The sequence below is a fragment of the Chryseobacterium sp. W4I1 genome, assembly GCF_030816115.1.
In the GTDB taxonomy this organism is placed as follows: Bacteria; Bacteroidota; Bacteroidia; order Flavobacteriales; family Weeksellaceae; genus Chryseobacterium.
In genome coordinates this window covers 1,211,103-1,672,475 of the sequence record NZ_JAUSXQ010000001.1, presented here as the reverse complement: position 1 = coordinate 1,672,475, position 461,373 = coordinate 1,211,103, and the positions used below count along the sequence as shown (strand labels likewise).

Below are 461,373 nucleotides of genomic sequence, written 5' to 3'. Positions count from 1 at the left end.
ACTGTGTACAGATATGAGCAGAGTGGAGAGCTTCACGGCCTGACAAGGGTTCGTGGATTTACCCAGGATGATGCTCACTTATTCTGTACTCCGGATCAGCTTTCAGAGGAATTTGAAAAGGTAATTGATCTGACTCTTTATGTTTTTAAATCTTTAGGATTTGAAGATTTTGTAACTCAGGTTTCTTTAAGAGATCCTGAAAACAAAGAAAAATATATCGGTTCTGATGAGAACTGGGAAAAAGCTGAAAATGCTATCATTAATGCAGCTGAGAAAAAAGGTTTGAAAACAATTGTAGAATATGGCGAAGCTGCATTCTATGGTCCAAAACTGGATTTCATGGTGAAAGATGCTTTGGGAAGAAAATGGCAGCTGGGAACAATCCAGGTTGACTATAACTTACCGGAGAGATTTGATCTTCACTATATTGGAAGTGATAATGAGAAGCACAGACCGGTGATGATCCACAGAGCACCATTCGGTTCTATGGAACGATTTATTGCCATCTTATTAGAGAACACTGCGGGAGATTTTCCATTATGGCTAAGCCCTGATCAGTTTATAATTCTACCAATCAGTGAAAAATATGTAGATTATTCAAAAAAAGTTTCACAATTTTTAGAAAATCACGATATTAGCGGTCAGATTGATGAGAGAAATGAGAAGACGGGTAAAAAAATCCGTGATGCAGAATTGAATAAGATCCCTTTTATGCTGGTTGTAGGAGAAAATGAGGAGAAAGAAGGCACGATTTCTGTAAGAAGACGTGGAGAAGGTGACCTTGGAGTGATGAGCATGGAGGATTTTGTTTCTTACTTTAAGAAAGAAGCAGCGATATAGAATTTAAATTATTAAAAGATTTAAGAATTAAAACAAATTAAAGATTATTGAGTTTAGATTAATCTTTAAATGATTACATTTTTTAATTTCTTAAATTTAGAAAGAATAGATAAGTAATTAACCAATAAAATTATAATACAATAGCACAAAGATTTAACAACAGGGGCCCACAGAGACGTCCTGTACAGGAGGACTTACACTTGATCAACGATAAAATTCGTGTGAGAGAGCTTCGTTTAGTGGGCGATAACGTAGAGCCGGGGATTTTTCCAATTGATAAAGCAAGACAACTTGCTATAGAACAGGAATTGGACCTAGTAGTAATTTCAGATAAGGCTGAACCTTTCATTGCAAGGATATTAGACTATAAAAAGTTTTTATATGAGCAAAAGAAAAAGCAGAAAGAACTTAAAGCCAAGCAAATAAAAGTGGTGGTAAAGGAGATCCGTTTCGGACCTCAGACTGACGACCATGATTATGAGTTTAAGAAGAAACATGCTGAAAAATTCCTTGAAGAAGGGTCAAAACTAAAAACCTACGTTTTTTTTAAAGGACGTTCAATTATCTTCAAAGACCAGGGAGAAATCTTACTTCTAAAACTTGCTCAGGAACTTGAGCACGTTGGAAAGGTAGATCAACTGCCGAAGCTTGAAGGAAAAAGGATGATCATGATGATGAGTCCAAAAAAACCAGCTAAATAGTTTTTATAGACATCATGTCTATTTTCTATCATATAAAGCCTCAAATTGTTTTGGGGCTTTTTTGTTTTTAATTTATTAAATTATTTATATAAAATTATCCTACATCAATATCCGATGAAAGATATAAGTATACATTTGTATTGTAAATAACAAAGAGCAATATTTACTACATTATTAATAAACTTAGACAAAAAAACAATGAGCACACTTACATTAAAAGACGGAACGCAGATTTACTACAAAGATTGGGGAAAAGGACAGCCTGTATTCTTTCACCATGGATGGCCATTATCGAGTGATGACTGGGATGCACAAATGTTTTTCTTCCTGGAGCAGGGGTACAGAGTTATAGCCCATGACAGAAGAGGCCACGGAAGGTCTGAACAAACTGCTGAAGGGCATAATATGGACACTTATGCTGCAGATGTTGCAGAAATTGTTGAAGCTTTGGATCTAAAAGACGTCATTCACGTAGGCCACTCTACAGGAGGAGGTGAAGTGATCAGATATATTGCTCAACACAGCAAAGGAAGGGCTTCAAAAGCTGTTTTGATAAGTGCAGTGACTCCTATTATGGTGAAAACTGAAAATAACCCCAATGGAATTCCAATGTCTATCTTTGATGAAATCCGTCAAAACACAGCAACTCAGAGACAACAGTATTTTGTAGATTTTTCAATGGCATTTTACGGTTATAACAGAGAAGGGGCAAAAGAATCTGAGGGAATCCGCAGAAACTGGTGGAGACAGGGAATGATGGGATCTATCAAAGCTCATTATGACTGTATCAAAGCTTTCTCTGAAACAGATTTTACTGAAGATCTTAAAAGTGTGGAAGTACCGGTATTGGTATTGCATGGAGAAGACGATCAAATTGTACCTTACGAAATCACAGGTGTTGTAGCTGCAAAATTGGTTAAAAACGGGAAGCTAATTACTTATCCAGGTTTCCCTCACGGTATGCCAACTACAGAAGCTGCCACTATTAATAAAGATCTTTTGGAGTTTTTTAAATCATAGTTCCATTCAATTAATATTATTTAACTGCAGATCTGTGTATCTGCAGTTTTTTAATGAGACCCTTACAGCTAAAGAAAGTATGCAGATTTTATTCCTGAAGAAATTGTATAAATTCAATAGGGACAGGTAAAAAATTGGTGTTTTTTTTGTATCTTTGCAAACTATTATTCCTCAGTATTGTAGGAATCAAGGACAAGATATTGATAACAAAACAATAAAAAAGCAGAACAATGCCAAAATTAAAAACGAAATCAGGTGCTAAAAAGCGTTTTAAACTTACCGGAACTGGTAAGATTAAAAGAAAGAATGCTTTCAAAAGTCACATTTTGACAAAAAAAGAAACTAAGCAGAAGAGAAATCTTACGCAGACTTCTTATGTTGCAAAAGTGGACGAAAAAAGCGTTCTACGTCAATTAGCCATTAAGTAGTTTTTATAAATCTATATTCGGTTTATAAGAATTCAAAACAATTCAAAAAATTTAACCCTGAAACGGTGCCACTAAGAGCAGTTTGACTGCCGCCCTTTTCAAAAAAACAATTTAATTATGCCAAGATCAGTAAATGCAGTAGCTTCAAGAGCTCGCAGAAAGAAAATTATTAAGCAAGCTAAAGGTTTTTTCGGTAGAAGAAAGAACGTTTGGACTGTAGCTAAAAACGCCGTGGAAAAAGCAATGCAATATGCTTACCGTGGTAGAAAAGAGAAAAAGAGAAACTTCAGATCACTTTGGATTACTCGTATCAACGCGGGTGCCAGAGAGCATGGAATGTCTTACTCTCAGTTTATGGGAGCTCTTAAAAAGAACAACGTTGAGCTTAACAGAAAAGTTTTAGCTGATTTAGCAATGAATCACCCTGAAGCTTTCAAAGCAGTTGTAGATCAAGTAAAATAATGTAGAATTTTTTGTTATCAATATAATCCCGGGCTTTGCTCGGGATTTTTTTATTTAGTGTGGTATGATGTAATTTTTTTTCACAAAATTTCATATAATGTAGTTTAATATTCGTCAATAATATCTTTTATAAAAAAAATAAAGCCCCATTGGAGAATTTTACTTTTGTGTAAAATAAAATTGATTTTTATTATCTACATTTGTTGAATTATTAAATCTTTAAAACTTTAGTTAAAAGTGAAAAAAATAACGACTATTTTACTCCTTTCTTTATCAGCTTATAGTCTTCAGGGCCAGAATTTTATACAGGCTTATCAAAATAGGGTCAATGAGATATCTCAAAATAATATTACAGCTAATCTTCAGGACTTTGGAAATTTAGGCATCAAAACCACGGGCAGCCCAAATAACACAATTGCATTAAATTGGCTTAAGAATAAATATCTTTCCTATGGTTATACAGTAAGCCAGATCGTGGAAGATCCTTTTTCATTTGATAATGGATCAACCGTTGTGAACTCTAAAAATCTTATCATTACCAAAACGGGAACAGTCTATCCCAATAAATATGTTATTATCTGTGGACATTATGATACAATCAACGGTCCCGGAGTGAACGACAACGGAAGCGGAACTTCTATACTTCTGGAAGCAGCCAGAATTTTAAAGGATGTTCCTACTGATTATTCTATCAAATTCATTCATTTTTCAGGAGAAGAGCAAGGCTTGTATGGCAGCTCTCATTACGCAAATAATGTAGCTTATCAAAATAATATCCGCCAGTTGGATATAAAACTTATTTTCAATATAGATCAGGCAGGCGGTAAACTTGGAAACAATAATAATACGGTTAAATGTGAAAGAGATACCGGAGGTCAACCCGAAAACAATGCCGCTTCGAACCAGATAACGCAGGAACTGGCTGTATGTACCGAATTGTACTCGCCTCTACAGACTGTATTTTCACCGACTTATTCATCAGATTATATGCCTTTTGAATCTAAGAAGGAAGTGATCACAGGATTTTACGAGTATCTGGAAAGCCCTCATCCACACAGTTCAAGTGATACTTTTGCGAATGTAGATCCCGTGTATGTATTCAATATCGGAAAAGCAGCTGTAGGTGCATTACAGCATTTTGCAAACGCCTCAGCTACCCTGGCAACAAATGAAGTATATCCTGAAAACTCATTGGAAACCATCAGGATCTACCCTAACCCAGCCAATAATATTTTAAATATTGATCTGCCACATGATGTTAAGCATTTCGATATAGAAATTACCGATATGAATGGACGTTTGGTTTTGAATGCAGAAAATGAAAAGCAGATGAACACCTCTACCCTTACAAACGGAACCTATATGGTCACTGTAAAATCAGATAAAAACCGCATCACCAAAAAGGTAATCATCAAGAAATAGACACACACCAATCCAAAATAAAGTTTAATATGAAAAAATTTACTCCATTTTTATGCACTGCATTAGCGGTAGGGAGCCTCAATGCCCAGACATTGATACAGGCTTACAAAAACAGGGCTGATCTGGTTTCCCAGCCCAACATTACAGCAAATCTTCAGGATTTCTCCAATTTAGGGGTAAAAACCACAGGGTCTGTAAATAATGCCAATACACTCGCCTGGATCAAAGGCAAGTATACTTCCTACGGATATTCTGCCAGCCAGATCACAGAGGATCCTTTCACTTTTGGAAGTACCAGCTCCAAAAACCTGGTAATAACCAAAACGGGAACGGTCTATCCTAATAAATACGTTATTATCTGTGGGCATTATGATACCATCACAGGCCCTGGAACCAATGATAACGGCAGCGGGACTTCTGTTATATTGGAAGTAGCCAGAATATTAAAAGATATACCCACGGAATATTCTATCAAGTTTATTCATTTCTCAGGAGAGGAACAGGGCTTGTATGGCAGCTCTCACTATGCAAACAGTGTGGCTTACCAAAGTGGGATAAAAAAACTGGATATCAAACTGATTTTCAATCTTGACCAGGTAGGGGGTCAGTTGGGTAATGTTAACAGTAAAATTATCTGCGAAAAGGATACCGGAGGACAGTCGGGAAATAATGCGGCATCTAAAACTGTCACAGATCAGCTGGCAGCATGTACTACCCTATACTCGCCTCTTCAGACCAGTATTTCCAATGCATATTCTTCAGATTATATGCCTTTTGAACAGAAAGGATATGTAATTACCGGTTTTTATGAATATACAAGGAGTTATAATGAACACACTGTGGATGATACATTTGCGAATGTGGATCCTGTTTATGTGTTTAAAGTTGCTAAAGCTGCTGTAGGCGCTATGCAGCATTTTGCAACGGCATCTTCTACTGTTACAGCTGCTTCTGCAGCCAGGGAAAAACCTCTCCAAACTTCAGAACCTGTAAAAATGTATCCAAATCCTGTTAAGAACATTCTTACTGTTGAAGTACCGGATTCAAATACCAAACCCTTCTCTGTTGAAATTACCAACCTAGCAGGAAAATCTGTGTTAAAGGAAGAAAACAACACTCAGGTGAATGTTTCAGGCCTGAGCAATGGTGTTTACTTCTGTACTGTAAAAACGGAAAATACCAGCGTAACAAGAAAAATAATTATTGAATAACAATTCATAAAATCCTGACTATTAGTCGGGATTTTTCATTTAAAATTATCACCAACACCAACCATAAAATAAATTGAAAATGAAAAAATTAATCACAATTTTACCAATTTTTTTAGCTGTCTTCAGCGGGAAGGCGCAAACTTTTATTCAGGCCTACCAGGACAGAGCCAATCTGGTTTCACAAACCAATATTACAACGAATCTCCAGGATTTTTCCAACCTGGGAATAAAAACAACGGGATCTGTAAAGAATGCAAACGCACTTACCTGGATCAAAAACAAGTATATTTCTTACGGATATTCTGCCAGCCAGATTGTAGAGGATCCCTTTACCTTCGGGAGTACCAGTTCCAAAAACCTGGTCATTACAAAAACAGGAACAGTTTATCCTAATAAATATGTTATTATCTGCGGGCATTTCGACAGTATTTATGGTCCCGGAGTAAATGACAACGGCAGCGGGACTTCTATAATACTAGAGGCTGCCAGAATTTTAAGAAACGTTCCTACGGAATATTCTATCAAGTTCATTCATTTTTCCGGAGAAGAACAGGGTCTCCGGGGAAGTTCTCACTATGTTAATGAAGTAGCTTACCAAAACGGGACCAGAGTACTGGATATAAAACTGGTATTCAATCTTGATCAGGTGGGCGGAGTGATGGGAAATAATAACAATACCGTTTATTGCGATCAGGATCAGGCCGGACCAACCGGCAATAATGCGGCATCTGCAGCCGTAACCCAGCAGCTTAGAAACTGTACTGTACTCTACTCTCCACTTCAGACGGCTGTTGATCCTGCTGAAGATACGGACTATATTCCTTTTGAAAGAAAAGGTGAAGTGATCACCGGCTTTTTTGAAAGGATAAGAAGTAGCTATCCGCACAGCTCTAATGATACTTTTGCCAATACAGATCCTGTTTACATTTACAAAATAGGAAAAGCCACTGTAGGAGCATTACAGCATTTTGCCGTTGCTACCGCAGCCAATTCAATTGCTTTAAGATCAAAAGAACCTGTTTCAGAACGTTCTATTGAATCTGTTTCACTCTACCCTAATCCTGCAAAAGATACCATTAATATTGAACTTCCTGCAGAGGTAAAAGATTTCAGCTTCGAAATTACAGATCTTTCAGGAAAGTCATTGTTAAAAAGAAATAATGAGACAAAAATTAACGTGTCAGAAATAGCTGCAGGAGCTTATATCGGGATTATAAAAGCTGACGGGCAGACGGCAGTACGTAAAGTATTGATCGAGAGGTAATGTGGAATAAATAATAGTATTAAAATTACTGCTCAACAAAACTCTTGTAAAAGAGCTAAAACAATTGATAAACAAATAAGAATTATCAATCTGTCAATGAAAATATTACACCTATTATGTAATTATGTAATTGTATCGAACTGAATCTATGAAAAAGGCTGGAATGGAGAAAATTATATCCAAATATTAATGGTTACTTTTTGTTTTTTACTGCCCTCAATGCATAACGCATAAAGTAATAAACAGGAAACCAGGAAGATACTTTACAGGAAAGAACTGAAGCTGTATGAAAATGAAACTGGAAATAATCCAAAGGCTTATATCAGTAAATTCAATACACTCCGGGAAAAATCATGAAAGATAATGACTGGGAAGTTGCCACAGACTGTCTGTATCATAAGCGCGTTGCTTTTACTACATCAATAAAAGTGACAGTTCTGTGGTCACTACTCAAAAAGAAATTGAGGAAGCGAATAATATGGTCTAAGATCTATCAAGTGCTAAATGGAAAAGAAGTTTTGCTCTAAGTTCTATCAATAATACATTTTATTTTGGTTTTCTATTGTCCGACTTCGGTAATAAATAAAACGTTTTGCGTAATTTTCAACAACAATTAAGCATAAGAGAAAAAATGAGGTTACTATTTATTGGACTTTTAATATTACTTACTACAAATTCCTTTGCCCAAAGCAATGGACAGTTTGTTAAAGAACATCAATCCAATTGCAAAATATGGTTAGATGAACCAAGTCCTACAGACAGCCTTATTTGGAACGGCAGTTGCAAAAACAATTTTGCATCCGGAGCTGGTTTTTTACAATGGTTTCAAAATAATAAACTGGCAGCTACTTACAAAGGAGAAATGAAGCAAGGGAAATTCAACGGAAAAGGGAAATTTAAAATCATTGGATATGCAAGTTTTGAAGGGCCTTTTATCAATGGTGCTTTAAATGGAAAAGGTGCAGCTTATTTCGATAACGGTGGAAAAACCATTGGCAATTTTGTAGATGGTAATTTTCTGAATTTAGACGATAAATATTTGCCCCTTCTTAAAAAGCAAACGATATCGATTAAAAACAGTACGGAAATTTATAACAATATTAATAAGGACGATAATCTATTCTACTATGCACTTGCACCGAAAAAATCTATAGAAGCTGTTTTAATATTGTTCCCATCTTACGGTGAATCTGCTGAAAATGTAATCAGCTGCAATAAAAACTTAATGCAACAGGCATACGAGAAAAATATTTTATCAGTTGTTGTAGCTGCAAATACAAATAATACATTAGAAACAGATACAACAGCAAAGAAATTTTTTGATGCCGTTTTTGAAGATGTTGTTATCAAATATAAAGCGCCAAAGAATAAATTCATTCTGAGTGGGTTTTCATTAGGTGGAATGAATGCACTTCAATACACCGAAATGTCTCGCAATGCAAAATACGCCACTTATTTAAAGCCATTGGCAGTAATTGGAATTGACCCACCGGTAGATATGATGGATTTATACAATGGAGCAAAAAATGCAATTGTTAAATACGAAAAGGAAGGTGATCAGTTATCAGAAAGTAAAAAAATCGCATTGCAGGAAGACCATTTTATAGTAGATGATTTTAAAAAGCTCTACGGTGGTTCGCCAGAAGAGTTTCCTGAAAGATATGTAGACGCCTCGATGTTTACAAGAAGCAGAGACGACGGCGGTAATGCCAAATATTTGGTTGATGTTCCTGTAAGGTTGTATTGCGACCCGGATATAATTTGGCAGCTTAAAAACAAAAGCAGAGACTATTATGATATGAATGCAGCCAACCTTTCGGCTATGACCAATTTTTTAATGCAAAATGGAAATAAAAAAGCAGAATTTATTCCTGCCATTGGTAAAGGCTACAGGGTTGACGGCACAAGACATCCACACTCCTGGTCTATTGTAGAACCAGAAGACTGTATAAAATGGCTTTTGAATTTATCGGGAATGTGAAATACTGTGTCAATCTAAAATGGTGCTTCTCAAAAAAAATCTAGTTCAAATCTAATATTTTCTCCGCTAACGGATCCATAATACCCCATCTCCCTACATCCGGCATATAAAATCTTGCGCCATAATCATACATTCCCGTCTCTTGAAGTTCCTTCCCGTTGTACTTTATAATTGTAACGTTATTTAGGTGGAGGGTTAGGAATTTTAGAATCTAGCAAATCTCGTGAAAACTTATAATAAGGAATTTCTTTAAGTCTTTTATCTATTTTTAGTAAAATCAAGTCCTCAATAATTTCCTCTTGTCTCTTTGATAATTCGTGTGAATTAAATCTAAATTTGAGATTCTTCCCATTTAAATAATAATTTATCTGTCGTGGCTGGGCATCAGGAATACTTTTAAATTGAATTGAATCATAAAAAGAGTTTAATATTTTTTTTTTAAGAAGCAAAATCAATCTTTTGAGTTGATTTAAAATATTTATATTTTATTCCTTTGTCAACTGATATTAAATCTTCCATACATACATACATACATACATACATACATACAAAGAGTCTTTGTCATTTATGAGGATTCCAATCCTTGGTTCATTAGGATTCATACTAAATCCCAATGATACTTCAATATACTCTTGCTTTTCTTTATGACATGAAAGCAATAGTATACTAATCATTATAATACTAATTAATTTCATACGACTATTGATCTTTATGTTGAGACTTCCATTTTTATCTACTTTTATCATAGACCCGTTAAAATTCCACATTTCAGTTTTTATCTGAGAAATTACCTAACTTTAATTTTAGAGCCTCGTTTGCTTGCTTAAGAATTTGAAACCCTTCCTTAGTGTATGTATTTACCTTATTGTTTGTAGGATATTTTAAATACTCATTCTGGATATAATAATGTTGCCCATGTTGAGATTCCCAAGTGTCATATTTTCTATATTCTTTTGGAATGCTACTTGAATTAAGATAACCGTCATCTTGAAGATCATTAGCTTCCAAATCAGCGTGAACAAAAGATTCGTGAACTATTTGTCTTAAAGTATTAAAAAACTGACTGCCAGAATCGCCATATGCTTTATTTGAAATCAAAATCGAGACATTCTTCTCATCTTCCTTAGTTTTGCCTGTTGTAGACCCACCTACGGATGAGTTTGTTTTGACTCCATATGATAAATCTATGCCTTTATTATGATACTCTTCATTAGCCTTTGCTTCAAAAATAGTCTTTCCTCCGTATTCAACTTTTTGCCCTTTCTCCATATATTTAGATAAAAAAGCTTGTCCTTCTTTTGTTTTAGCAAAAAACACAAAAGCTTTATATTGCTCTTCATTACCTTTCTTCATTATATCACTCAAATCTAATTGCATCCCATCGGGATCAATATAAAGAATAGGATTATTTGCGGTATAATTAAATGGCGATATATTAAAATATTTCTCTGCGAGCGGATCCACTACTCCCATCTTCCGATATCCGGCATATAAAATCTCGCTCCATAATCATACATTCCAGTCTCTTTCAATTCTTTACCGCTGTATTTATAATTCTTATAAGTTGCACTAAGGTTTCCCTCTAGTTATTCTTCATCTTCCAAATTTTCATATTTATAATCTTTAAGAACTAGTATTCCGAAGTATTTCCATTCAAATTCATCTTGATAATTAACTCTTATTATTAATGTCTTTTTTGTTTTTTGAAGTACATCTATTGATTTAATTATTTTGTGGTGTGAAGGATATCTTCCATTTCCATATGGCGAGGTAGCTATAAAACTACCAGAATTTTCTCGTGTTAAAACAAATCCATCAAACATACCTAATTTTATTTCCTGCTTTGATTTAAAATTTGGGGTACTCAAACAAAGTATTGTTTGGAAAGTCATATTATCACTATCATACTTGCTTAATATTTCTTTATCAGAATTGTATTTTAAATATTCATACTTCATTTTTGAAGTATCATCTTGAAAATAATCAAATATTCCTAAATCAATTTTTTCATTATTTAGCATTCCTGATTTATAAGTTACAATAATTGGTTCATAAAACTCTAATATCTGTGCTTTTGCATTCCCTGCAAAACATAACAGCAGAATATATATAAATGCTTTTCTTTTAATTTGTTCCATTATTTTTTTTCTTTTCTTCTTCTCGAACATTTACAAGTTGGTTGACTATTTTCTCCGAATCAGTTCCAGGAGTTCTTGGAGTTATTAATTTAAACCCATCTGTTCCATATTTAGTGTGTTCTGTATCTTCATCTCCTGTTCTGTTTTCTATATGTGCATTCATTTCGTGATAAACAGTTTCCGCTAAATCATAATTGCTATATCCAGTTGTTTTCTCAATACCTCGTTTGTTTTTATATGTAGCGCTGTATCTTGAATCACTATTCTCTTCTTTGAAAAAATTTTCATTTAAAGAAATTAAGTGTACATTTTTATCGCCTGATTGGGTTATATCAAGATTGTTGAATTCTGAAGAATTGGAATATCCTTCAGGAATAGATACTTTTCCATCTTTTGTAAGTCCCATAGACTTTACATCAGCAATGGTTTCCGCTACAGTTGATGAACTAGTACCAAAGTTTTTAGAATTTATATATATATCATCAGCCTTTGCTAGTTCCATACTTATCCCAAATACGTCTCCCTTCTTCAGTCTTATACATTATTTCTTTCGAAGCTTTGAAAGAACCATTCGCCGTTAATATAATAATATCTTTTGCTTGTCTCCCATCAGGATCGATAAATCTTATTGGATTATCAAATGCGTAATTATATGGAGTGTACCTTCTCATCTTCTCCGCCAGCGGATCCACAACACCCCATCTTCCCAGATCAGGCATATAAAATCTTACTCCATAATCATACATTCCCGTCTCTTGAAGCTCCTTTCCATTGTACTTGTAGTTTTTATAGTCACCCAAAAGCCCCTTATTTCCTCCTACATGACTTAAGCCAAATGGATAATAATTATTGACATCTGTAATTTCAAGAATTCCTGCGCTGTTTTTGGCAAAACTTACCCTTGCATTTCCCAAATGATCTCGGTACTGGTAAATATAACGGTTTTCCGTGAAACTGTAAAATCCTTCAGAAGTGGGAACAAAGTCCAGTTTCCATTCCGGTAGACGGTCGGGTAAAATTGGATCTAAAATAACTTCTTTGAAAGCCTGCTCTTCGTAGGCCACACTTGTTCTGCACCACGCACAACTTGCTGTGGTCTCACTATAACTGTATTGAAAACCATCCAGGTAATCTGTAATATTAGTGGTCATAGACTGACCTTTTCCTCCTCCTTTAGTGTATTGTTTACGAAGTTTTGACCCATCAGCCCGGTATAAATAACTCAAACCAAAACTTACAATGTTTCCTAAAGGATTATTCTGGGTAATCGAATATGAATCCGGCAAGCTCAAATGGTTATAAACAATAGCCTCAATACCTTTATCCTTCATATTAATCATACTTCCGTTCAGATCATAGTCTATGATATTGTTACCGCCTTCATACCCTGCCGTGTTCACTGTTTCAATAACCTGATTCAGCCTGTTCCCTGTATAATTATAGGTAAGATTGTCAATAAGCTGAGTCTCTGCTGTAGGGGTCTTCCCATTCCTTTTTAAACTGGTTATGTTGCCGTTCAGGTCATAGGTTACATTTTCGTTAAAGAAATTATTATTGGGAGCCGTGGTATACGCTTCTCTGTAAATAGCATCTGTGAGTCTGTTTAATTTATCGTAAATGTAATGGTATGCTTTATAAACATCATCATTTGCCGCTTTCCAGTGTACCTCTGAAATATTCCCTCCATATTGGGGAGTTGATGTGCCGGGAATAGCAGGATCCTGGTATCTCATTGAGTATCCGAATAATTTTCCATTAAGGTTATCAGGGTCATTAATCTTAGTCATCCAGCCACGGATGTTATATTTATAATCGATGGTCTGTAGTGGTGATGCTATACTGGCACCTCCTATTTTTTTAGATTCCAGTTGAGAAAGCTCATTGTATTTGTTTTGAGCCAGATATTCAACAGGATTGCTGCCTATCTGATGGGTATGGGTCAGAAGCCTGTTTTGTGAATCATAAGTGAATTTTTCTGCGATATGCATTTCCGGATCTGTGCCAAGCCTCCTGTGATAGGTATTGGTCTGAAGGACAACCCCTGCAAAATCAAGTTTATGATTAACGACAGTATATCCTCCCAGATGGTTGTTGCTTCTTGAACCGATGTTTCTTCCTTTGGTATCATACCAGATAAAGTTCTTTGTCCACTTGTCATCTTCTATGTTTTTGACATAGGAAGCGGTAAGCATTCCTTTGGTGGTTTGTGAATTAGCCGGATTGTCAGTAAGGAGCTCTTGTGCAAATACATTGGTGACTGCAGAAGATCCCGTAGGATAGGTATCGTAATAATTGATACTTAAAATGGTTTGTGTGTCAGCCGGGAAGTAAACATTGGTATAATAAACAGCCATCCCATTTTGGGTAAATCCAGTTGTATTGCGGGATTCGGTAATAACAAGATCTTTAATCAGGTTTTGCATTACAGGTCTTTTACCTCCTGCCACAATTCCTGTATAGATGACTCTCCCGAATGTATCATACTTAGTCATCAGCCATTTTTCTGTCGGCTTCATAACCGCATCCTGGGTAAGAATCAAACGGTCGGCTTTATCATACACCATATACTCCCAGCCTTTTCCAGGAAGTTTCTTTTCCACTAAACGGTTTCTGCCATCGTAACGGTATTGGTAATAAAGGTTTTCTACAGTAGTGGTTTCTACAGTAGGTGCTGATGCTAAAGGAGGTATCACAAATGCCAGCTGATCATATTCATTATAAACGTAATAAGTATCTGTGTTTTGTGTAGCATTTAATACTTTTCTAACCAGTAAAACCTGCCCTTTCCCATTTTTGAATTCTATGGTTTTGTTACCATCTTCATCGGTTACTGTGTTTTTGTATAATTTTGAGGCTTGAAAATACTGAAGGAGCTGAACAGAGGTTTGGGTTCTGCCATCTACCCATGTTGTAGTGGTTTCGTATTTTCTTACATAGTCTTCCTCAATATTGGTATCGTAGTCAAATTTAACAGGCTTATTGCTCCAGTCATTTCCTACTTGAATCTGCTGTTGGATTCTATCCAATGGAGAGTTTTCCGGTATTTTTTCCGCATAGATCTTTTCTGATCCATACACTGACGAAGCATTTCCTAGTGGTGTTGGAACAATAGCTCCGTTCAGGGTTCCAGATTGCGGAACGGGAAGAAAGTCTTTTACTTGTCTTCCAAATCCGTCATATTCAATGTGAGTAACAACATCCCTTCCCAATGGTGATGCTTTGACATTAACGATTTGTTTGGGTCTCCCGAGTCCGTCAAAATACTGAACGGTTTCTGAGGTCTTTGTAGGTGTAGTTCCGCTATAATCCAGATATGTTTTTGCCTGAATATAGTTTTCGGTATTAGGAAGCTGGGTAAGCTGGGCATTCACGAAATTTGATAGGAGTAAAGTTCCTATCGGTATTAATATTTTTTTCATCGTGTGTTAGTTTTTATAGTTGTATTTATATTCTTTAACTATTTTGTATACAGGATTTCCTGCAGCATCTTTATCCAGCTGTTTTACTTCCTTCAATCGATTAGCTGTGTCATAAACATAAATTTCCCGGATCCCTGAAGGCGGGGTAATGCTTCGTACTCCGATTAAAGAATCGTAAGTATAGGTACTGATCTGATAGTTTGATAACGCAGAGTTATTTCTGAAAATATCCAAAGCTGAAATTAAAGACTGCTCTGAGGCATCAGTATCCAGCTGGGCATCATTAGTAGATGCGTTAACGATACTGTCTATCAATGTTTGTGAGATATCTGATAATTTTGCTCCTTCTATTTTAGCAATAGGCTGGGACTGATTGTAACCCCAAATAACTGTTGTTGAAATACCATCTTTTGTGGTGTATTGCTGAAGGTTACCTTTGGAATCATATTTGTCGTAAGTGACTTCAGTAGAAGCAGCTGTCGGAGTTTGAAGATCATAAGATAATACTGAAGTAGGTAATACCAATCCTGATGTTTTTGTATCAGCTTCAGCTTGGTTTAAAGGATAAAAAGTCTCTGATTTCGACAGTGTTTTTGTTGAAGTTCCAATAGTTTGTTTCATTTCTGTTTCTAGTGGAATACCAATCATATTTTTACTGATCATCAATTGATTACTTTTTTCATAGGCATAGCTATAATTGGTTTCCGTATTTTTATCATTATTAGTATGAATGACGGTTTGCTTTAAAAGATTGATCGGCTTTTGAATATCACTTAATGAATATTCATTATTTATTTTCGTAGTAATGAAACTTCCATTAATATAATCCTTTGTCTGAACTTCATCTAATAAGAATTTTCCTGATTCTATAGGATAAGATTCTAATACTTGTGTAGAATACATACCACCCGATGCAGTGCTTACATTTCTGTCAATCATGATAATTTTCCCGTAAGGAGCTATCATAAGTGGATTTCCGTAAGAATTGGAGGATAAAGCATTTTTAGAATAGGTCAGAGTGTAATTATAAATAATTTCTTTTACAGGGCTTGTTCCATTATCTGCATAAAATTTTTCGTTGATCAGATTTTTATTGGTAAAACGGAATGGATTAAATCCATTTCCAACATTGGATAAATCGAGTTCGTTTCCTTCTGCAATGAATTGATAAACTTTTCTGCCTTTTCCTAAGGTGTACTCTGTCACATATTCATAATTTACCACATCTTTCCCAAGCAAACTGGAGTTTATAGCCTGATCGGCACTCAGACCATACATATTGCAAAGTAATGATTTCCCTTCAAACTCAACTTCTCGTGGGATGATGTCTAAAAATTTCAAAGGTGAAGCAAAAACTCCTGAGGACTGCTCTCCGGCAAGAGTCGGATTATGATACTGGAACTGTCGTTTTGTGTAGGTTGTGGTACCATCAAAATCTTTTATACTTTTTATTCTAAGCCCTCCTACAATATTATTTTGATTGCTAATTTCTTTTACATATTTTATTTTGAATATTTTTAGTGTTGTTGAACAATTTCCCATCCTTCTTACCCTTATTCTCTTAGGAGCCTGTGGGTTTAGAAAAAATTTATTATTCGCTGGTGCTACATTACCATCTGTTAATTGTCCAACAACATCAGCTCCGCTAAAAGTCGCCAGATTCTTCCATTGATTATTGACAAATTCATCAAGGTAAGCCGTTCCCATACTGCTTCCATTTTCAGGAATTTCATTAGGAATCTGATTAGAACATGAATTAAGAAATTCAACCCAAAGCTGTTCATCAGGATTGATAGGATTTACATCAATATAAAAATATTCATTCGAGGGCGTAGTCATCAGGATGTTATCATACTCATTCTGATTACTGGTATAGGAATTATTAATATAGTTATATATCGTCTCCTGCCTTTTTGGAATAATTAATTTCCTCCAGACAGAATTGTTTTCATAAGTAAATGCAGATGATCCGCCTGTAGGATAGGTAATTTTATTTAAAATATAGGCTTGGGTATACATTGCATCCACATTTCTATCCGCTCCCTGGGTATAATCTTTATTAAAATAATGCATATTGGGAATCAGCCCTGTTCCTCCTTTTCCATTATAATAACCCCAGACATCCTGGGCATAGCTACCTATAGGCGGTTTGTTTTCTTCATTGTAATCAAAAGAATATTTACTGTTTTCCAATAGATTTTCTACTCTTAAAAGCTTTAATCTGTAATTCTTGTAATCCGAAGTGATATTGTCTGAAGAAGTAAAATAATCATGAATTAATTTTAATTTTCTAGTAATTTGATTGTTTTGATTATTAATTACATTGATTTCATATAATGCATAGGTATTCTCAGGGGTGTCTGTAAATACATCTTTCCTTCCAATTGTTCCCTTGATGGTATTGGTATAATTAAACTTTACTGTTTCATTATTGTACGTAATTTCTGTTGGCAACTTATCTATATAGCGGTTGGTCGTGGCGGTATGAATATCTTTTTGTCCTGCTACGCACGGGTCGGTTGCTGTGGGAATTGGATAATACAGATCCGTATATCCATGAGTAATGCTTTTATAGGATATATACTTGTCATACTTAAACGTAATTTCCTCATTATTTGGAAGCATAATTTTCTCTAATAGGAATGATGCCCTATAGGAAAAAGGAGATGTACTTAGTGAGCTAAGAGAATTCCCCACTCTCAATAAATAAACAATACCGTTGGGGTCAGTAATAGTAAATTTATTATCAGCATCTGAATAAGAAATTTTGATGTTTTCATAAGGTATTGTATGAAAGTTACCATTGGTATCTCTTGTAAAAGACCCCGAAATGGTAGGAAGGCTGTAATGATATATATCGGGCTCCGTATCCACTACATCATCCCTGATGGCTTGTAGTTTAACAAGAATATCATTAGGAAAACTTTCTACATTGATAGGGTCAATATATTGATAATCATAAATATTGCTGGGAAACCATCGTGCACTACTGTTTAAATCTTCCTTTCCGTGAACTTCAACAGAAATACTATTTGGGATAGACAAAGCCCATCCCAAGCCTACCGTACTTGAGGTTTCATCTACTTTTATCCCTCCTGTATTATAAGTTAAGCTAATTGGAATAGAAACTCCATATTTGGTAGAAACTGTATGCAGGGGTACAGAAACATTTAATTTTCCTGTTCTGTAATCTACAGGATAATCTCCAGCCTTAAAAATACTGTAGGTCTCTGGAGTAGAAGGTATGATTTTGTTATAATCCTTATCGGGATTGATCTGTGCCTGTACTGTATTTAGCATGAGCAATATCCCTATTGGAGTAATTATTTTTTTCATCGTGTGTTAATTTTTATAGTTGTATTTATATTCTTTAACTATTTTGTATACAGGATTTCCTGCAGCATCTTTATCCAGCTGTTTTACTTCCTTCAATCGATTAGCTGTGTCATAAACATAAATTTCCCGGATCCCTGACGGCGGGGTAATGCTTTTAACTCCGATTAAAGAATCGTAAGTATAGGTACTGATCTGATAGTTTGATAACGCAGAGTTATTTCTGAAAATATCCAAAGCTGAAATTAAAGACTGCTCTGAGGCATCAGTACCCAGCTGGGCATCATTAGTAGATGCATTAACGATACTGTCCATCAATGTTTGTGAGATATCTGATAATTTTGCTCCTTCTATTTTAGCAATAGGCTGGGACTGATTGTAACCCCAAATAACTGTTGTTGAAATACCATCTTTAGTGGTGTATTGCTGAAGGTTACCTTTGGAATCATATTTGTCGTAAGTAATTTCAGTAGAAGCAGATGTAGGAGTTTGAAGATCATAAGATAATACTGAAGTAGGTAATACCAATCCTGATGTTTTTGTATCAGCTTCAGCTTGGCTTAAAGGATAAAAAGTCTCTGATTTCGACAGTGTTTTTGTTGAAGTTCCAATAGTCTGTTTCGTTTCTGTTTCCAATGGAATACCAACCATATTTTTACTGATCATCAACAGGTTGCCTTTTTCGTGCGCATAACTGTAAGAGGTTTCTTCTATAGTATTATCAGGGCTAATAATAGTTTGTTTAATTGGATAGTTTAATACATTATATTGTATGTTTTTTAAAGTTTTAATTACATTCTGATTAGAGAAAAATGCAGATTCATCTTGTGTAATTAAATTTGCTTTTCCAACAATTTCATTTTTAAGTTTAAATGTAATTAAACCTGGCGCCTCACCACTATAAAAAGCACATTGTGATGTAGTATCATAAAATTTTTCAATTGCTCCTACATATCTAATTGTATTAGAGTGAGCTGGTAATGAATGCTGTCCACAGCCCCTTATATGATCTGTGAAGTCTTTGTAATTATTAAATAAAGAATAGTATTCGGAAATGGGAATTGATGTTCTGAAATACATAATACCTACGTTCTCAATAGTATCATTATATGAGTATTCGTTTGCCGTGCTTTCCAAAGTTTTTCCATTAATATCTATTTTTTTTACATTTTTAAGTAAGCCTCTTTTATAATCAGGAGATTCCAAATATAAAATTGGAGGTGAGGTCGATTTTGTATAATTATTAGGAATCTCAATTGGAGAAGTATAAGTTGAATTTATTTGTCCTTTTCCATCTTCCTTCACCGCAACATATTTATATCCAATATCACCTTTTGATGTTTGTACAGGAACTATATTATTTGTTGTTGTAACATAATAATCAGGAGATTCTATATCAACTATATCAATTGGTATACCCGAATAACTCCTTATAACACATCTAATTCCTTTTTTATTTGAAGTTTCTACATAATCATATATAGGTTTAGGAATAACTAAAGACCCACTGCTTAATTCATTATTTTCCGAATCTTGATAATTGTATTCTAATTTTTTAGAAACAATATTTTGATCCTTATAAGAAATATCCTTTATCCTTAGCCCAGCAGCCAATTGATACTTTTCCCTTAAATGTTTTTCTTTATAAAAAATATTGATTTTTGAAGTGAAAGGTTTATTGAAATTTAAATCAACAGAACTAAATTGTAAAGTATATTGTCCTGGTTCTAAATCAATAATCTTTTTATCTGTTGTATCTGGATCTTCTATTCCTGTGAATTGAACTAATGGTATTGTAACTTGGCCTGAAGATGTGTTTTTATACAAAATATATCTCCAGTCGCTTGGATTGTTTTGACCGAAGCTATTATTTATTAAAAAATATACTTTTGTCGTTTCTTGTAATGTGAAAATTTGTTTTTTTACTCCTAAATCTTTATCACTTTTATTATACTCTAATGTTATTTCTTTTTCATCCCAATTATTAATATTCTCATCCCAATTAGTTAAAGTTTCAGTTATATTTTCATACGCAGAATTATATGAATAAGTATTATTTTCATAATTAAATTCAATTTGTCCCGAGGTCGGAAGTTTTATTTTTGTCAGTACATCAACATCAGTAAAACTAGGAGTAACCTCTCTATAATATCCTGAAAAATAATATTTTGGCCTTTTGTTCAAATATCCCCAGTAGTCTTTTCCTAATTTAGTATCCTGTACATTGATAGGTTCAGAATCGGGCATGCTTTTATAAAATAATTCGTAGTTAAATAAAGGTATATTATTTCGGGCTAATACATTAATTCCTGATAAGAAAAGTCTTTTGTAAATACTTTCTCTATAGGAGTGTTGTAAAACATAGCTTTTAGATACTTTAGAATTAATATCATTTATAATTATTTTTTTTAAAACTTTAGATTGAGAAGGATTATGCAAATTAGAGTCTTCTCTTCCAGTTTCAAATTCAAACTTTATTAAAGATTTATCTATAATATTAATTTCTTTAAGTTTGCGAGTATAAGTTATGATTTGATTAATACTTGATATGTCGGTTGGTTTAAAATATGGAAAAACTTCTTCTTCACATTGCTTTGCTCTAATTACTTCTAAAAAACCCGATGATCCAAAAAAGCTATATGTACTTCCACTATTTATTATAACAATTTCTTTGCTAGGCTCTTCAAATGAAATTATAACCAAAGGAACATTATTTGTATTTTTTATCTGGTTTAAATGAAAAGCGCTGTTATATTCTATTGTTCTTGAAATCGATGAATTTCCGATATTACCATAACCAGATGTAAATACAACGTCATTAGAATCAGACTTTTCTATTATTTCAAATATGTATATATAACCTTTTTCATCAGTTATAGAAAATCCTATTGGTTCAAAATTAGAATTATTAGTAACAATAATTTTCAAATTATTTTGATCAAGATTTTTTACTACAAATTCTCCATTTTCTTTTCTTTTGATAATAAATCTACCAATATTTCCAAAAAAATTATATTGGTATAAATCATATTCGGTATCATAAGTATTTTTCAAAAAAGCCTGCCAAGCAAATTCATTATACTTATCATATCTTTCTAGATTATCAAATCCAAGATTTCCATTTTTAAGAATTTCTTGTACTTGGTTATATCTATTAGGAAAATTTGTTTCGTCTTTCTGATATATTCCTCTTTTTTCTTTATTATTTACATTACTTATATATTCATCAGGTAGTCCCCTTACAGTCCTTGTAATAGTTCCTCCTGCAATTAGATTCCATCCTAATCCAACGTCACTTGCTTTTTCCTCAACAGCAATTGATGCAGGATGATATTTTAATTCTATATTTAAATTTAAATCATTTTCTATATTAACATTTGCAACAGGAATGTTTATATTTGGAATACCTGTATAATTATCTACTGGTATCTCTTCAAACTTCATTAAAGATGAGGTGGTTGGTGAACTGGGTAATATCTTATTGAAGTATTTTTGGGATTCACTAGATGATTGAGCTTGTAAATAGGTGAAATTTATCCAGCAAATTATACTTACATATATTACTTTTCTCATAAGTTGTGTTTATTTCTTAATCAATTTAGCGTTAGCCGTTTTATTCACATCCGTTTTTACAGTAACTAAATAAGCCCCCTGAATCAAATTCTGGGTATTAATCTTCGTCACCTTATTCTTAGTCTTCAAACTCTGAAGCTGTCTTCCACCCATATCATACAACATAATATCCGCCTCTTTAAAATCAAACCCTATTTCTACATAAGCATAATCTGAAACCGGATTCGGGTAGATTTTAACATCCTGTTTTTCAATCAACTGATCAAGTTGTTTATCTCCAAGCTTCACAATCTTCCAGTTCTCTTTGCCAAGTTCTTCGGCACTGGTTCCTGCCAGAATAATAGAACCATCCCTGTTCAGCTTGATATCTGAAAGTCTTTCTTCTCTTTTTCTGGATTCGCCTTTGACATGTTTTCTCCATTGCTCGTTTCCATCAGAGTTAAAATAGAGCATCCAAAAAGTTTCATCATCAGTCTCAATTTTGCCTTCTGCCTGGGTATAACCACCCAAAAGAATTCCTTTGGTCACATCTTGGTTCTTGGCTCCCCGATCCTGGCTCTGAATAACACTTGTCCCCATCAGAATATCACGGTTTCCAAAATTGTAGGTTTTCTGCCAGATTTCTTCCCCTCTTTCGTTCAATGAAATAAGCCATAGATCGGTTCCTTCTTCAATGCCAACAGTTTTATTTCCTGATCTCTCGGATCTGGATTCGCCACCAATCAAATAGCCTGCTGATGTCAATGACAGTGTTCTGATGTGATCATCTCCTTTTCCACCAAAATTCTTTTCCCATTCTATTTTTCCGTCTTTGCTAAGTTTGATGATCCAGTAATCACCTTCGCCAAAGTTTTCGGTTTTCTTTGAACCGCCTGTAGTGCTTCTTGAATAGATCCCCAGTAAGGCTCCACCGTCTTTGGTAGGAATCATTTTTTCAACTTCATCCAAGCCTTTTCCTCCTAAAATAGATTGAGAAAGTTCTTTCCCGTTTTTGTCGAGTTTTACAATCAAAACATCTTTTGAACCATACCCGTTAGCTGAGTTCTGGACGTTTCCAGCTACAAAAAACCCGAAATCTGTTGTTTGAATAACAGATCTTGCTTCTTCATCAGAAGAAGTTCCGAGTGTTTTCTGCCATAATTCATCCCCAAATTCATTGATACGGATTAACCAGATATCAGATCCGCCTTTGGAATCTTCTTTTTTATCTAAACCTTTTCCGGAATAGGAAGTTCCGGCAAGAAGAAATCCTCCTTCCTGGGTGGCTACTGAAGCCGACAGATAATCATGGTTCTGTCCTGAGAAATATTTTTCCCAGACCTCTTCTCCTTGTTGGTTGAGTTTTACCACATGGAAGTCATAGCCATTATTCTGTTTATTTCCTTCCTGAATTTTAGAAGACTGGATTGAGCTTCCGGTAATTAAATATTGCTGATCGATGGTTGTCGTAATCTGGCTTAGAAAATCCTGTGTAGAGGATTTGATATCTTTCTGCCATAAAACTTCCTGGGCAGACAGCCCAAAGACCGTGCATAAGACCAATGCACCAGAGTAGAATTTCTTCATCTGTTGTGTTTTTTAAATTAGTACTAGTTTTTATAATTAAGGCTGTAAAATTAACATTTTTTAACAATACGAAACAATATTAAATCTATGATATGTGAATATTATTACATTCTTAATATATCTCACTGCATTATTCATACACCCAATTTCTTTATCATTAAATTTATTATGGTAAAGATATACCGAGGTAACGACAGAACCTGACGTATTAAAATTAAAAAGAGACTGCCTTTCCGACAATCTCTTTTAATAATTATGATACAATAATTTTAAATTCCTATATTCTATCTATCCCTATCGCTAAGAACTCCTTCTATATCCTCCATAGAAAACCCTTTCGCCTTAAGGAGAATCAGAAAGTGATACAGCAAATCTGCGGCTTCGTTTTTAAAAAGATCATCATTACTATCTTTGGCTTCAATAACAAGCTCTACAGCCTCTTCTCCTACTTTCTGGGCCATTTTGTTAATTCCCCTCTGATACAGCGAATACGTGTACGAATCTTCAGCCTTGCGGTCTATTCTGTCACTTATCTTGTCTTCAATTTCATACAGAAACCCTTTGGATTCTTTTTCTCCGAAACAACTGAAGCTTCCGGTGTGACAAACGGTGTTTTTCGGAACCGCCTGAATGAGTATCGTATCCTGATCACAATCTATACTAATATTTTTAACAGTCAGGAAGTTCCCGGATTCTTCGCCCTTTGTCCAAAGTCGATTTTTGGAACGGCTGAAAAAAGTGACAATGCCTTCCTTTTCTGTTTTTTCAAGAGCCTCTTCATTCATATAGCCCAGCATCAATACCTGTTGGGTTCTGCTGTCCTGAATAATTACCGGGACCAGGCCGTTATCTTTATTAAAATCTATTTTCATCGTACAGGAATTTTTTGAGTTTTTAATTGTTTTTTTAATTCTTGAATGGGCACTTCATTAAAGTGGAAAATACTGGCTGCCAATGCACCCGTAGCTTTCGTCTCATTAAACACTTTAACAAAGTCATCTGCATTTCCAGCTCCTCCGGAAGCAATTACAGGAATACTGACCGCCTCGGAAACCAGCTTTGTAATGCGAATATCGAAGCCGTTTTTTGTTCCGTCGCCATCCATTGAGGTCAGAAGAATTTCACCGGCTCCTAAAGATACCGCTTCTTTCGCCCATGCTACAGTATTTAAATTTGTTGCTAGTTTTCCACCTCTGACATACACGAGATCTGATCCATTAGTAAGTCTCGTATCAATAGCCACAACGATGCACTGACTTCCAAATTCTTTCGATAGTTCCTCGATAAGTTTTGGATTTTTAACGGCAGAAGAATTGATACTGATCTTGTCTGCGCCAGCTTCCAGAAGTGTTCTGACATCTTCAACAGAAGAAATCCCACCTCCTACCGTAAACGGAATACTGAGATGTGCCGCAATATCTTTCACCAGTCCGGCAAATGTTTTCCGGTCTTCCACCGTTGCCGTAATATCCAGAAAAACCAGTTCATCTGCACCTTCCTGTTCATATTTTACAGCAAGTTCAATAGGATCACCCGCATTGCGTAAACCTTGAAAATTGACGCCTTTTACCGTTGTCCCGTCTTTGATATCGAGACATGGAATAATTCTTTTTTTAAGCATTTTCAATATAATTCTGAAGTTGTTGTAATGTTATTTTTCCCTCGTAAATCGCTTTTCCGATAATCGTTCCCGAACATCCGATTTCTTTCATTCTGTGGACGTCTTCTATGCACGAAATACCGCCGCTTGCCGTAAGCTTTATCGCTGTTTTCATCAGGATTTCTTGATATAGATCAGAAGAAGGACCTTCCAGCATTCCATCTTTTGAAATATCCGTGCAAATGGTCTGAACCATTCCTTTTTCTTGGTAATCCAACAGAAAATCAATAATATCTAAATTACTTTCCTCTTCCCATCCGGACGTTTTTATCTTTCGGTTTTCACAATCTGCACCTAAAATAATTTTTTCACTGCCATATTTTTGGATCATTTCAAAACAGAATTCAGGATCCTGTACCGCAATACTTCCAAGCGTTATCTGTTTTGCTCCCGAATTAAAAGCTTTTTCTATATCATTCCCGGTTTTTAATCCGCCTCCAAAATCAATGTGAAGCGATGTTTCCCTGGCAATATTTTCCAACACCTTTTGATTGACAATGTGTTTGGACCGGGCTCCGTCAAGATCTACAAGATGCAGAAACTGAATTCCATAGCTTTCAAATTCTTTGGCCATTTCCACCGGATTTTCGCTGTATATTTTTTTGGTCGAATAATCTCCTTTTGAAAGACGGACACACTTTCCGTCGATAATATCAATAGCTGGAATAATTTTCATCATTTACAGTTTTATAAAGTTATTTAATATGCTGCTGCCTGCCATTCCCGATTTCTCCGGGTGAAACTGTACCGCAAAGAAATTATCCTTCTGCAGCGCTGCACTGAACGGCAGAATATAATCACATACCGCAACGGTAGAGTCTGCCAATCCACAGTAATAGCTGTGTACAAAATAGACATCGTTCGTTTCTTCAATTCCTGAAAATAAGGGGCTTTTAAGATCCGAGAGCGTGTTCCAGCCCATGTGGGGAACCAGATTTTCCGGTGGAAACCTTTTAACATCAACATCAAATATTCCCATCCCCCTTACATTTCCTTCTTCATTATCACCACACATTAGTTGCATCCCCAGGCAGATCCCCAGAACAGGCTGTTTTAAAGTAGGAATAAGCGTATCAAGCCCTTTTTCTTTCAATACTTTCATAGTGGAAGAAGCTTCTCCTACGCCCGGAAAAATAACTTTATCCGCTTTCAGAATCAGTTCCGGATCATCGGTCACTATGGATTCAATATTCAGTCGGGACAGTGCGTTTTGGACTGAACTGACATTTCCTCCGTTGTATTTTATTAATGCTATCATCTATAAACTTCCTTTGGTTGATGGTAAATTATAACTGCTATCGGACTGATTGACTGCCATTTTAACAGCTTTTGCAAATGCTTTGAAGACCGCTTCTATTTTGTGGTGTTCATTGCCGCCTTCTGCCTTGATATTCAGATTGGACCGGGAAGAATCTGTAAATGATTTGAAAAAGTGAACAAACATTTCTGTAGGGACATCTCCTATTTTTTCTCGTTTGAAATCAACATCCCAAACCAGCCAAGGTCTGCCTCCGAAATCTATAGCAGCCTGAGCCAGACAATCGTCCATAGGAAGCAGAAAACCATACCTCTCGATTCCTTTCTTGTTTCCCAGCGCTTTTAGGAAAGCTTCTCCTAATGCAATTCCTGTATCTTCAATCGTGTGGTGTTCATCGACCTGAAGATCTCCGTTCACTTTGATTGTAAGATCTAAATTTCCGTGTCTGGCAATTTGGTCCAGCATATGATCAAAAAAATGAAGGCCGGTTGAAATTTCAGAAACTCCTGTTCCATTAAGATCGATTTCAATATTAATCTCCGTTTCATTCGTTTTTCTGTAGACTTTTGCCTTTCTGGATTCCTGTTTTAAAAACGAATAAATTCCGCTCCAGCTGTCTGTACTGAGCGTCGCTTCTTCATTAAAGTTTCCATTAAGATAAATAGATTTAGTTTCCAAATTGACAGCCAGTTGAACGTCAGTACTTCGATCACCAATTACATATGAATTTTCAAGATCATACTTTCCGTAAATGTATTTTGAAAGCATCCCAATTCCTGGTTTCCTGGTAGGAAGATTTTCATGTTCAAAACTTTTGTCGATCAGAATATCACTGAAAATAATTCCTTCATTTTCGAAGGCTTTCAACATTTTTTTGTGAGGTTGTATAAAATCTTCAAAAGGAAAACTCTCCGTACCCAAGCCATCCTGATTGGTTACCATCACCAGTTCGTAATCCATTTCTCTGACAATTCTGGCGAGATTCTGAAAAACCCCGGGATAAAATTCCAGCTTCTCCAGAGCATCTACCTGAAAATCTTCCGGCGGCTCTACGATCAATGTTCCGTCGCGGTCTATAAACAGTACTTTTTTCATGATGGTATTCCTTTTAAAACGTTAATCAACTTTTCATTTTCTTCCCGGTTTCCTACATTGATTCTGATACAATCCGGAATCGCAGGTGCTCTCTGGCTGGTCAGAACTTCTTCTTCAAGCATTTTCTCATATACTTTTTTCCCGTCTCTCATTTTGATCAGAAAGAAATTGGCATTCGTTGGAAACACTTTTTCAATGCATTTAATAGTTTTAAACTGTTCTTCCAGCCAAGATCTTTCCTGTAAAACATTTTCCACGTTCTCTTTAAGCTTATTTTCATCATCCAGAATACTCAAAATAAGCTCTTGACTCAATGAATTGACGTTATAAGGCGCTTTTACCGTATTGATAAAACGGATGATCTCTTCGGAAGCGTAAGCTGTTCCTACCCTTGCTCCTGCTGTTCCCCATGCTTTTGAGAAAGTCTGAAGCACAATGACATTAGGATATTGAGCCAGCAGTTCAATCCCTGATCTGTTTCCCGAAAATTCGATATATGCTTCATCAATAACAACAATACCATTAAAATTTTGGATGAAAAATTCGATGTCTTCTACGCTGTTTCCGGTTGGGTTATTCGGAGAACACAGGAAGAAAATTTTAATCTCCCTTTCCTGAGTGATTTTTAGAAAATCATCTTTTACAATTTCAAAATTTTCATCAAGATCCAGCTTAACCACTTCATTTTCATTCACTGTTGCATAGAAACCATACATCGCAAAAGAAGGATTCATCATCAGAATGGCATCTTTTTTAGGTTCGCAGAAGATTTTAATGATCAGATCGATCAGTTCATCACTTCCGTTTCCTATAGCAATCTGTGCCGGTGAAAGACCTTTAAGGCCTGCTAATTTATTCTTAAGCTTTTTCTGAGACGAATCCGGGTATCTGTTGAATTCCCCGAACGGACATTCATTAGCATCCAGCAAGACCGGAGCATTGAACTCATTGTGATCCCTGAAGCTAATATAAGGCTGTAATTTTAATATATTTTCTCTTACTAAACTATTGGTATTGAATTCTTTCATTGTATTATTTTAATCTGATAGACACTGCATTTTTGTGGGCGATAAGACCTTCTGCCTCTGCCATAAGTTCGATGGTTTTTCCTATATTTTTAAGACCTTCTTTGGAAAGGTGCTGGAATGTGATTTTCTTAACAAAACTGTCCAGAGAAACTCCGCTGTAGTTTTTTGCATAGGCATTCGTAGGAAGCGTGTGATTGGTTCCGCTGGCATAATCCCCGGCGCTTTCACAGGAGTAATTTCCAAGAAAAACAGATCCTGCATTGCTGATCATCGGAATGTATTGTTCAAAATCCTCCAAAGCCAGAATAAGGTGTTCCGGAGCATACAGATTGCTAAATTCCAAAGCCTCCCCGATAGATTGAGTCACGATAAAAAGGCTGTGATCCAGGGCCTGTTGGGCCATTTCATTTCTAGGAAGCTTTTTGATCTGCTTTTCTACGGCTTCAATGGTTTTTTCAAAAATTTTGAAATCAGTCGTGATAAAAACTACCTGGCTGTCGCTTCCATGTTCCGCCTGGGAAAGAAGATCTGCGGCACAGAACTCTGGAACAGCTTTACTGTCTGCAATAACAAGAACTTCGCTGGGACCTGCCGGCATATCGATGGCCACACCAAAACGTTGTGCATATTCTTTGGCAGCAACCACAAACTGATTTCCCGGTCCGAAAATTTTATACACCTTCGGAATACTTTCTGTCCCTAAAGTCATGGCAGCAATAGCCTGTGCGCCACCCGTTTTGAATATTTTAGTAATTCCACAGAGTTTCGCCGTGAAAAGAATAGCCGGATTAATATTCCCGCTACTGTCAGGAGGCGTACAAAGAATAATTTCCTTACATCCAGCGAGATTGGCAGGTACAGCAAGCATAAGTACAGTAGAAAATAAAGGGGCTGTTCCACCGGGAATATAAATCCCAACCTTTTCTACTGCACGGTTTTCTCTCCAGCAGGTTACGCCTTTTACCGTTTCAATTTTCTCTGTTTCCGTTATCTGAGCCGCGTGGAATTTGGAAATATTTTCTTTCGCCTGCCTGATAGCTTTTTTTAAGTCTTCAGAAATTTCGTTTTCGGCATTTTCTACTTCTACTTCTGAAACCAGAATTTCCGGAGTTACTGCTTTATCAAATTTTTTATTAAACTCAATAAGCGCTTTATCACCGTCTTTTCCTACTGTTTCAAATATTTTCGCGATCAATTCTGAGATCTCTTCACGCTTCAATACCGGCCGTTTTACAAGGTCTGGCCAGATTTTTCTTTCCGGATATCTGTATATTTTCATCATTAAATAACCATTTTATCGATTGGAATAATAAGAATGTCCTGCGCTCCGTTTTCTTTCAGCTCATCAATGACGTCCCAGAATCTTTCTTCATCAATCACCGAATGAATGCTGCTCCAGCCTTCTTCCGCCAAAGGAATAACCGTTGGACTCTTCAGAACCGGAAGGACGGATGCGATATCACTGATCTTGTCATTGGGAACATTCATCAGGATGTATTTTGAATTTTTTGCTCTTAAAACGGATTGTATACGGAACAGAAATTTATTGAGAATACCTTCTTTTTCAGGATTGAGTACGGATGTTTTTGCTAAAACCGCCTCCGATTTCAGAAGGGTCACCGTTTCTCTCAAACCATTTTTAAATAAGGTACTTCCTGAGCTTACGATATCACAGATTCCATCTGCCAAACCGATATTCGGAGCTATTTCAACGGAACCGGAAATGATGTGAATATCGGAAGTGATGCCTTCCCGGTCAAGGAAATTTTTAAGGGTGTTGGGGTAAGAGGTAGCAATTTTTTTACCCTGGAAGAAGGAAAGATCATCCGTTTCCACTTCTTTGGGAACAGCCAGTGAAACTCTGCATTTTGAGAATCCAAGCTTCTCCACGATCTGGATGTTCTTTTGTTTTTCGGCTAAAAGATTTTCACCTATAATGGCGATATCTACCACTCCGTCTTCAAGATATTGGGGAATGTCTGAATTTCTGAGATACATGATCTCCATGGGGAAGTTGTCTACAGAGACTTTCAGCTGGTCTTTTCCGTTGTTGACGAAGATCCCGCAGTCTTTCAGGAGCTGTAAAGATTCTTCGTAGAGCCGGCCGCTTTTCTGGATCGCAATTTTTAATTTACTCATTGTATTGTTTTGGGGTCTGAGTAAATGAAAACTGATCTGTTGGATATTTCCGGGAGAATCCGGGAAACAAAAAAACCGTCTGTTTACTCAGACGGTTTTAATTATTTTTGATTTTAACACATGTTTATATCAACCAATTCCGTCTTAGCAGAGATGATGATAATAATGATGAAGTGTTAAAAAATTCGGTTTCATTGTTTTGAATTGTGGTACAAATGTAGGACTTATTTTTAAACTGCAAAGTTTTTTTACAGAATTTTTTTGTAGACATCCATCAGCTGAGCTGCAATGGGTTCGTCATTAAATTTCTGAACAAACGTGAAACTCTTTTCTGCACGGCGTTTTCTTTCAGATTCATTTTCCCATAAAAATTTTATTTTGGCTCCGATATCTTCAAAACTTTTCGGATCTACATAAACGGAGTCTTCCCCTCCCGCTTCCGGAAGACAGCTGACGTTGCTGGTAATGACTGCCGTTTTTGAGAAAAGAGCTTCTATCACAGGGATTCCGAAGCCTTCAAAAAAACTCGGATAGACAAAAATATCGGCCAGTTTATAGATCACAGCCAGTTCATCCATGGAAACTCCTTCCAGAAAGAGCACCTGTTTTTCCATTTTGTTTTTTCTGATGAAAGCTTCTACTTTTTTATAGTAATTCGTCTTTCTCCCAACAACAACCAACGGGATTTCCGTTCCGCTGATTCCTTTGACAATGTTTAACAGATTCTTACGGTCTTCAATGGTTCCAACGTTTAAAATAAAGCGCTCAGGAAGATTGAATTTCTCTTTGGTAAGTTGAATAAACTTATCAGACTGCTGTTCTTTAAAAGCTTGATGACATCCCTGATAAATGACCTCTATTTTGTTTTCAGGAACTTTTAGATAGGTGATAATATCTCTTTTAGTCTGTTCCGAAATGGCGATGATCTTATCTGCAGAAGCTGCCGCTTTTTTAAATTTCCACAGATGTATTTTCCTGTCAAAGAAGGAATAATATTGAGGATATCGCATAAAAATCAGATCATGAATCGTCACTATCTTTTTGATGGGTTCTTTACCCCATTTCAGAGGCAACTCGCCGGAAAGACCGTGAAATATCTGTGCGCCTACCTTCTGTGCATCCTTACCCATTTTAAACTGGCGGGAAAGGTTTCCTTTTGAGGTTTCCACAAAACGGACATCGGGTCTTTCGAAGATGTCTTTTCCTCTTTCTGAACGGTTTTTGTTCAGCAGCAGGTATTCGTTTTCAGGATAGTACTGAGAAAGAATCCTGACCAGGTCTCTTGAATAATTGCCCAATCCGGACGTATTATGAAAAAAACGTTTTGCGTCGAAGGCAATCTTCATATTCATGTTTTTAGTAAGATTTTTTAAGCGGTTTAAAGGTATAAATAAAATAAACCCTAAATGACTATTCAGGGTTTATTGTATAAATTTTAAAAATCAATCTTTAAAATTTAGAGAAAACACAGCTTATACGGCTACATTATTCTCTCTTAAAGCATCATTAAGAGATGTCTTTTTATCTGTTGATTCTTTTCTCTGACCGATGATCAATGCACAAGGAACCTGGTATTCTCCGGCAGGATACTGTTTTGTATAACTTCCCGGAATTACTACTGAACGTGCAGGAACTCTTCCTTTGATCTCAATTGGTGTATCCCCTGTAACATCAATAATTTTTGTAGAAGCTGTCAATACGACATTCGCACCCAATACGGCTTCTTTTTCTACGTGAACACCTTCTACCACGATACATCTTGAACCGATGAAACAATCGTCTTCAATGATCACAGGAGCAGCCTGTAACGGTTCCAATACACCACCGATACCTACACCACCACTCAGGTGAACGTTTTTACCGATCTGTGCACAGCTTCCAACCGTAGCCCAGGTGTCTACCATTGTTCCGGAATCTACATAAGCCCCGATATTTACGTAAGAAGGCATCAAAATAACGCCTGAAGCTACGAAAGATCCTTCTCTGGCGATCGCATGCGGTACAACTCTCACTCCTTTTTCAGCATAATTTTTCTTCAAAGGAATTTTGTCATGAAATTCAAACGGGCCTACTTCAATAGTTTCCATCTTCTGGATCGGGAAATACATTACTACGGCTTTCTTCACCCACTCATTCACCTGCCATCCGTTTTCCGTAGGCTCAGCAACACGAAGTTTTCCGGAATCCAATAAAGAAATAACCTCTCTTATCGCCTTCTGGCTGTCTTCATTCTGTAATAAATCTCTATGATCCCAAATGTTTTCAATTGTTTGTTGTAACGACATGTTTCTTGTTTGATTTTAGTATAAATTATCCCTGTAGCTTCCCACAGTTTGAAGGATCAAAAGTACAAAAGATTGTTTTAGTATACAAGTTACTAAACAAGTCTTCAACGGGAATTATTTACGGTAATCTGCAGCTTTATTATTCGCAAGTAATGAATTCCATCGTCTTCTCAACGTGTTTTGCCTCAATAATGCCTTTTGAATATTTGAGATTGGAACCTGTATTATATTTTGTTAAATAAGCCTCGTTAATGTCAGATGTAAGTTCTTTAAGATCGTCAGGAATGAGCGCTTTAATATTGAAAATTACTTCTCCGCATCTGATCTGCCCTTCCGGATCTTCTAAAAAAGTATGGTACCAGCTTTTTTCTGCCAGGCCCCATGATCTGGCGAAAATTCTGTTATTAACGGTCACCACCCAGATTTCAAGGAAGTAGTTCTTTGATTTCCTGCTTTAATTTCGGTAATATTATGACTGTTGATGTAATCTATTGCGCTGTCTTTATTCATTGTTATTTTTTAACGAATGTAAAATGAATGGAACAGTTTAACCAATTTATTATTCGGTCTGAAGGAAATATGATGTGGATGGGTGATTTTCTGATGTTTTCTGTTTTTAGAAGTCGTTAAATTAAGTTGTGAAACCATATCAAGGTTTTGAACCTTGACATGGTTTTTAACGACGAATGATTAAAATAGTAGTTTTTTTATGCTTCTTTTTCAGAGCATCATTTTATTGAGGGCTGTAACCAGACAGTCTTTGTAACTTTTCGCCACGGCAATTTTCTGATCCTGGCATGCAAGCTGGTTGTCTTCAAAATATTCGATATTCGTCAAATTGATAATGTAAGAGTTATGAACCCTCATGAATTCATCCGGAAGACTTTCAATCAAATCTTTAAGGGCTTTGTAGTAAAGGTATTTTTTGTTGGAGGTGGTATTGATTTCCACATAATTTCCCAAACCTTTGATAATGGTAATATCTTTAAAGAACAGTTTTACCAGTTTTTTATCTGTTTTAATAAAAGCAAAGGTTCGATTTTCCATATCAACGATTGATTTAAATAAATCTTATAAAACCCTTTGAGCGTGGAGATAAGCTTTATTCCAGTATTTCTCATTCAATGATGAGATCATTACTCCTTTTGATGTGGAAGCATGGATAAATTTCACTTCGCCGTCAGCACCAATATCATGAACGATACCGACATGGGAGACTCTGCTTCCTCCGGCTGTTGCAAAAAATAAAAGGTCACCCGGTTTTACTTCTTTAATATCTATTTTTTTACCGGCATCCGCCTGATCACTGGATCTGCGAGGCAATGAGAAATCATTTTCTTCAAAAACTTTTACAGTAAAACCGGAACAGTCGAATCCTGACGAGCTGTTTCCTCCAAATTTGTAAGGAGTCCCGATATACCTTTCGGCATCTTTCAGAATATCGTTGACAGATCTGGAAATATTTCCATCAAATTTAGAATCCAGTTTTCTGAGATTTTCTGTTTTCGCAACAGTTTTAGTCCCCGAATTTTTCTTTGAAGATACGTTTTTTGATGATCCGCATGAAACAATGACAGCAGAAGCTATCAGTAGAACAGAAAATTGCTTTATTCTTAAGTTTTTTTCAAATAATCCCGTTTTCATAGTCATCTGATTTTAAATGAAGTAACTAATTATGCGCAAATATACATTTTATATTTAAATTATATAATAAGTATACTAGAACTATAGTATAAATATATGTTAAAATATTGTTTTCCTATATTTATTAGTATATTTGAATTCAATTTTGCGATATGGCAACATATGAAAGTTTAATAAAGATCAAAGGAAGTGTAGGCGATCTGGTTTTTTACAGCCTGAACGGGAAAAATGTAGTCCGGAAAAAAAGTGGATTTAATAAAAATGCATTTAAGAAAAGTGCGTCTTATGAAAAAGTAAGGCAGAACAGTTCGGAATTTGGGCATTGTTCAAAAGCTGGAAAAACAATACGAAGTTGTATTGAGAGCTATACTAAGGAAGCAGGTGATCCTGTGTTGTACCAGAAATTTGCAAAACTGATGACAGTCATTAAAGATCTCGATACCATTTCAGGTAGAGGAAAAAGAACGGTGCAAAATGGTCTTGCAACCCAGCAGGGATTAAAGTTACTGAAAGAATTCAGTTTTGGAGAAATCCAGAATATTCCTGCAGACGTTTTTGTTTTGGAGAAAAAGAAAAACAGAATTCTGAATTTAGGGAAAAAACTTTCCGAAGATGAAATGGCGATCATTATGATACAACCCAATCTCGATCTATATTCAGCGGAATATTTTGAAGAGAAACTTTCTTCGGTTGAGGAGAAAGAGATTTTTTTGGAAAGGCATTTTCCGGATGATACGCTCCTACTCTACTTTTTAGTATTAAAAAAAAACAATAAAATTACCCGGATGGGATTTATTTAGACAAAAAGCCTGCAGATTGATCTGCAGGCTTTCTGTTTTTATTTTTTGTCACCTGTCCAGGTTCCGTATCTTGCCGGTGTAGGAACAGCGTTTGACCAGTTTCCGTTTCCTTTTTTATCTTTTGAAAGGGTTCCTTTAAATTCCCCATCGGAAGGAAGCCCAATCACAGCAGTAAGATCACCGGTTTCAGTTAAGTGTCCGGAGATATTGTAGTTTTCATCATTTACTGTTGAATGCATTGTTCCGGTTACTTTTCCGTCACTTGCCACTACCACGTTCCAGGTTCCGTCGTCACTGCCTGTATATTTTCCTGACCATGTTCCTATATAATCATAAATAGTGTCATCATCAGAGCTGCAACCGATAAATAAAAATGCTGTTAAAAGAAGTAAAAAAAGTTTCTTCATAGTTTCTAATAGTTTTATAACCTAATCAAATTTTATTGTTATCTATTTACATTCTATCCCCAGAGATAGGGATCTGAACTAATGTTAAATATTTTTCTGGTTTTGTTCCGTGCAAATCTACTAATTTTTTTCATTCAGATTATCTGAATTTTAATCAGCTGTTTATATTTTTATCAATTAACTACATATTTTGGCTAAAATACAATTATTTTCCAAATACAAACAGCTAAACAGCTCATGAAGTACTGAAAATTGCTTTAAATACCCAATACCTATTAAATTTAAATATTAAGATTGATTTAGTACATTTTTATTAATTATATTATTTTCATCTCGATTATAAGGAATTTAGATTGAAATTATTTTTAGCGGTTATAAATATTTCCTACTTTAGTGAAAAATATAAAACCATTTAAAAACGATGATCAACATGAAGACAAGAATACCATTTTTTGTTGCTATTGCTTTTTTCAGTAATTTCAAATCTCAGGTAGGGATCAACACAAGCACACCTACTCACACCCTGGATGTCAACGGATTGGTAAGAGTAAGAACCCTGGCCAATGCCGAGAGAAAAATTGTTTCAGCAGACTCACAAGGTGTTTTAACGCTACTCTCTCCTGAAGAGATCTTTTCGCCTAAGGCTTTATTAAATACTTCCACATCTCCCACGGAACAAAGACTGACAATTTATGAAGGGAAATGCTTTCAGCCTACAGACAATGCATCATCCTGTACAGTTAATGTCAATCACTATAGTTCATGTGCCGGCTTTACCAAAGCTATTGACACCCAAATTGTGGTAGGCCAGACCATCAATACAGCAAATGGACAGTTTCTGGGAGTCTGGTCTGCGCGATATATTGATAATAAGGGTTATGTGGGGGGAGCTACAGCTGCTGAACAGGTGGCACCCGACTATCCAAGGATTTCATATCCTGTGGCCAATTCTGCCAATTATTTGGGAAGCGGATCTTTCTCAGGACAATGTAATGCAGATCTTGTGACTACGATCAACCAAAGTACAGGTGATGTTAAAATAGAATCTGCAAAAAGAAGTATGTTTGCGCATCTGGTCTACCTTATCTCTGTATCACGTTCAAAAAGTAACTAGAATTTTTTCATTTAAATAAAAATAGCTGCACTAAGAATGCAGCTATTTTGTTTATAGAGAATTGCTAAACATTTAGTTCTTATTAATTATTATAAATTTAATTTTCCATTATAGGCGAATAATTGTCGTTACAGCAATTTGATCTGGTTTATTTTTTTATGAACTGAGAAGTTATAATTCCTTTTTCTGTTTTCAGATTAAGTAGGTATGTTCCTGAGATAAGATAACTGATATGGATAGAATTATTAACGATCTGAACACCAGAATCTATCTTTTTCCCTGTGAAATCATAAATTTCATAGCTTAATACATTTTCCTCTGATTGAAAATGCAAAATATCCATTGACGGATTAGGGTATAGTTTTGCTTTCTGTGCATGTATTTCCTGAGTAGATAAATTGCTTGTACTAAAGAAGTATTTTCTTGCTGTACCCGCATATCTCAACTGAGCGCCATGCCAAAATGAGTAGATACCAATGAGAACAATAGAATTGTTATAAAGCTCAAAACCCTCAGAATAAGCAGGATATCCTTCTCCTGATAACTTAGGTGTAATGATCAGGCCATTTAACCCAAAAGAAGAATCCAGAATACCATCTGCATTCATTTTTAAGGCATACATCGATCGTATTCCGGTTCCTGAAATAATGTAGGATCCATCCTGCAAACGTTGTATTTTGGTAGGATCAGAATTTGACTGTATAGGAATAGTATTGGTTCCTGAATTTTTAAATGTAGTATCTAAAACTCCATTCGGAAGAAGGCGGTACATAACAAGCCCAAAGCAGTTTCCTCCGCTACACATACTTCCAGATGTAAATCCCAGAATTTTCCCATCATCCAAAAGTTCCAGCTGGGTATAGTCTCCTATATATTCTCCGCCAGGATACATAAAATGTCCTCCTGTTCCAAAAGTTGTATCAATAGATCCGGCAGCTGTAATTTTTGTAACCAGAATCTTACGGTTATTAACAAAAATCTCGTGCTTTCCTGCAACAAAAATTTCGTTGTTTGAATTTACTTTTATTTTACCATATCGGTAAGTTGAACCTAAATCAATTCTTCCGTTACTCCCAAAAGTACTATCTAAAAGACCGTTTGGAAGGATACGATAAATAAAGTAATTGTAGCTATCATGTTTTAAAAGATAAATTTTGCCGTCGGGATCAACGAAAATATCAATAAAAGAGCCGGTATTGGTAAAGGTGGTAAAACCAGGTACAAAATTTCCATCAGCATTTATCTTTTCCAGTTTTCCACCAGTTGCAAAATCAAGAACAATAAAATTTCCGTCTTTCGCAGATTCTATTCTTCCGTAATTTCCTGTGGGATAAATATATTTGTATCCCAGCCCATTAAAAGTTGTATCAAGAAGACCATTGGCAGTAAAGCGGGCAAAAAGATTGGTGCCAACCGCTAATATTTTTCCGTCAGGAAGTTTGATGGTTTCATGAACTTGTAAACCACCGGAGGTTTGGCCATTGGTGTAAAAAGCAAAATTAGTATATCCGCTGTTAGTCCCATAAGAAGTATCTAAAAGATTCTCCTGAGCATTTATATTGAAAGACAGGACAACCCCCAGAATAAGTAAAATTTTCCGCATATAATTTTTTGGTTAATGAGTTATTTCAATATTCCAAATATACTCATTCCCTAACTAACTGTTTTTTTAGTCAACTATTATTTCACCAACGGATGTACATCTCCTTACCAGTATGAATTTGTACTGACAATAAGTCTTAACAGAAATAATGTGTAGATTACTTTATTAAAAATCTGAATTTATTGATGTTTTTTAGGGCGATCCCGGTTCCCCGAACAACAGCTCTTAAAGGATCTTCGGCTACACAAACCGGCAATCCTGTTTTCAGGTGGATCCTGTCTGCCAACCCATTAAGTAAAGCACCTCCTCCGGCAAGGAAAATACCAGTTTTATAAATATCGGAAGCAAGTTCAGGCGGAGTAATGGCCAGCGTTTCCATAATTGCATCTTCAATTCTCATGATGGATTTATCTATGGCTTTGAAAACTTCTTTATAGCTTACCATAATCTCTTTGGGTTTACCGGTGATCAGGTCTCTACCCTGTACCGGGATATCTTCCAAAGGAAAATCAAGTTCTTCTAATGCAGAACCTATTTCAATTTTTATTCTTTCAGCTGTTCTCTCCCCAATATCCAGATTATACTGAGACCTGATAAAATAGGTGATATCATTGGTAAAAACATCCCCAGCGATCTTTAAAGATCTGTCGCAGACGATTCCCCCCAGGGCAATAACGGCTATTTCGGTAGTTCCCCCACCTATATCAACGATCATATTTCCTTCAGGGTTCTCAACATCAATACCGGCACCAATAGCAGCTGCCATTGGTTCATAGATCAGTTTTACCTCTTTTGCGTTTACCTTCAGTGCTGAATCTTTTACTGCTCTTTTTTCAACTTCAGTAATTCCCGAAGGAATACAAATCACAATTCTAAGAGCCGGCTGCATGAATTTGCCACTCATATCCGGAATTTTCTTAATAAACTCCTTGATCATGTGTTCGGATGCATGAAAATCTGCAATAACGCCGTCTTTTAAAGGACGTATCGTTTTAATGTTTTCATGGGTTTTACCCTGCATCAGCTTAGCCTGTGTTCCCACAGCAATAGGCTTTCCCGTAGCCCGATCAATAGCAACAATAGAGGGTTCGTCTATGACGATTTTATTGTTGTATATGATCAGGGTATTAGCTGTTCCAAGATCTATAGCAATCTCCCGTGTAAACATATCAAACAATCCCATATTCCATTATTTTATTGACGGCAAAAATACGCTATTACTGAAGATATCAAAGACAGAAGAAACTTCAATTAGAGTTAAACTTACGTTAAAGTATCCGCAAAGAAAAAATTACTACTTCCAGTCAGGCAGTTAGAGTTTTAAAATATTTAGGCTCCTGTTTTTCTCTTGATAGATTACAATGTCTTACTTATTATTAACTCTCCAGATAAGTTGAAGTTGGTTTGTTGATTTTCTTTTGTCTAAGGTACTGGTAAACAGAGCCTGCAATAAAAAGTAGGAAAAGAACCAAAAGTGTTTTACCAATGATAGGATCACTGATATTCTTTGCTAAAGGATGCCCTAACGGTACACGGGTAAAAGTTTCATTAACTGTTGGCACAAGAGACAGGAAAAAACTGAAGGAAAGCAGAAAGTTTTCAAAATAGCGGGCTTTATTATTATGCTCTTTTTTTGAAAACAGAAAATAGGCAACAGATACCAACAGAATGATAAATATTGAAAAAGCATGTCCCGGATTGAATCCTCCATGTTTTGATATACCCAATGCGGTGATCGAAGTAATAAGGGTTCCGTAAAAGTAAACCTTTCCTGATATTTCCTTTAAATTGATTTTACCGTATCTGATAAATCCTATTAATGCCCCTGCAATTGAGCTAACACCAATGATTGTGTGAAAAATTCCTAAACTTGATAGTCCCATTTTTTAATTTTTTAAATATTAATTCCATTATTTTTAAATTGTCGACACTGCAAAATTGCGACAGAAAAAAGGAATTGATTTTGTGATTCCGTTCAATTATTTGGCATTTTAGTCCAATAAAAAAGCAATCCTAAATATTCATTTAACATTGCTTTTCTTGAGTTCTATAACTTTGTCCAAAAATTTCGTCCCGCTCCTTTACCTGTTTTCCTGACGATAGTGCGAGGGACTGACATGGTATTTATCGCTAAAACTTTTTGTAAAATTAGCGAGATCATTGAATCCGCAATCAAATGCAATATCCGTGATCCGCTGATTAGAAACTACAAGCAGTTCGGCAGCTTTTTCCAGTTTTTTATTTTTAATGTAACTGGCAGGTGTATCATTGTATAGTTTCGCAAATTCCCTTTTAAAGGAAGATACGCTCAGGTTATTTTGTTCTGCCAGTTCTTCTATTGTCAACTGTGAAAACAGATTGGCTTCAATAACCTGCTTAAAAGTATACGTCATAGGAGAAAACAATTGAGACAATATCAGCTGTACTGCTTCTGCATTTTTAGTTTGTGATAGCAGAAGAATAATTTCCTTTAATTTCAAAACGAGAATATCCTCATTGACCAGGGATGGGTTTTCAAAGTAAAATAACAATCCCTCTACATATTTCTGGATCAGGAAGTCATTATTTATCTTTTCATTTGATTTGTTTGAAATTTTATTTTTCGGAGATTGCAGGATGAATGGCAATTCTCTTTCATAAATTTTCTTTAATATATCCGGATAGAAAGTGACAATTACAATTTCACAGTTATTTTCAGTTGCGGAATTATGGATCTGCTTTCCGGAGGTTATACAATTCAGAAACAGGGAATAATTTGCAGGAATATTAATTTCTGAATTATCCATTTTATATTGGAATTCTCCTTGTAAAACATATAGAAAACAAGCTTGTTCTGTGACTGGAAAATCAAATCTGAACGGCGAAGTCAGTGCTATCTTCTGCATCAGAGTTTTACCAAAAAGGTCATATTTTTTATAATCGTTTACCATAATCACTATTTATCTAAAGGTGTAAAATCAGCAATAAAAAACCATTGCCTATAGATCACAAAACTCATTTTTTAAATGAGTTGATCACGAATATCTCTATATTGTTCAGTAAATAATTCCGGACTAATTTTCATTTCCATAAGTGCTAAAATCCTGTTGAAATTTTGCTTGAGGTAAAATCCTCTGTCCAGCACCAATTTCCGGTCAGAGTAATATATGATCACTTTAGGGGTTTTAAATTTTCCAAGCTCAATCATATCTACTTTGGTGATGTCATTCCAACCAAAATTATATTGCTTAATACCTCTTAATAATTTGATCCCGGAATCTGAAACCATAAGCTTCAGACGAGTATACATCAACATAGAAACAGCGATAAGAAAAAGTACCGGGACTATTAGTAGCAACCCACCTTTACTATTTTCCATCATAGAAAGACCTACTCCAGCAGCCAACAAAACAGGAGCAAAAATGTAACAGATGATTTTAATCCATTGTGGTGCGGAAAATACCTCTTCAGTCAATATTTCATGTATTTCATAAAAATACAATTTTTAAACTGATTCGTTATTATCATAAAAAATAAATCACATTAGGTTGGATTTATGTAAATTTGATTCAGATACCTCAAGCATTTATTTATACTTAGTATGGATAATATGCTTCAAATAATCTCAAAATCGATTAAAATGAAATTTATTTTCTCCTTTTTTGCCTATTTATTCTTTTTAAATATGTATGCTCAGGATAAGCCTCAGTATGTTCCCTTTAAGTTTAACGGTAAAACTGGCATCATGTATGTATCCAGAAAAGAATACAGAGAACCTGGTTATTTGAATGAATTTGGAAATTATTATCTGGCAGGCGATTTTCAAAGCTATATAATACATACAGAAGAAGATTCGGATGCAGTGATAGATGCCACAGCTGGGAAAGAATTATTCACAGGAAACCTGGATACTGACTGTGGACAGTTAAAAATTGGTAACGATACATATTATCATTTCAGACTTGCAGAGAGATCTGCATTATTAGCTTCCGGAAAAACAGTTATCAACCTAGATAAAAGTTATTTAAAGATAGAACCCAATTCCAGTTCATGGGATAATGAAAATTTAAATGATGACCAATTCATCTGGGCACTAAAAGAGGACGGGACTTATGATATTCTTGATGGCAAGAAGAAATTTGCAGCAGTTAAGGGGCTGCCTAACTTTGAAAGTTTCGATCTGATCTTCAGGACAAACAACGGCGCTCCTCCTACTCTGGCCGGATTTGCACTTGGAAAAAAAACGGCAATAATCCGTAGTTTCGGGCAGCAATATGGAATTTCCCAATCTGATGAAACTGTGGAAATATATGATATCCATCTTAAAAAAACAGGTAGTGTTCCCTATCGTGAAGACCGTATTGCTAAACTGTTCAACACCGGAATCCAGCTTAGAGGTAGGATGATTGCTCCTCCGGGAGTAAAGAATGAGACCATCAGATCTAATAACAAAATAATTGTTTTAAATCAGGAATTCAGCTTAATACCTGAGGCGGATAAACTGGTATTGGTCAACACAAAAAAGAATTCTTTACCGGTATTGGGAAATGACAAATTTGATTACCGCTACATAAGCACCTCAAAAAATTCAAAAGCGCTTCTTCAAATAAGGCATTCCGAAAGTGGAAGCTTCTTCTATTTTGATTTCGATGGCATTTATTTTCCAAAAGGTATACCTATGATTCCTGAAAAATACCAACAATGGAAATAGAAGAAAAAACGTCCTGTTTATCTTACTCCACAAACCAGATTTCAAAACGGCTGCCTTTTTCCAACGGCTTGTATGTGAGATAACCTTTGTGCGCTTCAATGATACTTTTGCTGAGTGTGAGGCCAATCCCTGATCCGCTGATTCTGGTCGTAAAAAAAGGAATGAAAATTTTGTCTTTTATTTCATTTGGAATTCCCATTCCATTGTCTTCCACACTTAGAATGATCCGCTTATTAAGTGTTTTAATCTCTGTTTTAATGATCTTTTCGGAATTATCGGCAACAGCATAAATTGCATTCAGATAAAGATTGATCAGACATCTTTCGATCATTTTTTCATCGGCTAAAATTCTTTGATCTTCCAATGAAGTAATGAGACCGTAATATTACTTTTGTCAAATTCGGATTTCAGGAAATTAAGGGCAGATTCTACTATAGTCTTTAATGCAATAATTTTGAAAACCGGCTTCGGCAGTTCGGCCACCTGTCTGTAATCATCCACAAAATTCAGTAATTGTTTAGATTTTGAATTGATGACCGTCAGGCTTTCTTTCATTTCCTGCTGATCTTCTTTTCCGACAACCTGCTGATTTGCAATATATTCCAGGTTCTGTATTAAGCTATTCACGGGGGTCAGCGTATTCAGAAGTTCATGGGAGATCACTTTCATCAGGTTGTTCCAGGCAAGTTTTTCCTTTTGCTCGATAATTTTCTGGAGAGATTCCAGGCTGATGATGCAGAAACGGTTCTTCACGTTTTCCACTTTTTTTGTTCTCAGAGAAAACGACTGTCTTACATTTTCATTGATTGAGATATCAAAAAATTCTTGAGAATTTTCGTAATTCGTCTGTTCTATAATTTTATAAAAGTCAGGTATTTTAGACTCATAAAGTTCCCAGGAATTGTACTTCGGAATCTTCAGTATTTCTAGAAAAACCGGATTCACATAAAATACTTCCCATTTATTATCTGTTTCAGAGAGGATCATCAGCCCAATTTCCAATTGATTCAAAATTCCTTCATATAAAAGTTTGTAAGAAGAATAAGAAAGATGTTCCTCTTTGCTTTGATAATACAATTTCACAGCATGATCCACCAGGTTATTATCTTCCGTTTCCGGAAAAAGGGAAAAGTCTTTTTTCTGAATAGCCAGCAATATTTTTTCGCTTTTCTGAACGAATGATAGGGCTGAAATCTGAGCCAGAACAATACACCCAATACTGATTATCGTAAACAGAACGAAATTGATCCACTTATTCTCCGAAAAAAAGTCCCATGCAAAAATCCCACTGATGGTAGCCAACAGAATAAATAGCAGTGATATAAGTTGTTGCTTATTCATTTACAATTCAAATTTTTCCATTCTTCTGTAAAGTGCTGCTCTTGACAATCCCAGATCTTCAGCTGCCGAAGAAATATTTCCTCTATGTTTTTTCAGTGCTTTTTTAATCAGAATTTCTTCCATTTCCTCGATGTTCAGATTAATGATTGTCTTTTCCGATTCTTCATCTTGTGGCATCAGTAGTTTCAAGTTTTTTTCATTGGAAAGAATCACACTTCTCTCAATGCAATGATCGAGCTCCCGGATATTTCCCGGCCATGAGTAATTGATCAGTTCATTAGTCAGCGTTTCATTTAAAGCCAATTCCGGTTTGTGGTATTTCTGCTTGTATTTTTCCAGGAAATAATTGGTGAGAGCCGGGATATCTTCCAGCCGGTCTCTCAAGCTTGGAATCTGCAATTCAACGGTATTGATCCTATAATAGAGATCTTTTCGGAAACGATTCTCTGACACCGCTTTTTTAAGGTTTTCATTTGTGGCGAAAATAAACCTTACATCCAATAATCTTTCCTTGCTCTCTCCTAGTCTGGATAATGTTTCTGTTTTGAATAAGACTTAATAATTTCGTTTGCAGATGAAGCGGAAGGTTTCCTATTTCATCAAGAAAAACCGTTCCATTCTGGGCATTTTCAATCTTTCCTGAATAATCCTGATGAGCATCTGTAAAAGCCCCTTTTTTATACCCAAACAATTCAGATTCAAAAAGATTCTCAGACAGACTTCCCAGATCAATGTGCACAAAAGGCTGGTTTTTTCTTTCCGATAATTCGTGGATATGCTCTGCCAAAACATATTTCCCTGTCCCGTTTTCTCCTAAAAGCAGAACATTGGCATCTGTTGCAGCAACCTTTCGGATCTGATCCATCACCTCCTGCATCGCAAAAGACTGTGTTTCTAGCTTATATTGATTGGTTTTTACACTTACATTTTCCCATTGGTTCAGCTTCTTATTTTTTCTTGAAATATCAACTGCAAGACTTACAGAAGCGTATAACTTCTCATTATTCCAGGGCTTCAAAATAAAATCTGAAGCACCTTTTTTCAGAGCTTCCACCGCCAGCTCCACCTCCCCGTAAGCTGTCATCAAAATAATCGGAAGTTCCGGTTCCAGAGTTTTAATTTCTTGCATCCAGTACAATCCGTCCTGTCCATTTTCAAAACCTTTGCGAAAATTCATATCCAGGAGAACGGCATCAACCTGCTGTTCCGACATAAATTTAAGAATGCTTTTTGGCTGACTGAGGCAATTCACCTCCGTAAAAAATTTTTTCAGCCAGACTCTTGCCGAAAATAAAATATCTTCGTCGTCATCAACAATTAAAATATGAGCTTCTTTTTTTCGCATAAACTTGAATTTCTATCTTGGACTTTGTATATCTTATGGTATACATTGCCTGCTATTGTCCGTTTCCGCACAAAAAGTGTCCGATAATGAACAGTTTTAAAATTAATAAAATTATATTTAATCACATTTTCAGAGACTTACATTCTTATAAATTACTGGCACTTGTATTGCGTAACATTCTGTAAGTAAATAAGTTATCTTAAATATGGATACGAAAATAGTAAAAAAGAAGTCTAAATTAAAATTTATATTGATTATTGCTGCTTCTGCTTTGGCAGTTTCAGTTTTTGGATGGTATTTCCTCAATCAGAAAAAAACATATAATATAAAACTGGAAGATGTTCAGGTGGATGAAGTTACCAAAGGGAAATTTGAAGATATGCTGATGGTTACTGCACAAACACAATCTCTGAATTCTTCGCTCATCAACGTTCTGGAAGGTGGTGCCGTAAAGGAAATTTTTGCTGAAGATGGGCAAATGCTAACCAAAGGACAGCCGATCGCAAGAGTTTACAATCCGAATACGGAATTCAATTATCTTAATCAGGAGACCGGGATTATGCAGCAGATCAGCCAGATGAGAAGTTCACTTCTGGAACTTAAAAACCAGGAATTCAATCAGGATAAAGAAGTATTGCAGTCTCAGAATGATTATAACACGGCGCTGCAGTCTTTCAATCTTCAGAAAAGACTTTATGAAGCTGAGATCGGAAAGAAAACGGATTATGATATTGCCCTGCAGAATCTCAATTACCAGAAAGATCGTAAAAAGATCGTGGAGAAAGGTTCTTCCAGTGAAAAAGTATCCCGAAATTCCCAGCTGACAGCCATCAATAATTCCATCGGGCAAATGGAAAAAAGTCTGAATATCCTTCGTTCCAACAAAAATAATTTCCTTATCATGTCACCGGTTTCAGGCAGGTTATCTTCTTTTAATATTTCGCTGGGACAAAATCTAACGACAAGTGAAAGCATCGGAAAAGTAGACCTGATGGGCGGTTATAAACTAATTGCCAAAGTGGATGAATATTATATCAACAAGCTTCAGAACGGAATTAAAGGAAGCCTGGACAGCAACGGAAAAGAATACAATGTAATCATCACCAAAATTCTTCCGGAAGTGAAAGACGGTCAGTTTTCTGTAGAGCTGAATTTCAGTGATGTAAAACCGGAAAACCTTAAGATAGGAATGACATTCGGAGTAAAATTAAAGCTATCGGCAGACACCCAAAGCATGATGATCCCGAAAGGAAACTTCTACAAAGACACAAACGGAAAATGGATCTTTGTATTAAAAGGAGACAAAGCAGTGAAAAGAAACATCAGTCTCGGAAGAGAAAACCCAATGTTTTACGAAGTGGTTTCCGGGCTTAAGCAAGGTGAGACCGTAATTACATCAGATTATACTGAATTCAAAAAATATGAAATACTTGATATAAAGAAATAATATCCAGACTATCTTAAATTAGACTAAAATAATAATAATAATAATAATAATAATAATAATAATAATAATACGCTTTAAATTAATTTCCAAATTATAATTTTAAATAAACTAAACAATGATCAATATTCAAAATCTTTCCAAAGTATATAAAACAGAAGATGTGCAAACCAATGCGCTGAACAATGTAAGCTTAAGCATCAAAGAAGGCGAATTTGTTGCCATAATGGGACCTTCAGGCTGCGGAAAATCTACTTTCCTTAATATTTTAGGATTGCTGGACAGTGCCTCTTCGGGTTCCTATCAGTTTGAAACTACAGAAACGATAGGCATTTCGGAAAAGAAAAAATCAGATATCCGAAAAAAGAATATCGGCTTTATTTTCCAGAATTTCAATCTGATCGATGAACTCACAGTTTATGAAAATATAGAACTTCCCTTAATTTACAATGGTATTTCTTCTTCTGAAAGAAAAAAACGGGTGGAAGAAATTATGGAGAAAATCAATATTGCCCACAGAGCAAAACATTATCCGCAACAACTTTCGGGCGGTCAGCAGCAAAGGGCCGCTGTTGCCAGAGCTTTGGTTACTAAACCAAAACTGATCCTTGCTGACGAACCTACAGGAAACCTGGACAGCTCGAATGGAAACGAAGTGATGAATCTTTTGGCAGAACTGCACAGAGAAGGATCTACCATCGCAATGGTAACACACTCTTCCTATGATGCCGGCTATGCCTCAAAAATTGTGAATATGAAAGACGGTGAGATCTTCTCGGAAGAGCATTCCTCTCAGAGGAAAGATGTTTTTGAGAAAGCAGATATCAAGAACTTCCAATAATTGTTAGATGACGGATGTCTGATACAGGATGCTAAATAAAAATTCCGGCATCCTGCATTCATCCACAAAAAGAAAAAAAATAAAATATGTTACACAACTGGCTGAAAATTGCCTTTATCAATTATAAGAAGAACTGGCTGTCCACCATTATCAATCTCTTTGGATTAATAATAGGACTAACAGGATTTATACTCATTCTGATGCATTGGAATGATGAAGAATCCTTTGAAAAATGGAATCCTAAGAAAGATCAGATCTATTTCTTTCAGACTTATTTAAAAAAAGATAATTCTTATGGATCTTCCACTTCCTATCCGCTGGCAGATAATGCAGCAAAACGTATCCCGGAAGTTCAGGATTATGTATTGATGACGAATACGGGATCTGCCTATAAAATGGCCACTAAAACCAACAATGCCTACATAGAAAACGGTGCGATGGTTACTGATAATTTTTTCAGTTTTTTTCCTTTCAAATTAGTTTCGGGAAGCTATAAAGATGCTTTAAAAAACAATAACAGTATTGCGATATCCTCTCAGGCAGCAATAAAATTATTTGGAAAAACAGATGTTACCGGCGAGACTTTAAAATTTGACAATAAAGATTTTGCAATAACGGCAGTTTATGAATTACCGAAAGGAAATACCCAGATAAAACCTGATTTTATAAGGAATATGACGGAACTTCTGCAAAACGATAAAAACAACTGGGGCAATTTCAATTATGCAGGATTCTTTATGCTTAAAAAAGATGCAGATCCCAGGGCTTTTGAGAAAAAATTCGTGGATATTCTCATGATGCGTGCCAAGAGAGATTCTAATTATGCAGGAATGACCCCTCAACAATTCTTCACTACTTATGGTCCGACATCGTCTTTATTAACGCCAATTGATAAGATGAAATTACACGCAAAAGCAACCTGGTTCGGAGGTACAGATTTCAAAACATTGATGATCTTATTTACATTATCTGTTTTACTGGTCGTTTTATCAGCCATTAATTTCATCAATTTAAAAACGGCGCAGGCATCCCAGAGAGCAAAAGAAATTGGGGTAAGAAAAGCAATTGGAAGTACCAAAACTCATCTGGTTTTACAGTTTCTGATGGAAGCTTTTATTCTTTGCTTTGCCTCTTATTTGTTATCATTGGCTTTAACAGAGCTTCTTTTGCCAAGTTTGAATAAGTTTTATGGGAAAGAGATGAAGATGGATGACTGGCATGTCTATTTTTATTCATTCACGATGGCGCTTGTAGTGACCTTAATTTCCGGATTGATTCCCGCTTTTTATCTATCTAATTTCAAAGCAATTGATACACTCAAAGGAAATTTTGCAAGAAGCAGACACGGGATTTGGCTCAGAAACGGGATTTTGACTTTACAATTGGTTATTTCTTCATTCTTTATTATTGGCGGACTGGTAGTGAATGCCCAGATAAAACATATGATGAACAAAGATCTGGGATTCAATGGAGCGCAGACGCTTGTGATCAGGTTTAATGAAAATACAGCCAAGCCTTGGCTAAAATATGAAAGGCTGAAAACAGAGCTCGCAAAAATTCCGGGTGTCACAGAAGTTTCTTTCGGAGAAACGTTCCCGGGAACTGATAACTATGATTATTCCAGTGTAGATTACATGGACCAAAGCAACATTGTTTTACAGGGAAGCATGGACTATAATTTTCTTCAGTTCAGCGAAATAAAGCTTGCCGCGGGCCGCGGGCTGGATCCTAAACTTTCTTCTGATACCATTAATAATACTTTGGTGAATGAAGCTTTTGTGAGAAAATTCGGCTGGACGAATGAGGAAGCGTTAAAAAAGGAGATCAAACCAAGATTTGATTTAAAGCCTTATCACATTATAGGTATTGTAAAAGATTTTAATATCAGAAACCTGAAAGATAAGGTGGAACCTGTTATATTTTTCCACTATAAAGAAACGGAATGGAAACGCTTTCGCCTGAATAATATTCAACTGAAAATAAAAGGTGATGATATCAGCGGAACCATAACAAAACTGAAGAGTTACTGGCAAAATACTGTAGAACAGGGTTATCCAGTCAATTATTATTTCATTAATAAAAAATTTGCAGAAACATTTGAAGTGTATGAGAAGCAACAGACCTTATTTACCATTTTGAATGCAATGGTTCTGATCGTAGCATTACTGGGATTATTTGCCTTATCCTCACTGATGATTGAACAAAAGCTTAAAGATGTTGCCATTAGAAAAACACTTGGAGCTTCAGACGGAGCTTTGATTGCCGGATTGACAAAACAATTCCTATGGATTACCTCTATTGCAGTTTTCATCAGTATGCCCATCAGCTATTACCTGATGAACGAATGGTTGAAGGATTTCGCTTACCGGATAGATATGCCTGTGCTGCCATTTGTTCTGAGTCTTTTACTGCTGCTTATACTGACGTTCTCTGTAGTGAGTATCAAAGCTTATCAGGCAACTAAAGTAAGTCTTATTCAATATCTAAAATATGAGTAATGAGTAGTTTTTCATTTGTGTGATTTAGTTTACAACAAAATTTCTACAATGCAGACTTATCCATATTAACAATCAAACAATAACCATTATGTTAAAAAACTGGCTTAGAATTGCCTTCATTAATTATAAAAAGAACTGGCTGTCCACCATCATTAATTTGTTTGGACTGACGGTAGGACTTACCGGATTTATGCTCATTCTCATGCACTGGAATGATGAAGAATCCTACGAAAAATGGAACCCGAAAAAGGACAATATCTATTATTTCCAAACGTATCACAAGAGAGAAAACTCGTATGGAAATAACATTTCAATTCCGATGGCAAAACGCGCGAAGGAAGTAATTCCCGGCGTTCAGGACTATGTTTTGTTCAATGGTTCCGGAATAGGGCTAAAGATGACCACGAAAAATAAAACGGTCTACCAAAAAGATGGAATGACATCTTCCGAACAGTTTTTCAATTTCTTTCCGTTCAAGCTCGTTTCTGGAAGCTATAAGAATGCTCTGAAAGGTGAAGGTGTCATTGCACTTTCCACTACTGCTGCCAAAAACCTTTTTGGCAAAACCAATGTTGCCGGAGAAAGTGTAAAATTTGACAAAAAAAATTATGTGGTGACTGCGGTGTATGAATTACCAAAAGAAAACAGTCAGATAAAGCCGGAATTCATCATTAATCCTGTGGAACAGATTAAAAGTGACGAAAATAACTGGGGGAATTTCAATTATGGCGGTCTTTTCATGCTTAAGAAAGGAACAGATCCTGCTGTTGTAGAGCAAAAATTCATAGATATCTATAAATACCGCGCCAGTCTGGATAAGGATTCGTCAGGAATGACCATCCAGCAATATCTTGATCTGTATGGTCCAACGAACAGTGTACTGACGCCTCTGGATGAAATAAAATTGTATGCAAAGGCATCCTGGTTCGGAAATCCTGATTTCAAAACACTAATTATCCTGTTTACGCTTTCGGTTTTAATTGTAGTGCTATCAGCTATTAACTTCATCAATTTAAAAACGGCGCAGGCTTCTCAACGGGCAAAAGAAATTGGAGTAAGGAAAGCCATTGGCAGTACAAAATCCAATCTTATTCTTCAGTTTTTACTGGAAACATTTATAATTTGTATGGCTTCCTATTTACTGTCGCTGGCTTTGACAGAGCTTCTTTTACCAAGTTTCAACAAGTTTTATGACAAAGAAATGAAGATGAACGACTGGCATATTTACTTCTACTCTTTTGTGATGGTCATGATCGTAACGTTAATTTCAGGATTGATTCCTGCCATGTACCTATCCAATTTCAAAGCCATAGAAACGCTGAAAGGAAATTTTGCCAGAAGCAGACACGGCGTATGGCTGAGAAACGGAATTCTGACCTTACAATTAGTCATTTCCTCATTCTTCATCATTGGCGGATTGATTGTGAATCAGCAGGTAAAACACATGATGGATAAAGATCTGGGCTACAGTGGAAAACAGATCATGATGATTAACTTCAATGAAAGTAATGATAAACCATGGCAGAAATATGAACGCCTTAAAACCGAAATGAGTAAAATAGAAGGCGTCGCCGATATTTCTTATGGAGAAGCAGTTCCCGGGAATGGCAGATCAAGCAGTTCCAATGTAGATTTCATGAACAAAAGTATCCAGGCACAACACGGATCTATGGATTATAATTACCTCAAATTCATCAATGTAAAATTGAAAACCGGACGCTGGCTGGATCCGAATCTTTCATCAGACACTATTAATAATATTATGGTCAACGAAGCTTTTGTAAGAAAATTCGGATGGAACGATAATGAAGCTTTGAAAAATGCAGTTCGTCCCGGATTTGATAACAAGAAATATAATATTGTAGGTATCGTGAAGGATTTCAATATCAGAAACCTGAAAACAGAAATAGAACCAATTGCGTTTTTCCATTACAGAGAAACGGAGTGGAAAAGATTCAATGTTTATAATATCCAGTTGAAAATAAAACCTGATGATATCGATGGAACTGTAAAAAGAATCAAAACGTACTGGCAAAGCAAAATAGAACAGGGCTACCCTTTCGATTATTATTTCCTTGATCAGAAATTTGCCAAGACCTTCGAAAAATATCAGAAGCAGCAGACTCTTTTCACTATTCTGAATGCTATGGTTTTAATGGTGGCTTTATTAGGATTATTTGCCTTGTCATCCCTAATGATCGAGCAGAAACTTAAAGATGTTGCCATCAGAAAAACACTTGGAGCATCCGATGGAGTTCTGATTGCCGGATTGACGAAACAATTCCTCTGGATTACTCTGGTTGCAGTTATTATCAGTATTCCAATCAGTTATTATCTGATGAACGAATGGCTAAAAGATTTTGCCTACAGGATTGAGATGCCGGTCTTACCATTCATCCTGAGTCTTGTGATTTTACTTCTGCTGACTTTTGCAGTGGTGAGTATCAAAGCCTATAAAGCAACCAAAGTGGATCTTGTAAAATATCTGAAATACGAGTAGTACACTATTTTTCTACTTCGGCTGGTCAATTCTGTTCATGTTGATTTACTATTGAATTTATTGGAATAAAAATCAAATTGATCGGCCGATAAAAATTTTAACAATGAAAAAACTCTTCTTTATATTGATGATCAACCTTTTTCCGGCTCAGCAGAGCTGGACTCTGGATCAGTGCCTGGATTATGCATCTGCCAATCATCCGCTGATAAAGCAATCTATCGTTACTATTCAAAAAAATGACCGTCAGATCTCTGCTGCAAAAGGAATGCTGCTTCCATCGGTTAATGCGGGCATAAGTCATAATTATGGTTTTGGATTGGGAATCAACACGCAGAACAATCAGCGGGAAGCTCTCAATACGCAAAACGACAATGTATTTGCGGAAGCCAATTGGGAGCTGATGAACTGGCGGAATTATCTCAATATTTCTCTTTCAAAAATCAATAAGGAAAGCTCTACATTCAGAATGAAGCAGGCTCAGAATGAAGTGAAGATGAATGTCATCAAAATGTTTTTCAGCTATCAGAACAACAAAAGCTGGCTTGATGTTTTGGAAACCCAGATTTCAGGAATTGAAGATCAGATTAAACGTACTGAAAAGGAAGTAGAAATCGGAAACCGCCCAAAAAGTGACATCTATGACATCAAAGCGAATTTAGGTACTTTACAGGAGCAATGGGTATCCGCAAAGAATTCCCGGGATCTTTCCAAAATAAATTTGTTGAATGCACTTGCTATTACCAATGATTCTTTGGATTTTAAAATGAATGAAGAGGAACTTGCAGGCTCAGACTTTGATAATCCTGATTTTATAAAAACCCTGATCGAGAAAAATCCAGCCTATAAAAGCATTGCCACAGAAATAAAAGCCGCTGAAAAAAATATCAGCATTGCAAAATCAGCTTACCTGCCTGTCCTCAACAGTTCTTATAACTGGTCAAGTTTTTACAGCAAAACACTGGGCGAATCTGCAGACAGTTTTTCAGATCAGTTTAAAAGAAATAAAAACCAGCAGGTTACCTTCGGGCTCTCTATTCCGGTATTTAATAAGCTGCAGGTTAAAAACAATGTAGAAATTGCAAAGCTCAATGTAATCAATTACAGTTATGAGAAAGAAATCGTGGTCAATAATCTTACGCAGAGCATTAATTCCATCAAAGCGCAATTCCTGAATTCAGAAGAAAAATACACTCTACTGCAAGCAAATTTTGACAATCAAAAGTTATCATTTCAAAAATCCGAGGAAAAATATAAAGAAGGATTAATGGATGCATACACCTTTTTTGTTGTCCGAAATAACTGGCTCCAGGCCAATTATAACCTGATTAACAGTAAGAATGAAGTGATGCAGCAGACCGAATTATTAAAAGTTTTAAAATCTGATTTTTAGTGCTTTAAAAGATTGATGAGCAACCCAATAACAGTATGCTCCGTTTCAAAATATTAAACAAAAAATAACCCCCTGTAATCATTATAATTACAAGGGGTTAATATTTTAACCAGACTTTTTCTCATCTGATTTGTGGAGAATATGGGGATCGAACCCACCACCTTTAGACTGCCAGTCTAACGCTCTAGCCAGATGAGCTAATTCCCCATTATTAAAGCCTCTTGAATAAAAATTACTCTTTTTAAAAAAGACTTCGGCAAAGATAGAAAATATCCTCATACCTGAAAATATTATTTAAGGAAAATTGATGTTTTTTTGAGTTATTTCTTCTTTTCTTGCTCCTACAGCTTTCTATCCAGCACTTCCGGCATTTTTTTGCTCCATCTTGGTCACGGCGATCCCCATATTCTTCACAAAGGAAGGCTTGCTTAATTTAAAAACGTTTGGAAATGTTTGACCGGTATCACTAAGTGAAAATACGGAACAAGTAAAATGGTCGTTTCTACTCTTTTGTCAATTTATCATAGTCCGTTACTTTGGTGTATTAATAAACAAAATATTACTAATGGCGGAATCCGAAAAGCCTCAAGAGTAGGAAAATTATAAATTCAACACCATGTTTACAAAAACCGAATTACTCAATCTGAAAAAATCTTTCAGTACAGCGTTCCCTGATTATTATAATCAATTAGAAGCCTGTAAAACTGAACAACAGTTAAAAGAAACTTATGAAAAAATCAGAGCTGATGCTTTTGAGAAAGCCCGACCTTATTTAGCGGAAGGGGATGATCCTACAGGTTTTCCTGCCATGGCACTTACTCCGCAACAGTATACCAATCTGATAACAGCATCCGGATCAAACATCAAAGTGTACGTTACATCGATGTTAAATCAGGCTCAGGTAATTCAGCCCGATTTTAGTGTTGGCCAAACCGTCGCCACCCTGATAGGAGGAGGAATGACTGCCATCGGTACAGTGGCTGGTGCAGCATTTGGTGCAGGCGTATTAGCCGGGGCAGTAGAAGCAATTGCCGTTGCAGCAGGTGTAGCAGCAGTTACTGTTGCAGGTCTTGTCACCCTGATAGCGGTGGCTATCGTGGCCATTATTATTCCGATCATTTATTTTATGCTTAAGCCTGCCTGCTGTTTTGCCCTTGTGCTTAATGAAACCAGTAATGACCTAAAATGGAAAGATGATTATAATGTTCATGGCAAACCGATAGGCTACACGCCTACCATAAGCGCAGCAATCAATATTCCCGAGCCTATTCCCGGAGCCGGACTGTATGTATATGCAGGTATTGTTCAGACAGATAAGAGGGATAATGCTTTAGTAGGAACCCAGTATGGATTCACCTACTCAAACGCTTTAAACAAATATGATGTGAATTTTGGTGTTGAGTGTCCTCTAACCAGCCTTTATGTAGATAACAATTGCTTCTGTGAAATTAATTCTACATCAGAAAATGCGGCAGATCAAACCGATTCAAAAAATGTATTAAGCTATTCAGCATCCAGTGAAAATCCAAAACTTAATGTCAGCATCAACTGTAATTCCGGTTCAGGATATGTTGCATATTACGTTGCAAGAGTTCAGGATGGATCATTAAATTAAATAATGATTAAATTAACTCACTTTATTAAAGTATTTTTTTTAAAAGAAATCGTATAAAGGGAATCTATAAATCTATTATTAAAGATCTGCAGTACTTATTATGGGTACTGCTTTTCTTTACAGGATTATAGCATCATCTTTTGAATTTTTCAGTTGAAGTGCCCGTTGATAAAAAGACTGTTCTTCAATTTTCTGCTCCGCTTCATTGATAGCAGCCAGAAGGTGATTTTTATTGTCAGCGATATCACCCAATACTTTTGATACCAGTTCCCAAACCGGTTTCATTTTCTCAATCAGTTCAATACCCTTTGGTGATAATACGATCAGCCTTTTACGTTCATCCTGTTTATCTTTTTTGGATTGAATAAGCTTTTGTTTTTCCAGTTCTTTAAGCAAACTTATGGTGGAGGGATGAGTATACCCTATTTCATTGGCGATCTCTACAACGCTCAGGATTTTTTTATGGTGAAGCGTAAAAATTACAGGAAACCATTTCGGTTCAAAATCAATATCAAAAGATTTATAGATCAGGGCACCATCTTTTCTCAGCTGTTCGCTCAGACGCTGAAGTCTTGTTGATATGGCCAAAATGCCGGATTCATCTATTATATTCATACTGTTTGATTTACATTTAAATGATAAAAAACATTATCGGCACTCATCAGCGGAAAAAGGGTCGGAAGGTTCTCTTTTTCAACCTGTACAAAATGATTCCTTTCATAAAAGCGCATTGCAGCTTTCAATATATTAACGGTTCCAAGATATATTGAGTCTATTCCATTTTGGCGACAGAAAGAAATCAGAACTTCCAAAAGTTCCTGTGCAATATTCAGTTCTTTTCCTCTGAATTCTTTTTTTACGAACATTTTCCGGACTGCGGCAGCTTTTTCGTGAAATTTAACCAAAGCTATGGAACCTACCAATTCTCCATCCATAAAAGCTCCCCAGAAATTTCCACCAGGTTTCATATAAAATTCTTCGATCTGCTTAAGATCCGGCTGGTCTTCTATCGTAATCGGAACATTAAATTCCTTTTGCTGGATAGTCAGGATCAGATCAATCAGCTGATCAGAATAGCTATTGTCCAGTTGCTGGATTTGTATTTTCATAATATGTATAATTTATACAACAAAACTACGTAGTTTGCTACATATATACAAGCAAAATTTTTATTTATATTAATTTTAACGAAATAAAACGGTTGGAAAATTCAAAGAAACAACGATTTCAAAAAAAATGGAATCACAGATTTTCAGCAAGGAATAACTTAAAAGAAAATCATAAAAAAACGTATGCCATTACTGACATACGTTAATATTATTTGTGAACTGAAATACTATTTCCAGCCACCGCCAAGAGCTTGGTAGAGCTCTACAGCAGCTTTCATTTTACTGTATTCCGCATTGGAAATATTAAGTTCAGCATTTAATGAATTTACACTTGCATTCAATACTTCAAGGTAGTTTGCCATACCGTAGTTGACAAGTTCCTGAGAATATTCAACAGAGTTTTTGTAAGCATTAAGCTCTTTCTGCTTTAATTCAATAAAAGAATCCTGTACTGAAAACACACGGATTGCGTCTGAAACTTCTTTTCCTGCCGTAAGGACTGTTTTTCTAAAATTCAGATAAGCAGTTTCCTGATTGGCCAAACTTACTTCATAATTGGTTTTGATCGTTCTTCTGTTTAAGATCGGCTGAGCCAAACCACCAACTACACTTGCAAACAATGAATTTACACTGAATAAGTGGTCGATATCAAGTGACTGGATTCCTCCGCTTCCTGTAATCTTTAAAGTCGGATAAAACTGAGCTTTTGCAGCATTAGTAAGTTCAAAAGTATTCATCAGGTTATACTCTGCTCTCATTACATCAGGGCGGTTGGCCAATAACTGAGCAGGATATCCTAATTTCAAATCGATGGGAACATTTTGGCTTTCCAGCGTTGATCTTTCAATAGTCCCAGAAGGCTCCCCCATCAGCAGACTCATCGTGTTTTCCAACAGCTGAATCTGAGTATCCATATCGATCAGTAAAGATTTTGCATTGAAAACCAGTGCCTCACTTTGCTGAACGGCAACTTCCGTTACTGTTCCCGCAGTTTTTAAAGCTTTTGTAGTCTCTAAATTTTTCTCACGAACCGCAATGGTTTCTGTAATGATTCTTTTTTGATCGTCAAAAGTCAGCAATTGGTAGTAAGCGGAAGCGATGGAAGCAACCAAGTCACTTTTAACTGCTTTGTGAGCTGCAATTGTCCCTAGATAAGTAGCTAACTGAGCTTTTTGCTGAGATTTCAGTTTGCCCCAGATATCAGCTTCCCAACCTATACTTGCTGTAATATCAAGCTGGTTGATATAACGTCTTTCACCGAACAACTGCCCGGTTTGCGTATTTAAAGACTGAGTCTGAAAAGAATAACCCGGGCCAACCGTTAAAGTCGGTTCATAAGCTGCTTTACTCTGCTTTAAATAAGCTTCTGCAGAGTTGATGCTCTGCAACGCAATTCTTATATCTAAATTATTATCTAAAGCCTTAGAAATATGCTTCTGAAGTATAGGATCGGTAAATATTTCTTTCCAGGAAACATTGGCAACCGTTGTACTGTCAGAAGGAAGCATATCTGTACGGAAAAGCTTTTCGTCTACAACATTTTTCGGTCTTTCATATTCTTTTCTCGCCATACAAGAGGTAACGGCGCCAAGGATTGCGACTGAAAAAGTTATTCCTTTTATGATGTTTAATAAACTCTTCATTTTTGTTAATTAGAAGTTAGAGTTTAGAAATTAGAAGTTAGTTTTTAATTCTAACTTCTAAGATCCTAAACTTTAATTTTACTCAGCTAAATTGATTTCTTCTTTTTTAATTGGCTTCACTTTTTCCTGTAAAGTTTGGAAAATCACGTACAAAACAGGAATTACAAAAAGTCCTAAAATGGTACCTATCAATAATCCAATCGCAGCACCTGTTGCAATAGATCTGTTACCTACCGCACCAATTCCACTCGCTAAAACCAATGGTAATAAACCGAAGATGAAAGCAAATGATGTCATCAGAATAGGTCTTAACCTTGCTTTTGCCGCATTAATGGCAGACATCACAATGGTTTCACCGTGGTGTCTTCTCTGAACCGCAAATTCGATGATCAAAATGGCATTTTTTGCGAGCAATCCAACAAGCATGATCAAGGCGATCTGGAAATAAATATTGTTTTCCAAGCCCATAATTTTTTGTCCGAAATAAGCTCCCATTACCCCAAGAGGAAGAGAAATTACCACCACCAAAGGAAGGATATAACTTTCATACTGGGCAGAAAGAATGAAGTAAACGAAAATTAAACTTAGTCCAAAGATCAGAAGGGTCTGGGATCCTGAATTCAATTCTTCTCTTGTTAATCCCGTAAACTCTACATCGTAATTCTGATTTAAAGTTTCCTTCGCCACATCCTGTACTGCTGTAATTGCATCTCCGGAACTGAACCCTGCAGAGTTGGCTCCGGTAATCTTCACGGAAGTAAAGAGGTTATATCGGCTTACTGATTGAGGACCGTATGCTTTTTTCAGCGTTACAAACTGAGAAATGGGTGACATTACTCCGGAAGCCGTTCTTACATACAATTCATTTAAATTATTGATATTCTGTCTGTTTTCAGGAAGTGCCTGAACCATTACTCTGAACTGTTTTCCGTATTTGGTAAAGTCAGCGGTGTAAACGCCTCCAATATATCCCTGCATGGTACTTAAAATAGTACTTACAGAAACGCCCATCTGCTTAGCCAAAGGAACATTGATGTCCATTTGGTACTGAGGATATTTTGTATTAAATGAAGACTGGGCAAATTCAATTTCAGGTCTCTGCATCAGCTTTCCGATAAACTCGTTTGTTTTATCATCAAGATCTGCATAATCTCCACCTGATTTATCCAGCAATACCATTTCAAAACCGGCACTGTTACCAAAACCTGGTACACTCGGCGGCTGGAAGAATACAACTTTCGCATCGGGAACTTTCCCTGAGATCCCAAACAGTTTCTTGGTAATATCTTCAGAAGTCTGGCCATCTTTCTTCCTTTCGTCAAATGGTTTAAGTTTGATAAAAGCAAGACCGTTATTACTTCCATTTCCGGATAGGAAACCTCTACCTGTAGAAATCGTTACATTTTGTACCCCAGGAACTTTCATTGCATTGGCCTGAAGTGTTTTCAAAACATTGTAGGTTCTCTCCATGGATGCTCCAGGAGGCAGCTGAACGTCTGTAAAGATAATTCCCCTGTCTTCTGTAGGTACAAAACCTTTTTTCATCGTGCTGCTTGCCCAGAATAGAATCCCTCCGGTAACAGCAAAAATAATTAAGGTTACCCATTTATGTCTCAACAGGAATACAAATCCTCTTCCGTAACGCTCGGTAGTTGTTTTGAATGCAATATTAAATTTATAGAAAAACTTCTGTAAAAAGTTTAAGTTTTTATATTCTGCATGATGGGCATCGTGAGGTTTTAAAAATAATGAACATAAAACCGGACTCAACGTTAAGGCATTAATTGCTGAAATAATAATTGCAATAATCAAGGTAATACCAAACTGCTGATAGAAAACTCCCGTTGGACCCGTAATAAACGTCACCGGAACGAATACCGCTGCCATTACCAATGTAATGGAGATAATAGCTCCTGTGATTTCATCCATTGCCTCTACAGTTGCTTTTTTGGCATCGGCAATACCATGTTCCATCTTGGCGTGAACAGCCTCGACGACGACAATCGCATCATCCACCACAATACCAATCGCAAGAACCAATGCAAATAAGGTTAAAAGGTTTAAGGAATATCCGAAGAGGTTGAGGAAGAAAAAGGCACCCACAATAGATACCGGAACCGCAATCGCCGGGATTAATGTAGATCTGAAATCCTGCAGGAAGATATACACGACAATAAATACCAGAATGAATGCTTCAATCAAGGTATGAACAACCTTATCGATGGATGCCTCAAGGAATTCATTGGTATCAAAGTTAAATGTATATTTTACCCCTTCAGGAAAGCTTCCTTCTGCTGATTTCAGGTAAGATTTAATATTTTTAATGATGTCCTGAGCATTAGAACCGGGAGTCTGGAAGATCCCCATGCTGATAGATGGGTTGTTTCCGTTTTCCCCGACTCCTGTATAAGACTGTCCTGCCAGTTCAACTTTAGCAACATCTTTCAGCATTAAATTCTGTCCGTCCGGAAGTGCTTTAATGATAATATTATCATACTGATCTTTTTCATTAAATTTTCCGACATATTTAATGATATATTCAAATGAGCTACCACTGTTTTGTCCGATAGAACCGGCGGCGGCTTCTCTACTTTGCTCATTAATTGCACCCGTCACATCATCCGGTGTTAATCCGTAAGCTGCCATTTTTGCAGGGTCTAACCAAACTCTCATGGAGTAATTTTTACCTCCGAAAACGTTGGCATCACCTACCCCATTAATTCTTTTTAAGTTTGGAATAACGTTGATATTCAGGAAGTTCTGAAGATACACATCATCCAGGTCCTTATTTTCAGAATAAAAAGACATATACATCAGGGCACTGGTCTGCTGCTTCTGTGTAACGACTCCGGAACGGGTTACTTCACTTGGAAGTAACGGTGTAGCTCTGGTAACACGGTTCTGCACGTTTACCGCAGCAATATCAGGATCAATTCCCTGCTTAAAAAACACCTGAATCTGGGCAGAACCATCATTTCCTGCGCTGGAAGTAATGTAGTCCATTCCTTCCACCCCATTGATCTGCTCCTCCAAAGGTACGACCACACTTTTCATTACAGTTTCCGCATTGGCTCCGGTGTAGTTTGCTGAAACGCTTACTGTGGGAGGTGCAATATCGGGATACTGTGTGACTGGCAGGGAAATTAATCCCAAAACACCGAGAATCACAATCAGGATTGAGATTACGGTGGATAAAACCGGTCGGTTTATAAAATTTTTAATCATTTTAGAATTTCGGTTTTATAGATTGTACAAGGCTATCCATTTTTACAGGTTTCGGCTTCACGGCAGTTCCCGGTTTTAAACCTCCGATTCCTGCAGCAATAATAGTTTCCCCTTTGTTTACTCCGGATTTTATTAAAGCCATGTTGTCAATTCTGTCCATTACATTAATCACAACATTTCTTGCCGTGTCTCCTTTATCAACTTTATAAACGTAAACGATACCCTGTTGCTCATACGTTGCACTTTCAGGAACGACCAATACATTATCATACGTTTTTGGAAGTCTGATAGATCCGCTGTTCCCGTTGCTTAATAATTTCTGAGGGTTGGAGAAGGCCACTCTGAACTGAATGGTACCTGTTGTAGCATCAATCTGTCCTGTAATGGCTTCAATTCTACCTTTTTCAGAATAAATGCTTCCGTTAGCCAACTGTAACTCAACCATTGGAAGATTTTTGATCTTCTCTGGCATGGTAGCTCCCGGAGATTTTTCAAGGAAATCAAAGTATTCTTTTTCATTCATAGAAAAATAAGCAAACAATTCAGATGTATCTGAAATTGTTGTTAAAGCCGTCTGATCTGTTGGACCAACCAAACTCCCCACTTTTAAAGGAAGTTTTCCGATAACTCCGGAAATAGGCGCACGAATGATAGAATATTCAATATTTGCAGCTACTCCTTTATAGTTTGCAGAAGCTTGCTGTTTTGCCGCCATTGACTGTTGCAACTGAGCTTTTGCCTGGGCTAAATTAGCCTGCGCAGTCTGCAGCTGAACATCACTGATGATATTTTTAGCCACCAAAGGTTTTAGTTTATTGACTTCAACCTGTGCTGCATTTACTGCTGCCTGTGAAGCTGCAATCGTAGATTCAGCAGCACCGATTCCGGCTTTTGCTGCGGCTGCATTTTCTGATAAGATATTGGTTTCAAGACGGAATAAGGGCTGTCCTTTGGTAACATATTGCCCTTCATCCACTAAAACCTGAGTGATATATCCCTGTATTTTCGCACGAACATCATTATTGACCCTTCCTTGTATGGTAGCTGGAAATGTCTGATAACCTACGATATTTTTTGCCTCCACATTAATAACAGGATAGGGTTTTGCACCATCCTGTTTTGGAGCTTCTTTTTTGCAGGCTGTCAGTGAAAACGCTGCAATAGAAAGTATAACTAGCTTATTATTCATTTTAAAGTTTATTAAGAGATTCCTGAATATTTTCTATGTTTTTATATAAAAGAGCTTTGTAAGCTTCTATTCTTTCGTTGTATTCATCATCATGATTTTTTTTAAAATTGTTTAGGTCGTCCAGTAATTTCAATTCATCCTTCATTTTTTGTACTATTTTCTCAAATCTTATCTTTTTGTATTCATCATTGATAAAAAAATACCGTTTCCGTTCATCCATTTTATTATGATCTATGATCAGCTGGGCGTTCAGCAGCAGTGAGATGCTGGTAGAAACAGAGCTTTTACTCGCAGAAAGTACTTCAACAAATTCGTCAAAAGTAATTCCTACTTTCTCATAATCGAAAAGAAGATAGGAATAGATCTTTGAAGCTAACGGCGGTAGATTGAAAACGGTACCGTAGAATTTTACGGCATCTTGAAAAATTTTTTCGTCAATCTCTATACTTTGGTGCATCATATAAAAATTTTGACAAAAGTAGAAATTAGTTCAGAACTAAACGAACAAACATGATAGAGTTTATAAATACAGTCTCTTTTAAAAATTCAATGAGAGTTGATTTAACTTTTTGCCTAAAATATAATCTTCTCATAGGCCTTTCTCATTCCGTCTGCCAAAAGAACTTCACCACAGTAGGAATACCCTTTACTTTCCAGGATTTTCAACATGGCAATATTGTCGTAGTTTGTATCTACTTTTATACTTTGAATTCCGTGGGACTTTGTAAAATCCTCAATATGGTCGAAGAGCTTCTTTACCATTCCCTGACCTGCAAATTTCCTATCTATCGCTACTCTATGCACCACTACGAATTCACCATCGCTGAGCCATGCTCCTTCGATGGAACTATAGGCAGGCTCATCGTTGAGTATAAGGGCTGCATAAACTGCAATTTCTCCATCTACGGTAAGTACATATGCAAAACCTTTTGCAATATCGCTTTCTACGGTTCCTATGTTTGGATATCCATTCTGCCATTGGGTACTTCCGTCCTGTTTTCTTCTTTCAATGGATTGCTGGATAATTCCCCAGATTACATCCCTGTCATCAATCTGTGCTTTTCTTAATTTAATCTCTGAACTCATTTTTTTAATTTTAATTAAGGAATTGAAAAATCAGGACATTCTTTGATTTTTATTATTGGATTAAACCAACTCTATCATCAAATATCTTATAAAACTAATGGCCCTAATTTCTAAACTTCTCAATTTTTTAATGTTTAAATCTTCTGCTAATATTTATTTTTTGAATTAAAAAACCGAAAATTAATTTAATTAATTTTCGGTTCGAAGTAGTAAAATTTAAAATTATGAAATTGTTTTTTATTAATTTTCATTTTGTTGAAGATAAGCATCAATAATATCAAATGCTTTCCTCTCGTCTTCCAACTTTACCAAAACTTTTAATGATGTTGCGGTAGGCGTTGTCGTAAATGTAAGGTAACTGTTTTCGACGCTGTTTGTAATTTGTGCATCATCCAATTTAGACTTTATGAGTTGGATTTCTGAAGGCTTGTCGCTTTCAAAAACCGATACTCTCGTACTTCTTTCCATATTCTATATCGTTTGAGTATCTAAATGTACAATGTTTTTTTTAAAATTACAAATCTTTGATTTTAAATTTTATTAATATTGCTCTCTATTTTATCTAAAGCCAATTGAATTTCTTCTTTGGAAACATTCAGGTGTGGTCTGAAACGAAGTGACTGATCTCCACACGGAAGAATGATTAATCCGTCTTTGAAAAGCTCGTTCATCAGATGGTTTCTATGTTCAGCTGAAGGAAGATCAACAGCGCACATCAAACCTCTTCCTCTTGCATTGGAAACGGTCTGAGGATATTTTTGAGCAAGTTCTTTTAATCTTTCTAACAGATAATCACCAACCACTCTTGCATTTTCAACAAGATTTTCCTTCTCGATAACTTCCATCACCAGCTGGAAACGAAGCATATCAATAAAGTTTCCTCCGAAAGTAGAATTGATTCTTGAACTTTCTCTAAAAACGTTGTTCGGGATCTCATCGAATTTTTCTTTGTTCGCTAAAACACCGCAAACCTGAGCTTTTTTTCCGAAAGAAATAATATCGGGTTTTGCTGTAAAATGCTGGAACGCCCACATTTTTCCTGTTATTGCGATACCGGTCTGAACTTCATCAAAAATCAATAAGATCTCATTCTGATCACACAGCTTTCTTAAACCTAGCAAGAATTCGTCTCTAAAGTGATTGTCTCCACCTTCAGCCTGAATAGGTTCGATGATGATGCATGCCACTTTATTCGGGTTCATCAGAATAGCTTCCTCAATCTGAATAAGCGCCAGTCTTTCATTCTTAATGGTTTCTTCTAAATTCTCTTCTGTGATTGGGAAAGATAATTTAGGATTTAAGATTCTTGGCCAGTCGAACAATGGGAAATACTGATATTTTCTGGGATCGGAAGTATTGGTAAGGCTTAAAGTATAACCACTTCTTCCGTGGAAAGCCTGTTTGAAATGGATACAGATTCCGGCTTCTGTCTGAAGCCCTTTTTCGAAATTCTTACGTGTTTTCCAGTCGAAGCAAGCCTTCATTGCATTTTCCACCCCTAAACTTCCACCTTCAATAAAGAAAGCATACTGCAGTTCTTCAGGAATCACCACTCTTTCAAAAACTTCCAGAAAATGAGCATATTCTTCGGAATATACATCTGCAAGGGTTGGCTTGTTCACCGCCATTCTTCCCAACCATTCTGACCTTTCTACAAGATAAGGGTGATTGTAGCCTACAGATGCTGATGCAAACATGGAAAACATATCCAGATATTCTCTGCCTGTAAGCTTGTCATACAACCATGAGCCATGGGATTTCTCAATATCCATCACGAAATCAAAGCCGTCTGCCAAAACGTGTCTTCCTACTGTTTCTTTTACTTTATTTACTTTTATATCAATTGTTTGTTCCATATTTTTTAGAATTTAGTGATTAAGAAATATGGAGATTTAGAAATTTGTTATGTGTTATAAATCTCCGGCTTTCTTAATATTTTAATGGTCTTCGTTTAAATTAGAATTTTTACAGATCGAATTTAATTCCCTGTGCCAAAGGAAGTTGAGCTGTATAATTTATAGTATTGGTTTGTCTTCTCATATAGTATTTCCAAGCGTCTGAACCGGATTCTCTTCCGCCTCCGGTCTCTTTTTCTCCACCGAAAGCACCCCCTATCTCAGCACCTGAAGTTCCAATGTTTACGTTGGCAATACCGCAATCTGAACCTGCATACGAAAGGAATAATTCTGCTTCTCTCAAATTCTGAGTCATGATAGCAGATGATAATCCCTGAGGAACATCATTCTGGATAGCAATAGCTTCCTCCAATGTTTTATATTTAATAAGGTAAAGAATCGGTGCAAACGTTTCGTGCTGAACGACCTCGTAAGAGTTTTTCACTTCTGCGATACATGGTTTTACATAGCATCCTGATTCGTAATCTTTTCCGCTTAAAACACCACCTTCAACAGCAAATTTCCCACCTTCTTTTTTACATTTTTTGATTGCTTCTTCATACTGATTCACTGCATCAACATCGATAAGCGGTCCAACATGATTATTTTCGTCTAATGGATTTCCGATTTTCAGCTGTCCGTACGCTTTTACCAATCTGTTTTTCACTTCATTGTAAACACTTTCGTGAATGATCAGTCTTCGTGTTGATGTACATCTTTGTCCTGCCGTACCTACAGCTCCGAAAACAGCTCCGATAATAGACATATCGATATCTGCATCTTTAGAAATAATGATGGCATTGTTTCCACCTAATTCAAGGATAGATTTCCCGAATCTTTCTGCTACTTTGGAAGAAACCATTCTTCCTACTCTTGTAGAACCTGTGAACGAAACTAATGCCACTCTTTTATCATCTACCAGCTTCTGACCGATCTCATGGTCTGAAACCAATACGCTGGAAACACCTTCGGGAAGGTTGTTCTCTTTTATTACTTCAGCCATAATGTTCTGGCATGCGATAGCACATAATGGTGTTTTTTCTGATGGCTTCCAGATAGTAACATTTCCGCAGATCCATGCTAAAGCTGTATTCCAGGCCCAAACAGCAACCGGAAAATTAAAAGCGGTGATGATTCCCACCACACCAAGCGGATGGTACTGCTCGTACATTCTGTGGCCCGGTCTTTCCGAGTGCATGGTATAGCCGTGAAGCTGTCTTGAGACACCTACTGCAAAATCACAGATATCAATCATTTCCTGAACTTCTCCCAAACCTTCCTGAAGAGATTTACCCATTTCATAGGAAACCAATTTTCCAAGGTCATCCTTATATATTCTTAATTTCTGGCCAAGTTGTCTAACGATCTCACCCCTTTTAGGAGAAGGAATGGCTCTAAACTCCTGAAACGCCTTCTGAGCGGTCTCAATTACTTTATCATAATCACTTTCTCCGGAAGTCTTTATTTTAGCTATTAATTTGCCATCTACGGGTGAAAAACTTTCTATCGTTTTTCCCGAAGCAAAATATTTTCCGCCCACTGAAGCCCCTTTGTTTTCTTCTTTAATACCAAGGTTTTTAAGTGTTTTTTCGATTCCGAAATCCTTTACTTTTTTAGACATAAAATTTTTACTTTTCGTTTCCTTTAAAGATAGAAATATTATGCGAACCTCAAAATTTTAATTTTTAACACGCTTTTTATTTGGACTAATTATAAACATGCTTATCTTTGTAAGGTAATCATTTGAATTTCAGGAATGGAAAATAATAAGATGGTAAATGAACCTGCAAAAGAGGAGAAAAGCTCCAAATGGAAAAGCCTGGTTAAAAAATTTGGTATAGGCGGTATTATATTCTTTACCGTAAAGGGAATCATTACTTCTACCCTTATTTATTTTCTGGGTAAAAATTTCTGGACTGTAATCAGTAATTACTTTACGGCATTGTTTGAATAAATAATTGATATATTTGAGTCGTCCTAAAATAGATTGACAATAATTAAACAATATTTAACTAAATCCGGAGGAATATTTTTCTTCGGATTTTTTATGCACTTGCTCCGGTGTTTGCATCTTTAGGCTTAAGTGAGGTCTTTTATTGTTATAAAGATAAATACTTTCTTTTATCAATTCATTAAGATCATCTTTATTTTTAGCTTTATTAAATAGAAATTCCTGCTTCAATATTCCATTAATTCTTTCTGCCAATGCATTTTGATAACAATCATATCCATCCGTCATGGAAGGTTGAATTTGATATTGATTAAGTACCTTTTGATAATATCCCGAACAATATTGCAATCCTCTATCCGAATGATGAATAAGAGAATTATGGGTAATTCTGTTCTTCACTGCCATTTTCAATGCTTTTGCAACGTTTTCAGAATTCATATTTGTGCTCACCGAGAACCCCATAATCTTTCTGCTGTAAGCATCCGTCACTAAAGATAAATAGCATACCGATTCCCTTGTTTTCAGATAAGTGATATCGCTTACAAAAACTTGTTCTGGCCGTTCTGCTTTAATATTTTTTAATAAATTAGGATGCTTTCTGAGCCAATGTTTTGAAAAAGTGGTCTTTATATATTTCTTTTTAGGATAAATTAATAAATTTTCTCTTTTTAAATATTGAAATAAAGCATCTCTGCCTATTTTAATATCTTCTTTATCAAAACATTCTTTCAGCAAATAGTAAAGCTTTCGGGTTCCCAGCCTGGGAAGCTCCATTCGTATTGCTTTAACCATTTCCTTGATTCTCAAAAGTTCATCTTCCCGCTTGATATACCGCTTTTGAGTCTGATAAATATTTTGGCGGCTTATCCCAAACAATCTACATATTTTGGAGAGGCTTAATCCCTCTTTTTGGAGTCTGAGGATTGTTGGGATAAATACTTTTTTCTGATCTGAGTGCCATATTGCCCATCTGAAATCTCAATCATTGTATTGAGTACTTTATTTTTCAGCTTTTCATCGGAAAGTTCTTTCTCCAGACGTTTAATTTTCTGGGCCGGGGTTTCTTTGGATCTTGACATGGTATGGATACTTGGTTTTATCCAATCTAAGTTACCATATCTTCTCAACCAGACCAAAACCGTACTTCTTCCCTGAATTCCATAGTGTTTTTGAGCTTGTTTATAAGTAAGTTCGCCTTTTTCTACTTGAGAAACAACGCTCAATTTAAAGCACAATGTATAATCTTTTTGACTGCGCTTTTTTCTAGATAATTCTTCGTCTTCCATAAATAAATCGATTTTAGGTCAACCTATTTTAGGACGGGACAATTAACAATAAAAAAGCAGAGAAAATTTCTCTGCTTTTTTATTGTTAGAGTAAATTGAATAATTTTTTATAGTTTTTTTATTTTCAACTGTTTTGCTTTAAGCTTTACTTGATTTCCTCTTCGTCTTTCTTTTTTCTCCCCGAATTGACCAGGCTTTGATGTAAGAGATATTCGATCTGTCCGTTTACACTCCTGAATTCGTCATTCGCCCACTTCTCCACCATTTTATAGGTAGATTCATCAATCCTTATGACAAAGGATTTTTTGCCTTTGGTTTCGGAGGATTTTGAAGTTTTTTCCGATTTCATTTTTTTCTTTTTGCCTGTTTTTTAGTAATACTTTTCAATAACGTACAGGACGCAAAGATTTCGTTTAATAAACCTGATGTTAGCCTGTAAAGACGTTATTCAGTTAAATTTGTTATAAAATCTAAGTATACCATCTTCATTTTTAATAAAGAGTTCCTGCATTTAAGATCGGCTGAGCTGCTTTTTCACCGCAAAGCACCACCATTAAGTTGCTCACCATTGCTGCTTTTCTTTCATCATCCAACTCTACAATATTTTCCTCGGAAAGTTTTTTCAATGCCAGATCTACCATTCCTACAGCACCTTCTACAATCTTAGTTCTTGCTGCTACAATTGCTGTAGCTTGTTGTCTCTGAAGCATCGCACCTGCAATTTCTGATGCATAGGCCAGATGAGAAATTCTCGCTTCCTGAATTACGATTCCTGCTTTTGAAAGTCTGTCGGTAAGCTCCTGTTCCAAAATAGAATTGATCTTATCACCGCCTTCCCTTAAAGTAATCGGAGCATGATCATCTTCTAAATTGTCATAAGGAAAGCTCATCGCCAGGTGACGAACCGCAGCTTCGCTCTGCATTCTTACAAATTCTGAATAACGCTCCACATCAAAAGCAGCTTTGTAGGTATCTCCTACTTTCCAGACCATAACAACCCCAATTTCAATAGGATTACCCATTTTATCATTTACCTTCAAAGTCTGACCCTGCAGGTTTTCAGAACGTAAAGACATTTTCTGGGATGAATACAAAGGATTGATGAAAAACAGCCCGTTATCTTTTACGGTTCCTACATATTTTCCAAAGAAGTTGAGTACTCTTGAGTGATTCGGCTGAATGATCATCAGACCTTTCAGAAAGAAACAAAACAACAGAAAGCACAGCATAGCAAGAATGACGTAGGTAATACTCTGCTCAACTCCGGAAATAAAGAAATAAATAGCTCCTGCAAATAAAATCAGACAGAATACTAATGCCAGATACCCAGACATGGGCTTTAAAACTTTTTCCATGATTGTAAATTTAATTTGATATTAATTTGATATCATAAAGATATACATAAGTTTTGAATCCTGAATGATTATTGATAATTTTTTTGTGGTTCCTGAATACGGGTTAAGAAAGCTGAAAGAAAAGATTAGACTCCTGTTACCCTTGTCAAGGTTTTTAAACCTTGACAAGGGTTTCGCATCACAAAAAAATCCCGGAATAAATTCCGGGATCTTGTTTTTATATTTAAAAAAGATTATTTCTTCGTTAAAGTTTTAAACTTGAAATAAGAAACAGCTGACAGAAGAAGCATTGTTCCCAATCCGATGTAAACCCATGCCGGAACCGGAACAGGATCCCCTGCTGCATAAGAGTGAAGTCCGCTCAGATAATAATTAACTCCGAAGTAAGTCATTACCATAGAACAGAATGCAAACATAGTTGCTACATGGAATGCCCATCTGCTTCTCAATCCTGGAACCAATCTCATATGCAGTACAAAAGCATAGACCATAATTGAAATGAAGGCCCATGTTTCTTTCGGGTCCCAGCTCCAGTATCTTCCCCATGATTCATTGGCCCAGATTCCTCCTAAGAAGTTTCCAACTGTTAAGGCAAAAAGACCAATGGTCAGTGACATTTCTGACACAATTACCAATTCTTTTAATGTAGTATCGTGGTGAAGTTTATAGGTGTCTTTATTTGATATAATATAGAATACAAGAGAGATCACTGCAATAATCATTGAGAGGGCAAAGAAACCATAACTCGATGTGATGATCGCTACGTGAACAATCAGCCAGTAAGATTTCAATACCGGAACCAGCGGTGTGATCTGTGGATCAAGCGCTGAACCTCCGTGTGCAAATCCCATCATAATAACGGCCACCATAAATCCTGATGCAGGTATCAGAGCATTAGAATTTCTGTAAAGGAATAATCCGGCTGTAATCCCTACCCACGAGATAAATATAATGGCTTCATATCCATTACTCCAAGGTGCATGTCCTGAAATATACCATCTTGCAACAAGGCCCAGGAAGTGACAGATATATCCTATTAAACCAGCAGCAATAATTACTTTAATGGTTTTATTTAAAACTTTTTTAGGCTTAAATAATTCAATAAATCCTAAGATCAGAAGAAGCCCACCAATGATGGTATAAAAGATTAATAATTTAAAATTAATATTTGCTTTATTCATGAAAACCTCAAGATCTACTTTAGATTTTGCAGGAACTACTGCTTTGCCCCATTTTTGCTGATATTCTGAAAGCTTTGCCAATTCTTTATCAGCTTTACTCCAGTCTCCGGTTTTCTGTGCTGTAAGCGCCTCTGCAAAATAAGGTCCCATTACCTGCTGAGATTCCATATCCGGTTCGAATTTCTGATCCAGCCATGAATGCCAGGTATGATTCGCATCATTTTTAACAGGAACAATTCTCATAAACTGGCCGCTGAAAAACTCATTGAAAATCTGTACTCTTTCGTTTACAGCAATTACTTCTTTATCATAGTTTGTCTGGTCAGCCGGTTTCTTGCGGAATGCCGTATTGTAATCATGTTCTAGAATATAAGTTAGATTACCATTGGCATCTGCAGGAAAAAGATTCATTAATGAGGTATACTCATCATCATTAGCTTTTGTTTTCTTTTTCAGTTCGTCACCTCCTTTTGGCCCCACTTTAATCATTGGCACCATAGTCCAGCTTGGAGTATCTGTATTGATTGAAAGAAACCACTGGTTAGCAGTTAAAGACTTTCCATCTGTTCCTTTAAATTCATCCTTTTTGTATAATTTTCTAAGAACATCTAATGCCTCTGTATTAATAGGAACAATTCTTCCGTCAAAATTCTGTACTAAAAGGTATCCGAATTTATCTGCATGTTCTTTGCTGATTCTGTTTCTTGCAATAATTTCATCAGGTGAGATAGATCTCATTTTTGCCATCGGGGTCGCCAATGAGTTTTGCTTTGGAGCAGAGCCGTCCAAAGGCTGGGCATGCATATTATTTTCACCTTCTACGTGTACATGTTCTCTGCTTCCATCTGTTGTTCCATGCGTCTCAATTTTCTGGGCATTTAAGCCTAAGCTTAAAAACAAGAATAATACTGCTGCTGCTTTTGTTTTCTTTTTATTGGCGTCAGTAAGCATTTTATTCAATTTCCAGAAGTGAGTTCCTTTCCAAAAGAAGATTACAAACATTCCTAAGAATAAAAGTGCATATCCTATATAAGAAATAATAGTTCCCCAGAAATCATGATTTACAGAAAGTACAGTTCCCATTCTGTCCGGATCAAAACTTGACTGGAAAAAACGGTATCCTTTATGATTTAAAACGTGGTTCATATAAATTTTATAAGGAGTTTCCTTTCCTTCATCAATGATTTTAACATGACTTTCGTAAGCACTTGGAGATGAGCTTCCCGGATAAGTTTCCATTACGAAGTCATCAAGCTTCAGCGCAAAAGGGGTATTATATACTTTAGGACCGAAACCAAGCATAATATTCAGGCCGTCCATAGTTACCTGTTTAAAGGCATTAGGATTACCTTTTTCTACAGAAAGATCAACCAGCTGTTTTGTTTTTGGTCCCTGAAGCTCTATTCTCAGCATATCAGGTACCATAGCATCTTTCTTTTTATCTCCTTCAAAAGCCATCAGCCTTCCTTTTTTAAGACCTTCAGGCACCACCAGCTTCAATTCGTTGATCGTATATAAACTTCTCAAAACCAAAGGTTGGAATTCATCTTTCTTGGTACTTCCTGTAGCCTGTGTTGCCATCGTCATGAAAGCTGCATCTACAGGTGTTTTGATGAATATTTTCCCGTCTTCTTTTTTAAATTCTACAGCCCCTTCGATCGCTCTGTTGAATGTTACCAAAGTTCCGTTAATAGATTTTGTCTCCCCCGGTTTGATATAGATATTCTGTCTGCCTGTAGATCCCGTAGAAACCAGGTGAAGATATTCTTCGCCGTTCGGCTCAGCAATTAAGCTGTCTTTTTTCCTCTGAATAAATTCTTTTGTAAAGACCTTTATTTCTTTTCCATGGAAATCGTAAGTTGCTTTAAAGTCTTTATGCAGTGGTGACATCAAGTAAGGAATATCCTGATAATCAAGAGCATCTCCTTTTTCTTCTATTTTAATTTTAAAGAAATTTTTATCCGTTACAATCTCATTGGAAGTTTCGCCTTCCCTGATGTGCATTGTACCTTCAAAACTGATGTATCTAGTGATAGCACCTCCTATAAAAATAAGGATAAAAGCAAGGTGAAAGACCAGAACCGGCCATTTTTCTCTTCTCCACAGTCTGTATCTTGCGATATTTCCTACAAAGTTGAGAATGAGCAGAAACATGATTAATTCAAACCATTTTGCTTCATAGATCAAAGCCTTGGCTGTAGGTGTTCCATAGTCATTTTCTAAGAACGTTGCATAAGCCATTGCAAATGCGTACACCAGTAACAGCACAGCCATTGTCCTGGTTGAGATAAGAATATCTTGGAGCTTCTTCATGATATATTTTACTTGACATGCAAAAATAAGGATGATAAACAACAAAGCGGCTAAAAAAAGCTGTTTTTTGTCACTTTGAGGCCTATTTCATTTATTTTGAATCATTCTTAATAACATGAAATTTATTAAGAAAAATTCAATTTCTAATATTATGAAATTCCGGACATATTAAACCTATCTGTTTTATTAAAATTTTCTATTCCTAAATATTCATTAACAGCACTCAAATTAATGATATTCAGCCAACTGTTTTTTTTTGAAAAGGTTTTATTTCTGATCTTACTTAAAAGCTCATCGCTATTTAGAAGCAACCTGCTGTCAGCTATTCTCCTTTTTTCATCCAGGAAATAATCATCCTGTACATCAATAAAATAATAAGGTCCTCTTTCTCATTTTTCTTTTTTGCTGTACGCTAATAGATAATAATGAAAATAGAGGCATGAATAAACCAGGATACTTTCAAATAAAATTTTCGTTTTCTCTTATTTTTAAATTTATGGAACAAAATTAGTGGAGTTTTGGTAATAACATTTGAACTAGTAAAAAAACACCTGCTGCATTAGATTTTAATGAAAAAAATATCTCAAAAACGCTGTGTGATTTTAAAAAATAAACCTAAATTACGCTATCTTTTAAACAAAAAAAGATTCTATTAATGTTGAAAAAACATTAAATTTGCCCACATTGATATTATGGATAAAAAGACACAGACAAAACCGACTGAATCGCCTGATAAAGGCAAAATCTTATCTAAGCCCCGTATATTTTTCGGGCTTACTTTCATTCTATTTTCTATCGTTCTGACCCTTTCCTTCGTCTCTTATCTGATGAACTGGAAGGCTGATCAGAGCCAAGCTGGAACAATGACAGACAAAACAATACAATCTTCCAATGTCTTTGGGAAGGTAGGCGACTGGCTGGGTAATATTTTTATATTCGAAAGCATAGGTATTGCCTCATTTATTATTGCCTTTTTATTTTTGGTTGTGGGAACGCTTATCTTAAAGAAAAGAACCTTCAAACCGTGGAAAACCATAGGGCATTCTTTGTTTTTTATCTGCTGGCTTCCTATTTTTATGGGAGCGGTTACTAAAGGCCAAGGAGTTCTGGGAGGTGTTTACGGCTATCAGATCATGGATTATCTTAATGCCATCATTGGACCTGTAGGACTTTGGGTAGTACTTGCATCAAGTATCCTTTTATATTTTATCCTTGAATTCAATCTTCGTCCAAGCTCTATTAAGGCCAAACTGGACAAAATCAACGATCATACGATTGGCAAGGTTAAATCTATGATGCCGAGCTCAGAAGAAAATTTTGAAGCAGATACAGAACTTGAAGAAGAGGCTGAAGAAACGATACCGAATGTTACCGTAACTGATGTTAGCAGTAAACCAAAGGCTAAAGATCAGGAACCTGTGAGTGTTCCTAAAGGATTTCCGGAAGTACAGCCTGTAGCTGATATAGAAACTATTGTAACTCCTAATCATACTTCTTTTGAGGAGGAAGAAAAACCCGTCAGTTTAAATCTTAATACCAGACCATCTCTTCCTACCTCTACGCCTGAACAGGCTTTTGACATGACACCGGTGAGCCCGGCTATTAATGTTCCTGTTCCACCAGTTTCGTCACCGGCTCAGGACAATATTAAATTTAATGTTGAAGTTGCTCAGGTGATCGATGTATTGGATGATTCAGATAGAAAGTCACAGGAACTGGTAGAAAAACACGGACTGTATGATCACAAGCTTGATCTTGCAGGATTTCAGATGCCACCTGTAGAATTGCTTAAAGATTACGGTAACGAAGAAATTTCTATCAATAAAGAAGAATTAGAAGAAAATAAAAATAAAATTGTAGGCCTTTTAAAGAATTTCAACGTTGGGATCTCCGAGATCAAAGCGACGATAGGACCTACCGTTACTTTATATGAAATTGTTCCTGAAGCAGGAATCAGAGTATCTGCTATCAAAAAGCTTCAGGATGATATTGCATTGAATCTTTCCGCACTTGGGATCAGGATAATTGCGCCTATGCCAGGAAAAGGAACCATCGGAATTGAAGTTCCGAGGAAAAATCCTACAATGGTTTCCATGCGTTCAGTGATTGCTTCCCATAAATTCCAGAATACAGATATGGATCTTCCGGTTGTTTTCGGAAAAACTATTTCTAACGAAGTATTCATGGCAGACCTTTCAAAAATGCCACACTTACTGATGGCCGGTGCTACAGGACAAGGGAAATCTGTAGGGATCAATGCTATCCTTACTTCTCTTCTTTATAAAAAACATCCGAGCGAATTGAAATTTGTAATGGTGGACCCTAAGAAAGTGGAACTTTCATTGTATTCAAAAATTGAAAGACATTATCTGGCTAAACTTCCGGATGCTGAAGAAGCAATCATTACCGATACCAATAAGGTGATCAATACCCTGAATTCTCTTTGTATCGAAATGGATACAAGATATGATCTTCTTAAAAATGCATTCTGTAAGAATTTAAAAGAATACAATAAGAAGTTTACCGAGAGAAAATTAAATCCTGAGAACGGACATCGTTACCTGCCTTATATTGTTTTGGTTGTAGATGAGTTTGCCGACCTTATTATGACCGCAGGAAAAGAGGTGGAACTTCCGATTGCAAGGCTTGCACAGCTTGCAAGAGCGGTAGGAATTCACCTGATTGTTGCTACACAGCGACCTTCTGTAAATGTAATTACAGGGATGATCAAAGCCAATTTCCCAGCAAGAGCAGCCTTCAGAGTAATTTCCAGTGTCGATTCAAGAACAATCCTGGATTCTACAGGAGCAGATCAGTTGATTGGTAAGGGAGATATGCTTTATTTTAACGGAAATGAAATCTTAAGACTTCAGTGTGCTTTCGTAGACACTCCGGAAGTGGAAAGACTTGCGGAATACATCGGTGAACAGAAAGGATACTCTTCAGCATTCCTGCTTCCTGAATTTGTTTCTGAAGATTCTACCAGTACGGTAGGCGCTTTTGATCCGAATGAAAAAGATGCATTGTTTGAAGAAGCGGCAAGAATTATCGTATCGACACAACAGGGATCAACTTCCATGCTTCAGAGACAACTCAAATTAGGTTACAACCGTGCAGGAAGGATCATGGATCAGCTTGAAGCAACCGGTATTGTAGGAGGCTTCAATGGTGCAAAAGCAAGAGAGGTAATCATCAGTGATCTTCATTCGCTGGAACAGTTTTTAGAAGATTTAAGAAACTAACCAACCATATAAAAAAATATTACCATGAAAATTGTTAAAAACATTATCAATGCTTGCCTTTTTGCATCGGTACTTACCTTATCCTCGTGTGCATTAAGATCCATTCCAAGTGATTACAGCACTGTAAAACTAGACACTGTGGATACTAATACACTGGGAAATGGCAAAGTACTTATCTATAACGGAGCTGGTTTTTTACATGCGGTAGACAATACAGCAAGGTTGAATATCTGGATAGATAACAAATCTCTGGGACAGATCAGACCAAAAGAATATCTGATCATTGACCTGGCAAAAGGAAAATATGAGTTTACTGCTCTTCATATAGATATGGTCAATATGAGAAGCAAACATCAGGTGGAGATTAATGAAAATACAAAAGTAATTAATATCGAGCCTACCATTACCTCTAATAAATTAACGATAACGAACGTTCTTCCCAAAAACTTCGAGAATTATGTTTACAGACCGGAAAGAAGTAATTAAGGTTTCATCTGTAAGAACACATTTCTATTATTGGAACAGTTTTTGAAATATCTGCGTAGTTAAAGGAAAAATGCTTGGTAAGTTTAACCTTTAAAGCATTAGAATGTCTAAAGTTTATTAAAAAAGAAAATGAAAAATAGTATTTCAAAAATTATAGTCGGAAGTTTTGTAATAGGTGCAGTAGGATTTGCCGATGCTCAGAAAATTGATGCAAAAGCTAAAAAAATTCTGGATGATATTACAGCCAATTACAAGTCAAAAAAGAATTCTTACTTCAAGTTTTCTTTCGGAACAGGTTTAAACGGTCAGGTCAACAAAACCGAGCCTGGAATTTATTATTCTGCAGGAGAAAAGTATAAGCTTAAGATCATGGATACGGAACAAATCTTTGACGGGGCTAAAATTTACAACATCAATGCAGATGATATGGAAGTAACAATTGCAAAACCTAACGGAAGCAGCAGCATGTTCTCCCCTATCAATTATCTTTCAACCTATAGAAACGATTACAACGTAACTTATAACGGTAAGAAAAACGTTAATGGTGTAAATGCAGATTTCATTAAACTGACTCCTGTAAAATCTAACGGAATACAGTATGTTTACATTTTTGTAGATTCTGTGAAGAAACAAATGGTAAAACTGGAGCAGCACGGAAATAACAAAGATGTGGCAGTAATTGCTATCAAAGAATATAAGGAAAACCAGGAGCTGGATCCGAATATGTTTGTTTTTGATAAGAATAAGTTCAAAAATTATGTGATCACAGAGCTTTAAAAAGCGTAAAGGATATCTGCCAATTCTAAAACAGCAGTTCGCCCTTTTGACCGTTAAATAAAAAGTAATAAAAATTATACAAGCCACAAGTAAACTTTGTGGCTTTTTGATTAATTTTGGCGCATGTTAAAAATACTAGACCGATATATTATAAAAACCTTCTTTGGACCGTTTTTCTTTATATTCAGCGTTTTGTTTTTCATCTTTATTGTAAACATTATCTGGGTTCAGCTGGGGCAGTTCATGGGAAAAGGATTAAGCTACTGGCAGATCCTGAAACTTCTTTTTTACCTTGGGGTAAGTGTTGTCAGTTTAGTACTTCCACTTACCATCCTTCTGGCCAGCATTATGTCCTTTGGTGAATTTGGAGAACGATACGAGCTTGCAGCGATGAAAGCAGCAGGAATTTCTTTGACAAGAGTAATGGCTCCACTGCTGGGAGTTGCAACGGTATTGGCCATCATGCTCTTTTTCTTCTCCAACAATATTATTCCTGATTTTCAGAAGAAGGCCAAGAATATGCTTTTCAATATTGCTCAAACCAAACCTGCCTTAAATTTTACGCCAGGACAGTTCCTTGACCAGATTCCGGGATATATGGTGAAGTTTGATAAGATCTACGGTGAAAATGGTGAAATCATTGAAGGTGTTTTTATCCACCGAAAAGCCAGCACTTACGAAAATCAGCAGTCTATTATAGCTGAAAAGGGAAGATTTGTTCCTGCAGCCAATAAAAACTTTCTTAAGCTGGAGCTGTATAACGGTTATGTATTTGAAGATAACTTTGCAGGCAGAGGTGAAAATGTAAGACTGAAGCAACCGGATCAGGCCATCAAATTTGATACTCTTGTTTCCCATTTTGATATTGCGGAGCTTATCAATAAGGCTATTGAAAAAGAGCAGATCACGGATGACTACCGTTTCCAGACTTACGGACAGCTTAATGAAACGGTTGCTAAAACCAAAAAAGATAATGCCGCGTTCTTTTCAAGCATTAGCGCCGATGTCCTTAGCCAGTCCAATTCAGTAATCAGCTATATGGACAAAACCAAGTCTAAAGTGGCAGCAAAACAGCAGGTAAAGCTAGATACTTTAAAAGGAGAGAAAAAACTGGAAATCCTTTTTAATGCCTACAACAGACTGGACAACTTGAAGACTAGCGCTACCGGAAAGACTAATGAGTTCAGCTCCAATATAAAATATTTCAGCAAAGTGGTCATTTATCAGCAGAGAATTATCTCTTATTCTGTAACGTGTATTATTTTCTTCCTGATCGGTGCGAGTTTAGGTTCGATTATCAGAAAAGGGGGAATGGGACTTCCGGTCATCATTGCGATCGTCATTTTCATTGTTTTCTATGTAATGAATCTCGGTATCGAGAATGTATCATGGGGGGGAGGAATGAGCCCGTATTTAGCAGCATGGCTCCCCAATTTCATCCTTCTTCCTTTTGGAATATGGATGACCTATAAAGCGCTTACCGATTCACAGCTGTTCGATGCTGAAAAGTATAAAGCACTGTTCAAACCTATTACAAAGTTATTTGTTAAAACTAAGGAACATAAGAGATACCAATAGTTTTATTTAAAGATTTCAGAATTTAATCATTGAAATATAGGCCCGGAATTTCCGGGTCTTTTTCATTTAATGCTGTGGTATTTTTAAGATAGAGTTTAAAAATTATATTTACAACAAATTTTAAAAACGATAATAACATGAAGAAAACACTACTATTGAGTCTGTTTGCCCTTGCATATGTTAATGCCTATGCACAAGACGACAACACTGACTATGAATTGAGAACAGATGAAAAACATGGCTATATTATAGATAAAAGTGGGAAAAAGATCGAAGGGATCGTAAGGCTGAACGGAGATGCATGAACCCGTGGAGCAACCAGAAAAAAGTAAAATTTGTTGCTGTATCTGATATCGATAAGGTTAAAAAGAAACAGAAGTTCAAAACCCTTGATCCGGATGACATTAAGGAGTATGCTGCCTTTGACGAAAACAATGATGAAAGACATTTTGAAATGATCAAGTATACCAATACGAAAGAAGGTTCAATACGGCAACCGGAGGTTTGAGCGGTAATATCAAAGCATTTAACAACCTTACCAAAAATCAGAATGCTTTCAATGGAAGCCTCTTTTTTAGCTTTAATTTTTTGTAATTTTATAAGCCACCAAAAATTATGGTATGAAAACAGTATTCATTGCAGCAGCCTTTCTTCTTGTATTTTCATGTAAAAATGACAAGGTTAAAATGTCTCAGGCAACATTCTCAAAAGACACTTTTACTTCAAAAAAAGATTCCAGACAGCTGAAAAATGCAACGGATCCTATAGAAGAGATTAAAAATCAATACAACAGGCTTCAGGAACAACTGCAAGCAAAAAAGCTTACATCTGCGCACCTGACCTACGATTGTAATGAAGAGCCTTCGGAAGAAATTACTTTTTATACGGATAAGGGAGAAATTAAAGTGATAGAGCACTTTTATGCCGAACACAGTCATTTTTCAGCGTCTGAAAAATATTTCATTAAAAACAGACAGCCATTCTTCATCTTTAAAGAAGAAACGGTATGGAATTTTGATGGCGGAACTCCGGAAAAACCAATTACCAAAGATGATATCACAGAAACACGCATCTATTTACAAAATGGAAAAATACTGAAATGCCTTGAAAAGAAGTACAGCATAAGATCAGATAACAAAGCACAACCTTCTCCCGACACCATTCCCAGCAAAGAAACCCAATGCGATACTGATGAGCTGATGAAAACCTATCAGTCTTTGCTAAGAAACAAGGATAAAAAAGGAGAAATAAAATGCCTGTAAAAAAATCATCAGCTGTTTTTTCAAATTTTAATTTGTCAATCCAGGAACATAAGCCTCCGGCTATATTTATTTTAGTCTTAATTATTATAAAATGAAGAATATATTAATTTATCAGATAGACTCTTTCACCTCAGAAAAGTTCAAAGGAAATCCCGCCGGCGTGGTGCTAAATGCGGATGGACTGAGTGACGAAATCATGCAGCTGATAGCAAGGGAACTTAATAATTCAGAAACCGCTTTTATTTTTTCTCCTGCGGATAGCCAAAGTGATTATACGGTTCGTTATTTTACCCCATCTACAGAAGTTCCGTCATGTGGACACGCTACCATTGCTGCCATATATGCCAAGGCAATTGAAGACCATCTTGAATCCTGTGTTTTACGGATCAATACCAAAATTGGAATTCTTCCGATTGAAATTGAAAAAACAGATAATGATTATCTGATCACAATGACGCAGGGAACTTTCACCTTAAGTCCGGAATTTGATGATAACACAGCTCAAAAACTGATAGCTGCATTGAATCTGACCGCTTCTGATCTTGAAGAAAGCTGCCCGATACAAATTGCATCCACCGGCCATTCAAAAGTAATGATAGGCATTAAAAGTCGGAAAATACTGAATGAACTTCAGCCCGACATGAGCGCTCTCACCCGGTTAAGTCACGAAATTGGATGTAATGGATATTTTGTATTTACATTTGATTCCGACCATCAAGACGTGCTGACCTACGGGCGAATGTTTGCCCCTGCCATCGGAATTGCAGAAGATCCCGTAACCGGAAATGCAAACGGGCCTTTGGGCGGATATCTGGTTCAGAATATAGCTGGCCACCTACAAGGATGATTATTTTGAGTTTAACGGCAGGCAGGGTGAAAAGATTAACCGCCTGGGAACAGTAAATGTAAAAGTATTGGTGAATAATGGAAAGCCTGAACAGGTGAAAATTAAAGGCAGTGCAGTTGCTATTTTCAAAACCAACATGTTATTATAAAAAGCAAAAGCACCTATCCGGTGCTTTTTGTATAATTGATAGGTTATGAAATTACACTTTCATAATTTCAGCCTCTTTCGTTTTAAGATGCTCGTCGCAAAGCTTCACGTACTTGTCAGTAAAGCCTTGGATTTCTTCTTCCACGCCCTTTATAACATCTTCAGAAACTCCTTCCAGTTTTTTTAGTTCTTTCAAACCGTCCTGTCTTGCGTTTCTTATAGTTACTTTTGTTCCTTCAGCCTCTACTTTAGCCTGCTTTGCCAGTTCTCTTCTTCTTTCCTCAGTTAAAGGCGGAACGTTAAGAATAATATTTTCCCCGTTATTAGAAGGTGCAAAACCTAAATTTGAATTAATAATAGCTTTTTCAATAGCACCGATAGCCGTTCTGTCCCAAGGTTGGATAGAGATGGTCATCGCATCCGGTACAGAAACATTGGCAACCTGGTTAATAGGAGTTGGCGCACCGTAGTATTCTACCATTACATCCTGAACCATCGACGTAGAAGCACGTCCAGCTCTAATTCTTTGAAATGCATGATCCAAGTGCTTTATAGCGCCATCCATGTCCTGCTTTACAGATTCTAATATAAGATCTAATTCTTCCATTATATAGTTAAAATTTGATAAGTTACACATTATTATAAATGATGATTGATAAACGACTGGTAATGAGTAATAAACAATGGGTAATTTGTAAATTTATGAATCTTTAAATGATTCAGTATTTAAATCTCTCAATTACCTGTTCCCAACTATAAATCAACCAACGTACCTACATTTTCGCCATCCACAATCTTTTCTAAATTCCCATCCTTGTTCATATCGAATACAATAATCGGTAATTTATTTTCATGGCTTAAAGTAAAGGCCGTCATATCCATTACCTTAAGGTTCTTGGCATACACCTCGTCGAATGACAGTGAATTATATTTTACAGCATCAGCATTCTTTTCAGGATCGCTGTCATAGATTCCATCTACTCTGGTTCCTTTTAAAATCACATCAGCTCCGATTTCGATAGCTCTTAAAGTTGCTGCCGTATCCGTTGTAAAATAAGGGTTTCCTGTTCCTGCACCGAAGATCACTACTCTCCCTTTTTCAAGGTGTCTTACTGCTTTTCTTTTGATGAAAGGTTCAGCTACTTTATCCATTTCTATGGCAGACTGAAGTCTTGTTTTGATTCCTGCATCTTCAAGTGCTCCCTGAAGTGCCATTCCGTTGATCACTGTGGCCAGCATTCCCATATAATCACCCTGCACCCTGTCCATTCCCTTTGCAGCTCCCGCTACGCCACGGAAAATGTTTCCTCCTCCAATGACGATCGCAACTTCACAGCCTTTTTCCACTACAGTTTTGATCTCAGCAGCATATTCCTGCAGTCTTTCATTGTCTATACCATATTGTCTGTTCCCCATTAAGGCCTCGCCACTCAGTTTTAGAAGGATTCTTTTATATTTCATCTTTAATTTTTAATAAACTTTACTGGAGCTGTTTTCTCCGAAATTTGATTTTGCAAATATAATCATTAAAAATATTGAAAAAAGAAAAATATTTACGTAGAAATAATGTCAGAAATATTTTGATAAGTACGAAAAAGGATTATTTTTGCATTAATTATAAATTGAATTGAAGAAAATTGTCATTTTATCATTAATTCTGTCAGGAATTGTTTCTTATGCACAAACAGGAACAAATGTTTATCCTTTTTTAAACATCCCTGTATCTGCCCGACAGGCCGCCTTAGGTGGCGATGCAATTTCCATCAGAGACTATGATGTTTCCTTTGCTATTGCAAACCCTTCCCTCTTAAACAGAGATTCAGATAAACAGCTTTCAGTAAACGCTGCGGCTTATCTTGCCGACTCCAAATATGGTACAGTAGCTTATGCCAGAGATTTTGACAATGGACATATGGCCACAATCAATGCCAGATACATGAGTTACGGAAGTATTCCCAGAACAGATGAAAGCGGTTACGAGAACGGTGAATTCAAAGCATCAGATGTAGCTATCGGTGCAGGATACGCCTATCAGTTTGAAGAAGACTGGACCATTGGTGGGGGAATTAATTTTATTACTTCAAAAATTGACAACTATACTTCTTCTGCAATTTCAGGAACTGCAGGGATCACATACCATAATAAAAAGAACAAAGAAGCACTTTCTCTTGTATTGAGAAATTTCGGTTTCCAGTTGAAATCATTTAACGGAACCCGGGAAAATCTTCCTTTCAGAGTAGACCTGGGATATACAAGAATCCTTAAAGTCATTCCACTTGCTGTTACCATTACGGCTCACGACCTCCAGGAGCTTAATATTTCCTCCGATTATAACGTAAACGGACAGGAGGTAGGTTTTGGAAGAAAACTTGCAGACCACTTTTCTGTGGGTGCAGAACTCTTCCCGGAAAAAGGCTTTAATATACGACTGGGTTATAATGTTAAAAGAGGAAATGAACTTGCTGTAGCGGATCAAAGAAACTTTTCAGGGCTTTCCGGAGGATTCGGAATTAAACTGAGAAGATTCCGTATAGACTATGCTCATGTACGTTACCACAACTCTTCCAATGTGAACCAGATAGGAGTTTCTATGGATCTTAGCAGCCACGCAGGGGAATAATTTGCAACAAAAATCTGCAGAATAATAAAGAAATTTTTCTGAGTTTCCTTGATTTTCTAAAAAAAATCTTGAAATTTGCGTTATGAAAAAACCTGTAATAGCTATCGATGGGTACTCGTCTACCGGAAAAAGTTCAATCTCTAAGGTCATTGCCGATAAACTGGGTCTTATACATCTGGATACCGGTGCGCTTTACAGAGGAATTACATGGTTTGCATTACAGAACTGTATCGATAAAAATAATTCCATTGATCTTCAGGAACTGTTCTCTTCTTTAGACCAGATTGAACTTGAATTCAGAAATGACAACGGCGAGCTGGTTCTGTACCTTAATCACATTGATATTTCCAAACAGATCCGTACCAATGAAGTTTCAGACAATGTAAGTATTGTGGCCAAACAAAAAGAAGTAAGAGACTTTCTACTCCACTCCCAACGCTCGCTGGCAGAAAAAGGTGGCATTATTATGGACGGACGTGACATAGGGACAGTAGTTCTGCCAAATGCGGACTATAAATTCTTTCTTACTGCCAGTATTGACGAAAGAACCAACAGAAGATATTTTGAATTGGCAGGCCTTGGAATTCAGGCAGACAGAGAGCAGGTAAAACAAAACCTTATAGTTCGCGATAAGATAGACAGTGAAAGGGAAATAGCCCCTTTAAAGCAGGCTGAAGATGCCATAGTGATCGACAATACGACGCTTACAAAAGAAGAAACAATAGAACTTATTTTATCCTATATCAAAAAGTTTTAACAATTTTTAATAGAGCTACAGCCTCTTTTGGTATACAAATTGTACATTTTAACACGGTAAAAAAACTAATATTTATTAACTATTAAAAAAGCTTAAAAATGTCTAAAAACGGAAAAAATACAGCAGGTATATTGGCAGGACTTCTTGCAGGTGCTGCAGCAGGTGTAATCTTAGGAATGCTTTATGCACCCGAAGAAGGTAAAGAAACAAGAAAAAAAATCAAAGATAAAGCAGGAGATCTAAAAGATCAGGCTAAAAATAAGTATGGTGAAGTTTCTGAAAAAGTAAAAGATCAGTACAGCAACATATCTTCTACTTTCAAAGAAACCGCAAGCACTGTAGCTCATACTGTAAAAGACGGATATGATAAATATAAAGATCAGATTGTTTCCAAAACTGCAGATGTAGTAAAAGATGTAGAAGCGGAACTGAATGATCTTAAAAAATAAATAATTTATTTTTTAGGTAAATTATGGGAAGGAACTTTTTGCGCAAAAGTTCCTTTTTTTGTAACTTTAAAAAAAAACAATGATAGAGACTATAAAAGAATACGCCTCAAAGAGAATAGACCTTCTGAAAATAGAAGCCACCGAAAAGTCTTCTCTTTCTGCCGGGCTCATCACCTACTTTGTAGTGCTGCTAGTTGCTTTTACTTTTTTTATTATCCTTTTTAATTTTGGAATTGCATTTCTGATTGGCAAGGCTCTGAATAATACCTCTTATGGATTCCTGATCGTTGCCGGATTTTATGTAATCGTGATGGCGTTTATTGTTGCTTTTAAAAATAAGCTTGTCAATACGGTTGCAGACCAGGTTATTAAGTTTTTAAATCATAATCATTAAACTATGGGCAGAAATTACGAAAGCATCGAAGAATTAAGAAGAAAGAAAAAACTGCTTAAAAGTGAAATCAGTGATCTTGAGAATCTTCTTACCTTTAAAAATACAAAAGAAAGCCTCAGCGCATTTACCAATGGTCTTACAGATCAATACCTGCAGGAAAAAGTAGATGAAGATGGGGATGAAAAAGTCGTACTCCGGAAAGATGTCATTGCCCGACAGCTTACTTCCGAAGTTAAAGATATGTTCATCAATAAAAATACTGCAGTAGGTATTGCAAGTACAGCGTTAGGTGGTAATGTGACGGACAGCTTGATCAAACTGGGCATCACAGCGCTGGTAGGAAATTACGCTAAAAAGAACATGAAAAGCCCCAACTGGAAGAAAAAACTTCTTGGTGCCGCCATGATTTACCTAGCTCCTATTGCCTTGAAGTATGTCAGAAAAAAACTGGAGGTTTACCAGAAAAATAAAAGTGTTTCAAGCCTGGAACAGCTGATATAGAAAACCTATGAGACAGCAGATACTAGATATTAGATTTCAGATATATTAAAATTATCACCCTATTTAAATTCTGAAATCTAATATCTAGTATCTGAAATCTATTTACTAAATAATTGTCCCAAAATAATTCCCGCAGCCATAGAAACATTAAGACTTTCTGTAGACTGGGATTTTCCAAATCTTGGAATAGTTACACACTTCTGAAGAAGTTTTTCCGTTTCCGGCCTCATACCGTTTCCTTCATTCCCAAGGATCAGGTTCATCTTTTCCGGCCGTTCAAAAGTATAAATATTCTCTCCCTCCATATCCGTTCCTATATTTACATTTTCTGTTTTTGAAAGATAATTGGTAAGGTTTGTATAAACCATATTTACTCTCGTAAAAGATCCCATAGTAGCCTGGATCACTTTCGGATTATAAAAGTCTACGGTATCTTCGCTGCAGATAATCTGCTCTATTCCGAACCAGTCGGCCAAGCGAATGATTGTCCCCAGGTTTCCAGGATCCTGAATTCCATCCAGAACAAGCTGAACATCTTTATCCTTCATTTTTTCTTCCTCTGGCAGATAACATACCGCCACGGAATCTTTGGGTGTTTTCAGGAAGCTGATTTTTTTCAGCTCATTTTCAGTAATCTGGGTAACGGGAACATCTGTACGGTCCAATTTTTGCGGATCGGTAGAAAATATTTCTTTAACTTTAAAATTAGATTCAGAAAGTTCACAAATGATTTTATTACCTTCAACCAAAAACAAATTGTATTTTTGTCTGAACTTCTTTTTATCTAAAGACTGTAAAACTTTTATTGTATGAGCTGTAAGCATTATAAGAATTCTCCTCAAAAATATTATAAAATTATCTCATTTGCAACATTTGTTGGTTTACTTTATGCGTGTAGTACAACAAAAAAAGTTCCGGAGGGCGAATATCTGCTTACCAAAAACAACTTTAAGTTTGAAGATCAGAAGGAATCTTTTGATGATGAACTGAAAGATTACGTACAGCAGAAGCCCAATAAAAAGCAACTTCTATTCATGCCGCTGAGTTTAGGGTTTTATAATATGGCCAATCCTAAATACGATACTTTACTCAACGAATACATGACGTATCCAAGTGAAATGAGGGACCAAAAACTAAGAGATTCCCTGTTTCTTAAATATGATATGAAAAGCAGTGTAGGAAAATCTCTGTTTATGGACCGTTTGCTTCACAGCTGGGGAAGTCCTCCTGTAATCCTGGATCAGACAAGAAGTGAAAAAAGTGCACAATCTATTGAAAAAAGACTTACTTACAGAGGTTTTTGGGATGCTGATGTAAGCTTTAAACATGATATTGATTCTGCTTCTAAAAAAGCTACCGTAAATTATCTGATTAAACATAATGATCCTACCTATATTAAGGATTACTATTATAATATTACCGACCCTACGGTAAAAGGTCTCTATTGGCAAAAACTGGACAAGAGTCTTATCAGATCAGGGCAAAGACTGGATCAGACTGTTCTTGAAAAGGAAGTGACAAGAATTACTGATATGATGCGCGAAAACGGATATTACAGATTTAACAGTTCCAATGAAGAAATCTATTTCGTAGCAGATTCCCTGAAAAGTAAAAAACAGGTTCCTCTTACCCTGGAGATCCATAAAGATTCTGCAGATCATCCTTACAAAGTCGCTACTATAGGAAATATAGACGTTGCTATTGTGAATGAAGCGAGCGACTTTCCTAAAAATACAGTTAAGGACAGTTTAAGAAGAATAAGGTTCCATAAAATGGACAATAGCTATAAGACATCTTCCTTGTGGAGAGCTGTTATTGTAGACAGTAAAAAGGTTTATGAACAGAAAAATCTGGACCTTACAAAGAGAAATTTCATTGCCATGAATAACTTCAGTATTCTGAAAGCAAGAGATTCTCTGAGAAGAGGTGGTGGCACATCACCAAACGACAGTATTGTTGATGTTCTGTATATCTTAAAACCACTTCCAAAATATGAACTTAAGTTAGGAACAGATATCAATTACTCCCAGCTCCTGAATCTTGGGGTATCTCCTTCTGTGGATCTTACCACCAGAAATGTCTTCAAAGGGGCGGAAAACCTTTCCACCAGCATTTCAGGAACGTTCGGATCTATCAGAAGTACAAAGAATATTGATAAGAGAGAGATTGCTTACGAGATTTCGGCACAGGCATCCCTTAATTTTCCCAGATTGCTTTTACCATTCAATTATTATAAATTCCTGCCAAAAAGATATACACCAACTTCCTCTATCCTTTTGGGAGCTTCGGTACAGAATAATATCGGCTTGGGAAGAGTCAATTTTAATACAGGTTTAAATTACCAGGCGAATGTCAATGATCAGGTGTCTCACAGGCTTACCCTTTTCAATACACAGGTCAGTCTTACCAAAAACAAAGATGCTTATTATGATTATTTTGCCAATGATGAGCTCATCAGAAGAGATGTGTTTGCAAGTTACTTTGCCACTCAGCCAGAGCTTGGACAGCAGTTTAATTCCGGTCAGTTATCCATCGATTACATTTCAAAAAAAATTGTTGATGATCCCAATTATCAGGGGACACTTGATCAGAAAGGGCAAGATCTTCTGACAGCATTCAAGGGAACTCTAGTGAATAAAGACAGACAAACCCAGGATGTTATTATTTCTTCTATGATTTATAATTTTGTTTATAATGAGATTGGTAAAAAAGATTATCCCAATGCCTTCTATTTTAATGGAAAAGTAGAGCTTGCCGGTAATATTTTAAGCATATTCAATCAGAAAAGAGATGAAGGAGGAGTGGTAACAAGTCCACAGAGAACCATCTTTGGAATTCCTTACGCTCAATTTGTGAAATTTGATATTGACACCAGAAAATATTTTAAATTCAATGGAAATCAGACCTTGGTTTTACGTCAGTTCATTGGAGTTGGTATTCCTTATGGAAACTCTAAGAATATGCCTGTTATCAAGTCTTATTTCAATGGGGGATCCAATGATATCAGAGCTTGGGTAGCCTTCGGAGGACTAGGTCCCGCAGATTCTCAACTTGACGAAAGAGTTCGTACCTATATGACTGAAAATATAAAGCTAACGACCAACATAGAATATCGAATTCCGTTTAATGAAATGTATGAAGGAGCCATATTCACCGATATAGGAAATACCTGGAGTCTTAATAATTCTACTGAGAACAGCAGTTATGATGATGAATTTAAATTCAATAAATTCTTAGGACAAATGGGAATCGGAAGTGGATTCGGCTTAAGATTGAATATCGCTTACATTACTTTCAGGCTTGATCTTGCGTATAAAATTTATGATCCGAACAAAGCTGAAGGAGACCGTTGGAGATTCAAGAACTTCCAGCCCTTCAAACCTACCCTTAATATCGCTTTCGGATATCCTTTCTAATCCGGAGAAATTCCTAAAACAAAATACAGTACAGCAATCACCCGGGCGAGTATTTCTCTCGCCTGATTTCTGTAATAGCTTTCAGGCTTAGAAACATCCTGCGCATCAAAACCCAGGGCATTCATATTATTATTCCTTGCAAAAAACAAAGCACGGAGATTATGAAATCCTTGTGATACAATAATCACATCTTTCTTTTTGTAAATATCTTTGCAGCGAAGAATACTTTTATAGGTATTAAACCCCTTTGGATCTTCAAAGATAATATCTTCCGGAACGCCTTCCTGATTGACAAGATAATTCCTCATGGCTGCCGGTTCGTTATAACCTTTGCTTTTTTCTCCGCTTACAATAATCTTTTTGATCCTTCCATGATGATAAAGAAGTGCTGCTGCATCCATTCTTTTCGTGAAATAAGGGTTGGACTGTCCGGATCTCATTTTGGGGGAAGTTCCAAGAACAAGCGCAATTTCCCGGGGTGGTATTTTAGATATTTTGGTGTAGGTACGTCCTCCGGTAAGGGCAAAAACCCAAGCATTACAGAGACATATCAACAGAATTCCAATTTCTATTGATACAAAAGTCAAGTTAAATATGTTCCTAATAATTCTCAACTAATGTCAAAGTTAAGCTTAATTTTCTTAGTTTTTATAATAGACATACACGCCAATATCTTTCCCTGCCGCTCTTCTTTCTCGGTTAGGTATTCATTTTCAAGAAGCTCCACTTCACCTTCTTCCAGGTAACATTCACAGCTTCCGCAGATTCCTGATTTACATGAATAAGGCACCGGAAATTTCTGAACAAGAAGTTGCTGCAGGATCTTCTCTCTGTTGTCAGAAAGCTTTGTTTCGTATTCTTTTCCAAACATCTTAAATTCCACTTCTATATTTTCGATCAAAGGAAATTCCTTTTCTACTGGATAAATATCGTCATTATATTCTTCAAAAAGCTCAAAATGAATATTCTTTTTCGGAATTCCATGGTGATAACAGGCATTGGCCAGTGATTTTATCATTTCCCCTTTCCCGCAGATCAACACTTCATCTACTGCATCCCAGATTGTAGATTCTTCGTCCGTATCATCCAGATGGAGAATCTGATTGATAATAAGATTCAGTTTTTTTTCATCCAATCTCCCATAAAAAAATTGGTCAGCTGTTTTCTCTTTTGAAAAGAAGTAAAAAATCTGAAGCCTTTCACCATGTATTCTGGCAAGATTATCCAACTGTTCTCTGTAGATAACTTCTTCAGAGCTTTTGTTTCCAAAGAATAAAAATAGTCTGGTACGAGGTTCCGTATGTAGAATGTTTTTAAAATGGCTCAAGACCGGGGTAATTCCTATTCCAGCTGCAAAAGCAACAATTGTCCTGAATTCACTTGGCTTGGAAACCAGCGTAAACCTTCCGGAAGGCTCTCCCACCATCAACACATCTCCGGCTTTATAATTCTTAAACAATTCAGCAGTAGCACCTTCAGAAGAATTTATTTTTATGCCCAGGCTTATTCTTTTCTCATATGGAGCTGAGGTCATTGAATAATCATTAATGATTTCCTGGCCGTGAGCAATAAATTTTATGCTTACAAACTGTCCTGCTTCAAATTTGAAAATCTCTTGTAAATTCTCAGGAATCTCGAATTCCAGGGAAAAAGTATTTTTGGTCAGTTGTTCCTTTTTCGCTATTTTTAACGGATGAAACTGTATCAGTTTCCCTTTATAGATTTGTTGTTCCATACTTCAATTCAAAAATAGTCAAAAAATAATTTATGAAGAAGATAATTTTATCCACGCTTATTCTTACTGCACTTTACAGCTGTAAAAATGAAGGCCAGAAAACTGAGAATTCTGATGCTGCTGATTCTATTGCTGTAACTGAAAATGCAAGCATAACAGAAGGTGCCTATGTTTCTAAAGAACTTTCTCCGGAAAATGTGGGAAAATATCTGTCTAAAAATAACGACACTTTATATGTTACCAATTTTTTTGCTACCTGGTGCGGACCGTGTATGAGAGAAATTCCTCATTTTAAAAATAAGATGGAAGAATTAAAAGGAAAGCCTGTCAAATTTACATTCATTAATTTAGATGATAAATCTGAGTGGGGCAGCTCTGTAAAGAAATTTGCACAGGAAAATAATCTTGCTGCTCATATTATTCTTTTGGATGGTAAAAAATTGGATTCGACATTTTTCACTACTAATTTTAAGCAGTGGGACGGCGGTTCAATTCCTTTTACCTATTTAAGAAAAGGAGATAAGACCGATGAATATTTAGGGATGATGACAGAAGAAGTATTGAATTCTAAAGTTGAAGCTTTATTAAAATAAACATCCAGATTCTATCTGAACATGTCAAAAAAATTCAAAATCCTGTGTTTACTGCTGGCAGCGACCATTATTTTCACAGCTGTCATCAATCTGAACACAGGATTTTTAAGTTTAAATTTCCAGGATTTTTTTCAGGACTCTCCTCAAAGCCAGATCGCTGAAATCCGTATCAACCGGGTATTGGTCATGCTCTTGGCCGGGATCTCAATCCCGACTTCCGGTTTCCTGATGCAGGAATACTTTCAAAATCCATTGGCCGGCCCGGATATTTTAGGAATCACTTCTGTAGCCAGTTTATCCGTAGCATTTTACATTTTCTTTTCCCACGATTTTCTGATTCCTGAATTCCTGCAAAATAGTTTTCTCAGTCTTTCAGCCATTGCCGGAAGCCTTGTTCTGATGCTGGTACTGCTCTCCATGTCAAATAAATTCCAGGATAAATCCTATCTTATCATTTTTGGATTTCTGGTATCCGCATTTGCCGGTGCTGTCGTTTCACTTTTGCAGTTCTATGCAGAAAATCAAAGTCTTAAAAATTATATTCTATGGTCATTTGGGGCCAACAATATGGTGACCAGGAACCAGATTTATGTATTATTCATATTGGTTTTCATAGGCATGTTTTTCTGTTTCAAAACCATAAAACCACTAATCGGAAATTCGTTGGGCACTTCTTATGCCCGGAGTTTGGGAGTGAACCTTAATCAGCTAAAAATACTGATCATAGCCGCCTCTTCCCTACTTTCGGCATCTGTTACTGCGTTTCTGGGACCTATTTTATTTATTGGAATTATTGTTCCGCATTTCTGCAGACTGATCTATAATCCGTCTAAATTATGGCAGCAATGGATCCTGAACATGTTTCTTGGAATGCTGATCATGATGCTCTTTTCAATAGTGGCTGAAAAAACCCAGATTCCTTTGAATGTGATAAGTTCTGTATTTGGAATTCCTGTTATTTTATTAATGCTTTTGAAACAGAATAAGGTGTAAAAGTGAATAAGTGAATGGTCAATAGTGAATTTTAGGATCGTAAATAAAATCTGCGTAATCTGCAGCATTATATTTTTTTTCCGCAGATTTAGCAGATTAGGCAGATCTTTAAGAAGTTTATAATTAATACATTTGATTTATAATAAAATAGATCTAAGCTTTTTATAAAATGGAGACTACTTTATGAAAAATTCAGAACAATTATTTTTTGTTTAAATATGCATCTAAAAATCAGACAAGCCCATATAGGCTACGGCAAAACCTTAATTTCAAATGCTCATGCAGATCTGAAACTAGGCGATGTATGTCTTTTGATTGGAAATAATGGAGTTGGGAAAACAACGCTGATTAAATCTATTTTGCATCAGATTTCACTTTTAAATGGAGAAATTCTGATCAATGATAAAAATATAAAAAACCTTTCCGTTAAAGAAATCGCAGAAAATATCGCTGTTGTATTCTCAAAATCCAATGTTCCACAGCATTATACCGTTGAAGACCTGATTTCACTTGGGAAATATATCTACTACCCTTTTTATTTTGAGCTTAAAAAAGAAGACAGAGAAGAAGTTTCTCATATCATTGAGGAACTGGATCTTGGTCAATATAAATATACTCTTCTTAAAAATCTTTCGGATGGAAATCTGCAAAAAGCATTTATTGGGCGTGCTATCACTCAAAACTCACCTATTATTATCCTGGATGAACCTACAACGCATCTGGACGAAAAAAACAAACTTATCATCCTAAAAACCCTTCGCAGCCTGGCTAAAGAGCAAAATAAAATCATTTTATTTTCTTCCCACGACTGGAGACTGGCTAAAGAATTTGCAGACAAAATATGGTATGTGAAAAATGAACAACTTTTTTCAGGTATCGTTGAAGATATTTTGCTTCAGCATAATGAGTTGACCAATGCGTCATTATTTCAGATCAATAAAAATTTCGTTCCACCAATCATTATAGCTCCTCCTGTTCATAAAGAAATGCTTTACTCACTTCTTCAGAAAAACTTCGAAAAAGACCTTTCCTCACTACATTTTGAGTATAAGCAGGGCTTTTGGGAAATCCTCAGCTCCAATTCCAAACTTCAATACGAATCATTTGAAGAAATAGTAGATTCTATCAGAAACATTCATTAATACTGTATTTTCATTAATTATTTCATATACTATGCATGCATAGTATTATGCTACTCATACAATTTAACATCTTTATTATCAAGTTATTAACAAAATTTAACGTTAATAAATACTATGCATGCATAATATTTACTAAATTTGGATAACACCATTCGTACATAAATGATGGATAATAATAAAGAAAAAATAGAAAACGTAGATTTAGTTTTGAAGCAGACCTGGTTGGCTGTTTCAAAAATGTATACAGAACTTGCCCAAGAGCATGATTCTACAGCAGTACAAGCCCTCACTCTTCTTAAAATTGATCCCAAGGAAGGCACCCGAAGCACCAACTTGGGTCCGAAAATGGCTATTGAACCCACCTCTTTGACGAGAATCATCAAGCTTCTTGAAGATAATGGATATATCTATAAGGAGAAAACTACCGCCGATAAACGCGAGGTGATCATTAAACTTACCGATAAAGGTTTGAATTCAAGGAATATGTCAAAAGAAGTAGTGGTCAATTTCAATAAGAAAGTAATGGAAAAGATTGCTCCTGAAAAAATTGAAACCTTCAAGGAAGTTATGTCTGAAATCATGAAAATTGCCAACGAATTATTAAATAACAGAAAATAAATGATCATGAAACCATAAGGTTCCATATGATTTTAGCAAATAATAAAAATTTACATATGAAAAGAAGAATCAAACATGTAACGGTTCTTGGTTCGGGAATTATGGGAAGCGGTATTGCGGCACATTTCGCCAACATTGGTGTAGAAGTGTCTCTTTTAGATATCGTTCCTTTTGAACTGACAGAAGCTGAGCAGAAAAAAGGTTTGACCAAAGATGACAAAGTGGTAAGAAACAGAATTGCTTCTGAAAACTTTGAAAAACTGAAAAAAGCGAGTCCTGCCCTTCTCTATTCGCCAAAATTTGCAGATAGAATAAAAGTAGGAAACTTTGATGATGATCTTCAGAAGATTAAAAACACTGATTGGATCATTGAAGTAGTGGTAGAAAAACTTGACATCAAGAAATCTGTTTATGAAAAAATTGAACAGTTCAGAAAACCGGGAACATTAATTTCTTCTAATACATCAGGAATTCCTATCCATTTCTTAACGGAAGGAAGAAGCGATGATTTCAAAAAATATTTTGCGGGAACGCATTTCTTCAACCCGGTAAGATATCTTCCACTTTTAGAAATTATCCCAACTCATGATACAGATCCGGAAGTCGTAGATTTCTACATGACTTATGGAGCTAAATTCCTGGGAAAAACTACCGTTTTAGCAAAAGATACACCCGCATTTATCGCAAACAGAATTGGTGTTTTCTCCATGATGGATCTTCTCCATAATGTACAGAAATTAGGATTAACCGTTTCTGAAGTCGACAAATTGACAGGTCCTGTCATCGGACGTCCGAAATCAGCAACATTCAGAACAGCTGACGTTGTAGGTCTTGATACATTGGTGATGGTGGCCAACGGTGTTCGCCAGAGCGGAGCGGAAGCCAATAATTTCAATGATGTCTTTGCTCTTCCAAGCTATATCCAGACGATGATGGATAATAAGTGGCTGGGTTCTAAAACAGAGCAAGGTTTTTACAAAAAAGTAAAAAATGCGGAAGGGAAATCTGAAATTCATGCTTTAAATCTTGATACATTAGAATACGAACTCCAAGGAAAATCATCATTCCCTACTTTAGAATTAACTAAAAATATTGATAAGCCAATTGACAGATTCAAAGTTTTAATTGGTGGAAAAGATAAAGCAGGGGAATTGTACAGAAAATCTTTAGGAGCATTATTCGCATATGTTTCTCATAAAGTTCCTGAAATCTCTGACGAAGTTTATAAAATAGACGATGCCATGAGAGCAGGTTTCGGGTGGGAAAACGGTCCATTTGAGATTTGGGATGCTGTAGGCGTTCAAAAAGGTATCGAACTGGCTAAGGACGCAGGATATGAAGTTTCAGACTGGGTAAAAAATGTAGAAACGTTCTATAAAGTAAATGATGAAGGCCAAAGTATTTTCGTTGATAAAAATTCAGGGGAATACAATAAAATTCCTGGACAGGATGCCTTTATTATCTTAGACAATATCAGAAAAAACAAAACACTTTGGAGCAATTCAGGGGCAGCAATTGAAGATCTGGGTGACGGTATCATCAATTTTGAGATCCGCTCTAAAATGAATTCTCTGGGTGGCGAAGTTCTTGACGGATTAAACAGAGCCATTGATTTAGCGGAAAAAGAATATGACGGATTGGTTGTTGGAAACCAGGGAACAAATTTCTCTGTTGGAGCCAACCTTGCTATGATCCTAATGATGGCTATAGAACAGGACTGGGATGATCTGAATATGGCGATTGCGTATTTCCAGAAATCCATGATGAGAGTTCGTTACTCTTCTATTCCAGTTGTGGTTGCACCTCACGGAATGACACTTGGTGGTGGCTGCGAAATGACCATGCACGCAGACAGAGTGGTTGCAGCAGCAGAAACATACATCGGATTGGTAGAAACCGGAGTTGGGGTAATTCCTGGCGGTGGTGGTACTAAAGAACTTACTTTAAGAACTTCAAGAGAATTCCACAGTGATGATGTTAAAAACAACAGACTTCGTGAAGCTTTCATGAATATCGCTATGGGTAAAGTAGCCACTTCTGCTTACGAAGCTTACGATATGGGAATTCTTGAAAAAGGAAAAGACATTGTTTCCGTTAGTAAAAACAGACAAATTGCTGAGGCTAAAAAAGTGGCAAAACTATTGGCAGAACAAGGCTACACTCAACCTATCGAACAAAAAGTAAAAGTTCTTGGTAAAGATGCCTTAGGAATGTTCTACGTAGGAACAGACCAAATGCTGACCGGAAATTTCATTTCTGCCCACGACAAGAAAATAGCAGACAAATTAGCCAACGTAATGGTCGGAGGAAATCTTTCCGAACCAACTGTAGTTACGGAACAATACTTATTGAATCTTGAAAGAGAAACATTCTTACAACTTTGTGGAGAGAGAAAAACTTTGGAGAGAATTCAGTATATGTTGCAGAATGGAAAACCATTAAGGAACTAAATTATTCTGTAAAATGTAAAAAGTATTAATGTATTCACGATGCACAATTTCAGAGATTTAGAAGTTTGGACAAAATCAATGAAACTTTGTAAAATATTTTACCTGGCTTCAAATAATTTTCCCAAAGACGAAATGTTTGGACTTACCTCTCAATCAAGAAGAAGTCTTTATTCAATTCCCTCTAACATTGCTGAAGGTGCGGGTCGAGATACCAACGCTCAATTTTCACATTTTCTGAATATTGCTTTAGGTTCTTCATTTGAATTTGAAACTCAAATCTTAATCGCAAACGATTTAGGATTTTTCAAAAATGATGATTTTAAGATTATTTATTCAGAAATCAAATACATACAAAATATGTTAGCAAAATTGAAACAAAAAATTAATACTCAAACATTTTAATCATAAATACATTTTACATAAATACATTAATACAACAAAATGAAACAAGCATATATAGTAAAAGGGTTCAGAACTGCCGTTGGAAAAGCTCCAAAAGGAAGTTTAAGATTTACCAGACCCGATGTGATGGCTGCTACAGTTATTGAAAAACTGATGGCTGAGCTTCCGCAATTAGATAAAAACAGAATTGATGACCTTATTGTAGGGAATGCAATGCCTGAGGCTGAACAGGGACTTAATGTTGCCCGTCTGATCTCTTTAATGGGATTGAATACGGATAAAGTTCCCGGAGTTACCGTAAACAGGTACTGCGCATCTGGAAGTGAAGCTATTGCTATTGCTTCAGCAAAAATTCAGGCTGGAATGGCGGATTGTATCATCGCTGGTGGTACAGAGTCGATGTCTTACATCCCAATGGGTGGTTATAAGCCGGTCCCTGAAACAGATATCGCAAAAACAAACCCTGATTATTACTGGGGAATGGGCTACACTGCAGAAGAAGTGGCAAAACAGTATAATATTACAAGAGAAGAACAGGATCAATTCGCTTATGAATCTCACGTGAAAGCTTTAAAAGCTAATGCTGAAGGAAGATTTGCAAACCAGATCGTTTCTATTCCTGTAGAATATAATTTCCTGGACGAAAACCAGAAAATGCAGTCTAAAAAGTTCGATTTTTCTGTAGATGAAGGTCCTAGAAAAGATACTTCTCTGGAAGGTTTGGCTAAACTAAGACCTGTGTTCGCCAACGGAGGAAGCGTAACTGCCGGAAACTCTTCTCAGATGAGTGATGGAGCTGCTTTCGTCATGGTAATGAGCGAAGAAATGGTAAAAGAATTAGGCCTTGAACCGGAAGCAAGATTAGTAGCTTATGCAGCTGCAGGTCTTGAGCCGAGAATTATGGGTATGGGACCTATTTATGCAATCCCAAAAGCTTTAAAACAAGCAGGCTTGGAACTAAAAGATATTGAGTTAATCGAGTTAAATGAAGCATTCGCATCACAATCTGTTGCTATTAAAAAAGAATTAGGATTAAATCCTGATATTCTGAACGTCAACGGAGGTGCCATTGCTCTTGGCCACCCGCTTGGTTGTACCGGAACAAAATTAACCGTTCAGCTTCTTGATGAAATGAGAAAACGCGGAAACAAGTACGGAATGGTTTCTATGTGCGTGGGAACAGGACAGGGAGCGGCAAGTATCTTTGAACTGCTTTAATAACTGACTAAAGGAGAAAAGAATAAAGAGAAAAGACCAGGATGAAGCATAATTTCAAAAACCTCAATATTTGGAAACTATCTATTGAACTGGCTGATGAAATTTATGCCGTTACTGACAGTTTTCCTAAAAGCGAAGAATTTGGATTGAAATCTCAGCTTAGAAGATGTTCGGTTTCTGTTGCTTCAAATATTGCAGAAGATTCGAGCAGAAGTTCTAATAAAGATTTTAATCGCTTTTTAGAAATAAGCCTTGGTTCTCTTTATGAATTACAGACCCAAGTAATAATATCAAATAAAAGGAATTATTTTGGGTTATCTAAAAATGAAATTATAGAAAATAAAATCACAGAATTACAGAGAATGATTTCGGGCTTTCAGAAAAACTTAAAACTGTAAAGTCTTTATTCTTTTCTCTTTATTCTTCTAATCTTAAAAATAAAAAACAATGAGTGATACACTTAATAAAACATTAAAAGGAGGAGAATTCCTGATCAAGGAAGTTCCTGCAAATGACATTTTCAGTCTTGAAGAACTGAGTGAAGAGCAAAAAATGCTTCGTGATTCGGCAAAAGAATTTATCGACAGAGAAGTAATTCCTCAGAAAGAAAGATTTGAGAAAAAAGATTATGCTTTAACTGAAGAAAAAATGCGTCAGTTAGGTGAAATGGGACTTCTTGGAGTTGCTGTTCCTGAAGAGTACGGTGGTCTTGGAATGGGCTTCGTGAATACCATGTTAGCTTGTGACTATTGTTCAGGAGCCAACGGTTCTTTGGCTACAGCTTATGGAGCTCATACCGGAATCGGAACCCTTCCTATCCTATTATACGGTACAGAGGAGCAAAAGAAAAAATACCTTCCGGATCTGGCTACAGGTACAAAATTCGGAGCATACTGCCTGACTGAACCGGATGCTGGTTCTGATGCCAACTCCGGGAAAACAAGAGCCAAACTTTCTGAAGACGGAAAAAGCTATATCATCAACGGGCAGAAAATGTGGATTTCTAATGCAGGTTTTGCAGAAATTTTCATTGTTTTCGCTAAAATTGATGATGATAAAAACATTACTGGTTTCATCGTAGAAAAAGAAGGAACTGAAGGACTTAGCTTCGGTGAGGAAGAGCATAAATTGGGAATCCGTTCATCTTCTACAAGACAGGTTTTCTTTAATGATATGAAAGTTCCTGCAGAAAACCTTTTAGGTGAAAGAAACAATGGTTTCAAAATCGCTTTAAATGCTTTAAATGTAGGAAGAATCAAACTGGCAGCTGCCAACCTTGACGGACAGAGAAGAATATTAAACCATTCTCTTCAATATTCTAACGAAAGAAAACAGTTTGGAGTTTCTATTTCAACTTTTGGAGCGATCAGAAAGAAACTGGCAGAAATGGCGACCGGAATTTTCGTTGCTGAAGCAGGTTCTTACAGAGCGGCAAAAGATGTTGAAGACAAAATCAATGAATTGGTTGCAAGCGGTCTTGATCACCAGCAGGCTGAACTAAAAGGAGTTGAAGAATTTGCTGTGGAAGCTTCTATTTTGAAAGTTTTCGTTTCTGATTTAACTCAACATACTGCTGATGAGGGTATTCAGATTTATGGTGGAATGGGATTCTCTGAAGATATGCCTATGGAAGCTGCCTGGAGAGATTCAAGAATTGCCAGAATCTATGAAGGAACAAACGAGATTAACAGATTATTGGCAGTAGGAATGCTGATCAAGAGAGCGATGAAAGGAGAACTGGATCTATTATCTCCGGCAATGGCAATCAGTAAAGAATTAATGGGAATTCCTTCATTTGAAGTTCCTGATTATTCAGCATTCATGAGCGAGGAAAAAGCAATCATTGCCAACCTTAAGAAAGTATTCCTTATGGTTTCCGGTGCTGCTCTTCAAAAATTCATGATGGATATTGAGAAACAGCAGCATTTATTATTGAATGCTTCTGAAATTCTTAACCAGATCTATATGGCAGAATCTGCTATATTAAGAGCTGAGAAACATTTTTCTCCTGATTCTGTAGAAGCAGCAATGGCTCAACTTAACCTTTATAAGGCAGTTGAAAAGATTATCGTAGCCGCTAAAGAAGGAATTATTTCTTTCGCTGAAGGTGATGAACAGAGAATGATGCTTTCAGGCTTGAGAAGATTTACAAAGTATACCAACCATCCGAATGTAGTGGCTTTAACTGAAAAAGTAGCTGCTCATTATATTGCTAAAGGAGCTTATTAGTCTTTTATAAAATAAATTTGATTTCAAGGCGTCTCATTTTTTGAGGCGCTTTTTTTACGCCGTTATTCAACAAAATGATATTAAATTAAAACCAATCCCTTAATTAGTAAAACAAAATTGCCTAGTCATTAAGCTTTTCCTGATAATCTATAAAAATATTTTGATAATCTTTTAAATTGGCTGTTCCTGATTTGATGATTTTTCCATTTTTATAGATGCTGTATTCATTCTTTTCATTGGTTTTTAAGCTTTTAAAATTCAGAATAATTCCATCTTTTATCTTTCCTGAAGAATCTGTTTGTAAAGAAGCTAAAGCCTGGGGTGCAAATTTTTCAGCATAATTTCCATAAAAAATTTTCAAAAGTGAATCTTCTTGACTGAAAAAATCTCCAATATTATTGAAAATAGCATCCAGATTATTCAAATCCGAACGGATATCTAATCTATAAAAAAGCTTATAGGTTTTATCCGGATTATCACTTCCTAATTTATTGTAATTGGTGTAAACAGTGCAGCTGCTAACTATATTATTAGAAATAGAAGTAGATATCATAGCATTCTTGGGTAAATGATTAATATCAAAATCAATACTTTCGATTATTATAATGGGTTCATTTTTATATAAAAAAGTTCTGATTTGCTTTTTATCTTTCAGTTCAATTTTTATCAATGAATTTTTATCTGCTGCATTGGTGATGTGTATTGCATCTTTGGTCTTAGAAAATAGTAAAGCATTACCGTAATTTACAGCTGCCATCGTTACAATTATACTATCCAATTTTCCATTTTCATATTTTTTAAAAGTGCTTCCACCTTCAATTTTTATTTCTTTAAAACCCGGCATTTCCATGTCTTGCCCAAAAACAGATACAGAAAACACAAAAAGACTAAAAAAGATCAGAAGATTTTTCATTGTAAACATTTAAAGATGGCCTAAGTTAAGCAATAAAAACTTCCGGTAATATATTTCCTTTTTCTACCCAACGCAGGGGTAGTGACAGAAAATATTTCTACCTGCATAGATCATTTTTTATTTTCCTTATTTTTTTATAATTTTAATAAAAATACGGGCAGCTATTTTTTATATTCAAACTCAAAACCATCAAACTCAAAATAAAAACCTATGGGAAAATTTATAATCTCGAAAAGAACAGACGGTGATTTCAAATTCAGTCTGAAAGCCGGAAACGGACAGGTAATCTTAACTAGTCAGGGATACGCCTCAAAATCCTCGTGCGAAAACGGAATAGAATCTGTACGCACCAATTCGCAAGATGATTCAAAATTTGAAAGAAATAAAGCAAAAGACGAACGTTGCTATTTCAATTTAAAGGCAGGAAACGGTCAGGTCATCGGAACCAGCCAGATGTATGAATCTGAAAACGGAATGGAAAACGGTATAGAATCCGTAAAAAACAACGCTCCAGGCGCTTCTGTAGAGGATGAGACCATTCTTTGATATTTCGTAAAATAATCTCAATAAAAATGTCTTATTTTTTAAGGCATTTTTTATTTTTGTATTCTATTTTCTATTTGAAATGACAAAAGAAGAACAGCTCAACAGAGCCATAAAAATAGCTGATAAAGCACACAAAGGACAAACCGATAAATACCACGCTCCGTACATCGCTCATGTAATGCGGGTAATGGAATATGGTAAAACACTTGACGAAAAGATTGTAGGCGTTCTCCACGATGTAGTGGAAGATCATCCGGAAGAATTCAGCCTTGAATATTTAAGAGCTGAAGGCTTTCCTGAATATATTATTTTTGCCATCAGCTGCCTGACCAAATTTGATCCCGAGGAAGATTACGATGAATTCGTTAAAAGAACAGAGCGATCTCCTCTTGCCGTTGCCGTAAAACTGAATGATCTGCGCGATAATATGGATCTCAGAAGGGTAAACAGGGAGCTTACACCTAAGGATATCAAGAGGTTTAACAAATACCTGAAAGCCTATCATTACCTGATTGAGAAGTATTAATCCGCTCCAGGGAAATCATATGTTTTTGTAGGATGGTTCGTACCGTCGATATTGATATTTAAAGCAAGATAAATAAAGTGAAGGTTTTTATTTCCCTTGGCTTCAAATTCACGCTGCCATAAATATCCCGTCAGAATCCCGAAATAATCATCGATCTGATATCCAAAACCTCCATAAACCCTGTTCCTAGCAAAAGTAGGCTTCATTGGACTTACAAGGAAAATCTCGTCATAAGCATTGGCGAAAATAGTTCCTTTTTTCACGGTTTTTGCATTAAGGGGAACGCTTACGTTCAAACGGTATCGGTAACGCATTCTTTGGGAAGATTTATCTGTAGCCGGTTCGTAGAACCAGCTTTTTTCAGCACGGAAACGGTTTTCAAACTTGACGATCCCTTTTTTCAGGTCGATCACGTCCTGAAGCCATACCCTTAACTCCTCTCTGCTGAGACTGTGATCTTTATAATTCACATATCTTCCAAGGCCTACGAAAGGTTTATGGTTTTTAGTCAGGTTGTATCCTACTCCCCCTTTGATCTCGTAATAATCCGGATAAGTATAGTCTTCATTTCCTCTGAGCTGACCTTCCGCATAGAGGAAGAATTTAGGATGAAACTTATAGGTTAGAGTCACTGCATTGAAGCTGGAAACATGCTCCTGTGCTTTTAAAAAGGTCATACTCAAAACTAAACTCAGACTTAAAAAAAGTTTCATAAAAAATTTTTGCAAAAATAAATTATTTAACAATTTGTTAATATTAACTTTCATTCATTTGGAATTAACATTTACTTAATATTGATCGTATATGAGAAGCCTAAATGAAACCATCTCTGAGGCATTTTAACTCCAAAAGCTTCTGTATATTTTGTATTCGTTAAATTATTGATCAACACATAAACAGAAAAATCTTTTTTGGCAAAACTCAGTTTTTCATCAAGAAGATTATAAGTTCCCAGATTCATCCTTTCATTATATCTGTAAACCAGTTCATTGATAAAATATCCCAGAAATCTCGTTTCCAGCTTGGCCACGACCTGATGCTTCAGATTATCTAAAATATACCTTGAAACAATCTCGTTGGATTTACTTATTTTACTGTCCAGGTACGTATATCCTGCAGTATATTTCAGCCAGTCAAACACTCTGTGGCTCAGTTCCAATTCAACACCTTTTGTATCAATTTTTCCCACATTCTGGGCGTACCATATAGGAGCATTAATGTCAGTCTTTATCCAGTCGATGGAATTTTGAGAATTTCTCATAAAACCACTTACTTTTGCCAGGATTTTGCTATTCTGGTACTGGTATCCTACTTCTGATGAAATAGCGTTCTCAGGAAGCAGATCAGGATTTCCCTGCTCGGTTTTACTTACATAATAAAGGTCGGTAAAGGTGGGAACACGGTGAACTTTTGCAATATTTCCGTAGATTTTGTTATTCTGATTGAAATTATATCCTACATCTAATCCGGGATAAAAAAAGTTTCCTTCTTTGGAATAATTCGCCCAGGAAATTCCCGGACTGATGTTCAGCTTTTTATCCAGCAATGAGAAATGATGTTCAAAGAAAACCTGTGAAACAAATCGGTTTCGCTCACCTAAATTGTTACTCGCCAGAAACTCCTTTCTCAACTCCACACCTACACCAGTAGTTCCCAATCCCCACTGGTAGCTGGAATTCACTTCCCCACCTACATTATTCCCGATATGCATATTTCTGTAACCATCAGGATTGCTTCTTGTAAAAAGATACATATCCTGCCCTCTTCTCCAGTATGCATTAGAACTAATCTTTAAAGCCCCGAATGTCTGCTGATGTGCTAAGCTTACAATAGAAGCTTGTGTTTCCTCATATTGTTCGGTGGCTGTGCTAGATGCATAAAAACCGTTAGCTCCGAATTTCTTTTCAGAAAAGCCGGCCTGCAGCTTCAGATCACCGTTTTTAATGTTCAGTTTACTTTGGTAGAAGACATTTCGGATCTCATAGTCCGTATTGTACATATACCCTTGAGATGAGGCAGAATTAGCCTGAAGAGAATTAGAAAACTTTTCATTTCCCAGCTGCGCGTTGAATCCGAAGCCATAGGTTTCATAATCTCCGCCTTCTGCACTTATTTTTACCCGTTTCCCGGGAGTGGTTTTCGTAATAATATTGATAACGCCGGCATAAGCATTCTGTCCGAATCTTCTGGCAGCAGGTCCTTTAATGATCTCGATTCTTTCCACATCATCCATATCCACAGGTATGTTCATTGAGTTATGCCCTGTCTGGGAGTCATTCATCCGGATGCCATTCAGCAACAGCAGAACCTGTTCAAAAGAACTTCCCCTGAATCCTATATCACTCTGAACTCCGTTGGCACCTCTCCTTCTGATATCCATTCCCGGAACCTGCTGAAGTACCTCATCAATACTTTTGGCCGGAGAATTAGCAATATCTTCTTTGGTAATTACAGTAATATTCTGATTGGCACTTTTATAGGGTGTGGAAATAAATTTTCCCTGAAATTCGATGTTTTCAATAGCTGTGGTTTTATCCTGTGCATGAGCACATAGCATTGATCCCAATAAAAATATACTCCCAATCTTTTTGATCATAATAGTTCCGGTTTTTGTTCTAAATCAGTTTCTTTAAATAGCGGCTCAAAAGTAAGGGAGTTCCCGAAGACAGGCAAATGATAGTTGTCATAAAAAAAAGATGCAGTATGGTTTATACTGCATCTTTTGCGGGAAGTAATTTCTATCTTTTTCTCATTAAATGTGTAACCAGATCTCTAAATAGTTTTACCATCTTTACATTACATATTTATGAATGCAATTTTAACAAATTTTTAAAATACAAAGCAAGAGTAAAAATTAAAAAAATAATGAAAATCATAATTTAATTAAAAATCCCGTATCAACACCTCAGCCATAGAATAAAATAAATAATAATAATTTATCTAACAACAACTTTGCAATACGGAAACTTGGGTTCATTGTAAAGCTAAAATCCATTAAATATAATCCTTTAATGAAAATATTTTAAGCATCTTATTTTCGCTAAAAATTCGTAATTTTGTAGGTCATTATTTTTAAGATGACAACAATCTTTTTTTAAGGATAAACATGGCTAAAACAACAGAAATAGATATAAAAAAACAGATCTTCGTTAAGAATGCACATCTTAATAATCTGAAACATATAGACGTTCTGATCCCGAAGAATAAACTGATCGTGATCACGGGAGTTTCCGGAAGTGGAAAATCTTCTTTGGCATTTGATACTATTTATGCAGAAGGACAGAGAAGATATGTGGAGAGTTTGAGCTCATATGCCCGTCAGTTTTTAGGTAAATTAGAAAAACCAAAGGTAGACGACATCAAAGGGCTTGCCCCTTCTATTGCCATCCAGCAAAAAGTAATTTCTTCCAACCCGCGGTCTACTGTAGGAACTTCTACGGAGATCTACGATTATATGAAACTTCTTTTTGCAAGGATTGGAAAAACATTTTCTCCTGTTTCCGGAGAAGAGGTAAAGAAAGATTCTGTTTCTGATGTGATTGATTTCATTAAAGCATCTGAAAAAGAGACTTCATTCCTATTGACCGCTCCTTTGGAATATGATACAGAAAATTTTAAGGAAGCACTGAATGTTTTAAAACTGGCTGGTTTCACAAGACTTGAAATTAACGGAAATGTCGCTGGAATTGAAGATTTGGAGAGCTTTGGCTTCACTCCTGAAAAGGGAATGACCATCAATCTTGTGATCGACCGTTTCTCTTATGAAGAAGATGAAAGTTTCCTTCAGAGACTCGCAGATTCCATACAGATGGCATTCTATGAAGGCCACGGTTATTGTGCACTGAAGAATACAGACACAGGAAAAGTAAAAGAATTTTCTAATAAATTCGAGCTGGACGGAATGGAATTCCTTGAACCGAATGTTCATTTTTTCAGCTTTAATAATCCTTATGGCGCTTGCCCTGCATGTGAAGGTTACGGAAAAGTGATCGGGATAGATGAAGACCTTGTGGTTCCCAATAAAACTTTATCCGTTTACGAAGATGCAGTGGTTTCCTGGAGAGGCGAAAGCATGAGTGAATGGAAAAAATCATTCATTAAAAAAGCCGGGGACTTTCCTATTCACAAGCCTTACCATCAATTGTCCAAGGAGCAGAAAAATTTTCTTTGGAAAGGTGACGGCAAAAGCAGTTTCCCATCGATCAATAATTTCTTCAAAATGCTTGAAGAAAACCTGTACAAGATACAATACCGCGTTATGCTTTCCAGGTACAGAGGGAAAACACTCTGCCATACCTGTGATGGACTGAGATTGCGTGAAGAGACAAGCTGGGTAAAAATAGACGGGCACAACATTCAGTCAATGATTGAGCTTCCGTTGGATGAACTATATCCTTTAATAGAAGGTTTGAAACTTTCTGAGCATGATCAGGATGTTGCCAAAAGATTGTTGTACGAGATCAAGACCCGGATTGAATTTTTATTAAAAGTAGGTTTAGGTTATTTAACGATCAACAGAACCTCCAATACACTTTCCGGTGGTGAAAGTCAGAGGATCAATCTTGCCACAAGTTTGGGAAGTTCTTTGGTAGGATCTATTTATATTCTGGATGAACCTTCCATTGGTCTTCACTCAAGAGATACTGAAAACCTGATCGGAGTTTTAAAGAATCTTCGTGATCTGGGAAATACCGTTATTGTGGTGGAACATGATGAAGATGTCATGAAAGCTGCAGATTATATTATAGATATTGGTCCGGAAGCTGGTTACCTTGGCGGTGAGCTGGTTTTTGCAGGAGATTATCATGATCTTAAAAATGCAGATACCCTTACCTCAAAATATTTAACCGGAAGAATGGAGATTGAAGTTCCTAAAAAACGACGAAAAGCCAAGGAATGGATCCATATTAAAGGAGCGAGACAAAATAATCTTAAAAATATAGACGTAGATGTTCCTCTGGAAAGCCTTACGGTGATCTCCGGGGTTTCCGGAAGTGGAAAATCTACCCTGATGAAGGAAATTTTAACGAATGATATTCAGATCCAGCTTGGAATGGGTGGCAAAAAAGGAGATTACGACTCTGTAGAATTTCCTAAGAAACTGATTAAAAATATTGAACTGATCGACCAGAACCCGATCGGGAAATCATCGCGTTCCAACCCGGTAACTTATCTGAAAGCCTATGATGATATCAGAGATCTGTTCGCTAAGCAGAAAGTTTCAAAAATGATGGGTTATAAGCCTAAACATTTCTCTTTCAACGTAGATGGCGGACGATGTGATGAGTGCAAAGGTGAAGGGGTTATCAATGTTTCCATGCAGTTCATGGCAGATATTGAGCTGGAATGTGAGGTTTGTAAAGGAACCCGTTTCAAAAACGAAATCCTGGAAGTGAAATTCGATGAGAAAAGTATTTCCGATATTCTTCATATGACGGTAGATGAAGCATTAGCGTTCTTTAAAGATAATAATGAAGACAAGATCGTCACTAAACTGAGACCGCTTCAGGAAGTGGGATTAGGCTACCTGCAGCTTGGACAAAGCTCTTCTACCCTTTCCGGCGGTGAAGCACAGCGTGTGAAACTGGCTTCATTCCTTGTGAAAGGAGTGACAACAGACAAGACCCTGTTTATTTTTGATGAACCTTCTACAGGATTGCATTTCCATGATATTCAGAAATTGCTGAAATCATTGCAGGCTCTGATCGATCTAGGACATTCTGTGATCGTTATCGAACATCAGCCGGATATTATCAAGTCGGCCGACTTTATTATCGACATTGGTCCTGAAGCAGGAAAATATGGTGGTGAAGTGGTTTTTGCCGGAACACCGGAAGACCTCGCGAATGATAAAAAGTCGCACACTGCGAAATATATTAAGGAAAAACTTGAAAACTAGATATGAATAGAGAGCCATTTGGCTCTCTATTTTTTTTATTCACTTATTCAATCCTGACTTACACATTATACAAAAACGGACATTCTCTAATAAAAGATGTGTCGTCAAGCTGGGAAACCAAAAATTGATATAAATCTGCTGCACTGATTTTCTCTCCTAGGCAATCTCTTAGATTGGCTTCTGTTTCAAAATGTTCGGAAGCTGGAATAATCAATGGAAGCCGGATCAATGTCCAGTCCAGATTGCTGTTCATTAGGATTTCGTATTCATCTTGTTTATTCCTTGTTGTCTTTGGATAATTCTGATACATCCACTCTGTTGCAGCTTTTACCTTATCATTTTTATGATCAAAAGGCGTGTCTACATTCAGACCGGTAATGGTAATATATCGTTTAATTCCATGGGAATTCATAGATTGTATAATATTATTGGTAGCATCTGTAAATATAGGTTCTTCACCTACAGGCTGTCCTATTTTACTGATCACTGCACTGCAACCTGCAATAAGAGTATCTATAGCTTCCGGATCTCTTGCATCTCCCTTTAAAATTTCAATGAGAGGATCTTTTACGTTAAAGTTTTGGGGATTTCGAAGCAGCAGCTTCATTGGATATCCTTTTTTCACAAGTTCCCGAACAAGATAATTACCGGTTTTTCCAGTACCACCTATAACAGCAATTTTATTTGTTTTCATAATATTCTCTTTTTGTTTAAAAATTAAGATACAATAATGACTGGGCAGCAACCCGGACATTTATTGTTTGATATTTTAGTATTGAATAATAGTAAATTAAGGTTCTGAAAAAATTGAACCTTATAATTTCAGGCATTTAGAAATTTACCTGAACCAGTGATGATATTTTATAAAGAGATATTAATGAGTCAAATATAAGTATTTATTTAAAAAAATTATACGTTGATAAAGTTAATTTTCCAAAGCTTTTTTCAAACCTATTTTATTATCTTAGAAAGAAAAATTATTTTCCTCTATTTCCTAAAACATTGATTGATTTTCGCCTTTTAATCTGAATTAAACATCATGAAATATAAAATTCTATTCACTTCCTTTCTTATTCTGTCATTATGCAATTGCGCCTCTAAAAAAAATATCAGTTCAACCAAAATATATAAAACAAAGTTAGATACGCTGACATTATTTGATCAAAGCCGAAACCGTAAAATTCCCGTTGCTTTCTACAGCCCGGAAACCGATCAAAAAATTCCTGCACAACAAATCATCATTTTCAGTCATGGCTACGGAGCTAATAAAGGAGGTGATTACTTTGTCTATTCCTATTTAACCGAAATGCTGGCTTCAAAAGGGTATTTCACAGTCAGCATCCAGCATGAGCTTCCCACTGATGAGCTGATTCCGATGGAAGGAAAGCCACAAATCGTAAGAATGCCTTTCTGGGAACGTGGGACAGATAACATTTTATTTGTTCTGAATGAACTTAAAAAGATCAGACCGGATCTTGACTATAAACACCTGACTCTAATTGGGCATTCCAATGGTGGAGACATGACAGCTTTATTCGCTAATAAATACTCTTCTCTTGTGTATAAAATTATTACTATGGACAACCGAAGAATGTATCTTCCCAGAACTTCCCTTCCTAAAATATACACCATTCGTTCTAATGATTATCCTGCTGATGAAGGCGTATTACCCACATCTGAAGAGCAGAAAAAATATGGTATTACTGTACAGCAAACTGATATTAATCACGGCCACATGGACAATAAGGGAAGTGATGAAGAGAAAGAAATATTGAAAAGTATGATTTTTAAATACACTGAAATACAATAACTTAAATACTTATCCACAATAAATTGTGGATAACTTGTGAATTTTAACATTAAATTCATGTTTCGTATTAAAAATAGTGCTAAATTTACTATGTAATACAACTGAAATGAAATCATTTTTTGCTTTTTTCAGCTTTGAAATTGCAATTAAATTTGAAATAAAAATTTAAGCACAGCATTGTCGGCTGTGCTTTTTATTGTTGTCTAATTAAAAAAATGAGATGTATTTATCTACTGGATCCGCTTCTAAAGAGCGGATTCTTTTTTTACATTGATTAAGTTTCTAAATAAAATCATTGAAAAACAAACTGTAATTAGTGTAAAATCTTTTATGTTTTTAAATTAATTAGTATTTTTATTTTTCCAAGGCCCCATAGTTCAACGGATAGAATAGAAGTTTCCTAAACTTTAGATCCAGGTTCGATTCCTGGTGGGGCTACCAGATGCCATAATGATTATTGTTTCATTATTATTTACTCTACCGCACATTCTGAGAATTAAGGTTAATGGACAGAGCTGTATTTAGAAAATAAGTTAAGTCAATTCATTAATATCGGAATTTTCACAAAGCTATCGTTGTACCATTTCACTTGTAAGGGTTCTTTGGCGTCTTTAATGGTTTCTTCGCTTACAGTTTTTCCTGTTCCGTAGTTGAGTTCAGAAAACGGATTTTTATTTACATTCAGAGAGATGACCAGCCGGCTTCCTTTGCTTAACTGTTTACTTACCAAATGTGTATTGGAGAATGGAATAGCTTCAATTTCATTAGGTTTCAGCAATTTTCTTTTTGTAATATCCGTTGAGAAACTTGCCCGCCCTATAAAATAAGACAGATGAAAATATTCCCCATTGGGCATTAATTCATATAACGTTACTCCGATATCCATATCCTTTTTATTGATGCTGGCCTTAATTTCCCCTAAAAAGGAACCATTTATTAACAGGGGTTCTTCCAAAGGTTCACTAACAAAATTAAATCCGTTAGATGTATCAATCTCCTTTCGGATAATAGGTTCCGGGTAATAATCATTATTTGTTATTTCCCTGTTTGCAAAATCTACCTGCTGTGCTAAATAACTCTTCTTAGCAGGTTTTTGTGAATTTAAAGAGTAGAATTTACCTGACTTTTTATCTGTTAGATACAGCGTTAAAAAACCATTACTCATTTTGTCAATAGATGGAGCACTTCGCCATTCATTGGAACCCATTACCTGATAGTTAATTCTATCTTTTAACATTTCAGGTTTAGTCCCATTCTTTAAAATATAATCAAACCATTGATAAGTGATTTTATTGATATCAAATAACGCAACAGGATCTACCTGATATTGGTACAGAATAGCTTCTCCTCCACTTTGAGTCCCAAAATGCCCATAAGGTCCTATAATTAAATAAGCAGGTGTCTGAGGACTATACTTTTGGAGTTCTCTCAAATAATACAAGCCCGAGCTCTGCCCGTCATTATAGTACCCGTCAAATGCCAAAACAGGTATTTTTATTTGTGCAAAATCTTTTTCATAGGGAGTCATTTTTTGCCAATACTGATCAAAAGAAGGATGGCTGATCCATCGCTGAAACCATTTGTTAGGTACACCGTCTATACTATCTAATTTCTTATAGGCAACTCCTGTTTCCCACCATTTATTTTGCATTTTTCTAAAACGTTGTCTGTCATTTCCAGCTATGGTGTCCAGGTATTTATTATTTCCAACATAGAATGCCCATTCATAATTAGGGTTAACAAAAATATTATTTTCTACAGGCAAACCCTGCCCCGGTCTGGCCGCTACATAAGGTACAATTGTTTTAAGGGCGGGATGCAGATTTTTACATGCGGCCCATTGCGTAAATCCATTATAACTTCCTCCATACATTCCAACACTTCCATTAGACCATTTTTGTTTACTGATCCAATCTATGACATCATAGGTATCATTGGCATCATTCTCATATGGAAGTATTTCACCTTGACCGAATCTTTTTCCTCTTGCATAGGCCATAACTCCTATGTATCCATTATCTACAGATCTCTTTAATGATACCATATCCCTGCCTGCATCCCTAACATAAATTGTTGACTGAAGTATAACAGGTGCAGGTGTTTCGTCTCCTTTTTTACGCACTACTATTAAAGATAAGGTTGCTCCATCTCTTGTTCTTACAGAAACACTATCCTGAATATTGTAAATACTCGTTAAGTCTTCCGTTTTTGCTTTTTTTGTTTGTTGGGCCGGACAATAGAAAAATGCCAGGAATAGTATGAGGAAATTCAAGAATATTTTCATTGGTTAGCTTTATTTAAATCCTATTTATTAGATTTTATTTAGATTTTTGAACTTAACAGATTGGCGGTTTGAAACTTCCAACAGTTCTCCTGTTTTCAGTTTTACCACTAACCGGCCTCCAGTTATTTGTTTTACTTCTTGGATATATTCAATATTAATAATCTCAGTCCTGTTTATTCTGAAAAAAATATTTTCATCCAGCATTTCTTCCCATTGACGAAGTGAACGTCTTTGAAGCGCTTTTTTCCCTTGAAAAAAAAGTCTGGTATAATTTTCAAGTGATTCAATTAAATAAATTTCATCTAATTGGATAAAGAATCGTTTCTCCCCATCTTTAATAAAAATCTTCCGGTCTTTGGTTGCCACATTATTTAAAGAAGATTTCTGATGTATAGAATCTCTTATTTTTGTAATTGCTTTTGCAAAGCGTTCCTCTCGTATAGGTTTCATGAGATAGTCCAATGCATTTACCTCAAATGCTTGTACGGCATATTGGTCATAAGCTGTAATAAAAAGTACTGCAGGCACATGATCTAAAGACTCCAATAAATCGAAACCGGATTTCTCAGGCATCTGAATATCTAAAAAAAGCAAGTCAGGTATTTCTGTTTCAATCAAACTCTTAGCAGCATCAGCATTTTCAGCCTCACCAATCAGAACAAAGTCTTCATACCCTTTTAATGTATTTTTCAGTTCTTCCCGTGATAAACGCTCATCATCTACAATTATAACTTTTATTTTTTTCATTTGAATGGGAGTAAAATAGTTGCCAAAACTGTTTCGTCTATGCTCTCTTTAATCTTAAAAAAGGCATTTCCATTATATTGTAACAACAACCTCTCTCTGAGATTATTCAATCCAATACCTGAACCTTTAATCTCTTTACTCAGTTTCCCTTGATTTTGGACACTGATGTTGATATAATTGTTTTCCTCTTCAATTGTTATCATAATAAATCCACCATTTTTTCTCTTTTCGATTCCATGTTTTATTGCATTTTCAACCAAGGACTGAATACTTAATGGCAGGATCAGATATTTTGAAACCTCTACATTTATCACCATTTTTATTTGCAAACGTTCCTCAAACCGTATCTTTTCTAATTCAAGATAATCCTTAACAAGATTAATTTCATCATGCAAGGGTACTAATCTTTCTACGTTACTATTTAAGGAATTCCTCAGCAACTCGGATAAAAGATCAATTGCCCGTCTTGCTGAATCTGGGTTTTCCAGTACCAGAAATTTTATATTATTCAATGAATTAAAAAAGAAATGCGGGTTAAGCTGCGCACTGAGATTATTTAATTGTGCTTCTTTTATTCTAAGTGACAATTGTGCATTTTCCTTCACTGTTGCAATTTCAAGTCTTGAATAATGAAACAGGTGGTAAGCCAATAACCAAATAGACATTAATCTGGTCCCTGTAATAAAAATCTGCAATTCCATAGATTTGAAAAACACTACGAATGAAATCATGCTACCTTTTAAAATAAACAGCCGTACCAAATAAAGTTTACTAACAATCAAAAACATATATAAAAAAGAAAGTATCAAAATACTGATTGCAATTTTGGGCACTAACTTTTTCAGATTTAATTTATTCCAACCTTTTCTTATCGCAAATTTTTTGTACATATGGGTCAATGTAATGCCTATAAATACATCTAATATGAAATCTGCTATCCCTATTTTCCAACTAAAATCACCTGTAAAAAATGCTGAAAATCCCCAATAAAAGGAAACTAAAAACCACCCAATGAGCTGAATTTTCCAATAGGCCGATATTCTTCTTATTATTTTCAATACATAAATTTTTAATGCTTAGTAAAGGTATTCCTCTGATATAAATTGAGCAAATAAAAGTGCATGAACGAAAAAAAACAGCGGATGAATGTAGTAGTAATTTATTGGCTTGTACTGTACACCTATTTCCCATTTCCAGAAAGATTGATGGTTATTCTGTTGTCCATAAATAAAAGGATAGCGGATAGGAAACACATCGCCAGCGACTTGTAATAATGATGGTATTCCTGGTGAGCCATGTGCGTTGTAAATGCCCCGATAGCAAAAGGGAACAAAACTAAGATTCCCAACGTTCTAAACTTTGGTCTAAATAATCCTGCCAAAACAATCAGCACTCCTATTGTTTCAGCAATGCCGATCGCTATTGTCCAGGATTGATTAAACCCCAACGACTGCATACTTCCCATCATTTGAGGCTTTTGGATGATCTTTGAAATAGCAGATGGAAAAATAATATACAGGTATCCTGTGTAGCAAAGCCAGTAAAGTACTGTTTTAAAAGAAATTTTCATAATGTGTTGCTTTTTATGATCAATAATCTATGCTTTTTGCAATAGCTTCAGATACTTCTATACAGCTTTGAAACTCTGTGATCTTTGTTTTCAGCGTTTCTATGGTGCCTGATGTCAACGGCAGACGAAAGACCGGATTTCCAGTATTTACCGCAGAAATGATAGCTTCTGCAGCTTTCATGGGATCACCGGGCTGCCTACCATTGATGCTTTTTGTATTTTCCCTTACATTATTTAATCTTTCTGTATAGACGGCCAATTCATTTTCAGCATATTTAACGGATGCCCCAAAGAAATCAGTTCGTAAGGCGCCCGGCTCTACCAATAATACTTTTATTCCGAAAGGCTCAACCTCCAGCTTTAATGCCTCACTCATCCCTTCAATGGCAAACTTGCTTGCTGCATAAATTCCGTTCCCTATACCAGCCGCAATTCCTACCCGTGAAGAGAGCTGTACAATGGTTCCCTGCCTTTTTTCTCTCATGTATGGAAGTACAGATTTGCATAGCTTCCATACGGAAATAAAATTCACGTTGAACTGATCAATAATTTCATCTTCTTTAAACTCTTCAATCATTCCGAAGAGCCCGAAACCTGCATTGTTGACCAGCACATCTATTGTTCCATACTGTTTGGCAATGCTATTCACAAGCGATGGTATTTGCTTTGTATCGGTCAGATCAATGACAAAAGCTTTGGCATTAATGCTGTTTTCAAACTCTGTCTTATCTTTTTCCCGGCGCACGGTCCCGATAACGATATCGCCTGTTTCAGCTGCCTGTTTAGCTATTTCTCTACCCAAACCTTTGGATACTCCTGTAATAAGCCATACTTTTTGTTTCATTTTTTATTTTTTATTCCAGACAAAATTATTTTATACCTTTACACCAATCAAGTACCTACAAAATTGTATGTACAATCTAAACGATTATGAGAAAGGAAAATTCAACTAATTTTTTGAATGAAACAGACCTGGTAGAGAACTGTGGAATGTTCTATACCCTGTCACTTATTGGTGACAGGTGGAAATTAGGCATACTGGCTTCCTTATTTGACAATAAAGCTTTGCGGTATTCGGAAATAAAAAACAGGCTTTCCAATATCACGGAAAGAATGCTGATCAAGCAGCTGAAAGAATTGCAAAATGACGGACTCATTATCCGTCATGATTATCTGGAGACCCCTCCGAGAGTTGAATATAGCATCAGTGAAAAAGGACGAACCCTTGAAAATGTATTTATAACGTTAAGGCAGTGGGGTAAAGAAAACAGAAACTAACGGCTTCTATCTCTCATGATGCTGTTGTAAAAACAGGTTATTTTTAATTAAATGATTGCCTATAATTCAAAGGTGTAAGATCCGTTTTCTTCTTGAACAGTTTATTAAACGATTGCGGATGTTCAAATCCTAAGGCATAAGCTACTTCTGATACTGAAAAGCTCGTTGCGGTAAGATATTCTTTCGCCTTTTCAATCAGTTTTTCATGAATGTGCTGCTGGGCATTCTGTCCGGTAAGGTTCCTAAGCATATCACTTAAATAATGCGGTGAGAGATTAAGCTCTGAAGCTAGAAATTCTACTGTGGGAAGACCTTTGTTTAATGTTTCCTCTCTATTGAAATAGTCGTCCAGTATTATTTCCATTTTGGAAAGAAGATCACTGTTGACCGATTTCCTTGTAAGAAACTGCCTTCTATAAAAACGGTTGCTGTAATTCAGCAGAACTTCAAGATAAGAAACAATCACATCCTGACTTACCTCATCAATGGCTGTGTTCAATTCACTTTTAATATTATTCAGAAGTCCGGTAATTATTCCTTTTTCCTGGTCAGACAAATGCAGGGCCTCATTGGTATCATAAGAAAAGAACCCGAATTTTTTAATGCTTTTCGCCAAAGGATAGCTTCGGATAAAATCAGGGTGCACCAAAAGCGTATAACCGCAATATTCTTTATTACCATCTGTAGAAAGGATCTGTCCCGGTGATGTAAACATCATTCCGCCTTCATTAAAATCATAATATCCCTGCCCGTAGCCCATCTTCCCATTTTCAGAAAATTTATAAGAGATCTTATAAAAATTCATGAGAAAACTTTTTTTGAGCATTTCTTTGTTAATGCTCATTTCAGTATTATCTACCAGGCTTACCAAGGGATGAAGCGGTTTGGGAAGCTGGAGGAGATTGTGCATTTCCGATATGGACGAAATCTTCAGAGGAGTGTTATCTTTCTTTTCCATGACATAAATGTATTAAATTTTTGGTTTAAAAGACAGCATAAAACAGTTATATTTATGCTGCCTCTATATTCAGAATATTTTAGATAAATTGTTTTCCAAGCTGCTCTCTGAATAGTTCATCACCCAATTCAAGACGTTGGGCATATAATGCTTTTGCATCTTCTCCGGCTACATATCTCAACTGTTTTTTTCCGTCTGTGGCTGCTTCATAAACAACTTCTGCAATCTGTTCCGGTGTAGAAGCCGCTTCCATCATTCCTTCCATACTGGAAAAAAGTGAATTGGAAATTTCTTCATATGCAGGGCTTGTTGCCAAATCTAAGGAGCGGCTTACAAAATCAGTCTTAATTCCTCCCGGTGAAACCGTCTTGATATCAATTCCAAATTTGTTCAGTTCAAAGGCCAAACTCTCACTCCATCCTTCCAGCGCCCATTTCGTAGCATGGTAGGTAGATCCCAATGGAAATGCAATAAGCCCTCCGATTGAGGTAGTGGAAATAAACATTCCTTTATTTTTCTCTCTGAAGTAGGGAATAAATGCCTGTGTTACACGGATCACTCCCAATAAATTCGTATCCAGCTGCTTTAAGATCTGCTCATCTGTCAACGCTTCCAAAGGACCGATTAGACCGTATCCTGCATTATTGAAAACTATATCTACAGGTCCAAGATCAAGTGCATGTTTAACGGTCGACCTGATTTGCTCAAGGTTAGTTACATCCAGCGGAAGTACCGTTACATTGTCTAAGCCGGCAAGCTCTGTATCTGCTTTAGGGTTTCTCATTGTTGCAATAACGTTCCAACCTCTGCTTTGGAATAATCGTGCAGTCGCTTTTCCCAATCCTGTTGAAGCGCCTGTTATAAAAATTGTTTTCATTTTTTTCTGTATTTAAATTACAGGACAAAGGTCAGGTATAGCATAAAAGGCGGAGTTGCCAAAACGGGTAAACATGTATCCAAAATGAATCTGTACAGAAGAAATAACAAATTTAATGAAGCAGATGCAAAAATAAGGCTCAGATTGTAAAAATCTGAGCCTTTTATCAGTAAAGGAAGGGATCTATAAGTTTGATATTCCCTTTCTGTATTTTTAATTAAAATTTATAGACAAATGAATTGATGTTCATCCCAGCTCCCACAGAAGCAAATAAAACGACATCTCCTTCCTTTATTTCATGGGTAGGAAGTTCTCCGTCTAAAATCATCGTAAGAAGAGTTGGAATAGTAGCTACACTGCTGTTTCCCAGTTTACAGATGACCATCGGCATAATATTTTCCGGCATTGGCAGATCATAAAGCTGGTAAAAACGTTTCACAATAGCTTCATCCATCTTTTCATTAGCCTGATGTATAATAATTTTATCCAGCTGGTCTATAGAATATCCGCTGGCCTCAAGGCATTTCTTCATAGCATCAGCCACATTCACAAGGGCAAATTCATAGATCTTTCGGCCTTCCATTTTGATGTATTTGGTATCCGGACAGCTTTCATTATTGTAGGATTTACCGAAAAACAGATAATCCTTTTCATTTAATGTATAAGATGCTGACAGGTGAGACTGTATTCCACGGTCATCTTCACTCAGTTCCAAAATGGCTGCTCCAGCTCCGTCTGCATAGATCATACTATCTCTGTCGTGAATGTCCACCACTCTTGAAAGGGTTTCCGCACCAATCACCAGGCATCTTTTGGCAATACCCGATTTAATGAATGCATTAGCCTGTATCATTCCTTCTATCCAGCCTGGACAACCAAACAGAACATCGTACGCTACACAAAAGTTATTTTTGATCTTTAAAAGATGCTTCACTCTGGAAGCTAAGCTTGGGACAGCATCAGACTGAATAGTACCAAAGCGCACATCCCCAAAATTATGGGCAAATATGATGTAATCCAGCGTTTCGGGATCTATTTTTGAGTTTTCTATCGCTCTCTGTGCTGCAATCAGACCCAAATCGGAAGTCACCTGATCTTCAGATGCGTATCTTCTTTCTTCGATGCCGGTAATTTCTTTCAGCTTTCTGGCAATGATATCATTCGGTTCCTTTAATGACTCTCCGTTTTTATTAATAAAATGATGCTTGTCAAAAAATAAATTTGTAATTGTTTCCGACGGTATATAATTACCGACGCCTATAATCTTGCTTGTCATTAAAAAAAAATTATAATCTCTTTAAACTCATTTCAGTTTTTTCGTGAATTCAAAATATTGTACAATAATAACGATAAAATATCTATTATTCGTATGATAAAATAGAATTGAATATTTATATTGGTATTCAAAGCATACCATGCCCCTGCAGAAGCCCGCTGAATGCAGTTTATCTGTTATTTTTTAATTTACTGTTACTTGTCGATTTATTTTTTTCAACCCTATACATTTCATCCTTTTTTGTAAATTCGCATGCTTATGGCAGCCTATATTCTTGAAAATACCAGCATCAGTGCGCTTTCTGTATATGATCTTCTGAAACATACTTCAGGCAGTGCTTTCCTGGAGATCAGAGAATTTCATGATATTTATCCTATTGCCATTGAGAATAATAACGGCCTATTTACCAAAAACTTGTCGCTACAGGACTTTCCATCCGTTTCCGTAAGCCAGATTGGCCATTCGCTAGCCAGCACCTGTACCTGCAGCAGTTCCAAGGAAAAACTTTGTGAACATCAGGCAGAAATTATCTGCGGTATTCTGGAAGAAAAAAATTTCCGGATCTTTTTTGATCCTTTCCTACGAAAAAAACTCTTCATTGCTAAAGCTAAAATCTACGGTCTTGAAAATGAAGCTGATCTGGACACTTATTTTGAACTGGAATATGCAGAAGGTAAAACAGATGCCCGGCCAAAGATTAAAGAGATGCTTCCTATAGACGAAGATACTTTTAAACAATATCTTCTGCCCCAGCGTTCTTCTGTGATCAATGAACTAGCACTTCAGGAAAACGGAAAGAAAAAGATACTGGTCATTGGAAGACACCGGTACTATAGCCATCTGAACTTTTCACTGATGGAGGCTGAGACTACCCAAGCAGGAAAGATTAAAAACCCAGTCAATTCCGTTGACGCCATGCAGCTGATCTGGAAGGCTGAAGAACCGATGCATATAAAATTCTACACGGCTGTTAATGCTTTTCAGAACAACTATAACGAAGATTATAATTCTTCAGAACTGGAAGCTCTTAAACTGATCGTTCAGAATCCCATGGGTTTTGAAACCTACTATCATGACAGGGATCTTTCAGAGACGGTTTCTTCAAAATCCCTTGTTCCTGTAAATCTTGAAAATTTTGCAGGCAGAAATCCGGCTGGCTGTATTTAAAAAAGATCCTTTTTATGAAATTACAGGTGAGCTGGAATTTAATGATATTTCTGTTCCTTTTAAAAATACGGTGATAAGGAATGAATATTTTGTGTACAGCCGGAATACTTTCAGTTTTGTAGATGATCCCGACATGTTAAGGGTCATTAAATTTTTTAAAAGCAATAATGAAATTCTGCTTGTTCATGCCTCAAAGTATGAAGCATTTATGCAGAATATTCTTTCTTCACTGGAAGAACGCATCCACATCAATTACAGTTACATACAGCCTGCAACTCCTGTACAGCTTGAGGAGAAAGAATATCGGAACGAACGGATCATTTATTTAAGGCAGCAGGGAAATTATATTGCATTAACCCCGGTTATGAAATACGGTCAGGTAGAAGTTGCCGTCTATTCCAGGAAACAGCTTTTTGATACGGATCAGAACGGAAATGCATTTAAAATCGACAGAAGTGATGCTGAAGAAGCCCGTTTTACATCTCTTATCATGAAGCAGCATCCGGACTTTGAAGGACAAATGGACGGGTATGATTATTTTTACCTGCATAAAGATAAATTCCTGGACGAAAACTGGTTTCTCTATGCTTTTGAAATATGGAGGAATGAAGGAATTATCATATTGGGCTTTAGTGAGCTAAAAAACAATAAAATCAATTCGCACAAAGCAAAAATCAATATTCAGATTACCAGTGGGCTTGATTGGTTCAATGCTAAATTAAAGGTAAGCTTCGGACAGAAAGACGCAGCCTTAAAACAACTTCACCGGGCTATACGGAACAGAAGCAAGTTTGTTCAACTGGATGATGGTACCCTTGGGCTTCTTCCTGAAGAATGGATCAGCAGAATGACAGAATTTTTCAGAATCGGTGAAATTGATGCGGAAGATCTTAAAATTCCTAAGATTAATTTTACTGAAGTATCGGCACTTTTTGAGAAAGATATTTTAAGCTCGGAAGCTCAGGAGGAGCTTTCTTCTTACTCGGTTCAGTTTTCTTCTGTGAAAGATGTTCCCCAAATCAATATCCCTGAAGGATTAAATGCTGTTTTAAGAGATTATCAGCATGACGGACTAAACTGGCTGAACTTTCTGGACGGCTTTAATTTTGGTGGCTGTCTTGCCGATGATATGGGACTTGGAAAAACGCTGCAGATCATTGCATTTGTCCTGTCTCAGCGTGAAAAGCTGGGGCATACCACGAATCTTGTGGTAGTTCCTACTTCTCTGCTTTTCAACTGGCAGGAAGAAATCAGCAAGTTCGCTCCTTCCATAAAAGTGATGACGCATTACGGAGCAGACAGGCTGAAAGCATGGGAGCATTTATCTGACTATGAAGTGGTGCTTACCAGCTATGGAATGCTGCTTTCGGATATCCGTTTCCTGAAGAATTTCCGTTTCAATTATGTTTTCCTTGATGAATCCCAGACGATTAAAAATCCTAATTCGGAAAGGTATAAAGCAGCACGTCTGCTGCAGTCCAGAAACAGGATCGTTCTTACAGGAACTCCTATTGAAAACAATACTTTTGATCTTTACAGTCAGCTATCTTTTGCCTGTCCTGGACTTTTGGGAAGCAAGCAGTATTTTAAAGACATTTACGCCATTCCTATTGATAAGTTTGAATATGGAAAGAGGGCTCAGGAACTTCAGCAGAAGATAAAACCCTTTATTCTCCGCAGAACAAAGAAACAGGTGGCTAAGGAGCTTCCGGAAAAAACGGAAATGGTGATCTATTGCGAAATGGATGTTGAGCAGCGTAAGATCTACGATGCTTATGAAAAGGAACTGCGTGAATTTATCGCTGCCAATGATGACGATGATCTGAATAAAAACAGTATGCATGTTCTGACAGGGCTTACCAGGCTCCGGCAGATCTGTAACTCTCCGGTACTTTTAAAAGAAGGGTATTCCGGCGATCATGCCGTGAAAATAGAAATATTGACGGAACAGATCCAGAGCAAATCTAAAGATCACAAAATATTAGTATTCTCACAGTTTGTAGAGATGCTGGATTTAATTAAAGCAGAGCTTGAACATAAAAACATTTCGTTTGAATATCTTACAGGACAGACGAAAAACAGGGCTAAAGCTGTTAATAATTTCCAGGAGAATGAAGAAGTCCGGGTATTTCTGATCAGTTTAAAAGCTGGAGGTGTGGGACTCAATCTTACACAGGCAGATTATATTTATCTGGTAGATCCGTGGTGGAATCCTGCAGCGGAAAATCAGGCTATTGACCGAAGCTACCGTATCGGGCAAACCAAAAACGTAATTGCTGTCCGCCTGATCTGCTCGAATACTGTGGAAGAAAAGATTTTAAGTCTTCAGAAAAGGAAGAATGAGCTGGCGCAAAACCTGCTTCAGACGGATGGAAGCGGCATTCAGAAACTTTCAAAGCACGATCTGCTGGAAATATTAGAATCCAAACCTTTATAAAATTCTTCTAGAATTAATCTGCATATCAGCAATTAAAAAAAAGAAAACCGGCAGAAATTATCCTGCCGGTTAAAAAAAACAAAAATTGATATGGATATGATTAGATAAAGTGTTCTTATTTTATAATGATCTTTTCTGTGATGACCTTTTTATCTCTTGTGTAAATTCTGATGAGGTATATTCCCGGTGTAAGGCTTTCCACATTAATAATGCTGGAATTTCCTTCGGAAAGTTTTTGACCTGATAAACTGAAAATTTCGTATTTCTCAAGTCCTTTTTCTGTTTTCACTGTTATAGATCCTGATGTAGGATTTGGATATATTCTTGCTGAAGATTTTTTTGTTACTTCTGAAGTAGCCAGATTTGACGCCTGAACATTTAAGGTATAATCTTCAACCTGTCCAATGAACCATCCTGAAGGGCAGGCCAGGTTTTCCAATACTCCCATCCAGGAATTTGATTCGTAAGCCTTAACGATTCTTAAACGGGTTTCTCCAAGCATCGCAGTGGCAGGAATAGCTATTGTTCCGGAGGTTATTCCAGACTGATGTCCGGAAACAGGGTCAGAGTTATCCAAAAAGCCTAAGTTAAATGCTTCGTCTGCATCAAATACATTATTATGATTAAAATCGATATAAGCATAAGCAGACACAGTACTTTGCCCCTGTGTTCCTCCTGTTACCGTTATCGTATAAGAATTCTCTCTGTTCACATTAAAAACAGTAGCTGTAAAGTTCTCTATTACATCCGAATTACCATCTATGTTGCTGTCTTTCGAAACTCCTGCAAATTCAACTTTGGTAATTTCATTGACACTCAGAGTTGTCACGCTTTCAGCTCCGCAATAAAGTGATGGGAAAACAGCATTATTTCCTATGATATTTACTGTATAATCTTCGGTCTGTCCTGCTCTTAAGCCGTTATCACAGGCATTATTGATTGAGTTTGCTGCATTAGGATCAGAATAAGCAGCTGTATTGGTGTTTTTAAGCACTCTCATTCTGGTCATTCCTGATACTGCATTGGCAGGAATTGCAATAGTCCCGTTTATCGTTAATGCATTGAAAGGATTGGCGGCTCCCAGTCTTCCGATATAAAAGCTTTCTCCTGCATCATCAAAATTACCGTTTTTATTAAAATCTATAAAGACAACTACATCACTTGGAAAAGTACTGGAAGGACCTTTTACAGAGATCTGATAATTGTTCCCGGCCTGAAGGTCAGTGATGATTGAGGTAAAATCCTCATAAACCTGTGCACTTCCGGACTGAGGAGATGAAGCATTATTGATATTTCCAAAAATTACATTGGTGATCATATTGCTGTCTGCTCCATATTGAAATGCCGGAGAACAGTATTGTGCATTCATCATCATATAGAATACTACAGCAGAAAGAGTAGATAGTTTCTTCATTTAATTGCTTTATTTTCTTGAGACAAATTTATATTTATTTAGAATCAATAAAAATAAGAAACGAATGACATTTGTCACCTTTTGCAGAATAATTCAGAAATCAGGAAAGATAAACTACTTATACCCCTAAATATAATCCCAATCATCTCTCATAACTACTGTAATAACAGCAAAATAGACAAGAGTAATAAGAAGTAAACAGTTGAGTAAACTATACAGAACTTTATTTTTGAATTTAAGTATGAAATAAAAATTGACGGCCAGCGCAATAAAAACAAGAGGTGTGAAATAAAAAAAGAAATCATATTGAAGCAGAGAATATGCAACAAGAAATAAAAATGAACCCGTTAAAATGTATAAATGAATATTCCCCATACCTATTATTACTTTATGCTCTTGACATCTGATCCAGCTTTTTAAGTAATGTTGGTATTCTATAGGAACCGTGCATTTGTACTACTTTCGGAAGGATTTCATCAAGATTGACCCCTTCTGCCGTAAGAAATAACGGTGTTTTACTTTCTCCACGCAAAATATATCTTCTTTGAGAATCCGGTGAAGCAAACCCATTCTTTGCAATCCCAATGACCGGATATTTCTGATTCAAAGCTTCATATAAGTAGCCTCCCAGCCCGATTTTACCATTGTCATCTAAGGTAACATAACCGTCAACAATGATAAGGTCTCCTTGTTTTAATTCAATTTTTTCAAGTAAACTCAAAATGCATGGAAGTTCTCTCTTATAAAAGGCACCGCTCTCATAAGCGGAAGTAATTTCTGTCTTTTCACTGAAAATACCGTATTCTTTCTCAGAATTCCAGTCTTCAAATGCAATACATACCGTGTTGGCATGATCCTCGTAATAATAAGTATCAAAAGCGTAAATCATTCTCTGTTTATTATTAAAAAAATTCACCGAAATGCCACAGGATTCCGGATGGGTCATGAACAAAACATTCTTTACCCCACTCCATTATTCTTACAGGGGTAAGTTTTACACTGTGGTATTTTTCAGTTAAATTCAACGTCAAAAGTTCTTTCCAGAATTCGTCTGTATTTTCTACTTCCATAAAGATCATGGTATTTTCTATCCAGTCTTTAGCATAATAATCCTGAAGATAAAAACCTGTTTCCTGCCTTTTAAATAAAGAAAATTTTGGATCAAGAACTATTTCCTCAAAGCCCAGATCTTTGTAAAAATTCCTGCTTATATCAAAGTTTTCAGCCCCTATAAACGGCCTGATGGATTTTACATTTTGTATCATAATTTTCTGTTTTTCCAGTGAGCATAAGTCATTTCAAACCTAATTTCTTTTCCATGGGTTCCATTTTCCTGCCAGCCTGATTTCCTGTAAAATGTTGCAGCTCTTGTCCCAGGCGCAGTTCCCAGCCAGACCTCTTGTTGTGTCTGTTCAAAATACCAATCCAGCATAATGTCATGAAGTTTTCTTCCAATACCCAGGTTTTCAAAATCAGGGTGAACAAAAAGTGCCCAGATATTATTTTCCTTCAAATCAGCAATAGAAAAGCCTCTAATCTCAGAATCAATTTCGCAAACCCAACCTTTACCTCTTACGAAGAGAAATTCTTCACAATCTGCATCGGTAACAAGCGCAGGATCGGAAAGTTGATTTTCCTTTACCGAATTTCTTACGATCTGGATTTGGGGAATGTCCTGAGGCTTGGCTTCACGGATAATGATATTCATTGTATAGAATTGTTTTATATTTTATTTGGCTAAAGCCTTATTGCTGTTGTTTTCTAAAAAAAACGGGCTAAAGCCCGTTTCTATTGAATGTATTGTAAGCTATTCTTTTAATTATAATAATGTTTTATTTCTTGTCAACCACAATTCTGTCTGCTCTGTTCGCAATTTCCCAAGCAGTAGCAAAAACAAGCTGAGCTCTCTTCTCCAACAATGGATAATCAATTTTTTCAGGATCATCGGTCGATTTGTGATAATCTTCATGAATACCATCAAAGAAAAAGGCTACAGGAACATTATTTTTGGCAAAATTATAATGATCTGAACGGTAATACAGCTGTTCCGGATCAGCGGGATCATCATATTTATAGTTTAATTCCAAATTATTGGTTTTCCTATTGGCTTCTTCATTGATTACTTTAAGCTGGGAGCTGAGCATCTCAGAGCCTATCACATAAACGTACTGTTTTCCTCTGTTTTGAGGATCATCGCGGCCTATCATATCAATATTCAGATCTACTACCGTATTGGCAAGTGGAAATACTGGATTACTGGTATAATATTCAGATCCGAACAGGCCATGTTCTTCTCCTGTTACATGAAGAAACAGAATCGATCTCTTAGGTCCGTTTCCTGCCTTTTTAGCTTCCTGAAAAGCTTTTGCAATCTGCATTACTGCTACCGTACCACTACCATCATCATCAGCACCATTATAAACTACTCCGTTTCTGGTTCCCACATGGTCGTAATGAGCAGAAATCACCACTATTTCATCCGGCTTTTCACTTCCTTCGATGAACGCAAGAATATTTTCAGAATCAGGAAGATTTCCACCGCCTCTTTTTTTCATAAAATCGGCAGGAACTTTCTGATAATAAGATCCCAATACTTTCGGCGGAGTAATTCCCAGGCTTTTATAATAATTAATCATATACTCTCCCGCTTTTTTCTGACCGGGACTTCCGGTATCTCTACCTTCCATTTCATCGGAAGCGATTACATATAAGTTTTTCTTTAATTCGTCAGCTTTAATCGTCTTATATGCAGATAGAAACGCTTTGTCACCTTTGACTACAGATGTAGACTGTGCTGAAGCGCCTTCAGAAGTTTTCGCCGTTCCACAGCTGACCATTACAGTCAGACCCAACAACGGGATAAGTATTTTTTTCATATGATAATAATTTGCTTAAAAATAACAAATTTTATTGAATACAAGACGTAATAGTGACAGCTGGCCATTTCTAAGTCGCCGGGAGAAGTTTGTGTACTCAGCAAAGGTGCAGAAACCAAAAGAAAATAAAAGGTGCTTTTTTCATTTGTATTCAGTTGAAATATAAATTTTTAATACTCTATGAAGTAAAAACACTATTTCAATACATATTTACTAAACAAGGCAATATATTTTATCAGATATATTTAACGAATATCAATTTTTATTATATTTGATTAAATGCAAAATAGATGAAAAAAATTTACGGGTTCACTCATTATTCGTTTTTTACGGAAATGTCTGAACTTGCCGCAAAACATAAGAGCTTTGATCTTTCTTTGGGGCTTCCCGATTTTGATATTGATGCCAGGCTACGATTATTTTTAAAGGAGGCTGCAGACCATGATAGCCATCATTATGAACCTCTTGCAGGAAATCCTATGCTGATAAAAAGCATCATTGCTTTTAATAATGAACGGAAAAACAGCATCCAACTGAAAGTAAATGAAGTAACGGTCATTCCATGCGCAACCTTTGCTTTACATACAGCCCTTAAATCTATTTTAAATCAAGGAGATGAAGTTATTATCATTCAGCCTTCCTATTATACTTATGGCCCTTCTGTTGTTTTAAATGGAGGCATTCCTGTTTATTATGATCTTGACCATGATTTTACGATAAACTGGGAAAAGTTTCAAAACTGTATTTCTGAAAAAACAAAAGCTGTTATTGTGAATTCACCCCAAAATCCAACGGGAACAATCTGGCAACAAAGCGACTGGAACCAGTTGTATGAATTGATAAAACATCAGGAAATATACCTTATTTCGGAAGAAATTTATGATACTTACTGTTACGACGGCATTGAACACTATAGTTCTTTTTTACATGCAGACCTGAAAAGCAGAACTTTCTGTATTTTTTCTTTTGGAAAAATGTTTCATACCTCCGGTTGGAAAGTAAGTTATCTGCTTGCTTCTGAGGAATTAACCGCGAAATTCAGATGCCACCAGCAGTATATCTCCTACAGTGTCAATGCTCCCGCCCAATATGCCCTTGCCAAGTATCTTGAGGTATTTGATGCTTCGGAAAGCCGGCAGGTTATGCAGCATAAAAGAGATTTATTTAATGAATTGATCGCATTCACCCCTTTGGAAGCAGTAAGGAAAGCTGAGGGAAGTGTTTTTCAAATTGTTAATTTCAGGAATATTTCTACAACTATGACTGATGTAGAATTCTCAAAATGGCTGACCGTTGAAAAGAAAACGGCTTGTCTTCCGCTTTCTGCGTTCTACAATTCAAGGCAAAATTCTGATTATGTACGCTTTAGTTTTGCTAAAAAAGATGAGGTGATTATCCAGGCTCTGGAGCACCTTCGGAAAAATCTTTGATACACAATATCTAATTTTTCTATTTTCCAATTTTTATGCTTAAACATCTGTGTGCATTCGTGTAATCTGTGGGAAAATAAGCTTATTGTATATTTTTTCTCTCGCGGATTTTGCAGATTGAGCAGATTTTTCTGTTTTAACATCTCTTTTTTCACCACAGATTCACGGAGAAATCTTTTAAAGTATATTGATAATTTTTTATACCAAAGCACCGCCTGCGGCGGTGCTTTGGTATTATGTAATAAGTTATAAATGTTATAGCGTGAGAACTCTTACATCAATTCTCCTGTTTTTTGCTTTACATTCATCAGTATCATTCGCTTCACACACCGGGTGCTGGGAGCCATAGCCTTCTGCTTCTACCCTTTCTGAAGAAATTCCTAATTCCAGAAGCTTTAGTTTTGCCGTCTGTGCTCTAAGATTGGATAGTTTCTGATTGCCTTCTTCATTACCTGTATTATCTGTATATCCTCCTAATTTTATTTTCAATTCAGGGTAATCATTTAAAATTTCAGCAAGGTTATTCAACTGTAATTCTGAGCCTGCTTTAAGATCGCTCGATCCCGTCTCAAAATATAAATTTTCTATGGTATACCAGTTATTTGGATCAGTTAGACTCTTATCTTTTTGTTTTATAGCACTGTATAGCTGAAATAGACTGCTTCCTTCTCCTAATGTGATGGTTTTTCCACCTTTCAGTTTAATTTCCTGAATATTTCCGGTTTCATAAACAAAATCTCCGTTTTCGTTAAGATGTCCTTTGATCTCTTTTGGAAAAACAGGAACAGTCTGAATACCTATCTGTGTTGTAGATGAACTGGAATTATAGGCTTTTGTCAGACTTTCCAGTTTAGCCTTTCTGTTGGCTTCAATTTTATCTTTATGTATCACGGCCAATGTCGGAGCAATAACTAATGAAACAATAGACATCAGCTTGATCAGGATATTCATTGATGGCCCTGAAGTATCTTTAAAAGGATCACCCACCGTATCTCCTGTTACGGAAGCTTTATGGGGTTCTGAGCCTTTATAATAAGTCTGACCATTGATATCCACCCCTTTTTCAAATGACTTTTTAGCATTATCCCAGGCACCTCCTGCATTATTCTGAAACATTCCCATCAGAACACCGCAAACGGTAGCTCCTGCTAAAAATCCACCCAAAACTTCAGGTCCGAAAATAAAGCCTACTAAAATGGGGGAAATAATGGTAATAGCTCCCGGAAGCATCATTTTTCTGATGGAGGCATCTGTGGATATCGCTACACACTTTTCATATTCAGGCTGTGCTTTTCCTTCCAGAATACCCGGAATTTCACGGAACTGCCTTCTTACCTCCTCTACCATAGCCATCGCAGCTTGCCCTACTGCCGTAATGGCAAGTGAAGAAAATATGAACGGTATCATTCCTCCTACAAATAATCCTGCCAATACATCTGCTCTGTATATATCGATCCCGTCAATACCTGCAATTCCTACAAAGGCTGCAAACAAAGCAAGTGCAGTCAATGCTGCAGAAGCAATGGCAAATCCTTTTCCACTGGCTGCTGTGGTGTTTCCTACGGCGTCTAGAATATCTGTTTTCTCACGTACCTCTTTTGGAAGCTCACTCATCTCTGCAATACCTCCGGCATTATCTGCAATCGGTCCGAAAGCATCAATAGCGAGCTGCATGGCAGTGGTTGCCATCATTCCGGCTGCTGCAATAGCGACTCCATAAAGCCCGGCACATAAATAAGATCCGTAAATACCTCCTGCCAGCACAAGAATAGGCAGCAGTGTAGATTCCATTCCCACCGCAAGGCCTCCGATAATATTGGTGGCGTGACCTGTAGAAGACTGTCTTACAATACTGGACACTGGTCTTTTGCCCATTGCAGTATAATATTCTGTGATGATACTCATTAAAGTACCCACAACAAGACCTACCATAATAGCTCCGAAAACACCCATCTTAGTAAATTCATGGTCTCGAAGAGTCATTTTTTCGGGAAGCAGATAATTGACCAAAAAGTAAGAAGATATGGCTGTAATCACAATACTTCCCCAATTCCCTAGATTCAGGGCGTTCTGAACGCTGGAAGTAGATGATCCTTCGTTATCATTGATCCTTACAAATAAAGTTCCTATCATAGAGAAAATGATCCCGGTTCCGGCGATAAGCATAGGAAGAAGAATAGGTGCAAATCCTCCGAAAGAATCATCAGAAATTGTTTCTCTTCCCAAAACCATGGTTGCCAGTACCGTTGCCACATACGAACCAAATAAATCGGCTCCCATTCCTGCAACATCTCCTACATTATCACCTACGTTATCAGCAATCGTAGCGGGATTTCTTGGATCGTCTTCCGGAATTCCAGCCTCTACTTTTCCTACCAAATCGGCTCCAACGTCTGCGGCTTTTGTATAGATACCGCCACCCACTCTTGCAAAAAGAGCGATAGATTCTGCTCCCAAAGAAAATCCGGTAAGAATTTCAATAGTTTTTTCCATTTCATGAGAGTCTACTGTAGCCTCAGGAGCAAAGATCTGTTTAATGATCAGAAAAAGGGATCCTAGACCCAGAACTGCCAGTCCCGCCACACCCATTCCCATAACAGAGCCTCCTGTAAAAGAAACCTTCAATGCTTTGGAAAGTGAAGTTCTTGCGGCTTCTGCAGTTCTTACGTTCGCTTTGGTAGCGATCTTCATTCCGATAAAGCCGGCCGAAGCAGAAAATACGGCTCCGACAGCAAACGCAATTCCAATACTCCAGTGAGAATTGGAATTGCTGGATCCCATTACCGCAAGCAGTATAGATACCACTACTACAAAATAGGTTAAAATCTTGTACTCCGCCTTTAAAAAGGCCATAGCACCATCAGCGATATGTCCGCTGATTACTTTCATTTTTTCATTTCCGGCATTTTGTTTACTTACCCAGTTACTTTGTATAAAAGTATACAACAAAGCAACAACGCCAAAAGCCGGAATTAAATAGAACAAATCCATAGTTTATTATTTTTATATTAATAAATAGTAATTAGTTTTATAAATATAACAAAATTTCCATGGTTTTATTAAGCCTTGCCTTATAATATATTTTTCCATAAATTTATAGAACACCGCAAAACGTCATATGACTATGAAAGCATTAATTTACTTAATCTTTCAAGCATTTCTTATGGTTAGCTGTAAGAACAGAGCGTCTCAAGAAAAGGTCGATATCGTTTATTTTGGAGGAACTATTTTAACTATGGGAATATCTGACTCTATAAAAGATCCGAAAGGCAGGCACTACGGAAGAGAAAAAAAGATGGGAAAACTTAATGGAAAGGGAGTTTCAGTCTACAAAAGAAAGTAAAGTATTTTATAGGATTCCCATGTTAATATAAACTTTAAACCAAATAAAAAAGCAGATGAAAAATCATCTGCCTTTATTATATTAGGGAGAAAGCGTTTGCTTATCCTCCGAATTTTTCTGCGTAATCTTTTTGAGAAGCTTTGATCACTTTTTTAGCGTGCTCAGCTCCGTATACCTCATGGATTCTGCATTTTGCAGGCTCATCAGGTAAGTTTTTATAGGTTAGAAAGTAGTGCATCAGTCTTTTCACTTCAGCTTCCGGAAGCTCAGCAATATCTCTGAAGTGTCCAAAAGCATGGTCACCGATCATTACTGCAACGATTTTATCATCAGCTTCACCTCCATCGATCATTTTGAAACCACCGATTGGAATAGCTTCCATTAGCAATCCACCTGAATGGATATTGTGAGAGCTTAATACACAGATATCAAGCGGATCATGATCACCCTCCGTTACATCATCAGCTCCAGCTTCTACAGCCAGTTTCATTACTTCGTTGTGGCAGTATGTTCTTGGAACAAAACCGTATAAAGCGGGAATAATATTAGAAAATTTCTGAGGTCTGTCTACCTTTAAAAATCCTGTTTCTTTATCTACTTCATATTTAATAGTATCTGAAGGAACGATTTCCACGAATACGTTAACAACATTTGGCGCATCTTCTCCTGCAGAAACCCCATGCCATGGATGTGCTTTAAAATTTGGAATCATTATTTATCTGTTATTTTTTAAGTTATAATTAAAATTTCTCTTCTAAGGTCTTCTATAGTGGCAGCAATATAATCATTGCCTTCCATATAATTCATGATGAAAATAGTTTTGAATTCTTCAAGATCTGCATTTCCACTCAACCCATCATAGGTTTTGTGAAGCAAATCTATTAAAGCATTTTTAGAATCTACAATATTCTTCCATGAACTTTTTGTAATATACAGCTGCTGTGAAGAATTATAGTCAAACTCTTCATTAATGGTCTTTTCAGTAAGGAAGATGAACTCATGTACTGCCAGATCCTTATCAAATTTCTGAATAATATTTGACGGTTTTATCCTTTCTAAAAAAAGAGTCATCCTTTCGTAGGAATGGGCTTTGTTTTCCGAATTTGATTTTACAGAAAGAAGCTTGATCTCCTGATTTTTAAGGGTAATGTACGAGTGTACAAATTGTCTCAGCAAAACCAGAAAAGGAATTGCGATAATCAATGCAAAAGCATACGGTAGATATCCTGAAAAACTAGCCATAATTTTAGACCGCAAAATTACTAATTATTTTCCGGCTTCTAAAGTCTTTTTGAATATATCGGTCTTTGAATTCTGAATATAGATCAGAGCAAGGATAATGATGAGATAAAAACCGATCATCATCCTGTTCGCCAGACTAGGAAAAACCAGGTATCTTAGAAAAACAGATGCATATACAGCACCGAAAAACATGCATTGCGCCCAACTCTTCTTACTTTGCAGGGAAAATTGATTCGCAAGAATAATAACAATGAACAATAACAGTAAAGGGAAATAGGAACCGTTAAAATCAAGCATGACGTTTTTCTTGAGAAAATTCAGATAATCCGGAAAATAGAATGCATCCGGGTGTGATATAGGATAGATCTGAACCTTGGTGAATTGATTCATAAATAAAGTAGACCATGAGATCTGGTTGAAATACTGAATGAGAAAAAAGGAGAGAAATAAATAGCCATAAGATAAAAACAGCCTTGAAGTACTGATCCGAATAGCATTTTTATAGAAATAAACCAGAATGTACAGGAATGAGAACAAAATAAAATATTCCGGTCTGGTCAAAATACAGAGCATGGCAAAAACTGTTGCTGCCAGGTAGTTTTTCCTGATAACAAAAGTATAGAAACTTAACAACAACATTAAACAGGATAAGCTATCCGCAGAGGCATGTCTGCTGGCCTCCAAAAGCGGTTTGAATAAAGAGATGATCAACGTTATAATAAATGCCAAAGGATAATTCTTCAAAATCCTGGTCAGATAAGTGAATATTAAAACTAAAATGAGAACATAAGAAAGTATGGAAGTTAGAGATATTGCGGTTGTTACTTTAAAACCCAATTTAAAGAACATCAGATTTACAAAATTATAGAAAGGTTTTACTGAAAAAAGCTGCAGTTCTTCTTCGTAAGCCTTAGGATTTTTTGAAAGGGTATTGTAATACGTATTCTCTCCTATGGCAACTTCTTCATCATTCTGGGAAATTGCAGAAATTTTTGGATTGAGGATTTCTAATTCTGTATATACCTTTTTATGAATATCTTCCATTTTCATATTGGGATATTCGGTTTTGTAAACAAGTCCTACATAAGCTTCTATATCTACATTGTAATACTGATGTGTATAAAGATAATATGACATCAGGCATAGGTAGATTGAAAATATGAAAACAAGAATAACATTAATTCTCTTCATTTGCATTTGTTTAGTTAAGAATGCAAAAGTAAAGAAACTATTCTTTCAGTAAACGGTTTTGTTCTTTTTTACAGAAACTTCAGCAATTATAACTCGAAAAGAGCTGGCCTCTGCGTCACCTCGTGATAACACACACTATTTTCGTCAAAAAAATGATATACAAGGCTTTTTCGGGTTTTGTTCTTATCGGTATGTGGCTCACCACCATGAAGAATGTTGGCATGCCATATTAACATATCTCCTTTTTTTGCTTTAAAAATTTCTTTTTTCAAACCTAATTCTTTGACTTTGTTCTCCAGAAATTCTTCATAAGCCCGGTAGCTTTTTTTACCGATCCTTAAGGCATCACCTTCGTTATCGTAATCAGAATTCAGGAAATAAGGAAGTTTGTGACTTTTGGGGATATAATGCAGTGCGCCATTGGTTTCGTCCACGTCTTCCAAAGCGATCCATACTCCCAAAAGTCCGCCCAAAGGATAGGTTGTCATATGAATACTGTCCGAGTGTGTTTTCTGCTGGCTACCATTAATAAAATTAATACTCTGGAAAAGCTTGGCTTTACCGTCTAAAAGTACAGACAGAAAATCCAGCAAACTTTTATCACTTCCAATTCTTTTAATGATCTCGGAATGATGAATGGCAAACATTAATTTTCCACCATAAATAAATTTAAGCGTCCCATTTTCCATCAGCTTTTCAATTTCACTGTTGATCTGGTCTGCCGCATCTGTTGTAATGAAATTTCTCAAGATCATATACCCGTTATCATCATACTGCAGGGCATTTTCTTTATTCTCTGCAGATAATTCTTTGAAAAACGCAGTTTCCTTAAGCTTGTTTTCTCCTATTTGTCTCTCAGTAGCCGGAAGATGGGCAAAATCAGCACTTGAAATACTGGAAAAGTAATTTTTATTGAGACCATATTTTTTGTACAAAGGAATATTGTGGTGCAATTTTTTCCTATTAAAAAAATTATAAATAATATAAGGCAGTTTATAATGGCGGATCTGCTTTAGCATAGCTGGATTATTAGTAAAATATCTTTATAAATGTACGGAATAATATCTAATTAAAACCATTCTAAATAACGAAAATTATATGATATTAATCTTAGGAAAGTTTCCCTCTCATCAGAAATTTAGCAAAATCTTTAATCAACTTCTTTTTTGAGTTTTCTATGACTGCATAATGCTTTAATTCTGGTCTGAACCCTCTGAAAAACTCTTCAATACTTGGAAGATTACCTCCTTCGAAATCAAAAATACAACTTTCTATATTCTCCTTAATCACATAATCAATAAGTGTAGATGCACCAGCCATTTTAATGTATTTTTTATCATTAAAAGTTCCTAATAAAGCAATAGTATCATAATCTGAATAAATTGCAATCATATTGGTGATCTCGTTGTGATAATAAAAAGCTAAAAACTTCAGATATTGAAGTGAATAAAATGTCTCAAGTGTCTGCATCAAAACATTAGCATCATTATCTTTTTCAAGTCCTACCACATTATTTCTTATAAATTCTTCTGCCTCATGAAAGCTTATTTCTTTGATCTCCGAATTTTCTTTCACTTCATCATCCAGTCTTAATTTCCTTTTTCTTTTCGGTGAATACTTCGCAAAAACCTGATCATAGACACCAGGATATAAAAGAAAATTCTTTTTCGTCTTTAATTTTGAATCTAAAGTATTGGTCTCATTAAAATGATAAGCTCTGATCAGATAGTTTTTCTGTAGAAAATGCAGAAATTTTTCATTGATTTTTTGATCATCCTGGGCTGAAAAAATGCCAAGCTGCTGGCATATCAGTGGATTATGCACAATTTTAACCCCTTTTTTAAGGATAAAAGGCACTGGCATTACAGCTTCATAATCCTGATAAACCAAAATATCCCACTGCTTATTTGTTGTGACATCTAAGAAAGTCTTTGATGCCGAATATTTTCTCTGTTCCGAGTTTTCTAAGCAGGCTGCATATTTTTCAAAATCGATCTCTTTATATTTCAGTCTTCTAATCATAACAATCCTTCATCTGAGAAACTAAGATATTTATCCTGTGTAATAATAATATGGTCCAAAAGCTGAATGCTCAATGTGTCTCCGGCCTCCTTTATTTTCTTGGTAATACTGATATCTTCCTTACTGGGTTTTAGACTTCCGGACGGATGGTTGTGAGCAATAATAATCCCGGTTGAAAAATGATCCAAGGCTGTTTTAAATAAAATCCTCACATCCACAATCGACTGGCTTATTCCTCCATGGGTAAGCTGTGAAATATGAATCACTTTATTGCTTTGGTTTAGAAATACAGCCCAGAACTCTTCAGTCCTTAAGTCTGACAGCTTATTTTTAAGAATAGAGTAAGCATCACCGCTGTTGGAAATGACTGCCTTATCCGGAATTTCCTGAATGGCCCTCCTCTTCCCGATTTCCAAAGCAGCAATAATGGAAACAGCTTTCACTTCTCCAATTCCTTTAAACTTCGTCAGGTCTTTACTGGAAAGAAGGCTTAGCTGGTGCCAGCTATTGTTTACAGATGCCAGAATTTTTCTTGCCAGCTCCAGAGCACTCTCGTTTCTGCTTCCACTTCCCATGATAATGGCCAGTAGTTCGGAATCAGAAAGTGAATTCTTACCTTTCAGCAAAAACTTCTCTCTGGGTCTGTCGTCTTCGGCAAGGAATTTTATGGTCATTTTTGATCTGTGTTTTTAAAAAACGTAAGGTACGAAATTAATAAAACGCATACAAAATTACCGGCCTTTTTGATGTATCAAGGTATTTGGCACTTTGGATCAATGCATTGGTGGAAAGCATGGGACACCCCAAGCTTAAACAGGCCGGATTTAAAGATTCCTTATCCGGAACACATCCAAGGGAATGCAGTACGATTGCCCGTTCCATGGCATTGCTATTGGTAGCATCAAGGCCATTCAGACGGTAAGCTTTTCCGAATTTTCCGTTATAGCTGTTCAGTATCTCATATTTTCCCAACGAAGACTGGTAGGAGCCTTCTGTATTGCTGAATTTAAGTGCATTGGAATTTTTTATCACAGAGCCTGACCCATGAGAAACCAAAGCTTTTTGCAATATTTTATTACTTTTCAGGTCGTAGATAAAGTAACGGTATTTACCGGAATAGGTTTTAAAATTAATAAAAACAGCAATATCCTTGTTATAATTTTTCCCTTTCAGAAAGTTTTTTATCTCCAATACCCTTTCTGCCGGCAGAATTCCGGAAGCATTACTTTCCTGAGACTCAACTTTAGAGCAGGAAATAATAAAAAGGAACAGGAAAATGAATTTTCTCATTAGAGATTTGCAGATTTACTCGATAATCATACCGTCTTTCATGACCAGTTTCCGGTCTGTGATTTCGGCAAGGTTCGGGTTGTGGGTTACAATGACAAAAGTCTGGTTGTATTTGTCCCTAAGATCAAAAAATAAACGGTGAAGATCATCCGCATTCTTGGAATCTAAGTTTCCGGTAGGCTCATCAGCAAAGATAATTTTCGGAGAATTGATCAAAGCTCTTGCAACGGCAACCCTTTGTGCTTCTCCTCCCGATAGCTGATTGGGCTTGTGGTGAAGCCTCTGCTCTATTTTCAGATCTTCAAACAAAGCATAAGCCTTATCCAAAGCCTCTTTCTCATTGGCTCCGCCTATTTTTGTCGGAAGCAAAACATTTTCTAAAGCAGTAAATTCCGGAAGAAGCTGATGGAACTGAAATACAAAACCGATATTCTGGTTTCTGAATTTGGAAAGCTGTTTATCATTCATATTGATAAAAGATTCCCCTGCAATACTGATTTCCGTATTGTACTTACTAGAATTGCTAGGATGATCCAGGGTTCCTAAGATCTGAAGCAAAGTAGATTTTCCAGCTCCGGATTCCCCTACGATAGAAACAACTTCACCCGTTTTGATATGAATGTCAACACCTTTCAGTACTTCTAAATTCCCATAAGACTTATGGATATTACTTGCTTTAATCATGTTTCAAAAATAGTAATTTGATTTGAAATATAGTCAATTGTAAAAGGTCAATTTACTACACTATAATAATTTTTTCATGTGATAATTACCATTCAAAAAAAACCTCTCGAAATGAGAGGTTTTAATATTTACAATCTGAACTGTTACAGTAACAGGGTTAAAGGATTTTCCAGATATGTTTTTAAAGTCTGTAAGAACTGAGCTCCTGTAGCACCGTCTACCACTCTGTGGTCACATGCCAATGAAAGCTTCATGATGTTTCCTACCACAATCTGCCCATCTTTTACGATCGGTTTTTCGATGATTGCTCCTACTGAAAGGATCGCAGAATTCGGCTGGTTGATGATACTTGTAAAGGTCTCGATTCCGAACATACCCAGGTTTGAGATTGAGAATGTAGAACCTTCCATTTCATTTGCCTTCAAGCCTTTGCTCTTAGCTCTGGAAGCCATATCTTTTACCGCTGCAGAGATCTGCGTGTAGTTCATCTGATCTGTATTCTTCAGTACAGGAACCACCAATCCGTCAGGAATAGCTACTGCTACACCCACGTTGATATTTCCTCTGTGAATGATCTTATCTCCTGCCCAGCTTGAATTCACCTGAGGATGTTTTCTTAAAGCAACAGCAGTCGCCTTGATGATCATATCGTTGAAAGAGATTTTGGTATCCGGTAAAGAGTTGATCTCTTTTCTGGCCTCAATCGCTTTATCCATATTGATCTCTACCATCAGGTAGTAATGTGGAGCAGAGAATTTACTTTCAGCAAGACGTTTCGCAATGATATTTCTTACCTGAGAGTTTGGAGTCTCTGTATCTTCACCCTGTATAAAGCTTAATGCAACCTGTGCTGCTGCCGGAGCAGTAGCGGCTGGTTGAGCCTGTGCAGCTTGTGAAGGCTGATAGTTTTCAATATCTTTTTTAACGATTCTTCCATTTTCTCCTGAACCGTGAACACTGTTGATGTCCACTCCTTTGTCCTGAGCCATTTTCTTAGCTAGTGGAGAAATGGCTACTCTGTCTGAAGACGAAGAGCTTACAGCCGGAGTTGCTTTTTCTTCTGCTTTAGCTTCAGTTTTCTCTTCAGCCGGTTTTTCAGAAGTCTGGGCAGCTGCCTTTGGAGCACCTACAGCAGAAACATCTGTACCTGCAGGGCCTATCATAGCCAATACTGAATCTACCGGAGCAGCACCTCCTTCTTCTACACCCTGCTTCAATAGTACCCCGTTGAATTCAGATTCAAAATCCTGAACTGCTTTATCTGTTTCGATCTCAGCAAGAAGGTCTCCTTCTTTTACTGTATCGCCTACATTCTTGTGCCATTTTGCTACTTTACCTTCCGTCATAGTATCGGAAAGTCTCGGCATTGTAATAATTTCTACGCCTGCAGGAACTTCTGCAGAGGTCTGCTCTACACTGGTAGCGTTGTTTTCTGTTTTGGATTCTTCTTCAGATTTTTTTTCTTCAGAACCACCTGCAGCAGGAGCAGCAGCTCCACCGGTAAGCCCTGAAATATCTTCCCCTTCATTCCCGATAATTGCCAAAACAGAATCTACAGCAGCAGCAGCGCCTTCTTCTACACCAATGTATAAAAGAGTTCCGTTTATTTCAGATTCGAAATCCTGAACAGCTTTATCTGTTTCAATTTCGGCCAAAATATCTCCTTCTTTTACCTGATCTCCTACTTTTTTATGCCATTTCGCCACTTTACCTTCCGTCATAGTATCTGAAAGGCGGGGCATCGTAATTACTTCTGCCATAATTTTTAATATGATAATTTGTTAATGTGATGATGTGAGAATAAAAAAATGTCTCATTTTCAAATTCTCAAATTATCTAATTATTAATTTTCTAATTTATCTAAGAACGGATAGTTTTCCTGAGCATAAACATATTCATAGATCTTATCAGGATCCGGATATGGAGAATTCTCCATGAATTCGATACACTCTTCTACAAAATCTCTTGATTTATTGTCGATTGTTTCCAATTCAGCCTCTGTAGCCCATCCGTTTTCCAAAAGTCTGTGTTTTACCAGTTCCATAGGGTCATCATTCTTATGAATAGCTACTTCTTCCTTGCTTCTGTAAGGTTCAGCATCAGACATAGAGTGTCCTCTGTAACGGTATGTTCTTGCTTCTATGAAAGTAGGCCCATCGCCTCTTCTCGCTCTTTCTATTGCTTCGTAAGCTGCTTCAGCTACTTTTTCAGGATCCATTGCATCTACGGCAAGGCAAGGCATTTCGTATCCTAAACCTAATTTATAGATATCTTCGTGGTTGGCTGTTCTTTTTACAGAAGTTCCCATTGCATACTGGTTGTTTTCTACCACAAATACTACAGGAAGCTTCCAGTTCATCGCCATATTGAATGTTTCATGAAGCGATCCCTGTCTTGCAGCCCCGTCTCCGAAGAAGCAGATATTTACCGCTTTTCTGTCATAATACTTATCTGCAAAAGCAATTCCAGCTCCTAAAGGAATCTGTCCTCCTACAATACCATGTCCACCATAGAAACGGTGTTCTTTGCTGAAAATGTGCATAGAACCACCCATACCTCCGGATGTTCCGGTAGCTTTACCGCAAAGCTCAGCCATGATTCTCTTTGGATCTACGCCCATCGCCATTGGATGAATGTGGCATCTGTAAGCAGTAATCATACTGTCCTTTGTTAAATCCATTGCATGCGTGAAGCCGGCAGGAATAGCCTCCTGACCATTATACAAATGTAAAAAACCTCTGATCTTTTGTTTTAGATAAAGAGAACGGCATTTGTCTTCAAACCTTCTCCACATTGTCATATCTTCATACCACTTAAGGTATACCTCTTTAGAAAATTCTTTCATGTGCTAGCTCTTGCTTTTTTATGATGAATAGTTGAGCAAAATTATAAAAAAAACTTTGTTTTTATCGTATAGATACCAATTGTTTTTTTGCTTATAGTGTTATATTTGAATTTTAAACTTGAACATGGAAGAAAAACAGCCTTCAATGGTGCATAAAATTTCAAAAATCATCTCAGATTTTTTCAATCCGCTGGTCTCTTTATTTATTTTCTTTATTTATATGAGCGTAAGAGAATATTCATTTAAAGAATCTCTGATATATTTTATTCCTTTATTATTGATGATTATGGTTCCGGTAGTTATCTGGCTGGTATGGAATGTAAAAACGGGAAGATATACGAATATGGATGTTTCAGACCGGGTGCAGAGGAAAACGCTCTATATCTTCATTGCAGCATGTGTGATTGCTTATCTTATTTTCAACTATTTCAGAAATGGATATATTGATCTTGTCATGCTTTTTATCCTGATCCTGATCTTCACCATGCAGATTAGTAATTTCTATATTAAAAGCTCTATGCATACATCATTTAATGTATTTGTTGCAGCACTGTTTTTCTCACTGGACTGGAAAGCCGGACTGGTATGGCTGGGAATCGCTGCTTTAGTGGGAATTACAAGAATTATTTTAAAAAGACATACCGTAAAGGAGGTATTTATGGGTGCAGGAATAGCATTTGTGGTATCTTTTATTTATCTTTATTGCAATATACAATTTCAACATTAAGACATTCTATGAAAATAAATCATCTTACCGCTGCTGAGGAGAATTTTATGAAGCTGTTTTGGAAGCTTGAATCTTTTTATCTAAAAGACATTATGGAACAGCATCCTGAACCGAAGCCACACCAGAATACTGTTTCTACCTACCTGAAAATATTAGTTGAAAAAGGTTATATCACCACTCAGAAAGAAGGAAGGATTTTTAAATATACCGTGATTTTTCCTTTAGAAGAATACAGAAAATTCATGCTGAAAGAGCTTGCCCATAATTTCTTCAATGATTCCGGGAAAGATATTTTAGAGTTTTTATTTAACGAAAAACTGATCACTCAGAATGATCTGAGAAATTATTTTGATCTTAAAATCGAAATTGTCCCAACAAAAACTGAGGAACCGAAATTTGAATACGCTGAGGAGATCTTAAATCCTAAAAAGGGCAAAAAAAGCAAAACAAAAGAAAAGGATAAGGATAAAGACAAGAAGAAGAAAAAGAAGAAAGAATAAATACCAGCCACACAGATCATGAAAACGAAATTCCAGGAAATAGCCGGAAAAGCACAGGATGTCATACTGCGTTATCCTATGGTTTTATTGATGGCCCTACTCTCTTCTTTTGGAGCTATCCGTATGCTGAACAGTAAATATGACCGGGAACTTTTATTTACGTTTTCAAAGTTTACTGTGTGCTGCTGCCTTGGAATTTCTCTGATGTTTGGTCTGAAAATACTTTCCCAAAGAATCGGGAAAAGACTCTTACTGGAAGTACTGGGAACATTGTTTCTCGTTGGATTTTATTTCATACTTCCTGAAGAAGAGAAAAACTTCACCGAAGTCAATGGCTTCATCATTGCTATCACTCTTCTCCTATCTCATTTGATGGTTTCTTTTGCAGCGTTTTTAGAGAAAAACAGGGAACTTAATTTCTGGCAGTACAATAAAAACCTTTTCGTCAATATATTTCTGACAGCTGTATTCACCGGAGTTCTTACCGGAGGTGTAGAATTAGCAATACTGGCTGTTGATAAATTATTTGATTTTAATTTCAATGATAATCTATATCTCAATACGTTCTATGTTCTGGCTATTTTCGGGAGTTGTTTTATTTTTCTCCTGTTCAATGAAACAGGGCTGAGCTATCTTGAGAAAGACGGAACATATCCGGTGATTTTAAAATTTTTCACCCAGTTTGTATTGATCCCGCTTCTTTTCATTTACCTGATCATTCTTTATATCTATTCATTTAAAATAGTGATCAATTGGGAGCTTCCCAGAGGCTGGGTTTCTTACCTGGTTCTGGCGTACAGCATCGTTGGTATCCTTGCACTGCTGCTTGTTTATCCGTTAAAGGAGGAAAAAGCAAAATCGTGGGTGAAAGTATTTTCAAAGCTGTTTTATTACACCATTATTCCTTTAATTATTTTACTGTTTACCGCAGTATTTACAAGGATTCTGGAATATGGATACACAGAACCAAGATACTTTGTCCTGCTGCTTGCTTTATGGCTGCTGAGTATTGTGCTTTATTTTGTATTAAATAAAAAAGCAAGTATAAAATTCATTCCTGTAAGCCTGTTTGCATTTGGTGTTTTTTCATTGATATTTCCTTATTTAAATGCATTCAGTGTGGCGAAAAGAAGCCAGAAAAATGAACTGGTATCGCTTCTGGATAGCAAGAAACTTTTGGTCAATAATAAAATAGATTTTCAAAAGAAAATATCAGACTCTGTTGTGGATGAAATTGCCGATAAATTTGAATTCCTTGCCAAAAGAAAAGAAAAAGATTTCTTATTAGATCTTGTTAACACCAAAACAAAAGAACAATTATCGAAAGACTTTGAAAAGCCTTATTCATGGACAATCAATAACAGCCTCAGAAATTCTTTTACCCATATAGACAAAATATCGGGTGTTTCAAAATACGAACGACTGACCGTGGAAACAGAAAATAGCGTGATTCCTATTGACGGATATCAATACCTGATCAGCTTTAACAGTTATGATTATGAGCCTAAAAAGATTAATGGTGACACTTTTAGAATCATTAGCGAAGATCAGAATGATAGCTCCAGGAAGATTAAAGTAAGCCTTAATTCTAATGAGGAAGTAGATTTTACGCCAGCATTGGATAAGTTATTTAAAGATAACAACGGCAAAAAAGGAATTGTAAGACTGAAAGAGATTGCTGCGGAAAGCGACCTTGGAAAATACCATATTAAAATACTATTCACAAGCATTTCGAAAGAAGGAAATCCTTCTAATAAAGATGGCAGCATTTTCTATGACAATGCCCAGTTGTTAATCAGAGAGAAATAAACATTTAAAAATCTGAATTCTTTCCTTCATAATATTTTAGACTGTAGAAATCAATTTCACGGTACTACCTTCAGGTTATTTTACGCAAAAGCATCCAGAAAATATCTTTATCAAGGTTTTAACTTAAGGATGATTAAAGATCAAAATTTCTATGAATTATATCTCAATCAAGAAAATGTCCTGTTCTAAAACGAATCGACACAAAGCCAATTATCTTAGAGCAGGACAAAATAATGTATAAAAAAAGCGGCTTAAAAGCCGCCTTATATTTTTTACCAACGATTTCCGCCGCCGTTACCACCACGGTTGTTACCTCCGCCGTAGCCACCGCCACCATTTCCACGGTTGTTACCTCCGTAACCTCCGCCTCTGTTGTTGTCAAAGCTTCTTCTTGGCTTTTCCTCTCTTGGTTTAGCTTCAGATACGTTTAATTCTTTTCCGTTAAATTCTTTCTGATTAAGAGCTTCGATAGCTTGCTTTCCTTCTTCATCACCCATTTCTACAAAACCGAAACCTCTTGAACGGCCAGTCTCTCTGTCTGTAACGATTTTAGCTGATGATACATCACCAAATTCTGCGAATAGATCATGCAACTCATATTCTTTAGTTGCGTAATTGATGTTTGAAACAAAAATGTTCATTTTAAATAAAATTAAAAAATTAATAAAAATTTGGTATATAAGAGAAAAACAACATAAATTAATGAACAAATATTGATTCCACATATAAACGTATGCAAGATACAATTTAAATAGTTAAATCAAAGCTTTTTTTTAAATATTGTCAGATCATTTTGAAATTCACGCCATAATTTTATTGATAAAAATACATAAAACATTGTTAATCAATAAATTTTTGCTGAAATTTGCATACGTTAAAGTTAGTTAACATAATAAAAACTTCTACCCTGAAAGGGCAATTAAGAGATAAAATATATTACCATGCCTATTATAATAAATCTTGACGTGATGATGGCAAAGAGAAAAATGTCATTGAACGAACTTTCCCAAAAAATAAATCTTACTTTATCCAATATATCTAATCTGAAAACTGGAAAGGCCAAAGCGATCCGCTTCAGTACACTGGATTCCATATGCAAAGCTTTAGATTGCCAGCCCGGTGATATTTTAGAGTTCAGGGAAGCTTAATTTTATTTATACCTTATATATATGGAGCATACTACCAATTACAGGAATACCTTCATTGAAGTTGCAGAGGACTGTCCTGTTTCAAAAGCAGAAATTCCGCCTGAAAAGAAGATCAAAACATTGGCCAGTCTTCAGTACGAGCGGATTATGAAAAACCCTTATCACTATTCTTCCGATGATATTATTTTTGAATGCTATGCTGAAAAGAATGATATTCCGGAAAGCGAAAAACGGAAAGCCCGGACAGAATTTTTCTCGAAAGGACAACCCTGCCTCAGATCTTCCCCTTTGGCAAAACGTTACGGTTTTGGGATCCATCATAATGCAGAAGAAAAAGTAGCGCTTTTTGCCGTTGAAAGCCAGGAATACCAGAAGCTTTTCAATGACAATTCTATTAAAAAAGTAAAAGCGATGCGCTCCAAGAGAAAATGATTGAGATCATAAATCACTTTCTTTGTATAAGTAAATGCTGTTTCCTTGAAAAACCCGCTTTTAAACACTAAATTTGTACAGCAAATCATTAAAACATGAACTACCATACAAGAAAATGGGTAAAGCCTGAAGATCTGAACCCCAATCATTCTCTTTTCGGAGGAAGACTTTTGCAGTGGATCGATGAAGAGGCGGCGCTTTACGCCATCATTCAACTGGAAAACACAAAAGTGGTCACCAAATTTATTTCTGAAATCAATTTTGTAAGCTCTGCAAAACAGGGAGATATTATAGAAATCGGTATTGAAGCCATCAACTTCGGTTCTTCATCTGTTACTTTAAAGTGTAACGTGCGGAATAAAATGACCCATCAAACCATAATCACCGTAGATAAAATCGTTATGGTGAATCTTGACAATGAAGGAAATCCGGCGCCTCATGGAAAAACAGAAATTGAATTTGTAAAAGACAGACTGAGCAAGCCATGAAAATTTTCATCAAAAATATGGTCTGCAACCGGTGTATTGCTGCAGTAGAAAAAATATTCAGTGAGGCAGATATAAGATTACACTCTGTCACGTTGGGACAAGTTTCAACCGACGACCTTATTTCTGATGAGAAAATGTCCGCTCTCGAAAAAAAACTTGTGGAAACGGGTTTTGAAAGGATCAGAGATTCTGCACACCAACTTGTAGACAAGATCAAAAACATAATCATTGTAAAGGTGAGTGAACTGGACATTGAAGAAGATTTTCTTCTTTCTGAATTCTTAAGCGCAGAGATCCATAAAGATTACAGCGCTCTGTCCAAAACCTTTTCCCAAAACGAAAATATCACACTGGAACAGTTCTTTATCCTACAGAAGATTGAAAAAGTAAAAGAGCTGCTTCTCTATAATGAATTTACCCTTACGGAAATTGCAGGAAAGCTGGGCTATAAAAGTGTTCAGCACCTTTCTTCCCAGTTCAGGAACATCACAGGCTTTACCCCAACTGAATTCAAAAAGCTGAAAGACCATCAAAGAAAACCGCTTGATTCTTTATGAGTTTTCGAGAATAAAGTGTTTGAGTGTATTAGAGTTTGAGAGTGCCTGATTTTAAGTGATTATTTCCCCTTATCTTAAATTTTATTTATAAGCAAACATCCATCAATCAGTCAGTAATTCGTCTTTAAAACTTTAAAAATATCTGCCTAAATTATTTTCAAATATTTTGTCTAAAAAACGCCACCTCTCAATCTCACATCAACATTCGACCTATCTCAAACCCCCTCACTCTTAAACTCTCAAACACTTCCACTCCCCATTCCAAATTCTATAACTATTATCCTTAAATTTATAACAGCTTTACCATTCCATTTTGGAAATTTGTACTATAAATAAAGGATCATGGAAAGACAATATCATATACTGGGAATGACCTGCTCTGGATGTCAGAAAAAAATATCTGAAAAACTCAACAGCGTTGAGGGAGTTACAGCAGACGTCAATCTGGAAAACAATACAGCCACAATTACTTCTGATAAAGAAATTCAACTTTCAGACCTGAATAAGGCTTTGGAAGAAATAGGAAAATACAGGCTTGAAGACCCGGCTCAACCTGAAAAATCATTTGTAAAGCCACAGGACAGGGTTTCTCCCTCATCAGTCTATTACTGTCCTATGGAATGTGAAGGAGAAAAAGTATATTTCAAGCAAGGCGAAAGATGTCCCGTTTGTAAAATGTATCTCGTTCCTATAGAAGAAAAGCAGGCTAAAGATCCTAATTATAAGCCTACCTACTCTTCCAATAATCTTCCTGAAAATTTCAAAGACAATATTGGAAAGCATTATTGCCCTATGTTTTGTGAAGGAGATAAAATTTATACCGAAAAAGGGGACTGTCCGGTTTGCCATATGCATCTGGAAGAGATCACAGAAGATCTTGTTAAAAATGCGCCATCTCAAAACCATTCCCATGCTCATCATGATCACACTCATCATCATGAAGCTCCAAAAGTAACGGATGAAATGGCTGGAAAATATTACTGTCCCATGTATTGTGAAGGTGACAAGACCTACGATTCCAATGTAGGATGTCCTGTTTGCGGAATGGATCTGGTAAAATACCCTGAAAAGAAGACGGCAAAATACACTTGCCCCATGCATCCGGAAATTATCCGTGATGAGCCGGGAGACTGCCCAATCTGTGGTATGGATCTCGTAAGAATGCCTGACACTGCCGAGGATGAAGAGGATGAAACGTATAATATTTTAAAAAGAAAATTTCTTATTTCTCTTGCCTTCACCATTCCTGTTTTTATCCTTTCGATGGGCGGAATGTTCATCAGCTTCCCGTTTTCCCATCAGGTACAGGGATTCATTGAGCTTGCGCTTACTATCCCTGTGATGTTTTACTCAGGATGGTTTTTACTGAAAAGAGGCTGGGTTTCCTTTAAAACATGGAATTTGAATATGTTCAGCTTAATTGCCTTAGGTGTTGCCGCAGCATTTATCTTCAGTATTACGGCGCTGGCATTTCCTGATATTATTCCCCATGAGATCCGTGGACACAATCATGAAATACCGCTGTATTTTGAAGCGGTCTGTGTGATTTTAACCCTTGTTATTTTAGGACAGTTGATGGAAGCTGCCGCTCATAAAAAAACGGGAAATGCTATTAAAGAGCTGATGAATCTTTCTCCTGACGAAGCCAATCTCATTATGAATGGCGAAGAAAAAAGAGTCCTTTTATCGCAGGTAAAAATTGGCGATTTTCTTAAAGTAAAACCGGGTGAGAAAATTCCGGTGGATGGAAAGATCACCGAAGGGAATTCTGTGGTTGATGAAAGCATGATTACGGGAGAACCCATTCCTGTAGAAAAAAATATCGATGATAAAGTTACCTCCGGAACAATTAACGGAAATCAGGTTTTCGTAATGAAAGCTGAAAAAGTAGGCGATGAAACCCTTCTTTCGCAGATCATTAAAATGGTAAATGAAGCCAGCCGAAGCAGAGCTCCGATCCAGAAACTTACCGACAAAGTTGCTAAGGTTTTTGTTCCTGCTGTGATCCTTATCGCTATACTGACTTTTCTTTCTTGGCAATTTTTCGGACCGGAAGGTAAAAGAAGTTTATTTGCTTTTGTGAATGCTGTTGCCGTTTTAATTGTGGCATGCCCCTGTGCCCTTGGTCTGGCGACTCCCATGTCTTTAATGGTAGGAATTGGGAAAGGTGCTAAAAACGGTATTCTGATCAAAAATGCAGAAGCTCTTGAACACATGAATAAGGTAAACGTCCTGATCACCGATAAAACAGGAACTTTAACGGAAGGAAAGCCCTCTCTAGAATATATTGAAGCTTCTGAAAACGGGGATAAGAATCTGTTATTAAAACTCGCCTTTTCATTAAACCAAAACTCAGAACATCCGTTATCCAATGCGGTTATTAAAAGAGCAAAAGGAGAAAATATAGCTGCTGAAAAAGTAGATCAGTTTAAAAACATTTCAGGAAAAGGTGTTAAAGGAAACATCAATGGAAAAACAGCTTATCTGGGGAACGAAGCACTTATGACTTCCGGTGGATTAGCTATTCCGGAAAGCTTAAAAAATAAGGCTGTAGAAGTGCAATCCAAAGCACATACCATCTCTTACATTGCTCAGGATAAAACCGTTTTAGGCTTCATCAGTTTTACAGATAAAATCAAAGAAAGCTCTAAAAAAGCAGTTCAGCTTTTAATAAGCGAAGGAATTGATGTAATCATGATGACGGGAGACAATGAACATACCGCCAAAGCCGTGGCTGATGAACTGGGAATTAAACATTTCAAAGCAGGCTGTCTTCCTGAAGATAAATTAAACGAAGTAAAAAAACTGCAACAGCAGGGCAAAATCGTAGCCATGACCGGAGATGGGATCAATGACTCCCCCGCATTGGCACAGTCTGATGTAGGTATTGCCATGGGAACCGGCACCGATGTAGCCATTGAAAGCGCAGAAATCACATTACTGAAAGGTGATATTTTAGGAGTGGCCAAAGCTAAACTTTTGAGTGAGAAACTCCTTAAAAACATTAAAGAGAATCTGTTTTTTGCATTTATCTATAATGTACTGGGTGTTCCGGTAGCGGCAGGATTATTGTATCCTTTCTTTGGAATACTCTTATCACCTATGATTGCAGCAGCAGCAATGAGCGTCAGTTCATTATCTGTAATCCTGAATTCACTGCGGTTAAATTCCGTAGACTTGGATATAAAATAAACTAGTAGAATATGAAAAAAGGAAGTCTTTACGTTGGATGCTCGGGATTTTACAATAACGATTGGAAAGGGTCGCTATACCCTGAAAATGCTCAAAGTAAAGACTTTCTTATATTATATTCCCAGGTTTTCAATTCCGTGGAGATCAATTCTACTTTTTATAGAAAGCCAACAGCAAAAACGCTTACAAAATGGCATGATGAAACGAATGATGATTTTAGATTTTTTATCAAGATCCCTAAAGCTATTTCACACGAAAAACGGCTTAAAGATGCAAAAGACGATATTTCAGAATTCTGCTCACATATTCACGCTCATTTAAAAGAAAAACTGGCTGGTTTTTTATACCAGTTCCCGCCTTCTTTTAAAAATTCACCGGAAAATCTTGGACTCGTCCTGGCTAACCTTGAATTTAATTATTTAAATGTTATTGAATTCCGACATGAATCCTGGTGGACGGAGAAAATTTTTACCATTTTAAAAGAGAAAAATGTTGTATTTTCAGGAGTAAGCTTTCCCGGTAACCTTCCTGAAGATCTTATCATTAATCATCAGGAAATTTTGTACTACAGACTCCACGGAAAACCTATTCTATACAAATCTGAATACAGTGAGGAATTCCTTGATAACCTGGCAAAAAAAATCAAAAATTCAGAAAGAAAAGCATTTGTATTTTTCAATAATACCTGGGGAACTGCTGCTATTACAAACTCAATTTATCTGAAGAAAATTTTGGAATAATATTCTTTACTTTTCCATTAAAACATCTACGTTAATGGATGGCTCACCAGCTGAAAACTTTTGCCACACTCCAAAATAATTTCTGTAATAGGTCGCTTTTGAAAACGCAAAAATATTTCCCCCTATATAAAGTTTTCCTTTAAAATCATCCGAAGTCCGTACAGATACAAAGAAATCTTCATTCGTCCATATATTTTTATCATTAAGATCCAAGGAAACTGCATTATTTTGAATGTCATCTTTTGTGATGGAAAGTTTCAGCGTTTCATTTACAATAGATTCTCCAGGAAAATCCCCTGCAGCGCTTTGAATATCAAAAATCAGGGTAATTGGCTGATCAGCAATAAAAGAAGCCACATTAAGGTTGATCTTTTTAACCTTCAGCTTGCTGTTGTTTTTAACTTTTATAGCGTACTCTCTGAAAACCTTCTCCTTGTCATCAGAATTGTATCCGCAATAGGCTCTTTTCGAATTTCTCGTTCCAAAATTTTTCTGAATATATTTTTTAGGAATAATTTTGATATTTTCAATTTCAACCGTCTTTTCCTTAAGAGAGAGATTATAATGGTTCGAAGCTTCAAAATCTGAAACTTTCATACGAAACGGCTGATATCCGTTCACATCAATTTTAATGATCCTGTTTTTATCCACATTTGTAAGGTCAATAAGATATTTCCCATCCTTACCGGTTATATCACCCATATCTTCATTTTCAATTCCTATCCTCGCATCTGAAATGGGCTGCTCCTTTTCGGTGAAGATAGTCCCGGAAATTTTCTGGGCAGATAAATTAACAGCGGTAAGAATAATAAATAGATATTTCAGATTCATCAGATCAAATAATTCCCGAATATATGAAGAATACCGAAACTATAATTAAAATACAGGAAGCAGATGAATTTAATAGCTATAAATGTTAAAATTAAAGAAAAATAAAATTTAATCTCACATTTAGTATTTTACTTCAAATATGCTCTAAAACAAAGTCCTTAAAATAAAATTAAAAAACAAAAAATCATTAAAATATGGCATATAATTTGTTAACATTTTAGCACCAATTTTAACGATTTTTAACGATCTAAACCTCCATTATCTTTATGAAAAAATTCTTTGGGGAAAAGTCTAAAAACATGACTTTTCTTGGGATGACTGCATTGGTGAGTGCGGCCTCAATAGTATTTAACAGCTGTAACGGCAAAACAGACGTGAAAGAGTTTGAAAAAACCATCTCACTGGAACATCCCACCGTAAAAGCGGTCCCCAAAATTGATGATGAAGACATAGAATCTGATAAAAGAATCATTTACCTTACTTTTGATGATGGCCCTAATCAGGGAACAGAAAATCTTCTTAAAATTCTGAATAAAAGAAACGTATGTGCCACTGCCTTTCTGGTAGGAAAACATGCCTACGGAAGCAAAAGACAAAAAGATGATCTGGAGCTTTTAAAAAGCAATCCCCTGATCGAACTGGCCAATCATAGTTTTTCCCACGCTCACAATAAGTATACAGATTTTTATAAAAATGCTGATGCCGTTGTCCATGATTTTGATATTGCAAAAGACAGCCTTAAGCTTTACGATAAAATTGCAAGAACTCCGGGCAGAAACATCTGGAGGCTCAACAATATTACCATTACCGATATAAAAAGTTCCACCAATGCAGCAAATGGCCTTAAAAAAGCAGGTTATAAAGTTATTGGCTGGGATCTTGAATGGAAACCTTCTCAAAAAATGACTTTAAAAGGAAGTCATGAAGCAATGATTAAAAAGGTAGACAGTATCTTTTTTAATGATCTGGAAAAGACATCAAAACACCTGGTTTTTCTTACCCATGACCAATATCTAAGGGACGCAGATTCTATCAACGAACTGGATCTCTTTATTGAAAAGCTTCAGAAAAGCAACAGGTTTGTCTTTAAAAAAATCTCCCAGTATCCGAAGATTAATGAGATTCTGAATTAATTGTATTTATTGTATTTATGTAAAATGTATTAATGATTTGATGTGCTTTATTAAATATCATTGACTTAGCAACTAGCAACAAATTACATAAACAATTTTACAGATTCATTAGTTTTTTGCTTATAAAATTCAGAAATTTGCATTTATGGGTATTAAAGAAAATTTCACAGCAATAAAGAATCAGCTTCCATCAGGAGTAGAATTGGTAGCCGTTTCAAAAACACATCCGGCTGAGGCCATTCAGGAGGTTTATGATCTGGGACAGAAAGTCTTTGGAGAAAATAAGGTTCAGGAGCTTATGGAGAAATATCCTCTCCTTCCTAAAGACATTCAATGGCATTTGATCGGGCACCTGCAAACGAATAAAGTAAAATATATTGCTCCATTTATAGATACAATACAAAGTGTGGATTCTGAAAAACTTCTTTCGGAGATCAGTAAAGAAGCAGGTAAAAACAGCAGAACGGTAAAAGTACTGCTTCAGGTAAAAATTGCAGCAGAGGAAAGCAAGTTCGGACTTGATCTATCAGAAGCCAGGGCTCTATTTCAGAAGCACCTAAACGGAGAATTTCCAAACGCTGAAATTACTGGACTGATGGGAATGGCAACTTTTACGGATGATAAGGAACAGGTAAAAGGTGAGTTTTTAATTTTAAAAGGACTTTTTGATGAATTAAATCAATTGCAAACATTAGAAACCTTATCGATGGGAATGAGTGACGATTTCCCGGATGCCATTGAATGCGGTGCCAATTCTGTGCGGGTAGGATCTGCTATTTTCGGTAGAAGGGATTACTCAAAATAGTATATTTAGGTATAGTTTTTGCTAATAATTGAATCAAAAAATCTAAATTTGCAACTATGCAAAAAATCCTTATTGTAGAAGACGAAAAAGCAATCTCGGGAGTATTACACAGTATTCTTTCTGATGAACTTACCGATTACGAATTTGTTATCGCTGAAGATGGCCTTGAAGGCTACAAACAGATAGAGAAAGAAGATTTCGCATTGGTGATTTCCGATATTAAAATGCCTAAGCTTTCAGGAACTGAACTTTTAAAGCAAAGTATGCTCTTAAAGCCAGAGACTACGTTTATCATGATCTCAGGGCATGCGGATATTGATTCTGCCGTATCTTGTTTAAAGGAAGGTGCATATGACTTTATTTCTAAGCCTATCGACATCAACAGACTGATAACGAGCGTAAAAAATGCTTTAGCTAAAGAAAGTCTGAAACTGGAGAATAAAAGCCTGCAGACTGAAAATAAAACGTTAAAGAAAAAAGTCAACAAAAAATATCAGATGATCGGTGATTCTCCTGCTTTGAAAAAAATTCAGGATATGATCGAAAAAGTAGCTGCCTCTGATGCCAGAGTTCTGATCACAGGTCCAAACGGAGCCGGAAAAGAATTGGTGGCCCATGCCATCCACAACCAAAGTGAGCGCGCAAGAGGTCCTATGATTGAAGTAAACTGTGCCGCGATCCCTTCTGAGCTTATTGAATCTGAGCTTTTCGGACATGTAAAAGGATCTTTTACAGGGGCTATTAAAGATAAGCAAGGAAAATTTGAACAGGCTAACGGAGGTACGATCTTTTTGGATGAGATTGGAGATATGAGTCTTATCGCTCAGGCTAAAGTATTGAGAGCACTTCAGGAAAGCAAAGTTTCTCCTGTAGGAAGTGATAAGGAAATAAAAGTTGATGTAAGAGTAATTGCAGCGACTAACAAAAATATGCAGAAGGAAATTGAAGAAGGAAAATTCAGAGAGGATCTTTACCACAGGCTTTCTGTGATTGAAATCTACGTTCCGCCATTGGATGAAAGAAAAGAAGATATCAGTCTGCTAGTAGATCATTTTTCCGGTATGATTGCCGATGAACACGGTACTGCTGTGAAAAAATTTGATAATAAAGCGATTGAAGCGCTTAAAGTTCTTTCATGGACTGGGAATATCAGAGAACTGAGAAATGTTGTGGAAAGATTAATTATTCTTGGCGGAAACACTGTTTCTGAGGAGGATGTTGCAAGTTTTGTAAGGAAATAATTTAAGTAACATTAAATATATTATAAAAATTTGCAGTAAGACTACTGCAAATTTTTTTTTTGGCTATTTTAAATATTAAACTATATATGAATTATAAACTATTATGAACTTTTTAAATAAAAACTATACGAAAGAATGCCTGACCCTGGCACTTCCTGTAATGCTTACGCAGGTGGGACAGGTGTCGGTGAATCTCTTTGACAATATTATTGTTGGAAGACTTTTAGGTGCAGATGCGCTGGCTTCCGTTTCATTGGGAAATGCTGTGTTTTTCTCCACGTTTGTACTGGCACTGGGATTTTCATTTGCCATACCTCCGCTGGTTTCTGAAGCACACTCCAAACAAGATCACGGAACTATTAATTCTGTTTTCAGCCACGGATTTGTAATTAATATGACTGTTGGAATTGTTCTTATGGGAGTTTTACTTTTAGGAATGCCACTACTCTATCATTCAGGGCAGCCGGCAAAGATCATTCCTAATACAGTGGATTTCCTGAGCATCATGGCAATCAGTATGATCCCATTTATGGCTTTTCAGACGCTTCGGGAAGTATCTGAAGGGTTGTCTTATACCATCGGTGTTACCAAGGCAACCATCATTGCGAATATTATCAATATTGTCCTGAACTATGTTTTCATCAAAGGATTATGGATTTTCCCTGAAATGGGAGTGAAAGGATCAGCTTTAGCTACTTTAATCTCCAGAATTTTCATGGTGGTTTTCCTTTATGTTGTTTTGGTTAAAGAGAAAAAAACAAGACGGTATATTAAAGATTTCTCTTTAAAAATACAGGTCTTCTCCAAAAATATGTTTGATAAAATGGTAAGACTGGGTCTTCCAACCGCTTTACAGATGTTCTTCGAAGTAACTGCTTTTGCTGGAGCGGCCTTCATCTGTGGACTGATTTCAGCGCATGACATTGCATCGCATCAAATCGCATTGAGTATGGCTTCATTTACTTTCAATTTATGTGTGGGATTCAGCGTAGCTTCAACGGTAATGATCGGTAGAAAACTTGGAGAACAGAATTTTGTTGAATTAAGAAAAGTAGGGATCAACAACCTGAAAATATCCTTTATTTTTATGTGTATTTGCGGACTGTTTTTCATTCTGGGAAGAAATATACTTCCTACTTTCTTCACCAAAAAAGAAGAAGTCGAAGTGATTATGCTGGCTTCAAAATTAATGATTATTGCTGCTTTATTCCAGCTTTCAGACGGGGTTCAGGTAACAGCTTTAGGAATGCTGAGAGGAATTCAGGATGTGAAAATCCCATCGATCTATACATTTATAGCGTATTGGGTCATTACAATTCCTTTAGGATATTTCCTTTGTGTCACTTTAAAAATGGGTGCTTTCGGTATGTGGATCGCTTTAGGCCTTGGACTTACGGTTTCAGCTGTTTTCCTGGTAAAACGATTTTTGAATATGTCGGCCAAAAGAATCACTCAGAAGGAAAAAGAAATTATAACAATAGATCAACTCGGAAACTAATAAAAGTAATCAATACTTCAGAACGGGATAAAAGAGTTGTTTAAAGTAATTTAAGACACTATTAAAGTATCAGCGCGGAGCCTTTGGCTCCGCGCTGATAATTTTTATCTATGCTACTATTCTCTTCCCTAAAATCACCAGACTTCTTTCTATACCATCTAAAACAGCTACGTTAGGAAGCATTCCCCAATCCTCAAATCCGAAGTATCTGAAGAGTTTGAGGCTTGGTTCATTATGCAGAAAAATAAGAGCTACTAGATTATTAACCTTAAATTTTCCGGCGTTCTCAATACAGTATTGAAGAATGGTTTTCCCGTATCCTTTTCCTCTGCAGCTTTTATCAAGATAAATACTTACTTCTACTGTTCCGCTGTAAGCAGTTCTTTCATGAAATGAACTAAAGCTCACCCAGCCAATTGTCTGTCCTTCCGGATCTTTAACGATCCACAGCGGTCTGGTCTCAGAATTATGGGCTTCAAACCATATTTGTTTGCTTTCTACAGAAACTTCCTCTACATCCGCCGTTACCATTCTTGAAGCAACCGTAGAATTGTATATTTCTACAATTTTTGGTAAATCACCCAATTTCGCATTGCGGAACTTTATTTCTCCCATTGATCAATTCAATTTTTTTCAAATACAAAAATAACAAAAATAAAAACACTCCCCCCCCATTATTTCAATATGGCTAATGAATATTAATAAAAAATTTCATTGAATACCCCCTCCAATCTGCTATTAAATTAAATTCAATACAATATTATTTTAAATTTTTCAAAGATCTATTCAGACTTCTCACCGTAATTCCCAGGTAAGCAGCCATATCTTCCTTTGAAATCTCAATATTTTGCTCTTTTTGAAGCTCAAGAAGCTGCGCTAAAGTATGTTCTACAGCATACAACTGCTGGTAAGATGCTCTTCGGGACGTATTAATGATGCGTTCTGCAAAAACGTCCAGAAGCAGATTGTTCAAGGTCAGATCATTTTTAATTAAAGATTGAAAATAAGATACAGTCACGGCATAAACGGCAACTTCTGTTACTGCTTCAATGCTGCACAAACATGGGATATTCCGGATCAGCTCTATTTCACCGATGATTTCTCCTTTTCCTAAAAATTCAACTATATATTCTTTCCCATTTTCTTCTGTAAAAAAGCATTTGGTAATTCCTTGTTTAACAAGCATTATTTTGGAAGGCTTCTCGTCTTGCGTCAACATCCTTTCTCCCTTAGAAAATGATCTTATGACGATTTCTTCTTTACTTTTCTTCTTTTCGTAAAGGTTTTCTATATAATTAAGAAATATCTGGTTGGTCCTTAACATATTTTATCCGGGACAAATGTCCTTTTCTGATTGAATTTTTATACTGAATTTTGTCGGGAGAAAAATACAAAACTAAAATGAATAATCATATCACAACCATCGCATTTGATGCAGATGACACTCTTTGGATCAATGAGCCTTATTTTCAGGAAGCGGAAAAGGAATTCTGTGTTTTGCTTGAAGATTATCTGCCTCAACATTCTGTATCCCAGGAATTATTTAAAACAGAAATGCAGCATCTTCATCTCTATGGTTATGGGGTAAAAAGGTTTTATGCTTTGTATGATCGAAACGGTGAGCAGGGTTTCAGGCGGCACGGCATCTTTGCAATTGATCAACAGGACTATTGAGATCGGTCAGGGACTTTTGCAGAAACCCATAGAATTATTGGAGGGAGTTACGGAAACACTAGATTCTTTAAAAGGAAAATACAGGCTGGTAGTTGCCACAAAAGGTGACCTGCTGGATCAGGAACGAAAGCTGAAAAATTCGGGACTCCAGGACTATTTTCACCACATTGAAATTATGAGTGATAAAAAAGAAAATGATTACAAAAAGCTGTTGAAGCATCTGGACTGTCAGCCTGAACATTTTCTGATGCTGGGAAATTCAATTAAATCAGATATCCTGCCAGTACTGGAAATCGGCGGTTTTGCAGCACATATTCCTTACCATGTGACATGGAGTCATGAACAGCATGAACATCATCTGGAACATGACAATTTCATGGAGCTGAAGAGTATTGATGAAGTGTTGAAGTACCTGTAGTTAATTGCATAATTGCATGAAGTCATTGATATTAATTAGTTTATTCATGACTTTTTGTCATCTTTTATTTTATTGGAATAAAAATTGAATTAAACTTGCCGTTACTTGACATAAGATTGAGAAGTCAATCGCAAGTCAGGATTGCCGAAGAACCCATTTGCAAAGGATTAGTTAGAACCTTGATGGTTGTCCTAATCACTCTTTCAATGAAGTGTTCTCTGTCAATCTCGTTTGATGCCATTGTGTATGATAAACACAAGCCCACCGAAACGATGGTATCAAGCTATTCTTATAGTAGAGAGAGAACGCAGCCCAAAGCCAAAGTGTTAAAAAATGTGAAAGTTCAAAAAAACTTGCGCAGGTCATAAAAAACCTTAATTTTGAGTATAATGGAAAGAACATCCCTATTTCAAACGCAGGATGGCAAAGTAACAAACAACAATGCAATTTCTTGCGCCCATAGTTTAAGACTTAAGATTTTCCTTAAGTGCGCGCTCGACATAAGATTGAGAAGTCAATCGCAAGTCAGGATTGCCGAAGAACCCATTTGCAAAGGATTAGTTAGAACCTTGATGGTTGTCCTAATCACTCTTTCAATGAAGTGTTCTCTGTCTCATATGTAAAGTTTATCATACTGACATATTGTCATTTCAAGGGGGCTTTGCAATACAGAAATATGGAAACAAAAACTAATAAAGAATTACTTAAAATAATTTCTAAACCAGAAGTATTAAAAGATGCCTGGAATAAATTAGTAAAATTCAATAAAGATTCGCATGGATTGTCTGGTGAAACTATTGAAAAATTTTGCCAAAATCTTGACGATAAAATCTTATCAATTTCAAAAAAATTAAAAACCAATAGCTATAATTTTAGTCCCACAAGAGGCGTACTTATCACCAAAAAAAATAAAAATTCTTTTAGACCACTTCAAATTCCAGAAATTTCCGATAGAGTTGTTATTAAAGCAATTGCAATTGAATTAGAAAACATTTTTAACCCTCTTTTAATGCAAAGTAATGGTTATAGCTTTGCATATCAAAAAGACACAGGTGTAAAAGATGCAATGTTAAAGGCCAAAGAATATTATAATTCGGGAAATAAATATGTATTGGAAGCGGATTTAGTTAATTTTTTTGGAACAGTTAATAAAATGGAATTATTAGAAACGAAAATATTCCCGAACCTTCCTGATGATAGCCTAAATTCATTAATAAAAGATGCTCTAAACCAAAAGGTGGGAAACCTTTCTGATTTTGATCTGGAAAAACAAAATTATTTTGACGGAATTGAAAATGGAATACCTCAAGGTAATGCTTTGTCTCCCCTATTTTCTAATATATATTTATTAGATTTTGATCAAAAAATCATTTCAAATAATTATAACCTGATTAGATATGCGGACGACTTTATAATTCTTGCTAATACAAAAAGAGAATGTAAAGAAGCGTATCATAAGTGCGAAACTTATCTTAAAGATTTAAATTTAGAAATCCACTCTTTAGAAAAAAATGATAAAACAAAAATTACTGATATATCTAAAGATGGTTTTACTTTTCTATCAGTTACTTTTGACGGAGAGTTTCTGTATCCCTCTATTGATAACTTTAAAAAATTAGAAAATAAGATATGGGAATTAAAAGAAGATAAAATTAAATTAAATCTTTTAGAATTTTTAAAAAAAATAAAAAATAGACATGAAGGATGGATCTCTGCATTCATCTATACTGATTTGGATAGATATAGTGAAGAATTAGACTACATTATAAACAGAGTAATTTATATCAAACTTGAAAGAATTGATTGGAAATTGAATGAAAATAGATTGGATAAAATACCTAAAAAGTATAGACCGAAATCAACATCCCCATATTGTCTGAATGAAAAACAAAGATCTAATTCAGGAATTCCTTTAACAAGTCTTTTAATAACAGAAAAAATTGAAAAAATTAAAGCTAAGGAAGCTTTAAATAACGAAAAAAAAATTGTTTAATAAAAAAACTCGTTCAAATTGAACGAGTTTTTTATTATTTCTTCAGACACTTCTCAAGGAACTGATCCTGTTCCCATAAAAGATGCAGAATATTTTCTTTAGCCACATAACCGTGGGCTTCTTTCGGAAGAAGAACCATTTTCACAGGAGCTCCTAAGTTTTTCAGAGCCTGGAAATATCTTTCAGTCTGCAATGTGAAAGTTCCCGGATTGTTATCAGCATCACCATGCACCAAAAGCAATGGTGTCTTCATTTTGTCTGCATTCATAAAAGGAGACATCGTGTTGTAGATCTCCGGAACATCCCAGTAATTTCTCTGCTCACTCTGGAATCCGAATGGTGTTAAGGTTCTGTTATAAGCACCACTTCTTGCAATACCACAAGCATAATCTTTAGAATGGGTTAAAAGATTTGCAGTCATAAATGCACCATAGGAATGCCCTCCAACTGCTACTTTAGTTCTGTCGATATACCCTAACTGATCTACTGCATCAATGGCAGCCCTTCCGTTAGCTACCAGCTGTGGAATGAAAGTATCATTCGGCTCTGTTTTCCCCTCTCCAATGATAGGGAATGCGGCATCATCCAGCACAGCATATCCTTTGGTCGTCCAGTATACAAAAGATCCATAGTACGGGAAGGTAAAGTCATTCGGGTTTTGGGTATTCTGCCCGGCTGTATTCTTATCTTTATATTCTGTAGGATAAGCCCAGATCAATAAAGGAAGTTTTTCTTTCTTCGCCTTTCTGTCATAGTTTGCAGGAAGATAAAGGGTACCTGTCAAAGTAACTCCGTCATTTCTTTTGTAAGTGATTACTTCTTTGTATACATCTTTAATGCTTTCAAAAGGATTGGCAAAATTGGTTACCGGTTCTGCTTTATTAGATTTAATATTCTTTTTATAATAGTTCGGGTACAGACTTGGAGATTGTTGAGTCGTTAAAATTTCACCTTTTGAAAGATTAAGGATATCAATAATTTCTTCTTTGGCATTTTTAATATTTGAGGTGTAGAGTCTTTTCTTTTTAAGCGATTTCACATCCAGTTCATCAATAAAAGGATGTTGTCCGTCTTTCGTAAACCCATCACCAATCAGGTAGGTTTTTCCTCCCTTCATATCAATCACATATCTTCCGTACTGGTTCTTTGTGGTATTAAAATTCCCGGGATCACTATAAACATCCTGATAATTTCTGTCATCAAAAACTTTAGATTCACCATTATTCAGATCTACTAGGTAGGATTTTGTATTTCTTGTATCATACCAGCCTTCAGAAACTACTGCATAATGATCGTTTGTCCAGCTTACATCTTCATACCTCTGTTTTGTTTTAAAGAATGATTTCGGAGCAGCTGCAAAAGGAGCTTCCCAGGTGAAAATTTCGTCCCTGTAATCAACGGTTTTAGATTGGTCTCCTCCATCCAGAGCTTCAGCATACACCAAAGTCGCCGGTACATCACTTCTCCAACCCATGCTTCTTTTTCCGGTTCTTACGGATGAGAAACCTTTCGGCATGATTTCATTCAAAGGAACATCATTGACTGTTTTTACAGCATTTCCTTTCATATCATACACCGTGTTAGTCATTGGAAATCTGCTTAAAGGAACGATATAAGAAAATGGCTTTTTGATCACTGTAGTCATTAGATAATTTCCGTCCGGAGAAAAACTTACCCCAGAGTACATATCGTGATCCTTTATTTTTTTAAGATTCCCATTAAGGTCTACCTGATAAATTTCAGAAGCTGTGAGGACTTCAAAGTTTTTTTCATCCTGAGGATTTTTCAGAAGATCCTGATATGTTCTGTTTTGCGAAACTTTACCATCAGCTGTAGAAACAATAGGTCCGGTTGGAAGATCTTTACTTGCATCAATCAGTGCAGGCCTGTTTTGAGGAAGGGTTCTGATTAAGAAACTTTGTGAATCATTATACCAGGTATAAGGCATTCCTAGATTGGCATTAAGATTATCTCCGGTTATTTTTTTCGCAGCAGCTGTTTCCATATCTACAATCCAAAGCTCTACTCCTTTGCTTGTGGTGTTGGTAAATGCCAGTTTCTTCTCGTCAGGAGAAAATGAAATGTATGTAATTTTAGCGTTAGCAGGCATATTCTTCACCTGTGTCTCATTTTTATCGTTGATCTTTCTGATCTTAAGATTATTAGAATAGGTGACACTGCTTGAGATATTGGTAACTGGGTTAATCCTTAATCCTGCAAGCTTCATTTCCTGCTGATTAAGGTCTTCCAATGTCTTATAAGTGGGTCTGTAGGTGAAAACCACCCAGTCTTTTTTGCTGTTCATCAGAACACTTGGCGGTCTTTCATAATCTGCGAGTTTCAGAATCTCTGCAGAAGGTTTTTGATAAGTAATATTCTCCTGTGCATCATAGAAATTGAGAAATGCCAGAAGGCAAATTGTCAGTTTTATCTTCATATAAATTCATTTTCTACGAAAATAGTGATTTTTAGGATATAACCAGAAAGCAATATTTAATACCCTTCATTGTGATATAATAAAAATGTTTATCTTAGTAGAGCAATCAAATTAAAATCAATATGAAAAATTTAAGAAAGTTAAGCAAAGGAAAATTGAAAACCATTATTGGAGGACAAGCACCAGCGTGCCCTTCCGGATACAAACCTTGCGTTGCAGGGGAAGATGAGAATGGCACAATAGTTTGGACATGTGTTTGGTCTTCGCTACCTTGCAAACCCTAATAAAAACAAAAAGAGCATTAATAATTAATGCTCTTTATTTTATATTTTCAACCGGAATTACCAGTCTGAAGCTCTTTTTCTTTTTTCAATCATGTGATCTACTGATACTTTTCCTGCGCCAAATGCCATCAGGAGAAGATAGACACATAGATAGACAAGGCTCATTTCTCTCTTCTCAAAAGGATCTGCTCCATGAACGACAAAAGCGGCGATAATCATTGTAAAGACCAGAAACCCTAATGAAATTCTGGTAAAAAGTCCTAATATAAGGAATATTGAACAGACAAATTCAGCAATAACTGTAAGAATCAGGGTTACCAAAGGACTTAACCCTATAAAATCATAAAACTCTATTTTACCGCCTTCCAGAAGCATCTGAAGCTTAGGAAAACCGTGAGAAAGCATGGCAAAACCAATAAACACTCTCACTGCAAATAAAATAATATCTTTAGGTACTGAGCTGGAATTTGGCTTGAAATAGTTCATTTACTAAAAATTTAGATTAAAGGTAATGAAAATCTTTTAATAGAACGGAATCACAAGCATTTTTAGTTTATCTGTATCCGAAATTTTTCAGATCTCTATCATTTTTTCGCCAGTCTTTTTTCACTTTCACAAACAGGTTCAAATGGATCTTTTTAGAAAAGAATTTTTCCAGATCCAGTCTTGCTTCTGTTCCTACTTTTTTAATAGCCTCACCCTTATGTCCGATAATAATTCCCTTCTGGGTATCTCTTTCAACATAAATAATAGAATCTATGAAAATAATTCCTTCTTTTTCTTTGAACTGCTCGGTAACCACCTCCACAGAATAAGGAATTTCTTTTTCATAATTTAAAAGAATTTTCTCACGGATCGCTTCGTTTACAAAAAACCTTTCCGGCTTATCCGTATACATATCTTTATCATAGTAAGCAGGGCTTTCAGGAAGCATAGATTTTAGCTTGGGCAGAATAACATCTGTATTAAAAGCATTCAATGCTGAAATAGGAAGAATTTCCGCCTTCGGAATTCTGTCATGCCATTCTCCTACCAGTTTTTCCAGTCCTTCCTGGTTGGTTTGGTCTACTTTATTTAAGAGTAATAATACAGGAACAGGAATTTTATTAAGTTTCTCAATTAAAAATTCTGAAGGCTCAGCTTTATCTGTAACATCCACGATAAATAGAAATACATCCGCATCCTGTAAAGAATCCTTTACAAAATCCATCATTTTTTCCTGCAAACCGTATTTCGGATCCAAGACTCCGGGAGTATCAGAAAATACAATCTGTAAGTCTTCTTCATTATAAATTCCAAAAATTCTATGGCGTGTTGTCTGAGCCTTCTGCGTTACAATGGCTAACTTCTCCCCCATCAATTGATTTAATAAGGTAGACTTTCCCGCATTAGGTTTTCCGACTATGTTTACAAATCCAGCTTTATGCATATAAATAATATTATGAACTGCAAAGTTACTAAAACAAAACTGGTCTTTGTAGTTTAAGTCTACTTTTAGAAGAGAAAAAAGAGAATCCTATTGATTAGTCGTCTGCTGGTATGGATTTGACAGGTTTAAATCTGCATTTATCTTAATATATTGTAAATTGAGCAGAATAAAATTGTTTTGCATCCTTTAAAACTGATATTTTTGACCTATAGAACTCTTTTATGGATATAGATCAGATCCTTGACCACATTTATGTACTTCCTGAAACTTCCAAAACTGCTTTGAAGGCACATATTACAGAAGTATCCTATCCAAAAAATTTCTGCCTGATGGAAGCAGATAAGATCATTCCTTATATTTATTTTATCAAGAAAGGAATCGTAAGAGCCTATGCATCAACGGTTGACAATGATATTACATTCTGGTTTGGAAGTGAAGGCGAAACAGCCGTTTCCATGAAAAGTTATGTAGAAAACAAACCAGGCTACGAAAGCATTGAGCTTCTGGAAGACTGCGATCTGTATACTTTGGAAACAGAAAGCCTGAGAAAGCTTTTTAATGAAGATATTCACATCGCCAATTGGGGGAGAAAATTTGCAGAAAGGGAGCTTGTAAAAACGGAAGAGCTTATTATTTCAAGACAGTTTAAAACATCTTTGGAACGTTATAAAGATCTAATGACAAATAAGTCTGATCTTTTAAAAAGGGTTCAGTTGGGACACATTGCTTCTTATCTTGGGATTACCCAGGTGAGTCTGAGCCGAATCCGGGCGGAAATAAGGTAATTAATTTTGTACGGGATGGAAGCTGGAAGAGCGAGGCTTGAAGTTAATTTTGGTCGCAATTTTTCAACAGTCTATAAAATTAATGATGTAGTATTAAGGTTGCATTGTAGTTATGGTTTCGGCTCTTAATAACTTTCTCCTACCATCTCAAGGCTTCCCGATATGATTTTAAAATTCAAATTAAAATAAATTCATTTTTCAGGAATAATTCTCTCTGTACATAACAGAATAAAAAATCCCTCAAATTGAGGGATTGTATTTTATAGCTTTGGAACGCAGTGGCATGAACATTCAAATAGATCTTGAGCTTCATCACATTGACCTACCGAAAGACATTGAAGGTAATAACCAGGTGCGCAAATACCACCGATCGCTCCACCTTTAATTTGTTTTAATTGTTCCCTTGAAACTTTCTTTAAGTTTTTCATGTTTAAATTTAATTTGTAAGGTTTTAAAGATAAGAATTAATCTCTTAATGGAGAGTAAAATAAATAATTAAGTGCTTATGGCTAAACATAATCAATATGAACAAAGGAAATATAAATTAGAAATCATTTCATTATTTAACAAATGTAAAATTGTGTTTCCTTTCAAATGCAGAACTTTGTAAAAGAAAATTAAAGAAAATGAATTGGATAATTTTAGTTATCGCCGGGCTTTTTGAGGTAGCATTTGCTTCCTGTCTGGGAAAGGCCAAGGAAACCTCCGGATCCGAGATGTATTACTGGTATGCCGGTTTTCTTGTGACCATGACGATCAGCATGGTTCTACTGATCAAAGCTACACAGACGCTTCCTATTGGAACGGCTTATGCAGTATGGACAGGAATTGGAGCTGTAGGAACTGCTCTGATGGGTATCTTCTTTTTTAAAGATCCTGTAAGCTTCTGGAGAGTATTTTTTATCGTAACCTTGATTGGTTCTGTGGTAGGATTAAAATCTGTTTCACATTAAAATCAAAAAACAATTTCTATTGATATTAAACAAACCCGCCTTCAGATTGAGGACGGGTTTATTATTATTTTTTGAAAACTACAGGTAAGATCTCATTTTGTCTTAATCCGTATTTTTTAATTTCTTCTTCTGAAAAATTCTGTGAATAGAAATTCGGCTCTGTTTCAAAACCAGCCTTCCTTAAACGGTCAAAATAATCCATTCCATACCAGCGGACATGATCATACTGTCCGAAATGTTTCTGACGCTCTTTGGGATCTTTTATAGAGAAATCCTCATAGGTCTTCTTGAGAGAGTTTCTCATCGGAACCTGAAAAATACCCCAGCCTCCGGGCCTCATTACCCTGTAAAGTTCGCTTATAGCTTTTGCATCATCTTCAATATGCTCCAAAACATGGTTACAGAAGATGACATCAAAGCTTTCATCAGCAAATGGCAGGTCAAGGATATCGGCTTTTACATCTACAATAGGAGAAAAAAGATCTGCGGAAATATAATCCAGATTTCTCATCAGCTTAAATTTCCTCAAAAACTCCTGCTCGGGAGCGATATGAAGAACTTTAACATTTTTTATAAAGAAATCAGTCTCATTCTGAAGATAAAGCCACATCTGACGGTGCCTTTCCAAACTCAAAGTTCCGGGAGAAAGTGCATTTTCACGCTGTTTTCCATAGCCGTAAGGAAGGAATTTCCGGTAGGATTTCCCATCGATAGGATCATAAAAATTATCTCCTTTGAAAAACTGGTAGATAAGTGGTCTCGCCCAGATACTCATTTTGATCAGCATCGGACGGGGTATTGTATTGAGTAAAAGCTTAGCTACTTTTTTCATTAAAAATCCAATTGGAATGGCTTCTCTTCATCACTTTCGATACCCAGAGCTTCGTACACATATTTGAATGTAGAAAGCAATACCGGCTTACCATTGATTACCGCTACATCATGCTCAAAGTGGGCAGAAGGCATATTATCCAAAGTAGTCACTGTCCATCCGTCATTATGGAATTTTACTTTTTCAGTACCCATGTTTACCATAGGCTCAATAGCAATGGCAAGACCGTCTTTAATCACTTTTCCGCTCCCTTGTCTTCCATAATTCGGAACCTGAGGATCTTCATGCATTTTTCTTCCAAGACCATGTCCTACAAGTTCTTTTACCACTCCATAGCCTTCTTTTTCACAGTATGACTGGATCGCATGGGAGATATCTCCTATCCTTTTTCCTCTTACACACTGCTCAATACCTTTGTACAGGGATTCTTTGGTTACCTGAAGAAGTTTTTTAACCTCAGGCTTTACTTCCCCAATCTCAAATGTATAGGCATGGTCTCCTACAAAGCCGTTCAGGATTACACCACAGTCTACAGAAAGAACATCACCTTCTTTTACAATATCATTATTTGGAAAACCATGAACTACCTGATCATTTGGAGAAATACACAACGAATTGGGAAAACCTCCATATCCTAAGAAAGCAGGTTCGGCACCATGATCTTTAATAAAATCGTGCGCCAGTTTATCAAGATATAAAGTATTGATCCCCGGTTTTATTTCTTTAGCCAGCATTCCCAGTGTTTTGGAAACCAGGTGGGCACTCTCCTTCATCAGGCGGAGTTCCTCTATTGTTTTTAGTTGAATCATTGTATTAATTTACCAATGTATTAATGTACCAGTATAGCAATTTGGTCAATACATCATTGCCTAGATTGTTATACTGTTAAATTGTTATATTATTTCTCTTACCAGAAAAGTCCTTTTTTCTTTTCTTTTTTAAGTTTTGAGTAGGCCAGGACTTCTTTTCCTTCTACACGGAATTCTATTCTTTCCTGGATAATATTGTAGATTTCTCCCCAGCCTGGAAATCCTCCTAAATTTCTGTCGTCAATGAACCAGTCTGCATCCAGTTTTCTGGATTGATTTTCAGCATCGAAAACCTCACCTTCAAAGCTGGAATTCACTGCATAAAATTCAACACCGTTATTTTTACAGAATTCTACGGCTTCATCCAAAGTTTTTCCGTGTCTGTATGTCCAGAGAATTAATCTATATCCTTCTGCCTGAAGTTTTTTTAATGTTTCGAAAGCAAAAATTTTTGCTTTGCCAATTGCCGGATATGCATCATCAACAATAGTTCCGTCGAAATCCACAGCAATTTTTTTATTATTTAACATTTTGTCTTTTTTAGCTTTGCAAAGATAAGAAATAAAAAGAGTGCCGAAAACGATGGCACTCTTAAGTTTTTATAATTATGATAATTTAGAATTAGCTTTTCACCCATTTGAACTCAAACTGAAGATCCGGAGTTGAAATTCTATCTGTGATCTTCTGAAGTCTTGCAGGAAGTTTCATTAAATACTCCTGTGCTTTTTCAGCTTTTTCAGTAAGGCCTTTTACATGCTCAATCTTCCATTCATCCAACAGATCCGACAATATATTAATATAATCATTCCCTGTATATACCATGCATCTTTGAGCCGCATCTGAGAAATGTCCCCAAAGTTCTCCGGCTTTCTGTCCGGACTGTCTCATAAGGTGTGCAGGCATTACAATCTTTTTACGCATCATATCTTCAAATGCGAGGATCATTTCAGATGGATCCAGCTCAAGAATTTTGGCTACGAAATGTTTGTAAGCTTTTGCATGTCTGGCTTCATCTGCAGCAATAACACCACACATTTTCGCTAATTTTCCGTTTCCAGACTGCTTTGCCAATGTTCCTACTCTTCTGTGAGAGATATTGGTTGCTGTTTCCTGAAAACTTGTATAGATAAAGTTTCTGTAAGGATCCATACTTGTTCCTAAATCGAAACCATCATTAATTAAGTATTGAGTAGTGACTTCCAGTTCTCTCATGTTCACTCTTCCACACAAATAAAGATATTTGCTCAAAAGATCTCCATGTCTGTTTTCTTCACCAGTCCATGCTCGTATCCAGTTAGCCCAGCCCACTTCTTGCTTTTCCTGATCAATTCCGTCTACTCCCATTAACCAAGATTCATACGAAGGCAGTGCTTCTTCTGTGATACAGTCACCGATCAATGTTACGAACAGGTCATAAGGCATTTCACGGGCAAAAGTCTGGATTTCTTCCAGATCATATTTAAAATCTGAACTTGATGGATCAGGCAGATAGTCAGAAGGCTGCCATATTTTTTCAATTGGCGTTAAAAATTTATCCAGAAAAGAACTTACTTCCTTTTCCAATATTCCCATTACTTCTTTCCTAACAAGCTTTTGATACATCTTACTAAATAGATTTTAATTTACAAAGATATGATTTATTTATTATTTGTGGCATAATAACATATGCAACCCATACCATGACTGATATAAATCATGCAAAAATGCCGCCATCTATATTATAACGGCATTTTTCGGACAATATTATTGAATTTTTAGCTAACTAAAATATTTCCTGTCATGGCTTCCGGAATTTCCACTCCCATTACTTTTAAAATAGTAGGTGCCACATCACCCAGTTTTCCAGGTTTTAAATTCCATGTATGGTCTTTATCCATTACAATAAACGGAACAAGGTTTGTGGAATGCTGTGTGTTTGGGGTCCCATCAGGGTTGATCATCACATCTGAATTTCCATGGTCTGCGAGGATAAATACAGCATATCCATGCTCGTAAGCGGTTGTGGCTACTTTTTCAATGCATTTATCAACAGTTTCTGCGGCTTTTACAGCGGCTTCAAAAACGCCTGTATGTCCTACCATATCGGTATTGGCAAAATTCAGGCATACAAAATCAGCAGTTCCGTTTTCAAGCTCCGGTACAATAATATTTGTAATGTCATACGCTGACATTTCAGGCTTAAGGTCATATGTCGGAACATCTTTCGGGCTCGGACAAAGAAGTCTTCTTTCCCCGTTGAACTCTTCTTCTCTGCCTCCGGAGAAAAAGAATGTTACGTGAGGATATTTTTCTGTTTCGGCAATTCTGATCTGGGTTTTACCATTTCTTTCAAGAATTTCTCCCATCGTATCTTTTAGCACTTCTTCATCAAAGACAACCTGTACGTTTTGGTAGGTTTTGTCATAATTTGTTAAAGTGATATAATGAAGATTCAGCTTACGCATAAAGAATTCAGGAAAATCCTTCTGGGTAAGCACTTCTGTGATTTCACGGCCTCTGTCTGTACGGAAATTGAAACAGATGACAACATCGTTGTCTATAATTTTAGCAACAGGGACAATGTTTCCTGTTTCTGTCGTTTTAACGAGAATAATGGGTTTCAGGAATTCATCGGTCACATTATTATCATAGGAAGCCTTGATAGCAGCCAAAGCATCTGTCGTTTGTATTCCTACGCCTTCTACCATAGCATCGTAGGCCAATTTTACACGCTCCCATCTTTTGTCACGGTCCATCGCATAATATCTTCCGGTTACGGTTGCCAGTTTACCCACCGTAGTTTCCATGTGCTTCTGAAGTTCTTCTATAAAACCTAATCCTGAATGCGGATCGCAGTCTCTTCCATCTGTAAATGCGTGAACAAAAACGTTTTCATTCAACCCGAACTCATGAGCAGCGGTTAATAAACCTTTTAAATGATTGATATGTGAATGTACACCTCCATTGGAAACGAGTCCTATGAAGTGTAGTTTTTTATTTTCTCTTTTAGCATAATCAAAGGCATCCTGAATAATCTGCTGTTGTCCCAGGGTTCCGTTTTCAACGGCCATATTCAGTTTTACAAGATTCTGATATACTACTCTTCCGGCTCCCAAATTCATGTGCCCCACTTCAGAATTCCCCATCTGTCCTGCAGGAAGTCCTACCGCTAAGCCGCTGGCTTCAAGGGTTGTATTTGGAAATTTTTGATAACAGCTGTCTATAAATGGAGTGTTTGCTTTATCCAGGGCGGAAACCTCAGGATTTGTTCCAAGTCCCCATCCGTCAAGGATTGCTAATATTGCTTTTTTTGACATTTCGTATAACTTTTTGTTACACAAATTTACCTAATTTCCGATGAATGAAAGAATTTGGAAGGGTTATTTTAAAAACATCCGGACAAAACAGTATTTAATAGCAGTGAAGAATCTTTTTGATCTCCCATAGATTTATAAGCTATTTATCATTATATCTGAATTGTTCTCTTTTTCATACTCGTTAATTACTTCCAGCTTCCTTGGATTTCCCATCTATCTTTCTCGTTAAATTAACTGCTGATCTGATACGCTTTTATAAATTATTATTTAATTTTGCTTTATGGATTTACGAGATCAGTTAAAGAACCTTTTTCCTGAACATGAGGAAAAGGATTTTGAAATGCCTAAAGAAGAATTTAAGCAACAGGAACCTTTGGTGTGCAAGTTTGAAAAGAAAGGCAGAAACGGTAAGCCAGTAACGGTTGTTGAAGGCTGGGAAGGCAGCGAAGAAGATTTGAAGAAAATCTCAAAAAAAATAAAAACCACCTTAGGAATAGGCGGTTCAGAGAAAGACGGAACGATCATTATTCAGGGTGATAATCGTGATAAAATAATGAATATCCTTAAAGAAATGGGATATAAAACCAAAAGAGTCGGCGGATAGATCTAGAAATAGATCTGGGTTTCCGGCATCAGGTTTTTCAATCGTTCAATCTTAGTTTTTTCTATAGGGTTTCCTGTGAGAATAAGGGTTTTCAGGTTTTTAAGCTGTTGAATCTCTTCAGGAATATTTTTCAGATTATTATTGGCCAGATTCAAACTGACAATATTCTTCAAACCTTTTATCTTAGGTGACAGTTCTGTGATCTGATTACCGCTGACGTTTAAAAATTCGAGGTTTTGCGCTTTAAAAAGTTTTTCAGGAAGCTTTACAATAGCGTTATGCTGCAGCTCAAGATATTTCAGATTTTTAGGAAAAGCAAGATTTCCCAGGTCATTGATCTGGTTTTCAGATAGGTTTAAGAATTTTAGATTTTTAATTCTGTCTAAACGATCAGCAATGATGCTGATCTGATTTCCCTGAAGATTGATTTCCTCCAAAGCAGGAATTTCCATCAGTGCTTCCGGAAAAGCATTCAGGTTGTTGGCATCAAAATGTACAGCTTTTAAATTCTGAAGCTTTGCGACATTCGGATTGATGCTGGTCAGGCTGTTAAGGTTTATAGAAAACGTATTCAGTTTTTTCAGGTTTCCAATTTCATTAGGAATATACTTGATGCTGTTTTCATTTACATTTAAAATCTCCAGTTCGGTTAAAGTAAAGATCTGCTGATCCATTTTTTCAAGTTTATTTCCCATAATATTCAGGAAGAATAAAGAATCCAGTTTCGAGATTTGTGGAGGCAGGTTGAAAAGTCCTTTTTCACGAAAACTCATACTGTAAACCGTTTTCTTACTGGTCAATGCTTCATCGATATTGGTAAATGTAGGATATTTTACAGGATCGATCTGTGCCTTTATCTGGCATAATGAAAGTATAGAAATAAATAGAACAAGCTTTTTCATAGAGTAAAAGTTTTGGCGGCGGCTTTGCCGCCGCCAAAACTGAATATTAATAATTTTACTTCTTTAAAAGTTTCACGGTCTTCTGGAATCCGCCTTCTGCTTCAATATTCAGAACCAGGATACGTGATGCTTCCAGCTGATTGGTAAAATCAAGATCCAATGATCTGTTTACACCATTGAATTTCTTCGTATAAACAATCTTTCCATCCATGCTGTAAGCTGTAACCGATATATCTTTCAGTCCTTTTGGTGAATTGATCTTAACGATTCCTGATGTAGGATTTGGGGCTACGTCAACGGTAGTTTCCGCATTATGACTTTCAATTGTTCCTAATGCTCCGGCTGTTCCCAAATTACTCTTCAAAGCAATAACAATGGTTGCCGATTTACCTCTGTAATCAATCGTATTTCCTGTGGCATCTACATCTGTAGAAATAGTGGAATCAGGATGCTGGATAGAGAAGAAACCGAATTTATGGTCAGGGGTAAATGTCAACCCTGTAGGTTCTGATCCTGCCGGCATTGAAGCAAAAAGCCTCACTTTAGGATTGGCCTGTGTATGATCCGGAGCAATGACCCAGATGTAGTTTTTACCACCATCCTGAAGAACCCAAAGGTTACCAAGTTCGTCAAAAGTAAGGTTATCATTTCCATCACCCCACGCTTCAGACTTCATTCCCTGTGGTGTATTGAATGAATATGCTGTAGAAGCACCTCCTGCAAAGGTTTCCACCTGAGAAGCCGTTGTTCCGTTGTCCTGAAGACGGTATATTTTATCTAGTCCTTTTGCAGTAAAATAGATTTTCCCGTCCAATGGACTGATATCTACGTCTTCTACCCCATTAAACCTTGTCCCTCCCAATGACTGGGCAAGAGCTGTTGTATTATTCTGGTCTGCTTTCACTTTATTAGGTACCTGAACCCATGTCGCTGTAGTTCCTACCGGATCTCCTGAAGGACTTAATCCTTGATCAAGTTTCAAGACATAAAGGTTTCCCGAAGCTAAATTATTCGGCGTATCCATTACATATTTATAGACCATGTGAGTTCCCCCATCTTCTCCGTAATAGGCTGTTGTTCCTGCATTATTCACTACAACATTTTCGTGGTTCATAATCCCCATCTGCCAGAGCTTTCCTTTGGATCCGTCGGGATTTTTAGAAATTACCTGTGCTGTAGCCGGATCAATTTCCACTAGCCATCCGTAGTCCTTGTAACCGTCATTGTTCACATCATTGGCCGTTACTGATTCTTCAGCAGTAACAACGGTACCCCAAGGTGTAATACCTCCTGAACAGTTTCTTATCGTCTGAACTAAACTTGGATCTGAAAAGCTTACTGCTCTGGATCTTGATAGCTGCCAAAGTTTTGTAGAAGCATTGTAATTAACCTCAGCCATCGTAACACCGCCTGGATTGGTTTCATGGTTTACAGAAAGATATCCGTTTGTACTGCTTCCTGTCTTGGCAACATAAGCTGTGAAATCATTCTGACCGCCTACCATTCCGCCACCTTCTGTATAATTATCGCCCTCTTTCAAGATAAGCTGATATTTATGTTCTGCAGGAATGATCAGTTTATTGGTCTGTGCAGTAGGAACAATAGATGTAAAACAGCTGATATGTGTTCCTGTGCATGCCGTAGGAGGTGTAACAGTAGTTGTTGTCTTTAAATAAGCATCGATTCTAAGATCTGAGCTGGCCCCCGTTCTGTTGTGAAGCTCTACAGAAATCCTATTGTTTCCGTTGACAAACTTAGATTTTGGAATAGAGAAAATATTATAAACACTCTCTGCAGCACCGTCAATTGTTGTACTGGAAGGCGTATTGAAAGCAATAGTACCTGCAGGCATATTGTCTCTTACCACTTCAACTCCGTTAAGATAAACAACAATCCCGTCATCTCTCATTACACCCAGTTCCATAGTGTCTGAAAGGGTTGATAAGTCTACTGTAAAATCTTTAGCAAAATAAGCTGCCGTAAGACCTGAGCTGATTGTTGTGGTTACAGGATCCCCATATCCAAGAGGTCCGTTTCCTATAGCCCATGTTGAGATGTCAAAAGTCTGGTCTTTCCATGGGCCTGCCAGGGCCTGGTTATTATCTTTATAGCTCCAGGACGAGTTCTTATTGAATAAAAAGGTCTGTGCCTGCACACTAAATCCGGCAACCATTGCCAATGCCGCAATTGTAAGTAATTTTTTCTTCATTTTTTATTGATTTATTAGACCTTGCAAAACTATTTTTTTGATGCAGAACCTCTGTTAATAGGACTTTAAATATCGATTAAGAAATATTAATTAATTCGGAACCCAATGTTAAGGGAATTAAATAATTGTTAAATGATACTTTGAGTCGAAGGTATTTGGGTTGGAGAGTTTTAGGGTTGTAGCGTGATAATCAATCAGTATTAACCTTTGATTAGTGAAAATTTGAAGCTAGAAGCAAAATAACCAACTATATCAATAATAAAATTAACGACTATTATTTTCAAACTCTAATACCCTAATACGCTAATACTCTAATACTCTCCAACCCTAAAACTCACTTCGCCTTACTCACATCCGTCAATGAATTTAGGAAAGCAATAATCTGACTGATCTCTGTTTTAGTAAGATCCAGTTTGTCCGGTGGAAGTGTTTGGTTTTTCATTTTCAGTCCGAGACCTTCTCCTCCGCCTTCATTATAGAAATCCAGCACTTCTTCCAGGGTATTGAAAGCACCGTTATGAAAATACGGTTTGGTAAGGGCAATATTTCTTACCGTAACGGTTTTGAAAGAATAATCGTAGATCCAGGATTTTTCTTTTTTCACGGGACTGTTTCCTCTTCCCAGATCAGTATCCAGTTCAACAGGAAGATCATTAACAGGTTTTGAGGTTACTCCCAATACCTCAGATTCATTTTCATTAAAAAAAGGAGGCACCAACCCTGAAAAATGAGGTGCAAAATGGCATGTGGCACAACTGGCCTTACCCATAAACAGATTGTATCCTTTTTTTATATCATCAGAAACGTCTTTTTCATTTCTCATAAAACGGTCGAAATCACTATCAAAAGAATACAGAGATGCCACATAAGAACTTAAAGCCTTGGAAAAATTTTCTTTGTTTATTTTACCGTCTTTGAAAGCGGTACGGAAAGCTTTTTTATATTCAGGTTTTGTTTTTAATTTTTTGATGATGTCTTCATAGCTGGTATTAAACTCATCATCGTTGTAGATCACGTGTTCTGCCTGCTGTTCCAGATAAAATGCACGTAGGTCGTAAAAAAATCTTTTCGCAAAAACGGCGTTATACAAGGATGGAGAATTTCTTAAAACAGTCTTTCCTTCCACATTGCTCTGGGATTTTATTTTGAGATCTGTAAAAGCATTTTCCTGAAGATGGCAGGCAGCACAGCTCATTTTACCGTTCTGGCTTAAATTCTGGTCATAGAAAATAGATTTCCCAAGGCTTCGGAGATCAGAGTTATCTTCAGATGATTTTAAAAGTGTATAGAAATAGGGATCCAGAAAATCACTGCTAAAAAAGTTTTTATTCCCAACATTCCAGCCGGAGAACTCTTTAAGATCATCCGGGCTGCCGTCCCACTTTCCAAACTCTTCATAAAGAGGCTGAATATATTTTTTATAAAATTCGATTCTGTCAAAAGTTTCAAAATCTTTATTTTTTGGAAAGATAATTGATCCCTTCAGTAAGAACTTGATTGGCTTTTTGAACGTTGTAGTTTTTAAAATAAGCATCATCGTTGATGTATTTTTTAATTCCGGTAAGGGCATGGCTGGCTTCTTCAGAGATGTTCAGGGAACCTGGTGTATCAAAACCTGTTACTCCAAGAGTATAAATTCTGATCAATTCTATTCTTAATGGAAGCGTTTTGTTATTTCCCCTGCTTAAGCCGTTCTTCACTGTGCTCAGATAAAAACTTGAATAGGAATTATACAAAAAATCTGTAATCGTTTTGATCTTTTCTTTCTCTTTACCTGCTTCATCGGAAAAAATAAGCTCATCCAGAACCTGAAGTCCTTCAGGAGGCAATGTATAGGCTGACGTACCTGCCGCTTCTATATGAAACAGCGGAGCGGCATTAAGGTGTGTTTTTGTGAATTCCGGGTAATGGTAAGCAATATAGAATTCTATTTCTTTAAAAGATTTTCTGGTATCACTCAACGAATTTTGAAGTTCTTCAACGGTAATCTGGTCCTCTGAGAATTTATATACATCTGACTTTAGCCGTTCAAGCCTGTTTTTAAAATCTGACAGGGCTTTATTGACGAAGGTATTTTCGTTTTCCTTTCCTTTATAAACAGGATTAAAGGACATGACAGCAAAACCTATCAAAACAATCACAGCAAGCAGCGGATATAATCTCATGAATTTTTAGCGGCAAAACTACCTTTCTGATGTTATCACAAGTTTAACGGCAGATTAAAAAATGTTTACGTTTTGACACAGTAATTAGTTTGGAGCATTAGTTTTAACGCAAATTCAAATTTAACAAGGCTACTTTAAAAGAGTAAAAATCTATAAACAGCAGTTTCTTATAGAAATATTTTTATTAATTTTAAACCCCGAAATCAAATTCATTATACTTAAGAACGGTGGACTTTCTATGAGCCGCTTAAAAAAATGATGACGAAAGATATTGGGAGAGGATTTTTTTAACATCAATTTACAACACATTAAAACAAAATATAACTATGAAAACAAAAGTACTATTCGCTTTTGCAGCGGTTTTTCTTTCCATGTATGCATTTTCGCAGAAGAAAGAGATGGCCGTTTATGCAGAAAAAAAAGGTAATGACTACTACCTGGTACGCCTGGAAGAAAACAAACAGGTACCGAATGTGTATGTTTACTCAAACGGAGTTATAAAACCTTACAAAAATTATACAGATCTAAAGGACGTTGTCATGGATTTTCCAGGCATGATGGATTCCAATAATTCGACTAAAGAAGAAATGGTTTCTGTGCTGAAAAAAGGAGATAAGTTCTACGAAATTACCACCCAACGAAAAGATCCGAAAAATTTCGAAAAAACGATCATCACGGTCTACGAAATGTTCCAGGGACAAAAAAGAATTGTAGAAGAGTATGATACAATCTATGATCTTGCCGGATCGCCTTATAAAGAAGCTATTTTCATTAATTAAAAAAACAAAAAATATAAATTATGCTAAATAAACTTGCTGCCTCAGAGCTGGTGCTGAATGATGACGGAAGTGTATACCACTTAAATCTTCTGCCTGAAGATATTGCTGATAAGATTATCCTTGTGGGAGATCCGGACAGAGTGGCAAAAGTTTCAAAATATTTTGACAAAGTAGAGATCAAAAAAAATAAGAGAGAGTTCTACACCCACACCGGAACTTTACGTGGAGAAAGAATTACCGTAATGTCTACAGGTATTGGTACAGAGAACATCGATATCGTGATGAATGAGCTTGATGCTTTGGTAAATATTGATCTTCAAAACAAGGAATTTAAAACGGAACACAAAGCCCTTGAACTTTTCCGTATGGGAACCTGCGGAAGTGTAAACCCTGATGTACAGGTAGATAACATGCTGGTAACCCAGAATGTTGTAGGTCTGGACGGATTGATGCATTTCTATCAGGATTACAGCTTTGAAAACGAATTTTCTAAAAACTTCATGGAGAAATTCCCTTATGAAAAGATCAAACCAATGTTATATTTTTCAGACTGGGCAGAAGAAATGGGAGATTATTATAAAGATGCCAAATACCACGGAAATACAGCCACATTCCCGGGGTTCTATGCTCCACAAGGAAGACAGCTGCGTTTGAAAGTAATTGACGATCAATTCCTGGAGACATTGAATGATCTTGGAGTAACAAACTTTGAAATGGAAACCTCAGCGATTTACGCCCTTTCAAAATTATTAGGCCACAAAGCCATCACTGTAAATAACGTTATTGCGAACAGAAGACGTGGAGAATTCTCTGCAGACCATTATGCTTCCGAGAAAAACCTTATCGATTGGGTACTGGACAGAATTATTAAATAAAATATTCAGAGCCTTACAATTTTAAGTTTAAGCCTTTTCGGCTACATTAAAATACAATACTAATATCTGCGTAATCTGTTAAAATCTGCGGGAAAATATTTTTTATTTATACCCAAAGACTGATCAGATTACGCAGATTTATTTTGTGTTGAGATTTTTATCAAATAAAAAGATCAGTGAAATGCTCTGGGATCCGGATGTTTAAATACAAAATCCAGTTCTGAAATTAATTTTGAAGGGTTTATTATTTTTCCCTCACCTACTGTTTCCTCAGGAGATGGCAGATCTTTCTGGGCATTGATTACCTGGCCCTTTGACGGATGTTGAGGTGCTGTTACATTATACAGTTTCCCAGATGAACCTTCTTCGATCATCTTTTCAATCACGCAGGAAATATCTTTATAGTGAATATGATTCACCGGAGCTTCTAAATTTGAAACATTATAATTTTTAAGGAGCCTGTTATCTCCCATAAGTCCTGACAGCCTTAAAATATTTACCTGTGGATATTTAATTTTGATCATTCGCTCTCCCTGAACATGATCTGTAGAAAGACTTTCTTCTGTATATTCACCAGGAATATCCGGATAGACACCGGTAGAACTCATCACAAACATCTGTCCTTTAAAATCACCAATAAATGAAAATAAATGCTGAATCCTGTTATATAACGAACTGGCACAGCAACTTTTCCCGGAAAGGGGAATCGTGATGATCAGGACATCCATATTTTCGATTGCTTCCCATTGTATGATTTTTTCTTCCAGTTGAAAATCCGGGAAGCTGGCGACAGAAGCGCTAAATCCTTTAAAAGACAACTCATCAGCTTTGCTTTTTGTAGTAGTGGTAACATATAGTTGATACTGTCCGGACATTGAATCGGCAATCCTTGATCCCAGCCAGCCGAAGCCTACAATTCCTATTTTCTTCATAAATTTTCAAGTGTATGCATTAAGGATTTAAATCTTATTCTTTTTAATAAGCAGAAACATTGCAAAATTAAATCAATTTATACTGTCCGCAATTTTCATTGTGCACATTCTTAAAAACTCAAAACAGTATCTATTATTTTCAGATTATTTAATGGGTACTTTATTCCGTACAATCATGTATCCGTACATTGGTTTTTTTGTCTCATTTTGAACCTAACAACTGTTAGTAGTAGAACTACGACAAAAAGAAAAATAGCCTTTTATATTTTTCCTCATTATGACTTTGCTTCTTATATTTGTTTCACGTGGACGTGATTTCAATAATAGCATTACAAAACTGTAATTCAGAATATTAAATTCATTAAACTAAATATTAATTATATTTTAAAGCATAATATTATAAAGGGATTTATTCCAATCATCAAGTGAAAACAGAACGATAAATTCCTCACAAAGATACTATTCTGTTGACATGGTTCTTACAGTATTTATCTGCAGTGAGTGACAGAATACCCATAATGCAGCACTGCCCGGTAGGCTGCTTATATACACTAACCAGAAAAAATATGATATGTTTCAGGACAGTAAATCTCAAAAAAATCAGATCTCAAAATCTAAAAAAGATCTGAAAAGCATAGATCCGGCAGATTTGAATGCTGCTAAAGAAGTTGTAAAGAAAACTGACAAAATAAAAAAATCAGTACAGACAGCCGGACAGGCACTCTCCTATACCGGCAGTTTCATGAACAAAGTTTCCCTGCCCAATACTCCTCTGATCTCTGAAAATAAAATCTGGACAGAGCAGCCCACTTCCAAAATTCACAATGCCGGCTCCATTCCCAAAAGTGAACTTCTGGGGATCAACCGTGTCGTGAAACTCGAAATCATTATTGAAGGGAAAATTGTAAAACATTTCAAGCATTTTAAACTCACTCAGAGTGCCGTTAAGCATCATCAATTTGACCTCACACTTGCTCATGATACTTTGGGAGAAGCTGAAAACCACAATCTGGAACAGGCACAAAATTTCCTGGGGAAAAGAATCACAGTAGTATTTAAGTATAAAGATGTAGAAGAAAGTCCCGAACGTAACTTTGTAGGCGTCATTACCGAAGTAGGTTTCAGCCAGGATAAAGGCAGTCTTGGGAATATTGTCCTTACCGGATGCAGTCCTACCGTTCTTTTGGATGCGGCACCACATATTCAGAGTTTTGGCGGTGCCCAGGAAATCAGCCTGAACAGTATTGCAGATTGGGTGATCAAGGAAGGTTTGGGTTCCAATAAATTTGATTTCAGAGTAGATTCCCAGCATGGAAATGTTTCTTACAGCTCTCAATATGAGGAAACCCATTTCAACTATCTTTCAAGGATAGCAGAAGCTTACGGGGAGCAGTTTTATTATGATGGCGAAGTTCTTCATTTCGGAAAGCTGCCACCACAGGAAAAGCCCGTGCAGCTCGTCTATGGCAGCAGTGTACATGATATTAAGATCAAAATGAGAGCCCAGCACGTGAATCCAACTTTTTATGGCTACAACAGCAGCAAGAATGAAAAGCTTACCACGGGGACTTCAAAAATAAACCACCAGTCAGATATTGCCAAAAGGGCGTACGAAATATCCCAAAAAACTTTCACCACACCTTCCTTGAGAGTTGCTCCGATCAAAGCATCTACATTTATGGATATTGATGCTTCACAGAAAGGTACGGCAGGAAGCAAAGCAGTAGATGTTTTTGTTACTTCAGGAACCACAAGCGTCCCCTTCCTATATCCAGGATGTACTGCAGATGTAGAAATGCGAAAATCTGAAACCAATCAGACTGCTTATTTTACCAAACTGATGATCACTGAGGTCAGTCACGAAGTAGATGCAAGAGGTTACTACACCGGAAACTTCGAGGCTATCGCAGCAGATACCGGATTTATTCCCCGGCCGGAATTTGAAATGCCAAAAGCTGATCCCCAGTTCGCCAAAGTAATTTCAAATACAGATCCGTTGAACCAAGGTCGTGTTCGGGTCCAGTTTGACTGGCAAAACGGACAGGATACTTCAGAATTTATCCGCGTGATGACACCGGATGCCGGAAACAGTGATAAAGTCAGTAAAAACCGTGGATTCATGGCAATTCCAGAAGTTGGAGATCAGGTGATCGTTAATTTCGTTCACCAACATCCCGATCGTCCTTTTGTCATGGGAGGTATGTTCCATGGAGGAGTTGGCGGCGGTGGCGGAACCGGAAATAACATCAAAAGCCTGAGCAGCAGAAGCGGCAATAAACTGGAACTCAACGATGGCGAAGGCTCTGTTTTCTTAACCGATCAGGGAGGAGCCAATATGAAATTTGACGGTGCAGGAAATGCAACAACCAATGCAAATAATAACAAAACAGTCACCGTAGGAAATAATAATACCGTCAATGTAGGAAGTGTCAGTGCTATCAATGTTGGAGGTAAAGAAGGCGGAGGAGCCAATTCTATGCTTAAAATGGATAATGCAGGAAGTATAACATTGGAATGCGATACCAATATCACCATTAAAACAGGAAGCAGTTCCATTACCATGACCACAGGCGGAGACATTACCATAGAAGGACTCAATGTAAAAGTAATAGGAAAAACGACAACAGAGCTTGGAAAAGCCTCTGCAAATCCCGGAATTAAAATTGACGCTGATATCAATTCCAATGCAGCAAAAATTAATATGTCATCCTCAGGACCTACCAATATCAAAGGGGCTGATGTGGAAATCAATAAAGGATAATCATGCAGGTGAATATAGAAAATCAGGGCGAATACCGGAAATATATCTTTCTCAGAGAAGAAAGGTATCAATTTCAGGGTCTCCGGAATGAAAACTATATAGAATCCGAGCTCAAGGTAACACTAAGTTCCATTCAAAATGAAAAACCTGTTTTTACCGTTGAAATGCCTTTCTACAAACAATCCAATAAAGACGGCATGTACAAATGGGTGGGAGACCTGCATGAGCTTAGGGAAAAAATAGTATGCACCCTGGATGAAAACGGACAGCTGGGAAAAATTATCAACCTGACTGAAGTTCAGAATAAGTGGCGGGAAATAAAACCGAAAATCATACTGAAGCACAGGAGCGAAAAATACCGTGAAATTTTCATTAAAGGTGTAGAAGAGCTTTTGGAAGATGGTGAACAGCTAGCAGATGCTTTACGTTTTGCAATGCCTTATCAGCTTCTTTTTCCCGGCATTCATTTTAAAGAGTTTAAAAAAAACCAGGTATTAAACGGTTATCGGCAACTTCCAAATTTCATTGCTACGAAAAACGTTCCCATCATCACCGAAGAAAGAATTTCAGAATTAGAAGACGGCAGATACCAGATTGATGTAAAAGGAAGCATAGACGAAGACCGTTTCGGACAGGATAAAGTTACAGCCATGATCCGTATTTTAAAGAACCGTCCCCGTGTGCCTACCCTGCTCCAGCTTAACTATATGGAACGTTATCTGCTGGAAGAATGGCCTTGGTCTGAACAGAGTATGTGCATGAGTCTGGCACAGATTCCCGGCACATTATATCGTGAAGAAAAAAACATTTTAAAAGCTTTGCCTCATGACCATTCCACTGCTTGATATTGTATTTCAGAATGACCGCTATTACCTTCTTTTTGATCATGAAAGTTCATTAGAAACAGTAAAAGTGTCAGATATATGGTATGTTTATACAGACGGAGAATATCTGTGCACTGTTAACGGTTGTAAAATTTCAGAGGTTCTGAAAATTAATGATAAAATTGTTCTGGAAACTAAAACCAATCTTAACCTGCTGGAAAATCTTTTTAGAAAGTTTAAAAATGTAATTCTGAGGTCAAATAAAATTAATCACTAAATCATCGCATTATGGCAAAAAAATATGTACCCGAAGGTGCCTTTTTAGCTTGCGACAAAGGAACAAGCCCCTCTACCCTCCGGGTGAGCAATAATAAGAATACTACGATATACAGTGTTCCCATGGCATCGGAATTGGATTTCATTCCTTTCTTTAATATTAAACCCATGGGATTTTGTACCAATCCACTTAAATGGGCAACAGGTGCCTCATGCCTTCCCACAATCATCACAGGATGGCAGCAGCCTAAAGACGGTGTCAAAATAAACGGCAGCAGAATGCTTTTGGAAGATTCTTATTGTAATTGTATATTTGGAGGGAAGATCAATATCTTCTTTGACAGGGCAGCAGCCGTAGCATTTGGTGTGGGAGAAGGAAAAATGCCTTCCGATTATATCAAAGAAGGTTTCGACTGGGTTGCCGAGCAGAACAAAAAATCCCGTGAGGCGCGAGATCAGATCCTACCAGATTGGATGAAGCCCGTAACTGGTGTAAGCGACTGGTTCAATGATCTGGGGACCGGTTTGGTGGAAGGCGCTGTAAATGGTGTAGTTGGCTTAGGAGAAACACTTTATCAGGTCGGCCAGGATCCGGTAGGTACTGCTGAAGCACTCGGTGGAATGGTAAGCGACGGATGGAATGCTGCTACTGAAGGCGTTGGAAATGCCTGGGACTGGGCCAGCAAAGGAGACAATTGGAGCAATGCAGCAGAAGGAGCCTGGAACTGGGCCAGTGACGGTCAAAACTGGGCTGATGCAGGAAGTGCAGCCTGGCAGGGAACCAAAGATGCCGCAGGCTGGGTAGCTGAAAATCCGAGAAAAATAGGAACAACAGTAGGAGAATTTATTCCGGATGCTGCAGCTGCAGTCTACTCTGGAGGAACATCTCTGGCAGCTACTGCCGGAAAAACAGTTTTAAAAGAAGGCGCTGAAGCAGTTGTAGAAAAAACGGCCAAAGAGATCGCCGCAGAAACCGTAGAGCAAGGAGTAAAAAAAGGTGGCGATGATGTACTGGAGGCCGGAGCAAAAAAGGGAATTGCGGAAACCATGGAACAGCTCGCCAAAAAAGAAGGTGGAGATATTGCAAAGGTTATCACAAAAGAAGCAGATGAATTAGCTGCTGAAGCTGCAAAAGAAGCCGCTGAAAAAGCTGCAAAAGAGGCCGCTGAACGATGGGCGAAATTAGGATATGATGATTTGGGCACTACTGCCCCTTGTTTCCTGGCAGGAACTTTTGTTCACACAATGGATGGTTTGGTTCCTATTGAAAATATTCAAATTGGTGATACTGTATTTTGCTATGACAATATTAATAAAAGAACAATCAAGAATAAGGTAACTAATGTTTATAAAAATTGGACTGATCGTTTTATTAAAATTACTACTGATAAAGAAATAATTAATACCACATTCAAACATCTTTTCTGGATTGAAGATGAAAGGAAATGGATAACAGCTAAAGAATTAAAAACGGATATGATTTTAAAGTCATTATCCTTAAGCAATATTTTAATTAAAGAAATTGATTATCAAAACAATGTGGCAATATCAACTTTTAATATTGAAGTTGAAAATAGTCACAATTATTTTGTTGGTAATCAGGGAATCCTGGTGCACAATGATAACAAACCTTCTAAATTTGAAAGTACGGTTAAAAAACCTACTAAAATATATGAAGTTTATGATCCCAAAACAGGGAAAACTGTATACGTAGGGCAAACAGATAAACCGAATGTGGCAGACCGTTTTAAAGAACACGTAGCAGAAGGTAAAAAGAAAAGTAACCATAAGAAAGACTGGGGTAAAAAATATAAAATAAGAGAAGTCGCCAGTGGAAATTGGGATCCTTACGAGGCATCTGTTTGGGAACAGCACTATATTGATAAAAACGGTGGAAAGGCCAGCCTTCAAAATGGAAGAAATGAAATTACCAAACCAAAATTTGATAAATATAAAAATTTACATAATCCTTGTTAAATCTTAAAATATATGAGTATGAATATTAAATCTGGAACTATTTTCTCTGTAAACGTTTCATCTGACGAAAAAATTTTTGGAAGAGTTTTATTTAATGTTGATGATTATTTAGAAAAAAGTAAAAATGAGAATAATCAGAATTATTTTGATGTCTACAAAAAGTGTGTGCTGATAGAAACCTTTGGAAAAGTTGTTAAAGAATTTGATGAAACACTTTTGAAAAATGTGGCCGTTAAAAGCAGCTTTATTCCTGTCGATACTTTTTCTGATGAAGACGAATGGGAAATTACAGACCTAAATTTTCCGGTACCCTCAGAATATATAACATTTCCTGAAGTTTTAAGATTTGTCAATGGAAAAGTTTATTTCTGTGTAGGAGAAGTTACTATTGCAACTTCTTTTGATGAGGCATTTAGAGATAAATGTGGAGTTTATCCATCATTTGGAAGTGGATATTGGGAAGTTGTTGCCACGCTGGATTTTGCTGGAAGAAAAGATTTAATAGAAGATGAAGACGATATTATGGATACCTATTTTGGGGATTCAGATCTGAGAGAGAACCCCGACGTTCGAAATGAAATCTATCAGGCTATCGGAGAAGATCCAAATCTGTCTTACAATGAATTAGCCTTGAAGCACGGCTTCGATTTAAAAAGATTTTATCGCTAATTATGAATTATCAAAATACAATTTTACAAAATATACTTTGGAATTTCACTGAACAGAAGTTTTCTGATATTGAAAATTTTAGAATAGCCCTGAAAGATTATAATGAAAAGATAACGGGCAAAAAATTCTTAGAAAACCTGGACAAATCTATTCTGCAAACGGATAAAGTGGCTATACAATATGAATATTGGGACAAAAGTATTGAAGATATTATTGAGCCGGATTTTCTTTTGACTGCAAATAACGGAGAATTTTTCACTGCGGATGAACTACTGTTTAAAATTCATAATTATGTCCATGAAAAATTAAAAGAAGATGATCATCATTTTTTTGAAGGATTAGAATTATGGACTGGAGAAAATCCAAATTATCCTCATATTCCATTGTACTTCTTACAACAAGGAAGTTAATGGCATAACTTTTAAATATGTATTTTATAAAACCAGCAGAACAACAAAAAGGTTTATATTAATTAACTGGTATAATATCAATGATTTCGATAGCAAATTTCAAAAACTATTTGAAAGAGCTTTTGCTCAAAATATATACGAAGAATGGTTCGAAGAAATAGATAAAAGGTCTCGATTTGGGACCTTCTTTGTTTCCATATAATTTCGGATCATAAAACTTTAAAATCATTGCCCATCTCCAAAGAAAACAAAAATTCAACATTCAATTCCGAAGCAAACTCACCCATCATTATTCATTACACTTCAGATTAGATTTCATTGTTTGGAATTAAAACTCATTAATCATTACATAGAAATGCCCTGAATATAAGCTTTCAGGATTTCCGGAAATATTGGTGAGATTAATTGTAACACTTGAAACAGACGTCATTCTTGGATTTGAAATTGAAAAAGAAGCTGCTCCAGCAAAATCTCCCGCCGGAGACACTACAATTGCAGCTCTGGTAGATCCGGGCTGTATATTCGCAGGAATTGCAATTTCCATTGTTACAGATTTTCCGGGAGCCAAATTATTTACAGATATAGACGGCCATGCTTCAAAACTGATCTGGTTTTTCTGTACACTTCCCTTTTCGCCTAGCTTATATTGCCCGTTCACATCTATTTTAGCATTTATATTTGGTCTTCCTGTTCCGATTCCTACATTGGCATTATTATTTCCAATCACAATAGTATTGGCCTGTGAAGTCTCCGCTCCATATCCTAAAGCTGTAGAGAATTGTCCCAAGGCATTGGCACCCGATCCTACTGCTGTTGAATTCTGGTTGTTTGTCACCGCATTATATCCTATTGCTGTTTCGCTGTTGGTATTCGTTTTTGCATTGTATCCTACTGCCGTTGACTGAAATCCTGATGCAGTTGAATTTTTACCTACAGCTGTTGCATCATTGGTCGCCGTTTTTGCCCCAAATCCCAATGCAATCCACTGGAAGCCTGACGCTTCAGCATTATTCCCAACCGCTGTAGCTTCATTTACAGTTACTTTAGCGTTAAATCCTACTGCCGTTGACTGGTAACCTGAAATTTTAGTGTTAGCTCCCAAGGCTACAGACTCGTTAGCCGTAACAGAAGTATTGGTTCCGATGGCAATTCCCTGGTAAGCACTGCTGGAATTACCTAAAGCGATCCCATTCTGCGCTGCATTAGCCTCTGTTCCAAAGCTTATCGAGTTATTCACTCCCAGTCTTCCTATTGGTATGGAGTTCACTTTAAAAACAAGGTCGTCCGAAGTATTCGTTCCCAAAGAAAGGTTGGTGTTGGCACCTGCAGAATTACCGCTGTTTGTGGCAGAATTATTCCATGCAGACATCGTATTGATACCTCCTCCATTGCCGCTATATCCGTTACTGGTAGAAAGCATATTCCATTTGGATTTGTTCCAGTAATAAAAACCTGCTTCTGTCATATTTCCTGTACCGTTGTTCCAGATGATCAGTCCTTCTGCCGGATTCGGAATGGTAGTCTGGTCTGTAGATGATGCTAAAGCAATACTTGGAAGAAGCATTCCTTTGTTTTTTGAGTTGATCTGAAGCATAGCGGAAGGATCCGGATCAGGAGTTCCAATCCCCACCTGTGCCTGTGCTTGAATAATTAAAAGAAAAAAAGGAAGAAGAAGCTGAAGTCTTAGTTGATATTGCATGACAGAAATAAATAGTAGTTTATTTTTTTGAGGATGCAAATATACGAATTTTTCATAAATACGTACTTTTTTTTATCAAATCAATAAAAACACACTTATTAGTGATTAAACAAACCTTTAATCACTAATAAATGAAACGTTTCTGAACTGAGAATTCGTCTAAACCTCCAATATTACAGGAATATTTAAAGGCTATACAACCCATAATCAATTAAACAAATTATTATATCTTTAAAAAAAACATCAATAATTAAATAAAATACAGTTTATCACTGTTTAATGAAACAGCTTTCTACATGATCATTTACCATTCCGGTCGCCTGCATATGAGCATAAACTACCGTGGATCCCATAAATTTGAAACCTCTTTTTTTAAGATCTTTAGATAAAGAATCAGAAATATCTGTTACTGCAGGAACATCACTTAATGTTTTGGGATGATTATTAATGGGCTTTCCTCCTACAAAACCCCAAATATAATTTGAAAAACTTCCGAACTCCCGTTGCACTTCCTGAAACCTTTGAGCATTGGTTACCGATGCCAGAATTTTAAGGCGGTTTCTGACGATTCCTGAATTATTCATAAGTTCTTCAATTTTTTCATCATCATACTCCGCAATTTTCTTATAATTAAAGTCATCAAAAGCTTTTCTGAAATGATCTCTTTTAGAAAGAATGGTATACCAGCTCAATCCAGCCTGGAAACTTTCAAGAATCAGGAATTCAAAGATGGTTTTATCATCATAGACAGGTCTTCCCCATTCTTCATCATGATATTTCCGGTACAGGTCGTCTTTCTCACACCAGCCGCAGCGTATTGTTTCCATAACAGTAATTTTTTATACTGTACTAAAGATAATACTGATTTGGAAAAGTATAACAAAAGATTAAGAAAAATTTAACAGCAGTTCCGGGTTTTAGGAATGGTTATTGTTTATTTACTGGTACACAACAATAAAATATTACATATTATGAACAATTCAGAATACAACAAAGCGGAAGATGCAGTAAACAACACAGAAAACTCTATAAAGAATGCAGCAGACAATGCAAAATGGAAAGTTGAAGATCTGGCAGCAAAAGCAAAAGATTATATCAACGAAAAAAGAAATAATGATGAGGAAGCACAGCAAGAAGATTGGCTTGACAGAGTAAAGAATAATGCAGCTGATGCATGGGACGATATTAAAGACAAAGCCAATGACGCATGGGAAAAAACCAAAGATGCTGCAGAAGATGTAAAAGCAGAATGGAATAAGAAAACCAATTAAAATTTCAGTCAAATAAATATTTTCAAGAAAATGGAGCCTTAAATTGATAAGGCTCCATTTTTATTATGACTCAAACACAAATTATTGCTACATTTGTATTTAAATAAACATTAAAAAATTATGTCATACGGTTTACTTAAAGGCAAAAAGGGAATTATTTTTGGAGCCCTTAATGAACAATCTATCGCATGGAAAGTTGCTGAAAGATGTCATGAAGAAGGTGCTGAATTTATCTTATCCAATGCTCCTATTGCTTTGAGAATGGGAGAACTTAATGGTTTAGCCGAAAAAACGGGTTCTGAAGTAATAGGTGCAGATGCAACTTCTATTGAAGATCTGGAAAAACTTTTTGATGCTGCAACAGCAAAATTTGGAAAAATAGATTTTATTCTTCACTCTATAGGCATGTCCGTCAATGTAAGAAAAGGAAAACATTATACTGAAATGAATTACGACTGGTTGGAAAAAGGATGGGATATTTCCGCTGTTTCTTTCCACAAAGTAATGCGTGTGGCTTGGGAAAAAGACTGTATGAATGAGTGGGGAAGTATTTTGGCCCTTACTTATATCGCAGCTCAGAGAACCTTCCCGGATTATAATGATATGGCTGACAATAAAGCATATCTTGAAAGCATCACAAGATCTTTCGGAAATTACTGGGGAGCAAGAAAGGTACGTGTAAACACCATTTCTCAATCTCCTACTCCTACTACAGCAGGAAGCGGTGTGAAAGGTTTTGGAGGTTTCTTAGGCTATGCTGATGATATGTCTCCTCTAGGAAACGCTACTGCTCTGGACTGTGCTAACTACTGTGTAAGTATGTTCTCTGATCTTACTAAGAAAGTAACGATGCAGAACTTATTTCATGACGGCGGTTTCAGCAATACCGGGGTTTCTCAGAAAGTTGTTGACAAATATGACGCTGAAAGTAAAAAGTAATCAGATTATTGATATAAAAAATAAACCGGCGGCCTCTTCGAGGCCGCCGGTTCTATAAAAAATAATTAATATGAAGTTCTTATTAAGAAAGTGAGGCTGGCAGAGAGAAATTATTGTCTGAAAAACATCTTCCTTCCGAAACTTATTGTAACTCCACGAAATTAGAGGTTATACAGTAACGTCCATCTTCCAACCATCTATCGTATCCTTATAAAATAACAGTTTGTATAGAATGTGCCGGAGCAGATAATTTTGCAGCCATCCCTTCAATCCAAAGGTTGGTGTCAATATCATTTTCAGAATCATTCATAATAACGGTGACCAATTGGCCGTTTTCATTCATAAAAGTTGTTGAGGTAAGCGCTGCTCTGTTGGAAGAACTTCCGATCCTCTGGGCATTTGGCTTAATATATTTTGATACGTGGCCTACGTAATAATATTCATAAGTATAATGAACGTCTCCTGTTTTTGTATCTGCAATGATTGGCGCAAAACAGAAATTTCCGACATGGTTCGGACCTCCCGTTTCATCAAGCAAAATATTCCAGTCGGTCCATAAAGCCGTTCCTTTATTGAAATCATTAATCATATTTTTCCCATACAATTCTCCTAAGCTGACATCGTAAATTCCAGACATCTTGAACTGTTCTTTGCAGCCTTCTGTAAAAGCAAGAAATTTATCTGGAAAAGCTCTTTGGGTTTCGGCAAGATTATCAAAAAGCTGGGTTTTATTGTTCCAGGTTTCATACCAATGATACCCGATTCCGTGGGCATATTTTGAAGTTTCAGGATCGCTTAAAGTGGTGGTTGCTCTTTGATAGATCAAATCTCTGTTGTGATCCCAGATCATCACTTTCTTGTCTTTGTAACCATTTTTCCAAAGCGTTGGTCCCAGATTATTCTTAAGAAATTCTCCTTCTTCCTCTGCTGAATAAATACAGGATTCCCAGGTCTGGGTAGCCATTGGTTCATTCTGGACCGTCAGCCCCCAAATGTTAATGCCTCTTTTTTCGTATTCTTTGATGAATTTAATATAATAATCTGCCCAGGTCTGGTAATATTGGTTTTCTAATCTTCCTCCTTTATAGAGACTTTTATTGGATTTCATCCAGGCTGGCGGGCTCCATGGGGAGAAATAGAAGGTAAAATCTTTCCCTATTGCTTTCTGAGCTTCTTTGATCAACGGGATTTTATATTTCTCGTCGTGAGCAACATTGAAAGTCTTTAAAGCCATATCATTATCCTCAACGTAGGTATAAGAATCGCTGGAGAAGTCACAGGAGTTCATATTGGTGCGGACCACCGTGTATCCAAGTCCATTTTTTCCGAAATACGCATCCAGAATTTCTTTCTGCTTGTTTTTAGGCATTTTATAAAAGGTTTCTGCAGACGCATCAGTGATGGCACCACCTATTCCGATTAGTTTCTGATATTTAAAATCCGGATCTACAAAGATACAGGCATCTGTTTCTTTGGGCTGCCCGAACTTCTCAAACTTAACCGTTCCTTTATCTGCCATTTTTTCATTGGTTTTGGAGTTGGTAAGAATAACCTTTGCTGTTTTCCCTGCATTTTTCTTCCAATAGTTCTGTGCATTAGCATTCAGAAACACTCCTACTGTCAAACAGCTAACAATTAATTTTTTCATAATCTTTTCTTTCTGTTTTTGGACGTAACTGCCCTCTCTTCATTATTTATTTTGATAAACCCTTACATAGTCTATATAATATTTTTTCGGAAATATATTGTCATCAATTCCCTCTTTTCCACCCCAGAAACCGCCTACCGCCAAATTTAAAATAATAAAATAAGGCTGATCGAAAGGCCACGCTTCATAAGTTTTTTCTTTATTTTCATAGGTGAAAAACTTTTGGTCGTCAATATAGACATCAATTTTCTCCGGTGTCCAGTCTGCTTTATATACATGGAATTTCTCACTGGCGTCTTTCACCATCAGAGTATCCGTTTTTTGCGTTCCCTGAATATGATTATACTTCTTGGTATGAACCGAGGCATGAATATACCCCTGATTGAAACCCACATGTTCCATGATATCCAGTTCGCCGTCATCCGGCCATTTCTTCATATTTTCGCTCATCATCCAGATAGCCGGCCAGGTTCCGCGACCTTTGGGAAGTTTAGCCCTTACTTCTACTGTTCCGTATTGAAAGGAGAATTTGCCTTTGGTCAGAAGCCTTGCAGAAGTATACTTATTCTTCTCCCAGTTTTCTTTCCGGGCTTCAATAACAAGATTTCCACCTTCCATTCTGGCATTTTCAAGCCTGTTTTTGGTATAAAACTGAGCTTCCTGGTTTCCGTATCCATCTCCTCCTACATCATAATTCCATTTTGAGGAATCGGGAAGTCCGGCTCCGTTAAATTCATCACTCCAGATCAGTTTTCTGTTAGAATCTGTTTTATTTGAAATACAACTTACACCAGAAAAAGCTAATATTCCCGTTAAAAAATAGATGTTTATCTTGATTTTCATCCTAATTTCTTCTATACAATATTGTGCAAAGTGGCTCTGTTTTTCAATCTTCTTTAAAAATAAAATCTGGATTTACTTTGAAAGTATTTTCATCTTCATTAAAATTCACAAACCCTATTTGAGACAATTCCAACAGGATGTTTTTTAACACTTTACTTTTCTCATTATTTGTCCAATAACAAGATTTAAACTTTGGAAAATTATCTTCCGGTATCATCCCTAATTGTAATGCTAATTGATGCATTGCAATATCAGCATCAGTCCATTCCTTCATTTCCTCTTTTAATGTTCTCATTGCTTATTATTTTACCCAATTAATTCTTTTCGTCTGAACATCTTGCGAATTGGTTCCAATCATCACATCAAATTCACCGCTTTCCCAGTCGTAATTTAACTGATCGTCATAGAATTTCAGATCTTCTGTGGTCAGCTTAAAATCAACCTTTTTACTTTCGCCCTTTTTAATGAAAACTTTCTGAAAGCCTTTTAATTCTTTTACAGGTCTTACCACTTTTCCGAAAAGATCTCTGATATAGAGCTGCACCACTTCTTCACCGTCATGTTTTCCTGTATTGGTAACAGTAATGCTGATATTTAATGTTTGATTTCCTTTAAGATTTGCAGAATTTAAAACCATATCAGAATATTTAAAATCCGTATAGCTTAAACCGTAGCCAAAAGGAAATTTCGGATCATTATCCAGATCAATATAAGCTGAAACGTAATTCCTGTCGGTATTGTTTTTTGCAGGTCTTCCTGTATTGTAATGGTTGTAATAAATCGGGATCTGACCTTCGGTTCTTGGGAAACTCATGGGAAGTTTTCCACCCGGATTTACTGTTCCAAACAGAACGTCAGCAATAGAATTACCTGCTTCTGTTCCCAACCACCAATTATAAGTTATGGCAGGAATGTTGTCTGCCGCCCAGTTGAAGATCAGTGGTCTTCCGGCATTGATCATTAAGACAATTGGTTTTCCGGTTTTAGCTATTTCTTTTAATAACTCTTCCTGAACACCTGTAAAACCGATACTGCTTCTGCTTTTTGCTTCTCCGCTCATGGCATGGCCTTCACCTAAGGTCATAATCACCACATCAGCTTTTTTCGCAGTTTCTACCGCTTCTGCAAACATGGATCTGTCCTGATCGTCTACATTACATCCTTTTGCATATAATAAAGTTGATTTTTTATCGAGTTGATTTTTAATTCCGTCAAACTGAGAAATTATTCTTTGATTGTCATCTTTAAAAGCAATAGACCAGAAGCCATGATTAGCAACGGTTTCTTTTCCGAAAGGACCGATCAGGGCAACCGTTTTTATATTTTTTGAAAGCGGAAGAATATTTCCTTTATTTTTCAGAAGTACTATACTTTTGGAACCGAATTCTCTTCCGAATTTCCTGTTTTCCAGGTTATCAGTCTGCTCTTTCTGCCTTTTCTCGCTACTGAATCTATAGGGATCATCAAAAAGTCCCATCTCAAATTTCTTGGTTAAAATTCTCCCTGCGGCATCATCCACTAATTTTATATCTACTTTTCCTTCTTTAACCAGTTTCGGAAGTTCAGCCATATAAACACGACTTTCCATATCCATATCACTTCCTCCCAAAACCGCTTTTTCGGCAGCTTCGTTGGCATCTTTGGCATAGCCGTGAGGGATCATTTCCCCGATACTGCCCCAGTCTGATACTACGAAACCCTTATAATTCCATTTTCCTTTTAAAAGTTCTCTTTGGATATACTGATTAGCTGTAGCAGGAATTCCGTTGATATCGTTAAAAGAATTCATAAATGTGGCCACTCCTGCTTCAGCTGCGGCTTTGAACGGCGGCAGATAGGTTTCATTCAACTGTCGTAAACTCATATCTACGGAATTGTAATCTCGTCCTCCAATAGCTGCGCCATAGGCTGCAAAATGCTTGGCACAGGCCATTACTGCATCCAGACTTCCTAAGCCTCTGCCTTGAAATCCTTTAATTCTTGCTAACCCGATCTGCGTTCCCAGATAGGTGTCTTCACCGGAACCTTCCATCACTCTTCCCCATCTCGGATCTCTGGCAATATCTACCATCGGGGCAAAAGTCCAGTGGATGCCATAAGCTGCTGCTTCTGTTGCTGCAATTCTTTCAGATTTCTCTATTAACCCAAGATCCCAGCTTGCTGCCTGGCCTAAATTAACAGGAAAAGTAGTTCTGTAACCGTGAATAACATCCTGTCCGAAAAGTAATGGTATTTTTAATCTGGATTGTTGGGCCAATTTCTGGAAAGATCTTGTTTCTTGGGCTCCGGCTACATTGAGCATGGAGCCTACTTTTCCTTTTTTTATTTCTTCTAAAACTGCTGCAGAATTGGACTTCTGAGGCCCGGTGGCATATTCAAATCCGCTGTACTGAACCATCTGTCCTACCTTTTCTTCCAGTATCATTTTAGACAGCAGCTCTGCCACTTTCTGGTCAATCGTCTTCTGCCCGTAAGCATTCATTCCTAAGGCTGAAAATGCGAGTAAGAAATAAACTTTTTTCATGATATTAAATTAAAAAACATAAGTCGCTGCGGAATTTCCTGATAAGTTTACCGGAGCAGTCTTTCCGTTATATTTGATATTAAAACTTTCATCTGTACTGTTTCCATTCTGGATAATGAGTACCGTTTTTCCGGCCGGAGTTTTAAATGCTGCCGTAGAAAGTGTTTCTGTCTGTGTGGAAGCAATGCGCTGAGAACCTGCAGGCACAAATTTGGAAGCATGTGCAATGATGTAGTAGGAAACATTTCTGGTAAAATTCTCGCTGTCCGAAACCGTTATTGCTCCCTTACATTCTGTACAACCACCATCTGTATGAGGTTTATACTGTGGATCATTGGCCACATTCCATTCCAAAGCAATACTGCTCCAGTTTCTCATTGATCCGATAACTACATTTTTGACGTGCCAGTTCAGATCTTCGTTAAAAGTTCCTTTCGATCCTGTCCACTGCTCGGTAAAATACAATTTTTTATCGGGAAATGCGTTGTGAACGGTGCTTAAAGCTGAAATATCCCCTTCGTACAGATGGAAAGCTGAGCCGTCAATATATGGATTAGCTTCAGTATCTTTCAGAATATCAATGGCATATTCAGGTTTATTGCAGTTATGGTCATAAACTACAATTTTTGTTTTAATATTATTGGATTTAAACACCGGACCTAAATGACCTTTGATAAAATCTCTCTGCTGCTCAGACGGCATAAAAAGACTCGGATTGTTTCCGGGATGAAGAGGTTCGTTCTGTGGCGTGATCGCATCAATGGTAATTCCCTCCTTTTTCATACCCTGGATATATTTTACAAAATATTCTGCATAAACCTTATAAAATTCAGGTTTTAAACTTCCTCCTTTTGATTTTCCATTATCTTTCATCCAAACCGGAGGTGACCAAGGTGCTGCAATGATCTTGATTTTAGGATTGATTGCAAGAATTTCTTTCAGCATAGCAATCAGATCTTTGTCATTAACTAGACTGAATTTTGAAAGACTCGGGTCAGTATGTCCTTCCGGAAGGTCATCGTAAGAGAAAACTCTACCGTCGAGATCGGAAGCTCCGATGCTTAACCGGAGATAGCTAATGGAAATAGAGTTTTTATCTTTTCCAAAGAGTTCGTCCAGCAAGGCTTTTCTTTTTGAAGGTGAAAGTCTGTTAATTACTTCAACACTACCCCCTGTAAGGGTATATCCAAAACCGTCAACATATTGAAACTTCTGAGTAGCATCAATTTCAATATTCTGCCAGTTATTGGCGTTCTCCACAAATCTGACAGGAGTCTGCTGCTGTAATTTTATACTTTCATTGCCTTTGGTAAGCCATGATTGAACATCACTTTCTTTACCTGCCCCAACGGATGTGCATGATAAAGGAAAAAAGTACCACGCCGCAAAGCAGCGCGGTACCTTTAAAAAAGAAACTATATAAACTGTGAAACTTCATGTTTAGTAGCCTGGGTTTTGCTTTAAAGCTGTATTTGTCAGTTCGTTAAACGGAATTGGAAGAACTTCATTCTTACCGGATTTAAATCCTCTTGTTGCCAGTTTCGCAGGAGCATCACCCCATCTGACAAGGTCAAACCACCTGTGTCCTTCTCCTGCAAGTTCTCTTCTTCTTTCATCTTTAACAGCCTGTAATGTAGCAGGGATAGATGACAATCCTACTCTAGATCTTACTGCATCCAACAAGACCTGGGCTCTTGCCCCTGAGCCTCCCAATGCCTCAGCTTCCATCAGGTAGGTGTCTGCCAGTCTTATAGCAATATAGTTTTGCTGAAAGTTCAACTCAGCATTACCTCCACCGGTTGTCACATCACTTGTTCTCGGAAGGTATTTATTGAGGAAATATCCAGAATCTTTATAGCCCGGAGAATATACAATCTTATTTTCTGCCTTTAATTTTTTAGCATTGAAGATGGTGGCATCAAGTCGTGGGTCGTTCTGCATAAAATTAAAGAGATCATCCGTTACCGGATTGAAGCCCCAACCCGAATAGATACTTGGTGCATCGTTGTTAGGTATATTGGTATTACGTCCGTATGATATAATTCCCAACATTACGTTAATTGAATTTCCCTCATCTTTACCTTGTCCCCAAAAATCCCACACAGAATTACCTGTATTCGTATGCATTACTTCAAGAATAGATTCTGTTGTAAATTTATTGCTTACTTTCCATAAATCTGCAAAATTCTGAACCAGTTGATATCCGTACTGATTGGCCTGTCCTGGAATCCCGTTGACCATCTGCAACTGCTCTGCTGCTAAAGCATTTTTTTTGTCATAAAGATAGATTTTTCCTAAAATAGCTCTTGCCGAACCTTGCGTAATTCTTCCTGTTTCCGCTTTATTTCCTGAGGGAATGGAGACAGGTAAATCATTTATAGAAGCTAGAATATCAGTTTCTATCTGGTTATATATTACTTTAGGATCTTCCTGTTTAATATTATAATAATCATCATTAAACTGGATGGGCTTTAATATCATTGGTATGTTCCCAAATATCCTTACGAGCTCAAAGTAATATAGGGATCTTAGAACTTTAGCTTCTGCAATAAATCTTTTTCTTTTCTGATCATCCATATCAGCATTTGGAATTCTTTCTAATAAAAGGTTAGCTTTTGCAATTCCCTGATAATAATCTTTCCAGTAGCTTGGAGGCATGATTACGGCATTAATCGTATAATTTGAGAATCCCTGGATTCCTGCTCCATCTGTAGAGCTCCCTCCACCAGAATAAAAGTCATCTGATGCAGCGTTGAAAAAGGTCACTTCATTCTCAAATCCACCTGAATATTTCCTAAGCATATCGTAAACAGCAATAAGACCGCTGAAAGACTGCTCTTCATTTTTAAAATAATTGTCTGTATCGAATGTCCCTGTATTTTTTACATCTTCAAGATTACTGTCGTTACAGGAAACAGCCCCGAAACTCATTCCGGTAAGCATTAAAACAGATATGCTTTTATAGATAAGTCTTTTGTTTTTCATTTTTCTTAATTAAAATTGAACGTTAGCACCAAAAAGGAATGTTCTTGCTTGCGGATAATATGCTCTATCCACACCAAATGTATCATTTCCGGCAATTTCCGGATCATAGCCTGTGTATTTTGTAAATGTTACAAGATTCTCACCTGTAACATAGAATCTTATTTTATTTGCTCCAATGGTTTTTGCAACTTCTACCGGAAGTGTATAACCCACCTGTACCAATTTAAGACGAAGATAATCACCCTTTTGAAGGTAGTAATTAGACATTCTTGTATAATTCTGGTTAGGATCATCCTGAGTGACTCTTGCTACCATATTTGATGTCCCTTCTCCAGTCCATCTGTCCAGGATTGTTGTCTGGTAATTGGCATCCTGAATATCAAGTCTTCTTAACCCTTGGAAAATTTTGTTTCCTGCTTGACCTTGTGCAAATATCATTACATCAAAGTTTTTGTAATTCATATTTAGAGTAAGACCAAAAGTGTATTTCGGAACTGAATTTCCAAGGTTTACATAATCATTCTCATCGATCTTCCCGTCTCCGTTAGCATCCAGCCTTTTGAAGTCTCCTGGTTTTGCATTAGGCTGGATCAGGTTTCCGCTACCATCTTTGTAAGCATTAACTTCTGCCTGATTCTGGAAAACACCTAAATTCTGAAATCCATAGAATGCTCCATAGGAAGATCCCACCTGCAGCCTTGAAACAGCACCCATTGACTGGAACGATGCAAAGGGCACATATAACTTGTCTCCTTCCAGTCTGGTAATTTCATTTTTAAGGTAACTGAAGTTTCCATTAGCAGAAAATCCGAAATCCCCCCAGGACTTTTTATATCCTAAAGTAACTTCTATCCCATCATTGTTCATATCACCAATATTTCTCCATGGATCTTTTACAAGCCCCAAATAACCGGGAAGTTCAATTCTTCTTAAGATATCTGTACTTTTCTTTCTGTAAACATCCACAGATAAATCAAAATTTCTAAAAAGCTTGATATCAGCTGCTATATTGATTTGCGATGTCTTTTCCCATCTCAGTTCAGGGTTCTCTAATGTACTTGGTGCATATCCGATATGAATAATATTATCACCAAAGGTATAGTTGCTTCCTGGAGACAAGAAATTGGCAAACTGAAAATCATCAATAGCATCATTCCCCAAAATTCCGTATCCACCCCTTAGCTTGAAGCTGTTGACAACTTTATTTTCAGGCCAGAAGCTCTCGTTGGATAAATTCCACCCCAAAGACATTGCCGGGAAATTTCCCCAGTGATAATCTCTGGCAAATTTTGAGGACCCGTCTCTTCGTATTGTTCCTGTAAATAGATATTTATTGTTATAGTCATATACAACCCTTGCGAAATAAGAAGTTTTATGGGTTTCTTTTCCGTCCCAAGCGTTGGTCAACCTGTCTGTTTGAGGAATCTCAAAGTTAAATGATGCATCTTCCCAGTTGTTGGTAGGAAGATTCTTATACGTTGTATTCTGACCCGAAGAGATATTGTACTCATAATATCCCTGCCCTAGCAATACGTTTAAGTTATGCTCCCCAAACTTATTCTGATAAGTAAGCGTATTTTCTGTACTCCATTCAAATTTTTTATCGGTCTGTCTGAATAAATTATTAAAATCAGTCTTATTGGCAGGTCCTAAATAATATTTAGGGGTAAAAGCCTGTTCACCCCAATAGGATAATTTCCCATTCATACTTGACTTAAAAGTGAAGTTTTTGTTGAATTTTAATTCAGCAAATACATTTGCTACCATATCATCACTCCATTTGTATCTTCCCATCTGTGTTTTTTTAAACGCAATTGGGTTAGACATTTCTTTGTTTACACGACTTGAAATTCCATATGGATTTCCATTTTCATCCCGTACAAGTGATCCCATAATATCGGGATTGTTATATGGATTTGTAGCAAGCATAGCAGGATCAGTGACTACTACAGGCGTAAGCGGATCCATATTTATAGCCGAACTTAGTGGGCCTCCAAATTCTCCATTTTCATTAATCCCCTGGGATTTCGTATGTGTATAAGCGAAGGTCTGCCCTACCGTTAAAAAATCAAATATTTTATGATTTGAATTCAGTCTTGCATTCAGTCTTTTATAATAAGAAATATCTCTCATTACTATACCTTCCTGATCATAGTAACCAAATGAAGAGTAATAAGTAGATTTATCATTCCCTCCGCTGATGCTGAACTCGTGAGAGGTACGCTGCGCCGAATTAAATATTTCTTTTTGCCAATCTGTTCCTTGCCCATAACCTGAAGGATTGGCGAAAACAGGATTACGTCCGTCGTTTACGTTGGCTTCATTAATAATTGTTGCATATTGAGCTGCATTGAGTAAGTCGAGTTTTTTAGAGGCACTTCCAACACCTAGAAATCCGTTATAAGAAACATTAAGACGTCCTTTTACCCCTTTTTTAGTTGTAATCAGAACCACTCCTTTTGCTGCAGAAACTCCGTAGATAGCAGCAGAGGCTCCATCCTTAAGAATTTCCATCCCTTCAATATCAGACTGATTCAGCCATCCAATGTTGTCAACTACAATTCCATCCACTACCCATAGAGGGTCGTTACTTCCTGCTCCAAAACTGGTAATACCACGGACACGGATGGTAGCTTTTGAACCGGGCTGTCCCGAATTTGAAATCACTGTGACACCTGCTGCCCTTCCTTGAAGAACCTGCTCGGGTCTTCCAGCCGGCACATTTTCAATATCCTTTGCTTTAACGCTGGAAATAGCTCCTGTCACATTGCTTTTTTTCTGGCTGCCGTAACCAATCATTACCACCTCCTCTATTTTATTCTCTTTCGGAACGGTATCGTTTACCGTAGTAGTCTGCGCACTGAAATTGGCTGTAAAATACAGCACGGCAACCAATCCCAGACTTCTTGATATTCTTAGATTCATATACAGTTATTTTTTTAATTCTCAAATTGAGACAATAAAAATATATTTTTTTTTAAATAATTAACATTCTATTCATAATTATTTTAATTTTTCGTTTATTTTTGGGGGTTTAAAGCCCTATATTTATTTCATAATTCATAAAATACTGCCAAAAACATTAACAAAAAAATCCCCAAAATGACGGCTAAGCTTTCCCAAATCTCTCTTCCCTTAAAACTGACCTTTCTTATCTTTTCAATGGTCTTGAACTGCATGGGTATTGTAATTCTTCAACTTTCGGAAGCAAAGATCACCTACGAAAAGTTGGGTCTTTTAGAATCATTCAAGGATCTTCCAATCGCTTTTATTTCACTTTTCGCAGTGAATTTCATCAGTAAAACCGGCACTAAAAAAGCTTTGATTTCTGCGCTGGTTATTGTCGGTATCTGTTCGTGTCTGCTTCCGTTTATAGAAGATTTTTGGTTTTACAAGGTCTGGTTTGCAATTATCGGGACTTGTTTTGCGGTCGGAAAAATCTGTGTTTTTGGGATTATCAGGAATAATATTTCAGATGAAAAGTCCCTTGCGAAGATGATGAATAGTGTAGAAGCAACATTCATGGTGGGAATCTTTGTGGTCAATACAGGCTTTGGATGGTTAATCTCGAGCCGTTATTCGGAATTTTGGAAATTTGGTTTTCTTTCCATATCCATACTTTGCGCAATTACTATATTTTTATTCTTAAAGCTAGATATTTCAGAAGCCAAAAAATCTGAAAGCAAGAGTCTTATTTCGGAACTTTCAGCATTTGCCAAACCGGCTACCATACTATTCCTTGCTGTGGTTTTCTTCATCGTTTTTGTGGAACAAGGGTTTAATTCATGGTTACCTTCTTTTTATAAAAATCACCTGAATGTCAATTCATTCTTTGCTTTACAGGCTACTTCTTTTCTCGCTCTTTTTTCTTATGCCGGAAGAACAGTAACGGCGAATATCATCCAAAGATTTTCATTATCCAGATACTATATTTTATGCATCTCTTTAATTATTCTAATCCTTTTGATTATTTTAGGAATCCAGTATTTTGATTCTGTAAATTCTACCGTAATCTTGTTTTTATTCCCGGTAATCGGACTCTTCCTTTCACCGCTCTACCCTGTCATCAATTCAAAAATGATTGCAAAGGTTGACAAAGAAAAAATCAACCTGTTTACTTCCCTAATTGTGATTTTTTCGTCTCTAGGCAGCTCTGTCAGTTCTATTATTATGTCTGTTTTGTTTGGAAAACAACTCCTAAACTATTATCCGCTGTACATATTACTGGCTGTTTCTGTGCTTTTTACAGTGAGTTTAATATATTTTAGGCTTGCAGGAAAGAAAATATAGAAAATAATTTTATTTTTACTCCCATGAAAATCAAAGACACAAAAAACAAAGAAACCCTTCAGGAACTTATTGATACAAAAGATTTTGTAGCGCATGTATCTGTTGACTGCACGATATTTGGTTTTCACAATAATATTTTGAAGGTTTTGCTTTTAAAATATCATGATCTGGATCTGTGGTCGCTCCCAGGTGGATTTGTTTTTAACGATGAAGATCTCCGTGAAGCCGCTGCCAGAGTTTTATATGAAAGAACCCATCTTCAGGATCTTTTCCTAAAGCAGTTCCACACTTTTGGAAGAATAGACCGTACGGAGAATAATGTCCACCAGATTCTTCTCAATAATAAAGGAATTGAGGTTCCCAAAGATCACTGGATCTTCCAGAGATTCATTACTGTAGGCTACTGCAGCCTGATCGATTTTTCAATTGCCAATACTTTTCCGGACGCTTTTAATGAAAGCTGTGAATGGTTTGAGGTAAATAATCTGCCTAAAATGGCTTTCGATCACGACAGGGTCATAGAAACAGGCCTTGAATATCTTCGTATGAATATTAATACGGAAGTGGCTGCCAGCAATCTTCTTCCTGAAAAATTTACCATGAAAGATTTACAGTCACTTTATGAGACTATTTTAGGTCAGAAATTCAGGAGAAATAATTTCCAGCGTAAAATATTAAGCTTAAATATTCTGGACAGACTGGAGAAACTATATGATGGATCTGCGAACAAAGCTCCATATCTGTATAAGTTCAAAACTAAGGTACATAATTCTGCCAATCAGTATCCTATCTCTAATGACGAGGAATCTTAGGAGGCTGTATTTTTATCAAAACTCTCCCAATCTTATTTATCCTATTGAGAATCATAGGTAATAAAGATTTACAAAAAAATTTTTCCAACCACACGAAAAGTATTACTTTTAAACAAATCAAAAAAATCATGTCATATTATCCTCTTACAAGCATTCCAGACTACTACGGAATTGATGCTTTACTTACTGAAGAACACAAACTGATCCGTCAATCGGTAAGAGATTGGGTGGAAAGTTTTGTAATGCCGCAGATCGATCAGGCCGCACAAAATCATACAGATATTCCGGGCTTGATGAGAGAATTGGGAAAAATTGGAGCTTTAGGTCCATACATTCCTGTTGAATATGGCGGTTCAGGTTTAGATCAGATTTCTTACGGTTTGATTATGCAGGAATTGGAAAGAGGAGATTCTGCAGTACGTTCTGCTGCTTCGGTACAGAGCTCACTGGTAATGTTCCCAATTAATGAATTCGGTTCCGAGGAGCAAAAGAAAAAATACCTTCCCCATCTTGCTGCAGGAGAAATGATCGGTTCTTTCGGACTGACTGAGCCTAACCACGGCTCTGATCCAAGTTCTATGGAAACTTATTTCAAAGATATGGGTGATCATTACCTACTGAATGGTGCTAAAATGTGGATCACAAACTCTCCATTATGCGATATTGCTGTAGTTTGGGCAAAAAATGAAGAAGGAAAAATACAGGGACTGATCGTTGAAAGAGGTATGGAAGGCTTTACCACGCCGGAAACTCATAATAAATGGAGTTTGAGGGCTTCCAAAACCCGGAGAACTGGTATTTAATAATGTAAAAGTTCCTAAAGAAAATCTACTTCCGGGAGCAACCGGATTAAAAGGGCCATTATCTTGTCTGAATTCAGCAAGATACGGAATATCATGGGGCGTAATTGGTGCAGCAATTGACTGCTACTGTACAGCTGTTCAATATTCTAAAGAAAGAAAACAGTTTGGCAAGCCGATCGGTTCTTTCCAGCTTCAGCAAAAGAAATTAGCTGAATTCTTAACGGAAATCACAAAGGCACAATTGCTATGTCTTCAGTTAGGAAACCTTAAAAATGACCATAAGGCAAGCCCTGCACAGATCTCAATGGCGAAACGTAACAATGTGAAAATGGCTATTGATATTGCAAGAGAGTCTAGACAGATCCTTGGCGGTATGGGAATTATGGGAGAATTCCCAATGATGAGACATGCAGCCAATCTTGAATCTGTAATAACATATGAAGGTACACATGATGTTCATTTACTGATCACCGGTTTAGATATAACAGGAATCAACGCTTTTTAAATAAAAGTTTAAAATATACTGAAGAGGAGTCCGGCCGAATGGCCGGACTCCTTGTTTTAGTCACTTTGCAGGGAACTTATATTCAATGAATAATTATTAATGCATTAATATTATTGAAACTTTATTATAAATATTTAATTTAATAACATCAAAAAATATTAATATGAAAAAATTATCTACACTTTTATTAAGTTTTACCGCTCCGTTCTTTTTTGCCCAACAGGCAGGAGATCTTGTAAATGTTGAACAAAAACTGGATTTAACCCCACAGGGCGTTGTTAGTTTCATCGCCAACAGTCTTGGTGACCAGAATGCTCCGGATTTCGTTAGCTATCTTAACGGGTTCAATGTGGGTCTTAAAGGCTATAAAATTACTTATTACACTAAAAACGAAAAGAATGTCTTAGTAAAAGCCACAGGATTACTGATGTATCCCAACCTTAATTTCAAGCTTTCTACTGTAGTATCTGACCACGGAACTACGGATAGCAGAGATAATGTACCTTCCAACTTTAAAGGAGCTTTAACCGCCGGATTTGTAGTGGAACTTTCATATGTGCTCAATGGTTACATTCTGATGGCTCCCGATTATGTAGGAATGGGAAGCGGAGACGGGGTTCACCCTTACGTAGATGCTGCTACAGAAGCCGGTGCCACCATAGACTTTGTAACAGCAGCCAATAAAGTCCTGGCTCAGCAAGGCATAAAACGTTACGATGAATATTTCCTGGCAGGCTATTCGCAAGGTGCCCACGCCGCCATGTCAACTTTAAAAAGTCTCAATACCTCCAACCCCACCAATCTGAAATTCAAATATGCTTATCTGGGAGACGGACCTTATGATTTTTCAGGAGTAACTTTGAACAAAGGGGTTCTGGAAAAGGATTTTTATCCGTTCACCTCTTTCCTGGCTAATGTTCTGCATACCTGTAACAATACAGGCTATAAAACCTACAATACCAGCATTTCGGAAGTTATTTCACCCGAATACCTGGATAAATATAATTATCATGTAATTCAGGATAATGGAGGTCTTCTTTGGGGACCCGTGATCTGGAGAAATCTTTTCACCCAGAATTTTGTTAATGACGTCACTAATAATCCTAATAATAATCTCAGACGATGTATGAAGCCTAAGGATGTATATGATTGGTACAACAAAACACCAATGACTTTAGGGCATTCTTCAGTGGACCTGGCTATACCACCTGAAAACACTACTAAAACCATTGATGTACAACGGGGTTATTATGCGTGGTGGGATCTGAACAAATATAAGCTGGAATCATTATTCTGGGGACCTTTAGGACATGTAGGAGGAATTCTTCCATTTACTCTTGCTTCTAATGCAAAATTTAACACTCTTAGAAGCGGCGGTCTTTTGAACCAGTGGGCAATACTAACTTCAAAACAACAAGGAGGAAAAAGCCTTTCTGAAATTAATCCGCTTTATTCTTCTCAATTAAAACCGGATCTGGGCAATATGCAACTGATTGCAATTACCGACTTCAATCAGGAGAAAGCAGTAAGTAAATCAGGAACAGAAAGGAGCTTATCAACCTTAAAAGACGGTGTCTATCTTTTGAAAGTACAGGAAAATAATAATGATAAAATGATTCCTTATATTAAAAATACGCCGATAGAAGTTCCAGAGAATGAGATTATACAGTCTGAAATAAATGGTGTTCTAAAACTGAAGCTTCCACAGGATGAACTGATTGCTGTCAATATTTTTGATGAAAATAAAAACCTGCTAAAAACTGTATCTCAGGAACAATATGCATCCAACGGAGGAATTGACATAAAAGATATTGATAATCAAAGTAATACCTTTGAAATCGTTACTCCATTTTATAATCTGCAGTTCAAGAAATCGCTGACAGGCCACTCATTAGCTAGTAAATCTGAAATATTTACACAAAACCGCCAGATCTTAGCGAAAGCAGATAACGGTATTAAAAGCATCAGCATCTACAGTATTTCCGGTGCATTGATTCTTCACGAGGAAATCAATAAGCCAGAATTTGAATCTAAAAGTTTGGAACCGGGGATTTATGTGGTCCAGATGGTTGGTACTGACGGAAAAACAGTGAGTAAAAAAGTAAAACTATAAGCTGACTTCAATAATATATTCTTCATTTCAATTGAGTGCACTTCAGCAATGAGGTGCATTTTAATTGGAATAAGGCTTGATATTTTCAATAAAACTAAGATCAGGATTCAGAATTTCCAGGATAAGGTTTTTCACGGACTGCATGGCATCATCAATATTTCCTTTATCAAACTGCAGCGAAACCACACCTTTCTTGGCTTCTGCAAAGCTCCATATTCCTGTTTCAATAGGAAGCCCCCAGAACTCGGGAAGGTTTTGTACTACATAATGGTAAATACACAGCTGCAGTGCCTGTTTTCTTTCACTGTTGTGGAAATAATCAGTTATATTATTTTCATCAATTTTTACCGTCAGGTTTTTAATTTTTGCGGTTTTATAATCGATAATTCTTAAGGTCCCGTTCAGGCGGTCTATTCTGTCAATAAATCCTAAGAATGAAATTTTATCATTCCCATCAAGATAAAAATCTACATTTTCAAACCTCTTTTCAATGTCTAAAATCTCCAGCGTATTCCCGTTTCTCACCAGTTCAAGATCATGGTTAAGAACATTTTCAATCACTTTTTTAGCAATAGCCCTGTGAATATAATTCATTCCTTTTTCATAGAATTCAGGCTGGTGCTTAAGCTTTTCAATAGCTATATTAATATACTCATCTATACCTTTAATTGAATTCTGTAAATCCTTTTCTTTTAAAACCTTACCTTTAAGCAATTCATATACTTCTTGAAGTGAATAATGCACTAGGTTTCCATAATTTTTAACAGACAATTCTTCTTCTATCTCGTCCGCCTCGGAGGTCCTTAAAATCTTGGAAAGATAAAAATCAATCGGATTGTAAAGGTAGCTGGTAAGATGTGAAGCAGAGACTTTCTCTTTCCATTTTTCAAGTCTTTCCATTACGATCTCAGTCTTCGGAATTTCTATCGGCTGCGAAGCAATCGGCTCGGATGAGTTTTCAATAATAAGATGTTCTATCTGATGAGAACTCTCCATTTCGATCTGGGTAATAAAGCGGCTCTTTTCTCCGGTATTCACTCCTGAACTGAGGGCATTGTACAACAGATGGACATTTTGAGAATCCTGAATCAGTCTGTAAAAGTGATAGGCATAAATGCTGTCATTTTCCAGGAATGTATGAAGATCAAAGTATCTTCTGATATCAAACGGAATATAGGTATTCTGGGAATTTCCCAAAGGAAGCTTTCCTTCATTCACTGAAAGCATAATGACATTTTCAAAATTCAGCAGACGGGTTTCCAGAAGCCCCATGATTTGCAGACCCCGGAGTGGTTCCCCCTGAAAATCTATACTTTCAGAATTCACATGCTGGTTGATCAGGATTTCCAGGGTTTCCATTTTGATCTCAAAATCATAAGGACTCAGCTGGTTTTTAATGATTCTGAATGCATTTTCAAAATGAGAAACGTTTTCATACTGGATATCATCTATTTCAAGCCATTTTATATCACGGCAGAACGCAATAAGCATATCCAGATAAATATTGGTATCATCGGCCTTTTTTAGAAGCTTATAATAGGAAAGCCCGCCGAGAAGTTCCTCCAGAAGCTTTTTTGATATATAAACAATATTCCTCTCCTCTATTTTTGTCCGGAAATTACTGATAATCAACTCATCTTCAGCTGATTTCGGAAGTTCTTCAAGGATAGGAAAAATATCTCTGTAATAATAGGAAGATTTATTTTTTTCCAGCTGTTTCTGAAGATAAAACAATTGTTTTACTGCATTTGAAAAAGAAAGATTCTTCAGGGGAAACCCCATTGTAATATTCAGGTTTTCAACACCATACATCACATCTAAACTTGCCGGAAGAAGGTTTTCATCCAGCAAAACTACTGCCGTATTGGAAAAAGTTTTATTTTCAATTTCGTTAAATATTTCCGGTAATACTTTGGTCTGCGTCACATTTCCGGAAACTTCATAGACCTTTATATTTTTAGGCTGATTAAAATCATCTTCTATCCACTGAAAAGCTCTGTTGTCATCAAATTCTTTCCACGTTTTGTGGTTTCTCAGGAATTTTCCGGCCTCCTGTCTTTCGTCATCAAAATAATAACGGTCTGCCTGGAAAAAACACTGTGCTTTATTCCACTGCAGCAGGCTTCTTACCAGCTTCTCTTCCACTGGTGTAAAGGCATTAAAACCACAGAAAACAAAATGTTCAGCAGTATTTTTAGCAAAATCTACAATCCTCGCTTTGGCGGTTTCATGGATCATTCCGGAAGTTGCCCAGTTTCTTTCCTGCAGTTTTTTCTTTAAGGCAGGAAGAAAAATATTCATATTCTGCCAGAAATTCAGGAATTTCTTTCGTGGAACATCATCATCTTCACCCAGATCCTGTGCCCATTCTTTGATCCTTTCCTCATCAAACATATATTGCAGAACAGCCTCATCACTTTCGGAGAATTTCAGAATATCATCCCAATCCTTCTGAAGGGTTGGAAACCACTTTAAAAAATCTGAAAAATCATCTCTTGGAATAAGACCAAGTCTGCGATAAACGTCAAAAGCAAAAAGCCATAACGAGATTCCCTGAACAGGCTGCTTATCTGCAATCTTGTCGATCAGTTCTTCTATGGTAACAAAATTGGGAAGAAAGCCAGAGTAGTTGTTTTCTTCCAAGATCTGCCTGATAAATACGATGGGCCGTTTTCCGGGCAGAACGATATTAAACTCTGAGAGGTCAGGGTTTTGGGCCAGCAGTTTGTGGATGATCTTATTGAGGAATTTCAAGAGGCTTTATAGCTTTTTAATTGGTCTAGTTCTTCAGCGATGACAGTGTTATATTCTGCCTGTTTTTCTTTGTTCATCCCATGTTCAGTAATTTTGTCATAGGATATCTGGAAATTTTTATAATCGTTTGATATTTTGCTATAAATTGCTTTAAAGTTTTTATTGTAATCAGCAGTGGTTTTGATTTTTCCTTCTACTTCTTTTCTGAATTTTCTGACAAATAATTCTGCAATATCAAAGTGTTTCTGCTCATGCATCAGGATATAGTCATTCAATTTTTTTTCATCTTTCCAGGATTGGTCCATGTTAAAAATAGTCGTGATCTCAATTTTCACAGGAGATTTGGGATTACTGGATTTTACTACAGAATATTCCCAGCCACAATGGGTATAAGCGACTACGTCGGGATTGCTTTTCCTGCTCACTGTACTTTTAAAATCATCCCACGTAAGTTTACGGTCTTCTTTCCAGATTATTTTCTGCCCAAACAGCATATTAACTCCAAAAAAACAGAAAATTGAAATCAGTTTCATCATTTATTATTCAACTACAATTGTCTTGGTGATCAAACTGTTACCTCCATTCCAGAATTTAAATATATAGGTTCCCTTCTGACGTGGACTGAAATTGATCTGATTGACGCCTACATAAGCTTTCTGCGTGCAAGGCCCGTCAGTTGTATATCGGTAAGCAGTAACTGACCTCTCCAGATTACTATCATAAATGTAATCATATCCGTAAAATCCCTCACACTGGGACGGATAGGTAGAATACGTCTTAATACTCTGTATTGAATAAACATCCATGGTATCCTTCATGACCTTTACACTGTCGATCCTGATTCTACCTATAGACTGTACGGTCTGATAATCATTATCTTCACAGGAGACAAAGATCAGCCCTAAAAACAATACTGAAAACCCAATGTTTAAAAGTTTTTTCATATCCCTAATTTACTGATTATTAACATAAATTCAGTAAAAATTATTCCAAAATTATATAAAATTAAGAATTAAAATTACCTTTTGATACATAAATCACTTTTTTAGTATCAAAAAATTCTTCATCAAAATAGTTTTTAAGGTTGAAGATTTCACATTTAATGCCGGCCAGCTCTTCAGCAAGGTCACCGCCTTTTAAATATAAAACTCCGTTATGTTTGGAATTGATCTGTTCTTTTTCAAATTTTCCTTTCAGCCATCTCAGGAATTCCGGCATTTGGGTTACGGCACGGCTCACTACAAAATGGAACTTCTCTTTTACCTTTTCTGCCCTTCCGTGGATAGCCGTTAAATTCGTAAGTCCTATTCCTTCTGCTACTGCCTGTACTACCGTGATTTTCTTCCCGATAGAGTCGATCAGGGTAAATTCTGCCTCCGGAAACAGGATCGCAAGGGGAATTCCGGGAAAGCCTCCTCCGGTTCCAATGTCCAGTACTTTTGTACCTGGTGCAAATTCCATTATTTTGGCAATTCCTAAAGAATGCAGGACATGTTTTTCATACAGCGATTCCATATCCTTTCTTGAAATCACATTGATTTTTTCATTCCATTCATTATACAGTTTTTCCAATTGGTTAAACTGCTCGATCTGCTTTTCTGTAAGATCCGGAAAATATTTTAATAGTAACGACGCTGCCATATGAATTATTATAATCTGCAAAAATAAGTTTTATTTCTGTTGTATTCAAGTCAAGTTCTCCTGATCAGTCCTTAATTTGAATTTTCAGCACGATCAGGTTATCTGGCGATCCCCGGTATAAGAGGCACACTCAAATTTCCGGTTTGATTAACAGTCTGTACTGCAAAAATGTAATTATCCTTTGAAAGCGGAATCTTAATGGAAAGCCCTGCGGTAAATATCTTTTTTTGCCACACCGGACTATCCGTTTCTCTTATAAGCACATAATACCCAGCCGGGTTTCCTGTTTTTGGTTTTTCCCATTGCAAGGTTGTGGAATTGGTAAGTTCTTTAACTTTCATTTCTGCATGCTCAGGTCCAGGAGTAGATTTTGCAAGGCTGGCCAATACAGCGATATTGGCAGCTACATTTTTTTTCAGATAATTATAATCTATAAATTCAGGAAGATCGCCATACTGTGTATTATTTTCTACTCTTATGTCCTGATGCTGATGGTCATAATTTTCATAATACTCTGTCAGTCTTACGGAAGGAAATCCATTACTGACAAAACTGGAATGATCTCCTCCGCGCAGGAACCTGTCATTTCTGTAGATTAATTTTATTTCAAGCCCTTTCACATATTTTTCTGCAGTCTCTTTAATGTACCGGGCCAATTGCCTGGATTCACTGTCATTTTCAAGTCCTAAATTTCTTATAGTCATTGCTTTCTTATCCATTTCTGCATAAGGCAGACCTTCACTGAATACCCTAAGCGTACGGGTATTGATCTCTCCTGTTTCACCGGCTTTAGGATTTCCAATCATGTCATTATTCAGGACAGCTTCTATCTGCATATTTTCTTTTTTTGCTTTATCTGCCAAAAGTTTAGAGCCAAGCAACGACTGTTCTTCTCCAGAAAAAGTCACGAAAATAACAGATGCGGGAAAAGAAGATTTGCTTAAAATTCTCGCTGCTTCTATAACGGCACTTACCCCGCTGCCATCATCATTAGCGCCGGGAGCGGATAGCGTCCTGTTCATTACATCCGTGACCCGTGAATCCAGATGTCCACAAATCAGGAAAATTCTTTTATCGTTAGGATCTGTTCCCTTTAAAAAGGCCATTGGATTTCCCAGATTTGTAACTTTGTCTACCCTTTTTCCATCCGGCTGAATATTTTCCTGCTGCATATAGACTTCCATTCTTCCGCCTGAATTTCTGGCATATTCTTTAAATTTCCCCAACACCCAATTCCTTGCAGCTCCAATTCCCTGATGCTTATCATCTACTGAGCTTAAAGTATGCCTCGTATGAAAGCTAACAAGCTTAGCGATATGGGATTTTAAAGAATCTGAGCTCACTTCAGAAACATATTTCTTTATTTCAGCATCTTTTGAACGTACCTGTGAAAAAATGAAAGAAGGGATCAATAATAAAAAAAGAGAATATTTCATACAATGGATCTAGAGGTTTAAATATACGAATCAATGATTTAACTATTCTTTTTATACGGACAGGTTTTAATTATATTTTTAGATTCAAAAAGGCTGCTTCTCCACAATCCCTTATCTTTTCTTAAATTTATTCCTTTTCAAGAGGATTGTTTGTCAATCTGAGTTTATTGGCAATCACATCATCCATTCTGGCACCACTTTTTTTCAACTCATTATAATCAAACTGTGCTACATAGCCATCCTTTAGCTGAAGTTCCATTTTCCCTGCTTTGGAATCTACATTCATACCTGTGATATCATCTCCTGGATTAAAGAGGTAATTTTTAAGTAATTTCCTATACTCTTCATTGGTCATTTGTTTATTATTCTTTGGAATAAAAGCATTGACTGTGTTGATTTTTTTGATCTGAATCAAATCAAATGTATGATCATTTTCACTGTCCTTTATGGATACTACCAGTCCCGGCAGTCCACTGAATTTATACGGGCCGTCGCTCACCGGAAAATCTTTGCAGAACCAGGCTTCCCATTTTCTGCCTTTATACTCTGCAACTGCCTTCTGGCAGTTCATTGTATTAATTTTCTTGAATTCGTTCTCCATTTTCCATTTTGGAGTTTCGTTATCAGTTATAATAAAGCTTACATTTTTAAACTTATCATAAAAATTAATTGTCTTGTCAGCATAATCTTTTTCAATGGTATAATTCAGATTACGATCATAGTGTTTTCCTTTTAAAAGTGCCGGATAGCTCTTATCTATATTGTAGACAGAATCACGTTCAAACTTCACAGCATTAGAGTAATATGATTTTTTACCGTCTGTGTCCAGATTCATATAGTCCGTTACCAACGAATCTTTATTGTTTATGTCAGGTCTGAATTTATACTCGTAAACAAAACGATAACTCTGGGCTGATATAAGGGAAGCTAATAATAAAAAGAAAAGTCTGTACATTTTAAGATAATAAATTGTTTAAATAGTCTTTCAAGTAGGCAAAACCCAACTATTTCCAAATCTAATGATTAAATTAAAAACCTGACAAAAATCTTTTTTCCTACCTCATTTTTATTTCACGGCCCAACGTTTTTATTATATATTTGTTTAAATTCAAAAACATCGTATGGATAAACTTTCAGACAGAGTAAAAAGATTAGGTTACTCGCAGACTTTCGTAATGTCAAACAAAGCAAGAGAAATGAAGGCCGCAGGCATTGATGTAATCAGTCTGACTCTTGGAGAACCGGATTTTGATGTGCCGGATAATATCAAACAAGCCGCTTTTGATGCGATCAACGAAAACTATAGTCATTACTCTCCTGTTCCGGGGTTTCTTGAGCTTCGTGAAGCCGTATCCTACAAATTAAAAAGAGATAATAATCTTGAATATAAACCTTCTCAAATCTGTGTTTCCAACGGTGCCAAACAGGCTATTTTAAATGTCCTTGCTTCTGTAATCAATGACGGTGATGAAGTTCTTCTTCCTGCACCTTATTGGGTAAGCTACGATGAAATGGTGAAAATGATGGGCGGAAATTCGGTAATGCTTCCTACTTCATACGTGACTGACTTTAAAATCACCGCCGAGCAGCTTGAAGAAGCGATTACAGATAAAACGAAGGCCATCCTTTTCAGTTCTCCATGTAATCCTTCCGGTGGTTATTATACATATGATGAACTTAAATCTATGGCAAAGGTTATTGCAAAATATCCTCACGTAACGGTAATATCCGATGAAATCTACGAATTCATCAATTACGAAACTAAAACAACCTCTATTGCACAGTTTCCTGAAATATATGAGCAGACTGCAGTAATCAACGGGATGTCTAAAGCTTTTGCAATGACAGGATGGAGAATCGGGTATTCTGCCTGTCCGGAATGGCTGGCAAAAGCCTGCGAGAAGATCCAGGGCCAGATGACCAGCGGTGCAAATACAGTAGCACAGAGAGCTTCCATAACTGCATTGAAAACGGATCCTTCCGAATACAAATACATGATCGAGGCTTTCCAGAAAAGAAGAGATCTGGTGTTTGACCTGATGAAAGAAATTCCAGGATTTAAAGTACTCCTTCCAAAGGCAGCATTTTATTTCTTCCCGGATATCTCTCACTATATTGGAAAGACTCTGAACGGTACAGAGATCAAAGATTCTGATGATTTTGCCATGTTTTTACTGGAAAATGCTCATGTGGGCTGTGTAGGCGGAGTTTCTTTCGGAAGCCCGGAATGTATCAGATTCTCTTATGCTGCTTCTGAGGAAGACCTGAGAGAGGCTATGAAACGTATCAAAGATGTTCTGGCACCTTTTAATTAAATTAAGAGATAAATCAGTATATAATAAACAAAAAGCTCTGGTTTCAGGGCTTTTTCTGTTTAAATCCATTAAAAACAATTATAGATTTTATTTATCGATATTGATTTGTTCGATAGATGAATATTTATATATTTGCATCAGAAAATTTAATATAAAAACAGAAAATTATGTCTTTAGTAGGAAAAAAATTCCCAAATGTAACAATCGATGCTATGTCTGAAATGGGTGATGATCTTAGAATCAATATCCTTGAAGAAGCTACCACTAATCAGCAAAAAGTAATCTTATTCTGGTATCCGAAAGATTTCACTTTCGTATGTCCTACAGAGCTTCACGCTTTTCAGGATGCTTTAGGTGAATTCGAAAAAAGAAACACTAAAGTAATCGGTGCTTCTTGCGACACGAATGAAGTACACTTCGCTTGGCTAAACACAGCTAAAGATAACGGAGGTATCGAAGGCGTAACTTACCCGCTTTTAGCTGATACACACAGACAATTGGCTAATATCTTAGGAATCGTAGATCAGGATTTCGAATACAATGAAGAAGGAGAAGAAACTTTCACAGGCTCTAACGTAACTTACAGAGCAACTTACCTGATTGACGAGACTGGAAAAATTTTCCACGAATCTGTAAACGATATGCCTTTGGGAAGAAATGTAAAAGAATATCTAAGACTGATCGATGCTTACACGCACGTTCAAAAACATGGTGAAGTATGCCCTGCCAACTGGGAAGAAGGAAAAGATGCAATGAAAGCAGACAGAACTTCTACAGCTGAATACTTAGCTAAAAACTAATTCAAATTAATATAACAATGTAGCAATTACTCTAATGTAACAATATAGCAGCGTAACAATGTACCAATATTCTGAAATTTCAATATTTCTTAATTGTTACACTGGTACATTATCCAATTGCTACATTGTTAAATTTTATTCCTTAAAATTTAACTTATGTACACAGAATTAACAGAAGATACATTACAAAATATTGTGAATGACAATGAAAAAGTAGTTGTTCAGTATGGCGCAACATGGTGCGGAAATTGCAGAATTATGAAGCCGAAATTCAAAAAATTAGCATCTGAAAATGAAGAAATTCCATTTTTATATGTAGATGCTGAAAAGTTACCTGAAAGCAGAAAACTGGCAAAAGTTGACAACCTTCCTACTTTCGCTATTTTTAAAAACGGTGAATTGGTCAATCAGGTGCAAAGCAACCAGGCTGAAAGTTTAACGAATCTTTTTAACGAATTATAATTATGAAGTTACCCGTAATCAGACAGTTTTATCAGAACCAGACTCCTGAGAATCTTGAAAAGACATTAGAGGTTTTGGAAAGCTTTTCAGAGTTCAGAGGAACAAGCGAGGAAGATCTTAATGTAGCAGGAGAACTTATCACAAATATCTGCGGTGCTTTGGAAGTACACGCCAATGTTCAGAATGGAATGAGCGAAAAAGACGCTTTAAATTCTTTTGCACAAAAGGTCTTAGGATCAATAGATAAATAATCCTTTTTATTGAATCATTGAAAGATTTAATCATTTAAAAGATTATAAAACACAATTCTACTGAGGCTTTCCTCAATACTATATTTTCTCAATTCTTTAATTTCAAGTTGCAACATTTACAACAAAAGTTTCTGTGATATGCCATTGCTGATGCTGTTTGTATTGTCTATTGATTTTAAAGAATATTCAAAAAATCCCGGTGATAATTCATCAGGATTTTTTTAGTTTACAACTTTGATGATTAAAAAATTAGGAATTATTCAAATTTAAACACCAATAAGTCAAGGCTATTGATCAGCTTGATACAACACAAACTTCATCAAATCAATTGAAAATTGATAAACTTTTGTCTTTAATAAAACACTAATTAACGCTAATGTTTTCATTAATTACATAAATATTTTTGACCTTCAGTAGTGGCATTTGCGGGTGACACTGTGTGCTTAAAGATTTCAAATAAAAAATCCCGGCGATTTTATCACCAGGATTATGATTTAAAGTATGAATCAAGCATTAAAACCATCATTCATAACTCAGAACTTATCACTAAAATTAACTTCTTCTGCTCATTAATATTCTAAGAATATACCAGAACAACAGCATGATCGATGCAAAAAGCTGTAAAGAAGCTCCTACGTACTGTCCCGTTGTATACGTATTTTTAAGCTTACTAGTCTCATACAGGATACTTGCAGAAGCCAGAAGCACCATTCCTACCGAAAACCAAAGTCCAAGGTTAAATCCGAAAATCGCCCCCACAACGATGGTTCCTATTGAAAGAAAACCTCCGATAATGATAATATTTCTTAAAAAAGAAAAATCTTTTTTAGAAGTAAATGCCACCAGTGAAAGTCCGGCAAACATTGCGATTGTGAGCATGGCAGCCTGGAAAATAATATTTCCTCCGCCCTGCATTCCCGCAGCAATGTACAACATAGGCATAAAGATCGCCGCTTCTAGAATAATATAAAATCCTAATCCAAAATATTGGGTAGATCTGCTTTGTGAAAGCGACCATTTAGAAGCCAGCATTGAAGCCAGCCAGAAAACACCAATAATTAACAACCAAGTGTATTTCTGCCCGAACATCATCGCAATGATCTCCACAGGAACTGTTTTCAGTAAAATAGTTTCAACCCCGATAAAAGCCAGGATCGATAAAGCAACGTGCAAATACGTTTTTCTGTAAAAAGCCGCTTTTTCCACATCTGAGGAATGAGCAACTAAAACATCTGTCATCATAGTTAGTAATTTTTATTATTTGAATATAAAATTATTTCTCTTTTTTCGCCGGCATTACCCCGATAATCTTTCCATTCTCTTCAAAAACGGCCATGATCACCTCTTTTGATTCACCTGCATATTTGTAGCTGATACTTGGCAAAGAAGATCCATCCATAAGTTTATGGTAACCGGTTTTTAAAATTTCCAGTTTTTTATTGACATCAAAACCCTCCTTCACTTTTTTAAGGACGTCATCTGTAACGATCTCTTTTACCTTATCCGAAAGAAGTGCATCTACTCCTGCACGGTCTGAAGATTTAAGCGCTGTGACAAACTTAAGAAAGTTGTCATTAAACATATTGATCTTTTCTTTGTTCAACTGTGCCGGAACTTCATTTTGAACCTTTTCAACCTTCACTCCGGTTACTTTCTGGGCAAACATCAGCTGTGCAGCAAGTACAGTAAGCCCTAAAAATATTTTTTTCATAATCTAATTTTTTATTTAGTGAAATTGGTGAGTTAAGATACGAAAATCAGACCACTTCCAAAAACTTCATCGTATCTACATTATCTGCATACGTATCCAAAGCTGGATGCTGCGCCTCTCCAAACGGAATAGAATCCAGTCCCAACTCATCTTTAGCCACGATACACTGGATATTTTCTTCATTTTCAGCAATAAAATTTTTAACTTCATCCAAAGATGAATATCGGCTGAAATTGATCACAGAAAGCGGACTGAAAAGTTTCTCGTCTTCTTTCAGCATGACAAAATTGTTGTCCCAGAATTTATCCTGGTTCAGCAAATATACCGCCCTGTTATAATCATAATTATTGGCATATTTATGATGATTGATGATATCCTGGAAACCTACAAAACTTTCAAAAAGCCTGTCGATCACAAAATCCTCAGGAATAAAAACTCTTGTTACATTTCTGCAGCCAAGACCGAAATATCTGAAAATATCTTCCGCCAGAAGCTGAAGTTCTTCAGGTGTTTCATCACCTTTTAAAACAGCTGCAGAAGTCCTGTTTTTCCTGATGATGCTTAAATGATCTTTGAAATAGTATTCAAGGTATCTCGCTGTATTATTGCTTCCTGTAGCAATGACAGCATCAAAATTTTCTAATCTTTCTACCAGTTCATACGCAACAACTCCACCGGAAAATTTATTCCATTTTTTCAGAAAAAAAGGAACCATCTGCTTGTCTTTAGAAGACAGTTTAATTAACGGAATATGACCGCTTAAAACCACAGATATCACATCATGCAATCCTACCAGAGGTATATTTCCGGCCAGAATCAGTCCTACCCTTTTTGAAATTTTTGAAACTGAATAATTTTTAAGCCAACTGCTTATATTTTCTTCCGTAAGAAGCTCAGTCCATTGTTTTAAAGCAAATTTCTGATTATCAAGGGTAAACCATGGATTTTCTATTTCAGATCTCTTGAGTAATAATTCAAACTCAGTATCATTCTCATTGTAATCATCATGATTCTTTGCTAAAAACTCTTTTATATACACACTTAATTCAATAAGTCCTAAAACTTGATTTTCGATATTCATAATTACTTTTAAATTGGGGAATATTTTGTAATTTTGTGCAAATTTAAAAAAAATTAGCGATGGCTATTAAAATAACTGATGAATGCATTAACTGTGGGGCCTGTGAACCAGAATGTCCAAACAATGCAATATATGAAGGAGCCGTAGACTGGAAAGCTTCTGAGGGTACCACGCTTGCCGGTACTGTGACCATGCCTTCAGGACTTACTGTAGATGCTGATTCGCCACAGGAACCTGTAAGTGATGATGTATATTTCATTGTAACAGATAAATGTACAGAGTGTAAAGGATTCCATGAAGAACCTCAGTGTGCAGCTGTCTGCCCGGTAGACTGCTGTGTTCCGGATGAAGACCATGTAGAATCTGAAGAAGCGCTGCTTAACAAAAAAGCCTTCTTACACGGTGAATAAAAAGCTCCGTCTCAGTCTTATGAGGCGGTTTTTTTAACTACAATTTTAAAAGAATCTAGTAAAATCTCAATAATAAACCGCAAGTTCATTAATTCTTGCACAACCAAAAAGTAAAAATATGAGCAAAAAGCACAACTTCAGCGCAGGGCCATGTATCTTACCCCAGGAGGTATTCGAAAAATCAGCAGAAGCTATTTTAGATTTCAACGGTATCGGATTATCTCTTCTTGAAATTTCGCACAGAAGCAAAGATTTTGTTGCCGTAATGGACGAAGCACGTGCCATTGTCAAAAGGCTGATGAATCTGGGTGATGATTATGAAGTACTTTATTTGGGTGGTGGTGCAAGCCTGCAGTTTGCGATGGTTCCTTACAACCTGATGAAAGTAGGCGGTAAAGCAGCTTATACAGATACAGGAACATGGGCAGCTGGAGCCATTAAAGAAGCAAAAAAATTAGGAACAGTAGATGTGGTAGGCTCTTCAAAAGAAGAAAACTATTCATTCGTTCCAAAAGATTATACAGTAGGTTCAGAATATGATTATTTTCACTGTACTTCAAACAATACCATCTACGGAACTCAGATGAAAACGTTCCCTGATATAAATACTTTGATGGTCTGTGATATGAGTTCTGATATTTTCTCAAGACAGCTGGATTTTTCTAAATTTGATCTGATCTACGCCGGAGCCCAAAAAAATATGGGACCTGCCGGAGTTACTTTGGTCGTGATCAAAAAAGAGATTTTAGGAAAAACAGGAAGAGAAAATATGTTATCTATTTTAGATTATTCTCAGCATATTTCAAAAGAATCTATGTATAATACGCCTCCGGTTTTCCCAGTTTATACTTCCCTGCTTACGTTACAGTATCTTGAAAAGAATGGCGGAATTGCAGCAGCAGAGGCAAGAAATGAGGCTAAAGCCAAACTTTTATACGACGAGATCGACAGCAATCCTTTTTTTGAATCATTCTGTGTAAAAGAAGACCGTTCCCTGATGAATGTATCTTTCAAAATTACAGACGAAAGCAAAAAAGAAGAATTTGATAATGCATGGAAAGCGGCAGGAATCAGCGGACTTAACGGGCATCGAAGCTTAGGCGGATACAGAGCCAGTTTATACAATGCTTTACCAATCGAAAGTGTGCAGGTTCTGGTAGATGTAATGAAATCTCTTAAATAATTTAAGCATAAAAAAATTCAAAGATTGAAAGATATAGAGCAGTTAATTAAAATTTATTAATTTGCGCCCCGGTTTAAAATTTTTAAATATCTAAATTTTTCAATCTTTAAATCAAACCAAACATGAAAGTTTTAGCAAACGACGGAATCTCAAAAACAGGAGAGCAGATGCTTACAGAAGCAGGGCTTGAAGTTCTGCCAAACAGAGTGGCTCAGGATCACGTTATCAATTTCATTAATGAAAATAACGTGGATGTTCTGTTGGTTAGAAGTGCAACAAAAGTAAAAAAAGACATTATCGACGCCTGCCCAAGCCTTAAAATTATTGGGCGCGGCGGTATCGGAATGGACAACATTGATGTAGATTATGCTAAAAGCAAAGGGATCAAAGTAATCAATACGCCCACAGCATCATCAAAATCAGTAGCTGAACTAGTTTTCGGACATTTTTTTGCACTGGCAAGATTTCTTCACGAATCGAACCGACTCATGCCGTTGGAAGGGGAAACCCACTTCGATGCCATGAAAAAATCATTCAGCAAAGCGTATGAACTTTCCGGAAAAACTCTTGGAGTGATCGGCTTTGGAAGTATCGGGCAGGAAGTCGTGAAAATAGGAATAGCATTGGGAATGAAAATCAAAGTACTGACTAAAAATCCAAAGACAAAAGTTCTGAAGTTGGACTTTTTCGATGGCCAGAGTCTTAATTTTGAGATCACTTCCACCAACGATATGGATGCTTTCCTTAAAGACACGGATTTTATCAGTATCAATACTCCAAAAACGAATGAATATATCATAGACACACCTCAGTTCGAAAAAATGAAGGATGGAGTCTACATAGTGAATACTGCAAGAGGCGGCGTTATCAATGAGGTGACTCTTATTGATTTCATTGAATCTGAAAAAGTAGCGGGAGCCGCCCTGGACGTTTTTGAAAACGAGCCTACACCGGAACTTCCTTTACTGATGAATCCTGCGTTATCCCTTTCCCCTCATGTAGGTGGAAATACAGTGGATGCACAGGAAAAAATCGGAGCAGAACTTGCAGAACAAATTATTAAGCTACAAAAAGAAACCATAAGATAAAATATGCCTGTTTTTAAACCTTTCCGTGGAATAAGACCTCATAAAGACTTTGAGAGCACTTTCCCTACCCACCCGCTGGACAATTTCACCCAAGAGGAAATTGCAGAGAAAGCTCAAGTTGAAAATACTTACATCAATATGATTAAACCCTATGTTGTAAGTAAATCCAAAGATATCGACCGGAATTTAAGGAAGATCCGTTCAACGTTTGAAGAGCTTCTGGATGAAAAAAAACTGGTCCAGGACAGTTCGTCATACTATCTTTATGAGCAAATATACCCCAACAAACAGGTTTTCAGAGGCTTACTTGGACTAGCAAGCATTGAAGATTTCTGGAGCGGAAAGATCAAAAGGCATGAAAGTACGATTCCTCAAAAAAAGGAAAAGCTGGCTCATTATCTTGAAAAAGTAAGCCTGCAGGCAGAACCTGTACTGCTTACCTACCCTTCCAATTCTAAGATTGAGCTCCTGATGAATCATGAGGAAAAAAATGTTCCAATCTTCAACCATATCGATTCCATCGGGATCAGACATAAGATCTGGAGAATAGATAACCGTCTGAAACTTCAGCAGTTTAAAGAAGTGATCGACCAGATCGACTCGTTCTACATTGCGGATGGGCACCACAGGATTGGGTCTACAGCGCTAAATGCAAAGCATCATAAAGAGAAAAATAAGAGACACAACGGTACGGAAGCTTACAACTTTGTTTACAGCTTTATAGTATCCAACCAGTCCATCAAAATTCATGATTACAACAGGATTTTAACTGATCTTAATGGCCTTTCCAGCGAAGAATTTTTAAAAGAGCTCGATCAGTATTTCCTGATCCATGAAAAAGGTGAAGCTTCATATTTCCCTTCACAGAAATTCCATATTTCAATGTATCTTGACGGGAAATTCTATTCACTTCACGTAAAACATGACCTGCGTTCAACAGAAATGTCACTGGATAATCTTGATCATCATCTTTTAGATAAATATATTTTTAAAAACATCTTGAAAATAGAAAATTCTGACAGCTCTGAAAAAATTTCGTACGTGAAAGGAACATCTAATATTCAGGGAATTAATTTCCTAAAGGAAAAAATAGACAGCGGCGAAGGAAAAGTAGGTTTCGGAATCTATCCTGTGAGTTTTAATGATATGATCAAAATTTCAGATCTGAAACTGAGCATGCCACCAAAATGCACATTCATAGAACCGAAATTGGTTACTGCCCTGTTAATGTACGATATGAAACCTTAATAAATCCTATTTTTTCCCTACTTTTATGATCGGAAAAAGAAAGGTCAATAAAAAATGAAAAAAATCTTCATTATACTTCCACTCTTTTTGAGTGGATTTTTATTTTCTCAAAAAAAGCCACAGAAAAAACCGGTAAAAAAAATGACCGTGGCAAAATTCAACTACCATGATGAATTCAGAAGAATCTCAGACGAGGTAATGACCAATGGTACTGCTTATGAAAATCTTGGCGAACTTACCAAAGGCATCGGTCCCCGCTTCAGTGCAACTCCCGGTTATATGAAAGCCGTGGAATGGACAGAAAAAAAACTTAAATCCATGGGCATTGATATGATCTGGAGAATGGAAGCTAAAGCTCCGGTCTGGATACGGGGAAAAGAATCTTTGCAGATAAAAGCGGCGAATGGAGATTGGACGAGTATCAGAATGCTATCTTTCGGGAATTCTGAAGGAACGGGCGGGAAAGACCTTACAGGAGAAATTGTTATAATCAATTCAACTTCTGAGCTTAACGCCATGTCGATTAAACAATTGAAAGATAAAATTGTTTTTGTTAATCTTCCAATGGATCCAAAAATCATTAATACAAATGATTCTTATTTAATTACCGCAAAATCTAAATTAATTTCAGCCTCCGTAATTGCTAAAACTGGGGCAAAAGCTTTAATTATAAGATCTTTAACAACAGCCATGGACGATACTCCCCATGCAAAAATGGTGTATTACGAACCTGATGATAAAGTAAGAATTCCTGCCCTATCCATCGGAGTAAGATCCGCTGATGAATTGGAAAGATTATTAAAAAGTCAGAAAGTTACTGCCAAACTGAATATGACTGCGCAATCAAAAGGCGATACTACCAATCCGAATATTATTGCTGAAATTCAGGGTAAAAAAGATTCTAAAGTGATTGTTTTAGGAGCTCAGCTAGACTCATGGGACTTCGGTGAAGGGGCTATTGATGACGGAACAGGTGTTGCACAGTGCATTGAAGTTTTAAGAACATTTAAAGCTCTTGGTATTGAAAACAATCATACGATAAGAATTGTTTTGTATGCAAACAGTGAAAACGGTGGCCAGGGACGCGAAATGTATGCAGCCTATGTGAAAAAGAAAGACGAAAAACATGTTTTTGCCTTAGGAACAGATGCCGGAGGCTATTCACCGAGGGGATTTTCACTGGATATGTCGCCTCAAAGAAGAAGACAGATCTTCGAGTGGAAAAACTATTTTCTTCCCTATGGCATTTATGATTTCGACCAAACCTATGCGATACAGGATATTGCTCCTCTTAAAAAACTGGATATTCCACTGGCAGAACTTGTCGTAGACACGCAGCGTTATTTCGATTATCATCATTCTGTTGAAGATACTTTTGACAAAGTAAATAAGAGAGAACTTCTGTTGGGAGCTACTGCAATGACCCAGCTAATTTTCATGATCGATAAAAACTGGTAATATGAAAAAGACAATAACTGTTTCATTACTATGTTTAAGTTTAGCTGCTTTCGGGCAGTCATCTAAAGCAGATTCTATACAGTTCAGTAGAATTTCTACGGAAATCCTGAACAACGGAAAAGGATATACTGAGCTGAAAGACCTTACCCAAAATATTGGTAACCGTTTAAGCGGTAGTGAAGCTTATGAAAAGTCCGTAAAATGGGCAGAAAAGAAGCTTCGTGAAGCCGGCGCCGACAAGGTATGGCTACAGGAGGTAATGATTCCGGTATGGGTCAGGGGAAAAGAGTCTTTACAGATAAAAACCGCTGACGGCCAATGGAAAAAACTAAAGATGCTTTCTTTAGGAAATTCTGAAGGTACGGGAGGAAAAGATGTTTCGGGTGAGATTATTATGGTGAGATCTTTAGAAGAATATGATAAGCTTCCTGCAGATCAAGTAAAGGATAAGATCGTATTCTTTAACTACCCTTTTAATCAGTCACATGTGCAAACATTTATTGCGTACCGTGAAGCCGGAGCCTACAGACGTAATGCAGCTAATTTAACAGCAAAAAAAGGTGGAAAGTTTGCGATTATCAGATCACTGTCTTCAGCGTTTGACGATGTTCCTCATACCGGAAATATGCGATACGACGACGATGTTTCAAAGGTTCCCGCAGTGACCATAGGAAACACAACAGCGGATGAACTGGAAGCATTATTAAAAAACAAAAAAATTACGGCAAAACTGAATTCCAACTGCGGGATGAAAGGCGAGAAACTCTCCCATTCTGTCATTGGTGAGATTACAGGTAAAAAAGACCAGACTGTGATCGTTGTAGGAGGTCATCTCGATTCCTGGGATGTAGGTGAAGGAGCACATGACGACGGTGCCGGAATTGTACAGAGTATTGAAGTTTTAAGGACCTTTAAAAAATTAGGATTACAAAATAATCACACGATAAGAGCCGTATGTTTTGCGAATGAAGAAAACGGAACGAAAGGCGGAAAGCAGTATGGGAAAATAGCAAAAGACAGCAACGAAAAGCATCTTTTTGCGATAGAAACTGATGCCGGAGGTTTTTCTCCAAGAGGAATTTCCCTGGAAATGGATGATAAAAACAGAAACCAGATCAAAAGCTGGGTGAATTTATTCCTGCCTTACGGAGTGTATAATTTTGAAGGAAAATATTCAGGATCAGATATTGCTCCATTGCATGAAATGGGAGTTCCCACAGCGGAACTGGTTCCTGACCCGCAGCGTTATTTCGATATTCACCATACGGAAGAAGACATTTTTGAAAAAGTCAACCGCAGGGAACTGCTGCTGGGTGCTGCAGTAATGACACAACTTATTTATATGATCGATAAAAACTGGTAAAAATTATGAAAAAAGTAATCGGAACTTCATTATTATTCTTGGGAATGGCTGCTTTTGGCCAGGCAAAAGAAGATTCTATTCAGTTCAGCAAGATCTCCACAGAAATCCTGAACAATGGAAAAGGATATACGGAACTCAGAGATTTAACCAAAAATATAGGACATCGCCTCAGTGGTTCTGATGCTTATGAAAAGTCCGTAAAATGGGCAGAACAGAAGCTTCGCAATGCCGGCGCTGATAAGGTGTGGCTACAGGAAGTAATGGTTCCGGTATGGACCAGAGGAAAGGAATCTATGCAGATCAAAGCAGCAGACGGAAAATGGAAAAATCTAAAAATGCTTTCTCTCGGAAATTCTGAAGGAACCGGTGGAAAAGACGTTTCCGGCGAGATCATTATGGTGAGATCTATGGAGGAATATGACAAACTTTCCGCAGATCAAGTAAAGGATAAGATCGTGTTCTTCAACTACCCTTTCAGCCAGTCTTTTGTGGAAACATTCAGAGGTTATGGCGATGCTGCAAAATACAGGGTAACGGCCGCTTCATTAACAGCTAAAAAAGGTGGGAAATTTGCAATTATCAGATCTCTGTCTTCTGCATTTGACGATGTTCCACACACAGGAGGAATGCGTTATGAAGATAAGATTTCAAAAATTCCTGCAGTTGCGATTGGAAATACAACAGCAGATGAACTGGAAGCTCTTCTGAAAACTCAGAAAGTAACTGCCAAACTTAATTCCAACTGCGGCATGAAAGGAGAAAAGCTTTCCCATTCTGTCATTGGTGAAATCGCAGGTAAAAAAGACCAGAGCGTTATTGTTGTAGGAGGACATCTTGATTCCTGGGATGTAGGCGAAGGAGCACATGACGACGGTGCCGGAATTGTGCAAAGCATCGAAGTGCTGAGAACATTTAAAAAATTAGGCATTAAAAATAACCATACGATCCGGGTAGTCTGCTTTGCTAATGAAGAAAATGGGGTTAAAGGTGGTATTCAGTATGGAAAGACAGCGAAAGAAAAGAATGAAAAACATCTTTTTGCTATAGAATCTGATGCCGGAGGTTTTACTCCAAGAGGTATCGCGCTTGAAATGGACGACGAAAAGAGAAAACAGATCAAAGACTGGAGTGCTTTATTTTTACCTTACGGCGTGTACAACTTTGAAGGTAAGTATTCGGGAACAGATATCTATCCGCTACACGATATGGGTGTTCCTACAGCAGAGCTGGTGCCTGATTCCCAGAGGTATTTTGATATTCACCACACGGAAGAAGATACCTTTGAAAAGGTAAACAGAAGAGAGCTTCTTCTGGGAGCTGCTGCTATGACACAGATTATTTATATGATTGATAAGAACTGGTAAGGTTTTACCTTTAAAATACCTTTGACTTTTAAAAAGCAAAGATGTTGTCAACAGGTTGATTTTGGTGACGCTAATGGCTTTTCAGGATTAACTTGTTGATTTTTTTATTTAATCTTTGTGTGAAAAATCTCCCGCAGATTCCTCAGATCGCACAGATTTACGTATTGTAAGTATAAAAATCTTTGATTTTTAAAAGACTTATGTGAACTTCCTGTTTTCAAAGCACTCACTTTAAAATAACTAAAGTGTCAAAAAACTTTTGTGACTTTTGTGGTTAATAATTTTACAGATTTTATACAGTTCCTATTTTTTAAATTCCTTCATCATTCTTCTGTATTTGAATTCATAAAGAAAGCTTTTCCAGTAATGCCTTAATCCACCACCCGATTCCCAGTTAATATCAAACGTCTCTCCTTCCAAAGAATAACCGGGCTGTCTAATCTTAGCATGAAGCATTGGCGGATAATCTTTTATTTTTTCATACTCATCAGGTTCCATATTTGACTTTCTGTAATATTGAATTTCGATAATTGTTTGTTTCTGCAATGCTTTAAAAATGTAAAGATTAATATCATACAAATCCTGATACTCTTTCTTTACTATTTTAATAACAGCGTCTAATGGCAACGGTGTTTTATATCGGTTGATCTTATTCCTCAATTGTCGTCTTTCCCGAAAGTCTTCTCCGAATTCATTAAAATCTGAAACAATAAAAGTAAGTTGATGGGATATTTTATTCCAGCATTGTTCTTCTGCCAGTTTTATAAGTCTGGCAGCCATATTCTGTATATTTTCTTCTAAAATTTCCGGAGTCACTTATGATAGATTTATGCAAACTTAAAGTTACTTAATCATAAAAACAAGCTAAAAAACTCACTTTGGCATGAAATTCGCAAGCTAAATCATTGAAAAAAAATTATTTAAGCACAAACGATGAGAAGAGGTTACTGCAGACCTTAGTTTCCGATTTTTCGGAACAGGGCTGTTTATCATATTTAATATGATCCTTTTTCTTTAAGATACCGTATACTTCGGAAAAGATAATCCCCTTATCTGCTCCACTTACGATGAATGCTGTGTACGGTGTCATTAAAGTTCTTGAATCACTTCCATGATTCAAACTGCTTTTAATAAAAATTTCTGGGCAACTCACAAAAATGCCCTGATGCAGAACAATCAAACGGCCATATGATCATGACCTTAGTCAGTATTTACCATGATCTGTGTGCTATTTAATTTATAACGGAAAATGATTCCGGACCGTTCTATAGCAGAACGGAAAAAAGATGTATAACCCTTAAAAAGTGATTTATGATGAGAGACTTTTTTGAAATGATTTTTAAGAGAAATGAAGATGCCGCAAAAATGCATATCTGGAGCCTGCTGCTTCTTTTAAGCTTTGCTGTTTTTTCCGTACTTGTATATGCGTTAAAACCAAGTTTTAATAACTTAATAGTATATCTAACCGCATTTGCGGCTTACCTCGGCTTTGGAATTGTATTTATCAGCTCCCTTGCCGGAAGAATGAACTCTTCTTATATGAGAAAGAGATCAAGGCACTAAAAATTTAATTCTATTTTTACTAAAAAGACCGTTCAAATTGTTGAACGGTCTTTTTTATTTTTACACAACTACTCTCCTGTCTATTCTTTACCACAAAGCCACAAAAGTTTTTATACTTAAATTATTTCAAGTTCTGTACTTTGACAATATAGAGTCACATAAACTCTTAAAATCAGAGGTTTTCAGAATATTATAACACGACAATCTGCGTTATCTGGAAAATCTTTGGGATCAATTTTTATTACAATTTTAAAACGTACATAAGTTCTTGAAAAAATATTATCTGTACAAACACCAAGACCCTAAGACGCCCTCACTCTAAAACTCTTTCATACCTAAACTCCCAAAAATTCCTTCTTTTCCAATTTCACCTCCATCTCCTTTCCCCCTCTTTTGATCTTCACATCAATCGTATCTTGCCCGTTTTCTACTCTGTTGATGAAATAATGACAGGCGCCATCTTTATCCAGATGATCAAGATCTACATTGTTGATGCTGATAATAGAATCACCGACTTTCAGTGGAAAATTCTCTTCCTGGAAAACAAAAGCCACGGTTGGTTTTGCTTCTATGAAACGATATCCGAAACCGAAAGACTCCAGTTTGGCCGGTTCATTTCTGATTCGTTTCATATAAATCTTATTTCCGGACCAATCCAGGATGAAAATAAAATTTTTAAAGAAATCATTGCCTATCAGGCTGGTATTTCCGGTAGCAATAATCTCATTTGAAAAGTTTATATTGCCTAAAGATATGGCAGCAGCCCTGAAAATATATCCCGGAGCAGGCTTTGCAGCTCCATATGCCCCTACAGAACTTGTTCCATAGACTTCTATAGCCTTTAAGACCTTTTGGCTGTCATATGCCTTATCTGAGATTTTCAGTCTTCCTGAAAATCCTGTATCGAAAGTAAGATTTATTTTTTTTCCTTGCAGACCGGCTTCCACAACAGGAGTTTTCTGCGGTATCGGACTGAAAGGAATCACAATGTCATAATCTTCAGGATTAAATTGAGCAAGATCTTTTGAAGCTTCCAGTGAGTTTTCTGAATAATTGATTTTCCAGAACAACTTGGCCATTTGATTGGCACCAATAATTCCATCGATCTTAAAACAGCTCAGTTCCGAAACACTGAAATCCATGACGATTGCACCAATGTTTTTAAAAACAGCTTTATCAACAGTCATTTCCGGCAGAATAGCAAACATCTGTTCCTGCTTGTTTTTCTGTGAATCCTTTACTTTACTTGTATGCTTGGTCTCCAGGCCCAACTCTTTATAAACTGCAGTAGAAATCACTGTTGGTGCTCCGGTGTCAAACAGAAAATTATAGGATTTCCCGTTGATACTTACCTGAACAAAAGGCAGATCATTGGCAAATTTCAAATTGATTTTTTCTACAGGATTCTGCAGCTGTACATCTCCGCTTTTGAAGAATCTCTTTCCCTGAGCGGAAAAAGTGGTTGTGGAAAGTATGAGAAGGGTGTAGAGGATTTTTTTCATTGAATTACTTTAAACGAAAATATGAATTTCCTCTATTCTATGAAAATGACATCATTAAATAATTCGTATTAATTTATTTCTTTTCATATTCACAAAAAAAGCCGTCCTCACGGACGGCTTTCAATATCTTAAATTTTCAATTACTGTACTTTGACAAGCTCAACATCGAAAATCAACCAGGCATTTGGCGGAATAACCCCTCCTGCTCCTCTTTCTCCGTAAGCCATTGCCGGCGGAATCAATAATGTAGCCGTTTCACCTTCTTTAAGCAATAGAATACCTTCATCCCATCCTTTGATCACTCTTCCCATTCCGATTGGAATTTCGATAGGCTCATTTCTTTTGAATGAAGAATCGAATTCTGTCCCGTCAATCAATTTACCTGCATAATGTACAGATACATTATCACCAGCTTTAGGCGCTTTTCCTGCAGCAGCTGTTTTTGTGATCTTGTAATATAATCCTGACTCAGTTTTCTGCATTCCAGCTTTAAGGTCTTCTACCATTTTCTCCTGGTTTGCTTTGAACTCTTCTTCTTTTTTCTTTTTCTCAGCTTCTTCTTTAGCGATAAAAGCCTTATTGTTTTCTGCAATTTTAGCTTTTCCTTCTGTAAAAGTTTTAGCTGCATCGTAGTTTTTGTAAGCATCACCTTTACCGAAAACAGAAACTTTCTCTAAAACGATATCTGTTTTAGGCTTATCCTGAGCTCCTTTTTCTACGTTAGCAATCGCGTCGATTACATCATTTCCTTTTACCACTTTTCCGAAGATCGTGTGTCTTCCGTCTAACCATGGTGTAGCTACTTCAGTGATAAAGAACTGAGAACCGTTGGTGTTAGGTCCTGAGTTAGCCATAGAAAGGATTCCTTTTCCTGTATGCTTAAGATCGTTTTTCTCGTCCTCGAATTTATATCCAGGATCTCCCATTCCCGTTCCCTGAGGATCACCTCCCTGGATCATGAAATCTTTGATCACTCTGTGGAAAATAGTTCCGTCATAAAAAGGAACTCCTTTAGCCTTAGCTTTGTTATCTATTTTCCCTTCTGCAAGACCAATAAAATTGGCTACAGTTACCGGTGCTTTTTTGTCTTCGAACTGCACGATCAGGTTTCCTTTAGAAGTCTGAAGATTTGCATAAAGTCCGTCATTAAGACCTTCGTAAGTTTCTTTGTCTACGTTCATTTTTTTATAGATTGGGGTACAACTCATCAGCGAAATACTTGCCGCCGCCAGAATTATATTCTTGTTAAACAATTTCATTATTTATAATGCTTTTAATTTTATGATCAATGGTATATCGTTGTCTATATTTTTCTCGTCTCCAAAGGTTCCGTAGGCCAGTGAAGAAGGGACCAAAAGCGTTACTTCCTCTCCATCATGCATAAAACGCAAAGCATTCTCTACCGCTTTCAGTTCATCAAAATGCCCGAATCTGGCATCTCTTCTTTCAAAAGGCTTATCATAAATTTTGGTTTCATCAAAATCATAGAGATCATAAGAATAAGAGATCGGCGTATCGTCCGCCCTTCTCTCTCTCTGATCAAAACCTTCAACACTTACCCAATAATTAAGCTGAGTAGGAAAATACTTCACAGGCTGACCGCTGATCCAATCCTGAATCTGGCCTCTTTCTATGGTATTCAGATTCCTCATCCTTTCCTTAGACACATCCAGGTCTTTCTGACTCAACACTCCGCCTACAGGAGGATGTGCTGCTGGTGCGTTCCGGTTACAGCTTAACAGGCTTACTGCTGATATGAAGAGTATTTTTTTCATAAACTTTTGCGAAAATACGCATTTCGGCGAAATATTGTTCCATCGGTTTTAAAAAAATTAGCAGATAATGATGAAGTATTTTAGATAGCTCACCCTTGGGAGATTAAAAAGATTTAAAAATTGAAAGATTTAAGCATTTAAGCATTTAAAATTTAAATTTCCAATAAATATCAACTGTGTTCTATTAATATTCTTGAAACTATTTCATTCAGAACGTTAGTCTTTTACCTGCCAATTTTACAGATTATACAGTTTTTTTGGAGGAAAATTGAAATCATTGAAAAATAGTTAAATTTTAAAACAAAAATCACCCCATAATGAGGTGAGTATACTGTTTCTTTATTTAAATAATCTTATTGAATAGTTACTTTAATCATCTGTGGCAGTGATGGAAGCGTATTGAATTCATTTGGATTGGCAAGCTGCTCTATTGGCTTATTTTCAGCTTCAGCAGGCTGCGATCCTATGTGCGCACCCGGAAAGGAACTTTTAAGTGTTCCGTTATCGAAAAGCCCGATAATGGAAGAAATATCGCCTCTTGTAGAACCGTCTACCCCATTATCTGCAGAAGCAATAAACCAGTCATTGGATTGTGCATACATGGATACAAAAGCAATACGGTCGCCTTTACGAGCCGAAATGGCCTGGGACGCTTTTCCGCCATTCGCTCCGTCTACCCTTGGTTTCAATACGGTAGTGGCCGGATCTTTCAGAACGTAGACTTCTTTTACACCCGATTTGGTTTTAAGAAAGGCCACCAGAATATCCGGATTTCCCAGCTGAGCAAGCTCTTTCAATCCCTGTCCACGGTCGCTCTCTCCGCTCTTAAAGATCGGATTTTCATTCCCGCTATATACTACGACCAAAACAGGTGAAAAGGCAGAATTCGGTCCTGTAATCCCTGTAAGATACTGGCTTAAAGGAGTGATTTTTCCAGTTTCAGCCAAGTCTGTCAATCCGTTCGCTGACAGTTTTCCCGGAGAGAAAATAGGATCCTGTTTCAGAAGTGTTGTTCCGGAAATATGGGAAACAGCCCAAATTCCCTGACTGATAGGTGTTTCATTCACTGTTCCACCCGAAGTATTGGTTAATTTTAAGGTGAATTTAGTTCCTCCTTCATGAGTCAGTTCAGCCTTCAACAGTTGTGAAGCAGGAGTAGCTAATGTAATTTCAGTGACAATTTTTGTAACAAGTTCTGTTGCTCCCGGATGAGTTACGGAAGGACCTACTGGTTCATTGACACGTGTCCCGTTATCCCAAAGCCTGATCTGCGAAGAAACATCACCGGTTACCGGATCACCATTGTCCTGGTACAGTTTTATTCCAGGATTGGAAGGGGCAAAAAACAGATCATTACTGTTTCCGTACATGGCTGCAAAGCTTATCGCCTGCCCTTTTCCTGCATAAAATGTAAAAGAAGCAGATTCTCCGGGAGCAAGCACAGGTGAAGATCCTGCATTCTGGAAAGTTCCGAACTGGGTGAGTGCCTTACTTTCAATGATATTTTCTACAGTGATTACAGCGGTATCATTTACCGGCTGGTCTGCATCATCGTTACTGCTGCATGAGGAAAGCGCTAAAACACCAACCACTGAAAGCAACCCAAAGGGTAATTTGAACTTCATGAATTGCATAGTATTCTAAATTTTGCGAGAAATTACCAATATTTTGCGAGAAAATAAAAAAACCGGCAGAATAAATTTCTGCCGGTCCTTATTATTGAATCAGATAATGTTAAAATTAAACAGTTTCCAAAACGTCTTTTTCAACCACAACTCTCCATCCGAAAGAATCTTCGCTAAGGTTGTTCTGAAGATCAGTCAGGTCTTTTTTAAGGAGTGCTGCATAGCTTTCCTCATCGGATAATCTTGGAAGTTCAAGTTTTGTTCCTTCATATCCTAGAGCCTGGAATACAGTTGTTACAACAGCTGTACCTACTCCCCAAACTTCTTTAAGTGTTCCGTTCTTCTGAGCTTCAATTACAGTTTTTACTGCTACAGGCTCTATTTTAACCTCAATTCCTCTTTTCTTGGCAAGCTGAATAAAACTATCTCTGGTTACTCCGTCAAGGATCTTTTCAGATGTTGGAGGCGTATAGATGGTATCATTAATTCTTACGAATACATTCATTGTTCCACTCTCTTCAAAATATTCATGAGTAGCATCATCCGTCCAGATGATCTGCTCATAACCTTCTTCAATGGCAAGCTGCGTAGGATAGAAAGAAGCTGCATAGTTACCCGCTGCTTTAGCTGAACCTACACCTCCGTTGGCTGCTCTTGAATAGTGATCTGAAATTTTTACAGAAACCGGTTCCGAATAATAGCTCTTTGCCGGTGTCGCAACGATAGCGAACATATATTTATTGGCAACTCTTGCTTTCAGAGCTTCCTCTGTAGCAAAAATCAATGGTCTGATATACAATGACATTCCTTCACCTTGTGGGATCCAGTTTCTGTCGATATCCACTAATGCTTTTAATCCGTCTAAAAACATTTCTTCAGTAACTTCAGGCATCGCCAGACGTTTTGCTGATTTATTGATACGTTCAAAATTCTTTTCAGGCCTGAAAAGGAAAACCTGCCCGTCTTTGTCTTTATAAGCTTTCATACCTTCAAAACAAGCTTGTCCGTAATTTACTCCCATCATAGCTGGTGTAAATGGTATAGGACCATAAGGAACCAATTTCACATCACCCCACTTTCCATTTTCATACTCGCATATAACCATGTGGTCAATAAAAGTACTTCCAAATGAAAAATTATTCGGATCAAAATCCGAAAGTCTGGAGTTCTCAGTTTTTTGAATTATCATTTTTTAAAATTTTTACGATGTTCTACAAATTTAACATAATTTTCTAAATATAAAAATTTTGAAGTAAATTTGACAAAAAAATAGCTTGAAAAGAGAGATTAAAACCACAAACGACGGTAGTAAAACATTGTTTATCAATGATTTAAATGAAAACTATCATTCGCATCACGGAGCACTCCAGGAAGCAGAACACGTGTTTATCAAAAACGGATTAAATTTAACAAATGATTACGAAATTAATATTTTAGAACTCGGATTTGGAACAGGTTTGAATGTTTTAGTAACAATTAATGAATATTTAAAAACTGACAAAAATCATGTCATCAATTATTTTTCGCTGGAAAAATACCCCATAAATGAATCTGAAATTAATGATCTGGCTTATTTTGAACATTTTGATAACCCGGAATTCAAAAATATTTATCAAAAAATTCATCAGGCAGACTGGGGAAAATCCACTGAAATCATTAGCGGTTTTAATTTAAAAAAGATAGAATGTGACTTTTTCGAACTGAAAGACAAAGACTTACCAAAAATCAACCTTGTTTATTTTGACTGCTTTGGAGCAAGAGTACAGCCTGACCTTTGGGAAAAGCCGCTGTTTGAAATGGTTTCCGACAAAATGTCTGTTAACGGATTATTAACAACCTATTCTTCTAAAGGAAGCGTAAGAAGGATTCTTCAGGAGCTGAATTTCAAGGTGGAGAAAAAGCAGGGCCCTCCCGGAAAGCGGGAAATGATTAATGCAGTGAAGATGGAGAATAAAGAAGAAAGCAACGTTTGATAAGGAAAAGAGGAGCTATAAAAGGCTAATTTGCAAATAGGTTTATTGGCATTTTCTACTAATTTCCTTATTTTAGCTATACAAAATATTACATATGATTGATAAGATCAACATTAGGGTGTATGCATGTGCAGTAAAGGACAAAAAAGTACTGACCCTGTTTGAAGAATATGCCGGTGAACAATTAATGAAATTTCCGGGTGGAGGTCTGGAATTTGGTGAAGGACTTATAGAATGCCTTCACCGCGAATTTGATGAAGAGCTGAATGTAAAAATTGAAGTTGTGGAGCATTTTTATACGCAGGAAGATTTCCTGGTTTCTCGTTTCAGAGAAAACGAACAGCTCCTTACCATATATTATATAGTCAATATTACCACGGAAGAAGATTTTCTGATTCTGGATCCTTGTATTGAGAAAGCAGAATGGATTGACATTGACACGCCAGATAATCCTTTTCCACTTCCAATCGATAAGATCGTATTTGATAAGTTAAAAGAAAAATTCCTGTAAATATTACAGGAATTTTATATGTAGAGTCTATCTTTATATTTAAAAACTTTAAGGCGTTCTTATTTTCTGACCTTAAAATCTGCGGCTCCGGGATAAGGCTGTAAATAACCGGAATTCCAGTTGGACTGAAGGAGGGATTCTATAAATTCGTCTGTTCTGTTCTTGTGCGGGTTGTATTGGTCTTTCAGATCTATATCTGCCATCTTACCTTTTACATTCCACCAGAAAGCGCTCCATCCACCTCTCATCTCTTTAATAATCTCGTAAACGTTTTTTCCGGTCGCCCTGTTCATCAGCTTGGCAAAAACCTGGCCTTCTGTTGTGGTAAGATCTCTCAGCTGTTTTTCATATTGATCTGCAAGCATATTTTGTCTTTCTTTTATGAATTTTCTTTTGGCTTTGCTGTCCATATCTGTCATATCCGCCTGGATACCTCTGTACTGCTCAAGTGCAGTAACAAATAACGGATAAACGCGGTTCAGCTTTTTGTTAAGGAAATAATAGTAATTTTTATCCAGCTGATTATTAAACCGCGGTTTGTTAACCAGAACCAGCTCATCAAGCACTACCACAGGTTCACCGTTAATTTCATAAATCTTTACCTTTTGGCGTTCGTCATAATAATACTTATTACCGAACTCATCAGTTTTTAAAGATTCAGCGGGATATTGATTGAGGGGCTTTGCAATGATAGAATCCTTCTGACCAAAAACACTGACTCCAAAAAAGAAGATAAAAAGGCAGACAATCTTACTAAAATTCATTATTTTTACACTTACTTATAACAAAAATTACACGCAAAAATCATTCCCTTTTATGAAATTTGAAAAGAAATCTTTGAAATTTTTAGAAAAATATTTAAATACTTCTTCACCAACAGGTTACGAACATAAAGGCCAGGAAATCTGGATGGACTACATCAGACCGTATGTAGACAAAATCGAAGTTGATCATTACGGAACTTGCTATGGGATAATCAATCCCGAAGCTGAATTTAAAGTAGTGATTGAAGCTCATGCCGATGAAATTTCCTGGTATGTAAATTATATAACAGATGACGGATTGATCTATGTGATCAGAAACGGAGGCTCTGATCAGACGATTGCCCCATCAAAAGTTGTTCACATCCATGGTGAAAACGGAATTGCAAAAGGAGTTTTCGGATGGCCCGCCATTCATACCAGAAGCAATCAGAACGAACCTACACCGAAAATTGAAAACATCTTCATCGACTGTGGTGCTGTTACCAAAAAAGAAGTAGAGGAAATGGGAATTTATGTAGGCTGTATGATCACTTATCCTGATGAATTCTTTGAAATGAATGACCGGTATTTCGTCTGCAGGGCATTGGATAACAGAATTGGAGGCTTTATGATCGCAGAAGTGGCAAGACTTTTAAAAGAGAACAAAAAAACAATTCCATTCGGACTGTATATCACAAATTCTGTACAGGAAGAAGTAGGATTATACGGTGCAGATATGATTGCTGATACTATTAAACCTAATATCGCCATTGTAACCGATGTTACCCATGATACCACTACCCCAATGATCGAAAAGAAAAAAGAGGGCGACCAGAAATGTGGTGACGGACCTGTCGTTTTCTTTGCTCCAAGTGTTCATCACACCATCAGAGAACTGATTATTGATACAGCAAAATCTAAAAAAATTCCTTTCCAGAGAGCTGCTTCAAGCAGAGCAACAGGAACAGACACCGATGCTTTTGCACATTCTAACGGCGGAGTACCAAGTGCATTAATTTCCTTACCTTTGCGCTACATGCATACAACGGTAGAAATGGTTTCTAAGGAAGATGTAGGAAACGTAATCCAACTGATCTACGAAACACTTCTGAAGATCAAACCGGAAATGAAACTGAAGTATCACTAAGAGAATCAAGATGCAAGACACAAGATTCAAGACGCTCAAAAATAGGTCATAAAAATGCTAATATCCGCAAGACTTATCTTGGCTCTTGGTTCTTGACTCTAAATATCTAATAAAAAGTAAAAATGAAAACGAAGCTTATTGCTCCTTCCCTTTTATCCGCAGACTTCGGGAATCTGCAAAGAGACATTGAAATGCTGAACAATTCCCAGGCAGACTGGTTCCACATCGATGTGATGGATGGAAGATTTGTCCCGAACATTTCATTTGGCTTTCCAGTGATGAAGACTGTACAGCAGCATGCTAAAAAATTTGTTGATGTTCATTTGATGATCGTAGAACCGGATAAATATGTGGATGAATTCATCAATCACGGTGCGGATCTTATTTCTGTGCATTATGAAGCATGTACACATCTTCACAGAACGATTCATCATATCCAGAGCAGAGGGGCAAAAGCAGGGGTTGTTTTAAACCCTTCTACTCCTGTATTAATGCTTGAAGACATTATTGCTGACGTAGATCTTGTTCTTTTAATGAGTGTAAACCCTGGATTTGGCGGCCAGAAATTCATTGAAAATACATACAAGAAGATTGCTGAGACTAAAGACCTTATTTTGAGTAACAATTCCACGGCTCTTATCCAAATTGACGGCGGAGTTAATCTTGATAACGCTTCCAAACTTTTCGAAGCCGGCGCAGACGTTTTAGTTGCCGGAAATGCAGTTTTCTCTGCAGAAAGCCCGGAACGAACAATTGAATTATTAAAGATCTGATTTCTTTAGACTTATAACACATAAAAGGCAGCTTTACGGGCTGCCTTTCTTCTTGTGGAATTTGAGCTGTCTTGGTTATTAGTTTTTGTGTCGTAAAACTTTAATGCTTAAGATTCCTTGTGCTATTGCTGTTGTAAAATTGCAAATAAAAACGCACACAGCACATCCGTAGAAATACTGAATTTATCCGTTACGTATTTCTACTTAATCTATAAAAAAGCTATTAAACTTCTTTATTCCAGATGCAGGCACAGACCACAAAAATAATACTGATGACGGAGAATACCGTTCTGATATTATTCAGAAGATTCCATCTGTTTTCAAAATCCGCACGCATCTGCTTGACTGCTTCAATAGCTGCTCCGCTGATATCAAATTTATCAAGCATATCATTCAGAGGAACATTGCCGGCAACCGTCACACCAAATACGCCTACCAGGTAAGCAGCAGCTGCCAGTACAAGAAATAAGAAAGCCGGCTGCTGGCCCTTGAAAAGAAAAGCCGTTACCGGGAGAAGCACTGCGGTCCCCATAAAGCTCATAAAAAAAACCGGATTAAGAATTTCCCGGTTAATGTTTTGCATAGCTTTGAGATATTCAGTATCCGAAAGCTTTCCCAATCCCAGTACCACAGAACACGAGTAGGCATAGAAAAGCCCGGCAATCAAAGCCGTAAGTACGGCAGTAATGAGTAAAAATACCGTTGTCATTTTCATATAATTTTGATTTGTTGTCTATTGAAAAGAACCCTAGTAAGGATTCCATTTTTTGATGATCTGCTGTGCCGTCAGGATCATTTCTGCGTCCCAGATTTCCGGTTTGAAATAGTGAAACTTCTCATTTCTGACAGATTCTACTCCATTTCCATCAAACAAAAGTTTGGTCAATCTTGTCTGCTCATTATACAGCAGCAAATCTTCAAAAGGTTCCGAATAATCAAATTTTCTGCGGTTCCATGATTTTTTCTCTCCAACTGAATAATCTGACGTTTCAATAATTCTTTGAACCTTATTAAAGTCATCAAGGAAAATCTGTTTTTCGGCTTCTGTATTTAAGGTGTGACCTAACCTTTCGATGATGACATAGTTCAGATTTTGGCACTGAGCGATTACGCCGGGCAATATATTCAGTATATCCTGCGGAATCCTGTCGTCATGCGTATCTCTTCTTACATTTTTTCCGTAAGAACTTTCCTGCCAGCTTCCTCCTGACAAATGGATTTCTTTCACTTTTTCCAAAGGATATACATTGACAATCTCCCGAATATCCACCTCAAAATTACAGGCTTGGCAGTAAATATTATGAAGATCAAGAATCAGAAAGCCATCAATTTCTTCTACCAATTCATTAAGGAACTCCCCTTGCTCCTTCACATCATCTATTGAAAATGAAAAAGCGAGATTTTCTACTCCGACAGGAATTTCTGCAGCATCCTGCAGCCTTCTCAACCGGTCTTTCCCTATCTTAAGAATAGTAGGATCCAATGGAACAGGAAGCGGAACTCCCTGATGAAAATTCTCCGTATTCATAAAACCGAAATGTTCGGTGAGGTGATTGTAATTTCTACGGTCTAATTCTTTTTTTAATTTTTCCAACCAGATTTCCTGTCTGTCAGTCCATCTCGCATCAAAAAGAGAATAATAAACCCCATGTCCCAAAAGCCTGCTGTTCTCCGAATAAAAATCAAGAAGTCCTCCGAGCCATTCGGGCTCATCAGTATCATAAAGTGTATCGAAAGACCATTCCAAGACATCCACAGAATTATTCTGAAGCATAGGTAATATGGCGGGAACAAATTCTGCTTCCGGCATCATAGACAATCCAAGTAGCGGTTTTTTCATCATCTATCCCATTCCACAAGCCGGACAACCGCCGCCCCCTCTGAAAACACTGTCTTTCTTAGGTACAAACTTTGTCTCTGCCGTTTTTATAGGTTTTGGAGATTCTGCTTTTTTAATTTTACTTACCGGCTTCTTTACCTTTTTAACGGGTTTTGTTGTTTGTGCTGATACGCTTACAGCTAACAAACTCGCCATTACTAATGCTGGAACTTTCATAATATCTTTTTTATGGAACTTACAATAAGCATTCCATTTATGGTTATGCTAAAAATACAATAATTTAATGGAGAATATTCTGAAATTTAAAGATTAGACTTGATATTTTAATATCTAAACTCCCATTTAGCATTAAGGAACAGCATATTAGTTAAAATTGTTTCCTTATGGTGAATCCTCACAGCCATCAGTGCCCAGAAATCATGTTGACATATGTACTCTTCATTATGAAATTTAAAAGTCTATACTCTACGACATTTTGGCATAAAAAAATCCAGAGAAAATTCTCTGGATTTTATATGGTATAAAATAGCTTTCTTAGAAAATCTCTCTTCCTGAAAAGTGGAATTGAGCTTCGATAAGAGCATTCTCGTCAGAATCTGAACCGTGAACCGCATTTTCTCCGATACTTCTTGCAAACATTTTTCTGATGGTACCTTCTGCTGCATCTGCAGGGTTTGTAGATCCGATTAATGTTCTGAAGTCTTCAACTGCATTGTCTTTTTCTAGAACAGCAGCTACGATAGGACCTGAACTCATGAATTCTACCAACTCACCATAAAATGGTCTTTCAGCATGTACTTCATAGAATTTTTTAGCATCAGCTACTGTAAGCTGAGTTAATTTTAAAGCTTTAATCTTAAAACCTCCTTCTGCGATCTTACCTAATATAGCACCGATATGTCCGTCTGCTACAGCATCAGGCTTAATCATAGTGAATGTAATGTTAGACATAAATGTATAATTTTTTTAATGCCGCAAAATTACAAAAAATATTCTTCATTTTTATTTTAAATATTTTTTAACATAAAAATAACTTTTATTAAGAAATGACATAAAAACTTTGGCACAGTAATTGTTAATTCTATTACGATTCTCATGTTTAATTTGAGTTTTCATGGTTATTAGTTTTTACCCAGCTTCGGCTGGGTTTTTTATTTGTAATAATCAGAGCAATTCATTAACGATATGATAATTTTGAAAACATATTAAAATCATATTAATACATTATTGCTTCTATTTCAATCAATGAAATAATATTAATTTTTTGATATTTTTTTCTGACTCGATTTTTCAAATGAGTTCAAATGAAAAAAAGCAGACTAATCTGCCAAAATACTAAAGTCAAAAAGTAGAGTTATTATAAAATTGAAAGTTCATTTTTCTGAAGTAAATTATTGTTTAAAAAAATCAACTTTTTTTACTGTAGAATTTGAGATGCTATAGATTTCTATTGTGAGCTATATGAATTTACTCAGAGTTTAATTTATCTATAAAAGTAAGCATGCAGAGATAGAATCAATTCCGGATTGACTCTAATTAAGGGTTCAAATTGTAGGGATATTTTATTTCTGTGAATTTTCGTCAGCTTCTTCCATCAATTTTATATAATTGGCGTAACGGGAGTGCTGAATTTCTCCGGTTTCAAGAGCATCCAGAACAGCACATTTTGGCTCATTAATGTGAAGGCAGTTATGGAATTTACATTCTTTTCTTTTCTTGAAGATCTCAGGAAAATAATGTTGTACTTCTTCTTTTTCAATGTCAATCATAGCAAATTCACGTACACCGGGAGTATCAATCACGTTTCCACCAAAATCCCAGAAGTGCATTTGGGCAAATGTTGTGGTATGTTTTCCTTTTAGGTGAGAATCTGAAATCTCAGAAGTTTTTAAATTTAATCCGGGCTGCAGCGCGTTTACCAATGTAGATTTTCCACACCCTGAATGTCCGAAAAATACTGAGGTTTTATTTTTAAGAAGATCTCTTAGCTCCTCAAAATTCAGTTTGGAATAAGACGAGATCTCCAAAGTATCGTATCCTATTTCCTGATAAAGGAATTCTATATCCTTAACCAACTCAATTTCGTCTTCATTCAGAACATCAATTTTATTGAACAGAATCAGGGGGGTAATATTATAAGCTTCACAGCAAGCCAGAAATCTGTCCAGAAAGCCCAATGAGGTTTCAGGATGCTTTAAGGTGAACATAAAGCAGGCAAGATCTATGTTGGAAGCAATAATATGGGCTTCTTTTGAAAGGTTGACAGATTTTCTGATGAGATAATTGGTACGGGGCTCTATTTGGGTGATCCACGCAATATCATCCTGTTCCAGCTGAAATTCTACAAAATCTCCTACAGCGAGTGGATTGGTAAGCCTTGTTTTAATAAGTTTGAATTTACCACGAATCCTTGCTTCGAAAATTTTATCTGTTCCGAATTCCATGACCTGGTACCAGCTGCCTGTAGATTTAATGATTTTTCCTTTCATATGATAATTGGCTACAAATATAAGCAATTAGGGCTTAGGATTTGGGTATCTGAGTAAACTCTTCCCTATTTCCTAAGCCTATTACTTATTAATTATCGCTTATGCTCTATCGATCATAATACTGTTCTGTACTTCAATAGATTCTTCATGTATCGCTTTGAAAACTTTCTCAATAAATTCCTGAGACATCCCAGTCTCTTTCGCTTTCTGATTGGCGTATTCTGTGATTACTTTCCATCTTTCAGGCTGGAAAATAGCAATATCATTCTCTTTTTTAAGCTTCCCTATCTTTTCAGAGATCTTCATTCTTTGGGAAAGAAGTTCGATCAGCTGGAAGTCCAAATCAGAAATCAGGGTTCTGTGTCTTCCCATTTCATTATCGAATCCTGCCAAACCTGAGTTTCTTACTTTTAAGTTCCCGATCAGCTCTGCAAGTACTTCAGGAGTTATCTGCTGTGCTGCGTCGCTCCAAGCTTCATCAGGGTTGCAGTGGCTTTCAATGATCGCACCCTGGTATCCTACATTCAGTGCCTCCTGTGTAATATCTGCAAGACCGGTTCTGTTTCCACAGATGTGGGAAGGGTCTATCAGCATTGGAATATTGGGGAACTGGCTTTTGAAATCAAGGGCAATCTGCCAGTTTGGATTGTTTCTATATTTTGTTTTCTGGTAAGTTGAAAATCCTCTGTGGATCACACCTAAATTTTTGATATCCTGACCTAAAAGTCTTTCTAAAGCGCCAATCCATAAAGCAAGATCCGGATTGACAGGGTTTTTAACGAATACTGGTTTGTCAGTTCCTCTTAAAGCCATTGCGATCTCCTGCACGGTAAACGGGTTTACTGTAGAACGAGCGCCAATCCAAAGAACATCTACATCCGCTTCCAAAGCAGCAAATACATGGTGAGCGTTGGCAACTTCTGTAGCAGTTTTGAATCCGTATTCTTCTTTTACTTTTTTCAGCCAGTTCAGACCGATTACTCCTACTCCTTCAAAACCATTCGGCTTTGTACGTGGTTTCCAGATTCCTGCACGGAAAATTGGCACCTGAGCATTGGTTTCTCTTATTCTTCTGGCAGTTTCAAGCATCTGAGCTTCACTTTCGGCACTGCATGGTCCTGCGATCATTAATGGCTGTGAAAGCTCATTGATCCACTCGTTTTTTACATCTTTTAAATTCATATTTTTAAATTTATTGTTTTATATTTTTTTGAATTAACAGCAATAGTCCTTTCATTATAAAATTTACTTTATAAATCTTTTCAAAAAATGCCGTTCAAAATGGTTTAAAGGAATCAGGAAAATAAAAGGACTTTAATTCTCCTGTATTTTTTGGAAAGAAATTCAGTTAGCAGTACCAATAAAATCGATAATACGTTCTGAAATTTCTATAATAGAAAGCAGAAAAACTAAAATAACCGCTAAAGTAATTAGCGGGTGCAAAATGAGACAGATATGGGAGTGATAATTTTTCCACTGAGTTCTGAAACTTCTGTTTGTTTAGCTTCTAAATCTGATTTGTTTTTGTCAAAAACTTATTTTTAACAAAATTCTTTGACAAAGATATAAAAAAACTTAGTCTGACAAAAAAAAATTGCGATAAATACAAAAACTTAAGTGAGATCAAATTTCATCAGATCATCAAGATCTTTTAATAAAGGATTTTTCTCGATAAATTTTTCAAAGATTTTTTTCTTGGTGACCACTTCAATCTTAAGGTTATCAAAGTCACGCTGGTAATCTACAATAATGCTGTGGTTGTGAACCTTTGTTTTGAAATGGTTGAAGAATTCGCCAGCAATCTTATCAAATTCTACCTTGGCAGAATCTGAAGGGTACAAAACTTTAATGGTATTTTCTTCAGCCTTTATCAGCTTAAAAGTTTTTACAGCATTAAAGATGAAGCTGTTTCTTTTCTGAAGCTGTTTGAGCATAAGATTCCATTCCATTTGCAGATCTGTATCTGTAAAATGGTTTTGAGGAAGGTTTTCTGTTTTTACGGCTACGGTTTCTTCTTTTACTACTTTCTCTTCTTTATTCAGGAAAGAATTGATGCTGAAACCGGAAGATATTCCCTGTCTTGATAATGGCTTGGTAGTCTTTACAGTTATTTCCTGATTGGGTTCAGGCTGATGAGCAGGTTTTTCTGCTATGGGTTCTTTTTTCTCCGGAGCTTTTTCGGGGATCTTTATTTCCTGTTTCTCACTGAGAAACGGGGCTAGTATTAAGAACTTTTTTTTTTAGTATCGCCTAAATTAGCTGTCAGGGAAGACAGCTGCATCAATGCAATTTCTACTGTAAGTCTTGGATTTTTGGAATTCTTATAATTGATATCCGCATGGTTGCAGATCTCGATACCATCGATGAGCTGCTGGGCATTCCATTTCTGGCTTTGCTCTACAAATTTCACCTTGGTCCTCTCCCCGACTTCAATAAGCTCTACAGTCCTTGCATTCTGGGCCATCATGAGATCTCTGAAATGGTTTCCTAATCCTGCAATAAAAATATGGGGGTCAAATCCCTTTTTTACAATATCATTAAAAGCAAAAAGTACTTCGGGAATTTTGTTTTCTTTGGCCAGATCCACAATATTGAGATATTGGTCGTAGTCCAGAATATTGAGCACTTCGGCAGCCTTGGCCAGGGTGATGTTTTTCTGGGAAAAGGTGGAAAGCCTGTCGAAAATAGAAAGTGCATCTCTTAAGGCTCCATCTGCTTTCTGAGCGATCAGATATAAAGCATCGTCTTCATACTGGATATTTTCTTTCTGAGCGATGTTTCTTAAATGTCCTTGAATATCTTCAATGACGATTCTCTTGAAGTCATAAATCTGACACCGTGATAATATAGTGGGAATTATTTTGTGCTTCTCTGTAGTTGCCAAAATAAAGATGGCATGTGCCGGCGGCTCTTCAAGTGTTTTCAGAAAAGCATTGAAAGCTGCAGAAGACAGCATGTGCACCTCATCGATAATATATACTTTATATTTACCTACCTGAGGCGCAAAGCGGACCTGATCTATCAGTTCTCTGATATCATCCACGGAATTGTTGGACGCCGCATCCAGTTCATAGATGTTGTAGGCGAAGCCGTCTTCTGAAACAGAGCCGTCTTTTTCATTGATCTTTCTGGCCAGAATTCTGGCACATGTAGTTTTACCCACACCTCTTGGACCACAGAAAAGTAAGGCCTGAGCCAGCTGATTTTCACCAATAGCGTGTTCTAGCGTATCTGTAATATGAGACTGCCCTACAACAGTGTCAAACTGCTGGGGACGATATTTTCTTGCAGATACGATAAAATTTTCCATTGGTCAAAAATAAGAAATATAGTTTTAATCTGAAAATTAAAAGTTTTCAAATATCAACAAAAACTGATTTTCGGTAAAATTGGAAAACTTTTAATCATTATTCTGCCTTTTTTGTTTTGTAGTAATGGTCTATAATTTCAACAATTACTTTTTGAATCTCACTTCTTCCTTCATCTGTTCTCATATCAATACCACAGAATTCTGTTCCATTGTATGCAGGGAATAAGTTCAGGTAGTAAACTCCTGCTGCTATTAGGGCCAACATTGCTCTTACATTAGTAGCGTTTTCTCCGAAATAGGGATCCGTTACATTTTCAAATAAGTTAGCCGCAACATCTTCTCTTTGCTTCAGTATATTTTTAAGTATTGGTTTGCTTTCAGAAAGTTCCCAAAGGATAATTTTTTGTAGTTCTTTATTTTTCTTCAGACTTTCAAACTGCATAAGAATACCTTGCGTTAAGGCTTCTTTACCTTTTCCAACCTGTACTTCTTCTTCAATATCCGGGCTGAATTTGCTCCAGTAGTCCTGAGATTTTATATATTCGTCAATAAGTTTATCTGTACTTCCAAAGTATTCATAGATAAGCTTCTTGTCAAACCCGGCTACTGCCGCAATCTTACTGACTTTCAAACCTGAATATCCTTTTACTCTCAAAATTTTTCCAACTGCTGCAAGCAGTTTTTGTTTTGTTTTTTCTTTGTCCCTAATGGGGCCTTGCACTACTTTTCTGGGCATAATTTATTATTTTTTTGCAATATGCAATTTTTTATTAATATCATCAAAAACATTCAGTGTTTTGTCTAAATGTTCTTTTTCGTGTCGAGCTGTTACAGTCATTCTGATACGTGCATCTTTTCTGGCTACTGCAGGATACATAATAGGGTTTGTATAGACCCCTTCCTCAAGCAATATTCTGCCAATATCCCACATTTTATTCTGATCTCCTATTTTCACTGGAATAATAGCTGAACAGGTAATGCCGGTATCTAAACCTAAATCATTAAGTCCCTTTTTAAAATAATTAATATTATCCCATAGCTTATCTTTCCAGAAAGGCTCTTCATCAATCAAATCAATTGCTTTTAAAATTCCGAAGGAAGAAGGAGGTGCTGTTACTGAGAAAATATGCTGTCTTGACTGGAATTTAAGGAATGATGTTATTTTTTTATTAGCGATAACATAACCTCCCAAGTTGCCAAAGGTTTTGCTGCATGTTCCTGTTATAAAATCTACCTTATCTAATAAACCATCATCCTCAAGAGCTCCTCTTCCGGTTGCTCCCATCACTCCGACACCATGCGCGTCATCTACCATAAGATAGGCATTATATTTTTTTACAAGATCATATATTTCTTTAGCTCGTGAGGTGTCACCTTCCTGAGAATAAACTCCATCTAGGATAACAAGCTTTGTACGGTACGTATTCTCACATACCTTCAAAACATGTTCCAAAGCTTCCAAATTATTGTGCGGAAATGTTTTTTTATTTGTAAAAGCACATCCTTCATGTACACTGGCATGTACTCCCATGTCTAAAATAGCAATATCTTCCTTCTGCATTAAGATCTGTAAAGTAGCACTATTAGCTGCATATCCTGTAGTAAACAATATGACTTCCTCTTCATCTCTTCCAAAAAAATCAGCGATCTTTTTTTCTATAGCATTATGATAATCAAAATATCCTCCGATAAGGGGTGACGCTCCTGTTCCTGTTCCGTATTTTTCAATTCCTTCAATAGCTGCCTCTTTTACTTTTGGGTGCTGGGTAAATCCTAAATAATCACTTGAGACAAAACTTACATAGTTTTTATTCTGGTTTGCAATATCTATATGTAATGTGGCATTGCTACCTGAGGTATTTTTAAGTCTGTAATTCATGTGGCCTCTGGACTTCATATGGTCTAGAAATTCATAAAAATAATCCGCTCTTTGAGCAATATCATAATCTGCAATGTTCTCAAAATCTTTAAAAGTTGCTGTTGTAAAATCAATACTCATCCTTAATGTTGTTTGTGTTAGTTGTTTTATTTTAGTTGTTTGAAGAAACAAATATATAATTATTTAAAGCTTAAAAATCTATATAGTTTATTAAATATTATATACCATATATGACTTTAATTCTATAATCTAACAATTAAATTATCTCTCTTATCAATACATCTATTGCACGTTTTAATGGTCAGTTAATTTTTTTTATTAAATTTAAAATTAACAAAAAAAGACAACAATAAATCACTATCAATAAATAAATCACAAAAAAAAGACAAATGCATTTACAATTGTCTCATTTCTAAATTATTATTTTTTTAAAGGTCAGTTCAGGATCTTTGAATACTCTGAAAACTGAGAATAAGATAAATGCTATACATCATTTTTTCATATTATCAATTTCAGTTATTTTGTCCGTCAGTACCGAGTTTTCTAAATTCGCCTGGTGTGATACCTGTCATTTTCTTAAAGAACTTGGAAAAGTTTGATGGATCATAGGTAAAGATTCTTGCAATTTCTGCGATGGAGCGGTCCGAGCCAATAATCATAGTCTTGGCTTCATTGATAATTTTCTGATCATAGAAATAACATGGATGCTGCTCTTTTTCTTTTTTCACTGTATCTGTAAGATGCTTGTGAGAAACTGCAAGCTGTACAGCAATTTCATTCAGTTCCATAAATTCAGGAACGGCTCCGGAAATTACATCCTGAATGTGTTTTTCCAGAAAAGCAAAATACTGGCTGGTAATTTCTTCACTTCTTTTCATCATTTATTACAGTAAAATTTTAATGTATAAAATTAAATATAAGAATAAAAAAAATATGGTGAACTTAGCGGATGTTGACTATTAATGAAAACTGTCTTTAAATGCCTGGACAGAGTTTTTCACTTTCAGTTTTTCAAGAATATTCTGGCGATGCCTGCTTACTGTATTGATACTTATTGATAGAAATTCTGCTATTTCCTTACTTGCGTAGCCTTCTCCAATATATTTTAAAACCTCAAGTTCCCTTCCTGAAAGAATATTCTGATAATCCAATTTATCCTTCACGATAATTTCTCCTTTAACGGCGTTAATAATCATAAAGTCTGAAACTGGCTGCCGGCTCTGATCGAGTGTCATTTGATACAGGCACAATGCAAATCTCAGTTTTCCGTTGTCGGGAGAATAAATATAAAACATGCGGTGCTTTACCAGCCTGTACTCATTATTTTTATCTTTCATCCTGATCTTTGAAAGGACAGTGTAGTCTGCCCTACTCTCTGCATTCAGTGAGTCCATCAGTTCGTAAAATCTCAGTTCATGAATGTATTTTTTAAGTCTGTCGTCCGGATGTATTTTTTTAATAATCTCCTCTTCCCAAATAGAATTAATTTCTGCAGGATTTTTTTCCATACTTAAACCAAGCTCAATTGCAGTCCCTGATTTGTACACATAACTTTTGTCTGCCTGCATATCACTTAATACTGACACTGCGCCTTCCATCTGTGCATACATCAACGCTCTTTGCTTATATATTTCTATATCCAAAAGGCATTTTTTTGATGTTTTATCCAGAAGCCGGCTGTTTAGTTTGTTTATGATCTCCATAAATGGTTATTTATCAGTATTGGCAGAATACGGGTTATATTTTAGTTTTGCTAAAATAATAATTTACGCCCAGCTAAAGAGAATGAAAAGATTGATTTTAAGCTTCTGTTCTATTTTTATGATTCAGAAAACCTGCGCACAGACATTGGAAAAGATGACTTGGTTCAATGAACCTGAAAAATGGGAGGTGAAGAATAACAGCCTATCCATGACTGTTACACCACAAAGTGATTACTGGAGAATTTCCCATTACGGATTTACGGTAGATGATGCTCCTTTTTATTATACGACCTATGGAGGGGAATTCGAGGCCAAAGTAAAAATCACCGGAAATTATAAAGCAAGATTTGACCAGATGGGACTTATGCTAAGAACGGATAAGGAAAATTATATAAAGGCCGGTATTGAATTCGTAGACGGAAAATATAACCTTAGCACGGTGGTTACCCATGGAACAAGTGACTGGAGTGTTATTACTCTTGATAAAATACCGTCCGCAGTATGGATAAAGGCAGTAAGAAGACTGGATGCAGTTGAAGTCTTTTATTCTTTTGATGATAAAAATTATATCATGATGCGCAATGCTTATCTTCAGGACAACACTCCGGTAATGGTGGGCTTAATGGCAGCATGTCCGGACGGAAATGGTTTTACAGCCGTTTTTAATGACTTCAAAGTAAAGCATCTTCCTGACCAAAGAAGGCTGAAATGGCTTGAAAACAATCAATAACGGTTGAATTTTTTATTCAATATACAGTCAATTTTTATTCGCCTCCCTTTTGGGAGGTTTTTTTGTTTAAATAATGATTATTTTCCTGTAAAAGATAAATCATCAAACTTAAATGAAGTAAAGCTTACGTATATCACAATATACAGAATTATAATATTGAAACTTACATTGATAGTGTTTGTTAAGCAGACAAAATTTTGCTAAAATTATAGCTCATTTTTATAATTGTTGCACATAAAATTGCTAATTTTACAGCCAAAACGAAACCATCAATAAAACACAACCTCAAAATATTTAATAAAAAAAATTATATTCAGTAACTCTCATCCTTAAAAAAACTTCGGCTTGTAGAATGACTATTATTAATAAATTCCTGTCCTAATCAAACAGGAGCATAGATCATTTATATGTATATGAAAGCCTGGACTTTGTTTTTGGTAATTTTGTTTCCGAACATTTACGAACAGCGTCACACTTCTGCGTATTCTTTTACAGACAACAGATCCCTGCATTGGCATGCAACGTCTATTGTCAGGGACACTGATGACATAATCCAGACCGTCTTAAAAATTGTAAAGGAAAAATATCCGGTTTTTAACCTTTCAGAAAACAAATTCTATTGTGAGGTTACTTTGTGTGTAAGGACATTGGCTATCAAAACAACATTTAACACCATTAAAAATAAAACTCATTATAATAACCGCCCTACCAGAAACGGAAATATCTGTGAAACAACCAATGAAAATACCAATCTATTAAATAATTCTGAACTTGAAAGTCCTCATTTTAAAAGGAAGCTTAGAGGATATTTATGATTTATTTGTTAGGAGTTTCACATCCCCCGATCCTGAAGGAACTATTGAAAAAACTCTTATTAAAGCCCAATTTATATGAATGAAAGAATATTAATCGCTGATGGCCACTATGTTGTAAGAGCAGGAACTGCTTTAGTATTAGAGTCCGCTTATCCAAAAATCAGAATAGATTTTGCAGAAAACTATGAGCAGGTGAAAAATCACCTTACCGATCACCATTATGATCTCCTGCTTCTGGATATTGATATGCCGGGAACACAGTATAAAAAAATGATTTCTGAACTTAAAAATATACATGAAAATTTGAAAATTCTTATATTTTCAGATTATGAACGAGATGTTGCGATACAGTATATCAGAGAAGGTGCAGAAGGCTATCTCAACAAGCAGAGCAGTGAGGAGGAGATCCATGAGGCAGTAAGGTCGGTTATGGAAAAGGGATATTATTATCCTAATGAACTCATCGGGCTTATTATTCAGAATAAAAAAAGCAATCCGGCAGAAAAGCTCTCATCAAGAGAATATGAGATATTTAAATTATTAGCCAACGGAAACGGGAATCTTGAAATTGCTAACCAACTGGATATTCAGATGTCCACCGTAAGTACTTATAAAAAAAGGGTTTTCAAAAAACTTAATATCTCCAATATTGCAGAGCTTATCAGGGTTCATGAGATGATTCACTAAGCGAACCAACACCAATAAATGTTTTAAAATTGGAACTGGCATGTCGAAACAAACATCCGGTTCCGTTATTATCATTAGCTCAGAAAGTTCCCTTAGAAATTACTACCTTAATTTTTAGATACAATTATAAAAGTAATGGAAAAAGTAAGGCTTCAAAGAGATAATCTTCTTTCTTCATTTTTAATTATTCATCCTGTGTTTTATGATTATCCTCTAAAGAATTACATCAGCAGAATGCACCACTGATTGGTTTTGCCAATACATCTTATTGACTAAAGCATTTTCAGGAGTGAAAAAATATGATGATCTTTACTGGACTTTAAATTCTATAAGACACGGCATTTTTTAAGCCTAAAATCATGGATCTATCCGAAAAAGCAGAAAAAGGAAGCCTACGTTTCCGGTATATCAAACTTTGTATTTTTTTTTCAGGACTTTCTGTATTTGCACAGCTTTATCTTTTTCAGCCGATGCTTCCTACGGTTGCAGAATATTTCAGGACGACTGCAGGTGACAGCTCGCTTCTGGTATCCTCCACCACTATAGGGATGGCTGCAGGACTACTCTTTTTTGCCTTTAAAGCAGACAGTTATTCAAGAAAAAGCCTGATGACATTTTCTCTGGTATCTTCAGCCATACTTACCATCATTTCTGCGTGGATTCCAAGTTTAAGTATGCTGATTGCTACAGGAATACTGAAAGGTTTTGTAGTATCGGGGGTTTCCGCTGTTGCGCTTGCTTATCTTACAGAAGAAGTACATTTATCTGTGGTTGGACTTGCAATCAGCATGTATCTCAGCGGAAATACGATTGGCGGGATGAGTGGAAGAATACTGGCCACAATTTTAGCGGGAGAATTCGGATGGCGGAATGCTGTTCTCATCATCGGGATAGAAAGTCTTATTTTAGGTCTTATTTTCTGGAAACTATTTCCCAGATCTAAATTTTTCCACCCTCAGAAAACAGATTATTCCCTGAAACTAAAACAGATGCGAAGCTTCTTTACAGATCCTTATATGCTGCGTTTGTACTTTATTGCTGCACTTTTGATGGGGAGTTTTGTAAGTGTATACAATTATCTCACCTTCAGGCTGGAAGCTCAGCCTTTTTCATTGAGTCATTTTGTGATCGCTTTTATATTTTTAATGTACATCTTTGGAGTATTCGGTACGATGATCACAAGCAGGTTGTCCAAAAGATTCAGTAGTAATATGATCCTCAAAGGTTCCGTTCTTTTTATGTTATCAGGAGCGATACTGCTGCTGTCGGAGAATATTTATATTGTTATTTTTGGTCTTGGTATTTTTACCCTTTCTTTCTTTGCAGCCCATACGATGGCCAGCCAGATGACAGCTATACATGCCAAACAGGGAAAATCTTCAGCTACGTCTATCTACTGGCTTTTTTACTATTTCGGATCCAGCATTCTGGGAAGTGGTACAGGATATCTGCTTCATGCCTTTTCTTGGACTATTTTTATACTCTTCCTTCTATTTGCCATAGGAATATCCTTTGCACTTGCTGCTAAAAACAGAGATTAAAAAATAATAACTTAATTTAACAAGCATTACATACCACACACATACCACATTATATTTCAGATTTAGGCCATTTGAAGTCAATTACACAGCATTTTAACAGATAATTATATAATTATGTTAAAATATTAATAAAAAATTCAAAACTGCAGTTTATATTCTACAATGCCGGGCATAATATTTGCAACAGTTACAGTACCATTCACCTTTCTAAATTCAAAATATTATGAACGCAGCAGATCTTAAAATTAAAAACTTAGTTGAGTACAAAAAAAAGATTTACACAATCACTGAAATTTTTCAGGGGGACAACCATGAGTATTTGGTGAAAATTGAAAATGATACCCAAAGTATTTCAGTGCCCGCAGACTCTATCAAACCTATCCAGATAACAGAAGAATGGCTTGAGAAATTTGGATTTTTACGCACTTACAGTTCAGAGCAGAGAATCCGTTATGAAAGACCGGAAACGTTCATCAAGTATGACTTCGATCTGAGCTCGAAAAAGATCCTCGAGGGCCTTAAAATTTATGGAAACTCGATACGATGCAAATACATACATGAGTTTCAAAATATATTCTCGTGTCTGTTTGGAAAAGAGCCTGCAACGTCTAATTACGAATTGGTAAAGACGGAATCCTAATTATTATTACTTTTATTATAAGAAACCGCTGACTTTTGTTCAGCGGTTTTGTTTTGTATTACATTTCCTCTTAAAATGAATGATATTAAATGGCCATTTGTTGCTGCAACTGCTTTTCAAGGCGTTTCTTTTTAGCATTTTCCCGCTGCTCCTTACGAAAATCCCATGGCGAAACCGCTTTTTTGTCCTGCCATAAGCCCAGCTTCTGGATTTTCGCCGTATCCTGCATTTTCCCAAGAGAGATATCCTTAGAATAGGAATAATACCACCAGCCATAGCCTGCCTTTATAATTTCTGCCGAAAGATATTTTCCTTTATCATAATAGACTTTTGCTACCGAGCGTCCGTAGCGGTCTTTATTAGTTTCCGTAAACGTAATCTGCTTACCAAAAACTTTATCTGATGTAAACTTTTTGGCATTCTTTCCAAATGGCTGACGGTTTTCTGGACAGTCCACTTCTGCAAGCCGGAGTTTCTGCTGGATATTACCGTCTAATAAAACCGTGATGGTGTCTCCATCTGAAATCCCAACTACTTTTACCTTCTTTTGTGAGAAAAATGAAAGGGGGAAGCATATCAATGCATAAAGAAGTATTCTCATGATGCGAAATTAGTATTTATTTCGGAAACCCTGTACCAGACAGAAAAAAATTGTGACTGTAAAACCTTTAAATTAAAATTCTCACTCATTTCCGATCATTATTTATAGAATAAATTAAATGGGAAAAGCTTAGAAAATATAGAGAAGAAATTATTAAACTGACAGACAGGCAATTCGATTATGGCCATGATTAACAACTTATGGAAACGGACAGAATATAAGAAGAACAGCAATAGCTTTAAAAATAAAAAAAGAAGGCTTTTGCCTTCTCTTTTTTTGTATCAAATAACCTGAATGGTCCTACTTTTTTATATTAATTTGTGTTTTTTTAAGGCTTTCAAAAAGTCGGCTAAAGGTCATTCATACACTCGGTATAATTTTTCATCATTTGTGTTTTCTACAATTATAATTTTAACAATTATAACTATTTATATACATATGAATTAAAAAATAATCTTAATTGACATGCTTTTTTAATTTGTGTTCTTTTTACTGATACAAAGTAACAACATTCCCAATGAAATGATTCACAAATGGCATAGATATATATCGATAAGAGTGTAGATTTTTTCCTCCAACCTGCTTTAAAATAAAAGCACAGACTTTAAAAAATTCTATATTTTATGATGGGTTTTGATGAGATCGATTAGTTCAACAAGATTTTCAATCTGCAACTTTTCAAATATGTTTTTCTTGATAGTGCTTACGGTATTTTGTTTTATATCCAGGTGATTGGCAATTTCGAGGTTTCCATATCCTTCTGCATACATTTCTGCAATCTGGAATTCTCGTTTAGTCAAACGGGTCAGAGGATTGATCAGATCCGGATTGTTAACAAACTGAACCATTAAATTCCTTGAAAGTTCAGAAAAATATTCGCCTTTTTCTATGAAACTTAAGAGCGCTTGTTTTATTTCTTCCTCTTCACTTAATTTGCTCAGGTACCCGTTGGCACCGGCTTTAATAAATTTAAGGACATACAGATCTTCTTCAAGACCAGAAAAAATTAAAATTTTAATATCCGGATTAGCGGCTTTTATGAGTGGTAAAAAGTGAAGACTGTTTCCATCCGGAAAATGGGCATCAATGATCGCTATCTGTATATGATTTAATTTTACCAGTTCCTCGATCTGCTGTAAGGAAGAAGTCTGAAACACCTTAGAATTAGGTACAATATCACTGATGATGATCTCAATCCCCTGTCTTACGATGCTATGGTCATCTGCTAAAAGGAATACGATTTCCTTATTTTCAACCTTTGTTTCCATTATGCATTGATATTTAAATTGATCATGAAAGTTATTTTTGTTCCTTTATACTGTGTGCTTGAAACCTCTATTTTTCCATTAAAGAGCTCTACAATTTCTTTACATAAACTTAGCCCCAATCCTGCGCCAAGATTATCTACCTCATCAGATATCACTCCCTGATAATAAGGCTCAAATATCTTACCTAAGTCAGACTCGGAAATTCCAACTCCGGTATCTTCTACTGTTGTGGTAAGTGAAATTTTATTTTCACCAATCGCTTCAGTAGACATCGTAAGATTAATCAGTCCGTTTTCTGTGAATTTGTTGGCATTACCCAAAATATTCATAAACAGCTGATTGATTTTTATATTATCTGAATTTACAATGGTTCCGGCAGGTATTCTGTCGGTTACCACGAATTTATTATTTCTGGTTTCTATATATGGTGTAATAGCGGTTGCAATAGAATTAAGCTCATCTTTAAGGTTAAAAACAGATTTTATCAGCTTTTTTTCAGCTTCCTGATCTTTTGTATATTCTAGGATCTGGTTGGATTGCAGCAGTAAAGTACTGTTGGTAAATTTAATGGACTTTAAATAACCTTTTACGGTTTCATCTTGTGTAGACCTGTTGATCTTGTCGATAAAAATGTTAATAATCTTTAATGGTGATCTAATGTCGTGGCTCAGCATCCCAAGAATTCTGTTTTTGAAATTAAGGTTCTTTTTATTTTGTTTGTTTGCAGCTTTGAGCTTCTGCTCATATATGAAGGCAATTCTTGTAAAATACATGATAAGGACGGATACAATGAACATCAGGGTCATTAATCCCAGTACCAGATATGTTCTGATTCTGCTGTTATATGAATTCTGCTTGGTATATTCTTTTTCTAATTCTGATTTAAAATCTTTAATAGCATTTTCATACATATTAATCAAACCGTTACTATACACCAATAATTTACTGAAATTACTATAAAAGTTCACACTTTGCTTTTGGTTCCTGGCGGTGGATAGTTGGATCTTCTTAACTTCAGTGATATAATGTTTGTCTATCGATTTTACCAGACTGTCCATCCTGGATTTTACTTTAGAGATATTAGCAGGTTTCTTATTGGATAAAGTAATAACTGTACTTTCCTTCCGTACATTCTCCTTACCCGATATGGCATCTCTTAAACGTCCCATCAAGCCTTTCTTTTTAATGGTATCAGAATAAGTACGGGTCTGTATATTCAGGTCTTCAAAGTTGTCTTTATTTTCATATTTCTCCAGCTCATAATGCTGATCCTGGATTTTTACCGGCGGGTTCAGAGAGGACTGGTATACAGAATCTATTACGGTTTTTAATTTTGTGATTTTCAGGGTATCTTTTTTCTGCTCTGCTAAACTGTTTTTCAGTGCAGGATTTCTGTCTCCATATTCGTTTATCTTATCAAAATTACTATTAAGCTTTCTAAGGGATTGAAAATACAACTTCAGATCTTTGTCATCCTGACTGATCATATATTTCTGAAGATAATTTTGCGCATCCATAAAATCTTTTCTAGAGTTGTCGGCCAGCTTGCCCAATGCCTTACTCTGCTCCAATTGATCCTTAATAAACTTTAGTTTCTTCTCATTAACAAATTCATTATAAAAAAATACAGCTATAATGATCTGTATCAACAAAATACATATGATCATTGAGTAATGAACAATCTTCCTCAATTTAAAATTTAAGAATTTACTTTTCATATCTGTTTTATCAGCTAAATTAATTTCTGATTATTTAAGTCGGTTGGTTATTAGTTTTCAGTTAGCAAAGTTAAAGTAATTTTTGCCTTGTTATAACAGTAATAGCTTATAAAATCCAGAGAAACATAATTTTAGCTATAATATAAAATGTTGAGAATTTTAATGACTCTCATTCTATTTTAAGATCAGCGGTGAAAAAATATGAAAGTGCGCTCTTTAAAAAATAAAAAACACAATGATAATCATCATATTTTAATTTTTCCATAACTCAAAAAAAAATATTTTTAGCCTAAACCTTTTCGACTTTTTATGGCTAGAACGAAGGCTTTTTACTCAGTGTATTTTTTTATTATTATAATTATTAACTGAAAAACCGCAAAGCGAGAGCACTTTGCGGTTGAAATGAAGGAGGCAGATTCCAAATATTTTATAAATTAAAATCTGTTCCAGTAATTGATATGACTTATTTACCTATTCTTGTTGTATCCATTCAAATTTCCATTTTTCAAATAGATTAGGCCTCCGCCACAAGCTTCGTCCTGATGAATAAAAATTCCGTTATTGGAAAGTTTGATTTGTCGGCTTCCTGTACTTGCTCTTCTCCAATAATTTCCCCATCCTCATTTACATTATTAAAGTAAACTTCGCCTTTGGGTGCTTTCCGTAAATTATTTCCAAACCAAATTTATGATTTCCGTGTTTTGAACGATTTTAACGATATCGGCTAAAGGGTCTCCATCCAAATCACAGGAAATTGAATTTGGATGATGTTTTTGAGATAAAATGATAGTGTCTTTGGCGTCTTTATTTAAATGTGATAAATTAACTTCCTGTGGTTGTATGGCTTTTTTATGATTAGGTTTTCCTTTGGTTATTTCGTTTTTTGGCTGTTCTTTTTTTTATTCTGACAACTTAAAATTGTCAGAGATGCAAATATGGATAGGATTAAAAATTTATTATTCATCATAATATTGTTCAGACCTTGTCATTATTTTCAGTAATGATTCGAAATAAAACAATCTATAAAGACTCATAAAATTCGTACTGCAGATCAGCTTCTGTGATGGATGTGTTTAAAGATGAGTAAAGATCCTGCTCTTCCATTTCTGCAATTACTTTAGAATCCTGAATCAGTTTTCCTTCACGGCTATAAATTTTTATAAGGATCCACTTTCCGCTGCGCTCTAATTCTTTAAAACCTAATTCGGATTTATATTTTATTTTTCCGCTTTGCAATACACCGTCTTTTACAACTGCTTTATTGGTCGGTTTTCCTTTCGCATACTGTACAATCTGGGCAGTGAAACCGTTCAACTGTTCAAACGGTTGATTGTAGGTGTATGCAACAGCTCCATTTTCATCATAAATAGTTGCGTTATAAACAGTATGATCTGCATTGATCTTTGTTTCTGTCTTTAACTTTCCATTTTCCCCGAAAGACTTGGCCTGCACTAAAATTCCGTCTTTATAATTCTGTTCGATAATTCCCTCATACAGCGTACCATTGTAAGGCATATCATCTTTATAAGTTACAGTGCCTTTCAGTTTTCCGTCCGGATGATAATACGTAATCTCCTGTGTCATCTCATCTTTTAATACTTGTTCGGAAGACAGCTTTCCATCTTCATCAAAATACTTCTTCAAAACCACAGCTCCTTTTTTATAAACATTAATAGAAGTGAAGCCTGAAAAATCATAATTGAACTCATAATCTTCACCGTCATGCGGTTGAAGGGCATCAATTTCCTTATCATAAATGTAGGTAAGGTTACCTATTTGCCTGCCTGTTTCATCATACGTTTTTTTATAACCGTCTTTTCTATTTTTCTTTTCTTCCTGCAGGATTTTACCGTTTTTGGCGTAGATCACACTTTCGACTATCGTTCCGTTCTTTTTCTGCTTCTCTATTTTGGAAACTTTCATGGGATTATAGTAATATTCTACCATCACATTTTCGTCGGAACCGCCCGGAGTATTTGCACCGATATATTTTCCTTTGTCGCCGTAATATTTAGTTTCACTTTTTCCTTGAGAGTCCATTGTTATTTCAGAACGGATACCTTTGATATCCTCATCATAAACTGTCATTTTTAAATTATCAGGACGTTCATACATTGTAACACTGTTGTAAAAGGACAAAAGTTCCGGATCTTTATAGCTAAACATTTTACCCGTAAAAGTACCGTCTGCTTTGTATATCAGATCTTCTACAATTCTTTCTTTCTCATCAAATGTCTGAGCCGGTCCTATCGGATTTCCACCGGAAAAGGTTCCTGATCTTAAGACTTTACCTTCCGGGGTATACCAGATAATTTTTCCTTCATAGATTTCGCTGCCGGGCGTAGCATCAGACACAAGACCTTCCATCTGAATTTTTCCATTTTTATAGAAATCCCTGATTAAAGTAAGTTTGCCTTTGTTTTCCGTTTCACGATAAAATTCCATTTTGTCCTGAGTTGTTTTCTCCCAATTTTCGTCAAAATAGATTTTTTCCTGAGCACTAGCGTAGGTGTTTATGATCAGGGCAAAAACCGCTGACATCAATATTCTTTTCATGTTTTTAAATTTTAGATCAATGCAAAAGCCTGAAGAACAGCTTACATTTGCTATTTAAGTGTGATTTATTACAACAACCGACTGATAATCAAAGTATTACCGCCATTAAGGGTTCAGTTTATTCTATCATCATTTTATATATTTTCCCAACAGATATGAAAATTTCATCACTTGTGTTTTTCTGTCAGTAAATAACTGTGGCAAAGATCTGGAAAATCACTGTGGCAAAAAATCCCTGCTTTCAGCTAATTTTTGTTTTTAGCTTACTTTTGGATAACAAATTTTCCGCTTTTGTTGATGATGTATGAAGTGCTTGTGGTTTCTAATTGTCCACTTGATTCGTCATATTCCTGCACCTGGATTTTATGGTTGGAAAGCTTACTTTCCGTCCGCCTTGATGATTCTGCAATTTCATCGTAAGCAACCAGCAGCTCATCAATTTTTTTATAGTTATTATCGAATGTTACTATCACGGTTTTAAGTTCCATTTCTCCCTCCTGATAAGTAAATACGAAGGTTTTGAAGTTGCCGGGATATGACAGCTGGTAATTTACAGAAATATTTTGGCTGGATTTCAACCACTCCTGCAGACCTAGCTTTTCTGCCTGTTCATTAGATAATTGGGTATAAACCCTTGCTGAAGGATGTTTTTTCCTGTATGATTCGTCATAAGTATCAAAATTGGTTGCTTCCAATACCGGGAGTTTTTCCATCTGCACTTTCATAAAAGAAAATTCATCGCTGGATTTCAATTTAACATTAATTGAATCATTACGAATAGGCTGAGATTTATTAGCTTGTTGATTTTCTTTGTTTTCAGAATTTTGTATTTTTTCCTTGCAGGAAATTATGGTCCCTAATGACAAAAAAATAAAAATTGTTTTCCTCATTGTTTCTCTTGTGGTAAAGTAAATGGTATTGGTGATCATTTTAACAATCAAACTGAATTGAAACTTCTGATACTTTTTTAATCAGTTTCCCTTTTGCTGCTTTAGAAGAAAGATACAAAATCACCCGCTCCTCCTCATAATCTCTGTTTGCTCCAAAAATAAAATCTGGTTTTCCATCCTTATCAATATCTCCTATAAAAAGGAGTTCGACAAAAGTATCATTAAATGATTCTTCCTCTAAAAATAGCTGTTCAGGAGAATTAAGTGTTGATATATACAGTTTGTAATTTTTCACATTCTGGTATATTTCCTCTCCATTATCGGTGTGCACTTTTTCGGATGAAAGTACTTTCCCTTCTGCACGCAGTGTATATTCTTTATTTTCAAAATGAAATTTCAATTTTTCTTTTGGCCATATTTTATTCTTTTTGATGTTAACAGTCTTTATTTCACCAATGGCCAATTGAGGACTGTTCATGAATAAAATGGAATTATTTTTAGAATTAATAATTTTCGTAGAATCTCCGGAACATTCAGAAAAACCTTTGGCAATAGTGTAATCAGCTTTGCCTAGGTAATATTTTCCATCTTTTAGATATAAATCCAACCAATTTTCTTTCAGCTTATCTACATCATTTTCATTTCCAAAGTCCCTGTATTGTCTAGGAATAAGAATTTCAAAAGTATCATCTATTTTTTCAACTGCCACAGGTTTCTGTTCTGTATTTTTATTATGCAGTTGTTTTTCTTTTTTATCATGGCTTACCTTACGCATGCCTGGATCTGTTTTATCTTTACAGGAAAATAAGGCGATAAGGGATAATAAAAGAATAATTGGCTTCTTCATTAATTTACTTTTTTGATCTGCTTAAAATAAACAAATCTTGTGATTAAAAAATCCAGTTGATGTAATTATAATCATTTTTATATCTGTATATATTTCTTCATCATTTGTGCCTTTCAGAAATAGAGTAAGCAAATTTACAGAAACCCGTTCTCACATAAAATCCCTGCTTTCAGCTAATTTTTTATAATTGAAGAAAAGAATACAAATTAGCTGAAAGCAGGGATTGAAATATTTAATAAGAATAACGATTTTTGAACCTAAATAAAACCCGATTCATCTCGATGGCTAAAATCCGAGACTTTTTAAAATAGAATATGAAATCATAAGCAATGAAAAGTAGCAAAGTAATACCTTTGCCGCGATTACAACCTTAAAAAATGCTGATAAGAAATTTTCGTTTTTTCCTCATCTCCGTTCCTTTTTTATGTCTTGTCTTAACAGGTGAGCTTATATCAGCTCAGGAACTGCACAGTAATCTGGAACAGCAATATAAAAAATATAAACCGGGCAGTACTCAACGCCTGATGATGACCGGAAAATATGCACAGGCTCTTTTTTTTAATAAACAGGAGGATAAAGCTTTTGTAATTTTAAATGAAAATATTGCTTATGCCAAAAAAATAGCTGACGGAAAATATGCTGCCTATTTATACATCATCGCTGCCATTAACTATAGAATACTGGATGATGTAAAAGCCTATGAAAACGCTTCCAGGTCTGCCGAGTTCTATGAAACCAAAACCTATGACCAGGAAACAAATGGTTATGTGGCCTATGGCCTTGGCTGGATCCGTGCCCGTAATAACAAAGAAGCTGAAGCGGTTCGCTATTTTTTAAAAGCTTTATCATTTTATGAAAAAGCCCCCTATTCTGAAAGTTTAAATAATAGAAAAGCCTCAGTATATAGGGAGTTAAATAGTATCTACGCCGATTGGAATGAATACGAACTGCAGGAAAAATACAGTAAGCTATCATTAGAAATGGCCATTCAGCAGAATGATCCCATGAATTTGTTTGATGCTTATATGGCGATGGGCTATATGTATGAAAAGCGCTATGAATCCTCTCCCGCCAATAAAGCTTTTATCCAGCAGGCAGAAGCTTATTATATCAAAGCGGTAGAGACTTACAAGGCGAATAAGGCACATATGCCCTTCCCTTCCAATCTTTCTTTTGTAGCGATCAATCTGGCTAATTTATATCTAAATTATTTCCCTAAATCCTACAAAGACAAGGTGCTGTATTACGCTAATTTGGCTAAAACCCAAGGGACCGCTACAGGAAATCACGACCATGTAGCCTCAGCCAATGGTATTTTGGCAGAAATAGCTTTACAGAATAACAATAAGGAAGAAGCAAAAAATTATCTCATGACGGCACTTGCAGAATCAGAATATGACAAAATCTCTGATCCGAATATCAAGCTGTCTATTTTTGAAAATCTCTCACAGCTATTTCAGAGTGAAAATAATTTTAAAGAAGCTATTTTTTACCAAAAAGCTTATTTGGAAACCTTTAAACAAATTTATGATCAGAAAAATGCTGCATTAGGTAAAAAACTGGAGATTCAATATGAAAGGGAGAAACAAAAGCAGCAGTTGCTCCGTTTACAGTTAGCGTCTGAAAAGCAGGAACAGCAACTTAAGGAAATGAGCTGGCACAGTTTACAGCAGGCCCAGAAATTGGAGAATCTGGAATTGACGAAAGAGAATCAATTCAGGAAACTGGAATTTACCGAAATAGAAAACAGCAAAAAGGCCCAGGAACTTCGTTTATCACAGCTGGAATCCTATAACAGAAAACAGGAAGTGGATCTTTACAAAACACAGGTGGGATATAAAGAGAAAATTAACAGGTTCTATATCGGTTTGACAGCTTCTGTTTCTTTACTGCTTATTTTATTATTGTATGCCTATTTTCAGAGAGCAAAAGGCATGAAGCAAAAAGAGAAATTACATCTGCTTGAAATGGAAAAGGTAAAACAGGATTCAAAAATATCCAACCTCACGGTGATGCTGGAAGGTCAGGAGCAAGAACGTGGAAGAATGGCCAGGGATCTTCACGATGGTCTTGGAAGTTTACTCTCCGGAACGAAGATGAATTTATTTTTATTAAAAGATAAATCTAATGATCACCATCAGCCACACATAGAAAGATCAATGGCACAGATCGATATAGCGGTTGACGAACTCCGTCGTGTTGCCCATAATCTAATGCCCGATTTGCTATTGAAATATGGCCTTCAGGAAACATTAATGGATTATGTTTCCCGGATGACGACTCCAAATATGGATATTGATGTTCAGTTTTTACATTATTCAAATCAATTATCCTTAGACAGCCAGTTGATTGTATACAGGATTATCCAGGAATTGGTAAACAATGCTTTAAAACATGCTGATGCAGAACAGATTATTATTCAGGTCATTGAAAATGAACTGGAATATGTCCTTATCGTGGAAGACGACGGAAAAGGATTTGATATCGACAAACTGAATCAATCAAACTCTGCAGGCTTCCACAATATCCGTTCCCGTATTGAGTTTCTGAGAGGCACCATGCAAATAGAATCCCAGATCAATATAGGAACCAGTATTGAAATCAAATTTCCAAAATAAACAGTTTATGATTAAAATAGCGATAACCGATGATCACCCATTATTGCTGGAAGGCTTAAAAAACATTCTTTCGCAACAAGAGAATTTTGCGGTAGTGGGTTGCTACTCTTCCTCTAGTGAGCTTTTTACAGGATTAGAAAACCAGATTTTAGATGTTTTACTACTGGACATCAACCTTTCCGATGGCAACAGCATAGATCTGATCAAACCTATATTAAAAAAATATCCGGCTACTCAGATCATGATTTTGAGTGTACACAATGAATTTGCAGTTATCAACAGTACCTTAGAGGAAGGTGCAATGGGATATATACAGAAGAATGCATTGGTCTCGGAAATAATTTCAGGGATACAGACTATACTTACAGGTGAGAAATTCTTATGCAATCAAACCAAAAGAATTGTAGAGATGAAAACAAAATCGGGATTAAATGCAGTACCCAAACTTACCCGCAGGGAAAAGGAAATTTTAATGGAAGCATCTTTAGGCCTGACTACCATTCAGATTGCAGATAAATTATGCATAAGCCCGCATACTGTAGAAAGTCACCGCAAGAACCTCATCGTAAAATTCAAAACTTCAAACTTAAGTACTGCTATAAAATTAGCAATGGAATATGGATTGGTTCGTACACAATAGACTGATAATCTGACTACAATAAAAAATTCTAATTTTAGATTTTTATCTGATCCTATGCTTTTTTAGAAATTTGGTGTAATGTTTCGTAAATCTATGAAGTTGTTTACAGTTTATTTTCAGATCCCTAATTTGCCTACAAAGTATGCTGGTGAATAGCTATCAGCTCATTCAGAGACCGTTATGATGTTATTTTTCTACATGTTTCATTTTCTTTAATAATTTTGCTTTTTAGTTTTATCAAATATGAAAAAAAAGTTATTTATTATTATTGCTATTGTATATTGGATACTAACTTTGCAAAAGATTAAATAAAAAAGTTTGTGCAAAAATATACTTCCGTTGTTCTTTTCTTTATCTTTTCTGTTATTTATGGCCAACAATATAATATTCAGTTATATAATACAGATAACGGCCTGCCGCAGAACAGTGTAAAGGATATTATAAAAGATCGATATGGTTTTATCTGGCTGACCACTGAAAACGGAATTGTACGATATGATGGGATGAAGTTTGTAGTTTATAAGAACCTTCCGCTAAACAATCAAAGGTTTACATTTTTCTACGGTTACCCTGAAAAGGACAGTATTTTTACCACTGGAGATTCGGGAAAAACTTTACTGATCAACAAAAGATCACCAAAAGTCACAAAAACTTCAAAAAGGAATATCGATTATATATTCAGGGACAACGTCAATTACTTTTTATACTCTTCCAATTATATCTATACCACATCGCCCGGTATGAGCCTTTATTTTCCATGCCAGGAAGGTATTTATTTTATAAGGGAAAACTCCATTAAGTACGTTAATAATCTTTCTAAAGCAGAAGAAAATCTGAATATAAAAGCGAAATATAAAAATATTGCCAGAATATTTGTGATCGATAAGTCCGTATTCTTTATTGATAATCAATCAAAAAAAGTTCAGAAAATTGAAAGGGGAAAAATAGTCAGCTCTTATAATGAGCCGCTATTGACCGATGCTAAAAGTAAAATCTACTGGAGCAGGGCCAATAATCAGGTTTTTATATTCAACGGCAACAGCATTTACCGGTGCAACTATGAAGATAACCGGTTTAAAATATCAAAACTCGTACAGCTTGATGATATTACTGAAAATATTATCAGTGTATATTATGACAAAACGTATAAAAGACTTTATCTGGGAAGCAGTACTTATGGCCTGCAGATCGTCAGCTTTACAGATTTTACTACTGTCCAGAGACCTCCTTCTAAGCCTGAATCTGTCTTTTATGCGACTTTACCATATGGCAGCTCATCGGTAATCAATAATTACGGAGAGGTATACAACCGGGACGGGCTTGTAGAAGATAAGCATTTCAAAAGCATTATTCCATTCTTTTTGGCATATGATCAGGAAGACAACATTATTGCCCGCAAAGCAAGTGACCTGCTGCTGTATCAGAAAAAGAAAGCTTATGCAAAAATTATTTCCAAACGGAGTACTATTTTAATAGACTTCTTTTTCGATGCAAAAAGATACTATGCTTTTGAAGCTCTTGGAAAAACGGACGGAACCGTTGGATACAGCGGAGTTCTTATAGTTTACAATGACCTTTCGTTCAAGACTGTAAAAAAAAGGTTTTTCTTTAATGACGAACCTACGAAATTCATGAAATTTGACAAAGATTATCTGCTGGCCGGCACAACGAAAGGTTTATACAAAATCTCATTAAAGACGAATAAAATCATCAACTTACATCCGAATACCGAATTATCTATCCGCAACATCATACAATCCAAGGATGGTAATTTCTGGATTACCACTTCAGGAAAGGGATTTTATCTGCTGAAAAACAACCGTCTTATCAAGATGCCTTATGATGCGGACAATAATCTCTCCTCTTCTCATACTATCCTGGAAGATCAGAAGGGATTTTTCTGGATCTCTACCAATAACGGGCTTTTCAAGGTGCGGGAAAGCCAGCTGCTCCGTTATGTAAAGGATAAAAAAACGAGGGTTAATTATTACAGATTTTCAAAAGTTTCAGGGTTTAAGACCAATGAATTTAATGGCGGTAGTAATGTGTGCGGAAATAAATTAGGAAATGGGGAGTTCGTATTTCCTTCTCTTGATGGTTTGGTTTTCTTCAATCCTACAGAAATAAAGAGCTATTATCCTGAAAACATACATATAGAAAGAGCCTTGCTTGATGGTAAGGAGCGGCTTTTCAATCAGATATTAAATATAAAGCCGGAATCCAACCGTATAGATATATTTATTGATACTCCTTATTATTCTAATCCTGATAATCTTGTTATAGAAGCCAAACTGAGTGGAACAACCAATGTTAAATGGGAATCGATAGGAAAAGACGGAAAATTTTCCATTTCGAATCTTACATATGGAAATCATTGTTTTGTTGTGAGAGTATTAGTTTCCGATACAGGAAAATACATTTATAAAAAAATAAATATTATTATTCCTCCTTATTTTTATCAGACCTTATGGTTCAAAATACTTATTGCTTCCGGCATTCTACTCTTTCTGTATTTTTTGGTAAGATGGAGAATAAGCTTTCTGAAAAAGAAAAATCATGAGCTGGAAGAAATTATCAATTCCCGCACAAGGAGTCTTTCTGAAACGGTAGAAAAGCTTGAAGAAACAAAAATACAGCTGCACAAAGAAGTCGAACAACAAAAAAAGCTTATTGGAACCGTCAGCCATGATATTACAACGCCTATAAAATTTATTGCGCTCACAGCTAAAGAGGCTTTGAACAAAAACAGCTCCAGCGAAGGATATCATGAAAAGGTTCTCAGTTCTATTTATAAATCCTCAGATCAACTGTACAACTTTACCATTACCTTAAAGGAATATGCGGATATTTATTCCCACCACCGGTCTGATAAAACGGAGCTGTATTCTTTACATACGCTAATAGAAGAAAAAAAAGTGCTTTTTCATGCTATTGCAGAAACCAATAATACCATTATTATAAACAATGTTGACCCGACACTGTGGGTATGGATCAGCAAAAATATATTGTCCGCAATTTTCCACAACCTGTTGGATAACTCTGTAAAATTCACAAAGAATGGCTCTATAACTGTGGATAGCAATATAGAAGGAGAGACCATTATCTTATCACTAACAGATACTGGTATCGGAATGGATGAAAAGAAAATAGAATATTACACAAAACTTCAGGATAACATTGAAAATGAAAAGCTATTACTGCAAAAATATGGAATGGGACTTCATCTCGTATTGCAACTGCTGCAAATGATAGAAGGTAAAATTATCTTCGAAAAGAACAAATTAAAAGGCACTTCCTTTAAACTGATTTTAATAAACAAAAAAAATGGTTAAGAATATTCTCATTGCTGATGATCACGATATTGTACTGGTAGGAACAAGTATGATTTTAGAGTCAAGGGTTCCAAATATCACAATAGACCTAGCTAAAGATTACCCCGAAACCCTGGAAAAAATTTCCACCCGCCCATATGACCTTGTCATTTTGGATATCAATATGCCGGAAAGCAAAAATAAAAAAATGATCTCCGAAATTAAAGCCCTGGACTCTGCCATAAAAATACTGATATTTTCAGCCTATGAAGAAGAAATAGCGGTACAATATATAAGAGAAGGCGCCGATGGATACATCAGTAAACTCAGTAAATCTGAGGAGATCTCAGATGCTGTGAGTAGAATATTTTCCGATGGCTTTTATTACCCGACCTCTATCGTACAGCAATTGCTACAGCAGTCTCCCGCTGATTCTATCAAGAATTTATCTGTGCGGGAATATGAAATCTTTATTTTAATGGTGCAGGGTAATGGCAATTTAGAAATCTCAAACAAAATGGGTATCCAGATGCCTACAATAAGCACTTATAAGAAAAGAATACATAACAAACTTAAAACCAAAAATTTAGCAGACCTAATTAAGCTCTATCAAACCTATATTGCCTGATCTTCAGCCAAGTTTGTCCAACTACTCTATGTAGAAAATTTTCTACATCATCCTTTATTTTATTCTACGTAACATTCTGGTTTCTGTAGTAGTATTTCTATATTTTTACATTATTAATAATCATATACTAAATACGTAACCAAAGTATAAATAAATTAACAATATTTTAAATTTTATTTAATCCAAAATTAATAAATCGTATAGCATATTGTGAAAATATTATGCTATACATAATTAAAGTAAAATATTAAAATCAGAATAAATGCTTAAAAAAATTACAAAATTAGGACAAATACTAGGGCTGCTCACCTCTTCCCTTGTATTTTCACAAGTGGGAAATGTGGGAATAAACACTCCGAATCCAGGATCTACAATAGATATTAATGGATCTTTGGCAGCCCATTATACCGCTGTAAGTACAACATCTTACAATTTAAATTCATCAGATTTTCATGTTTCTTACAACGGTCCCGCCAATGCGGTATTCAATCTTCCTGCAGCCATTAGTGGAAGTGGAAATTTTAAGGGACGAATGTATACAATCAAGAATAATACAAATTTTACAGTCACGGTAAATTCCGCAGCTCCCGAAACGATTAATGGAAATACAAGTATTACGGTTCCTCCAAATCAAAGTGCACAGGTGATCAATACAGGACTTACAGGCGCCAGTTCTACGTGGGAAGTCTCAATGGGCTCTTCTTCAATTACAGCAAGCAATGGTCTTTCAATCACAGGCACTGATGTTAAATTAGGAGGCACACTTTCCCAGGCAACCAATATTGCTACTGCCGGAAATAATTTAAGCATCAATGGAGCCGGAAAAGTATTGATCGGAACCACTACTGTTCCTGCAGGAGCTGCCAATTCTAAAATTGTTATAGACAATGGGACTACCAATGGCGCATTACAGATCAAAGACGGAACTCAGCAGCTTGGCTATGTACTGACCAGTGATGCTAATGGTTTAGCTACATGGTCATCTACCGTTACCACAGCATTTGCCAACAACTGGACTTCCTATTCGGGAACACTGGTGAATCCTTTTACCGGAACTACAGGTGGAGGAAATCTAGCAACAGGGATTTCGGTACAAATTCCAGCCAAAGGATGGTATTTTTTCCGCAGCGGAATTGCCATAAATTCCGACTGTAATGACTACACTTTCTACATCAACGGAATCGGAGATGTGTGGAAAAGCTACTGTACCTCCAATACGCCTATTTATATGGCCCCAAGAGATCAGAACAGAGTATTATATTTTTCCACTCCGGGAACTTATACGGTTTTAGCTGTTAAAACCAATGGAGTAGTTCCAATCACTTTTAATGCCGGAAATCCAACTTTCTATCTTGATTTTGTGAAATTTCAAAATTAAAAAACTTTAACCATGATTCTAAATACATAAAGCTGAAAAATTGAACTGCTGCAAATCCCCTCACTCCTGCAGCAGTTTAAACCAATAAATTTATTTACCTGCTATTTAATCTTATAAATATGATAAAAAAATTGTTTTTACTGCCGTTGCTGGCAGCTTTAAACTGTAGTCTGATGTATTCTCAAACCGGTAACATAGGTATTGATACCAGCAATCCGGGCAGTAAGCTAACCGTTAACGGTTCATTTGCGGCAACCTACAAAGCCACATCTACAGGTGGTCCTGTTGATGCCAATGATTACTATATAGCCTACACCGGCAACACCAACGGTACTTTAAGTCTTCCTGCTGCTATAACCGGAGCCGGCAATTTTATAGGAAGAACCTATCATTTCAAAAATACCGGTACTGCAACATTGTCTATTGCCGCCAGCGGTACAGAGCTGATTGACAATCAAAGCGGTGCAGGAGTATCTTCTGTCAGTGTACCTCCGGGTTACTACGCATTTTTTATAAGCAAGGGAACAGTGACCAATACCACATGGGAACTTATTTTACTTTCAAGCTCCAACAGTCTGCCCGCAGCAGCATCCACGTATGCTTTTTCCACCATAAGCACCACAACCAGACAGTCTCTCCCGGCTACAGTGAGCGGACCTTATATTAACGGTGAAATTAATTATCCTCAAGGAACGGTCATCAATACAGGAAATGTAATGAATACAGCCAATGGAAGATTTACCGCGTCTACCAGCGGATATTATATGTTTTACGGCTCTACCCAATTTGATAACGGTGCCATTGCGGGAGCTCCCAATTTTTCCTGGGCTGTACTATATCTTGTAAAAAACTTCAGCACCACTCCTAATAATATACTTGTACAATCTTATCAGCCCAGTCCCGGCATATTGGTAGGAACAAATGTTTCGTGCATCACTTATTTAAATGCCGGAGAAACCGTAAGTATGGCTTCAGCAGCAGCCGTGACCAGCGGAACTACTTACCAGGTTGTAGTAAGCTCTTTTTATGGTTATAAAATGGCCAACTAAATTATACAGAAATATAAATCAGTTTCCCTCCTCTATCATTAATGCATGCATGATGAGAAAGAAAGCAATTTGTTCCCAAACAAAGAGAGGGTAACTGTTTTTTATAGTAAGCTGGTTTTTTAGCCAGCTTTTTTATATTCAGTTAGAAGTTGGCAGATTAGCTATCAATTTTTGAAATCTATCAAAGCCAGGTCTGCTGTTTTTACTTTCAACCTCATTATTTTAGCATTCTTTCAGCAATAAAATACCCTCCTCCTATAACCAGCAAAGGCAGTGATAACGATGTCAACACCAAAGTCCATATAAAGATGCGGAAATAGGTATACAGCCTGGCCTCTGAAGGATGGACCGGGTCATAGATAATGGTTTCTGTTTCTCCTATCTTCCAGCTTGGAGGATCCGTTCCTTCCGGCAGTTCATAGGTGCATATCTCACTATCCTTTGTCCGGTAACTGAAAACCGGCGAATATACTTCCCCTTCTTCTGACTGAATAGCTCTTAAGGAGATTACCGTACCCGTCGCCTTCTCAGCTCTTTTCAGGAAAGAAACTGTATTTCTAAAACTAAGAACTGCTAAAAGCAGCAGAACCAGTCCTGTACCAAAGATTATGTAATATTGCCACATAATTTTCTTTTTTATTTTGTCCATATTCCGGAATTCAAATAAATCATAATGACAGACAGTAGTATAAATACGAATATAATATAAATTCAGGGTAATAATTAAGCCGTCATTCATTGATTTCCCCAAAAGTAACAGGTAGACAAAACTATTTAGTTTTTTAAGATTTGTAATTTCCCTGCCTATTACTCTTTCTCCAAAGTTATTCGCTATTGGATTGCTGTAAGTTGAATACCGTACCTGCTGGATCCATAATCCAATGCATATTTTCAGGAAGCTCCTCAATTTCATCACAGGTTTCCACACCACTTGATTGCAGATATTGTGTGGCCTCCTCTACGTTAGGAACCGTAAGCTGTAACCATGTTTCTGAATGGGTGTAGTTATCTACACAATCCAACCATACAATATTGTTCCCGAATTTTACTTCGTGTGTCCTGGAAACTGTCGGATTGGTAATAGCTTTTTCTTCAACCTCCAATTTTAAAATATCCCTGTAAAAGGCAACCGTTTTTTCGTATTTGCTTTTCGGAATTTTTATAGCAATATTGATTCCTGCTTCAAATTTTGTATCCATACTGTATGTTTTGAACATTATTATAAAATAACTGAATCGATGAGTTAAAAAACACCTGACTAAATTTCAATTTCACCGGTCACAATTTCACCAGCACGTTGATAACGAGCTATAATAACTCCTTTTGATGTCACCTGACTCTCCAATAAGGTAAAAGCTGCCGGCACTGCATGATGATCAAACAGCTTTTTTCCTTCACCAAGGATCAACGGGTAAATTTTAAGCCGGAGTTCATCTACAAGATCATGTTTCAATAACAGATGAATAAGCTCACTGCTGCCCCAAACCTGAATATCAGCTCCTTCCGACTGCTTCAGTTTTTGGATGTCATCTAAATTTTTGAGGAAAACCGTATTTTCCCAATCTGTACTTTCCATGGTCTGAGACAGAACATATTTATTACCATCATTGATACCCGGCCAAAATTCAGCATGCTGAGGCCAATAGGAGGAAAAAATATCAAATGTTTTTCTGCCCAAAAGATAATCAGCTGGTTTCATCTCTTCCTGCATGATTTGCCCGAAAAGTTCATCACTGTAAGATACAGTCCAGCCTCCATATTTAAAATTTCCGGATGTATCTTCTTCACGACCGCCAGGTGCCTGCATAACACCATCCATTGTAATCATTGATAAAACAGTTATTTTTCTCATTTTATTCGCTTTATAGTTAAAATTTTACGATGTACACTAATTTATTTTAAAAACCCGTTCAGATACCCGAGAATCGTTGCTGTCTGCATCATCAGGCTAACATGCCCCTGTCCCGGAACAATAGCCAGCTGGGATTTTGGCATGCCTCCCAAATCAGCAGAAGTCCCGCCTCCCAATAATTGATACGTTTTTGACAGTTCAATTTTGTCCAGTCCGTCATTGTCACCGGCTATAATTAAAACAGGTGCAGAAATTTTAGAAATATTGGAATCTCCCAGGTCGAACGGCTGTCCGGCGGCCGCAATCATCTGTTCCAAAAATTTTGTCCATTTTGTTTTATCAGGAGCCACTGCATCATAGGCGGTTTTCATGGGACTGTTCGTAAAAAGCTCTGGTTTCAGTTTTTTAAATGTATTATTTACTTCAGGTAACCATCCACTGGTTTTATAAGTTGCAGAAATGATCACCAGTTTATTCAGTCTTTTTGGACTCTGTATAGCAAACTGATAGGCCACAGCTCCGCCAAAACTATATCCAACTACATCTGCCTTATCAATTTTCAGATGGTCCATTACCCCGGCTACATCACCTGCTAAAGTGGCATGTGCTAATTTCCGTTCTGAAAATTGAGTATGTCCATGTCCTTGTAACTCAATGGCTATTACTTTCCTGTTCTTTGATAGCTCAGGAATCAGTTGCCCCCAATTTGTATCAATTGTCATAAAAGCTCCATGCAATAAAACAATTGGACTGCCTTCGCCATAGACTTCGTAATACACTTTGATGCCATTTACAGGAATATAGCCACTATCAGAAGGCTTTACTTTTTGTCCGTACAATGGTGATGCTGCGAATGTCATAATTACAATCATCAGTAATAACTTAAGATAATCTGATTCGAATAAATTTTTCATGATATTATTTGGATTTGGGTTAATCAAAACTTTTAACCGAAATTACCAAGTAATTATCAAAACGAACTTGCCACAAGACAAGATTTTATCTGGATGAAATCTTTCTTTTTGAATCCCTTTTAAACAGGCATTTTTATCATTTTTTATTACCTTTTTTTATAAAATATGAAGCCAAAAAGGACTAAAGTAGGTGCATCGAAGATGAAATATTTTCAGAATAACTTATCTATATTGCTGAAAAATCATTAATTTCGAATACAACTAAATCTATTCTTATGAAAAATTTAAAAAAAATCAAAAGACAAGAAATGAAAGCAATTAAAGGTGGAATTAATTGCCCAGGTGGTCAAATCTGCTTAATCAACGGAAAATGGCAGTGTATGCCATACGATGGCTGCGGTGGCGGAAACCAACCTTAATTTTAATTTTAACCTAATTACTTTATTATGAAAAATTTCAAGAAAATTTCAAGAGATCAGTTGAAGAATATTAATGGTGGGGCATTGACTTGCTCCCAAGCATGCTGCCCTCCCCCGGGAATCAAAAGATGTCCGTGGGTAATCTGTGTAGCACCATGTGATATACTGAGTTAAATGTTATCTATTCCAGGTAACTAAAAAAGCCTTAGAATCTTTGATTTTAAGGCTTTTTTTCGAGGGAGAAATGACAACCGAGCATATAGCACTGCATTTTGGGAAAGTTTTAAACTTCCTCATCGGGAATTTCATCTGCCTCTGGAAATAAAACCTGTTCACCGGAACATCATTTTTCGCAATAGCGGAATGCTGCATTTTTCTTTAGATTAAATATGATTAATTCTAATAGCTTATGATTTATTAGTCATAAATTAGCATTTACTTTTTTAATGTATATGAACTTTATGAAGAATTTTATTTTCATTATCCTTTGTGCTTTTTTCGGTACAATACATGGCCAGTTAATCAGTCATTCGAAAATTGATAATGAGATAAAAACGGCAAAAGAGATATCTTCAGATCAACCGGCTAAATCCCTGCAGCTTTCGGAAGAAATCTATCGTATTTCTAAAAACGAAGGATACAAAAAAGGAATGCTGGAAAGTGGTAATCTTCTGATGGCTAAATACTATGATTTAGGAAATTTTAAAAAAGTTGTAGAGCTGAGTAAAGCCACAGAGATACTGGCAATTGAGCTTAACGATAATGAAATATTATCAAATACATACAGGCTTAGAGCCTGTTCCTATACAGAACTTGGTTTTAATGATGAGAGTCTTAAAGAATTTCAAAAAGCTTTAAATATTGTTCCGAAAATAAAGTCTGATAACTATAAATATTATCAGGAATCCCTTATATATATTGGCTTGGCCAGTTATTCGGCTCATATTAATGCACCCGTAGATTCTGTAGTTCATTATCAGAGAAAAAGTCTTGAAACCATTAAGAAAGTAAATGACCGCAAGGATTTTAGTAATAAAAAGAATCATTCTCTTATTTTGGCGTATATCAATTTAGGGAAGACAAGTGTTGCAATGCAGAAAGCAAAAGATGCTGAATCTTTTTTTTCAAAGGCATTGGAACTATGTCAAAATAAAACGTATAAATCAAACAAAAACCTTGAAATTGCCACCTTAAATGAATTTGCATGGCTTTATTATGATCAGAAAAGATACAATGAGTCTAAAAGTTACGCTGAAAAGGCAGAGAAATTAGAAAAACAGGCCAGTAGCCCATATATCCGCAGAGACATTTATGAAGTGTACTTTAAATCTTGTGTAGAGCTGGGTGAAAAGGAAATTTCAAAAAAATACATGAACCTCTATACAAAGCTGAATGATAGTCTGGTCAATGCTGAGAAGAAAACTATAAATACTCCGGTAAAACAAATTGTGGAGGCGCAAAGTGAAATTCATAACAACAACATTCAGAAAATATTAATAACAATATCCGCTCTTATTATTATGCTTTCGGTTGCCGGATGGTTTTTCTGGAAGAGAAAACAGCAAGAACTGCACAGTAAATATGAATCAATCATCACCAATCTAAAAGCATCAAATACGACTGCTTCAAATTCGAATATTGCTATAGACCGAAGCATTAACATTACTGATGAGACCATCAAGACGCTGCTGCTAAAATTAGAAAAATTTGAAAAGTCTCAAAAATTCCTTAAAAAAGACCTTAGCCTTACCTCTCTGGCCAATGATCTGAATACCAATACCAGGTATCTTTCAGAAATAATAAAGCAATATAAAGAGAAGAACTACAACAATTACATTAATGAATTAAGGATAAGCTATATCATTAATAAACTCTGTGCAGATCCTATTTACAGAGAATATAAGATAAGTTATTTAGCGGAAGTTTGTGGATTTTCCTCACGGGAAGTGTTTGCTGTTACCTTTAAGAAAGAAACGGGGGTTACACCTTCTTATTTTATTAATAACCTGAGAAAAGATAATGTCATAAAGCATTCCTGATTTTAAACTGCAATAATATCAATTTGTTTGATTCAATCAGGCCTATAAAAGACGCTCCTCCTTTGACGGTTAAAACCAAAAGGAAGAGCTTAAAAATAACAAGTTTTTTTAATTCTTATCCTCTGTCAAAAGCCGGCCGTTTAAATTGATAAAGCTACTGTGAGAAATAATCTCATTGAGCTTGGAATCATAAAACTCCATGTCTAGAATATTATCTTTAAATGTCCTTCTCCCACTGAATACATTGATGTTAAGATAGATTTCTTTGCTTGACAAGGCATCGTATAATTTTTTAGGAAAGCTTAGATTGGTAATCTCAAATTCATTTGATTGATTGATATCTATCTTTTCCATATCATAGACGAGAAGCTTTAGCCCATTAGGACCTAATTCTTTTTTAATATCCTCCGGCAAGGAGTTCTCATCGGAAGCATCGCCATAGAAAAATAAGGAAGCTATTATTGATTCTTTATTTTTTTGCAATGACTTTACAGCCTTATCAGAAAGGTTAACTTCTATCTTGAAATTGGGAATGATCACGCGGTCGCCTACAATTTTAAGACTACCCTCTTTTGACGAAGAAGTCGCCGTTTTATTGGGTTCCTGTGGATGATCTTGCTTATCTGTAACTTGTGTTTTGGGAACTTCTTTTGTTACTTTTTCCTTGCAGCCTGTTGCTATAATTATGGCAAATAAACTGATTAGTAAGAATTTTGATTTCATTTTTAATTTCAATTATAATTTAACCATGAATAACGGAATTACGGAATATATTTGATGAAATCAGCATGCAAAACATCCTCTGTTACATTACTTGATGATGTGGTGGTATTTTTCATCCACTGTCTGTGTTCAGTATTAGATGATGATGTTGAACCAATGATTCTTTGTTCCATATTGTAAAGAATAACAGCATCGGCTCCTTTTTCTTTAGCTTTCTGAACAATTTTATCCTGGATATCCTGATAGCTTGAACCCAGTATCCCCGAAATACCATCCACTTTTCCTATAACCTCATAGTTTTTCTTTACATCATTCGTGTCTAAAAATACATCAATATTTTCAGTAGGGTTATAATTTTTCCCAATGTAATTCACGGTTGGAGCACAACTAACCACTAATATTAAGCCGGCTATCAGTAGTGTATTTTTGTACTGCTTTAAAAATGTAAATTTTTTGTACTTCTCCATTTTATTTTATTTTTTATGTTTATTTATTTTTATGAATTATCTGTACAATATAGCTTCATAAGGAAGAATATTTGAAGATGTTGTTTGCTTGAAAGCGGTATTAGATCCACTCGGGTATAAAATTCCATCGGCTACGGTCTGTCCTTTCTGATCCCTGAACCTTATATAAGCAGTATCACCCTTTACATAGCCATTGACAGATAAAATACCTGTATCCAGCTGATCATTGTTAGACTTGTAATTTGCTGTGCCTTCTATCTTATTTCCGGACTGGGACATATCAAATGAAATAATTCCCTTTGCCGTTATATCTCCTTCATTGGAATAGGATCCTGTATAGCTTTTTTTTGATACACTGGCTGTATTGGAATCTTTTCCTTTCCCGTAAAGATAAGCTGCAGAAGGAAGTATTGAGGAAGTTGTAGTCTGCTTAAAGTATAGTGTTTTTGCATCTTTTAGACTCACCTTACCATCTGCTACCCCATTTCCCCTCTGATCCCTGAACCGGATATAGCCAACATTATCTTTAACGTACCCATTCACTGAGAGCATTCCGCTATCGGAATCATCCACAGTACTTTGGTAATTGGATACTCCTTCTATTTTAGCACCTGTTTGCGAGATTTCCATAGTCATAATTCCTGATGCGGTAACATCACCTTCACTTGAAAATTTTCCTGAAAACAGATTTCCAGTCTGCGCTGTGACCTTGGGCGTAAAAACACTTGATAATAATGCTGCTGTTATTATAAAAACTTTGCTTATCATAATTATTTCTTATAGGTTAAAATGCAATTGATGAAACTATTGCTCTTCTTCGCCTTTCATTTCTGTTTGCCCAGGCTCCGGAACATCATTACTATTGGTTTCATCATTAGATTTCATCTCTGTCTGTCCAGGTTCCGGAATATTGTCATTATTATTTTCGGTATTGGATTTCATTTCCATCTGTCCCGGCTCAGGAATGGCATTGTTGTTTTCAGATCTCGCTTCTGTTGGTCTGGGCTTTTCATTTTGTGTTTGAAAAACGGTTTGTCCGGGTTCAAGAGGAGCATCATAGGTTGCAATAGCACCACATGAATTCAAAAGAATGAGTAACATTGCCAGGAACAATACCTTTAATGAATTTTTCATAAAACTTATATTTTAGATTATATCACCAAATGTAGTATTGTTTGCCTGGAATTGCAGGACTTCTTAGGGAGCAATATGTGATCTTTTCGTAATTTATTACAGCAAATCAACATAATAAGCTGATGCTTTTCAATGATTATTTATTGATGTTTTTAATGACCATTTAGCCGTTCTACAAAATATAGTATCTGATACTATGGGAATTACGATTTTAGTAATTATCAATTTAAAAATGCATCCGGATTTTTTGGAATATATACTTCTATCGAAGTTTCCAATTTCTGTTCATTGAATGATGAAGCTGACGTTTTTGCTTTTTTTGGGAATTTTGCTTGGGAGAATTAATAGATTTAAATGAAGCATAAAGCCTACCCAGAGAAGTTAATCATTATAAAATTTGTCAAAGATAAAATACAATTCAAACAAGATAAAAAACATTACCATCCCTCCATACCAAACTGATCGGCGGGTTTTTAGAAATGCAAATAGGGCACATAATGAAATATGGCTTACCATTCTTATTGCGTATAATGGCATTAGCTTTTCCAGATAAACAGGTCCTTTAATTAAAGTGTCAAAAATATCAATGAAATAAATCACAATGAGCAACAGAAAAAACCATTTCTTTCTTGAAAAAAAGTAATTCTTATAGTTATCATCGTAATCTTTAACATCTGATGGATATAGAAGCTGACATAGCGTAAAGTAGAGGATAATATACATGATGATGAATATATACTCAGTAAACGTCCATATTCTTACATCTCTGAGACCGTATTCCCACCACCAAAAGTGAATCATCAATAGAAATAAATACAGTACCCATAATAAATGAACCCAATAAGGTTTTGTTCTTCCGGGATGTTGGATAAATTTCACAGTACCATTGAGTAAACTGCCTAACCCCAAGCTTAATATAATACTGATTACTGTTTTAATATGATTAAAAAAATCCATGGCATAAATTATAAAAAGAAATAAAGCTTAAAATTTAGAATTTCCCTGTTTTTTAAATATACATTCAGTATACTCAGAAAGAGTGAATCGTATTTAGAACATAAACTTAATATCAGGTGACAATATATTTTTTGAGTACTTCAAGAAGCTCTGCCTGCCGTATAGGTTTGGGAAGAAAGTCATTCATTCCGGCTTCAAGGCACTTTTCTTTTTCACCCAGCACATTTCCAGCTGTAACGCCTATAATAGGTATATGTTCATATCCCGACAGCATTCTAATATTTCGTGTTGCCTCAATACCGCTCATTACCGGCATCTGTACATCCATCATGATAAGGGAAAACTGCTTTTTCCTACATTCTTCCAAAGCCTGCAGCCCATTGACTGCTTCCGTCAGATGTATATTGGGAGCCAGAGACTTCATTATTCTATTATTCAGGACCATATTCACAAGATTATCATCAACCAAAAGGACTTCTAATTCTGAGGCAAATAAATGCGAAGATTTCTCAGACCGATCCTTACTAATTTCTACTGCATTACTTTGGTCTGCCTTTTTTAGGGTTTTGTATAAATCATGTGATTTGATAGGCTTCAACAGTAAATGTACATTTTCTTTTTTCCTAATTGAATTAAGTATGCCCAGTTCTTCAGAAGAAGAAGAAAGTATTATAAATGGAGAAATCTCTTTTCGCTGATTGAACAGCCCTTTTATTTTATCGATGGTTTCCAATCCGGACATAATAGGCATATGATAATCCATCAGGATCACATCGAACCGCTCACCTTTCAACAGGATTTCCAGGGCTTCCATCCCATTAGAAGCCAAGGTGGATTTGATATTTTTATAGGTAAGCATGTGCTCAAGAATGATCCTATTGGTTTCATTATCATCCACCACTAAGGCCGTTTTAATAGTTATTTCATCCTCCTCTCTCAATTGAGGGATCTCGTAAGGAATCTCAATGTCAAAGAAAAATACAGAACCTTTTTCCTTTGCGCTACTCAGCGACAAATGGCTTCCCATATATCCCAGGATATTGTTCGAGATAGTAAGCCCTAGCCCTGTGCCACCATATCGTTTACTGATGGAACTGTTTTCCTGGGTAAAGGCATTAAAAATGTATTTCTGTTTCTCAACAGGGATTCCGATCCCCGTATCTCTTACCGAGAAGCGCAAAGCAATAGTAGTATCATCCATACGCAATTTCTCTACTTTTAGCTCGATCTCTCCCTTTTCTGTGAATTTCACAGCATTTCCCAGAAGATTGATCAAGATCTGTTTTAACCTTGCTTCATCAATAAAAAGTATTTTTGGAAGACCCGGCTCAATATTGAGAAGAAGTTCGATATTTTTTTTCTGGGATTGATAAATAATAACATTTATGACCTGGCTCAGCATATCATAAACATCACTTTTCTCAATCAAAAGCTCCATTTTTCCGGATTCTATTTTGGAGAAATCCAATATATCATTGATAATGCTAAGCAGGTTTTCCCCTGATTCATTGATGTAATTCAGATATTGCATCTGTGTTTCATTCAGTGGTGTCCTGAGGAGAAGATCTGAAAAACCAATAACTCCGTTTAAAGGAGTCCTGATCTCATGACTCATATTGGCCAGAAATTCGGATTTTGCTTTGCTGGCTATATCTGCAGTTTCCTTGGCATTTTTCAATTCTTCATTTATCTTTACAGCATTTGTAATATTCTGTACGGAAATAATGACACCTCCTACTTCATCTTTTGTAAGATACCAAGGTCCGACTTTAAGGTCATAATGCTGAATTTCTTCTTTTCCTTCCACCTTTAGCTTAAAATCACCGTTGATGTACGTTTTTCCCAACAGCGCATTCTCATAGATCTCTTTTCTTTCTTCAGGAATATTAGGTGATATAGTGAAAAGATTATTACCGATAAGATCTACATTATTCATACTAAATTCCTCTCTCCATCTGCTGCTTACAGCAACATAGTTAAGGTCTTTATCAAACATGGCCAGAGGAACAGGAACATCAGTGGCAAAAGACTGCATTATAGCCTCCTTCCGGGTAACCTCCAGAAACATTTTTTTGAAGGCATCAATATCCTGAATGATTCCGAAAACCCTTTTGCAGATTTTACCTTCAAATTCGGGAATACCCTTTACTCTTACCCAGATCGTAACGCCATCATCACGCAAAAGCTGAAGCTCCTCATCAAAAGCAATTCCTTGTTGTATTGCCCTGTTAAAAAGATATTTAATCCTCTCCCCGCTTTTTCCTTTGTAAAATCCAAGGGCATTTTCAAAAGTAGGCTCGAGATTATTTTTTATTTTGTGAATTTCTCTTGTACTTTGAGACCAGAAGAACTTTCCGGTCTTCATATTGACTTCCCAACCTCCCACCTGGGCTACTGAGCTTGTTTCCTCAAGCATTTCCTTAGTGTAAAACAGATCTTTTTCTAACTTGCCACGCCGGATAAGGTCAGATTTTAGTTGTATATAAACAAAAATGGTTACACCAATGGCTGCAAGGGCAGAAAAGATGATGAATAAAACAGTCCACCTGGAAGACTTGTTCAGATCTTCATTTTTTATGGCAAGTTGAACTTCCTCGTGTTTTACAAATTTCTGAACGAGCATGCGGCATCTGTCCATAGTTTCCTTGTTTTGTACAAGTTCCTCGGGACTCATTAATATGCCCTTTTTACGATTCTCAATAAGCAAGACATATCCTTTCATCATCATTTCTGAAGTATGCAGCAGTTCATTTAGGATATGAATCTGATCTTTATCTCTAAGATTAAGTCTATCTTTCTTAGAAACATGCAGCGGATATTCATTCCTGCTTTTATTGAAAGGTTCAAGAAAATTTTCCCGGCCGGTAAGCTGATATCCCCGATTGCCCGTCTCAGCATCTAAAATAGTATTTAAGACATCTTTTACTAAGCTTATAGATTCCTTACTTTTTAAGAAGTCTTCCCTATTCTCCATCTGCTTATGTATACTTATATAAGATGCTATGGAACTAGCAATCAGAAGTATCAAAGAAATTATTACCCCTATCTGAAGATTTCTTATGATTTTTTTCGGCATTGAACAGTATTTTTGTAATAAAATACTAAAAGTAGGTCATTTTATAAAAATGACAAATTAATTTAGAAATTTGTCAGCAGATATTGGAAAGTGAATAGAATTTAAGTTTTTTAAAGATAGAGTTGCTAAATTTATGAAGATCATTTTGTATGCTATCCTGATTGTTTTTCTTCATCTCATCTTCACCATTGACCATTACTACTCAGTTCCTTTCAAAAATCCGGAATCAAAAACACAAAAGTTAAACTAATTTCACCTCTTTTCTTATTCCAGTTGATTTAATTCAGGAGCTTTTACCATTATCTCATCTAAACTATAGTGAAGCATTTTGTAAATCAAAAAATCACTTGATAATGGCCAATCCATTATTATTGAAACCGTTATACTGACAATTAATTAAATAAATAACAATAAAAGGCTTGCTCATGTCAGATAATGTTATTAGATTAGAGTAGATTTTAATGATATTTGTTAGTATAATTAATTTTGAATGACAGCATTTATTACAGTTCCCTTAAATTTATTCTATCATGAAAAAACAAATCGTTATCGCTGCTCTGTTCCTGGGAGCAATTGCCTTAGGAACCAACCACGCTCTGGCACAAAATTCTGATCAGGTTAGTACATCAGTAAATATTATTTTAGCAGACGTTATTGCAATGGACGTAGGCACTGTTGCTTCAGAAGGCACTGTAGATTTTAATTATGGAAGCACAAAAGATTATAATTCATCAAAAAATGTGACGGTTCCCAACAGTTTAGTCATCATTTCCTCCAAAAATTTTGATGTAAAAGTAAAATCTGAAGGCGCAAACTTTGTAAGTGGCGCAAATGTACTTCCAGTAGATATATTACAGGTAAAAGCATTAGCGGGCGGAAGTTTAATGGGAACCCTGAATGAGGTCACTTTATCTACAACCGATCAAGTTCTGGTAAGTAACGCAAGTCCAGGGGCAAAACAATCTTTAAATATTGCCTATTCTATTTCGGCAGAAAAAGCATCAAAGGTACTTCTGGGAAAACCTAAGGGAACTTATACGCAAAAAATAACTTATACTGCCACTGCACTGTAAGTAAACACATCAATTATATGTAGGCCCTCAACACTTAGAAAGTGTTGAGGGCTTTTTCTATTTAGGCCAAATGAATAATCCTGTAGTGATTTTACTACATGAACTTCCATTTTCCACTACAAAGAAATTTTTACCACCGCTGTAAATTTGCAGTATACAAAAGAGAACAATTAAATAAAAATAAAAATTAAATATTACTGTCATGAAAAAACAAATCGTAATCGCAGCCTTAACTTTTGGAGCAATCATATTAGGAACTAACAATGTTCAGGCTCAAAATACTACGGCAACCACAACCGTAAACATTACCCTGAACGATGTAATCTCTATCGATGCGGGAAGTACTGCAATTGGTAATACGGTTGACTTTAACTATGCTACTGCAGCAGATTATAACTCTGATCAAACGGTTACTAAGGCCAACTCTTTAAAAGTTACTTCAACGAAGAACTTTAATGTTAAAGTAAAAGCAGGAGGCGCTAATTTCATGAACGGAACCAACTTAATCCCTGTAAATGTGTTGACCATCAAAGCAGCTACAGCTGCCGGAACAATGGGCGGAACAAAAAGCGCTGTTGTTTTATCTGCAACGGATCAAACTTTAGTATCAAACGCTCCGCTTGGAAGTGCATTGACACTGAATCTGGACTACACCATTCCAGCGGCAAAATCATCTTCTTCTGATATTTTAGGTAAACCGGCAGGAACTTATACGCAAACAGTAACTTATACTGCAACAGCTTTATAAAAAAAACACATCTATTATATGTAGGCCCTCAACACTTCTAAGTATTGAGGGCTTTTCTATTTAAGCCAAATGAATAATCCTGTAGTGATTTTACTACATACACTTCCATTTTCCACTACAAAGAAACTTTTACCACCGCTGTAAATTTGCAGTATACAAAAGAGAACAATTAAATAAAAATAAAAATTAAATATTACTGTCATGAAAAAACAAATCGTAATCGCAGCCTTAACTTTTGGAGCAATCATATTAGGAACTAACAATGTTCAGGCTCAAAATACTACGGCAACCACAACCGTAAACATTACCCTGAACGATGTAATCTCTATCGATGCGGGAAGTACTGCAATTGGTAATACGGTTGACTTTAACTATGCTACTGCAGCAGACTATAACTCTGATCAAACGGTTACTAAAGCCAACTCTTTAAAAGTTACTTCAACGAAGAACTTTAATGTTAAAGTAAAAGCAGGAGGCGCTAATTTCATGAACGGAACCAACTTAATCCCTGTAAATGTGTTGACCATCAAAGCAGCTACAGCTGCCGGAACAATGGGCGGAACAAAAAGCGCTGTTGTTTTATCTGCAACGGATCAAACTTTAGTATCAAACGCTCCGCTTGGAAGTGCATTGACACTGAATCTGGACTATACCATTCCAGCGGCAAAATCATCTTCTTCTGATATTTTAGGGAAACCGGCAGGAACTTATACGCAAACAGTAACTTATACTGCAACAGCTTTATAAGTAAATTTTTTTCATATTAATATTTTGTGATTTGGTGTTTCGAAGGCTTCCTAAAGGAGGCCTTTGATTTTGTATGTATTGATACCGGTATAGAGAAAATTCAAAATCCAGAAATAAGTATCAGCTGTAAGGTAGAATCTATGTTTTTTGGATATTTAAATTTAATTAATACATCACACCAAAAATTCAGTAAATTTATTAAGCCGTTTTATATCTTTTTTTAAGTTATCAAATCTCAAAAAATGATTATATAGTACAACAAGCAAAAAACTATTATAGAGGATTATGCCTATAAGACTGTAATTGCTAAGGCGATTGTCGGGTTTTCAGAATAAATCAAGAAAAACCAAAATGAAAATACAGATGAATATATTACCTACATGAAAACCGCTCTCGGGGAAATTCATCAAGATCCTTTGAGAAAAAGATCAAAAAATGATTCAACAAGTTTATTGAGTGATGGAGTAGATCCGAACGAAATGCTTGAATTATTTCAAAAATTTGCAGATATTTAAACCAAACTTATAAATTAAATAGATGGATATAAAGGATTTTGAAAATTTTAAACAAGAGGTAAGCTGGTTTGTCGTAAAAAATGATAACGTCGAAATTGAACATATCAATAATAAAAATTTTAGTCTAAAATTTATTGAGACATTCCCAACTGTATACAGACTATTGCTGCAATCGACTTCGATTTTGGGTGTTACAATAACTTCATCTAAAAACAAAAATTCAAACTATTGTCTATATACTTGGGATGACAAGAATGGCCTTAAATGTGGTTGGTTATGTAAATCTGAACAAATTCAGACAGAAATTAAAGTGTTACCTGAACATCAGCTACTCTTGGATGAGATGGGTGGAATAAAAGAAACATATCATCGATTTAGTACAGAAACTGAAATACTGACCGATAATCAGAATTTTATTTTTATCAAATCTTTACTAACAAAAGGATTGGGTGATTGGATTGACTATTATGATCAGATTTGTACAGATGAGCATATAAAACAAGTTGACACAAAAGATATAGTTTGTTTTGCAGGTGAAGCGAATGGGAATGAGACTTTTTATGACCCAAATACAAAGCAGGTTTTACTTTTTGCTCCTGACCACAGTTTTGAAAATGTTGAAGTTTTAAAAGATCAATCAGAATATACATTTTATACCATTAATAATGTAACGACATTTGTTGACTATGTAGAAACACTTGCTCAACAATGGTTAGAAAATATTAAACCTGAAGTTAATAAATAACGATCAAAGTAAATTTTATATGAGAACGAGAAACCTTATTTTATATTATTGTAACCTGGACGATAGAATAAATGGCTTACTTATATGTAGTGATTAGAAATGTGATGCCCTAATCGCTACATTTATCTAATAAATAAATCGTGAATAGAGTCAACTTCTTGTAGCTGAAAAACATATAATAGACAAAAAATATATCTCACAAAACGATATGAACGATGGAAAATTTACAAAAGAAGAGTTATTTTGAAAAATCTTCCGATCATTCCAAGACAACCAAAATTTAACATAGATTTTATGAAAATAATACACAAATTGAATTTTTTTTTATTTTTTTCACTATTGCCAACATCTTTTTTTTCACAGAAGTTTAGTTTTATTTATGAAGCTAAATATAGAACAAGTAAAGAAAAACCTGAAGATATTAATACTGAAAATATGATTTTGGATTTTGAGAATAATACTTCTATTTTTAGAGACTCCATGTCCAAAGATGCTGATTCCCTGAAGCTCATTAATAAAAATGGAGGCTATAGAATGGGGGTTGAAAATCAATTTTATATTAAAAAAGATATCACTAATAAAAAAATAGGAAAAATTATTACTTATTTAAGAGCAAATTATCTTCTCCCGATTGATGAACAATTGAATTGGAAAATCTTACCGGAACAAAAAACAATTGCAAAATATAAATCGCAAAAAGCAGAAGTTAGTTATGGAGGTAGAAACTGGATTGCTTGGTTTACGACAGAATTGCCTTTTAATGATGGCCCCTATATTTTCAATGGATTACCCGGTTTAATCATTTCCATTGAAGATACAGAACATGATTACTCATTCAATTTAATACAGGTAAAAAAAGGCAGCAATTGGTTTGATGTAAGGACAAAAACCATTACAATCGACTGGACAAAATATGATCAGCTAGGAAAATCATATTATAATGACCCTTGGAATACCAAAACCGGCAAAAAAGTTACATTTACAGATCCACAGGGAAATGAAAAAGATATGAATGAAATGATCAGAGAAGCGCAAAAATCTATTCTTGAAGAAAATAATCCTTTAGAGTTGAATTACAAAATCAATTATAAATAAAAACTTCTGCCGGAATGGTATCGCCATTTTGAAACTGTCAATGGTTTAATTAATGTCATGAAAGCAAACCTAAAAAATATTTTAGATAATATCAAAAAATAAGTCTCAAAAAACGATGATAACAAATTTACCAACCTATAAATATTTTTTGTGAAAACCTAAAGAAAAATTATACACAAACGGTAATTTATATTACGACAGCTTTATAATAGAAATAACAGCAATTTATATACGTCCTCAACACTTAGAAGTGTTGAGGGCTTTTCTATTTAAATCAAATGAATAATCCTGTAGTGATTTTACTACATGAACTTCCATTTTCCACTACAAAGAAACTTTTACCACCGCTGTAAATTTGCAGTATACAAAAGAGAACAATTAAATAAAAATAAAAATTAAATATTACTGTCATGAAAAAACAAATCGTAATCGCAGCCTTAACTTTTGGAGCAATCATATTAGGAACTAGCAATGTTCAGGCTCAAAATACTACGGCAACCACAACCGTAAACATTACCCTGAACGATGTGATCTCTATTGATGCGGGAAGTACTGCAATTGGTAATACGGTTGACTTTAACTATGCTACTGCAGCAGATTATAACTCTGATCAAACGGTTACTAAGGCCAACTCTTTAAAAGTTACTTCAACGAAGAACTTTAATGTTAAAGTAAAAGCAGGAGGCGCTAATTTCATGAACGGAACCAACTTAATCCCTGTAAATGTGTTGACCATCAAAGCAGCTACAGCTGCCGGAACCATGGGCGGAACAAAAAGCGCTGTTGTTTTATCTGCAACGGATCAAACTTTAGTATCAAACGCTCCGCTTGGAAGTGCATTGACACTGAATCTGGACTACACCATTCCAGCGGCAAAATCATCTTCTTCTGATATTTTAGGTAAACCGGCAGGAACTTATACGCAAACAGTAACTTATACCGCGACAGCTTTATAAAAAAACACATCAATTATATGTAAGCCCTCAACACTTCTAAGTATTGAGGGCTTTTTCTATTTAGGCCAAATGAATAATCCTGTAGTGATTTTACTACATGTACTTCCATTTTCCACTACAAAGAAACTTTTACCACCGCTGTAAATTTGCAGTATACAAAAGAGAACAATTAAATAAAAATAAAAAATTAAATATTACTGTCATGAAAAAACAAATCGTAATCGCAGCCTTAACTTTTGGAGCAATCATATTAGGAACTAACAATGTTCAGGCTCAAAATACTACGGCAACCACAACCGTAAACATTACCCTGAACGATGTAATCTCTATCGACGCGGGAAGTACTGCAATTGGTAATACGGTTGACTTTAACTATGCTACTGCAGCAGATTATAACTCTGATCAAACGGTTACTAAAGCCAACTCTTTAAAAGTTACTTCAACGAAGAACTTTAATGTTAAAGTGAAAGCAGGAGGCGCTAATTTCATGAACGGAACCAACTTAATCCCTGTAAATGTGTTGACCATCAAAGCAGCTACAGCTGCCGGAACAATGGGCGGAACAAAAAGCGCTGTTGTTTTATCTGCAACGGATCAAACTTTAGTATCAAACGCTCCGCTTGGAAGTGCATTGACACTGAATCTGGACTATACCATTCCAGCGGCAAAGTCATCTTCTTCTGATATCTTAGGAAAACCGGCAGGAACTTATACGCAAACAGTAACTTATACTGCAACAGCTTTATAAAAAAAACACATCAATTATATGTAGGCCCTCAACACTTCTAAGTATTGAGGGCTTTTTCTATTTAAACCAAATGAATAATCCTGTAGTGATTTTACTACATGAACTTCCATTTTCCACTACAAAGAAACTTTTGTCACCGCTGTAAATTTGCAGTATACAAAAGAGAACAATTTAAATAAAAATAAAAAATTAAATATTACTGTCATGAAAAAACAAATCGTAATCGCAGCCTTAACTTTTGGAGCAATCATATTAGGAACTAACAATGTTCAGGCTCAAAATACTACGGCAACCACCACCGTAAACATTACCCTGAACGACGTAATCTCTATCGACGCAGGAAGTACTGCAATTGGTAATACGGTTGACTTTAACTATGCTACTGCAGCAGATTATAACTCTGATCAAACGGTTACCAAAGCCAACTCTTTAAAAGTTACTTCAACAAAGAACTTTAATGTTAAAGTAAAAGCAGGAGGCGCTAATTTCATGAACGGAACCAACTTAATCCCTGTAAATGTGTTGACCATCAAAGCAGCTACAGCTGCCGGAACCATGGGCGGAACAAAAAGCGCTGTTGTTTTATCTGCAACGGATCAAACTTTAGTATCAAACGCTCCGCTTGGAAGTGCATTGACACTGAATCTGGACTACACCATTCCAGCGGCAAAATCATCTTCTTCTGATATCTTAGGTAAACCAGCCGGAACTTATACGCAAACAGTAACTTATACCGCGACTGCTTTATAATAAAATTTTTTAGTTTGTAAAGGTTCGTTTTGTTACGTTTTCAGTAGTTTTGGGAATCTTTTATTTTAAACAATTTACACCATGCGCAAGTTTATTCACCTTTTCATTTTCTTTATCCTCACAGGGTCTTCTTCAATTCTAGCACAAAGTATCTCTATGTCGCCTACACGTTTGTTTTTTACCGGTAATCCAGGAGAAAAAGTGACAAAGACAGTCACGCTTCAAAACAGCTCGGATAAGGATTATGTTTTTAATCTCAACTATAAAGATTGGGTTAGAGAAGAAGACGGAAATAAAGTTTATCTTGATGCAGGCAGTTCAAAAACTTCCAATGCCTCTTGGATATCCACCTTAGAAAACGCTGTAACAGTTCCTGCGAAAAGTACAAAGGAGATTGTAGTAACCATGCAGATTCCGGCAAATGCATCAAAGTCTGCCGTTACAAACAGCATGTTGTTTTTCACGCAACTTCCTCAGCAGGCAGATAAGGCACGTATTCAGAATGGTATTGGTATTATCACTTTATTTGAAGTGGGACTTCACATCTTTTATACTCCACCGGGGAACCATGTAAAAAGTTTGGATATTACCAATATTTCAGAGGTGAGTAATGAGAATGGAGCAAAAAGAAAAGTCGCAGTAAGCATCCATAATGATGGAAACACCATCAATGACGCCACCGTTGAGTTTGAACTAACTGACACAGACAGTGGTAAGGAAATAAAATTACCCGCAATTTCCATCTCCATGCTTCCCGATACCAATCAGGTCGTTCAATTTTCTTTACCAGAGAACATTTCAGGGAACTTCCTTGGCGTGGCGATTATCAAAATGGCAGAATCCAATGATTTACGCGTAGGCGAAAAAAACTTTAAATTTTAAAAATTAAGTCTTGAAACCACAAAATGGAATATCGATATCAATCCTAAGAAGAACAATCTTATCTTTTGCATTTGTTCTCCTGAACTTTTCATTGGCCTTTGCGCAGGAAAAGAAGGATATTCAAATCCATTTTGAAAATGAGAATGTAGCTGTTGAGAAGGGTTCTACTTTTACTGATTTCCTGATCATTGAGAATAAAAGTTCTGAAGCGATTACCATTCAGAATATCATTCCTGAGGAAAAATATCCGGGATTGCTTTTCTATCCCAAAAATGACTTTACCTTAGCCGCGGGTCAGTCTAAAAATCTTCCTGTGAAACTGATTGCCAATGTGGATTTTATGAAACTGAGATCCAATGAGATCAAATTCCAGGTTTCGTACACCACCTCAACGGTCACCAGAACTGAAAGCGCCTCGTTCTTCGTCGACAAAGACGAGAACAAAAACATCGCAATTTATACGGCCACATACGAAAATTTCATTAACCCTGCTCTACCCGAATCCTCAATTATGCTGACTGTAGAAAACCAGGGCTATAGTAAACGAACGGTTAAGATTGATTTACAATCAATTCCTGATGGCTTGGAAATGATGCCAAAACAACAAACCTTATCACTGGAAGGATTAGAAAAACAAACGTTTGAGATTAAAATTGCGGTCAGAAAACAGAATACGCTTTATCCGGAATTTAATATTAATGCTATCGTCACAGACCTGCTTGATAATAAAATCGTGGGAAGCAACACGCTCTACTTGGTTATTTTATCGCACAACAGACAAATTGCCCGTGGAAATGAAACGGTGAGCGGAAGTAATTTTGCGGAAATTAGCTATAATGAAAACAGTTCAGGTTTCAATTATCTTCAATTGAGGGGAAACACAGCGTTTCGGGTGACTGAAAATTTGAAATCGCGTTTCAATATAGGTGCGGATTACTATCTTGAAGACGGCCGTTATAACCTTTACGATACCTGGCTGGAACTGGAAAGAAAAAATACTGTATTACGGGTGGGAAATGTTAATAGTAACGATTACGATTACCCGGTTTTCGGAAGAGGGGGAAAAGTTTCTACCAAATTGGGTGAAAATAATCAGATTGAAATTCTTGCGCTGGAAAATAATTATAATCTGTACGGAACTTATTTCCAACAAACAGAAGGATCTACCATGGTGGGAGCAAAATATGGTTTTGGGAATGCTAAATCTTTCAATGGGAAAGTGTCCTATATATTCGACCATGATCCGCGCTTTAACGTAGATACGCAGGTGGCGAACGCGACAACATCATTTTTAATTAACGATAAACACACCATCCGCACGGAAGTGGGTCTGAGCCACGAAAAAGGCCTTTCGAACAGAGATGAAAACGAAGGCGCTATAATGGGAGCCAATTACGAGGGAAAAATAGGAAAATGGGATATACAGTCTGTTAATTCCTTTGCCACTAAAAGCTATGCAGGGATCAAAAGGGGATCTTTTATCTCAAATCAGCGGATTGGCCGCCAATTTTCTGGTTCTCAGCGCGTTTTTATACAATATCTGAATTCGCAGGCAGACCCCGAGTTCCTGAGTTTCCAGAGTGAGCCCATCCAACCTGGGAATAACGCTAATCTGCGTTATTATTTCAACAGTACAGAAGTTCTGGGATCAGGTTACCAGTTTTCTTTAAAGAAGTGGAATTTTCTAGTGTCTCCAAAGGTTGAAAGGCAAAAAACAGCCAATTTTTATACATCGCAGGAACTTTTTTCTTACCGGCTGGAGACCAACATAAGCACTACATTTGGTGCTCACGGATTGAATTGGACGGCGGAATATTCTTATTCAAAAGCGAACGATAGGGCCGATTGGTTCAACAGTCTGAAAACAACTTTGTCTTACAGGTATAAATCCTTCTCCCTCAACGGAACAGCCCAATGGAACGCAACTAATGTCTTTGATTTAACTTCTTATTACAATGCAGACCGTAATTTCGCCAACTACAACGTATATGCCTCGTATAATTTCCAGATAATGAGCAATAATCTGACCGGATCTTTTTCAGCCGGAACTTCCTATTCGGAACTTTATAAAAACTTGAATAGCAATGTGAGCGGTAATCTGGAATATAAGATTTCGCCTTCCTGGTCCAGCACAGGTTATTTTAATTTTTCCGGTTATAAATCTACGGCTGCTTATGCAAGCAGTGGCAATTATTATCAGTTCAGAGTCGGGATTAAAAAATATTTTACCGCAGCTACGGCCCTTGGAAACCATAAAGTGACGTTCCAGTTATTTGAAGATAAAAACTTCAATGGACTCCTGGAGGCCGGTGAATCGGTACTTGCAAATGAAATAGTGAAACTGAACAATTTTGTTGCATTGACAGATAAGAACGGAAAAGTAGTTTTTCAGAATGTGCCTGAAGGTACTTACACCCTGAAGGTGAATGAAAGTGCGGGTGCCCGATTGATGATGGATCCTGTAATTATGGTAAATAACAATATCAACCGCAAAGTAGGCTTGGTAAAAAACATCAGGGTAAGTGGGAAATTAACAGAGATCAAACAAGCCTATGATGTTTTGGAAACGGATGTAACCGGAATCGTGGTGTACGCAAAAAGTGAAGATGGCGTGATCTATACCGCCGTGGTTAACCAGAAAAATGAGTTTGAGTTTTTCCTGAAAGATGGAAAATACGACCTCTATATTGAAAATGACAAATACAACTATACACAACCGATCCAAACCATTAAGGTGACAAAAGAAGGATATTCAGAAACCGTGGTTTTTGAATATAAGAAGAAAGACACTACCATTAAGGTGAAAAAGTTTTAAATTTAAAAGTATGAAAACGATGAGGGCTTTTTTAATAGGAATTTTTATTGTGTTCTGCGGATCCACAGTCACGAAAGCTCAGGATGTATACCTGTCGATTCCGGAAAATAATATTTTTAACAGGAGTGAATTTACCTCAGTACCTACAAGGGTAATGATGAATACCAACAGAACAAACTGGGATTATGCCTTTTTGGGATTAATCCCAACAGCTCCAACATTTACCTCTGTGTCCGGGCCAACTTTTACGCATTCTTCTTCCTCATTTACTTTACCCAGTTCCACTCTTCTGTGGCAGTTAGAAAGTATGGGCGGGCAGCTGCCATCTACTGGACTTTCAGGTTATTTACCCGGATTTCAGTCGTTCAGCACAAGCGCTATAAAATGGTTTGAACCGCCCGCATCCCTTATTTTTGGGGGAGGATTCTACCGGGGAAATATCAATTTTACATTTAAAATTCCTGCCTCACAATTTACTGCCAACGCCTTCCGGGCCGGAAATTATTCCATGGATATCACTCAGAATTATAATGACTTTACACCCCATAATTTTAAAACAATTTTAGTCATTCCTTCATCCATCAGATGGATCACAACATCTTTAACAAAATACATAGAAATATCTTCTTTGAATGACTACCGCAATACAAGCACGCGGGTGTGGGATTTGGGGAATACGGAAATCGCCCATACGGTTGATTTTAATTTTTGGGCGAAAACTGCTGCCACAAATATTCAGTTCACTTCTTCTAAAGGTGTTCCAGGAACCAGAAACATAGCAGCCATGAAATTGGGCAGTAATGGATCTACCCTGACGACCAAAGCCTTATCTGCCAATTTTCAGAATTTTTCCGCTGCTAATCTCAGTGTTGTAGCGGGAAACAGAAGCAGCTTTACCCCAGAGCTTAACGTGTCTTCGGACGATTTTAAAAACTACTTTTTTGAAGCCGGAACTTATACTTTTGAACTGAACTTCAATGCCGCAAGTACAGATAATTCAATTAACAGCTTGCAAAATACGGCTGTTCAGTTAAAGGTACTTCCTCTCTCGGAGATTACCATCCCCAGTTCCGGGCGCAATGTAAATTTCAATTTTAATACAGCTGCCCAGTACACCAATGGTCAGTCACAAATGATCCCAAATCAAATTATTCTGTCCAATAATGAAAGTTTTGAGCTTTATGTAAAATCGGACGAAAATTATTTCAAGAAAGGCGGCCTGCAGACCGACATCAATTCCAACATATTACAAATTGGCGTGGATGGAAGTTCTGTAAATGCTCCCTTATCCAAAACTCCCCAAAAAATACTTTTTAACGGAACACCAGTTTTGGACCGGGGATTGAACATAAGATACACCATACCACCTGCGGGTGCCCAAAGTTTGGTAGGTAAGGAAAATACCACCTACTCTATCAATGTTTATTATAGCTTTACGGCAATTTAACCATACTTTCTTAAACTTTCTTAAAAAAACTCTTCCTTATGGACCACATTAATGGCAATCTATCGCCGGATCAACACTATATTGCTCAATTAAATGCATTCGAAAAAAAATATACCGATGCTTTTGATTTTTTAGTGTTCGCGGCTGCTAAGATGATTAACATAGAGCTTTGTACCATGAGTATTGCCTCGGAAGGACAAGTTTATGTTCTCGGTTCCAGTGATGCGTCCCTCAACCAGATCTATCCTCAGAATCCTCACTTTCTTTTGGATGATCAGACTTCGGTTTATGAGTTTAAGAACACGGAATTTAAATTTCATAGAAGTTATCCCATCCCTGGTCTTGAGGACAATCTGATTGCTCATTTAAATTTATTTGACAGGGAAGATAAAAACTTGGATAAAGCAGAGGAAGAGTTCGTCAATAAGATCTTGGACCAAGCGTCAAAATGGTATTTGGGTAAAGAAAAAGAACTAGCAGAAAAAGCTTATGCCCTAAAATCAGAGTTTGTAGCCAATATGAGTCATGAGATCAGAACCCCTTTAAATGGGATTATCGGTTTTACAGAGCTCCTTCTGGAAACCAATCTGGACGAAACGCAGAGACAGTATCTGGAAATCATCAACCAATCCGGCGTATCCTTATACAGCATCATCAACGATATCTTGGACTTCTCAAAATTAGAAAAGCAAAAACTTACGCTAAACCTTGACAAAGTAGAGATCGAAGAACTGGTTTCAGAAGCCTGCAATATTGTTGCGTACAGTAATACTAAAAAACAATTAGAAATGCTCATCGATATTGACGATACCATACCTAGATATATATGGACTGATGAGATGCGCTTAAAACAGGTTTTCGTCAACCTTTTGAGCAATGCTATAAAATTTACCGAGGAAGGCGAGATTGTTTTATATGTTAAAGTTTTAGATGATTTAGGAGAAGGAAAAAAACGAATCCGATTTGGAGTTCGCGATACAGGTATTGGAATTAGCAGTGTAAAGCAGGCGGAAATTTTCAACGCATTTTCACAGGTAGATGGCAGTATTACTAAAAGATATGGAGGTACTGGTCTGGGACTCGCCATTTCGAACCAAATCCTGGCACTTGCCGGCAGTGTTTTACAAGTCGAAAGCGATCAGGGAAAGGGGAGTGATTTTTTCTTTGATATTCAGTTCGACACGGAGGAAGAGGAATATGATTTAAGCTTAACTGATATTAAGAGCGTTTTGATTGTGGACGATAATGAAAACAATCGGAAAATCCTGAAAAGGATGTTGGAAAGAAAAAACATCGAAGTAATGGAATGCGATAGCGGTTTGAAGGCTTTGCTTTTGATCATGGATAAGTCCGAATTCGATGTGATCATTATGGATTATCATATGCCTATTATGGATGGCATTGAAACCATTAGAAAAATGAAAAATATTATTCCCGACGCCAACCACGTGGCACCGTATATTGTTTTGTACAGCTCGTCCGATGACACTAACCTACAGGATGCATGTGACGAATTAGAAATAGAAAATCGACTTATAAAACCGATTCGTATGAAACAGCTATACCAGGTTTTATCCACCTTAAAGAGTTCTGAAAAGAAAAACCCGGAGCAAATAAAAACTGGAGCAAATGAAGTGAGTAAGCGCGAAATTAAAATTTTAATTGCTGAGGATAATGCTATTAATTTACTTCTTACCAAAACTTATTTAAAGGATATTATTCCTCAAGCTTTGATCATCGAGGCAAAAGATGGCACTGAAGCAGTTGAAAAATATCAAAAAGAGAGTCCTGATCTTATTTTAATGGATATTCAGATGCCTCACCTCAATGGTATTGAAGCAACAAAAAAAATAAGGGCCTTGGAAAAAAACATTGAAATACCTATTATTGCACTAACGGCAGGGAGCCTGCCTGGTGAGAAAGAAAAATGTCTGCAAGCCGGAATGTCAGATTTTTTAACCAAACCTTTATTAAAACAAACCCTGTCTGATATGATTCAAAAATGGTTTGGTATAGAAAATGAAAGAAAATAAATAATAAACTATGCTTTAAAGAAATATTGTAGCAGATTTTTTAAAGCTTTGATACTGAATTTATGAGTGACCTTATCAACGAACTACAATTAAAAATCGAAAGACTGGAAAATGAAATCAGTTTTAAAAACGGACTGATCTCGATATTGTCTCATGATTCAAAGGAAATGTTTGGAAATTTTCTTTGGCTTATAGAAGCACTGGAAGAAAAGACCATAAGTGAGGAAGATTTTTTTAATTTGTTGCCTCAGGTAAAAAGCGATGCCAAGAAGAATTTGCAAACCATTCAGGACAGCACCTCTTGGTTAAAAACGCAATATGGGGAATTTAAGATTAAACCTGAAAAAATCATGGTGATGGATCTTTTTCACCATTTTGAAGAAAAATATGCGGCCAAATTAAAAGAAAAAAGCATTAAATTTTCTTTTAAAGGAGATCCCAATGCATTTGTGACAACCGATCGTTTATTGCTAGAATATGTTTTAGACAAAATTCTCGATAATGCAGTGAAATACACTTTTCCTGGGCACGATATTCACCTGCAGGAAGTTACAGAAGATCATCAGGTGATAATTTCTGTGATCGACTTCGGAACAGGAATGAATGAAAAATATTTATCTACGATCTTCACTTATGATAACCCCGTATTCCAAGGTACTGCTGGTGAGAAAGGAGCTGGATTGAGTTTGAAAATTGTAAAAAATTTTGTATCCTTGATGCATGGAAATATCCAAATCATTTCCGCTGAAAATAAAGGCACTACGGTTTCCCTTTACGTAAATTTATAGAATAATGGGTTTAAAAGTAAACGTTCGTATTATTGTAGCAGACGATCATGGTATCGTCAGGATGGGTTTAATACAAACCATAAAACGCCTCCGACCTGATGCTGTAATCTCTGAAGTAGAGGATTTTAAATCACTGTACAAAGTAATTTTGAAGGAAGAATTGGATCTGGCCATCATGGACGTCAATATGCCTAATGGTTCTGTTCAGGAAGCGATTGATTATATAAAAATGCACCAACCCGACTTAAAAATTCTCATATTTTCTTCTCAGGATGAAGAGCTGTATGCAATGCGCTATCTAAAGATGGGTGCCGGTGGTTATTTAAGCAAACAAAGCTCCAATGCAGTGATTGAAGCTGCTTTGACGGCGATGCTTAGTACTGGCCGATATGCAAGTGACAACGTAAAAGAAGCGATGTTCTTAGAATCAATAAATGGCACGACAAAAAACTCACCATTTGAAGCGCTATCAGACCGTGAATTGCAAATTGCCAATAAGCTTGCAGAAGGTCTTCCCCTCAAAGAAATTTCTAATCAGCTTAATCTCCATTCATCGACGATCAGCACTTATAAAAACAGGCTGTTTGAGAAGCTGAAAATACGATCCATACCCGAATTGGTGGAGATTCTTAGGCTATATAATCAGTAAATATTCTATTATTTCCCGATTTTTCATCCCGGGGAATCGTGGGATCTTGTACATCACAACAAGATTCTTCACTCCGCTACCTTCAGGAGATGTTTACAATACTTCTCAGGTCACGTTCTCTCAGTTTGGTAACAAAACGATGTAAGGCTCTCATTTCCTTTGCTTCAGTTCTTTGACTATTCGAGGACTTCCATATCTGCCACGGTTCCAATGATAAATATTCAAGATCTTCAAAAATAAAATCGCTCTTCTTCTGCTCGTTTAGTAGTTTCATTTCTTTCAATGATAGAAACTGCTCCTGCTCACCTTTAATAGCTAGCACATCTCCTCGATATGACCCCTTAGCTAATCAGCAATAGCTTGATAAACAGCCGTCTGAAATTCTTCGCCGATAGAATACCAAGGAGATAAATATTCCTGCGTAAACAGGAGTGCTATTATTCCCTCTTTCGGGTCAGCCCAGCCATGTGTATTGAACGCGCCGCCCCAACCAAACGACCCAATACTTTGAATTGACAGATACCTATTCTTTTCGGTTACGACCGAAAAGCCACCTAATGTGAACTGAAAGTTTTCGGGTTGTGGTGGCAATGGAGAAATAATAACCTGGTTACCCAATTGATTCGTAAGCATCAATTCAACCGTTTTTCTGCCGATAAGCCTTTTTCCTTTAAATATCCCCTTGTTCAGATAAAGCGAATAGAATTTTGCCATGTCAGCCATTGTAGAACTTAATCCGGCTCCTCCAGACAAATAGCTTCCCTGCAGTTTCGGGAACTCGGCATTTACACCCTCGTATATAGGATGCTTCACTTTTATCAATTTATTTTCCATTGTTGTCTCGTATAGACTAACTAACCTGTGTTGTTCCTTTTCGGGAATATGAAAATATGTGTCATCCATTTCCAACGGTGTCAGGATATTTTTCTTCATAAACTTATCCAATGGCTCTCCACTCCATATTTCAATCAAATACCCTAACAAATCCGTATTTAGACCATAAGTAAATCGTTCTCCCGGATTATGTTGCAAAGGTAGTGTTGCTAATAACTCCATTTTTTGCCGGACAGTTGATTTTGTAGTACCAATGCCAGAAGGAACATCGGCCTTTTCATAAATACTCCACATTGTCGGGTCACTGAAAACAGCTGGATAAGCTATACCCGATGTATGCCTCAAAAGGTCACGTATAGTAATTTCTCTGTTAGCGGGTTTCGTGGTATAGCTTCCGTCTTTGGGATTGTAGCTAACTAATACTTTGGGATTTTTAAATGCTGGAATGTATTTTGAAATCGGGTCATCCAATAAGAATTTACCGTCTTCCCACAACATCATTGCAGCAAGGCTTGTGATAGCTTTCGATTGGGATGCAATTCTAAAAATATTATCCGTTTGCATCGTTTTTTTCGTTTCCACATCGGCATAGCCAAATGCTTTATTGTAAACAATTTCTCCATTTTTGATGATGAGTACCGTAGCTCCGGGGATATGACCAGCATCTATGTGTTTATTAACAACTGCATCTATTCTTTCTAACCTTTCATGACTAAATTTCGCTTGTTGTGCATATAAAAGCCTTACATGCAGTATTGTTACCAAGCCAATAAAGGCTATTACAATTCGTTTCATTTCTTTCATTTTAATTTTTTTATCTTATCTGCTTGATTTTTTTAGAAGATACCTTTCCGCAACTGATTGTTTACTGGATGTTCTCCTTAAAATGAGGGAATGAATACTTGTCATCCACTTTTTGAACACCTACTGCAATCTATTGTAGCTGTTAATCCGACCAAGCTACTCTGCTTAATGAAATTTCGTCTTGAACTCATAATGTATTATTTCTTTTGTTGGTAATCCAATACCAAAATATCTTCCAGCACAGGTTTGATGTGCGTAATGATTAACTGTTGGTGATAGTCAGACGTGTTGAAGTCTTCTAACGATTTTCTGTCCCTGAATACCGCTACTTCCGCATGGGTAAAGCCTTTTGCCCTACTTGTGAAATCTTCGCCGAAAGAAATTTCCAATAGTCCGGGAATAGTGCATTTCTGTTTCAGGATTTCATTTTTCAAACTTTGTATCTGCTTGGTTGTCGTTCTATCCTTAAATTTGAATAATACAATATGGGCGGCTTTTTCTTCACCTATTTTCTCCAAATTTTGTCCGTTTACCGGAATAACCATGCTCCCAAAGAACAGGACAAACAATGTGATGATAATATTCTTCATGTTACTGATTTTTTTTTGGTTATAAATTTGTATTACCTGCAAGACCACTTTTTTCGGCAACATCACGCTTTACAAGCGGTGTAATATCAGGAGTAGCCAAAGCGTGTTTTGCAATCTCGCCTTTGGTGGCATACCATACACCATCATGTTGTGCCACGTATTTGAGAAAACGCTCTATTACACGGACACGTGAAGCATGACCGGAAATACGGTCATGGAAGCTAATCAGCATCATACGCCTTTGGGTTGCCGCTTCTTCGTACAGTTGATCAAATTCATCTTTTAGTTGTTGTTCATAGTCCGCAGGCGAAAACCCCGAAAAATCATAAGACCCTATATCGTTCATGTGTATGGTATAAGGCATAGTTACAAATGGCTTTCCGTTCAACTGTTGTAGGTATGGCTCGTCACGGCTCAAATCATTGTTGTGGTAGATAAAGCCTAATTCTTGGAGTAAACTCAATGTATGTACACTTCCACGCATCCAGTAACAGTCATATCCCAATGGCGTAACGCCTGTTGCTTTTTCGATGGATTGCTTAACGCTCCGTATCCATTCCCTTTCCTCATCTTTCGATAAATGGTACTGCCAAGCCCATTCTTTACCATGTGCCGCAGGCTCATGCCCACGCTTTACAATTTCACGGGCTAATTCAGGATTGTTGTCCACCGCCTTACCAACCATAAATGAAGTTGCCTTGACACCGTATTTATCAAATAAATCTAGCAGTCGTGGAATACCCTCCTGTACACCATAATCGAAATAGGAATTAGTCGCCAAGTCGGGATAGCCTTTTTTAATAGGTTCGGGTATCAATCCTCCTGCCCCTGAAATGGGTTGACCGCCGGCTTCAAATTGCAGGGATATGGAAATAGCTAAACGGGAATTATTTGGCCAGAAACCTTTAGCTGAACCGAGTGTTTGTTCTTCCTTTGTTTTCGCTACCGCTCCAGCCCAACCCGGAATAGCCAGTGCAGATGCCCCTAAAGAGGTCTTTGTAATAAAATCTCTTCTATCCATTGTACGTTTATTAAGTTATTATCATATTAATGATTTGATACTGCAAACTTCTACCATATTTTTGTATCATACAAATAACTTAAATTGTACATTTGTATCATAAAAATGATAGATATGCAGTGGAACCTAGAATGGCTTAGGACTTTTAGAGCGATATATGAAACTGGCACACTGTCTGCGGCAGCACAGGAACTGTTTATTTCACAACCGGGGGTAAGCCTGCATCTTAATTCGTTGGAAGATTATGCGGGATATAGATTATTTGACCGTTCGCCTCGTAAGATGGTTCCTACCGAAAAAGGTAAAATCCTCTACAACTTTATCCTCGAACCACTCAAAAAGATGGAAAGTGCCGAACAGCACTTCCATCGTCGTTCGCAACCGGAAAGGTCAACCATCAGTGTAGGAATGTGCTTTGAAACATTTCAGTACACATTGGAAGAACACGTGGCAAGTCTGCCCTTTAATCTGATTATCAAATTCGGGCTTTATCCGCAAATGCAGGTGGATTTGGACAACGGCTTGCTGGATATGATAGTTACACCACAAAAAGGCAATCAACAAAATCTCGTTTATGAACCCTTTTCCAAAGAAAGGATAGTATTGATTGCGGGAAGCAATACAGATACTTCAGTACTAATGGCGTTGTTGGAAAACGGTGCTATTACCGATGCAAGGGATTTTCTCAAAAAACAATTATGGTACAGTACAGCAGGCGATATGGAACACCTGAAAAACTTTTGGTCGAAGAATTTTAATGAGCATCCTGATTTCAGCCCCAACTACATTGTACCCAATATCAGCTCTATCATCCGTTGCCTTAGCGACAAGGAGGGATTCTCTATTGTGCCGGACTTTCTTTGTAACGAGGCACTGGATACCGGAAAAATCAAATTGGTCTGGCAAGGAACCCAACCTTGGGAAAACACACTTTACTTCGGAACAAGAAAGAATACCATATACAAAAATGAGTTGGAACGCCTGAAAAAACTATTTGAGGAAAAGTGGGAAAGGATGGTGGTATGAAGTGACATTATTTCCTGATTTTTTATCCCTGTTACACCAAATGCTGTAAATCCTGATGTGCGTGTAATACGTTCCATTTCACTTTCAATGACCCGCACAATGTCCGGCTTGACCTGATACAGCAGTTGATGTAAACCTGCATCATTTACAGTTAATTTAAACAATTGCCCTCCTGGGACCATTGATTTAATATAATGAAACGATTCGTACTTAATTCAATTCGTTTTCCGGAAACCGTAATTCTTTTTAAACAGGTATAAAAACTTCTTTATTGGTTTTAAACTTCTTCGCATAGAAGAGAATAGATCCTCTGACTTTTATCACGGTAACCTTTTAAATAATTCATCAATTTAATTATAACTCTTTTTGCTCATAAGATGTTCAAATATTGTATAAGTCTTATTTAGCTAACTACAATGTATCTTCCCATCCAGGTTTTGAAAAATTCGGTTACTCTGATTTTGAATATTTATAGTAACTGAATTTGACCCTTTTGTTTTACGCATAAATGAATTATTTTTGTTATGTATAAAAACAAAAAATCTTGTTAATTGTATGATTAACAAGATTTTGTTTAAATTTAGTTCTCAACTCAATGCTCTCTTTAAATAAAAGATTTATTGGAGTTCCCTATAAAAACGAGCCTAATTAAATTTTTAAAAAAATTTTATTAACTGTCTTATGACGGTTTTTTTGCACAATTAATTCGTGATATTTTTTGCGCTTATAAACTATATTTTTTTCGTTTTTTTTCAAAGAAAATATAACACGACGAGTTCTGTCGCTACCCGCCATTATCTTTGTTTCAGTAATTAAGGGGATGAGAATCCTAGGCACTTTTAAAACTCTTGATTACTCCAAATCGTAAAAATTAATATTAAAACAAGCAAAAGAAAAAATTATGGAAAATTATGGTCAACTTCACAATGAAATGATTACAGCTATTATGGGAAATGTTACAATATCTCCGGATATGACAGCAGAGCAAAAGAAAGAGGTTGTTCTTCAGGGATTTATTGACACCTATGGAAGAGATAATGTAGAACTTTTTGCACAGGGCTTAAATTTCAATAGTCCTTTCGAAGTTATTGATTCAGTTAAAGACAGAATGTCGGAAGATCTGCATGCCGTTTTGAGAGAAGATATCGATTATCTGTTAAAAAATGATAATGTGAATTATGAAGAATTCCTTAACAAAAGAGTCTCAGAAGCAAAACTGGATGAGAAAGAATTGCAGTTATACAAAGACTGTTCTTCAATCTTAATCAGTTCGGTAGAATTATGGTCTTCTAAAGAGGGTTCTGCATATTTAGATCTTCTTGATACAACGAATGATGTCGTGGCAAGAAGACCTCCTACAAGAGAACAGGTTGTCGGATACATTGGAGTTCAGGATTTTGCCGGAGGATTTTTTGGCGGACTTGTAGGCGGCCCGATCGGGGTTGCTGCAGGAGCTGCAGGAGCATCGGCAAGTGCTGCAATCAGTCACCTTTTCTATTCACAATATAACTAAAAGTATTCAATGCTCTCTGTAAATACAGAGAGCATTGCTCTTTAAATAAAGGATTTATTGGAGTTTCCTATAAAAACGAGCTTAAAAAAATTATATTAACCGTCTTATGACGGTTTTTTTACACAATTAATTCGTGATATTTTTTGCGCTTATAAACTATATTTTTTTTCATTTTTTTTCAAAGAAAATATAACACGACGAGTTCTGTCGCTACCCGCCATTATCTTTGTTTCAGTAATTAAGGGGATGAGAATCCTAGGCACTTTTAAAACTCTTGATTACTGCAAAATCGTAAAAAATTAATATTAAAACAAGCAAAAGAAAAAATTATGGAAAATTATGGTCAACTTCACAATGAAATGATTACAGCTATTATGGGAAATGTTACAATATCTCCGGATATGACAGCAGAGCAAAAGAAAGAGGTTGTTCTTCAGGGATTTATTGACACCTATGGAAGAGATAATGTAGAACTTTTTGCACAGGGCTTAAATTTCAATAGTCCTTTTGAAGTTATTGATTCAGTTAAAGACAGAATGTCGGAAGATCTGCATGCCGTTTTGAGAGAAGATATCGATTATCTGTTAAAAAATGATAATGTGAATTACGAAGAATTCCTTAACAAAAGATTCTCAGAAGCAAAACTGGATGAGAAAGAATTGCAGTTATACAAAGACTGTTCTTCAATCTTAATCAGTTCGGTAGAATTATGGTCTTCTAAAGAGGGTTCTGCATATTTAGATCTTCTTGATACAACGAATGATGTCGTGGCAAGAAGACCTCCTACAAGAGAACAGGTTGTCGGATACATTGGAGTTCAGGATTTTGCCGGAGGATTTTTTGGCGGACTTGTAGGCGGCCCGATCGGGGTTGCTGCAGGAGCTGCAGGAGCATCGGCAAGTGCTGCAATCAGTCACCTTTTCTATTCACAATATAACTAAAAGTATTCAATGCTCTCTGTAAATACAGAGAGCATTGCTCTTTAAATAAAAGATTTATTTGGAATTCAATCTTTTATTTTGCCGTCAACCAGAGGAAACTTCATTAAAATCGATGAATAGATTACCGTTGTGATCTCCGATGTGGATGTGTTTAGCTGTTATTATTTCGAGTACGTGTTTTTTCTAGCTCTTCTTTGTCCATAGACAAAGATACTATTCTTCAATATAAGCTAATCAATTTAGGACTCTTCATTTTTTGGCTTAAAGTTTCTACCAGCCCCTTGCCTTAGGAATGTAATTTTCCCTTGCGTTTGCTTTGCTTTTTCAAGAACTTCCATAGCCCTTGTTCTTTCGTTAACTTTACTTGCATGTGTTATACCTTGATTTTCGCTTTTTTTCATGTATCAATATAGTGAAATTTATTGACAAAAGCAAATATTTAATTCAATTCTCCATCAAATTCTTTTGATCCTCCCACTGGTGAACTCTAATGATAACCAATAGATATTAGTAGGATAACATTTTATATTTCTCTTCAATTCATTCAAAGACATTACCCATTCCACAAAATATACGGAACCTAAATATTACAGGATGACCATCAAGCCAGTACTTTAGGCCTTTTCATCTTTTTAAATTCCGTCAAACTCATATGATGTTGCTTCTTAAAAAATTTATTGAGGTGACTTTCATCTGAAAAACCAAATTCGGTTACAATTTCATTGATACGCATATCGCTGAAAAGAAGGCGATGCTCTATCAATCTCATTTTATAATTCAATATAAAATGCTGTACGGTTTCTCCACATTGCTTTTTAAAGTAACTCCCAAGATAGCTTTCAGAAAACCCGAATTTCTGAGATATCGCAGAGACCTTCAACAATGCCGGATCATGGATATTTCCCTGAATATAATTGATAATATCCAGTACTCTTTTATCAGCATTCGAAGCTACATTCTCCGCTCTCATCTTTGAAATATTTCTGGCTGCTATCACGATCAATGCATTTACGTAGTGTAGAGTAAGTTCCTCATGATAGAGGTCAGGATGATTCAGACCATGGAGCAGTGAGGTTACGACTGAATCAACCAAAACGATGTCCGGTTTATTTTGTAAAATACATCCAGACAAAAAGGAAGCACCATACAACAGACATTCCATCGAATTAATACTGTTCCACTTATACTCTTTTACATACCGTTCACTGAACTTAACGAGCAAAAGATCTGTTTTTTCAACAATTTCCAGATAGTGCTGGTCATTTGGTGTAATGAGAATCAGGCTGCCTTTACTGTATGAAGAAATGTTATCATTTATTTTAAGGAACCCTTTTCCTGAAATAACATAGACAATCTGAAAAAAGGAGAATTGGCTGTCTTTTAAGGGACAGTTTGCGGCCTGATGGTATTCTACCTTTACCAATTGATCTATATTCTCTCTTTTCATAGGACAAAACTACCCATTTATCATTAAAATATACTGATTTTTTTAAATTTTTCTGTTCAAATTTGCTACATCAAAATTGTAAGCATTCATGAAAACATCAATCTATGTCCTGGCACTGGGAGCTTTTGGCATTATTACCACTGAATTTGGGATAGTTGGTATCCTACCCACTATTAGCAGGCAATTCGGTGTATCAATCGATACCGCAGGATGGCTGCTTAGTGCCTTTGCAATAACTGTGGCTGTGTCTTCACCCTTTATCACTTCATTTACAACCAAAATAAACCGCAAGTTCTTGCTGTGTCTGGTCATGAGCATATTTGTCCTTTCTAACCTAATCTCTGCATTTTCCACCAATTTTACGATGCTTATGATCGCCCGGATATTACCTGCAATATTGCATCCTCTGTTCTGGAATATTTCTATCGCCATTACATTCAAGGAAAAAGGAGCAAAAGGAGTATCGACAGTAATGTTGGGATTAAGCTTAGCGACGGTGCTCGGTATTCCCTTGACAACCTATGCTGTGGACCTTTTCCATCATTGGCAGGCATCATTTTTTCTTAGCAGTGCAATAAGTTTAATTGCCTTTATTGGTCTGTTGCTCTTCATCCCCTCTATTCCTGCAGATAACACAAAATCCACACAGAATCAGCTAGCCATATTGAAAAGCCCTCTTTTGTGGCTCAACCTAATTTCCAGCATTGCCACACTAGCAGCAATGTTTGCCAGCTATACCTATCTCACTGCTTTCCTTGAACAGATTACAAAGATGGATGGTGCCCAGATCAGTATGATGCTGCTCCTTTTCGGTGGTATGGGAACGCTAGGGAATTGGCTTATGGGAATAGCTTTGAATCGCAATGTACTTGTGACTGCAAGATTATTTTTAATCCTCTTGGTGACAGTACAGATTCTAGCTTATTATCTTGGGGGAATTTTTATGCCCATGGTCCTCATCGTCTCTCTATGGGGAATGATCCATACCGGAGGATTTCTGGTTTCAAATATCCGAACCACACAATCTGTTCCGCATCATGCACTGGAATTTGTTAACAGTTTATTGACTTCATCTTTTAACATTGGAATTTCTTTAGGTGCGTTTCTCGGCGGGATAGTAAGTGCCTATTACGGAGTTCAGTATGTTCTATGGGTAAGTGTTTTACTTTTGACAGTAACATTTATTCTGAGTTTTATGACTTTTCCTAAAAACAGTACAGAAAATGAAGAGGCAAAACAATTGAAACATGTAGCATCTGCATGTGAACATAGATAAGTATTTTTATAGTTCTTCCACTGACAACCTTTGTCTGATCCGGGCAATGACAGTGGAATTGCAACTATCCCAATATCTTACACTTCTTATACAATTTCATAAACAAATACTTATGCATAACAAAATATTAATTACTGGCGGTTCCGGGAAAATTGGAAGCCACTTTATCAAATCTTTTTCAGATCACTATAAATTTAGAGTTTTAGATCTCCACCCTCCCCAGACTCAAGATACATCCATTGAATATTTTCAAGGAAATCTCACGGATAAGGAATACCTCATAAAGGCTTGTGAAAATATGGATATTGTTATTCATCTGGGTGGTATTGCCACTCCCGATGCCACATTTGATGATTTACTGGACGCCAATATCATTGGAACAAAGAATATTATTGATGCCGCTATTGCGGCGGGTTGTAAAAAAATTATTTATGCAAGTAGTGCACAAACGATAGAAGGTTATCCAAAAGACGTTCAGCTTAACACCGAGATGCCTATAAAGCCTGGCAATTTATATGGTGTTTCTAAATGTTTTGGAGAAGCCCTGCTTTCCTACCATTGTTTCAGCAGTGACTTAACTGCAATATGTCTTAGAATTGGAGCCTATGAATTTCCGGAAGATTTCACAGAAATGAATGCTCGGGATTTAAGCGCCTATCTGCATCCCGATGATTTAAATCAGCTCCTTCATCTATGTATTGAATCTAAAAACATAAAATTTGAAATATTAAATGCTATTTCCAATAATACGTATAAACGACTTGACATTCAGAAGACTAAACTTTTAACGGGTTACGATCCCCAGTATAATTCTTTCGATTTATTTAAGCTCAAGAAATAAAATTATAATATGTTTGAAAAGCAAAATTTAGAAGAAAATACGTGACAGAAATTAAAAATACATACTTAATTTATAGAGAACAAGCGACTATTATTCCATCGGGTCGATAGATTCTAATATGGAATTATAGCGGGGAATATGAACATATTATTCAAGATCAAACTTATCCCCATTCGAAGTTTGACATTCACTTGGTAGGACAGCACCATACTAAAGTTCTACTCAAAGGTAATGTTCCCGTAAATTCCATCGGTGTCAATTTCAAACCATACGGTTATTATTCGATAGCAGGAAATGACCTTTATACCACTAAATAATAAATTATTTTAAATATTTACTTTTCTTGGAAAAACTTATTGTAAGCCATCTCACCGGACAGACAATTGCAGTAGAGAAGGCTATCCCCTATTTCAAGTGTTTTTTGCATTAATAAAACTATCTACTTGGCTGTACGGTATATTATCGTCATTTTATTGATTTAACGTATTTGACAGGATTTTTAAATGCATGAATTAAGTTTAGAGCTAATTCGCACTTCGATATCCATTAGGTGAAACCCCTACCTTTTGCTTAAACAGCCTTGTAAAGTGTTGATGGTATTTAAATCCTAACTGGTATGCGATTTCACTGATGGTTTTATCTGTTCCGAAAATCAATGACTTCGCTGTTTCAATTACCCTGGACTGTATAAAATCTAAAGGAGTATGTCCGGTTTCTTTTTTTATAAGGTCCCTGAAATAATTAACAGAAAAATTCAGTTCTTCGGCACAGTAACTTACCGTAGGAAGCCCCATTGTCTCACATTTTCCCGATTGAAAATATTCGTTGAGCAGGTTTTCAAATCGTGTGAGAATGTCTTTGTTCACATGGCTGCGCGTAATGAATTGGCGGTCATAAAAGCGCATACAGTAATTTAAAAACAGTTCTATGTTTGATACTATCACTGTTTTACTATGCTTATCAATGTTCTGCTCTATTTCGTTTGAAATTTCGTTCAGGCAGTTTACAATAGTTTTTCGTTCCTTTTTAGATACATGCAGGGCTTCGTTTACTTCGTAGGAAAAAAAAGTATAATCCTTGATTGTTTTTGCTAAATGAGTTCGCTCGAGTAGATCAGGGTGAAATACAAGAGCATATCCCGAGGGTTTTGTCATGACTCCATTGCTATCGATACCATATACCTGTCCTGGGGAAACGAATACCAGGGTTCCATCCTCATAATCGTAGGGCTGACATCCATATATGATATCACCGCATTTTATATCCTTTAAGAATACGGCATATATACCCATATATCTTTTAAAGTATTGAATAGGATCAACATCATCAAAGTTGATGACACTTACCAAAGGATGCAATGTATCTACACCAATGTAATTGTTATACTGTTTCACAGTATCAATCCTTTCTACCTTGTCCATGACTTAATTTTTTATGTTACAAATTTAGCAAACAGGCACTTATATTGATACAATTGATTAGAAATAGGTGAAATTGGTAAACAATTCCGTGATTTATATAAAGTAAACAACGTGCCCTCGATGTAACTTTGGTTATCTTGTAAGTTGGGTAACTAACTTTTAAAATTAAGTTAAACGATGAAAACAAATATATTAAAAAACGTATACTTCTTATTTCTTGTTTTGTCGATCACTCAGTTATATGGCTGCAGTAAAAATAATCGACCCTATAAAGGAGTAAATGAAACCGTAAAAAAAGAAGACAATATGAAAATTAAAATAATAGTTGGGGACCGCTCCCTCACAGCAACTTTAGACGATAATCCCACCACAAGGGACTTCATCGCATTATTACCCTTTACTGTAAAACTGCAGGATTATGCCAGTACAGAAAAAGTTTTCACCCCCGCGAAGAAATTATCTATCCAAGGTGCGCCAGCTGGTGTTAAGCCTACAGTTGGTGATATAAGCTACTATGCCCCTTGGGGTAATATTGCCATATTCTACAAAGATTTTAGCTATTCGGAAGGTTTAGTGAAAATTGGTCATATAGATAACGGTGAAGAGGCATTTCAAATCTCAGGGTCTATAGATAACGTTAGATTTGAACGCATTGAAGAGCAATAAAAAAGTAGAGATTACATCTGAATATAAGATATGATAGGAAATATAAAATTCAAAACGATAATGCTCATTACAAGTGGTCTGCTGATCCAGATTTCGTGTAGTAGCAACAGTAATAAAAATTTCGAAGTTAAACAGACAAATAATATTGAAATGAAAACACAACTTGATTCTTCCTTATTTCCCCAAGGGGGAAAACTATCAAATGAATGGTTTACCGGAAATGCTTTTCTACAACCATTATTGGCGAAAGATAAAAACAATGATTTCGCGATGGGCAGCGTAACTTTTGAACCAGGTGCACGGACTATTTGGCATACACATCCAAAAGGGCAGGTCTTAATTGTCACTGAGGGTAAAGGTTGGTACCAGGAAAAAGGGAAACCTGCCCAATCCATCAAAAAAGGCGATGTTGTCAACATTCCCGAAAATCTTGAACACTGGCACGGAGCAGCCGCAGACAGTAAGATGGTCCACATTGCAGTCACTAACTATAGGGGCGATGAAAATGTGACTTGGCTTAAACCTGTTACAGATAGTGAATACAATCAGGTTAATAACAAATAATTATTAAAATGAAATATCACAGGTTCTTTTGCCAATGGATAATTATTTTGAGCCTTATTTTAAATGTAAATACAATGAATGCACAATCTAGAACCGATACTTTAAATAAAGAACAGCAAAGTATCGTTGCAATTTCCGCTCTCACCGCAATTGGAGACCTTGAAAATTTAAAAATTCAGTTGAATGGTGGCCTGGATGCAGGTCTTACTGTCAGTGAAATAAAAGAATTATTAGTACAGCTCTATGCCTATAGTGGCTTTCCAAGAAGCCTGAATGGTATCAGTACACTTATAGGTGTGCTCGAAGAACGAAAAACCAGAGGTATTAAGGATAAGCCCGGTAAAGAATTTGCAGAAAATGATCAGAAAAGTAATAAATACGAACAAGGCAGAAAGGTTTTGGAGCAATTGACTAAAACACCACAGGCAAAACCTGCGCCTGGTTTTGGTTCGTTTGCTCCGCGCATAGATGCGTTTTTAAAAGAACATCTTTTTGCTGATATTTTTGAAAGTGATGTACTAAGCTATCAGCAGAGGGAACTTATAACCATTTCAGCATTAGCCGCTATGACTGGTGTAGAGCCTCAGCTGGAGGCACACATAGGTATGGGAATGAATATCGGTATCACTGAAGACCAATTGGACCAAGTTGCTGCACTGACCGAAAAATTTATCAGCAAAACGCAGGCTGATCTAGTCCGAAAAATACTTTCAAGAAAACAGCAGTCCGAAGAACGTCTAAATTCCCGCTAATTATAGTTATAACCGCGATATTGATACCAATTTTCAGGATTATTATTTTGTTGCAGATATTCTTGCCTGCTGTATAGTCAGTTTCCTTTTTGATAAGGCCATCAAAATAATTAGTGGAAAGTGTTCAATATTATTGAAAGAGCCATAGGGCTGAAACAGTATCAACAGTCCTCTTAAAAATGAAGAATTAAAAATCTTTAATAAATAGTATATGTCAAATGATATGTTTAAATATAGTAATTTCTTCAGGCAGTCACTGTGGGCGGCTCCGGTGATTATAGCCTTTTTTTTAATAAATAATACCGCCCATGCACAACAACATGAAATGATGTTACGTATTTCAGAAATCGAAATTCATCCTCAGTATCTGGAGGAATACAAAATGTCCCTAGAGGTCGAAGCCGAGGCATCGGTCAGGCTTGAAAAAGGAGTAATTGCTATCTTTCCGATGTTCCAGAAGGACAATCCGACGCAGGTACGTATATTGGAAATGTATAAAGACCAAGAGGCTTACCAATGTCATTTGAAAACGGAGCATTTCCTCAAGTACAAAACAACCACATTCCACATGGTCAAGGCATTAAAGCTTGTGGATATGGATGCACTGGATCTGGATGCCGCAGTCCATATTTTCAAAAAGATGCCAGCTAATTAAAAATATCAGGCTCCACCTTCAACATCGCGAGAAGACAAAAAATCATCAAAGGCTTTCATCTGTAATCTGCTCATCAGAAAAGCCATTCTTCCTAATCCAACACCAGGCAACAGTTCCCAATTACTACTGTAGGTTTTCTCTTCCATGTTTGAGTAAATCATTTAATAAAGATTTAATTTCCATTATTGTCCTGTTGAAACCTCCTTATCTCCTTATACTAATTTTTACGGGTTTCATGAATATTCTGACAAAAGTACACACTGTTTCCGGGCGAAAGTACACCAGAGTTATCAATCTGTCTATTATCGCGCCGACAAGCGTTGGCTCATCAATAAAGTTTTATCATGCTTCAATTGCTAGCTGAGAAGTTATGATAACTGAGCTATTTCCATATCTGCCTTCAAGCATATCCAGCAGTGCAAGCCTAATGTCAGCGTCTATAGATTTTAACCCGAAGCCAGCCAGCATCAGTAACTTTTAGTTTGCAATACCCTTTATCATTTCAATCTGAGTACAAATACCAATTGGAGAAAACAGTTTTAAACACATTAATTCGGAATAGCTTAGGGTTTGCTTCTTAGAGCCAACTTATTATCACTCCCTTTCTTATCCAAAATCTTCATAATGCTGCGTGGTTTTAATATTTTTGTAACTGAACATTATGCTCTTCTTTCAGCATCTGGCAATGGTAATCATAAACTTTCTATTTCAAAGTTTTAAGATAAACGTTAAGTGTCACTTCCTGAGAGTTTCCGGTTGCTTTCTGTCCTTTGTTATCCCACTTTTACGACTTAATATACCTTTTAGCAACAATGTCCACTGCCTTGCCGTCTCAGGATAGGTCACGAAATAGGTCATATAAATCGTGACCTATTTTGATTTTTTATGATTCTAGCGCAAAACAAAAAACGCTATAAACATCAATGTTTACAGCGTTTAAGCTTATTTTGGTTTCTAACCTAGCGGAGAGAGAGGGATTTTGTAACCTTACCTACTCTCTTTATTTATAAGTGTCTCGCTATAGCATCTTGTAAAAGGCCTTAAATAGGACATTTGCAAAAAGTGGTAAAATCTAAATATAATAATTTTACTTAGTAAAAGTAGAAATTTCCGTTCAGATTTGCAACCATTTTTTTGAAAACTTACTCAGCTACAAACATCTCAAAGTATGAAATTACGAGAGGATGTTTCATAATCTCATACTTAGTTGCAAGCCCTGACAAAATTATATATTTGAGAAATCAGTATTTATGATTTTGAAATTATTTGCTAATCAATAGCCGATATATATATACTTCAATAAGAATGGTACAATCTATTTTTTTATTTTTTGTTGCTTCAGATGAGGTTTTAATTCCCGCGCAAAATCCAACATAACAACTTGACTTCCTTTGAATGGATTAAAGGACGGCTGATAGTCAATATAGCCCGAAGAATGCAGATTCTTAAGACATTTGTGGTAGGTTGCTTTTGAGTGGATTTTACTGATGCGCATTACTTCATCGCGTGAAATACTGACCGGATTTCGGAAACGGTTGAAATTCCAGAATTGGAATAAAGCTAGGTATAGGCTGATATGTGTAGGATTAAGCATACTGTCCTGAGCTACCTTTCCATAGAAGCCTGTGAGATGTTTAATGTAATTCATTTTGTTATTTTTAAGAAGAGAATTACCCCTTACTATTCAACATTTTTTCAATGTCTTTGTAACTGTAGTATAATGTTCCTCCGACACGAGTGTACGATAAAGATCCACTAACACGAAGGTTCTGTAAAGTTCCTGTGGAAATTTTCAGAAGTTCTTTAACCTCTGATGATCGCAGCCATAATTTCTGCTCTGAAATTTTGATATTAAACAGATTTTTAATGTCTGCTAGCAATTCGGCTTTGAATTCCTGAAGGTCTTCTTTTGTGATTAGGTTTACTTCCATACTTTCGATTTTGTGTTACTAATAAATGTCTTTTATATCAGTATAATATTATATTTCATCTCAAAATTTAATTTTTGCATCTATCAAAAAGATTACTTAAAAGTATGCGAGAAACCCGCAGGCAGCGTACAATAGCTTTTAATGGATTACTTTGGCATCTAAAGTCCTTAATCGCTAATACTGTATTAAACATTTAAGTGGTATATATAGGCTATAAATATTTCAACATAAACCGGTAAAAAGGCAGCTAAGGTATTGTTGCCAGCCGCCGCGACCTATGCCAACAAAAGACTACGGCATAAACGGTTTCCTCCCTAAAGGTACCCTCCAATTATTCCGTTTCCTTTTGTTTTCTGCTATTGGCAACATTTTCATATCTGCTTTCTTTTTTCGGTTTTCTTTTGAAAAATATTGATTAAAGCCTAAGAAGGCTTGGAGAGGAATGGGAAGAGAAAAGATCGAAAAAGCTTTTACCCTAAAAAACAGGTACATAATAGTTCACTCATTAAATAAAGGCTGTTTAACTTAAGTACGGGAAATAAAAGGCTCTGCCGTACTCAGAGCAATAACAATGAAATATAATATAGTAAATGAGATCAAATTGATCTATACAAGAAAAGGAAATACCGAAAAAAAAGTACTGAACTCCAAGGATGCTACAGATATTTTCCGGGAACATTTTGATGCAGATCAGATCGATTACCGAGAGTCATTTTATTCAATGTATATGAATCAAGCTAATACGGTTTTAGGAATACAAAAAATTTCAGAATCTGGAATTACCTCTTCTCTCGTTGATATCAGAATCATTATGCAGGGGGCTTTATTATGTAATGCCGTGTCATTTATAATAGCTCACAACCACCCTTCCGGAAACTTGACACCTTCACGTGAGGACATACACATTACACAGAAAATAAAGGAGGCTGCCAAACTATTAAACATTAACTTACTGGATCATTGTATAATAACTTCTATAGATTCCTTCTCCTTTTCAGATGAAGGTATATTATAAGAATCCTCATTTTCTTAAAAATAAGAATCCAGAGCCAATTATGGACTGGATTCTTGTAGCGTCGCGAAAAGATGATTGTCCTTCAAGGGTCAACCATCTTTTCGCAAGTAGTAATCAATGCCTATCCTTTATAAATAATTATAGATAAAAGATTCCAACAGATAGTGCACTAATAAAATTGATCAACCCAGGGATTGTATTTCTCTGTTTGGTTTTTGTTGTTAAATTGAAATTCAATTTTTTTCTCATTTCCGAAACTATCAAAAATCCATACCGTGAATGATTGTGAAACTTCCGAGGTTGAAGTATAATACAGTCTGAACTCCTTTTCATAAAGCGGAAAGGTATCATTGGGAAAATATGGATGTGTATTATAATACTGTAGCTTTCCTGTTCCTTCAAATTGAAAATATCGAAGATAATATTTCGTGTCTGAAAAATTACCTTCAGGAAGAATTGTAATACGTATCTCCACATATTCATCTTTGACTATCTCCTTAGGAACCGGCATAACCGACACTTCAAACGGAAAGTTCTGCTGAATTTCCAAATCATCCTTCTCACAAGATTGTACAAGTAATCCAACCATAACTGGTATGAGAAAACACTTGAATAGCATTCTAATTTTATTATTAATTAGATTTTTCATTTTATATTATTTTTAAAAATTATATCTTATTCCAAAGCCGAACAGACAATGAAACTCGGCCATTTGACTATTTTTCAAAAAGCGAAGTTGCCCGTTAACCAGAAAAACCAAATGTCCTGTCAGATAACTTTCAAGTGACAACTTACTACTTGCCCCGTAAATGAAATTACCTGTTGACTTAAGCAATGAGCCATCGTAAATCAATTCATTACCTCTATTAACCTGCTCATACCCTACAAGACCTCCAATTCCTAGATTAAGATTGACATTTCGCATCAAGTCTCCCCATACATAAAAACTGTAACCACCACTCAGCAGGAACGTGTCTATCGGGATATTATAGTTTGTGTATTCATAATATTTCCTGCTATATTCTGCCAGTCCAAAAAAATAATGACCATTCTTTGCGTAAGAAACAAGCCCCGTACTTAACATATAATTTTGCTTTTTAGGAGAGTTTGGAAATACAGAATAGGAAAATTCAATACCTGTTTGTCCAGGAATCATCTGCTGTGCAAATGATTCTATATTTATTGTAATAAGAAAAAGCGTTGCTATCAATAATCTGCTCATCTTAGTTGATTTTGAAATTTAAACTATTGATCAGTTTAGCATTGATCAGCTCTGTATTCTCCAGTTGAACTTTTTGATGCCGCCCTCCATTTCTTTCCAGAACTTCAATTACTAACACCTGATCCTTTAACAAGGTAAATTGCTGCAGTAAGTAAACAGCCGTTACTTTAGAATTATGTTTTGCAGTCATCACCGGCGAATAAACCCTGATTGGTTCCAACAACTTATCCTGAATAACAGTTCTCTTTAAATTCTTCTTATCTACAATTTTAAAATTGATGAATTCAATATCATAAGCTATATTACTTCTGTTATCAACTTGTATGGTAAAGTAGAATTTATTGTCATTTACGTGTAATGCACCAACAGAAAACTGAATACCAAAGCTTTTTGATGCGATATGCTTTACGCTTTTTTTGCTTTTTCGATACAGGTTTTCCATAATCAATTCCGTAAGAGATGAAGAGCTTCCCTTTAGATCTTCAAAAAGTACATCGGTTGAATATTCCTTTTCAATGCTTCTCTGCATCTTTACAAGATCGTAACTGAGGACCTCAGGATATGCACTGTATAAGACATCGAAGCTGTAAAACTTTCCATCTTCTGTAATGACCGAAAAATTGGTCTCTTCTTCAAAATCTCTGACAGCAGATTTAACCCGGAGAACATTTCCGATAGGCTCTGCTTTATTAGCAACCAAAAGATCGCTTCCCAGATCGACGTATCTTATTGATGAAGGAAAAATCACATGAGTGGTTTTACTGTAGGTCACCTGCATCCTGAAAGGTTCCAGCTTGGCTTGTTCCATTGAAACATAGGTCATCACGGAATCCTGACCAAATGCTCTGCTTATAAACAGCAGAAATAGCATAATGAGAATATAATGGCTCTTTTGTGTATTCATTTTTTAATTTTTTGATTAATTATTTTTGGGTACCAGCAAAACCTGATGACCTGATTTTACAGTTACTTTTAGCTGCCGGACCCTTTTTTGAAAATACCCCGACAATCCTTGTACTATTCCCCTGCTCAAATCAGCAGCAATCTGTTGTCCTGCCGATTGGGTCATCATAATATGGGTACCGGATGTCTGACTCATATTAGCTACAATATCGCTGACCGCATTCTGCTCCGGTGAATACGGAACATACAACCCCATCTGACCGTCATTGTCATGAACATTGATTTCTACAGGATAGATATTACCGTTATATTGAATGGAGGATATGGTTAACTGAAGTCTTCCGCCCTGAAATTTACCTGCAGCAATTAACAAACTTCCCGGAGGAATTTCAGTGTGCCCAAGCTGCATTGCTTCTGTAAGTCTTATGGATAATGTACTTTCATTGACCATAGCCTTAGTCTCATAAACAATACCTCTTATTGCATTTTTGGATTGATCTGAAATCTTTGTATCATTTTGAGTGTCATAAAATCTATTTTGATTCAAGCTTGCTATAAAAGCACTATCCGACCGCTCTCTGTATAATGAAAAGACAATGCTGGAATGTGCTGGTTTTGCCGGTGTCAGCTTAAACTTCTTTTCAGTTAGTTTTCCTTCCTCTTCTTTTGGTGCTGATTCTTCTTGTTTTGGGGTTGTTGGAAGATATTTGGCTGCCATCTGATATGATTTTTCCATAAGTTCTAACTGATCATTCATTCCAAGACGTTCAGGAACAGCATTGTTTTGAATCGCTTCATTCTTTAATCTTGAAATTTCCTTCCTCAGATTGTTGACTTCTTGATCATCCTTGCCATAGAATGAGCTCAAGGTCTGTTGGGCGTTGCGGTAGCTGTTTACAGCATTCTTATCCGATTGCTCAAGAGTACCCGTATTATACGTTGAAACGGACGGATTACTATTCGGATTTAAATCATTTTGGTCATTCCAATAGTCTGATAAGGTGGTGATCGCATTTCTTTTATCTTCATTCTTTTGCTCCAATAACTGCTGTTCATACGCCTTTTGCTTATCAGACTGTAACGGTCCGTCCTTTGCCTGAGGAATGGCTGCATTAAAACCAGCCTCCTCAGTGATGGCATTATTTGACTTTGGTTTAAAGATGAGGTAAATGCAAGATGCACACACGACAGCCATCAAAAAGTAAATGACAGGTTTCTTTAATCTCTCCCATTGAGCTTTCGGAAAATCACCCACTTCGTGAGAATTTTGTGGAAGATCATTTTCTGTAATTTTAATGTTCTCTGAATCTTTCATATTCTATTTTTTGATGGATGAGTTTACGATACCATTCTGTCCTGATTTTTTTTCAAACGATTTCTTAGAAACTCCATCAATATGATTGATTGATATGGTATTTCTTCTCTGGCCTGTAGAAATACAGACACTGACAACGACGATGACCGTTAGGAAAAAATAAACACCAAAGAAAATCTTGGTTAGAAATCTTTGCTTCGCTACGGGAAGCATTTTCCAATAATTCTCCGCCTCTAAAACATAATGTTCGATTTTATCTCTTAGGTTTTTCATTACGGAAATTTTAGCGTTCAACAGTTTCTACATCTTTGTTTTCAATCACATTGAATTTCTCAATGGTAAACCCCTGGGGATTGCTGTCAGACCTTACAGAATTAACCAGTGAGCAGTTCGTAATTAAATTTCTGATGGTAAGATTACTGGATCTAATGATGAACTGTCTGGCGTACGTTTTTACGCCATAAGGATAGCTGTCGAAGTTCGCAACAACGCTATCCACCTCAATCCTTTGCTGGATATTACCGGAAATAATCCTGTTATAATATCCTTTCTCCTGAAGGTCTTTGTAGTAGTTGAATGCAGATTGGTCAGCCAAATTGAAAGCTCTTTTCACATTACTCTCGATAGCATTCTTATCCGGTGCTATGGTGAAGAACAATTCATGAAATCGTCTCACATGCTCTCTTGCTTCCACAGGCCTGTTGATCGACATGTCCTGAGATAGCGCCACCATTAATGATTTGCCGTTGTCCAGCACATAGATCTTCTGACGCTGCTGCTCGGCAAACTGGTAAGATTTGAATACGACCACACCTACCACTCCAAAACACAACACCGCAAATACAAACGTAAACAAACGAATCTGCTTAAAGCTGTTCTCAATATTTCTTAAAATTTTAAATTCCATAGAACTGTATTTTTATTTTAATAATTTTCCTGAAATATTTCCTGTTGCAGAACCTACTGCTGCTCCAGCCACATTGCCCGACTTCGTAGCAGTCTGGTTCACATTGCGCATAAAATTGCCGGCTCCCCCTGCCTGAATCACCCAACCCGTAACGGTCGGTACAGTAAAATACCCAATGATTCCAATCACCATATAGATGATGTACACGGTATTGGAGGTATCAGGAATAAAGGTGGGATCTGCGAGCATTTCAATATCTCGTTCTAAAATCAAAGTCTGTATCTTGGCAAGAATGGCACTGAATATATCGGCAACGGGAAGCCACAGATAAAACGCTAATGTATCTGGTCAACCATTGGGTTAAAGTGGTTTGGAAACCATCCCAGACAGAAATTGCAAATGCAATAGGTCCTAATATTGAAAGAACAATCAGAAAGAAGGTTCTAATGGTATCAATAACCAAGGCTGCTGCCTGAAATAGAATTTCTAAAAACTCACGAAAACCATCTCTGATATCTTTCTTGATGGCAAACATTTCTCTTTCAATATACATTCCCGACATGGTTACCAAATCTGATGGAGACCATCCCAGTTCCTCCAATTTTTTGTCAAATTCTTCATTAGAAATCAAATAAGCCATTTCCGGGTTTCTGAGCATTGCTTCACGCTCCAAAAGATCTTTTTTCAGTTGCAGTTCATTCATATCTAATACCTGGTTTTCCAACATTGAATGACTTCCCTGAACAATTGGACTCATAACACCGTTCAAACTACCTAAGACTAATGTTGAAAAAAACATAATGCAGATCCCAATGGCAAAGGGTCTGAGCATTGGAAATAAATCGATGGGTTCTGCACGGCTCAAGGACTGCCAGACTTTCAATGCCACGTAAAACAGAGCACCTAAACCAGCAACACCTTTAGCAACTGCAGCCATATCGGCGCACATCGGCATCATTTCTTCGTAAACGGAACGCAGGACTTGATGTAAGTTATTCGGTTCCATATTACCAGTATTTTTGATTGGAGGTTCCGTAGAGATTTAACACCCTCTGGGTGTTATTCTGTTTTTTTGCTCTCAGATAGCTCACCGAAATATTTTTGTTGGTATAGTATCTTACCAGATTATGATATTCCTTGACCTCCTTGTAAACTCGATCAACAACATCCATTCTTTCCTTATCATTAAGGGATAGGCCGTTGGAGGTAATAATTTCCTTAAGTTCTTTCAGCAGCTCCGTGCTCTCCGTAAGAAGCGCAGAATAACCATTAGCAATAGAAGCTAATTCCTGAGCATTAAAGTTGGGGTCATTCAGCATTTTACCGAAATTATTCACATACATCTCAGAAACATCACCTACCAAAAGAACGGTCTGCTGAACCTTTCTGGCATCTTTTACCAGATTGTTGATGGCTTTTAGCTGGTCATAATATTCCTTACCCTGTTCATACACTTTCTTAACTTCATTGAAGTTCTTAACAACGTTGGATACTGTTGATGAAGTCTGTACAATCTCATTGGCTGAATTCAAAATACCTGATGCCAGATTAGCAGGATCGGTTACTACAAATTGTGCTTTGGTGTAGGTTACGGTAGCAAAGAAGCCTACCATTAGTGTTTTAATGATTAAATTTTTCATTGTTATAAAATTTTAATTGATTTAATTGTCTTTCGTATTCGATTTGATTCTCTTGAGAGAAATCCGCTTGATGGCATGCTCTACATTACCGTCAAGTTCTGATGCAAGGTTGATCACTTCCATCTTTTCTGTTTCTTCAGTGGTATAAGCCAGATATTCCTCGGTTGAAACCTCCGTTGCGTAGACGGCAGAGTGCGTTCCACCCAATCCAATCCAAACTTCCTTATACAATCTTCTATGATCATTGTTCATATTAATGGATAGTACCTGAGATTTTTCTTTATCAGTCAATCCCAGCATCGCCTGAATGTCATCGAACTTATTCATATACTTACGCTGGTCAAGAAGAATTTTACAGTCCGAATTGTTAATAATACTTTCCTTCACAATCGGTGACTGGATAATATCATCTACTTCCTGAGTCACCACAATGGCTTCACCAAAGAATTTCCTGACTGTCTTGAAAAGATATTTAATGTATTCTGCCATCCCTTCTTTCGCAATTGCTTTCCAGGCCTCTTCGATAAGGATCAGTTTTCTGATTCCTTTGAGTCTTCGCATCTTATTGATAAAGACTTCCATAATGATAATGGTCACAATGGGAAACAGAATTTTATGATCTTTAATGGCATCAATTTCAAAAACAATAAAACGCCTGGATAGCAAGTCCAGCTGTTTTTCTGAATTGAGCAGATAGTCATACTCCCCGCCTTTGTAATAAGGCTCTAAAACATTGAGAAAATTGGCTATGTCAAAATCCTTTTCCCTGACTTTCTTTTGCTCCAGTACTTTCTGATAATCCATTTTGACGTACTCATAGAATCCATTGAATGAGGGATGCTGATCGTTACGCTTAATCTGTTCAATGTAGCCGCTTACAGCATTGGACAAAGCGACTTCCTCTGAACGGGTTGGAGGTTCATCGTCTCTTTTCCATAGCGTTAAAATCAATGTTTTGATACTCTCCCGTTTTTCGATATCAAAGATTCCGTCATCGGTGTAGAATGGATTGAATCCAATAGGATTGTCTTCTGTATAGGTGAAATATACCCCATCCTCTCCTTTGGTTTTACCTTTAATAAGTTCACATAATCCCTGGTAGGAATTTCCGGTATCGACCAACAGCACATGTGCGCCCTGTTCATAATACTGTCGTACCATATGGTTGGTGAAGAAAGATTTACCACTTCCGGAAGGTCCAAGAATAAACTTATTTCTATTGGTGATAATCCCCTGCTTCATCGGGAGATCGGAGATATCCAAATGAATGGGTTTACCGGTGAGGCGGTCAGCCATCTTGATACCGAACGGTGAAGGAGAGTCCTGGTAATTGGTCTCTTGGGTGAAAAAGCACAAGGCCGGTTCGATGAACGTGTAAAAGCTTTCTTCACTCGGGAAATCACCTGCATTTCCCGGAATGCCTGCCCAATAGAGAGTGGCTGTATCAGTGGTATTATGACGAGGTTTACATTCCATGAGGGCTAAAGCACTTCCTGTATCATTTTTCAACTGCTTTAGCTCAGCAGGGTTATCAGACCAGGACATCACATTGAAATGAGCGCGGATGGATTGCAAACCATAAGAATGCGCTTCGTTGAGGTATTTCTCGATCCATTCCTTGTTGATCTGATTAGCTCTGCTGTATCTTGCCAGTGAATGCATATTTCTGGCAGATTTTTCAAACTTAGACAGATTCTCATCACTGTTGTCAATGAACAGGTACTGGTTGTATATGTGATTGCAGCTTAAAAGAAGTCCCACCGGAGAAGCAAAAGACAGCAGACAGTCACTGCGATCTGTGCTTAACTTTTCATAGCGGCTGTGTGATGAGACTGTTCCTGGCAAATCATCGGTATCGGATAAAGTATGCATACTGATACGCTTGTTGCCGATGCGCATTTCTTCCGATCCGAGTTTGATATCCTGTAAAGAAGGATTCGATTCTCTCGACAAGGTCAGGTATTGTTCTAGTATTCCAGATCGTTCGGCAGTTCCTGATATCTCATCTTCGGTCATTCTCTCCAGATGGATATAGCCGCTGTCATTCATAATTCTTTCGAACTGATCGACTGCTTCCATAAAGCGACTGATCACCTCTTTGTCTTTGATCTCCTTTGGGATCAGCTTTCCTTTGCACAGGGATGAGAAGTTGCTCTGCATCCTCATTCTCTCCCTACTGGTCTTCGTAATGAACAGGTAACAGTAATGGTTTAAGAATGGTCTCTCATTGAAATGTCTTTCAAAAGATTTTGATAGAAAACTCTGGTTTTCTTTCGACAGATCAGGATTATAGTTTTCTTTGATAAACCAGTCCTGCTTATGTACAGCCGTATAGTCAGGAAGCGTTTTAATTGCTTTGAACCATGCGGAATGCATGGCTTCGTATTCAGTGGAAGCGACGGTAAACAATTCAGGAAGTCTTACTTTAAAGCAAACTGTAACATCAGCACCTTTTGAAATAATGCAATCATTTTCAATTGCCAGCAATGGAAATTTACTTTCCAACGTTGCTGCCTTGGAAGAATTTCTCATATCGAAGCACTCTTACGTTTAGTTTTCAGATATCGATAAATACTCCTTCGGCTGATGATGTATTTGGGATGTTTCTTACGGGCTTCCATTTTCATAAGTCCGTACTCACCGTATTTTCCATTCAGTGCGAACGTCTGCCAGATAAGAAGGCCACTACTGATTCCTCCGAGAATTAAACAGAGATACGTATTAATTCCAGCCATGTACATGATCATCACGAATACGAGTATTCCCAATAATCCCCCTGCAAAAATGAACAGGTACTGTGCTTTGAGTCCTTTAAACTCCACTGTTCTTCCAATGCCTTTATTGATATGATAGGTATTCATAACAATAATTTTTAAAGGAAGAATGAGCGAAGAATGGTTGCAGCGACGATCAGGAATATACATGCTCCAAACCAGCTTGCAGCAGTCTTGCTTGTGTCAGGATCACCGCTGCTGAACTTGTTGTAAACCTTAACCCCTCCAATGAGTCCGACGACTGCCCCGATGGCATAGATCAATTGGGTAGCCGGTTCAAAATAAGAGGTGACCATCTGAGTAGCTTCGTTGATCCCTGCGGTACCATTGCCTTGGGCAAATACACCTGTTACTGCCATAAAGGTTAAACCTGATACCAGTAGTTTTTTTCTTTGTTTTTTCATAATTGAAACACATCAATTTGTTATGGTGTGCCGCACTTTGCGGAACTATGGGACAAAGATGTTTGAGCCTTGGAATTATTTTAGGCTAATGGCGTTATCAGGAATCTTTTGGCTTTCAACTAACAAGGCACTTACCAGCATTCGTTTATAATTAATTGTAAATTTGTAGGGAATTTCAAAAAAGACAATCATGGATAAAAGGTTCACCGACATTATTGAACTTATCAAGCGGTCTCGTAACAATGCTATAAAAACAGTCAATGCAGAACTAATCACTTTATATTGGAATATTGGTGAATATATCAGTAGAAAGGTGGAATTAAGTGAATGGGGACAATCTGTGGTCAAAGAATTATCTCATTATATCCAGACCAGTGAGCCTGACATCAAAGGATTTTCGGATAAGAATCTTTGGAGAATGAAGCAGTTTTATGAAACCTACAAGGAGTTTCCAAAAATCTCAACACTGTTGAGAGAAATCAGCTGGTCCCATAATCTGGCTATATTTTCACGTTGCAAAACAATTGAAGAACAGGAATTTTACATCAAACTCACAAAGCAGGAAAATTACAGTTTTAGGGAACTTGAGAGGCAAATTTCCAGCAGCCTTTTTGAAAGAACCATGATCGGAAATTCAAAACTCTCAACAGTGTTGAGAGAAACCAACGCAGACATTGCCAATACCTTTAAGGACAGCTATGTCTTTGACTTTTTGAATTTACCCGAAACGTTCAATGAAAGCGATCTCCAAAAAGGACTGATACAGCAGATGAAAAACTTCATCCTGGAATTAGGCAGAGATTTTCTTTTTATCAGCGAAGAGTACAAAGTGCAAGTGGGAAATTCTGATTTTTATATCGATCTGTTATTCTTCCACAGAGGTCTGCAATGTCTGGTCGCATTTGAACTTAAGGCAGATAAATTTAAACCCGAGCATCTAGGACAGCTTAACTTTTATCTGGAGGCACTGGACAGGGATGTCAAGCGCCAGAATGAAAACCCAAGTATTGGCGTACTGCTGTGTAAAGACAAAGATAGCGAGGTGGTAGAATATGCGCTAAGCAGAAGTCTGTCTCCAACCATGGTCTCTGAATACAAGACTCAGCTTCCGGACAAAAAAGTTCTGCAGAAGAAATTGCATGAGTTGTTTGACCATACTAGATAAATCTCTCAATATAATATCATCGAAGTCAAGGCATGGATTATATGATCTGAGTTTTAAAAAAATTTAAAAAGGGAATTTGCCTAAACAAACTCCCTAATATCGAAACTGTCCGGAGAATCACTTTGCATAGAAGAAACGATCTCGTCATCTTTTGAAATGCTTGAGCTTAGTAAGCTGGCAATTCTTTTTGAAGCATCTCCTAATGAATTCTCTAAAAGATCAAAAAGCTCGGTTCCCTGAATTTTTTGAATAATATCGACTGCTTGTCGTTCCAAATCAGGTTCCAACACGTCCTGTTGAAGCAGCTGATCCGCAGTACTCAATTCCTGGAAGGTAACCCCTGTAGCAAACCCGCTTTCAATTTTAGAATCATCCTGATATTGCCAGTCTTCTTCCTCGCCATCCCAATCATTACTTTTAACCAGTATGTCGTCAAGTTCTTTCCTTGAAGCAATAAGTTCAAATACCTCCTCCGTAGTTTCTGAATCAAAATTATTTGGTTTTGTTACGATAGATTCCTTCTGGCCTTGATCAGCATCAGATGGCACTGGTTTCCTCTCTTCTTTCTTTGTTTCTCCAATAATAGAGGGCAAATCGAGCTGCGTTTCAGTATTTTTTTCCTGAAGATGGTGGTTTGAAAATTTCTTATCCCACAGAATTAGGATGATAATGACTAACAAACCTATAATAATTAATTGTTCCATAAGATCAAGTATTAAAAGATTGGACGGTATTTTTTGTTGAAATCATCTGTGATCTCTTTTTCAAACGTCTCGAAGTGGTAAGCCAAAATATTATCGAGATAAGCGTACAGAGGGATCTGATCTTCGGCAATGATTTGGATGATACGGCGAAAGTCGTTCATGATATTCCGGGCGGATGTAAATACTTTTATCACCGCGCTTGGTCATCGTGTGATGGGTTAGAAACTGTTCCGCATAAGTAATTTCAACACTTTTTTTGCCTTTCATTTTTTGTTTCCTAATTAACGTTTCCTTTGAGGAGTCATGTTCTTGGCTCTGCGGTTCCTTCTTTGTGCTGCCAGCCATTATAGACATCAGATATTGTTCATCGATACCGTTGTCTTCGCTGGTCTTTTTATCATTGTTCATCTTTTTACAATTTTACAATTCTCAAAAACTCATCCATAAACTGATCAAGTCTGCATAATGCCATCAATTTAGGGTCTGCAGGCAGTAAGGTTGATCGGAAAACGGTTTTTGCGACCATCTCGCCTTCTTTTCTAAATCTCTTGCTGTCGCTTATGGAGGTCTCCATTAATGAAATACCCAGATCTTTGATAACCTTTCCGTAATTTTTATACAATGGCGTTTTTTCCCTGCCATCGACCTGATTCCAGAAAAGATGAATGCTTTTGATCTCGGTATGCTTTTTCTTCATCAGCACATTGGTCAGAACATCCGTAAAACTCAGGGTGCTTTCCAGGACAACCCGGTCTGCCGTGATAGGAGAAAAAATATGGTGAACATTGGCGAGTGTACTTAGAATACCAGCCGTATTGACTGTGCCTGGCAGATCCAGAAAAACGAAGTCCGGAACAATTTCGGCATTAGCAAGATATTCTTCAAGCTCTTTCAAAACGGTGTCGGTCTTGCTTTGAAAAACAGGATACGATTTTTTATTGATGGTGGTAAACTGCTTATGAGCCATTTTTTTTAATAGCTCATTTTGCATCACCGTTTTAAGATCCCTCTCTCTCATCTGTATCAAACTGTACTGTGGAAAGTCACAGTCGAACACGGCGACATTATAATCCAGACGATAATGAAGGATACTGGCCAAAAGGGCTGTGAAAGTGCTTTTTCCTACGCCTCCTTTTTGAGTGGAGAAGGCAATAATTACTGGTTGCTTTTTTGTTTCCATTTTTTCTGATTTTATAGTTGAACATTTCTTAGAATATCTAGCAGAATGTCTTTCAGTAAAGCTGGATGAGATCAAGCACGCTTGAAAGCTATCTTGAAGTCCGGCTATCAATCAGTCAATTGTGGCTCCGTGAATGCATTTTCTACATCAGTCAGGATGTAATTCCTGGATGATCTTTCTCTCACCGGCATTCCTGCAACCTGGAAAGCTTGATCTACTGAATGTTTGCCTGCACGATTTCAAACAATTTTGCCATACGGCAAGCCGGCTGACATTCTCATACAAATAACTGATATCCATTGACACTTAGCTTTTCAATGGTTGCCTTTGGCTTGAAGTGGTTTTGTTTGGCTTTATGAATGACATCGGCTCTGTTAGGAATAGTTGTTTACTTTGTTAAAGGAGATGGACATACTACTGGATCTTAATCTTTTCAAACCTTAAGACTCCGGTATGCCGGATTGAATCTATTGTATTATGGATTTATCCTTTCACCCGAAAGGGGCAAGTTGTGTTTTGAGCATCTCGAAACGTTTTCGGATGCTCAAAACAACTTGCCCTGCCGGGAGCTGAAAAACAATCTCCGAAGTCGATGTTTTATAAAATTAATTGGACAGATGATGAATGAACATAGCGGTAAACCACAAAAAAAGACAGGACGCCGTCCAAAGGCAGATCCTGCCAAGATTCGATATACCATCTCATTTAATGAGGTAGAACATTCACGCTTTCTTGAACTTTTTGACCAGTCTGGGATGAATGTAAAAGCCCATTTTATAACCTCCTGCATTTTCGAAAAGACGATCAGGACCGTGAAATTAGATAAGGGAACGATGGATTTCTATATGCGGTTAACCTCATTTCATAGCCAGTTCCGGGCTGTAGGGGTGAACTATAATCAGATCGTGAAGATCCTGTACCACAATTTTTCTGAGAAAAAAGCAGCTGCCCTTCTTTATAAACTGGAGAAGAACACTGCTGAAATGGTTGAGATTTTCAAAAAAGTGATGCAGCTGACAGAGGAATTTGAACGAAAGCATCTGAAAAAAATGGAATAAAATGATCGCAAAAATTGGAAGAAGCAGTAATCTTTTTGGCACACTGTCCTACAACAATTTGAAAATGGAACAGGAAAAAGGAGAGATCCTGTTGACAAACAAAATGATTGAAACAGCCGATGGGAAATATTCTGTTGCGCAATTGGCTAAATCATTTGAACCTTATCTGTTGGCAAACCGAAAGACTGAAAAGCATACGTTGCATATTTCCCTGAATCCCAATCCTAAAGATATGGTCTCCGATGAACAATATAGAGAAATGGCTCAGCAGTATATGAATGAAATGGGTTATGGCAATCAGCCTTTTGTAGTATTCAAACATACGGATATCGACCGGAGTCATATCCATATTGTTTCGGTTTGTATAGATGAAAAAGGAAAAAAGATCTCTGATCAATTTGAGAAGGTCCGTTCGATGAAGATCTGCCGGGAACTGGAAAAGAAATTCGGTCTTATATCAGTAGTTGAAAAACAGCCTCACCAAAATCATAAGATCTTTCGACCGATCAACTATAAGTCTGGAGATATCAAAAGCCAGATGGCATCGGTAATAAGGCATATAACCTCCTACTACCAATTTCAATCGTTAGGGGAATATAATGCGTTGCTTTCACTATTTAATATTACTGTGGAGAAAGTGGAGGGAGAATTAAAAGGTCAATTAAAAAGAGGATTGCTTTATTTTCCTTTAGATGACCAAGGAAAAAAAGCAGGAAATCCATTCAAGGCATCTTTGTTTGGGAAAAATGCAGGGATCGATGCTCTCCAAAAACACTTTACTGCTTCTAAAAGCAAAAGCAATGATCAACCGGTCAAACAAAGCTTGAAAAGATCGATTATTGATGCTCGTCATTATTCAATAAATGAGCAGGCATTTAAAAATAAATTGAAAGAAGAAGGAATTGATACTGTTGTTCGCAAAAATGAGAACGGCAGGATATATGGAATAACTTATATTGATCACCGATCAAGAACAGTATTGAACGGGTCACGATTGGGAAAGGAGTTTTCTGCTAATAACTTTAATGATTATTGGTACAATAATGTCAAAGCCGACCAGACAGAAAACAACCCGCCACAACAGAAAGCTTCCCAGTCAAGCAATAAGGAGAATTTACCTGCTGAAGATCCGCATCATTTTTTCGATTTTTTGAATACTGGACAACCCGAAGATGGATTGTTTGAAGCTTTGGGCAGTTTATTGCCCGAAGCACAAAGAGAAGATTACGAGGAACAGGATTTTGCCCATAAGATGATGAAGAAGAAAGTGAAACGCCGAAGAGATTGAAATAGGTATAGTAGCAGAAAGTGGGATTCTGTACAACTTTTTAATTAAACGATTTTCTGAACTTCAAAGGCGAAACGTTTGTCTTCGCCTTGAAAAGTTTACTGAAAGATTGAGAATGCTCAAAGCCCAGTTCATACGCAATTTCCGAAACGGATAAATCTGTTGCTGATAGTTTTTCTTTCGCTTTTTCTATGACTGCGTTCTGAATGTATTGTTGTGTATTTAGTCCTGTCAATGAACTCAACATATCGCTCAGATAGCGTTGCGACAGCTTCAGTTCCGTGCTGATATATTTCACGGACGGCAAACCGTTTTTCAGACTTTTTTCTTCTTCAAAATAGCTGTTTAAAAGTTGGTCCAAAGAAGTGATGATGTCGTGATTGACTGCTTTCCTGGTTATAAATTGCCTGTTGTAAAAGCGGTTGCTGTAATTTAACAGCAATTCTATCTGCGACACCAAAACATCCTGGCTGAAACTGTCGATATTATTCTCTAACTCGTTTGCTATTGAAGCAAATAAGCTGGCAATAATTTCTTTTTCCTTTGCCGATAAAAACAACGCTTCTGAAACATCATAAGAAAAAAATCCAAATTGATTGATTGCTTTTCCCAATGGATAATTTCGGATAAAGTCCGGATGGAAATACAAGGCAATCCCTTCATAGCTTTCCGTTTCTTCAGGTGAAATAACAATTTGTTTCGGCTTCAGAAACGCCAGTCCGCCTTCTTCAAAATCGTAATAACCCTGCCCATACTTTATGCTTCCTGTGAATGTAGACTTAAAGGAAATTTTGTAGAAATCAAGACTTACTTTTTGCCCTTTTGGAAACATTTCAATCGACACTGCATTGTAATCAACCAATGCAATTAATGGATGAAAGGGTGCAGGAAATCCCAATACCCGCACCAGTTGCGATATACTTTTAATTTGATTGATGTCAGATTGTTGTTGCATTTCATTTACGAATTTAATCAATTTTGTTTTGACGGACGAATTACAATATCACCAACTTCAACATCTGCAGGTTGGCTTATGGCGTAAATAACTGCATTAGCAATGGCATCTGGGCTAATGGCCAGATTTTCCATATTATTCCTGATGATGGTTTTCATTTCCTTATTTTTTATACCCTCGGCAAAGTCGGTTTTTACAACACCTGGCGAAATTCCGGTAATCCTGATTGTTCCGTCTGATTCCTGTCTAAATGCTTCAGCGATAGTTCTTACCGCATTTTTGGTTCCTGCGTAAACGCCCTGCATGGGTACAATCTTGATTCCTGACGTTGAAATGATATTGACGATATGACCCGATTGCTGTTGCTTGAAAACAGGAATTGCAGCTGCCATTCCATATAAAACACCTTTGAGGTTAATGTCGATCATTTCTTCCCATCCGTCAACATCAAGCTCGTCAATGCGGCTTAACTGACTGACTCCGGCATTGTTCACAATGACATCTAATTTTCCGTATTGCTCAACTGCTGTATTGACCAGTCTTACAAGATCGGATTTATTCTTCACATCAATTTGAGCACAGGCGGCGTCACCACCTTGGCTTTTAATTTCTTCAACAATCTGTTGTAATTGTTCTGTTCGTCTTGCACCCAAAACCACCTTTGCATCGTTTTTGGCTAGTTCTATGGCGATAACCTTCCCCATTCCACTGCTTGCGCCTGTAATGGCAACTACTTTTCCTTTGATATTCTGCATTGTTTTTTGTTTTTATCTGTCTATTTGTTTTTCTAAAAATTCTGGGTAGCGGTCGCCCACCAGTGTAATCCCATTGACCGTTTCGTTAATTTTTGCCAGTTCATCGGCTGTCAATACAATATTTGTACTGGCGATGTTTTCTTCCAACCGATGCAGTTTTGTAGTCCCTGGGATCGGTGCAATCCAGGGCTTTTGGGCTAAGAGCCAGGCCAATGCCAATTGTCCGGTTGAAATATTTTTTTGTCGGGCAATCTCAGATAGTGCTTCCACTAAAACCAGATTGGCCTTGATATTTTCTTCGGTAAAACGTGGAATAACGTTTCTGCGGTCTACGGCTTCTAATTTTTTATTGATGATACCGGTTAGGAAACCTTTTCCCAACGGACTGAACGGCACGAAACCAATTCCTAACTCTTCCAAAGTCGGGATGATTTCATGTTCCGGTTCACGCCAAAACAAAGAGTATTCGCTTTGCAAAGCTGATACTGGTTGTATGGCATTTGCTTTTCGAATCGTTTTAGCACTGGCTTCCGACAAACCGAAATATTTTACTTTGCCCTCCTGTATCAGGTCTTTTACCGTTCCTGCAACATCTTCCATCGGAACATTCGGGTCAACTCTGTGCTGATAGAGCAAGTCGATGTAATCTGTCTTTAATCTGTTCAAAGACGCTTCGGTTACTGCCCTTATTGTTTCCGGTCTGCTGTCAAGGCCTACTGCCGGACTGGCATCTTTACAGCCGAATTTTGTGGCGATGACAACGTCTTTTCTGAACGGCTTCAATCCTTCACCTACGAGTTCTTCATTGGTGTATGGTCCGTAAGCCTCTGCCGTATCAAAAAATGTGATACCCATTTCAACTGCCTGATGTAGCAGCGTTATGGCATCTTTTTTATCAAGGCCTTTCCCGTCCAGAAAGTTTAAACCCATACATCCAAAGCCCAACACGGAAACTTCCAATCCGCTATTTCCTAATTTTCTTTTTTGCATAGTTCTTTTTTTAATTGTTTCTAAAATTGATTTTAATCTCAGGTACAAAATTCCTGATTGTCATCCTATAAAAAGTAGCCCAATTGGTAGTTGTTGTAGTCTAAAAATCATATAAAGGCCTCCAAAAGCCAAACACTGCGATTGACTTCCACATTCTTATAGCCGGGCTGCACAGTCTTTAAATTCACACACTATCATTAAAAATTAGATAATGCAGGGAGAAGACGATTTGAGAGGGCTTGCCAGGATTATGGCTTTTATGAGGGCCGTAAGTATTATTTTGGTACTGATGCACCTTTATTGGTTTTGCTACAGTTTCTTTATCGAACGCGGCTGGACTTTAGAGTTAATCAACAAAATATTAGGGAATTTTCAGCATACCGCCAGACTGTTTTCTCATACCTTATATACTAAAGTATTTGCTTTGGTTTTGCTGGCTTTAAGTTGCCTGGGTACTAAGGGAGTTAAAAACGATAAAATGACCTGGTCTAAAATTTATACGGCTTTGGGAATAGGCTTTGTGCTTTTTTTTCTGAATACACCTTTGTTAAAGCTATCTTCAGAAATAGGGCCATTCCTGTATATTTTAACGATCTCGTTAGGTTATTTTGCCTTAATGATGGCTGGCGTCTGGATGAGCCGCCTTTTGAAAAACAACTTAATGGATGATGTGTTCAACAGTGAAAATGAAAGTTTCCAGCAGGAGACCAAACTGCTATACAACGAATATTCCATCAATCTGCCAACCAAGTTTTATTACCAGGGGAAATGGCATCAGGGATGGATTAATGTAGTCAATCCGTTTCGTGCCACCATTGTTTTAGGAACACCAGGCTCAGGAAAATCCTACGCCATTGTTAACAATTATATCAGACAGCATATCGAAAAAGGATTTTCCATGTATATCTATGATTTTAAATTCGATGATTTGTCTACCATTGCCTACAACCATCTTTTAAATCATTCCGATGCTTATAAAATAAAGCCGAAATTCTATATCATCAACTTTGACAACCCCAGAAAAAGCCATCGATGCAATCCCTTAAATCCCAATTTTATGACGGATATATCAGATGCCTATGAAGCTGCTTATACCATTATGCTGAACCTCAATAGAAGCTGGATACAAAAACAGGGTGACTTCTTTGTCGAAAGCCCCATTATTTTGTTAGCTGCTATCATATGGTTTCTTAAAATTTATGAGAACGGGAAATACTGCACTTTTCCGCATGCTATTGAGCTGTTGAACAAAAAATACGAAGAGGTCTTTACGATATTAACATCTTATTCTGAATTAGAGAACTACCTCTCTCCTTTTATGGATGCATGGCAAGGCGGTGCACAGGATCAATTGCAAGGGCAAATCGCGTCTGCAAAGATCCCTTTGTCAAGAATGATCTCACCTCAATTATATTGGGTGATGACGGGTGATGATTTCTCCTTGGACATCAATAATCCTGAAGAGCCCAAAATATTGTGCGTAGGAAATAATCCGGATCGCCAGAACATCTATTCTGCAGCATTAGGACTATATAATTCAAGAATTGTTAAGCTTATCAATAAAAAAGGTCAATTGAAAAGCTCAGTGATTATCGATGAGTTGCCAACCATTTATTTTAGAGGACTTGATAACCTTATCGCCACAGCAAGAAGCAATAAGGTTTCGGTTTGCCTTGGATTTCAGGATTTCTCCCAGCTGACTAGAGACTACGGAGATAAAGAAAGTAAGGTTATCCAGAATACGGTCGGTAATATTTTCAGCGGCCAGGTGGTTGGCGAGACAGCAAAAACTTTATCAGAACGTTTTGGAAAAGTACTGCAAAAAAGACAAAGTATATCGATCAATAGCAATGACATTTCCACTTCCATTTCAACCCAGTTGGACAGTTTGATCCCGGCATCAAAGATCTCTACCTTGACCCAGGGTTTCTTTGTCGGTGCGGTATCCGATAACTTTGAGGAAAGGATTGAGCAGAAGATTTTTCATTCGGAGATTGTGGTGGACCCCGTTAAACTTTCTAGAGAAATGAAAGACTATCAAAAGATTCCGCAAATCCGGTCCTTTATTAATGAAGACGGAAATGATTCGATGACCAAACAGATTGAAGATAATTATAAAAGGATTAAGACCGATATTCTTAGCATCATCACGGATGAGATGGATAGAATAAAAAAAGATCCTGATCTGCAGCATTTGATCAAAAATGATTAAATAATAAACCTCAAATTCCATACAATTTGAGGTTTTAATTTGGTATCGCGTTACCCACCATCACTGTTCATAAAATACTGATTAAGATTGTCGCTCACCAGTTGGAGAAATTTAGTTGGGCCCTGTTTTCGATTACGGATTTCAAAGACGGTTTTATGAAAGTTGCCCAAATCGCAATCCAATGACTTTTCTGTGAATTTGATGACCTCGCTCAGTTCTATATTGCCCCCATTAAAACAGCGCATCTGGTAAAGAGCATAGATCAGTTCTATAAGGCCAACCTTTGATCCCGACCATGTGAGGGGAGAAAGTACTTTTGCTGTTGTGCTTTCATTAGAATTTTCAATCTGCTTTTTTAAATAATGGTCAAATTGCTGGTTGGAAATAAATCTGGCGATCAAATGGTCATGCGAGGTGGTAAAATTGGGATCATAATTATAAAACCCTGATGATAGCTTCATTTTCAGATCATAGGAGTTACGGACAAATATCTTGTGATCAAGATAAGTGGCTTCACGTTTATAATAGCTGTAAAATTCAGAATGTTCCCAATAGAAGTTTTTTAATTTCTCCTGCGCTGCCTCATAATATTTTTTTAAAGTCTTATTTCCTGCAGACGGCTTATGAGACTCGATGTCCAGGACCGCAGAGTAATAGATGAATTTTGAAATAAACTGTGGTTTCAGCTTTTTAAAAAAGAATACTTCTTCGGCAATATGATCGAAATGATGGTTGGAAATCAGAAGCTTTAATTTCCTTATTGACTCATCGATAAGTATTAAGGCCTTTTCTGAAATTTTAATCAGATCATTTCCGTCAGCACAGACTTCGTTAATCTTTAGGTCAAGATCCTCCAATAAGTATGAAGTTCTTTTAAAAATTGTTTTTGTTACCATGTCCTTTTTTAAGAAATTTACAAAAATTCCCTAATGCAAGGCCTAATCAACTAATACACGGTCCCTTTTCGATTCTATATAATCTGTTGGCCGATACAGTTGTATCAAAAAAACAATCTGAAAAGTTTTAACGCCAGCTATTCCAGCATTCATCAGCCAAAACTTCGATGGTACAATTCAGAATTTATTTAATTCTTAGTTAGAAATATAGAATCTGTCATTATTCTTTTGAATATTTTCCGGCATAAATGATGATGAATTAGTTTGAAATTTGTGAATGGTAGTTACATTAATGTGTTGTAATTCTTTCATGCTGATGCCAGGTCTTCCCGGGTGTACCTTAATATAGTAGGCAAATAACGAAGCTCCCATATTCGGTAAAGCGGCCGGATATTAACCGGTATCTCCGAATAAAACAATATTTCCATTTAACAGTTCAGAAGCATTGACCATACCCATTTTGTCACTAAACATTTCACGCCTTTCAGCAAACCGATTGAGACACCTCTTTGCTGTACTCTTGAAAGAATTTGAAGCAAATCAGCTGTATTCTGCCGGACTGCAGATAAATATTCTGTATGATGAACATAGCGTTGAGTGGCAATTTCGTCTGTTGAATCGGATATATTATGAAGAATAGAGTCTAAATGTAACTACTGAAAAATGTGAATTAAATAAAATTTATTTCGGAATTTATTTTTAGTTAATACATAAAAAATAAGATCACAAACAATTAATAATCAAATGATTATATATATATTTTTTAAAGATATATATACACATTTTATTTTATGTTTTTTCTGAATATCTAACTACAATATCTGGTATTTGACTGAATAATTGTGCAAATTTGTGCAAAATTTAGTGACTAACACATATTAAAACACACTTATGAAAAAATTTAATTTATTATCGATTTTCTTGTTTACTACAACTTTTGCTCAGGTAGGAATAAGAACCAGTAATCCTACTGAAACATTAGATGTAAATGGTATTGAGAGAATAAGAGAGCTGCCAAAACATAACACAGCCAATGCGATTTTTACAAAACCGGAAGGAACAAAATCGGAAAACAAAGATCAAACATTTATTGCAACAAAAATTGTGGTGGCAGATGCTAATGGCGTACTTGGATATGCAGACTGGAACTCCAATCCTACTCCTATAAATCCTAAAAGAAGAATAACAATAGGATATTGGGCTGGTTTGTGGGACGGAAATCTTTATGCATTGGGAGGAACTGGTTTCCCTGCATTTAATTCTCAATTAAAGAGTATGGTAAACTACGGTCCCGCAGGTATGTATAATAAGTTCGGAGGTATTGATTTTCAGCAATATCAAACAGAAGAACTGAATAATTTTACCGGTGCTCAGCTGAAAATGGTTGTAGATGTTTTTTGTATTGGTGTGCAGGCTGGAGTAGACTTGGATCCTTTATTGGTATCAAAAATAAAAGACTTTGCAGATCTTGGTGGAGTTGTTATAGTTCTTCTCGATTCAGGTAGGAATACACCTGCACTTCAGGTATTTGGAGGTAGCGGAAACGTAGGTACAGGAGTATTGGCATCTTATTCCGTTGCAGGAACAGTTGGTTACAGCGGCGTTTTTGGAACAGTTGCCGGTGGAACTGCTATTAATGGTGCGCAAACAACAGGTAAAGTTCTAAACTCCCAATTAGCGCCGGGCTCTGAGATTTTGGCTAGAGAAGGAGGAGCTAACACTGTCCAAGCGGGTATCTGGACCACCGGGCCAAACGGCAGAGTTATTTTCTTTTGGGACGAGGGAGTATTTAGAAATACAAGTATTTCAACTACTATTATTAATACTGATCAGGAAAAATACCTTCATAATATTATGGCCTACGCATTTGATAAGTTGAGCTTGTAATTCGTTAATTGACTTGATGTAATTAATGAATAAAATACAGAAAAGAATGTTTAGAATAGAGCTGGGAATATTGTTTCCCAGCCCTCTTCTGAGGGGACTTTTATTTTGTTATGAATTTATGATTTGTTGATCAGTTAAAAACATTCCATTGATATTCAAATTATTTTAAACGGTTAAGAGACTGCATTTTAAAAGTACTGCAGTCTCTTTTATAGTTTAATAATGAAGTAAAGGTTCATCAATAACATTCATGCGTTTTTACATTTTTCATCGCAATTCACATGCCTCTGATAAAAGAAACTACTCTTCGGATCATCTAGCAATTACGGCAATACTACACTTTTCTTTTTTATGTACAATAAATTAAATCTTATTAAATTCTAATAACATGTGATTTATTTAGTCATAAATTAGCATTTACTTTTTTAATGTATATGAACTTTATGAAGAAATTTATTTTCATTATCCTTTGTGCTTTTTTCGGTACAATACATGGCCAGTTAATCAGTCATTCGAAAATTGATAATGAGATAAAAACGGCAAAAGAGCTATCTTCAGATCAACCGGCTAAATCCCTGCAGCTTTCGGAAGAAATCTATCGTATTTCTAAAAACGAAGGATACAAAAAAGGAATGCTGGAAAGTGGTAATCTTCTGATGGCTAAATACTATGATTTAGGAAATTTTAAAAAAGTTGTAGAGCTGAGCAAAGCCACAGAGATACTGGCAATTGAGCTTAACGATAATGAAATATTATCAAATACATACAGGCTTAGAGCCTGTTCCTATACAGAACTTGGCTTTAATGATGAGAGTCTTAAAGAATTTCAAAAAGCTTTAAATATTGTTCCCAAAATAAAGTCTGATAACTATAAATATTATCAGGAATCCCTTATATATATCGGTTTGGCCAGTTATTCGGCTCATATTAATGCACCCGTAGATTCTGTAGTTCATTATCAGAGAAAAAGTCTTGAAACCATTAAGAAAGTAAATGACCGCAAGGATTTTAGTAATAAAAAGAATCATTCTCTTATTTTGGCGTATATCAATTTAGGGAAGACAAGTGTTGCAATGCAAAAAACAAAGGATGCTGAATCCTTTTTTTCAAAGGCATTGGAACTATGTCAAAATAAAACGTATAAATCAAACAAAAACCTTGAAATTGCCACCTTAAATGAATTTGCATGGCTTTATTATGATCAGAAAAGATACAGAGAGTCTAAAAGTTATGCTGAAAAGGCAGAGAAATTAGAAAAACAAGCCAGTAGCCCATACATCCGCAGAGATATCTATGAAGTATACTTTAAATCTTGTGTAGAGCTGGGTGAAAAGGAAATTTCAAAAAAATACATGAACCTCTATACAAAACTGAATGATAGTCTGGTCAATGCTGAGAAGAAAACTATAAATACTCCGGTAAAACAAATAGTGGAGGCGCAAAGTGAAATTCATAACAACAACATTCAGAAAATATTAATAACAATATCCGCGCTTATTATTATGCTTTCGGTTGCCGGATGGTTTTTCTGGAAGAGAAAACAGCAAGAACTGCACAGTAAATATGAATTAATCATCACCAATCTAAAAGCATCAAATACGACTGCTTCAAATTCGAATATTGCTATAGACCGAAGCATTAACATTACTGATGAGACCATCAAAACCCTGCTGCTAAAATTAGAAAAATTTGAAAAGTCTCAAAAATTCCTTAAAAAAGACCTTAGCCTTACCTCTCTGGCCAATGATCTGAATACCAATACCAGGTATCTTTCAGAAATAATAAAGCAATATAAAGAGAAGAGCTACAACAATTACATTAATGAATTAAGGATAAGCTATATCATTAATAAACTCTGTGCAGATCCTATTTACAGAGAATATAAGATAAGTTATTTAGCGGAAGTTTGTGGATTTTCCTCACGGGAAGTGTTTGCTGTTACCTTTAAGAAAGAAACGGGGGTTACGCCTTCTTATTTTATTAATAATCTGAGAAAAGATAATGTGATAAAGCATTCCTGATTTTAAACTGTAATAATATTATTTAGTTTGATTCAATCAGGCCTATAAAAGATGCTCCTCCTTTGACGGTTAAAACCAAAAGGAAGAGCTTGAAAATTCCCTGAAAACAATTTTTCAGCCTGCACTGTGACCTTGGGTGCAAAAACACTGATAATAATGCTGCTGTTATTAAAAACTTTGCTTATCATAATTATTTCTTATGGGTTAAAATGCAATTGATGAAACTGTTGCTCTTCTTCATCTTTCATTTCTGTTTGCCCAGGTTCCGGAATATTGTCATTATTATTTTCGGTATTAGATTTCATTTCTATCTGTCCCAGCTCAGGAATAGTATTGTTGTTTTCATATCTCGCTTCTGTTGGTCTGGACTTTTCATTTTGTGTTTAAAAAACGATTTGTCCGGGTTCAAGAGGAGCATCATAGGTTGCAATAGCACCACATGAATTCAAAAGAATAAGTAACATTGCCAGGAATAATACTTTTAATGAATTTTTCATAAAACTTATATTTAAGGATTATATCACCAAATGTAATATTGTTTACCTGGAATTGCAGGGCTTCTAGAGAACAATATGTCATGTTTTCATAAACTATCTCCAATGATAATGTGTTGATTACAGTTTTTTTTATAAGACAGAAAAGTAGAATGTCAGAATTTGAAAGTCTTATTAATCCTGTAATAATATTTATAATGACCCCTGAAGAAAGGATTATTGATTGAGGACTTAATTGATTTAAATGAGGTATAAAGCCTACGCAGAGAAGTTAATCATTATAAAATTTGTCAAAGATAAAATACAATTCAAACAAGATAAAAAACATTACCATACCTCCATACCAAGCTGATCGGCGGGTTTTTAGAAATGCAAATAGGGCACATAATGAAATATGGCTTACCATTCTTATTGCGTATAATGGCATTAGCTTTTCCAGATAAACAGGTCCTTTAATTAAAGTGTCAAAAATATCAATGAAATAAATCACAATGAGCAACAGAAAAAACCATTTCTTTCTTGAAAAAAAGTAATTCTTATAATTATCATCGTAATCTTTAACATCTGATGGATATAGAAGCTGACATAACGTAAAGTAGAGAATAATATACATGATGATGAATATATACTCAGTAAACGTCCATATTCTTACATCTCTGAGACCATACTCCCACCACCAAAAGTGAATCATCAATAGAAATAAATACAATACCCATAATAAATGGACCCAATAAGGTTTTGTTCTTCCGGGATGTTGGATAAATTTCACAGTACCATTGAGTAAACTGCCTAACCCCAAGCTTAATATAATACTGATTACTGTTTTAATATGATTAAAAAAATCCATGGCATAAATTATAAAAAGAAATAAAGCTTAAAATTTAGAATTTTCCTGTTTTTTAAATATACATGTTATATGTCTAGTACATGATTCGTAAATAATTATATATTATAATATTTAAATCATATTATTTTTTTAATACTGATTTTCCTTAGTAATAATATTGGTTCTTATATATATTGCTTTAATCTCAGATCTTTTTCATTTTTTTAAGCTGACTTATAAAATAAGAGGGCGTTACACCCATTTCTTTTTTGAATACTACAGAAAAAACTTCCCGTGAGGAAAAACCACAGGCTTCAGCAAGATAGCTGATTTTATATTCTCTAAAGATGGGAGTTGTTGACAATCTACTGGTGATGTAGTGTATTCGAAGTCCATTTAGGTAGTTATTGAAGTTCTTACCTTTATGCTGTTTAATTATTTCTGAAAGATATCTTGGGTTCGTATTAAGCGAATTTGATAAAGTCGTGAGCGTTACATCTTTTTTTAAAAACTTTTCAGATTTTTCAAACTTTGAAAGTTTATTGAGCAGAGATATAGTAGTATCTTCAGAAATACTGATATTATTAACTGCCCTTCTGCCATTAGCTTGTAATGAAACAGATTTAAATTCGTTCACCGTTGTTTCTTCTTTTAAGTGATAAATGATTTCATCTTTTTTATTGAGCTTTTTCTGATTGTATTTGTACAAAATCCAACTGTTTAGCAAAAAAATAATAACAATTGATGGGACAATAACTATTTTTATGATATTCTCAGGATGCTCTCCTTCTTGTTTATCCATGATATATTTTACCGAAGTATTTTTAGCTTTTTTTTCTATATTTATGACACTGTCATTCAATTGAGTATAGAGGGTTATACTTTTTTCTAAAATTAGGTTAGAGTTTTTAGAAAGTTCCATAATTTTGGTGGATCCATTTCCATGTAAGCCTTTTACATTTTCTGTATCTGTGTCAATTTGTGGTTCATGATTTAATTGTTCATCAATAAAACTAGACAACAGGTATAGACAGAAGAAAATTTTTTTTGTCATTAAAGTGTGTTTCTGAGCAAATTACGGGCTAATGTATCATTTAATGCATAGGAAACATGTTAGCTTTTCCGAATTAATCACTTACATATCCTTTTATACTTTGCTGTCTTCCAATCATTTAATTACCGCCATTTTACTTGTGTTAAGTTTTCTTGACAGGGTGAAATATAACTTCTAAGTTTTAGATATGTGCAGAATTTATTCAAATTCCTTTTTTATATTTTCCCAAAATAGACTGGAAGAGACTCAGCTGGTAGAAAGCTTATCGGTATAACTTTGACGAAATTGAGACATTATTAAATATACCTTAATGGACACTACTTCTAAAGTTCCCCAGAAAAACACTACAAAGGTCAGCAACATAAGAAACAGATGATGTTAGAACACTGAAATGAATAGATATGTTGTGATAGCAACATCATTTCATTTAGTAAGATAAAAGCTGGGATAGGCCAAACGGCCCTTGAGAACTAATACAAAGTTAACAATTTTTAATGCCATAGTTGATAATTTTAGTTATTTGTGATGTTTTTCAATTAACTTATTAAGACTTGCTGTTGATTCACTTTTATCCAAAAATACTTAAATTCTTAGCAATGTCCTTTCCTTCGTAAGGTGGAAAAACGTCTAGCTCCAAATCTGGATTCCCTATCAGCATCGCTTTTGTATTGCTCAACGCTTCGAAGCCTGCTTTACCATAATACTTGCCCATTCCTGCATAACCAACACCTCCAAAAGGCAGGCTGTCTATCCAACAGTGCAAATTGGTCTGGTTGATACAGCCACCCCCAAAAGAAACCGCATTCAAAAAATAATCTATATTCTGTTGATTTTTGCTAAAAAAATAGGCAGCCAAAGATTTAGGTTTGCGTTTAATGATTTCTACAATTTCTTTCAAGTCATTGTATACCAAAATAGGAAACACGGGTCCGAAAATTTCTTGTTGCATTGCGGGATCTTCCCAAGTGCTCGGATATAAGATAGTCGGCTCCATATATTTGGCCTTGACATTATATCTTCCTCCTAAAATTACTTTTTCCGAAATAATATATGAAGCTACCCTTTCGGTATCATGCTCGCTAATCATCCTTGCGAAATCAGGGCTTTGGCTTGGGTCTTTGCCATACATTTTCACAACAGATTCCTTCAATTTATCTATAAACTCATCTGCGATACTTTCGTGTACATATACGTAACCCGGGGCAATGCACCATTGTCCGGAAATCGCCATATGCCCCCAAACAATACGGTCAACAGCAATATCAAGATTAGCAGTTTCATCGACTATAGTCGGGTTCTGGCCGCCCAACTCCAAAACGATTGGCGTTAAGTTTTCTGCAGCAGCCCGCATTATGACTTTGCCTACTGCAGAACTTCCCGTAAAGAAAATAAAATCGAAAGGCAACTCTAATAATGCCGTGATCTCTTCCCTTCCTCCTGTAACTATATTTACCGCTTCAGGTTCAAAATATTTTGGAATAAGCTCCTGAAAAAGAAAAGCAACTGTGGGCGTTGTATTAGCAGGTTTAAGAATGACAGGATTTCCCGCTGCCAAAGCTGCAATTGCTGGGTCGAGCAACAACAAAATCGGCGCATTGAAAGGACCTATTATTAAAGTAACTCCAAAAGGTTCTTTATAAATAATACCTTTGTTACCAGTTTCTTCCAATCCTTTTGGTATTGCGACGGGTTCCGGGGTCATTAATTGTTTAAGGTTTTCTTTGTAGTATTTTATATTTCCTAAAGGAACTGTTATTTCAAACAACTGCTCGAATGGAGGTTTATTGAAATCGGTTTTTAGAGCCTGACAAAATGCCTCTTGATTTTCAGTAAGCATCTTCTCTAACCTATCGAGCTGGCCTATCCTCCACTCATAAGTTTTGGAAACATCAGTATAGAAAAATTCTTTTTGAGTATCAAAAAGTGATTGGTATTTATTCATATCTTTTTATTTAGTCGCTCAAAATTCTGAATGACAATTATTTATTATAGTTATTTAAAAAGTCCACAATTCTCAAATGAATTGTAAAAAAACAACCAGTCTAAAAACTTTGTTCCTGCTTTTTAACGCTTTAGTATATAAGCATTGTTGTGTTGTAAGCCATTTTAAAAGTTCAGTCCGCCACCAAAAATAATGCGGCTCTGTGAAGCTGTGCGCTATCCAAAACAGATATACATCATGGTGTAAATAAACACTTCTCTGCTTTTTTAACAATTATTCTCTTTAGTAATTGCACCCCAAAAAAGTAAAAAATACATTGAGTGCAACCGTTTAAGGATTGTAGGTATTTAGGTTAATATCATTTGTGCTTTCAAAATAAAAGCAGGAAAAAAAGAAAACGAAAAACAGACCATCTTCTACTTTCCGTTTTCTTAAAAAACAGCTTATTCTGATAAAGCTTCGATAACCAATTGGGAGGCTAAAAAGCTACTGTGCTGTTGTTGTGCAGTAATCAATCTTCCATCTCTGATTGCAAATGGCTCTAAAGGACCAGCTACTTCAAATTTAGTGTTTGGGTTTTTACGCGCTTCTGTTTCGATAGTGTAATCGTTTACCGTAATTCCAAACATTTCATTAATCATATTTTCCTCGCTATCAGCAAATCCAGTCCAGGTTTTCCCATCCGCTAAAAGAGTTCCGTCGCTTAATTGAGTCCATAATAACAACGATGTTCCGTGGCAAATTAAACAAGTGACTTTCCCTGCTTCATAGAAATCTGCTATCAATTTATGCAGTTTTAAATCATCTTTAAAATTGATTAATGGAGCACCACCACCAGACACACAAATCGCATCATAATCAGCGACGTTGATATTGGCAATAGGCAGTGTATTTTCCATCCATTTTCCAAATATTGTGTGATGTACAAAACCTATACTTATCAAATCGTTCGGATAAGCTCCTTTTGGGTTTTCCGGATTGCTATGTCCATCAAAAACGACTTTCCCGCCTTTCGGAGACGCAATATTTACATCGTAACCAGCATTGATGAAGTCGAAAAATGGTCTTGTCATTTCTTCGGCAAAAAATCCAACTTCCATTCCGTGAAGTTGGGCTGCATTGGAAACCAAACATAAAATTTTTTTCTTAGGAAAAGTATGTTTTGGCTGTTTTCTAATTACATTATTTTGTTTGTTCATTATTTGAAGTAATTTATATGTTGAAAATAAAAAAACCAGCTGTTATTTATTTTAACAGCTAGTTCTACTTTGGTTAAATCATCCTGAAATGAAAATGCTTCAGCACCAAGATCTTGAACCTCAGCCAAAGTTTTTTCACTTTCAGCTTTAGAATTTTCGCTGTTGTAATGTATTGCTAATTTTGCTCCTTTTGCTGCAAAACCTTTACTTATTAATCCACCAAAGTTTTTACCACCTCCCGCAAGTAAAACTACTTTTCCTTTAACATCGTGTGTTGACATTGTTTGATTATTTAAATATTATTATCCTACAAAAGTCAACAATGAAAATCATATTTATAGGGTGAACTTTTCGGAGGTTGTTAGAAATTCCGAATTCCAATCGCTTTTTTTCAAACTTTAATCCGCAATATTCGCCCGTTTTTAGGTATATGGACATTTCTTGAATTTTAATTAGTTCTGATATTTTATTTTAAAGTCCAATTACAAAGTCTAACAAATTTCGTGGATGTTCTTTGGTAGTCTTTCGAAACTAGCGGACGATTCTCCGCTAAGGGTCACCAAATATCACATCCTTTTTAAAGTTAGCATTGGGAGATTGACATTGTAAGTGAATAACAAACGGGGATCCAATAATGATCAATGGAAATCAGTCTTCTTCCCATTCTTCTTTTCTCTTTCTGATGAAATCCTTTGGCCTGATGCCGTTGATTTCATAGAAGAGGTCAGAAAAGTTCTGCCTAGAAGAAATCCCGCACTCTTCGGCAAGCGCCTCAATGGTGTAATTGAGATATTTTTTATTTGAATTTAAAAGTTTTGTAATGTAGGCAATGCGTAACTCTGCCAGGTAGTGGTTAAAATTAACTTTTTTTTGTTCGTTGATATAACTTGATAAGTATGAAGTGTTGGTATTAAGTTTTGCCGCCAGCTTATTTTGAGTAAGACCTTTTTGGAGAAAACCATTATTTTTCTCAAATAACTCCAGCTTTGTAGTTAGCTCCAGGGTCTGTTCTGCCGTCAGTGAGCTTTTCCGTTCCTCGACCGGTGGTCCGGACTTCCCTTTTTTTTCGTCCAGTTTATTCTGGGCAATCAATCCTTCTTTACCCAGCCTATACTGAAGTTCCGTATACTTCCTCTGAACATTCTGCTCTCTGATATATCGTTTTATGAACATTCCAAGGAATATGAATGATAAAACAATAAATACAATCATTGAGATGAGTCTTCCTTTGCTTTTCCTCTCCAATATTTCTTTTTTATCAATAAGCAGTTTAGTATCATATTCTTTGTGGATTTTAGCCGATAGGTAGGTAAAATCTCTGTTCAACACACTATCGACTTTTAAGAGCTGTTTGGTATAATAAAGCTCTTTTTCCAGATTTTTTTCCCGTTTACTATCTTTTATCAGCTCTTCATAACTCGGTCTGACCTCAGGCAATATAAAATGACGGGTACTGAAAATCGAATCTACCTTCATAAAATATTTCAGGCTTTTTGATTGACCGGAATCCTGATAAATTTTCCCCAAATAATAATATACTACAGAGGCCCATGCAAAATCTTTTGCTCTTGTTATCGGTACCAGTGATTGATTCAAATCAACAATGGCAGTCTTATAATTCTTATGATTATATTCCAGAAGACCCTTACACTTAACAAAGTATCCACGTTCTAAAGCAAAATCATCCATATCATAAGTATTAGAAAGCGCCACACTGACCAAGCTGTCTGAAATATTATACTGTTTTAGATTCCGGTAACAGACAATCATCTGATGCAGCGTATTATAATATCCTCTTGTGTTGTTGTAAAGCTCATTGGGATAAAGTTTTTCTTCGCATTTCTTTTCAAAATAAAGATTACATTCATTAAACAGCTCCAAAGCATCCCCATAATATCCGAGATAACTCTTAACCACACCCAAATGATATTTTACCTTATACCTCAGGTAATCATTATTTGTATTTTTTGAATGCTTGTAGGCTATCAAATACTCATTTAAGGCAGGTTCAAATTTCTTGAAATTGAAATAGTATATAATCCCTTTACCAAGATAAGCCGTGCTAATGAGATCCTTTTCTCCAGATTTCAAAGCAGCCAGAATGGTACTGTCTGCATACAGCATCTTATCCTGATCGGAGGGAGAAAAAAATACAGCATCCTTATATCCCTGAAATAACCTGGCGTAATTTTTTTCCTTTTTTGCTTTTGTGATATACTGGTGGACCCATGGCATCGCTCCGGAAGTATTCTTTTCCAGATTCTCGTACTTTTTTCTAATACTCAGGTAGTCTTCACTTTTGGTCTGGGAAAAATGATGATCAAAAGATATCAAAAGAAAAAATAACAAAACCTTGGTTGCTGACATCATAATAGTATAAATCAGACCTCTAAAAATAGGTATTTTATGTCAATAATAAGTGAAATAAAACACCCATATAAATAATTCATAATCTTTCCTATGAAAAAGCCTATTAATAAGCAAATATCATGATACATTCAATGTCAAAATTTAAGAATTGTGACGTCCCAATTTCTAAACACCACCACACATGAGTTTTTTTATATGATGAACTGAAATAATTTTGGAGTACGAATTCGATTACATACCGGCCGGGAAACTTTAATCTTTAAAAAATTAATCATGAAAAAGTATATTCCCATCATTAGTATTTTACTCATCACAGCCCAAAGCTGCCGTCAGGCAGACAGTAATGAGGACATCCAGCCTGATCCTGTGTCATTTGACAGGTATAAAATGCAGACCCATTCCAAAACGGACAGCAGCAGTCAACAAAAGGACCCACCGGTAAAGGACGGGCAGGACTGGCGCCTGTATCAATAAACTAACCTCTAAACGAAAAGAAATGATTCCCTGTCCTTCTCCCATTATATGCTCTACCGGATTCCTCTGCCCTGCCAGCGGCATCTGGGAAAGTATAGGGGCCTTTAAAACCACCAGTCCTATCTCAAAGGGAACCAAAATGCCTGCTTATTGCGGCAAAAAGATTCAATGGAAACTTGTTCAGATTGGATAAATAAATATAAACCCAATATTACCATGAAAAAAATTGCAGACTCCATCCCAACCCTCACCGCTTATTTTTTTGTGCTTTTATTCTGCTATGCAGGGATTAGCAAGGTACTGGATTTTGAAAATTTTCAGGTGCAGATCGCCCAGTCTCCGCTGCTTAGTGCATTCGCAGGATTTACATCATACAGCGTAATTGCGGCAGAGCTGATTATCGTTTCTTTTTTGCTGGTCCCAAGACTGCGCACGATTGGATTATATGCCTCAATGGGTATAATGACGGCTTTTACCATTTATATTTATCTTATTTTGAATTACAGTGACTTTGTTCCCTGTTCATGCGGGGGTATCCTGGAGAAAATGGGCTGGACTGAACATTTGATTTTTAACATTATTTGTGTTTTGCTTTCGCTGGCTGCCGTTATCATTATTGAGCGGCAAACAGGGACTGCAAAACTGAAATACATTCTTTCCTCTGCTGCGGTCATTGTCTCATCCTCTATTCTAGTCATTATCCTTTTTTTACAATCCGAACATATCATCAAAAAGGAAAATAATTTCACCAGAAAATTCCTGCCTAATTTTCTGATGGAAGCCGGAAAGAAAAGTCTTAACCACACTGATTATTATTTTGCGGGCACGGATGCAGAGAACTTATACCTGGGAAGACGTGGCACGCCTTTAATTCTTACAGAAATTGATCATAAGCTAAAAAACATGACAACAACTAAAATCAGTCTGGATCATTCAGATCATCCTTTCAAAAGCTTACAGATAAAAGTGAGGGCTCCATACTTATATCTTTATGATGGGACCGTACCTGTTATCTATAGAGGGCATTTAAAAGATTCTATTGCCAGGACCATTAGTAAGGGGGACGCTTACTTTTCCCAACTGGCTGTAAAAGATTCTTCAGATTTCATACTCCGGACCCAAGACAGCAGAACCCATCAATATACTATTGCCCGCCTTAAAATCGCTCAGAAAAGTACCACCACCTTATTTCCTTCCATTTTAGAAAAGCAGATAGACGGTATTTTTGACTGTGATGGCATGCTGATCGAAAATCAGCAGCATAGGGAAGAATTTATATACGTTTATTTCTACAGGAACCAGTTTATTATCATCGGTAACGATCTTCCCAAGGTGAAAAGGCAGTCTAGCATAGACTCTATTTTCAAAGCGCAGGTCAAAATCACCCGGCTTTCTAACGGGACTAACATCATGAATGCACCACCAGTCAGGGTTAATCTCAATGCAGCTTTCTATGGAAACCATATTTATAATGTTTCGGGATTACCTGGCAAATTCGAACCTGCGCGCCTGCGCAAAGGGAGGAAGGCGGTAGACATTTACCGGACGGACAAGGGTGAATACATAGGCAGTTTTTATCTGCCCGCCCAAAAGATTGATGATGTCATCGTGACACGCCATGGGCTGTATTTGATTTCAGGAAAAGAACTTCTGAGTTATCAGTTTCGAAAATCACTATAAGGGGAAGCCGAAAACCTTAGATCAGAGTAGGCATCACTTAATTTTTTTTATTATGAAAAAGCTAATGATCCCTGCTGCCTTAGTATTACTGGGCACAGGAGCTGCTTTTGCAACCAAAGTAGCAAACAGTAACAAAGCCTTGATCATCCCAACGTACCGTATGGATCCGGAGTCTGGATTATGTGTACAGGTTGGCCAGGAATGCAGCACCATTCAAAAGGTAGTCTGCAGGTGGACCGCAGACGGAGTAACACCGCTTCGTAATGCTCCGAAAAGTCCTACCGAGTGTGGTGATGTTTTATTTAAACCTTAACAATGAAAGAGGATGCTAATCAGCATCCTTTTTCATTTGCCTGTCAATCCAGGTAATATTTGATTTCTCTTTTAAGAAATAATCCCACCAGTCCATCATCCTTCGGGTCAGGTCTTTTGCATCCGCAGTGCCTATTCCCAGGTCGTGTCCTCCATCGGGATACAATAATGCCACAACCTCTTTACCGCTTCTTTTAAGGGCAAGGTAAAACTCAATGGTCTGGTCAGGCACTACATTGTGGTCTTTAAGCCCCGTCCAGAGCAAAACAGGGGCATTCACCTTATCTGCGTTAAGGATAGGACTATTTTTTAGGTATAATTCTTTATCCTGAAAAAAGGAAGCATCCATCTCATACTGCCCGGTCTCTAGCTGCCAGTAATGGGGAGTGGAATAATTCCTGTTGTAGGAAAAGTAAGAGCTTATCAGATCACTGACTCCCGATCCGGAAATATAGGCAGCAAACCGTGTGGAATGCGTGGCAATAAAGTTCGCTAAATAACTTCCGAAGGAATGCCCTATCAATCCAAAGCTTTTCAGCTTCAGAGGATACTGCCCTAAAGCATTCAAAGCCTGCTCTACCCCGTCAATTCCGGAGTATCCGGGTGACCTGTTCTCCGTCATCACATCAGGAAGGTAGACAAAATATCCCCTTTCCAGTACAGTACGGATGTTAAAGCCTATTTCATCGTATCGCGGCAAAAGATAAGTCTTAGCCTGATCTGACTGCTGCTGGTAAATATGGACAATGACAGGATATTCAACAGACGGATCATAATATAAAGGATAATATAAAATTCCTTTTAACGGAAGGCCTGAAGAGGATGTATAAGAGATCATCTGCTGCCTGAGCTGTTTGGCCTTCTGGTCTGATGATCCGCTGTCAAACAACAATTTCTTTTCTTTTTTACGAGCTTCTATCAACCAAAGCCCAGGAGGTGTGTTAAAGTTTTCTTCCAGAACCGCCATTTTTGCATGGTCAGCACTGAACAATACGGTCTTCAAATGATTAGAAGAGGCATAACGCAATATGGCTTTTTGGCCCGTTAGCTGGTAATAGGAAACCGTCCCATTTCCCCTATCTTCCGTTTTAAGCATTATCCCTTCTTTGTCACGGATAAAATTCTGATAAAAGTTATACCCTGTGCACAGCGGCCGTTCTTGGGCCCCGATGATTTGAACATGCTTTCTTTCTCCATTGAGCTTCTTCATTTTCCCTGACTCTACAGAGTACATCCACAATCCTGATCCGCTTTCAAAATAAACGGTTCCGGAATCCTGACTGAAATATGGTTTTCCCAGCCCTGCACGTTCAATCTCCTTCTTTTTTAAAGTTTCCATATCCAGCAGCTGCCATATACCGTTTTGATTCATCAGTAATAGCCGCTGCCCATCCGGTGAAGCGACCAGCCTCGGTCTTACCGCTCCTATTTGGGTTTTTATTCCTGTCACCGCATCATATCGGTACAGAATAAGGTCGGGAATATGCCGTACATAGTCCTGCAGTTCATCGCCCCTGAAAACTAAAAAATAACGGCTGCTTCCTATCGTACTCACCGTTTCATTTTCCCGGGTATGTAACGAATCTGCTTTACCATCTCCCTTCCAAAGCCAGTACGTCCGGTATGGCTTCCTACCCCTTTCCCTGCTCGCCAGATCACGATCATTTCCGTACCAAATCTCAACCTCTTTGTCAGGATACGGCATATAATTCAACCTCTCGATTAAGAAGGATGATCCTTCATCAATTTCCCTTACGGTAAAAAAATCAGCTCTTACCCCCTGCTCACCCAAAGGGTACAGCCAGTTCCCATTTTGGGTATCCATGACCCCCAGTGTTCGAAATCCCTCCTTTCTTAACCGCCTGTAGATGATAAGATATTTCCCGGATCCGGTCAGTTCCATCCGCTCAAAATCATCCAGAGCCACCAGTCTTCTGAAGCTCTGGCCTTGAAACGTTAAAACTTCATGGCCCGATTGGGTTTTTCGTTGCACAAAAAGTTTGCCTTTTCCATCCGTAACGTAATAGACCACGTTTGAGACTTCAGCCAGGAGCTTTCCCATTTTATTCATAATCTGCATGCGCCCCTTTCTATCTACCATACAAAACCCGTCATCAGACCAGGTACCACTTTGTTTCACTTCCGGATATACAAGCATTCCACCGGTCTCCAGATTGCACCATAATACACTGCCGGCACTATTAAGCATTGCATAATTTTCTCTGTAAAACTGAATCATCGATGCCCTGGCAGCTATTGGCCGTTCTGTTTTTTTCTTCTTCGTATCAAAAACGAAAATGCTGTCCTGATCCGTATACCTTTTCTTCATCGCTACCCATCTCCCATCCGGTGACATGGCCATTGCTTCCGTTTCATAGAATTTTGAAATCCATCGGTCCAAGGTATCCTTTGGCTCTGCCTGCTGAGCATAAAAAAGAGACTTCAGCCACAAAACAAGAATCATAAGGAACAATTTAGCGATCCATTTAATATCCATCATTCTGTGGTTTTATATTAGGATTAAGCAACAGTTCTTTCTGCGGAAGGGGCCATACCCGGTGATAATCTTTCCAGTTGGGTTTTACGCTGCTTAACGTATTGAGGCTTCCTGTTCTCTTAAGGTCCATAAAACGATGCCCCATTTCACAAAAGAACTCTTTTCGATTTTCTGAGAGAATCTCATCCAGCACTATCTCTTGCGAAGTTATGTTGGCCAGAGGCAAGAGTCCCGCTCGGCCTCTGGTGTAGTTGATGTATGGCAGAGCCTCGGAAAGTTTATTCTGTCTCGCCAAAGCCTCTGCAAGACTAAGGTAAACATCCTCTATCCTCAGCACCACCGAATACTCCGTAGGATTGGATTCCCGGTTTTTATATTTATCGGCGCGGTACCATGTATCCTGACCGACTGTTACAGGCTTGATCCAATTGAGCTTCCGCTTGTCACCGGGTGAAAAAGAAGTCACCAGATGATCGTTTAGAGCGTATAGGCTCGGAGCCGTATCAGAAAAATAATAGGTTTGCACCTCAAGGGTGGGGTCATTGGTATTTTTAGGTTTAAGCTGCCAGAGGATATGACTGCCGGACTTTTGAAACACCTTGGTAATGTCCTGTTCAAAAGAATAGAGCGGGCCTGTGAGGATGCTTTTTAATAAACCTTCTGCTTCATTCCATTTTCCTTCGAGCATATAGGTTTTGGCCATCATCAGCTGGGCGACCTTTCGGTTGGGGAATATCCTTTCCCCACTTCGGTACTGGTCAGAAAGAAGGTCTGCGGCCTGATTAAAGTCGGATTCCAGTATGGAGAGGACCTGTCCTGCTAAAGTTTTAGGCAGGGATTGATTGATTTTATAATCAGTGGTGAGCGGCATTGGAATATCCCCGAAAACCTGCTGCAGGTAGAAAAAAAGAATAGACCGTACCAACAATGCCTCCCCTTTTATCCTTCTTTTTTCAGACTCAGGTAATGACTTGGACTTTTCAGCACCTTCTATAATGGCATTGGCCATATACACCTGTTTATACGCCGACGACCAGTATGAATATACACTGGAATTGGAGGCGATCTGAAGGTTGTTATACAGGTCAAGTGCCCCGCTGCTCTCCCCTGAAGAGAAATAACACGCCAAATCATCCGTATAGCTTCCCAGCAGGACTCCGCTACCTTGGGCTCCCCCTGACAGGGGAGAATTATCCCACAAACTGGCATAGAGCCCGGCCAGGGCTGCATTGCCGGTCTGTACCGTTTCGAACACTTCTCCTGCATCCAGCTGGTCGGAAGGCGTCTCCACTTCCAGCAGGTTTTCGCAGGCCACAAAGATCTGCAATGCTGCCAATAGCAATACTATATTTCTTAGATGAATAATTTTAGGTAATTTCATGATTTCTGGTTTTAAAAATTAATCTGTGTGCCGAAAGAAAAAGTCCTTAGAGGTGGCAGGAAACCTCCTGCCGTAAATTCGGGGTCCATCCCGAAATATTTTGTCCACGTCAGGAGGTTTTGGCCCTGGACATAGATCTTCATACTTTTAAGCAAGCTGCCCCGTATGGGAAGATGATAGGTCAGCTGAATGTTTTTCAGACGGATAAACGACGCATCCGAGACGCTTGCCGTACTGTTTCGAAAGTTCTCCTGGGCCGTATTCTGATCCCCCACCGTCCCGGTACTGTAAGGCATATAATACCCTGAAGTATGGTCAGCCGACCATACATCCAGCACTTCGACAGGCTGGTTAAACATGCCTCCCGGCAGGGGCATTGAACTGTTATAGTTGAGATTTCTCTGCTTGACAAACTGAAACAGCAGGGAGAGCTCCCAACTTTTGTACTGAAGCGTATTGCTCCATCCCCCAAAGTAACGGATCCCTATATTTTCCACGACCCTATTATCCTCGGGAGCTGTGATCTTCCCGTCCCCGTTGAAGTCTTTGAACCGGTATAGCCCCGTCTGGGGATCTACGCCCTCCAGCTGGAAAAGCCTTATTACGGATACCGGCATGCCGACGATGAACTGGTTCTCATAAGGTGATCCTTCCAGTCCGGGGAAAGACAGGAGGATATTCTTTGGAAAACTGATATTAAATCCGGACGACCATCGCAGGGACTGCCCGGCAACCGGCCTGGCACTGAGCTCAAATTCCCATCCTTTATTTTCCACCACAGCATCCATATTGGAAAGGACGGAGGTAAACCCTGTCATGGCAGGGAGCTGGTAGCCTACCAACTGGTTGGAACTGATGTTACGGTACCAGGAAACAGTGAAATTCAGGCGGTCCTTAAAGAACCCCAGCTCTACGGCGGTTTCCAATTTTCTGGTCTTCTCCCAGCTGTAATCAGGATTGTAAAGCCGCGAAGGGATCAGCCCCGTTACCGAGTTGTAGATATAATCGGACACCATATAACTATCCAGGTACTGGTAATCTCCGATATTATCGCTTCCGGTCACCCCATAGCTTCCCCTCAGCTTTCCAAAACTCAGCCAAGGGCTGTCTTTTAGCAGTCCTTCCTCAGAAAACAGCCACGCCCCTCCTACTGCGCCAAAGGATGCCAGCCTGCGGTATTCCCCGAAGCGGCTGCTCCCGTCACGTCTTGCAGTCATATTGAGGATATACCTGTTTTTATACTGGTAATTCAACCTCCCGAATACGGCTGCGTAGCGGTATTCTGTCGTGACCTGGTCGGAAATCGTTTTGGTTTGTGCCGCTCCGATATTATGCAACAGTGCGTTGCTCTGAAAACCGCTCCCCCGCATCGATTCCCGGGTATTCTGCTCTGACTGAAGGCTTAACCCCAATAGCGCCGTGAGCTCGTGCCCGCCTCTTTTAAAACCCCATTCCAGCTGTGGTTCTATAATATAGGAAAAGCGCTTGTGATTGCTTTTTGAAGCGCTGGAGTAAAAGCTGGACTGCCCGGTGACATAGGCCGGGTTGTAAACTGTATTAGGTCGCAGGGACCATTCTTCAAAAGCTTTATAATTGATGCCTCCTGCTAGTTTCAACAGCGTATGGGGAAGCAGCTCGAACCGGGCATCAAGGTTGCTCAGGTACTGCATGCTTTCATTAGTATAGGTACTGTTGTACACTGCCACGGGGTTGGTGAAGGTATTGTTCTCCCAATTCAGGCTTCCATCCGGCTTATAAAGCTGTGGGGCATTGGGAGGAAGCACCAGTGATTTCTGGGTAATGTCTTCATTCACCACGTTGTTTTTCTGAATCGAAAACTGATTGGAAAGCATCAGCTGTAACTTTTTATCTTTGGAGCGGTGTGATATGTTGCCTGATACCGTATGGTTCACATACTTAAAATCTTTCGCAAAGACCGTCTCCTGCTCATTTCGGCCGAGACTCAGTAGAAAGTTGGTGGTCTCACTTCCTCCCTTGAGGGAGAGCTGCAGTGAGGAAAAGGCCGCCATATTACCGATCAGCTCCTCAGGCCAGTTGGTATACCGGTCCTTGGACCATTTTCCATTGATATCGTAAGCGGTACCGGGATATGATGTGATTCCATCGTTGGCATAGGCCTGGGTCCGCATCCTGAGGTACTGCCCGGTATCCATCATCTTAAGTCCTACCATAGCCTTGCTGAGCCCATAATTCGTGCTGAGGCTCAGTTCCGTCTTTCCTGATTTTCCGCTTTTGGTGGTCACCAGTATCACCCCATTGGCACCTCTGGAACCGTAAATCGCCGTGGCATCCGCATCTTTCAGCACCTCGATGCTTTCTATATCATTGGGGTTAATAGCGTTCAAGGGGCTTATGCTCCTAAGCGGAATGACCAGCGTAGAAAACTCCGACTTCATATCCCCGCCCACAGGAACCCCGTCAATTACATACAGGGGCTGATTCCCGTCTATCTCACTATTGGTGCTGGTCCGTAAGCTGTTTCTTCCCCGGATCTGTATGTCATACCCTCCGCCGGGCATTCCTCCGCCCTGCGTAATGTTGACACCGGCCATTCTCCCCTGCACCGATGAGAGTACATTTCCAACCGGTTGATTTTCTATATCTTTAGCTGAGACCTTGGCGATGCTACCCGTTCTTTCTTTGTCTTTTACTTTGTAGTAGCCAGCGTTGAGAATAACTTCTCCTATGTTGGTTGTTGATTGATCAGCTAAGGTTAAAGAGACATTCAGAACTTCTTCATTTTTAACGAGAACCCTACGCTCCCCATAATCCGGATGACGAAATATAAGCACAGGATTTTCTCCTGAAACCTGCACCACATATTTACCGGAAGCCCCGGTCAACGCTACTGCATCACTCCCCTCTTGAAATACCGAAACTCCTTTAACAGGCAGATTATTCTCTGTGACCGTGCCTGAAATGTTGCGCACCTGTCCTATTGCTGTGCAAGACACCAGCAATGTGAAGCCAAAAGCCAACTGAATATGGCCTAGGCTGCAAAAGTTTTTTTTCATACTTTTGAAAAGTTTAATTTAATTAAGCACTTAGGCTCTTTCCTGCACAGCGTAGATTCGAATAAACTCTGGTGCGGAAAGGGCTTTTTCTCTTTCTTCTATGGTTACTATACTTTACACTTTCTGTTTCTTAAAAATCTATTGTTTTATTGAGTTCCTAATCTCTGATTGATGAAGGCCTGGGAGGAAGCTTAAGCACACGGCATAACCTCCTGCCCTAAGCCCATCAATTGAAATATGAATGAAATTTATGTTCCCGTGAAAGCTGTAAAGCCGCAATAGGTTGTACATACCTATTGTATCGTGTCGTATGATACTGTATTTTGTGGAAGCGGCTTAGTGATGTAGAGATAGCGTACTGCATTGGAAATAAAAACGGCATGGGACTCTACATTATCTAACTTGGGGTACTGGTATACCTTTCACACAGATAAGAGAGCCCACGCCTAGGTCGTGAGCTTACTTACTTATCCTCTCGTGTGATTAAAAATTACCAGTTTTCAAGTTGAGATTCTAAGCAATAGCTTCTGATATTCGTTGAAGTATCGCAAAGTTACATTTATTGTAACCTATTTTACAAATATAAGAAGAAATAATCAAATCATTCGCCATAACGAACAGTAAATTTCATTTAAATATGTTGTTTTGAGAAAGATTATAATGAACATGCAGGATAAGGATGTTTTAAATAGAAAAAATGCTTTAGTAAATAAACATTTATGCAATTTTATTGAAAGTAAGTTTCTACGTGAATATCATGATCAAGAAGGCAATATTATTTCACAAAATAAATATGCTAAATTTTGTGGGATAACTTCTTCCACGATCTCAAAATTAAAACTACCTCAAGGATATGATGTTCCAATGTCCACGATTTATAATATATTGAGGCACGAACGTTATTCTTTAGAATTTTTTTTTAGGGAATTTGAAAATGCAAAGGGTATAAATATACCAGATTAACTCTAAGGGAGTTAATTACCAATTGCAATTCATCTCATTCTAGATAAGCCACTTAGTACAATTCCCTATTAATTCTATATTCTTCTAAGAGATCAAAACCATTTGTTGTTAAATGCAATGGAACTTTAAAGCATTTTGTTTTTTGATCGTACACAACGCACCTGTTATTTTCTTTTAAGATAGTTTTCAATTCTATCATATTTAAAGAAAAATCTTGACCTCTTACCGTATTTTGATCAAATATAGCAAGTATTGTATTCTTTTCTATTAGACTATTCATACGTTCCAATTTCATAATTTCTGAATAACGTATATAGAAGTATTTTTTGTCGTTAATTAAGTAAAAAGATAGGCATTTAACATCAACTTCTATATTTCTGCAATTTTTTATTACAAAGTCAGCTCTTTTTATAGTGAATGAATCTAGAATATTGTACACCGAAAAACTATCTATATCTTGTGGTATAGATTCTATCATAAATCTTCTTTCTCGTGCAATATTTTTAAAAATTTCTTGCGCCAATAATCCATTCCTGTACTTTTGATCACACAGGTTTTTATAGTCGTTAGAGTCCTTTAAGAAAAATGGTTTCGATTCTCGAGACCCTTTTACAATTACTGTATCATCTATATTACCTTCAACATGATATATTAAATCTTCAAGTTTATCAACAAATATAAATGATGGTTTATTTTCTCTGTTATTAATAAGATAAAAACCCATAATTCCTTATTTATTGAAATAAATTTACATTTTTTACTTTATATTTTCAAACTATTTTAAAAATATTAACTGTATATGTTATAAAGTGTTTTCAAATTATTGTCTTCATAATTAGTCACTATCAAAAGAACTACAACTAAAGATCGATTAGAGCTGTGAATTGCTTTCAAAAATTATTTGTAATAGCCACAACTTGCACTAACTACCAGAAGAACTATCAGAGAGCATGTGGAACTTCTTAACGGCTCACAAAGACAAAACTATTACCGGAGCATCACCAAAGACCGGGATTGTATTTAAGCAGATTCCTCAGCCGGAAACAAAAGAGGCTGCGGAACAATTATTAAATCAAATTGAAGATTATGAGTAGTATTATTGTACTTCAAAAGGAAACAAGCGGATGCCCAATGATTTGGGAGGGAACCATTGACAACAAACCAATGTACATTCGGTATCGTTGGGGAGTTTTATCGTTAAATATTAATAATGTAGCTATATTGCATGTAAGACTTGATCAATACCTGGACGGAGTACTGTCTATAAATGATGCAATTGACAATCTGACAACTCAAGGATATCAAGTTATTAATGAAATAGAATAATCTATAGCTTCGTATACTCTAATCAATCTCTTCTAGTCTCATTAATTTTACATATTCTAAAGTATTGTGACTAGCTATCTTTCCCGAAAGTATATCGTTTATATTCTCTATAATATTTGACTGAAGAATAGATATTGCTATCTCAAATGAGTTAGTTCTGTTTCGCAAAACATACTCTACTGCTGATGGCTGCAAAGAGCTATGCAATATATTCACAGACTTTTTATTCTTTTGCCAATGTTCATATTTGTCATTTTCTAAATTTTTTGACGTGAATAATAATGTAAAAACTATAAAGTTTTTATATGCACTTATACTATCCCACAATTCAAAACCAATGAAAGGGCGTTCGTATCTAAGGTTTTTCTCTAGATTTTCATAACTCTTAATAAATGCACCATCTTCTACATCTATATCTTGATCTAGTTCCATTAGATCATCTATCGTATTTAAATAAGATTTAAAATTCAAATTATAATCACTACTTATTTTATTTATAATGAAATAGTAATATTCTGGGAATTCTACAGTGAAATCACTTAATAAAATCCAGCATTTTTCAATGGCCTCAATTCTTCTTTGTTGCCCAATACTATAATTAGATTTTTGTACATCCATGAGGTTAGACAATACATTGCTTTTATTTGATAAATCATTTTTAATAAACTCCAACTTTTCGTCTGTCTTACGTCTCCATCTATTATTTTGAGCGTCTGAAAATCTTTGAGCCAAAAAGGTAACAATTGCAGGCGCAACTACTGTTGCTCCTCCGAATATATAAAGTAATTCTGTTGAAGTTATCATTATTAAAAGTTTTAGCAAATATAAAAAATTAAAGCCCCAATTAAGGGGCGTGTTATTTAATGGAATTGATTCTACTCATTATAACATCCATACTATCAGAAACAGTCACTTCTTTGCCGTCTGACGTCCTGATCAGGGTGCCTAATCTGACCCTTTCTACTGAGCATATGTTGTTGATATTGAAATAAACTGATCCATTTACTGTTCTGCCTTCTATAAACATAATTATTAATTTTTAGTTTATACAAATATAACAAAATACCCTCTCAAAAAGCAAAAACTACAACGCTACCAAATACTTCCTAAAACTTCCATTATGAGCTAAAGCAGGATCCTGCAATATCTGATTTCGCCAGTAGACAAAATTCTCAGCTTTATATTCCAGGTCATTTTCCCGGGCAATGGGTTCTTTTAGGTAAATAAGAAGATTAGCAAAGCCATCTGAAAGATTTGGATATTGTAAAGAGTCTACTTCCTTGTAAAGTCGCTCAATCCGGTATGATAGCTTCTGGTATAGGTGGGAAAGGTAGTTGTCATTGTAGAAGTGAAAGCAGTAGTGCCGGAGATCCTCGATTTCTTCCCCGAAAATAACATTCTCACAGTATTCCATAAATAATGGAGTGAGAGCTATAAAATGTAGCTCCATTTCGTGGGTGAGGCGGTCGTATTCGTTGTGTTCTGATTGTGTCATGAAAATGGATTAACCCAAACTTGATATTTCCCATTACTAGAATATTCTTTACATAAATCATCAGTGTATTTTACTTTATGCCTTAGTATTAATTGTAAAAACATATCACCTTCTTCTGGTATATCGGAAATTATATATATTTCCCTAGGCCCATTTGTTGAGCCATTTACGATATCTTGTTTTTTAATTAGAGCTTCTTCGAAATTCATAATTACTTTTTTAGTATTCGAATATACAAAAGATTAGTTACTAACAGTAAAGTGCTATTCATGTTTAACTTCATTTAATGGATGTTATTCGCGTCCTCCGCCATAGTCAATATTTTTTCTGTTTAACATTTAACTACCTGAATACAATCAGTTTACACACAATCGTTTAATGAATCACTATGATTTTATGCGAATATTTTACTTTTTAGGCTTTATAGTAATGTCAGAGGTATTTCTATGTTAATGTGGAAAACTTTTACTGTTAAAATAAAGTATTTGAATTTTAAATAGACTGCTTTTAAATTTTCCTTTTTCTATCTTTACAAATAGAAATCCAAGAATACATAGATCTTTATTTGATTTTGTATCCTTGGATTAATATTGATCCGTTTAACCATAAATTTTAAACGCTATGCAAAAGCTTAAAGTTTTAGTTAAACTTTTAAAACCAATAGTGGAATTAACAAAGCTCGCAACTGAGTTAATAAAACTATTCTTTTAAGGTTTTTAAGGTTTCCACCTCAATTGAGGTGGTTTTCTTTTGTTCAAAATTAATACATTCTGTAACAAAAGCAACTTATTAATATGTTTTTTAACAAATAATTATCCACAAAATTTAGCTAGATGCCATGAACAGGACGTTAGTGAAGATAATTTGTCTACATTTTTAAACTTTTAAGAAATACGGTTTGCTTTTTCGTTTATCAAGCGTTTCTTTATTGTCGCTTACCCATTGATTAAAATTCTGGGGCATGGAAACAACGAAATTCTGGGATGATTCGGGTGATAGGTTTTGACCGTTGTTTATTTCGGTGATGAGTTCTGATTGCGATTTGAGTATCAAGAGTTTTGGCATATCAACTCTTATCAATCCGAGGGATTTATATATTTCTTCTAGAGCTTTTGTTGGATCTTTTAGACAAGTCACATAAATAACAGTTTAGAAGTTGTTTTATCTGTGTATATCCCTTAGGTTTTCCCCTGTTCTTTCTCTTGCTCTTGAAGACTGCAAACCTGCATTAGTTCTCTTTCATACTCAGCCAAAGATGTCATCTTATTTTCTTTAAAAATTCTTTTGTAATTTTTCTTCGATGTTTTATGCTTTGAAGACCTATTTGTCTTCTATTACGATTTATAATTACAGAATCTTTTATAAATTCATCATCCGTTCTTTTCAAACCATATACAGTGTTTAATTGGTTAATCTGAAGGTATCTTTCTACCATTTCTGCATAATCCCTTGGTGGTATGTCACCAGAATTTACATAGTCTATGAGTTTAGTTTTGAAATACTCATAATCTTCTATTTGTGCCATATGGTTTAAATACGTATCCATCGGCATAAAAACACCATCTTCAGTTTCAAGTCCAATTTTCTGCATTGATGGATAACCAAAATTTTTAAGAGTCCATTTCAATAATTCAGAGTTCTTTCTAAAATTATCAAGTGATTGTTCTCCTGTTATAGGATCTTTTGCTTGATCCCTGATAAAAGCAATTCTAAAAGAATCAATAAGTTGTTTATTTAATGAGTTTTTCCATTCTACTACTTTTTGCTCTACAATAGTACTATCAATTCCATATTTTTTATACAGTTTGAAAAAATCTGAATCTTCTCGCTTAAACTTCCAATAAGGAGCAACTAAAGGGAATAAGTTTATAGAGACTTTTTTTGCTTCCAAAATTTCTATTGTATTTATCAGAAAACTTAATATAGTTTTCATATTCTTCCATTCGTTCATCATTTCTAGGTGGATATTTTCGGAACAGTTTTTTAAATTTTTTTATGGCGATAAGAGTATCATTCTTTATTCTATAGATACTATCAATAGAATTTACAGTATTGTAATATGCGATGTAATCCATCTTATTATTTCGACAGGAAGTCAGAATAAAAAAGAAGCCAACTAGAAAAACACCAATTATTTGAATAGGGTTTTTAGAAATAAAAACATTCATTTTTCTATCGTTTTTTGAGATTAATTATGTTAAATCATTTAATTTTTCGTCCCAAGTTTTATATTTTTTTTCTTAAAGTATAAAATTGATGATTCGCTCTCAGTGAGTAGCATTTGAAAAATTTCTTTATTCATTAAATTCTATTAATTATATACTTGTCGATATCACATTTTCCAGCTATCCCAAATAAATCTTATTTATCAAGCTTCTTCTCAAAGCGATAATTACCGAGTCTTAGTAAAGCAACTATTAGCAATAGCATTGTGGCAGAGCTATAATTCTCTGTTTTATAAAAACAATGTGCAATATTATTTCTTAGATTCATTCCTTCTGAAGTAAAAAGATATTTAAAAAAAGCAATATCATTAGCTGGTATTAAGTCCGTAATTTTTTCGTTGTCTAAAAGTTTATCAAATGAAATTCGCTCTTCTGTCCCGTCTGCTTTAAATTCGATTGTTTGCGCCTCGATTGCTCTAGAAAATTCGCGCAGCAGGCCTTCAAATTTTAATACTAAACTATCTATCGCAAGTATATATCCCTGATTATGATTAGTTGATGTTTTAAGATCAGCTTCGATCTGATTAAAGAAAACTTGTAAAGAAGGAATTAGTAATTCGATCCAGTCAAATCCCTGTTTTTCATTATTGTTATCTACATAAGTAAAATCTGCTCCGTACCAGGTATAATTTTCCAGGTAGCCAATCAAAGATTTGAATGTAATCTTTTCCTCCTTTATGCCTTCCAAAAATACACAGCTAATTTGTCGCAAAGTAAAATTGTTAATATGGAGCTGATAAGGGTTAATCATTCCGGATTTATTTTTATTTACATTCCTATTGATGTCAAATGTCATCGTTGTTACCAAATCAAGCAATGCTGATTTAGGTTCCTCTTCTTCTGAATTTGGTTTAGGTAAAAAATTCTCTACTGTAAGATATTCATAAATATCTTTACTTGATTTTTCAGTTACAATCCTTTTAATATTATCAGAAGTTATTTTCCAATATTGATTAAGTTTTTCCAGTATTTTATCGTCTTTAATTTCAAAAGGAATTCTCTTTAAATTAATCTTCTTCTTGGCTTGTTCCAGCAATACACTTGTCTGCTCAACTTTCACTTTAATATTTGCTTTCCTATACTCTTCTAATGCATTTAAATAAAAATGATGAGCTAAAAAACCTTGTTTATCTTCTTTTTTAAGCTGTGAAATATGCCAATCGCCAAGTTTCTCGTGAAAAATCGCTGGAGATTTTTTTAATTTTTGACTTAGAATTATCAATAATTTGAGAAAACTTTCTAATAATCTATCCTCTGCAATCTCCACCTGAATTTTGGCATAATCTAAAAACTTCTCAAAAAGCACAGCATCACTTTTTTTTATATTTTCACCTATAAATTTCATGATGGCATATTTGCAGAACTCGCTTATTTTACTCCCTGATAAAAGTGTGATAAAGTAATCAATAGTTTCGGCACTTTTATAGTTTATGCTCTGGCTTAAAAGAAAAAGATTTTCGAAATATGTTCTAAAAGAATTATTTAGTAGATTATCATTAGCCGCAAAATTGGAATTTTCAAGAAAATTCATGTAACTTTCAATCGCCTGCTTTGCATAAGTATAATGTTTTTGCGGACTAATCCAAAGTATATGATTATATCTAGATTTATATTTCGGATTAACAGTTTCCTTAGCTCTTTTCTTAATATATTCAAAATTATCATCAAACATTTCCAATGTTGGATATTTATAATCTCCCATCTGATATTGGGGTATATGTTCTCCTTTTTTAATTGAAAAGTCGCAAAAAAACTGCTCGTAAGAACATAATTTTTTAAGCTCTACTTCAGAAGAGCTGTCACCGAGAATTTTTAGATATTTAGTTGTATTAAAATCAAGAATGGAAAAATTTTCATCTTCTTCCAAATAAGTATAATAAGATTCAAGATCTGTAAATTGCATCGCAATGTATTTTTTTTGGTTATTAATTAATTCATTTAAAATTCTGAAGTTGATCAAATTTTAAGGTAATGAACTGGAATCTGTGTAATTTTTATGAGGCCATCTTCTTCAACTAGAAAGCAATTTTTATCAACTGATGTAGAACCTATTCCTGTCAATTCATTAAATCTACTACTAAGAACTTTTTTTCATCGATTCCATTCAGTGAATTGAAAGACACAATTGATTTCTTCTGGTTTGCTTTCAGTAAATTCTTTAATATAATTATCAATTTTTAATAATCCCAATCCAGCATTTCGATTTTATGAAAAAAGAAAGAATCCATATACCTCCAAACACCTCCGCTTTGGCCATACACCATATTTTCTCGTTGCTCATTCTGATAAAGCATTCGCAACATTATTTCTTTTGCATATTCTATTTCGTTAAATAATACAATTACTTTTACCTTTACTTCTGCAATTGCAGGCGCTTGATGTTCAACTGATAGTATTTCAAAGGTTTTCAGATTCTTTTGGTCAAAAACTTTTCGAACTCTTCCAGCTTCTTTACCCATATTAAATTCATCGGAAAATAAACAAATCTGTTTAGCCATTTGACCGTAATTGCCTTTCTGCCAATTTGTTAAAAAGTAAACAGCATCTCGCTCTGGCGTAAATTCTGTATATTCTTCCTCTGTTCCCTGAGCCGGAAAATCTATATTTGCGATAGGTTTCCTGGATTTCCAATGATTCATGAATTTATCAGTTTCCGCTCTTTTTTCTTTCTGCAGTTTGTATTTATCAGTAGTTTCTTTCAAGTTTGATAGTGCCTCTTTCAGTGTAGGCTTCTTAGTCTCCTTGGGTGAGTTTTCTTTATTTTTTTGCAAAGCTTTTGCCCAATCATTAATAGCAAATAATGTTAACCATGCTTTGCCAGCAACATATTTATTAGCATAAGAAATATCTCTCCCATGCAATATTCCATTTCTGTAGGGGAAAAATATCTCTTCAGTAGTTGTCGACTTTCGTGTCACATTTAAAATGTCTCTAAGCTTGGAGAGACCTGTACTATGCGCAGCAATAGAATCCCACGCAGTAAGATCAGTATTTTCCGCAAAAAAGCCTTTGCTCTTACTGATGTCATTGACAGTACCATCAATAATCATTAACAGTAATGGGATGGCAGAGTGAAATCTTTGGGCTTTTGTATCTTCAAAGGCTGCATTAATTAAATTATTTCGCTTTCTAAACTCAGGAACACCGTATGTTGAAGTTACCAGCCATTGTATTTCCTCGGAAGTATAGTGATCCGCTAGTTTCTCCTCAGCAGCTTTTATATTGTCAGATTCTGCCAAATTAATGCATTCCATAATCAGATCGTGATTACCTGACTCGTGAGCAATCCATCCAAGTCCGCTGAAATAATTATTAAATTGGTCAGGACTTTTGGAAATCTCGTCGAATTGTTTTTCAATCTCATCAAAATTTTCAAAAGCATCCAAAATTTCTTTAGCTCGTGAACTAAAAGGTGCTAAGAGTGATACAATTTTTTTTACTGACTTTCCCCCCTTTAAATTATTTCTAAATTCTTCAAACGAAGAATTATCTTCAATTTTATCTTTGTCTGTCATTTTGCGGGAATTATAATTTATTTAATACAAAAATACACCCCTACTACGCAGCCTATTTGCGTAAATATTATTTTTTAACTGCCATCTTCTTTATTTCTTCATTTGTATCGTTTAGTGAGACTTACTTTATCTATTGTTCACTATTGTAACTGGCTCTTAAATTTGTTTTCTGTCTCCCCAATAATAAACTGATGTTGATTCCATTGTATTGTCTGAACTTATAGAAAAAAACAATGGTAATACCTCTTTACGGTTTCTGACAATATCATCACGAATCTCAAATAAAACTTCGGTTATAGTTTCAAAAGTCTTGTCAATTAACCATTTGGCTGCAAAACTTATACTCATTTCTTTTTCCTCAAACTCTACAGTTAATTCTGGAAAATGATTTTTCAGCGTTTCGGTGACTAGAAACCTTGTTTTTAAATCATTGAGAAAGATTTGATGACCTCCGATCGCATACTCATTATGAATAAGAAATGAGCGATGTTTTATCAAAGGATAAACAAATTTTTCGTCATGAATATCTAAAGCTTCAATAAGTTCTTTACTGCAATAAATATTATTTTTTACGTTTTTGTCTGACTTAAATAGATTCCACTTTGGTTGGACAAGGTCAGTTTTTCCATGAATAAAATTAATCAGTCTAAATAAATAATCAAAATTTGAGCATAAGTGGTAAACTAAACTATCAAAAAGAGAATAAATTTCTTCAGTTGCTCTAATTTGATAAACTTGAAGCTCAATACCTCCGCCCAAAATCGGATCCTGACTTTTATGTATCTCTTTTATGTTATGATCTATATAGTGATGATGGTTTAAAAGTAACTCAAAATGAAATCTGGCACTTTGTAATCTAAAAATGACATTATCTCTAAGCTTATAAATTTCTTGGTCAGAAATATTAGAATTTATATAATATTTGTAATCCATAGCAATAGCTAAAAACCTATTATGTAATCTTAAAAATTTTTCTTTAATTTCTTTTAAGGATTCATTTGGATTTTCAATATCGAGCATAATTACTTCGTTTTGGATTTGTTTTATAACTGGTTTTAAACCAAAGAGCTACCAGTTATTGTCATTTTTCATTGTTTTTATACAATCACTAAATAATTTCTTATCTAAATTTACAGCATTATCAATCAGTGTCTTTAGAATTTGTTTTTGCTCAATTGGTAAGTTTTGTATTTTAGAGATCTTGACCATGTCATCATAACTCCATTCCATCTTACTATCAAATTGGTCTTTCATTAGGTCTAACAAGCTCGTGATATAATTCCTATATTTTTTTAAGATATCAATTGAAAGCGCTGATAAATCAGCGTTGCCCATTCTAACACGAATAACAGGATTAATTATGGATATTTTATATTTTTTATCTTTACTGTCGATCTTTATTGTATTACTGTAATAGTATTCAACTGTAGCTTCCTCATGTATTTTTGCCAAAATGTTAGTGTTTACAAAGCCTAAATCCTGGTCTTTACTAATAATCTCTTTTTGATTTAACTCCTTATTTTTTATAGAAGACCAATTTACAGCATTTATAAAATTATCTTTTTTTGCTAGATTATTATTTACAATTGTGTCATATGACGCGTTTTGCGCACTAACAAACAGATGAAATAGCTATTAATGAAAGTGTAAAGATTTTCTTCATATTTATTTTTTTGCAAATTTAAGCATAACCTGAAAGAAATTTTACGGTTATCCATATTTAGGAATAGTATCGTTTTTTGAAATTAATTAGCCAACTAAACTATTTGCATTCAAAATTGTTTCTAAAGTCTTTAAATCATCGATTTGAAATGCAACATCTCTATTATTAAAATCCTCACTAAATTCTGTCGCATTTTCTATATTATCTGAACGAAATAAATAAATTGCAGATAGTTCTGAGGCTTTAAAAAATTCAACTGCTAAAAAATGTTGTTTATTTTTTTTCACAAAAAATTTAAGAGGTAAATTTTTGTATTCAATTTCCATCTCAATAGGATAGTAATTTTTTATTGTATCAATTATTGTTTTCTCATTGTAGTGCATTGATTTATATTTTATCGTTTATTGATCTTTACTTATTTCTATTTACTCTCTCGGCTATTTCATCAAATTTTTCAATTAATAATAGCTTAAAAATTTCTGTGACTTCGGTCCAATCTTTAGCCTGATAGTTGGTTTGTTGTCCTTCTAAAATTACAGAAAGTGATAAATCTTTATTTACTTCAATAACATTTTCATCATTGGTTATAACTGAAACCCAGAATGCTCCATGTTCGTCATCCATTAATTGAATGTCTGCTATAGCTTTTACTATATCCTTTTTTTCAATATTGTCTTTTTGATAGCCTCCTGCATATTGAATATAATTTTCTGTCATATTATCGTTTTTTGAGACTTGATTGATTCTGAAATGTTCTCGGCTTGCTGATATTATAAGAACTTATTGATCATCTTTTAAAGCATCAATGAGGTGGTTTATAAAACTATATGAATCATTTAGTGCGTTCTTACAAAAAATTTTATCACTTATCCAAATTCTAATTTCATCATTTGATTCAAATAGTTTGATTCCATTATATTTAGCTGAAATTGCCCTAAGTTGAGCCACATCACTTGATTTGCTAGAAACTCTCCCATTTTGATGAGTGAATTTATTTCTTATAAATTTATAATCATTTATTTCTGACCATTTAGGAATTTTTCCAATATTTTTATTTGAAACTTTAGTCAGATATAATTTAGCTTTTTCAATGTCACTATTTCCTTTTAGGTCATTAATATCAAAAGGAGAATATTTAATTATTTTATATTGATAACAAATATCTTTTAATATATTTTCAAGTGAGGAAATTATTAGACTTAAAAGTGTAATTCTAAAATTGCTAGTGAATATTGTACCATAATAATAGTGCCGTTCATTAAACAATTCAATTTCGTTCGAATAATTATTATTTTCTAAATTTTCTTGCTCTCCTTTTATTAATTTTTCTTGATTATCGCTAATTTTTTTTAACTCAATATTTAAAAAATTTTCAAATGACATTAAATAATTATTTAAATTATTATATTCATCAGAATTTATGATTTTAAATATATCTATTGGAAGCATTGTTAGTTATCTTTTTGTGAGATTTTAGTAGCAATTATAACATTCCGCCGCTTGGCGAGATTGCGAACTTCGTAACCTTTATTTTCCGTTATGGATAAAATTTCTTGCGGAACGAAAACGTGAATTTATCACAAAATTCACAACCTCGCCAAACGGCTGTTACCAGCAGATTTATTTTTTTGCATGTTCAAGTTTTTCAATTAGATTGTCAGCAATTTCAATATATTTTTTCTTTTCGGCATCACTTAAGCTATAACCTTCATGTAAAATTTTATTCCTTGATTGTAGCAATTGTTTAATATTGAGATAATCAACTTCGGACTTTGTGAAATTTTCGGTTAAATATTTTATTACTTGGCTAACAGAATTAGATTTAGAATCACTTATGTTCTTCTCTTTCATTACAGAAACAGTTAATTGCTCTATAATCTGCCATCTTTTTACAATTTCAAAACTATCAATTTCAGAAAAATTGTTTGTAGTCGTCGTTGTAGTAGTGTAGAGATATTGTCTCTTATTTATTAATTGCCCGTATATAAAAGCTAATAATGTTAGCAGTATTCCAATAACTGCTATTATCAAACCTAAATCGTTTTCAATTGAAAATTTTTTGTTTTGAAATAAATATAATAATATACCAGCGATTGCATAAATAGCACCACTAAATGAAATTAGCATTGTCCATCTTTTTCTTCGGTAGTCTGTATACTTTTGCTTTTCAATAATATTTTGAGAAGGTTGTTGAGCTTCTAAAATATCTCTAAGCGAAATTTCACGATTAGCAGTATTTCTTTCTTTAGCAATTGTGTATGCTTTTTCGATTAAATTCTCTTTAAAGTCTTCTGTTAACTCGTTCAGTGCTTCTTTAGCAGACGGAGTTAGTTTTGAATTAATATTTTCGTTATTCATTGTTGTTGTCGTTAAGAATTAAGTAAACTGTTGCAACTACTGCAACTAAGAAAATTACAAGAAAAAGTAAAACATAACCAGTATCTTTAAACTTATCTGTATCAAACAATCCTCCAGTGAAAGTTGAAGCTACAAATGCAAGGATTTGCATAAATATCTGTTTCTTTGGTTTCTTTTTTCTAATGCCATAATTCTTAGCAAAAACCACAGCATCATTAATTATAGCTGCTGTAATTTCAGGATTGCCGTTAGAAGTTCTTCGACTTTCTTCAATTCGACTTGCTTCATCAAGAACATCTTCTATGTAGGATTTTGAAACTTTGCTTATCTCAGTTTTTGCTGTAATACTGAGATTTTGAAGTTTATCATCAGATATATCAATTTCTATTTTCATTTGGTTTGTTTCATGGTTTTTGGCGGGTTTTTAAAATTTGCTGGAGCTTGTTAATAAAAGATACATTATAACATAGCTTCCAAAATTAGACTGGATACGCGATAAAACATATGCTTTTTTCATTTCTATGTGACCTAATCAAATATAATTAATATAATCTGTTATCAATTGCGGATTAACATAAATGACAAAAATAAAATTACAAATTCCACTTCTTGTTTTTTGTTGAGACAATCTTTAGCAATTTTTTTAAGATGAAATAAAATGAACCTGTTTATTTTTTATTTGCCATTTTCTTTATTTCTTCATCCGTATGATTATCCAGAATCTTAGCATACCTATAAAATGTTGCCCTGGTCAGTCCCAAAGGCCTATAAATATCTTCCGGGCGTTTTGTAGGATCTTTATAAATGGAGCGCAAAATTAACAGCTTGGATATTGTCTCCGCTGTGTAGCCCTTTGGTCTTCCTCCGGCTCTTCCTCTCGCTCTCGCAGACTGCAATCCTGCCTGTTCAATCACCTTATCAAGTTCAGGACGATTCTTTGTTGCGCCTGAAATTTTCTCCTGATAAATTTTCTCACAACCTGCTTTTTCTAACGCTTCAATTTATAAATCCAAATTTTGATCTTTGGTCGAAACCCTTGCATATCCTATTTTCATATTTTGTCACATTAAACTCATACATTATAAATTTATAAAACTTTGTTTAATGATACGAGATTTTGAGAAAACAATGTAAAAAAAATAAGGTGTAAAAATTCACACCTTGTAAGACCTCAAAATACCACCATTTTAAAAAATAAATTTCAAAGGGGAAAGATAAATCACAACTAATTCATCATAAAGTGAATTTTTACGGAATCCCATAAAACTATTTAATATAAATGTTTTAATTTAGTTGGATATGATTTTTAATAACCAACCCATCACAAATGAATCAGGAATATATTAAATGGCTGACCTACTGGAAAAAGAATTTATCAGACTCTCTTAATACCGATATTGAAATTGACAGCAACCAACATTTTGAAATTGAGAATTTTAAAATAGAACATGAATCTATTACTGATCTTCAAAAAGTCAATGCACTCATTGATTTTGAAGAAAAAAGGATCAATGAAAAGAAAGGAATTAAAAGTAAAGATAATGAAGAGTGGATAACTATAAATCATGTATTCGTAGTGATGGCTCCTTTCAAGCTTAAACCTGCATCCGATCATCTTGTTCATTTAAAAGATAAAAAGCCTAAATTTCCTTTTTGGTTTTCCGCATACCTGGACAGAAATGGTAAGCTTTACATTCCTGATGAAATGTTTCCCTTATTTCAGCGGAAATATCTTGAACCTCTTGCTGATGAAAGAACTGAATTTATATTTGGTACCGTTGAAGAGGTTGACCAGGTAACAACTTTAGGAAAGGAGAACTATACAAAATATGCTGAATACATAAATTATATACAAGATATATTTAAAAGCGTCGTCCATCAGGAACTCTCCCACTACCACACAGAATCTTATGAAACGATTCTTAATGCCCTCGTACTTCTTCCACAAGACGAAATGAATGCAGCTATGGGAATTATAGAACTCTATGAGAAAATTCTACATCAAAAGAATATTCCACAGCTTTTACAATCGCTTATCACCTTAAAAAACGATCATCAAAAACTACCCGTTGCAGTTCCTGATTTAATTGATTCCAATGAGCTTCATCTCGGACAGATGGGCTTTGATTTCCCTATATCAATTTCACAAAGAAAAAGTCTCAATACACTCTTAACCACGAGCGATACAGTTTTTGCGGTTAATGGCCCTCCAGGCACAGGAAAAACGACCCTCTTACAAAGTATTGTAGCCAATAAAATGGTTGAAAGTGCAGTCCGAGGTAAAGAGGCGCCAGTTATTCTTGCCTGCTCTACCAACAACCAGGCGGTCACCAATATCATAGACAGCTTTTCTAGGTCTAATACCAGAGAAGGGAAACTGCAAGGCAGATGGATTCCCGATGTTGATGGCTACGCTACCTATTTACCCTCCACAAGAAAAAAAGAAGCTGAATTAAAAGGAATCAACTACAAAAAGTTAAACGGAGGCGGCCTTTTTGATGCTATAGAGAATGTAGAGTTTCTGCAAAAGGCTAAAGACTATTTTTTGGAAAAAAGCAAGGCTTACTTTAATTCGTCTATACTTAACATTAGTACTGTAACACAGAAACTGCGATCAGAGATTTCTACAATCGAACAGAGCCTTAAAGACTCTCGAATTAAGTGGAAAGCCTATTTACAATCTGAAAATGTCTTTATATTCGACTATCTTCTCAGTAACCCGAAACTTTCAAATTACTATAGAGAAGGGATATTAAATGACAATATTCTCAAGAATGATATTGAGGATCTTATGAAAAATGAAAAGGACATTATTTCATACTTTGACAATGAGCCCTTCTTTAGAAAATTCTTTTGCTTTCTGGGAATAAAATCTGCATTAAAAAGCCGGTCTTCTGAGATAAAAATAATTTTAAGAGACTCCCTGATTGTACTCCCTGAAACTTTGGTATTCAAGAAGGACTTACTTCTTGAAAAAATAGATTCTAAAATTAATATGGCTAAAAGTATTGTCAGGTCCATAGAGAATTGGAAAGAATGGAAAAACAAAAATCAGATTAAAGGCAATCCTCCACGATCAGAAGAGGAATACTGGGATTTCGAACTCTTAAAAAGTGAAAAAGTAAACGCTAACTGTTTTTATGACGAACTCGATATTTCACTACGTCATAAAGCCTTTCAGCTCGCTTTGCATTATTGGGAGGGAAGATATCTTTTGGAACTTGAAAGCAGTCTTTTAGGCTCATCTTTTGAGGGAAAAGGAAAAGATCCTATGATGACGAGATGGCAAAGGCATGCCATGCTTACCCCTTGTTTTGTAAGCACCTTCTATATGGCACCCAAGTTTTTCAGTTTTTTTAAGTTTTTCAAAAAAGCCAATGATGGTAAGAACCTGTATGATAATCCCCCACTTTTTGATTTTATTGATCTTTTAATTGTCGATGAAGCGGGTCAGGTTTCTCCTGAAGTAGGCATCGCAACATTTGCTTTGGCCAAACAGGCGGTTATTGTGGGAGATGTAAAGCAGATCGAGCCGGTATGGAACGTAACCCATAAAATTGATATCGGTAACCTTAAAAAGAGTGGAATCATACAGGATTATGATGATACCATTTATGAGAAAGAATTTGATCCTAAAGGCTTTCTTTCTTCAACAGGAAGTATTATGAAAATGGCTCAAAATGCCTGCGGGTTTAAGGAGCCTAATTTACATGAAAAAGGAGTTCTTCTAACAGAACACAGGAGATGCTATGATGAAATTATTAATTACTGCAACGTACTGGCTTATGACGGGCAGCTCATACCCCTGAGAGGCAAAGCAAAGAAGGATCTGCTGTTTCCTCCCATGTACTGTATTCATGTGGATGGCCAGTCTACAAAGAATGAAAATGGCAGTAGATTTAATATCAATGAGGTCAGAGAAATTGTGAATTGGCTAGTAAAAAACAGAGAAGATATTGAACAAAAATATGGTCCGGTTGAAGAAGCTGTTGGCATTATAACTCCCTTTACCGGACAGAAAAACAATTTAAAAACCGCATTAAAACAGGCAGGGTTTAAAACAGATGATTTTAAAATTGGGACTGTTCATGCTCTACAGGGCGCGGAAAGATCTCTCGTACTATTTTCAATGGTATATGGAGATGAGGATAAAGGCACCATGTTTTTTGACAGAGATCATAAACCCAATATGCTTAATGTGGCTGTTTCAAGAGCCAAGGATAATTTCATCGTCTTTGCAAATACAGGAATACTTAATAACAAAGCTAAAACACCTTCGGGAATACTTTCAAAATTTCTCGTGTATAATCATAAAATTCAAACCAGCAGTTCTTAAACTACCCATACAAGAATATCCTTAATAATGAACTTTTAGTATACTTTTACGGAGTTGAATTTTACTTCAACTATTTTTGTTTTAGAGCTTATCTATCCACAGATAGGCTCTTTTTATTTAATATAGGGTGAATTTACTTCGGTGACCTGATCGCAGAATAAATGGGTAAAATAAGATTTAACCTCTGTCTTAGGGTCTATAAATATTTCTGATTCAAGGCGTATTTTAAACTCCCAGGTATCCCATTTGCGAAGCCCTTGTTGATACGGATCGAATGTACAGTTCAACTCGAAATGCCGTTTATTTTCATCACCCCGAAATTCTACGATGACACTTTTATCATCTGGATGAATTTCTTCCCTTATAGTCGCTTTAAGTTTCATAATATATTTTTTCAAAGCTATAACGGTAATGCGACAGAATGTGTCGTAATAAAATATAAATTGAAAATTCCTCCTCACAACTTCCTCCCTTTCGATTTGCCGGAAATCTTCTTAAGATTTTCCTCATTCTTCCATATATTCTTAAACGAAAACTCAAGCTTGCCCACTTCCTTATCAAACCTTACATACCCCTGATACTTCTTCCCGTTCCTGTCTGCCAGTCCATCAATATATGCGGTATCGCCTGCTTTTAGTTTTTCCAGTTGCCAGACCTTAAGCTTTTTTCCTCTGAACATTGCGGGAACCTCTGCCTTAATCCGGTCTTTCAGATCATCAATAGTCAAGCTCTTGACATTTTTCTTAAACAAAAACTCTACATACCTCTTATCCGCATTAAACTGAACCGAAGCATTAAATAGTCTTCCTTTAGTAGAAAGCATATTTTCAAGGTATAACGCTTTCCCTTCTCTGAGAATCTGCTTCTGATCATCGCTTAGTTTTATTCCCTTTATCTCTTCAGGAATTCTGATATATTCTGTCCGGTAAGGAATCAGCTCGTTGGTAAGCCGGTCCCTGCTGATGAGTGAGGGAATCTTTTCTCCGGTAATGGGATAGACCAGATCCACTACCCTTCCCATATTACCGGTTTCAAGAAGGTTTCTTTTATCTTCCGGGGTAAACTGATGACCCAGGAACTCTGAATCCAGGTCAGGCTCTTTACGGACACCGTGCAGGTAGACGCCAACTCCTCCCGTATAAGTTTCTTTAAGGGAAAGCCTGACTTGGATGGTCGCAATTCCGGTTCCCAGATCCATCCGTACCGGAATAAGCGTAGGGGTTTTAAAACCCCTGAGTAAGGGATCTAACGCATCCATCTCCTTAAGCATTTCCTTAGTAAGCCCGATCTTTCGCATCACATTCCAATCAATCTGCTCTTCTTGGTAGCGATAGGAGACTGTTTTTTCTTTACCAGCCATCCTATTCGTTAGAGATTGATTTTGATGGGCTTCTATCCTATCTATGGACACTTCATATGCTCTGAGTTCTTTCTTTTCATGTTCCGAAGCATTCGTAACATACTGCTGTAGTTCTTTAGCCGTTTGAACGGCTTCATATTCGGTGACCTTAAAAAATGAAAACTCAGAGGGATTTTTGAGCTGCCGGTAAAAGTCAGCAAAGAAACGGGTAAAGGAATCTTCCTTTGGTTCTATTCTGACAAAATTCCCGTCATGCTTTTCTTCAGGCTTAGTCTCTTTAAGATTGCCTTCCTTGTCAATACCCTGTACTAGCCCTATGGTACTGCTGCTATGATGAAGGACAAGCAGCGTATCCCCTAACTTTTCTACAGTATCTAGCTCATTGTTTCTTTCTTTTTCCATGATTCAATCTCAGATTAAGATTAAGTTATCAGGAAGTGAGCTTTCTACAGATAAGTGGCAGGCTGCGGCTTCTCTTGGCATTGACTGTCTGTTATATGCCGCGTAGCGCAATACCTTCTTTAGATCCAGAATAAGTATTCATGTTTTAAATCAATAAAACATTACATCAAAGAAATTATAATACGACAAGTTCTGTCGTTTCGCCTGAATATCTTTGTTGTATCAATAGTAAAACATTAAAACACCGGCAAGAGATAAATTATCTATTAAATCTCTGTAATGAGATTTGAAGTACGTTAAAAAGTGTTAAATTTGCAACTTTATTTAAACTAATCGTAAAACTCAATATACAAACATATGAAGAAATTCTACTCCAGTGCATGTATTCTATGCACGGTTCTGGGGTTTTCTGCTCAGGAAATATTATGGCAGAAAGACATCAAATCCTCTACACAGGATTTCTTAAGCCAGGTGACCACAACAATAGATCAGCAGTATCTGATCACGGGAAGCTCCATTCAAAGTGGTAAACTTCAGACAGAAGCTGGTAAACAAAACAATGGCTATGATTTCCATTTAGTAAAGCTCAATCAGCGGGGCGAAGAGGTCTGGAAAAAATACATATCTGGAAATAACCATGACTATCTTTCTTCTTCCATTGCTACCCAGGAAGGAGGATTTCTTCTCGCAGGAACTTCTTATTCCGGAAAAGGTCTTGATAAAAAAGAAGATTCAAAAGGAGGAGCGGACATCTGGCTCATCAGATTGAATGAATTCGGGGATGAATTATGGCAGAAAACACTCGGAACTTCTTCCGATGAAGAAGCAAGATCTGTTATCCAAGCAACTGATCTTGGATTTTTTGTAGCCGGAAACGTCCAGAACTCAGCTAAAGGATATGGTTCAAAAGATATTCTGATTGTAAAACTCGATAAAAACGGGAAAGAACTTTCTCAATTTGTTTTAGGTGGAAAAGGCTTGGATGAAGTAGAGAAAATGATCCCCACGAAAGATGGCGGAGCTTTGTTGGGAATTTATTCCAGAAGCAATATTGGAGGAGCAAAAAAGACCGAAAATTATGGCGAAGGTGACTACTGGATCATCAAACTGGGTAAAGATGGAAAAGTAGAATGGGAAAAGAATTTTGGTGGAAAAGGAGATGATCACATCAGAACACTGTCATTGACATCAGCAGGCTATTTGATTGGTGGCGAATCCAGATCCGAGAGATCAGGGAATAAGACTGCTGAAATAGAAGAAGGAACAGATTTGTGGTTGATTTCCTTAAACGAAAGAGGTGAAGAAATATGGCAGAAATCCTACAATTTTGGGAACAGAGATATCCTGATGGGAGCAAGTGTGCTTCATTCAGCAGATGCTCAATCTTCAAAAGGAATTTTATTAGGAGGTTATACCCAGGCAGAAGGAAGAATTGAGACTGATGATGAAACTTTTTGGATGCTTTATCTCAGTGCTGATGGCAATGAGCAGTGGAGAAAACACGTAAAAGGAGAATCCAGAAAACGTGAGGAAAGATTGTCTGATATTAAACTCAACAGGGATGGCTCCATTATCCTAGCTGGAACCAGTGCAGAAGAACTTGGAAAAGAAAACTGGAAAATTGTGAAGCTGGGAGACAAGCAGCTTGATCAGCTGATTGAAAAACAGGATATTAAAATCTATCCTAATCCTGTATCAGATTATGCTTATGTAGAAATAGGTTTTGATTTTAAAGAAGCAGACATTATATTGTATGATATGGGAGGTAGACAGCTGCAGACCGTGAAAACTAAGAATAAAGTAACCAAAATCAATACTCAGAATTTGATTCAGGGAGCTTATCTGGTAACTATAAAAACGGATATGAATAAAACAGCTAGCGCAAAATTAATTAAGAAATAAAATATAAATAATGAAAAAGATATTTGGTATACTGTGCCTTTTAAATTTAGTTATCTTAAACGCGCAAAATCAAATTAATGTTAGCTTTCCTACTTCACCTGAAGTGGCAATGTTTAAACGTTTTGGAGATATTCCTGTCGGTACATATACAGGCGTAGCACACACTAATATTCCTATCTATACAATTCAGGAATCAGGTTTTGAACTACCTATTACGATGAATTATAATGCTTCAGGTATTAAGGTAGATGATCAGGCTACATGGGTGGGATTAGGCTGGGATCTGATGCCTGAAGGCACAATCTATCAAGATGTTAAAGGGAAAGCAGATCAGAATGACGTAAGCTATGCAACACCAAACGAATATACACCATTTTATAACAGGCTTGAAGCATATCCGGGAGGAACAGGAAGATTTAAAGTTGTAAAGCAAAGAGGCTTTGTCGACTATAACTGGTGTACTATCGGAAATCAACAAAATCCTGGATGCTTCCCACCTTCATCTCCAAACAATTCTGACGGAAATACAGTTGTAAATGATATAGTGTATAGGAAAAATGCTGATGTTGATACTTTCAGATTTAATTTCTTTGGGCACAGTGGAAGTTTTTTTATTAATCTTCAAACCCGTGAAATTGTTCAGTTGGAGAAAAGTGAAAATATAAAATTTGAAGTTTATAATGATCAAATTATAGCTACCGACAATAATGGAATAAAATATTACTTTGGACAAAAAGAAATATTTCTAAGCTACAATGGGACATCTTTATCAGAAGAATTTTCAAGTAGAAGCTATAAAATCAGTAAAATAGTATTGCCAAATACCAAGCAGATCTCATTTGAGTATCAGGATGCAAATTATAATTTTTATTCTTTTACCCAGCAGAGAAATATTAGAACTTCAGCCTATAGTTTAGGACCTGTTGATATGTGCTATGGAAAAATAAATTATCAGTTTGAGCCCGCACAAGCTACATTACATAATAGTAATGTTAAAATTTTAAAGAAAATTAAAACAGATGAACTAGAAATAATTTTTAACCTTGGAGATAGACAGGATATAAATCTATACAGTTGGAACAATCTTAAAAGACTTGAATCTATTGACTTTATAAATATAAGAAGTAATAAAAAATTCAAATCATTAGATTTTATTTATACCTATTTTCCTTATCAGGATGATTTTCCATCCGTCATTACCGAGCTGCAAAACTTTAATCAGATGAAAGATGCATTGGGTAAAAGGTTAAAACTGGATAAAGTTTCCTCTTTTACTTATGATAATAGCGGTAACAAGATAAATAGCAATAACGAATTTAAATTTGACTATTATCTTTCTAATACATTGCCTCCAAAAGTGTCTTTTGCTAAAGATTTCTGGGGATATTATAATGGACACTCTAATAATAATTTATTACCAGATTTAGGATTTTATCTTACTCCTGCTATGGGAGTGCCTGTGTATTATGAAGGAAATAACAGATATTCTAATAAAGACTATGTCAGCTCTTATATGCTTAGACGAATTGAATATCCTACTAAGGGTTATACTGACTATGAATATGAACTTAATTCCTTTAATAATCAGTTTATTCCCAGCCACGACCAGATATTCAACCTCACCGAGACAATCCACCTTAATAATAATGGTATAGGAGGATATAGCCCATTAAACAATATATATGATTTTTCAAACGATATTGGAGGGTCTTTAAATTTCCATGCTGAATTTTCAGGCGGATTTGATGGTGGACCTACTGGCCCTCAGTCTAAGAGATATAACTATTATCAGATGGCTAATGCAAATGCAAATATTAAATTACTAAAAATAAAAAAGAATGCAGATGGTGGAGAAACTATATTAGAAGTTATTAAAGAATGGAAATTTGGTGAACTTACTAATGCTACAGATTTCAGCCAGGCCTATAATTTTCAAATTGACGGAGTATTTGAACTTGTTGGTTCTAATGATCCTACAATTAAAAACAGAGTGGTACTAAATATTGATAACAGCATGTATCAAGCGGCGGATATTTACCATTCCGCAGGAATACAGACATCTTTTACCATCGTTAAAAAACCAAATATAGGTAGTGATTTTACTTCTTATGGCCATGGACCTAGAATAAAATCCTTAAAAAACTATTCCAGCCAAGGAATTTTATCCGAATGGAAACAATATGAATATGGAAGAGGTATTCTTCAAAATAGAATAAGTCCTTTAAGGCAAAAGGACTATTATTGCTTTAGTTGTGAACAAGCAACAAGCTGTTCTGACTCTTATTCCTATAACAGTTTTTGGTCAATTACCGATCAGATTTCTTCTGGTGAGTATGATGCGGTGGGCTATAGTAAAGTTATAGAGAGTACAGTGGATGTTAATAATCCATCACAGGTAAAAGGAAAAACAGAATATCTTTATAATAATTTAGAAAATACTGTAGCAGATTATTTTCCTGTAATTAAAAATCAACTTAATGGACTTTTAGAGGAAAAAGTAATTAAAGATGCAGGTAACAATATTATTGAATCTGTTACATATAAATATAAGAATCTATTGCCCTTTAATCAATTTTACAGTGTTAGAGCTGAAAAGAAATTTTTATTGAGTGGAAAAGATCCTTTGATTGCTTCAACGGGGGAATACGATGGCATCGCAAAATATCATTTTTATGCGACTCCTATGATGGCAGAATTTCATAAAATTGATTCTACAATATCAAAACAATATTTTAACAATAAAGTAATTGAGACCAAAGAACACTTCTCTTATAATAATCTCGGATCAGTTCAGAAGCATGAATTAATAAATTCTGACCAGACTACTATCATAAATTATAAGTATTCAGAAGGCAGCAATAATCCTTATTTATTTGATAAAGGAATTACTGGAATTCCATTGGAGACTGAACTACAAAAGAATGGCCAGACTATTTCCAAAGTTGAAAAAAAATATCCATTATCTCAGGCTGATGCAGATTCAAAAACAGGAGGCCTTCCTCTCCCCTATGAATTACTTGGCAAAGATCTACAATCCGGTGTTATGGAAAAAAAAGTCATCTATAATAAATATGACGGAGTTGGTAATCTTATTCAATACACTATAAATCCTGATACGGTTGGAATTGGAGTTCCAGTAACTATCATCTGGGGGTATAATAAAACCCAGCCTATTGCCAAAATAGAAGGAGCAAAACTTTCAGATATTCAACAGTCATTTATTGATGCTATTGTAAACGCATCTAATACAGATGCATCAGCAGAAGTTAATAATGATGAAACAGCTTTATTAACTGTATTTGAAACATTTAGGGCTAGCTTACCTAATTATCTGATTACTACCTATAGTTATGATCCGTTGATAGGGGTAAGAAGTATCACTCCTGCTTCTGGTATCAGAGAAAATTATATCTATGATTCAGTAGGCAGGCTTGAAAAAATAATTGATATGAATGGAAAGGTATTGAAGGAATTCAAATACAATTACAAAAACTAAAAACGATGAAAAAGATAATTATTCCTATAGGCTTCTTGGTCATGAGTACTCTACAAGCACAGGTATCCAATACAGAAAACTATATCCAATCCAAAACCTATTTAGACTACAACGGAACTACCCCTACTAAAACCTCCGAAACCGTTCAATATTTTGATGGACTCGGGAGACCAAAACAAATAGTCAACGTAAAAGCATCACCTCTTGGAAGAGACGTTGTTACCCATATCGAATATGACCAGTTTGGGAGACAGGTAAATGACTACTTACCCGTTCCGCAGGCAGGAACCCTGAATGGCGCCATTACCCCTACTCCCCTTGCCAATGCTACCCAGCCTGGGATTTACGGATCAGAAAAGATCTATTCAGAAAAGATCTTGGAAAGTTCACCACTGGATAGAATCCAACAACAGATTCAGGTAGGTAACGACTGGACGGGAAAGCCCGTAAAATTTGATTATGATACCAATATAGCTGGTGAAGTAAAGAAATATATCGCTACTTCTGCGGGTGCCACTTCTTCCGGTATAACATTGTCAGGAACTTACGGAGCCAGCCAACTGTATAAAAATACTATAAGTGATGAAGACGGCAATAAAAGCATAGAATTTAAAAACGGACAGGGACAGGTATTATTGGTGAGGAAAGTGATAAGCAGTACAGAAAATGCAGACACTTACTATGTATACAATGAATACAACCAACTGGCTTTTGTAATTCCACCTAAGGCCTCTGCTGTTACAGATCTCAGCACGGTACTCGGGAGCTTGTGCTATATGTACCGGTATGACGGAAGAAACAGGCTGGTACTTAAAAAACTTCCGGGAAAAGGCTGGGAATATATGGTTTATGATAAACAGGACCGCCTGATCATGACCCAGGACGTTGTAATGGGAGCCTCAAAACAGTGGCTGTTTACCAAATATGACCAGTTTGGAAGAGTAGCCTATACAGGAATATATACCAGTTCTCAGGCTTATGGTGTAGCAGGAAGAGCAGCAGAACAGGCCTTAGCAGATGCAAAAGGCAGTAACAATGTAACCAGAGCCTCTACTGCAGGATTCACCAACAGTGGATTGGATGTATATTATGATAATGGTTCTGCCAGTTATCCAAGTTCTATCACTAAATTGTTAAGTGTCAACTATTACGACACCTACCCTGCTTACGGCTTCAATCCGGCTTTTCCTTCCACAATTCAGGGAGAACCCGTTTTGACTCAAACCCCTTCAGCTGATGGGAGAAGCACCAAAGGATTACCTGTAATGAGTTTGGTTAAGAATATCGAAGATGACAGCTGGACAAAGAATTATATGTATTATGACACCAAAGGCAGGCATGTTGGAAGCTATTCTATCAATCATCTGGGAGGCTATACGCAAACAGAATCGAAACTTGATTTTGCCGGCATTCCGCAAACTACAGTTACCAAACATAAAAGACTAACTACTGATACGGAAAGAATCATCACCGAAGTATTTGAGTATGACAATCAAAACAGATTGCTTGTTCATAAGCACCAGGTAGATAGTAATCCCGTTGAGATTCTGGCTCAAAACAAATACAATGAGCTTTCCCAGCTGGAATCAAAAAAAGTTGGCGGAATATCGTTAGCATCTCCTTTACAGACTATCGATTATAAGTACAACATCCGTGGCTGGATGACACAGATCAATGATCCTTCTACCCTAGGAAGCGATTTGTTTGGCTATAAAATTAATTACAACCAGGTTGAAGGGCTGGAAGTTCCTGATGCTTCTGACAGCGGACTGAAAGTAAAGCCCAAATATAACGGAAATATAGCTGAAGTAGCCTGGAAAACTCTGACTCAGGAAAATGAGCCTTTGAAAAGATATGGTTATGTGTATGATCCTATAAACAGGCTGACAGCAGGTTTTTATCAGAGCTCAGGAAATGAGACAGGAAGGGAATATTTTGAAAAGCTGGAATATGATCTTAATGGAAACATCAGCCGATTAAAAAGATCGGAAGGATTACTGCCAGGTAGCACTACAGCTTTGATGATAGACAATCTTAAATATGACTATGTTGGAAACCAACTCGCAAAAGTTACCGAAGAACAGATTGGAAACAGTAAAGGTTATCCTTATGTAGCAACTCCCACAGCCATAGGGTATGATCTGAACGGAAACATGCTGAATCATAAAGATAAAGGGATTTTATCAATTCAATATAATTATTTAAATTTACCCAAACAGATTACCCAGAATGCTCAGGTAACAAATTACGTCTACAGAGCAGATGGCGTAAAAGTGAAAAAGCTCTTTGGAGATATAGAAACCAATTATCTGGATGGGTTTCAATATAAGTCAACATCCCAAGTAGAATCCTGGAATGGTGAAGGAATTTATCATACTGATCCTAATGAAATTCCTGTAATAAAGCTGAGAATTATTCCTACATCAGAGGGATATTATGATGCCCTTGGCAATCAGTATATTTATAATTTCACTGATCATTTAGGCAACGTAAGGTTAAGCTATACTGATACTAATAAAGATGGAATTATCCAACCAAGACAATATTATTGGAAACAATGTGATGAACCATCAGGCCCATGGGTACCCGTTAATTGTATTGATGGCTGGAAACCAGGGGAAATTGTAGAAGTTAACAATTATTATCCTTTTGGATTAATGCATAATTATACTGCTACCACGAAGAATGCTTATCAGTACAAGTACAATGGAAAGGAGCTTCAGGAGACAGGGATGTATGATTATGGAGCCAGATTTTATATGCCAGATATTGGAAGATGGGGGGCTGCGGACCCTAAAGCAGAACTAATGCGCCGATGGTCTCCATACAATTATGCATTTGATAACCCAATACGTTTTATTGACCCAGATGGAAGATCACCTCTTACTGATTTTTACAATTTAAGTGGAAAGAAAATTGGAACAGATGGAGTGAATAATGGAGTAAGAGTTGTAGTTACAGATAGTAAAGAAGCCAGGACAATTTCTAAAATAAAGGGAAATGTCGATGCATCTTCTATAAGAGCTGGTGTTACGCTTCCAAGCACTGCCGTATTAAAAGAAAGCTTAAGTGTTCTGGATAGAACCGTAAGCAATGGTGGTAAGAAAGAAGAAAGTTCTATTGTAATGAGAGACGGTTCTGTTTTAAGGGGGGGACAAGGCCCGGAAGTACAATACGGAAAAGATGCTTATGCAAGTGCAACATTACCTGATTTTCCACAAGGAAAAACAACAGCAGATGCTGAAGCTTCAATACACTCTCATCCTACAAAAACAGAAGTTGTAGGAGAAAAAGTTTATAGTGGTAACGCTCAAGAGCCCTCAGCTACAGATACAACAACCTTTGCTCAATATGATACTAATATTATTGTTGGGCCCTTAGGTTATTCTACAGGACAAACTGGTGTCAATACTTCTACGGGAAGAATGGAAACAACAACTAATGCTAATCCAAATGGAATCTCAATTTATAGTGGAGCTAATACAACACCATCTATAAATCTTACTAAAAAAGCCGTTGAAAAAATATTAGAACAATGAGAAACATTATATTAATAATAATATTCCTTTTATCATCTAAAATTTTATCTCAGAATAAAGAAGGAAATATAATCATAACAATAGATCAAAACGTTCATCCCTCTCTTAGTAATATGTATATTTTGAAAGGGGAAAAAAAATATTACATAAGTTATTTTCCTGGAAAGTTTGTAATAAAAGAATCAGATTATCTGGATTTGTTGAGTAAGGATAATTCATCTTCTTTAAAATTAGTTTTGAGTAGTAACTCACAATGTAAAGATGACCTAGTCTCAAAGATGTATGAAATAGAGGATTTTAAATTAAGCTGGTTGGAGCAGCCTTATGTCATTCTTTACATTTATAATACAGATAATAAGAATTATAAAAATATTTATAAACCTTTGCAAGGAAAAAGCTATACATATGATTATGAGTATCCAGGAGGAACAATGAAAAGAACTCAGAAGACTTTTACTAAAGATCAGAAGAAATGTCAAAGTAATAATTAACCCATTGAAACTAAAAAATGATTGGTTCTACCGCAAACAGGTAAAGCCAATCATTCTGAGTTTAGTCCTACAAAATAGCAGCTGTATATTTTGTGCTATAACAATAGATTTGCTACAAACTAAGAGAGGTTTTTATTAGCCATAAAAGATACCGGAAATAAAAGAGGAGACCTTTTGGGTGGTGCTTCTGCTTCAGGAACGATAGGTAAATCTCAATTTAGGATAATTGTTACAGGAGATTATACTGGAAAAGGAAATTTTTTAAAACCTAAAACCTTAAAACAAAAATAAAAATGTACAATAAAATTTATTTCATATTATCTTTGTTTTGCTCACTCTTTTCTTTTGCGCAGGATATAGAAGTTGTCAAAATAATACACAATGCCGATTTTAAATTTTTGAATATAAACCATAAAAAAACAGTAAATCACGATGAAATAGATACATCTAAAAATATATCATTGATTACTACAAATATGGATATTAAAAATTTATCAAAATGTAGCAATAGCAAATGTTATACAAAGATGGTTAACGACACAATAGTAAGCAGTGATTTTATTTTGCCAAGCTCGCTCGATATAAAAAACAAACTAGGAAATGTAAAACCTTATATGAATGATTATCTGAACAAGTTGGTTGCTAGTCAAGAAGTATTAAAGAAGAAATCGAACTATATTTTATCTGAAAATAAGCTTAAAAATGTGATTATTATTGTTTTGCAAATGACAAAATCTTATTATAATACACATACAACTAGTTTGAAATTATGCGGAAATCCTAATGATAAGATTGTGTTATATAGGTATTTGAACGGAAATGATGAGTATGAAATTGAGAACAAAACATTATGATTGCATAACTTAAAAACTAACAACAAGAACCCCGCTGCGCAAAGTCTGTGACTTTGCGCAGATTAAATAAACCACTGCAATTGCGGTGATTTACAATAAAAAATTATTTAGGATGTAAGGGTAAGCTTTGGAAGAACCAGTGCAGGAGCTCTTGAAATTGTAGAAAGCAACGATTATTATCCCTTTAGGATGAATCATCTGAAATCTGGCAACAGTTTATTTTGGGGCGGGTTCGTACAAGGCATATATATATAATGGTAAAGAGCTGCAAGAAACCGGAATGTATAAGTTATATAAGGCAGGTAAATTAAATAATAGAAAAATTGAACCTAGACTTGAAAAATGAAAAACATAATTTTAACACTATTTTTAATTGCTTTTTCTTGTAAAGAAAAAGATAATTTAACTGAAAAAAAAATATTTTTTTCAAATTTAACTGAACCACAAAAAAATATTTATATTGAGCTATTGTACTATTATCCAGCAAAAGATAAAAAGCAATCAAATTTTTATCTTGTAAAAGATATCCATACTAATGATACATTGTATGTTGTTGATAAAGATAGCCTTCCTGTATCTGATTTTATTAAGAATTATAATGGAATAGAAAACACAGCCATAGTTTTGAGAAAAGGAAAATTAAAAAATAAAAATGAATATTTATTAAATGTTCCTTCAAATTATAATTTGAGTAATAAAAAACTGTACTTAGGGGAGCTTATCAGAATAATTGATTAATCCCCTGTTATAAGAAGTCTGGATCATGTTCCAAACATATTGATAATAAAAATAGCGTTAATTTCAACGCTATTTTTTTAATTAACTCTAAAAATAAAGGAATGATTATCACTGGTAATTTAAATCTTAAATCATTAGAAAGATGAAAAAAATCACTCTAATTATACTATTCTTATTTCTCCATTCTTGTAAAGAAAACAGCAATAAATTTTTTGTATCGGATGAAATATATACTACTATATTAGGAAGTATTCAGAAAGAAAATAAAGAAAATAAAAACTTAAATTTTTTTTACGTTTTTACAAAACATGATACATTAGTTGTTTTAGCTACGTCAAGAGAAAATGAAGTTTTTCCTATTGATCGAATTAGTAAGTTAGGAGCATTTAAATATAAAGACAATAAAGTTATTATAGCAGAATCTTATAACCCCAAATATAATATTGTTAAAAAAAAGAATGCTCTTGATAATGATTTTATAAAGGATAAAAAAAATAGAGGGTCATTTGACGAGGATGTTCAATATGGATATATTTATAAAATGATAACTCCTAACAATATCAATTTAATAAAGAAAGGAGAACTTAAAAAATTTTTTATTAAATAAAACAAAAGTATCTGCCCACATCTATATACGTGGCAGACTCGTATTTGGGGAGTCAAAAAATGGCAACCCAATTAATCATGTTATTACGAATGTAAGTACAAATTTAAACAGGTACAACATCAAACCATAATATAGGACAGGAAGTTTTAAATAAGTTTCATGGATAGATGTTGGGAAAAAGGTTAAAAAGATAAACAATTATAACTTTGATAAGAAGAACCCTCCTAAAGGAGGGTTTTGTACTATAAAAACGTTCTTTTTGTATATGAAAATAGAAGTACTAATAAAGAAGAAAAACAAAAAAGAAGGGAAATTAACAGTTGGTACAGTAATATCTGAAGGAAGACTTCCTAATCAATAAAATAATAATGATACAGAAATATTATAAAAATCAAATTCTAATTATAGGTATAATTATTTTAGGATTATTATTTACTATAAAACAGTTTGTAGAATATAATGAGACTGTAAATGAAGATAATATTTTTATTATAAAAGTCATAAAACAAAACTGTCATGCTGCGCCAAGAATGAAATCAACTATATGGATTAATTTTAATAAAAAAGTATATAGTGTTGGAATTCCTTATAACGAATGTGTAAATTATCCTGTTGGGGATAATGTAAAGGTTTTGTATAATAAGAATCATGACAAATTTATATATAGAGTTAAGAATCCTAAGTATTTAACAAATATTGTTCTCCTAGGAATATTTTTATTAATCTCTTTTTTTCCTTGGCGATATATAAATGAGAAATTATTCAAAAAATCTACATACCCGAAGTTTCTCTAAAATTGGTAGTGCCTATTTTGGAAATGGTTCATATAATAATTATAAGTATAACGGCAAAAGTTAAATCATTCAATACTGAACTTACCGAATTCTGCTTTCAAATCAGAAAACTTCTGCGGAAAATGTTTGCTTAAATGGCTGAGCGGAGTTTAGTATCTTTACAATCATAAATAATAAAATGACTTTAAATCAACACATACGATTGACTTGCGAAAATGGTTTATTAGATCAAACAGAATTCGTAAAAGTTCAAGAGCAAATAGATGAAAAGAATTTCATGAACATGGAAGATTTCGATAGGTTATTACATATAGGTTTTCCAATTGGACGAGAATTGAAAAAGCTAAAAGATACTGAAGATTTATCTGAAATTCTACAACTTATTAAAGATAAAAAAGTATCTGCAAGAAATTTTGTTGCTATAATTAAAAGTAATGTTTTCAATGATGGAATTCCAAAAACACCTCCATTACATTGAGCAATATAGATATTAACCATGCTAATTTTCAGTTTTCCTGGTTTACTTTTATCCTCGACTACGGTCGGGGATTTACTAATCATTTTGTGAGATTTTTTTATATCTATTTTCAATCTAAAATCTGTCGTGAAATATGTCCAAAATCTGCCTCGTTTCGGGATTGGCAATTGCGGGCAAATCGAAGCAGAAACTTTCTACTAAATACAACTTCAACTGAAACACAAAACTTGAATTATAAACTTTCCGCCCCCTCTATTGCCAAATCCAAATGTTATTGCAGTTTTTTACATTTCATAAAGTGTTGTGTAACAATCAACTCTATATGTTTCAATCCTCAAAATATATTCATTACTATTTTTGGATTCGTTGAATAATTTGTAAACTCGTCCATTTTCTTTATCTAAAATGTAAGATGGTCTAATACCATTTATTCTGTCTTCAATTATTTGTTTATATAATTCCTTGGTTTTTTTAAGGCAATCATTTGCTTCTTCATCTTTATATTTTGATTTTCTTGGAGAAAATAGAACAAAATCTTCGAACATTTGTGGCTTCTTTTCCAGCATATCTTCTGTATTTAAAATACTAGTGATTAGCTGAATAAAAATTTGTTGTTTTTCGTCTGAATTTAGATTCAAGTAGCTTGCAGATTTTTCGAGTTCTTTTTCAAAAGTTGTATTTGTCGTAGGAAATTGACTTTTTTCATTTTCATTTTTAAAATTCCAAAAGTCATAATACATATTTGAAAAAAAAGGAATTGCATAAGAGTTATTTCCTTTCTGAAAAACTAAAATTTCATCATAATCTGTTTTGTCTACGTTTCGATACAAAGAAATTGCTAGTGAATCAAATTCTACTTTTTTTATTTTTTCTAACTTTTTGTCAATAAATGGGAATTTGTCAAGAACATAGTTTATGCTTTCTTGCTCAATTTGAGAAGTTGGATTTATACTTTTGTTTTTACAAGAATTAACAAAAATGAAAGATAAAAGTAAAATTATGATAAACGATAATTTCATTGTATGATAGTATTTATTAAGATTTCAGATAACATTCAAATTTACACATTACGTCAATCCAATATAATTTTCGTAAAGCTATTTCTGCCCCTAATTTAAATTTATTTTAAGATTTATTATTAAGTGATTATAAATATTTTTCATCTTAATTTTTCTTTGCCTTGACGAATGTTTTATTTTTTCTATAAATACATAGAGATAAAATATAATCATTATTCGAATAAAATCTATAGTGTTTTTTTAATCTTTATCAAGGGAAAAAATGAAACGTAAAAGATAATGATAACTAGCATATCAACAATATGTAAAATGAAACAAAAAAGCGTTAGATGTTAATTAAAGATACTGCTATGGCTACCACGAAATTTAATAATATGTTACATTTAATTGATAAATAATGAATTATATTTAATTTTAATTAAATATAACACTCAATAGTGAAAATATTTTACTATATTTGACATGATTCTAAAAACCATGAAAAAAACATTTTCAAACTGAGAATTTTATCTCAACAAAGAAGCTCGGCATATGTATGCCGAGCTTCTCTAATCAAATCGGTATGAAAAAATATAATGATCGCACGTGATTTTGCAGTAGCTGTTAATTAATAAACATTTTATTTTGGAACTATTTTAGGAAAGATTAAAGATTTGTAAAAATTAAAAATTTACAAAAAGAATTGGATTAAATATGAGTAATCAAAACAGTAATTGGATTAAGGGGAAACCAAAAGAAACGAGTAACTATTGGGAAGATGAATGGCAAGAATTAAGAATAACGCAATGTTACTTACTGTTACCCATTATCAACCCATAGAAAACCTAATTCTCCAATTATCACTTATTAAAACAACCCTTACTCAGCGGATCGTTTTTTGAGATTTATTTTTTAATTTTTCCTTTTCCTTCTAAAGATTCTATGACATCTTGTATCTCCTTAATTTGTTGCTCAAAGTATGTAATTAATATCACTTCTGCCTGATGAAGTTCATTAGTGGATTCCTCCTTCATTTCACTAAGAAGGTCTATTTCCAATTGATATTTAGATATTAAAGTGGAAGCTGTAAAGTTATAGGCTTATGATGATCATTTTCGATAAATAACCTCAATTCATTTTGAAATGAATACTCGTTATGTTTTGAAAAAAAATCAAGCTTTCCATCATGGCTTTTCTTATCGTAATATTTTACAATATCATTTATAACCTAGATTCATGCTTTTTAGACAATCTTGTAAAGCGAGAACTAATTTCATTGGTTTTTTGATTAACAAGATTGTATACCCGAAGTCATCAAATCTTTCATCAAATTCAATAAAATCTTTGTATTATCTTGATAGACCGCTGTACAACAAAACAAATTTTCATTGAAATCACGTATATTGATCATATTTAAAAGCCGATTTTAATTTTATTTCTCCTTTCTTTTGGTTCTTTAGAAAATCTAAATTATTGACCATTATGTCCTTGCAAGATAATTTGAGAAACTTACGTAATATTTGTTGCAGCTTTAGATTTATCAAATCGGGCATCTTCCTTCTCACATATTTTAAAAAATTCCATTGGATTGCAATAAACTAAACCATCTTCGTACAATGAATGAATGTGTTCAAATTTTCCAACTTTAAGAATTCTCCTTATAGTTTTTCAATCATCAGTTTTTGAGATTTTGTATTGACTTATTAATTGTCTATTTGATAAGTTTTTCCATCTTCGCCAGCAATACAATTAGAAAATCTAGCTCTAAATCTTCATTTATCAATAGTAAATTTTTCTGTTCTCGATCCTAACAATTTTATCCACCTCCATCTTTTTAAAAGCCCGAATGACTGTTTCTACGCGTAAACCTGTAAATGAAGCTAATTCCTGTCTTGTAAAAGGTATTTCGAAAGAATATTTTTTGTCACTTTGATTAAAACTCTTGTAATAGCTCATAATACCTTTAAGCCTAATTTCAGGGTTTAATGATGCATTATTCTGGAGCATGATAAGCTTTTGATATAATCTACCCGAAAAAAAAACATTGAGATCCCGAGAAATTGTAGGATGATCGTCTAGCAGTTTTTCAAAGTTAGGTTTCGAGAGTTTTAAAATTGTACTATTCTCAAGCGCAACACAACTAACGGGATAATTGTAGTCAATAAAAAGCAAGAGCTCACAGGCACTTTGCCCCTCTGTTAAGATAGTTTGAATAAACTCTTTTCCCTCTTCGTTATTGTGAGATAACTTTACTCTGCCTTCAATAATCTGGTAATAGCTTTTTGGTACATCGCCCTCATGGAAAAGATATTCTTGTTTTTGGAGGCTTTGTGTGACTGCACCGTATTGATATAATAATTCTTCGTTAATTAACATATTAGAAAGTGTTCTTGAATAAATAACTGTAACAAGGTAGTTTATTAATAATAGAAACCAACATTTTAATATGAATTATTACACTATCCTTTTCTGAGATGTATTTTTGTCTATCATACGTTTTTCAGCTGCAAGAAGTTGACTCTATTCATGATTTATTTATTAGATAAATGTAACGATTAGGGCATCACATTTCTAATCACTACATATAAGTAAGCCATTTATTCTATCATCCAGGTTACAATAATATAAAATAAGGTTTCTCGTTACTCATTTTATACCTTTAGGCAATGCAATTATCTCAAGGAATCTCAACACATCTTCAATAATGTATGGCCTTGTACTTTCTTTTGGTTCCAATCTTTATAAGGAAAATATCGAACTAGCTGGGCTATAACAGTTGGCCGTCAAATTGACATCAACAGTTTGTTGCTCATTAACTGGGTATGGTTTATTATTAGGTAAAGGAGATTCATACTTATACAACCAAATTACTCCATCATCGGGATAACCTACCGCCATTTTTCTTTTTCTATATCTGTTTTAAGGGTTAAATTACCCTCTTTTCGAAACGAAAGTTGAAGCGGAGATTTTTTATGTCCTTCAAGATAAATCACAACATTTTCAACGCACTTTGAGTATTCATAATTTGTTAAATGAAGATGCAACCTTTTCCATAAATAAGTCTCATTGTCTCTTTTAATTTTCCGTAATACCAAGTCCACCTCCATTAAGAATAAAAATACCACCCACTGCATCGTCAGCAATTAAAAGATAGGGTGCCGATTGTCCAAAATCCTTAAATACTTTTCCCTTATTCCATTCTGGCAGTGACCTGTTTAACTTGTTACTACCCGAGCCAAGAATTCTTATCCAACCATTGTCAACTAAAAGTCCGCCTGTCATATATACAATTGGCCCATTGGAGAGCGGGTTGTAACTTGGGTCTTATATAAGGCATCCTTTGCTTTATTTGTATCAACAGGCAAGATTTCCACTTTGTTTTTGACAGAGTCTATCCATTCTTTACAAGAGCCCAACCTGGATCTTTACCTCTTATTAATTCATCAATAGAACGCATATTTGTTTGTCCATAAGCTGTTAATGGGAGTACGGGATAATATAATAATTGTCAAAAGTTTTGTCATATTGTATGGGCTTCTAAAATTGCCGCTATTATCCAAATTTACGTATTGCATAATCTATAGTATATGCAATTGCACTATTTTTTTTAATCCTATCCTAAAAAAATCTTAAAGGCTACTGATTACTTATTTTCAGTTCTTTACTTTTATCATTTTTGCAAGCTATTAGCACTGTAAATAAAAAAATAGAGAAACAGAATTTTTCACTTCATTTGGCTTTGTCCACTTTTTTGGACTCGTTATAAAGTTTATCAAGAAACTGCTGCTGTTAGGGATCTTCCTTAAAATAGCGCTGAAAGTTCACACTGCAATCCAAAACATTAGCAATGTTTTTTGTGTTAAAAGTCCAATCATCCTGATTTTTCACTAAAACCCCTAAATCACTACCACAACTTTGCCATATTTCGGAAAACTTAGTTTTTTTGCCATCTTTTAATTGGCTAAAATCTGAATAGACCGAAAATCCCTTCATTTCAGGATTAAAGAATTTTATAATCATATAAACAGGTACTCCACCCCAATCTATTGTTTTTCCTTTTGGTAACTCTATATTGGTAAGCTTTTGTTCATTCATTATTCTGTCTTGTTGCCCTTTCTTAAAAAACTGTTCTTCATAGATCAGCTTTGTTCCTTTAGGCAACACTATTTTTTTAACTACCATAGTTTCTGTTGTAATAAAATAAGGGTAGTTAGACCCCCTCCCTCCTGTCGGGCTTCCCATACCGCTCAATCCGCTTAGTAAAAGGAAGTACCATACACCGAACGCAACTATTAATACGAATGTCAAAACTCCGATGATAATGTAATTTCTTTTTCTCATTAGATTCTCCTTATATGAATGGCATTAGTTATATTTTATAATAAACCAACAACTGCAATCACAGTAATTACAGTACTAAATACAAAACCATTTACAAACTGGATACAAGTCATTGGTACTATTTACTCACTATTACAGTAAAAATACATTTAATATCCATAGCTAGCTACTCTTGATATTTTCCAACCATCAGGAGTTTGTTTCCAAATGTTTACAAGCTTAAATGTTCCACAATTAATAAGAACTTTATTTTCCAAACGGCAAAATTGATGGATTCCGGTTTGGATGGCTCCGTAATATTTAATCGGATATATTTCCACACTCTCTGCCACAGGAACCCTGCGGGTATATTCATAGTTTTTCGCCACTCTCGTAAAATGATCAATGGTCTCTTCATGATTGGCAGCACTCAAAAACAAACTGTCATTCTTCATAATCGTGTTAATAATTCTTTTGAAACCGGATTTTAAGGTTTAAATTGGGGAAAGCAACTAGAATACGATAAACAGCATATTAAAACCAAGCAAATTGACTCAATATTATTTTTCTCATATTTATTTTTTTAGTTATTTTGAATATTCGGATAGTTTAATAGATATTATTTCTTATTATTTTACTGATCAACATATCGTTTTTTGAGACTTTTGACGTTTTACAACTTTAAGAATATACCAAACATCCAGCTATTTACAATCTAGTCGTATTTGCAGAATGTTTGAAGACTAAAAACTATAAATATATATAATCTTTCATTAATGCCATTTCACCGGTTTATATTGATTGGTTGGCTTTAATTTATTTTAGAAACTAAATTTTCTTTTAACCACTCTCTAATGGTTGTACTTGTTGTGCTTTCTTCTGTTCTCGGTTCCGTGTCATAAAGGCCATTGCCAATTGCTGTCAACATTTCTGTTAAAGAGATTGCAAAAGCTTCACTCGTATGATGTTCTACCAATAGTGTTTCTATATAGTCCTCTTTTGAAACTTGTTGAAAATGAAAAGGCTTGCCGGTTAATTCACTCACTTGAAATGCGATTTCATTGTAGCTTATGTCTGCCGGACCTTGTATTGTAACTCCTTCAACGCCTTTCCAGGTTTTATCAGTTAGTAATTCTACTGCTTTTGCTGCGATGTCTTTTACGGCGATTTGTGGCGACTTGTAATTTCCGTCAATAGGTAAGAAAAACGTTCCTGATTTTTTTAGAGATGCAATCTGATACAAAAGGGTTTCAAAGAATACCGGACACCGCAATGACCTTACTGATGCTCCTGATCGGATGATTATATCTTCGCCCTTGTGGAGTGCTGTTATAAGGCCTGCCTGAAGGTTGTTTTCTTTGCCGCCACTAGATAAATAAATAACTCTGCTTGTACCAGCATTTTTAATTGCTTGTGAAGCCACTGTTGCAAATTCTTCATAATAGGCATTTACATCTTCTTGGGTATTGCTTTGAGGAACACAAAAATAAAGAGTATCACATCCTTGCAATGCTTCTGTGAATTCATCCTCATTCAGCAAGGAGCCTGTTGCAACTTCCACTTTTTCTAAAATTTCAGCTGATATTTTTTTAGGGTCTCTCAAAAAAATTCTAACCTTTTGTCCCCGCTCTACCAATTGTTGAAGAACCATTGAACCCGTATTGCCTGTTGGCGTTGTTACTAAAATCATAATTGAACTTAAATTGTTTAGTGAAGTACAAAGATGATAAGAGTAAATTTTGTAAACATTGTCCTATGTTCACATTTTCAAATCTTTGATTTTAATCTGCTTAATGTTTGAGGTGTAATCCCTAAATATGATGCCACCATCTTATTTGATAATCTTGTCAGCCATTTACTTTGATTTGTCAAAGCCCAACGAACTTTATCTATTGCTTCGAAGCTTTGAAAACAATAAATACGTTCTTGTGATTTGATGTAAGCTAATTCTAAAATTTGTCTGTAAACAAAACCAAACTGTGGAACTGTTTCTACCAGATGAAAATAGTCGTCACGGTTAATTACCAACAACTCCGAAGGTTCTATAGTCTGCATGAATTCAAATGCAGGCTTTTGATTTATTAGACTTTGCAATGCAGTTCCAAATGCATCTTCAAAATGAAAATATCTTGTTTTTTCTTCTCCGTCCTTATTAATACTAAAAAGTCTTATGCATCCTTTATTAACAAAATAGTAATGTTTGCAAATTTCGCCTTCTTTCAAAAGAAATTTATTCCGCGGGGTCTTTATAAATTTGAAGTATGAAGAAATGTTCGAAAGTGTCTGATCGTCAATTTCAGTTCTTGCTTTAATATATTGTTCTAATTGTCTGTACACTGTAATTTTGTAGATTTTTGTTTAATTTGATGGGATAACTTCAAATTTACGCATTGCGTTAATGATTATATACTTTCGTAAATTTATTTCCAGTAATGCTTTAAAATTTATTATGATAGTTTTATGAGTTATATAATTAGTATATTTAATTTAACTAATTTCTTATATTATAACTTTAATTTTTTATGCCGCTCTCCCCATTGTTCCATTTGAAGAATGATTGGCTTAAGTTCATAGCCTATATCAGTTAATTCGTATATAACTTTAGGGGGAACTTCTGCATAAACAGTTCTTGTAATAATATTATGTTCTTCAAGTTTACGAAGCTGTGTGGTCAGCATACGTTCTGTAATATTGGGAATTGATTTCTTTAATTCTCCAAACCGCATTTTACCGTTTGTTAACCATGAACAGATCACAAGTGACCATTGTCCACCAATAATATTTGCTGCATAAACTTCAGAACATTCATCAGCTAAAATTTTTTTATTCTCAAAATTTGTCGAAGTTTCCTTTATTTTTCCCATTACTTACGTTTTTTACAGTACCATACAATTAGCTGCTAATATACAAAAATGCATGTAATTGCTATACTTTTGTACAAGTATTTAAAAGAAATCTCATATGAAAATTAAGAATTTGAATAAAAAAAAGGATTTACCATTGATCGAAAGACAGCTATGTATTAATGAACATTATTTTCGAATATTAGAACAGGGAGAAGGACCCGCAATATTATTTCTTCACGGTTTTCCAGACACTGCAGAAACCTGGAAGCAGCAAATGAAAAGTCTATCCGATGAGGGTTATCATACAATTGCGTTTGATTTACGTGGTTTTGGAGGCAGCTACGCACCTGCAGATTACAAGCTTTACAGTGGTCAACATATCGTTAGTGACATAACAGACATTTTGGATTACCTTGATGTTGAATCGGCAGTTTTAGTAGGTCACGATTGGGGAGCAGATCATACACAAAAGGCAATCTTGCTATGCCCAGATCGTTTTAAGGGTTTGGTAAGTTTAAGCATTCCGTTTTTCACCAGAGCAGAAATGAGTCAATGGGATGCCTTGCGGAAAAATGGTCTTGGTAAAAAATACTATGCTTTGGAAATGATGCAGCATGAACTGGAAGAAGATTATCTGCCAGCAGAAAAAACAATTAAAAATGTTTTTTATTGGCTTTCCGCAAGTCCGGCATCAGGCACAGGTTGGGATCCTATTGATGAAACAAGAAATATGTTTAGATCTTCACCCATTGAAATACCTGAGTGGACAACAAAAGAGTATATAGAAAAAACAGTGGGCTGGTTTGAAAAGACCGGTTTTCAAACAGGGATAAATCATTACAGAGCCAATCAAATTACATTTGATGAAACTTCGTCATTAAAAGGTAAAAAGATCGAACATCCAAGCTTGTATATCTGGGGCAGAGAAGATGGTTTATGTAAGTTTTTCCACCCTGAAGTTCCCACCCTGGAGGAACTTCAAAAAAATCATCCTGGGTTAATAAAACAGGTTGCACTTAAAAATGTTGGTCATTGGCCACAACATGAAGCTGCAGAAACCGTAAACAATGAAATATTAGCCTTTTTACATGAGATAGATTTTAAATAATATGAACCAAGCAACTAATATGCTTCGATTATTTATCACGATAATATTCATAATAAGCAATTCCATCGTGTATGGAAAAAATAAAAATCGTCAAATCAAAAAACAAATCAAAATGAGCAACGCAAAAGTATTACATCAAGCCAATGAATTTGTAAAAAAAGGAGATTACGAAAGTTTTCTGGCCTATTGTACAGAAGATTCCCAATGGACTTTTATAGGTGAACGTATTCTTAAGGGAAAAGAAGAAGTGCGGAAGTATATGAAAGAGTTCTACTGGGAACCGCCTGTTTTTACCGTCGAAACGACAATTGAAGAGGGTAATTTTGTAACAGTAACAGGTGAAATAAGCTTAAAAACGAAAGATGGTATTCTTAACCATTATCAATACTGTGATGTTTGGCGATTTGAAAATGGAAAGATGGCAGGCGTGAAAGCATATGTCATAGAAAAGAAAATATCGACTGCGCAATATTTACATCAAAACCAGTTTAATCTTTTGGGCGACGCTGTTGATAAAAATGATTTGTGTCTAGTAGAATCCCTCTTGAAAAATGGCGTAAATGCAGATTTACCAAATTCTAAGGGACTTACTCCATTGATGTTAGCTTCCGGTCTTGGACATATTGAAATAGTTAAGCTATTAATTACCCATGGAGCAGATATTTTAGCAGTTGATCCTAACATGGGAGCTACGGCTTTACATAAAGCTTCTCAATCAGGGCATCCAAAAATCATAGAACTGCTATTGGAAGAAGGAGCTTTTATTGATATGCAGAGTCCGATTGTTGGAAATTCACCGCTAATGGATGCAATACTTTATAAACAGGAAGCATCGGTTAAAATACTTTTAGAACACAATGCCAGAATTGAACTTAGAAATAACTTTAATGAAAGTGTATTGGATATGGCTCATCAGCTTGATAACGCATCAATGATCAGCGTCATTAATGAATATAAGAATAATCTGGAAAAAAAAATCCAATCTCAGAAACTAGTTAAGGCCATTACACAATATGACATCAAAAATATAAAGGTACTTATCGACGGAGGTATCGATATCAATGAGCGAATACCAAAAATGGGGAATTACAATGACGATTTTACGCCACTAAGTTTGGCCGCAAGCAAAGGTTATGATAAAATTGTTAGATTGCTGCTCGATTCTGGAGCTGACATTACAATGCTCAGCGGATTAATGGGAGCTACCGTATTACACGAAGCTGCGTATGCAGGTCATGTGAAAGTAATTGAAATACTGATGCAGTATATTGAAAAAAATTCAATAAAGGGAATAGATATAAATGCGCAAGGTTTGTATAACGGCATGACTGCTCTTCACGATGCAGTATGGCAGAATAACATGGGAGCAGTAAAAATTTTAGTTGATAAAGGGGCAGATCTAAGCTTAACCTCTCATTCTGGACTTACACCCTTGGAATTTGCCGAACTGTATAACTACAGCGAAATAATCCTTTTTTTAAAAGATGTTTCGAAAACTTCATATTTCTAGAAGTAAATGTGATTTTCACTTTTGTCTTTAACTGAATTAGTCAATACTTAATCTGACAGTTATCAACAAATTGAATAACTTTAAAATAGATTAAGTAGTATGACAACACAACAAAAAATCATCAAAAATAAATTAGGTGTACTTGAATTAGCACAACATGTAGGAAATGTATCTAAAGCGTGTAAAGTAATGGGTTATTCCCGAGACAGTTTCTATCGATTTAAAGAATTGTATGAACAAGGCGGGGAACTTGCTTTACAGGAAATATCCAGAAGAAGGCCTGTATTAAAAAATCGTGTAGTTGAAGCTATAGAAAAGGCTGTTGTTGATATAGCCATTGATAACCCTGCTTTGGGACAGCTTAGAGTAAGCAACGAGCTTAAAAATAGTGTCACCAGAAGGAGTTAGAAGTATTTGGCTCAGACATGATCTGCATACTTTTAAATTGAGGTTAAAAGCGTTGGAAGCAAAATCCGCTCAGGATGGTATTGTTCTTACTGAATCTCAACTTTCAGCATTAGAAAGAGCGAAGGAAGAGAAAAAAAAGCAGCTGATATGTTCAATGATCAGGTCGTTCCTTTTTTTGAACAGCAGGAGCTTGTTTACTTAGAATTTTAACAGACAGGGGAACTGAATATTGTGGAATAAGAGAACAGCATGAATATCAGCTTTACTTAGCTATTGAAGACATTGATCACACGAAAACCAAAGCTAAAAGTCCCCAAACCAACGGTATCTGTGAACGTTTCCATAGAACGATACAAGAGGAGTTCTATGCCATAGCTTTCAGAAAGAAAATTTACAGAAGCATTGAGGAACTGCAATTAGATCTAAACAGTTGGCTGTCGTATTACAACAATGAAAGAACCCATACAGGTTAAACATTTTCCTTGGTATTCAAAAGGATGATCTTTTGTACTGGTTTTTATTTGACTCAGGAAATGGTGGACCTTTGCTTTTTTCATCTGAAACTGCAGAAACCTGGAATCTACAAAAAGATAAAGATGATATGAATTCTGAAACATTGTTTAACCTTGGGAAAAATTATTTTAAAATAAAATCGTTTACACGGGATATCATTTACGATGGTGTTCTAAATTATGAAATCATCCGCAAATATATTTTTACGATTGATTTTAAAAACAAAAAAGTATGGATACATTAAAAGATACAAGTCCTGTTTAATTCAGCTTAACAGGTAACTACTCTATCCATTGCTGAAAACAAAAACCCTCTTAAACACTATGTCTAAGAGGGTTCAAAAATGAGCCTGTTCTTTTGTCAATTCCAATTGGCGTTCTAATAGCTTGTTGTTCTCCTAATAGGATTACAGTAATTTATCATTTTTTGAGACTTATTTTTGATATTATATAAAATTTTTAGGTTTGCTTTCATGACATTAATGAAACCATTGACAGTTTCAAAATGGCGATACCATTCCGGCAGAAGTTTTTATTTATAATTGATTTTGTGATTCAACTCTAAAGGATTATTTTCTTCAAGAATAGATTTTTGCGCTTCTCTGATCATTTCATTCATATCTTTTTCATTTCCCTGTGGATCTGTAAATGTAACTTTTTTGCCGGTTTTGGTATTCCAAGGGTCATTATAATATGATTTTCCTAGCTGATCATATTGTGTCCAGTCAATTGTAATGGTTTTTGTCCTTACATCAAACCAATTGTTGCCTTTTTTTACCTGTATTAAATTGAATGAGTAAACATGTTCTGTATCTTCAATGGAAATGATTAAACCAGGTAATCCATTGAAAATATAGAGCCATCATTAAAAGGCAATTCTGTCGTAAACCAAGCAATCATAAATAAAACTAAACTTCTGTGAAAAAAAAGATGTTGGCAGTAGTGAAAAAATAAAAAAAAATTCAATTTGTGCACTATTTTCATAGAATCTATGTTAAATTTTGGGTGTCCTGGAATGATCGGAAGATTTTTCAAAATAGGTCTTCTTCTTTTGTAAATTTTTCCATCATTCATATCGTTTAAAAACCTAATGTATCTAAACATTTTCTAAAAACCAAAGTACAATGAGAGATAAGATGCTACAAATAAAATACATCAAAATATAATATGAGAATTTCTTTTTCTTCTTGACCAAAACATTGATAACAAAGAGGGCGAGAGTGAGAAAAAGCCCAGCAACGATGGCACAAATCACTAAAAGATAATAGATATCTCTTTCATTAAATATACTGATATCTGACATAATTTATATTTTGTGTGAATTAAATCTGTGTTGTAGGTTATAGAGGTCGTGAAGTTAACTTATATTTTCCATCAAACACATCGAACCAATTAATAGTGCTTATATTTTTGGTAACTGTATTTATTTAATTGTATTTGACATTATGACTAGTCCTAAATAATCGTTACAGATTAATAAGATAAAAATACTAATATTTATGATATAGTTGTAGGGTTAGCTGTAATAGCCACAACTAACTTTTATTTAAGATCTTTAGTATTTTATTCTTTGTATTTTTATAATCTATCATTTAGGAAAATCAAAAATTGTTTTGTGATCTTCGTGTATTATAATAAAAGCATCAAACTTTTTACCGTTTTTACTTTTCATATTTTTGATGAGTGAAGTTTAACCTTGGGTGAATAGTAAGGTAAGATCTTGTATGGTGAGTTGTACTCCGCCTATGGTTCTGAATAGAATCCAATTGCATTGCTCATCTGGACATTTGACGATTTTCTCTCTGATGATTAGATGATGCTGTTGGCACTTTGGACATTTGAATTCAGGTATGTTTTCCTGGGGAATATTAAGTGATAAAAGCTCTTTGGTGATTTCAGTTGTGAAGTGTCGGATGTCATCGATGAATTGGTTTTTGTTGAGTTCACCTTTTTCAATGTTGTCCAGTGCCATTTCCCATTCTGCGGTCATTTGGACATTGGCTATTTTTTTGTCTTTGACAAGGTCATAAACTTGTAAGCCTTTACCGGTGGGATGCAGTGTTTTACTTTTTCTGATGATATAGTTTCTGCTGAGCAGGGTTTCAATAATGGAAGCTCTGGTGGCAGGTGTTCCGATGCCTATATTGGATAGTGCCTGCTGTTTTTCTTTGTTTTCAATAGATCTTCCTGCATTTTCCATGGCTGATAAGAGATCAGCTTCTGTAAAAAGTTGGGGTGGCTGGGTTGTTTTTTCCAGCAATTGGGTTTTTGAGATCTTGAGTTCATCTCCGATCTTGAGTTCTGGAAGCTCAGTAAGGTTTTCATCAGTTTTATTACTGGTATTATCACTATCAGTGAGAATTCCTTTTATCGCTCGCCAGCCTTTCTCCAGTATTATAGAGCCTTTGATCTGGAATTCATAATGATGGACTTTGATGGTAATATGGCTGACTTGTTTTGTACAAGTATGTGAGAGTGATTCCAGTAAGCGGTAGGCAATCATTTCATAAATGGCTTTTTCTGTGGCAGTAAGCGCAGAAGGAATTTTTGTGGTGATGAGTAAACCATGATGATCGGTCACCTTTAAGTCATTCACGATTCGTTTGTTGAAGTTTCCGAATTTCAAATGAGATACGGCTGATTTAAATTGGTCAGTTGTATTGAGGATTCTGACCAGTTCAGGAATCTCAGGCCATAAGTCTTCAGGAATATACTTGCTGCCGGTTCTGGGATAGGTAATGAATTTTTTTTCATACAAGCTTTGGGCAATTTGTAAAACCTCATCGGCGGAAAGACCAAGCTTCCTGTTGGCTTCTTTCTGTAATTCTGTAAGGTCGAAAAGTAACGGCGATTGTTCCTGTACTGTTGTAATGGATACATCTTCTACAATAGCTCTTCCCTCCCGCTCTATGGATTTCTGGACTTGTTCTGCCTGTTTCTTTTCTTCCCACTGTAATAGGGAGAGGCTGTTAAAATTGAGATATTCTTTTCTGTGGCTCAGCTGAATCTGAAAATATTTTTGCCTGGTGAAGTTTTGATGCTGGAGAAACCGTTGACAGATGAGAGCAAGGGTTGGTGTCTGCACTCTGCCTAAAGAGTAAACATCTTGGTTTCCAGCTATGGTTAGTGCCTGGGTAGCATTGATTCCTACCAGCCAGTCCGCCTCGCTTCTGGCTTTTGCTGCTTGATATAAGCCGTCAAAGGATGAACCTGGCTGAAGGTTCTTAAAGCCTCCCTGTATTGCTTTTTCGGTAAGAGAACTGATCCAGAGTCTTTCAAAAGGTTTTTGGCAGTTGAGATAGTGATAAATATAACGGAAGATTAGTTCTCCTTCCCTTCCCGCATCTGTTGCTACAATAATACTGCTGCATTGATTGAAAAGCTGCTTTATGATATTGAGCTGTTTTAAAGCCGAAGGATCAGGCCCGTAGCCGTTTGCTTTCTTTAGTTTTTTGGGAGTCAGGATAAAAGGTTTCGGAAAGATAGGCAAAGAAGCTTTGTTAAAGCCTCTTATACCATAATCTTCCGGCATTCCTAATGCTATTAAATGTCCTAATGCCCAGGTAACACCATATCCGTTACCTGACAGGTAACCTTCTTTCTTTTCAGTAGCCCCTAACAACTTTGCGATTTCTCTTGCAACACTGGGTTTTTCTGCAATAATGGCTTTCATATGATAGATTTAGATGTTTTTATAGTTTTGGTCCTCTTGGTTTTCTTACCTTTTTTTGCTGGTCTTCCTGTTGTTTGTTGGCAGGCTGCTGCTGTTTTGATTCCAAAGGCGCTTTGATCATTTTAGTAGCTTCATTGGTTTTACCCTGAGAATTAACTGCTGTTTGGGTTTTATGCTCCTCCGTAGGTTTTGCCTGCTCTTTAAGCTTATTAGGATGGGTAAAGGAAAATTCGGTTTTGGATGTTTCCTTATTGAAGGTAATATAGCCCTGATAAGCTTTACCTTTCGAATCTTCCAGACCATCAACGTAAATGGTTTGTCCGGCTTTGAATTTCTCGTATTGTGAATCGTCCAGTTCTCTTCCTCTGAATATTCTTGGGGCTCCTTGATCCGTATAGTGAGTCTGCTGTTGATTCTGTTGCTTGCTTTGTTGCGGTGTCTGGGTATTGCCAAACAGAAATTCTACATACCGTTTATCCGCATTGAACTGTACCGTGGCATCGAAAGGTTCGCCTTTTTTAGAAGTCATTCCTTCAAGATACAGTGGTTTTCCTTCCAGTAAGATTTGTTTCTGATGGTCATCGAGCTTGACTCCTTTGATTTCATCAGGAACTTTCATGTATTCGGCTCTATAGGCCACCAGCTCATTGGTAAGCCGGTCACGGCTGATCACTGAAGGAATGATTTCATCTGTCTTAGGATTGACAAGATCCACTACCCTGCCCATATTCCCGGTTTCTCTGAGATTATCTTTATCCTCATCGCTGAACTGATGACCCAGGAATTTATTATTGAGGTTGGGTTCTTTTCGGATACCGTGAAGATGAACGGCAACCTGTCCGGTATCTCCAGTCTGAAGAGATAATCGGACATCCATTTTACTGACTGCCGTTCCAAGATTAATGGTGATAGGAATTAGTGTATTGGTTTTAAAACCTCTGAGTAATGGTTCCATGGCATTCATTTTTTCAAGCTTCTCCTGATTAAGTCCGAACTTTTCCATCGTTTTCCAGTCGATCTGTTCAGGCTGAAAACGATATTCCTGATTTTCTGTGTTGTTTTCCATTGTATTTTGATTTTTGGATTGTTGTTATTTTTAGGTAAAATCTTCATAGCCTTTCAGCTTTTATTTTTCTTCGGGGAATGCCTGATCAACATACTTTGAAGATTCCTGGCATGATGGGTATTAATGTTCAAGGCAGGTAGCGTTTCCTGCGAGTTTATCAATTCATTTCTCATTTTAATGGAACCAAGGTATAGGCTCAATTAAGATACTGGTAGAGATTGGAATAGTGATGAATGAGTTGGCTGTAGATGTCTTTACTATCAAGAGTTTAAGCACTCTCTGATCAATTGATGGACATCGGAAAGCTTATAGTAAAGCTTTCCGCTGATGGTATAGTAAGGCAGTTTTTTATCAGTCCGGTACCTTTGTAATGATCGGGAACTTATTTTTAAAAGCTGTAAAACATCCTGGTTGTCCAGAAGCTGCTCTCCGTCTATTTCTATAAATTTGGATTGGTTCTTGAGCATCTGCTCTTTTAGTAGGTCAAATCTTTCCATGATTCTCTCCATCCAGACTATAAATTCTGTTCTTTCGATATTCATAACTGTGATTTTTATGATTATTGGTGATGTAAAATTGATCAACAGAAATCATATAAAATCACTACTTTATCGTAGTACCGAAAGATTTTTACTGATTTTTTTTTAAATAGCTTTTAAGAATGATAGATCTGTTGATCCATAAGATAAAAATGGAAGAGATAAAATTGTTTTAATTCGAAAATTCAATTCTAGTATCTGCTCATATATTTTTTATTTTGAAACAAAAGCCATAATTTTATTACTGATTTAAATACATCAGCTCATATAGGAAATCTATCTGTTTTAATGTATTGAAGTAATTTTATTGTTCTCTTATTAATATCCATCATTAATGGCCAATAATCGCAAATCAATTTACAGTGCACTTGCCGCTAACCTACTGATCGCTCTAACAAAGTTTATTGCAGGGGCATTTACCAATAGTTCTTCCATGATATCCGAAGGAATCCATTCAACGGTAGATACCGCGAATCAGCTGCTGCTTTTATATGGGATTAAAAGGAGCAGGAAGCCTGCAGATGAGTCTCATCCATTTGGATATGGCAAGGAGCTCTATTTCTGGTCCTTCGTGGTTTCGATTCTGATATTTGGTTTAGGTGGTGCTCTATCAATCTATCAGGGGATTTTACACATTATAGAACCTGAAGTGATGAAAGATCCATTCTGGAACTATATTGTATTGATACTTTCCCTTATTTTCGAGGGAACTTCTTTGTTTATCGCCGTAAAAGAATTTAATAGAACCCGTAACGGGTTGAAATGGTGGGATGCCATCATCAAAAGCAAAGATCCGGGAAGCTTTCTTGTGGTTTTTGAAGATGGTGCCGCAGTGGCCGGTTTGATCATTGTCATGATACTGATGGGAATCAGCCATTCGTTTCAAATCCCGGAATTAGATGGCCTTGCATCGGTAATAATAGGGTTGATACTGGTTTTTGTCTCTCTTATCCTGGCCAGGGAGAGCAGGAGCCTGTTGATGGGCGAGGGAATAGCGCCTGAAACAAAAGAAAAGATTGCCAAACTGGCTGAAAAAGATGCTGCCGTGGTCAAAACAAAAAGTATACTGTCTACTTATCAATCACCGGAAGAAGTTGTATTGATGCTTATTATAGATTTTGAAGAACATCTTGATACGACAGAGATCACCGAAGCGATACAACGCATTCGGGATAATATAAAAGCTGAGTTTCCTTTGGTCAGGTTTGTTATTATTCAGCCTGAATAACGTAAGAGTCTTTCATGGTCACTAATTGGAAATTTTACACTGTACGGCGATCGTAACCGGTGAGGAAGTGCTATTGCAGCTGTGATCTAAAATGAAATGTCGAGGTACTTTCCTGAAACATTGTGATCTTGATTCTAAGCAGAGGAAGTTGAAAACAGACTTAAAGTCATACTTCAAGATCTACAAAAAAGCAGTAAAACATACGTTAGATGCTAAACCGGACAGCCTGGATAATTCCAAAACAAAAAAACCACCAGCAGAAAATATGGGCACTGCACATACCTGAAGGCTTTATATTTTACCAATTACTCATATCTCTTTCATACGGATGCTTCATACTTTGGAGCCAGTTTATCTATTAATATAAAAAACTTCAAAATGTAATACATTACTGGGATTTTTCGGAATATTTGGTTATAGCAGCATTGAGATCAATTCCTTTTCCTAGTACTGCCTTAAATAAATCTCCTTCGCTTTTTAATCTTTCAAGCACATTAAAGATATGAAAGTCACTCATTTTTAAGCCCTTCTTTACTTCGTCCCAATGCAGAGGCATTGAAACTGTAGCACCGAGTTTTGGACGTACAGAATAAGCAGCAGCAATGGTAGCATGCGGACGGTTCTGAAGAAAATCAAGATACATTTTACCCTTCCGGTCTTTAATTGCACGTTCCAGGCTTGTGAATTTGGGTAACTCACGATTGACAAGGGTAACAACAACTCGTGCAAATTCTTTGGATTGTTCGTAGGTATACTTATTTCCTAGCGGGATGTAAATATGAAGACCCGTAGACCCACTTGTTTTGCAGTAACAATCTATTCCCATATCATCTAAAACTGCTTTGGTAACCTGGGCAGCTTCGATCACCTGGTCGAAGGAGTTTTTATCCGGATCAAGATCAATGATACAAAATGTGGGATGGTCAGGTTTCTTTACCGTACTACTCCATGGATTCATTTCAATACAACCCAGGTTTGCCATATAAAGAAGTGTGGCTTCATCTTTTCCAACAAGATAGCGTTTATCTCCATTGTCCGTTTCACTTTTATACAAATAGGTCTCAGCCCAGTCTGGCGCAGTATCTGTCACATTTTTAAAATAAAATCCTTTACCTTCTATTCCGTTAGGAAAGCGATTCATACTTTGTGGCCGGTCTTTAAGATATGGGAGGATATAAGGTGCCACCTGATAGTAGTAATTGATAAGATCACGCTTAGTAATCTTCTCGTTGGGCCAAAAAATTTTGTCCAGATTGGTAAATTTGAGTTCATGTCCATTAACCTTTTTAACCTGCGTTTTATCTTTCGGATTCAACAACGTTTTACGCTCAGCCTTGCCCCTGTTCGTTAAAATAGTAGGACCGCCTTGATCAACAATTTCTGATACCATATTTTCCTTTTCCAACACAACCTTCTTCGCACTTTTATCGGTCCGCATACCTTGAAAAGACGGATGGCGCATAACACCGTCACTGGTATCTCCGTAAAACTCACTTCACATAAAAGTTCGGGTTTAAGCCAGGTTACGCTAGCGTGCGGTGGGTTATGCCGGAATCTTGATGGTTTGTTAACATCCGGTTCTTCTGAAAACGGAACTTTTTTAGTGATCAATGGTTTAAAAATAGTCATCATCTCACGTTGATCCTCATTATTAAACCCTGTACCGACCTTTCCGGTATAAACAAGCTCTTTGCCCTCGTACACACCGACAAGAAGACTGCTGAACAATTTACTTGAATCATCGTTTATCGTATATCCACCTATGACAACTTCCTGCCGTTTGTTGGATTTTATTTTAAGCCAGTCTTTGGTCCTCACCTTGGAATAGTACAAACTATCTTTCCTTTTTGCCATAATCCCTTCAAGTCCCATTTTTTTTGCAGCTTCAAGAAATTCAATGCCTGAGGTATCAAAATCCTGACTGAGCAGGATAGTTTGGCTGGCAGGCAGGATTTGTTCTAAAATCGCTTTTCGCTCTATTAGTGGCAGATTTTTTAAATCTTTTCCTTCATACCATAACACATCAAAAACATAATAAACAAGGTCTCCATCCGATTCACTACGCCAATTTTGAAGTGCTCCAAAGTTTGACTTTCCTTCTTCCCCAACGACAACGATCTCCCCGTCCAGAATAGCATTAAATTTTAGTTTACTCAATGCTTCATGAATAGGATAAAATTTTTCTGTGAAACTTTTGTTATTACGCGATTTTATCTCCACCGTCCCTTCATTCATAAAGGATATTGCACGATAGCCGTCCCACTTCACCTCGTACAACCAATCGGCATTGTCAAATGGTTGGTCGACCAATGTGGCCAACATCGGTTCAACATGGTTATAAAACTTTTGGGTAGGTGTATCTTTGAGTAATTTACTTAGTTGAGTTTTTGATTTACGCTTTACCTGTGGCACCTGATCTACCTGATCTTCAACAATTTCTTCCGCTTCCGGCTCTTTGCTTTTTTTGGCTTTAGTAGTCCCAACAGTTTTTTTCGGTTTCTTACCATATACCTGATCCGGAGACTTTTCCATTTGCGTAATTGTCTTCTTTGAGATCACTGATTTATCCTTTAATGTTATATCTGTCGTACTGGCATACTGATCATCAAGTTTCATCAACAACCATCCATTCTCTCCCCTTCCATAAGCTTTCACCAAGGCAAATTCTCCATTGAGCTTTTTCCCCTTGAGTGTAATTTTCAATTTACCGGAATGTAATTGATGTAAAAGATTTTTTTCTTTTTTCTTAAGATCTCCTTCGAGGGGTTCAGCCGGTTCGTAGGTTCCTTCATCCCAGACGATCACGGTACCCCCTCCATACTGCCCTTTTGGAATAACACCTTCAAAATCCCTATAATCGTAAGGATGATCCTCAACCATCATTGCCAGACGCTTAACATCGGGATCAAGGGAAGGCCCCTTTGGAACAGCCCAGCTTTTCAGAACGCCGTCCATTTCGAGCCTAAAATCATAATGCAGATGCGATGCGTCATGTTTTTGAACTACAAATCTTAATTCCTTCCCTGAAGGTTTTCCTCCAAAAGGTTCAGGTGTTTTTTCTGCCGATCGCTTTTCGCGGTATTTATCTAAAGCCATAGTACAGGATTTTTTTGAGGTTTGGCATAGAGGTGAATAATTTCTCTCCGAAATGAAGAGAAATTAGCTGTGATAAAGTATTGTTGTTTTACTTTTTGTGTCGTTTCTTCAGATAATCCTCCAGAGTTTTCCGGTCATTGGAACCCGTTGCACGGATAGCACCACTAACGGCCTGAGAAGTAACACCCATCTTGTCCTTAAAATATTGGATCTCATAATTTTCAGATCCACTTACTTTTTTTCGGTCCTGTTGCCCTTTTTTTGATTTATTGTCTGCCATAACCTGAATATTTTTTGAGTTAAGCTGAAGCGAAAATAATTTTAATTTATCGCTATAATAAATTGTCTTGCAGTTTATACCTTTAATATAGGTTGTATTAGAATGGTTGTATTTTAGCAAAAAAATAGGTCTTATTTAAACTACAAAATTCAGACCAGCTTGAGCTGCAGCCAGCTAAAGTGTGTGGCAAAGTATGGCAGTTAGGAATTGATTAAGCCTGCTCCATTTTTGCCACATAAATACCTATAGGTTTCTAAAAGTTTCACTCCATCAAATCATAATCAAGCTTAATATTTTCCAAGCTAAAAAGAAATAAAATATATGGAAAATGCTTGAATTTAGGTATATGATTAAAGATACCACAAATGCATTTTTCCATTAAATTGGTCCCATTATTGGATAATCTCTAAATAATTCTCAACAATATCCTTTATGAAAAACACGTTGGCATTAGTTGTTTGTAAATTCATAAGTTGTGATAGAATACAATGATCTCTTAGAAGGTCAAACATAATACCCATACTTTATTAATGGATAAAACATGAAAATATTAAATAATTTTTGGGAAACACTTAAAGAAACTTATAAAGACTGGAGTGCACGGGACTTAGGAACTGAAGCCGCCAGCTTAGCTTATAATGCAATTTTTTCGATCCCAGGACTTTTAATTATTGTTATTTGGTTTACGGGAATTTTCTTTGGTGAAGAAGCAGTACGTGGTGAAATAACAAAACTTATCGGCAGTATGATGGGAAGAGATGTTGGAAAAAGCCTCGAAGAAATGGTAATAGCCGGAATGGTTGACAAAAAGAACATTGTCATGAAAATTGTCGGAATCGTCACATTAATCTTTGGTGCAACCTCACTCTTTTTTCAATTTCAAAAATCACTTAATAAGCTTTGGGATGTTGTTGCAGCACCTAAAAAGGCATGGAAAAAATACATCCTCGACCGAGCAAATTCTTTGGGAATGATTATCGTAATTGCATTTCTTATGCTCATTACACTGCTATTAAGCTCTTTTATCGGTCTTGCGAATGACTGGGTTATCCGTCGTTTTGGTCTCGAAACTCTAATTCTTGTGAATATCATAAATATCCTGGTAGGTTTTCTGGTTACGCTCTTCCTTTTTGCAGCCATGTTCAAAATTTTGCCGGATGTCCAGATACAATGGAAATCCGTTTGGATAGGCGCTGCAGTAACAGCAGCTTTATTCACTCTTGGAAAATATATACTGACTTTTTATTTTGATACGTTCAATCCAAGTTCAGCCTTCGGTACAGCGGGGACGGTCATTCTACTTTTACTGTGGATTAATTATACCTGCCAGATTATTTTCTTTGGTGCAGAATTTACCAAGGTGTATGCCAAAAAGAAGGGTCACCAGCTTACTCCCTCAAAGCATGCCAAATGGAGCCCTCAAGTAGTGTCTAAGGAAGATTCCACAGAGGTAGTCACCGGTGCAGAGCCATCGCATAGAACCAGTAGTTAGACCATGTAAGTTTTTCAAAGACATTAAATTAAAATCATGAATATATATCAATCTTTTTTTAAACTATTTTTTGGTGCGATATTATTGCCCGCATTATGTTTTGCACAAAAGGACTCGGTTAGATACTCCCTTTTTAATCCGGTTCCGCGCGCGCTCATGAGAGAAATGGAAACCGACCGCCCGGATGTAACTGAATCTCCATATACTGTAGATGCAGGACATTTCCAGTATGAAACAGACTTAGTCAGGCTTAAAAAGGAGAAATCAGACTTACTGAAGACAAGCACATTATTAATTAATCAAGCGAACCTCAAGATTGGAATTACAGGTAGCACAGCAATACAAATCGGTTGGCAGACCTATGGTCGGCAAAAAGAGATTGAACGTAGTTCAGGTTCTGTAGTAAAAACAGATGGGATTGGTGATGTGACACTTAGGATCAAACAGAACTTAATAGGAAATGATAATGGAAACTTTGCGTTGGCAATACTACCCTACGTCAAATTTCCGACTTCTGCATATGATAAGGAAAGTCGTTTCGAAGGAGGCCTGATTGTGCCCATGTCATATAAATTGCCCGGTGAATGGAAAATTGGGCTGCAAGTGGAAGTTGATCGGCTAAAAGATCTGGATCAATCGGCAATGCATACCGAATTTTTGCAGACATTGACGATAAGTCATCCATTATTTAAAGGGATTGATGGAATAGCTGAAACTTATTATACTTACGATTTTAAGGCTCATCAATTATCAAATTATATCAATGCAGCAATTCAAATAGAAGTCGCCAGAGATTTTAAATTGGATGCCGGAGTGAATTACGGAATACAGGATACCGCAGCAAAACATTATTTCATTGGTGCATCTTATCGTCATTAAGAAATTTTATCAGCAGTTTAAGAAAATTGAAGAATATAAAAAGAAAGAATAACAGAAAAGTTCCTCTTATTATTTGATATTTAGCATCTGACATTTTAGCAGCCACTTACTGTCATCCGGATTCAGCTGGAGCAGATATTGCGGTATTTTCCGAAGACTGACAAGCGACATTGTTTCATTTTCGGCAGATGTCAGGCAGCTATTGCAAAAATGTTACTACAATTTTTTTAATAATAATTCTAAAGTGTGATAATGAAGTTTTATAAACATTGAAAACAAACCTTATACTACCTAATAATCAATCGAAACGTAAGATTAATCCGCTCTTTCATAGGTACTATAGATTTTGCTATCCGATGTTCCCAATGCTCTTGTAAATTTCCTTTCATAATGAGCAGTGAGCCATGAGGAAGTGGTAAGCTATATTTACTTGAATGATGATCTTTTTTTCTGAAATCAAAGTTTCTGGTTTGTCCAAGGCTGATGGATGCAATGACAGGACGTTTTCCATATCTTCTTTCTTTATCTCGGTGCCAGGCGACGGAGTCATGATGGTCACGATACAGGTTTAATAGGACACCATTAAACTTACAGTCAAATTCCTTCTCAATTCTTTGTTTTAATGAAAACAATTCAGTAGTCCATGGATTAGTTGGCTTTTTATCTTCTTCTGAGTCATTATATTTTGAATCACCATACCAAGCTGTTAAACGTGGGGTGAGAACCATCCTATCATACATTTTTTGAGTACGCTGCTCCCAGGGAGCGGTTTTCAATAATTTGTTTTTAAGCAGGTCGGCTTCTTCCCTGCTCAGGAAGTTTTCCTTGTATTCCAAAAGGTCTTTTGGAAACTCATAAAATTCTTCTGCATCAAATAAGCTCAATTGGTTCATTGTAATTATATATAAAATATCTATCTTAGCAATGTCTCATTACTATGGGATTTTTTTCATCATTTGTGTTTTTTACTTCCCTTCGGGGAAGTTTTTTGATTATGCCATTTACTCAAAATGGATTCAATTCTTATCTCCCATTCTTTCTTTGATCTGTTTAATATCAGTTTTAATCTCTGTGATAAAATTTTGAATATGGTGTTCTGCAAATTCATCAGGCTCATATTCTTTTGTATTAATACTACAGGCAAATTCCCAGATCTCTTTAATTTCAGTCAATGGTATTTTATAAGGCTCATAAAATTGATTGTCAGCTTTTACCCAGATACCATCAGCTTCATGAAACTGAAACCTTTTGTAACTGATACCATCATTGGTGGTAATAAAAACATAAGTTCTGTCGGTTTTTAAGTCCGAAAGATTTTCAACATATTTTCCAACGATATAGGTGCCGTTCTTATAGGGGGGCATTGAATCTCCGTCAGCTGGAAATGCCCTAAACTTACCACCTTTTAAAAAAGGTAATGATATGGTCTCCAGACTTTCTATGTATTCCGGATCTCCGTAGCCATTCAAGTAGCCCATAGAAGCTTTTTGGGGAATAATCTCAATCTGGTTGTTTCCATCTTGATCAACCCTTATAGGCAGAACGATTCTATTGGCAGGAAGCTCCATTATTTCATCAATAGAAAATTTTCTGACATCTACAGTCAACAATAGGTCGATGCTGATGTTATAGAATTTTGAAATTCTAAGCAATATTTCAATAGGAGGTTCTGTCCTTCCATATTCATAGGCGACATATCTGGATCGGGTAAGAATTAACAGATCTGCCAGCTCTTGCTGGGTCATATTTTTCTTACCCCTCAGGAACACGATGTTATCAGAGAATTTTGACATTGTTACAATTTTAGACAACAAAAATACAAAATTTGTTTCAAAACGTGACTATTTTTGTCACATGGAAAGAGCAATTGTACATATGGATTTGGATACGTTCTTTGTTTCCTGTGAAAGGCTGAAAAACTCCGAATTGGAGAAAAAGCCTGTGATCATCGGAGGTGGAGACCGTGGTGTAGTGGCGTCCTGCTCTTATGAAACCCGCTTTTTCGGAGTAAGGAGTGCGATGCCCATCAAAATGGCTTTGCGGCTGTGTCCCGAAGCAAAAGTAATCAAGGGAGATATGGAAATGTATTCCAATATGTCCCATATGGTAACGGAGATTATTCAGGAAAAAGTACCCGTTCTGGAAAAGGCAAGTATTGATGAATTTTATCTTGACCTTTCAGGAATGGATCAATTTTTTGGATGTTATAAGTGGACTCATGAAATAGCAGAAAGCGTACAGAAAAACACAGGATTACCGATAAGTTTTGCCTTATCTACCAATAAAACAGTTTCCAAAATCGGAACCGGAGAATCAAAACCAACAGGAAGATTTGAAGTTAAACAGTCTGATATCCGACCTTTTTTAAATCCGCTTTCCGTAAAGAAGATTCCTATGGTCGGGGATGTTACCTTTCAGCTGCTTTCAAGACTGGGCATAAGAACCATACAGACTCTTTCTGAAATGCCTATTGAGGTACTCGGGCAGCTGATCGGTAAAAACGGAAATGAGCTCTGGAAAAAGGCACACGGAATTGATGAGGCTCCTGTGGTTCCCTATTCGGAACGAAAATCTATTTCTACAGAAGATACTTTTACTCAAGACACTATAGATATTGAGGGGATCAAAAGCATACTTTCCGGAATGGTTGAAAAGCTCTGTTATCAGCTCCGTGCAGAGAAATGGCTGGTATCGGTAGTGGTCATTAAAGTCCGGTATTCCAATTTTGATACGGAAACCAAGCAATGCAGGATCCCTTATACCTCGGCCGATCACACCCTACTGAGGTATGTTTTGGAGTTATTCAAAAAAGTATATACCCGACGGATGAGAATAAGACTGGTGGGAGTAAAGTTTACCGGATTGGTTCACGGATGCCATCAAATGGATCTCTTTGAAGATACGGAAGAACTGATCTCACTGTACCAGACAATGGATACAATCAAGAACAGATTTGGCACTTCCAGCGTAGGAAGAGCTTCCGGTTTATTAAAATAATTACAATATGTTTCTGAATTGCCATTCCTATCACAGCCTGCGGTATGGAACTATTTCTATTAAAGAACTGGTTCAGCAGGCTGTACATTTTAATATTAAAACTCTGGCCCTTACGGATATCAATACCGTTACCGGGATCTATGATTTCTATAAAATCTGCCAGGATCACAATATCAAACCAATCGTCGGAGTTGAAATACGGGTTCAAGATGGACTGTATTATATATGTCTGGCTAAAAATCAAAAAAGCATCGGAGAGATCAACAGGCTTTTAACGGCTTATAACTGTGAAGGCATTGAAATTCCTAAAGCAAATCCTGATCTTACAGATACTTTTGTTATTTATCCACTGGAAAATATTCCTGAAAGATTATCAGATCATGAATTTATAGGCATCAGGCAGGATCAATTAAACTTTTTAATCAAGCCGGAATTAAAATCGTTAATCCATAAAATGGTTATCCTACATCCGGTTACCTTTACCACCTCTGAAGAATATGAACTTCATAAAATATTAAGGGCAATTGATCACAATACATTGATCAGTAAGCTTACAGAAGCTGATTACTGTAAAGACAACGAGATATTCACCTGTAAAAAACAGCTTCTGGAAGAATTTAAAAATGAGAGTCAAATTATTGAGAATACACAATACATGGTCAATAACTGCCATTTTGATTTTGATTTTTCAACGCCTAAAAACAAAAAACATTTCACGGACAGCAAAGAAAATGATTTTGAACTTTTAAAAAAGTTAGCGTATCAGGGACTTTCAAAAAGGTATGCTGAGGATAACCTACATGCAAAAACAAGAGTGGATAAAGAGTTAGGGGTTATTAAGCAGCTTAATTTCTGTTCCTACTTCCTGATCACCTGGGATATTATCCAATACAGTAACCGCATGGGTTTTATGCACATAGGAAGAGGAAGCGGTGCCAATTCTATTGTCAGCTACTGCATCGGAATAACTGATATATGCCCCCTGGAACTGGATCTCTATTTTGAGAGGTTTTTAAACCTCAACCGTAAAACGCCTCCTGATTTTGACATCGACTGGAGCTGGCAGACCAGGGATATCATCCTTGAATATATTTTTGGTAAATATGGTAAAGACCATGTTGCCTTCTGTGGGACCAATGTAGAATTTAAATACCGGTCTATATTTCGGGAAGTAGGAAAAGTATTCGGACTTCCAAAAGATGAATTGGATACGCTGGCAACAAAACCCATCCAAGAACATGATAATAATTCTGTATCCAGACAGGTTCATTACTATGGAAAGCTTTTAGAAAAATTTCCTAACCAGAGAAGCATGCATTCCTGCGGAATTCTGATCTCAGAAGAGCCTATTACTAATTATTCTGCACTCGAAATGCCTCCCAAGGGTTTTCCGATTGTACAGTTCGATATGTATACCGCTGAAGAGATTGGCCTTGAAAAGTTTGACATTCTCTCACAGAGAGGTTTAGGCACTATTAATGACACGGTAAAGCTGGTGAAGGAAAAAAGAGGGATCGACATCGATATCCGGGATACATCTCTATCAAAAGATGAAGCGAAGTGCAATGAATTCTTAAGTTCCGGAAAAACCATCGGCTGCTTTTACATAGAATCTCCTGCCATGCGGGGCTTACTCCGAAGGCTAAAATGTGACAATTACAAAGTCCTGGTCGCTGCTTCTTCCATCATCCGGCCCGGAGTGGCCCAAAGTGGAATGATGCGGGAGTATATTTTCAGGCACAACAATCCCACAAAATTTGAGTACTTCCATGAGGTATTTGAAAAGGAACTGGGTGAAACCTATGGCATTATGGTATATCAGGAGGATGTTATTAAAATTGCACTTCACTTCGGAGGTTTATCTGCCCCTGATGGTGACGTGCTAAGAAGGGCCATGAGCGGTAAAGGCCGGGCTTTATCCGCTTTACAGAAAGTAAAAGATAATTTTTTTGAATCCTGTAAAAAGCTGGGGCATCCTGAACAATTATCCATGGAAGTATACCGACAGATCGAATCATTTGCAGGATATTCTTTCTGTAAAGCACATTCTGCTTCCTATGCCGTGGAAAGTTATCAGAGTTTATACTTAAAGGTCTACTACCCTATTGAGTTTATGGTTTCTGCCATCAATAACGGTGGAGGATTCTACAGAACTGAAGTCTATATTCATGAAGCCCGGATGTCGGGAGCTGCAATCCACAATCCCTGTGTTAATTTAAGCCAATACCAGACAACGGTTTATAGCTCGGATGTTTACTTGGGATTGATGCATATTGAAAGGCTGGAAACGAGATTAGCACAGCTGATTTTGGAAGAAAGAAATCAAAATGGAGAATATATTTCTTTAGAAAACTTTATCAAAAGAATTCCCATTGGCATTGAAACACTACAAATTTTAATCTTTATTGGAGCATTCCGTTTTACCGGAAAACAGAAACATGAACTACTAATTGAATCAAGATTTCTGTTGGGAAATAATAAAGTCGCTTTCAGACATCTGACTTTATTGGAAGAGCCTCAAAAAAATTATAAACTTCCCCAGATTGAAAGAAACCCATTTGAGGATGCGTTTGATGAAATAGAGATATTGGGCTTTCCCGTTTCTTTCAGCCCTTTTGATCTTTTACAAACCAGATACAGAGGCAGTATAATGGCTAAAGACCTTACCAAGTATCACAAAAAACAGGTGAAGATGCTTGCTTATCTGATTTCTAGAAAGCATGTTCCCACCAAAAAAGGAACGATGTACTTCGGAACCTGGATTGATGCGGAAGGAGAATATTTTGATACTGCTCATTTTCCAAACTGCCTTGAAGGATATCCTTTTCAGGGTGGCGGCTGTTATCTGTTATTAGGAACCGTAGAAGTAGATTTCCATTTCCCTACTGTTACCATTCATAAAATGGCAAAAATGCCTTTTATTCCGGATCCAAGATATTCTATGGATAAAGAAAAATCATTGGAAGCCGAGCGTAATCTGCATGAAGATGTCAGTATGACCTGGCGAAAACCTTATCCTCAGGAACATGAAATAGGATTGCCAAGGCAGAGGATGTTGTAAAGTATTTAATGATGAAGTTAATGTGGCTTCATCATTTATAATTTCTCACATTCTGAAATACTATGATTGCACATTGTAAGCTGAGGAAAAATCTGTTGAGATCTAGTTTTGTAGAAATTGATGGTGAATGATAAATAAGATCATTGTTTTAGGTGGTAATGATTATAGTTGTTTGAAGTAAATGTATACTCTCCCATCCAGTAATAAATGGTTAATAATAACCATCTAGAATTTAATTTCTATTTCTACCTTTATAATCAGAATAGTATGAAATATTGCCTGAATCTTTCGTAAAGCTTTGTACTACTAATAAATAAAATACATTACATTCATTCACTTTAATGTAAAATAGAATCTTAATAAGAAAAAGAATAAAAGGTATACTGCAATAGATTATAGCAAAAAAAAGTAAGCTTGCAACTATTTTTGAAACAAAATTTATTATACTTCTTTGCGCTAAATTTTAAATTGTTAATCAATTATATCTATGAATTTCTACTCTTATAAACTAAATCAGATGTAACTGTTTTTAATTGTATTTTACATAAATTTTCATTACTAAACAAACCCAATGATTAAAAAAAATATATTCTTTTTATTATTCTTTCTATCTTCTCAAATAGCATTTGCTCAAACCTTTGATGACACCTCTTGCTGGGAATATTTTAAAATTACAGAAGACTTAAAAAACGATAAACCACTTAACAAGAAAATCTGGAATCAATTTTTAAAAAATGAAGCAATACAGGTATACCTAAACGATCAGGGTGTTGACAGTACATATATTGACAATTATAGAAAAATCATGGAGATCGTTTATATGCCAAAAAATAGTGCTGCCTTAAAGGAAAGACTGAAAGACCCTATCAAAAATTGGTGGTTTTATATTGTTAATGAGTATAAGGTAAACGAAGGTCAAATGAAAAAATATCTGACCAACATTAAAAATGATCCTAAAAAGTATTTTGAAACCTGTTATCAATACACATATCAAATGCTCCCCAAGAAATATCAAAAAACTGCCCCTGAGTATAAAGTGACGATTATTCCGATACACAATGATGCCCATATTGAGAACGGCTGGATAGTATACACTCTTATGGCATCTTACTTCCATGATATTAATAAAATGGGTACATTAGGAGGTCACGAGTTTCATCACTTATTGAGGCCCCGACTTGTATTTGATGTGGAAGATCAAGATGCGGTCATTATAAGTCTACTTCAAAAAATACTGAATGAAGGAAGTGCTGATTTAGTAGACAAGGTATATGAGGGAAAAGATGCGGTAAATCTGTTAGAATTTCAGAGAGAAACCGGTGCGGAATTCATTACAGAAGGCGCAAAAGCCATTAAAAATATTGATTCATTATTATCTGTAAAGCCTTTAGACAGATCGAAATTAAAGTTGAATAAGCTGATTAATTCATGGAATACTAGCGGACATATTCCCGGTTATTATATGTCTGACATTATCGAAAAGGGAGGATATAAAAAAGCACTAATCAAACATGTTTACGACCCTTTCGAGTTTATATACCTATATGATAAAGCATCTAAAAAAGACAAAAATGCTTATGTTTTGTCATCCACAACCATGGATATTGTTCATGAGCTGGATAAAAAGTACAGGTCTAAAGTAAAGATTGTGAAGCATCATTAGAAGCAGAAAATTTAAAAAAAGAAAGGATTAGACATAATTTAAAAGGAAAGAGTCCGATAGAATATCGAACTCTTTATCAAAAGATTATTTAATTTTGCCTAAACTTTTGGGGCACTATAAGATTGATGCTATTTTATTTATCTTATTTTATTTTCTTCAAAATCACAATAAATTTTGGTATTAGTTATTTAAGAGTATTATATCCATTTTAATTTCTCAGCCATAGTACATGCTTTATTGTATTTCCAATTCTCATTTTTCCATTATATCACGTAGACGCCTATTGACAGTATCAATGTTGATGAAGAGACAGGTGGCAATTTCTTTACTTCTCTTTCCTTTACTGCTAACTGATGGTTCATCATTAGCTGACATCTTCGTAAGTAAGGAATGCGATGCGACGGTTTAAATTAGTTTTTACTCAAGCAATATACCTATAATTTCTTCATACAATACCCGTAACTGTTCCTCTTTTATAGCATCGATAAGCGTTCCTGCGTTTGTACACAGGATGACGCTGGTATTTTTGGAAGGAAAATAAAAAGCATAGGCTCCGGCTCCTACACCACTACCCTCGTGACCAATTGCCTGCAGGCCACCATTGGTTTTATAAAAATATAGCCCTAAGCCATATATTGGAGTACCCTGATAACTAACCGCAACCTTCATTTCTGCTAACGATGCGGCTGAGAGTATTGTTTTGTCATGAAACAGTTTGTAGTAAAATCCAGCTATATCCTGAACGGAAGCAACAATACCATCATCTCCAATGAGGGTAAGTACTGTACCCAACTGCAACTCGCTCATATCGGTAAAAGTGCCGTCTATTTCCAGATAGTTAGCCGTCGTCCCTTCGGGAGCCGTCGTGCTTGCCGAGCCCGCTATATAATAGGTTCTGGAAAGTCCAATGGCATTAATTATTTTGTCCGTAATATACTTTCGATGTCCGTTTGGAGTAACACTATCAATAATAAGAGCCAGCAAGTGATAATTTATATTGCAATACCCAAATGAGGAGCCGGGTGCAAATTTTGCAGGTTGATCGTACACATAGCTCAATACCTGTTCACTCATCATAGGCAGTGGCCCTGCAACAACATCGTTCAAAAACTGATCGTTATCTAAATAATCAGGAAGGCCTGATGTCATATTAAGCAGTTGCCTTACCGTAATGATATTTCCGTTTGGCAGATGATTACAAATGGTAGGAAGATAGGTGTTTACTTTGGCATCAAGATTAATTTTGCCCTCGTCTTTCAGTTTTAGGACAGCAACTGCGGTAAAGGTTTTTGAAATACTCTGCATATAGTGAAGTGCAGAAGTGGTCATCGGTTTTTCATTAATTACCGCGTCTCCTGCAACAAGAGTATAATTCTCGGAAACTGTCTTTACACTAAGGCTTAAGCCGGGAAAGTTGGACAAAGCTGTCTTAAGTTTTTGCTGTGCCAGCGCTTTTCTATCAGGTGAAGAGTTTGAATCGTCATTGCTACATGAGGTGATAAAAATAATAATAGCTAGTAATAAACACTTTTTCATAAAATGTAATTGAATTATTTAAATGCAAAATTCACATAAGAAAAATTAGAAGAGGTTTCAAAAGCTTAAAAGTGCATATATTGGTACTTATTTGCTGGTATTTTATATTCGTTTGGTTTCTGGCCGGCAATTTTTTTAAGCTTTATAAAAAGTCGTTTTTGAAGTAAAGCTAGAGTCTAATACCATCGCCACCAAATTATAATTTTCATATTCAGAATTTGGAATCATTGCCTTGACAGCTTCAGCCAGATACGAATTGATGGTATGGGTGACATTTTATCCCGTCAAACAGTTTGTGGATAAGAAGTATATAATGGATCAGCAATAAAACTATTAAAAAACTTATGGTATAAGGAAGGCGTCGGATCGTTCTCTTATTATATTATGATATTTAAAAATTATCCCTTTAGTTCTATTGCCGTCTTTGCAATATGTTATAATCTGTTAAATACTTTAAAAGTTTTACTAAATAAACTCCATTAGAACTATAATGAATTAGCTTTGCATTGCATCTAAAGGTAGAGATCTACGTAAACAAATTGGCTATGTCCGCCTAAATCGAACCTTTACCCTAATTTATCCTGTACTAGGTACAAAGCCGTTTAACGTTAGCAGAAATTTTATCACAATGAAGACATATAAAATTCAGAATTCAAATTTAGTTCAAGTAGAACAACAATTACCTGAAATTAAAGTAAATGAAGTCTTAATTAAAGTTAGAGCAGTTTCTTTAAATTTTAGGGATTTAATTCTATTGGAAAAGAATATTGAAAACAGAATACCTACTTCTGATGCTGCCGGTGAAATTATAGAGATTGGATCGGAGGTTAGAAGTTTACAAAAAGGTGACAAAGTAACAACCTTAATAGTTCCAAATTGGCAAAATGGTAAATTGACTTCTGAAAAATTAAAAGGTGCTTTAGGAAGCTCACAAAGAGATGGTGTTTTGGCGGAGTATATTGTTATGCATGAAAATGATGTTGTTAAATTCCCTGATTACTTATCTTTTGCCGAAGCCTCTACATTACCGGTTGCAGGTTTAACTGCTTGGAATGCAGTGGTAGAGAATTCAAATGCAAAGTTGGGGGATACAATACTGATTGTTGGAACAGGTGGGGTTTCTCTATTTGCTTTGAAATTTGCAAAATATTCTGGGCTCAAAATAATAATGACTTCGAGTAGTGATAAAAAACTTGAAAAATTAAAACAAATGGGAGCGCATTTTACACTAAATTATAAGTCCAACAAAGATTGGATAAATGATATTTTGGAATACACTTCAGGAGAAGGTGTTGATCAAATTATTGATGTTGTTGGAGGAAGCCATTTGAATGATTCAATAAAATGTGTAAAAAGCGAGGGAATAGTCAAAATGGTTGGGATTTTGGGGCGGATCAGACGGAATGATAAATACAAGCAACATTATGCTAAAAGCAGTTAAAATTCAAGGAATAGAAACAGGCTCAAAAGAAATGTATCAAAGAATGTTATCTGCATTATCAACACATAAAATTAAACCTGCTATTGATAAAATATTTCAATTCGAAGATGCAAAAGAAGCATTTGCATACCTCAAAAGTTCAAAACATTTTGGAAAAATATGTATTGAATTAAATTAAAAACTTCTGCTACAGAAACTGTTTTATTCATTGTAATGAGTCAAATGCTGATATAATCAAGTCAAATTTGCTAAAATTTCATGGCATCTATTATTTCGTATTGATCTAAAACATATAAAATTCTTTTTATTCTATTAAAGTTAATGTTCAGATAACATCATAATCATTCATTGTTGTTGCAAAATAATGTTCAATCATTTCCTTTGCATTTTTGCACATTGACAAAAGATCTTCTTTGGTCATATCTTCAAAAATAAAATCATCATGAACTTCAATAATGAATTCACTCACTTTTTCGGTATTCATCAGATCATAGGTCATTAAATCATTTAAGTTATCTAATCTATATTCTTCCTTAAAAGAAGGAATTTTCAGTGAAATGGAATTCTTAAACTGAAAAAGGTGTATTGTTTTCATAACTTTTTTTTTTTTTTTTTTGGGGGGGGTATTGCAAAAAAATGTTTAGTCATTAATATTTAACCAGACTGCTTTTTGTGGATTCATTTAATGAAATTTATTATAAATCAAAATACAGCATCAAATAAGGATAAAAAGGATAGAAACCATAGATTCCTATCCTAATTTAATTAAAACCTTATAAAAAACAGATCTACTATTTTATAGGGATTTTAATATGCTCATTATCTAAGTTGAGAATCCTTAAGTCTATTAATTTTATTATAGTATATGGCTTTTTCCAGTTTTATTTACTACTAAGATATTTTCAAATTGCCGGAGAACAGCATTTTGTATGATGGATACTTTCAAGTGCTCCCTATAATTTTCAGTATATTTGCAGTACTTTTATAGTGATATAAAACTAATAGATTTTATAAATTCCTGATTATTATAATACAAATATGAGAGGTTTCGATATATAATAGGCTATATATATCCGAAATAATCTTACATATATCACACCTTTTATAGGTCTTCCAGATTCCCAAGACGCTTTTGTTTCAACTGCTTATAAAATGAAGGGGAAAGCCCTGTAATTTTTTTAAATTGATTGGAGAGATGGGCCACACTGCTGTAGTTGAGTTTATATGAGATTTCTGTAAGATTGAGCTCGTCATATAGTAATAGTTCTTTTGCCTTTTCTACTTTATTAATAATGATAAAATGTTGCAGCGTCATTCCTTTCACTTCAGAAAAGGTATTTGCAAGGTAGGTATAATCATATCCTAATTTTTCACTTATATAATCCGAGAAATTTTCTTTTGGAAGTGCATCTGAATAATGAATCATTTCGATGACTACATTTTTTATTTTTTCAATCAAGATGCTTTTTTTGTCATCTAATACTTCAAGTCCTGTTTTAAATAAATTTTCTTTCAGAATTTGTCTTTGTTCAAGGCTGATATCATCGAATAATTCTATAGTCCCCAAATCCACAACAGCATTTTTAATACCCAATCTTTCCAGTTCCTGATGGACAACCATTTTGCAGCGCAAACTTACCATATATTTTATATACAACTTCATTACCCTTATTGTTTATATCAGCCAATTATTTCATTAACAGACATTTAACCAAAGTTAACCTATTAAATCGGAAATATCTATGATTTATACAACAAATTGAAAGACAATTGTAAAGCTTTCCTTTTTTAATGACTGAAATTTACAGTTAACAAAAAATATTTCACAATGTCAAAAGAAAAAGACGGAAAAAAGAAGTCAGGTAAAACTCCACCCGCAAAATCCGCAAAAGAGAAACGGGAAGATAAAATGAATAAACGAAAATACAGGGAAAATGAAGCCCAAAATACAGCTAACTAAATGGTATCCCTGAAAAAAGGCGGAATTATACTCAGAAAAACGTCATTAGACTTTGAGAGTGAGGGTGTTTTAAATCCTGCTGTTATTCAGGATAATGGCAAAATACATTTATTTTACAGGGCTGTTGCTAAGAATAATTTTTCCAGTATCGGATATTGCATATTATCAGATTATAAGACTATAGAAACCCGGCTCAGCAGCCCGGTTCTCATCCCTGAGTTTGAATACGAAAAACATGGTATTGAAGATCCAAGAATCGTAAAAATTGATCACTTGTTTTATCTTACCTATACCAGTTATGACGGGATTAATGCATTAGGAACACTTGCTGTATCGGAGGATCTTATATCATGGCAGAAACGGGGTATTATTGTTCCCCAAATTCCATACAAAAAGTTTAGCTTTTTATCAGAATACCAAGGTGAAATAAGAGAAAAGTACAGGCGCTTCAACAAACTCCCACCTACTTATGAGAACAATAAAGGTGTCTTTCTTTGGGATAAAAATGTGATATTTTTTCCAAGAAGAATTAACGGTAAACTTTATTTTCTGCATCGCATAAGACCTGATATTCAAATTGCAGGTATAGAAAATATTGAAGATTTGAATCCTGATTTCTGGAAAGATTATTTCCTTCACTTTAAAGATCATATTCTATTATCCCCTCAATATGAGCATGAAGTAAGCTATATCGGAGGAGGATGCCCCCCGATAGAAACTGCACAAGGATGGCTTTTGATATACCATGGCGTACACGATACCATTGAAGGATATGTTTACAGCGCATGCGCCGCTTTACTGGATCTTGATCATCCTGAAAAAGAAATTTCAAGACTTCCTTATCCTCTTTTCAAACCCGAAGAGCAATGGGAACAGAAGGGTGAGGTAAATAATGTCTGCTTCCCTACCGGAGCCGTTGTAGAAGGAGATACGCTCCATATTTACTACGGGGCTGCAGATGAAAGAATCGCTGTTGCTTCTTTAAGTATCTCAGAATTATTGAAGGAATTACTACAGTATACATCATAATTGACTATTGGATACAGAATGTAAGACTTTAAAATATAGATCAACATGAATAAAAACATAAACCCAGACACGGAGGAAAAGATAAAAAGACGATATGTCCAAAGTAAAAAAAGCACAATTAATCATAAACGTGAAATTATTTTTATAAGTACTTTTCCTCCTAAAGTGTGCGGTATTGCGACGTATAGTCAGGATTTGATAAAATCTCTTCAGCTAAAATTCAAAGAATCATTTAACATAATCATCTGTCCGATGGAAACTGAAGATGAAAGTTATCAATACGAAGAAAATCCTCAATATCGTTTAAATATATCCGATGCTATTTCTTATCTGGCGCTGGCTGATAAAATCAACAAAAATAATAATGTTCAACTTGTTGTGCTCCAGCATGAGTTCGGATTTTTCACTCAAGCCAAGAACGGATTGCTGCTTTTTCTTCAAAATTTAGAGAAAGACATCATCGTTACTTTTCACACCGTTCTCCCGAAACCGGATCGGGAATTAAAAGAAAAAGTAAAAGAAATCAGCAGTTTTGTAAAATCTATTATTGTAATGACCGGTATTTCTGCAGATATCCTGTCTAATGATTATGATATTCCGTCTAATAAAATTAAAGTGATCCCTCATGGTACTCATTTACTGCCATTTGTCGATAAAACTTCACTGAAAGCAAAATACGGATTCAAAGATAAAAAGGTACTTTCAACATTTGGTTTACTGGGTTCCGGGAAAAATATTGAAACCACTTTGGAAGCGCTCCCTGAAATAGTCGCCCAAAATCCGGATGTGATCTTTCTGATTATTGGAACAACTCATCCTGGTATCATTAATTATGAAGGCGAAAAGTATCGTGATTTTTTGCAGCATACTATTAAAAAGCTGCATTTGGAAAAACATACTTGCTTTATCAATCAATATCTGCCATTAGATGAATTGCTGAATTATCTTCAGCTGACCAATATCTATCTCTTTACTTCAAAAGATAGAAATCAGGCGGTAAGCGGCACTTTTTCCTATGCCATCAGCTGTGGATGTCCCATTGTTTCTACCCCTATTCCACACGCCCTGGAAATATTGAATGAAGACCTGGGAATTATTATTGATTTTGAAGCTCCAAAACAGCTTGCTGCTGCCGTAAATACATTACTAAAAAATGAAAATGCACAGGAAAAATTACGTTCAAACAGTTTGGAAAAAATGGCTCCCACAGCCTGGGAGAATTCCTCTATTTCACATGCATTATTATTTCAACAATACAGCAAAGATCAAATGACATTACATTATACATTTCCCATCATCAATCTCGGTCATATCAAAAATATGACAACAGATTTTGGGATGATCCAGTTTTCAAAAATCAACAAACCTGATATCAATTCCGGGTATACTTTGGACGATAACGCCCGTGCCATGATCGTGGCTTGTAGACATTATGAGCTGAACAGAGATGAATCTGATCTTGACTTAATCTCAACTTATCTGAACGTGATCAAGTTTTGCCAGCAAGTTGATGGAAGTTTTCTTAATTACATCAATCAATACCAGGAATTTGCACAGCAGAATTATGAGACCAATCTTGAAGATTCCAATGGGAGGGCTATCTGGGCACTAGGTTATCTTCTTTCCATCAAAACAATCTTACCTCAAAAGTTCTCTGATGAAGCAGAAACAATCATTGAAAAAAGTCTTCCGTTTATAGAGAACATTCATTCTACCCGTGCGATGGCTTTTATCATCAAAGGGTTACATTATCAGAAATCTGAAAAAAACATTCCATTATTGAAAAAACTGGCTAATAGGCTGGTAAAAATGTATCAGCACGAAAAGCATACAGACTGGCATTGGTTTGAAAGCTACTTAACCTATGGAAACAGTTTACTTCCCGAGGCTTTATTATGTGCGTGGATTACAACCAAAGAAGAGATATATAAGCATGTTGCCAATGAATCATTCAGGTTTTCTGCTTTCCAAGATATTTATTAAGGGAGAGATCAAAGTAATTTCAAACAAAGGATGGATGCAGAAAGAAATGGTTAAAATTCCACAATCAATTGGCGGTGAGCAGCCTATTGATGTTGCTTACACTATACTGGCATTATCTACATTCTACAAGGTTTTTAAAAATGAAAAATACTTACAGATGATGAGGAATGCCTTTAGTTGGTTTTTAGGAAAGAATCATTTGCATCAAATCATTTACAACCCAGCAACGGGTGGGTGTTATGACGGACTAGAAGAGAAAAATGTAAATCTCAATCAGGGAGCGGAATCAGCAGTCAGCTATCTTATGGCAAGGCTTTGTTTTCCTAAATAATAAGCCTATTTATCATTATGACCTATTAATGCGTTAATTTAAGATATGTTAATTTATGGTACAATCGTAATGAAAAGATAAATTATAAATATACCAAGCAGTACAATTCCCTGCATGATATTGGTTCGGCCAGTCGCCAGTGAAACAGTAATGATAAAAAGAGAGAGTCCCAAAAGTATAGTCGATTTAATATCTATCCCTAATGACATTCTTATACCAGTTATTACAGATATAATGGCTATGGCAGGAATGCTCAATCCAATACTAGCCAAGGCAGAACCAAAGGCTAGGTTTAATGAGGTTTGTATTTCATCACTTTTTGCAGCTCTGAATGCAGCCAGTCCTTCCGGAAGCAGAACGATACCGGCAATAATGATACCTACAAGTGATCTTGGAGCACCAACAGAAACTACTATATGTTCAACATCCTTTGAAAGAAGCTTTGCCAATAAAACGACTATTCCCAAGGATAAGATCAACAACACACAACTGGTGTACAACTGCTTTCGGGAAATCATTTCATTACTATTCTGTGCATCCTGGCTTCCGAATATTTTATTTTGGGGAGAAATGAAAAAGCTTCGATGCCTAAGCGTTTGGATCATTGTGAATCCAAGGTAAAGCCCTAAAGAAATCAAAGCAATAAAAAGCAACTGAAAAGAGGTATACTCACCTCCGAGATGGCTTACCGTATAATTAGGCAGAATAAGCACAAAAATAATAACAGAAGTAAGCGTAATCAGTGCAGTACTTACCCCCTGTAGTGTAAAGCTTTGCTCTCTATATCTTAAAGAGCCTATTACAATGCAGCTTCCAATGATTCCTGTAAGGATGATCATTACTGCAGCAAAAACCGTATCTCTGGCAAGGGTGATAGTTTCTAACCCTTTTGCTCCCATCATAATAGAAATAATAAGCCCTACTTCTATAACCGTAATAGCAAACGCCAGAAGTAAAGTTCCGAATGGTTCACCCAAACGGTGGGCAATAACTTCGGAGTGATACACCGCAGCCAAAACACTTCCCATCAAAAATAAAGCAAGAATTACAGAGTAGTACCCTGAAGAAAAAACAGAATTTCCAACATAAGAGAGTCCCGCCAGAATGGGAATCAAAAAAGTCCACATTCCCAAATATCTTTTTATATATTCATAAAAACATTTAATAATTTTTAAAATTGAATTGTTCTTTGGAAAAAATCAACAGATTGATGGCTTCTTTTATCAAACAGTTTCTATGAACATTTCGAAGCAGATTAGAGAAATATCAATAAAGAAATAAATATACCGGGACTTAGGATTTATTGCCAATTCAATTCAGTTATTCAGCAAGGTACGAAAAGATCAATCGTTTATTGGAATAGTATTTAAGGTTCCAACCTTATTATCAACTTCATTATTTCATTAAAATCACAAGAACAATTTCCTGCTTTTTATGGACATTCATAGCTCAGGAATTCAAAAACAACAATTTTCGATATTTCTAAGTGTGATATGTGCAACATAAAACAAACAATCTGTAATACAACAGATTATAAAATACGCAACTTTGTATTGTAACAATGAAGTTACGCTAAAATCTACCTTATGGACACAAATCAAAACAAAGGAGACAAATCTTTTAAAATTTCGGGAAACTGGACTGAACAGTCAAAACAACTGAAAGAAAAATTTTCAATGTTGACGGATTACGACCTGAAGCTTGAAGAAGGTAAAGAAAAGGAAATGCTGGGAAGAATCGGAAACAGACTAAGAAAAAATCGCGAAGAGGTCCTCAATATTATAAAAGAAATTAATCTTTCATAAATTGTTCAAGGACGGTTAAACCTCTGATAAGATATATTTATCAAAAGTTTTAACTGGAAGAAGGGATGGAATATTAGACAGTTCTGTCCCTTTTATTTACAATGAATTCTACCCTTTTTATGCTTAAACGAAACTGTGATGAATCATAAAAACCTTGAGAAATCAAAAGTATATATTACCAGCCAAATTGTAGAATACATTCCGAATTCTGTTGTCAGCAGAACAATATTGGAAAAGCTAACCGGCAATATCAATGCTATATCGTTTGATGACAAAGAAGGACTACCCGAAAAAATTTCTCCTTTTGATGCTGTTGCACAAATCATTGAAGGTAAAGCGGAAATCATTATAGACGAAGCTTCTTATTTTATGGAGGAAGGTGAATGTATTATTATTCCCGCCCATAAATCTCATTCTATAAAAGGAAATAAACGCTTTAAAATGATATTAACAATAATAAAAAGTGGTTATGAATAATGTAGATATCATATCAATTTTAACAAAAAGGATATTGAAGAAAACGGTTGAAATTCAAAGAGAATTTCCTGAGCTGTATGAACTTTTAGATGAAACTCCACAATTTTCTTCTGCAAAAGAGAAAAATATCACGGTCAGAGATTTAAGACAATATCTTATTTCCCTTATAATACAACAAAAATCCTTTAAAAAGAGACTGGTAGCTAAAAAATAATTAATAAAACCCCAATGAAAAAACTGACTAAGCACACAAAGAGTATATTGGGACTTAGAAATAAAAAAAATGTTTCAAGAAGACCTTATTACTCACAGTTTGTCGCTTTATTCTATATTAGAAATGCCAATATCACATTGGAAAGGGATGCAACAGAAATTATTAGAATGTTAAGAGAATTACAGCAACTCAATAACAGATCTAGATTGATATTTAGCACTAACTGCAGCTTAAGGCAACATAATCTATGGCAGTCTGTTTTAGAAGATCTGAGCGATAATATAAAATATGTCAGAATTCAGTTTGAATATATACTGGAGAATATTATTAAGAAAAATAGAATCAATTCACTTATATTCTGGCAGCAAAACAAAACTTATATGGATGAACTTGAAGAGAGCCACAAAAAGCTTATTCAGCTTGCCATTCAGGTTTTACCGGAAGAAGAAAGATTATCATGGAAAACAAATATTTGTAACTTTTATGATGAAATTTTTTCCTTACTCATTCCAATTATCAATAGGTGTAGGCTTGAATTGGACTTTATAGAAAAACATTCACTTAAAGTCTATAATCAAACCGCCATAGATATTATTAAAGGTATTCCAAAAAATTACACCTTACAGGAAGCAAAGGAATATGAACATGAATACTTAAAAGTAGTAACAAACTATAGTCACGAATTCTACAGAAAAAATAATTTCTGGAACGGCTTATTATATATACTTTCAGGCGGTATGTATTCATTACCATCAAAAACTACCTTATCCAAAAGATGGATCAACAGAAAAATGAAAGATAAGTTTTCTAAATAGACTCCAAACTAAATTTTCATTATTTTAAATATTTTGCAGTGAAAACAATATATCTTTTTCAGTTTAACTACTCTATTTGCACAAAATCTCTTTCTTCATAGAAGGAAGGTTAAGTCAAATCAATATATGGGATAAAATCCTTTATAATAAAAATGAATTTTCCCGGAACAAAGGTCAGCAGCCATTGAGTAATTGGTGATGAAGTCACCAGGCTTTTTCTGTGCGGTTTTTTCCAGTAGGAAAATCACTTTTTTTAAATGATACATTAATCATGATATCGAAAGGGTCTTGGGGCTTCGCGAGCTCGTGGATGAGCTTATGCGGAACTTTGAAAACGACAAGATTGAAAGCTATGTCGGCAAAACAAAACTACTGAACCTAATAGACAAAGTCTCTCCTTGTCTGGCCTTCAGAATAATGAAAAATGGACTGTACAGAAATGTTACCAGGGCTGATCATCCGATCAGCTTTTTATAAAATAATTGACTTGATCCTATGCAGTACGTAATTTTCTTTTTTTTTAAAAGATGTTCTTAGTTATTTTTCACAATTATTCACCTCATCCGGGAATAATATAATCAATACCTATTTATCTATTATTAAAATTGTATTGGGTTGAACAATGAATGCATAAAAATTATAATCGTTCAATAACATAATCCTAGTTACTAATGATTAAAAATTCGAAATGAGATTTTAAAATTGATCATCAGTACAGAAAACAAATCAGTATATTTGTAATACTACTGATTATATTAAAATGTTGACAGATCAATTTGGAAGGAACATCAATTATCTCCGGCTTGCTATCGTAGACCGATGTAATCTCCGTTGTACTTATTGTATGCCGGAAAAAGGTCTTGCCTGGATTAACCAAAAGGAATTAATTACTGATGAAGAAATGCTTAGAATCTGTACAATATTTACGGAAATGGGAGTAAATAAAATCAGGATAACAGGAGGAGAGCCTTTTGTCCGAAAAAACAGTATTGAACTCCTTCAAAATATATCACAATTAGACGGACTTACTGACCTCAGTATAACAACCAACGGGCTTCTTACCGAACAATATATTCCACAACTTAAAAAGTTTGGAATAAAATCCATCAATTTGAGTTTGGATACTTTAGACGAAGAACGGTTTTTCAAAATTACCCGTAGAAAAAGCTTTGATAAAGTGATGAAAACTTTAGACAGCTTATTGCAACACAACATCGCAGTAAAGATAAATACCGTGGTAATGGAAGATCAAAATATTGATGATATTATTCCGTTGATAAAACTGACTAAAGAACGTCCCATTGATGTGCGTTTTATTGAAGAAATGCCTTTTAATGGCGGCACACACTCTCTTTCTTTAAAATGGAATTTTGTTCAGATTTTAAATCACATCAAAGCTCATTTTCCTGAAATTCAAAAGATAGAAGATCCCAAAAATTCTACATCATACAATTACAACATTCCGGGTTTCAGCGGAAATATTGGAATTATCGCAGCTTATACACGTTCCTTTTGCGGAACGTGCAACCGCCTTCGCTTAACACCCAGCGGAATTTTGAAAACCTGTCTGTATGAAGGAACCGGCGTAAACCTAAAAGATGAAATCCGTATGGGAAAAACGAATGAAGAGCTGAAAAATATCATCATCAACAGCGTACAGAACAAACCAAAAGACGGATGGGAAGCTCAAAAATCGAGCTTGACCGCATCACAAATCCATCAGTCAATGGCAACAATAGGAGGATAATTATGGAAATGATTAGCGTACAACAGGCAGAAGAAATCCTATTTTCTCAAATCAAAAGCTTCGGAACAGAAGAGATTTTCTATGAAAATGCTCTAGGAAGAATTTTAGCTGAAAATATTGTGGCAGATTGTGATTTACCTCCTTTTGACAGATCTATGGTAGATGGAATTGCCATTAATTTTAATGCTTATGAAAACAGTTTTCGTACATTTAAAATTAAAGCAATACAATCCGCAGGCGAACCGCCCATTTCTATTGATTCAGAAGACGAATGCATAGAAATCATGACCGGAGCCGCTTTAGATAATTCAGTAAATACGGTTATTCGTTACGAAGATCTGATAATTGAAAATGGAGTTGCAACTATCAATATCATTATTAAAAAAGAGCAAAACATCCATTGGAAAGGAAAAGATAAAAAAACAGGGGAAATATTAGTAAAAGCCAATCAGGTCGTTACTCCATCTATTCTCGGAATTGCTTCGTCGGTCGGAAAAACAATTTTAAACGTAAAAAAACTTCCCAAAGTTATTATTATTTCCACCGGAGATGAGATGATATCCGCTGAAGACGTTCCTACCCCATTCCAGCTAAGACGTTCCAACGGAATTACCATAAAATCCGTTCTAGAAAAATATAAGATCTATGCAGATTGCCTTCATTGGAATGATGATTTTCAATTCATAAAAAATGAGCTTTCCCGATGTATTGATGAATGTGATATTATGCTGATGAGTGGAGGGGTTTCTATGGGGAAATTCGATTATCTGCCAAAAGCCTGCGAAGAGCTGGGAGTAGAAAAGCTTTTTCACAAAATAAAACAAAGACCGGGAAAACCATTCTGGTTCGGAAAAAGCCAAAACGAAAAATTGGTTTTTGCATTTCCGGGGAATCCGGTTTCTGTATTTATGTGTTTGCACCGGTATTTTATTCCCTGGCTGGAAAAATCTTTGGAAATCCCAGAAACAGCACAATATGCCGTTTTGCAGAATGATATAGATTTTCCTTTTTCGTTACAATATTTTGCTCAGGTAAAACTCAGTGTCAACCCATCGGGACAATTAATCGCTGAATCAGTAAATACCAATGGTTCCGGAGATTTTTCCCACCTTGCAGAGACTAATGCATTCATAGAACTTCCCCTGGAAAAAACTGAGTTTAAGAAAGGTGAAGTGTATAAAATATGGAAATATAATTTTTAATTGTACTCATGACAAACTTTTCACATCTTAATAAAAAGGAGCAGCCGGGCATGGTAAATGTTGGGATCAAAAAGATCACGCACCGAAGAGCAATTGCTAAAGCTGTTGTGATACTCCCTGAAAATATTCTGAAAGCACTTCAAAAAGATGACTTCAAGACTAAAAAAGGCTCTGTTTTCCAAACCGCAATTATTGCAGGAATAATGGCAGCAAAAAAAACCGGTGAACTTATTCCCCTTTGCCATCCTATCGGTATGGATAACTGCGAGATAGATATTGAAATCAATTCCCAGAACGGGGTTGAAATCTATTGTACTGCCGAGATTGAAGCGAAAACAGGCATCGAAATGGAAGCACTGACAGGAGCATCTGTTGCCGCACTTACCATTTATGATATGTGTAAAGCATTGAGCCATGATATTGTGATTAAAGAAATAAAACTAATAGAAAAAACAGGAGGTAAAAATGATTTCAAAAGAGACTGATTTCCCCAAATTAAACGGACTGGTACTTGCCGGAGGAAAAAGCCAGCGAATGGGAAATCCTAAAGACAAAATCAATTGGCATGGAAAAGAACAAAAGTATTATGCAGCTGATCTTTTAAATCCGTTTTGTGATGAAGTTTTTATTTCCTGCAGGCAAGACCAGCTGGAAAATTTTGACACAGCTTACAATGCCCTTACCGATACTTTTTTAAATATGGGACCTTTCGGCGGGATACTCTCCGCATTACGTTCTCAAAGAGTTAAAGCCTGGTTGGTCGTTGCTTGCGACTTACCATTATTAGATGAAAGATCTTTAGAATTCTTAATTGAAAACAGAAATACCGAAAAAGCAGCAACCACTTATGAAAGCCCATTTGATGGACTTCCAGAACCACTGATTACGATTTGGGAGCCTAAAAGCTATTCTCTGCTCCTGAACTTTTTAGGATTAGGAATTACCTGTCCCAGAAAAGTTCTCATCAACAGTGATACATTAATCCTGAAACCGGATAACCCGGATGCTTTGATGAATGTGAACACACCTGAAGATATGGCAAAGGCAAAAGAAATTTTAAGAAAATAAATTTAACCGAAGATAAAAGCATATGAATGACCCGCTTGAACGCTATCATTGCCAGATGGCTTTACCCGGATTTGGTATTTCTTCCCAGGAGTTACTTAATGATGCTAAAATTCTGATTGTAGGTATGGGCGGATTGGGCTGTCCCTCGGCACAATATCTTGTTTCTTCTGGTATAGGGACGATTGGTCTTGCGGATGATGATACCGTCTCCGAAAGCAATTTGCACCGCCAGATTTTATATGCTCCAGAAGATATTGGAAAATCAAAAGTTGATATTGCCACTAAAAAATTAAAGCAACAAAATCCATCGGTAAAAATCATTCCGTTCAATTTTCGGGTAACTTCCGACAATGTAATGGATTTGATTTCAGACTTTGATTTAATCATTGAGGGAACAGATAATTTTGAAACAAAATGTTTGCTGAATGATGCTTGTGTTTTATCTGGAAAACCCTTGGTTTACGGAGCAATTTATCAATATGAAGGGCAAGTCAGTATTTGGAATGTAAAGCAAAAAGATGGCAGTTTTTCTCCCAATTACCGCGACGTTTTTCCCGATGCGGAAAATGTGCAGGTTCCAAATTGTGCAGAAGGTGGTGTTATTCCAACTTTGGCAGGAATTGTTGGATGCATGCAGGCTAATGAAGCTATCAAATATTTTACAAATCCCGAAGATTCATTGGCTGGAAAACTCTGGATGATGAATGTTCTGAACGGCAGAACACAGATTATTAAATTAAGAAAAACTTCTGTACAAATTACTGGTTTAGCTCAAACGGTTCAGGTGATTACGTTTGAAAAACTAATGCAGGAGAAGGGCAATTTTGAAATCATAGATGTACGCACACCGGAAGAACATCTGCATTTCAATATTGGTGGAATCAATATTCCCGTAGAAGAATTACAGGATCATTTAGATTATATTTCCGGTTGTTCCAGACCTGTTTTAGTCTATTGCCAATCTGGTAAACGCAGTGCAGAAACTGTAAGAAAAATAAAAAAGGCTTTTCCTGAAAAGGAAATATTTTCTTTAAAAGACGGCATTCATAAAATACCGCTATAAGATTACAAACTAACCTTTGTAAGTATAGTCTATGTATTGAATCTCAGTATTTAAATGAAGTATTCCAAATGAATAGATAGAATCTCAAACCTGATTATTACCTGTTTCTCTGAAACCACTATACACTTATCTTTTGAGTAATCAATCAATAATATTCTGAGTTATTTTTTGAGAAGCAGCAATCAGTTCTCCAACCATTTCATGAATGGTTTCATCAATCATAATACACATGCTGTTGAGAGCCAAATCGTTTGCATCTGTTCCAAACGGTTCTTCAATTTCATCAGCTATTGCTTCAAATGCAACAAATGTATAAGCAACAAATACAACAATAATTGGCGTAAACCATCCCAGCGAATCTACAAGCCCAAAAGGCAACAGGAAACAATAAATATACACCGTCCGGTGCAGCAGAACACGATAACTGTAAGGAATCGGGGTAGAAACTATTCTTTCACATCCTCCCAAAATATCAGAGAGTTTATCAAAATTCTCATCAAAGCGTGCCTGTTGGATAGAATCTAAACAATTTTCATCTTTTGCTTTCTGAATCCATTCTCCAAGCAGCCGCATAATAACCGCGGGTTTATATTTTGATGCTTCTATTATTTTCAGCTGGTCTTCATTAAGCCTGGACTTTAAATCTTCATAGGCATCTGTCCCTCTCAATTGATGCTTCAATGCAAACACAAAAGCACTAAGCAGCTGAACAAAATCGTGAACTGAAACATTACCACCATTCATTATATTTTTCAGAGTCATTGCCTGACGCGTTAATGAGCGTGTTGTATTTAATAAAGCTCCCCAAAGTTTTCGTCCTTCCCAGAACCGATCATAGCTGACATTGTTCCTGAATCCCAGGAATAATGCCAATACAAAACCGAATAGGGTAAGCGGAGCAGGATTTAAAGGAATCTTAAACGAAAAAATTATTCCATGAAAATAAGTCACCAATAAAGAAAGAATTAAAAGCAATCCCAAGCGGGGAAGCAATGCCGGCAAAACAGAACCGTGCCACACAAAAAGCATTCTGAACCAGTGTTCCTTTTTTCTTATGATCATTACTAGATGATAATTTACTTAAGTAATATATATTTTATGATTGTTCGAGGCTTGTTCCGGCTGCAGCAATTACATGATCATCAATTTTTTTAAAGATATCAGGATTGTGTTTTCGGATCTTTATACGGACATATTTGGAAGCCGGCATATTGGCGCCATTAACCACATTATTGATGGATACCAATACATTCGTTTCCGGGAAATAGGTCATTGTGCTTTTCTGAGGAATTGGATATTTTACAATAATAAAAAGAGGAGCAATCCTTTCGATTCCATCATCATAATTGAAAAGGTCTACATGATCGCCTTCTTTTAGACCGGCTTTCTCAATATCTTTTTCATTCATCATGACAACCCTTCTTTCATTGAAAATCCCACGGTAACGGTCATTCAGACCATACACAACCGTATTGAACTGGTCATGTGTTCTGGTCGTTCCCATCAGGTATTCGTCATCTGCAAGCGAATTATCCGGTACTGCTGTTATATTAAAGGCTGCTTTTCCCGGATAGGATTCACTGTTGAAAATACCATCCCTCGGTCCGTTCGGAAGATAAAAACCTCCTTTCTGCACTACTCTTTCGTTATAATTTTCAAATCCGGGAATACATTGCTCGATATCATTACGAACTGCATCATAACTTTTGATAAATTTATCCCAATCCACTGCGGAGCGTTCACCCAAAACAGCTTTTGCCATTCTGCATGCAACGTATGTTTCATTGATCAGATTTTTAGAAATTGGCTCCAGAACACCTCTTGACCATTCCACAACCCCCATTGAATTTTCCGTACTCACATGCTGAAGCTCGCCGTTTATCATATCTTTTTCACTTCTGGAAATTACCGGTAAAATAAGGGCTTCTTTCCCATGAATAAGATGATTTCTATTTAATTTTATAGAAACAATTACGGACATTTCTAATTTTCGCATTGCTTCTGCCGTAAAGGTTGTATCCGGTGCTGCAGAAAGGAAATTACCTCCCATACAGAACATAAATTTCACCTTTTCTTCGTGCATCGCTTTCAGTGCATTCACAACATCATAACCGCCCTCTCTCGGAACTTTAAAACCATAATATTCCTCCAGTCTGTCCAGTTGTTCAGTCGTAGGATGGTGGTTGATAAGTAATGTTCTGTTACCCTGCACATTACTGTGACCTCGAACGGGGCAAACTCCTCCACCCCGAATTCCTATACTTCCTTTCATCAGCAGGAGGTTCACGATATTGTAAATCATTTCCACACCGTTGTGCTGCTGCGTGATTCCCATTCCCCAACAAATGATAATCCGTTTTTTTGCAGCAATCATTTGTGCAGCTTGTCTTAAATTTTCAACCGGAATACCACATTCCTCCGATAAAAAATTGAGGTCGTACAATTTTAATTCTTCAACTAATTCATTGAAGCCTGCAGTTTTATTAACGATAAAATCATGGTCAAGAACTTTCCCCGGATTTTTGGCTTCTTCTTCCAATACCAGGATCTGAAGTGCCTTTAAAAGTGCCATATCTCCATTAATCCTTACAGGAAGGTACAAATCTGACAATTCATAAGGCTTATTAAGCAGAGCACGGACTTCCTGAGGGTTTCTGAAACCTTTTAATCCTGCTTCAGGAAGCGGATTGATTGCCATGATCTTTGCTCCGTTTTTCTTTCCTTTGGTCAAAGCAGAAAGCATCCTTGGTGAATTGGTGCCCGGATTCTGACCGATGATAATGATGAGATCCGTATCGTAAAAATCTTCTAGCTTTACGGTTCCTTTTCCGATACCTATGCTTCTTGAAAGCGCATAACCGGAAGTTTCGTGACACATATTGGAACAATCCGGAAAATTATTGGTTCCGAATTCACGGGCGAACAACTGATACACCCAGGTTGCTTCGTTGCTGGTTCTTCCTGAAGTATAAAATATAGCTTCGTTAGGCGAATTCAAAGCGTTTAATTTTTCGGAAATTTTTGTAAAGGCATTATCCCAGCTTATCGGCTGATAATGCGTTCCTCCTTTCGGTAAATACATTGGTTCCGTAATTCTTCCCAACTGGCTGATTTCAAAATCTGTTAGTTTTGCTAAATCATACACTGAATTTTCTCTGAAAAACGTTGCATCTATTTTTTTCGAGGTAGCTTCTTCTGCTAAGGCCTTTGCTCCGTTTTCACAGTATTCACCCAATTTGGAACGTTCATCATCCTGGATCCGGCCATGCACAGCTTGGGCAATCGAAACCATCAAACTGATTCATGCTGAAAAGAGCTCTTCCTCCACGAAGAACAGAGGCATTGAGAACCAACTGGTCCAATGAATGGATAACGGCAGGAACGCCGGCTGCCCAGGCTTTTGGCGGTTTCACTTTCAAATCCAGCAATTTATATGGAGGTTCTGCAGAAGGTAATCTGCTGCCCTCTTTTATTTTATCGAATGAATCTTTGTTTTCCATGATTTCTAAATTTTAAAAACGAAAAATTAGCATTTTAAATTAGGGTTGGGATAATTGTCACTTTGATCTTCCAGTGTATTATCAATGCATACAAAATCCTTTTCTATTAAAATTTTCACCAATCCGGCTTGTCCGTCAAAGCCAACTCTGTCTGTGGAAATCCACTCATTTATCATAGCTTTAGGCATTTTCAGTACAATTCTATTTTCGATGAAAACCGCTGAAAGCTCTTCGCCCTCCGTTCTTTCGATAGAATAAATAAACGGACGGTCTACAAATTCTGTAAAGCTTGAGATGTTTCCGTTTTGTCCTAATTCTGCAACTTCGGATTGGGTTAGACGGAATCTTATTGAGTTGTCTTTAATTCTTATTTTCATAACAAATTTTCAATTGTAAAATGGCTGCCGAAATGGTAGATATTAAACCTGTTATCCCGGAGAAAGCCTAATAAAGTGATATCAAATTCTTTTGCCAAGTCTACTGCAAGGCTGGATGGTGCTCCTATTGCTGCAACAATCGGAATTCCTGCCATTGCTGCTTTCTGAATGAGCTCGAAACTGGCTCTTCCGCTTAAAACCAAAATTTTATCGTCAAGAGGAAGCAAATCTGCAGATAATGCATATCCTATAAGTTTATCCAGTGCGTTATGCCTTCCTACATCCTCACGTAAAGCAAGAAGATTGCCTTCCAAATCAAACATACCGGAAGCATGTATACCACCCGTAGCGCTGAAATTATTCTGAAAAGACTGTAATTTTTCAGATAATTGATACATAGTTTCGAGAGAGAGTGCTGTATTTCCTTTTTTCAGGTTATGAAATGAGCTTACTGTCCGTATGGATTCTATGGAACCTTTTCCACATACACCGCAACTCGAAGTTGTATAAAAGTTGCGGTCGGCTTTCATAAGCTTGGGAACACAACCTTCTGCAAGCTCAACAATGACAATATTTTCACTGTTTCTGGAACATTCTGCTTCCGGAAAATATGTGCTTTTGACCTGTTGATGGCTGGAAATAATTCCTTCCGTAAATAAAAAACCGATTGCCAGTTCTGCATCATTTCCTGGAGTCCGCATCGTTACAGATATATTTTTAGACTCTTTTTTATCTCCTGCGTAATAAGAAACCCTGATTTCCAAAGGTTCTTCGACAGAAACATCATCCGTATAAGGAAAACTGCTGTTGTCCTTAACTTTGACAATTTCTATCTGTTTTACCGACTTATTTAATAGCAGATGAGTTTTCATAATTTAATAACTGGTATAGTAAAGATACAAAATTTTGTTCCTTAAATTAAGGGTGTGCGGAAACCCATTCTTCTCCATTCTCAAAAATTTCTTTTTTCCAGATGGGAACGGTTTTTTTAATATTTTCGATCATATAGCTGCATGCATCAAAAACAGAATTCCTGTGACCATCGCTCACTACTATTATAATGGCTGCATCTCCGGGAAACAAAATTCCGGTACGGTGATGAACAACGATATTTTTTACCGAAAATAAAGAAATGGCTTTATTTGTTATTTTATGTATTTCCTTAACTGCCATAGATTCGTAGCAATCATATTCCAGACGAATGACAGATTTACCTTCGGTCTGATTTCGTACTGTTCCTACGAATGATGCCATCCCTCCACATGCAGCATCGGAAGCAAGGGTAAAACAATCTGTGAGATCCAGTACATTTTCTGTTATTTTTATATCAACCATATTTATTATCCGCCACTTACCGGAGGGATTATTGCTATTTCGTTAGAGACTGTTAGTATCTGATTGTCTTCCGCATATTCATCGTCAATGGCAATAAAATACGATTTTAATTTTTTCAGCTCCGGGAAATTTTCTTCCAGAAGCTCTTTGAGTGCTATAATATTTGCACCTTCGTTTATTTCTATTTGTTTTTCTGAAGTTCCGAAAATCTCTTTCGTTATTCCAAATGCTAATATTTTAAGTATCATTTTTAATTTTAGCTGATTACCAATATTTTATTACAACATTTATCCCGGCTACCAAAACCAGTACGGCAGTCACTCTTTTGATGATTAGAGGATTCCAATTCAGAGACATTCTTGAACCTATTTGTCCGCCAATAAATACAGCAAGACACAAGATTAAAATTCTCAAATAATTCATATCCACAGATGGTTTTGATACCTGCCCGAAAATCCCTGATATTGAGTTTACCAATATAAAAACACTTGATGTTGCCGCAATTTTTCGGGGAGTATCCCATTTCATTAGATTTAGTAAAGGGGAAAGAAAAATTCCGCCGCCAATGCCTACCAATCCCGATAAAAAACCGATTCCTCCTCCTAAAAATCCGTTTTTGAACGGGGAGGCTTCTGCATTTGCTGAAATATTTTCTGCATTTTTTGTTTCTGTTTTTAACCACAGCAACAATGCTGCAATTATTAAAGTAATTCCCAAAATCAGAAAAAAAGTTTCTTTGCTTATTTTTAAAATAGCACCTAGATATGCCATGGGAACACTTATCAGTGTAAGAGGTAGTATTTTTTTCCAATCGATCTGATTATTTTTGTTATAAATGTAAACTCCACCTATTACCACAATAACATTACAGATAAGTGCCGTTAAACGTATTTCCTGATAAGGAAGACTATACATTGCCAGAACCGCAAGGTAGCTGGACCCACCACCAAATCCAACTAAAGAATAAATGAAAGCGATGATTAAAAAAAACAAAAAGATCTCCCAATGCCCCATATGTTATGCTAAATATTATTCCTTACAATAATACTGATTTTTAGAGCTTCTACGAAGGTATAATAAAAAGTTTTTGCCGCAATTTGTTAGAAGAATATTCTGAGTTGTTTATTTATGCAACCAGTCTCATTATCCCAACACAATTTGTTAAAATTTGATTAATAAAAACGATATATCAATGTCAATTAAAAAGGCTCAACTTATTAAAAATATAGTTATTAATCAAATCTGGTCAATACTTTAAATTTGACCTGACATAATTATCGCAGTAAAAATATTATAAAAGTCAAACGTATAATCCAGAGTTGATTGGAGTTTTAACAACGTAAGACTAAATATGAACTCCAATACTTAAAATTCTATCAAGGTCTTCTAGAAATTGTTGTGAAGATAATCCTGTAATTAATGTCATGGTCAGCACAACGCTTTTGTTTTTGCCGACCTTTTTTTATTTCCCCCTACTTTTTCTTATTCAAGAATATACATTCAGCAAAACTGTTCGTTCTACTGGCTTGAAAATAAGTTCCTGTAAAAATTAACTTTTCAGGATAGATCGAACCGCTGACGCGAAAACTTCATAATGCAAAAACTATAACCTGATTAAGATTTTAGAGCTGTTCGAAAGTAACCCCGGCATATCTATTTTGATAGATCAGGATTGTGAAGGATGAACCTCTTGTCAGCTGCCTTAAAATCTCATTTTGAAATTCAAGTTCCTCTTCCAATAAATTATTCCAGTACGTAGGCCGATCCGAAAAATTTTCGTAATAATCTAATGTGTCAATTATTCCAACAAATAAGTTAACGAGATTTGTGGAGAACTTCATATCAGAAGTCGCACCAGCAAATGCATCCAAAATAAATAGTGCAATTGGTTCTGGCTCTTCATAATTATCAGCATAAATATCTACAAGAGCATTGCTCTTTTCAATTGCTTCCTGGTAATTTTTGACATTTCCGTTTTTGATATCAGTGATTAATTGTTTTTTCTTTATTCTCATCTGAATGTATTGGTAAACAATATTCTCAAAGTTTCCCAATTGGAAGTAAAATCCTAAAATGGCGATTGTTAGGCTTTTCCTTTGCTCGACAGACGAACTGAGCAGTCCATCAATTAACCGATTCGTGTGTTGGTTAATCTGTTTTACTATATCCATAATCCCTGTGTTCCTGTGTAATCTGTTCAAATATTATTTTACTAAAGTAAACTATTCTTTCAAAATCAACACCATTTAGAAAGCCGCTGTTATCGTACTATTTTTTTTCTTTTACTTGTTTTTATATGCGATGTACAATAATGCTTTTAAAGTAAAAGGTGCAGTTGTGAATAGAAATATTGGCGGTTCATAATTGCTCTTTGTTATTTTATAATAAAAACACCCGAAGATTGGAGCCTTCGGATGTTTTAGCCATATGATTAACCTGAAAAGTAGCTCGACCGAGCACATACTAAAAGTATTTGAAGATACGCTCGTCGAGGTTCCGAGGCGGATTAAATTTAAGATCATTAATTTGTACTTAAATTCTATTAGACTTTTGATCCTTTAGTCTCTTTCTTAAAGCTAACATATCATCACTCACTTTCTTATCTAGAATTTTCGCATAGTGCTGCGTAGTTTTGATATTTGTATGACCCAGCATTTTACTTACACTTTCAATCGGAATACCATTGGACAATGTAACTGTTGTAGCAAATGTATGTCTTGCGATATGGAATGTCAATTCCTTATTGATTCCACATACGCTAGCAATTTCTTTAAGATAAGAATTCATAATCTGATTACTTACAACAGGAAACAGAACATTTGAGTTTACACACTGCGGATGATTCTCATATCTTAAAACAAGCTCTTTAGCCACAGGTAATAGCGGAACTCTGGTTGAGGTGTCGGTCTTTTGACGGTGGGTGAATATCCATTGTTCGCCATCAATCCCAATATTAATGTGAGACTTTGTCAATTTCTTCACATCAACATAAGCTAAACCCGTATAACAGCAGAAAAGAAAAACATCCCTTACTTGTGTCAATCTATCGGAAACAAATTCCTTTTCATACATCGTCTGGATTTCTTCTTTGGATAGAAACGGACGTTCTACAGCTTTGAGCTTTGCTTTATAACCAAGAAAGGGGTCTTTATTGAGCCAGCCATATGCCATACAAAGTCTGATGATTTTTTTAAAATTCTTAATGTATTTCACCGCGGTATTGTTTCCGCATTTCCGTACACTTCGAAGCCAAAAATCGTAATCCATTATGAAAGCATGATCAATTGCCTTGATATCGATATCAGAAGTTTTATACTTCCAGTTAATGAATTCCTGCGTATGTTTTAACGATGTTTTATAACGCTCCAATGTTCCGGGGGCAAAATCCTGACCTACCAGGGCTTCCACCTTATCATTATGCTCTTGAAAGATAGGAATTAGCATTCTTTGCTCAATATCAGTTCCAAGCAGTTTAGATTTTAAACCAACTGCCGTTACATTGTTATCCTCTTTTAACATTACGTAGTGTGAATCGTAAACTTGCTGTTCCAAAGTTTTAAGATAGACATTAAGTGTTTTCGCCTCCTGAGAGTTTCCAACTGCTTTATGGGCTTTAACATCCCATTTCTGTGGGTCGATGTATCTTTTAGCGGCAATGTCCGCTGCCTTGCCATCTATCGTGATTCTTAAGTAGATGGGAGCAGTTCCGTTTGTTCTGATTTTATTCTTTTTTATAAAGAATAACAGGTTGAATGTTTTGTTCATAGTGTGGTAACTTTAATTGTTAATAATTTACTTTTTGTTACCACTTTCTGCAAGATGTACAATCGTTAGACTGCCTATTAGTCAGGTTTTCCTGAATTTTTCGTGACCCATTTTCAAATTTTCAAGATGGGTCACGGAATAGGTCATATAAATCGTGACCTATTTTGATTTTTTTTGATTCTAGCGCAAAACAAAAAACGCTATAAACATTGATGTTTACAGCGTTTTAGCTTATTTTAGTATCTCTACCAGCGGAGAGAGAGGGATTCGAACCCCCGGACCTGTTACAGTCAATAGTTTTCAAGACTATCGCAATCGACCACTCTGCCATCTCTCCTGAATTACGGATATACCGTTGTTTTCAGTGGTGCAAATATATAATGTTTTTTATAACTGACAAAATATTTTTTTAGTCTTTGTGAAAAAATATTGAGTTGTTCTGTTAGAATGCCAGTAACTCGTTTATAGAAGCCAGTTTAACCTTTATTACTCCCTTTCTTAACCAATATACAGCATAAATCCAGTATCCCAACCATTAAGATCTAGACTATCCACCCTACATTCTTTCTCCAGACAGTATAATCTGTATCTTTTTCGTCTATTTCCAAAATACTTTCCACATTGGGAATCCTATTGATCTCTTCGTGAGAAAAAGCAGGCAAATTCATTTCCAATCGCATTTCATTAAGTTTACTTTTATCTTCTACCGGATATTGTATTCCCTCTGCTGTCAGCTGTGTACCATATCGTTGGGGCCTGCTCTGGAAAACCTCAATCCGGTCATGCAGGTACGCCATATTTGCAGGACTTACATTACTTCTATTTTCCATCATCATTCTTAAACATTCTTTCATGAATTCAGGCTCACTAATAGAGTGCTGAATAATCAGCCATGCCGCATCACTTCCTTCCACTCCTACTTTTGAAATAGTTGGAAAACCAATTTCTTTAATGATCTGCCGGAGCCTTTGCGCATTATCCCTATGCACAAGTTCCATTTCAGGATGATAACCTCCGGAAAGTTTTCCCTCAGAAGCCAGTTTTTCTCTTACTGACAAATCTTTTTGTGCCAGTTCAATTAATTCTTTTGAAAATGCTTCGTTCATATCTTTATTAATTCAAACTGTTCACAAATCCTTAAAACAATCATAATCTTCAATTCAGGCAATTCGCCAAACAGACGTTTAATTTTGTACAAAATTAATATACAGAATTAAAATGAAGAAAATTTTTACCTCCATTTTGTTTTGTGCATCCATCTTTTTCTATGCACAGACCGGTACTGTTTCAGGAAACATCAATGACAATTCCAAATTATCTTTGCCGGGTGCAAAAATCTCTCTGATACCGGGAAACATTTATACAACCTCCGATGATCACGGTAATTTTGTGTTCCTGAATGTCCCACCGGGAAATTATACCATGAAAGTGGATTATCTGGGCTATGGTACCAGTGAATATAATGTGACTGTAGAAGCTGAAAGGAATACAAGACAGAATATCATTTTCACAAAAAAGGAAACGGAAATTGCAGAAGTGGTGGTAAGCGGAGCAACGCTGAAAAATCAGGCCAGAGCACTAAACAAGCAGAAAAACAATGCCAATATCACAAACGTAATCTCATCTGACCAGATGGGACGTTTTCCTGATGCCAATATCGGTGATGCACTAAAGCGTGTTCCCGGGATCACCATACAAAATGATCAGGGTGAAGCAAGAAACCTGATCATCAGAGGCCTTGCTCCAAATCTGAACTCAGTGACATTGAATGGTGACAGGATTCCTTCTGCTGAAGGGGATAACCGTAATGTACAGATGGATCTTATTCCCTCTGATATGATTTCTACCATTGAAGTGAATAAAACCCTTACTCCGGATATGGATGCTGATGCCATCGGAGGTTCGGTGAATCTTATTACAAGAGCTTCTCCAAACGGCCAGAGGATTTCAGCTACATTGGCAGGCGGATATAATTCGATTCGCGAAAAAGGAAATTATACGGCAGGATTCGTTTATGGAAACCGTTTCCTGAACAAGAAATTAGGCGCTGTTTTCAGTTTCTCTTATAACAATAATAATTTTGGTTCTGATAATATTGAACCGACCTGGAGCCAGGCGAATGATCCGGCACAGACGGTGTATATCAGTAAAATGGGCGTCCGTTATTATAATGAACACCGCATCAGGCACAGTTTTGACCTGAATATGGATTATGAATTCAATTCCAAGAATAAAATCTATGCTTCAGCGATGTACAATTTCAGAACGGATAAGGAAAACAGGTTTGCATTGGGATATAAAATAAAACCAGTTTATAATGATGACGAAACAGAGATCACAGGATGGAAAGGAAGTATCACAAGACAGAATAAAAGTGGCGACTTTAATAATGATAATACCCGTCTTGAAAGACAGAAGGTTCAAAATTATGCTTTGAGAGGTGAACATCTTCTGGGTTCAAAGATCGATCTGGACTGGTCTATGAATTATGCAACGGCCAGCGAAAAGAAACCTCATGAGCGGTATATAGAGTTTGAAAATGGAAAGATGACTTTCTCTTCAGATCTTAGTGATCCGGAAAGACCAATGGTTACTCCCCTTTCTGCGGATAATTTAGGCGTTTATAAATTGAGCGATCTTTCAGACTCCAACAGTTTTACGCAAGAGAAGGAATATGGGGCGAAGGTTAATGTACGGTTTCCGTTTTCTGTGATCAATGACCAGAAAGGAAGACTTCGGGCAGGTCTCCGTTTACGCCTGAAAGAAAAGGAGCGGAACAATGATTATTATGCTTTTGAGCCCCTGAATGATATGGGAAGTCTGTTGTCTGTGCCTACGCTTCATTTTGACGGTCAGAATTTTCAGCCGGGAAATTATGTCCCGGGAACTTTTGTGGATCCTTCTTATCTGGGTAGCTTGGATTTGTTTAATGCCAATTTATTTAAAGGAGAATCCAAACCGGAAGAATTTCTTTCAAGTAATTATACGGCTAAAGAAAACATCTATGCAGGATATATCAGATGGGATCAGGATTTCAACGATAAGCTCTCTATGATCGTTGGAGCACGTATTGAAACCACAAAGATTGATTATACAGGAAATTACGTGCTGAATGAGGAAGATCTTGAAGGGAAGATCAACCGTACCAATACATATACGAATGTGCTTCCCAATCTTTCTTTCAAATATGTTCCTGTTCAGGATCTTGTACTTCGGGCTGCTATTACAACAGCTTTAGCCCGTCCGAATTATTATTCGCTGGTGCCTTACCTGAATGTGATTTCGGCAGATGAAACCATAGCAGCCGGAAATCCTGATCTGAAGGCTACTTACGCCTATAATTTCGACTTTATGGCAGAAAAATACTTTAAATCTGTAGGAATTCTTTCAGGGGGTGTTTTTTATAAGAATCTGAAGGATTTTATTTATACCTATTCGAGAAGAAATTATACATCAGGGGATTTTGGAAATGATTTTGCAGGACAGTCCAACCCTATTCCTGCAGGAGAAAATAACTGGAGATTTACACAACAGCGTAATGGTGACAATGTAGATATTTACGGTTTCGAGATAGCATTGCAACGTCAGCTTGACTTTATTCCAGGGGCTTTCTGGAAGGGCCTTGGTGTCTATGTGAATTATACGTACACGAAATCAAAAGCAAAAGGGATCACGAATGAGGATGGTCTGGAAAGAACGGATGTAGGACTTCCCGGAGCTGCTCCACATATGTTCAACGGATCTCTTTCATGGGAGAACAAACGTTTTTCGGCAAGAGTTTCTATGAATTATGCTTCTCATTATATTGATGAGTTGGGCGGAAAATCATTTGAAGACCGCTATTATGACAAGCAGGTGTTTCTTGATGCCAATGCATCTTACAAAATTACAAGCCAGCTGAGAGTTTTTGCCGAAGCCAATAATTTAACTAATCAGCCGTTACGATACTATCAGGGAATCCAGAGCAGAACGGCACAGGTGGAATATTACCGTCCAAGATACACGATGGGATTGAAATTTGATTTTTAAACATATGAAAAAGATATCATTTATTATAGGTCTGGCAATTTTTCCATTGGTAATCAATTGTACGGGACAGCAACATTTGGGACAAAAAATAAAGCCTTCGGTAATTACCGAAACAGTAATGCATGACACGGATGATCCCGCGATCTGGATCAATCCTGAAAACGCTTCAAAAAGTATCATTATCGGGACGGATAAGGATACAGACGGCGGTCTTTATGCTTTCGACCTGAACGGAAAGATCATCAGTAAAGCACCGGGATTAAAGCGTCCGAACAATGTAGACCTTGAATATGGTTTTATGCTGAACGGAAAGAAAACGGATATTGCCGCCGTAACGGAAAGGGAAACCAATATGGTAAAGCTTTACAATCTTCCCGATTTAAAGGAAGTCGGTGGATTTAGCGTATTTGACGGTGAAACGGAACGAAGTCCGATGGGAATTTCAATGTATAAAAATCCTGCTACAGGAGAAATCTATGCTGTTGTGGGAAGAAAATCGGGCCCGGCAGACGGTTATCTCTGGCAGTATAAACTTACTGAAAAAGACGGAAAAATAACGGGTGAAGTGATACGCAAATTTGGAAAATACAGCGGTCTGAAGGAGATCGAAAGTATTGCCGTGGATGATGCAATGGGTTATATTTACTATTCTGACGAACAGTTTGGGGTACATCAATATTACGCTGATCCAACTAAGGGAAATGAGGAACTTCTTGTTTTTGGAAAAGGTGATTTTAAGTCTGATGTGGAGGGTATTTCGATCTACCCTACTTCAGCTGAAGCGGGATATATTCTGGTCTCTAATCAGCAGAAAGACACTTTTAATGTATATCTCAGAGAAAATCCAGCCAAGGGAAGAATTGCAGAAATTCCGGTTTCCACCAGTGAAAGTGATGGTTCCGAGGTAACGAATGTGAATTTAGGATCTCTATTTCCAAAAGGGGTATTTGTAGCCATGAGCAATGGGAAGGTATTTCATTTTTATGACTGGAGGGTTATTGAGGAGAGGATCAAACTAGCTGGAAAGGCTGAGAAGTAATGAAAATTAATACCAACACATCTGGAACATTACCATTTAGCGTAATTCTGTTAAAGTATCATTCTTATAATATTTCAATCCGCCTTCAGTATCTACGAATTTTAAAAAATTTTCTAAAATAGCTCCTTTTGTTTTAAAATTATCTTTTGCCTCTTTTAATGTCATATGATTTACATGACTATACTTAGACTCATCATTGCCTCCATCATCTTCCCAAAAGCACACTCTACAAATTTCATAATTCCCTCTTTCACGAATTGTTTTGTAATTACAACAAGAGCATATATATAATTCTTTTGGATTACCATTAACATTAATTGATAATTGATACAAATTTTTGACTTTTTCCTCTATATATGATAATTTTATTCCAATATATCTATCTTTTATGTATTCAAATAAGTCTTCTCTATTAAAGTCTTCCTCATCGATCATTTTTTCACGTTCTTCAATTGTCATCTTTGAATACTCATCTAATGATAATATATTTATAGCTGAATTTAAATCTAATTCTATCATAAGTTTATTTTATTAAAGTTGCGACATAATCAAGTGCATCTTGAAATGGATTTATTTTAGTCATTGCAGGATTTGCTCTATAAAATGTTCTAATTTCTCTTATATTCATTCTACCCACAAGAATCTCTTGAATATTAGTATTATAGCCGCATTGGCTGTCGGGACCATTCCTTCACTATGCTTTAAACGAATGCATAATAATTGTTTTCTTCAAGAACTTCTGCGCGTGTTTAGCAAAACTTATTTAAATTAAAATTAGGGTACTGATTTCAATACCCTAATTATTTATAAACCTCTCAAATTAGAGAATATAAGTAGTATAAAACTATTCCCCTAAATAAGGTAATACTCAAACACGGAATTTTATCTTTGCTTAAATACAAACGCATCATCATCATTGCCTCTTAATTTATTTACATACCAAGCTTCAAAATCATTTAATTTTAATAGATCGACTTTTTCTAATATATCAATATTTTTCGATTCATTTTGTACAAAAATGAATATTTTTTTATATGTTTCAGCAATATTTATTAGCTCTTTAAGAATTAACTTTATACTTTCAAAAGCTACTCCCATTGTCCCAACTATAAAAACATCATAACTTTCAATCTCATTTATAATTGCATAAACTAGCTGATTAAATACATCAATAATTTCTTGAGGTTTAATAAATTCTAAATTATATTTTTTAATTAATTTTTGGTAGTTCTCAATAGATAAATCCTTATCATCTATATATTCTGAGATTTTAATAGAATTATAAAAAGGCAAATTAATATAAAAGATTTTTTTTGAAGGATCTAACTTGTTATCTTGTGATAAGTAATTATTAAACATTACATATACACTTCCAATCTCTAAATCGATATTTTTATTAAAAATCAATATTTTTTTATACATTATTTTTATTTTACTGGTAGTTTATAAACTTTATAATTATCTATTAAAGGATTTCTTCTTATAAAGTTTTCTTTATTGATAATTCCCTCAATATATTTAAAATTGCCACTTTCTATTCCATATTAATAGCTGCATTCATTCTGTGATTTCCATCTGTTAAAATATATTTTCCTTCATGTATATATCCTGCTCCACCAGTTGATTTGTATGTTCCATTTGACATTTAATCAAAATACTTAGAAATAACTTTTGGATTAACTCCTTTTTGAGTATTTAGTCACTATTTTATTGTTCATTATCCTATAATTTCCTGTACATAATCATCTGATTTATAAAAATCACTAAGTTTTTGTCCACAAAAAGGACAATAATTCATAACAAACATTTTAGCCTCGATTTCATTTATACTTTTATTGTAACCAGAGGTAGAAATAAATCCTTTCTCATTTGCATTAGGATTTAGCAAAAGCATATTTTCTCTAAATTTTCCAATATATTTAACAATCCTAAAATTAGGCCCCATTGTATTTTCACCTGAATTGTAAAATCTAAAATTTTCACAACAAAATTTTTTATTATCCATTTATTTATATTTATTTATGTGGTATCCCTAATTTATTTATTGCGTTAACAATATCTTTTCCAATAAATTCATATTCAATAGAAATTACAGAAGATCCATTATGAATTCCTGTTTTACATTTAACATCCCTGAATGTCTTAATTGATAAATTCCTGATTGACTAATTTCATATCTCATCAACTGTCCTCCATTTTTTATATAACTTGAAGCAACATTAGCATCATCCGCTAAAAACAATAATGAGCTTCCGCTTTCAGAACCTGTTGTACCTCTATACAATGTAATAAGGGGGTCAAATTCACTGGTTGAAGAAAGTATTTTAGATATACTATTACTTGTTTCTTCCACCGTGGCTATTGCATTTGTTACTTTTGTAATTCTCCCATATCCCCCAAACATATTATAACCACCACCAAAATCCTGCATTATTTCTATATGAGAGCTATTCATCAATCTAAAAGACCTATCTAAGCTAGATTCTCCTTCGTTCTCAAAAGGATTGTCACGGTTGGCTCTATATTCTTCCATTGGATTATAATTAGCTCCGGTTATTAATCCAAATAATCTTACTCCATCAGCATCATAATCATATGCAGGAATACTTTCAGCTGAACCAACTATTAAACGACCCGAGCTTTTCTTACCACCTCCAAAAATACCTCTAAAGAAATTTTTAATAGATTGCCATGTACCTGGTTTAGGATTATTATCAGGTCCTTCGCCATAAGTATCTCCCGCAGCAAAACCACCACCATCATTATTTGCAAAGTACATTCCATGAGATCCACCCATTCGTTGTAGCCTGATAACGAAGAATTAGGATCAAAATCTCCATTGAAAGCAGAATGCTCTCCGTATACATCTCTTGGATTATACGGGGCTCTTCCATCAGGATCAACAAAATTAACCGGATTATTGAAGACATAATTATACGGAGAATATCTTCTTATCTGTTCTGCCAATGGATCTATCACACCCCATCTGCCAATATCAGCCATATACATTCTGGCTCCGTAATCACTCCATCCGGTTTCTTTCTGCAGCTCTTTGCCATTATACTGGTATTGATAAGCTGGATTTCATGATAAGGCATTATAACCTTCGTGTTTTAATCCAAAAGCATAATAGTTATTTTATTCAAAAACTTCTGCGCTGCCATTTGAGTTTTTGGACTAAATAAGCAAGAGCAGGAATAACCTACTCTTGCTGTTTAAATTTAATGTTTTTAACTTATTCGATATTCATAGCAGTTAATTATGGAAATAATAGGATCACTTTAAAATATTTAATCGCTGGCCCTTATTTAATATATTCTTGACAATAGAATAAAACTTAAAACAAAAAAGGCCAAAATCCCTATTATAATTCCAAAACTAATCATAGCCCATTTAAGTCTTACTTCTTTAGGTTCTTTATCAAACTCGTCAAAATATTTTAAATATTTATCATTTTTAAATAATAATTGTTCATTGACAATCCAAGGAATAGCTAAGAAAATTATTATAAATATCCATTTATATGAGTTCCCTGGTTCCCAAACAAATTGTATTAATGACCTCCCTAATATTGCCTGAAAAATATTGAATAATCCATATTCTATAAGAATTATTAAACCTCCCATATGAATACCTGCAAATGTTATACTTTTACCATATAATGGGTTATTAGATAAATCTAAGGCGACATCATCAATATGTTTAAACGAACTACCTCTTCTCTCTAAACCTTTTTTAAGAAATTTAATTTTAGTAATAGGACTAAAAATAAAATTTAAAATATATCTAAAAAGATATGTTGCTTTGATCTCAAATTGATAAATGAAATAATGCACATAATTCCAAATTCTTTCCATAAGTTTTCTAAAATTTTACTCACTGTTTTTTTATATAATAACAGTAGAGAACTAACATAATAATATAATTTTATATTACTATTTTTTATTTAATTATATCTATCAATTTATTGTTTTATATGATCAGGTTTATTTAATATACCACTAGCCCAGTCTTCAGCATAATCTCCGCCATACACACCTCCTAATATTCCTCCTATAATACCACCAACTAATCCTCCAATTGCCGCGCCTGGTACTGCTCCGACTCCTTCAAACCAAACACCAATAGCTGCTCCACCTTTCATGCCCATCCAAGATCCAGCTTCAGCTCTAATCCATGCTCCTGCCATCCCTCCGGCTACATTTACTGTTGCTACTTGAGCCCTAACACCGAATTTTCCACCATCTTGATAAACTCCATAAGTGATTTGTGTAGCACTAATCGCATATCCTACATATCCTGCTCTATTGGCATATTTTCCATACATTGCTGTAGTTCTTAAATAACTACTTCTCAAACCTATTTGGGAGTCTAAAGCTCTACCCGCTTAAGCAGTACTTCTTACATTTCCTAAATTATCTACCCAATTTCCACTGTTGTAAAAAGAGGTACGTTGATCAGCAAGATATTTAAATCCACCTCCCATTGTAGATGCCCCCCAATCAAGCATATCTTTATACACGTCCCATGCTGGTCCATCTCCAATAATTTGTCTATGAGCAACTCCTAACTCCAGTTCTACATTTGCCTCGCCATTTATTAAAGATCCACTTGAGCTCATTGTTCCAGTCCAATATGTTAAATAACCATTACTGCTTGCTATACTGTTCGTGCGTCCTGACATTAAATCTCTATACGCCTGTGTATCTCCAAAAGTTTTAGTATTATTTCCCGCCGCAAAACCACCACCATCATTATTTGCAAAATACATTCCATGAGATCCACCCATGCCATTATATCCCGATAGAGAAGAATTTGGATCAAAGTCTCCATTAAATGCAGAATGTTCTCCGTATGTATCTCGGGGGCTGTTTCCATCAGGATCAATAAATCTGATGGGGTTATTAAAGGCATAATTATACGGAGAATGCCTTCTCAGCTGCTCCGCTAATGGATCTATAAACTCCATCTTCCTAAATCAGGCATGTATATTCTGGCTCCAAAATCACTGTAGCCACTTTCTTTTGCAGTTCTTTTCCATTGTAACCATAATTGTAAGCAGGATTTCCTGTTAATATATTGTATTCCTCATGCTTTAAGCAAAGTGAATAATAATGTTTCTTTAAGAACTTAATACCTTGAGTTACATTATTTAAAACTTACACTAAGGATAAAAAGTAATTCAATGATATTATGAAATTAACAATAACCAAAATAACACAGAAAAAAATTATCATAAAATACTTTCTTTTCTTTTTCACAGAATAAAGTTCAAATTCTTTGAAATATTCTTTCCATTTATTATTATAAATAAATATTAGGAATGATTATAAAAAGAAGTGCAATAATTATTAATTGTATTTTGGAAAGAACAGTATCTGTATAATACAAAAAAGACAAAAAAATTAATATTTTAATAAATCCGATCGTAATAACAGACTTAAAATCTGATAACATTTTGGGACTAGAAAAATAATCCCAAAATTTATAAAAACTGTAATATAAAAAATAGTAAAATTTCATTTAATTCTATTTAGGTTCATGAGCTCCTAGTAAGTTAATTCTATAAGGGCCTGCATTATTAAATCCATTATCTAATTCGGTTTGAGCTGATCCAACATCATTAACATAACCATTAAAACCTCCAGGATAAAAATTATCCAAACCAAAGTATAACAATGATGGTATAGTTCCTACTCCTGTTAAACCATATAGCCCTACACCTGTATTTAGAGATGCTTTTTGTGGGGATACAGCATTAGGTGAAGTAGGGTTTATTCTATATTCTGGGACTCCATACCCCCAATCAAGTATACCCCCTAGAAGTACAGTTCCAATACCAACACCTTTACCTAATCTAATAAGATTTTGAGTTTTTATTAAACTATTGGTTTTTAAAAATGTTTGTCCATTCCCATAATATCTTATTCCTCTATAGATAAATGGTGAACTTGGTTTTGCAGTGCCAATATATCTGCGATATGGCAAACTAGACATATATACTCCATTAAAAGAAAGCAATGTATTACCTTGGCTTAAAGGAGAATAAATTTCTGTTGAACTAGTAGAAAGTTTCAGCATATTAAGTTCTCCTACTCCAGTAACATTTGAATCCGAATC

417 protein-coding genes, 3 tRNA genes and 11 pseudogenes (2 of these 431 running past the window's edge) are annotated in these 461,373 nt (G+C 36.0%); 186 read left to right on the top strand and 245 right to left on the bottom strand.

Annotated features, from left to right (window positions below; translation table 11 throughout):
• From thrS to QF044_RS07650, 9 genes are all read left to right on the top strand, one after another.
• Positions 1-840, top strand: partial view of a threonine--tRNA ligase gene (gene thrS, locus QF044_RS07690; protein WP_307265657.1) — the 3' end only. 1,080 nt of this gene lie to the left of the window's left edge; only the last 840 of its 1,920 coding nucleotides appear in the window; its start codon lies off the left edge, out of view; it ends in the stop codon at positions 838-840.
• 200 nt (positions 841-1,040) lie between these two features.
• Positions 1,041-1,541 carry a translation initiation factor IF-3 gene (infC, locus tag QF044_RS07685; protein WP_307265656.1) on the top strand — a complete coding sequence of 167 codons (501 nt, stop codon included), beginning with the start codon at positions 1,041-1,043 and terminating at the stop codon, positions 1,539-1,541.
• Between the two features lie 198 nt (positions 1,542-1,739).
• Positions 1,740-2,561, top strand: a complete 822-nt coding sequence (locus tag QF044_RS07680; protein ID WP_307265655.1) for an alpha/beta fold hydrolase — start codon at positions 1,740-1,742, stop codon at positions 2,559-2,561.
• A 230-nt stretch (positions 2,562-2,791) separates the two neighbouring features.
• Positions 2,792-2,989: a 50S ribosomal protein L35 gene (gene rpmI, locus QF044_RS07675; protein WP_307265654.1), complete on the top strand. Its 198-nt coding sequence runs from the start codon at positions 2,792-2,794 to the stop codon at positions 2,987-2,989.
• 117 nt (positions 2,990-3,106) lie between these two features.
• On the top strand, positions 3,107-3,451 hold the full coding sequence (gene rplT, locus QF044_RS07670) for a 50S ribosomal protein L20 (RefSeq protein ID WP_034705993.1): 345 nt from the start codon (positions 3,107-3,109) through the stop codon (positions 3,449-3,451).
• A 237-nt stretch (positions 3,452-3,688) separates the two neighbouring features.
• Complete coding sequence (locus QF044_RS07665; RefSeq protein WP_307265653.1) at positions 3,689-4,873, top strand: M28 family peptidase; 1,185 nt, start codon at positions 3,689-3,691, stop codon at positions 4,871-4,873.
• Positions 4,874-4,902: 29 nt separating this feature from the next.
• On the top strand, positions 4,903-6,084 hold the full coding sequence (locus QF044_RS07660) for a M28 family peptidase (protein ID WP_307265652.1): 1,182 nt from the start codon (positions 4,903-4,905) through the stop codon (positions 6,082-6,084).
• A gap of 79 nt (positions 6,085-6,163) precedes the next feature.
• The gene (locus QF044_RS07655) at positions 6,164-7,348 is read left to right on the top strand and encodes a M28 family peptidase (protein WP_307265651.1); all 1,185 of its coding nucleotides are present in this window, start codon (positions 6,164-6,166) and stop codon (positions 7,346-7,348) included.
• A gap of 631 nt (positions 7,349-7,979) precedes the next feature.
• Positions 7,980-9,329: a hypothetical protein gene (locus tag QF044_RS07650; protein WP_307265650.1), complete on the top strand. Its 1,350-nt coding sequence runs from the start codon at positions 7,980-7,982 to the stop codon at positions 9,327-9,329.
• Positions 9,330-9,390: 61 nt separating this feature from the next.
• On the opposite strand, the pseudogene QF044_RS21575 reads toward QF044_RS07650, so the two are convergent.
• From QF044_RS21575 to QF044_RS07545, 22 genes and pseudogenes are all read right to left on the bottom strand, one after another.
• A pseudogene (locus QF044_RS21575) lies at positions 9,391-9,495 on the bottom strand (RHS repeat-associated core domain-containing protein); the annotation flags it as partial.
• Between the two features lie 602 nt (positions 9,496-10,097).
• A complete protein-coding gene (locus tag QF044_RS07645) occupies positions 10,098-10,793 on the bottom strand; it encodes a hypothetical protein (protein ID WP_307265649.1) in 696 nt (231 codons plus the stop codon).
• On the bottom strand, positions 10,793-10,861 hold the full coding sequence (locus QF044_RS07640; protein WP_307271972.1) for a hypothetical protein: 69 nt from the start codon (positions 10,859-10,861) through the stop codon (positions 10,793-10,795). The genes QF044_RS07645 and QF044_RS07640 overlap by 1 nt, the downstream gene beginning before the upstream one ends.
• 54 nt (positions 10,862-10,915) lie before the next feature.
• Positions 10,916-11,467, bottom strand: coding sequence for a hypothetical protein (locus QF044_RS07635; protein ID WP_307265648.1), 552 nt, complete (start codon positions 11,465-11,467; stop codon positions 10,916-10,918).
• Complete coding sequence (locus QF044_RS07630; protein ID WP_307265647.1) at positions 11,454-11,969, bottom strand: hypothetical protein; 516 nt, start codon at positions 11,967-11,969, stop codon at positions 11,454-11,456. The genes QF044_RS07635 and QF044_RS07630 overlap by 14 nt, the downstream gene beginning before the upstream one ends.
• The gene (locus tag QF044_RS07625) at positions 11,950-14,886 is read right to left on the bottom strand and encodes a DUF6443 domain-containing protein (protein ID WP_307265646.1); all 2,937 of its coding nucleotides are present in this window, start codon (positions 14,884-14,886) and stop codon (positions 11,950-11,952) included. Before QF044_RS07625 ends, QF044_RS07630 begins: the two co-directional genes overlap by 20 nt.
• Before the next feature lie 6 nt (positions 14,887-14,892).
• Positions 14,893-18,222 carry a hypothetical protein gene (locus QF044_RS07620; protein WP_307265645.1) on the bottom strand — a complete coding sequence of 1,110 codons (3,330 nt, stop codon included), beginning with the start codon at positions 18,220-18,222 and terminating at the stop codon, positions 14,893-14,895.
• 6 nt (positions 18,223-18,228) lie between these two features.
• Positions 18,229-21,792, bottom strand: a complete 3,564-nt coding sequence (locus tag QF044_RS07615; RefSeq protein WP_307265644.1) for a hypothetical protein — start codon at positions 21,790-21,792, stop codon at positions 18,229-18,231.
• Between the two features lie 9 nt (positions 21,793-21,801).
• The gene (locus QF044_RS07610; protein ID WP_307265643.1) at positions 21,802-23,358 is read right to left on the bottom strand and encodes a T9SS type A sorting domain-containing protein; all 1,557 of its coding nucleotides are present in this window, start codon (positions 23,356-23,358) and stop codon (positions 21,802-21,804) included.
• Positions 23,359-23,642: 284 nt separating this feature from the next.
• Complete coding sequence (gene hisIE / locus QF044_RS07605; RefSeq protein ID WP_307265640.1) at positions 23,643-24,230, bottom strand: bifunctional phosphoribosyl-AMP cyclohydrolase/phosphoribosyl-ATP diphosphatase HisIE; 588 nt, start codon at positions 24,228-24,230, stop codon at positions 23,643-23,645.
• Positions 24,227-24,979: an imidazole glycerol phosphate synthase subunit HisF gene (hisF, locus tag QF044_RS07600; protein WP_307265638.1), complete on the bottom strand. Its 753-nt coding sequence runs from the start codon at positions 24,977-24,979 to the stop codon at positions 24,227-24,229. Before hisF ends, hisIE begins: the two co-directional genes overlap by 4 nt.
• A complete protein-coding gene (gene hisA, locus QF044_RS07595) occupies positions 24,972-25,694 on the bottom strand; it encodes a 1-(5-phosphoribosyl)-5-[(5-phosphoribosylamino)methylideneamino]imidazole-4-carboxamide isomerase (RefSeq protein WP_307271969.1) in 723 nt (240 codons plus the stop codon). Before hisA ends, hisF begins: the two co-directional genes overlap by 8 nt.
• Positions 25,695-25,697: 3 nt before the next feature.
• A complete protein-coding gene (hisH, locus tag QF044_RS07590) occupies positions 25,698-26,276 on the bottom strand; it encodes an imidazole glycerol phosphate synthase subunit HisH (protein ID WP_307265636.1) in 579 nt (192 codons plus the stop codon).
• Positions 26,277-27,371: a bifunctional histidinol-phosphatase/imidazoleglycerol-phosphate dehydratase HisB gene (gene hisB / locus QF044_RS07585; RefSeq protein ID WP_307265634.1), complete on the bottom strand. Its 1,095-nt coding sequence runs from the start codon at positions 27,369-27,371 to the stop codon at positions 26,277-26,279.
• Complete coding sequence (gene hisC / locus QF044_RS07580; RefSeq protein ID WP_307265633.1) at positions 27,368-28,399, bottom strand: histidinol-phosphate transaminase; 1,032 nt, start codon at positions 28,397-28,399, stop codon at positions 27,368-27,370. Before hisC ends, hisB begins: the two co-directional genes overlap by 4 nt.
• Positions 28,400-28,403: 4 nt before the next feature.
• Complete coding sequence (gene hisD / locus QF044_RS07575) at positions 28,404-29,681, bottom strand: histidinol dehydrogenase (protein WP_307265631.1); 1,278 nt, start codon at positions 29,679-29,681, stop codon at positions 28,404-28,406.
• Positions 29,681-30,538, bottom strand: coding sequence for an ATP phosphoribosyltransferase (hisG, locus tag QF044_RS07570; RefSeq protein WP_307265628.1), 858 nt, complete (start codon positions 30,536-30,538; stop codon positions 29,681-29,683). The genes hisD and hisG overlap by 1 nt, the downstream gene beginning before the upstream one ends.
• 248 nt (positions 30,539-30,786) lie before the next feature.
• Positions 30,787-31,884 (bottom strand): glycosyltransferase family 1 protein, encoded by a 1,098-nt coding sequence (locus QF044_RS07565; protein ID WP_307265626.1) that lies wholly within the window; start codon positions 31,882-31,884, stop codon positions 30,787-30,789.
• A gap of 126 nt (positions 31,885-32,010) precedes the next feature.
• Positions 32,011-32,823 carry a 2,3,4,5-tetrahydropyridine-2,6-dicarboxylate N-succinyltransferase gene (locus QF044_RS07560; RefSeq protein ID WP_307265625.1) on the bottom strand — a complete coding sequence of 271 codons (813 nt, stop codon included), beginning with the start codon at positions 32,821-32,823 and terminating at the stop codon, positions 32,011-32,013.
• 139 nt (positions 32,824-32,962) lie between these two features.
• A pseudogene (locus QF044_RS07555) lies at positions 32,963-33,250 on the bottom strand (DUF2255 family protein); the annotation flags it as partial.
• 293 nt (positions 33,251-33,543) lie between these two features.
• Positions 33,544-33,870, bottom strand: a complete 327-nt coding sequence (locus QF044_RS07550; RefSeq protein WP_307265623.1) for a LytTR family DNA-binding domain-containing protein — start codon at positions 33,868-33,870, stop codon at positions 33,544-33,546.
• 24 nt (positions 33,871-33,894) lie between these two features.
• Positions 33,895-34,467, bottom strand: coding sequence for a C40 family peptidase (locus QF044_RS07545; RefSeq protein WP_307265621.1), 573 nt, complete (start codon positions 34,465-34,467; stop codon positions 33,895-33,897).
• Positions 34,468-34,619: 152 nt separating this feature from the next.
• Between QF044_RS07545 and QF044_RS07540 the strand changes: the two genes are divergently transcribed.
• Entirely contained in the window at positions 34,620-35,267 is a 648-nt protein-coding gene (locus QF044_RS07540; protein WP_307265619.1) for a hypothetical protein, read from the top strand.
• A gap of 38 nt (positions 35,268-35,305) precedes the next feature.
• Here the strand turns inward: QF044_RS07540 and QF044_RS07535 are convergent, their stop codons facing one another.
• On the bottom strand, positions 35,306-35,674 hold the full coding sequence (locus QF044_RS07535) for a hypothetical protein (RefSeq protein WP_307265617.1): 369 nt from the start codon (positions 35,672-35,674) through the stop codon (positions 35,306-35,308).
• A gap of 430 nt (positions 35,675-36,104) precedes the next feature.
• Between QF044_RS07535 and QF044_RS07530 the strand changes: the two genes are divergently transcribed.
• On the top strand, positions 36,105-36,788 hold the full coding sequence (locus QF044_RS07530; protein ID WP_307265615.1) for a hypothetical protein: 684 nt from the start codon (positions 36,105-36,107) through the stop codon (positions 36,786-36,788).
• 148 nt (positions 36,789-36,936) lie between these two features.
• On the opposite strand, the gene QF044_RS07525 is transcribed toward QF044_RS07530, so the two are convergent.
• The 5 genes from QF044_RS07525 to QF044_RS07505 form a co-directional block, all read right to left on the bottom strand.
• Positions 36,937-38,391, bottom strand: coding sequence for a T9SS type A sorting domain-containing protein (locus QF044_RS07525; protein WP_307265613.1), 1,455 nt, complete (start codon positions 38,389-38,391; stop codon positions 36,937-36,939).
• 157 nt (positions 38,392-38,548) lie between these two features.
• Positions 38,549-39,574 carry a rod shape-determining protein gene (locus tag QF044_RS07520; protein WP_307265611.1) on the bottom strand — a complete coding sequence of 342 codons (1,026 nt, stop codon included), beginning with the start codon at positions 39,572-39,574 and terminating at the stop codon, positions 38,549-38,551.
• A gap of 193 nt (positions 39,575-39,767) precedes the next feature.
• Positions 39,768-40,274 carry a hypothetical protein gene (locus QF044_RS07515; RefSeq protein ID WP_307265609.1) on the bottom strand — a complete coding sequence of 169 codons (507 nt, stop codon included), beginning with the start codon at positions 40,272-40,274 and terminating at the stop codon, positions 39,768-39,770.
• Between the two features lie 198 nt (positions 40,275-40,472).
• Positions 40,473-41,321 (bottom strand): AraC family transcriptional regulator, encoded by an 849-nt coding sequence (locus tag QF044_RS07510; RefSeq protein WP_307265608.1) that lies wholly within the window; start codon positions 41,319-41,321, stop codon positions 40,473-40,475.
• A 71-nt stretch (positions 41,322-41,392) separates the two neighbouring features.
• Entirely contained in the window at positions 41,393-41,845 is a 453-nt protein-coding gene (locus QF044_RS07505) for a hypothetical protein (RefSeq protein ID WP_307265607.1), read from the bottom strand.
• 165 nt (positions 41,846-42,010) lie between these two features.
• On the opposite strand from QF044_RS07505, the gene QF044_RS07500 reads away from it, so the two are divergent.
• A complete protein-coding gene (locus tag QF044_RS07500) occupies positions 42,011-43,081 on the top strand; it encodes a hypothetical protein (protein WP_307265605.1) in 1,071 nt (356 codons plus the stop codon).
• A 22-nt stretch (positions 43,082-43,103) separates the two neighbouring features.
• On the opposite strand, the gene QF044_RS07495 is transcribed toward QF044_RS07500, so the two are convergent.
• The 3 genes and pseudogenes from QF044_RS07495 to QF044_RS07485 form a co-directional block, all read right to left on the bottom strand.
• Positions 43,104-43,412 carry an ATP-binding protein gene (locus QF044_RS07495; RefSeq protein WP_307265604.1) on the bottom strand — a complete coding sequence of 103 codons (309 nt, stop codon included), beginning with the start codon at positions 43,410-43,412 and terminating at the stop codon, positions 43,104-43,106.
• Positions 43,413-43,423: 11 nt separating this feature from the next.
• Positions 43,424-44,422, bottom strand: coding sequence for a histidine kinase (locus QF044_RS07490; RefSeq protein WP_307265603.1), 999 nt, complete (start codon positions 44,420-44,422; stop codon positions 43,424-43,426).
• A pseudogene (locus QF044_RS07485) lies at positions 44,423-45,767 on the bottom strand (sigma-54-dependent transcriptional regulator).
• Positions 45,768-45,972: 205 nt separating this feature from the next.
• Here QF044_RS07485 and QF044_RS07480 point away from each other — a divergent pair.
• From QF044_RS07480 to QF044_RS07460, 5 genes are all read left to right on the top strand, one after another.
• The gene (locus tag QF044_RS07480) at positions 45,973-47,214 is read left to right on the top strand and encodes an efflux RND transporter periplasmic adaptor subunit (RefSeq protein WP_307265601.1); all 1,242 of its coding nucleotides are present in this window, start codon (positions 45,973-45,975) and stop codon (positions 47,212-47,214) included.
• A gap of 115 nt (positions 47,215-47,329) precedes the next feature.
• Positions 47,330-48,052 (top strand): ABC transporter ATP-binding protein, encoded by a 723-nt coding sequence (locus QF044_RS07475; RefSeq protein ID WP_307265599.1) that lies wholly within the window; start codon positions 47,330-47,332, stop codon positions 48,050-48,052.
• 86 nt (positions 48,053-48,138) lie between these two features.
• Positions 48,139-50,550, top strand: coding sequence for an ABC transporter permease (locus tag QF044_RS07470; protein ID WP_307265597.1), 2,412 nt, complete (start codon positions 48,139-48,141; stop codon positions 50,548-50,550).
• An 88-nt stretch (positions 50,551-50,638) separates the two neighbouring features.
• Positions 50,639-53,050, top strand: a complete 2,412-nt coding sequence (locus QF044_RS07465) for an ABC transporter permease (protein WP_307265596.1) — start codon at positions 50,639-50,641, stop codon at positions 53,048-53,050.
• Between the two features lie 103 nt (positions 53,051-53,153).
• Positions 53,154-54,440, top strand: a complete 1,287-nt coding sequence (locus QF044_RS07460) for a TolC family protein (RefSeq protein ID WP_307265594.1) — start codon at positions 53,154-53,156, stop codon at positions 54,438-54,440.
• 133 nt (positions 54,441-54,573) lie between these two features.
• Here QF044_RS07460 and QF044_RS07455 read toward each other — a convergent pair.
• A tRNA-Ala gene (locus QF044_RS07455) sits at positions 54,574-54,647 on the bottom strand.
• 409 nt (positions 54,648-55,056) lie between these two features.
• Here QF044_RS07455 and QF044_RS07450 point away from each other — a divergent pair.
• A complete protein-coding gene (locus tag QF044_RS07450) occupies positions 55,057-56,055 on the top strand; it encodes a hypothetical protein (protein ID WP_307265593.1) in 999 nt (332 codons plus the stop codon).
• Between the two features lie 117 nt (positions 56,056-56,172).
• Here QF044_RS07450 and QF044_RS07445 read toward each other — a convergent pair whose 3' ends face one another.
• From QF044_RS07445 to QF044_RS07400, 10 genes are all read right to left on the bottom strand, one after another.
• Complete coding sequence (locus tag QF044_RS07445) at positions 56,173-56,670, bottom strand: MarR family winged helix-turn-helix transcriptional regulator (RefSeq protein ID WP_307265591.1); 498 nt, start codon at positions 56,668-56,670, stop codon at positions 56,173-56,175.
• A complete protein-coding gene (locus QF044_RS07440) occupies positions 56,667-57,164 on the bottom strand; it encodes a GNAT family N-acetyltransferase (protein ID WP_307265589.1) in 498 nt (165 codons plus the stop codon). Before QF044_RS07440 ends, QF044_RS07445 begins: the two co-directional genes overlap by 4 nt.
• A gap of 227 nt (positions 57,165-57,391) precedes the next feature.
• The gene (locus QF044_RS07435; RefSeq protein WP_307265587.1) at positions 57,392-58,807 is read right to left on the bottom strand and encodes a TolC family protein; all 1,416 of its coding nucleotides are present in this window, start codon (positions 58,805-58,807) and stop codon (positions 57,392-57,394) included.
• Positions 58,808-58,885: 78 nt separating this feature from the next.
• Positions 58,886-62,032, bottom strand: a complete 3,147-nt coding sequence (locus QF044_RS07430) for an efflux RND transporter permease subunit (RefSeq protein WP_307265586.1) — start codon at positions 62,030-62,032, stop codon at positions 58,886-58,888.
• Position 62,033: 1 nt separating this feature from the next.
• A complete protein-coding gene (locus tag QF044_RS07425) occupies positions 62,034-63,221 on the bottom strand; it encodes an efflux RND transporter periplasmic adaptor subunit (protein WP_307265585.1) in 1,188 nt (395 codons plus the stop codon).
• A 1-nt stretch (position 63,222) separates the two neighbouring features.
• Positions 63,223-63,681 (bottom strand): transcriptional regulator, encoded by a 459-nt coding sequence (locus tag QF044_RS07420; protein WP_307265583.1) that lies wholly within the window; start codon positions 63,679-63,681, stop codon positions 63,223-63,225.
• 113 nt (positions 63,682-63,794) lie between these two features.
• Complete coding sequence (locus QF044_RS07415) at positions 63,795-64,307, bottom strand: GNAT family N-acetyltransferase (protein ID WP_307265582.1); 513 nt, start codon at positions 64,305-64,307, stop codon at positions 63,795-63,797.
• 240 nt (positions 64,308-64,547) lie between these two features.
• Entirely contained in the window at positions 64,548-64,775 is a 228-nt protein-coding gene (locus tag QF044_RS07410; RefSeq protein WP_307265581.1) for a DUF2007 domain-containing protein, read from the bottom strand.
• 62 nt (positions 64,776-64,837) lie between these two features.
• A complete protein-coding gene (gene lat, locus QF044_RS07405; RefSeq protein ID WP_307265580.1) occupies positions 64,838-66,163 on the bottom strand; it encodes an L-lysine 6-transaminase in 1,326 nt (441 codons plus the stop codon).
• A 109-nt stretch (positions 66,164-66,272) separates the two neighbouring features.
• Positions 66,273-67,823 carry an aldehyde dehydrogenase family protein gene (locus QF044_RS07400; protein ID WP_307265579.1) on the bottom strand — a complete coding sequence of 517 codons (1,551 nt, stop codon included), beginning with the start codon at positions 67,821-67,823 and terminating at the stop codon, positions 66,273-66,275.
• A 135-nt stretch (positions 67,824-67,958) separates the two neighbouring features.
• Here QF044_RS07400 and QF044_RS07395 point away from each other — a divergent pair, with 135 nt between their 5' ends.
• Positions 67,959-68,156 (top strand): hypothetical protein, encoded by a 198-nt coding sequence (locus QF044_RS07395; RefSeq protein WP_307265577.1) that lies wholly within the window; start codon positions 67,959-67,961, stop codon positions 68,154-68,156.
• Between the two features lie 54 nt (positions 68,157-68,210).
• Here the strand turns inward: QF044_RS07395 and QF044_RS07390 are convergent.
• From QF044_RS07390 to ccsA, 4 genes are all read right to left on the bottom strand, one after another.
• Positions 68,211-69,439 (bottom strand): IS3 family transposase gene (locus tag QF044_RS07390; RefSeq protein ID WP_307265575.1). Its coding sequence is split into 2 segments (ribosomal slippage): positions 68,211-69,073 and positions 69,073-69,439, totalling 1,230 coding nucleotides; the frame shifts between segments, so codons are not numbered across the junction.
• A gap of 145 nt (positions 69,440-69,584) precedes the next feature.
• Positions 69,585-69,788 (bottom strand): Arc family DNA binding domain-containing protein, encoded by a 204-nt coding sequence (locus tag QF044_RS07385; protein WP_307265573.1) that lies wholly within the window; start codon positions 69,786-69,788, stop codon positions 69,585-69,587.
• 142 nt (positions 69,789-69,930) lie between these two features.
• Positions 69,931-70,794, bottom strand: coding sequence for an SPFH domain-containing protein (locus QF044_RS07380; RefSeq protein ID WP_307265572.1), 864 nt, complete (start codon positions 70,792-70,794; stop codon positions 69,931-69,933).
• Between the two features lie 233 nt (positions 70,795-71,027).
• Positions 71,028-74,288, bottom strand: coding sequence for a cytochrome c biogenesis protein CcsA (ccsA, locus tag QF044_RS07375; protein ID WP_307265571.1), 3,261 nt, complete (start codon positions 74,286-74,288; stop codon positions 71,028-71,030).
• Between the two features lie 692 nt (positions 74,289-74,980).
• On the opposite strand from ccsA, the gene QF044_RS07370 reads away from it, so the two are divergent.
• From QF044_RS07370 to QF044_RS07335, 8 genes are all read left to right on the top strand, one after another.
• Positions 74,981-77,530, top strand: coding sequence for a DNA translocase FtsK (locus tag QF044_RS07370; protein WP_307265569.1), 2,550 nt, complete (start codon positions 74,981-74,983; stop codon positions 77,528-77,530).
• A gap of 24 nt (positions 77,531-77,554) precedes the next feature.
• Positions 77,555-78,016 carry a hypothetical protein gene (locus QF044_RS07365; RefSeq protein ID WP_307265568.1) on the top strand — a complete coding sequence of 154 codons (462 nt, stop codon included), beginning with the start codon at positions 77,555-77,557 and terminating at the stop codon, positions 78,014-78,016.
• A 129-nt stretch (positions 78,017-78,145) separates the two neighbouring features.
• Positions 78,146-78,793, top strand: a complete 648-nt coding sequence (locus QF044_RS07360; RefSeq protein ID WP_307265566.1) for an outer membrane lipoprotein carrier protein LolA — start codon at positions 78,146-78,148, stop codon at positions 78,791-78,793.
• Between the two features lie 123 nt (positions 78,794-78,916).
• Complete coding sequence (locus QF044_RS07355; protein WP_307265564.1) at positions 78,917-80,371, top strand: LptF/LptG family permease; 1,455 nt, start codon at positions 78,917-78,919, stop codon at positions 80,369-80,371.
• 137 nt (positions 80,372-80,508) lie between these two features.
• Entirely contained in the window at positions 80,509-80,676 is a 168-nt protein-coding gene (locus QF044_RS07350) for a hypothetical protein (RefSeq protein ID WP_307265562.1), read from the top strand.
• Entirely contained in the window at positions 80,673-80,879 is a 207-nt protein-coding gene (locus tag QF044_RS07345) for a hypothetical protein (RefSeq protein ID WP_307265559.1), read from the top strand. The genes QF044_RS07350 and QF044_RS07345 overlap by 4 nt, the downstream gene beginning before the upstream one ends.
• Before the next feature lie 112 nt (positions 80,880-80,991).
• Positions 80,992-81,633, top strand: coding sequence for a hypothetical protein (locus QF044_RS07340; RefSeq protein ID WP_307265557.1), 642 nt, complete (start codon positions 80,992-80,994; stop codon positions 81,631-81,633).
• 91 nt (positions 81,634-81,724) lie between these two features.
• Complete coding sequence (locus QF044_RS07335; protein ID WP_307265554.1) at positions 81,725-82,480, top strand: PhzF family phenazine biosynthesis isomerase; 756 nt, start codon at positions 81,725-81,727, stop codon at positions 82,478-82,480.
• Positions 82,481-82,679: 199 nt separating this feature from the next.
• Here the strand turns inward: QF044_RS07335 and frr are convergent, their stop codons facing one another.
• Positions 82,680-83,234: a ribosome recycling factor gene (frr, locus tag QF044_RS07330; protein WP_307265551.1), complete on the bottom strand. Its 555-nt coding sequence runs from the start codon at positions 83,232-83,234 to the stop codon at positions 82,680-82,682.
• A 146-nt stretch (positions 83,235-83,380) separates the two neighbouring features.
• Entirely contained in the window at positions 83,381-84,088 is a 708-nt protein-coding gene (pyrH, locus tag QF044_RS07325) for a UMP kinase (RefSeq protein WP_307265548.1), read from the bottom strand.
• Positions 84,089-84,254: 166 nt separating this feature from the next.
• Between pyrH and porQ the strand changes: the two genes are divergently transcribed.
• The 5 genes from porQ to QF044_RS07300 all read left to right on the top strand — a co-directional run bounded on the left by porQ (position 84,255) and on the right by QF044_RS07300 (position 87,348).
• The gene (gene porQ, locus QF044_RS07320; RefSeq protein WP_307265545.1) at positions 84,255-85,247 is read left to right on the top strand and encodes a type IX secretion system protein PorQ; all 993 of its coding nucleotides are present in this window, start codon (positions 84,255-84,257) and stop codon (positions 85,245-85,247) included.
• A gap of 82 nt (positions 85,248-85,329) precedes the next feature.
• Positions 85,330-86,004, top strand: coding sequence for a (d)CMP kinase (gene cmk, locus QF044_RS07315; RefSeq protein ID WP_307265543.1), 675 nt, complete (start codon positions 85,330-85,332; stop codon positions 86,002-86,004).
• A gap of 98 nt (positions 86,005-86,102) precedes the next feature.
• A complete protein-coding gene (locus QF044_RS07310; protein ID WP_307265540.1) occupies positions 86,103-86,453 on the top strand; it encodes a YtxH domain-containing protein in 351 nt (116 codons plus the stop codon).
• Positions 86,454-86,532: 79 nt separating this feature from the next.
• A complete protein-coding gene (locus QF044_RS07305; protein ID WP_307265537.1) occupies positions 86,533-86,847 on the top strand; it encodes a phage holin family protein in 315 nt (104 codons plus the stop codon).
• 3 nt (positions 86,848-86,850) lie between these two features.
• On the top strand, positions 86,851-87,348 hold the full coding sequence (locus QF044_RS07300; RefSeq protein ID WP_307265534.1) for a phosphoribosyl-ATP pyrophosphatase: 498 nt from the start codon (positions 86,851-86,853) through the stop codon (positions 87,346-87,348).
• 98 nt (positions 87,349-87,446) lie between these two features.
• On the opposite strand, the gene QF044_RS07295 is transcribed toward QF044_RS07300, so the two are convergent.
• Complete coding sequence (locus QF044_RS07295; RefSeq protein ID WP_307265532.1) at positions 87,447-88,172, bottom strand: RNA methyltransferase; 726 nt, start codon at positions 88,170-88,172, stop codon at positions 87,447-87,449.
• On the opposite strand from QF044_RS07295, the gene QF044_RS07290 reads away from it, so the two are divergent.
• A complete protein-coding gene (locus QF044_RS07290) occupies positions 88,158-90,764 on the top strand; it encodes a BamA/TamA family outer membrane protein (RefSeq protein WP_307265529.1) in 2,607 nt (868 codons plus the stop codon). The genes QF044_RS07295 and QF044_RS07290 overlap by 15 nt on opposite strands.
• Here the strand turns inward: QF044_RS07290 and QF044_RS07285 are convergent.
• Both QF044_RS07285 and QF044_RS07280 read right to left on the bottom strand, forming a co-directional pair.
• Positions 90,761-91,351, bottom strand: a complete 591-nt coding sequence (locus QF044_RS07285) for a vancomycin high temperature exclusion protein (protein ID WP_373462607.1) — start codon at positions 91,349-91,351, stop codon at positions 90,761-90,763. The two genes, QF044_RS07290 and QF044_RS07285, sit on opposite strands and share 4 nt — an antisense overlap.
• Positions 91,352-91,374: 23 nt before the next feature.
• On the bottom strand, positions 91,375-92,499 hold the full coding sequence (locus tag QF044_RS07280; RefSeq protein ID WP_307265525.1) for a ferredoxin--NADP reductase: 1,125 nt from the start codon (positions 92,497-92,499) through the stop codon (positions 91,375-91,377).
• Positions 92,500-92,531: 32 nt separating this feature from the next.
• On the opposite strand from QF044_RS07280, the gene QF044_RS07275 reads away from it, so the two are divergent.
• From QF044_RS07275 to QF044_RS07235, 9 genes are all read left to right on the top strand, one after another.
• Positions 92,532-93,092, top strand: a complete 561-nt coding sequence (locus QF044_RS07275; protein WP_307265522.1) for a TlpA disulfide reductase family protein — start codon at positions 92,532-92,534, stop codon at positions 93,090-93,092.
• Between the two features lie 21 nt (positions 93,093-93,113).
• Positions 93,114-94,085, top strand: coding sequence for an iron ABC transporter permease (locus QF044_RS07270; protein WP_307265520.1), 972 nt, complete (start codon positions 93,114-93,116; stop codon positions 94,083-94,085).
• Between the two features lie 218 nt (positions 94,086-94,303).
• The gene (locus QF044_RS07265) at positions 94,304-95,227 is read left to right on the top strand and encodes an ABC transporter ATP-binding protein (RefSeq protein ID WP_307265516.1); all 924 of its coding nucleotides are present in this window, start codon (positions 94,304-94,306) and stop codon (positions 95,225-95,227) included.
• A 165-nt stretch (positions 95,228-95,392) separates the two neighbouring features.
• On the top strand, positions 95,393-95,845 hold the full coding sequence (locus tag QF044_RS07260; protein WP_034727924.1) for a MarR family winged helix-turn-helix transcriptional regulator: 453 nt from the start codon (positions 95,393-95,395) through the stop codon (positions 95,843-95,845).
• Positions 95,846-95,901: 56 nt separating this feature from the next.
• Entirely contained in the window at positions 95,902-98,295 is a 2,394-nt protein-coding gene (locus QF044_RS07255) for a 3-hydroxyacyl-CoA dehydrogenase/enoyl-CoA hydratase family protein (RefSeq protein ID WP_307265513.1), read from the top strand.
• A gap of 39 nt (positions 98,296-98,334) precedes the next feature.
• Positions 98,335-98,697, top strand: a complete 363-nt coding sequence (locus tag QF044_RS07250; protein ID WP_307265512.1) for a four helix bundle protein — start codon at positions 98,335-98,337, stop codon at positions 98,695-98,697.
• Positions 98,698-98,736: 39 nt separating this feature from the next.
• Positions 98,737-99,915, top strand: a complete 1,179-nt coding sequence (locus QF044_RS07245) for an acetyl-CoA C-acyltransferase (RefSeq protein WP_307265510.1) — start codon at positions 98,737-98,739, stop codon at positions 99,913-99,915.
• A gap of 41 nt (positions 99,916-99,956) precedes the next feature.
• Entirely contained in the window at positions 99,957-100,313 is a 357-nt protein-coding gene (locus QF044_RS07240; RefSeq protein WP_307265508.1) for a four helix bundle protein, read from the top strand.
• 49 nt (positions 100,314-100,362) lie between these two features.
• Positions 100,363-102,144, top strand: coding sequence for an acyl-CoA dehydrogenase family protein (locus tag QF044_RS07235; protein WP_307265506.1), 1,782 nt, complete (start codon positions 100,363-100,365; stop codon positions 102,142-102,144).
• Between the two features lie 121 nt (positions 102,145-102,265).
• Here QF044_RS07235 and QF044_RS07230 read toward each other — a convergent pair whose 3' ends face one another.
• Complete coding sequence (locus tag QF044_RS07230) at positions 102,266-103,057, bottom strand: hypothetical protein (protein ID WP_307265504.1); 792 nt, start codon at positions 103,055-103,057, stop codon at positions 102,266-102,268.
• 210 nt (positions 103,058-103,267) lie between these two features.
• Between QF044_RS07230 and QF044_RS07225 the strand changes: the two genes are divergently transcribed.
• Positions 103,268-103,603 carry a YegP family protein gene (locus tag QF044_RS07225; RefSeq protein WP_307265501.1) on the top strand — a complete coding sequence of 112 codons (336 nt, stop codon included), beginning with the start codon at positions 103,268-103,270 and terminating at the stop codon, positions 103,601-103,603.
• Positions 103,604-103,682: 79 nt separating this feature from the next.
• Positions 103,683-104,129 (top strand): phosphohydrolase, encoded by a 447-nt coding sequence (locus QF044_RS07220; protein ID WP_307265499.1) that lies wholly within the window; start codon positions 103,683-103,685, stop codon positions 104,127-104,129.
• On the opposite strand, the gene QF044_RS07215 is transcribed toward QF044_RS07220, so the two are convergent.
• Positions 104,126-104,842 (bottom strand): DUF2490 domain-containing protein, encoded by a 717-nt coding sequence (locus tag QF044_RS07215; protein WP_307265496.1) that lies wholly within the window; start codon positions 104,840-104,842, stop codon positions 104,126-104,128. The two genes, QF044_RS07220 and QF044_RS07215, sit on opposite strands and share 4 nt — an antisense overlap.
• A 71-nt stretch (positions 104,843-104,913) precedes the next feature.
• Entirely contained in the window at positions 104,914-106,725 is a 1,812-nt protein-coding gene (locus QF044_RS07210) for a TonB-dependent siderophore receptor (protein WP_307265493.1), read from the bottom strand.
• A 510-nt stretch (positions 106,726-107,235) separates the two neighbouring features.
• Between QF044_RS07210 and uvrA the strand changes: the two genes are divergently transcribed.
• Complete coding sequence (gene uvrA / locus QF044_RS07205) at positions 107,236-110,028, top strand: excinuclease ABC subunit UvrA (RefSeq protein WP_307265491.1); 2,793 nt, start codon at positions 107,236-107,238, stop codon at positions 110,026-110,028.
• 58 nt (positions 110,029-110,086) lie between these two features.
• On the opposite strand, the gene QF044_RS07200 is transcribed toward uvrA, so the two are convergent.
• Positions 110,087-110,722: an NAD(P)-dependent oxidoreductase gene (locus QF044_RS07200; protein ID WP_307265488.1), complete on the bottom strand. Its 636-nt coding sequence runs from the start codon at positions 110,720-110,722 to the stop codon at positions 110,087-110,089.
• Between the two features lie 345 nt (positions 110,723-111,067).
• Between QF044_RS07200 and QF044_RS07195 the strand changes: the two genes are divergently transcribed.
• Both QF044_RS07195 and QF044_RS07190 read left to right on the top strand, forming a co-directional pair.
• Positions 111,068-111,838, top strand: a complete 771-nt coding sequence (locus tag QF044_RS07195; RefSeq protein WP_307265486.1) for an alpha/beta hydrolase — start codon at positions 111,068-111,070, stop codon at positions 111,836-111,838.
• Between the two features lie 366 nt (positions 111,839-112,204).
• Positions 112,205-112,279 (top strand) — tRNA-Arg (locus tag QF044_RS07190).
• A 97-nt stretch (positions 112,280-112,376) separates the two neighbouring features.
• Here the strand turns inward: QF044_RS07190 and QF044_RS07185 are convergent.
• From QF044_RS07185 to QF044_RS07165, 5 genes are all read right to left on the bottom strand, one after another.
• On the bottom strand, positions 112,377-114,122 hold the full coding sequence (locus QF044_RS07185; RefSeq protein WP_307265483.1) for a CocE/NonD family hydrolase: 1,746 nt from the start codon (positions 114,120-114,122) through the stop codon (positions 112,377-112,379).
• A gap of 27 nt (positions 114,123-114,149) precedes the next feature.
• Positions 114,150-114,869: a LytTR family DNA-binding domain-containing protein gene (locus tag QF044_RS07180; protein WP_307265481.1), complete on the bottom strand. Its 720-nt coding sequence runs from the start codon at positions 114,867-114,869 to the stop codon at positions 114,150-114,152.
• Positions 114,866-115,927: a sensor histidine kinase gene (locus QF044_RS07175; protein WP_307265479.1), complete on the bottom strand. Its 1,062-nt coding sequence runs from the start codon at positions 115,925-115,927 to the stop codon at positions 114,866-114,868. The genes QF044_RS07180 and QF044_RS07175 overlap by 4 nt, the downstream gene beginning before the upstream one ends.
• Before the next feature lie 122 nt (positions 115,928-116,049).
• Complete coding sequence (locus tag QF044_RS07170) at positions 116,050-116,439, bottom strand: DoxX family protein (RefSeq protein ID WP_307265478.1); 390 nt, start codon at positions 116,437-116,439, stop codon at positions 116,050-116,052.
• Positions 116,440-116,458: 19 nt separating this feature from the next.
• The gene (locus QF044_RS07165; RefSeq protein WP_307265475.1) at positions 116,459-117,283 is read right to left on the bottom strand and encodes an SDR family NAD(P)-dependent oxidoreductase; all 825 of its coding nucleotides are present in this window, start codon (positions 117,281-117,283) and stop codon (positions 116,459-116,461) included.
• Positions 117,284-117,369: 86 nt separating this feature from the next.
• On the opposite strand from QF044_RS07165, the gene QF044_RS07160 reads away from it, so the two are divergent.
• On the top strand, positions 117,370-117,717 hold the full coding sequence (locus tag QF044_RS07160) for a helix-turn-helix domain-containing protein (protein ID WP_307265473.1): 348 nt from the start codon (positions 117,370-117,372) through the stop codon (positions 117,715-117,717).
• 43 nt (positions 117,718-117,760) lie between these two features.
• On the opposite strand, the gene QF044_RS07155 is transcribed toward QF044_RS07160, so the two are convergent.
• The 3 genes from QF044_RS07155 to QF044_RS07145 all read right to left on the bottom strand — a co-directional run bounded on the left by QF044_RS07155 (position 117,761) and on the right by QF044_RS07145 (position 120,828).
• The gene (locus tag QF044_RS07155; RefSeq protein WP_307265471.1) at positions 117,761-118,675 is read right to left on the bottom strand and encodes an AraC family transcriptional regulator; all 915 of its coding nucleotides are present in this window, start codon (positions 118,673-118,675) and stop codon (positions 117,761-117,763) included.
• Between the two features lie 79 nt (positions 118,676-118,754).
• Positions 118,755-119,552: an SDR family oxidoreductase gene (locus tag QF044_RS07150; protein WP_307265469.1), complete on the bottom strand. Its 798-nt coding sequence runs from the start codon at positions 119,550-119,552 to the stop codon at positions 118,755-118,757.
• 217 nt (positions 119,553-119,769) lie between these two features.
• Positions 119,770-120,828 carry a 3-oxoacyl-ACP synthase III family protein gene (locus tag QF044_RS07145; protein ID WP_307265467.1) on the bottom strand — a complete coding sequence of 353 codons (1,059 nt, stop codon included), beginning with the start codon at positions 120,826-120,828 and terminating at the stop codon, positions 119,770-119,772.
• 258 nt (positions 120,829-121,086) lie between these two features.
• Between QF044_RS07145 and QF044_RS07140 the strand changes: the two genes are divergently transcribed.
• Together QF044_RS07140 and QF044_RS07135 are read left to right on the top strand one after the other, a co-directional pair.
• The gene (locus QF044_RS07140) at positions 121,087-121,995 is read left to right on the top strand and encodes a hypothetical protein (RefSeq protein WP_307265464.1); all 909 of its coding nucleotides are present in this window, start codon (positions 121,087-121,089) and stop codon (positions 121,993-121,995) included.
• The gene (locus QF044_RS07135; RefSeq protein ID WP_307265463.1) at positions 121,955-124,432 is read left to right on the top strand and encodes a DEAD/DEAH box helicase; all 2,478 of its coding nucleotides are present in this window, start codon (positions 121,955-121,957) and stop codon (positions 124,430-124,432) included. Before QF044_RS07140 ends, QF044_RS07135 begins: the two co-directional genes overlap by 41 nt.
• 115 nt (positions 124,433-124,547) lie before the next feature.
• On the opposite strand, the gene QF044_RS07130 is transcribed toward QF044_RS07135, so the two are convergent.
• The 5 genes from QF044_RS07130 to QF044_RS07110 form a co-directional block, all read right to left on the bottom strand.
• Positions 124,548-125,846 (bottom strand): T9SS type A sorting domain-containing protein, encoded by a 1,299-nt coding sequence (locus tag QF044_RS07130; protein WP_307265460.1) that lies wholly within the window; start codon positions 125,844-125,846, stop codon positions 124,548-124,550.
• A gap of 388 nt (positions 125,847-126,234) precedes the next feature.
• Entirely contained in the window at positions 126,235-126,792 is a 558-nt protein-coding gene (locus QF044_RS07125; RefSeq protein WP_373462603.1) for an endonuclease V, read from the bottom strand.
• Positions 126,749-127,111, bottom strand: a complete 363-nt coding sequence (locus QF044_RS07120) for a glyoxalase (RefSeq protein ID WP_307265453.1) — start codon at positions 127,109-127,111, stop codon at positions 126,749-126,751. The genes QF044_RS07125 and QF044_RS07120 overlap by 44 nt, the downstream gene beginning before the upstream one ends.
• On the bottom strand, positions 127,108-127,554 hold the full coding sequence (locus QF044_RS07115) for a GNAT family N-acetyltransferase (RefSeq protein WP_307265450.1): 447 nt from the start codon (positions 127,552-127,554) through the stop codon (positions 127,108-127,110). Before QF044_RS07115 ends, QF044_RS07120 begins: the two co-directional genes overlap by 4 nt.
• 124 nt (positions 127,555-127,678) lie before the next feature.
• On the bottom strand, positions 127,679-128,722 hold the full coding sequence (locus tag QF044_RS07110; RefSeq protein WP_307265448.1) for a M28 family metallopeptidase: 1,044 nt from the start codon (positions 128,720-128,722) through the stop codon (positions 127,679-127,681).
• Positions 128,723-129,012: 290 nt separating this feature from the next.
• Here QF044_RS07110 and QF044_RS07105 point away from each other — a divergent pair, with 290 nt between their 5' ends.
• Entirely contained in the window at positions 129,013-130,152 is a 1,140-nt protein-coding gene (locus QF044_RS07105) for an aminotransferase class I/II-fold pyridoxal phosphate-dependent enzyme (protein ID WP_307265446.1), read from the top strand.
• A gap of 255 nt (positions 130,153-130,407) precedes the next feature.
• On the opposite strand, the gene QF044_RS07100 is transcribed toward QF044_RS07105, so the two are convergent.
• Positions 130,408-133,143, bottom strand: a complete 2,736-nt coding sequence (locus QF044_RS07100; protein ID WP_307265444.1) for a sodium-translocating pyrophosphatase — start codon at positions 133,141-133,143, stop codon at positions 130,408-130,410.
• A gap of 133 nt (positions 133,144-133,276) precedes the next feature.
• Between QF044_RS07100 and QF044_RS07095 the strand changes: the two genes are divergently transcribed.
• Positions 133,277-133,495, top strand: coding sequence for a hypothetical protein (locus tag QF044_RS07095; protein WP_307265441.1), 219 nt, complete (start codon positions 133,277-133,279; stop codon positions 133,493-133,495).
• A gap of 100 nt (positions 133,496-133,595) precedes the next feature.
• Here the strand turns inward: QF044_RS07095 and QF044_RS07090 are convergent, their stop codons facing one another.
• The 10 genes from QF044_RS07090 to pdhA all read right to left on the bottom strand — a co-directional run bounded on the left by QF044_RS07090 (position 133,596) and on the right by pdhA (position 142,769).
• Positions 133,596-134,207, bottom strand: a complete 612-nt coding sequence (locus QF044_RS07090; protein WP_034727727.1) for an inorganic pyrophosphatase — start codon at positions 134,205-134,207, stop codon at positions 133,596-133,598.
• A gap of 17 nt (positions 134,208-134,224) precedes the next feature.
• Positions 134,225-134,737 carry a hypothetical protein gene (locus QF044_RS07085; protein WP_307265436.1) on the bottom strand — a complete coding sequence of 171 codons (513 nt, stop codon included), beginning with the start codon at positions 134,735-134,737 and terminating at the stop codon, positions 134,225-134,227.
• A 24-nt stretch (positions 134,738-134,761) separates the two neighbouring features.
• A complete protein-coding gene (locus tag QF044_RS07080) occupies positions 134,762-135,928 on the bottom strand; it encodes a hypothetical protein (RefSeq protein ID WP_307265433.1) in 1,167 nt (388 codons plus the stop codon).
• Between the two features lie 86 nt (positions 135,929-136,014).
• Positions 136,015-136,881 (bottom strand): phytanoyl-CoA dioxygenase family protein, encoded by an 867-nt coding sequence (locus QF044_RS07075; RefSeq protein ID WP_307265431.1) that lies wholly within the window; start codon positions 136,879-136,881, stop codon positions 136,015-136,017.
• Between the two features lie 157 nt (positions 136,882-137,038).
• The gene (locus QF044_RS07070; protein WP_307265429.1) at positions 137,039-137,950 is read right to left on the bottom strand and encodes a hypothetical protein; all 912 of its coding nucleotides are present in this window, start codon (positions 137,948-137,950) and stop codon (positions 137,039-137,041) included.
• Positions 137,947-138,624 (bottom strand): DNA repair protein RadC, encoded by a 678-nt coding sequence (radC, locus tag QF044_RS07065; protein ID WP_307265425.1) that lies wholly within the window; start codon positions 138,622-138,624, stop codon positions 137,947-137,949. The genes QF044_RS07070 and radC overlap by 4 nt, the downstream gene beginning before the upstream one ends.
• A gap of 37 nt (positions 138,625-138,661) precedes the next feature.
• Positions 138,662-139,240 (bottom strand): murein L,D-transpeptidase catalytic domain-containing protein, encoded by a 579-nt coding sequence (locus QF044_RS07060; RefSeq protein WP_307265423.1) that lies wholly within the window; start codon positions 139,238-139,240, stop codon positions 138,662-138,664.
• A gap of 15 nt (positions 139,241-139,255) precedes the next feature.
• A complete protein-coding gene (locus QF044_RS07055) occupies positions 139,256-139,924 on the bottom strand; it encodes an ABC transporter ATP-binding protein (RefSeq protein ID WP_307265420.1) in 669 nt (222 codons plus the stop codon).
• Positions 139,925-140,067: 143 nt separating this feature from the next.
• Positions 140,068-141,684: a 2-oxo acid dehydrogenase subunit E2 gene (locus QF044_RS07050; RefSeq protein ID WP_307265418.1), complete on the bottom strand. Its 1,617-nt coding sequence runs from the start codon at positions 141,682-141,684 to the stop codon at positions 140,068-140,070.
• Positions 141,685-141,767: 83 nt separating this feature from the next.
• Positions 141,768-142,769 carry a pyruvate dehydrogenase (acetyl-transferring) E1 component subunit alpha gene (pdhA, locus tag QF044_RS07045; protein ID WP_307265415.1) on the bottom strand — a complete coding sequence of 334 codons (1,002 nt, stop codon included), beginning with the start codon at positions 142,767-142,769 and terminating at the stop codon, positions 141,768-141,770.
• A 124-nt stretch (positions 142,770-142,893) separates the two neighbouring features.
• Here pdhA and QF044_RS07040 point away from each other — a divergent pair, with 124 nt between their 5' ends.
• From QF044_RS07040 to QF044_RS07030, 3 genes are read left to right on the top strand one after another with little or no spacing between them, the layout of a single operon-like run.
• On the top strand, positions 142,894-143,496 hold the full coding sequence (locus tag QF044_RS07040; protein WP_307265412.1) for a phosphatase PAP2 family protein: 603 nt from the start codon (positions 142,894-142,896) through the stop codon (positions 143,494-143,496).
• An 8-nt stretch (positions 143,497-143,504) separates the two neighbouring features.
• Positions 143,505-143,996 (top strand): BlaI/MecI/CopY family transcriptional regulator, encoded by a 492-nt coding sequence (locus QF044_RS07035; protein WP_307265410.1) that lies wholly within the window; start codon positions 143,505-143,507, stop codon positions 143,994-143,996.
• 18 nt (positions 143,997-144,014) lie between these two features.
• Positions 144,015-145,805 (top strand): DUF4153 domain-containing protein, encoded by a 1,791-nt coding sequence (locus tag QF044_RS07030; RefSeq protein WP_307265409.1) that lies wholly within the window; start codon positions 144,015-144,017, stop codon positions 145,803-145,805.
• Between the two features lie 272 nt (positions 145,806-146,077).
• On the opposite strand, the gene QF044_RS07025 is transcribed toward QF044_RS07030, so the two are convergent.
• Positions 146,078-146,446: an RNA-binding protein gene (locus QF044_RS07025; RefSeq protein ID WP_116011808.1), complete on the bottom strand. Its 369-nt coding sequence runs from the start codon at positions 146,444-146,446 to the stop codon at positions 146,078-146,080.
• 300 nt (positions 146,447-146,746) lie between these two features.
• Here QF044_RS07025 and QF044_RS07020 point away from each other — a divergent pair, with 300 nt between their 5' ends.
• The 6 genes from QF044_RS07020 (at position 146,747) to QF044_RS06995 (ending at position 152,362) form a co-directional block, all read left to right on the top strand.
• Positions 146,747-146,953 carry a helix-turn-helix transcriptional regulator gene (locus tag QF044_RS07020; protein WP_307265407.1) on the top strand — a complete coding sequence of 69 codons (207 nt, stop codon included), beginning with the start codon at positions 146,747-146,749 and terminating at the stop codon, positions 146,951-146,953.
• 21 nt (positions 146,954-146,974) lie between these two features.
• Positions 146,975-147,385, top strand: a complete 411-nt coding sequence (locus QF044_RS07015; protein WP_307265405.1) for a DUF6157 family protein — start codon at positions 146,975-146,977, stop codon at positions 147,383-147,385.
• 95 nt (positions 147,386-147,480) lie between these two features.
• On the top strand, positions 147,481-147,873 hold the full coding sequence (locus QF044_RS07010) for an acyl-CoA thioesterase (RefSeq protein ID WP_307265402.1): 393 nt from the start codon (positions 147,481-147,483) through the stop codon (positions 147,871-147,873).
• Positions 147,870-148,430 (top strand): AraC family transcriptional regulator, encoded by a 561-nt coding sequence (locus QF044_RS07005; protein WP_307265400.1) that lies wholly within the window; start codon positions 147,870-147,872, stop codon positions 148,428-148,430. Before QF044_RS07010 ends, QF044_RS07005 begins: the two co-directional genes overlap by 4 nt.
• 342 nt (positions 148,431-148,772) lie before the next feature.
• Positions 148,773-151,622, top strand: coding sequence for a heavy metal translocating P-type ATPase (locus QF044_RS07000; protein ID WP_307265398.1), 2,850 nt, complete (start codon positions 148,773-148,775; stop codon positions 151,620-151,622).
• A gap of 11 nt (positions 151,623-151,633) precedes the next feature.
• Positions 151,634-152,362, top strand: coding sequence for a DUF72 domain-containing protein (locus QF044_RS06995; protein WP_307265394.1), 729 nt, complete (start codon positions 151,634-151,636; stop codon positions 152,360-152,362).
• Between the two features lie 6 nt (positions 152,363-152,368).
• Here QF044_RS06995 and QF044_RS06990 read toward each other — a convergent pair whose 3' ends face one another.
• Positions 152,369-153,193: a carboxypeptidase-like regulatory domain-containing protein gene (locus QF044_RS06990; RefSeq protein WP_307265391.1), complete on the bottom strand. Its 825-nt coding sequence runs from the start codon at positions 153,191-153,193 to the stop codon at positions 152,369-152,371.
• 266 nt (positions 153,194-153,459) lie between these two features.
• Here QF044_RS06990 and QF044_RS06985 point away from each other — a divergent pair, with 266 nt between their 5' ends.
• The 4 genes from QF044_RS06985 to QF044_RS06970 all read left to right on the top strand — a co-directional run bounded on the left by QF044_RS06985 (position 153,460) and on the right by QF044_RS06970 (position 157,870).
• A complete protein-coding gene (locus QF044_RS06985; RefSeq protein ID WP_307265389.1) occupies positions 153,460-154,326 on the top strand; it encodes a polysaccharide deacetylase family protein in 867 nt (288 codons plus the stop codon).
• 145 nt (positions 154,327-154,471) lie between these two features.
• The gene (locus tag QF044_RS06980) at positions 154,472-155,131 is read left to right on the top strand and encodes a YggS family pyridoxal phosphate-dependent enzyme (protein ID WP_307265387.1); all 660 of its coding nucleotides are present in this window, start codon (positions 154,472-154,474) and stop codon (positions 155,129-155,131) included.
• Between the two features lie 56 nt (positions 155,132-155,187).
• A complete protein-coding gene (locus tag QF044_RS06975; RefSeq protein WP_307265384.1) occupies positions 155,188-156,372 on the top strand; it encodes a sigma-54 dependent transcriptional regulator in 1,185 nt (394 codons plus the stop codon).
• Between the two features lie 103 nt (positions 156,373-156,475).
• Complete coding sequence (locus QF044_RS06970; protein ID WP_307265381.1) at positions 156,476-157,870, top strand: MATE family efflux transporter; 1,395 nt, start codon at positions 156,476-156,478, stop codon at positions 157,868-157,870.
• A 108-nt stretch (positions 157,871-157,978) separates the two neighbouring features.
• Here QF044_RS06970 and QF044_RS06965 read toward each other — a convergent pair whose 3' ends face one another.
• Together QF044_RS06965 and QF044_RS06960 are read right to left on the bottom strand one after the other, a co-directional pair.
• Positions 157,979-158,485, bottom strand: a complete 507-nt coding sequence (locus QF044_RS06965; protein WP_307265379.1) for a GNAT family N-acetyltransferase — start codon at positions 158,483-158,485, stop codon at positions 157,979-157,981.
• 145 nt (positions 158,486-158,630) lie between these two features.
• Positions 158,631-159,194, bottom strand: coding sequence for a Crp/Fnr family transcriptional regulator (locus tag QF044_RS06960; RefSeq protein WP_307265376.1), 564 nt, complete (start codon positions 159,192-159,194; stop codon positions 158,631-158,633).
• A gap of 77 nt (positions 159,195-159,271) precedes the next feature.
• Here QF044_RS06960 and QF044_RS06955 point away from each other — a divergent pair.
• Positions 159,272-159,962, top strand: a pseudogene (locus QF044_RS06955) (HAD family hydrolase).
• Between the two features lie 676 nt (positions 159,963-160,638).
• A complete protein-coding gene (locus QF044_RS06950; RefSeq protein ID WP_307265373.1) occupies positions 160,639-161,955 on the top strand; it encodes a reverse transcriptase domain-containing protein in 1,317 nt (438 codons plus the stop codon).
• Positions 161,956-161,989: 34 nt separating this feature from the next.
• Here the strand turns inward: QF044_RS06950 and QF044_RS06945 are convergent, their stop codons facing one another.
• From QF044_RS06945 to era, 3 genes are all read right to left on the bottom strand, one after another.
• Positions 161,990-164,392, bottom strand: coding sequence for a prolyl oligopeptidase family serine peptidase (locus tag QF044_RS06945; protein WP_307265370.1), 2,403 nt, complete (start codon positions 164,390-164,392; stop codon positions 161,990-161,992).
• Positions 164,393-164,733: 341 nt separating this feature from the next.
• The gene (locus tag QF044_RS06940; RefSeq protein ID WP_307265367.1) at positions 164,734-165,162 is read right to left on the bottom strand and encodes a DoxX family protein; all 429 of its coding nucleotides are present in this window, start codon (positions 165,160-165,162) and stop codon (positions 164,734-164,736) included.
• Positions 165,163-165,229: 67 nt separating this feature from the next.
• Positions 165,230-166,105: a GTPase Era gene (era, locus tag QF044_RS06935; protein ID WP_307265364.1), complete on the bottom strand. Its 876-nt coding sequence runs from the start codon at positions 166,103-166,105 to the stop codon at positions 165,230-165,232.
• A 221-nt stretch (positions 166,106-166,326) separates the two neighbouring features.
• Here era and QF044_RS06930 point away from each other — a divergent pair, with 221 nt between their 5' ends.
• Positions 166,327-166,890: a Crp/Fnr family transcriptional regulator gene (locus tag QF044_RS06930; RefSeq protein WP_307265362.1), complete on the top strand. Its 564-nt coding sequence runs from the start codon at positions 166,327-166,329 to the stop codon at positions 166,888-166,890.
• 626 nt (positions 166,891-167,516) lie between these two features.
• Positions 167,517-167,843, top strand: coding sequence for a multidrug efflux SMR transporter (locus QF044_RS06925; protein WP_307265358.1), 327 nt, complete (start codon positions 167,517-167,519; stop codon positions 167,841-167,843).
• 64 nt (positions 167,844-167,907) lie between these two features.
• Here QF044_RS06925 and QF044_RS06920 read toward each other — a convergent pair whose 3' ends face one another.
• The 5 genes from QF044_RS06920 to gpmI form a co-directional block, all read right to left on the bottom strand.
• Positions 167,908-168,675 carry a class I SAM-dependent methyltransferase gene (locus QF044_RS06920; protein WP_307265353.1) on the bottom strand — a complete coding sequence of 256 codons (768 nt, stop codon included), beginning with the start codon at positions 168,673-168,675 and terminating at the stop codon, positions 167,908-167,910.
• A complete protein-coding gene (gene map, locus QF044_RS06915; RefSeq protein ID WP_307265351.1) occupies positions 168,675-169,484 on the bottom strand; it encodes a type I methionyl aminopeptidase in 810 nt (269 codons plus the stop codon). Before map ends, QF044_RS06920 begins: the two co-directional genes overlap by 1 nt.
• A 98-nt stretch (positions 169,485-169,582) precedes the next feature.
• Positions 169,583-170,014: a BT0820 family HAD-type phosphatase gene (locus QF044_RS06910; protein ID WP_307265347.1), complete on the bottom strand. Its 432-nt coding sequence runs from the start codon at positions 170,012-170,014 to the stop codon at positions 169,583-169,585.
• 91 nt (positions 170,015-170,105) lie between these two features.
• Positions 170,106-171,086, bottom strand: coding sequence for an acyl-ACP desaturase (locus QF044_RS06905; protein WP_307265344.1), 981 nt, complete (start codon positions 171,084-171,086; stop codon positions 170,106-170,108).
• Between the two features lie 152 nt (positions 171,087-171,238).
• Positions 171,239-172,780: a 2,3-bisphosphoglycerate-independent phosphoglycerate mutase gene (gene gpmI, locus QF044_RS06900; RefSeq protein ID WP_307265341.1), complete on the bottom strand. Its 1,542-nt coding sequence runs from the start codon at positions 172,778-172,780 to the stop codon at positions 171,239-171,241.
• Positions 172,781-173,060: 280 nt separating this feature from the next.
• On the opposite strand from gpmI, the gene QF044_RS06895 reads away from it, so the two are divergent.
• Positions 173,061-173,384 (top strand): translation initiation factor, encoded by a 324-nt coding sequence (locus QF044_RS06895; protein ID WP_034707663.1) that lies wholly within the window; start codon positions 173,061-173,063, stop codon positions 173,382-173,384.
• A 2-nt stretch (positions 173,385-173,386) separates the two neighbouring features.
• Here QF044_RS06895 and QF044_RS06890 read toward each other — a convergent pair whose 3' ends face one another.
• From QF044_RS06890 to QF044_RS06875, 4 genes are all read right to left on the bottom strand, one after another.
• The gene (locus QF044_RS06890; RefSeq protein ID WP_307265334.1) at positions 173,387-174,286 is read right to left on the bottom strand and encodes a leucine-rich repeat domain-containing protein; all 900 of its coding nucleotides are present in this window, start codon (positions 174,284-174,286) and stop codon (positions 173,387-173,389) included.
• A 55-nt stretch (positions 174,287-174,341) separates the two neighbouring features.
• Positions 174,342-176,495: an alkaline phosphatase PhoX gene (locus QF044_RS06885; RefSeq protein WP_307265331.1), complete on the bottom strand. Its 2,154-nt coding sequence runs from the start codon at positions 176,493-176,495 to the stop codon at positions 174,342-174,344.
• A 334-nt stretch (positions 176,496-176,829) separates the two neighbouring features.
• Entirely contained in the window at positions 176,830-178,032 is a 1,203-nt protein-coding gene (locus tag QF044_RS06880; RefSeq protein WP_307265328.1) for a cytochrome-c peroxidase, read from the bottom strand.
• A complete protein-coding gene (locus QF044_RS06875; RefSeq protein ID WP_307265325.1) occupies positions 177,950-178,660 on the bottom strand; it encodes a hypothetical protein in 711 nt (236 codons plus the stop codon). The genes QF044_RS06880 and QF044_RS06875 overlap by 83 nt, the downstream gene beginning before the upstream one ends.
• A 326-nt stretch (positions 178,661-178,986) precedes the next feature.
• Between QF044_RS06875 and QF044_RS06870 the strand changes: the two genes are divergently transcribed.
• Positions 178,987-179,439, top strand: a complete 453-nt coding sequence (locus QF044_RS06870) for a hypothetical protein (protein WP_307265322.1) — start codon at positions 178,987-178,989, stop codon at positions 179,437-179,439.
• Positions 179,440-179,459: 20 nt separating this feature from the next.
• On the top strand, positions 179,460-180,314 hold the full coding sequence (locus QF044_RS06865; protein ID WP_307265321.1) for a nucleoside phosphorylase: 855 nt from the start codon (positions 179,460-179,462) through the stop codon (positions 180,312-180,314).
• A gap of 173 nt (positions 180,315-180,487) precedes the next feature.
• Here the strand turns inward: QF044_RS06865 and QF044_RS06860 are convergent, their stop codons facing one another.
• Positions 180,488-181,246: a hypothetical protein gene (locus QF044_RS06860; RefSeq protein ID WP_307265318.1), complete on the bottom strand. Its 759-nt coding sequence runs from the start codon at positions 181,244-181,246 to the stop codon at positions 180,488-180,490.
• Between the two features lie 571 nt (positions 181,247-181,817).
• On the opposite strand from QF044_RS06860, the gene QF044_RS06855 reads away from it, so the two are divergent.
• The 6 genes from QF044_RS06855 to QF044_RS06830 are packed head-to-tail and all read left to right on the top strand — an operon-like array spanning position 181,818 to position 188,163.
• The gene (locus QF044_RS06855) at positions 181,818-184,007 is read left to right on the top strand and encodes a type VI secretion system Vgr family protein (protein WP_307265315.1); all 2,190 of its coding nucleotides are present in this window, start codon (positions 181,818-181,820) and stop codon (positions 184,005-184,007) included.
• Positions 184,008-184,009: 2 nt separating this feature from the next.
• Entirely contained in the window at positions 184,010-184,852 is an 843-nt protein-coding gene (locus QF044_RS06850) for a hypothetical protein (RefSeq protein ID WP_307265313.1), read from the top strand.
• Positions 184,833-185,108, top strand: a complete 276-nt coding sequence (locus tag QF044_RS06845) for a hypothetical protein (RefSeq protein WP_307265310.1) — start codon at positions 184,833-184,835, stop codon at positions 185,106-185,108. Before QF044_RS06850 ends, QF044_RS06845 begins: the two co-directional genes overlap by 20 nt.
• A gap of 11 nt (positions 185,109-185,119) precedes the next feature.
• Positions 185,120-187,084: a PAAR-like protein gene (locus QF044_RS06840; protein WP_307265306.1), complete on the top strand. Its 1,965-nt coding sequence runs from the start codon at positions 185,120-185,122 to the stop codon at positions 187,082-187,084.
• 18 nt (positions 187,085-187,102) lie between these two features.
• Positions 187,103-187,753, top strand: coding sequence for a hypothetical protein (locus QF044_RS06835; protein WP_307265304.1), 651 nt, complete (start codon positions 187,103-187,105; stop codon positions 187,751-187,753).
• A 2-nt stretch (positions 187,754-187,755) separates the two neighbouring features.
• On the top strand, positions 187,756-188,163 hold the full coding sequence (locus QF044_RS06830) for a hypothetical protein (RefSeq protein ID WP_307265303.1): 408 nt from the start codon (positions 187,756-187,758) through the stop codon (positions 188,161-188,163).
• A gap of 328 nt (positions 188,164-188,491) precedes the next feature.
• Here the strand turns inward: QF044_RS06830 and QF044_RS06825 are convergent, their stop codons facing one another.
• Complete coding sequence (locus QF044_RS06825) at positions 188,492-189,862, bottom strand: hypothetical protein (RefSeq protein ID WP_307265301.1); 1,371 nt, start codon at positions 189,860-189,862, stop codon at positions 188,492-188,494.
• 269 nt (positions 189,863-190,131) lie between these two features.
• Positions 190,132-190,689 (bottom strand): DNA-3-methyladenine glycosylase I, encoded by a 558-nt coding sequence (locus tag QF044_RS06820; RefSeq protein WP_307265298.1) that lies wholly within the window; start codon positions 190,687-190,689, stop codon positions 190,132-190,134.
• 144 nt (positions 190,690-190,833) lie between these two features.
• Here QF044_RS06820 and QF044_RS06815 point away from each other — a divergent pair, with 144 nt between their 5' ends.
• Together QF044_RS06815 and QF044_RS06810 are read left to right on the top strand one after the other, a co-directional pair.
• The gene (locus QF044_RS06815) at positions 190,834-191,133 is read left to right on the top strand and encodes a hypothetical protein (protein WP_307265295.1); all 300 of its coding nucleotides are present in this window, start codon (positions 190,834-190,836) and stop codon (positions 191,131-191,133) included.
• 120 nt (positions 191,134-191,253) lie between these two features.
• Positions 191,254-192,072 carry an enoyl-ACP reductase gene (locus QF044_RS06810; RefSeq protein WP_307265293.1) on the top strand — a complete coding sequence of 273 codons (819 nt, stop codon included), beginning with the start codon at positions 191,254-191,256 and terminating at the stop codon, positions 192,070-192,072.
• A gap of 208 nt (positions 192,073-192,280) precedes the next feature.
• On the opposite strand, the gene QF044_RS06805 is transcribed toward QF044_RS06810, so the two are convergent.
• The 7 genes from QF044_RS06805 to QF044_RS06775 form a co-directional block, all read right to left on the bottom strand.
• Entirely contained in the window at positions 192,281-193,720 is a 1,440-nt protein-coding gene (locus QF044_RS06805) for a glycoside hydrolase family 30 protein (protein WP_307265290.1), read from the bottom strand.
• Positions 193,721-193,762: 42 nt separating this feature from the next.
• Positions 193,763-194,563, bottom strand: coding sequence for a glycoside hydrolase family 16 protein (locus QF044_RS06800; RefSeq protein WP_307265287.1), 801 nt, complete (start codon positions 194,561-194,563; stop codon positions 193,763-193,765).
• Positions 194,564-194,606: 43 nt separating this feature from the next.
• Positions 194,607-194,858, bottom strand: a complete 252-nt coding sequence (locus QF044_RS06795; RefSeq protein WP_307265285.1) for a hypothetical protein — start codon at positions 194,856-194,858, stop codon at positions 194,607-194,609.
• A gap of 6 nt (positions 194,859-194,864) precedes the next feature.
• The gene (locus QF044_RS06790; RefSeq protein ID WP_307265283.1) at positions 194,865-197,087 is read right to left on the bottom strand and encodes a glycoside hydrolase family 3 N-terminal domain-containing protein; all 2,223 of its coding nucleotides are present in this window, start codon (positions 197,085-197,087) and stop codon (positions 194,865-194,867) included.
• A 9-nt stretch (positions 197,088-197,096) separates the two neighbouring features.
• Positions 197,097-198,347 (bottom strand): glycoside hydrolase family 30 beta sandwich domain-containing protein, encoded by a 1,251-nt coding sequence (locus QF044_RS06785; RefSeq protein ID WP_307265280.1) that lies wholly within the window; start codon positions 198,345-198,347, stop codon positions 197,097-197,099.
• Positions 198,348-198,527: 180 nt separating this feature from the next.
• Positions 198,528-200,072 (bottom strand): RagB/SusD family nutrient uptake outer membrane protein, encoded by a 1,545-nt coding sequence (locus tag QF044_RS06780; RefSeq protein WP_307265278.1) that lies wholly within the window; start codon positions 200,070-200,072, stop codon positions 198,528-198,530.
• 9 nt (positions 200,073-200,081) lie between these two features.
• Positions 200,082-202,997, bottom strand: coding sequence for a TonB-dependent receptor (locus QF044_RS06775; protein WP_307265275.1), 2,916 nt, complete (start codon positions 202,995-202,997; stop codon positions 200,082-200,084).
• 177 nt (positions 202,998-203,174) lie between these two features.
• Between QF044_RS06775 and QF044_RS06770 the strand changes: the two genes are divergently transcribed.
• The 4 genes and pseudogenes from QF044_RS06770 (at position 203,175) to QF044_RS06755 (ending at position 208,595) form a co-directional block, all read left to right on the top strand.
• Positions 203,175-204,362, top strand: a complete 1,188-nt coding sequence (locus tag QF044_RS06770; RefSeq protein WP_307265272.1) for a sugar MFS transporter — start codon at positions 203,175-203,177, stop codon at positions 204,360-204,362.
• Between the two features lie 23 nt (positions 204,363-204,385).
• The gene (locus QF044_RS06765; protein WP_307265269.1) at positions 204,386-205,174 is read left to right on the top strand and encodes an NUDIX domain-containing protein; all 789 of its coding nucleotides are present in this window, start codon (positions 204,386-204,388) and stop codon (positions 205,172-205,174) included.
• A 128-nt stretch (positions 205,175-205,302) separates the two neighbouring features.
• A pseudogene (locus QF044_RS06760) lies at positions 205,303-206,482 on the top strand (acyl-CoA dehydrogenase family protein).
• A 163-nt stretch (positions 206,483-206,645) separates the two neighbouring features.
• The gene (locus QF044_RS06755; RefSeq protein ID WP_307265266.1) at positions 206,646-208,595 is read left to right on the top strand and encodes a T9SS type A sorting domain-containing protein; all 1,950 of its coding nucleotides are present in this window, start codon (positions 206,646-206,648) and stop codon (positions 208,593-208,595) included.
• Between the two features lie 60 nt (positions 208,596-208,655).
• Here QF044_RS06755 and QF044_RS06750 read toward each other — a convergent pair whose 3' ends face one another.
• The 6 genes from QF044_RS06750 to QF044_RS06725 all read right to left on the bottom strand — a co-directional run bounded on the left by QF044_RS06750 (position 208,656) and on the right by QF044_RS06725 (position 215,381).
• On the bottom strand, positions 208,656-211,349 hold the full coding sequence (locus QF044_RS06750; protein ID WP_307265262.1) for a PD-(D/E)XK nuclease family protein: 2,694 nt from the start codon (positions 211,347-211,349) through the stop codon (positions 208,656-208,658).
• Positions 211,346-211,885 carry a DUF922 domain-containing protein gene (locus QF044_RS06745; RefSeq protein WP_307265260.1) on the bottom strand — a complete coding sequence of 180 codons (540 nt, stop codon included), beginning with the start codon at positions 211,883-211,885 and terminating at the stop codon, positions 211,346-211,348. The genes QF044_RS06750 and QF044_RS06745 overlap by 4 nt, the downstream gene beginning before the upstream one ends.
• A 3-nt stretch (positions 211,886-211,888) precedes the next feature.
• Positions 211,889-212,293, bottom strand: coding sequence for a hypothetical protein (locus tag QF044_RS06740; protein WP_307265257.1), 405 nt, complete (start codon positions 212,291-212,293; stop codon positions 211,889-211,891).
• 61 nt (positions 212,294-212,354) lie between these two features.
• Positions 212,355-212,990: a 16S rRNA (guanine(527)-N(7))-methyltransferase RsmG gene (gene rsmG / locus QF044_RS06735; RefSeq protein WP_307271964.1), complete on the bottom strand. Its 636-nt coding sequence runs from the start codon at positions 212,988-212,990 to the stop codon at positions 212,355-212,357.
• A gap of 98 nt (positions 212,991-213,088) precedes the next feature.
• Positions 213,089-214,426 carry a M20/M25/M40 family metallo-hydrolase gene (locus QF044_RS06730; protein ID WP_307265254.1) on the bottom strand — a complete coding sequence of 446 codons (1,338 nt, stop codon included), beginning with the start codon at positions 214,424-214,426 and terminating at the stop codon, positions 213,089-213,091.
• Positions 214,427-214,553: 127 nt separating this feature from the next.
• On the bottom strand, positions 214,554-215,381 hold the full coding sequence (locus QF044_RS06725) for a GLPGLI family protein (RefSeq protein WP_307265251.1): 828 nt from the start codon (positions 215,379-215,381) through the stop codon (positions 214,554-214,556).
• A gap of 166 nt (positions 215,382-215,547) precedes the next feature.
• Between QF044_RS06725 and QF044_RS06720 the strand changes: the two genes are divergently transcribed.
• The 4 genes from QF044_RS06720 (at position 215,548) to QF044_RS06705 (ending at position 218,254) form a co-directional block, all read left to right on the top strand.
• Positions 215,548-216,741, top strand: coding sequence for a pyridoxal phosphate-dependent aminotransferase (locus QF044_RS06720; protein ID WP_307265248.1), 1,194 nt, complete (start codon positions 215,548-215,550; stop codon positions 216,739-216,741).
• Positions 216,742-216,908: 167 nt separating this feature from the next.
• The gene (locus QF044_RS06715; protein WP_307265246.1) at positions 216,909-217,541 is read left to right on the top strand and encodes a peroxiredoxin; all 633 of its coding nucleotides are present in this window, start codon (positions 216,909-216,911) and stop codon (positions 217,539-217,541) included.
• A 156-nt stretch (positions 217,542-217,697) separates the two neighbouring features.
• Positions 217,698-218,003 (top strand): co-chaperone YbbN, encoded by a 306-nt coding sequence (locus QF044_RS06710; protein WP_307265243.1) that lies wholly within the window; start codon positions 217,698-217,700, stop codon positions 218,001-218,003.
• Positions 218,004-218,005: 2 nt separating this feature from the next.
• Positions 218,006-218,254, top strand: coding sequence for a hypothetical protein (locus tag QF044_RS06705; RefSeq protein ID WP_027375263.1), 249 nt, complete (start codon positions 218,006-218,008; stop codon positions 218,252-218,254).
• A gap of 552 nt (positions 218,255-218,806) precedes the next feature.
• Here QF044_RS06705 and QF044_RS06700 read toward each other — a convergent pair.
• Genes QF044_RS06700 through QF044_RS06690 form a run of 3 tightly spaced genes read right to left on the bottom strand, consistent with a single transcriptional unit; the run spans position 218,807 to position 221,046 of the window.
• Positions 218,807-219,496, bottom strand: a complete 690-nt coding sequence (locus tag QF044_RS06700; protein WP_307265212.1) for a Bax inhibitor-1 family protein — start codon at positions 219,494-219,496, stop codon at positions 218,807-218,809.
• 31 nt (positions 219,497-219,527) lie between these two features.
• Complete coding sequence (locus tag QF044_RS06695; protein WP_307265209.1) at positions 219,528-219,965, bottom strand: peptidylprolyl isomerase; 438 nt, start codon at positions 219,963-219,965, stop codon at positions 219,528-219,530.
• Positions 219,966-220,011: 46 nt separating this feature from the next.
• On the bottom strand, positions 220,012-221,046 hold the full coding sequence (locus tag QF044_RS06690; protein ID WP_307265207.1) for an acyl-CoA reductase: 1,035 nt from the start codon (positions 221,044-221,046) through the stop codon (positions 220,012-220,014).
• A 59-nt stretch (positions 221,047-221,105) separates the two neighbouring features.
• Between QF044_RS06690 and QF044_RS06685 the strand changes: the two genes are divergently transcribed.
• The 7 genes from QF044_RS06685 (at position 221,106) to QF044_RS06655 (ending at position 229,160) form a co-directional block, all read left to right on the top strand.
• Positions 221,106-221,456, top strand: a complete 351-nt coding sequence (locus tag QF044_RS06685; RefSeq protein ID WP_307265205.1) for a 4Fe-4S binding protein — start codon at positions 221,106-221,108, stop codon at positions 221,454-221,456.
• Positions 221,457-221,574: 118 nt separating this feature from the next.
• Positions 221,575-222,639, top strand: coding sequence for a 3-phosphoserine/phosphohydroxythreonine transaminase (gene serC / locus QF044_RS06680; protein WP_307265203.1), 1,065 nt, complete (start codon positions 221,575-221,577; stop codon positions 222,637-222,639).
• Positions 222,640-222,761: 122 nt separating this feature from the next.
• Positions 222,762-223,727, top strand: coding sequence for a D-2-hydroxyacid dehydrogenase (locus tag QF044_RS06675; RefSeq protein ID WP_307265201.1), 966 nt, complete (start codon positions 222,762-222,764; stop codon positions 223,725-223,727).
• Positions 223,728-223,730: 3 nt separating this feature from the next.
• Positions 223,731-224,975, top strand: a complete 1,245-nt coding sequence (locus QF044_RS06670) for a DUF1015 domain-containing protein (protein WP_307265199.1) — start codon at positions 223,731-223,733, stop codon at positions 224,973-224,975.
• Positions 224,976-225,029: 54 nt separating this feature from the next.
• Positions 225,030-226,433 (top strand): M28 family peptidase, encoded by a 1,404-nt coding sequence (locus QF044_RS06665; protein WP_307265196.1) that lies wholly within the window; start codon positions 225,030-225,032, stop codon positions 226,431-226,433.
• A 1-nt stretch (position 226,434) separates the two neighbouring features.
• Positions 226,435-227,796 carry a M28 family peptidase gene (locus QF044_RS06660; RefSeq protein ID WP_307265193.1) on the top strand — a complete coding sequence of 454 codons (1,362 nt, stop codon included), beginning with the start codon at positions 226,435-226,437 and terminating at the stop codon, positions 227,794-227,796.
• Positions 227,797-227,801: 5 nt separating this feature from the next.
• Positions 227,802-229,160, top strand: a complete 1,359-nt coding sequence (locus QF044_RS06655; RefSeq protein WP_307265190.1) for a M20/M25/M40 family metallo-hydrolase — start codon at positions 227,802-227,804, stop codon at positions 229,158-229,160.
• Positions 229,161-229,463: 303 nt separating this feature from the next.
• Here QF044_RS06655 and QF044_RS06650 read toward each other — a convergent pair whose 3' ends face one another.
• The gene (locus tag QF044_RS06650) at positions 229,464-229,940 is read right to left on the bottom strand and encodes a hypothetical protein (protein WP_307265186.1); all 477 of its coding nucleotides are present in this window, start codon (positions 229,938-229,940) and stop codon (positions 229,464-229,466) included.
• Between the two features lie 531 nt (positions 229,941-230,471).
• Between QF044_RS06650 and QF044_RS06645 the strand changes: the two genes are divergently transcribed.
• On the top strand, positions 230,472-230,723 hold the full coding sequence (locus QF044_RS06645) for a hypothetical protein (RefSeq protein WP_307265184.1): 252 nt from the start codon (positions 230,472-230,474) through the stop codon (positions 230,721-230,723).
• 335 nt (positions 230,724-231,058) lie between these two features.
• Here the strand turns inward: QF044_RS06645 and QF044_RS06640 are convergent, their stop codons facing one another.
• The 5 genes from QF044_RS06640 to QF044_RS06620 all read right to left on the bottom strand — a co-directional run bounded on the left by QF044_RS06640 (position 231,059) and on the right by QF044_RS06620 (position 236,814).
• A complete protein-coding gene (locus QF044_RS06640) occupies positions 231,059-232,225 on the bottom strand; it encodes an aspartyl protease family protein (protein WP_307265180.1) in 1,167 nt (388 codons plus the stop codon).
• Positions 232,226-232,365: 140 nt separating this feature from the next.
• Complete coding sequence (locus QF044_RS06635) at positions 232,366-233,406, bottom strand: peptidylprolyl isomerase (protein WP_307271962.1); 1,041 nt, start codon at positions 233,404-233,406, stop codon at positions 232,366-232,368.
• Between the two features lie 81 nt (positions 233,407-233,487).
• Positions 233,488-234,000, bottom strand: coding sequence for an FKBP-type peptidyl-prolyl cis-trans isomerase (locus QF044_RS06630; protein WP_307265178.1), 513 nt, complete (start codon positions 233,998-234,000; stop codon positions 233,488-233,490).
• 353 nt (positions 234,001-234,353) lie between these two features.
• Positions 234,354-235,625 (bottom strand): spondin domain-containing protein, encoded by a 1,272-nt coding sequence (locus QF044_RS06625; RefSeq protein ID WP_307265176.1) that lies wholly within the window; start codon positions 235,623-235,625, stop codon positions 234,354-234,356.
• A 115-nt stretch (positions 235,626-235,740) separates the two neighbouring features.
• Positions 235,741-236,814, bottom strand: a complete 1,074-nt coding sequence (locus tag QF044_RS06620; protein ID WP_307265174.1) for a branched-chain amino acid aminotransferase — start codon at positions 236,812-236,814, stop codon at positions 235,741-235,743.
• Between the two features lie 85 nt (positions 236,815-236,899).
• On the opposite strand from QF044_RS06620, the gene mnmD reads away from it, so the two are divergent.
• On the top strand, positions 236,900-237,598 hold the full coding sequence (gene mnmD, locus QF044_RS06615) for a tRNA (5-methylaminomethyl-2-thiouridine)(34)-methyltransferase MnmD (protein WP_307265171.1): 699 nt from the start codon (positions 236,900-236,902) through the stop codon (positions 237,596-237,598).
• A 94-nt stretch (positions 237,599-237,692) separates the two neighbouring features.
• A complete protein-coding gene (locus QF044_RS06610) occupies positions 237,693-238,109 on the top strand; it encodes an NUDIX domain-containing protein (protein WP_307265169.1) in 417 nt (138 codons plus the stop codon).
• 59 nt (positions 238,110-238,168) lie between these two features.
• Here QF044_RS06610 and QF044_RS06605 read toward each other — a convergent pair whose 3' ends face one another.
• Positions 238,169-238,873 (bottom strand): DUF4294 domain-containing protein, encoded by a 705-nt coding sequence (locus tag QF044_RS06605; protein WP_307265166.1) that lies wholly within the window; start codon positions 238,871-238,873, stop codon positions 238,169-238,171.
• Positions 238,874-238,925: 52 nt separating this feature from the next.
• On the opposite strand from QF044_RS06605, the gene QF044_RS06600 reads away from it, so the two are divergent.
• Both QF044_RS06600 and rpe read left to right on the top strand, forming a co-directional pair.
• Complete coding sequence (locus QF044_RS06600; protein WP_307265163.1) at positions 238,926-239,999, top strand: M28 family peptidase; 1,074 nt, start codon at positions 238,926-238,928, stop codon at positions 239,997-239,999.
• Positions 240,000-240,121: 122 nt separating this feature from the next.
• Positions 240,122-240,772, top strand: a complete 651-nt coding sequence (gene rpe, locus QF044_RS06595) for a ribulose-phosphate 3-epimerase (protein WP_307265162.1) — start codon at positions 240,122-240,124, stop codon at positions 240,770-240,772.
• Positions 240,773-240,995: 223 nt separating this feature from the next.
• On the opposite strand, the gene QF044_RS06590 is transcribed toward rpe, so the two are convergent.
• The 12 genes from QF044_RS06590 to QF044_RS06535 form a co-directional block, all read right to left on the bottom strand.
• Entirely contained in the window at positions 240,996-241,481 is a 486-nt protein-coding gene (locus QF044_RS06590; protein WP_307265160.1) for a DUF1772 domain-containing protein, read from the bottom strand.
• A 39-nt stretch (positions 241,482-241,520) separates the two neighbouring features.
• Entirely contained in the window at positions 241,521-242,615 is a 1,095-nt protein-coding gene (locus tag QF044_RS06585; RefSeq protein WP_307265157.1) for a DUF692 family multinuclear iron-containing protein, read from the bottom strand.
• On the bottom strand, positions 242,616-242,828 hold the full coding sequence (locus tag QF044_RS06580; RefSeq protein WP_307265155.1) for a hypothetical protein: 213 nt from the start codon (positions 242,826-242,828) through the stop codon (positions 242,616-242,618).
• A gap of 318 nt (positions 242,829-243,146) precedes the next feature.
• The gene (locus QF044_RS06575) at positions 243,147-243,563 is read right to left on the bottom strand and encodes a nucleoside-diphosphate kinase (protein WP_034707297.1); all 417 of its coding nucleotides are present in this window, start codon (positions 243,561-243,563) and stop codon (positions 243,147-243,149) included.
• Positions 243,564-244,174: 611 nt separating this feature from the next.
• Positions 244,175-245,101, bottom strand: coding sequence for a ribosome small subunit-dependent GTPase A (gene rsgA / locus QF044_RS06570; protein ID WP_307265149.1), 927 nt, complete (start codon positions 245,099-245,101; stop codon positions 244,175-244,177).
• 99 nt (positions 245,102-245,200) lie between these two features.
• Positions 245,201-246,283, bottom strand: coding sequence for a chorismate mutase (locus tag QF044_RS06565; protein WP_307265146.1), 1,083 nt, complete (start codon positions 246,281-246,283; stop codon positions 245,201-245,203).
• A 431-nt stretch (positions 246,284-246,714) separates the two neighbouring features.
• The gene (locus QF044_RS06560) at positions 246,715-247,050 is read right to left on the bottom strand and encodes a hypothetical protein (RefSeq protein ID WP_307265143.1); all 336 of its coding nucleotides are present in this window, start codon (positions 247,048-247,050) and stop codon (positions 246,715-246,717) included.
• A 275-nt stretch (positions 247,051-247,325) separates the two neighbouring features.
• On the bottom strand, positions 247,326-248,411 hold the full coding sequence (dnaX, locus tag QF044_RS06555) for a DNA polymerase III subunit gamma/tau (RefSeq protein ID WP_307265140.1): 1,086 nt from the start codon (positions 248,409-248,411) through the stop codon (positions 247,326-247,328).
• A gap of 97 nt (positions 248,412-248,508) precedes the next feature.
• Complete coding sequence (locus QF044_RS06550) at positions 248,509-249,147, bottom strand: TetR/AcrR family transcriptional regulator (RefSeq protein ID WP_307265138.1); 639 nt, start codon at positions 249,145-249,147, stop codon at positions 248,509-248,511.
• 6 nt (positions 249,148-249,153) lie between these two features.
• Positions 249,154-250,410, bottom strand: coding sequence for an aminotransferase class I/II-fold pyridoxal phosphate-dependent enzyme (locus tag QF044_RS06545; RefSeq protein WP_307265137.1), 1,257 nt, complete (start codon positions 250,408-250,410; stop codon positions 249,154-249,156).
• Positions 250,411-250,802: 392 nt separating this feature from the next.
• Positions 250,803-251,171 (bottom strand): AraC family transcriptional regulator, encoded by a 369-nt coding sequence (locus QF044_RS06540; protein ID WP_307265135.1) that lies wholly within the window; start codon positions 251,169-251,171, stop codon positions 250,803-250,805.
• A gap of 78 nt (positions 251,172-251,249) precedes the next feature.
• Positions 251,250-251,993, bottom strand: a complete 744-nt coding sequence (locus QF044_RS06535; RefSeq protein ID WP_307265132.1) for a response regulator transcription factor — start codon at positions 251,991-251,993, stop codon at positions 251,250-251,252.
• Positions 251,994-252,075: 82 nt separating this feature from the next.
• Between QF044_RS06535 and QF044_RS06530 the strand changes: the two genes are divergently transcribed.
• The 5 genes from QF044_RS06530 (at position 252,076) to QF044_RS06510 (ending at position 256,406) form a co-directional block, all read left to right on the top strand.
• A complete protein-coding gene (locus tag QF044_RS06530) occupies positions 252,076-252,723 on the top strand; it encodes a DUF1349 domain-containing protein (RefSeq protein ID WP_307265129.1) in 648 nt (215 codons plus the stop codon).
• A gap of 413 nt (positions 252,724-253,136) precedes the next feature.
• Positions 253,137-253,538 (top strand): hypothetical protein, encoded by a 402-nt coding sequence (locus tag QF044_RS06525; protein ID WP_307265126.1) that lies wholly within the window; start codon positions 253,137-253,139, stop codon positions 253,536-253,538.
• Positions 253,539-253,613: 75 nt separating this feature from the next.
• Positions 253,614-254,225, top strand: coding sequence for a response regulator transcription factor (locus QF044_RS06520; RefSeq protein WP_307265124.1), 612 nt, complete (start codon positions 253,614-253,616; stop codon positions 254,223-254,225).
• Positions 254,226-254,584: 359 nt separating this feature from the next.
• Positions 254,585-255,766 (top strand): MFS transporter, encoded by a 1,182-nt coding sequence (locus tag QF044_RS06515; protein WP_307265121.1) that lies wholly within the window; start codon positions 254,585-254,587, stop codon positions 255,764-255,766.
• 223 nt (positions 255,767-255,989) lie between these two features.
• The gene (locus QF044_RS06510; RefSeq protein WP_307265119.1) at positions 255,990-256,406 is read left to right on the top strand and encodes a hypothetical protein; all 417 of its coding nucleotides are present in this window, start codon (positions 255,990-255,992) and stop codon (positions 256,404-256,406) included.
• Positions 256,407-256,491: 85 nt separating this feature from the next.
• Here QF044_RS06510 and QF044_RS06505 read toward each other — a convergent pair whose 3' ends face one another.
• From QF044_RS06505 to QF044_RS06480, 6 genes are all read right to left on the bottom strand, one after another.
• Complete coding sequence (locus tag QF044_RS06505) at positions 256,492-257,007, bottom strand: thermonuclease family protein (protein WP_307265117.1); 516 nt, start codon at positions 257,005-257,007, stop codon at positions 256,492-256,494.
• A gap of 614 nt (positions 257,008-257,621) precedes the next feature.
• Entirely contained in the window at positions 257,622-258,275 is a 654-nt protein-coding gene (locus QF044_RS06500) for a response regulator transcription factor (RefSeq protein ID WP_307265115.1), read from the bottom strand.
• Entirely contained in the window at positions 258,275-259,966 is a 1,692-nt protein-coding gene (locus QF044_RS06495; RefSeq protein WP_307265112.1) for a HAMP domain-containing sensor histidine kinase, read from the bottom strand. The genes QF044_RS06500 and QF044_RS06495 overlap by 1 nt, the downstream gene beginning before the upstream one ends.
• Before the next feature lie 1,047 nt (positions 259,967-261,013).
• Positions 261,014-262,549 carry a membrane-binding protein gene (locus QF044_RS06490; RefSeq protein WP_307265108.1) on the bottom strand — a complete coding sequence of 512 codons (1,536 nt, stop codon included), beginning with the start codon at positions 262,547-262,549 and terminating at the stop codon, positions 261,014-261,016.
• A 263-nt stretch (positions 262,550-262,812) separates the two neighbouring features.
• Positions 262,813-263,301: a hypothetical protein gene (locus tag QF044_RS06485; protein WP_307265106.1), complete on the bottom strand. Its 489-nt coding sequence runs from the start codon at positions 263,299-263,301 to the stop codon at positions 262,813-262,815.
• A gap of 178 nt (positions 263,302-263,479) precedes the next feature.
• A complete protein-coding gene (locus tag QF044_RS06480; RefSeq protein ID WP_307265103.1) occupies positions 263,480-264,286 on the bottom strand; it encodes a hypothetical protein in 807 nt (268 codons plus the stop codon).
• Between the two features lie 377 nt (positions 264,287-264,663).
• Here QF044_RS06480 and QF044_RS06475 point away from each other — a divergent pair, with 377 nt between their 5' ends.
• From QF044_RS06475 to QF044_RS06450, 6 genes are all read left to right on the top strand, one after another.
• The gene (locus QF044_RS06475) at positions 264,664-266,904 is read left to right on the top strand and encodes a sensor histidine kinase (protein WP_307265100.1); all 2,241 of its coding nucleotides are present in this window, start codon (positions 264,664-264,666) and stop codon (positions 266,902-266,904) included.
• 7 nt (positions 266,905-266,911) lie between these two features.
• On the top strand, positions 266,912-267,544 hold the full coding sequence (locus QF044_RS06470; protein WP_307265098.1) for a response regulator transcription factor: 633 nt from the start codon (positions 266,912-266,914) through the stop codon (positions 267,542-267,544).
• A gap of 320 nt (positions 267,545-267,864) precedes the next feature.
• Positions 267,865-270,876: a HAMP domain-containing sensor histidine kinase gene (locus tag QF044_RS06465; RefSeq protein ID WP_307265096.1), complete on the top strand. Its 3,012-nt coding sequence runs from the start codon at positions 267,865-267,867 to the stop codon at positions 270,874-270,876.
• Positions 270,869-271,483: a response regulator transcription factor gene (locus QF044_RS06460; protein ID WP_307265094.1), complete on the top strand. Its 615-nt coding sequence runs from the start codon at positions 270,869-270,871 to the stop codon at positions 271,481-271,483. Before QF044_RS06465 ends, QF044_RS06460 begins: the two co-directional genes overlap by 8 nt.
• Before the next feature lie 262 nt (positions 271,484-271,745).
• A complete protein-coding gene (locus QF044_RS06455; protein WP_307265092.1) occupies positions 271,746-272,861 on the top strand; it encodes a hypothetical protein in 1,116 nt (371 codons plus the stop codon).
• A gap of 119 nt (positions 272,862-272,980) precedes the next feature.
• Positions 272,981-273,910: a hypothetical protein gene (locus QF044_RS06450; RefSeq protein ID WP_307265090.1), complete on the top strand. Its 930-nt coding sequence runs from the start codon at positions 272,981-272,983 to the stop codon at positions 273,908-273,910.
• A gap of 217 nt (positions 273,911-274,127) precedes the next feature.
• Here QF044_RS06450 and QF044_RS06445 read toward each other — a convergent pair whose 3' ends face one another.
• The 4 genes from QF044_RS06445 to QF044_RS06430 all read right to left on the bottom strand — a co-directional run bounded on the left by QF044_RS06445 (position 274,128) and on the right by QF044_RS06430 (position 276,676).
• Positions 274,128-274,559, bottom strand: a complete 432-nt coding sequence (locus QF044_RS06445; RefSeq protein WP_307265086.1) for a DUF3592 domain-containing protein — start codon at positions 274,557-274,559, stop codon at positions 274,128-274,130.
• 175 nt (positions 274,560-274,734) lie between these two features.
• Positions 274,735-275,109 (bottom strand): hypothetical protein, encoded by a 375-nt coding sequence (locus QF044_RS06440; RefSeq protein ID WP_307265083.1) that lies wholly within the window; start codon positions 275,107-275,109, stop codon positions 274,735-274,737.
• A gap of 59 nt (positions 275,110-275,168) precedes the next feature.
• Entirely contained in the window at positions 275,169-275,762 is a 594-nt protein-coding gene (locus tag QF044_RS06435) for a dihydrofolate reductase family protein (RefSeq protein WP_307265081.1), read from the bottom strand.
• A 41-nt stretch (positions 275,763-275,803) separates the two neighbouring features.
• Complete coding sequence (locus QF044_RS06430; protein ID WP_307265078.1) at positions 275,804-276,676, bottom strand: alpha/beta fold hydrolase; 873 nt, start codon at positions 276,674-276,676, stop codon at positions 275,804-275,806.
• Between the two features lie 275 nt (positions 276,677-276,951).
• Between QF044_RS06430 and QF044_RS06425 the strand changes: the two genes are divergently transcribed.
• Entirely contained in the window at positions 276,952-277,095 is a 144-nt protein-coding gene (locus tag QF044_RS06425; RefSeq protein ID WP_180277234.1) for a hypothetical protein, read from the top strand.
• Between the two features lie 461 nt (positions 277,096-277,556).
• Entirely contained in the window at positions 277,557-279,134 is a 1,578-nt protein-coding gene (locus QF044_RS06420) for a tetratricopeptide repeat protein (RefSeq protein ID WP_307265072.1), read from the top strand.
• A gap of 108 nt (positions 279,135-279,242) precedes the next feature.
• Here QF044_RS06420 and QF044_RS06415 read toward each other — a convergent pair whose 3' ends face one another.
• The 6 genes from QF044_RS06415 to QF044_RS06390 form a co-directional block, all read right to left on the bottom strand.
• Positions 279,243-279,857: a hypothetical protein gene (locus QF044_RS06415; RefSeq protein ID WP_307265070.1), complete on the bottom strand. Its 615-nt coding sequence runs from the start codon at positions 279,855-279,857 to the stop codon at positions 279,243-279,245.
• Positions 279,858-279,895: 38 nt separating this feature from the next.
• Positions 279,896-280,324: a hypothetical protein gene (locus QF044_RS06410; RefSeq protein WP_307265066.1), complete on the bottom strand. Its 429-nt coding sequence runs from the start codon at positions 280,322-280,324 to the stop codon at positions 279,896-279,898.
• A 36-nt stretch (positions 280,325-280,360) separates the two neighbouring features.
• Positions 280,361-281,092: a hypothetical protein gene (locus QF044_RS06405; RefSeq protein ID WP_307265063.1), complete on the bottom strand. Its 732-nt coding sequence runs from the start codon at positions 281,090-281,092 to the stop codon at positions 280,361-280,363.
• A 36-nt stretch (positions 281,093-281,128) separates the two neighbouring features.
• Positions 281,129-281,458 (bottom strand): hypothetical protein, encoded by a 330-nt coding sequence (locus QF044_RS06400; RefSeq protein ID WP_307265060.1) that lies wholly within the window; start codon positions 281,456-281,458, stop codon positions 281,129-281,131.
• 381 nt (positions 281,459-281,839) lie between these two features.
• Entirely contained in the window at positions 281,840-282,415 is a 576-nt protein-coding gene (locus QF044_RS06395; protein ID WP_307265059.1) for a hypothetical protein, read from the bottom strand.
• 112 nt (positions 282,416-282,527) lie between these two features.
• Positions 282,528-285,389: a response regulator gene (locus QF044_RS06390; RefSeq protein ID WP_307265057.1), complete on the bottom strand. Its 2,862-nt coding sequence runs from the start codon at positions 285,387-285,389 to the stop codon at positions 282,528-282,530.
• 632 nt (positions 285,390-286,021) lie between these two features.
• Here QF044_RS06390 and QF044_RS06385 point away from each other — a divergent pair.
• The 14 genes from QF044_RS06385 (at position 286,022) to QF044_RS06320 (ending at position 301,482) form a co-directional block, all read left to right on the top strand.
• Positions 286,022-286,564, top strand: coding sequence for a peptidoglycan-binding protein LysM (locus tag QF044_RS06385; RefSeq protein WP_307265055.1), 543 nt, complete (start codon positions 286,022-286,024; stop codon positions 286,562-286,564).
• A 202-nt stretch (positions 286,565-286,766) separates the two neighbouring features.
• Positions 286,767-287,312, top strand: a complete 546-nt coding sequence (locus tag QF044_RS06380; protein WP_307265043.1) for a peptidoglycan-binding protein LysM — start codon at positions 286,767-286,769, stop codon at positions 287,310-287,312.
• Positions 287,313-287,513: 201 nt separating this feature from the next.
• The gene (locus QF044_RS06375; RefSeq protein ID WP_307265043.1) at positions 287,514-288,059 is read left to right on the top strand and encodes a peptidoglycan-binding protein LysM; all 546 of its coding nucleotides are present in this window, start codon (positions 287,514-287,516) and stop codon (positions 288,057-288,059) included.
• A 537-nt stretch (positions 288,060-288,596) separates the two neighbouring features.
• Positions 288,597-289,319 (top strand): hypothetical protein, encoded by a 723-nt coding sequence (locus QF044_RS06370; RefSeq protein ID WP_307265052.1) that lies wholly within the window; start codon positions 288,597-288,599, stop codon positions 289,317-289,319.
• A 294-nt stretch (positions 289,320-289,613) separates the two neighbouring features.
• Complete coding sequence (locus tag QF044_RS06365; RefSeq protein ID WP_307265051.1) at positions 289,614-290,414, top strand: GLPGLI family protein; 801 nt, start codon at positions 289,614-289,616, stop codon at positions 290,412-290,414.
• A gap of 410 nt (positions 290,415-290,824) precedes the next feature.
• Positions 290,825-291,370, top strand: coding sequence for a peptidoglycan-binding protein LysM (locus QF044_RS06360; protein ID WP_307265046.1), 546 nt, complete (start codon positions 290,825-290,827; stop codon positions 291,368-291,370).
• 202 nt (positions 291,371-291,572) lie between these two features.
• The gene (locus QF044_RS06355) at positions 291,573-292,118 is read left to right on the top strand and encodes a peptidoglycan-binding protein LysM (protein WP_307265043.1); all 546 of its coding nucleotides are present in this window, start codon (positions 291,573-291,575) and stop codon (positions 292,116-292,118) included.
• A 204-nt stretch (positions 292,119-292,322) separates the two neighbouring features.
• Positions 292,323-292,868, top strand: coding sequence for a peptidoglycan-binding protein LysM (locus QF044_RS06350; RefSeq protein WP_307265043.1), 546 nt, complete (start codon positions 292,323-292,325; stop codon positions 292,866-292,868).
• 81 nt (positions 292,869-292,949) lie between these two features.
• Positions 292,950-293,750: an Fn3-like domain-containing protein gene (locus tag QF044_RS06345; RefSeq protein WP_307265040.1), complete on the top strand. Its 801-nt coding sequence runs from the start codon at positions 292,950-292,952 to the stop codon at positions 293,748-293,750.
• Positions 293,751-293,760: 10 nt separating this feature from the next.
• Positions 293,761-296,565, top strand: coding sequence for a hypothetical protein (locus QF044_RS06340; RefSeq protein ID WP_307265038.1), 2,805 nt, complete (start codon positions 293,761-293,763; stop codon positions 296,563-296,565).
• A gap of 10 nt (positions 296,566-296,575) precedes the next feature.
• Positions 296,576-298,012: a hypothetical protein gene (locus tag QF044_RS06335; protein WP_307265036.1), complete on the top strand. Its 1,437-nt coding sequence runs from the start codon at positions 296,576-296,578 to the stop codon at positions 298,010-298,012.
• 38 nt (positions 298,013-298,050) lie between these two features.
• Entirely contained in the window at positions 298,051-300,045 is a 1,995-nt protein-coding gene (locus QF044_RS06330; protein ID WP_307265033.1) for a response regulator, read from the top strand.
• A 62-nt stretch (positions 300,046-300,107) separates the two neighbouring features.
• A complete protein-coding gene (locus QF044_RS06325; RefSeq protein ID WP_307265031.1) occupies positions 300,108-300,833 on the top strand; it encodes a sensor histidine kinase KdpD in 726 nt (241 codons plus the stop codon).
• Between the two features lie 4 nt (positions 300,834-300,837).
• Positions 300,838-301,482 (top strand): response regulator transcription factor, encoded by a 645-nt coding sequence (locus QF044_RS06320; protein ID WP_307265029.1) that lies wholly within the window; start codon positions 300,838-300,840, stop codon positions 301,480-301,482.
• Between the two features lie 82 nt (positions 301,483-301,564).
• Here QF044_RS06320 and QF044_RS06315 read toward each other — a convergent pair whose 3' ends face one another.
• The 4 genes from QF044_RS06315 to QF044_RS06300 form a co-directional block, all read right to left on the bottom strand.
• On the bottom strand, positions 301,565-301,756 hold the full coding sequence (locus QF044_RS06315) for a hypothetical protein (protein ID WP_307265027.1): 192 nt from the start codon (positions 301,754-301,756) through the stop codon (positions 301,565-301,567).
• 71 nt (positions 301,757-301,827) lie between these two features.
• The gene (locus QF044_RS06310) at positions 301,828-303,120 is read right to left on the bottom strand and encodes a serine hydrolase (RefSeq protein ID WP_307265024.1); all 1,293 of its coding nucleotides are present in this window, start codon (positions 303,118-303,120) and stop codon (positions 301,828-301,830) included.
• A 197-nt stretch (positions 303,121-303,317) separates the two neighbouring features.
• Positions 303,318-303,710 carry a Dabb family protein gene (locus tag QF044_RS06305; protein ID WP_307265021.1) on the bottom strand — a complete coding sequence of 131 codons (393 nt, stop codon included), beginning with the start codon at positions 303,708-303,710 and terminating at the stop codon, positions 303,318-303,320.
• A gap of 19 nt (positions 303,711-303,729) precedes the next feature.
• A complete protein-coding gene (locus tag QF044_RS06300) occupies positions 303,730-304,731 on the bottom strand; it encodes a polysaccharide deacetylase family protein (protein WP_307265018.1) in 1,002 nt (333 codons plus the stop codon).
• 114 nt (positions 304,732-304,845) lie between these two features.
• Between QF044_RS06300 and QF044_RS06295 the strand changes: the two genes are divergently transcribed.
• The 3 genes from QF044_RS06295 to QF044_RS06285 all read left to right on the top strand — a co-directional run bounded on the left by QF044_RS06295 (position 304,846) and on the right by QF044_RS06285 (position 308,211).
• Positions 304,846-305,757, top strand: coding sequence for a LysR family transcriptional regulator (locus tag QF044_RS06295; RefSeq protein ID WP_307265015.1), 912 nt, complete (start codon positions 304,846-304,848; stop codon positions 305,755-305,757).
• A gap of 901 nt (positions 305,758-306,658) precedes the next feature.
• Positions 306,659-307,270: a hypothetical protein gene (locus QF044_RS06290; protein ID WP_307265012.1), complete on the top strand. Its 612-nt coding sequence runs from the start codon at positions 306,659-306,661 to the stop codon at positions 307,268-307,270.
• A gap of 329 nt (positions 307,271-307,599) precedes the next feature.
• Positions 307,600-308,211, top strand: coding sequence for a hypothetical protein (locus QF044_RS06285; RefSeq protein ID WP_307265009.1), 612 nt, complete (start codon positions 307,600-307,602; stop codon positions 308,209-308,211).
• 239 nt (positions 308,212-308,450) lie between these two features.
• Here the strand turns inward: QF044_RS06285 and QF044_RS06280 are convergent, their stop codons facing one another.
• The gene (locus QF044_RS06280) at positions 308,451-308,612 is read right to left on the bottom strand and encodes a hypothetical protein (RefSeq protein ID WP_307265008.1); all 162 of its coding nucleotides are present in this window, start codon (positions 308,610-308,612) and stop codon (positions 308,451-308,453) included.
• A gap of 200 nt (positions 308,613-308,812) precedes the next feature.
• Complete coding sequence (locus QF044_RS06275; RefSeq protein ID WP_307265006.1) at positions 308,813-309,658, bottom strand: AraC family transcriptional regulator; 846 nt, start codon at positions 309,656-309,658, stop codon at positions 308,813-308,815.
• 88 nt (positions 309,659-309,746) lie between these two features.
• Between QF044_RS06275 and QF044_RS06270 the strand changes: the two genes are divergently transcribed.
• Together QF044_RS06270 and QF044_RS06265 are read left to right on the top strand one after the other, a co-directional pair.
• Positions 309,747-310,934 carry an MFS transporter gene (locus QF044_RS06270; RefSeq protein ID WP_307265004.1) on the top strand — a complete coding sequence of 396 codons (1,188 nt, stop codon included), beginning with the start codon at positions 309,747-309,749 and terminating at the stop codon, positions 310,932-310,934.
• A gap of 112 nt (positions 310,935-311,046) precedes the next feature.
• A complete protein-coding gene (locus QF044_RS06265; protein WP_307265003.1) occupies positions 311,047-311,775 on the top strand; it encodes an NAD(P)-dependent oxidoreductase in 729 nt (242 codons plus the stop codon).
• 524 nt (positions 311,776-312,299) lie between these two features.
• Here QF044_RS06265 and QF044_RS06260 read toward each other — a convergent pair.
• Complete coding sequence (locus QF044_RS06260; RefSeq protein ID WP_307265000.1) at positions 312,300-313,196, bottom strand: AraC family transcriptional regulator; 897 nt, start codon at positions 313,194-313,196, stop codon at positions 312,300-312,302.
• Positions 313,197-313,373: 177 nt separating this feature from the next.
• Here QF044_RS06260 and QF044_RS06255 point away from each other — a divergent pair, with 177 nt between their 5' ends.
• From QF044_RS06255 to QF044_RS06240, 4 genes are all read left to right on the top strand, one after another.
• Complete coding sequence (locus tag QF044_RS06255; protein WP_307264996.1) at positions 313,374-313,862, top strand: cyclophilin-like fold protein; 489 nt, start codon at positions 313,374-313,376, stop codon at positions 313,860-313,862.
• Positions 313,863-314,012: 150 nt separating this feature from the next.
• On the top strand, positions 314,013-314,426 hold the full coding sequence (locus QF044_RS06250; protein WP_307264993.1) for a cupin domain-containing protein: 414 nt from the start codon (positions 314,013-314,015) through the stop codon (positions 314,424-314,426).
• A gap of 74 nt (positions 314,427-314,500) precedes the next feature.
• Complete coding sequence (locus QF044_RS06245; protein ID WP_307264990.1) at positions 314,501-315,178, top strand: carboxymuconolactone decarboxylase family protein; 678 nt, start codon at positions 314,501-314,503, stop codon at positions 315,176-315,178.
• A gap of 211 nt (positions 315,179-315,389) precedes the next feature.
• Positions 315,390-315,833: a putative quinol monooxygenase gene (locus tag QF044_RS06240; RefSeq protein WP_307264987.1), complete on the top strand. Its 444-nt coding sequence runs from the start codon at positions 315,390-315,392 to the stop codon at positions 315,831-315,833.
• 5 nt (positions 315,834-315,838) lie between these two features.
• On the opposite strand, the gene QF044_RS06235 is transcribed toward QF044_RS06240, so the two are convergent.
• The 3 genes from QF044_RS06235 to QF044_RS06225 form a co-directional block, all read right to left on the bottom strand.
• Positions 315,839-315,994 (bottom strand): hypothetical protein, encoded by a 156-nt coding sequence (locus QF044_RS06235; RefSeq protein WP_307264984.1) that lies wholly within the window; start codon positions 315,992-315,994, stop codon positions 315,839-315,841.
• Positions 315,995-317,148: 1,154 nt separating this feature from the next.
• Positions 317,149-317,481: a hypothetical protein gene (locus QF044_RS06230; RefSeq protein ID WP_307264982.1), complete on the bottom strand. Its 333-nt coding sequence runs from the start codon at positions 317,479-317,481 to the stop codon at positions 317,149-317,151.
• A 22-nt stretch (positions 317,482-317,503) separates the two neighbouring features.
• Entirely contained in the window at positions 317,504-317,764 is a 261-nt protein-coding gene (locus tag QF044_RS06225) for a helix-turn-helix domain-containing protein (protein ID WP_307264979.1), read from the bottom strand.
• Between the two features lie 571 nt (positions 317,765-318,335).
• On the opposite strand from QF044_RS06225, the gene QF044_RS06220 reads away from it, so the two are divergent.
• Positions 318,336-318,779 carry a JAB domain-containing protein gene (locus QF044_RS06220; RefSeq protein ID WP_307264978.1) on the top strand — a complete coding sequence of 148 codons (444 nt, stop codon included), beginning with the start codon at positions 318,336-318,338 and terminating at the stop codon, positions 318,777-318,779.
• A gap of 169 nt (positions 318,780-318,948) precedes the next feature.
• Here the strand turns inward: QF044_RS06220 and QF044_RS06215 are convergent, their stop codons facing one another.
• From QF044_RS06215 to QF044_RS06165, 11 genes and pseudogenes are all read right to left on the bottom strand, one after another.
• On the bottom strand, positions 318,949-319,428 hold the full coding sequence (locus QF044_RS06215) for a DUF3872 domain-containing protein (protein WP_307264975.1): 480 nt from the start codon (positions 319,426-319,428) through the stop codon (positions 318,949-318,951).
• A gap of 12 nt (positions 319,429-319,440) precedes the next feature.
• Entirely contained in the window at positions 319,441-320,001 is a 561-nt protein-coding gene (locus QF044_RS06210; protein ID WP_307264972.1) for a conjugal transfer protein TraO, read from the bottom strand.
• Between the two features lies 1 nt (position 320,002).
• Positions 320,003-320,905, bottom strand: coding sequence for a conjugative transposon protein TraN (gene traN, locus QF044_RS06205; protein ID WP_307264969.1), 903 nt, complete (start codon positions 320,903-320,905; stop codon positions 320,003-320,005).
• Positions 320,906-320,920: 15 nt separating this feature from the next.
• On the bottom strand, positions 320,921-322,219 hold the full coding sequence (gene traM / locus QF044_RS06200) for a conjugative transposon protein TraM (protein WP_307264966.1): 1,299 nt from the start codon (positions 322,217-322,219) through the stop codon (positions 320,921-320,923).
• A gap of 3 nt (positions 322,220-322,222) precedes the next feature.
• On the bottom strand, positions 322,223-322,492 hold the full coding sequence (locus QF044_RS06195; protein WP_307264963.1) for a hypothetical protein: 270 nt from the start codon (positions 322,490-322,492) through the stop codon (positions 322,223-322,225).
• Positions 322,493-322,502: 10 nt separating this feature from the next.
• Positions 322,503-323,126 (bottom strand): conjugative transposon protein TraK, encoded by a 624-nt coding sequence (gene traK, locus QF044_RS06190; RefSeq protein ID WP_307264961.1) that lies wholly within the window; start codon positions 323,124-323,126, stop codon positions 322,503-322,505.
• Positions 323,127-323,138: 12 nt separating this feature from the next.
• Positions 323,139-324,132, bottom strand: a pseudogene (gene traJ, locus QF044_RS06185) (conjugative transposon protein TraJ).
• Position 324,133: 1 nt separating this feature from the next.
• Entirely contained in the window at positions 324,134-324,739 is a 606-nt protein-coding gene (locus tag QF044_RS06180; RefSeq protein ID WP_307271960.1) for a DUF4141 domain-containing protein, read from the bottom strand.
• A gap of 48 nt (positions 324,740-324,787) precedes the next feature.
• Positions 324,788-327,298 carry a TraG family conjugative transposon ATPase gene (locus tag QF044_RS06175; RefSeq protein WP_307264958.1) on the bottom strand — a complete coding sequence of 837 codons (2,511 nt, stop codon included), beginning with the start codon at positions 327,296-327,298 and terminating at the stop codon, positions 324,788-324,790.
• The gene (locus tag QF044_RS06170; RefSeq protein ID WP_307264956.1) at positions 327,295-327,627 is read right to left on the bottom strand and encodes a DUF4133 domain-containing protein; all 333 of its coding nucleotides are present in this window, start codon (positions 327,625-327,627) and stop codon (positions 327,295-327,297) included. The genes QF044_RS06175 and QF044_RS06170 overlap by 4 nt, the downstream gene beginning before the upstream one ends.
• Positions 327,628-327,638: 11 nt before the next feature.
• A complete protein-coding gene (locus QF044_RS06165; RefSeq protein ID WP_307264954.1) occupies positions 327,639-327,944 on the bottom strand; it encodes a DUF4134 domain-containing protein in 306 nt (101 codons plus the stop codon).
• 190 nt (positions 327,945-328,134) lie between these two features.
• Here QF044_RS06165 and QF044_RS06160 point away from each other — a divergent pair, with 190 nt between their 5' ends.
• Positions 328,135-329,109, top strand: a complete 975-nt coding sequence (locus QF044_RS06160; protein WP_307264952.1) for a YhcG family protein — start codon at positions 328,135-328,137, stop codon at positions 329,107-329,109.
• Positions 329,110-329,189: 80 nt separating this feature from the next.
• Here QF044_RS06160 and QF044_RS06155 read toward each other — a convergent pair whose 3' ends face one another.
• From QF044_RS06155 to QF044_RS06140, 4 genes are read right to left on the bottom strand one after another with little or no spacing between them, the layout of a single operon-like run.
• Entirely contained in the window at positions 329,190-329,813 is a 624-nt protein-coding gene (locus QF044_RS06155; protein WP_307264950.1) for a hypothetical protein, read from the bottom strand.
• Between the two features lie 11 nt (positions 329,814-329,824).
• Positions 329,825-329,974: a DUF3408 domain-containing protein gene (locus QF044_RS06150; RefSeq protein ID WP_307264948.1), complete on the bottom strand. Its 150-nt coding sequence runs from the start codon at positions 329,972-329,974 to the stop codon at positions 329,825-329,827.
• The gene (locus QF044_RS06145; protein WP_307264945.1) at positions 329,904-330,221 is read right to left on the bottom strand and encodes a DUF3408 domain-containing protein; all 318 of its coding nucleotides are present in this window, start codon (positions 330,219-330,221) and stop codon (positions 329,904-329,906) included. Before QF044_RS06145 ends, QF044_RS06150 begins: the two co-directional genes overlap by 71 nt.
• Before the next feature lie 4 nt (positions 330,222-330,225).
• Positions 330,226-330,993: a ParA family protein gene (locus tag QF044_RS06140; RefSeq protein WP_307264942.1), complete on the bottom strand. Its 768-nt coding sequence runs from the start codon at positions 330,991-330,993 to the stop codon at positions 330,226-330,228.
• Between the two features lie 620 nt (positions 330,994-331,613).
• On the opposite strand from QF044_RS06140, the gene mobA reads away from it, so the two are divergent.
• Both mobA and mobB read left to right on the top strand, forming a co-directional pair.
• Positions 331,614-332,051, top strand: a complete 438-nt coding sequence (gene mobA, locus QF044_RS06135) for a conjugal transfer protein MobA (RefSeq protein WP_307271958.1) — start codon at positions 331,614-331,616, stop codon at positions 332,049-332,051.
• Position 332,052: 1 nt separating this feature from the next.
• Complete coding sequence (mobB, locus tag QF044_RS06130; protein ID WP_307264939.1) at positions 332,053-333,339, top strand: conjugal transfer protein MobB; 1,287 nt, start codon at positions 332,053-332,055, stop codon at positions 333,337-333,339.
• A 40-nt stretch (positions 333,340-333,379) separates the two neighbouring features.
• Here mobB and QF044_RS06125 read toward each other — a convergent pair whose 3' ends face one another.
• The 3 genes from QF044_RS06125 to QF044_RS06115 are packed head-to-tail and all read right to left on the bottom strand — an operon-like array spanning position 333,380 to position 336,039.
• Positions 333,380-334,294: an AraC family transcriptional regulator gene (locus tag QF044_RS06125; RefSeq protein ID WP_307264936.1), complete on the bottom strand. Its 915-nt coding sequence runs from the start codon at positions 334,292-334,294 to the stop codon at positions 333,380-333,382.
• Positions 334,295-334,311: 17 nt separating this feature from the next.
• Complete coding sequence (locus QF044_RS06120; protein WP_307264932.1) at positions 334,312-335,049, bottom strand: SDR family oxidoreductase; 738 nt, start codon at positions 335,047-335,049, stop codon at positions 334,312-334,314.
• A 12-nt stretch (positions 335,050-335,061) separates the two neighbouring features.
• Positions 335,062-336,039, bottom strand: coding sequence for an aldo/keto reductase (locus tag QF044_RS06115; protein ID WP_307264930.1), 978 nt, complete (start codon positions 336,037-336,039; stop codon positions 335,062-335,064).
• A gap of 211 nt (positions 336,040-336,250) precedes the next feature.
• Between QF044_RS06115 and mobC the strand changes: the two genes are divergently transcribed.
• The gene (mobC, locus tag QF044_RS06110) at positions 336,251-338,251 is read left to right on the top strand and encodes a conjugal transfer protein MobC (protein ID WP_307264927.1); all 2,001 of its coding nucleotides are present in this window, start codon (positions 336,251-336,253) and stop codon (positions 338,249-338,251) included.
• Between the two features lie 50 nt (positions 338,252-338,301).
• Here mobC and QF044_RS06105 read toward each other — a convergent pair whose 3' ends face one another.
• Positions 338,302-339,147: an RteC domain-containing protein gene (locus tag QF044_RS06105; protein ID WP_307264925.1), complete on the bottom strand. Its 846-nt coding sequence runs from the start codon at positions 339,145-339,147 to the stop codon at positions 338,302-338,304.
• 891 nt (positions 339,148-340,038) lie between these two features.
• Here QF044_RS06105 and QF044_RS06100 point away from each other — a divergent pair.
• Both QF044_RS06100 and QF044_RS06095 read left to right on the top strand, forming a co-directional pair.
• Positions 340,039-341,034 carry a hypothetical protein gene (locus tag QF044_RS06100; protein ID WP_307264922.1) on the top strand — a complete coding sequence of 332 codons (996 nt, stop codon included), beginning with the start codon at positions 340,039-340,041 and terminating at the stop codon, positions 341,032-341,034.
• A 443-nt stretch (positions 341,035-341,477) separates the two neighbouring features.
• Positions 341,478-343,055, top strand: coding sequence for a tetratricopeptide repeat protein (locus tag QF044_RS06095; RefSeq protein ID WP_307264918.1), 1,578 nt, complete (start codon positions 341,478-341,480; stop codon positions 343,053-343,055).
• Positions 343,056-343,820: 765 nt separating this feature from the next.
• Here QF044_RS06095 and QF044_RS06090 read toward each other — a convergent pair.
• From QF044_RS06090 to QF044_RS06065, 6 genes and pseudogenes are all read right to left on the bottom strand, one after another.
• Positions 343,821-344,396, bottom strand: coding sequence for a hypothetical protein (locus QF044_RS06090; RefSeq protein ID WP_307264915.1), 576 nt, complete (start codon positions 344,394-344,396; stop codon positions 343,821-343,823).
• 184 nt (positions 344,397-344,580) lie between these two features.
• Complete coding sequence (locus QF044_RS06085) at positions 344,581-345,429, bottom strand: AraC family transcriptional regulator (RefSeq protein WP_307264912.1); 849 nt, start codon at positions 345,427-345,429, stop codon at positions 344,581-344,583.
• Positions 345,430-345,997: 568 nt separating this feature from the next.
• Positions 345,998-347,371: an aldehyde dehydrogenase family protein gene (locus tag QF044_RS06080; RefSeq protein WP_307264909.1), complete on the bottom strand. Its 1,374-nt coding sequence runs from the start codon at positions 347,369-347,371 to the stop codon at positions 345,998-346,000.
• Between the two features lie 443 nt (positions 347,372-347,814).
• A complete protein-coding gene (locus tag QF044_RS06075; RefSeq protein WP_307264908.1) occupies positions 347,815-348,570 on the bottom strand; it encodes a type 1 glutamine amidotransferase domain-containing protein in 756 nt (251 codons plus the stop codon).
• A gap of 50 nt (positions 348,571-348,620) precedes the next feature.
• A pseudogene (locus QF044_RS06070) lies at positions 348,621-348,851 on the bottom strand (short-chain dehydrogenase); the annotation flags it as partial.
• 367 nt (positions 348,852-349,218) lie between these two features.
• A complete protein-coding gene (locus tag QF044_RS06065; RefSeq protein WP_307264906.1) occupies positions 349,219-350,940 on the bottom strand; it encodes an AraC family transcriptional regulator in 1,722 nt (573 codons plus the stop codon).
• A gap of 273 nt (positions 350,941-351,213) precedes the next feature.
• On the opposite strand from QF044_RS06065, the gene QF044_RS06060 reads away from it, so the two are divergent.
• Genes QF044_RS06060 through QF044_RS06045 form a run of 4 tightly spaced genes read left to right on the top strand, consistent with a single transcriptional unit; the run spans position 351,214 to position 353,407 of the window.
• Positions 351,214-351,414: a hypothetical protein gene (locus QF044_RS06060; protein WP_307264904.1), complete on the top strand. Its 201-nt coding sequence runs from the start codon at positions 351,214-351,216 to the stop codon at positions 351,412-351,414.
• Positions 351,415-351,436: 22 nt separating this feature from the next.
• Positions 351,437-351,607 (top strand): hypothetical protein, encoded by a 171-nt coding sequence (locus QF044_RS06055; RefSeq protein ID WP_307264902.1) that lies wholly within the window; start codon positions 351,437-351,439, stop codon positions 351,605-351,607.
• A gap of 23 nt (positions 351,608-351,630) precedes the next feature.
• Entirely contained in the window at positions 351,631-353,094 is a 1,464-nt protein-coding gene (locus QF044_RS06050; RefSeq protein ID WP_307264900.1) for a MauE/DoxX family redox-associated membrane protein, read from the top strand.
• 52 nt (positions 353,095-353,146) lie between these two features.
• The gene (locus tag QF044_RS06045) at positions 353,147-353,407 is read left to right on the top strand and encodes a DUF6520 family protein (RefSeq protein WP_307264898.1); all 261 of its coding nucleotides are present in this window, start codon (positions 353,147-353,149) and stop codon (positions 353,405-353,407) included.
• 15 nt (positions 353,408-353,422) lie between these two features.
• Here QF044_RS06045 and QF044_RS06040 read toward each other — a convergent pair whose 3' ends face one another.
• From QF044_RS06040 to QF044_RS06030, 3 genes are read right to left on the bottom strand one after another with little or no spacing between them, the layout of a single operon-like run.
• Positions 353,423-355,906: a prolyl oligopeptidase family serine peptidase gene (locus QF044_RS06040; RefSeq protein WP_307264896.1), complete on the bottom strand. Its 2,484-nt coding sequence runs from the start codon at positions 355,904-355,906 to the stop codon at positions 353,423-353,425.
• Entirely contained in the window at positions 355,893-357,284 is a 1,392-nt protein-coding gene (locus QF044_RS06035) for a RagB/SusD family nutrient uptake outer membrane protein (RefSeq protein WP_307264893.1), read from the bottom strand. Before QF044_RS06035 ends, QF044_RS06040 begins: the two co-directional genes overlap by 14 nt.
• A gap of 11 nt (positions 357,285-357,295) precedes the next feature.
• Positions 357,296-360,319, bottom strand: coding sequence for a SusC/RagA family TonB-linked outer membrane protein (locus QF044_RS06030; RefSeq protein WP_307264890.1), 3,024 nt, complete (start codon positions 360,317-360,319; stop codon positions 357,296-357,298).
• A gap of 645 nt (positions 360,320-360,964) precedes the next feature.
• Between QF044_RS06030 and QF044_RS06025 the strand changes: the two genes are divergently transcribed.
• Positions 360,965-361,282, top strand: a complete 318-nt coding sequence (locus tag QF044_RS06025; protein WP_307264887.1) for a hypothetical protein — start codon at positions 360,965-360,967, stop codon at positions 361,280-361,282.
• Positions 361,283-361,334: 52 nt separating this feature from the next.
• On the opposite strand, the gene QF044_RS06020 is transcribed toward QF044_RS06025, so the two are convergent.
• Positions 361,335-362,006: a hypothetical protein gene (locus QF044_RS06020; RefSeq protein ID WP_307264885.1), complete on the bottom strand. Its 672-nt coding sequence runs from the start codon at positions 362,004-362,006 to the stop codon at positions 361,335-361,337.
• Between the two features lie 226 nt (positions 362,007-362,232).
• Between QF044_RS06020 and QF044_RS06015 the strand changes: the two genes are divergently transcribed.
• On the top strand, positions 362,233-362,376 hold the full coding sequence (locus QF044_RS06015; RefSeq protein WP_307264882.1) for a hypothetical protein: 144 nt from the start codon (positions 362,233-362,235) through the stop codon (positions 362,374-362,376).
• Entirely contained in the window at positions 362,369-362,608 is a 240-nt protein-coding gene (locus QF044_RS06010) for a hypothetical protein (protein WP_307264879.1), read from the top strand. The genes QF044_RS06015 and QF044_RS06010 overlap by 8 nt, the downstream gene beginning before the upstream one ends.
• An 18-nt stretch (positions 362,609-362,626) precedes the next feature.
• On the opposite strand, the gene QF044_RS06005 is transcribed toward QF044_RS06010, so the two are convergent.
• From QF044_RS06005 to QF044_RS05940, 14 genes are all read right to left on the bottom strand, one after another.
• Positions 362,627-363,412 carry a hypothetical protein gene (locus QF044_RS06005; protein WP_307264877.1) on the bottom strand — a complete coding sequence of 262 codons (786 nt, stop codon included), beginning with the start codon at positions 363,410-363,412 and terminating at the stop codon, positions 362,627-362,629.
• A gap of 280 nt (positions 363,413-363,692) precedes the next feature.
• On the bottom strand, positions 363,693-364,103 hold the full coding sequence (locus QF044_RS06000; protein ID WP_307264874.1) for a hypothetical protein: 411 nt from the start codon (positions 364,101-364,103) through the stop codon (positions 363,693-363,695).
• Positions 364,100-364,312, bottom strand: coding sequence for a hypothetical protein (locus QF044_RS05995; RefSeq protein ID WP_307264871.1), 213 nt, complete (start codon positions 364,310-364,312; stop codon positions 364,100-364,102). Before QF044_RS05995 ends, QF044_RS06000 begins: the two co-directional genes overlap by 4 nt.
• A gap of 1,049 nt (positions 364,313-365,361) precedes the next feature.
• Positions 365,362-366,036 carry a hypothetical protein gene (locus tag QF044_RS05990; RefSeq protein WP_307264867.1) on the bottom strand — a complete coding sequence of 225 codons (675 nt, stop codon included), beginning with the start codon at positions 366,034-366,036 and terminating at the stop codon, positions 365,362-365,364.
• A 428-nt stretch (positions 366,037-366,464) separates the two neighbouring features.
• Positions 366,465-368,231 (bottom strand): DUF4209 domain-containing protein, encoded by a 1,767-nt coding sequence (locus QF044_RS05985; RefSeq protein ID WP_307264864.1) that lies wholly within the window; start codon positions 368,229-368,231, stop codon positions 366,465-366,467.
• A gap of 274 nt (positions 368,232-368,505) precedes the next feature.
• Positions 368,506-369,843 (bottom strand): hypothetical protein, encoded by a 1,338-nt coding sequence (locus QF044_RS05980; protein ID WP_307264861.1) that lies wholly within the window; start codon positions 369,841-369,843, stop codon positions 368,506-368,508.
• Between the two features lie 156 nt (positions 369,844-369,999).
• On the bottom strand, positions 370,000-370,863 hold the full coding sequence (locus QF044_RS05975) for a hypothetical protein (RefSeq protein WP_307264858.1): 864 nt from the start codon (positions 370,861-370,863) through the stop codon (positions 370,000-370,002).
• A 48-nt stretch (positions 370,864-370,911) separates the two neighbouring features.
• Positions 370,912-371,295: a hypothetical protein gene (locus QF044_RS05970; protein ID WP_307264855.1), complete on the bottom strand. Its 384-nt coding sequence runs from the start codon at positions 371,293-371,295 to the stop codon at positions 370,912-370,914.
• Between the two features lie 297 nt (positions 371,296-371,592).
• Entirely contained in the window at positions 371,593-371,889 is a 297-nt protein-coding gene (locus QF044_RS05965) for a hypothetical protein (RefSeq protein ID WP_307264853.1), read from the bottom strand.
• A gap of 28 nt (positions 371,890-371,917) precedes the next feature.
• Entirely contained in the window at positions 371,918-372,223 is a 306-nt protein-coding gene (locus tag QF044_RS05960; RefSeq protein ID WP_307264850.1) for a hypothetical protein, read from the bottom strand.
• A gap of 63 nt (positions 372,224-372,286) precedes the next feature.
• Positions 372,287-372,955 carry a hypothetical protein gene (locus QF044_RS05955; protein ID WP_307264847.1) on the bottom strand — a complete coding sequence of 223 codons (669 nt, stop codon included), beginning with the start codon at positions 372,953-372,955 and terminating at the stop codon, positions 372,287-372,289.
• 171 nt (positions 372,956-373,126) lie between these two features.
• On the bottom strand, positions 373,127-373,864 hold the full coding sequence (locus tag QF044_RS05950) for a hypothetical protein (protein ID WP_307264844.1): 738 nt from the start codon (positions 373,862-373,864) through the stop codon (positions 373,127-373,129).
• Positions 373,857-374,258, bottom strand: coding sequence for a hypothetical protein (locus QF044_RS05945; RefSeq protein ID WP_307264842.1), 402 nt, complete (start codon positions 374,256-374,258; stop codon positions 373,857-373,859). Before QF044_RS05945 ends, QF044_RS05950 begins: the two co-directional genes overlap by 8 nt.
• Positions 374,259-374,532: 274 nt before the next feature.
• Positions 374,533-374,778, bottom strand: a complete 246-nt coding sequence (locus QF044_RS05940; RefSeq protein WP_307264840.1) for a hypothetical protein — start codon at positions 374,776-374,778, stop codon at positions 374,533-374,535.
• 413 nt (positions 374,779-375,191) lie between these two features.
• Between QF044_RS05940 and QF044_RS05935 the strand changes: the two genes are divergently transcribed.
• Positions 375,192-378,200 (top strand): AAA domain-containing protein, encoded by a 3,009-nt coding sequence (locus QF044_RS05935; protein WP_307264838.1) that lies wholly within the window; start codon positions 375,192-375,194, stop codon positions 378,198-378,200.
• A 113-nt stretch (positions 378,201-378,313) separates the two neighbouring features.
• Here the strand turns inward: QF044_RS05935 and QF044_RS05930 are convergent, their stop codons facing one another.
• Positions 378,314-378,583 (bottom strand): hypothetical protein, encoded by a 270-nt coding sequence (locus tag QF044_RS05930; RefSeq protein WP_307264835.1) that lies wholly within the window; start codon positions 378,581-378,583, stop codon positions 378,314-378,316.
• Between the two features lie 74 nt (positions 378,584-378,657).
• Positions 378,658-379,962 (bottom strand): DUF3945 domain-containing protein, encoded by a 1,305-nt coding sequence (locus QF044_RS05925; protein WP_307264833.1) that lies wholly within the window; start codon positions 379,960-379,962, stop codon positions 378,658-378,660.
• A gap of 357 nt (positions 379,963-380,319) precedes the next feature.
• Between QF044_RS05925 and QF044_RS05920 the strand changes: the two genes are divergently transcribed.
• The 8 genes from QF044_RS05920 (at position 380,320) to QF044_RS05885 (ending at position 392,861) form a co-directional block, all read left to right on the top strand.
• Complete coding sequence (locus QF044_RS05920; protein ID WP_307264832.1) at positions 380,320-381,864, top strand: T9SS type A sorting domain-containing protein; 1,545 nt, start codon at positions 380,320-380,322, stop codon at positions 381,862-381,864.
• A gap of 10 nt (positions 381,865-381,874) precedes the next feature.
• Complete coding sequence (locus QF044_RS05915; RefSeq protein WP_307264830.1) at positions 381,875-385,360, top strand: hypothetical protein; 3,486 nt, start codon at positions 381,875-381,877, stop codon at positions 385,358-385,360.
• 5 nt (positions 385,361-385,365) lie between these two features.
• On the top strand, positions 385,366-388,899 hold the full coding sequence (locus QF044_RS05910) for a DUF6443 domain-containing protein (RefSeq protein ID WP_307264827.1): 3,534 nt from the start codon (positions 385,366-385,368) through the stop codon (positions 388,897-388,899).
• On the top strand, positions 388,896-389,390 hold the full coding sequence (locus QF044_RS05905; RefSeq protein WP_307264825.1) for a hypothetical protein: 495 nt from the start codon (positions 388,896-388,898) through the stop codon (positions 389,388-389,390). The genes QF044_RS05910 and QF044_RS05905 overlap by 4 nt, the downstream gene beginning before the upstream one ends.
• A gap of 293 nt (positions 389,391-389,683) precedes the next feature.
• The gene (locus QF044_RS05900) at positions 389,684-390,244 is read left to right on the top strand and encodes a hypothetical protein (protein ID WP_307264822.1); all 561 of its coding nucleotides are present in this window, start codon (positions 389,684-389,686) and stop codon (positions 390,242-390,244) included.
• 342 nt (positions 390,245-390,586) lie between these two features.
• Positions 390,587-390,982 carry a hypothetical protein gene (locus tag QF044_RS05895; protein WP_307264821.1) on the top strand — a complete coding sequence of 132 codons (396 nt, stop codon included), beginning with the start codon at positions 390,587-390,589 and terminating at the stop codon, positions 390,980-390,982.
• 142 nt (positions 390,983-391,124) lie between these two features.
• A complete protein-coding gene (locus QF044_RS05890; protein ID WP_307264819.1) occupies positions 391,125-391,589 on the top strand; it encodes a hypothetical protein in 465 nt (154 codons plus the stop codon).
• Between the two features lie 972 nt (positions 391,590-392,561).
• Positions 392,562-392,861, top strand: coding sequence for a hypothetical protein (locus QF044_RS05885; protein WP_307264816.1), 300 nt, complete (start codon positions 392,562-392,564; stop codon positions 392,859-392,861).
• A 284-nt stretch (positions 392,862-393,145) separates the two neighbouring features.
• On the opposite strand, the gene QF044_RS05880 is transcribed toward QF044_RS05885, so the two are convergent.
• The 8 genes and pseudogenes from QF044_RS05880 to QF044_RS05845 all read right to left on the bottom strand — a co-directional run bounded on the left by QF044_RS05880 (position 393,146) and on the right by QF044_RS05845 (position 401,043).
• The gene (locus tag QF044_RS05880; protein ID WP_307264813.1) at positions 393,146-393,880 is read right to left on the bottom strand and encodes a hypothetical protein; all 735 of its coding nucleotides are present in this window, start codon (positions 393,878-393,880) and stop codon (positions 393,146-393,148) included.
• Between the two features lie 1,758 nt (positions 393,881-395,638).
• Positions 395,639-396,235, bottom strand: coding sequence for a Crp/Fnr family transcriptional regulator (locus QF044_RS05875; RefSeq protein ID WP_307264811.1), 597 nt, complete (start codon positions 396,233-396,235; stop codon positions 395,639-395,641).
• 699 nt (positions 396,236-396,934) lie between these two features.
• Positions 396,935-397,233, bottom strand: a pseudogene (locus QF044_RS05870) (DUF2625 family protein).
• Positions 397,234-397,648: 415 nt separating this feature from the next.
• On the bottom strand, positions 397,649-398,200 hold the full coding sequence (locus tag QF044_RS05865; protein WP_307264808.1) for a hypothetical protein: 552 nt from the start codon (positions 398,198-398,200) through the stop codon (positions 397,649-397,651).
• Between the two features lie 149 nt (positions 398,201-398,349).
• Positions 398,350-398,634 carry a hypothetical protein gene (locus QF044_RS05860; RefSeq protein ID WP_307264805.1) on the bottom strand — a complete coding sequence of 95 codons (285 nt, stop codon included), beginning with the start codon at positions 398,632-398,634 and terminating at the stop codon, positions 398,350-398,352.
• A 356-nt stretch (positions 398,635-398,990) separates the two neighbouring features.
• On the bottom strand, positions 398,991-399,869 hold the full coding sequence (locus QF044_RS05855; protein ID WP_307264803.1) for an NAD(P)H-binding protein: 879 nt from the start codon (positions 399,867-399,869) through the stop codon (positions 398,991-398,993).
• 77 nt (positions 399,870-399,946) lie between these two features.
• Positions 399,947-400,516, bottom strand: coding sequence for a Crp/Fnr family transcriptional regulator (locus QF044_RS05850; protein WP_307264800.1), 570 nt, complete (start codon positions 400,514-400,516; stop codon positions 399,947-399,949).
• Between the two features lie 167 nt (positions 400,517-400,683).
• Positions 400,684-401,043 (bottom strand): helix-turn-helix domain-containing protein, encoded by a 360-nt coding sequence (locus QF044_RS05845; protein WP_307264797.1) that lies wholly within the window; start codon positions 401,041-401,043, stop codon positions 400,684-400,686.
• Positions 401,044-401,140: 97 nt separating this feature from the next.
• Between QF044_RS05845 and QF044_RS05840 the strand changes: the two genes are divergently transcribed.
• From QF044_RS05840 to QF044_RS05830, 3 genes and pseudogenes are all read left to right on the top strand, one after another.
• Positions 401,141-402,133: an alpha/beta fold hydrolase gene (locus QF044_RS05840; RefSeq protein ID WP_307264795.1), complete on the top strand. Its 993-nt coding sequence runs from the start codon at positions 401,141-401,143 to the stop codon at positions 402,131-402,133.
• Positions 402,134-402,245: 112 nt separating this feature from the next.
• Positions 402,246-403,643: an ankyrin repeat domain-containing protein gene (locus QF044_RS05835; protein WP_307264794.1), complete on the top strand. Its 1,398-nt coding sequence runs from the start codon at positions 402,246-402,248 to the stop codon at positions 403,641-403,643.
• Positions 403,644-403,742: 99 nt separating this feature from the next.
• Positions 403,743-404,521, top strand: a pseudogene (locus QF044_RS05830) (helix-turn-helix domain-containing protein); the annotation flags it as partial.
• A gap of 1,630 nt (positions 404,522-406,151) precedes the next feature.
• On the opposite strand, the pseudogene QF044_RS05825 reads toward QF044_RS05830, so the two are convergent.
• From QF044_RS05825 to QF044_RS05815, 3 genes and pseudogenes are all read right to left on the bottom strand, one after another.
• Positions 406,152-408,236: pseudogene (locus QF044_RS05825) on the bottom strand (DNA topoisomerase 3).
• Between the two features lie 19 nt (positions 408,237-408,255).
• Positions 408,256-409,302 carry a DUF3945 domain-containing protein gene (locus QF044_RS05820; RefSeq protein WP_307264792.1) on the bottom strand — a complete coding sequence of 349 codons (1,047 nt, stop codon included), beginning with the start codon at positions 409,300-409,302 and terminating at the stop codon, positions 408,256-408,258.
• Between the two features lie 260 nt (positions 409,303-409,562).
• On the bottom strand, positions 409,563-409,844 hold the full coding sequence (locus QF044_RS05815; protein ID WP_307264791.1) for a helix-turn-helix domain-containing protein: 282 nt from the start codon (positions 409,842-409,844) through the stop codon (positions 409,563-409,565).
• A gap of 331 nt (positions 409,845-410,175) precedes the next feature.
• On the opposite strand from QF044_RS05815, the gene QF044_RS05810 reads away from it, so the two are divergent.
• Together QF044_RS05810 and QF044_RS05805 are read left to right on the top strand one after the other, a co-directional pair.
• Positions 410,176-411,069 carry a cation diffusion facilitator family transporter gene (locus QF044_RS05810; protein ID WP_307264788.1) on the top strand — a complete coding sequence of 298 codons (894 nt, stop codon included), beginning with the start codon at positions 410,176-410,178 and terminating at the stop codon, positions 411,067-411,069.
• Between the two features lie 148 nt (positions 411,070-411,217).
• Positions 411,218-411,355: a hypothetical protein gene (locus tag QF044_RS05805; protein ID WP_307264785.1), complete on the top strand. Its 138-nt coding sequence runs from the start codon at positions 411,218-411,220 to the stop codon at positions 411,353-411,355.
• Positions 411,356-411,457: 102 nt separating this feature from the next.
• On the opposite strand, the gene ligD (QF044_RS05800) is transcribed toward QF044_RS05805, so the two are convergent.
• The 3 genes from ligD (QF044_RS05800) to QF044_RS05790 all read right to left on the bottom strand — a co-directional run bounded on the left by ligD (QF044_RS05800) (position 411,458) and on the right by QF044_RS05790 (position 414,445).
• A complete protein-coding gene (ligD, locus tag QF044_RS05800; RefSeq protein ID WP_307264782.1) occupies positions 411,458-412,459 on the bottom strand; it encodes a non-homologous end-joining DNA ligase in 1,002 nt (333 codons plus the stop codon).
• The gene (ligD, locus tag QF044_RS05795; RefSeq protein ID WP_307264780.1) at positions 412,417-414,165 is read right to left on the bottom strand and encodes a non-homologous end-joining DNA ligase; all 1,749 of its coding nucleotides are present in this window, start codon (positions 414,163-414,165) and stop codon (positions 412,417-412,419) included. The genes ligD (QF044_RS05800) and ligD (QF044_RS05795) overlap by 43 nt, the downstream gene beginning before the upstream one ends.
• Before the next feature lie 88 nt (positions 414,166-414,253).
• Positions 414,254-414,445 (bottom strand): DUF3606 domain-containing protein, encoded by a 192-nt coding sequence (locus QF044_RS05790; RefSeq protein ID WP_307264778.1) that lies wholly within the window; start codon positions 414,443-414,445, stop codon positions 414,254-414,256.
• Positions 414,446-414,986: 541 nt separating this feature from the next.
• Between QF044_RS05790 and QF044_RS05785 the strand changes: the two genes are divergently transcribed.
• Together QF044_RS05785 and QF044_RS05780 are read left to right on the top strand one after the other, a co-directional pair.
• A complete protein-coding gene (locus QF044_RS05785; RefSeq protein ID WP_307264776.1) occupies positions 414,987-415,937 on the top strand; it encodes a YihY/virulence factor BrkB family protein in 951 nt (316 codons plus the stop codon).
• 36 nt (positions 415,938-415,973) lie between these two features.
• A complete protein-coding gene (locus QF044_RS05780; protein ID WP_307264773.1) occupies positions 415,974-416,816 on the top strand; it encodes a transporter in 843 nt (280 codons plus the stop codon).
• Between the two features lie 287 nt (positions 416,817-417,103).
• Here QF044_RS05780 and QF044_RS05775 read toward each other — a convergent pair whose 3' ends face one another.
• Positions 417,104-417,709, bottom strand: a complete 606-nt coding sequence (locus QF044_RS05775; RefSeq protein WP_307264770.1) for an alpha-ketoglutarate-dependent dioxygenase AlkB — start codon at positions 417,707-417,709, stop codon at positions 417,104-417,106.
• 123 nt (positions 417,710-417,832) lie between these two features.
• Complete coding sequence (locus QF044_RS05770; protein ID WP_307264768.1) at positions 417,833-418,609, bottom strand: LexA family transcriptional regulator; 777 nt, start codon at positions 418,607-418,609, stop codon at positions 417,833-417,835.
• 61 nt (positions 418,610-418,670) lie between these two features.
• Between QF044_RS05770 and dinB the strand changes: the two genes are divergently transcribed.
• The 3 genes from dinB (at position 418,671) to QF044_RS05755 (ending at position 424,537) form a co-directional block, all read left to right on the top strand.
• Positions 418,671-419,813 carry a DNA polymerase IV gene (gene dinB / locus QF044_RS05765; RefSeq protein ID WP_307264766.1) on the top strand — a complete coding sequence of 381 codons (1,143 nt, stop codon included), beginning with the start codon at positions 418,671-418,673 and terminating at the stop codon, positions 419,811-419,813.
• Positions 419,814-419,820: 7 nt separating this feature from the next.
• Complete coding sequence (locus tag QF044_RS05760) at positions 419,821-422,874, top strand: DNA polymerase III subunit alpha (RefSeq protein WP_307264764.1); 3,054 nt, start codon at positions 419,821-419,823, stop codon at positions 422,872-422,874.
• 571 nt (positions 422,875-423,445) lie between these two features.
• Positions 423,446-424,537, top strand: a complete 1,092-nt coding sequence (locus QF044_RS05755) for a DUF5700 domain-containing putative Zn-dependent protease (protein WP_307264762.1) — start codon at positions 423,446-423,448, stop codon at positions 424,535-424,537.
• A gap of 417 nt (positions 424,538-424,954) precedes the next feature.
• On the opposite strand, the gene QF044_RS05750 is transcribed toward QF044_RS05755, so the two are convergent.
• Positions 424,955-426,073 (bottom strand): serine hydrolase, encoded by a 1,119-nt coding sequence (locus QF044_RS05750; protein ID WP_307264760.1) that lies wholly within the window; start codon positions 426,071-426,073, stop codon positions 424,955-424,957.
• Positions 426,074-426,701: 628 nt separating this feature from the next.
• Between QF044_RS05750 and QF044_RS05745 the strand changes: the two genes are divergently transcribed.
• Together QF044_RS05745 and QF044_RS05740 are read left to right on the top strand one after the other, a co-directional pair.
• Positions 426,702-427,514: an NAD(P)-dependent alcohol dehydrogenase gene (locus tag QF044_RS05745; RefSeq protein WP_307264758.1), complete on the top strand. Its 813-nt coding sequence runs from the start codon at positions 426,702-426,704 to the stop codon at positions 427,512-427,514.
• Positions 427,498-427,692, top strand: coding sequence for a zinc-binding dehydrogenase (locus QF044_RS05740; RefSeq protein ID WP_307264755.1), 195 nt, complete (start codon positions 427,498-427,500; stop codon positions 427,690-427,692). The genes QF044_RS05745 and QF044_RS05740 overlap by 17 nt, the downstream gene beginning before the upstream one ends.
• 147 nt (positions 427,693-427,839) lie before the next feature.
• On the opposite strand, the gene QF044_RS05735 is transcribed toward QF044_RS05740, so the two are convergent.
• Both QF044_RS05735 and QF044_RS05730 read right to left on the bottom strand, forming a co-directional pair.
• Positions 427,840-428,109 carry a heme oxygenase gene (locus QF044_RS05735; RefSeq protein WP_307264754.1) on the bottom strand — a complete coding sequence of 90 codons (270 nt, stop codon included), beginning with the start codon at positions 428,107-428,109 and terminating at the stop codon, positions 427,840-427,842.
• 507 nt (positions 428,110-428,616) lie between these two features.
• Complete coding sequence (locus QF044_RS05730) at positions 428,617-429,177, bottom strand: AraC family transcriptional regulator (protein ID WP_307264752.1); 561 nt, start codon at positions 429,175-429,177, stop codon at positions 428,617-428,619.
• Between the two features lie 165 nt (positions 429,178-429,342).
• Between QF044_RS05730 and QF044_RS05725 the strand changes: the two genes are divergently transcribed.
• From QF044_RS05725 to QF044_RS05710, 4 genes are all read left to right on the top strand, one after another.
• Positions 429,343-429,474 (top strand): hypothetical protein, encoded by a 132-nt coding sequence (locus QF044_RS05725; RefSeq protein ID WP_307264751.1) that lies wholly within the window; start codon positions 429,343-429,345, stop codon positions 429,472-429,474.
• On the top strand, positions 429,475-430,503 hold the full coding sequence (locus QF044_RS05720; protein WP_307264749.1) for a pesticidal protein Cry7Aa: 1,029 nt from the start codon (positions 429,475-429,477) through the stop codon (positions 430,501-430,503). It begins immediately after the preceding gene.
• Between the two features lie 252 nt (positions 430,504-430,755).
• Complete coding sequence (locus QF044_RS05715) at positions 430,756-432,486, top strand: glycosyltransferase (RefSeq protein WP_307264746.1); 1,731 nt, start codon at positions 430,756-430,758, stop codon at positions 432,484-432,486.
• Entirely contained in the window at positions 432,446-432,817 is a 372-nt protein-coding gene (locus QF044_RS05710; RefSeq protein ID WP_307264743.1) for a hypothetical protein, read from the top strand. Before QF044_RS05715 ends, QF044_RS05710 begins: the two co-directional genes overlap by 41 nt.
• A 53-nt stretch (positions 432,818-432,870) precedes the next feature.
• On the opposite strand, the gene QF044_RS05705 is transcribed toward QF044_RS05710, so the two are convergent.
• Positions 432,871-433,944, bottom strand: a complete 1,074-nt coding sequence (locus QF044_RS05705; RefSeq protein ID WP_307264741.1) for a calcium:proton antiporter — start codon at positions 433,942-433,944, stop codon at positions 432,871-432,873.
• Positions 433,945-434,403: 459 nt separating this feature from the next.
• Here QF044_RS05705 and QF044_RS05700 point away from each other — a divergent pair, with 459 nt between their 5' ends.
• The 9 genes from QF044_RS05700 to QF044_RS05660 all read left to right on the top strand — a co-directional run bounded on the left by QF044_RS05700 (position 434,404) and on the right by QF044_RS05660 (position 441,208).
• The gene (locus QF044_RS05700; protein ID WP_307264738.1) at positions 434,404-434,622 is read left to right on the top strand and encodes a hypothetical protein; all 219 of its coding nucleotides are present in this window, start codon (positions 434,404-434,406) and stop codon (positions 434,620-434,622) included.
• A gap of 138 nt (positions 434,623-434,760) precedes the next feature.
• A complete protein-coding gene (locus QF044_RS05695; RefSeq protein WP_307264736.1) occupies positions 434,761-435,099 on the top strand; it encodes a cupin domain-containing protein in 339 nt (112 codons plus the stop codon).
• The gene (locus tag QF044_RS05690) at positions 435,092-435,313 is read left to right on the top strand and encodes a hypothetical protein (RefSeq protein WP_307264734.1); all 222 of its coding nucleotides are present in this window, start codon (positions 435,092-435,094) and stop codon (positions 435,311-435,313) included. The genes QF044_RS05695 and QF044_RS05690 overlap by 8 nt, the downstream gene beginning before the upstream one ends.
• Before the next feature lie 14 nt (positions 435,314-435,327).
• Positions 435,328-436,128: a hypothetical protein gene (locus QF044_RS05685; RefSeq protein ID WP_307264732.1), complete on the top strand. Its 801-nt coding sequence runs from the start codon at positions 435,328-435,330 to the stop codon at positions 436,126-436,128.
• A gap of 760 nt (positions 436,129-436,888) precedes the next feature.
• Positions 436,889-437,875 (top strand): GTP 3',8-cyclase MoaA, encoded by a 987-nt coding sequence (moaA, locus tag QF044_RS05680; RefSeq protein WP_307264730.1) that lies wholly within the window; start codon positions 436,889-436,891, stop codon positions 437,873-437,875.
• Positions 437,876-437,877: 2 nt separating this feature from the next.
• Positions 437,878-439,077 carry a molybdopterin molybdotransferase MoeA gene (locus QF044_RS05675; RefSeq protein WP_307264728.1) on the top strand — a complete coding sequence of 400 codons (1,200 nt, stop codon included), beginning with the start codon at positions 437,878-437,880 and terminating at the stop codon, positions 439,075-439,077.
• 8 nt (positions 439,078-439,085) lie between these two features.
• Complete coding sequence (gene moaC / locus QF044_RS05670) at positions 439,086-439,562, top strand: cyclic pyranopterin monophosphate synthase MoaC (RefSeq protein WP_307264727.1); 477 nt, start codon at positions 439,086-439,088, stop codon at positions 439,560-439,562.
• On the top strand, positions 439,543-440,145 hold the full coding sequence (locus QF044_RS05665) for an NTP transferase domain-containing protein (protein ID WP_307264725.1): 603 nt from the start codon (positions 439,543-439,545) through the stop codon (positions 440,143-440,145). Before moaC ends, QF044_RS05665 begins: the two co-directional genes overlap by 20 nt.
• 22 nt (positions 440,146-440,167) lie before the next feature.
• Positions 440,168-441,208 carry a HesA/MoeB/ThiF family protein gene (locus QF044_RS05660; protein WP_307264723.1) on the top strand — a complete coding sequence of 347 codons (1,041 nt, stop codon included), beginning with the start codon at positions 440,168-440,170 and terminating at the stop codon, positions 441,206-441,208.
• Positions 441,209-441,349: 141 nt separating this feature from the next.
• On the opposite strand, the gene QF044_RS05655 is transcribed toward QF044_RS05660, so the two are convergent.
• The 12 genes from QF044_RS05655 to QF044_RS05600 all read right to left on the bottom strand — a co-directional run bounded on the left by QF044_RS05655 (position 441,350) and on the right by QF044_RS05600 (position 451,291).
• Entirely contained in the window at positions 441,350-442,270 is a 921-nt protein-coding gene (locus QF044_RS05655; protein WP_307264722.1) for a bestrophin family protein, read from the bottom strand.
• Between the two features lie 34 nt (positions 442,271-442,304).
• On the bottom strand, positions 442,305-444,500 hold the full coding sequence (locus QF044_RS05650; RefSeq protein WP_307264721.1) for an FdhF/YdeP family oxidoreductase: 2,196 nt from the start codon (positions 444,498-444,500) through the stop codon (positions 442,305-442,307).
• Positions 444,457-444,708 carry a hypothetical protein gene (locus QF044_RS05645; RefSeq protein WP_307264719.1) on the bottom strand — a complete coding sequence of 84 codons (252 nt, stop codon included), beginning with the start codon at positions 444,706-444,708 and terminating at the stop codon, positions 444,457-444,459. The genes QF044_RS05650 and QF044_RS05645 overlap by 44 nt, the downstream gene beginning before the upstream one ends.
• Positions 444,709-444,734: 26 nt before the next feature.
• Positions 444,735-445,085: a hypothetical protein gene (locus tag QF044_RS05640; protein ID WP_307264716.1), complete on the bottom strand. Its 351-nt coding sequence runs from the start codon at positions 445,083-445,085 to the stop codon at positions 444,735-444,737.
• Positions 445,082-445,957, bottom strand: coding sequence for a formate dehydrogenase accessory sulfurtransferase FdhD (fdhD, locus tag QF044_RS05635; RefSeq protein WP_307264714.1), 876 nt, complete (start codon positions 445,955-445,957; stop codon positions 445,082-445,084). The genes QF044_RS05640 and fdhD overlap by 4 nt, the downstream gene beginning before the upstream one ends.
• Before the next feature lie 46 nt (positions 445,958-446,003).
• Complete coding sequence (locus QF044_RS05630; protein ID WP_307264711.1) at positions 446,004-446,420, bottom strand: molybdenum cofactor biosynthesis protein MoaE; 417 nt, start codon at positions 446,418-446,420, stop codon at positions 446,004-446,006.
• A gap of 5 nt (positions 446,421-446,425) precedes the next feature.
• Positions 446,426-446,668, bottom strand: a complete 243-nt coding sequence (locus QF044_RS05625) for a MoaD/ThiS family protein (RefSeq protein WP_307264708.1) — start codon at positions 446,666-446,668, stop codon at positions 446,426-446,428.
• Positions 446,669-446,684: 16 nt separating this feature from the next.
• Complete coding sequence (locus QF044_RS05620) at positions 446,685-447,413, bottom strand: sulfite exporter TauE/SafE family protein (protein ID WP_307264706.1); 729 nt, start codon at positions 447,411-447,413, stop codon at positions 446,685-446,687.
• Positions 447,414-448,042: 629 nt separating this feature from the next.
• A complete protein-coding gene (locus QF044_RS05615; protein ID WP_307264704.1) occupies positions 448,043-448,591 on the bottom strand; it encodes a hypothetical protein in 549 nt (182 codons plus the stop codon).
• A 361-nt stretch (positions 448,592-448,952) separates the two neighbouring features.
• Positions 448,953-450,185, bottom strand: a complete 1,233-nt coding sequence (locus QF044_RS05610) for a site-specific integrase (protein ID WP_307264701.1) — start codon at positions 450,183-450,185, stop codon at positions 448,953-448,955.
• Positions 450,186-450,437: 252 nt separating this feature from the next.
• Positions 450,438-450,522 (bottom strand) — tRNA-Ser (locus tag QF044_RS05605).
• A gap of 205 nt (positions 450,523-450,727) precedes the next feature.
• A complete protein-coding gene (locus QF044_RS05600) occupies positions 450,728-451,291 on the bottom strand; it encodes a DUF6624 domain-containing protein (RefSeq protein ID WP_307264699.1) in 564 nt (187 codons plus the stop codon).
• Between the two features lie 112 nt (positions 451,292-451,403).
• On the opposite strand from QF044_RS05600, the gene QF044_RS05595 reads away from it, so the two are divergent.
• Positions 451,404-454,214 (top strand): TonB-dependent receptor, encoded by a 2,811-nt coding sequence (locus QF044_RS05595; protein WP_307264697.1) that lies wholly within the window; start codon positions 451,404-451,406, stop codon positions 454,212-454,214.
• A 4-nt stretch (positions 454,215-454,218) separates the two neighbouring features.
• Complete coding sequence (locus QF044_RS05590; protein ID WP_307264694.1) at positions 454,219-455,253, top strand: phytase; 1,035 nt, start codon at positions 454,219-454,221, stop codon at positions 455,251-455,253.
• A 36-nt stretch (positions 455,254-455,289) separates the two neighbouring features.
• On the opposite strand, the gene QF044_RS05585 is transcribed toward QF044_RS05590, so the two are convergent.
• From QF044_RS05585 to QF044_RS05545, 9 genes and pseudogenes are all read right to left on the bottom strand, one after another.
• Positions 455,290-455,772 (bottom strand): CPCC family cysteine-rich protein, encoded by a 483-nt coding sequence (locus tag QF044_RS05585; protein ID WP_307264691.1) that lies wholly within the window; start codon positions 455,770-455,772, stop codon positions 455,290-455,292.
• A 363-nt stretch (positions 455,773-456,135) separates the two neighbouring features.
• Positions 456,136-456,675: a hypothetical protein gene (locus QF044_RS05580; protein WP_307264688.1), complete on the bottom strand. Its 540-nt coding sequence runs from the start codon at positions 456,673-456,675 to the stop codon at positions 456,136-456,138.
• A 295-nt stretch (positions 456,676-456,970) separates the two neighbouring features.
• Positions 456,971-457,258 (bottom strand): hypothetical protein, encoded by a 288-nt coding sequence (locus tag QF044_RS05575; RefSeq protein WP_307264685.1) that lies wholly within the window; start codon positions 457,256-457,258, stop codon positions 456,971-456,973.
• 84 nt (positions 457,259-457,342) lie between these two features.
• Positions 457,343-458,050, bottom strand: coding sequence for a hypothetical protein (locus tag QF044_RS05570; protein WP_307264683.1), 708 nt, complete (start codon positions 458,048-458,050; stop codon positions 457,343-457,345).
• 89 nt (positions 458,051-458,139) lie between these two features.
• Positions 458,140-458,418: pseudogene (locus tag QF044_RS21570) on the bottom strand (RHS repeat-associated core domain-containing protein); the annotation flags it as partial.
• A gap of 143 nt (positions 458,419-458,561) precedes the next feature.
• Complete coding sequence (locus QF044_RS05560) at positions 458,562-459,110, bottom strand: hypothetical protein (RefSeq protein WP_307264681.1); 549 nt, start codon at positions 459,108-459,110, stop codon at positions 458,562-458,564.
• A gap of 107 nt (positions 459,111-459,217) precedes the next feature.
• The gene (locus tag QF044_RS05555; RefSeq protein WP_307264679.1) at positions 459,218-459,610 is read right to left on the bottom strand and encodes a hypothetical protein; all 393 of its coding nucleotides are present in this window, start codon (positions 459,608-459,610) and stop codon (positions 459,218-459,220) included.
• A gap of 30 nt (positions 459,611-459,640) precedes the next feature.
• Positions 459,641-460,222: a hypothetical protein gene (locus tag QF044_RS05550; protein WP_307264676.1), complete on the bottom strand. Its 582-nt coding sequence runs from the start codon at positions 460,220-460,222 to the stop codon at positions 459,641-459,643.
• A 560-nt stretch (positions 460,223-460,782) separates the two neighbouring features.
• Positions 460,783-461,373 carry the 3' end of an RHS repeat-associated core domain-containing protein gene (locus tag QF044_RS05545; protein ID WP_307264674.1) on the bottom strand. It continues 591 nt past the right edge of the window, so 591 of the gene's 1,182 nt are visible here — the last part of the coding sequence; the start codon falls outside the window, past its right edge; it ends in the stop codon at positions 460,783-460,785.

What these genes read in the sequence shown, in the direction of transcription:
- QF044_RS07450 (WP_307265593.1), top strand. Translation starts at nt 55,057, where the DNA reads ATGTTTACAAAAACCGAATTACTCAATCTGAAAAAATCTTTCAGTACA.
- QF044_RS06370 (WP_307265052.1), top strand. Translation starts at nt 288,597, where the DNA reads ATGGATATAAAGGATTTTGAAAATTTTAAACAAGAGGTAAGCTGGTTT.
- QF044_RS06950 (WP_307265373.1), top strand. Translation starts at nt 160,639, where the DNA reads ATGGAAACAAAAACTAATAAAGAATTACTTAAAATAATTTCTAAACCA.
- QF044_RS07170 (WP_307265478.1), bottom strand. Translation starts at nt 116,439, where the DNA reads ATGAAAATTTCTTTTAAAACAGTACTTTACTGGCTTTGCTACACAGGA.
- QF044_RS05690 (WP_307264734.1), top strand. Translation starts at nt 435,092, where the DNA reads ATGAATAATGTAGATATCATATCAATTTTAACAAAAAGGATATTGAAG.
- QF044_RS07520 (WP_307265611.1), bottom strand. Translation starts at nt 39,574, where the DNA reads ATGGGATTGTTTGATATGTTTACACGGGAGATTGCTATAGATCTTGGA.
- QF044_RS05810 (WP_307264788.1), top strand. Translation starts at nt 410,176, where the DNA reads ATGGCCAATAATCGCAAATCAATTTACAGTGCACTTGCCGCTAACCTA.
- QF044_RS06055 (WP_307264902.1), top strand. Translation starts at nt 351,437, where the DNA reads ATGATTCCCTGTCCTTCTCCCATTATATGCTCTACCGGATTCCTCTGC.
- QF044_RS06970 (WP_307265381.1), top strand. Translation starts at nt 156,476, where the DNA reads ATGAACTTTTTAAATAAAAACTATACGAAAGAATGCCTGACCCTGGCA.
- QF044_RS06835 (WP_307265304.1), top strand. Translation starts at nt 187,103, where the DNA reads ATGAATATTAAATCTGGAACTATTTTCTCTGTAAACGTTTCATCTGAC.
- QF044_RS06455 (WP_307265092.1), top strand. Translation starts at nt 271,746, where the DNA reads ATGCTTAAAAAAATTACAAAATTAGGACAAATACTAGGGCTGCTCACC.
- QF044_RS05945 (WP_307264842.1), bottom strand. Translation starts at nt 374,258, where the DNA reads ATGAAAATAGAAATTGATATATCTGATGATAAACTTCAAAATCTCAGT.
- QF044_RS07500 (WP_307265605.1), top strand. Translation starts at nt 42,011, where the DNA reads ATGAAATTTATTTTCTCCTTTTTTGCCTATTTATTCTTTTTAAATATG.
- rsmG (WP_307271964.1), bottom strand. Translation starts at nt 212,990, where the DNA reads ATGGCAGCGTCGTTACTATTAAAATATTTTCCGGATCTTACAGAAAAG.
- hisB (WP_307265634.1), bottom strand. Translation starts at nt 27,371, where the DNA reads ATGAAAAAAGTACTGTTTATAGACCGCGACGGAACATTGATCGTAGAG.
- QF044_RS06795 (WP_307265285.1), bottom strand. Translation starts at nt 194,858, where the DNA reads ATGAGAACATTAAAAGAGGAAATGAAGGAATGGACTGATGCTGATATT.
- QF044_RS05600 (WP_307264699.1), bottom strand. Translation starts at nt 451,291, where the DNA reads ATGAACGAAGCATTTTCAAAAGAATTAATTGAACTGGCACAAAAAGAT.
- QF044_RS07215 (WP_307265496.1), bottom strand. Translation starts at nt 104,842, where the DNA reads ATGAAACTTTTTTTAAGTCTGAGTTTAGTTTTGAGTATGACCTTTTTA.
- QF044_RS06275 (WP_307265006.1), bottom strand. Translation starts at nt 309,658, where the DNA reads ATGAAAAGAGAGAATATAGATCAATTGGTAAAGGTAGAATACCATCAG.
- uvrA (WP_307265491.1), top strand. Translation starts at nt 107,236, where the DNA reads ATGGCTAAAACAACAGAAATAGATATAAAAAAACAGATCTTCGTTAAG.
- QF044_RS07230 (WP_307265504.1), bottom strand. Translation starts at nt 103,057, where the DNA reads ATGAAAAATCTTCTGATCTTTTTTAGTCTTTTTGTGTTTTCTGTATCT.
- era (WP_307265364.1), bottom strand. Translation starts at nt 166,105, where the DNA reads ATGCATAAAGCTGGATTTGTAAACATAGTCGGAAAACCTAATGCGGGA.
- QF044_RS07270 (WP_307265520.1), top strand. Translation starts at nt 93,114, where the DNA reads ATGTCAAAAAAATTCAAAATCCTGTGTTTACTGCTGGCAGCGACCATT.
- QF044_RS07310 (WP_307265540.1), top strand. Translation starts at nt 86,103, where the DNA reads ATGTCTAAAAACGGAAAAAATACAGCAGGTATATTGGCAGGACTTCTT.
- QF044_RS07070 (WP_307265429.1), bottom strand. Translation starts at nt 137,950, where the DNA reads ATGATTAGAAGACTGAAATATAAAGAGATCGATTTTGAAAAATATGCA.
- pyrH (WP_307265548.1), bottom strand. Translation starts at nt 84,088, where the DNA reads ATGAAATATAAAAGAATCCTTCTAAAACTGAGTGGCGAGGCCTTAATG.
- QF044_RS06145 (WP_307264945.1), bottom strand. Translation starts at nt 330,221, where the DNA reads ATGAACAATGATAAAAAGACCAGCGAAGACAACGGTATCGATGAACAA.
- QF044_RS07095 (WP_307265441.1), top strand. Translation starts at nt 133,277, where the DNA reads ATGAAAGCATTAATTTACTTAATCTTTCAAGCATTTCTTATGGTTAGC.
- QF044_RS06480 (WP_307265103.1), bottom strand. Translation starts at nt 264,286, where the DNA reads ATGAAGAAGCCAATTATTCTTTTATTATCCCTTATCGCCTTATTTTCC.
- frr (WP_307265551.1), bottom strand. Translation starts at nt 83,234, where the DNA reads ATGGAAGAATTAGATCTTATATTAGAATCTGTAAAGCAGGACATGGAT.
- QF044_RS07400 (WP_307265579.1), bottom strand. Translation starts at nt 67,823, where the DNA reads ATGTCTAAAAAAGTAAAGGATTTCGGAATCGAAAAAACACTTAAAAAC.
- QF044_RS06730 (WP_307265254.1), bottom strand. Translation starts at nt 214,426, where the DNA reads ATGAAATATTCTCTTTTTTTATTATTGATCCCTTCTTTCATTTTTTCA.
- QF044_RS07610 (WP_307265643.1), bottom strand. Translation starts at nt 23,358, where the DNA reads ATGAAGAAATTCTACTCTGGTGCATTGGTCTTATGCACGGTCTTTGGG.
- QF044_RS05760 (WP_307264764.1), top strand. Translation starts at nt 419,821, where the DNA reads ATGTTTCTGAATTGCCATTCCTATCACAGCCTGCGGTATGGAACTATT.
- QF044_RS06895 (WP_034707663.1), top strand. Translation starts at nt 173,061, where the DNA reads ATGGATTTACGAGATCAGTTAAAGAACCTTTTTCCTGAACATGAGGAA.
- QF044_RS06905 (WP_307265344.1), bottom strand. Translation starts at nt 171,086, where the DNA reads ATGTATCAAAAGCTTGTTAGGAAAGAAGTAATGGGAATATTGGAAAAG.
- QF044_RS06695 (WP_307265209.1), bottom strand. Translation starts at nt 219,965, where the DNA reads ATGAAAAAAATATTTTTAGGGCTTACTGTACTTGCTGCACAGCTGATG.
- QF044_RS06665 (WP_307265196.1), top strand. Translation starts at nt 225,030, where the DNA reads ATGAAAAAAATCTTCATTATACTTCCACTCTTTTTGAGTGGATTTTTA.
- QF044_RS07440 (WP_307265589.1), bottom strand. Translation starts at nt 57,164, where the DNA reads ATGAAAATACAAATCCAGCAACTGGACAATAGCTATTCTGATCAGCTG.
- QF044_RS06445 (WP_307265086.1), bottom strand. Translation starts at nt 274,559, where the DNA reads ATGGACAAAATAAAAAAGAAAATTATGTGGCAATATTACATAATCTTT.
- QF044_RS06930 (WP_307265362.1), top strand. Translation starts at nt 166,327, where the DNA reads ATGGATATAGATCAGATCCTTGACCACATTTATGTACTTCCTGAAACT.
- QF044_RS07565 (WP_307265626.1), bottom strand. Translation starts at nt 31,884, where the DNA reads ATGAAGATTGCCTTCGACGCAAAACGTTTTTTTCATAATACGTCCGGA.
- QF044_RS05745 (WP_307264758.1), top strand. Translation starts at nt 426,702, where the DNA reads ATGAAGACATATAAAATTCAGAATTCAAATTTAGTTCAAGTAGAACAA.
- QF044_RS07550 (WP_307265623.1), bottom strand. Translation starts at nt 33,870, where the DNA reads ATGGAAAATCGAACCTTTGCTTTTATTAAAACAGATAAAAAACTGGTA.
- QF044_RS06740 (WP_307265257.1), bottom strand. Translation starts at nt 212,293, where the DNA reads ATGAAAAAACTTTTAAACATTGGGTTTTCAGTATTGTTTTTAGGGCTG.
- QF044_RS06460 (WP_307265094.1), top strand. Translation starts at nt 270,869, where the DNA reads ATGGTTAAGAATATTCTCATTGCTGATGATCACGATATTGTACTGGTA.
- QF044_RS06105 (WP_307264925.1), bottom strand. Translation starts at nt 339,147, where the DNA reads ATGGTAACAAAAACAATTTTTAAAAGAACTTCATACTTATTGGAGGAT.
- QF044_RS07620 (WP_307265645.1), bottom strand. Translation starts at nt 18,222, where the DNA reads ATGAAAAAAATAATTACTCCAATAGGGATATTGCTCATGCTAAATACA.
- QF044_RS07445 (WP_307265591.1), bottom strand. Translation starts at nt 56,670, where the DNA reads ATGAATATAATAGATGAATCCGGCATTTTGGCCATATCAACAAGACTT.
- QF044_RS06050 (WP_307264900.1), top strand. Translation starts at nt 351,631, where the DNA reads ATGAAAAAAATTGCAGACTCCATCCCAACCCTCACCGCTTATTTTTTT.
- QF044_RS06845 (WP_307265310.1), top strand. Translation starts at nt 184,833, where the DNA reads ATGACCATTCCACTGCTTGATATTGTATTTCAGAATGACCGCTATTAC.
- cmk (WP_307265543.1), top strand. Translation starts at nt 85,330, where the DNA reads ATGAAAAAACCTGTAATAGCTATCGATGGGTACTCGTCTACCGGAAAA.
- QF044_RS07150 (WP_307265469.1), bottom strand. Translation starts at nt 119,552, where the DNA reads ATGAAAACAATTTTTATAACAGGCGCTTCAACAGGATTGGGAAAAGCG.
- QF044_RS07100 (WP_307265444.1), bottom strand. Translation starts at nt 133,143, where the DNA reads ATGGATTTGTTCTATTTAATTCCGGCTTTTGGCGTTGTTGCTTTGTTG.
- QF044_RS06280 (WP_307265008.1), bottom strand. Translation starts at nt 308,612, where the DNA reads ATGAAAAAAAGCGAAAATCAAGGTATAACACATGCAAGTAAAGTTAAC.
- QF044_RS06520 (WP_307265124.1), top strand. Translation starts at nt 253,614, where the DNA reads ATGAATGAAAGAATATTAATCGCTGATGGCCACTATGTTGTAAGAGCA.
- QF044_RS06380 (WP_307265043.1), top strand. Translation starts at nt 286,767, where the DNA reads ATGAAAAAACAAATCGTAATCGCAGCCTTAACTTTTGGAGCAATCATA.
- QF044_RS06470 (WP_307265098.1), top strand. Translation starts at nt 266,912, where the DNA reads ATGATTAAAATAGCGATAACCGATGATCACCCATTATTGCTGGAAGGC.
- QF044_RS07020 (WP_307265407.1), top strand. Translation starts at nt 146,747, where the DNA reads ATGCCTATTATAATAAATCTTGACGTGATGATGGCAAAGAGAAAAATG.
- QF044_RS06015 (WP_307264882.1), top strand. Translation starts at nt 362,233, where the DNA reads ATGTGGAACTTCTTAACGGCTCACAAAGACAAAACTATTACCGGAGCA.
- QF044_RS06515 (WP_307265121.1), top strand. Translation starts at nt 254,585, where the DNA reads ATGGATCTATCCGAAAAAGCAGAAAAAGGAAGCCTACGTTTCCGGTAT.
- serC (WP_307265203.1), top strand. Translation starts at nt 221,575, where the DNA reads ATGAGCAAAAAGCACAACTTCAGCGCAGGGCCATGTATCTTACCCCAG.
- QF044_RS05900 (WP_307264822.1), top strand. Translation starts at nt 389,684, where the DNA reads ATGTACAATAAAATTTATTTCATATTATCTTTGTTTTGCTCACTCTTT.
- QF044_RS07040 (WP_307265412.1), top strand. Translation starts at nt 142,894, where the DNA reads ATGGAAGAAAAACAGCCTTCAATGGTGCATAAAATTTCAAAAATCATC.
- QF044_RS06170 (WP_307264956.1), bottom strand. Translation starts at nt 327,627, where the DNA reads ATGAATACCTATCATATCAATAAAGGCATTGGAAGAACAGTGGAGTTT.
- QF044_RS07420 (WP_307265583.1), bottom strand. Translation starts at nt 63,681, where the DNA reads ATGATGCACCAAAGTATAGAGATTGACGAAAAAATTTTTCAAGATGCC.
- QF044_RS06240 (WP_307264987.1), top strand. Translation starts at nt 315,390, where the DNA reads ATGTCAAATGATATGTTTAAATATAGTAATTTCTTCAGGCAGTCACTG.
- QF044_RS07480 (WP_307265601.1), top strand. Translation starts at nt 45,973, where the DNA reads ATGGATACGAAAATAGTAAAAAAGAAGTCTAAATTAAAATTTATATTG.
- QF044_RS06755 (WP_307265266.1), top strand. Translation starts at nt 206,646, where the DNA reads ATGAAAAAATTATCTACACTTTTATTAAGTTTTACCGCTCCGTTCTTT.
- QF044_RS06745 (WP_307265260.1), bottom strand. Translation starts at nt 211,885, where the DNA reads ATGATGAAACTGATTTCAATTTTCTGTTTTTTTGGAGTTAATATGCTG.
- QF044_RS06100 (WP_307264922.1), top strand. Translation starts at nt 340,039, where the DNA reads ATGAAAAAATTTAATTTATTATCGATTTTCTTGTTTACTACAACTTTT.
- QF044_RS06310 (WP_307265024.1), bottom strand. Translation starts at nt 303,120, where the DNA reads ATGAAAGAAATGAAACGAATTGTAATAGCCTTTATTGGCTTGGTAACA.
- ligD (WP_307264782.1), bottom strand. Translation starts at nt 412,459, where the DNA reads ATGGTATCAGAAATTGTTGATCAAGGCGGTCCTACTATTTTAACGAAC.
- QF044_RS07510 (WP_307265608.1), bottom strand. Translation starts at nt 41,321, where the DNA reads ATGGTAAACGATTATAAAAAATATGACCTTTTTGGTAAAACTCTGATG.
- moaC (WP_307264727.1), top strand. Translation starts at nt 439,086, where the DNA reads ATGACAAACTTTTCACATCTTAATAAAAAGGAGCAGCCGGGCATGGTA.
- QF044_RS05965 (WP_307264853.1), bottom strand. Translation starts at nt 371,889, where the DNA reads ATGCACTACAATGAGAAAACAATAATTGATACAATAAAAAATTACTAT.
- QF044_RS06210 (WP_307264972.1), bottom strand. Translation starts at nt 320,001, where the DNA reads ATGAGCAGATTATTGATAGCAACGCTTTTTCTTATTACAATAAATATA.
- hisD (WP_307265631.1), bottom strand. Translation starts at nt 29,681, where the DNA reads ATGATGAAAATATACAGATATCCGGAAAGAAAAATCTGGCCAGACCTT.
- QF044_RS05675 (WP_307264728.1), top strand. Translation starts at nt 437,878, where the DNA reads ATGGAAATGATTAGCGTACAACAGGCAGAAGAAATCCTATTTTCTCAA.
- QF044_RS05640 (WP_307264716.1), bottom strand. Translation starts at nt 445,085, where the DNA reads ATGAAAATAAGAATTAAAGACAACTCAATAAGATTCCGTCTAACCCAA.
- QF044_RS07370 (WP_307265569.1), top strand. Translation starts at nt 74,981, where the DNA reads ATGGATAAAAAGACACAGACAAAACCGACTGAATCGCCTGATAAAGGC.
- QF044_RS06180 (WP_307271960.1), bottom strand. Translation starts at nt 324,739, where the DNA reads ATGGTAGGCTTCTTTGCTACCGTAACCTACACCAAAGCACAATTTGTA.
- QF044_RS06575 (WP_034707297.1), bottom strand. Translation starts at nt 243,563, where the DNA reads ATGTCTAACATTACATTCACTATGATTAAGCCTGATGCTGTAGCAGAC.
- QF044_RS06940 (WP_307265367.1), bottom strand. Translation starts at nt 165,162, where the DNA reads ATGAACTATTTCAAGCCAAATTCCAGCTCAGTACCTAAAGATATTATT.
- QF044_RS06215 (WP_307264975.1), bottom strand. Translation starts at nt 319,428, where the DNA reads ATGAAAAATCTAATTAATAATAAAATTAGAATGCTATTCAAGTGTTTT.
- QF044_RS06820 (WP_307265298.1), bottom strand. Translation starts at nt 190,689, where the DNA reads ATGGAAACAATACGCTGCGGCTGGTGTGAGAAAGACGACCTGTACCGG.
- dinB (WP_307264766.1), top strand. Translation starts at nt 418,671, where the DNA reads ATGGAAAGAGCAATTGTACATATGGATTTGGATACGTTCTTTGTTTCC.
- QF044_RS07265 (WP_307265516.1), top strand. Translation starts at nt 94,304, where the DNA reads ATGCATCTAAAAATCAGACAAGCCCATATAGGCTACGGCAAAACCTTA.
- QF044_RS05935 (WP_307264838.1), top strand. Translation starts at nt 375,192, where the DNA reads ATGAATCAGGAATATATTAAATGGCTGACCTACTGGAAAAAGAATTTA.
- QF044_RS07615 (WP_307265644.1), bottom strand. Translation starts at nt 21,792, where the DNA reads ATGAGAAAAGTAATATATGTAAGTATAATTTGCTGGATAAATTTCACC.
- QF044_RS06175 (WP_307264958.1), bottom strand. Translation starts at nt 327,298, where the DNA reads ATGAGAAATTCTTCCAAGGCAGCAACGTTGGAAAGTAAATTTCCATTG.
- QF044_RS06220 (WP_307264978.1), top strand. Translation starts at nt 318,336, where the DNA reads ATGAAATATAATATAGTAAATGAGATCAAATTGATCTATACAAGAAAA.
- QF044_RS07650 (WP_307265650.1), top strand. Translation starts at nt 7,980, where the DNA reads ATGAGGTTACTATTTATTGGACTTTTAATATTACTTACTACAAATTCC.
- QF044_RS07385 (WP_307265573.1), bottom strand. Translation starts at nt 69,788, where the DNA reads ATGAAATCGGAAAAAACTTCAAAATCCTCCGAAACCAAAGGCAAAAAA.
- QF044_RS07180 (WP_307265481.1), bottom strand. Translation starts at nt 114,869, where the DNA reads ATGAAAAAAATAAAAGTTATAATTGTAGATGATGAGCGTTTATCACGG.
- QF044_RS05595 (WP_307264697.1), top strand. Translation starts at nt 451,404, where the DNA reads ATGAAGAAAATTTTTACCTCCATTTTGTTTTGTGCATCCATCTTTTTC.
- QF044_RS05560 (WP_307264681.1), bottom strand. Translation starts at nt 459,110, where the DNA reads ATGGAAAGAATTTGGAATTATGTGCATTATTTCATTTATCAATTTGAG.
- traK (WP_307264961.1), bottom strand. Translation starts at nt 323,126, where the DNA reads ATGGAATTTAAAATTTTAAGAAATATTGAGAACAGCTTTAAGCAGATT.
- QF044_RS06155 (WP_307264950.1), bottom strand. Translation starts at nt 329,813, where the DNA reads ATGGAACAATTAATTATTATAGGTTTGTTAGTCATTATCATCCTAATT.
- QF044_RS06545 (WP_307265137.1), bottom strand. Translation starts at nt 250,410, where the DNA reads ATGAGTATTGATTTTACAACAGCAACTTTTAAAGATTTTGAGAACATT.
- QF044_RS05990 (WP_307264867.1), bottom strand. Translation starts at nt 366,036, where the DNA reads ATGAAAACTATATTAAGTTTTCTGATAAATACAATAGAAATTTTGGAA.
- QF044_RS05855 (WP_307264803.1), bottom strand. Translation starts at nt 399,869, where the DNA reads ATGATTTTAGTAACAACGCCAACAGGCAATACGGGTTCAATGGTTCTT.
- radC (WP_307265425.1), bottom strand. Translation starts at nt 138,624, where the DNA reads ATGACCATAAAATTCCTTGCCGAAGACGACAGACCCAGAGAGAAGTTT.
- QF044_RS06250 (WP_307264993.1), top strand. Translation starts at nt 314,013, where the DNA reads ATGAAAACACAACTTGATTCTTCCTTATTTCCCCAAGGGGGAAAACTA.
- QF044_RS06095 (WP_307264918.1), top strand. Translation starts at nt 341,478, where the DNA reads ATGAAGAAATTTATTTTCATTATCCTTTGTGCTTTTTTCGGTACAATA.
- QF044_RS06510 (WP_307265119.1), top strand. Translation starts at nt 255,990, where the DNA reads ATGAACGCAGCAGATCTTAAAATTAAAAACTTAGTTGAGTACAAAAAA.
- QF044_RS06285 (WP_307265009.1), top strand. Translation starts at nt 307,600, where the DNA reads ATGGAAAATTATGGTCAACTTCACAATGAAATGATTACAGCTATTATG.
- hisF (WP_307265638.1), bottom strand. Translation starts at nt 24,979, where the DNA reads ATGCTTAAAAAAAGAATTATTCCATGTCTCGATATCAAAGACGGGACA.
- QF044_RS07295 (WP_307265532.1), bottom strand. Translation starts at nt 88,172, where the DNA reads ATGCTTACAGCTCATACAATAAAAGTTTTACAGTCTTTAGATAAAAAG.
- QF044_RS06655 (WP_307265190.1), top strand. Translation starts at nt 227,802, where the DNA reads ATGAAAAAAGTAATCGGAACTTCATTATTATTCTTGGGAATGGCTGCT.
- QF044_RS06645 (WP_307265184.1), top strand. Translation starts at nt 230,472, where the DNA reads ATGATGAGAGACTTTTTTGAAATGATTTTTAAGAGAAATGAAGATGCC.
- QF044_RS06150 (WP_307264948.1), bottom strand. Translation starts at nt 329,974, where the DNA reads ATGAACGACTTTCGCCGTATCATCCAAATCATTGCCGAAGATCAGATC.
- QF044_RS07060 (WP_307265423.1), bottom strand. Translation starts at nt 139,240, where the DNA reads ATGAGAAAATTCATTTTCCTGTTCCTTTTTATTATTTCCTGCTCTAAA.
- QF044_RS06005 (WP_307264877.1), bottom strand. Translation starts at nt 363,412, where the DNA reads ATGATAACTTCAACAGAATTACTTTATATATTCGGAGGAGCAACAGTA.
- QF044_RS06710 (WP_307265243.1), top strand. Translation starts at nt 217,698, where the DNA reads ATGTACACAGAATTAACAGAAGATACATTACAAAATATTGTGAATGAC.
- rplT (WP_034705993.1), top strand. Translation starts at nt 3,107, where the DNA reads ATGCCAAGATCAGTAAATGCAGTAGCTTCAAGAGCTCGCAGAAAGAAA.
- QF044_RS05790 (WP_307264778.1), bottom strand. Translation starts at nt 414,445, where the DNA reads ATGGCAGACAATAAATCAAAAAAAGGGCAACAGGACCGAAAAAAAGTA.
- QF044_RS06425 (WP_180277234.1), top strand. Translation starts at nt 276,952, where the DNA reads ATGAAAAATTTAAAAAAAATCAAAAGACAAGAAATGAAAGCAATTAAA.
- QF044_RS07535 (WP_307265617.1), bottom strand. Translation starts at nt 35,674, where the DNA reads ATGAAGAAACTTTTTTTACTTCTTTTAACAGCATTTTTATTTATCGGT.
- QF044_RS06335 (WP_307265036.1), top strand. Translation starts at nt 296,576, where the DNA reads ATGAAAACGATGAGGGCTTTTTTAATAGGAATTTTTATTGTGTTCTGC.
- QF044_RS06420 (WP_307265072.1), top strand. Translation starts at nt 277,557, where the DNA reads ATGAAGAATTTTATTTTCATTATCCTTTGTGCTTTTTTCGGTACAATA.
- QF044_RS05755 (WP_307264762.1), top strand. Translation starts at nt 423,446, where the DNA reads ATGATTAAAAAAAATATATTCTTTTTATTATTCTTTCTATCTTCTCAA.
- QF044_RS07625 (WP_307265646.1), bottom strand. Translation starts at nt 14,886, where the DNA reads ATGAAAAAAATATTAATACCGATAGGAACTTTACTCCTATCAAATTTC.
- QF044_RS07410 (WP_307265581.1), bottom strand. Translation starts at nt 64,775, where the DNA reads ATGGAAAGAAGTACGAGAGTATCGGTTTTTGAAAGCGACAAGCCTTCA.
- QF044_RS07140 (WP_307265464.1), top strand. Translation starts at nt 121,087, where the DNA reads ATGGCAGCCTATATTCTTGAAAATACCAGCATCAGTGCGCTTTCTGTA.
- QF044_RS05955 (WP_307264847.1), bottom strand. Translation starts at nt 372,955, where the DNA reads ATGCTTCCAATAGATATATTTAAAATCATAAATTCTGATGAATATAAT.
- QF044_RS05915 (WP_307264830.1), top strand. Translation starts at nt 381,875, where the DNA reads ATGAAAAAGATATTTGGTATACTGTGCCTTTTAAATTTAGTTATCTTA.
- QF044_RS06690 (WP_307265207.1), bottom strand. Translation starts at nt 221,046, where the DNA reads ATGAATATCGAAAATCAAGTTTTAGGACTTATTGAATTAAGTGTGTAT.
- QF044_RS06060 (WP_307264904.1), top strand. Translation starts at nt 351,214, where the DNA reads ATGAAAAAGTATATTCCCATCATTAGTATTTTACTCATCACAGCCCAA.
- gpmI (WP_307265341.1), bottom strand. Translation starts at nt 172,780, where the DNA reads ATGTCAAAAAAAGCAATATTAGCAATCCTTGACGGATGGGGACTTGGA.
- QF044_RS05815 (WP_307264791.1), bottom strand. Translation starts at nt 409,844, where the DNA reads ATGAATATCGAAAGAACAGAATTTATAGTCTGGATGGAGAGAATCATG.
- QF044_RS05925 (WP_307264833.1), bottom strand. Translation starts at nt 379,962, where the DNA reads ATGGAAAAAGAAAGAAACAATGAGCTAGATACTGTAGAAAAGTTAGGG.
- QF044_RS06960 (WP_307265376.1), bottom strand. Translation starts at nt 159,194, where the DNA reads ATGTTAAGGACCAACCAGATATTTCTTAATTATATAGAAAACCTTTAC.
- QF044_RS05750 (WP_307264760.1), bottom strand. Translation starts at nt 426,073, where the DNA reads ATGAAAAAGTGTTTATTACTAGCTATTATTATTTTTATCACCTCATGT.
- QF044_RS07145 (WP_307265467.1), bottom strand. Translation starts at nt 120,828, where the DNA reads ATGACAAGCAAGATTATAGGCGTCGGTAATTATATACCGTCGGAAACA.
- QF044_RS06230 (WP_307264982.1), bottom strand. Translation starts at nt 317,481, where the DNA reads ATGAATTACATTAAACATCTCACAGGCTTCTATGGAAAGGTAGCTCAG.
- QF044_RS07245 (WP_307265510.1), top strand. Translation starts at nt 98,737, where the DNA reads ATGAAACAAGCATATATAGTAAAAGGGTTCAGAACTGCCGTTGGAAAA.
- QF044_RS05860 (WP_307264805.1), bottom strand. Translation starts at nt 398,634, where the DNA reads ATGAAGAATGACAGTTTGTTTTTGAGTGCTGCCAATCATGAAGAGACC.
- QF044_RS05775 (WP_307264770.1), bottom strand. Translation starts at nt 417,709, where the DNA reads ATGAACCAATTGAGCTTATTTGATGCAGAAGAATTTTATGAGTTTCCA.
- QF044_RS06685 (WP_307265205.1), top strand. Translation starts at nt 221,106, where the DNA reads ATGGCTATTAAAATAACTGATGAATGCATTAACTGTGGGGCCTGTGAA.
- mobB (WP_307264939.1), top strand. Translation starts at nt 332,053, where the DNA reads ATGATCGCAAAAATTGGAAGAAGCAGTAATCTTTTTGGCACACTGTCC.
- QF044_RS06075 (WP_307264908.1), bottom strand. Translation starts at nt 348,570, where the DNA reads ATGAACAAACAAAATAATGTAATTAGAAAACAGCCAAAACATACTTTT.
- QF044_RS07460 (WP_307265594.1), top strand. Translation starts at nt 53,154, where the DNA reads ATGAAAAAACTCTTCTTTATATTGATGATCAACCTTTTTCCGGCTCAG.
- QF044_RS06120 (WP_307264932.1), bottom strand. Translation starts at nt 335,049, where the DNA reads ATGCAGAATATCAAAGGAAAAGTAGTTGCCATTACAGGCGCAAGCAGT.
- QF044_RS06375 (WP_307265043.1), top strand. Translation starts at nt 287,514, where the DNA reads ATGAAAAAACAAATCGTAATCGCAGCCTTAACTTTTGGAGCAATCATA.
- QF044_RS07335 (WP_307265554.1), top strand. Translation starts at nt 81,725, where the DNA reads ATGAAGAATATATTAATTTATCAGATAGACTCTTTCACCTCAGAAAAG.
- QF044_RS07530 (WP_307265615.1), top strand. Translation starts at nt 36,105, where the DNA reads ATGAAGACAAGAATACCATTTTTTGTTGCTATTGCTTTTTTCAGTAAT.
- QF044_RS06805 (WP_307265290.1), bottom strand. Translation starts at nt 193,720, where the DNA reads ATGAAAAAATTAATTGTTAGCTGTTTGACAGTAGGAGTGTTTCTGAAT.
- map (WP_307265351.1), bottom strand. Translation starts at nt 169,484, where the DNA reads ATGATTCAACTAAAAACAATAGAGGAACTCCGCCTGATGAAGGAGAGT.
- QF044_RS05630 (WP_307264711.1), bottom strand. Translation starts at nt 446,420, where the DNA reads ATGGTTGATATAAAAATAACAGAAAATGTACTGGATCTCACAGATTGT.
- QF044_RS05645 (WP_307264719.1), bottom strand. Translation starts at nt 444,708, where the DNA reads ATGGAAAACAAAGATTCATTCGATAAAATAAAAGAGGGCAGCAGATTA.
- QF044_RS05890 (WP_307264819.1), top strand. Translation starts at nt 391,125, where the DNA reads ATGAAAAAAATCACTCTAATTATACTATTCTTATTTCTCCATTCTTGT.
- QF044_RS05985 (WP_307264864.1), bottom strand. Translation starts at nt 368,231, where the DNA reads ATGCAATTTACAGATCTTGAATCTTATTATACTTATTTGGAAGAAGAT.
- QF044_RS05840 (WP_307264795.1), top strand. Translation starts at nt 401,141, where the DNA reads ATGAAAATTAAGAATTTGAATAAAAAAAAGGATTTACCATTGATCGAA.
- QF044_RS07185 (WP_307265483.1), bottom strand. Translation starts at nt 114,122, where the DNA reads ATGAAAATATTCTTGAATTTCCTCATACTATTCCTGGCATTTTTCTAT.
- QF044_RS06650 (WP_307265186.1), bottom strand. Translation starts at nt 229,940, where the DNA reads ATGGCTGCCAGACTTATAAAACTGGCAGAAGAACAATGCTGGAATAAA.
- QF044_RS06790 (WP_307265283.1), bottom strand. Translation starts at nt 197,087, where the DNA reads ATGAAAAAAGTTTATTTCTTACTCGCATTTTCAGCCTTAGGAATGAAT.
- QF044_RS06505 (WP_307265117.1), bottom strand. Translation starts at nt 257,007, where the DNA reads ATGAGAATACTTCTTTATGCATTGATATGCTTCCCCCTTTCATTTTTC.
- QF044_RS07415 (WP_307265582.1), bottom strand. Translation starts at nt 64,307, where the DNA reads ATGAGTTCAGAGATTAAATTAAGAAAAGCACAGATTGATGACAGGGAT.
- QF044_RS06010 (WP_307264879.1), top strand. Translation starts at nt 362,369, where the DNA reads ATGAGTAGTATTATTGTACTTCAAAAGGAAACAAGCGGATGCCCAATG.
- QF044_RS07090 (WP_034727727.1), bottom strand. Translation starts at nt 134,207, where the DNA reads ATGATTCCAAATTTTAAAGCACATCCATGGCATGGGGTTTCTGCAGGA.
- QF044_RS05865 (WP_307264808.1), bottom strand. Translation starts at nt 398,200, where the DNA reads ATGAGAAAAAGAAATTACATTATCATCGGAGTTTTGACATTCGTATTA.
- QF044_RS05875 (WP_307264811.1), bottom strand. Translation starts at nt 396,235, where the DNA reads ATGTTAATTAACGAAGAATTATTATATCAATACGGTGCAGTCACACAA.
- QF044_RS06035 (WP_307264893.1), bottom strand. Translation starts at nt 357,284, where the DNA reads ATGAAATTACCTAAAATTATTCATCTAAGAAATATAGTATTGCTATTG.
- QF044_RS06855 (WP_307265315.1), top strand. Translation starts at nt 181,818, where the DNA reads ATGTTTCAGGACAGTAAATCTCAAAAAAATCAGATCTCAAAATCTAAA.
- QF044_RS07220 (WP_307265499.1), top strand. Translation starts at nt 103,683, where the DNA reads ATGACAAAAGAAGAACAGCTCAACAGAGCCATAAAAATAGCTGATAAA.
- QF044_RS05975 (WP_307264858.1), bottom strand. Translation starts at nt 370,863, where the DNA reads ATGCTCGATATTGAAAATCCAAATGAATCCTTAAAAGAAATTAAAGAA.
- hisH (WP_307265636.1), bottom strand. Translation starts at nt 26,276, where the DNA reads ATGATAGCATTAATAAAATACAACGGAGGAAATGTCAGTTCAGTCCAA.
- rsgA (WP_307265149.1), bottom strand. Translation starts at nt 245,101, where the DNA reads ATGAAAGGAAAAATCATTAAATCTACAGGCAGCTGGTACCAGGTCATG.
- mobC (WP_307264927.1), top strand. Translation starts at nt 336,251, where the DNA reads ATGCAGGGAGAAGACGATTTGAGAGGGCTTGCCAGGATTATGGCTTTT.
- QF044_RS06800 (WP_307265287.1), bottom strand. Translation starts at nt 194,563, where the DNA reads ATGAAAATCAAGATAAACATCTATTTTTTAACGGGAATATTAGCTTTT.
- QF044_RS06925 (WP_307265358.1), top strand. Translation starts at nt 167,517, where the DNA reads ATGAATTGGATAATTTTAGTTATCGCCGGGCTTTTTGAGGTAGCATTT.
- QF044_RS07155 (WP_307265471.1), bottom strand. Translation starts at nt 118,675, where the DNA reads ATGGAAAAGAAAGATAACACTCCTCTGAAGATTTCGTCCATATCGGAA.
- QF044_RS06770 (WP_307265272.1), top strand. Translation starts at nt 203,175, where the DNA reads ATGACGGCTAAGCTTTCCCAAATCTCTCTTCCCTTAAAACTGACCTTT.
- QF044_RS06365 (WP_307265051.1), top strand. Translation starts at nt 289,614, where the DNA reads ATGAAAATAATACACAAATTGAATTTTTTTTTATTTTTTTCACTATTG.
- QF044_RS07080 (WP_307265433.1), bottom strand. Translation starts at nt 135,928, where the DNA reads ATGAAGAGAATTAATGTTATTCTTGTTTTCATATTTTCAATCTACCTA.
- QF044_RS06020 (WP_307264885.1), bottom strand. Translation starts at nt 362,006, where the DNA reads ATGGGTTTTTATCTTATTAATAACAGAGAAAATAAACCATCATTTATA.
- QF044_RS07000 (WP_307265398.1), top strand. Translation starts at nt 148,773, where the DNA reads ATGGAAAGACAATATCATATACTGGGAATGACCTGCTCTGGATGTCAG.
- lat (WP_307265580.1), bottom strand. Translation starts at nt 66,163, where the DNA reads ATGGAACAAACAATTGATATAAAAGTAAATAAAGTAAAAGAAACAGTA.
- QF044_RS05980 (WP_307264861.1), bottom strand. Translation starts at nt 369,843, where the DNA reads ATGACAGACAAAGATAAAATTGAAGATAATTCTTCGTTTGAAGAATTT.
- QF044_RS05695 (WP_307264736.1), top strand. Translation starts at nt 434,761, where the DNA reads ATGAATCATAAAAACCTTGAGAAATCAAAAGTATATATTACCAGCCAA.
- QF044_RS06305 (WP_307265021.1), bottom strand. Translation starts at nt 303,710, where the DNA reads ATGAAGAATATTATCATCACATTGTTTGTCCTGTTCTTTGGGAGCATG.
- QF044_RS06065 (WP_307264906.1), bottom strand. Translation starts at nt 350,940, where the DNA reads ATGATGTCAGCAACCAAGGTTTTGTTATTTTTTCTTTTGATATCTTTT.
- QF044_RS07425 (WP_307265585.1), bottom strand. Translation starts at nt 63,221, where the DNA reads ATGAATAATAAGCTAGTTATACTTTCTATTGCAGCGTTTTCACTGACA.
- QF044_RS06540 (WP_307265135.1), bottom strand. Translation starts at nt 251,171, where the DNA reads ATGATGAAAAGAAGTGAAGAAATTACCAGCCAGTATTTTGCTTTTCTG.
- QF044_RS07430 (WP_307265586.1), bottom strand. Translation starts at nt 62,032, where the DNA reads ATGATTAAAAATTTTATAAACCGACCGGTTTTATCCACCGTAATCTCA.
- QF044_RS07490 (WP_307265603.1), bottom strand. Translation starts at nt 44,422, where the DNA reads ATGAATAAGCAACAACTTATATCACTGCTATTTATTCTGTTGGCTACC.
- QF044_RS06245 (WP_307264990.1), top strand. Translation starts at nt 314,501, where the DNA reads ATGAATGCACAATCTAGAACCGATACTTTAAATAAAGAACAGCAAAGT.
- QF044_RS06780 (WP_307265278.1), bottom strand. Translation starts at nt 200,072, where the DNA reads ATGAAAAACAAAAGACTTATCTATAAAAGCATATCTGTTTTAATGCTT.
- dnaX (WP_307265140.1), bottom strand. Translation starts at nt 248,411, where the DNA reads ATGGAAAATTTTATCGTATCTGCAAGAAAATATCGTCCCCAGCAGTTT.
- rpe (WP_307265162.1), top strand. Translation starts at nt 240,122, where the DNA reads ATGAAAACGAAGCTTATTGCTCCTTCCCTTTTATCCGCAGACTTCGGG.
- QF044_RS06610 (WP_307265169.1), top strand. Translation starts at nt 237,693, where the DNA reads ATGATTGATAAGATCAACATTAGGGTGTATGCATGTGCAGTAAAGGAC.
- QF044_RS06080 (WP_307264909.1), bottom strand. Translation starts at nt 347,371, where the DNA reads ATGAATAAATACCAATCACTTTTTGATACTCAAAAAGAATTTTTCTAT.
- QF044_RS06980 (WP_307265387.1), top strand. Translation starts at nt 154,472, where the DNA reads ATGGGTATTAAAGAAAATTTCACAGCAATAAAGAATCAGCTTCCATCA.
- QF044_RS05610 (WP_307264701.1), bottom strand. Translation starts at nt 450,185, where the DNA reads ATGAACAAAACATTCAACCTGTTATTCTTTATAAAAAAGAATAAAATC.
- QF044_RS06490 (WP_307265108.1), bottom strand. Translation starts at nt 262,549, where the DNA reads ATGAAAAGAATATTGATGTCAGCGGTTTTTGCCCTGATCATAAACACC.
- traN (WP_307264969.1), bottom strand. Translation starts at nt 320,905, where the DNA reads ATGAATACACAAAAGAGCCATTATATTCTCATTATGCTATTTCTGCTG.
- QF044_RS06345 (WP_307265040.1), top strand. Translation starts at nt 292,950, where the DNA reads ATGCGCAAGTTTATTCACCTTTTCATTTTCTTTATCCTCACAGGGTCT.
- QF044_RS05705 (WP_307264741.1), bottom strand. Translation starts at nt 433,944, where the DNA reads ATGTGGACTTTTTTGATTCCCATTCTGGCGGGACTCTCTTATGTTGGA.
- QF044_RS06040 (WP_307264896.1), bottom strand. Translation starts at nt 355,906, where the DNA reads ATGATGGATATTAAATGGATCGCTAAATTGTTCCTTATGATTCTTGTT.
- QF044_RS05655 (WP_307264722.1), bottom strand. Translation starts at nt 442,270, where the DNA reads ATGATCATAAGAAAAAAGGAACACTGGTTCAGAATGCTTTTTGTGTGG.
- QF044_RS07210 (WP_307265493.1), bottom strand. Translation starts at nt 106,725, where the DNA reads ATGATCAAAAAGATTGGGAGTATATTTTTATTGGGATCAATGCTATGT.
- QF044_RS07275 (WP_307265522.1), top strand. Translation starts at nt 92,532, where the DNA reads ATGAAGAAGATAATTTTATCCACGCTTATTCTTACTGCACTTTACAGC.
- QF044_RS07660 (WP_307265652.1), top strand. Translation starts at nt 4,903, where the DNA reads ATGAAAAAATTTACTCCATTTTTATGCACTGCATTAGCGGTAGGGAGC.
- QF044_RS06985 (WP_307265389.1), top strand. Translation starts at nt 153,460, where the DNA reads ATGAAAAAATTCTTTGGGGAAAAGTCTAAAAACATGACTTTTCTTGGG.
- QF044_RS07240 (WP_307265508.1), top strand. Translation starts at nt 99,957, where the DNA reads ATGAAGCATAATTTCAAAAACCTCAATATTTGGAAACTATCTATTGAA.
- QF044_RS05650 (WP_307264721.1), bottom strand. Translation starts at nt 444,500, where the DNA reads ATGGTTTCGATTGCCCAAGCTGTGCATGGCCGGATCCAGGATGATGAA.
- QF044_RS06630 (WP_307265178.1), bottom strand. Translation starts at nt 234,000, where the DNA reads ATGAAAAAAATACTCTTCATATCAGCAGTAAGCCTGTTAAGCTGTAAC.
- QF044_RS06260 (WP_307265000.1), bottom strand. Translation starts at nt 313,196, where the DNA reads ATGGACAAGGTAGAAAGGATTGATACTGTGAAACAGTATAACAATTAC.
- QF044_RS05715 (WP_307264746.1), top strand. Translation starts at nt 430,756, where the DNA reads ATGGAAACTGAAGATGAAAGTTATCAATACGAAGAAAATCCTCAATAT.
- QF044_RS06390 (WP_307265057.1), bottom strand. Translation starts at nt 285,389, where the DNA reads ATGGAGAATAGGGAAGACTTCTTAAAAAGTAAGGAATCTATAAGCTTA.
- fdhD (WP_307264714.1), bottom strand. Translation starts at nt 445,957, where the DNA reads ATGAAAACTCATCTGCTATTAAATAAGTCGGTAAAACAGATAGAAATT.
- QF044_RS06225 (WP_307264979.1), bottom strand. Translation starts at nt 317,764, where the DNA reads ATGGAAGTAAACCTAATCACAAAAGAAGACCTTCAGGAATTCAAAGCC.
- QF044_RS05780 (WP_307264773.1), top strand. Translation starts at nt 415,974, where the DNA reads ATGAATATATATCAATCTTTTTTTAAACTATTTTTTGGTGCGATATTA.
- QF044_RS05845 (WP_307264797.1), bottom strand. Translation starts at nt 401,043, where the DNA reads ATGGGAAAAATAAAGGAAACTTCGACAAATTTTGAGAATAAAAAAATT.
- QF044_RS06140 (WP_307264942.1), bottom strand. Translation starts at nt 330,993, where the DNA reads ATGGAAACAAAAAAGCAACCAGTAATTATTGCCTTCTCCACTCAAAAA.
- QF044_RS05625 (WP_307264708.1), bottom strand. Translation starts at nt 446,668, where the DNA reads ATGATACTTAAAATATTAGCATTTGGAATAACGAAAGAGATTTTCGGA.
- QF044_RS06830 (WP_307265303.1), top strand. Translation starts at nt 187,756, where the DNA reads ATGAATTATCAAAATACAATTTTACAAAATATACTTTGGAATTTCACT.
- QF044_RS06840 (WP_307265306.1), top strand. Translation starts at nt 185,120, where the DNA reads ATGGCAAAAAAATATGTACCCGAAGGTGCCTTTTTAGCTTGCGACAAA.
- ligD (WP_307264780.1), bottom strand. Translation starts at nt 414,165, where the DNA reads ATGGCTTTAGATAAATACCGCGAAAAGCGATCGGCAGAAAAAACACCT.
- QF044_RS06330 (WP_307265033.1), top strand. Translation starts at nt 298,051, where the DNA reads ATGGACCACATTAATGGCAATCTATCGCCGGATCAACACTATATTGCT.
- QF044_RS06195 (WP_307264963.1), bottom strand. Translation starts at nt 322,492, where the DNA reads ATGAAAAACCTAAGAGATAAAATCGAACATTATGTTTTAGAGGCGGAG.
- QF044_RS06850 (WP_307265313.1), top strand. Translation starts at nt 184,010, where the DNA reads ATGCAGGTGAATATAGAAAATCAGGGCGAATACCGGAAATATATCTTT.
- QF044_RS06000 (WP_307264874.1), bottom strand. Translation starts at nt 364,103, where the DNA reads ATGACACAATCAGAACACAACGAATACGACCGCCTCACCCACGAAATG.
- QF044_RS07165 (WP_307265475.1), bottom strand. Translation starts at nt 117,283, where the DNA reads ATGAAACAAAAAGTATGGCTTATTACAGGAGTATCCAAAGGTTTGGGT.
- QF044_RS06315 (WP_307265027.1), bottom strand. Translation starts at nt 301,756, where the DNA reads ATGAAACTACTAAACGAGCAGAAGAAGAGCGATTTTATTTTTGAAGAT.
- QF044_RS05735 (WP_307264754.1), bottom strand. Translation starts at nt 428,109, where the DNA reads ATGAAAACAATACACCTTTTTCAGTTTAAGAATTCCATTTCACTGAAA.
- QF044_RS06435 (WP_307265081.1), bottom strand. Translation starts at nt 275,762, where the DNA reads ATGAGAAAAATAACTGTTTTATCAATGATTACAATGGATGGTGTTATG.
- mobA (WP_307271958.1), top strand. Translation starts at nt 331,614, where the DNA reads ATGAATGAACATAGCGGTAAACCACAAAAAAAGACAGGACGCCGTCCA.
- QF044_RS07200 (WP_307265488.1), bottom strand. Translation starts at nt 110,722, where the DNA reads ATGAAAACAAATAAAATTGCTGTTATAGGTGGTACTGGAAAAACCGGT.
- QF044_RS05730 (WP_307264752.1), bottom strand. Translation starts at nt 429,177, where the DNA reads ATGAAGTTGTATATAAAATATATGGTAAGTTTGCGCTGCAAAATGGTT.
- QF044_RS06415 (WP_307265070.1), bottom strand. Translation starts at nt 279,857, where the DNA reads ATGAAATCAAAATTCTTACTAATCAGTTTATTTGCCATAATTATAGCA.
- QF044_RS07395 (WP_307265577.1), top strand. Translation starts at nt 67,959, where the DNA reads ATGGAAAATAATAAGATGGTAAATGAACCTGCAAAAGAGGAGAAAAGC.
- QF044_RS06320 (WP_307265029.1), top strand. Translation starts at nt 300,838, where the DNA reads ATGGGTTTAAAAGTAAACGTTCGTATTATTGTAGCAGACGATCATGGT.
- QF044_RS07250 (WP_307265512.1), top strand. Translation starts at nt 98,335, where the DNA reads ATGCACAATTTCAGAGATTTAGAAGTTTGGACAAAATCAATGAAACTT.
- QF044_RS07305 (WP_307265537.1), top strand. Translation starts at nt 86,533, where the DNA reads ATGATAGAGACTATAAAAGAATACGCCTCAAAGAGAATAGACCTTCTG.
- QF044_RS07085 (WP_307265436.1), bottom strand. Translation starts at nt 134,737, where the DNA reads ATGGCTAGTTTTTCAGGATATCTACCGTATGCTTTTGCATTGATTATC.
- QF044_RS06990 (WP_307265391.1), bottom strand. Translation starts at nt 153,193, where the DNA reads ATGAATCTGAAATATCTATTTATTATTCTTACCGCTGTTAATTTATCT.
- QF044_RS06600 (WP_307265163.1), top strand. Translation starts at nt 238,926, where the DNA reads ATGAAATTTGAAAAGAAATCTTTGAAATTTTTAGAAAAATATTTAAAT.
- QF044_RS06605 (WP_307265166.1), bottom strand. Translation starts at nt 238,873, where the DNA reads ATGAATTTTAGTAAGATTGTCTGCCTTTTTATCTTCTTTTTTGGAGTC.
- QF044_RS05770 (WP_307264768.1), bottom strand. Translation starts at nt 418,609, where the DNA reads ATGTCAAAATTCTCTGATAACATCGTGTTCCTGAGGGGTAAGAAAAAT.
- traM (WP_307264966.1), bottom strand. Translation starts at nt 322,219, where the DNA reads ATGAAAGATTCAGAGAACATTAAAATTACAGAAAATGATCTTCCACAA.
- QF044_RS07005 (WP_307265400.1), top strand. Translation starts at nt 147,870, where the DNA reads ATGAAAATTTTCATCAAAAATATGGTCTGCAACCGGTGTATTGCTGCA.
- QF044_RS06810 (WP_307265293.1), top strand. Translation starts at nt 191,254, where the DNA reads ATGTCATACGGTTTACTTAAAGGCAAAAAGGGAATTATTTTTGGAGCC.
- QF044_RS07365 (WP_307265568.1), top strand. Translation starts at nt 77,555, where the DNA reads ATGAAAATTGTTAAAAACATTATCAATGCTTGCCTTTTTGCATCGGTA.
- QF044_RS07290 (WP_307265529.1), top strand. Translation starts at nt 88,158, where the DNA reads ATGAGCTGTAAGCATTATAAGAATTCTCCTCAAAAATATTATAAAATT.
- QF044_RS06725 (WP_307265251.1), bottom strand. Translation starts at nt 215,381, where the DNA reads ATGTACAGACTTTTCTTTTTATTATTAGCTTCCCTTATATCAGCCCAG.
- QF044_RS07515 (WP_307265609.1), bottom strand. Translation starts at nt 40,274, where the DNA reads ATGGGACTATCAAGTTTAGGAATTTTTCACACAATCATTGGTGTTAGC.
- QF044_RS07345 (WP_307265559.1), top strand. Translation starts at nt 80,673, where the DNA reads ATGAACCCGTGGAGCAACCAGAAAAAAGTAAAATTTGTTGCTGTATCT.
- QF044_RS07540 (WP_307265619.1), top strand. Translation starts at nt 34,620, where the DNA reads ATGGCAACATATGAAAGTTTAATAAAGATCAAAGGAAGTGTAGGCGAT.
- QF044_RS06965 (WP_307265379.1), bottom strand. Translation starts at nt 158,485, where the DNA reads ATGGGAGAAATAAAGTTCCGCAATGCGAAATTGGGTGATTTACCAAAA.
- QF044_RS07105 (WP_307265446.1), top strand. Translation starts at nt 129,013, where the DNA reads ATGAAAAAAATTTACGGGTTCACTCATTATTCGTTTTTTACGGAAATG.
- QF044_RS07300 (WP_307265534.1), top strand. Translation starts at nt 86,851, where the DNA reads ATGGGCAGAAATTACGAAAGCATCGAAGAATTAAGAAGAAAGAAAAAA.
- QF044_RS05685 (WP_307264732.1), top strand. Translation starts at nt 435,328, where the DNA reads ATGAAAAAACTGACTAAGCACACAAAGAGTATATTGGGACTTAGAAAT.
- QF044_RS07635 (WP_307265648.1), bottom strand. Translation starts at nt 11,467, where the DNA reads ATGGAACAAATTAAAAGAAAAGCATTTATATATATTCTGCTGTTATGT.
- moaA (WP_307264730.1), top strand. Translation starts at nt 436,889, where the DNA reads ATGTTGACAGATCAATTTGGAAGGAACATCAATTATCTCCGGCTTGCT.
- rpmI (WP_307265654.1), top strand. Translation starts at nt 2,792, where the DNA reads ATGCCAAAATTAAAAACGAAATCAGGTGCTAAAAAGCGTTTTAAACTT.
- QF044_RS06670 (WP_307265199.1), top strand. Translation starts at nt 223,731, where the DNA reads ATGCCTGTTTTTAAACCTTTCCGTGGAATAAGACCTCATAAAGACTTT.
- QF044_RS06115 (WP_307264930.1), bottom strand. Translation starts at nt 336,039, where the DNA reads ATGCAAAAAAGAAAATTAGGAAATAGCGGATTGGAAGTTTCCGTGTTG.
- QF044_RS06125 (WP_307264936.1), bottom strand. Translation starts at nt 334,294, where the DNA reads ATGCAACAACAATCTGACATCAATCAAATTAAAAGTATATCGCAACTG.
- QF044_RS05950 (WP_307264844.1), bottom strand. Translation starts at nt 373,864, where the DNA reads ATGAATAACGAAAATATTAATTCAAAACTAACTCCGTCTGCTAAAGAA.
- QF044_RS05960 (WP_307264850.1), bottom strand. Translation starts at nt 372,223, where the DNA reads ATGACAGAAAATTATATTCAATATGCAGGAGGCTATCAAAAAGACAAT.
- QF044_RS05575 (WP_307264685.1), bottom strand. Translation starts at nt 457,258, where the DNA reads ATGGATAATAAAAAATTTTGTTGTGAAAATTTTAGATTTTACAATTCA.
- QF044_RS07010 (WP_307265402.1), top strand. Translation starts at nt 147,481, where the DNA reads ATGAACTACCATACAAGAAAATGGGTAAAGCCTGAAGATCTGAACCCC.
- QF044_RS07055 (WP_307265420.1), bottom strand. Translation starts at nt 139,924, where the DNA reads ATGATTAAAGCAAGTAATATCCATAAGTCTTATGGGAATTTAGAAGTA.
- QF044_RS07280 (WP_307265525.1), bottom strand. Translation starts at nt 92,499, where the DNA reads ATGGAACAACAAATCTATAAAGGGAAACTGATACAGTTTCATCCGTTA.
- QF044_RS07125 (WP_373462603.1), bottom strand. Translation starts at nt 126,792, where the DNA reads ATGACCCATCCGGAATCCTGTGGCATTTCGGTGAATTTTTTTAATAAT.
- QF044_RS07035 (WP_307265410.1), top strand. Translation starts at nt 143,505, where the DNA reads ATGAAAATAAATCATCTTACCGCTGCTGAGGAGAATTTTATGAAGCTG.
- QF044_RS07560 (WP_307265625.1), bottom strand. Translation starts at nt 32,823, where the DNA reads ATGTCGTTACAACAAACAATTGAAAACATTTGGGATCATAGAGATTTA.
- QF044_RS07465 (WP_307265596.1), top strand. Translation starts at nt 50,639, where the DNA reads ATGTTAAAAAACTGGCTTAGAATTGCCTTCATTAATTATAAAAAGAAC.
- QF044_RS06880 (WP_307265328.1), bottom strand. Translation starts at nt 178,032, where the DNA reads ATGATGCTTATTTTAAAAACTACAACGTTCAAAAAGCCAATCAAGTTC.
- QF044_RS06405 (WP_307265063.1), bottom strand. Translation starts at nt 281,092, where the DNA reads ATGATAAGCAAAGTTTTTATAATAACAGCAGCATTATTATCAAGTGTT.
- QF044_RS07630 (WP_307265647.1), bottom strand. Translation starts at nt 11,969, where the DNA reads ATGGAACTAGCAAAGGCTGATGATATATATATAAATTCTAAAAACTTT.
- QF044_RS06865 (WP_307265321.1), top strand. Translation starts at nt 179,460, where the DNA reads ATGCTAAATAAACTTGCTGCCTCAGAGCTGGTGCTGAATGATGACGGA.
- QF044_RS07680 (WP_307265655.1), top strand. Translation starts at nt 1,740, where the DNA reads ATGAGCACACTTACATTAAAAGACGGAACGCAGATTTACTACAAAGAT.
- QF044_RS07025 (WP_116011808.1), bottom strand. Translation starts at nt 146,446, where the DNA reads ATGAACATTTTTGTTTCAAACATCAATTACGCAACTAAAGAATATGAG.
- QF044_RS05660 (WP_307264723.1), top strand. Translation starts at nt 440,168, where the DNA reads ATGAATGACCCGCTTGAACGCTATCATTGCCAGATGGCTTTACCCGGA.
- QF044_RS06625 (WP_307265176.1), bottom strand. Translation starts at nt 235,625, where the DNA reads ATGAAGTTCAAATTACCCTTTGGGTTGCTTTCAGTGGTTGGTGTTTTA.
- QF044_RS06385 (WP_307265055.1), top strand. Translation starts at nt 286,022, where the DNA reads ATGAAAAAACAAATCGTTATCGCTGCTCTGTTCCTGGGAGCAATTGCC.
- QF044_RS06085 (WP_307264912.1), bottom strand. Translation starts at nt 345,429, where the DNA reads ATGACAAAAAAAATTTTCTTCTGTCTATACCTGTTGTCTAGTTTTATT.
- QF044_RS06300 (WP_307265018.1), bottom strand. Translation starts at nt 304,731, where the DNA reads ATGGATAGAAGAGATTTTATTACAAAGACCTCTTTAGGGGCATCTGCA.
- QF044_RS06295 (WP_307265015.1), top strand. Translation starts at nt 304,846, where the DNA reads ATGCAGTGGAACCTAGAATGGCTTAGGACTTTTAGAGCGATATATGAA.
- QF044_RS05910 (WP_307264827.1), top strand. Translation starts at nt 385,366, where the DNA reads ATGAAAAAGATAATTATTCCTATAGGCTTCTTGGTCATGAGTACTCTA.
- QF044_RS06535 (WP_307265132.1), bottom strand. Translation starts at nt 251,993, where the DNA reads ATGGAGATCATAAACAAACTAAACAGCCGGCTTCTGGATAAAACATCA.
- QF044_RS06775 (WP_307265275.1), bottom strand. Translation starts at nt 202,997, where the DNA reads ATGAATCTAAGAATATCAAGAAGTCTGGGATTGGTTGCCGTGCTGTAT.
- QF044_RS05570 (WP_307264683.1), bottom strand. Translation starts at nt 458,050, where the DNA reads ATGGGTGGATCTCATGGAATGTACTTTGCAAATAATGATGGTGGTGGT.
- QF044_RS05550 (WP_307264676.1), bottom strand. Translation starts at nt 460,222, where the DNA reads ATGGAGTTTATAGATCCATTAGCGGAGCAGCTGAGAAGGCATTCTCCG.
- QF044_RS06715 (WP_307265246.1), top strand. Translation starts at nt 216,909, where the DNA reads ATGTCTTTAGTAGGAAAAAAATTCCCAAATGTAACAATCGATGCTATG.
- QF044_RS07115 (WP_307265450.1), bottom strand. Translation starts at nt 127,554, where the DNA reads ATGAATATCATTATCCGTGAAGCCAAGCCTCAGGACATTCCCCAAATC.
- QF044_RS07130 (WP_307265460.1), bottom strand. Translation starts at nt 125,846, where the DNA reads ATGAAGAAACTATCTACTCTTTCTGCTGTAGTATTCTATATGATGATG.
- hisC (WP_307265633.1), bottom strand. Translation starts at nt 28,399, where the DNA reads ATGAAAGAATTCAATACCAATAGTTTAGTAAGAGAAAATATATTAAAA.
- QF044_RS06235 (WP_307264984.1), bottom strand. Translation starts at nt 315,994, where the DNA reads ATGATTTACTCAAACATGGAAGAGAAAACCTACAGTAGTAATTGGGAA.
- QF044_RS05590 (WP_307264694.1), top strand. Translation starts at nt 454,219, where the DNA reads ATGAAAAAGATATCATTTATTATAGGTCTGGCAATTTTTCCATTGGTA.
- QF044_RS06885 (WP_307265331.1), bottom strand. Translation starts at nt 176,495, where the DNA reads ATGAAGAAAAAATTACTTACAATTGCGGCATTGGCAATGGTTGCCGGA.
- QF044_RS06560 (WP_307265143.1), bottom strand. Translation starts at nt 247,050, where the DNA reads ATGGAATGGAATCTTATGCTCAAACAGCTTCAGAAAAGAAACAGCTTC.
- pdhA (WP_307265415.1), bottom strand. Translation starts at nt 142,769, where the DNA reads ATGAAAGAATTTTCTAAAGAGGTATACCTTAAGTGGTATGAAGATATG.
- QF044_RS07120 (WP_307265453.1), bottom strand. Translation starts at nt 127,111, where the DNA reads ATGATACAAAATGTAAAATCCATCAGGCCGTTTATAGGGGCTGAAAAC.
- QF044_RS06395 (WP_307265059.1), bottom strand. Translation starts at nt 282,415, where the DNA reads ATGGATTTTTTTAATCATATTAAAACAGTAATCAGTATTATATTAAGC.
- QF044_RS05725 (WP_307264751.1), top strand. Translation starts at nt 429,343, where the DNA reads ATGTCAAAAGAAAAAGACGGAAAAAAGAAGTCAGGTAAAACTCCACCC.
- QF044_RS06410 (WP_307265066.1), bottom strand. Translation starts at nt 280,324, where the DNA reads ATGGAGAAGTACAAAAAATTTACATTTTTAAAGCAGTACAAAAATACA.
- QF044_RS06255 (WP_307264996.1), top strand. Translation starts at nt 313,374, where the DNA reads ATGAAAACAAATATATTAAAAAACGTATACTTCTTATTTCTTGTTTTG.
- QF044_RS06585 (WP_307265157.1), bottom strand. Translation starts at nt 242,615, where the DNA reads ATGATGAAAAAACCGCTACTTGGATTGTCTATGATGCCGGAAGCAGAA.
- QF044_RS07475 (WP_307265599.1), top strand. Translation starts at nt 47,330, where the DNA reads ATGATCAATATTCAAAATCTTTCCAAAGTATATAAAACAGAAGATGTG.
- QF044_RS06430 (WP_307265078.1), bottom strand. Translation starts at nt 276,676, where the DNA reads ATGAAAAATTTATTCGAATCAGATTATCTTAAGTTATTACTGATGATT.
- QF044_RS05580 (WP_307264688.1), bottom strand. Translation starts at nt 456,675, where the DNA reads ATGTATAAAAAAATATTGATTTTTAATAAAAATATCGATTTAGAGATT.
- QF044_RS06530 (WP_307265129.1), top strand. Translation starts at nt 252,076, where the DNA reads ATGAAAAGATTGATTTTAAGCTTCTGTTCTATTTTTATGATTCAGAAA.
- QF044_RS07050 (WP_307265418.1), bottom strand. Translation starts at nt 141,684, where the DNA reads ATGGCAGAAGTAATTACGATGCCCCGCCTTTCAGATACTATGACGGAA.
- QF044_RS06765 (WP_307265269.1), top strand. Translation starts at nt 204,386, where the DNA reads ATGAAAATCAAAGACACAAAAAACAAAGAAACCCTTCAGGAACTTATT.
- QF044_RS06030 (WP_307264890.1), bottom strand. Translation starts at nt 360,319, where the DNA reads ATGAAAAAAAACTTTTGCAGCCTAGGCCATATTCAGTTGGCTTTTGGC.
- QF044_RS06700 (WP_307265212.1), bottom strand. Translation starts at nt 219,496, where the DNA reads ATGATGACAGATGTTTTAGTTGCTCATTCCTCAGATGTGGAAAAAGCG.
- QF044_RS06270 (WP_307265004.1), top strand. Translation starts at nt 309,747, where the DNA reads ATGAAAACATCAATCTATGTCCTGGCACTGGGAGCTTTTGGCATTATT.
- QF044_RS06635 (WP_307271962.1), bottom strand. Translation starts at nt 233,406, where the DNA reads ATGAACGTAGACAAAGAAACTTACGAAGGTCTTAATGACGGACTTTAT.
- QF044_RS06975 (WP_307265384.1), top strand. Translation starts at nt 155,188, where the DNA reads ATGCAAAAAATCCTTATTGTAGAAGACGAAAAAGCAATCTCGGGAGTA.
- QF044_RS06920 (WP_307265353.1), bottom strand. Translation starts at nt 168,675, where the DNA reads ATGAAAAAAGTAGCTAAGCTTTTACTCAATACAATACCCCGTCCGATG.
- QF044_RS05930 (WP_307264835.1), bottom strand. Translation starts at nt 378,583, where the DNA reads ATGAAACTTAAAGCGACTATAAGGGAAGAAATTCATCCAGATGATAAA.
- QF044_RS07545 (WP_307265621.1), bottom strand. Translation starts at nt 34,467, where the DNA reads ATGAAAACGGGATTATTTGAAAAAAACTTAAGAATAAAGCAATTTTCT.
- QF044_RS06440 (WP_307265083.1), bottom strand. Translation starts at nt 275,109, where the DNA reads ATGGATACAAAATTTGAAGCAGGAATCAATATTGCTATAAAAATTCCG.
- QF044_RS05820 (WP_307264792.1), bottom strand. Translation starts at nt 409,302, where the DNA reads ATGGAAAACAACACAGAAAATCAGGAATATCGTTTTCAGCCTGAACAG.
- QF044_RS07340 (WP_307265557.1), top strand. Translation starts at nt 80,992, where the DNA reads ATGAAAACAGTATTCATTGCAGCAGCCTTTCTTCTTGTATTTTCATGT.
- QF044_RS06525 (WP_307265126.1), top strand. Translation starts at nt 253,137, where the DNA reads ATGAAAGCCTGGACTTTGTTTTTGGTAATTTTGTTTCCGAACATTTAC.
- QF044_RS05995 (WP_307264871.1), bottom strand. Translation starts at nt 364,312, where the DNA reads ATGAATTTCGAAGAAGCTCTAATTAAAAAACAAGATATCGTAAATGGC.
- QF044_RS06995 (WP_307265394.1), top strand. Translation starts at nt 151,634, where the DNA reads ATGAAAAAAGGAAGTCTTTACGTTGGATGCTCGGGATTTTACAATAAC.
- QF044_RS07235 (WP_307265506.1), top strand. Translation starts at nt 100,363, where the DNA reads ATGAGTGATACACTTAATAAAACATTAAAAGGAGGAGAATTCCTGATC.
- QF044_RS05710 (WP_307264743.1), top strand. Translation starts at nt 432,446, where the DNA reads ATGAATCATTCAGGTTTTCTGCTTTCCAAGATATTTATTAAGGGAGAG.
- QF044_RS06350 (WP_307265043.1), top strand. Translation starts at nt 292,323, where the DNA reads ATGAAAAAACAAATCGTAATCGCAGCCTTAACTTTTGGAGCAATCATA.
- QF044_RS06825 (WP_307265301.1), bottom strand. Translation starts at nt 189,862, where the DNA reads ATGCAATATCAACTAAGACTTCAGCTTCTTCTTCCTTTTTTTCTTTTA.
- QF044_RS07110 (WP_307265448.1), bottom strand. Translation starts at nt 128,722, where the DNA reads ATGAAAAAAATACTTATCCCGTTGTTGGGTCTGACTGTAATGGTCAGC.
- QF044_RS06500 (WP_307265115.1), bottom strand. Translation starts at nt 258,275, where the DNA reads ATGGAAACAAAGGTTGAAAATAAGGAAATCGTATTCCTTTTAGCAGAT.
- QF044_RS07030 (WP_307265409.1), top strand. Translation starts at nt 144,015, where the DNA reads ATGAAAACGAAATTCCAGGAAATAGCCGGAAAAGCACAGGATGTCATA.
- QF044_RS06165 (WP_307264954.1), bottom strand. Translation starts at nt 327,944, where the DNA reads ATGAAAAAACAAAGAAAAAAACTACTGGTATCAGGTTTAACCTTTATG.
- QF044_RS05585 (WP_307264691.1), bottom strand. Translation starts at nt 455,772, where the DNA reads ATGATAGAATTAGATTTAAATTCAGCTATAAATATATTATCATTAGAT.
- QF044_RS06550 (WP_307265138.1), bottom strand. Translation starts at nt 249,147, where the DNA reads ATGCCCAGAAAAGTAGTGCAAGGCCCCATTAGGGACAAAGAAAAAACA.
- QF044_RS06290 (WP_307265012.1), top strand. Translation starts at nt 306,659, where the DNA reads ATGGAAAATTATGGTCAACTTCACAATGAAATGATTACAGCTATTATG.
- QF044_RS06355 (WP_307265043.1), top strand. Translation starts at nt 291,573, where the DNA reads ATGAAAAAACAAATCGTAATCGCAGCCTTAACTTTTGGAGCAATCATA.
- QF044_RS06815 (WP_307265295.1), top strand. Translation starts at nt 190,834, where the DNA reads ATGAACAATTCAGAATACAACAAAGCGGAAGATGCAGTAAACAACACA.
- QF044_RS07350 (WP_307265562.1), top strand. Translation starts at nt 80,509, where the DNA reads ATGAAGAAAACACTACTATTGAGTCTGTTTGCCCTTGCATATGTTAAT.
- QF044_RS05665 (WP_307264725.1), top strand. Translation starts at nt 439,543, where the DNA reads ATGATTTCAAAAGAGACTGATTTCCCCAAATTAAACGGACTGGTACTT.
- QF044_RS07495 (WP_307265604.1), bottom strand. Translation starts at nt 43,412, where the DNA reads ATGATCGAAAGATGTCTGATCAATCTTTATCTGAATGCAATTTATGCT.
- hisA (WP_307271969.1), bottom strand. Translation starts at nt 25,694, where the DNA reads ATGAAAATTATTCCAGCTATTGATATTATCGACGGAAAGTGTGTCCGT.
- QF044_RS06910 (WP_307265347.1), bottom strand. Translation starts at nt 170,014, where the DNA reads ATGTTAAATAATAAAAAAATTGCTGTGGATTTCGACGGAACTATTGTT.
- QF044_RS05920 (WP_307264832.1), top strand. Translation starts at nt 380,320, where the DNA reads ATGAAGAAATTCTACTCCAGTGCATGTATTCTATGCACGGTTCTGGGG.
- QF044_RS05785 (WP_307264776.1), top strand. Translation starts at nt 414,987, where the DNA reads ATGAAAATATTAAATAATTTTTGGGAAACACTTAAAGAAACTTATAAA.
- QF044_RS05880 (WP_307264813.1), bottom strand. Translation starts at nt 393,880, where the DNA reads ATGAAATTATCGTTTATCATAATTTTACTTTTATCTTTCATTTTTGTT.
- QF044_RS06565 (WP_307265146.1), bottom strand. Translation starts at nt 246,283, where the DNA reads ATGAATTTAAAAGATGTAAAAAACGAGTGGATCAATGAGCTTTCACAG.
- QF044_RS07655 (WP_307265651.1), top strand. Translation starts at nt 6,164, where the DNA reads ATGAAAAAATTAATCACAATTTTACCAATTTTTTTAGCTGTCTTCAGC.
- QF044_RS07015 (WP_307265405.1), top strand. Translation starts at nt 146,975, where the DNA reads ATGGAGCATACTACCAATTACAGGAATACCTTCATTGAAGTTGCAGAG.
- QF044_RS06675 (WP_307265201.1), top strand. Translation starts at nt 222,762, where the DNA reads ATGAAAGTTTTAGCAAACGACGGAATCTCAAAAACAGGAGAGCAGATG.
- QF044_RS06875 (WP_307265325.1), bottom strand. Translation starts at nt 178,660, where the DNA reads ATGAGATTATATCCGCTGCTTGCTGTGATTGTTTTGATAGGTTTTGCT.
- QF044_RS05905 (WP_307264825.1), top strand. Translation starts at nt 388,896, where the DNA reads ATGAGAAACATTATATTAATAATAATATTCCTTTTATCATCTAAAATT.
- QF044_RS07255 (WP_307265513.1), top strand. Translation starts at nt 95,902, where the DNA reads ATGAAAAGAAGAATCAAACATGTAACGGTTCTTGGTTCGGGAATTATG.
- hisG (WP_307265628.1), bottom strand. Translation starts at nt 30,538, where the DNA reads ATGAGTAAATTAAAAATTGCGATCCAGAAAAGCGGCCGGCTCTACGAA.
- QF044_RS07380 (WP_307265572.1), bottom strand. Translation starts at nt 70,794, where the DNA reads ATGGAAAAAGTTTTAAAGCCCATGTCTGGGTATCTGGCATTAGTATTC.
- QF044_RS05615 (WP_307264704.1), bottom strand. Translation starts at nt 448,591, where the DNA reads ATGGATATAGTAAAACAGATTAACCAACACACGAATCGGTTAATTGAT.
- hisIE (WP_307265640.1), bottom strand. Translation starts at nt 24,230, where the DNA reads ATGAAAATAGATTTTAATAAAGATAACGGCCTGGTCCCGGTAATTATT.
- QF044_RS06360 (WP_307265046.1), top strand. Translation starts at nt 290,825, where the DNA reads ATGAAAAAACAAATCGTAATCGCAGCCTTAACTTTTGGAGCAATCATA.
- QF044_RS06640 (WP_307265180.1), bottom strand. Translation starts at nt 232,225, where the DNA reads ATGAAAAAAATCCTCTACACCCTTCTCATACTTTCCACAACCACTTTT.
- QF044_RS06705 (WP_027375263.1), top strand. Translation starts at nt 218,006, where the DNA reads ATGAAGTTACCCGTAATCAGACAGTTTTATCAGAACCAGACTCCTGAG.
- QF044_RS05720 (WP_307264749.1), top strand. Translation starts at nt 429,475, where the DNA reads ATGGTATCCCTGAAAAAAGGCGGAATTATACTCAGAAAAACGTCATTA.
- QF044_RS06590 (WP_307265160.1), bottom strand. Translation starts at nt 241,481, where the DNA reads ATGACAACGGTATTTTTACTCATTACTGCCGTACTTACGGCTTTGATT.
- QF044_RS06890 (WP_307265334.1), bottom strand. Translation starts at nt 174,286, where the DNA reads ATGAAAAAGCTTGTTCTATTTATTTCTATACTTTCATTATGCCAGATA.
- QF044_RS06870 (WP_307265322.1), top strand. Translation starts at nt 178,987, where the DNA reads ATGAAAACAAAAGTACTATTCGCTTTTGCAGCGGTTTTTCTTTCCATG.
- QF044_RS06945 (WP_307265370.1), bottom strand. Translation starts at nt 164,392, where the DNA reads ATGAAGATAAAACTGACAATTTGCCTTCTGGCATTTCTCAATTTCTAT.
- QF044_RS06090 (WP_307264915.1), bottom strand. Translation starts at nt 344,396, where the DNA reads ATGGATTTTTTTAATCATATTAAAACAGTAATCAGTATTATATTAAGC.
- QF044_RS07525 (WP_307265613.1), bottom strand. Translation starts at nt 38,391, where the DNA reads ATGCGGAAAATTTTACTTATTCTGGGGGTTGTCCTGTCTTTCAATATA.
- QF044_RS05700 (WP_307264738.1), top strand. Translation starts at nt 434,404, where the DNA reads ATGGACACAAATCAAAACAAAGGAGACAAATCTTTTAAAATTTCGGGA.
- QF044_RS05895 (WP_307264821.1), top strand. Translation starts at nt 390,587, where the DNA reads ATGAAAAACATAATTTTAACACTATTTTTAATTGCTTTTTCTTGTAAA.
- QF044_RS06620 (WP_307265174.1), bottom strand. Translation starts at nt 236,814, where the DNA reads ATGATAATTCAAAAAACTGAGAACTCCAGACTTTCGGATTTTGATCCG.
- QF044_RS06160 (WP_307264952.1), top strand. Translation starts at nt 328,135, where the DNA reads ATGGATAAAAGGTTCACCGACATTATTGAACTTATCAAGCGGTCTCGT.
- QF044_RS06580 (WP_307265155.1), bottom strand. Translation starts at nt 242,828, where the DNA reads ATGAAAGTTCCAGCATTAGTAATGGCGAGTTTGTTAGCTGTAAGCGTA.
- QF044_RS07160 (WP_307265473.1), top strand. Translation starts at nt 117,370, where the DNA reads ATGAGAAAGGAAAATTCAACTAATTTTTTGAATGAAACAGACCTGGTA.
- QF044_RS06400 (WP_307265060.1), bottom strand. Translation starts at nt 281,458, where the DNA reads ATGAAAAATTCATTAAAGGTATTGTTCCTGGCAATGTTACTCATTCTT.
- QF044_RS07435 (WP_307265587.1), bottom strand. Translation starts at nt 58,807, where the DNA reads ATGAAGAGTTTATTAAACATCATAAAAGGAATAACTTTTTCAGTCGCA.
- QF044_RS07195 (WP_307265486.1), top strand. Translation starts at nt 111,068, where the DNA reads ATGAAATATAAAATTCTATTCACTTCCTTTCTTATTCTGTCATTATGC.
- ccsA (WP_307265571.1), bottom strand. Translation starts at nt 74,288, where the DNA reads ATGAAGAAGCTCCAAGATATTCTTATCTCAACCAGGACAATGGCTGTG.
- QF044_RS06265 (WP_307265003.1), top strand. Translation starts at nt 311,047, where the DNA reads ATGCATAACAAAATATTAATTACTGGCGGTTCCGGGAAAATTGGAAGC.
- QF044_RS07360 (WP_307265566.1), top strand. Translation starts at nt 78,146, where the DNA reads ATGAAAAATAGTATTTCAAAAATTATAGTCGGAAGTTTTGTAATAGGT.
- QF044_RS06720 (WP_307265248.1), top strand. Translation starts at nt 215,548, where the DNA reads ATGGATAAACTTTCAGACAGAGTAAAAAGATTAGGTTACTCGCAGACT.
- QF044_RS05885 (WP_307264816.1), top strand. Translation starts at nt 392,562, where the DNA reads ATGACTTTAAATCAACACATACGATTGACTTGCGAAAATGGTTTATTA.
- QF044_RS07260 (WP_034727924.1), top strand. Translation starts at nt 95,393, where the DNA reads ATGGATAATAATAAAGAAAAAATAGAAAACGTAGATTTAGTTTTGAAG.
- QF044_RS05740 (WP_307264755.1), top strand. Translation starts at nt 427,498, where the DNA reads ATGCTAAAAGCAGTTAAAATTCAAGGAATAGAAACAGGCTCAAAAGAA.
- QF044_RS06860 (WP_307265318.1), bottom strand. Translation starts at nt 181,246, where the DNA reads ATGAAGAAAATAGGAATTGTAGGCTTCGGCTGGCTGGGATCAAGGATT.
- QF044_RS06325 (WP_307265031.1), top strand. Translation starts at nt 300,108, where the DNA reads ATGAGTGACCTTATCAACGAACTACAATTAAAAATCGAAAGACTGGAA.
- QF044_RS05835 (WP_307264794.1), top strand. Translation starts at nt 402,246, where the DNA reads ATGAGCAACGCAAAAGTATTACATCAAGCCAATGAATTTGTAAAAAAA.
- QF044_RS06475 (WP_307265100.1), top strand. Translation starts at nt 264,664, where the DNA reads ATGCTGATAAGAAATTTTCGTTTTTTCCTCATCTCCGTTCCTTTTTTA.
- QF044_RS07225 (WP_307265501.1), top strand. Translation starts at nt 103,268, where the DNA reads ATGGGAAAATTTATAATCTCGAAAAGAACAGACGGTGATTTCAAATTC.
- QF044_RS06450 (WP_307265090.1), top strand. Translation starts at nt 272,981, where the DNA reads ATGATAAAAAAATTGTTTTTACTGCCGTTGCTGGCAGCTTTAAACTGT.
- QF044_RS07355 (WP_307265564.1), top strand. Translation starts at nt 78,917, where the DNA reads ATGTTAAAAATACTAGACCGATATATTATAAAAACCTTCTTTGGACCG.
- QF044_RS06660 (WP_307265193.1), top strand. Translation starts at nt 226,435, where the DNA reads ATGAAAAAGACAATAACTGTTTCATTACTATGTTTAAGTTTAGCTGCT.
- QF044_RS06045 (WP_307264898.1), top strand. Translation starts at nt 353,147, where the DNA reads ATGAAAAAGCTAATGATCCCTGCTGCCTTAGTATTACTGGGCACAGGA.
- QF044_RS07470 (WP_307265597.1), top strand. Translation starts at nt 48,139, where the DNA reads ATGTTACACAACTGGCTGAAAATTGCCTTTATCAATTATAAGAAGAAC.